This window comes from Marinomonas sp. ATLA20 (assembly GCF_057180105.1).
Window position 1 is genome coordinate 576,714 of the sequence record NZ_JBXUKU010000001.1, and the last position, 391,842, is coordinate 968,555.

Genomic DNA, 391,842 nt, shown 5'->3' on the forward strand with positions numbered 1-391,842 from the left:
TGATCGAGCAGACTTACCCAACACTGTCTCCCTCAGCGCGATCCATAGCGAACTATTTACAACAGAATCCCTTGGCGATTGTGAGTCAAACGTCGGCCGAGATTGCTGAAAACACCAACACGTCAAAAGCGACCGTGAGTCGTTTCTTTCGCCAGCTTGGTTATGATTCGCAACAAGGCGCGAAGCAAGCGCAACTAGCTCTGCGCGAAAGTGGTGTACCAATATTCACTCAAGGCTCGTCTTTGGATCAAACCGCGCAAGAGCTAAAAAACTTGTCGTTAACCTTCGAAGGTTTACGACCAGACACTCTGAACGAGATCAGCGAACGCCTAGCCAAAGCAAGTCGAGTCACCTTGATCGGTTTTCGTAATGCTTATCCGTTGGCGTTGCATTTTCGTCAGCAGTTGCAACAAGTGCGTCATTCCGTGCGCTTATTGCCACAGCCTGGACAAACTTTGGGGGAAGACCTACACGATATTCTGGATGATGAAGTTGTTGTCTTACTGGGTTTTAGACGCCGCACTCGCCAATTCAAGCAAATCGTAGAAGCCTTGAAAGGCCGAAATACCATCTTGATTACCGATCCCACAGGGCAGGTTTATAACCAACAGGTATCTCACGTGCTGGTTTGTCACCTTGGTAACGAAAGTCCATTCGACAGCTACGCAGCGCCGATGAGCCTGATTTCTATGTTGTGCAATCGCGTGTTTGGTGTTCTAGGTGATGCGGCTAGCCGCCAGACGCAGGCGATTTCGGCGTTGTATGAAGATTTGGATGAGTTAGAACCTTAACGGTTACGACTACTGTAGCTCGTGACGTCGTATGTTGTGGCGTTTGAGTTTTATTTCTAAGAGAGAATACCCCCACACTGTTTGCGATACATTTTAGGAAATAATAGATTTATTTTTCGTTTCAGTTGACAGAGTGGTGAAACGATTGTTTCATATGTTCTACACAGGCGGAGGACATATGAAACATTTCATCGTACAAAATCCCTTTCTTAACTTAAGTGAAACGACTTGGAACGATAGTTCATCAGCGGATCCTACTTTGCCATTGAGTGGTTTGCGTTTGGCGGTGAAAGACTTGTTTCATATGGCAGAACTGCCGACTTCGGCAGGCAATCCGACTTGGCTGGCGACTCATCCTATCCCGACAAAAACGTCTTCCAGTGTTGCTGATTTACTGAGTGACGGCGCTATTTTTTGTGGAAAAACCATCACGGACGAGTTGGCTTACAGCCTTAATGGCCAAAATATTCACTACGGAACACCCTCAAATCCGGTGACACCTAATCGTCTCCCAGGCGGGTCGTCATCGGGTTCGGCGGTGGCTGTGTCATCCGACTTTGCTGATATAGGTTTGGGCACAGACACTGGCGGCTCGATTCGCGTGCCAGCAAGCTATAACGGTTTGTTTGGATTACGTCCGACTCATGGGGTGATTCCATCCGATAATATGGTCGCCCTTGCACCGTCTTTCGATACGGTAGGTTGGCTTACCAGAGACTTAGATGCGTTAGCAAAAACCGCCGCTACATTGCTGAAAAGAAAACCTTCTAAAGAATTTAATAACGTCTTGATTGCTAAGAATTTAATTGATCAAGTCGCTCACGTGGAAGAGCTACATAGTCAGCTTCAAATATGGCGTGAACAAGGTCGTTTTCCAAAAGAGTCGGCTGTCGTAATCGATACCAAAGTGTGGAAAACCAGCGAGACATTTCGAACCTTACAAGGTGCAGAAATTTGGCATGAACATGGTAAGTGGATAACAGAAGTCGGTGCTTTGGAAAACGGGAAAGCGGTATTTGCGCCAGACATCCAGTCGAGATTTGACTGGAGCCAAACCATTTCGTCAGCCGATGTTGCTGCTGCGAAACAACAAAGACAGCGTTTTACGGATTGGCTAGAAAGCGAAATCGAAGGATCGGTGCTTATTATCCCGACCACACCAGGGTTAGCGCCTTTATTTGATGCGGCCGATGACGAACTCGCGGCGTATCGTAATCAGTTAATGGATATTACCGCCATTGCTGGACTGGCTGGTCTGCCGCAATTGCATTTGCCGGTTTGTACCTTGCATGGTGCGCCATGTGGCTTATCTTTAGTGAGTTCAAAAGGTACAGATTTGGCGCTGATTGAATTCGCAAAAACCTTAATGGAGTAGCGTTATGAAAAAGAACGACATAGCGTTTACGGCGCCGCACTTTAAAGCCACAGAAACAGGGAGAAAAATCCTTGAACAAGGTGGCACAGCAATAGAAGCCATGGTGGCGGCAGCCGCGACGATTGCCGTGGTGTATCCACATATGAATGGCTTAGGTGGCGATGGCTTTTGGTTGATCAGCGAGCCGGGTAAAACACCAATCGGAATTGATGCTTCAGGTAAAGCGGCGGAACTGGCGACACTGGATTTTTATAAAGGTCACGATAGCATTCCAGCACGTGGCGGCAAAGCGGCTGTGACCATGGCGGGCGCTGTTGCTGGTTGGCAAGAAGCGCTTGCTGTGAGCCAAACTTGGCAAGCCTCCTCCAACACACAAAACTTGCCGTTAACGACCTTGCTTAATGATGCGATTCAGTTAGCGAAAAACGGCAGCGCAGTGACAAAAACCTACGTCGATGCCAGTAAGAAAACCTTTGCCGACTTGGTAGACGTTCAGGGTTTTGCATCGTCGTTTTTAAAAAGTGGCAGCCTGTACGAACAGGGTGATAACTTGACCTTGCCAGTACTGGCACAAACGTTGGAACAGCTAGCTGAAAAAGGCTTAGACGATTTCTATCATGGCGACATTGCCGCGCGATTGGCGAAAGATTTAGCGAGTGCAGGTTCACCGATTCGCTTGGCGGATTTTCAGTCTTATCAAGCAAAACGCGTGACTCCTTTGCAGGTGAAAACCAGTGTGGGTTCGCTGTATAACTTGCCTGCGCCGACGCAAGGCATCGCGTCTTTATTGATTTTGGCCTTGTATGACAAGCTTTATACGCAAGGCAAAACCGCCACAGACATGGCGCATTTGTTAATCGAATGTACTAAACAGGCCTTTATCGCGCGTAATGAATTTGTTACCGACGAATCGCGTTTGGCAATGGATTTAGCGTCCTTGCTGGAAGAAAAACAGCTCGAAAAAATGTGTCACGAGATCGCTTTAGAGCGTGCGCAGCCTTGGCCTCATCAAGCCAAGCATGGCGACACTATTTGGATGGGCGCCTGTGACAGTGAAGGTCGCATGGTCAGTTATATTCAGAGCTTGTATTGGGAATTCGGTAGCGGTGTGGTGAGTCCTTCCACTGGCATTGTGTGGAACAATCGTGGTTCGTCGTTTTCGTTGGAAAAAGGTTCATTGCAAGAACTTGGACCAAATTTAAAACCTTTCCATACCTTGAATCCCGCGTTTGCTGAACTAAACGATGGCCGACGCATGAGTTACGGCACCATGGGCGGAGAAGGCCAGCCGCAGACTCAAGCTGCGTTATTTAGTCGTTATGTTTACCACAATATGCCGTTGGATAAAGCCATCAGCGAAGGTCGTTGGTTGCTCGGTCGAACATGGGGCGATGTCAGTCATAATTTGAAAATCGAGCGAGATTTTGCCGATGTCGTCGCCGAGGAATTGGTGCAACGTGGGCACGATTTAGTCATCGTTGAATCGTGCAATGAATTAATGGGTCACGCGGGTGCGGTGGTGCTTCATCAAGATGGGCACACCGACGCAGCAACAGATCCACGCAGTGATGGCTTGGCCATCGATAGCACTGATATTTAAAAGTAATGTTATTTAGAAACAGTCAGATTTAGTAACACTTTAGTTAGTAATTATCTCATTTAGGAGCGAACAGAAACATGTCATTCATAATGGAAAACTATTCCATGATTCTCGCCATGATGGCCACTGGTGTGGTTGGCGGTATTTTAGCCGGTTTGTTGGGTGTCGGCGGCGGTATCGTTATCGTGCCGGTGTTGTTTTTCTTGTATCAAGGCTTGGGTGTCAGTGCGGATACCGCCATGCTGGTGGCAACAGCGACGTCTCTAGCGACCATTATTCCGACCTCTATTAGTTCAATTCGCGCCCATAAAGCCAAAGGCAACGTGGATTTCGATCTGCTGAAGCGTTGGGGCTTTTTTATCTTTTTAGGCGTAATGATCGGTAGTTTTGTGGTGACTCGTGTTGATGGCGAATGGTTGACTCTGTTGTTCGGTATTATTGCGACTTTGTCGGCATTGAATATGTTGCTGGGCAAAAAAGACAGCATGTTCAAATCTTTACCGGGTTATGCTGGTCAAGGCGTGATGGCGACCTGTGTTGGTTTCTTCAGCTCTATGGTAGGTATTGGCGGCGGTACGTTAACGGTTCCTATGCTGACCTTCTGTAACTACCCTGCGCACCGTGCTGTCGGTACTGCGGCGGCAGTAGGCTTGATCATTTCCTTGCCAGCAGCCTTGACCATGTTGATCTTCGGACAAAGCCCAATTGACTCCCCTTACGGTACTGTCGGCTTGGTTAACTTGATTGGCGCAGCTTGTATCATTCCATTGACGGTTTTGTTTGCTCCTGTTGGCGCGGGATTAGCGCATCGCTTAGACGCAGCCAAATTGAAGAAAGTCTTCGCTGTCGTGTTGATTTTCACAGGCATCAAAATGCTTTATCAGGTTTTAGGTTAGGAGATCATTATGCAGCCGCTTTCATTACCTCCAAGATTATTAATGGGTCCAGGGCCAATTAACTGCTATCCACGCGTGTTGTCGGCGATGTCGACTCAGCTAGTGGGACAATACGATCCCACCATGACTAGTTACATGAACGAAGTCATGGAGCTATATCGTCGTGTTTTTAATACTCAGAATCAGCAAACCTTTTTAATCGATGGTACTTCTCGTGCCGGTATTGAAGCGGCTTTGGTGTCTTGCCTAGAGCCTGGCGATAAAGTGCTGATCCCTATTTTTGGTCGCTTTGGTCATTTGTTGGCTGAGATTGCCGAGCGTGCTGATGCCGAGGTTCACACTATCGAAGTGCCTTGGGGCGAAGTATTTGACCCACAGCAAATTGAAGACGCGATCAAGAAAGTACAGCCAAAATTATTGGCGATTGTACAAGGCGATACTTCGACAACCATGTTTCAGCCATTAGAAGAGCTAGGCGATATTTGTCGCGCTCACGATGTGTTGTTTTATACCGATGCTACGGCATCGATTGGTGGTAACCCGTTGGAAGTGGACGCGTGGAAAATCGACGCTGTGTCAGTGGGTTTGCAAAAATGTCTTGGCGGCCCATCAGGCAGTGCGCCAATTACATTAAGTGATCGCTTTGTGTCTTGTGTACGCAAACGCGCCCATGTGGAAGCGGGGATTCGTGATGCTCATCACCAAGGTTCGTCTGGCATGCGTATTCGTTCTAACTACTTTGATTTGCCTATGATCATGGATTATTGGGGCGATGAGCGTTTGAACCATCATACGGAAGCGGCCACCATGTTGTTTGGTTCTCGTGAATGCGCCATTCAGTTGCTTAGTGAAGGTCAGGACGCGGTGATTCAGCGTCATCAGTTGGCTAGCAACGCCATGTTGCAAGGAGTTCTTGCTATGGGATTGCAGCCATTTGGTGATTTGAAACACAAAATGAGCAACGTCGTTGGTGTATATATTCCGTCTAATGTTGATGGTGAACAAATACGTCATGATTTGCTGAACATTTTTAATATCGAAATCGGTACTAGCTTTGGTCCATTAAAAGGCAAGGTGTGGCGTATTGGCACCATGGGTTACAACGCTCGCCAAGACGCTGTTTTGCATACTTTACAGTCCCTAGAAACCGTACTTCGTCGCGCTGGCTTTGCATTACCTGCTGGCGCTGCAGTAGATGCAGCCATGTCGGTTTACGCAGGAGAAAAATAATGACAGATTACGGCAAACTCGCTCAGTTGGTCATGGACCGCTGTGACGAACTTGGCAAAATCAGTCAAAGCGACGATTGTCTAGATCGTCGTTATCTCACCAAAGAACACAAACAAGCCAATGGATTGGTGGGTGGCTGGATGCAAGAAGCAGGCATGCAAACCTGGCAAGATGAAGCCGGTAACCTTTGGGGGCGCTGGGAAGCAGCCGACCCAGAAGCGCCTCGCTTTATCATGGGCAGCCATTTGGATACGGTGCCGAATGGTGGTCAATATGACGGCATGTTAGGTGTGATTACGCCTGTTACTTTGATAGCAGCCATGAACCAAGCAGGTATTCGTCTGCCTTTTCACCTGGATGTAGTGGGATTTGGTGACGAGGAGGGCACGCGTTTCAGCTCTACCTTACTGGGGAGTCGAGCTTTAACGGGTCAATGGCCTGCAAGCTGGGCCGATGTGAAAGACAGCGATGGCATTAGTTTATCGCAAGCACTGAAAGACTTTGGCTCAGACTTTGCGAGTATTCCCAATGCGGCCATCTCAACCGATAACTTACTTGGTTACCTTGAACTGCATATTGAACAAGGACCAGTGCTGGAAGACTTGGATTTACCTGTTGGCGTGGTAAGCGCCATCGCAGGTGCGAAACGCTTTGAATTTAATGTCACTGGCATGGCCGGACACGCGGGAACTGTGCCAATGCCCCTTCGTCAAGATGCGCTTTGTGCCAGTAGTGAGATGATTCTTGCAGTGGAGCGAGTGGCGCAACATCATGGCATAGTTGCTACCGTTGGGCGTATTCAGAATCGCCCAAATGGCGTCAATGTTATCTCAGGCAACACAGGCTTTTCCCTCGATATTCGCAGCGAGTTTGATGACAAACGTGACGTCGCGCTCGATGAAATCTTGCAGGAATTAGACGCCATTGCGGCCCGTCGTAATGTAGGTATTGAGCGCAAAGCGACCCATGCTGCTGACGCGGTGCATTGCGACGCCAAGCTACAAGGCGTATTGCGCGATGCGATTGAAGTGCAAAACATCCCCGTTCACACCTTGTTCTCTGGCGCAGGACACGACGCCATGGCGATTGCGGATATTTGCCCTGTGGCTATGTTATTCATGCGTTGCGACAAAGGCATTAGTCATCACCCAGCGGAAGCGATTGATACACCAGATGTGGCGGTGACCTTGGCTGTGTTGAATCACACATTGCAGAATTTGGTGTAACGCCTCGCTCCTGTTGTACTGAACCCAGTATCACGCTTCGCTCCCCGAGCAAGCTCGAAGAATCGCTCTAGCGTGATTCTGGATGCAGTTTGTGATGGGCGGTTGAAGAATCGCTTTCACGTTATGCTGGGAAGCTAGCCTTTTTCGGTTAAAAGCTTCCATGCGTTTAATTGGCGCAGACGTGTCGAGGAACGAGACAATACGCAAGCCAATTGAATTGCATGGACGTTGGTGATGACGGAAAACGAGCAGACTAGAACTTATAAATTTTGTAAGTAGAGAGAATTTTGATGATTTTTACGCGTATTTTTAACGATGATCAGGGTAAAAGCCACTTCGGTGATTTGAATGTTGATGTTCGTGATGGTGGCCCCATCGGTTTCTTGTCGGAGCGTTTTCCAGTGGGGGAAATGATGTTTCGTGAAACCCCAAGCGACTATGATTTTAAATGGCATCCAGCGCCGCAGCGTCAGCTTTTGTTCATTATAAAAGGCCGTTGTGAGTTTAAAGTGTCGTCTGGTGAAACCCGCCAATTTGGTGCAGGTGATGTGGTTTTGTTAGAAGACACAGAAGGCGAAGGCCACTGCAGCAAAGCCTTATTCAACGAAGTCAGACACTCGATTTTCGTTACCTTGCCGGAAGATGTGGTGTTTTAGCACTATACGTTTCAAATAGAACTGAGCATAAATCTAAGAAGCTTGAATCACATGGTTCAGGCTTTTTTATTGTCTTTCATCTGGTCTTTTACACCATGTTTAATGTTTATGAGGATGATAATTGTTATTATAAGCCTTTGCTAAAAATAACAATCTAAGGAAGCTCCTCAAAATGCAGGTAAACCGAGTAAAACGTTGGGTGTTGTTGCTGGCGATGTGTGTTTTGGTTGCTGTGCCTGTGACTCCGGTCATGGCGTCAGAAACAAAGACGATCACTCATGCGATGGGGAGTTCTGAAGTTCCCAAAAAAGTCTTACGTGTGGTGACTTTGTTTCAAGGAGCAACCGATTCTGTAGTGGCGTTGGGTGTGACGCCAGTTGGTGTGGTGGATTCTTGGGCACAGCAGCCAACCTATGAATATTTGCGAGATGATTTGCAAGACGTTGCTCATGTGGGATTGGAAACTCAGCCAAATCTAGAAGCCATTGTAGCGCTGAAACCAGATTTAATAATTGGTACCAAGTCTCGTCATGAAAAGATCTATCGTCAATTGTCACAGATCGCGCCCACGGTAATGGCAGAAAATGTGTATGACTTTAAAACCACGTTGGATTTAACCGCTGAGGCGTTGAACAAACAAGAGAAAGGCAGGCAGGTTTGGGACGATTTTCAACAGCGTATTAGTGTTTTCCGTAAGGCCATCAAGCAGCGCGAGGCAAACTGGCCTTTGACCGCCGCGGTTTTAAATATTCGCGCGGATCATTTGCGCTTGTATTTGAAGCAAAGTTTTTCGGGTGTGGTGTTGAACGAGATAGGCTTTCAATTCCCTTTGCCAAATGAAAAAGGTTGGGGAGTTAAGCTGAAAACGAAGGAAGCCTTGCCAAGTGTGAACGCAGACGTGTTCTTTATTATCCTGCAGTCTAATGATGCAGCCGTTAAGCAAAATTACGATGCGTGGCGTGCCCACCCATTATGGAAGATGCTCACCGCCCCTAAAAACCAGCAAGTGTATGAAGTAGATAATGTGGCTTGGTTGTTGTCAGGCGGGATTTTAGGGGCTGAGAAAATCTTGGATCAGCTATACCAAATCTATAACTTACCTCAGGCAGGCCACTAGAGCGTTTATGGTCTTACTCAGTAGCCGCACTTTTAAATGGAGCCTCCTTGCTCTGTCTATTTTATGCCTGGTGGTCTCTTTAATGGGGAGCATAGCCTATGGCCAGTATGTTGTTTCAATGAAATCAGTTTGGACGGCGTTTTGGGCATACGATCCTCAATCTATTGATCACGTTATTATCCGCACTACGCGTTTATCGCGCGCTCTTGTTGCTTGTTTAGTTGGCTCGGCGTTGGCGGTGGCTGGCGTTTTAATGCAAGCCTTAACGCGTAACCCGTTGGCTTCGCCGTCTATTTTTGGTGTTAACGCGGGCGCCGTGTTTGCGATTGTTTTGTTTTCCACCTTCTTTTCGGTCACTTCCCTGAATACGTTTTTATGGCTGGCTTTTTTGGGCGCGAGCGTGGCTGGTGCGTTAGTTTATGGGTTGGGTAGTTTAGGAAAAGATGGATTGTCTCCGGTTCGTATTGTCTTGTCTGGGGCAGCAATTTCCGCGCTCTTCATGGCGTTCACCCAAGGCATATTGGTGATAGGTCAAGAAGGCTTAGACAGTGTGTTGTTTTGGGTGGCGGGCTCCGTATCGGGTCGTGATTTGTCTATGGTAATGCCATTAGCGCCCGCTTTTGTTGTCGGTATTGTGTTGGCAATTCTGGCTGCGCCACAGATCAATATTCTGTTGTCTGGCGATGACATTGCTAAGGGATTAGGGCAGAACACGGTGTTGATTAAGGTGGTGCTGAGTTTGCTGATTATTGGCTTGGCAGGCGGTTCTGTCGCCCTCGGTGGCAGTATTGGTTTTATCGGTTTGATGGTGCCACATATGGTGCGTTCCGTGGTGGGTTATGATCATAAATGGTTGATCCCATTAAGTGCTTTATGGGGGGCAATTTTGCTACTGTGTGCTGATGTAATTAGTCGTTTTGTGATCATGCCAGAAGAGGTGCCTATAGGTGTGACAACGGCTATTTTGGGGGCGCCCTTCTTTATTTATTTAGCGAGAAAAGGGGGCAAACGTGAGTAAGTTTTTCAGCGTTCGCCATCGATTCTTTTCTTTCTCGACCCCTGCGCGTTCCTTGTGGTCGATGTTTATTCTCTTTGTTGTTTTTTTAGCGATTATTTTGCTTTCCCTGTGTTTGGGTGAAGAGTTTGTTACTTTGCCTCAGGTATTTAAGGCGCTGCTTGAAGAGGCTAATCAAGCTGCGCAGTTTGTCGTGGAAACCTTGCGTCTACCAAGGGTGCTGATGGCGGCCATGGTGGGCGCGGCCTTGGCATCGTCTGGGTTGGTGCTGCAATCCATGATACGTAACCCGCTGGCGTCCCCTGACATCATTGGCATTACTGGCGGCGCTTCTGCGGCCGCGGTGTGTTTCCTATCGTTTTTTGCGACGGCAATTGGAATGATCTGGTTGCCTGTGTTTGCTATTGCAGGCGCTTTGTTAGCGGCTTTGTTGATCTACGCGCTTGCTTGGAACAGTGGCGTGACGCCGATGCGGTTGGTATTGGTCGGCATTGGTATTTCCTCGGCGATGGGCGCAGTGACGACCTTTGTTATTGCGGCAAGTCCACTTTCGACCAGCATTACGGCGTATATCTGGCTGACAGGCAGTGTGTATGGTGCAAGCTGGGTTGAGGTGAAGGCTTTGTTACCTTGGTTGTTGGTTTCATGGCCGTTGGCGTTTTATTTGGCGCGTCGTGTGAATACTCAAGAATTGGGCGATCAATTGGCTACGGGCTTGGGTATCTCCGTTCAGCGTTTGCGTTTGGCCTTGTTGTTTTTGAGTGTGATTATGGCGGCGCCAGCCATTGCTTATGCGGGGGCGGTGGGTTTTGTGGGTTTGATTGCGCCGCATATTGCTCGTCGTCTTGTGGCACGCAGCTTTGCGCTTTTGCTGCCAACTTCTGCATTGGTGGGCGCTTGCTTAGTGATGCTGGCAGACTTATGTGGTCGTTTATTGTTTCAGCCTTTGGATATTCCTGCTGGTGTTTTTGTGTCTGCTATTGGTGCACCATTTTTCATTTATTTACTCTATCGACAGCGGTTCTAAGTCGGTTGGTCATGTTGGGATTTTTTAACCATGAGTTTGTCTGAAAATCATGTATTAGGCGATAAGGTATTAACTCAGAGTCCATTAGAAAGTGTGACGCTTTCTTTAGGTTATGAGAAAAAAACCATTATTAAGTCTTTGGATTTAGCTATTCAGTCTAACCAAATTACAGTGCTGGTGGGCGGTAATGGCTGTGGTAAATCTACCTTGCTGAAGTCGTTTGCGCGGTTATTAAAGCCATCTTCAGGGCAGATCCTCTTGAATGGTGCAGATATTCATTCATTGTCCGGAAAAGACGTGGCTCGCAAGCTGGCTATCCTTCCACAAGGGCCTGTTGCGCCAGAAGGTTTAACGGTGGAACAGTTGGTGCGTCAAGGTCGCTATCCTCATCAAAATTGGTTGCAAAGCTGGACGGAAGAAGATGAGTGTTTAGTACGTAAAGCTTTGCAAGACACCAATATGACTGAGTTTGCTGATCGTTCCATAGATGCTTTGTCTGGTGGGCAGCGGCAGCGAGCTTGGATTGCTATGGCGCTGGCACAGAATACCGATATTTTGTTATTGGACGAGCCGACAACCTATTTGGATTTAACCCATCAGATAGAGATTCTCGATCTGCTGTTTGAGCTTAATTTGACCCAGAATACGACTATTCTAATGGTGTTACATGATTTGAATCTGGCTGCTCGTTATGCCCACAAAATGATCGCCATTAAAGATGGCTCTGTATTTTGCCAAGGCGCACCAGAGGCGATTTTAGATCATGACATGGTGAAAGCGGTATTTGATATGGAATGTCATATTAGCGCAGATCCACTGTTTGGTACGCCAATGTGTATTCCTTATGGAAAAGGTCGCAAGGTCGACGCTCAGGCCGTTAAGAATGTTTAAACAAGACAATAAGCATGTACTCCTTTCTGCTGAGTGGGAAGTATTGGCGGGATTTGGGCTTAAGGCTTATCAGCAAGATGAGCCGCTTGCGATTGATTCAAGCAAGTTATTAGATGACGACTTGTGTCTAGATACATTACGCAAAATCATGCCAGAACTCGGCGCTCCAAATCTGAAAATAACGGCGTCTTTAGTAATCAAACGAGTGGCATTTCTCACGCTTGCTCCTGTTTTATACGCCATGTCTGGGTTCGATAAAGGCCTTGATGGCTCCATAGAAAACAGCGTTTTCGAATATCCGTTAGACAATAAAATTTGGCAATCTAAAATGCCATTAAAGGATACATCGGTGTCTGTTTTCGAAAGCCCAAATAGCGAAGATCGAGACGCTTGGCGAGGTGAGATCTTGAGTAGGGTCTTTTCGGGGCATTTAACCTTGTTGGTCGAGCAATTTTACCGCTTAACCAGAGTATCGCGACGCGTTCTCTGGGAAAATATCGCAGTGCGGGTTTTTAGTATTTACGAACAACGTATTCTTACCAATATTGCTGAAGAGAAAAGGGCGATAGCGGAAGCGGATTATGCGTATTTGCTTGATGAAACTACGACGAAGCTGTTTGGCTTAAAAGAGAATCCGTTGACGGTTTTTTATCGAGATAAGCAGTTAACGGCACTATCGGAAAACCCTGTTCGAGTTCGACGGACCTGTTGTTTTTACTACCAAGCGACTGAGCCGCCAGTGTATTGCGGCTCCTGTCCTTTGCCATTGAGAAAGAAAACAACCTCGCCTTAATCCTCCCCTTGAAGGTAAGAGGAGGAGGTTGTTCTCGTCGTTTTTGGAAGGTTAAAAGTCTAAGCCATAAGCCAATGTCACAGTGCGGCCTCTTCCTTTGAAGTAGAAGCTGTCATTTGCGTAGGCGGCTTGTGAATAGTAAGTGAAATAATCTTCGTTCAAGAGGTTAGCCACTGAGACATTCATCTTGCCTACTGGCAGTTTATAACCAATAGATGCATCGACTAGAGTATATCCGTCAAAGTCTAAATTCTCATTATCAAAGCTTCGGCTGAAGGCGTGGCTTACTTGTAGTAAAGAAGACAACTTTTCATTCCAATTTGCGTTCCATGAAGTAACTAAACGATTTGGTGATATATCAGCTCCTGTTAGCTTAGTCTCTACCTTTCCATCACCATCTGTGTCTGATTTACCTTGAATGAAAGAATAGCTAGCTTGCAACTTGTGCTTTTTGTTTAGTTGGAATCCTAAAGACGCCTCTGCGCCTTGAATTTCTTTCTTTTCACGTTTGACAATATAAAGCCCATTTTCTTCAACGATACGGCTACCTAGGTCTGAGTCAGATTCGTAGTAGCTTAACTCGAAATCGTATGGATGGTGGTTTACACGAAATCCCACTTCATAGTTATCGGTCACAATTGGGGATAGATCTATCAGCGAATCAACGTCTTGACCTGTAATATCAACCCCGCGAAGTACGCGTCCAACGTCAGGCATGCCAAAGCCTTGTGAGTAGTTGGTGAAAACACTTACGGCCGGTGTTATTTTGAAAACAGCACCTGCGTTGTAGACAGTTTCGTGGAAACTTGGGCTCCCTCCATTGACTGTTACACCGTTGTTAGCGGCCACTGTCTGATAGGTGCCTACGTCTAATTTAGCGTGTTCATCACGAACACCTGCCTGCAACACCAAGCGCTCGGTTGGCTTATATTCAAACTGAATGAAAGGTGCATAGTTGGTATATTCTGTTTCTGGCACATAAGTGCGGTTGGTTAATATCAATGTCTGACTGGTTTTGTCCTGTAGTAAATCTAACCCTGTCGTGATGCTTAAAGTATTATCTAATAGGTCATTTTTGGTCAGGCTAAACTTCGCACCGATTTTTTCAGATTGGTTTTGGCTTTGGTCGTAAAGGGTGCCGCTTGGAGCAATGCTGGTGTCCTGAAAACTGTTGGAGTTTGATGCTCCGTAACGACCTTCAAAATCTTGATGAAAAGCTTGGGCTTTAAACTCCATGCCATCAAGGTCGCTGTCAGTGTAGAAAAGACTGGTTGTTTGCACGTCGTTATAAGGAGCCACGCCGTTTGGTGGTGTGCCTTTGACAGAGCTGGTGGCAACACCATTGTCTCTGTCACCATCCACTCCGGTAAAGTTCATGCGTCCTTTCATTTGGTACTTATTAACTTCTAGTTCGAGTCTCTGATCGTCGCCTAACCAGTAGCCTAATTTGACAAAAGCGTCATAGCTTTTTGAATCCATTATGTCGCCACGAACGGTTGCCGCCCCAACATAGTTACCATCGGCATCGAGGTACATGCCTTGCACTTCGTTGGTTAGACCGACAAGGTAATCGAAATCGCCTTGTGAGCCTTCTGCTTGATAGCCAATTTTATAAGATAAGGTGTCGCTGCTTATTTTTTCAGTCGGTGTGGTCATTTGTACATCGACATGTTGTTTTATCTTGTTGGAACGCGTTGATTTGGTGATGAAGTTAATGATGCCGCCAGTTGCTCCTAAGCCATGAACCGCGGTTGCGCCATGGATAACTTCGATGCGTTCCACCATAGAAAGGTCAATAGTGTGGGCAGATCGACTGCCTTCTCGAATGGGGTTGGACTGTGGCACGCCATCTATCATGTATAAAACAGAACGGCCGCGGAATGTCTGGCTGCTGTTATTCAGTTTTTGTGTATTTGGAGAATAAGCTGGTAGAAGGTTAGACAGGGCTTGAGAACTATCGGTTGAAATAGAAAGTTGCTCCTCGATTTGCTCACGATTGATAACGGTAATGACCTGAGGGCTGTCTTCTTTTTTCGTATTAGAGCGGCTGGTTTGGATAACCATAGCATTAAGATTAATTGCTTGGTTGTCTGTTGTCTGGTACTGGCCACGTTCTACCAAGCTATAGGTACCATCTTGATTAGGAACCATCTCTAAATCAGTAGTAGATAACAATTGCTCAATGAGTTCTATCGGACTGGTATTGCCAGAAATGCCTTTACTTTGAAGGTCTCGCGTTAATGTTGAGTTAAATGAGAGTGCTATATTGTGACGAGCAGCAAACGTAGTGAGGGCGTTTCCAAGATTGCCAGCTTCAATTTTTAGTGGTTGCTGAACGCTCTGGCTTGGTGCTTCTTGTGCCAAAGTAAGTGGGCTAATACCAGACGCGATTATCAAACCACTGCAGGTTAATGTTGTGCTGATTACCTTCTGAAATTGTGTTTTTAAATGTGTTTTTTTACGGGTAGACATGGCCACCTCCTTTTTCAAATTAGGATGCTTATTAGTTGTTTAACTACTAAGCCACCTGAAAAGAAAAAAAGTGTCAGCCGAAATAGGAATTATTTCGTTTTTTTTGATTAGGTGGTTTTTGACTTCCTTAAACGGCTTCTAAAGTGACCCAATAATTCCCCAGATGACTGTTTATTTGAATAGGGTAAGTGTGCGATAGCATGCTGAAAATGGTATTGATGTTTTTAAGAGGAAAAGCACCTGATATATCGATGTTTTCAATATCGGGAGAAACTCGTAGTAAGCCTCTATGATAGCGAGAGACTTCTCTGATGAACTGGTTTAACGGCATATTGTGAACAGCTAGCATGTTGTCTAGCCATGAAGTGGTTTCTGATGCGAGTGTTTTACGAGATAAAATCCCATGACTGGATAGCTCGATTTGATAACCAGTGCTAATGGTATTGTCTTGCGTGTTTTTTACCAGTCTAGGTGACGCTTCAACCTGACCCTCAATCACCCCTAACCTGGTTAGACCGCTATATTGGCGTACGGTGAAATTCGCATCCAAGGGCGATAAAATTGCATCCTGTGTCTTGATTGTAAAAGAGGGCAGCTGTTGAGAATGTGTCGATACAGTATGAACTTGGATTTCACCTTCTCGCAGTGATAATAAGCGTGCCTTGTCATTAAAAGAAATATCAAATGCCGTTGCCGTATTGAGCTTCACCATAGTACCGTCTGGTAAGGTGACTTGCTTTTGCTGTCCTTTCGCAGTGCGATAATCGGCGTTCCATTGCTGACTGTCGACTGTTTTATAGCCTCCCCAAATTAACGGTCCAGAAGCCAATAATAATGCCAGCTTGCCAATAGTTAAACGACGTGTTGCATCGTCAGGTCGATTCAATACTGCGTAAGCAATGTCTTTAGGTAAAGTGTCCACTTGATTGATAAAGTGTTGGGCTCGTTGCCATGCGAACTGATTGTCTTTGTCTGCTTCTAACCAACCTTGTAGCTGTTTTTGTTCGCTGTCAGTGAGTGGCTTTTCTTGTTGTCTGATTAGCCAATCAGCGGCTTCGTGCATGCTCTTTTTTGATATCTTATTCAAAAAAGTCGTCCCCCATCAAAACAAAGCACTTAACATAAGCTTGTTTCATATATCGCTTCACTGTGGCGAGAGAAAGCTGCATATCATCGGCTATTTGTTGATATTTTTTACCCTCTATTTGCGATAGCAAAAATACCTGTTTTACTTGGCTTGGAAGGCCATTTAGCAAAGCATCTACTTCCTCCAAGGTTTGTAAAATAATGAACTCATTTTCAGGAGAAATTACGAAAGATTCTGGCTGCTTTGCTAATAGCTCTAGGTACGCCTGTTCTAACGATTTTCGTCTGTAAAAATGACACACAAGACCTTTGGCAATCGTTGCTAAATATGCCTTGGGTTCCTTGATGGTTGCCGCATTTTGCTTCGCGTGAATACGCAAGAAAGTATCTTGAGTTAAATCAGCGGCATCGAATTGGCTGTCTAAACGTTTACGAATCCATGTGAATAGCCAGCTGTGGTGGTTGACATATAAAGAGTGCATTACGTCATGTTGCACACTGTGGTTCGCATTGTGCGGCATGAAACCAAGCCTTAAATAGTGGAATGATAATTAATATCATTAAAAGGCTTTGTGGCTACCATGTCAAGAAGCGTGTTGGCGTGGATGCTATTTTGCATCGAATAGAGAGGAAAAAGCGCCGTTGTAAAGTGAATACAGGCGCTCTCCATTTCTTTGTTGGTCATTGTATTAAAAGGTTTTTAACGCCAAATCATTCTGGAGGATGATTTTCGATCCAATGATCCGCGATGTCTCCACGGCGTGCGATCCAGACGTCGTCGTGGGATTGTACGTAGTCTAAGAATTTCTTCAGTGCCATAAAACGACTTGGTTTACCGAGTGTTCGGCAGTGCATGCCGATGGACATCATTTTGGGTGCGGTCGCGCCTTCTTCATACAAACAATCAAAGTTGTCTTTCAAGTATTGGAAAAACTCCTCCGCGTGATTAAAGCCATAAGGCGAGGAAAACTTCATGTCGTTGCAGTCTAGTGTATACGGCACGATTAGGTGCGGTTTGCTGCCACCATTTGGAGTGTCGACCTTTACCCAGTAAGGTAGGTCGTCGCCGTAGTTGTCGGAATCGTATTTGAGTTGCGCTTGCTCGGCCACTAAGGCGCGAGTATTTGGCGAGTCGCGCCCTGTGTACCAGCCAGCAGGTTTAACGCCGGTAACTTCTTCGATTAAGGCGAGGGCTTGTTGCATGTGCTCGCGTTCTTGCTCGATGGGCATGTCTTGGTAGTGAATCCATTTTAAGCCATGGCAGACGATTTCGTGTTTGCCTTCCACAAAAGCTTTTGCTACTTCCGGATTGCGCTGTAAGGCGGTGGCGATGGCAAAAACAGTGAGTGGTAATCCACGTTTTTCGAACTCGTTAAGAATACGCCAAACGCCAGTGCGTGAACCGTATTCGTAAAGGGATTCCATGCTCATGTGACGGTCTTTGAAAGGCTGTGCACCGAAAATTTCCGACAAAAAAGTCTCGGCATGTTCATCACCATGCAATACGCAGTTTTCACCGCCTTCTTCAAAGTTTAAAACAAACTGGACAGCAACTCGTGCATTGTTGGGCCATTTTACGTTTGGCAGCCCTTGGCGGCCATAACCCGCGTAATCGCGTTCTAAATAGTGTTTCATTATCTGTGTTCCATTATTTTTTTATGTCGTTTAGTAGCGGTTATAAACTCCAGTGGGCATAGCTCCCAGTAAAAGCTTTGCTAACACGCTGTCCGTATTGACCTTTTTTAGAGGTTTGTAGCCCTAACTGATGCAATGATTCTGCCAGTTTTACCGCGGCGACAACGCCATCAATGATAGGAACAGGCAATTCCGCAGACAGCTTTTCAACTAAGTTAGACATGCCAGCACAACCTAGCACAATGGCATCGGCGCCATCTTGTTCGATAGCCGCTAAACATTCCGTTTTCAGAAGTTGATAGGCTTCAGGATCGATATTTTCTAATGCCAAAACAGGGATGTCGGTGGCTCTTACTCCGCTACAATGATGCTTATGACCATACTTTTGTAGTAAATGCTCACTCGCTGGTAAAGTGCGAGATAGCGTGGTCACAACACCAAAACGATGGGCAATCAGGCTGGCCATGTGAAAGCCCGCTTCAGCAATGCCGATGACAGGTGCGTCAGCTAATTCGCGCGCTGCATCTAGAGCTGGATCGCCAAAGCAGGCGATAATATGAGCGTCGACACCTTGTTGTTTACCTTGTTCGATAAGATCGAGAAGAGCCGCGCTGGCGATGACTTCATCAAAAGCACATTCGATGCTTTTGGGACCATGTTCTGGTGTGCAGGCAATAATCTGGGTGTTATCTAGCGCAACCGTTTGTGCACTTAAGGCCATAGCGTGAGTCATGTCGGCGCTGGTGTTTGGGTTAATTAGTTGGATTCGCATGGTGCTCCTAGCGGCCAAAAAGTTGTTGGAAATCGATGCTCTCTTCAGGTTTGCTTTCGAGAATGAGTGAGGATTTGATGTGTTTTAGATGGTGGCTCATCCAGTTTTGCGCCTTGTCTGTGTTTCCTTGATCAAGAAGATCCAGTAGCTCCGAGTGTTCTCCGCAGTCGCAACCAACACTGCCGCGTGTGCCGTAAGCAGCCAGTATTAAAGAAGATCGATAACAAAGCTGTTCGATAAAGCTGGCGAGCACTTTGTTGCCTGATAATGTGGCCAATTCATAATGAAAGCGAGCGGTTAACTGAATAGAGTCAGCAAGTTGATTACTTTCTTCTGCGTGTTTTTCTTCTATCGCCATAGTGCGAAAGCGTTGAGACTGCGCCGAATTCCAGTGCGATAGTAAAGCCGGGATGAGTTGTGGCTCGATTAATATTCGACTGTCTAGTACTTCTAATGCCTCTGCTTTGCTTGGGTGATTTACTTGTGCGCCTTTGTTTTTCTCGATCAGCACAAAATGTTCTAAGGCGAGCCGCTGTAATACTTTGCGAATGCCGGTTCTGCTTACGCCAAAGGCCTCTGATAGACGGTCTTCTGGTAAGCGCGCACCTGGTGGCAGTTGGTGTTCGACAATCGCTTTTAACATTTGTCGGTAGATGTTCTCGTCATTGGACATGTTGCTCTCTATTAACTGTATACAATCTATTGGTAAATATTGTTGATGAAATAATATAGCACGACAACTCGTCAGGTACATCTCAAATAAAAGTCCAATCATGTTGCACAGAAATAGTGTGTTTATTTTGTTTTTGACTCGGATTAGTGCGTTATAAGACGTTTTTATGTCTGTAAATTGTGGTTTTTCCTAAATTCTTGGGTTTCTGTTTTTGGCACGTAAATTGTATTTGTCATTGTATACAATTAAAAAGGAACAAGGCCATGAAACAAGAATTTGAGCAAAGCCCTAGATTAGCGAATAGCGATCTACTGCCGGAGAAAGATCAAAAGTGGGGATGGTATAGCATTTTCGCTTTTTGGATGTCCGATGTGCACAGTGTGGGTGGTTATGTGTTTGCCGCCAGTTTGTTTGCGTTAGGGTTAAATGGTATTCAGGTATTTATCAGTCTGTTATTGGGGATTTCCATTGTATTGGTGTTTGCCAATCTGATGGGTAAGCCGGGACAAAAAGCAGGTGTGCCATTTCCTGTTGTTGCTCGTATGTCTTTCGGGGTGTTCGGTGCGAATATTCCGGCCATTATTCGAGGCTTGATCGCGGTTGTCTGGTACGGTATTCAAACCTTTCTGGCATCCAGTTCCTTTATTATCTTGTTGCTGTACTTCTTTCCTGAAATGGCATCGCTTGCGGACGAATCTTTCATCGGTCTGTCTTACCTAGGCTGGATTGGCTTCTCTGCTATGTGGGTCGTGCAAGGCATTGTGTTTATGTTTGGTATGGACATGATTCGTAAAGTGATCGATTGGTCTGGCCCTGCTATTTACATCGCTATGTTTGCGTTATGTATTTATATGATAAATCTAGCGGGTTGGGAAAACATCAGTTTCAATCTAAGCTCAAATAACCTGACGGGCCTAGATGTGTATGCGCAGATGTTTATTGCGATTGCCTTGGTCGCGGGTTATTTCGCAGGGCCAACACTTAACTTTAGTGACTTCTCTCGTTATTGCGGCAGTTATAAAAAATTAAAATTGGGTAACCTGTTGGGTTTACCGTTTAACTTTGTGTTGTTCTCTTTGTTCAGTGTGGTGATTGTTTCGGCTTCGATTCCTGTGTTTGGTCAGATGATCACCGATCCAGTGGAAACCGTGAAACGTCTTGATTCTGGTTTTATCACGGTACTGGGTGCATTGACGTTTATCTTTGCGACAGTGGGTATCAATATCGTGGCGAACTTTGTTGCGCCAGCGTTTGATTTTTCGAATGTTTCTCCACAGAAAATCAGCTTTAAAGCGGGTGGTTTTATTGCCGCATTTGGTTCTGTTTTGCTAACGCCTTGGAACCTGTTCAATAACCCAGAAGTGATTCATTACACAGTGGATGTATTGGGCGCGATGATTGGGCCTTTGTACGGCATTATTATTGTGGATTACTTCTTTATCAAAAAAGGCAACATCGATATAGCTGCCTTGTATACAGAGTCACCAAAAGGCGCTTATTGGTATGAAAATGGGGTGAATAAGAAGAGTGTTTATGCCTTGGTTATTGCGGGCGCGGTTTCTATCTTAGCGACCTTCGTATTTAGCGCCTTAGCAAACTACGCTATCTTTATTGGTGGTATCGTGGCGGCCTTGTCTTATCGTTACATGATGGAGCCAGAGCGTCTTGCTTTGCAAAGTATGAACCTTGCTAAATCGTAATTCGCTTTAAGTCGTAAACTAGTCCAAAACAAAGCCCCCGCATTTTTCAATGCGGGGGCTTTTTCGTGCGCATAAATAATGCGCTTAAGTTATCAGTTATGACATCTAGGAAACATTAAACCGTAGCTGCAAGGTCTGCTTCAGCAGCAGCTAGCATGTCGAATTCTTCTTCTGGTGTTTTCGCCACTAGGCGGTTTTTGCTGTACAAGAAGTAGTAAGCGGCGCCGATGGCGAACAATACCAGCGTGTAGAAAAACGCGCGTGGATCGTAAGCGTAAACACCCGTCAAAGCCAATAGAGACAACACAAAAGCGATAGATGAGGTAACGATACCGCCAGGTGTTTTATATGGGCGTTCCATGTTTGGTTGCTTGATGCGCAATAAGATATGGCTTAACGCCATCAAGGCATATGACACAGTCGCGCCAACAACGGCCATGGCTAACATCAGGTCGCCTTCGCCAGTTAAAGAAGCAAGAAAGCCCAAAATACCAGGTACGATCAAAGCGCGAGAAGGCACTTTGCGTTTATCGGTAACAGACAAGCTCTTAGGAAGGTAACCGGCGCGAGACAAAGCGAATACCAAACGGCTGTAACCGTAGATGATGGAGAAGAAAGAGGCGATCAAGCCAGCAAGCCCCAATACGTTAACCGCGGTTGCCAAGGTTCCGTGACCTGCAAAGTTCAAGGCATCCACTAAAGGCACGGCACTCTTACTCATGGCGTCTGCACCTGCTGCGCCCGCCAATAAAAACACCACTAAAAGTGCAGTGAAAAGTAAGAAAATCATCGCGCCGATAATGCCCTTAGGCACATCTTTCGCTGGGTCTTTGGCTTCTTCTGCTGCAAGAGGAACGCCTTCAACAGCCAAGAATAACCACATGCCAAATGGCAATGCAGCCCAAACGCCATACCAACCCATTGGCATAAACTCAGACGCGCCAGCGGCATCGGTTACGGCAACATCGAATAAACGGCTTGTATCAAAATCACCAATCAAGGCCACCGCCGTTGCTAAGATGGCGATAACCGCCAAGCCACTGATGACCATCATGACTTTTAGTGCTTCACCAACCCCAGCCAAGTGGATGGCAATAAAAACAAGATAAAACGCCGCATAAACCCAAGGCCCATTAAATCCTAGGAGGGCTTCCACCGCAGAGCCGATGAAAATGACAATGGCCGCAGGGGCCAAAGCGTACTCGATTAAAACCGCTAATCCTGTTAAATAGCCGCCTGTTGGTCCCATAGCTTGGCGAGCAAAGCTATAACCGCCGCCAGCCGCTGGAATCGCTGCGGACATTTCTGCTAAGGATAATACCAGCGTCAGATACATCACGGCCATTAACCCTGCTGCAATGGCAAAGCCACCCCAGCCCGCTTCGGCGATACCAAAGTTCCAGCCTGCGAAATCGCCTGAAATTACGTAAGACACCCCTAAACCCGCTAGCAAAATCCAGCCAGCGGAGCCCCTTTTTAACTGGCGTTTTGCCAGGTATTCTTTATCTAATTGATCACTCATTGTCGTTCCTTTTATGCTCTAGTTAAGTGGTATAACCGTCATTTTTGCCCGATGGGCTTATGTATTTCTTGTCCTTAAGAGATGAGGAAGTTCTTTGACTCCTTGCTGGTATCCATAATTAAATCATCGTCTGATCTGTCTTTGAGTTTGACGCCAGACAGCTTCAGGGCTCGTGCTTCGTTTAATAAATAAAAGGCTTTGCGCGCCGCTTCTTGGTAAACCAAGCCAGCAGGTCGAACATTAGATATGCAGTTACGGTAGGCGTCGGTAAAGCCGACTTTGCCACCCCAAGTTAGGTACAAACCTAAGCTATCAGGCGAGCTCAGCCCCGGGCGTTCGCCTATTAACACCAAAACGCACTTGGCGTTTAGTCTTTCGCAAATATCATCGCCAATGGCCACTCGGCCTTGTTTTACAAAACAGATAGGCGCTAGCTTCCAATCGTTTATATGGCTAGCAAGCGCTTGCAGAAAAGGCAGCGTGTTTTGCTCTATTGCCAGTGATGACAAACCATCCACCACCACAATGGCAAGGTCATAATTTTGCGTTGTGGAAGCTCGATGCTTGTCTAGTTTATTGGCAGATTCTTCGTCTAGCCTGCGGCCATAATCTGGACGCTGTAGATAGGTTGCGCGATCCGTCGCGCGACTGTGCAGCATTAGGGGGGCACAGTTTTTCGTCCAATCTTTCGCCCAGTCTTGCTCCATGAGTGCTTTTGATAAGGCCTCGCTATCAAGTTGAGTGTGAACGGCATCAATGGCCTGAGCGTGGGCAAGTTGAAACGCTAATAAATGCTTGGTTGGTACGCTGATACCGGAGCGGCCCAATCCAACCCGCGCATCGGTAAAAGCATTAAGCTTGCTCCACGCGTTTTCGGTGACAGGCTCTTCTTTTCCAGTAATAACAGAAGCATACGGATGAGGCGGAAAAGACTTATTAGATTTAGGGGTATCTTGGCTCATGAGCGACCTCCAATCATACGATTGAGTGACTTATGAAACGCATCTGGTAGTTGGTGGTTGAGGGTGAACTGTTCGTTGTTTTTAAAGATTTCCATCTTGGCTAACCAAAGATCAAATTCTGGTGAAGGCTTCAATCCTAATACCTTTCGAGCATATAGTGCATCATGGAACGAGGTGGTCTGGTAGTTCAACATGATGTCGTCGGAACCTGGGATGCCCATAACAAAAGTGCAACCAGCGACACCTAAAAGTGTCAGTAAATTATCCATGTCGTTTTGGTCGGCTTCGGCGTGGTTGGTGTAACACACGTCGCAACCCATGGGTAAGCCAAGCAACTTGCCGCAGAAATGGTCTTCCAAACCCGCACGGGTAATTTCTTTGCCATCGTACAAATATTCAGGGCCGATAAAACCGACCACGGTGTTAACCAGCAATGGGTTGAATTTACGCGCTACTGCGTATGCGCGAGCTTCGCAGGTTTGCTGATCCAAGCCGTGATTGGCGTTGGCTGATAAAGCGCTGCCTTGGCCTGTTTCAAAGTACATGACGTTATTGCCAACCGTGCCGCGATTCAGCGACAAGGCGGCATCTTGGGCCTCAGCCAGATTCGCTAAGTTAAAACCAAAACTGTCGTTGGTGGCTTGGGTTCCGCCTATCGATTGGAAAACCAAATCTACTGGCGCACCTTGCTCGATGCATTCAATGGTGTTGGTAACGTGAGTTAAAACGCAAGATTGAGTCGGGATTTCATAATGCTGGATGACTTCGTCCATCATCTTGATCAAGCGCGTGGCTTGCTGCACGTTGTCGGTAGCAGGGTTAATACCAATCACAGCGTCGCCATTGGCGTAGAGCAAACCGTCTAACATGCTGGCGGCGATGCCAGTTAAATCGTCCGTTGGATGGTTCGGTTGTAACCGCGTCGATAAATGTCCTGGTAAGCCAATAGTGTTACGAAACGCGGTTTTTACATGGCATTTTTTTGCGACCAGAATCAAATCCTGATTGCGCATAATTTTACTGACCGCCGCGGCCATTTCTGGCGTCACACCGGGGCGGATCTGAATCAGCATTTCGCTGGAGGCAAGGTCGCTTAACAACCAATCACGAAAGCCACCCACGGTCAGATGAGAAATAGCAGAAAAAGCGCTTTTGTCATGATCGTCTAATATTAGTCGGGTAATTTCATCTTCTTCATAGGGAACGAGGGCTTGTTCTAGGAAAAGGCTCAGTGGAACATCGGCAAGCGTCATTTGTGCGATGGCGCGTTCTTCGGCGCTTTCAGCTGCAACACCGGCTAAGCGATCACCTGATCGTGCCGGCGTGGCCTTCGCCATTAAGTCCGCAAGATCGACAAAGCCGAAGGTGCGTTCGCCTACTGTGTTCTTAAACTGAAAAGTCGAATTTGGCTTGCTCATAATTATCTCACGCGCTTTACTGACATGGTGTTGGTTCAAAAAAGCAAACAATAAAAGGGTGTAAATTTTGCATAGCTTGAACATATATAACGTTAGTTAACATTACGGAAATCCATAAACCGACGTTATCGAATAATGGCAAAATTATTAATGTCTATATATTTCAATGGGTTAGATTTTTATTAAATAAGCATTTAATAAAAATCGATATATAGCGGGATGAAGATATGTCGTTAAACCTCAAAAACGCACCAAAAGAGGGCTTTTCCCCTCGCATATCGAAAGTTAGATTGTCGGAAGCTCACGATGCCGATTTGCATGCGAGTAATTTGACTAACTGGCAGCAAGAGTATGATCAAACCAGCCGTGGAAGTTTTTACGGCCGTATTGTCGAGTTGCCTTTTGATGGCTTGCAGGTGTTTTGTGAGCACACCAGTCAGTCATTGCAGCAAAAATGCGTCGTTTGGCCGGACTCTGTTTGGCTGGGGATTCCTCTTGCCGATCAAGAAGAGAGTCGCATCAACGGCTTAACCATTAATCCCAATAATATTATGTGCCGTCCAGGAGATTGTGACTTTCAGCTCTCCACACCCCAAGATTACGATTTATATGGTCTAGTGGTAGATCAGTCCAAGCTAATGAAGATGGCGTTGATCCATGGTGTCGATCTAAATTGGACAGAACTCACCGAACATGGTCGCCTTGGCGTGCCAGATAAAACCTTAGAAGAAGTGCGCTTCTTACTCGCGCGATTACTCAGTGCAGAAAGCAGAACACCGCCGCGCTTGCAGCAAGACATTGTGATGATGGCGTTGCTCGAAGTGCTCAAAGTAGAAACGCCACAACCCGCTAAAACACAAAGCTATTATCACCGTAAAAAAGTCGTCGATTGCGCCCGCCAGTTTTTAGATCATCACCTTGATGAACCCGTTACCGTGACGCAATTGTGTGAAATAACCAACGTTAGCCGTCGAACCTTGCAATACAGCTTTGAAAGTATCCTCGGCGTCAGCCCGATTCAATACCTACGCATTAGCCGACTAAACGGCGTGCGCCGTTCGCTGGTTCAAGCCCAACACGGTCAAGCCGTCAGCGACATCGCCGCCCAATGGGGATTTTGGCACTTAAGCCAATTTGCCAAAGACTACAAACAACTCTTTGGGGAAACGCCTTCAAAAACACTTACGGGGTTGAGTGGTTGAGTGCAAAGTAAAAAACTAGGACTAATAAGACACCCACACAAGCTTGGTGATATCAGTGTATAAAATGCATCAGGTCATAAGGTCTGAGTGAATTGCTTGCCTCACGGGTGAAATCACGCTACAAAAGAGCAAACAAAGAACCAACATAGCGGCGATCAAAGACCATCTGAAGCGGCGTCGCCGAAATAAGCTTTGATATTTGGCGAGTTATATAACAGGGAAGTCCTACCATGAAAAAAGCAAATCAAGCTATATTTTCATCTGACCCTAATACTCTACAAGAGAAGAAATTGACCCTTCAGTAATACCAACCTTTAAAGTCGGTAACAATCTATTTAACGATGTTGAAATCATCCTAGCAATTCATGGAAAACCTCTAATATGGCTAGAACCTCCCGAAAAAGTAGATGAACCTTTTTTAGTTAGCGCTGTATTTTACGATAATGCGGGGCAATACATTGCCAGCATTAACAGAAATCAGTTCACAAGCGTTTTAGGCACACATGACGTATGGGGAGAAGGGACACGAATTGAAATTCGCCCTCAAAAAGGAATGATCGGGTTAACTCTCAACATTGAGGGAGATAAGCCAGTTCATGTTGAGCGAATTAACATGAACTATTTAGGAAACCAAGTAACAGTTAATAAAGCTGGTCAACTCACATTTGGAACGTTCCATTTAGATAACGTTCAAGTGATGGGCGCCAATACCGCTGTAAACATTGGAAGTATACCGTCAATTCCATTCAGAGATTTCAGCGGCCAATGGAAAAAAGCGACTGTTGCTCACCAAATTTCTAAGCACGAATTGCAAATAATAAATGTTAATGGCATCAAATGTGGGTGGGTTCTAGGTAACTGTCTTATAAACTCGAGTTACGAAGTGGTTGCGAGCCATCAAGATGGTACCGTAACCTCTTTGACAGGCGAATATATTGGTGTTCTTACAAGCAACCATAAGGGGCAGTGCACACTAGTTAACCCTTCTGATGAACATGACAATTATGAGCCTATTTGGGTTTCATCGCAGGAGAAAGCGACAAAGAACATAAGGGCTAACCATTGCGTGGATATGACCTATCGCCTTTTCAATATTGAGAGAACAAAGCGAAACCCGAGTATAACTAACCCTACTGCTGAAACTCCACCTCCCCAGCAGGAAGTGCAATCCCCCAAATATCTGGAAACAAATGACCTGATTTGCAATGGAGATAGAGTGAATATAGATTTCTTAGGAAAAATTAATAGTATTCCTTTTGATGGCGGTTCGGCCAAGAACCATCAACTCGTTATAGGTGAAGGAAAAATGTTGCCAGGTTTTGAAGATGGGTTAATCGGTAAAAAAGTTGGAGATGTATTTGATATCGAGGTCAGTTTCCCCGGCGACTACCCTGCTCTGAACCTACAAGGCAAAAAAGCTGTCTTTACAATCTTGATTAATCAAATAGAAAGATACGTGCAATAATCATTTTTATGGCTTCTCAACGGAACTGACGAATGATGTCATTAAATAAATACAAAAAAATGAAGTTATAGAATTATATAAAGTCGGTGTAGGAATGAGCAAACAATTACAAACAATTAGAACAATTAGAACAATTAGGGTCAGATGAAAATTAACTAGCATTCCTATAAATTACTCGCTGCGCTTCTCATTTTCCGCAGAGCGCGGCTTTATGCCCCAAACATTGGATTCACATCCATACTCTTATGTAAGATCCTGATAATTTTAATATTCTGACTACCAATTTGTTGATAAAAAATAACATGGCTTCCTTGCGGGAACTTTCGGTAGCCATCTCTGATTTCATCACACGCTTTGCCAATGTCAGGGTTTTCAGCTAATAGCCAAAATGACTCATCGAATTGTTTTAGATAAATATTTCGTTGCTCTCGCCCCCACCGACGGGAGGTAAATACGGCAATATCTTTTAAATCGGATTTTGCCTTGATGGTAAGTTGGAATGGTTTCATTTTTTCTCTTCGTTATCGAGTTCATTGATCAATGAATCGAGGTCATAATCTGCCAAACCACTTTCTTCACCTTCAACGAGCAGCTGTCGTAAGGTGTTCATTTTCGTTTCTTGTGTTTCAAGTAAACGTAAAGCGGAACGAATCACTTCACTTGCTGAACCATAGCGTCCACTTTGGACCTGACTACTGATAAAGCTATCAAAATGTTCACCAAGCGTAATGCTAGTATTTTTCGCCATTGCGATCTCCTTAATACCTAATAATACCTAATTATGGTACTTAGTTGGTTTTATCGCAAGTGTAGGGTGACAAACAACTTAAGCCGGTTCTTTATGGGTGGCCGTTTATGGCGTTTCTCTGATCACCTCCCTTCATTCCCCCTGTCTTTCCATCGCCCCGAAAATTATTTTTAAAAAATTATCATTTATCTGAAACCTTTTTTAAAAAGATGAGTATCTCTGTATGAGCCACCCAACTGGGTGACACCCAGTTTACTAATACAACTCATATAGGATGATTATGATGAAAAAGACGATTATTGCCGCTACGACTGCTTTCGCTGTTTCTGCTTGTTCAACTGGCTTTTATGGAACATCAGACCAAGATAGCCATATAGCTGGATACGCGCTTGCCAATAATGGAACGACCTTGATCACAATGGGGTCTATCGCGTCTCCTGCTAAAATGGACACTTTTAAGCTAAGTAGTAAGCTTGATGCCGTGGCTTATCGCCCAGTTACTGGCGAGTTGTTGGGCTATTCCAATGGCACTGTCTATTCTGTTGATACTAAGACAGGTAAGTTAACCGATCTTGGTGCTAGCTTTACAAAAGGTGCCATGATTTCAAAGGGTGCTTCAGCAACCGCGATGGATTTTAATAATAAAATCGATGCTGTACGTATGGTGGGGTCTGACGGTACCAACTTGGTGTATTTCCCAGTTGGTTTTGGTAAAGAAGATAAGCGTGCCAATTCAGTATTAAAATTCACCTCAACATTCTATGCAAAAGGCGACAGCAACGAAGGCATGACGCCTGAAATTTTTGCCAATGCTTACACGAACGCCATTGCCGGTGCAAAAGCGTCGAGCACTTTCCAGTTTGCGTTAGACAGTAAAACAGATTCCTTGGTCAGCCTTGCTAATAATGCTGGCGAATTAAAAACCGTCGCTAAGATCACCATCAATGGCAAGGCCGTAGACGTATCATCAATGGGTGGCTTCGATATTGTTTCTGCTAAAGAAGGTTCTGACGCCGCTTACGCTGTATTGCAGCTTGAAGGTGCATCAAAAGCCGGTCTTTACTCTATGAACCTCATGACAGGCGCGGCAACATTAATGGCTGATCTGCCAATGGGTGGCTTTAGCGGCTTTGCTGTCTCTGGCGCAAAATAATGACAAAGGGTGTTTTTACACCCGCAGTCGTTCAATAATAGCTAGGGGCTGCTGAAATATCTCCGTATTCTTCATCAGCCCCTAATTAGCTCATCATTCCCTCATTAGTCGCTGTGCCGATGCAAATTGTCTATTAGAGTAATGTGAAGCGTGGTAAAAATAGAGCATCGCTTCAGCTTTAGATAATTATCATTGGGAGATAACATGAGTGTTCAAATTCGCCCTGCCATCATTGATGATTTACCTGCACTCACAGACCTTTATAATCACTACATTGTGAATACGTCGACGACCTTTGACATAGAGCCTTACACGTTAGAAGGTCGAGCTGTTTGGTTTTCGCAGTTTGCGCCCACAGGTCGGCACCGCTTATTGGTGGCGGAACAAGACGGTGACATTCTTGGTTATGCTTGTAGCGGTCAATTCAAACCAAAACGCGCTTATGAAACGTCGGTGGAAGTCAGTATTTATCTAAAGCCAAACACCAAAGGTCGAGGTCTAGGAACCGCTCTGTATCTTGAGCTGTTTGAGCAACTGGAAACAGAAGACGTGCACCGCGCCTACGCGGGCATCACCTTACCCAACGAAGCCTCACAAATTATCCATGAAAAATTCGGCTTTGAATCTGTGGGTGTTTACCTCGAAGTAGGCCGAAAATTTGGTCAATACTGGGATGTGGAATGGTTCGAGAAAGAGATCGGTGGGCGTGATTAGAAAGCAAAGCCCAACTTGGTAGAAGCTGGGCTTTGTTTAAAGTGACTTTTCCATATCGTTTTTCTACACTGCTTTACACGATTGCCTTTCAATAAGACGACAGCCGAGTTCTACTCTTCGCGCTGGTGCATTTTTGCTGGTGCGACGAGTGAGAAGTTCGAGCTCTTCCAAGGCGCAGCGGGCAATGTGATGCAGCGGCGTATGAACGGTTGATAGAGCAGGTTTCATCATCTGGCCCGCAAATACGTCATCAAAGCCGAGAATAGACACATCCTTTGGCACTTGTATGCCTTTCTTCTGCAAGGCATTCAAGACACCGATAGCGACGTTGTCGGCAAGACAAAAGAAGGCTGTCACTTTATTTAGGTCTGGGTTCTGTTCCAACCATTTAGTCATACCTTTTTCAGCAATGTCTGGTTGGAAGCTGTCCAGTTGAATTTCAGTGGTTGCAAGGCCCAGTTCGAGGTGTTCGTTAATGGCTTCTTTAAAACCATCAAGTCGTTGTCGGATGGTATAGCGCCCAGGCCAAGAGACAATGCCTATGTCTCTGTGGCCCAGTTCAATCAGATGCTCAACACCTAGACGAGCGCCGTTTCTGTCGCCAATACCGACTGAGCCAATGTGCATGCCGGGTTCTTGCCCTGCGAGCAAAATACAGGGCAAAGCCGTATTGATGACTTCATTTAGAAGCTTTTGGTTTTCGTCGAAGTACACCAAAATGCCATCGCATTTCGTCTTTGTCAGGCGTTCCGATATTTTGCTGTAATCGTCTTTTATTTCGTCGATCAAAATGGGTTCGATTTCGATCCCTTTTTGCTCGCATTCCTTGCGTAGTGTTTCGAGTATTGTCCATGAGACGAAATTGACGTCGGTTTGCCTAAGGCGATCAGAATCTACAAACAGGGCGATTTTACGCAATGTTGGTGTCTGCGCGCGCTTAATACGAGAGTCCAAATAGCCAATGTCTTTGGCTATTTTTAACACCCGTTGGCGAACGTCATCAGATATTTTAGCGGTGCCATTCAGTACGTGACTGACCGTACTGATGGCGACACCGCTTTGTTCTGAAATTTTCTTTAAACTCATAGCTTATTTGACTCCACTGCCAGCTACGCCCTCAGTAATGTATTTTTGTAAAACGAGAAAGACGATGGTCACTGGTAATAGTGCAATAACGGTCATCGCGAGAATATAGTGCCATTCTACCGAAAATTGTCCTTGGAAAGCATTTAAACCAATTTGTAGCGTGTAATTCTCTGGACTTGATAGCACGATCAATGGCCAGAGGAAATCATTCCATCGCCATATAACAGAGAATATCGCTAATACCGCCAAAGCTGGCGCGCAAAGAGGTAATACAATGCGCCAATAAATCCGAAACTCTGACGCGGCATCAACTCGGGCGGCTTCGATCAAATCGTCTGGAATGGTCAGCATGTATTGCCTTAGCATAAAGACGCCGGTTGGTGTGGCGACCGTGGCGAAAATTACCCCCCATAAATTGTCCGCGAGATTTAAGCCGACAATGACGATAAAGGCAGGCACCATTATGACAGACAGCGGCAACATTAAGGTGGATAAAATCAACATGAAGATCGCATTTTTGCCGCGAAATTTATACTTTGACAAAGCAAACGCTGCCATAGAGTTCAGCAGTAGTGTCAATATTGTCGCCACTACAGTGACGAACACCGTATTTTTGATGTAAGTGAAAAAATCAAAACGCTCTAGAGGGTCCGTATAGTTCTGCCATTGAAAATGCACGTCTTTTAGTTGGGTGATTTCTGAAATAGGCACTTGGAAGGTTTTTTCCGGATTATCCATATCCACGACGGTGGCTTTGATGCCAATGCGGCGCACTAGGGCGACTTGTTTGGTTTCGCCATTGGGTTGAGCCCATTCCCAAACAGAAAGGTCTTTGTCGTAGCCTTCTACCTGAGTGTTCACTGTCGATTGTGGGATGAGGCTGGGTGGAAAGCTGTTTACTTCCGCCTCGGTTTTAAGTGAGGACAACATAGCCCAAGCAATTGGAATGGCGATCACCGCAGTGCCTAGTGTTAGCCAAAGCCAAGACAAAATATCGGTAATGTCCATTTTTCCGTGATGACGAGTACGGGTTAAAAATTTAAGCATAATTAGTACTCCGCTTTTTTCGCTAGCCAGACTTGTATTAACGTCAGAGCGAGCAGGGCTAAGCCCATTAATACTGATGCCGCCGATGCAAGACCATAAAGTCTAACTTCTGAGCTGAAGGCGGTTTGATAGATAAATTGCACAATAAAGGTGTTTGCGGTTCCAGGGCCACCGCCATCGGTCAGTACCCAGGCTTCATCGAAGACTTGCACTGAGCGAATCAATAAGAGTACGGCCACCACCAATAAATTCGGTGTTAGCAAGGGCAGGGTGATACGCCAGAACTGCCGCCACTCGCTGGTGCCATCGACTTTTGCGGCTTCGTAAATGTCTCTTGGAATGGCTTGCAGACCCGCCAAAATGATCAGAGTAAAGAAGCCCATGTGGAACCAGATGGATACATAAACTACCCAAAATCGTGACCACCAGACTTCCAGTAGAAAAATAGTACGTTCGCCACCAAGGTCTATTACGAAGGAGTTTAGTAAACCATCACGAGCAAGAAACCATTTCCAGATTAGACCGACCACGACAGGAGACAGCAGTACCGGATAAAAGAAAATGGAGCGAAAAAGCGCCTTGCCTTTGGTTAAGCGGTTTAAGACAACGGCGGTGATAAGCGCCATGATCAAGGTGCCTGTGGCGTTGAGTAAAGTATACCACCAGGTGTTATGAACGGCTGTCCAGAATAGATCGAACTCACAGCTAGCAGGGTCCATGTAGCTGCCGCAGTTGAGTAGGCGTGAGAAGTTTTCGAAGCCAATAAATGGACGATCCCAAATCAGCATATTGGTGCCGCCAGTAAAAGCGTAAGCAATGGCTAAGCCAACGGGTAAGAAAACGAACAAGGAAAATAGCACCATGTTTGGAGCGACAAACAGGTAGCCCATGCGTTGTACGCCAATCTTTTTCTGTAAATAGACGGTCGGCAATTCAACAAAACGCATGAATCTATCGAGAATCGAGAAAAGGAAAGCGGACAGATTTTTCATGCTTCTATCCTCTTAAATGCTTGGTCTGTTTTATCGCAGAAGACGTGCATGAATTGCGACGTGAAGCGAAGGAAAATGGTGTCGCCAATTTCAGCTTCAAAGTGATGAGGAAGGTGTGCCACTAACTCTTCACTTTCTCCCTGCATGGATCCATAAATAAAGGTTTCATGCCCCATGCACTCAAGCTGAGTGATTTCTAATGGAATACCAGATTCGGCAATTTCGATGTGCGATGGACGAACGCCAAGGGTGACACTATCGCCTACTTTTGCACTTTCTGAAATGACGGGAATACTGAAATGATCGATGGTGGCTGACGTTACTTCAATTCCGCTTTCATCAACCTTGGTGATTTTGGCCTTAAACATGTTCATTTTGGGTGAGCCAATAAACTCAGCAACGAAACGGTTAGCAGGGCGTTCGAAAAGGTCGAGAGGCTTGCCGACTTGTTCAATTCTACCGGCGTTAACCACGACGATTTTTTCAGCCATGGTCATGGCTTCCACTTGATCGTGGGTCACATAAATCATGGTGGTATTTAGCTTTTTATGGAGCTTAGTAATTTCGCCGCGGGTTTGCACTCGCAGTTTGGCGTCTAGGTTAGACAGAGGTTCGTCAAATAGAAAAACTTTTGGGTTACGTACGATGGCTCGACCAATGGCGACCCGTTGCCTTTGTCCGCCAGACAGCGCTCTGGGCTTTCTGTCCATATAAGGTAGAAGGTCGAGTAGCTTGGCCGCTTTTTGGATACGTTCTTCGATGATGGCACGATCCATATTGAGGTTTTCGAGACCAAACGACAGGTTTTTCTTCACTGTCATATGTGGGTAAAGCGCATAGGATTGGAACACCATGGCGATTTCTCGCTCGGCGGGGGAAAGTTGGTTCACAATTTTGCCGTCAAACAAAATCTCCCCTGATGTGATGTCCTCTAATCCAGAAATTAAACGTAATAAAGTAGACTTGCCGCAACCTGACGGTCCTACCAAAGCGACAAACTCTCCATCCTCGATGTCGATATTAACGTGATGCATGACATCAATGGACTCATAGCGTTTATGAAGGTTTTTGAGCTGAATGGCAGCCATTTTGGTGCTCCTGTTTTTTATATTTGTTATTAGAGTCTTTTTACGACTGCTTTACCTTGTCTTGGTTTCGCTCGCGTGTCGTGAAAAAGGCCTCTATAAGAGTATTTATTAATGCGAGTGTTAGCGTTTTTTGTTGGTTACACTCCGATATTCAGATAAAAAAAGTGACGCTAGTGCTTGGCCGTAAGGCGTTGGCGTATTGCCAATTTGCTTATAAAAATCTAATGAGTGTCCCATGGCAGTGCCATCGGATACTTCTTCCAAAATACCTTTGTCATTGATTCTAGTGACCACTGCATTCAGACATAAATTAATCATGTCTTGGTATTCTGTGATTTCTAGCAAGCCTTCGCGACAGCCAGCCAGTAAACCATAACCAATGGCAGCGGTGGCCGATGCTTCAATAGGTGAACTAGGGTCATCAAGTAAAGTATGAAACATGCCGTCTTCACGTTGGCACTCTTTTAGTGCTTTGACTTGCGTTAAATACACATTTTTTAATTGTCGAGCGGTGACGCTTTGCGGCTTAAGAATGCGAAACAGCTCCGGAATAGAAAGCGTTAACCAAGCATTGCCACGGGCCCAAAGTGCATTGGCAAAGTTATGTCGACCAAGGAATGTCCAGCCGTGATAAAACAGTCCGCTGTGCGTGTCGCCAAGAAAACGGATATGACATAAATATTGATATTGCGCTTCTTCGGACCACTCTGGTCGTTGGCAAAGTTTGCCCGCTACGCCCATAAATAAAGCGGCCATGAATAAGGTGTCATCCCAGAGTTCACCGTCGTTGTCACGTTCTTTGACGAGATGCTGATAACCTTCTTCATCGGTTTTGGGCATTTGAGTGTGAATCCAGTCGGCCCATTCTTCGACAATGTTTTTCCAGTCTTCACGTTGAAAGTGTTCGGCTAAGAGGGCCAGCGTTAGCATAGGCGCAGTTGAATTGACTTGGCGGCGAGGTAAACCGCGTTGGATCTGCCAATCGTACCAACGGCCAATGCGTTCTAATGCGGCTTGGTCGTTGCGTTCTTTGGCATCACGAAAATCACCGTATAATCCGACGCCTACTTCCCAGTCCCATTCATCGAATAGGATGTCGTCGCTGGATTTTGCTTCGACATCGCCTATGCCTTTCAGTGAACGGAAGCCTTGTGATAAAGCGTTTAATGCTTGATTTAAATTGTCTGTGTTGATGTTTGTTTGCATGTTTGTGTTCTCCAAATACTTAGCCTCTATCATTTAATAAACAGAGCCTTGATAAACTGTGGCTGGATAAATAGCCGTAATAAATTGAAAAAGGTGCTATGACGATAAATCCTGCCAAGGAATAAGCTCAGTGTCGCAAAAGGCTAAGTGTGGAATAGGTGACAAGGGAGCAAACGGGATAGGTTTACTTTGTAGGTGAATGCCTGATTGGTAATTCAAGGCCAATGTGCCATTGTCATAATTTAGGTTTATTTGATTATCTTCCTCTCGGAATTCAGGGGCGTGTGCTAAGCAATGTTCACGGAAGCTTGCCAAGTCTTGATGATCTTCTACTTCGCCACTTATCACTAGCCATGCACAATGGTCGCTGTAAGCGCGCCATTCATAACCGGCATAAAGTCCATGTTTCAATGGTTGTAAGGCTTGAGAAGAATAAATGCCGACGAACCCTGAACCAGAGCGAGCAAATAACCAATGGGATTCTTCGATAAATTCATCACAAATTGGTGCTGGCACAAAGGCATGGGTAAAGTTAATGACATCAGCGAAGGCTCTTTGGTCAAAAATCATAAAGCCAATGTTTTTGTATTGCGCGACTTTTGGATGCACGCCGTTACCGGCCCAATAAGAAGGTCGACTTCCGCCCCAGACTTTTAGGTCACCTGGGTGGTTGATCCAGAAACGAGCTAAAGGGTGAGCATTGGTTTGTACATCTAGAAAGTGTTGCTGGTGGCCTTTTTGTCCTGTTTTGTAGTCGGATACCGTGGACAGTTGAAGCGACGGAGACTTCCATAAGGTGATCTTCGCGTTGTGATCTAATCCTTGCGTGTATCTTGAGTAGATGGATTCTCCTGCTGGCACACTCAATAAGCGCTGGCAAAGCTGAGGTGGTTGGTAATCACTTACTGCTAACAACGCTGTTACTCGGTCGTAGCCTGGGTACCATTGTCCACCAAAGGCAATGGCCGCGATGGAGCCAAGCTCCGTTGCAGGTCCCGCCAATAATTCTTTTTCATAAATTCGACCTTGAGAGCCGGCGCATACGCTGCCAGTGGTATGAAGGGCAACCATGATAAAAATCTGATCGATCAGCTGTTTAGCTCGAGAAACCAATATGTCATCTTCAGCATTAGTCATTAGAGTAAATAAGCCAAGAAAATCAATCGGGTAGTAAGCCGCTGAGTTCCATTCCGCTAGTCCGTGATCATCCATTGAGTCAAACCAGCGGATTAAACGAGCATGGGCTTGAGCCTTATGTTGCTTGCCTGTTTTGCCACTATTCGGGAAGATCTCATCTTCGAATAAACTGCCGGCAAGGTATTGTGCGACGTGGAAGCATAAAACATGGTTTTCGCTCCAGAACCACATAACGTCATTGCCCGGTTCATCTAGCCAGTAGCGGAAGTTTAGTACCTCGTGTTTGACTTGATCCCAAAGCGCCGGTTTAAGTTGAGAGTAAGCATAACTTTTGTACATCCAAAGAAGTGGCAATATCCAGAAATCCGCGCAATCGTGGCGCTCTTTAATAGGCAGTAGGGCTCGTTCAATCAGGCGGCTGGCTAATTCTGGCTGCTGTTTTAAGGCCAGAGCAGCTAATGCTCTGGCGGGTTCTTCTTTTCCATGGCTGAGCATGGTTTGTAAGGCGAGTGCTTTGCGTGATGTCAAATCTGCTGCGGTGACATCGATTGCTGGTGGTAAAATGGTCGTGCCAAGGCTGCGGCTAAAAGTAAGTGGGCCTGTTTTGACCAAAAAGCGCAGCGAAATACAGCCTGCGTTTAAACCCTGAGTATTAAATAGAGTGGCAGATGAAAATGTTTGGTCAACAACGAAGCTGACTTCTTCCTGCATCTTCATACCATCAAGTAGTACATTCATGGTGACGGTTTCGCTAGGATAACTGCCAGTATCAAGCTGTACTTTGGTCGCTTTTGTTGGTTTGTAATCGGCTTCGATCAATAGGTCTTCATTGCAATAAAACACTTGATTGGTACGTAAACCGTCGAGCGTTTTTTCGATTTCTTTTACTTCGTCTTCATCAACTTCTAGTGATAGCCCCGTTTTGATTTTGTCGCCTTTTTTAAGCGTCAAGACAAAATAGCAGCTGGCATCACGTTCATGGAGCTCTTCTAAGAAAACAATCAGCTCACAGCTACCCGCTGGAAGGTTTAAAGTGAGCGATTGGTTTGTTGGGCTGTTGCGTTGATAATGGTCAAGCTGGACCACTTTTTGGCCATCTTGCCAAATGTGAACGCCGCCACAAGTTTCTAAAGCAAACTCAACTTCTTGGGCTTGTTCTGAGAATAAGGAGCAAGTCAGCCAGCGCTCTATTAATGTTGGGCGGAAGCGAAAAGTGGAGAAGTCCACACGGTTGTCCTCACCGCCAAAATAGATTTCAGGGAAAGAAAGGTCGTTAGGAAGGGATACGGTCCGCTGAGCAATATGCTCCCTCAAACTTTCTCTGCAGGGTAAATCCCCTGTCTCTACCCAGCCATTGATAAAGCGATAGTCTACGGCGTCCGGCATGATTCTGGCTTCGCCCGGAAAATAGGTTTCTTTGGCAGGTGACATAGCCCAGCGGTTAATTGCGCTGTTAGTAGCAAGGTCCCAATAGATTTTATTTTTGTTCATTTTGGGTCTCTTTATTTTTATGAAAAAATTTTCGTTGTTTATTTGTTGAAAGAGTTTTTCAAATTTTATTTGGCAATTTTTTTCAGTATATGTCTATAATCTAACCGCTATCAATAGTAAATTTCGAATTAATTTAATGAAAATATTTTCATAACCTTAACTAAATAAAAACAAAATGAGGTGAAGTAAATGGCTCGTTTGAATGTTGTTCTAAGTACTCTTGCTGCCGCATCGTTATTGGCTGGGCAGGCGCAAGCCGCCACACAAAACTTAACTTTTTGGTTTACTGATGATGATCCCAATTATGTGAAAAAAATGGGTGAGTTGGTGGATGAGTTTGAAAACACTCATCCTGATATATCAGTAGACTTTGTCACCACAAGCTATGCTCAATCCAAAGAGCAGCTGCCTTTGCAATTGTCTGTGGGTGAAGGCCCTGATCTGGCGAAAATTGCTGACAACTCTCTCATAAGATTCACTTTAGATTTACGCCCTTATATGAAAGACCCAGAGGGTTTTATTAAACTTCATGGCAATACACTAAGCTTATTGCGTGATGAAAAAAGTGCTCCAGATAAGATTGGCGGCTATGTTGCTTCACAAACTCTTAACCAGCCTTTTGTTAACGTCACTTTGTTTGAACAAGCAGACGTGCCATTACCTAAGAAAGGTGCGACGCTTGCTGACGTGGTTGCGGCTTCGGTAAAAGTTGCCGATAAAACCGGTGTCGATATTCCTTTCACAATGGACCGTTCTGGACACCGCTTTAGTGGGCCAGCGTATTCTTATGGTGCCAACTTTGTTAATAGTGATGGGACATTTAACTTTCCCGATGCGCCTACTAAAGCCTATATAAAAGACCTTTATCATTGGACACAAACAGGCGCTTTTCCTAAAGAAATGTGGGGAGCTGCAGGGGGAACTCGCTATAAAAATATGGGTGATGAGTTTATTAATGCCAACGTAGTGACTTACTTTGCGGGTAACTGGATGGTAAACCCATTTAAAGAAAAAATAGGCGATGCCTTTGAATGGACTGCTTTGGATGCGCCTTGTGGCGATGGTGGCTGTATTCCTATGCCCGGAGCAACTTATGTCGCAGCATTTCAACATACCAAACATCCTGAAGCGGTCGCTGAATTGATTGAATATTTGGGTTCCGAACCTGTTCAAAGAGAGCTTGCAGAAGAGTTCATTATTATTCCAGGTGCGAATGTTAAAAACATCAATTACCAACTTGATGATGAAAACGCTAAAGCGGCGATGACTGTGTTTGCTAATAACGCAAGTAATGTCACTGAGAGCATTCGTCGCCTCCAAAAGGCGAAAGGCGCTAATATCGTTTACGACTCCGCTGTACAGCGAATGAGTCAGTTAATCGTTGGTGAACTGACGTTAGAAGAGACTTATGAACGCATGGCATCGGATGTGGCAAGAGGTAACGCGGAGTTAAGCAAGCAATAGCTAGGATGAAGCAATTTTCTAGGGCGAAAGTTTTAGCAGCGGTAAAACGCTGCTTTTTTTTGTCTATAATCTGACTATAAAAAGGCGCCCCGCCTTAACCTATGTTAATTCCTTATCTGCTTGGCTCCTGTAATCTTGGTTGTATTCCATGTTTGTTCATTATTAAAGGGCGCAAATTATGTTGTTATCACCAAGTCTACAAAACTATGTATCCGACCTTGGGTTGGCGGTTCCGGAGCAGCTGAACATTGAATTTGTTATGGCGTTGCAAGAACGGCATGTGGCGCGTTATAGCTTTAATAGTTTGGCGGTGGTGCTAGGGGAAGATATTTCTCTGGATGTAGAGGCAATCAGCGAGAAAATCGTCACGCGTGGTATGGGTGGTTATTGCTTTGAGCATAACAAGTTGACGTATGAGTTGTTGAAAGCGTTGGGTTATGACGTGCAGCTTAAGTTGGCGCGAGTACTGAATAATAACCTTGAGCGCGAAGCAGGCAGAACCCACAGAGTAACCTTGTTAACACTAGAAGGCGTGAGTTATTTAGTGGACACAGGTTTTGGTGGCAATGGGCCAATAGCGCCATTACGACTCGATATTAATACTGATCAAGTAGCAGGTTTGGATCGTTATCGCCTGTTGGCAAAAGGTAAGGGCGAATACGATCTTCAAGTAATAAAAGACGCGGACTATTTCACCCTTTATCGCTTTGACAATGCGGCTTACAGCGATGCAGATTGTGAGTTAGGACATTTTTATTCTCATAAAAATCCACATGCGGTGTTTTTAAAGAACTTGATGGTGACACTGAAAAAGAACGATCAGACCCTTGCGTTGGTGAATTCTGAACTTATCACGCGAGACCGACTAGGCGAGTGTAAGCAGCAGATTGAAAGCCCAAAAGTGCTTGGTAATATTCTACTAACTGAGTTTGGTCTTGCTCTTGAACCCGCGGTGGTCGAGCATTTATTTATTCGTTTTTTAGAGCCCATGTTGTCGGCGAATAGCGTCGGAGCAAAACCATGACTGCGCTTTTTACTTTATTGTTGTGGGCTTGGTTGATGGCGTCTTCTTTTATCGTATCGGGTCATATGGTGGAATACGCTAGTCCTATTGCGACCTCGGCGTTTCGCTTTTTATTGGCGATGTTCATTATGTTGCCGGCCTTATTGTTCAGTTGGCATCGTGGCAAGCTGAATAAAATCGAGCAGTTTAAGGCGTTGTTTGCTGTTCGACAGCGGCTTTTTCATTATGTGGTGATCAGTGGCGCGTTAGTCGGCTTTTTTATCGGTTTGTTTGTCGCTTTGAAGTCTACAACGCCGCTTAATACTTCTGTTTTGTATACACTGGTTCCCTTAATTGGTGTGATGATTGCGAGAGTTTGGCTAAAAGAACTCGCGCCTTTGTGGCGAGTGATTGGCTTTGTGCTTGGCTCTATCGGCGCGATGATAGTGTTATTTTCTACACAAGGTTCTTCCGCGCAAGACTTTCCTATTCAAGGTAACGATGGCTTCGGGTGGCATTCAGGCGATTATATTTTTGTTGGGGCGTGTTTTTTATTGGCGCTGCATGTGGTGTCGGTACAAAAATGGGGGCGTTCGTTAGGCGCGCTGTCTGGCGCGTTTATGATTATGTTATTTGGATCGCTCTGGCTGCTGCCTATTGCGTTGATCTGGGGTGAACTGGATCAGGTGCAATGGTCGTCACAAGGTTTTTGGGTGAATGTATTGTATTTGACGGTGTTTACGACCTTATTTACCTTTATATTGCAGCAGCGTTTGGTAATGACGGTTGGAGCGAGTCGACTGCTGGCGATGTCTTATTCGATACCTGTTTGGGTTGCCTTGTTTACTGCGTTGACTCAATCACGTTTATTAAGTTTGGTAGATTGGCCTTTTGCTTCAGGCATTCTCATTTTAGGTATTGCACTGTTTCTTATTGATGGCAATTTAAGCAAGGTGAAAATAGTCCATGGATCGAATTCAACTGCAAAATAGCTTTCAAGCCTATTTTAACGAATTGGGTTATGACATTGATTGGCAAAGACTGACAGTGCCAATGGACGTTCATGTCATTCGCAAAGGCGATTATTTATTTCAGCAAGGGGATTTTGCGAATCGTCTGTTTTTTTTGCATTCTGGATTAGTGCGTTATGTGAGTGTCTCCGATGAAGGCAAAGAATTCACGCAAACCTTTGCGAAAAGCCCCAGAATCATTGGCTCAACTAAGGCGATGGTGACCGAAGCACGTGTTTTGTTCGGTATTCAGGCTTTGGAAGATAGCATGATCTCTTCCTATCCTTGGCGAGCTTTTTATGAGCAAATGCGTCAGGATGTCGGCTTTTTAGAGTGTTACGCTAAATTTCTAGAGCGTATTTTTATTACCAAAGAAGAGCGTGAAAATGCCTTTGTAAAACATTCTGCTGAGCGTCGCTATCTCGATTTTTGTGCCGACTACCCTGAACTGAAAAATGTGATTCCACAGCAACAAATTGCGTCTTATATCGGCATTACTCCTGTGGCGTTAAGCCGAATCCGGCAGACGCTTAAATGGCAGAAAGACTGATTATTGTTGCCATTTTCCCTTTCGACTATTTCTTTAAATCATCAAATTTTCTTCTTATCTGATTTTTGGGTTTTACTATTTGGTTAAATATAGGGGAAGAAACCTTCTAGGTTGTCCTGTCCTTTATTTATTCCTTGATAAGAAATCAATATGAATATCAATGCCTTAAGAAGCATAAAATAAAATTATGGTTGTTTTTTCGATTTGGGCATATTCCATGCAATTCTCCTTGTAACTGATTAGCACAGTGGCGTTTTTCTACTCTGTCGGTTTCATAACAAAAATAAGGAGAAACAATATAATGTTAACGAATAAAACGATCGTAATCACCGGTGTGTCTTCTGGTATCGGTGCTGACGTTGCAAGGCTGGCTCGTTTCCATGGTGCACGGGTTATAGGGGTTGATCGCAATGAACCTAGTATGACGTTGGATGGTTTTGTCCAAATTGATTTGGGTAATCCTACCGCGATTGATACGGCTTTGGATTTATTGCCAGAAAAAATCGATGCTCTATGTAATATTGCAGGTGTTCCTGGTACGGCTGAGGCTGATTTGGTTGGTCGAGTTAATTACTTGGGGTTACGCCATTTAAGTGAAGCTTTGATTCCTAGATTCAATCAAGGGGCCAGCATTGTGAATGTGGCTTCTGTTCTAGGTATTGAATGGCCAGAACGTCTTGAACAGCATAAAACCTTGGCTGATACCTCTTATTTTGAAGAAGGCGCTGCTTGGCTGAAAAAGAATCCAGTGCCACAAGAAACCTGCTATCAATATTTTAAAGAAGCCTTGATTGTTTGGTCTACGCAGCAAGCTTTTACTTGGTTTCGTGATCATGGCATACGTATGAACTGTGTGGCGCCTGGTCCTGTCTTTACGCCCATTTTAGGCGATTTTGTGTCTATGTTGGGTGAGGAGCGAGTCCAAAAAGACGCCGAACGCATGTTGCGTCCTGCTTACTCAGATGAAGTGGCAGAAGTGATTGCTTTTCTTTGCTCCGATGCATCCCGCTGGGTGTGTGGCGCTAATATTCCTGTCGATGGCGGGCTGGCTTCTACTTATTTGTAACGACGCGCAATACGACAGACTAAAAAAAATAGAGTAACCCCATGATCACGCTTCCTCATGGCGTTACTCTATTTTAAATGGCCATTTGTCTGCCTTACTTATTCTTTTTGAGGCGATAAGCCAGTTGTGGCCTGCTTAGGCCAACTCGTCTGGCGGCTTCAGATAAATTGCCTTGGGCATTATCGACGGCTTCTTGTAATAAATTTTGTTCAAGCTTTTCTATATCTAGATGATCTTCCCCACCAACAAATTGCGTGATCTGCTCCAAGAGCGATTCAGTGGATGTTTTTTTGCTATCAGCATGGCTTAACGTGCCTTGATGATTCACTGAGTAAATAATCTCTTCGGGAATAAATTCATTTCTAAATAAATGTGGGAGATCAATGGGCTCACCTTCTTCGGAAGCGATCACGCCGCGCTCCATCAAATTTTGTAGCTCACGAATGTTACCCGGAAAGCGATAATTTAATAGCGCCTGTCGTGCGGATTGCGCCATGCCCGAAGGGGCTTTTTGATGCAGTTGGCAAAACTGATGATAGAAGTGGTTAACGAGCAGGGGAATATCGGCTTTTCTATCTCTTAGTGGTGGTAGATGGATAGGGAATACGTTTAAACGAAAGAATAGATCTTCGCGGAATTCGCCTTTTTCAACGGCCTTACGTAGGTCGACATTGGTTGCTGCGACGACTCTAACATTGATTTTAATCGCTGAGATGCCTCCGACTCGCTCTACCTCTTTTTCTTGTAAGACGCGCAATAATTTACTTTGTCCAGCAAGGCTAAGAGTTCCAATTTCATCCAAGAATAGCGTGCCACCGTTTGCTCGCTCGAAGCGTCCAGGGCGGCTACTCGTTGCACCAGTATAGGCGCCTTTTTCGACACCAAATAGTTCTGTTTCCATTAGGCTTTCAGGAATGGCTGCGCAGTTAAATGCCACAAACGGGCCCGTTTGATGACTAAACTTATGCAGCATGCTGGCAAAAAGCTCTTTACCGACGCCTGATTCTCCAGTGAATAATACCGTTGCATTGGTTGGCGCCACTTTTTGTAACGAATGATTTGCGGCGGTAAACGCAGCGGAAACACCAATCATCTTGGGTTGGTCGTCTGATGTTTCTGGTTCCATTTTATCGAGCTGCGGGTCTGGTTTTATACGCATGTCGGCAGCGTTGGTAGTGACATTCAGGAATCGAATGTCGTCTTCGATGTCGTCCCAAAGCTCAGCGGATTTACCGACGACTCGGCAGATGGAGTGTCCCATAGACTGGCATTCTACCTCTCGGAAAATCACCAAAGAGCCGACCAAACCAGAGACATAGCCGATGGCGTAGCCTAATTCCATCCAGCAGGCGGGGTAGCTACCAATGCCATAGGCGGCAATGTGCTCTTCGTCTTCACTGCTGTGATGCCAAAAAAACTCACCATCATATACGCCTTTTTCAGTATCAAACTCAAAGAAAATGGTTTCCACTTTGACAACACCTTCTAAACCATGAAGGTGAGTGCCGGCTTCAAAAATGGAGGCAGGATCGGAATCTGGCCAGCGTTTTTGAATGAGTTCTGCGTCACGAAGACCGGACAAATAACCGGTTCGAGTGAGAATGTCGCGAGACTTGTCGAGGCCAAGAGAATCAATCATCTCACGACGTAATAGTCCAAATGAGGAGCTGTGGATTAGCAGCATGCGTTGATCATCTAACCAAATACGGCCATCACCTGGCGAGAAAAATAGGCACTCGGTCAGCTCTTCTACGGTGGGGGCATTTTGGCCATCTAGTTCACTGGAGCAGCCTTTGAGTAAGATCTTTTTGCTGTTTTTAGCCAAATCTGCCAAAGAAATACGATGCGAGTCTGTCATTATTATTTTTCCTCTCCATCTAATTGATGAAATGATCAACTGCTTTTTTCCTAGTGTTGATTGAGTTTAATGATATCGTCAAGTGCGCTGTTTAATATTTAAGCTATGCTAGATCGTACTTTCTAGTTTTATATTGATTGAAATGCATTAGTTATCAATGGTTTGACACTTCTATTGAGAGTGAAAGAAAAATAATAATATTTCGGCATAGGTATTGCTTTAGGTATAAACCAATGAATAAAAATAAATAGGAGAGCAGATATGACGGTATCCGTACTGGAATCAAAAAAATGGTCTGGGATGTTTTTTACGGGTGATTGGGTTACGGCTTCAAATAAGCAAGAGGTCATGGAGCCAGCAACAGGTAAGGTTTTAAGTGAAGTTGGTATTGCCACGGCTGACGACGTCTATGCCGCTTGCCAGAGAGCACATGAAGCGCAAAAAGAATGGGTAAAAGTCCCACCAAGAGACAAGGCTGCCTTGTTTCATAAAGCCGCGTCTTTCATTCGAGAGAATGCTGAGGAGTTTGCTTTGTATATCGCGCGTGAAACGGGCGGCATTATTCCTAAAGGTCAGCACGAAGTAAAAGAAGCCATTTTAATCCTGCAATTGGCGGCCAATATGACCTTGGAGCCCAATGGTCTGACGTTACCTTCTGTTCCGGAGCGCATGTCTTATGCAACTCGCAAGGCTATTGGTGTGGTGGGGGTTATTTCGCCGTTTAATTTTCCGATGATTCTTTCCATTCGATCGATTGCGCCAGCCTTAGCAACGGGTAATGCCGTTGTGACTAAGCCTGACCCTCAAACGCCAGTAACGGGTGGTTTTATTCTTGCTCTTGCTTTGGAAGCAGCGGGCTTACCAAAGGGAGTGTTTCAAGTATTTCCTGGTGCTGTTGACGCGGGGGAAGCACTTTGTGCCGCGCCAGAAATAGGCATGGTGGCGTTTACGGGCTCTACTGCAGCGGGTCGAAAAGTGGGTGAAGCCTGTGGCCGTAACTTGAAAAAAGTGTCTCTTGAGTTAGGTGGTAAAAGTTCGCTGATTATTTTGGAAGATGCCGACCTTGATGTGGCTGCGAGCAATATTGCTTGGGGCGCGTATTTCCACCAAGGGCAAATTTGCATGGCGTCTGGTCGTATTCTCGTACAAGAGAGTATTGCAGAAGCGTTAACTGCAAAAATCGTCGAAAAAGCACAACATTTACCGGTTGGCGATCCTGTGTCTGGGAAAGTGGCTTTGGGCCCGCTGATTAATCAGCGCCAACTTGAAAAAGTACATGCCATTGTGCAAGACACCATTGCTGCGGGCGCTAAATTAGAAGCGGGCGGAACGCATGACGGGCCTTTTTACTCGCCAACGGTGTTGAGTAATGTGAAACCGGGAATGCGCTCTTTTGAAGAGGAAATTTTTGGCCCAGTAGTCAATATCGTCACCTTTAAAGGCGATGATGAAGCGATTGCGATGGCCAATAATACTCAATATGGTTTAGCGGGCGCGGTTATTTCGAATGATCTTTCCCGTGCGCAGCGCATTGGTGCTCAGCTACATGTTGGTTTGCTGCATATCAATGATCAAACCGTTAATGATGAATGCATCAACCCATTTGGTGGTTGTGGTGCATCAGGTAATGGAAATTCGGTTTGTGGTCCTGCGGATTGGGATCTTTATACACATTGGCAATGGGTAACGGTTAAGCAATCTGCTACACCATATCCTTTCTAACCTATAAGTAGGTACTGAAAAAGCCTTATGCGGTTTATCCAGTTATTGGAAAGTAGCATGGGGCTTTTTATTATTTACGCTTTTATGGCTTGAGGTTATTGTATTTTAGCTTGTCTATAATCGTTAATTTCAACTCTTCAATAAATGTTTGAGTGATTGTGGATTGTCGCTCTCTGTGTAGAGTTATGCCAATAGTACATTCAGGGTTAGGAAGTGTGATGGGGATTTGCTTCAGGCGTGGATTGAGCTGATTGATATTCCAATCATCATAAAATAGCAGCGCGATGGCGTCGCTATGAATAACGAGTTCTTCTGACGAGGCAAAGGTCAACATTTCAAGCGCCTGAATCGGCGGCTTGTTATCGATACTATGAAACAAACTCTCGAAATAATCCCGAATAGGTGTGCCGTGGCGGGCTACTATCCAGCGTTCATTGATCAAATCGCCAAGGTTTTTAGCATAGCTGTGAACGGGATGATCAGCGCGAGCAATTAAGGCGTATTGAGCTCGTAGTAATGGCAGCTCGATGAGCTCTGGATGAATTGGCCCTTTTCTCATCAGTCCTAGAAAACAGTCTATTTCACCTTGTCGTAGAGCATTTGACAGCATGTGATATGGACCTTGCATAGCTTGCAGTCGAATGCCTGAGTGTTGTTTGAAAATAGAGGCAAACGCAATGGGAACAATATCTTGGCAGGAAAATGACAGCATGCCAACGGATAGTCTGCCCGCTAATTCATTGGGTAAAGATTGAAGTTGATGCTGAAGAGACTGAACAACAGGTGAAACTCTGAGATAGAGGGAAGCAAGCTGTTTGGCGGCAGTTTGTGGAATCAGACCTCGGCGTGCCCTTGAAAAAAGAGGCTGCTGCACCATGTTTTCGACTTCTTTTAAGGTTTTGCTGACCGCCGGCTGTGTCATCTCAAGTATTTGTGCTGCGACTGAGGCGCTGCCGACTCTCACCACGGCCTCTATGATCATCAAATGGCGCCATTCAACATAGGTTTTTAGCTTTAGTAAGGTAGTGGTGTTTTGCTGTAGTTGGCGCTCTGTATCAGCGATGGCTTGTAAAATGCTGTTGCAAGACGAGATTACTAGCTCCCCTGCTGAAGTGGGCTCCGCTCCGCTCCAACCACGCGTGAAAATACTCACCTCTAAGGCATGCTCTGCTTGTGATAATGCTCGCGAGACACTGGATTGACTCAGGCTTAATGAGGTACTGGCGTCCTTCTCGGTACCTTTTTTCATGATTTCTCTAATCACACGACATTGTTTTATGGTCAAAGGAAAGTGTGCCGTGGTGGTGTTCATCTTGTGTTTCCTGTTAGTAGATGCCTTCCATTATAGGTTTATAATCTATGATATAACCAAATTTAAATCTATGTTTTTAAATGTGCATATGGCAAAGCGGCCTTTTATGTGTACCTTTAAATGATCAAGTTTTACTTAGTGAATGTGCTCGATGAGTGCAGGCGGTATACGAATGAATAATAACAATAAGCCTTACAGCAATATTCCTGGCACGACCGTGTTTGACGGCGATATGGCCAGAATAGGTTTTCACCTCAATCAGTTTTGTATGTCTTTGATGAAAGAATCGAACCGAGTTGCGTTCAAACAAAATGAACGGGCTTATCTTGATCAATGGTCCATGACTGAGGACCAAAAAAAAGCCGTGTTGGCTCGCGACTTTCGTCAACTTATTGCCCTTGGTGGCAATATTTATTACCTCGTCAAAATCAGTTCAAATGATGGGCTTAGCGTCGCGGCAGCGGTGTCTAGCATGACTAATTTATCTCCTGAAGATTACATGGAAATGATGCGCAATGGTGGTCGATCGCCAGAGGGCAATCGATTCACGAATGAAAAAGAGTCTGACAAAAATCCGTCCAAGGAGAAGCAATAATGGCAAAGATTACGGCAGGATTGGGAACCTCTCATGTTCCATTGCTTGGACACATTATTGATAAAGGCGACAGCGGTGACGTTAAATGGGCGTCGATATTTGATGGTTTTCAGTTTACTAAAAAATGGATTCGCGAGCAGAAACCCGATGTGGTGATTTTGGTGTACAACGACCATGCGACCGCATTTGATATGAAGTTTATCCCAACCTTTGCTATTGGCTGTGGGGAAGAATATAGCCCAGCTGATGAAGGTTATGGCGCACGCCCGGTTCCTACGGTAAAAGGTGCACCTAAAATGGCGTGGCACATTGCCGAATCGCTTATAAAACAAGGCTTTGACATGACGATTGTCAATGAAATGGATGTAGATCATGGTCTCACCGTTCCTCTATCCATGGTGTTTGGTCAAGTTGATGAATGGCCGTGCCAAGTCATTCCTTTGGCAGTGAATACTGTTGTTTACCCTGCACCAACTGGAGAGCGCTGTCTTGCTTTGGGTAAAGCGATCCGAGCTGCCATTGATCAATATCCAGAGGACGTAAATGTTCAGGTTTGGGGGACAGGCGGTATGAGCCACCAATTACTGGGTGAGCGAGCCGGCTTGATCAACCAAGAATGGGATCTCGCTTTTATGGATGATTTAAAAAGCGATTACGCGAAGTTAGCTGCAATTTCCCAAGTTGAATACATTCGAGAATCCGGTACAGAAGGGGCTGAAATGGTGATGTGGTTAATCATGCGTGGGGCATTAAACCACGATGTGACAGAGATTCATCGTCATTACCATGTGCCGGTTTCTAATACGGCGCTGGGTCATCTGATATACAAAAATGTTGATGAAAAGGGAGCCTAAATCACAATGAATGTGCGCATAACTAGACCCAAATTAGTTTGTTTAGCTGGTTTGCTATGTGATCAACGAATGTGGCAAAACGTCGCAGCTCAATTAGAGAAAGATGCAGACGTTGAAATTATTAGTTTTGCTGGGTTTGATGATCTGACCGATATGGCTCGGTTTGTGTTATCCAGTGTTGAAGGCGATTTTGCTTTGGCAGGTCACTCTATGGGAGGGCGTGTCGCGCTGGAAATATATCGCCTTGCGCCACAGAGAGTAACGCGTCTCGCGCTTTTAAATACAGGTGTTCATCCCAAGTCAGAGAAAGAAATTCCGGGCCGAATGCGGTTGATCAATGCGGCAAAGCTGCATGGAATGGCCATTTTAGCGGACGAATGGCTGGTGCCCATGATGTCACCAAAAGGCTTAGAAAACAGGTCTCTAATGGCAGCGCTTGAGCAAATGGTTATGGGGTATTCGGTTGAGGATTTTGAAAAGCAGATACAGGCTTTGATCAATCGTCCTGATGCAGAAGGCCAGCTCGCCAACATATCAGTGCCGACATTATTACTATCTGGAACGCAAGACACATGGAGTCCTGTTACCCAGCATCAGGTAATCCAACAAAAAATTACGGGAAGTGAGCTGGTGGTGATCGATGATGCTGGTCATATGGCACCAGTAGAGCAGCCAGAAAACGTTGCAGCCGCACTGCACTCATGGTTACAGAAGTAGGTGAATGATGAGTACTCAAACGATAGAAAATATGTTGATAGAGTGGCAGTGTCAGTCTTTGGTAACACGCTCTATTAACTTACTTGATCAATGTCGATGGCAAGAGCTGGCGAATTGTTATGCCGAAGATGGCGTGCTTTATCGCCCTAGCGCACCAAGGGTAAAGATCGAGGGGCGAGAGGCTATTTTAGCGTCTTTTACCGCTCGTCCAGCAAAAGAAACTTGTCATGCGTTGACGAACCTGGAATCCAAGATTATCGACGATAGGCACGTTATTGTGACATCGAGAGTGATGTTGTTTGCAGCAAACAAAAAAGCAGATGGTATAGAAAATTTACTTGAGGCTAATGCTGATGTTTTTATTGGCCGTTTTGTGGATGAGCTTAGAAAAATGGGTGATGAGTGGGTGATTTCGAAAAGACAGGGCTCGATTGAACTACACTACAAGGGAGGTGATCTAGCTTAGGCTAGTCAGGATAGTTAAAACGATTTGCTAGATGAAAAAGAGGGTTAGAAGGCTAAAGTAATCGTTAAAGATTAATCAGTTAAAGTTGAGTTTCTTTTCAAGTAGGGCTCCCCGTTTACTCGGTCGGTGCCATTACAAAAATAATAAAGCCTTTAAGAAGGCACAAAGCAACATTGGGAGAATACTTATGTCATTGAATAAAATCATTCTTGCTGCGTCAGCAGCTATCGCGATATCTGGTCAAGCATTTGCACAAGAGTTGAAATTTGCCAGTTTTACGCCACCGTTCCACACTATTAATGCGTCAGTGATTGAAAAACTAAATACGGATTTATCTGCGGCTACTAATGGTTCTCTTACTGTTCGCGGTTACCACGGTGGAGAGCTAGGTGCGGGTCCTGCTGAGCAATACGTGCGTGTTTTGCAAGGCGCTGCGGACATGTCTTGGGGCTTGCCTGGTTATACATCCTCGCAGTTTGGTAAAACCATGATTGCGGAATTACCAGGCGCGATCCCTGAAGATATGCCTGGCTATGAAGCGCTTTGGCGCGCTTATGATAAACATTTAAGCCGTGAGTTTCCTGGAACTAAGCCCGTAGCATTATGGACCTCTGAACCGAATATTTTCATCATGCGCAATAAGGTGATTCGTACGCCAGCAGATCTTGCTGGCCTCAAAATTCGTGTTGCAGGTACGACTGCTGCCGAAGTGGCAAAAGCATTAGGCGCAACGCCTGTGCAAATGCCAGCAAGTCAAATTTATAACGCTATGCAAACTGGTTTGATTGATGGGGTTATAACGGGTGCGTCTACCTTGAAAGATTTCAAATTAGATGAAGTTGCTGATGCGATGACATTGGGAGCGCCATTAGGTCGATTAACTTTCTATTCTGTACTGAGTAGCCGAGTTTACGATGGATTAAGTGCAGACCAAAAAGCAGCGGTGGATGCAGCGAGTGGCCTTAGTCTATCAAAAAGTGCTGAAGACGCTTGGATGCAAACTGCCATAGCAGCACTTGAAGCCGCAAGAGCAGATAGCGCGAATACTGTGGTAGAACTGACAGATGCTGAAAAAGAAGCCTTTGCAAAGGCTGTGTCTGGCGTTATCCAGTCTTATGTTAAAAGTGTCGATGGCGCAGCGACACTGTCTGCATTGAAAGGCAAATAACATTATGTTGAACGCAATACGCACATTGGCGGATAGGCTAATTGGCTTATCCGCCGCCTTGGGGGCTTTGGGGTTGATCGTGGAAGTGGTCATTCTTTTGGCGGATGTTATTGGACGAGCCTTTGGTTCGCCAATTTATGGTTCACAAGACATGATTACAATGACGATGGTCATCGTGGTTTTCGGGGCTATGGCTCTGTGTGACCGCCAAGGAGGCCACATTGCAGTGGATCTTTTCGAACGTAGTTATCCGGCATGGATGAATCGACTGATCGATATTTTTTCCGCCTTGCTTGGTGCCGTCATCTTTGTGGGTATTGCTTATGCCGTTAACGAAAGCGCTAAAATTTCAACCATGTTGAATTTGTCGACTAATTTGTTGCGTTTGCCAAAAGACATATTCCAACACTGTCTGTCTATCTTAGCTTTAATAACCGCTGCAGGAATGTCGTTGCGTGCTGTTGAATTAATTCTATCGGGGCGTGACATTCGCAAAGGGGATGCCGCATGAGCGCTTCAATGATTGGTTTTATTGGCATTTTTGTCATGTTTGTTTTGCTGGCATTACGCGTGCCTGTGGCGTTTACCATGTTTTCGGTGGGCTTTGTTGGTATTACGGTGCTGGATAGCAGTCGATCTGCGTTTAGTTTGCTGGCTTCTGAAACCTTTACTTTGGCTTCGTCTCCTGAATTGGTGGTTATTCCGCTGTTTATATTGATGGGGAACGTGGCGTCAGTCACGGGAATGAGCCAAAAACTCTATGATGCGGCGTATGCCATTATCGGGCAGCAACGTGGCGGACTGGCTTCTGCAACAGTAATTGGTTGTGGTGGTTTTGCTGCTCTGTCTGGGTCGTCTGTAGCCTCAGCTTTGACGATGGGTAAGGTAGCTTTGGGTCAAATGGACCGTTTTAAATACAACAAAAGGCTGTCGACAGGTGTCGTTGCCGCTGGTGGTACGCTTGGTATATTAATTCCTCCTTCGACTGGCTTTGTTATCTATGCCATTTTGACTGAGCAAAGTATTGGTCGTTTGTTCTTGGCGGGGGTTTTGCCCGGCATCATGCTGTTGATGTTGTTCATTTTAGTGATCACCGTCATTTGTTGGTTCCGTCCTGAATATGGTCCAGCTGGGCCGGCAACCAGCTTGCGTAAAAAAGTGAAAGCTTTAATAGGGGCAGGCCCGATTGTCTCGGTGATATTGCTGACGATAGGCGGAATTTACGGCGGGTTGTTCTCTCCGGTTGAAGCGGCTGCCGTTGGTGCAGGTGTGGTGATTTTGGTTGGGTTTGTAACTCGTGCATTGTCACTAAAAACGCTTTGGCATGCGTCTCGGGATGCGGTTGTCACAACGGCTACTGTGATGCTTATCTTGATTGCGGCTCATTTGATTAACCCATTTATGGCGTTAAGTCATATTCCTTCAGCGGTAGGCGAATTACTGTCAGGGCTAGGCTTGGGCGTTATTGGAACGCTGATACTGATTCTTGCTGTCTATCTTGTATTGGGGTGCTTTCTTGAAGGCTTCGCCATGTTGGTTCTAACCTTACCAATATTCTTTCCGATTATTGTTTCACTAGGAATAGACCCAATCTGGTTTGGTGTACTGACTGTGCTGACTCTTGAAATGGGGTTGATTTCGCCTCCAGTGGGAATCAACGTCTTTATCGTTAAGTCTGTCGCGCCGAAAGTAGAGTTAGGTGATATTTTTCGCGGTGTCTTACCCTTCTGGCTGATGATGATCTTGGCTGTAGCCTTATTGATTATCTTCCCTCAGATTGTACTTTATCTTCCTAACACTATGTTTGGGTGACCTTAGCGCTGTAGTAAAAATACGAGATATAAAGTTAACAGCCCCATGTTATTTTCCAATTAATGGATAAATAACATGGGGCTTTTTATCAAGCGTTTGCTTGTTCTGCTTTGATTTTTTCTAGGACTTCTTCGATGGCGCTTTTAAACACTTCTGCTGGTTGCCCGCCGGAAATCGCGTAGGCGTTGTTGATGATGACCGTTGGTACAGAGGTAATGCCATTCTGTTGCCAGGTTTGCTCTTGTTCTCTGACTTCATCAGCAAAGTGGTTCTTATCCAAAATGCCTTTTGCTGTCGTTGGGTCTAGACCCACGCTAGCGGCAAGGTTGGCGAGCACTTTGTGGTCACTCACATCTTGGTTATGGGTAAAGTGTGCTTTAAACAGAGCGTTTTTAAGTTCCGCCTGTTTGCCTTCTAGGTGGGCCCAATGCAGCAAGCGGTGAGCATCAAATGAGTTACGCATGCGGCTTTCTGAATTGAAGTTGAAATCAAAATCGACCTCCTTACCTCGGGCTTGGATCATTTCTCTGTTTTGGTCTGATTGTTCTTTATTGATACCGTATTTTTCTGTGATGTGCTCGCTTAGATCTTGACCTTCTGCAGGCATGTTCGGATTCAGTTCAAATGGCTGGAAGGTCAGTGTGGTATCGATTTTGTCGCTAAGTTGATCCAGTGCTTTATTGAGATTACCAAGACCGACAACGCACCAAGGGCACATTACATCGGAAACAAATTGAATATCTAATGGCTCTTTCATAGTGGTTCCCATCGCTTGTAGATAAAAGATTAAGGTTAAAAATTGTACATAGGAAAATAAATGGGGGCGTGTGTAAGAATTAAAAGAGAGAAAGCCTTCCCGTGGTGACCATTGCAGATAATTTACACAAACCTGAATAAATTAACCTTAGGGTCGCTCTGAATCGCCTGCAAAAGTTTATTGATGATCCTATGCTTGTGTGATGTTATACATTTAATATTTTTTAACTGACTTGATGACATTCACTAGGTTAACAGGATTAAGATTAATGACTCAGAACACTTATAATAATCAGTATGTGTATGTTTCAAATGCAAAAAGCGGCACCATTACTCGATACCTATTAGACGATAAACAGGGGAAGTTGCTCCTTCTAGGCAGTACGAAAGCGGGTGATAATGTGATGCCGTTGTCTGTCAGTCCAGACAAGTCTCATTTATACGCTTCAATTCGTTCTGAGCCGTTTCGTGTTATTTCTTATCGTATTGATCCTATATCTGGTGATTTAAAACAAGTTGGTGACGCGAATTTACCAACCAGTATGGCGAACATCTCGACAGATAAGACCGGGCGTTTTCTCTTTGCCGCATCTTATGGCGGCCATGTGGTTAGTGTTAGTCCTATCGATGATTCAGGTGTGGTAGTCCGTGAAGCGCAGCAAGTGCTAGATACTGGCCGCAATGCTCACGCTATTCACGCCAGCCCAGACAATCGTTTTGTATTCTCTTCTAGCTTAGGAGATGACGAAATGATGCAGTATTTATTTGATGAGCAAAGTGGGCAATTAACACCAAACTCGCCTGCTTCCGTTAAAACTGAAAAATACGCAGGTCCAAGGCATTTTGTATTTTCTAATGATGGTCAATATGTCTATGTTCTAGGGGAGCTGTCAGGCACGGTAACGACTTATGAGTATGATTCTAATACTGGTTTGCTGACGCTAAAAGGCGTAAGTGAGGGTGTCCCTGCGAAAGAATTAGCGTTGGAAAACGGTGTGCCACCTTCCATCAAAGCCAGTAATGATCTTCCTAAAATTTGGACTGCGGATATGCATTTGTCAGCGGATGGTCGTTTTTTGTATGTGTCTGAAAGAACCAAAAGCATCATTACGACTTTGTCGATTGATCAAAATACGGGTCTGCCAAGTTACCAACACATGACTCCAGTCGAGCAACAACCGCGTGGTTTTGCGCTCAGTAAAGATGGTCACTTTATGGTGGTGTCGGGTGAAAATGACGCTAATGTCGGTTTATATCGAGTGGATGTGGAGACGGGGGAATTCACTAAAATTGATGGGGCTCCAACCGGTGATGGTGCTAATTGGGTTGAGATCGTTGAGTTTTAATACGTGTTGGATAAGTAAAAGCATCCTGCCAACTCTCTAGTTTATGCCGAGTAGAAGGATGCTTTTTTATTAGTGATGGCGGTTAAACAATTCCGGCATCTACGACAAAGTTTTGGCCTGCGCAGGCGCGGCTATCTTGGGAGGCAAGGAACAGCGCCATGGCGACAATGTCGTCTGGTTCAATGCGGAATTTAAGAGATTGCACATCAATAAATTCTTGATCCAGTTCAGGGGTTAACCAAAGGGCTTTTTGACGTTCTGTAACCACCGCTCCTGGAACAATAGAGTTAACACGAATACCGCGCGGGCCAAGCTCTCTTGCCATTGTGCGTGTCATGGTATGAATCGCCCCTTTTGATGTGGTGTAACCCACCATTCCAGCACGGCCACGCATCCAACTGATAGATCCCATGTTGATAATGCTCGCGCCTTCTTTCATCCATTTAGCGGCGGCTTGCATGCCAAAGAAATGCGGACGCATGTTGATGTTTAGGCAGTTGTCCCAATATTCTGGCGTGACGTCTTCGATTTTATGGCGGTCATCTTTGCCCGCGTTATTGATCAATACGTCTAAACGGCCAAGCTCTTGTGCTGCGTCATCAATGGCCGATTGCAAGGCAGCAATGTCACGCACGTCGACTTTTCTAAACCAAGGTTCAACGTTGAATTCGTCGCTCAATTTTTGGTTTAACGCGGTAGAGCTAGCGTCATCAATATCGATGTACGCCACACGTGCGCCTTGTTTCATAAAGTGATGAACAAGGAATTCGCCAATCCCTGAACCACCGCCAGTGATAAACACGACTTTGTCTTTTAAGGAAGGGTATTGGTTGGTTAATGTCGGCATGTATTATTCTCCGATCGACAAACAATGGGTGTGCTCATGGCGACATGAACACACCCTACAAGTTTTAATTTATCTGTTATTTATCTGCTATTTATCTAAACCGGCAACACAAACATATTTAGTGTTTATGTAGTCTTCAATGCCGTATTTAGAGCCTTCACGGCCAAGACCGGATTCTTTATAGCCACCAAATGGCGCAACTTCTGTAGCGATGACGCCAGCATTCACTCCGACTAAGCCTGTTTCTAGTGCTTCTGCTACGCGGAAAATACGACCAATATCGCGAGAGTAGAAATAAGACGCTAGGCCGTATTCGGTGTCATTTGCCATGGCGATGACATCGTCTTCTGTTTCAAACTTGAAGACGGGTGCCAAAGGACCAAAGGTTTCTTCTTTGGCAAACAGCATGTCTTGTGTTGCGTTGGCGATAACGGTTGGGTGATAGAAGTTGTCACCCAATTCATGGCGTTTACCACCAGTAACGACTGTGCCGCCTTTGCTAATGGCATCTTGTACATGTTCGTCGACTTTATCGACGGCAGCACGGTTAATCAGCGGGCCTTGTTCAACACCGCTTTCAGTACCGTGGCCGATTTTCATGGCGGCTACTTGCTTGGCAAATTTTTCAACGAAGGCGTCGTATACACCTGCTTGAACATAAATGCGGTTGGCACAAACACATGTTTGGCCCGCATTACGGTATTTGGACATCATGGCACCTGCCACCGCGTCATCGATGTTTGCATCATCAAAGACCACGAAAGGCGCATTACCACCAAGCTCAAGAGAGACTTTCTTCATGGTGTCGGCACAGTCTTTCATCAGCAATTTGCCGATTGGTGTAGAGCCTGTAAATGTTAGCTTACGCACAACAGAAGAGTCGGTTAGGGTTTTGGCAATTTGGCTCGCTTTACCCACAACGATATTAATCACGCCTGCTGGAATGCCAGCTTCAATCGCTAGCACGCCCATGGCCAATGCACTTAATGGGGTTTCGGAGGCGGGCTTGATGATCATGGTACAACCTGCCGCAAGTGCTGGACCTGCTTTACGAGTGATCATGGCGGCAGGGAAGTTCCAAGGTGTAATAGCTGCACACACGCCAACAGGTTCTTTCATTACCAAGATACGACGGTCTGGTGCGTAAGTTGGAATCATGTCGCCATAAATGCGTTTGCCTTCTTCTGCAAACCATTCAATGAAAGAGGCGGCGTAGCCAATTTCGCCACGAGATTCTGCTAAAGGCTTGCCTTGCTCTGCAGTCATCAGTTGCGCTAGGTCTTCTTGGTTTTCCATTAGTAGGTCATGCCAGCGGCGGAGTAATGCAGCACGCTCTTTGGCGGTTTTCTTTTTCCAGGTTTTTTGCGCCGCTTCGGCGGCAGCAATCGCTTGCTGTGTTTCAGCTGGACCTACGCTTGCAATGGTTGTTACTAATTCACCGGTCGCTGGGTTGAATACATCGAGCGTGTTGCCTTCTGAAGATTCGACCCACTCTCCATTGATTAAACATTTTGTTTGCAGGAGTGCTTTGTTCTTTAGTTCAAGCATTGCGGTACCTCTCTTTAATGAATGTGTCTTATTTTTAGATTGCTACGGATTGTGTCTATTTCAAGTCGCTGCTTTTCGCTGCTACTTTTGTTCACTATTTTTAATGAGTAATGGGATAGTTCTTGACTTCTCTTATGTCTTATATAAGAGTTATATCATAAGTTTGAAGAAGCCGTAAACAATCATTGTTGGTTAAGCACTCGAACGATAAAAATAAACACTGAAAGAACAGGACTACATCATGGCAAAACGTATCGAAGACCTACGCAGTCAGCGTTGGTTTGCTCCTGATAATATGCGAGCTTTTGCGCATCGACAACGAACGCAACAGACTGGATACAAGCGCAGCGATTTCATGAACCGCCCCGTTATAGGCATCATTAATACCTGGAGCGACATCAGTACTTGTCATACTCACCTTAGAGAACGTGCGCAGTTTGTGAAAGAAGGCATTATTCGTGCTGGCGGTTATCCATTAGAAATGCCTGCCATGTCACTTGGTGAAGTGATGGTAAAGCCAACCACCATGATGTACCGAAATTTCCTTGCGATGGAAACGGAAGAGCTGCTGCGTAGTCATCCGATTGATGGCGCGATTTTAATGGGCGGCTGTGACAAAACCACACCGGGCCTATTAATGGGCGCCATCAGTATGAACATTCCTGCTATTTATATTCCTGCAGGCGCGAGTTTAAACGGTAATTTCAAAGGTGAAAAAATAGGTACGGGTACTCATACCCGAAAATATTGGGATGAAAAACGTGCGGGTAATTTAAGTGATGAAGATTGGCTTGAACTAGAAGCCAAAATGACGCGTTCAGTTGGTACTTGTAACACCATGGGTACGGCTTCTTCACTGACCTCTATGGCGGAAGTGTTGGGCTTTTGTTTGCCTGGCTCGGCAACTATCCCAGCGGCCGATTCGGCTCATCAACGTCTGTGTTCTTTGGCGGGTGAGCGCATTACCAAAATGGTATTTGAAGACCTAACACCAAAATCCCTTGCCACCAAAGAAGCCTTTGAAAACGCCATTGTCACTTATGTTGCGCTGGGTGGTTCCACCAATGGCATTATCCATTTAATCGCCATGGCTGGGCGTGCTGGTATTGATTTACCCATGTCTTTGTTTGATGAATGGGCACGCAAAGTCCCTGTTATTGCCAATCTTATGCCGGCGGGCGAATACCTAATGGAAGATCTGTTTTATGCGGGTGGTTTGCCAGCGTTATTAACTCGCCTTAAAGATTTCTTGCATCTGGATCAAGGTAACGTGAATGGTCGTACCTTGGGAGAGAACTTGGATGGCGTCGAAATTTATAATGACGACGTGATTCGTTCTCTAGATAACCCAGTAAACGACCGCGGCACGATTGGTGTGATCACCGGAAACCTATGCCCTGATGGCGCGGTGTGTAAGCCCTCTGCGGCGTCCCCGCATTTGTTAAATCATCGCGGTAAAGCCTTGGTGTTTGAAAACCACGCTCAAATGACGGCGCAGATCGACGACCCTGACCTTGATGTGGATGAGAATACCGTTTTAGTGCTTAAAAATGCTGGGCCAATAGGCGGTCCGGGTATGCCTGAATGGGGCGGGTTACCGATTCCGAAAAAGCTTTTGCAAAAAGGCGTGCGTGACATGGTGCGTATTTCAGATGCACGCATGAGCGGCACCCATTACGGCACCTGTATTTTACACGTTGCGCCTGAATCTTATGTTGGCGGGCCGCTGGCCTTTGTTCAGACCGGCGACTGGGTCGCCTTGGACGTGGAAAAGCGCACGCTGAATTTAGAAATTAGTGACGAAGAAATGGCGGCGAGAAAAGCGGCTTGGGCACCACCACCACCAAAGTTTGCTCGTGGTTATGGCGCTATGTTTTCAACCCATGTCACCCAAGCAAACGAAGGGTGCGACTTTGACTTTTTACAAGGTGACGCTGTCATCGATGAACCGGAGATATTCTAAATGAGCAAGACGATTAACCCATTTAAACAGCGTTTACTGGATGGTCAAAAGTTAATTGGTGGCTGGACTTTGTCTGGTAGCCCAACGGTTGCAGAGGCTATGGCGTTTTTGAATTATGACTATTTGGTGGTGGATTTAGAGCACAGCCCTGCCAGCATTCACGACACTACGCCTATTTTACGGGCGGTTGAGCAAACGCCAACCGCAGCGGTGGTTCGTATGCCAAGCCACGATCCGATTGCGATTAAGCAAGTATTGGATCAAGGCGGTATGACCTTGTACTTCCCATTTGTTGAATCGGTCGAAGAAGCAAAAGCCATTGTTCAGGCCAGTATGTATCCGCCATTGGGTAAGCGCGGCTTTGCCAAAATGCACCGTGCTGCGCGTTATACAACCCGTGAGGATTACCCAGCAGCGGCCAATGAGCAAGTGTGTCTGATTCCTCAATTGGAAACCGTTGAAGCGTTAGAGCTTGCGGTAGAAATCGGCCAGCTTGATGGCGTAAGCGCAGTGTTTATCGGCCCTGGTGATTTGTCGATGACCATGGGCTTGCCAGGTCAGGTAAATCACCCTGATGTGCGCGCCAAAATCGTGGCTTGTGTGAATGCCTGTAATCAAGCTGGGATTCCTGTAGGAACGGTTATGCCTACGCCTGACGATGCAAAATGGGCGTTAGAAGTTGGCTTTAGTTTTGTGTCGATTGCCAATGATCTGGCCAATATGTTGGGTCAGTGTAAAGCGCATTTGGCGCAAATGAAGAACTCGTAAAGGTGTCTCTATGCTTTTATTAACAAGAATAATAACTTTGCTAGGGCAGGTAAATTCTGCCTTCGTGTTCGTTTTCAAGTATCTGGCAATCACCGCTGTGGCAGTGATGACGGCTTCGATTCTCGTTCAGGTGTTTTGTCGTTATGTGCTTAACGACTCATTACCTTGGTCTGAAGAGCTGGCGCGTTACCTGATGGTTTGGATGACGTTTTTGACACTGCCTGTGGTCTCTCGCACTAAGCAACATGCGGCGCTCGATATTATTTTAGGGTCTTTACCAAGGCGCTTGAGCTTGCTGCTGGAGTTGGTGTTGTATGTATTGGTCGGGATTGTCTTGTATTACGCGTTTAATAAAAGCCTAGATTTCGCCCTAAAAGGGACGCGCATGTTAGCCACGGCGCTGCCTATTACTAAAGCTTGGTCATACATGGCGATGCCAATTGGTTTTGGCGTCATGATGCTGGTGTATCTCGAACTTTTCTTAATTGGTATTGCGCGTCTTTTTAATGAATCTAACGACGACCATTTTGTGTTGTCAGATAGCGAGAGCGAGGGATAACCCATGGGCATTTCATTTTTCTGGATTTTGCTTTCTGTCATGTTTTTGGGGATGCCTGTTGCGTTTGCTTTGTTGTTTGCGCCAGGTCTCAGTCTATTTCTCGAAGGTAAGGAGATGTTCTATCTCTTGCTGACACAGCGTTTGTACAACGGTATTGATAGCTTTCCTTTGATGGCGATTCCGTTTTTTATGTTGGCAGGTGAAGTCATGAACCGCAGTGGCATTACCTTGTCGCTCGTACAGGTAAGCCAAGCCTTTATAGGGCATTTGCGTGGTGGTTTGGCGCAAATCAATATTTTATCTTCCATGTTGTTTGCCGGTCTTAGTGGTTCGGCTGTAGCAGATTGCTCGGCGTTGGGGAAAATGCTGATTCCTGCGATGGAAAAGAATGGCTACTCGCGTCGTTTCGCCGCCGCTGTAACAGCGGCGTCTTCTGTAATTGGACCGATTATTCCACCAAGTGGCATCATGATCTTGTATGCGTTTGTAATGAACGTGTCGGTAGGTGGATTGTTTGCAGCCGGTCTTGTTCCAGGCTTTTTGGTAGGGGTTAGCCTAATGGCAATGACGTGGTTTTTGGCACGTCGTCGAGGCTATAAAGTGGCCTCTGAAAAGGCTTCTTGGTCAGAGCGTGGTACGGCAGTTAAACAAGCTTTTTGGCCCTTGTTGACGCCAGTTATTTTGCTTGGCGGTATTTTATCTGGTGTGTTTACACCGACAGAGGCGGCGGCGGTTGCGGCGGCGTATGCTTTGGTTGTTAGTCTGTTGTCGAAAACCATGACAGTGAGTAACTTGCCAAGCTTGTTTTACGCTACGGCGAAATCGTCTGCGGTGATTTTGTTCCTTGTCGGCAGTGCGGTGGCGTTTTCTTCGGTGATCAGCCTATCTGGTGCGCCACAAAAAGTCGCTGCAATCATGGTTTCTCTTACTGAAAATCCATTGTTGCTACTGCTGATTATTAACTTGCTACTGTTGTTTGTCGGTATGTTCTTAGATGCAGGCCCTGCGATTCTTATTTTGGGTCCTATTCTTGGCCCTATTGTGACGCAGTTTGGTATTGATCCATTGCACTTTGCCATTGTGATGTGTGTCAACTTAACCATAGGTTTAACGACGCCCCCTATGGGCTTGGTGCTGTTTGTTGCGTCCAGTGTGAGTGGCGAGCGAGTTGAGACGATTAGCCGTGAAATGCTGCCTTATTTGGCGGTGCATATCATGGTTATTTTGCTCATTACCTATATTCCAGCACTAACAATGACCTTGCCTCGTTTGCTCGGTTTTGCCTCCTGATGGATGGTAAACCACGGTTTTTTGGCATAGTTAAGGACGAAACAAACGAGGGAGGCTTTTATGCTTATGGATAGTTCGAGCCTGCTTTTATTATTGTTCTTTGCGCTCGGCAGTTACATTCAGGCGACAACAGGTTTCGCTTTTGGATTGATTGTCGTGAGCAGTGTGTCTGCATTAGGTTTAGCGCCCATTGAGGTCACTGCGTTTGCGGTGAGTGTGTTAAGTCTTATCAATGCGGGGATCGGGCTTTATGGTGGGCATTGGCGAAAGATAAATCGTCGCGCTTTTTGGGGCTTTATTTTGCCTTGCCTACCAGCCATTTTCCTAGGCGTTTGGTTGCTTGGTTATCTGGGTGAAAATGCGTTAGGGTGGCTCAAATTTAGCTTAGGTTTGTGCATTGTGGTCAGTAGCTTGGTGATGATGCTACAAGCTCATAGGGTGAGAAAGGAATCCTCCGCTGGCGCTTTTGCTGTGAGCGGTGTGATAGGTGGCGTTATGGGGGGCATGTTTGCGACTTTTGGTCCGCCGATCACTTTCATGATGTATCGCCAGCCAGATGACCAAGCCAGAATACGCGCGACCTTATTAGGTATATTTTGTTGCACGGCGGCATTGCGCGTGGGATCAGTTAGCCTTTCTCAAGGTGTTGATATCGACACCTGGCTGTTATGTGCGCTTGGCTTTCCTGTGGTTGTGATCGCGACCTTAGTAGCGAGAAAGTTTCCTGTGCCTATTTCGGGGCGAGCGATGCGCTTCGTGGCGTTTAGTTTGTTGCTATTGTCGGGTGTTAGCTTGATGTGGCAGGGATTTTAGATGGGATAGTTTTTTACAAATAGACAAGAGCGCGTGACCTTGTGGTGATGCGCTCTTTTTGTTTGTTAATTTTTCGAGTCAGTTAATTGAGTTCGACCAGATAATGTAGGTCTTCGCTGTTGGCGCGGCTGATTCGGTATTCCACGGTGCGTCCGTCCAATGCGCGAGCAGTGCGGATGACTTCTAATAGAGGTTGTCCTGCAGCGATGTTTAAAACACTTTGGTCTTGTTCATCGGCTAACACGGCTTTTAGTCTGTCTGTGGCTTTGTGAACGGTAATATTAAAATGTTGTTGGTAATAGTGATACAGCGAGTGTGGCAACTTTTCTTCTTTGTGTAAATCGGCAAAGTAACGATGGGGTAGGTAAATCAATTCACGGATGGAAGCCGTATTGTTAATCGAACGCACACGATGAATTTCAATCACTTTTTCATCTGACGCGAGATCAAATATCGCGCGTAAGCTTTCATTCGGTGTGATTAATTGTGTTTCGAGTAATTGGGCGTAAGGCAGCTCGGGAATATCACCGTTATCACTTTTGAAATGAAAAAAGTGAAACATCATTTTTTGCAGTGTGTGCTCTGATACAAAAGTGCCAACACCTTGACGACGAAATAAGACATTGTCCTCGGTTAATGCGTTTAGTGCCTTTCGAACCGTTCCCTGACTGACGCCAAGCAGGTCTGCAAGTTGAAATTCACTCGGTAAAATCTCACCGGGCTTCCAGGAACCTTCGATAATTCTTTCCGTAATTAACTCTTGAACCTGTTTATACAGAGGTTTGAAGGTTGGGGATGGCTGCGGTGTACTGACTGTCATGGGTTGCCCTGCTTTGTATCGAATCAATTTAGAATACCAGACGAAATAAAAAAATCTGTTATTTTCTTGCACTTTATGTCTTATATAAGATATAAAACAAGACATGACAAGAAAATAGTGAATTTTCTATAAGTAATCTCTTTTGAGACAGTCTTATGAATGACCTATTTATTTGTTTACCACTTGCGTGATTCAGAATAAAAAAAGTGATCAAAGAATAAAAAACGGAGCCTTCGAAATGAAAAAAACCGCTTTACTAAAAAAGACCACAGCTGCTTTTGTTCCAACATTAATGGCGGCGAGTTTGTCTCTTGCTGCTATGCCTGCACTGTCGGCTGATTATGATTTCAATATTGTCCATCTTTCTAATACCAGCGATGAAGATTATGACGGCGCTGTCGTGTTGAAAGACTATGTTGAAGCGCACTCAAACGGTCGTATTCACGTTAATATTTATTCTGGCGGTCAGCTATGTGGTAACCCAACAGAATGTATTGAAGCGCTGCAAGCTAACTTGATCCAAGTGTTTAATACCACGACGGGTGGTTTGTCGAATGTTTTCCCAGAGATCCAAGCGCTGGATATTCCTTATATATTCCCAACAGATCGTGTTGCTGAATGTGCCTTGAATAATGAAATGTTGGTCGGACCAATTCGTAAAGAGTTGCTAGATCGAACAGGTACTATGCGTTTAATGACCATTGGTAATACGGGCGGCTGGCGTAACTTTGCGACAACCAATAAATTGATTAAAACACCTGCTGACGTGAAAGGTTTGAAGATCCGTACGATCAATTCGCCTATTCAAATGCAGCTTGTGAAAGCGATGGGTGGCAGCCCAACGGCTGTGCCTTGGCCAGAAGTGTATACTTCATTAGCAACTGGCTTGGTGGAAGGCACTAAAAACGGCATTACCGATATTATGGGTATGAAGTTTAATGAACATATTAAATACATGACGTTAGATGGCCATGGTTATATGGCGTCTATGTGGTGGATGAATAACGACTCACTGAAAGATATGCCAGAAGACCTTCAGCACATCATGATGGATGGCTTTGATGCGTTACGTGAAGTGACAACTGTGATGCCAAAACGTCGTCAGATAGAAGCGTATAACGAGTTTAAAGCATCTGGCGGTACAGTTTATGCCCCAACTGCAGAAGAAAAAGCGCAGTTCCAAGAAGCGGCGAAACCAGTACGTGATTGGTTCGTTAATGAATATGGCGCTAAGTGGGTTGAAACTACAGAAAGCGCGGTTAAATCCTGTGAAGCCTCTATTAATGACGCTTATATGGCGCAGAATTAATCCATGATGACCGAGTTAGTGAAATAGTAAATATTCTTCTGAACGGTATTTTCCGTTAAGCCAGTGCTTGCACTGGCTTTTTTTTGTCTGTTGCTTGGTACTGAAAAATGTTGCTCTTTATTACTTTGGCACCTGCGCTTGAAGGTGGGCGATTAATCTTTCCATTAAGGGCGTTAGGCTGTTTTTACGCCACACAAAATGGATGTCCAGTTTTGGTAGCTCGCCATCAATTGGACGATAGGTGAGTCCTTCCCGCTGATCGAATTGTGTGGATTCTGGAACAAGTGCGATACCCACGCCAGCGGCGACTAGAGTTCGAGTCGTCTGCGTCAACCGAGCAATTTGTACAATATCAGGCTCAACACCAGCAGCATGCAGGTGATGCATGATTTGGTCGTACAGAGAAGGGTGAGCTTGTTTAACAAACGAGATAAACGGCAGCTGGTGTAAGTCACTCAATGGCACACTTTCTTTTTGTGCGAGTGGGTGGTTCTCAGGCAGAGCGAGCAGGTGTTTTTGTGTTTCGTAGCCTTGGTGTTCTAGGTCGGTGATGTCCATTAGGGGATTAAGGAAGATCATCGCTAAATCGATTTTTTCTGTTCTGAGTGCATCCAAGGCATGGGTCGTGGTCATTTCTTCTAGATTGAGCGTCACGTCATGATTGTCTTGTTTGAACTGAGCGATGCCTTTGGAAAAATGTGGTGTGCCAGCGGCCCAAACAAACCCAAGTGACAGGTTGCCTGCGGTGCCGTTGGCAATGCTGCGAACTTGTTCTTGTATCTTCTCCCAGTTTTGCAAAAGAGCTCTTGCTTGAGGCAGCAGTGCTTCTCCTGCTGGGGTTAGTGAGACTTTTTGGCTGCTGCGCTCAAACAGTACAGCACCGAGTTCATCCTCAATGGCTTTGATCTGTTGTGATAGCGGCGGCTGGGCAATATGCAAGCGAGCCGCAGCGCGTCCAAAGTGCAGCTCTTCTGCTACGGTAATAAAATAATTCAGTTTTCTAAAGCGCATGATATCTTTTTCATATTAAGCATGTGATTAACATATATTAGACATAATGATGCGCTTTTCCTATCTTAGCCTGACAAAATAAATCTAAGTTAGGTGAGACACCATGAGCAGAGAAAAAATCGACGGACAACTATTTAGCTACACAGGCCCAGCCTTTCATTACATCAATGAAGAGGAGCGTCACTTCTTCGCCAAAGAGCCAGCACAGTTTCGTGTGAACCTGATTGGTTGTGGCATGATTGGTATGGAGCACATGCGCGTGGCGACTCGTGTTGGTCGTTCTGCTATTCATGGTGTGTTCGATCTAAATGAGCGCAGTGTTAAAGTGGCGAAAGAAGAATTCGCCAAAATCACCGATGAAGACTTTAAAGTTTACGATAGCTTAGAAGCGGCATGTAACGACCCAGAAGTAGACGGCATTTTAATTTGTACGCCTAACTTTACGCACCTTGACGTTCTAAAAGTGGCGATCAAATCGGGCAAGCACATCTTCATGGAAAAGCCGATGGCGACCAAATTAGAAGATGCCTATGAAATTACCAAGATGGCGAAAGAGTACGGCGCTGTTTTGCAAATTGGTTTGCAGTATCGCTATAAATCTATTTATTCCGAAGCCATTCATGAAGTACTAGAGCGCAAAGCGGTCGGTGACGTGAAGATGATCAACATCATGGAACACCGCATTCCCTTCCTTGATAAAGTAAACCAATGGAACAAGTTCTCTAAATTCTCTGGCGGAACACTGGTGGAAAAATGCTGTCATTATTTTGATTTGATGAACCTGTTCGCGCAGTCTCGTCCAGTACGTGTTTATGCCAACGGTTCCCAGTCTACCAATTTCCGTGACTTCGAGTTCAAAGGCGAAAAATCCGATATTCTGGATAGTGCTTTTGTCACTGTTGAATATGAAAATGGCGTTCGTGCAGGCTTTAACCTTTGCATGTTTGCGCCTATGTTCCATGAAGAGCTATTGGTGTGCGGCGACGAAGGTCGAGTGAAAGCGGCTGAGATTGAAGACTTCAGTGAAAATGCGCGTTTGCGTACAGAGATGGAGGTCTTTTGTGGTCAGAATCGTCCATCTAAAACCTCACAGCCGAGCTATCCTAAATTAATTGAAGCCTCTGGTCACAACGGTGCCACTTGGTTTGAGCACATCGCTTTTGCCGATCAAATGGCTGGTAAGCAAACCAACAGCGCGACAGTCGAAGAAGGTTTCTGGTCTGTTGTAGTAGGTTGTGCGGCTGAGGAATCCGTTAAGACAGGTAAGATTATAGAGGTTGCAGAACTGCTTAAATCTAAAGGTATTGATCTTTAAATTTTCTAAGAAATAAGCTACATCGTAGCCCGGCCCTTGCTTTCAAGGTCTGGGCTTTTTTTTGTTTTTAGGTGTCATTTAGACAATTTTTTTTGGGTTACTACGGAAAGGGAGTGCTATTTTTAATGTGCAATAAAATAAATAATTCCGTATTGAAATATGGGTTGTATGATGTATGATGTTATTACGTTCGATAAATGGAACTAATGACAACGTCCTACATAAAAAAACAATTATAGGAAAAGTGGTTATGAAAAAAATACTACAGAGCACAACAGTTTTGATGGCGGCAGCCTGTGCATTCGCACCTGCTGCAGCCTATGCTTCAGACAATCCAATTAGAGGAAACATCCGCGTTGTAATTGGTTCTAAATCAACGGGTGGTGATACTTATCAAGCTTCTTCCATTATCGCAGAAGCGCTTGCGAAAAAGATTGATGCGAACATTAAAGTCGATGCTGTTGGCTTTTCTGCTGCCTATCAGGCATTAGGTCGAGTGCCAACAGGCAACACTTTAATGATATTCCACGACCAAGCCTATCTTGGAAATCTATATGGCCAAAAAGGTTATGAAGACCCTTTCAAAGAATGGACGATAGGACCTTCTTTCGCCACGAATCCAGGTAATGGGTACCTTGTACCTAAAAACTCACCATACAAAAACATAGATGAAATCTTAAACGCTGCGGGCAATGGCAAAACAATACGTGTTGCTATTCAGCCAGGTGGTGTATCTGAGATTGGCTATACAGCAATGAAGAACGCGGTGCGTTTGGCGTACCCAGGTCAAGAAGACAATCTTGTTGCCTTGAATACAGGCTCTCAATCAGACAAAAACCAAGCATTATTTGATGGTCTAGCGGATGTTATCAATGGCAGTGTACAAGCCAATGAGCAATATACTCGCCTTCCTGCAGATGACCAAAAAGCCATGGATTTCGTTTGGTTGACTGCCAAAGCGTCAACAATTGCTAAAGCGAACCCTAACGGTATGGGAGAAACCTCTCGTGATCAGCTGATGCAATATGCATCCGGTCTTGGGGTGAATATTCCAATGGACGCAGAGAATAACTTTACCTTTGATAAAGAGTTCTACTTTTTATACAACAAGCGTATGTCTCCGGAAGTGATTAAGTTTTTAGACAATGCATTGGCCGAAGTCTTTGCTGATGGCAAGGTTCAAGAAACCTTTAAGAAATCCTTCTTTATCCCTAACTTCCGTACTTCTGAAGAGTCGCAAAAGCACTTTAAAGAGAAGCGTGACAGTTATGCGAAAATCATTAATAACCTACATAAATAATTGAAGTAAGCTGGCACCGTGGAACGCAGTTTGGCTGCGGTGCCGTAATCTTTCGCTAGAGAGGGTTATAATGTCTGACTGGTTTTCATCCTTAAATACCGTTGTGATCGACTTCGATACATCCCATCTGTTTTTCCCAAGGATTATTATTTCCTTGCTGCTAATTTTAGGGTTGGTGATAGTCGTCTCTTATTTTCGTCCTGTCATGCAGGCTATTCGTGCCGGTCGATATCAGTTCTTTGTTAAAAATGCAGACTTTTTTCGTCTCTTAATGACGTTCGCTTTGATCCCTGCTTATTTTTGGGGGATGGATGCGATAGGGACAATACTTCCTAATATGGGGTTAGGCTTTCTGTTGGCGTCGATTCCTTTTGTCTTCCTGATGTCGATGTTGTACTGCCACGATATGACCCGTCGTAATCTGATAATCATTGTTTCCAACGCAGTAATAACACCGACCTTTGTTTGGGGTGTGCTTTACCACCTATTCGCTGTGTCGATGCCTTAGAGGCGGAGTGACTTTATGGAATTTCTTGAATTACTTTCACCGTCCTTCTTTTTATTAGCGGCGGCTGGATCCATTATCGGCATCATTTTTGGTGCTATCCCTGGTATGACAGCGACAATGGCCGTTGCGGTGTGTCTACCATTAACTTATACCTTGGGCTTACAAGAAGGCTTAGCGCTGTTGCTAGGACTATATGTTGGCGGTATTTCGGGCGGGTTAGTGCCTGCTGTATTGCTGAATATTCCGGGTACGCCGTCGTCGATTACCACAACCTTTGATGGTTATCCTATGGCGCAACGTGGTGAGGCCGAGCGGGCCTTGAAAACCTGTATTGTTGCCTCTTTGTTTGGCGGTACGTTCAGTGCGATTGTGCTGTTCTTCTTTGCGCCTGTCTTGGCTGATTTCGCCATTAAGTTCTCTTACATTGAGAAGTTCTTAATGATTTTCTTTGCTATGTCAGTTATAGCGTCATTATCCAAAAATATTCTAATGGGTATTTTTAGTGGGCTACTTGGTGTGCTGCTTAGCTTGATAGGAACCTACGATGTATCTAACGGTGGTAATGGTGAGTATCGTCTAATGGCGCCGTTTATGGAGCCTTATTTAGCGTATGGCTTTTCGTTGTTGCCAGTGTTGATTGGTCTTTTTGGTATTTCAACCATCATTGAAGAAGCTGAAAAGGGCGCCAGAGAACCTTCTTTTGAAAATAAAGTCAGCCTAAGTAAAGGCAAACCGTTCCGTTTCAATATTTTTAAGGGCCAATTCAGTAACTTATTGCGCTCTTCTTCAATCGGTACATTCATTGGCATGTTGCCTGGTATTGGTGGAAGTGCGGCGTCGATTTTAGCGTATACACAACAAAAGAACTTTTCTAAACACCCTGAAAAATTGGGCAAAGGTGAGCCAGAAGGTTTGGTGGCATCGGAGTCGGCAAATAACGGTTTGACCGGTGGTGCTTTGATTCCTTTGTTGTCGTTAGGTATTCCTGGCGACAGTACAACGGCTGTCTTGATTGGTGCCTTCACGCTGCAAGGTTTACAAGTAGGGCCTTTGTTTATCGGCGAAAATATAGACACATGGTTCTCGATGATAACGGCGCTTATGTTTGCCAATATCGTCATGTTTATCGTGATGTTCTATGCCATTCGTCATATCGCCAAAGTGGTGCTGATTCCGAAATTCATCTTATACCCAATCATAGTGATGATGTGTGCAGTAGGCGCTTATGCGATTAACTACGGCATCATGTTTGATGTGTGGACATTGTTCTTATTCGGTGTTGCAGGTTGGGTCTTTACTAAGATTGGTATTGAGATTGCGCCTTTGGTTATCGGCTTTATCTTGGGTAGCAGTGCCGAAGTGTATTTTGTGAAGAGTTTAGAGTCTTACGGTGAGTACTCCATTTTGTTCACCAAGAGTCCGATTGCGATGGTGTTATGGGGCATGATCATTTTATCAATCGTCGTGTCTGTGATGATCCATAGAAAAAGCAAACAACACGCGAATAAAGAGGCGAAGTCATGAGCGATTCTTATGTACTGATTCAAATACATGAAAGTGACAATGTTGCCATTATCTTAAATCAAGGTGGTGCACCAAAGGGAGCTGAGCTTCCAGGTGGCGTTGTCTTGTTAGAAGACGTGCCACAGGGTCATAAGGTTGCTTTGGCTGATATTGCTAATGGCGGTGAAGTGCGTCGTTACAATGAAGTAGTGGGCTACGCAAAACACGAAATTAAACAAGGCTCTTGGGTGTCTGAGAAAGTGGTCGATATGCCGACGCCTCCTGCACTCGATGAGTTGCCACTGGCGACTCGCGAGAAGCCAGCTTTTGAGCCTTTGGAAGGTTACACCTTTGACGGTTATAAAAATCCGGACGGTTCAGCGGGCACTAAAAACCTGTTAGGCATTAGTACCAGCGTGCAGTGCGTTGCCGGTATTACTGACTATGTTGTTAAGTTGATCAAAAAAACGCTTTTACCAAAATTCCCAAATGTAGATGGCGTTGTGGCACTCAATCATAGCTATGGTTGTGGGGTGGCAATTACTGCGCCTGCGGCTATCGTGCCAATTCGAACATTGCAAAACATCGCTAAAAATCCGAACTTTGGTGGCGAAATAATGGTGGTTGGTTTGGGTTGTGAAAAGCTCTCTCCATCACGCTTGCTTGAAATAGATGATGAGCAGGCGATTAATATTTTGCCAAACTCTGAAGCGGCCAGAACCTTAGAAGATCATGTAGTGAGCCTGCAGGATGAAAATCATCACGGTTTCCAAGACATGGTCGACCATATTATGGAGATGGCCGAAGCGCACCTTGAACGTTTAAACAAGCGACGTCGAGAGCCGTGTCCAATTTCAGAGTTGGTTGTTGGCATGCAGTGTGGCGGTAGCGATGCTTTTTCTGGCATTACGGCGAACCCCGCTGTTGGTTATGCGTCAGATTTGATTGTTCGTGCAGGCGGTTCTGTCATGTTTTCTGAGGTGACCGAAGTGCGTGACGCTATCCACCTTTTAACGCCACGAGCGGACACAGTGGAAGTCGGAAAGGCCTTGCTGCGTGAAATGCAATGGTATGACGATTACCTGAATCAAGGTCAAGCCGATCGCAGCGCAAACACCACACCAGGTAACAAAAAAGGCGGTCTGAATAATATAGTGGAAAAATCCCTTGGTTCCATTACTAAGTCGGGTAATAGCCCCATTATCGATGTGCTAAGTCCAGGTGAGCGTATTCGTAAACGAGGGCTTATATTTGCGGCAACGCCTGCCAGTGATTTTATTTGTGGCACCTTGCAGTTCGCTTCTGGAATGAATATCCAAGTATTTACCACAGGACGTGGTACGCCGTATGGCTTGGAGGTCGCCCCTGTTATTAAAGTGTCGACAAACTCTACTTTGGGTAAGCGTTGGCACGACTTAATTGATATGGATGCAGGACGTATCGCGAGCAAAGAAATTACTTTAGAAGAAGCAGGCTGGGAGTTGTTCCACCTCATTCTTGATGTCGCGTCAGGGCGTAAGCAAGTGGCTGCAGATAAGCTGGGCTTACACAATGATTTGGTCTTATTTAATCCTGCACCTGTAACCTAATTATTAGGCGAAATGTCATTGCTATTTGAATGTATAGTTGTATGATGTATAACAACCTAAAAATTTCTAACAAGCCTTAAGGCAAAGTTAATAACAAGAAGTGAGGAAAACAACATGGCTTTTTCTGTTGAACAAATGCGCGGCGCTCTAAGTGATGGTCTTTTATCATTCCCGGTAACTGACTTCGATGCGAACGGTAAATTTAACGCTGAGACATATAAAGAGCGCCTAGAGTCGTTCATCAAGCACGGCGTTTCTTCAATTTTCATTGCTGGTGGCACTGGCGAGTTTTTCTCTCTTGATGAAGAAGACTTCCGCGAAATCGTTAAGGTTTCTGTTGCAACAGTAAAAGGTCGTGTACCAGTAATTGCTGCTGCAGGCCGCAGCGTAAAAGATGCGTCTAACTTTTCTAAAATTGCTGCAGATGCAGGTTGTGATGGTATCTTGTTGATGCCTCCATTCTTAACGGAATGCCCAGAAGACGGCATCATAGAATACGCATCGGCGGTTATGGCGAGCGCTGATACTCAATTTATTTACTATAACCGTGGTAATGGCATTCTAAGCGCTGAGTCTGTTAAAGAGCTGGCTGCTCGTAACCCGAACATGGTGGCGCTAAAAGATGGCGTGGGTAACATCGCAGCATTGAATGACACGATTAAAACAGTAGGTGATCGTCTAGTTTACATCGGTGGTGTTCCAACGGCTGAGATCTTTGCTGAAGCCTACCTTTCAATTGGTGTTAATACATATTCATCTGCTGCGTACAACTTCATGCCTGAAATGGCGATGGACTTTTATAAAGCATTGCGTGGTGGTGATCAGGCAACGGTAACGCGTATTATTCAAGATTTCTTCATTCCTTTCTGTCGCCTACGTGACACTAAGAAGGGTTATGCGGTAAGTCTGATTAAAGCTGGTGCGGCACTGAAAGGCATCTCAGCTGGCGATGTGCGTCCGCCTCTTACTATGCCAAACGCTGCAGATCTTGCTGCTTTAAAAGCGATTATTGAACGTAATTAAGCATTAAAGATTAAGGTGGGGGAGTTTACTCTCCCATTCGATCTAATAAATCGGGGAGAGCCCATCATATGTTTACAACAATTAAAAAAATGCAGGTAGTGCCAGTTGCTGGTTATGATAGTTTTCTGCTGAATCTTAGTGGTGGTCACGCACCATGGTTCATCCGTACTGTAGTGGTGCTGGAAGATAATGATGGCAATATTGGTCTAGGCGAAGTGCCAGCAACCGATAAAATCATTTCTACACTGGAAGAATGCCGCGCCCTAGTCGAAGGCCAGAGCGTCGGAAAGTGGAAAAGCATTATTAGCGATGTTCGTAATGCGACATCAGGTAAAGCGGATGATGTTCGTGGTAACCAAACCTTTGACCTAAGAACGGCCGTTCACGTTATTACAGCAATTGAGTCAGCATTGTTGGATTTGGCAGGTCAAAACATGGGCTTACCTGTTGTTGATTTACTTGGTCAATATGGCAAACAGCGCGACGAAGTTGAAGCGTTAGGCTATTTATTTTTCCTAGGTGACCGCACCAAAACAAACTTGCCTTACCCAACCTACGACAATCCTGTTGATGAGTGGGATCGTGTTCGTGGTCTAGAAGCCGTGACGCCAGATTCTATTGCAACACTCGCAAAAGCCGCTTACGACCGTTATGGCTTCAAAGATTTTAAACTCAAAGGTGGTGTTCTTGATGGCCATCAAGAAGCAGATTGTATTCGCGCATTATACGAAGCTTTCCCTGAAGCACGTTTGACGTTAGATCCAAATGGCGCTTGGACGCTTGATCAGGCAGTAGAATACCTAGATCCAATTAAACATATGCTGAGCTACGCAGAAGACCCTTGTGGTCAAGAAGGTGCTTGGTCTGGTCGCGAGACCATGTCTGAATTCAAACGCAGAACCGGTTTGAAAACCGCAACAAACATGATCGCAACGGACTGGAAACAGTTTAAAAATGCAGTACGTATGGATTCTGTTGATATTCCACTAGCGGATTGCCATTTTTGGACTATGCAAGGTGCCGTAGCCGTAGGTGAATTATGTAACGAGTGGGGCATGACGTGGGGATCCCACAGTAACAACCACTTCGATATTTCCTTAGCGATGATGACGCATGTTGCTGCAGCTTGTCCTGGTGAAGTGACAGCGATTGATACCCATTGGATTTGGCAAGATGGGCAGCGTGTAACCAAAGATCCATTAAAAATCCGTGGCGGTAAAATTACCGTACCAACCAAGCCGGGTTTAGGGATTGAATTGGACCGCGAAAAACTGATGGAAGCGCACGAATTATATAAAACGTTAACCTTAGGGCAGCGTGACGATAGTCAGGCAATGCAGTTCCTTATTCCGGGTTGGACATTTGATTCTAAGAAACCAGCGCTTGTTAGATAGTTAGCACTGGGGTAATGTTCTGGGTTTTAGAATATACGGCGTATTTAGAATGGATGGGGTTAAAACGGTGGCTAAATCACTACAAATAGAGCGAGTGGGTAAGGGCGATAGCTTAGCAAGCAATGTTGCAAAACAACTTGAAAAGCAAATCTCGGCTGGCCATATTTCTGTCGGAGATAAATTACCAACAGAAAATGCATTATGCGATCTATTTGGTGTGAGCCGTACCGTTATCCGAGAAGCAATTACACAACTGAAATCACTGGGTCTAGTTGAAACGAAACGTGGGGTTGGTACCAGCGTTATTCGTGCTCAGTCTAGTGAGACGTTGTTTGCTTATCAGATTGACCCCACTGCCATTGCCGATATTCTACATATCTTAGAAATGCGTTTGAGTGTTGAAACTACTGCTTGTGAGCTGGCTGCTTTGCGTCGCTCAGAAGACGATGTGGCAATACTTGAGAAGCATTTTAATGATTTTGACGAGGCACTAAGCCGAGGCGAATTGGCCAGAAAAGAAGACTATGCTTTTCATTTGGCTATTTGTACTGCCACTCGTAATCCTTTCCTTAAACAGTTCTATGAACAGTTTAATAAAAACGTTATCCCCAGAGCAAAATTGATTAATTCAAACTTGAAACAGGTGGCTACCGATGAATATTTGCATCGTATTCGCACTGAACATCTTGAAATACTGAATTGTATTAAGAATAAAGATGGAGAAGGTGCGAGACAGGCGATGCACAATCATTTATACCGTGCTTACCACCTGTACGAACGTTATCAGACGGATAACAAGTTTGATTTAGAATGAGAGCTTTGTAGCGATTTCGTTTATCGCAATATCCTGCAAAGCCCTTAGAAAAGAGACAGAAGTGAGCCTTGCTCACTTCTGTCTCTTTACAGCATTCGTTTGCTTTTCATAGCTTATATTTCATAGCTTATTTTTCATAAGTAATTAGGGGGAAACATGGATACGAAAGGGCTTCTTAAAGGCACTTCATTGGTTGCAGGTAACGATATTACTGGCACGCAAAAAGCCATTTATGCAATCAATCCTGCGACAAATGAAACACTTGAACCTGCTTATAATGGCGCAACCAAAGACGAAGTTGAGCAAGCGGTGAGTGCCGCTTGGCAAGCGTTTGATCAATACCGCGCCATTAGTATAGAAAAACGTGCCGCTTTCCTAGAATGTGTCGCTGATGAAATTCTAGCGCTAGGTGATGCCTTGGTAGAGCGTGCTATGGCGGAATCTGGTTTGCCAAAAGCGCGTATCGAAGGTGAGCGTGGCCGTACTATGGGTCAATTACGTTTGTTCGCTGGCGTTGTTCGTTTGGGTAAAGCAACGGATGCTCGCATTGATCCAGCTATGCCAGATCGTGCGCCATTACCTCGCTCTGATTTGCGTTTCCAAAAAATTGCCTTAGGCCCAGTTGCGGTCTTTGGTGCAAGTAACTTCCCATTGGCTTTCTCTGTTGCTGGTGGTGATACTGCGTCTGCATTGGCTGCAGGTTGTCCTGTTGTTGTAAAAGCGCATTCTGCTCATCCTGGAACGTCTGAACTTGTTGGCCGAGCGATTACGGCTGCGGTTAAAAAATGCGGTTTGCCTGCTGGCGTTTTCTCTCTACTTTATGGCTCTGGCCGTGAAATCGGTAGTGCTTTGGTAGCGCATCCTTCTATTAAAGCCGTTGGTTTTACTGGATCTCGTAGCGGTGGTGTTGCGCTAATGAATATTGCTGCAAATCGTCCTGAGCCAATTCCTGTTTATGCAGAAATGAGCAGCATCAACCCAGTCTTTGTCATGCCTGAAAAACTGTCTGCTGAAGCGCAAAGTGTGGCGAAAGGTTTTGTTGGCTCACTTGCCATGGGCGCAGGTCAATTCTGTACAAACCCAGGCATGGTTGTTTTGTTGAAAGGCGAAGCAGCGGATAGCTTTAAAGCGACGGTTGCCAGCGAAGTACAAGCATTGGGTACACAAACCATGCTAACGCCAGGTATTTACCAAGCGTATTGTGAAGGTGTTGAGAAGCTGGGCAACAACTCAGCAGCGGCACTGTTGGCGAAAGGTAATGATAGCGATCAACCAAACCAGTGTTGCCCACATGTATTCGCTACCAGTGCGAAAGCTTTCTTGGCTGATGCGTCAATGGAAGATGAAGTATTTGGTTCAACGTCTTTGATCATCGAATGCGATACCTTGGACGAATACAAGGTGGTGGCTGAGCACTTAGAAGGTCAACTGACCGCGACGGTTCAAATGTCAGATGCGGATGTTGAAGCCGTTCGAGCTTTGTTGCCAACGCTAGAGCGTAAAGTCGGTCGAATCCTATGTAACGGCTACCCAACAGGTGTCGAAGTGTGTCATTCCATGGTTCATGGCGGTCCTTTCCCTGCAACATCTGATAGCCGTTCTACGTCTGTTGGTAGTGCGGCGATTGATCGCTTCCTACGACCAGTGTGTTACCAAGACTTCCCAAGCTCATTGATCCCTGAGGCCATTCAAGATAAGAATCCTTTGAATGTGCCGCAATTGGTGGATGGAAAGTTTAACTAAGTCACACTTATTAAGCTCCAATACTCGCTATTTCAAGGGGCACTTCGGTGCCCCTTTTTATTTGTTGCTGTGCTATTTGGGAGAGATCGATGGAAGCGACTGCTTTTACGGCTATTTTGGATGTGTCCATCCCCGTTTTATTACTGATAGTAGTCGGGGCTTTTCTGCGTAATCGAGGCGTCATTGATGACAGCTTCATTGCTTCTGGTTCGCGCTTTGTCTTTGCTGTCGGCATGCCGACGTTACTCTTTTTTAGCATGCTGGGGGCGAGTCCGAGTAATTTGATGTCATGGCAAATGCCGCTTTTTTTTGCGGTAGGTATACTGCTTACCTTCGGTTTCGCATGGTGGTTGTCGGGTAGAGCGAAGGTGCCAGAATACGAGCGTGGCATCTTTATTCAAATTGCCTTCCGCGGTAATACAGGCGTTTTCAGTTTAGCCCTTGTGGTGAACATGTTTGGCGACGAAGGCGTCGTAATTGGCGGTGTTTTGGCCAGTATTACGTCTGTTATGTTTAATGTGTTGGCCGAAATTGCGCTGTCACGTTATCAAAAAGATCACTCCATTAGTCACAAAGCATTGTTTGGTACCATCGTGCGCAATCCGATGATCGTTGGTGTTGTGGCTGGGATTATAGTGAATCTGATTGGCTTGCCGATTCCGAGCCAAGTAGTCACCACAGGTAAGTATCTTGGCAGTGTGACTTTACCTTTAGCTTTGTTGTGTATTGGCGGCTCGTTGGCTACCAGTCGCTTTATTTTACCGCGTCGTATTTCGTTAGCGATTGCGGTTAAAGTTTTTATTAGTCCAGTTGTTTTAACCAGCTTAGCTGCATTAGTGGGGTTCTCTGAGCACGAGCAGTTGTATCTATTTTTGTTCTTTGGTGCGCCCGTCGCAGCGTCAGCCTACGTCGTTTCTGTAGCCCATGGCAGTGACGGCAAAGTGACCGCGAATGCCATTGCCACATCCACCTTAGTCGGCTCAGTGGTGATCGTATTTATCGCACCATTGCTGTTGGCGATACTTTAAACGGACATAAGGAAATCATTACATGAGTAAAATTGACGTATTGGTCGTTTGGCCAAACCGCCCAGAACAAATGCAAATGCTGGCAGACACTTATGAACTGCACCGTTACGATCTGGCCTCAGCAGAAGAAAAAGCCGCCATGATCGGTGCTGTTGGTGACAAGATACGTGCGGTGGCAACCACTCACGGGGGCGGATTTGACGAAACCTTATTAGCGCAATTGCCGAATTTGGAAATCGTCTGTTCATCCAGTGTGGGTCTGGATACCATCTGTGTGGAAGCCTGCCACAAGCGCGGCATTCCTGTTACAAACACACCGGATGTATTGACCGATGATGTGGCCGATATGGCGATGATGCTCACATTGACTACTCTGCGTCGCATGTTGCCTGCAGTAGATTGGATTCAGAGTGGTCACTGGGTCGAGAAGGGCATGATGCCATTGAATACCTCCCTGAAAGGCAAGACTCTTGGTATTGTCGGCTTAGGACGAATTGGTAAAGCCATCGCAGCCCGTGCCGAAGCATTTGGTATGAATGTTAGCTACTTCAGCCGCCAAGCTAAAACGGATGTCGATTACCGTCATTACGATGATCTGATTGCCTTGGCAAAAGATGTGGATGTTTTGGCGCCAGTTATTCCCGGTGGCCCAGCGACAGAAGGTTTAATTAGCCGTGAAGTTCTGAACGCATTAGGTGAAAACAGCTATTTTATCAACGTTTCGCGTGGCTCTGTTGTGGACGAAAAAGCGTTAGTAGACTTGCTCGAACAGCGCGCGATCAAAGGTGCGGGTTTGGACGTATTTGTGGATGAACCGAATGTTCCTAAAGCACTATTGTCTATGGATCACGTGGTCTTACAGCCACACTGTGCTAGCGGCACTTATGAAACGCGTGCTGCCATGGCGCAATTGGTAGTGGATAATCTCGCTGCGCACTTTGCAGCTAAACCACTGCTTACGCCTGTTATTCTTTGATTTCCTAAATAAAAAAAGCTCGAATTTCCGTTAGGAAATTCGAGCAAACAGGAGCACAATTTTTTGCCTGAACACCAACTTTATTTGGTAAGGCATTCAAGGATTTAACGTCTTAGAAACGCGGTACTGTCCCTTTCCAGTCTGGTTGGTACTTGCGCATTTCCGCAACGTCATTACGGGCACGAATGCCACAGTTTTCGTAGTTTTTGGCTAACACGGCCAAGGCGTCTCTATCCAATTCCACACCTAAGCCCGGCTTATCAGGGACCACGACTGCGCCATTTTTGAATGGGATCTTACCGCCGATAATGACTTCCTCTTCTTGCCAAGGATAGTGAGTGTCACAAGCGTACGTTAGATTATCAATCGCTGCGGCGGCATGAGTCATGGCCATTAAGCTGATGCCTAAGTGAGAGTTGGAGTGCATTGATAAGCCGATATCCCATGTTTTACACAACTGTGCCAGTTCTTGCGTGGCTCTTAGGCCGCCCCAGTAATGGTGATCAGACAAAATAACTTGCACTGAATCCAGCTTGATGGCCTTTGGAATGTCAAAGAACCCAATGACATACATATTGGTCGCTAATGGAATGTCGGTCATGGCGCTTACTTGTCCCATGGCTTCTTGGCCGTGGGCAGGGTCTTCTAAATATTGCAGTAGACCATTACCAAATTTGTCTAATAAACGCTTGGTGGTTTCCACCGTCCAACCACCATTGGGGTCAATACGCAGCGGCACATCAGGGAAGGCCTCACGCAGTGCTTCTAGCGCTTCAATCTCTTTTTCAGGCTCGAACACCCCTGCTTTTAGTTTGATCGATTGGAAGCCGTATTGATCAATCATCTTTTTCGCTTGCGCAACGATTTGCTCTGGCGTTACCGCTTCCCCCCACGTATCTACCCATGGATCTTCGGTAAAGCCATGACGTTCAAATTTGTAGAACAGGTAAGCGCTGTAGGCAACTTCATCGCGTACTTTACCGCCTAATAAATCACACACAGGACGGCCTGTAATCTTACCCATCAGGTCTAAGCAAGCAACTTCGAAGGCAGAGAAAATACGTGGCACCGTGGTTGCACCCAATGTACCTGGGGCGATGTCTAGTCCTGAATTTGGATCCGGTAGAGTGACAACGGATTCAATTTTGTTACGGATCGCATTGACATTGAAAACATCCATGCCCACTAGATGTGGCGCGACTTGGCGCAATTGGCTGATGGTTTGTTCGTCACCATAACTTTCACCTAAACCGTAATGGCCGTCTTCTGTCTTTATTTCAATAATGGTGCGCAAGGCCCATGCTTCATGAACACCATAAACATTGAGTAGTGGAGGATCACGGAACGCAATAGGAGTAATTTCAATTTGTTTAATACGTGACATACGGTTATCTCCTGAAAAAGGGAGTCTTATCGATGACTGTCATCATCGATAAGATGGTTAAAAAGTGTGAATGGTTAATATCCTAAAGTGCTAGGCAAAACCTGCAGCGAGAGCAAACATACAAACGATTAAAATAGTGGCAACAATGCCCCCAGCAATCCAAGGTGCAATGCCGTAGCGGTCTATTTCAGAATGATTATCGTGACCAATCATAAATATTCTCCTAGGTTAATTTCCGAGTGCTTCGGGAAGCCAAAGGGCGATTTGAGGGAAGCTCATGACGAGAATCAACCCGACAATTTGTAAGCCGATAAATGGCAACACAGAGATGAAGATTTCTTGCAGAGAAATGTCTTTTGGTGCGACTGATTTGAGCCAAAAGCAGGCTGGACCAAACGGTGGTGATAAGAAGTAAATCTGAATGTTGAGAACAAACAGAATACCAAACCAGACTTTTGCTTGATCTGGCGTCAGTCCAAGCTCGGGTGCTAGGGTCATGACGACGGGGGCAAAAACAGGAACCGTAATTAGCACGATGGCGATCCATTCCATAAATGTACCTAAGATCACCAAAATCAGCATCATTACCAAGATCACGCCAATGGCTGGAATGCCAAGGTTCATAAACAGTGAGCGCATAAAGTCCGCGCCACCGATTAAATTAAATATGCCAACAAAGGATACGGATCCTAGTACCAACCAAATGATGGTTCCCACGGTAGCCATAGAACCAACTAAAGAGGCCTTCAGCATGGACCATTTAAATTCATGGCGTACTGCAGAAACAATCATGGCACCCAAGGCACCCACTGCCGCCGCTTCGGTGACCGAAGCAATACCGCCATAGATGGATCCCATTACACAGCCGATCAGCATGATGCTCAAGAATACTGCGCTCAGACGAGCCTTAGACAGTTTACGTTCTTCACCTGTTAGCGCCGCTACTTCTTTCGCCGTTGGCGCTAATTTAGGGTTAATGTGCACACGAATCAGAACATACAGTGCATAGAAGACAGCCAGCATAAGTCCTGGTACGGCTCCAGCCATAAATAGATCACCAATGGCGACTTCTGCAGACAGACCGTAAACAATCATGATGATCGAAGGTGGAATCAAGGTAGCCAAGGCGCCCGCAGCACAAATTAGACCAATGCTCATTTTGCGGTCGTAGCCTAAGCGCAGCATTTGAGGCAAAGCCACAAGACCAAGCATCACAATTTCGCCGCCCATTACACCGGACATGGCCGCGAGAATAACCGCCACAACTACAGTTTGTACCGCCACGCCACCGCGTAGATTGCCAGCGAATATTGACATGGCATCAAATAAATCTTCTGCGATACCTGACTTTTCGAGGATGGTTGCCATTAATACGAAAAAGGGAATGGCAATCAGGGTGTAGTGATCAAGCAGTGCAGCTGTGTTGGCGGACACTAAGTACAACCCACGGGGGCCAAAGAAGGCAATTGCCATGACGACTGAGACGATCAAGGTTACGATGCCCAGTGGCATACCTGTCATCATCAAAGACACCAACATTGCGACCATGATTAAGGATATTACCCCTAAGCTATAAGAGCGCATGTCCAGTGCTGCGCTTGGGTCTAGGCTTTGGCCTACCGCTGAGAAGTAACCACTCACGCCGTCGAAAATCGATCCAGGTCCAGAAATATAGGCCAGTACCCCATTAATAAAGTACAACACCATAAATAGACCGATTAGCTTCACCGCCGCTTTGGCCCATCGGCTGTTTACGTGACGCCATAGGTTAACGGTTAGCTGAGCGAGGTACATAAACCCACCCAGCATCAGTAAGGTTTTCAACAGCATCGGCATGGGGGAGTTAAACGCACTACCGGTACGTTCAATATGATCTATCGCCATGTAGGCGCGCATGGATGCATCAGATAGCAACAGAAATAGCGCAACAATACCAATGCTGGATGCAAATAGATCAAGACGCCATTGGGCTTTAGGAGAGACAATATTGTGAATCACCGTAATACCAATATGGCGTTTCTTGAGCGTGATGTAGCCTGCCGACAGCATCCAACTTGCAGCGCACAGCACCATCACCACTTCAAATGCCCATTGTGTTGGCGAATTAAACACATAGCGGGCAACAACTTCCCATAAGGTAGCACCGGCCGCAACAAGGTAAAGTAGCGAAACCCCAATGCCAGAAAAGTGGCTAAAGTGATCTATGGGTGTGTATTCGAATTCTTCATGCGGCTGCGCATGCTCAATCGGGTTGTCGTCGGCAATTTCGACAATGTCATCAGCGTTGAGGCTCTGAGTTTTGGACATAGTGTTCACCTGATCTATCAGTCTACTGCATGGGTAGGCTTATTTTTATATGGAAAGTGCGGCGGCGGGACGATGTCCCAGCCGTCGCTAGTGGTAAATCACTCTTGGGCTAGAGTAGGCCTTTTTCGGTCATGAATTTAACGTGTGCTTTGTACACTTCTGTTGCTAGAGGTGATGCACTACCGAATGCTTCCCATGCTTGTTTCGCGATCTTACGGAAATCGTCTCGCTCGGATTGAGGCCAGTCGATGACGGTAATGTCGCCTTTGGCTTTGTCGCGTGCGACCAGCTCTTTATCTTTAGCATCTAGATAGGTGCGTAGGTCTGCGTAAGCGCTCAAGAACCATTCTGTTAGAGCAGCTTGGTCTTCTTTGTCTATCTTGTTCCAGGTTGCTTCATTGATGGTAAATTGCATAAAAGGCATTGAGTGAATGCCTGGATAAATTGGGTATTTGGCGACTTTATGCATGCCGCTGGCGTCATTGTTTGCGTACGCTGAGGAGTCAGCCGCATCAATCACGTTTTTCTCTAGGGCGGTGTACACCTCTGAACCAGGCAGCGATACAGGAGCTGCGCCGGCACGACGGAATACATCTGCAGCAAGACCTTCAGGGGAGCGAACTTTCAGCCCTTTCATATCTGCGACACCACGAACAGGTACTTTTGATACGAAGGCTTCGCGTTTTTCAGAGCTGCAGCCAATGACATGAACGCCGGGGTCGTATTTGTTGTACATCTTTTGTAGCAGCTCTTTACCGCCGCCTTGCATGCAAAACTCTTCAATTTGGGCTGGATTGTCATAGCCTGCAATTAAATCACCCATCAACGCATAAGCGGGGTCTTTGCCTGCAAAATAGCTGGTTGCGGTTAAATCGCCATCCAAGATTCCCATAGAAACCGCCACAGGCGTTTCTTTATGTGAAACGACAGAGCCAATAGGTAGCAATTCTATTTGCAGGTCGCCTCCAGTCATTTCTTTTAGTTTAGGTATCCATATTTGATTCAAGCGAGTCAAACTGATGTGTGACGCATTAAAGCTGGTTTGGACCTTGAGTGTTTCAGCGTAGGTTGGAGCAACTGAAAAAGCTAAACCGGCCGTAATTAGAGTAGCGGTGAGAGTTTTAGGTATGGATTTGAGAGGCATTGTTCTTCTCCTGATTTTTAGATTTATTGTTAGGAATTGCTCTTTATGGTTTCTTATATACTAATATATTAGTTGGTTTTGTCATTTATATACTAATATATTAATTTCGATGCGCAAGTCTTTTTTCTTTCGTGCTGCAAACGGCTCTGAGATAATGACTTAACTATTTAAGGCAAAATATGGCTTCAATCTTATGAACCAGAAGAATAATTATTTGATTAAAAATTATTTAGAGCAGAGCAACGACTTGCCTCGTACAGCGGTTGATCGTGTGTATGATGATCTATTGCGTCGCATTGTTAGTTTAGAGCTTCCACCTGGATCCCAGCTTGTTCGAGGTGAGATGTGCAGTGAATATAAAGTCAGTCAAACACCGGTCAGAGAAGCATTACTGAGACTAGAGCAGGTGGGCTTGGTGAACGTTAAGCCTCAGTCTGGTACAGAAGTTTCTTACATCGATGTAAAACAATTAGAGCAGAGTCACTTTCTTCGAGAGGCGCTGGAGTTTGAAGTAGTACGACAGTTAACGCAGATTCCAAATGAGGGAATTGTGTCTCAACTGCGAGAGATTGTTGCAATGCAGGAGCAGGTTTCTACAGCAGACAGCGAGGACATTATCATGTTTGCTAAACTGGATGAGCTGTTCCATCGTTCAATGTTTACTGCCATAGGTCATGAGTCTTTGTATAAATTGGTGCGTTCAAGGTCTGGGCATATGGATCGTGTGCGACGCTTGCATTTACCTTCTGAAGGCAAGATTCGCAGTGTTCTGGCTGGACATACGGCAATTGTTGATGCGATAGAGAGTGGTTCGCCAGACAAGGCCTTTGAGGCGATGCGTGATCATTTGGCGGGCACTATTTCAAGAGTACGTATTCTGCAGGAGGAGTTCCCAGAGTATTTCTGTTAACCAATATGCAGGTTTTGGCTCAAGATAAAAATCCCTTGAACATTCCTTAATTGATCAACGAGAAGTTAGTATAAAATAGGCTTTTTTAAGTATTGATAGAGCTCTCTATTAACCAAAGAGGTTGGTAGAGCGTTTCTTTATGGAGTCTATGTTGTTGGAAGCAAAAAGCGTTATTTTGGATGTGGCAGCCCCCGTTTTACTTATGGTAGCGATGGGTGTCTTTTTAAGGCGAATCAAGCTGATTAACGACGACTTTCTTCTTGTTAGTTCGCGGTTTGTTTTTAAAGTGTGCATGCCAACCTTGCTGTTTTTGGGATTGTACTCTAATAATCTCAGTGGTCTTATCCGCGTCAATTTTGCGTTATATTTTGTCTTTTCTATTTTCCTCACTTTTTTGCTCGCTTGGTTTCTCGCGATTCGCATTTCATTGCCTGCTGCCCAGCGTGGGGTTTTTGTACAAATAGCCTTTCGAGGAAATTGCGGGGTATTTAGTTTAGCGCTAGCCGTTAACATGTTCGGTCAAGAAGGCGTTGCTATCGGTGGGGTTATGTCAGGATTAAGTGTGCTGCTGTTTAATATCTTGGCGGAAGTAATTTTGACGCGGTACAGTGATGGCGCTCTACGCATTCGGTCTATGTTAAAAAACATGGCGCAGAATCCTCTTATTCTGGCAATTATTCTTGGTGTTCTGGCGAATGTGTGTGCTTTACAGCTACCTGTCTTTATCGTAAAAACAGGCTCCTTGATTGGTGGTGTCACATTGCCTTTGGCATTAGTTTGTATTGGTGGTGCGTTGGCGACAAGCGGTCTTAAGTTGCCTAGGTTTTTTTCTTTTGCCATTCTAGGTAAGGTGCTGATTAGCCCGTTTTTGTTTACTTTTATTGCTTTTTGGCTTGGTTTTACCCAAAAAGAATTATTATATCTCTTCCTATTCTTGAGTGCGCCAACCGCTGCATCCGCTTATGTGTCGGCAGTATCGAAAGGAGATGACGGTAGGTCGACTGCAAATGCGATAGCGAGCTCGACGTTAATCTCGTCGGTGATCATTGTAATTTGTGTGCCTATTATCGTTAGATTAACGAGCAGCTGATTAGCCCAACTTTTTGAAAACGTAGGGCTAAGATAGGAGTTTGGCCAGTCATACTATGAGTGGCCTCTATCTATTTCCCTTATCAACTCTCTATATCGTCCAAGCCCATTCGTTAAGTGGGCTCTCATCGCTTTTCTTGCGGCGTCTATGTCTTTTTCCGCATAGGCATCAATAATGGCTTTATGTTCTTCTATTAATATTTTTTCAAGACCTGGCTTCTGAATGAGGTTCGCCTCATCATGAAGGCGAGTTCGTGGAATAGAACGCTTAGCTAATATGGACAGTAAATCCACAAAATGCTGGTTGTTGCTTGCGCTAGCAATGGCATGGTGAAAATCATAGTCTTCTTTTTCTGCGTTTTGCTGGTTTTTTAGTTGGCGTTCTAGCAGGTCGAAACACCGATAAATTTCTGCTTCTTGTGCTAGTGAACTACGTGATATAGCTAATGCAATGCTTTCAATCTCAAGCGCAATGCGGATTTCGATCGTCTCTATGATCGCTGTTAAGGTCATCTCACCTTGCGCTAAGCTTGCTACAGTTTCCGTTTTAGGGCTGGATACAAAGACCCCTACACCCTGCTTTGCTTCGACTAAACCTTCTGCTTTAAGGGTAGCTATGGCTTCACGAAGGACGGTTCTGCTTACTCCCATTTCTGCTATCAAACTCGGTTCTGTTGGTAATTTATCGCCAGGAATGAGCTTTTCTTGGGCGATTTTATCTCGTAGACGTATGGCTATTAGCTGTGGAAGGCGCAATTTGGTGTTGTCTTTTTCTGGCATTTTTATAATGACCTGTTATTTCTCGATTAACATTATGTGTATAAGCGGTAGATAAGTATATCACATATGATGACTCTGGCTTTTCTTTAAATTTTGGCTGTTTTATGAGCGAATTTTAGTGTTTTTTAGATTTAGTCATATGATGTCTGTTGTAATACAACTAAATCTTATGATACAAATTAATTGTTGGTGATATGTGTTTGCTTAAACGGTCATCTCGACAACATAAACCGCCACCGATAATGGTGACGAAAAAGGAGAAATAACAATGATAAAAAAATTTTCCACTAAAAAAATCGGGTCTGCTTTGCTGGTTAGTAGTGCTTTAGCAACGGCTTGCTTTGCGCCCTTAGCACAAGCTGATTGGAAGGGGTGGAATGTCCATCCAGCTGGCTATCCTGTAACGGTTGCGATGGAGTCTTTTATAAAAGAGGCTGAGAAAGCGACCGATGGTCGTGTCAGTGGTCGAGTTTATAATGGTGCTATCCTTGGTAGCCAAGAAGACGCTATTCAAATGATGCAAGTCGGCGGTATCGATTTCGCCGAGTTTAACTTAGGCCCGATCGGTGCCTCCGTACCAGAAGTTAATGTCGTTTCTCTGCCTTTCATTTTCAAAAACGTTGAACACATGCATCGCGTTATGGATGGTCCTGTGGGCGACGAGCTAAGTAAAGCGATGGAGAAAAAAGGGATTATCTCTCTGGCTTGGTACGATTCTGGATCTCGCTCCTTTTATGATTCACGTAAGCCGATAAAAACACCTGAAGACATGAAAGGCATGAAGTTTCGTGTAATGAACAATGAACTTTATGTTGGCATGGTAGAAGCACTTGGTGGTAACGCAACACCAATGGCTTATTCTGAGGTGTACCAGTCTCTTAAAACTGGGGTAGTGGATGGGGCTGAAAATAATTGGCCATCATATGACTCTAGTAATCACTTTGAAGTGGCGAAATATTACTCTTTGACTCAGCACCTTATCTTGCCTGAAACCTTGAGTGTCAGTGCAAAAGCATGGGCTAAGTTGTCTCCAGCCGATCAAAAAGCCGTTCGTAAAGCGGCTCAAGACAGCGCAATGCTTGAGCGTAAGCTATGGGCCGAAAAAGTCACCGAGAGCCGCCAAAAGCTAATCGACGCAGGTATTGAAATTACAGAGATCAAAGATAAATCGGCCTTCCAAGATGCAATGGCGCCTGTTTATGCGAAAGCGGTTAAAGATAACCCTACGTTGGCCCCATTAATCGAAAAAATTCGCAACACGAACTAAATCGTAGAGTGAAGTAAGCGCCGTCATCTAATACTTTGGTGTTGGGTGGCGGTAATTCGATGATTTTTTATCGCGAGTAATGTGATGAATTCTTCTTCTATAAAAGAACCCGTCGTGAAGCGTTTTCTTGATCTGCTGTCAGTCATTGCAATGAGCATGTCTGGCGTTTGCATGGTCATTCTTGTTGTCTCGTTCGGTTGGTTAGTGTTTGGTCGTTATGTGTTGAATGACACCCCAACTTGGGTCGAGCAAATGGCCATGTTGTTGGTTACTACGATCACGTTTTTAGGTGCGTCAGTTGGTATTCATCAACGTACACATTTGAGCGTTGAAATGTTGTCTTTGGTGCTACCAGAGAAGAGCATGAAGTGTGTCGATATTTTTATTGATCTAACGTTATTGGTGTTTGGTATTGCCATGGCTTATTACAGTCATGAATTGGCCTCTTTTGCTTGGAGTCGCAACATTCCTTTATTGGGTATTCCCGATGGGGTTCGCTACATACCAGTGGTGACTGCGGGCATTTTAATTTCTCTTTTCTCTTCCTATCGTGTGTTCAATGGCGTAGTCGCGTTGTTTTCGCCTCTGGAAGCTGTGAATAAATCCGCTCCAAAAGGGGACCGATAACATGGGCTTAGCAATTTTATTGGGCATTTTTGCCTTGTTAACTGTGGTTGGTGTGCCAGTAGCGTTTGCATTAGGTATGGCTGCGATCAGTGCGTTTTGGTACGAAGGTTTGCCTCTAATGATTGGTTTCCAGCGCATTGTGGCTGGCATGTCTACTTTCTCTTTATTGGCTATTCCATTCTTTATTTTTGCCGGTGAGCTGATGCTGCACGGTGGTATCGCAGCACGTTTGATTCGCTTAGCGTCTGCCAGTGTTGGCTGGATGCGTGGTGGTCTTGGGCAGGTTAACGTCTTCTCTAGTATGTTGTTCGGTGGCATTTCTGGGTCAGCAGTAGCGGATGTGTCTGCGCTAGGGTCTTTGCTTATTCCTGTGATGAAGGAAAAAGGCTATGACGATGACTATGCCGTGAATGTAACAGTAAGCTCCTCTATTGCGGGGATCATGATACCACCTAGCCATAATATGATTTTATATGTGGTTGCAGCGGGTGGCGGTATCTCGGTTGCTAGCTTGTTTATTGCAGGTATTGTTCCCGGCATTTTGATGTGTTTGATGTTGGGCTTTGTGGCTCGTTGGATTGCGATCCGTAGAAACTTTCCAACGGAACAATTTGCGGGCTGGCGTTTTGTCTTTGTGGCGTTCATTGCCTCTTTCCCAGGCTTAATTACCGCGATCATTGTGGTAGGTGGCGCGTTATCTGGTGTCTTCACGGTGACTGAATCGGGGGCTATTGGTGCTTTATATGCAATACTCATTACAGCGCTTGTTTATCGTTCTTTAAGTTTAAAAGACTTCTGGGTTGCCGTTATCCGTTCCGTAAGAACAACGGGAATGGTGATGATTTTGGTGGGCTGTGCTGGCGCATTTGGTTACATGCTGGCTCTCTATGAAGTACCAAAAGTACTGGCGAGTGCGCTTACATCGGTTTCGGATAATCCGATAGTTATCTTTTTGCTAATGAACCTGATTTTGCTTTTGCTAGGCATGATTATGGACATGGCGGCACTAATTCTAATTTGTACCCCTATTTTCCTACCGGTTGCCGTTAGTTTGGGCATGGATCCGATTCAGTTTGGCGTCATGTTGATGATGAACTTAGGGTTGGGGCTTTGTACACCGCCTGTTGGTGGCTGTTTGTTTGTGGGTTGTGCCATTGGTGAAGTGCCAATACAAAGAGCAGTGAAAAGTATTTGGCCATTCTACTTGGCAATTTTGGCAGCGCTGATGCTGGTGACTTATATTCCTGCTGTGTCTATGACTTTGCCTGGATGGATTAACCCATAACGATAGGGTCATTGCTGTGGCCATAGGAGTAAAAATGAAACGTGTTTTGATCACTGGCGCTGCTGGCCATTTAGGTAATGTTATGCGTCCCCGATTAAATGATTGGGCGACAGAAATTCGCCTTTCTGACATTGCTAAAGTAGATGATTTAAAAGCGAATGAACACTTTGTGCAGTGCGATCTAGGGGATGCTGATACGGTTATCTCCCTAGTCGAAGGATGTGATGCGATTGTCCATTTTGGAGGAGTATCAACAGAGAATACGTTTGATAATATCTTAAATGGAAACATAAAAGGTGCTTACAATTTATATGAAGCCGCTAGGAAAAATGGTGTAAAGCGTATCTTTTTTGCTAGCTCCAATCATGTGGTTGGTTTTCATGATAGAGAAACACTTTTAGATGCCCACTGTGCAATGCGACCAGACAGTATGTATGGGCTATCGAAATGCTTTGGTGAGCTATTGGCACAGTATTATTACGATAAATTTGGTATTGAATCGGCAGTAGTTCGCATTGGTTCTTGTTTTCCCAAACCGAGTAACCGTCGCATGTTATCGACTTGGTTAAGTGAGGGGGATTTGTCAGACTTGATCAAAAAAGTATATGCCGCAGATCGATTGGGTTGCACGGTTATATATGGTGTATCTGATAACCCAAGCACGTGGTGGGATAACCGCTATGCCAAGTTTATAGGTTGGACACCAAAGGATTCGTCTGCGGTGTTTGAAAATGAAGCGTATTTACAAGAAGAGCAGGCCGATCCAAATGATCCAGCAGTCCGTTTTCAAGGAGGGGGATTTGCCTGCGCAGGGCATTTTGAAGATTAGCGTTACAACTTAGTTTATTTCGATTAAATCAAATCGGTTCTTAAGGTTTATTGCTCGATTTATTGGGCAGGGCTTTGTGCTGCCAAAATAAGAGCTTTTTACCCAAAAAATAACAAAAAAAGGATGATTCTATGACACTTTCTGTCGAGCGTATTCGAGCATCTCTTAGCGATGGTTTGCTTTCGTTTCCAATTACAGACTTTGATGAAAAAGGCCAATTTAACCCAGAAACCTATAAGGCGCGCATTGAGTGGTTTATTGAGCATGATGTGTCTGCTGTTTTTGTTGCGGGTGGTACAGGGGAATTTTTCTCTTTGGATTTAGCTGAATATAAACAGATTGTTAAAATTGCCGTTGAGACTGTGGCCGGGCGGGTACCTGTGATCGCCAGTGCGGGGCGGAGTGTTGCTGAAGCTAAGATGTTCGTTCTTGCCGCCGAAGAGGCTGGCTGCGATGGTATTCTCTTAATGCCTCCGTTTTTAACTGAGTGCCCAGAAGACGGTATTATTGAATATGCGTCTCAGATTATGCAAAGCAGTCCTATTCAGTTCATTTACTATAACCGTGGTAATGGTATTTTGGGTGCGGAAAATGTCAAATTATTGGCTGCGAATAACCCTAACTTAATCGCGTTAAAAGATGGTGTAGGTAATATTGCCGCCTTGAACGATACGATTAAAACAGTAGGCGATAGACTGGTTTACATCGGTGGTGTACCAACGGCGGAGATCTTTGCTGAGGCTTATCTTTCGATCGGCGTAAATACCTATTCGTCGGCGGTATTTAACTTTATGCCTGAAATGGCGAACCGTTTTTATAAGGCATTACGAGAGGGAAATAAAGCCGTCGTTACCTCTATTATTCAAGACTTCTTTATTCCATTTTGTCGTCTACGGGATGAGAAAAAAGGTTATGCAGTCAGCCTTATCAAATCAGGGGCATCAGCGATCGGTCGATCTGCAGGGGAAGTCAGAGCGCCTTTAACTATGCCGACAACAGAGCAAGAAGGTCGACTGAAAGCGTTAATCGACTCGAATAAATAGAGACCTTCAGTTGTTAGTTGATGTCTCTTAACTTTTAACAAAAAAAGCCGCTGTTCATAACAATATGAGCAGCGGCTTTTTTGCATTTTACTTTATTAGTAACTACTAGGCGGGTAAAACACCTAATTCCACTAAGCGTTCATGTAAATAGCTTTTTGCCGTATGGCGTTCGGAAAGCACGACTTCCGGCTTCGGATGTAAGAACAGAGGCAGAGAAATACGCGATTTGGTTTTGTCTGCGCCTTCTGGGTTTATTACACGGTGCGACGTTGATGGGAAATACCCACCAGAGGCTTCTTGCAGCATGTCGCCAATGTTGACGATTAATGTACCAAAGTCGCAAGGTACGTCCATCCAAGTGCCGTCTTTGGCTTTGACTTGTAACCCTGGCTCGTTGGCAGAAGGCAGTATCGTCAATAGATTAATGTCTTCATGGGCACCCGCTCGAATCGCGCCAAGTTCTTCATCACCTTTTAGTGGTGGGTAATGCAAGATACGCAGTAAGGTTTGCTGGCTATTTTCTACCATGCTGGAGAGCGGCTGCGTGTAATGCTTTGCCACGTCTACTGGAGAATGCTGTTCTACCCAAGCCAGTAGCTCTTCTGCCAAGCTGGTGGCTTCGCTATAATATTGCTCTAAAGATGGCTTCTGCTTAGCAGGGCATTGTCCCCAAGGGTAGTAGTGAAAGTATTCTTTTATATCTCGTTTGGTATGGCCTTTTGCTGTTTCAGCCGCTTTTGGCGAGAAGTAACCATCTTGTGGACCAACATTGTAGCGATAGTCGTATTTGCTATCGTCTGAGAAAAATTCTTGCCAATCTTTGTAGATAGCGCTAACGAGTTCTTTTTTGATTGGGTGGTTTTTAAGGACGCCAAAGCCTGTTTCACGAAGAGATTTTACAAAATCCTCTGCGGCGGTTGGGCTTGTGTAATCAATAGCTTGTAATTGCATGATTGTTTCCTATAGGCCAAATACTGGCTTTTTGTCTGAAATAGGTACCGTTTGATAATAGACGGATACAGTGAATTTTCGAGAACAATATAGGGAATCTAAGACGACCAACCACTGTGGAAAAAGTAGCGCAAATCGATGGTTTCGGCTTGGTAATGTTCAATCCATTGCGCCAGACTCATCCCATCTAGACGATCAAACATCTCGGCATAAGCCGATTGTGTTTGCACGTTTTTTGAAGATAGTAAGGGCATTACATGCCTCCGAAGCACGATAAATAGATACATTTAACCCTTAATTGAGGATTAAGGGTGCTAGTTTACTGCTTGAAATGTGAGTTTTGAAGGGATTCAGTAATAATTTGTAGTTTGGGGGTGGGCAAATGCTTCATTTGTCCTATACTGCAGAGGTCGGCTATTCTTATTTGCCGTCTTCTTATTGCTCTTCTCTATCTCTATATTTCGCCTCATTGGCGAGTTTTGTCTTAAGTTCAGGTACTTCTTAGGTTTTAGTAACTAGCGCGATCTTTGCGCTGTCATCAATTAAAGAGGGCTCATGACTATGAAAGCAATTTTCGATTCGTTTAAAAATCACTTTTTAATTTCTATGCCACACCTAGACGACCCACATTTTGAACATACTGTTATTTATCTTTGTGAGCACACCGAAGCGGGCGCTATGGGGATTATCATTAACCGTCCCTCAAATGTTGATTTTACCGAATTGGCAGATCACCTTGGCATTCGAATCAGCAGCCCACGCTTAACCTCTGAGCCAATTTACACCGGTGGCCCAATGGAGGCAGAGCGCGGCTTTATTCTGCACACCGCAGATAAAGTTTGGAGTAATACGTTGCGAGTGAACGATGAGGTTTCTTTATCTGCGTCGCTAGAAGCGTTGGAAGATATAGCACAAGGTACAGGACCAGAAGCGTTTCGGATTACACTAGGTTGCGCTGGCTGGGATGCGGGACAGCTTGAAACCGAGATTGCCAATAATGATTGGCTGGTATGCGAAGCGGATTTAGACGTATTATTTAACACACCAAGTGATATGCAATTTACCGCCGCAACACGCGTGTTGGGAATTGATATGACAAGACTTTCACCGGATATAGGACATGGTTAATGACAGGGTCAATCTCTACAGAAACATCGTTAGATGATAACCAGAAGCCCAATACTGTTTGCTCAGTATTGGGCTTTGATTTTGGCACGACACGCATTGGTGTTGCATTTGGTCAAAGTATTACTGGCACAGCTCAGCCGCTTGACCCGCTTAAAGCCAAAGAAGGTATTCCCAATTGGGATGAAATCACGCGTATCGTGACAGAATGGAAACCAGATGCTTTTGTGGTTGGCTTGCCACTTGACATGGATGGCTCAGAAAATGAGATGTGTCAACGGGCGCGCAAATTTGCGAAACGATTGCATGGACGTTTTAACCTTCCTTACCATATGATGGATGAACGGTTATCTTCATATGAGGCCAAGGGGCAGGTTATTGCTCGCGGAGGCAATCGTAACTTTAAAGAAAATTCGGTAGATGGTTTGGCCGCTCAAATGATTTTAGAGACTTGGTTTGCAGAGTCTTATTAAGGATTGTTTGCTTCACGGTGTTTTATTATGAAAAGGTTTGAGAAAACAATGAAGTTAGATTTAGAGCATTCCCTAGCGTCCATGAAAACGCAATTGGCAGAGTACTGTAAAAAGAACAACATCGAAGATGCCATTGTTGTTGGGATTCATACTGGTGGTGTTTGGGTGGCAGAGCGTTTGATGGAAGCCGTGCCAACAACAGAGCCTTTGGCGACCTTAGATATCACGTTTTATCGTGATGATTTTACTAAAGCGGGCTTGAACCCCAAGGTAAATCAAACCTTATTGCCAGCGATTGAAGATCGTCACGTAATCTTGGTCGACGATGTATTGATGTCTGGCCGTACGATTCGCGCGGCAATGAATGAAATATTTGATTTTGGCCGACCAGCAAGTATTACGTTAGCTATCCTTTACGATCTAGGTCAGCATGAGCTACCTATTGCTGCGGATATAGTAGGAGAGCATTTAGATCTCAATCCTGATCAAAGGGTTAAGTTGGCTGGGCCAGAAGTGCTTACCGTTTCTGTGATTGATACCCATTAATATGCAGAACAAAGCTTTATTTTTTGATGAACACGTACGACAATTAACGTATGGATAAGATTGACGACACTGTGGTTAAAAGAATGAGATCTCACCCAAAAAAATACGGTGAGACAATCGTTTAGTGTCATAAATGCCCGGCTGCAGTTACTCTGTACCGGGCATTTTCCTATCTGAGTATCCTATTTTAAATAGAGAAAGACGACACCATCGTCTTTGCAGTTTGAGGAAAGCAAACCATGATGCGATCCGAGCCTCGGGCATTACAGTTAAATGAATACGGGCAGCTTAAGCACTTTTTAACGCTGGATGGATTGGACAAAACCATTTTGACGGAGATTCTCGATCGAGCAGATTCTTTTCTCTCAATGGGAGAGCAATCGGTTAAGAAGGTACCGCTTCTACGCGGTAAAACCGTGGTGAACTTGTTTTTTGAAAACTCTACTCGTACTCGTACTACATTTGAATTGGCCGCCAAGCGGTTGTCGGCAGATGTTATTAATCTAAACATTGAAACATCAGCCACCTCGAAAGGGGAATCCTTACTGGATACTCTGAAAAACCTGGAAGCGATGCAAAGCGATATGTTTATTGTGCGTCATTCTGACAGTGGCGCCGCCCACTTTATTGCTGAACATTGCACGCCAAACGTGGCGATTATTAATGCCGGAGATGGACGTCACGCTCACCCAACACAAGCCATGTTAGACATGCTGACGATTCGTCGTCACAAAGGCAGTTTTGATGGCCTCAAGGTCGCTATTGTTGGTGATATTTTACATTCTCGTGTGGCGCGTTCACAGCTTCAAGCGCTGACTACTCTGGGTGTGAGTGACGTTCGTTTAGTCGGACCCAAAACCTTGGTGCCAAGTTTTTTTGCGGAAATGGGCGCAACCATTTGTCATGATTTAGAAGCGGGCATAAAAGATGTCGACGTTGTCGTGATGCTGCGTTTGCAGAAAGAGCGTATGAAAGGCGCTCTGTTGCCGAGTGAAAGCGAATTCTATCGTTTGTATGGTTTGACGGAAGAGACGCTTGCTTGGGCAAAACCTGATGCGATTGTTATGCACCCAGGTCCTATTAATCGTGGTGTCGAGATTTCTTCTGAAGTGGCTGATGGCGAGCATTCAGTTATCTTGGACCAAGTAACTAACGGCATCGCGGTGCGCATGGCTGTCATGTCGATGGCAATGAGTGGTCAGTTACAAAGTGATGATACGCCAGTCGCGAAGGATGAAAAATAACATGAAATTACGTATTCAAAATGGTCGTTTGATCGACCCTAGTCAAGATATTGATGCAGTAACGGATTTGTTTGTTGATAATCAAAAAATCGTTGCGATTGGTGACGCGCCAGCAGGCTTTGAAAGTGCTGAAGTGATAGATGCATCAGGCCAATGGATTTTACCCGGTTTGGTGGATCTTGCTGTGTCTCTTCGCGAGCCTGGTCAAACTCAAAAAGGCAGTATTGCTACCGAAGGTCGCGCCGCTGTATCTGGTGGTGTTACGACCTTGGTTTGTCCTCCTGATACGCGCCCAATTGTTGATACGCCAGCTGTGGCTGCGCTTATTCAAGACAAGGCTGACGATGCAGGCATGGCCAATGTGTTTCCGCTTGGCGCCCTAACACAAGGACTGGAAGGTGCGCAGCTGAGTAACATGGTTGCTTTGACCGATGCCGGTTGTATTGCTTTATCGAATCACCGTCATCCAATGGCAAGCACTAAGGTGCTGTCGCGTGCGCTTGAATATGCGGCGACACATGATTTGTTGGTGGTTTTTCATCCTGATGAATCCAGCCTTTCAGAAGGTGGTTGTGCCCATGAAGGCTTGATGTCGACCATGCATGGTTTGGCCGGGATTCCTGAAGAAGCAGAAACCATTGCTCTGATGCGTGATTTATTGCTGGTGGAAAAAACCGGTGTACGAGCACACTTTGCTCGATTGTCTTGTGCTAAGTCGGTTGAGATGATTGCCGATGCCAAAGCGTCTGGATTAGATGTCACCGCTGATGTTGCTGTGCATAACCTTTTGTTGAATGATCAAATGCTCAATCGTTTTGATGGTCATTATCATGTGCTGCCACCACTTCGTAGTGATGAAGACCGTTTGACCTTGATCGAAGGTATTAAAGCAGGAGTTATTTCTGCCATTTGTTCCGATCATCAGCCTCATGAAAAAATGGCGAAAATTGCGCCGTTTGCGGCAACAGAGCCGGGTATGGCCAACGTTGAAATATTATTGCCTTTGGCTATGTTGCTTATGGATGAAGGGGATTTAGACTTTTCGACCGTTTTGACTTGTTTAACATCTGGTCCAGCGGCTTGCTTTGGTTTAGAGGCGGGGTCTTTGTCGGTAGGGAGTTTTGCTGACTTTATTTTGTACGACAGCACCGCACGTTGGACTTGGTCTTATGAAGGTCGCAAGACAAAAGGTCATAACTCGCCTTACTTTGGTGATGAGTTCGTTGGGCGTGTGACGTCTACTTATATCTCAGGTCAACGAGTCTATCAGACTGTTTAAGCCCAATAGTAAGGCCTATTGAGAGTTTTTCTTTCACTTGGCCTTACTATTTCTTTACTTTTCATATCAGCCAGTTAATCTAGTTTGAATTACGGATTATTATGGTTTCAGTATTTTATGCCAATCGACTCTTTAAATTCATTGCTCAAGGAACAGCAGGTCTTGCAGTCTCGTGTTGCATATCTTGAAAAAGAGCGAGACTTTATAAAGAGCTTGTACAGCGACATGCCTCAAACGCTTCAGGTGATCGCCAATGGGTCTTTGTTAAGCACCTCGCTTAATCGCTTTAAAAATAAAATGCAAAGCCAACTGCCCAATGCATACTGCCTTTTTATTATTTGTGATAAAGAGTGCTTGCAGTGGCGTTTGCAATATACCGATTCTATTAATGATCAATTGCTCAATTCTAATAGTCAGTTAAGTACCATTCCTCAAGCGTTAGTTACTTTTGCAGCAAGCCCGTCTTGCCCGAAGCGTCACGACATTGATATTCAGAGTGCATCAGGCTGGAAGCATTGGTTACCTTTTTTAAAGGATCATGCGTTTTCTGATGTGTCTATGGTCAGTGTGTCGGATAGCCAAGGCTCTATTTATCTGATGTTGGCATTTCAGCGTGAAGATGCTCGTCTAGAAAGTGAGTTAATGGCGCTTGCGCTAGAGAGTTATGCCACTTGGTTAAGTGCTGTCTTTGAAAGAGAAAAAGCGGACTACTTACTATTAGAGGACAGTCATAGAGACCCAACTACGGGGTTGTTACGTCGTTACAGTTTTGATAACAGTTTTGGAATTGTATTAAAAGATTCTCGTCGCCACTTTCAGCGCGCAGCATTACTTTCTCTTCGATTGTTGTCTTCTTCAAAAGCGAGCGATGCTGACTTGAAACTATTGGCAGAAGTAATGAGCGAGACAGTTCGAGATAATGATCTTATTGCTCATTACGATGAACGTGAGTTAGTCATGGGGATTCGTATTCAGCATTTAGAAGACGCTGAAATCGTGGCTAAGAAATTATTGAAATCACTCAACTCGGCTAAGTTTTCAGGTAATCGTTTAATACGAGAAGGCTTGTCTATCGGTATTGCTTTCTATCCTGAGCACTCATCGCTGGAAGCGCTTCATCAAGCCGCTTTATTCGCTGCAAATTCTTTAAAAAATACATCAGGCTACCTCCTTGAGTTTCACGGTGAATGTTATAAATCGAGCGCGGACTTTTATTCGTTGTAAGTCTTGCTTAAAGCCTGTCTTTTAGAGTGCTCTATGTTAGCTTTTTTCTGCCTTTTAAAAAGATGCTATGATGCGTCTCCAGTGCTTTCCTGAGGTACGATTCATGGATTCACTCGTTATATCTTGATAACAGCGGAGCGTGGCGCGAAATGTCGATTGAAGTTGAAAGCAACGAAGCACAAGAGATTAAAGTCAATTTAGCGAGAGTTTCTCAGCAGGTTGAACAGCTTGAGCAGCAGTACCAGCGAAAGGCGGGTAGTGTGCGATTGTTAGCCGTCAGTAAAACAAAACCCTTGTCAGCACTTGAAGCCGCTTACGATGCCGGTCAGCGAGCCTTCGGAGAAAACTATGTGCAGGAAGCCGTGGATAAATACCACGCGCTAGCACACTTGTCGGGTGTTGAATGGCACTTTATTGGACCTATTCAGTCTAATAAATCTCGTTTGATCGCAGAAACCATGCATTGGGTTCACTCCATAGATCGTGAAAAAATTGCTCGTCGGCTTAGCGAACAGCGTCCTGACGATTTGCCAGCGTTGAATGTTTGTATTCAAGTTAATATTAGTGGTGAAGATACTAAGGCGGGAGTGACTTTATCTGAGTTAAATGACATGGTGGCGTTGGTGACAGAGCTGCCTAATTTACGTCTTCGCGGATTAATGGCAATTCCCGCACCACAGGATAATCATGATGCACAATGTGCAGTGTATGAACCTTTGGCTCAGGCTTTTGTTGAATTATCCAAATCCGATAGCATGATAGATACCTTGTCCATTGGAATGTCTGGAGATTTACCAGCGGCCATTGAATCTGGTAGTACTATGGTTCGTGTTGGAACAGCGATTTTCGGCGAGCGAGACTATTCCGCTAAAGCGTGATTCGATGAAAGCACGAATGATTTTGCATCTCAAAAAACGTTTGAATAAGTAGATGACAATTTGTCTGCTTAAATGATGAAAGAATAGGATATAAAATGACACCAAGTATCGCCTTTATCGGCGTGGGTAATATGGCAAGAGCGATTTTTAGTGGCATGTTAGCAAGCGGCTATCCTGCGGACAAAATTATCGGTACGTCTAGAACGCCAGAAAAACGTGATTATTACCATGAACAATACGGTATCACCATGCTGGCAGATAATGACTCGGCCGTGAGCCAGGCGGATGTTGTGGTGTTATGCGTTAAACCAGCTCAAATGCAGGCCGTGGTAGAAGACTTTTCAGATCAGGTACGAGAAGAACAATTGTTTATTTCTGTTGCTGCGGGTATTGATATAGATTCATTGGCTTATTGGTTAGGAAAGCCGGCCGCTGTGGTTCGTAGTATGCCAAATACGCCATCGCAAATTGGCGCGGGTATGACGGGCTTGATAGCCAATGCACACACGAGTAACGAGCAAAAGGGTTGGGTAAGTGAGTTGTTTTCTAGTATTGGCAGCTCTGTTTGGGTTGAAAATGAAGACCACATGCATACAGTAACGGCCTTGTCTGGCAGTGCACCAGCGTATTTCTTTCGCTTCATTGAAGCCATGGTTAAAAATGCTAAAGACCAAGGGCTGGATGAAGCTACAAGTCGTGAGTTGGCCAGCAATGCCATGTTTGGTGCAGCACGAATGGTAATGGAAATAGACGAGCCTATTGCTCAACTGCGTAAAAATATCACCTCGCCAAATGGAACAACCGAGCAAGCTTTGTTGTCTTTTGAAGCCGCTGATATTGATAAAATAGTCGCAGATGCAATGACGGCCTGCGTGAACCGATCTAAAGAAATGGCGGCAGACTTTTCCGCCAAGAAAGACTAATTAAGGACATAGACACTATGTATTCCGATCCATTTGTTATGCTCGTAAAGGTAATTTGTAACCTTTACTTATTTATTGTGTTGCTGCGTTTGGTGCTTCAACTAACACGCGCAGATTTTTATAACCCCATTAGCCAAGGTATTGTGAAGGCGACTAGTCCAATCATTTTACCTTTGCGAAAAGTCATTCCTGCCATTGGTCGTTTAGATACCGCTTCTCTTGTATTGGCGTTTGCAGTGCAGTTATTGACTGTTTTCTTTGTTGTGATGCTGAAAGGTGTGGCTATATCACCGACTAGCTATGCTATTTATACAGTGGCTGGCACTCTGTACCATTTGTTGGATCTGTATTTTTGGGCAATGCTAATTTCGGTTATCCTAAGTTGGGTTGCACCAGGCGCAAACCATCCAGGCGCTATGTTGGTTGGTCAGATTACCGCGCCTTTATACCGTGCTTGCCAGCGGGTGATTCCGACCTTGGGCGGATTGGATTTATCGCCAATTTTTATCTTCTTGGCGATTTCTTTTTTGAAGCAAGTATTGGCACCGTATAGTATTTAATACAATAACAAGATTGGAGCCGCGTTGAATAAACCATCATCGCGTTCCATCGAATTGAGAACAGGGGCGTATTCCTATATGATGCGACCCCTAAACGGGAATTAGCACAGACAAAAGTCGTTAGCTACCTGACTCGTTCTCCCTATTAATTTTTTGGATGAAAGCTATGAGTACGATTGCGGTTTATCCGGGGACTTTTGACCCTATTACAAACGGCCACACGGATTTGGTTGAACGCGCATCAAAGCTATTTGGTAAGGTTATCGTAGCGGTAGCTGCGAGCCCTAAAAAGCGTCCAGCGCTGTCCCATGAATTGCGTATATCATTGGCGAAAGAAGTATTGGGCCATTTGCCTAATGTGGAAGTGGTTGGTTTTGATAACTTGCTAACCGAGTTTACTCGCTCTGTCAGTGGCAAAGTAGTCATTCGTGGCTTGCGTGCTGTTTCTGACTTTGAGTACGAGTTCCAGTTAGCCAATATGAACCGTGCGATTGCGCCGGATGTAGAAAGCATCTTCTTGACGCCTTCTGAAAAGCACTCTTATATTTCATCAACATTAGTACGCGAAATTGCGTCTTTAAATGGTGATTTTGGCCAGTTCGTTAACCCAGAAGTAAAACGTGTTCTGCAAGAACATTATAAAACGATTTAGTTTCTGTTTTTTTAAGTCCCGCTGCTTAATACCTTGATAAGTAAGGCAGCGGTTTTAGGAGAGAAGAATGTCTCTTATTATTACCGATGAATGCATTAACTGTGATGTTTGTGAGCCTGAGTGCCCGAACGAAGCTATTTCTCAGGGTGACGAGATTTACGTGATTGAACCATCAAAATGTACTGAGTGCGTCGGGCATTTTGATGAGCCTCAATGTCAGCAAGTGTGTCCTGTTGATTGCATCCCTTTGGATCCTAATCGCAAAGAAACAGAAGAGCAGTTAATGGAAAAATACCTAACGCTCACAGGTCAACTTTAGTCTATAGGTCGTTGCTACCATCGAAATAAATAGCTATATCTTCCTAGCTGGAATACTGTTTTTAGTCAGTATTCTGGCCAGTTCTTTTACTGTTCGTGTCGGCTTACCTTTATTGCTTGTGTTTCTCGGGATGGGAATGTTAGCGGGCGAAGAGGGAATAGGCCGACTAGACTTCGACAACCCAAGCCTTGCCTTTTTTGTTGGTAACCTCGCTTTAGCCGTCATTCTTTTAGATGGTGGTATGCAGACCAAAACCAGCACCTTCCGCGTTGCCTTATGGCCGTCTTTATCGCTTGCTACCTTAGGCGTTGTGATCACTACAGCCTCTGTTGGGGCGTTTGCCGCTTGGCTTTTAGAGGTTAAGCTAATTTACGGTTTGTTGCTTGGTGCCATTGTTGGTTCGACAGACGCGGCAGCCGTTTTCAGCTTATTGCGTAACAGTGGTGTGAAACTGAATGAGCGTGTGGGCGGTACACTCGAAATAGAGTCCGGTGCCAATGATCCAATGGCCATCTTGCTGGTGGTGATGCTGACTGGGCTTTTGCAAAGTGCAGAGGCATTGAGTATTTGGACTTTCTTAGGCCAAATGATCCAGCAGTTTGCGATTGGTGGTGTCTTAGGTTTGATTGGTGGCAAGCTGCTGCTCATGATTCTACGTCGTGTGCCTTTAATCGAAGGTTTGTATGCGCTGCTTATTATTTCTTTTGGTTTGGCCGTATTCTCTGGCGTAAACATGATTGGCGGCAGCGGCTTTCTGGCGGTATATCTGGTTGGTTTGACGGTTGGCAACGGTCGAATTAAACAGCAAGATGCCATATCACAAGTGATGGATGGTTTGGCTTGGTTGGCGCAAGCTGGCATGTTCTTGTTGCTCGGTTTGTTGGTGACGCCATCTAGCCTTTTGACTCACGGTTGGCAAGCAGTGGCGATCGCCACCTTTTTGATTTTTATCGCTCGTCCTTTGGCGGTTATGGTGTGTTTATTGCCATTTGATTTCCGTTTGCGTGAGCGTATTTACATTAGTTGGGTTGGCTTGCGTGGTGCCGTGCCGATTGTTTTGGCGCTTTACCCTGTTATCGCGGGTCTTTCTAATTCCGAATTGTTGTTCGAAATTACCTTTACTGTAGTGCTCATTTCCTTGTTACTACAAGGATCAACGGTGCCACAAGTGGCACGATGGTTAAAAATCGTTGTTCCTCCAGCGCCTGCCCCAACGACACGTTTCTCATTGATCAATGACACTGATTCGGATCACTCTTTAGAGTTGTATGAGTTTTTGGTTCAAGCGGAAGGTGTTCGAATTCCTGCGGCGATAGTGCAGAATGTCCCTAGCGCGACGGTTTCTACGCCCCAGCTTGTTTCCCTCGTGAGAGATCAAAAGCCGATTGTCGTGAATGCGGATACGGAACTGAAATCCGGCGATAAAATTTGGATGCTGTTGCATCCCGGTGATGTAAACGACGTCGCGCAGATCTTTTCACATAAAGCGTCTTCGTCTTTCTTACTGCAGAACTTCTTTGGTGAATTTGCTATTCGTGGTGATGCATCTTTGATTGATTTAGCGAAAGTGTATGGTGTGCCGATGGATGGTATTGATGAAGCCGACACCGCCGCAGAACTGTTGCAACGTCAGCTTGGTAAGAATCTGGTCGTCGGTGACCGAGTACGCTTTGGTAATATTCGTCTAACCATTCGACAAATGAATGGCAATCAGATCGAAATGATTGGCCTTAAACTGCAAGATAAACAAGCCTGAGACTTTCGCACGACAGCTATACTGGCTATATCGTGGCAAAGTCTCAGCTAAAGTCCTTAGAGCTACACTTTTTTAATCATTAAAAAACTGACTAATTTCGGCTAACGACGGAATTTCCTGATCGTCGTTGATAAGCACAATCAGTCCTTGCGCCTCGATAACAGAATAGGTTTGCGGATGGGTGATAATGTCCCCATTTTGGTTAACATAACCAAGCGCAGTGCCGACATCTTTTTGAATTAACGTAGTGACAACTTTCGCCCAGGTCACGCCAGTTACTTCCACATCAAGACGAATCGTATGGTCGCCTTGGTGGCGAAACAAATCTTCCAACACTTGTTCAGTCCCTGGAGCTATTAGTGATCGCACTAGCATCTCAGGATAGGCTCTCACAGGCCGTATAACGGCGTTTGCGCCTGCGGCCTTGAATCGTGGTCGGTTTGAATCGTTAATCGCCTCAGCCATAACAAACGCCGATGTATTTAGCGCTTGAACTCTATGTAAGGCATCAAAAGTTAAGCTATCACAATAACTGTCCTGAGGGTCTTGGCAAAGCACAATGATGTATTTCGCCTTATGAGTCCCCGCTGATTCCAGCATGCCATCTTCGAGCGCATCGCCTGTGTGATGAACCACCCCTAGGGACCTTAAATCAAGCGGCAAGCCTTCAGGAAACGCGTGCGTTAATATTTGGATCGGAATGTCGACTAGCTCTGGTGTTTGGTTAATCTGATTGATCAGAAGGCCTAAATAGCGTTCTGCATCGTGCTTTGGTGTATTGATGATAAGTATGTGGTCTTGCATGTCGTCCCATCTCATACGGCCTTTGATACGCATTTCTTTGCGGATTAGCCTGATTTCAACATAGTCACTGGCGATCTGTGCGAGCAGGGTGATTCCCATGCCATAAATTAAGACAATGGTGGAAAATTGTCCCCAAAAAGTCGCTGCAGAAATATCACCATAACCTGTGGTACTGGCTGATGTCATGGTTAGCCAGAAAGCTTGCCACCAATTTAAATCTTCAAAGAACACCATCGCCAAACTGTGCAGCACGATCACACCGGCTAACAGTACAAGGCGTTTTTTTAAATCGCCTGTTTCGTGCAAGTGTACTTTTTTTCGAAATTGACGACGGCTGTTTTTTTTCTTCAAGAGCAGTGAAAGAGAATTCATCGTACCTCTGTTGGTTATTCGCTATCGGCTGGCATAGCATAACCTAGCTGACGCCAAGATTCGTACACCATAACAGCAACGGTATTGGATAGGTTCAAGCTACGAGAATTTGCTTGCATCGGCAAACGTAAACGCTGAGCGGGCGGCAAGGCTTCAATAAACTCCGCTGGCAATCCGCGCGTCTCAGGGCCAAAAACCAACACATCATTTTCAGCAAAGCTTGCTTCACTGTGCGTATGGCTGCCTTTTGTCGTCAATGCGTAGATAGTACCAATCTCGTTTTGATCAACAAAGGCCTGAAAATCTGGGTAGCGTTTTAGGCGCGTGAACTCATGGTAATCTAACCCAGCTCGACGTAATTTCTTATCTTCAAGCTCAAAGCCAAGCGGCTCGATAAGATGAAGGTGATAGCCCGTATTGGCACACAATCGAATAACGTTGCCCGTGTTAGGCGGAATCTCTGGTTGGTAAAGTACAATATGAAGCATTGGTTTATCTCCTTGATATAGGAAGATAATACCAGACGAGCAGAAGAAACTAAGTTTTTAATTTTTTTTCAAAAAAACTATTGACCAAAAAAAAGGTTTCTCTATAATACGCCCCACTTGCCCAGATAGCTCAGTCGGTAGAGCAGAGGATTGAAAATCCTCGTGTCGGCGGTTCGATTCCGTCTCTGGGCACCATGATTAAAAAGAAAGCCTGCTATTTTTAGCAGGCTTTTTTTTGGTCAGAAATGGCTCGCACATATTCATAGTCATTTTTCTATTTGCCCAGATAGCTCAGTCGGTAGAGCAGAGGATTGAAAATCCTCGTGTCGGCGGTTCGATTCCGTCTCTGGGCACCATTTCTAGTATTCCCAAATTTCTTCCTGTAGGTTCACACTTTTCTTAGGGCTGAAATTATCATCTTCTAGGTTTATTGGTTCTTTATGTGTAATAAAAGGGACCCAGATGAATTGAGGAATTTTTTGTTTTGGAGGTCGGTTATTCATTAATCGCTTCTTTGGCTAGTATCGTGCCGTGTCCATTTTGGAATTCGACAAAAGCGTGAATAAGTCTTTCTGTATTGGGTTCTTGAATGATGGGGGTCAGCGGGATAAGGGCGTTGGCGATTTTTCCAAATGTCTGTAGGTCAACACCAAAGCTTTCTTTAAGCGGGGTGTCGTAGTCTCCGCCGTTCTCTATTAAGTCGTCTGTTTCGCGAGTAGTGAGGCCGAGAATCTTTTCTGCGAGTCTTTGTATGTGAATTCGTTCCATATAGATATCCTTATTCTTAAGTGGCAGGTTAGGGCTAATAAAAAACCCCTCATGGAGAGGGGCTTTTAGGAGAGTTCTTGCAATGCTACAACTAGACTTTCTTGAGAATTTCCCATATTTGCAACAGCATATTTTGACGGCGAGCTATTTTTTTCGCTCGTAACAGTTACTTCTTGATCTATAATATCGGGCATCACGATTGACAGCGCTTTTAACGTTTTAATATGTGATGATATTCTAATCAATTGGCATTGAATTAAATTATGCTCGTTGCTGCTCATTGGGTTCCATCCTCTTTTAGCCTATCCTCCTATATTGAACGATTTTTGCTACTTGTCAAATTTTGTATATTATAATATACAAAAATATGTTTAGAAGTTGCTAACCACGTATTTTACACCGAAATAGTTTGCAAGCTTATTCATGTTGGTTATGCATATAGCACGCTTCTCTCTGTGGAATTGATGAATGTACGCTTGGCTAATGTCCGTATATTCCGCTAACATACGGTAGCTTCCTTTTCGTTTTCTACCGTTGATAATGTTACTGCTTGAAGTGAATTTGGTGATTTTTTCTCTGAGTTGTTCTTCAAGCTCATCTACACCGACAGCGTGGTACTCTGTGGTCGTGTTTAAATCAAATGAAACGCCTGTTTTTCCCTTTTCTTGGATTTCCATGGTGCTCTCCTATTTGCCGAATCGTAAATATGGCCACGCTTTGTTTGAGTCTTTAAATCCTAGTCCGTTAAAGCCGCTGTGGTGGAATCGTAATGTGCCAAAAATTAAATCCCAAAGGGCTAACGGGCTGTAGTTGTATTTATGTAGCCCTTTTTGGTGATGGATAATATGCTGTTCTGGAATTTGAATGATATAGCCAAGTGGGCGTATCCAGCGAGGCAGTTTAATATTGGCGTGATGGAAGGTTTCTAATATGCCTTCTATCACTAGAGCAATTGCGACGGCATTGGCACTGACATCCAAAATAATTTTACCCAATGTAAACAATATGACGGTGTTTACCACCATTTCTAATGGGTGCCTATAAAATGCCACGCGACTGTCCATGTGAGAAGTGCTGTGGTGCATTTTATGTAGATATTTCCATGCTGTTGGTATCGCGTGCTTTGCTCTGTGAGCCCAGTAGTTAACAAGTGAATAGATAAGATAGAAGATTATACCTTCTATAAGGGGATCTTCATTTATTTCTATGCCTATTCCGGCAATATTTATCCACCCAAAAAACATTATTTGGGCGAATATTGCTCCAATACTCATTAAGAAACACAGCATGGAGCTAAATCCCTTTTGTGTTTGCCACTGTTTGTTGGGGAAGATCCTTTCTAGTAGAAAGCTAATCAAGAAAAAAATTGCTTGTATTGTGATCAGGTTGGTAATGAACATTTCAAATCTCCTTTTATAATGGAGACTTGAGGCTACTACTATCGACTTTTTTTAATCATGCCTTTTGTTAATCTAATGGCATCTTTAAAAAATTAGCGCCAATTTGAGCGCTTTTTTTTGCAAATGAAATTTAGAGCATATGAAAAGGTATTATTCTCTCAAATTCTGATCTTGCTTTAGTTTGTAGCAGCTGTCTTATGGTTCGATTACAAATTTTTTCATTCAGCGAATGCGAACATACCTTATGTAATATCTCTAAAAGGTGTTGAAAGCTGGCTGTATGATCAAAAAAACTCCTTAAATGTACTCTGTTATTTTATAAATGAAGACATTATTCTGCTTGTACTCTAACAAATACAATTTCTCTGATACCCGTGATCCCTATCACTAAAAAATGTATGGTTCGCCTTGTTCAACGATGAAACCTGCATCAGATTGTCCTAAAAAAGCTCATGGCATTTTATGCTGTTTTTATGTCAGGTCTTCAATTTAGTGATCTGACCGTTCTGTCACCTTCTTTATCATCAGCAAACTTGGATTAAACTCTTACTTCAAATGCTTGTTTCATTTTTAGCACGGACCAAGCTATCCATGCTAATTTATTCGCAAGAGCCATCACAGCAATATGAAGTAGATTTTTTGCTCGCAATTCCATGACTTTTAACTTCGATACAATCGCACTAGCTTCATGAATTCAGAGTGTCGTGAAACAGGCCTGGTCAAGCAGCTAAATGTCGTCCATTTTTAGACTCGCTGATGTTTAGAATATCAGATAAACATTGCGCGGCTGTCAATGTCCTACACCTAGTATCGCTCATGATATTCTATTAACTCTTCCATAAGCATAGTGGAACGGGATGTTTTTCTCTGTCAACCATTAGAGCAGTGATTTTATTTTGCTATGGCCTCTCGATAGACTTAGTCCAAACTCTAATAAAAGAGCGCCTATCTGTAACATGCAGGCTGTTCGTTATTTGATATAACTCGAGCTTATTCTATGGGTGGTGGCGGTCATTTGAGCTTCTTCGAATTTAATACAGACGAAACACATGTTTGGACGCATTGCCGCTTCCGTAATAGCGTCCGCATCAATGTAGTCATTTTTATTGGTTTTTAAGTGAGTTTTTACGTAGTGAGGAGGAATGAGCCTGACGTCATTACCAAGTTGTTGGAATTGATGGCCCAGCGAATGGAAAAAACTACAGGATTCCATAGCACAATGGTTATTGAAGGGGTGAGGTGGTCTAGTGATTTAGCTCGTGTAAGGCGTTTTCTGTATTGCTCTTGTCCAGCATGATCATGTTAAGCATGATGGTTTACCTCTTTGTTTAGCCTACCCTAAGTATACAGGGGGGATCTAATTAAACCCTGAAGCGTGTGTGTCACTGGAAGGCCTTGTTGATCACAGCTATTTGATGTTGTCTTTCGCTGCAGGTGAATGCGTCATTCGATATTGACAGAAAAAATGAATCGAGTAGTAATCGTGCGGATTCGGCATAGGGAGGAAGCTTGCTAAGTTCGATGTTTTTGCCTATGACTTCGTTTGCAATGCTTGGAAAAAAGTACCTTAACTAAAAGGCAGTTACACAGAATTTCTTATAGTCTCCCGACTTAAAAAAACCTAAGCGGCAAAGACTACTGGTCATGTTGTTGCGACTATTACTCAGTCGAGCGGCACCTTCCCCGTGATTAATAGTAAATAGAATATCGGGGCGGTTATAAAATGTAATATATATCAATGTTTTAGAGAATAAATTCAATCTAGATTGAGCCTTAATCTCAAGCTCATACAAGGAAGTTACAAGTGTCTTCTGAATTCGTTGTTAGTAAAGAGGTTGGCGTGAACGTTTTTAAGGAAGAGGTATATCTAAACCAACTTTGACATTGGCCATCACAACATTTGAATGAAATTTAAGGATGCTTTCATCATCTAAAAACAGCTCTTGTGTGATGATGTCGTATCTATGCATGCTTTTGGCTGCAATAACTAAAATGAAATCATTCTTGCCTGCAACATAATAAGATTGCTGCACTTCTGGGTAGTTTTTTGTCTTGTTTTTGAAGTTGTTGATGGCTGAAGTCCCGCCTTGCACTAATACGACTTCAACAATTACTAATATGTGACCACTTAATTCAGAGGGATTAAGTATGGCTATTTCTTTTTCTATCACACCGGACTGTCTTAACGCTTTTAGCCTTCTTTGTACGGCCGTAGCAGAGAGTCCTATTTGTAGTCCTATGTCCTCAGTCGTTTGGCGGTTGTTATTTTGTATTATTTTCAAAATTTGATAGTCAAAAGAATCCATGCGCAGAAAATCCTCAACAAATTAAAATATATGCAGCTAATACGCTAATTTTTGTGTGTTTAGCAGCGTGTCGGTTTTAGTGTGCACTTAAAATGGAGAAAAACCAATTGAGGAGTGGTGTGATGGAAATTAAAACGAAAGATATTATTTTGGGGGTATGTATGGGGTTGGTTGCGTCATTAATTTGGGGTGGCTGGCCTGTAATATCGAAATTGGCACAAATGCAAAATGTTACTTCTATAGAGATTACCATTTTACGCTTTGGTTTTTCAGGTGTGATCTTATTGCCTGTTTTATTTTATTACTCGGTTTCATTGCGGTTGCTTTGTACTAAGGGTGTTGTTTTGGCTGTTGGAGCAGGAATGCCTTATGTTTGGTTGGCGATGGAAGGAATAACTCTTTCGTCTAGTGCGCACTTTGGGATTATTGCGCCGAGTTGTATGTTGGCTTTTTCGACATTGGGTAGCGTGTTTTTGTTGTCGGAAACCTTAACTCGTCAGCGCTTAATTGGTGTTTTGATGATTATCTTGGGGGTGTTGTTTGTAGGTTTGAGTAATTTTGGCCGAATGGACGCTCAAGTTGCTTTAGGGGACTTAATGTTTGTAGGGTGTGGTGCATTGTGGGCTAGTTTTACTTTGTTTAGTAAATATTGGGGGCTGAAGGCGTGGGTTGCAACGGCGATGGTTTCAGTGGTGTCTGGCTTGGTTTGTTTGCCTCTTTATGTTGTTAATCAGGATGCTTTATTTGCGCATTTATCTATCTCTACGCTGTTGGTACAAGGAGCTTTTCAAGGAGTATTAGTAGCGATTTTTGCTCTGTATAGTTATTCCAAAAGTGTTTCTCTTTTAGGTGCTGCGAAAGGAGCTGTGTTCGCGGCACTTGTGCCTCCTTTTGCGCTTTGCTTAGGTGTTATTATTCTGCATGAAGTGGTTACTTGGATTGAAGTGACGGGGATTATATGTGTTGTCTTAGGGATGTTATTTGCGTTGGGGTTGATGAAAGTGCAATCTTTTAGAAAAAGGTTGCCTGCAAAAGCATAGTTAAGATGGATGTAATTTTGTTGGATTGATCATTTTTTTAACAAAAGAATTGCTCAATGGGTTGGCTTATGGGAAAATGCGCGCCGCTATATCCTCGGTATGGGATTTTTTTGATTCATAAGGAATCATGCTCCGCCTGAGGAAGTGAAACACTTCCAATAATCTTTCTGGATAGCAAAAGGTATTTAATTATGTCTCGCGTATGTCAAGTTACTGGGAAACGTCCTATTACAGGTAATAACGTTTCTCACTCAAAACGCCGTACTAAGCGTCGTTTTCTTCCTAACCTTCATTGGCACCGTTTTTGGGTCGAAGGTGAAAACCGCTACATCCGTTTACGTGTATCTTCTAAAGGTATGCGTATTATCGATAAAAAAGGTATTGAATCAGTTCTTGCTGAAATTCGTGCCAACGGCGAAAAAGTATAAGGATCTGAATCATGGCTTCTAAAGGCGCTCGCGATCTAATTCGCATGGTATCTTCTGCTGGTACTGGTCACTTTTACACAACTGACAAGAACAAGCGAAATACTCCTGACAAACTTGAAATGAAAAAGTTTGATCCAGTTGTACGTAAGCACGTTATGTACAAAGAAGCGAAAATTAAATAATTTTTGTTTCTTGTCAAAAGGAACCGACTCATTGAGTCGGTTTTTTTATATCTAGTAAAAGATAGTAATAGAAATACTTTGTTCGATTGGTCAGTATGGTTTGTATCTTTACATGACACAGAACCCACATGAGATTGTGCGATGATCTTGTTTGAGGATTCTCTGGAGGGTTGCCTATGCCTGAATTGCCGGAAGTAGAAACCACGTTACGTGGTATTGAGCCCAAGTTATTAGGGCGTACTCTTGCTAGGGTGGATATTCGTCAGCCTAAATTACGTTGGATGATCACACCTGAGCTAAGTTCTGAAATGGTTGGGGAGAACATCACTCACCTTTCTCGTCGCGGAAAGTACATTGGTATTCATACTTCAAAAGGCACCTTGATTGTTCATCTTGGTATGTCTGGTAGTTTGTATTTTGTGCCTGCCGAGACGCCGCCATTGTTTCATGATCATGTGGATTTTTGCTTCGCCGATGATGATGTATGGTTGAGATATACGGATCCTCGTCGCTTTGGTGCCATTCTGTGGACAACGGAAGATTGGAACGAGCATGAGCTTATTAAGCATTTAGGCCCAGAGCCGCTATCAGAGCTTTTTAATACTGACATGCTGTACGCAAGAGCGAAGGGGCGCAAAGTGCCCATTAAGACCTTTATCATGGACAGTAAGGTGGTTGTGGGTGTTGGGAATATTTATGCCAATGAAGCGCTATTTAAAGCGGGTATTCGCCCTGATCGTTTGGCCGGTAAAATAAGCAAGGCTCGTTTAGCCCGTTTGGTCGAATGCATTAAAGTGGTGCTGGCAGCCGCCATTAAACAGGGCGGAACCACTCTAAAAGACTTTGTAGGTGGTGACGGAAAACCTGGTTATTTTAAGCAAGAGTTGGCTGTTTACGGTAGAGCAGATAAGGCTTGTATTGTGTGTAGTGCGCCACTGAAAGAAATACGTCAAGCTCAGCGTAGCACGGTTTTTTGTGTGAACTGTCAATCTTGAAAGCTTGTTCCTTGTCTATATGGAAATGGCGGCACAAGAATTGCTATTTATCAGTGTTAATTGCAGTGTTAATTAAATCGCCATAGCGGAAAAAGATTTTTTTATTAGCGATATGCGTAAAAATATCGCTTAAAATGTGCAGATTACATTGCGGTATTCTGCTAATCGGTTTATTTTTGACCAGTTAGGCAGGGTTTATAATTGTCTAGACTAAATTACATATATTAAGAGGAATTGGAATGAAAGCTGTCTTTCTTGCGTCCGTCACGGCATTAGCTATTTCATCAACTGTAGCTCATGCCGCAACAGAACCTGCGGTTGTTTATGATCAAGCGGGTAAATTCGATAAGTCTTTTAATGAAGGCGTTTACAATGGCGTTAAAGAGTACACGGCTGAGACGGGTATTCAGGTTCGAGAGTTTGAACCTAAGAACGAAGCGCAAGTAGAGCAAGGTCTACGTCGCCTTGCAAAACGTGGTTATTCTCCAATTGTTACGGTTGGTTTTAACATGACGTCTGCGGTTGAGAAAGTAGCGAAAGATTTCCCTGAAATCAACTTTACTATCATTGATGGTGTTATCGATCTTCCGAACGTTCAGTCTGTTGTTTTTAAAGAGCAAGAAGGTTCTTTCCTAGTGGGCGCTTTGGCGGCCATGGCATCTAAAACCAATACAGTCAGCTTTGTCGGTGGGATGGATATTCCTCTGATTCGTAAGTTCGCGTGTGGTTATGAGCAAGGTGTTAAATATCAGTCTTCTAGTGCCACTGTATTGCAAAATATGACGGGTTCTACAGGCGCAGCGTTTAATGATCCAACAAAAGGGTCTGAATTGGCAAAAAGTCAGTTTTCTAAAGGTTCTGATGTGGTTTTCGCAGCAGCGGGTGGTACAGGTATTGGCGTATATCAAGCGGCAAAAGATGATGGCAAATTGGCGATTGGTGTAGATTCAAACCAAAACCACATTCAGCCAGGCACAATGCTAACCTCTATGGTTAAACGTGTAGACCAAGCAGCTTACAAAACGTACAAAGATGCCGCTGCAGGAACTTGGAAGCCAGGAATGGTTGTTCTAGGTTTGGCTGAAGGTGGTGTTGATTGGGCGCTAGATGACAACAATGCGAGTTTAATTACAGCTGATATGAAAGCAAAAATGAAAGACATTCGCGCAAAAATCGTCAGCGGTGAAATCAAAGTTCACGATTACATGTCAGATAACACTTGTAACTACTAAGTTGCATCAAAAAACAGTTACTTACACAGCGTAGGTAACTGTTTTTTTTGTTCTAGTGTGTTCCATTTTAAGCAGATGAATTACTTTTAGTTATGACGAATAAAACAATGCCATACGCAATAGAATTGCGAGACATAAGTAAACGTTTTGGTGCAGTTCAGGCCAATAAAGACATTTGCTTGCAAGTTCCAGCTGGCACGATTCACGGTATTATTGGTGAAAACGGCGCGGGTAAATCCACTTTGATGAGTATCATTTATGGCTTTTATGAAGCCGATACAGGTCATATTGAAGTTGATGGTAAGCGTGTTGATATTCGTAGCTCTCAGGATGCGATCAATGCCGGCATCGGCATGGTGCATCAGCACTTCATGTTAGTGGAAAACTTTAGTGTTCTTGAGAATGTTATTCTAGGTGCAGAAGGTGGCGCGGTACTAAAGAATGGTATCGGTGCAGCGCGTGTAGAATTGCAACGCTTGGCTCATGAATACAGTTTGGATATTGATGTAGACGCAATCGTAGAGGAACTTCCGGTTGGTTTACAGCAACGAGTTGAAATATTAAAGGCGCTATATCGCGGCGCACGTATCCTTATATTGGATGAGCCCACCGGTGTATTGACACCGCAAGAAGCAGATCATTTGTTTCGTATTCTAAAAGCCCTAAAAGATCAGGGCGTTACCGTATTATTAATCACTCACAAATTACGTGAGATCATGGCTTCCACTGATAATGTGTCGGTAATGCGACAAGGTGAGATGGTTGCGCACCGAGAAACAGTCAATACGAGCAAGGAAGATCTTGCTGAGTTGATGGTGGGTAAAAAAGTCCGTCTTACTGTGGATAAAGATGAAGCTCAACCTAGTGATGTTTTGTTGTCTGCGAAAAACTTGTCTCAGTTTGATAGTCAGGGCGTGAAGCGTTTAAAAAATGTCAGTTTAGAGCTGCGTGCTGGTGAAATCTTAGGTATCGCTGGTGTGTCTGGTAACGGTCAGAGCGAACTGTTGAGCGTTCTGTCTGGTATTACGCCGATGGACGAAGGTGAGATCCACTTTGCAGGTCAAGTGATCAACGCAAAAGCGCCGAAAGATGCCGCTCAGATGCGTGATCTAAAAATGGCACATGTGCCAGAGGATCGCCATAAAATGGGCTTGGTAACGGGCTTTGAAGCCTATGAAGCGGCCGTGCTGGGCTACCATAACTCGCCTGCGTATAACGGCAAGATCCTTATGGACCGCAAGGCCATGCTGGATGAATGCAATGAGCGCATGGCTGCGTGGGATGTGCGCCCACCGAATCCTCATCTTAAGACGGCGAATTTTTCTGGTGGTAATCAGCAGAAGATCGTTATTGCCCGTGAAGTCGAGCAAAACCCTGAAGTGTTGTTGATTGGCCAGCCAACGCGTGGCGTTGATATTGGCGCCATCGAAAACATTCACGAACAAATCGTTAAACTAAGAGACTCAGGTAAAGCCATTTTACTTGTGTCCGTTGAATTGGATGAAATTATGGCACTGAGTGATCGCATTATTGTGATGTTTGATGGTGCGGTTGTTGGTGAGCTTGATGCAAAAGACGCTGATGAACGAACCCTTGGCCTAATGATGGCTAATGCTTTCAATGAAGAGCAAGAAGGGGTGTCAGCATGAGTCAGGCAAAAGTCCCTACGTGGGTAAATATTGCTCTTATCCCTGTGCTAAATATCATGCTGGCCTTTTTGGTTTCAGGTTTGGTGATTCTCGCCATTGGTGAAAACCCAATTGAAGCCGCAGGTTACCTTATTTATGGTGCTTTTGGTTACGACGAAGGCATTGGCTATACGCTGTATTATGCAACGAACCTTATTTTTACGGGCTTAGCTGTGTCTGTTGCCTTTAAAGGCGGTTTGTTCAATATCGGTGGTGAAGGGCAAGCCTATATCGGTGGTTTAGGGGTTGGTTTGATCTGTTTGTCATTGGATCACACTATGCCGCTTTATGTGATTGCGCCTCTGGCGATTATTGGTGCAGCCGTTTTTGGTGCCGCATGGGGTTATATACCTGCTTACTTACAAGCGCGTCGTGGTAGCCACATTGTAATCACTACCATCATGTTTAACTTTATTGCCTCTTCTTTGATGGTTTACTTGATCGTCAACTGGTTAAAAGAAGATGGCCGTATGGCGCCAAATAGCCGAACCTTTGAAGAAAACGCTTGGTTACCTTATTTGCATGAACTGCTTTCCCCATTGGGTATTGATATAGGTGATTCACCGTTAAACCTCGCTTTTATTTGGGCTTTGTTGTGCTGTGTGTTTGTTTGGGGATTGGTTTGGCACACTCGTTGGGGTTATCAGCTACGTACGCTCGGAACCAACCCAACCGCAGCGCGTTACGCTGGTATTGATACCGCGAAAGTGACCATTTGGGCGATGCTTATTTCAGGTGGTTTAGCAGGTTTTGTTGGCCTTAATGAAATCATGGGCGTGAACCATAACTTATTGCTTAACTTTACAGCGGGTTATGGTTTTGCAGGTATTGCGGTGGCCTTGATGGGGCGTAATCATCCGATTGGTATTATTTTGGCGGCTATTTTATTTGGTGCCTTGTATCAAGGTGGCGCTGAGTTAGCCTTTGAAATTCCAACCATTACGCCTGAAATCGTTGTGGTGATTCAAGGTTTGGTGATTCTGTTCTCTGGTGCGCTTGAGCATATGTTCAAAGATCGTATCGAAGGCTTTTTTATTCGCAGAGCGGTCGCGTAGGGGAAAACTATGTTTGAAACATTGATACTCATGTTAGACGCGACAATGCGCGTTTCTACTCCGCTGATTTTTGCGGCGTTAGCAGGCTTGTATTCTGAGCGCGCGGGCATTGTTGATATTGGTCTAGAAGGTAAAATTTTGGGCAGTGCCTTTGCAGCCGCTGCGGCCGCGTCTATTTTTGGCTCCGCGTGGATTGGCTTGTGTTTTGGTATAATGGCCTCGGTTGGCTTAGCCATGATTCACGGCTTTGCTTGTATCACACACCGAGGCGATCATATCGTTTCTGGTGTGGCGATTAATACCATTGTAGCGGGCTTGACGGTTACCTTGTCTATGCATTGGTTTGGTATGGGCGGACAAACACCGGCACTGGTTGGTGATGCGCGTTTCTTAGATATCACTTTCCCATTTGCAGATGCAATCGCAAGTGTGCCTGTGATTGGGCCGATTTATTCGAACTTGCTAAGCGGCCACAACATCTTGGTATATTTGGCGTTCGCTATGGTGCCTGTAACCTATTGGGTGATTTATAAAACTCGTTTCGGTTTGCGTCTGCGTGCGGTGGGTGAGAACCCTCATGCGGTAGATACGGCGGGTATTTCGGTATCTTTCATTCGTTATCGCGCCCTGATTATTTGTGGCATTTTATGTGGTCTTGCTGGCGCATATTTGTCTACGGCTCATAACGCTGGCTTCTTGAAAGATATGAGTGCAGGTAAAGGCTACATGGCATTGGCGGCGCTTATCTTTGGTAAATGGCGCCCAGTTCCAGTCTTGCTGGCTTGTTTATTGTTTGGTTTCTTGGACGCGTTTGCTGTTCGTATGCAAGGTGTGGTTATTCCGGGCATTGGCCAAGTTCCAGTACAAGCAATCGAAGTATTGCCTTATGTATTAACTGTGTTGTTACTCGCAGGCTTCATTGGCAAAGCTATTGGGCCAAAAGCCATTGGCCGCCCTTATGTGAAAGAGCGAGCCTAGCATGTCAGATACGAAGCAGAGCACTGATGAGCTATTTGAACTTGCTAAAGACGCGATGAATAAGGCCTATGTACCTTATTCTAAGTTTCCTGTTGGTGCGGCAATAGTAGCGGCTGCTGGTAAAATTTATTCTGGCTGTAATGTAGAGAACGCCGCTTATCCAGAAGGCACATGCGCCGAAGCGGGGGCGATTGCTTCTATGGTGCTTGGCGGCGATACGCAGATCAAAGACATCTATGTGATTGGCAAGGGCGATGAATTGGTAACGCCTTGTGGCGGTTGCCGCCAGAAAATTCGTGAGTTCTCTTCTGTCGATACCATGATTCATATTTGTGGCGCAGAAGGCGTGAGAAAATCTCTTACGATGAACGAGCTATTGCCTTTCTCGTTTGGTCCAGAAAATCTCGAACAAGCTAGCTAGTATTTATTTGTTAGCTTACAAAACCACCTTCGGGTGGTTTTTTCGTTTAGGCGTCTTGGTTTCTTGAAAGCCAACGCGCCAGCATTGGCCCAGCAATCAGCACCAGCAGAAACCTCGCCACCTGCATGGCCATGACAAAAGACACATCTGCACTGGTCGATGCGGCAATAATGGCAACAGAGTCAGCACCACCAGGACTTGTGGCGAGAAACGCTGTGAGCGGGTCGATATCAGCAAAAGTAATCAACAGCATGGCTAAGCAAGCGTTAATGGCAATAAGCGCTAGAATCGCGCCTAACACGTGTGGGAAGACATGCCAAGCATGTTGTAATACTTGCCGAGTGAAGCGAAAACCAATGCCCCAACCTAATATGGCAAAGCTGATTGCTAAGCACCAATGGGGCAGAATGATAGGTAAAACACCGGTAAACTTGATCACCAACCCTATCGCGAGAGAAAGCAGCAAAGGCCCGCTTGGTAAACGCAGTTTTATGCCAATAATGCTCACTACAATGATGACGCAAAGCGTGATAACAAAACCTGACCATGAAGGCACGCCGAGCCAGTCAATCGATTCAGCAGTAACACCATCAACATGAAATACCGCTGCAACAACGGTCGCCGCGATAGCACAACACGCCACACGCAAATATTGCATGAAGGCAACCAATCGCATATCCGCCCCATAGGATTCGGACATAATGGTCATTGCCGAGGCGGCACCAGGAGACGATCCCCAAATGGCTGTGGTGCCAGGTAGTAAACCGCTACGACTAAGTAACCAACCTAAAAAGCTAGAAGCTACAATGGTCGATACAGTACCGATTAGAAACAGCGGCCATTCCATAGAAATCTTCGTAAATACGGTGAGTGGAAGGCTGTTCGCTATCATCATGCCCAAAATGCCTTGAGCCATTAAAAACAGTGGCTTGGGCATTGTCATACCTGCTCCGCTAACCGCCAAAGTGATGGCTGTGATCATAGGGCCAAGCAAGAGTGCGGCGGGTAAGTTTGCGTATTCAAAGCACACCACCAAAACAAAAGACACGGCTAATAAGACGGATAATCGCCAAGTTGTAGGCCAACGAGAAGGGGTTTTACAAAGCAAAAAAAAACGAGAAGTCATGTCTATCTTTCGAAAAAAGCAGTGGGTTTAATGGCGCAAAGCATACCTTAAATGAGCGGGCATTATTGGCGTCTCTGGTGATGTTAAGCATGCTCGTAACTTATGTTGGTGCATTGTCATGTTGGCAATTGTCGTGAGCATTAAGGTAAAGCTTAGCAAGATACGCCAAAAAACTGACAAGACGCTGACTAATGTTTCGTTAGGCTGAGTTTGTTAGACAAGTCTATCTGTTACTATGGAGGTTAAAAGCACAGCAACTGAAAAAGCCGCTTAAAGGAAAAGAAAAAACCATGCGAACAATTAGCATCTTATGTTGGGTCATCTCTTCTCTCGTTTTAACCGCTTGCGCGAGTGGCCCAATCAGTCGTTCAGATTCAGTCGGGTTCGGAGAAAGTGGCGGAGCCAGTTATTACGCCATGAAATACCAAGGCCGGAAAACCGCCAGTGGGGAATTGTTTGATCAAAAAGCCATGACCGCAGCTCATAAACGTCTGCCTTTTGGTTCTAAAGTCAAAGTTACCAATGTCGACAATGGCAAAAGCGTCGTAGTGCGAGTCAATGACCGTGGGCCGTTTGTTAGTGGTCGGATTATTGACCTGAGTAAATCCGCCTTCCAACGAATCGGAAACACTCGCGATGGTGTAATAGAAGTTGAGATTGAAGTGCTGCGTTGAGACCTTTGCACAACTACTGTGCTTGCCAATACTATGTTAAAAATAGACTCGAATTGCTCATTTATAACCCATAAACTCCGCCTTCTCGTCTATTTTTGCCTTGTCTTGACTTCGCTCGTGACATTGTGAAAAAGGTCTCGGTTTCATTTCACAGTTAGGAAGCACCTCGACACTTTTCAAGCAAGCTCGGCGTCAGTTTAATACTCGCCTCCATTTGACCGAAATCGTCTGGGTCGCGTTGAATAGAAAAGCCTAAATGACGGCAGAATTCGATCATGCGTTTGTTTTCGGCCAAGACGATCCCTTTCATTACTCGAATTCCCTTGTCTGCGGCGACTTGCATCAGTCGGCGCATAAGGTAGGATGCCAATCCTAACCCTTGGAACTCATCCCCAAGTACCACGGCAAACTCACAACTTTGATCGTCGAAGTTGTCGATATAGCGTGCGGTACCGATGAGTAAATCTTGACCATCCCGTTGAATCACGGCAAGCAGCGCCATTTCGCGGTCATAGTCGATGTGGGAAAGACTGGCGAGCATGCGTGGTGTTAATTCTTCGATATTGGATATAAAGCGAAAGTAGCGAGTCTCGTGGGACATGCTGCGGACAAAATCCGCTAAGATGCCAGAATCTCTTGGTAAAACAGGTCGAACGGTGGCGATCTCGTCATTTTTTAGTACTCGTTCCGATACCCATTGTCTTGGGTAGGGGTGAATGGCGAGATGCTCATAGCGCCGCCAGTTTTTACAAAGGCGAAGGTTTGCAGTGACATCCGCGTAAACACTGCCACTGTCGTGAAGCCTCACATCGGCCATTTCTAGGCTTTCAATTTCAGGTAATTCACACACCATGGTGGATAAATTGCGCAGCAGACTTTCTAATTCAAAAGATTCTTCGCCGGGAAACGCTCGTTGTATTAAGTCTTTTGCCAAAATGGTATTCAGCGGCGGCAAGGCAACGGCTTCCGCTTGCTTATGTTGCTGAGCGCCTTCCAAAGATAAACCAATAGCTGGGCCAAATACGGCATCTTGAAAGACGCGTAAATGAACAGGAGCAGACAACTGATTTGACGACTGACGACGAGTAATTAAGCGAATATGAAACAGCTCAAAAATATCTCGTAACGAGTCGGCATGAGGCGCTTTATCCCCTTGTTTGTAAAGTAGGTTAAGTTTGTTAGTAGCTTCTGAGACATCGATCTTAAAGCGGAACGCATGACTGTCTGGCGACTGCTTGGCGAGTAATTGGTTGCGCTGGAATTGCACCAAGAACTGAAAGCCTTCAACGGCGGTTTCTGGGGTTCGAAAAGTTGGAATACCCGCTTCATTAATGCGTGTGCGCATGTTGGTCATATTGCCACCGCCGAGCAAACAGACCATCACGAGCTTTTTCTGAGTGCGATGTAACTTGATGATGAGATCGTACAAAGAGTCGATATCGATGAGAGCGGTTGGGCTGAGTGTTAATAATACAGCCCCACAATCTGCACTGCTTAGCGCATCGGCGGCGAGGTCGATGAATAGATCCGTTGCACAACTTGCCCAAACGGTTGTCACTGGGCCAATGCCACCTCGGCCTGCCATGGTGGATTCCAGTTTGTTGTGCAACTCGCCAGCTGGAGTAAGCAAATCAATCCCCAGCTCTGTGGCTCGTTGTGCGGCTAACTCGCCTGGTCCTGCACCGTTCCCAATAATTAACAACGAGCCATCTTTTACCCGACGGGCGTTGGTCATGACCGAAGCCGCAGCGATCAAATCATTCAAGCGTCGACCACGTACCGCACCGGTTCGGCTCAGTGCCGCGTCGAGCACACGTTCATCGGCGCCAATAGAGTGTTCTGTCACAACGGCAACCGGCTTGCTACGTCCTGTGGATCGTAGACTGCTGAGGAAGCGCGTTGGGCGACCAATTTTTTGCAGATACATTAAAATCGCCTGACTGTCGAAATCATTGGATAAGTAATCCAAGACTTGCGACGGCATTACATCAACAGGTGATCCCATGGAAACCACTTGCGAAAAGCCAATGCCTTGCCAAGTTGCCCAGTCCACAAGGGCGCTTGCGACCGTACCAGATTGTGACATTAAGGCTAAACGGCCCGTTAGCGGTTGCGTTAAGCCAAGCCAAGCAAACACGCCTTGTTTTGGGCGACAAATCCCAAAGCTGTTGGGTCCAAGTAAGCGCACATTGTGTTTGCGCAGCGCTTCAACTAGGGATTCTTGGCTGTCTCCCGTCCACGACAACATCAGCAAAGAGCCAATGCCCGCTGCGCCACAGTCAGCGATAATATCTTCCATTGATTGAGTGTTGTGGGTGCCAACTAATACGGCGATGTCTGGGCGGGTGGTTAATTCTGTTAAGTTTGCTACCAATGGAAAGGAGACTGTTATAGCGGGTTGAATCCCCGCTAAAGACACAGGACAAGATTTCTGAGCCATCGTTAACGAGCTTAATAATGCCAACATAAGCGGATCGTTCGCATCGTCTCCGGTGAGAACCACCATAGACTTAGGGGCGAGTAGAGATTGTAATGCGTGTTGGCTCACCTGATCTTCTCCATAAACTCAATGTACATCTTATGACAGTAGCACAGTCTTCGTCTGTCGCCATGATAGACCATGGTAGGATAGATTGTTTTGCTGTGTTTGTGGTTTGATACAAGGCACGGTTATAGCAGATACAGAAAAATAATAATGTAGAGATAGATACCTAATGACAACGGCTTATATCACACACACTTATTGCGACAAGCACGATATGGGAGACGATCACCCAGAGTCTCCGCTGCGCCTTGGTGCGATTCAGAATCGTTTGATCATGGGGCAGTTGATGGATTTTCTACGTCGAATGGAATCCGATCCCGCGACGCGAGAGCAGGTTCTCCTTGCCCATGATGAAGCCTACGTGGATTCTATTTTTGCGCGCGCGCCAGAAGAAGGCCATGTGGAGCTAGAGCCAGAAACCTTGATGATGCCGCATACCTTGGATGCGGCCTTGTACGCTGCAGGTTCGGTGATTAAGGCGGTGGATCTTGTCATGACTGGGGAGATGGATAATGCGTTTTGCGCCATTCGTCCGCCAGGCCATCATGCGGAAGTCGACAAAGCCATGGGGTTTTGCTTGTTCAATAATATCGCCGTTGGAACTCGTTATGCCATTGAACAATATGGTTTAGAGCGCGTGGCAATTGTGGATTTTGACGTTCATCACGGCAACGGCACAGAAGATATTTTCAAATCCGATTCCAAAGTACTTTATGCGTCCAGCTACCAACATCCATTTTACCCCTACAGCGATCCGGGTGCTTCTCACGATAATATTCTTCATATGCCGTTAGAAGCGGGTTCTGGAAGTGAAGCCTTTCAAACCATTATTTCCGAGCAGCTCTTGCCTGCACTGGAAGCCTTCAAGCCTCAGTTGATTATGATTTCAGCAGGGTTTGATGCTCACAAAGAAGACCCTATGGGACAACTTAGACTGAGCGAGTCAGACTTCACTTGGATTACCGATCTGTTGATGGACGTAGCGGATCGCCATTGTGATGGGAAAATTGTGTCTGTCTTAGAAGGCGGCTACAACATAGACGCACTAGGCCGCGCCGCGTTTTGTCATATTCGTAGTTTGATGAAAATTTGACACTAACCTAGCCCTATAATGTAGGGCTAGGTATTTAAAGTCTCATGGATCTACTTCGACAGGGCATTAGGCAGCCATAATGCAATTTCTGGGAATAGACAGAGAATAAAGGCCGCAACACACATCAAAATAAAGAAAGGGAAAGCGGATTTTGCGACTTGTCCTATCTTTTCACCGGTTAGACCTTGCAAGACAAACAGGTTAAAACCAACTGGCGGGGTAATTTGCCCAAGCTCTATCAGAATAACAAGAAAAATACCGAACCAGATTGGATCGAATCCTGCCAAAATAACAATCGGCAGAGTGATAGGTAAGCTCATCACGGTAATGGATATGCCATCTAAGAATAAACCTAATATAACGTAAAATACCGCCAACGCTAACAGCAATAAGCTAGGTGAAAGATTCAAGCTAGCGATATAGCTGGCGAGTTCGGACGGTAGATGAAGAAATCCCATTGCCGTGGACAAAAGCGCAGCAGAGACCAATATGCTGCAAACCATGGTTGAACTCAACAAGGTGGCAATCATGGCTTCTTGTATCATTTTAAAAGATAACTGGCGTTCTTTTACTAGAATAACAAGTGTCGCAAATACACCTACGGCTGCGGCTTCTGATGGTGTTGCTATACCAGAGTAAATAGCTCCCATAACAATGACAATCAGAGAAATAACGGGCAACAGGAGGAAGATGCTTTCTAATTTCCCTGCAGTGTCAGACTTTTCAGGTGGGCATAGCGAAGGGTTTAATAAGGCTCTGATCACTATGTAGCCAGAATAAAGCGTCGCAATTAAAATACCTGGTAAAACTCCCGCCATAAAAAGTTTGCTGATTGAAACTTCTGACTGGATTCCATAAACGATCATCACAAGAGACGGTGGAATTAGCAGCCCTAAACTGCCAGCACCAGCCAAAGATCCGATGGACAAACTTCTGTCATAACCACGCTTTTTCAACTCTGTCGTGGTGATTTTGCCGACGGTTGCCGTGGTGGCAGCGCTTGATCCACTTACCGCTGCAAAGAGTGCGCAGCCAAACACATTTGTGTGCAGTATGCCGCCAGGAATTTTTTTCGTCCAAGGCTCTAAACCTCGAAACAATCGATCCGAAATATTGGATCGAAAGATAAGCTCGCCCATCAGAATAAAGAGCGGGATGGCAGATAATTCCCAAGAATTGGCGGATCGAAAAAGAATGCGGCTGAGTATGGCGCCAGCGCGATCCATGCTGACATCGCCAATGACAATGAGAGACAGCAAGGCAACGATGGCTAGGCCTGAGAATACCCAAACACCAAGCCCGAGAACCATGAGAATTAGGGCGATAACGCCAACGGCTGATAATACAATTTCCATCTTATTTATTGATCTCGATGTGAGGAACGTGGCGTGTAGATATGAGGACGAGTATTCTTACAAAGAGTGTCAAACACAAAAGACCTAAGCCTACGAGCACCATGCCTTCAGGGATCCATAAAGGTGTTTCTGCTATAGACTCGCTGGTGATATTGCGCTTAAAGCTTCGGGATACATTGATGTACCAATAACATGACACCCAAAAAAACATGGCAAAAGAAACCAGAGAGATAAACGTATCTAATATCCAATGGTACTTTTCAGGGAGTCGGTCGCTTAAAATATTGACCTTAATGAGTCCGTTTCTTTCTAAGCTGTAGCCTAATCCCAGAAAAGTAATCGTTGCGATTGCGTAACCAACGAACTCATCTAGAACATACGTTGATGTACCGAAAAAGCGTAAGACAATTTCTAACAAGATGTGGCACAGAAGATACGCGATAAGCAACATTGCCAAGGCACCAGACAGCTGGTTCAGCCGTCTGGATAATATAGCTAAAGAGCGGATGATCATTTGTTTTTCTCAAAATCCGCCATGATGTCGTTACCAGATTTACCGGTGTCTTCTAACCATTCTTTCAATGATGGTTTTGCCGATTCTTGTAACCAACTAATAAAGTCTTTTGAAAGATCTTGGTGAATGGTAACGCTGTTCGCAGAAAGTTCTTTGTAGTTGTCTGCTACGCGCGTTCTTACTGTTTTCCAGTTATGTTCGTCTGTTAACGCGGCCGCTTTCAAAATGGCACTTTGCTCATCAGTGGATAAATCATCAAACGCATCTTTGTTCATATGAACCATGTTCAGAGGAATGGCGTATTGAATGGCGCTGTAGTTATCAAGATGTTCCCAAAACTTACCACTTGCACCTGCGTCAGCGGAAGTAAGAACCGCCTTTATTCCACCTGTGGACAGTTGAGGAACCACGTCACCCCAAGATAACTTAATCGGTTCCGCGCCTGCTTCGCGTAGTGTTAATGTGCCATTTTTATCATAAGTACGGATTTTTAAGTTAGCGAGCTCTGCTTTTGAAGTAACGGGTTTTTGAGACCAAATGCCGCTGGCAGGCCAAGGGGAAGCGTAAAGTAAAATTTGTCCATTTTGGGCGAAGACTTTTTGGTAATAAGGCTTGGCTATTTTATAAAGCAGTTCTGCTTGGTCTTCATTTTCAACGATGAAAGGCAAAGACGAAAGTAGGAAAATTGGGTTTATACCCGCCATGCTGCCAGCCAATGTGTCTGCAATTTGAATAGCGTTATCGGCAACAGCGTAAAAATTGTCAGCGGATTTAAAACCTAAAGATCCACCAGTGTGAAGCGTAATATCCACGTCACCTTTGCTTAGTCTAGTCACTTGATCGATAAAATATTTGTCCCCTTCAGCATGAATCGACGTCGCGTTGTACTCATTTGAGAAATCGAATTTAGCGGCGGATAATGCGAATGGAGCTTGAGATAAGGCGATGGAAGCGGCCAATAGACTAAAGTAACGCATATTACTTTTTCCTTTATAAGGTTGGTGTTCATTGACTCTAGACCGCTTGTCTCTTACTTATGTTACTTATTGCGGCGAAAGGATGACGGAAAACGACTGGAGTATTTTGGCGGGACTTTCTTTGCACTTATTCAGTCCATAGGATGAACAAACGTATCATTGCAGGGCAGAAAAAAAGAAGAACGGCACTCTGAATGCCGTTCTTAGGTTGTCTTTTATTAGGCTTGCTCAGTGACTTGTATTTTCTCCGTTTCCCAATTCAATAGCACAGGTTGTTGTGCGTCATGGGCGAAGAAGTAACCTGCTTTTGGTGTGACGTATAAGGTCTGGCCTTTTTCGAAGCAGTTTTTATCGAATGCTTTGTGAGGCAGGTCGATTTCCCAGACGTCGTTGCTTTGCCAATCTATTGGAGTCAGTTCTAGGCGAACTTCGGCCCCAATTGGGTTGATGGCAATGACGCGCAAAGGCAAGTTGGCTTGAGCTGTTGCTTCTTTTGATACAAAGAATTCATGAGAGCGAATATACAGTTGGCCGTCTTTCTGTTCTGCACCATTTGGCAGAACGATATTGGCTTGCTGATTTTGCCATTTGCCGTTGTCGACCTTGCCTTCGAAGACATTGGCGTTACCAAGGAAATCGAACACAAATCGGCTATTTGGCGACGCGTAAAGCGCACCGGGTTGGTCGATTTGTTCAATGTGTCCGTTACTCATGACGACAACGCGATCAGAGAGCTCCAAGGCCTCTTCTTGGTCATGGGTCACAAACACACTGGTGAAACCTAACTCATCGTGCAATCCGCGCAACCAGCGGCGTAGCTCTTTACGAACCTTGGCATCCAAGGCGCCAAAAGGTTCGTCTAGCAGCAAAACTTCCGGTTGTGTTGCCAAGGCACGTGCCAAGGCAATACGTTGTTTTTGACCGCCAGAAAGCTGAGACGGAAAACGATTGGCAAGATGATCAAGCTGTACCATTTCCAGTAAATGCATCACGCGGTTTTTGATTTCGGTTGGGCTTGGGCGCTCTTTACGAGGCAAGACTTCTAAGCCAAAGGCGACGTTATCCGCCACTGTCATATGACGGAACAAGGCGTAGTTTTGGAACACAAATCCCACGCGACGATCTCGCACATGTAAGTTGGTTACGTCTCTGTCACCAAACTGAATGCGGCCAGTGTCTGCGCCTTCTAATCCAGCAATAATACGCAATAAAGTGGTTTTTCCAGAACCGGATGGTCCAAGCAAGCCAATCATTTCGCCTTCGTTGATGTCCAATGACAAAGGTGACAAGGCTTGAAAATGCCCAAAGTGTTTGGAGATGTTTTCAATCAAAATGCTCATTGTGTCACCTGTCTTTCTTTTTCAGCTTCAATTTTTAAACTACGTTCCTGACGCCATTCGATGAAAGCTTTCAGCAACAAGGTAAGTAGGGCAATCATCGCCAATAGTGAGGCGCTGGCAAACGCGGCAGCGGCTTGATAATCCTCATATTGGGCTTGTACCTGTAATGGTAGAGTGTTGGTTTCACCGCGAATATTGCCAGACACCACAGAAACAGCGCCGAATTCCCCAACCGCTCGCGCGTTGGTCAAAATCACACCATAAATCAGCGCCCATTTGATATTGGGCAAGGTCACTAGACGGAACAATTGCCAGCCAGAAGCACCCAGAATCACCGCGGCTTCTTCGTCTTCTCGACCTTGTTGTTGCATCAGCGGGATCAATTCACGGGCCACAAACGGACAAGTCACAAACACGGTGACCATGACAATGCCCGGCCAAGCGAACATCAATTGGATGTCTTGATCATAAAGCCAAGAACCAATCCAACCGTTATTGCCGTACAACAATAGATAAAGTAGACCAGCTACCACAGGCGACACCGCAAAAGGGATATCCATTAAGGTCATTAGGATTTTGCGGCCAGGGAATTCAAATCGGGTTACCGCCCATGCGAGCATAACGCCGAAGACCAAGTTGATAGGCACGGTTAACGCCGCAACTACCAAAGTCAAACCAATGGCGTGCAAGGTATCAGCTTCAATCAAACTGTTGAAGTAGTGCGCTGCGCCTTCCACAAAGGCTTGTTGGAAGATGGCAATCAGCGGCACGACTAACAAAATCGCGGTCAAAAACAGCGTGAGACCAATGAGTAACCATTTCACCAATGGGCTGTCGCCGACTCTAAGTTGGTTTGATGAGTGTTTAGACGATGACATATAAGCTTCCTAACTGCGTCCGTGAAGACGACGTAAATAACGTGCCTGCCAAATGTTAATGGCGAACAAGAGGACTAGCGACGCCATCAACACAACCGAGGCAATGGCGCTGGCGGCAGGGAAATCGAACTCTTGTAAGCTAACGAAGATCATCAAAGACGTAATCTCGCTGACGTAAGGCATGTTGCCCGCGATAAAGATCACCGCGCCAAATTCGCCTAAGCTACGAGTGAAAGACAAGGCAATGCCCGTCATCAAAGCTGGCCATAAGGCGGGGAAAATAACCCGACGAAATACCGACCAATCGGAAGCACCTAAGGTCATTCCTGCTTCTTCCTCTTCTGGAGACAGTTCTTCCAATACTGGTTGAACGGTTCGAACCACGAAGGGAATACTGGTAAACGCCATAGCAAGTACAATGCCCCAAGGCGTGTAAGCCACTTTTAGCCCTAGGCTTTCAAGGATTTCACCATACCAACCGTTTTGCGCATATAAGGTCGCCAAGGTGATACCGGCAACGGCCGTTGGCAAGGCAAAAGGTAAATCCACCAAGGCGTCCAGAATACGGCGTCCGGGGAAGTCATAACGCACCAATACCCAAGCGAGTAGAAGGCCAAAAAAACCATTAAAAACAGAGGCGATTAATGCCGCCCACAGGGTTACTTTGTAACTGGCAACTACGCGTTCGTCACTGATAACTTGCCAATATCTTTCCCAGCCCATATCGACCGATTGCATAACCAGCCCGCTCATTGGAAGTAATAGAATCAAGCTGATAAACAGTAGAGACGTGCCCAAACTCAAACTGAGTCCGGGCAAGACTCGCTTGTGGCGAGGCCGTGTCTCGGTCGCGCTTAGATGTGTTGCCATGTATTTGCCTATTAGGGTCTTAATGAAAGAAGTTCAATAATAAAGACGCTAGTCGCTTTAGAGACAGAAAAGCCGGAGACGCAAGCGTATCCGGCTAGTTGTTATCTATTTAGATATTAGCGGCGCTGAAGTTTGTCTAGTTTACCACCATTTGCGAATAATTCTTTAGTCGCTTGTGGCCAGCCGCCAGCAATATTTTCGACGGTTAACAAATTCACTTCAGGAAACTTGTCAGCAAATTCTTTTTTCACTACGTCGTTGTGTACGCGGTAGTTGAAACCCGCTAATAAACGCTGAGACTCTTCGCTGTATAAGTAGCTTAGGTATTCACGAGACACTTCTTCTGTGCCGTTTTTCTTCGCATTTTTTTCCACTACAGCGACTGGGAATTCCGCCAAGATAGAGGTTTTTGGTACAACCACTTCGTACTTGTCTGCACCGTATTGGTTACGAATGTTGTTTACTTCTGATTCGAAGGTGATCAACACATCACCAATGCCACGCTCAACGAAAGTCGTTGTTGCGCCACGGCCGCCGGTATCAAACACAGACACGTTTTTCAGGAAAGTACCTAGAAAATCGTCGACCTTGGTTTCATTGTCTTTACCAAAGGTATTTTGTGCATACCCGTAAGCGGCTAGGAAAGTGTAACGACCATTGCCAGAGGTTTTTGGATTTGGAAATACCAATGCCACATTGTTACCGGCTAGATCGCCCCAGCTTTTGATATTTTTCGGATTGCCTTTACGAACTAGGAAGGCAATCGTTGAATAATAAGGCGAGCTGGCATTTGGGAATTCATTTTTCCAATCTGCTGGGATCATTTTGCCTTTGTCATGCAAAACTTGAACGTCAGTGACTTGGTTAAAAGTAACGACGTCTGCTGACAAGCCGTTCATAATCGCATTGGCTTGTTTTGAAGAACCTGCGTGAGACTGTTTGATCTCGATGGTTTTGCCCGTTTTCTCTAACCAATGTTTTTCAAACGTTGGGTTGTAAGTGGCAAACAACTCACGAGCGATATCGTAAGACGTGTTAAGAATTGTTTGATCCGCAGCCGACGCTTGAACGGCTCCGCTCAATAACAATGTACTAATAATAGATTTTAAAAAGCGTGGCTTAGATTTCATAGTGACCTCATCTGGGAAGCTTAATATTTCATTAAGTGAGAGGTTACTTAAAAGATTTGGTTATTACAATGTCTATAAATAAACTTTTTTGGAATATAGATAAGGCGTTTTTCATTACACACTGCCTTCTTTTTCAATCACCAAAATGCGCGCCTCACCAACTGGATGTGCGACATGCTCAGTACCAACTGCCGCGTAGAAAATATCGCCGACAGACATCAATTGAACAAGATCTTTTCCATCGACTCGATAGTGCATATTCACCTCGCCGTCTAACACCACAAACACTTCTTCACCATCATTGATGTGCCATTTATAAGGTTGATCCGTCCAATGTAAACGCGTCGTCACGCCGTTCATATTGGCAATGTCCAGCGCGCCCCAAGCACGGTCGGCGGTGAAGTCTTTGGCTTTGATGAATGTCATTGTTTTTATTCCTAAATGATAGAGACAACACGAAGTTAGAATGTCATTGCAGTGAAGACAAGGCAGTAGCATCGCTTAGGTCAAAATGTCAGTAATAAAAGTCAAAATACGGGCCAGATACGGCAAAGTGTTGGAATGGTTAGAGGATTGATCATAATGTTGATTGGAGATCGTTTTTAAAGCGATCTACTTGCTAGTTTGTTGAAGTGGAATATTTTTCTAAGATTTCTTCTTTCTTTGCTTTTCTTTCCGATGCGCTGAGAGAAAGTAAGGATTTGTCTACAGAATAACCTAGGCTATTACAGGCTTCTATTCCTAATCTTGGTAGAAAAGGGAGCACATTTTTGTTCAGTACAATATTCTAAACTGAGGGTAAATATAACCGAGAGGTCTTCTTAGATCTCATAATGATGCACGGCATATTGCTTGGCGTAATGCTCCATACCATCTGGAATATAGGCTTTATGCCAGTCTTCTCCTAAGAACTCGATTAGCTTGTCTTTACTCTGCCATTTGGAAATCATTGAGTACTCATTGGGATTTGATTCAACAGGAAAACCAATTCCAATAGACTCACAGCCTTCTTGAGTCTCAAGGGCCCCGACAGATAAACTGCGGAACTTAGCTTCAAACTCTTCTCGATATTTAGGGTAAATCTCAACGCGGAAAAATCTTATGATCATTTTAATGTACCGACAATTCTTTATAGAAACTTGGGTTGTCTTGAATGGTTGCTAGTACTTTAGCCGCCAAACCTGTTGGGTTACGACGTCTGCTTTCCCAGCTTTTAATCGTATCTACGCTGGTGCCTAGCGCTTTCGCAAATTCCGCCTGAGATACTTGCAGGCTATCACGAATAGACTTCACGTCAGCAATCTCAAAGCGAGTAATACGAGAAGCTTCTTTACGGCCTTGGTGGATTTCTACGGCTTCTTCTAAAGAAGATTTTAATTCATCAAAAATACTCATGTTAAACCTCGTTCTTCAATAGCTTTGTTAGCTTTTTCAATTCAGCTTTCTCTGTATTAGTTAGGCTATCTTTTGCACTTTTAGGATAAGCCATGATTAAGTAGATAATTTCTTTAGTTGCTAAGAAGTAGACAACTCTTGTGCTGCCGCTCTTGCCTTGATTTCCTATGGCCATTCTGACTTTGCGGAGACCGCCAGTGTCTTGAATCAAATCGCCTTTTTTAGGCTGCGCGATTAACTCATATTGTAGCTGTCTTAATTCATCGTCAGTGGCGATAGTCTTTATTTGTTTGGTGAATAAATGAGTTTCGATAAACTCAATCGCATGATCCATAGACAACAAATCCTTTTGTTATGGTTTGGTGTACATTGTACTCTTTTGTCTTGTCTGGACAAGTATAAAAATCGTACATGTTGCTTTTTCTCAAAAGTGGACGCTCAAGTGCGTTGCTTTATTTATGGTGGTTTTGAAAGCATAGTTGATGCCTAAAAGGCTATTTTAGGTTTGTCTTAGATTGTCTTTTTATGGTTTGATTTATCTTAAGTATTGAATAGCTGTAGTCATAGGAACTTCGTTGGAAGCATATCAGACACTTTACCAACCTTTTCAGCCGACGTTGACGCATACGGGACAAGAGCAATTAGGGTTGAGTGTAAAAATTCATAAACCTGGCTTGGCATTATCAGATGATGTTTATGCTTTTGTTGAAGTGAATACTCGCTTTTCTACTATGTACCCAATTGTGCCTGATGGCACCAACATGCTTTTTTTCTCTATCTGCTCTGAATCATTCGGAGGTACTCAATCCTCTATTTTAGATATACCTCTAAACGCTGGAGGGCCCTATTTTGGTATTTGGTTTCAACCCGGAAAGTTACGGAGTTTCTTTAATGTGGATGTTTCAGAAGCTACTAACCAATTGACAGAAATGGATTTTTTAGAAAACAACGTTTTCTCATCCTTACAAGAAAACTTGTATGAGAAAGCGTCTTTTAATGATCGAGTTAAGTATTGCGAAAAAATGCTGATAAAGCATACTCAATCGATATCTTTCCCTGATAAATTGAAACACGCTCTTAACATTCTCTATAGAGAGCATGGTGATATCAGTATGGCGCAATTATCGAGCAAAGTAGGTTGGAGTCACCGTCATTTGAATCGGCAATTTTTATTGCATACGGGCACTACTAGCAAAGCGTTTGCTCAGACTGTTCGTATCAACCATTTTCTAAAACGGTGTTATCAAGATGCTGGTTCCTATCTGAATCATGGGTTGGATCTCGGTTTTTATGATCAGTCACATATACTGAAAGCCATAGCCCTGCACGATGTAAAGTTGCTTTCTCCTATTTCCCAGCAATTCATGTCCAATTTTTACAATCCTCGCTCTTAAGCCAAGCCCATACTCACTAAAACAGATTGTGAAAAGTATGAGGTGAATATGACATTTTCTAACTCCGATATTATTGCTATGTCAAAAGGGCGTTTCTTTGGAGAGGGAAACGCGCAATTACCCAGTGATCAAATGCTGATGATAGATGAAATTTCACACATTGATGCCACTGGAGGTAAATTCAATAAGGGCCTATTAAAAGCGAGTTTGGCAATTCAGCCGGACCACTGGTTTTTTGCCTGTCATTTTAAAGGTGATCCAGTTATGCCCGGATGTTTAGGACTAGATGCACTTTGGCAATTATTAGGGGTGTTTTTGGGGTGGTCTGGCTTACCTGGAAAAGGTCGTGCTTTGGGTGTTGGGAAAGTTCGCTTTACTGGACAGATTTATCCTAATGCGAAAGGCATTGAATACCAAGTGCACATCAAGCGCATTATTAAACAGCCTCTGGGAATGGGCATTGCTGATGGCTTTGTTTTACTAAATGGTGAGGTGATCTACGAGGCAACGGGTTTGAAGGTTGGGTTAATTAAAAACTAGGTTAAGTGCGCTGGCATTTTGTAATGACGTTTCGAATCACTTTTTCTCGTGCCTCTTGGTTTGAAATGCTTTTGCCTTCAGTAAATTGTTGCTGTGCTATTTTTACTTCCTTAGCAAGTTGTTGTTCATTGTGGATGGCGACAGCTTGTTCTAGCGATTCTTTTAAGTCTTCATAGAAGTTCATTTTTAATAATGCAGGTGTGTCTTTTGTCAAATTTGATAAGTTTTTTTAAGCATCATGCGACATTTTTTGCGGCGTTAAGTTGAGCTCAAATCCACATGCATGGGCGTATTTTAATAATGTCGTCCAGCTGGGGTTGGCGTTGCCGCGTTCTAATCTGCTGATGTTGCTTTTCTGAGTATGCATACGTTTTGCGAGTTGTTCTTGGGTTAATCCCGCTTGGGCGCGCATAGAAAGCAATTGATCGATAAACGCGAACTCATTTTCAAACTGATCATATTCTGCACGAACCTCTGTATTGGCCAATGCCTGTTGTTTTAAGTGTTGTATGCTCATCAATTCCCCTCTCTTGTTATCTTAAATGATAACCTCCATTTTAATTTTTATCACTCTATGCAGTTGCTTAAAAAAACAAAACGCATTATTGTACTAGTACATGAATACAAACCTCCTTGTGAGAGTCGAATCCTATGAAGGACTTGGTCAAGTTTTTAACCGAAGCCGGTGATGACGCGGTGTTGGAGAAGCGCTTAAAAGCCTTGCTAACTCCGAATGAAATCAACGAGATGCAACATAGATTGCAAATTTTCTCTCTGTTGGAGCAAGGTGTGCCGCAGCGAGACATTGCGAAACAATTGGGTGTGGGTATTGCCACTGTGACCCGTGGTTCCCGAGCATTGAAGGAATTAAAAGAGATATGAGTTCATACAATAAAAAACCGCAGCGCATCACGCTGCCGCGTAAGCCTAAGTACGTCACTATCAGTTCTGCTTGTGATTTTTTTGACTTGTTCAAGAAGGTCGAGAAGCGTTTTGAAAACTGTTTTATGTTGGAATCCCTTGGTGAAGAGAGCTTCATTTCCCGCCATTCGATTATTGGTTTTGATCCTGAGAAATTGATCTGGGCCGAAGGCAAGCAGCTGTTTATCCAGGAACGTGACGGAAACACGGAATCTTTCGAATCCGACAATCCTTATTACTTGCTACGCGATATTGTGCCGCAGAACATTTTGTCGCGCGGTTTTGCTGGTGGTTTAACGGGTTATATCGGTTACGACAGCATGAACTATTTCGAGCCGACCTTGGATCTGCAATCGAGCGAGATGTTCGATGCCTTCCGTTTTGGTTTATACAAAGATGGTCTGATTCTAGACAAGATGACAGGCGAAGTTTTCTACTTCTACTACGACGATAACTCCACAGGAAATCGTGTGGATTTGGTGAACGCCATGATGGCGGAACCAACCCCAGAAAACGGTCCATTTGTGGTCACGCCAGCAGGCGAGTCCATGAGCAAAACCGATCACGCGGATGCGGTTGCCAAGGTGAAGCAAGACATCATCGAAGGTAAGATTTTCCAGTGCGAAGTGGGCTTCAAAAAGTGGTTCGATATGGAAGGTGACACGATTAACTTGTACGAGCAATTGCGTGAAGTGAACCCATCGCCGCAAATGTATTACATCAAGTTTGCTGAGCAAAAAGTCATTGGTGCTAGCCCAGAGTTGTTGTTCCGCGTGCGCCAAGGGGAAATGGAAACCTTCCCATTAGCAGGCACGGCGAAGCGCGGTAAAGACGCCGCTGAAGATACGGCGTTTGCTCGTGCTTTGTTGAATGATCCAAAGGAAATTGCCGAGCACAATATGATTGTCGATCTGCATCGTAACGACATTGGCCGTGTGGCGCGTTTCGGTACGGTAAAAGTGCGCAGTTTGATGGACATTAAACGTTTCAGTCACGTTCAGCACATTTCTAGCGAAATTGTCGGCATCATGGCGGAAGAGCACGATATGTTCTCTGCCTTGGCGAGCAACTTTCCTGCGGGAACTTTGACGGGCGCGCCAAAAATCGAAGCGATGAAGATCATCGATGATTTGGAAAACGATGGTCGTGGTCCTTACGGCGGCGCGGTGGGTCAGTTCTCTTTTAATGGCGATTGTATGTTTGCGATTCCAATTCGTACTGTGTTTGCCAAAGGCAATAAAGCCTATGTGCAAACCTGTGGCGGCAATGTGTATGACTCCAATGCCGAAGACGAATACGAAGAAATCCAACGTAAATTTGCTGGCACCAAACGTGTGCTAGACAGTTTCGCGCCAAAAGTGAATCAGGAGTAAGGGAAGCATGAAAGTTTATATTATCGACAACTACGATTCCTTCACTTACAACCTGTATCAGTTTATTGGTGAAGTATTAGAAACCGAAAAAAGCCGTGGTGAAATTGACGCGTTTGAGGTGATCGTTAAACGTAATGATGAAGTGACGTTGGATGACATTCGCGCCGCCGCGCCAGATCGTATTATCATTTCCCCAGGGCCAGGTTCCCCAGACGACAAGACTTATTTTGGTGTGTGTGCGGACGTGATTCTGGAATTCGGCAAAACCATTCCATTAATGGGCGTTTGCTTGGGCATGCAGGGCATTTGTCATGTGTTCGGTGGCAAGGTAGTGAAAGCGCCATTACCAATGCATGGTAAAACCAGCCCGATTACCCACAACGGCGAAGGTATTTTTCATGACATTCCAGATCAACTAGAAGTCATGCGTTATCACTCATTAATCGCCGAAGCAGAAAGTTTCCCTGACGTATTGGAAGTCACCGCCTCGGTGGGGGATTTAAAAGAAGCCGACTTCAACGATATCGCAACAATCCACAAAGGCGGCAAGTTCGAACTGATGGGCGTTCGTCATAAAAAATACCCGATTCAAGGCATTCAATTTCATCCAGAATCCTTCGCGACAGAAGGTGGAAAAGACCTGATCAAAAATTTCTTGTTTCAGGTTTGATGGGTTCGAAAAGACTCGACTCTTGAAGTAATAGAAAAGCAGTGCTCAGTGATGGGTGCTGTTTTTTTTGTTTAAATTATAGTCTTAAGGCTATAATTTATTAAAATGGCTAACTTATAAAGTCGAGGTGAGTAATGGCTAGAACGCTTGATAAGTTAATTTCAGATCAGAAGCCTGAAATAGAAAAAAATGCCCGTAAAAAGGCGGAAGATATGGTGCTTGGCATTCATCTCGCCCAGTTGCGTGAACGTATGCAAATCACTCAAGAAGATATGGCAAACACGCTAGGTGTGAAGCAGCCAACGATTGCAGGTATGGAGCGCAAAGGTCGAGATGTCAAATTATCTACTTTGAAGCGCTATGTTGAAGGCGCTGGTGGCAAATTAACCGTGGATGTTGAATTGCCAGATGGCAGCCATTATGGGTTTAATTTATAAGGCAGTGTAACTATAAGTTCTTATTCCTAGCACGAACTTTTGCCTTAAAATCTTCCATCTGAGCGTTGGCTTCTTCGTTTGACACAAATACAGCAAGGCCGTTTTCCATGCGATCGAAAGCGGCGTTTATTTGCTGTATCAACCAAGTATCGTGAGATATTAGGTCATCTCTCTTATCCGCTTCAAATGTCATTTTAGATGCCATTGCTTACTCCTTAATCCATTGCCAAGTGCGTCCGAGCCATTCGTAAAAAGCGCGTTGGCTTTTGTAGTTGGCCGTGGCGTCGATTTGCCAGTCGCTTTTTTCGGACCCTAAATACAGAGCCGGTGCGGGAATAATGTTGATGCCGGCTTTTTCGAAGAAGATAGACGCACGTTTTAGATGTGACGCTTCGGTGACTAGCGCGGCTCGTTTTCCTTCTAGGTAGGGTTTCATGCTGTTGGCTTCCTCTTCTGTGTCTTTGGCAAGAGGGAAGGCTCTAATTCTATTGGGTTGTACGCCTAGTTCTATGGCTGCTCTGCGCATGACTTTTGCGTGCGCTTCGGTCATTTCACCCGAATAACCGGAAACAAATAACTGGGCATTTGGATTGGCTTTTAGGATGCGCAAACCTTCTTCTAGGCGGAATAGGGCACTGTTGCCTAGCGCCATTACTGTCGGGGTATTACTTAAATCTTTGTGGCCACTGCCAAGCACGATAACCACATCCACGGGTTGCTCAATATCAAATACAGAATAGTCGTGTTCTACCGTTGCAATGAGTTTATTAGCAACAGGGTTCCAGCTGGTTAATCCCAACATTAAGATGCCGCATAACAAGAAAAACTTGGCGACTTTAGGCCATTTTCTCATCAGCAAGAACGCGAGGCACATAGCCAGCAAAGTGAGAGGAATTGGCATAAGCATCATGCCGATGGTTTTCTTGAGGTAAAAAAGAACAATGCCCACGGAGCTATCTCTTTAATCATGTCGTTTTAGAATGCTGAGATGATAAAGGAGTATGGTTTTGCCTTAAAGAAATCTATTAAGTTTTGTTTTCTACTGTGTTTTGTCGGTATTATTTTGCAAATCAGGTTTTTAACGTAAGGACACGGTATGTTTTCCATTCGCCCTGCCGATTTTCCACAAGACAATGATTGTGTGTTAGCTATCTTTCGTGAGTATATTTCGTCGGCACCAGTAAGCTTGGACTACCAATTGAATGAGCAAGAGTTTGTTGCTCTGGATGGTAAATACTCGCTTCCCAATGGCGTGGTGTTACTTATCTGGAAAGATAATAAAGTGGTTGGCTGTGGCGCCTTTCGTCGAGTTGATGCTGCTGTTTGTGAAATGAAGCGAGTCTATGTTCGCCCAACAGAACGCGGCCATCAATTAGGCGAGAAGCTAGTCATTGCACTAATGTCTTGTGCGAAGAAAAATGGTTATCAACGTATGTGTTTGGATGTCTTGGCGGATTTTGACACCGCAAGACGTTTGTATGTTCGTTTGGGTTTTGAGCCTTGTGATCCGGTAAGTTACAACCCCATTCCGGGGACGCACTTTTTAGGATGTGATTTGTAACTTGTGTCTTGGTCTGTTTTTTTACGAGGTTAAACATTGATCTTTGCTGTCGGCTATGGATTGATAGAGGCCTATTTAATAAGGAGAAAGCTCTATGTCGATTGAAGTTTGGCTCGCTTTTGTTGTCGCGTCTATTACCATGTTGGTCATTCCTGGCCCAACGATTTTGGCTGTGATTGCGAATTCTGTAGCCCATGGTCGACGAGCGAATATCCCTTTGGTGGTTGGTGTGGCGCTGGGGGATTCCACCGCGTTATTGGCTTCTTTAGTTGGATTAGGAGCTTTGTTTTCTGTGTCGGCTTTTTGGTTTACTGTGGTGAAGGGGATTGGTGGCTTATATCTTTTGTATTTGGGATTTAAGTTACTTAGGTCTGGCACATCACCAATGAAGATTCCTTCATCTGATAAACTTACTTCAAAATGGCGTCTCTTTTTAAATACTTATATTGTGACGACTTTGAATCCAAAGGGTATTATCTTTTTCGTGGCCTTCTTGCCACAATTTGTTTCTCACCAAGGGAATAAAACAGAACAACTTTTCATTTTAGCAGTGACTTTTGTGATGTTAGCGACCTTGTCAGCTTCTACCTATGCTTTTTTTGCTCTCAGAGCACGTACGCTGCTCTCTTCCGAAAAAGCTATGCGTGGCTTTAATCTAGCTGGTGGTTCTTTGATGTCGATAGCTGGAATTTGGGCGTTATTCGCTAAACGTACCGTGTCTTAATACAACAGAGGTGAACGATGACAAAGGAATGGCCGCTGGCCTTGCGACCCGCTCCACAAGACACGGTTTGGTGGTTGCCTCGCCATGAGGAAAAGTTGGCAGAAAAAAATGCCATGGAGAAAGTGGATTTGGTGTTTCTTGGGGATTCCATCACACAAGCTTGGGAGAAAGAAGGGGCCGATGTTTGGCAGGTATTTTACCAACCAAGATCCGCGCTGAATCTGGGTTTTAATGGCGATAAAACAGAAAACGTTTTGTGGCGACTTGCCCATGGTGAGGTAGATAATATTCAGCCTAGGTTATTGGTTTTGTTAGTTGGAACCAATAACGCAGGTCATCGGATGGACAAAGCCGAAGACACGGCGTTAGGCATTAAGCAGATTCTGTCTGTGTTGGCGGAAAAGTTACCGCAGACTAAAGTGTTGCTCTTGGCAATTTTCCCTCGTAGTGCGAAGCCAACACAAAAACTCAGAATGCTGAACAATGAAGTGAATCAAATAATTTGCAGTTATGCAGATGATGAAAGGGTGTTCTTTCGCGATATTAATCACGTTTTTCTGGATGAAGAAGGACGAATTACCAGTGATGTGATGAATGACTTTTTGCACCCGAATGCCTCGCAATATCAACTTTTTGCTGAGGCAATAGAGTTAACAATCGTTTCATTGTTGGCAGAAGGTTAGCGCTTTAATTTGGACTGCTTTTCATTTATTTCTACGTATTAATACGTAGTCGTGTGCGTAGTTTCCGGTGTTGCACTCGGTATTCGTACGAATTGTTTGCACTTTTTATACACGCCATTATTAATCCTGCTCGATCTTAAATTATAAAAAATAAGACTCACAGGATGATAAAAACAATGAAATCCTTAAAACTTACCACTCTAGTTGCTGCAACCGCAGTGGCTCTAAGCGCTTTTTCTCTACCTGCTATTGCGGCGGAAAAAGTCTATAGATTGAAGATGGCCGAAACGTGGGCATCTAACTTTCCTATCTTTGGTGATGCCCCTAGGAACATGGCGCGTATTGCTGATGAAATGTCTAACGGACGTTTAAAAATCACTATCGATTCTGCCAATAAACATAAAGCGCCTTTGGGTGTGTTTGATATGGTGCGTTCTGGTCAGTACGACATGGGACATTCTGCGTCTTACTACTGGAAAGGCAAGGTGCCGAATACGCTGTATTTTACCACTATGCCATTTGGCATGATTACGCCTGAGCAATATGGTTGGTTCTATTACGGTGGCGGCATGGAGTTGATGCAGAAAGTGTATCAACCGTTCGGCTTGTTGTCCTTCCCAGGTGGTAATACTGGCAACCAAATGGGTGGCTGGTTCCAAAAAGAAATCAATTCTCTTGACGATCTACAGGGTCTGAAAATGCGTATTCCAGGGTTTGCGGGTGAAGTCCTAGCGAAACTGGGCGCTAAGCCTACCAATATCGCTTCTGGCGAACTGTATACCGCACTAGAACGTCGTACTATCGATGCTCTTGAGTGGGTTGGGCCGTCCCTAGATTTGCGTATGGGTTTCCACAAAATTGCGCCTTACTACTACACAGGTTGGCATGAGCCAGCAACGGAACTTCAGTTCCTAGTTAACGAGCGCACGTGGAAAAAACTTCCAGATGACCTTCGTGAAATTCTTCGTACTTCTATGAAGCTAGCGTCTTACGACATGTACATTCAGTCATACCATGAGAGCGCAGAAAACTGGGCGACTATGAAGACAGAATACCCGAATGTTCAAGTTAAAACCTTCCCGAAAGAAGTTCTTGTGGCGATGAAAAAAGCTAACCAAGAACTCCTTGATGAAAAAGCAGCCGAAGATCCTTTGGCGAAAGAGATTTTGGACTCTCAAGCTAAGTACCTGAAAAAAGTACGTGTTTGGACCAATATTTCTGACCGAGCTTACTTGGACAGTGTTGATAGTCTAGCGGAATAAAACCTCTAAGCATGGCGAGTAACATTTATTCGTCATGCTTTTTCTAGGAGTTTGTCATGTTGTTAATCACCCTAGAACGAGGCATTACTCGTTTTTCTAATTTCCTTGGTGTGCTTTCGACGGTGTTGTTTATCGTCTTACTGTTCAACGTTTTCTACGATGTTTTGATGCGTTATGCCTTCAACGATGTGTCCATTGGGATGCAAGAGCTTGAGTGGCACTTATACGCTGCCATTTTTCTGTTAGGTATTCCTTACGGCATTCAGCACGGCGGTCATGTTCGTGTGGATTTGATCTATGAAAATTTGTCTATTCGAGGCAAAGCATGGGTGGATCTTTTTGGCTGTGTGTTTTTCTTAATCCCGTTTACTTTGTTAGTGGGATATTACGGCGTTGGGTTTGCTTATGAAGCCTATGCTTTGGGCGAAACCAGTGGTGACCCGGGTGGTTTGCCTTACCGTTGGATTATTAAAGCGGTTATTCCTTTTGCTTTTTTCTCTATGACGATCAGTGGGTTAGGAATGGTTATTCGCTGCATTAATGTGCTGCGTGGTGTGAGCGAAGAAGGTTTCTCGCACCCTCCTATTCAACATTAATTTTTGTCACCATTTTAAGCTTGTAGGTTATTTATGATTGGAATAATCATGTTTTTCGTTGCCCTAGTAATGCTTTTACTAGGGTTCCCTGTTGCCTTTACTTTTGGCGGCATTGCTTTGATCTTCGGTGTATTTGCCGAGGGTTTTGATATGTTTGCTTTCATGCCGTTCCGCATCCAAAGCTACATGGAAAATACCGTGATGATGGCGGTGCCATTATTTGTATTCATGGGTATTGTGTTACAAAAGACCAAGTTGGCCGAGCAATTATTAGAAGCCATGGGCAAACTGTTTGGTGGTGTTCGCGGTGGCTTGGCTATTTCGACAATATTGGTGGGTGCGCTATTAGCGGCATCGACTGGTGTGGTTGGCGCGAGTGTCGTGGCAATGGGCCTAATCTCTTTGCCAGTTATGCTGAAGTATAACTACAGCAAGTCTTTAGCATGCGGCACAATTTGTGCGTCTGGTACCTTGGGTCAAATCATTCCACCGTCGATTATTTTGATCATCTTGGGGGATGTTTTAGGCATTCCTGTCGGTGATCTTTTTCATGCGGCCCTGTTTCCTGGCATGATTCTAATCGCTTGTTATATTGTGTATATCTTGATCCTGACTTTCTTAAAGCCTGAAATGGCGCCAGCCATGCCTCAGGACTTAGATGATGAAACTCGTGCGCAGCAAATTCGCAGTGCGTTAAAAGCGATTATTCCGCCGTTAGCCTTGGTGTTGATCGTATTGGGTTCTATCTTTACCGGCATTGCGACACCGACAGAATCTTCTGCATTGGGTGGTGTAGGGGCGATTGTATTGGCTCTGTTATACCGCCAGTTTAGCTGGAAAATGCTTTATGACAGTGGCTTAGAAACGGTAAAAGTGACAGCGATGGTGTTTGCTATCCTGATGGGTGCAACGGCCTTTTCGATGGCGTTTAGTTATACCGGCGGTGATTACATTGTTGAAGAAGTGTTATTGAATCTTCCGGGTGAAAAATGGGGCTTTATTATATTAGCCATGATTGCTATTTTGATCTTGGGCTTCTTTATAGACTTCGTTGAGATTGCCTTTATTATAGTGCCGATTTTAGCGCCTGTTGCCGAAGCGTTAGGAATTAATATGGTGTGGTTCGCGATCTTGATTGCGATGAACCTGCAGACCTCTTTCTTAACCCCACCCTTTGGTTTTAGTCTATTCTATTTAAAAGGGGTGGCTCCCAGTTCGATTAGAACAACGGATATTTATAAAGGCGTCATGCCATTTATATTGATCCAGATCTTGGTTCTAGTCAGTATTATGGTTTTCCCAGAGTTATATGGCATGGACTGATTTATAACTGGGTAAAATATAAAGCAAGGAAGCGGGTCTTTACCCGCTTTTTTGTTGATAGCGTTTTCTGTCCATCACTGAATATTGAATGCCTAAAAATAATAAAAAAGGTCTTTGTCCGTGGGATTAAAAAGTAAAATTATTCTTCTTGCTGTCGCGCCGCTTATCGTCGCGACAGCCATCATTACTTATCTGGGTTTTCAATCGGCGCGTGATTTAGCCTCCCAAGAATTATCTATCTATGAATTTAATTTGGTCAATGCCAAGAAAATGGCGTTGAAAAACCACGTTAATATCGCCATGTCTGCGATTCGCCCTATATTGGAAAATGAAGAATTAGACGACGCGGAAGCACAGGATCAGGTAAAAAAAATTCTCGCGGGGTTAAGTTATGAAGATGATGGTTATTTTTTCGCTTATGAAATGTCTGGGGTCAATTTAGTCCATCCAACCCAACCGGATTTTGTCGGTAAAAACTTATGGGATTTTCAGGATCGTTCAGGGAATTTCCTGATTCAGGGGTTAATCCGAGCTGCTCAAGCAGGTGGTGGCTATCATAGATATATATGGGAGAAGCCGCCACTGATGAAGCAAGAGGATAAGTTGGGTTATGTAGTTGCTATCGATCGATGGGATTGGATGATGGGAACCGGGTTGTATCTTGATGATATCTACGCAGAATTGGCGAAAACCAAAGCGACGATGAATGACAATATTCAGCGCAGCTTTTTTACAGTCATTGAAGTGGTTGTGGTGACTGTGGTGTTGGTTATCTTGTTGGGGTTGGCGATCAATCTCCATGAGCACAAATTAGCGGACTCAAGGCTAAAGGAACTGGCCCAGCGTTTTATGCGCTTGCAAGTTAGTGAAAGGCGAGGCTTTTCGCGTGAACTTCATGATGGCATTAATCAATTATTGGTGAGTTGTAAGTTTCGAATTGAGTTAGCAGAAAACAAGTTAAATCGCGGTCATGAAAAAGAAGTGATTCATCAGGAGTTGGAAAAAGCCAGTGATTTAATAAACCAAACCATCAGTGAAGTGCGGCAGATTTCACATAACTTACGACCTACTTTATTAGATGATTTAGGCTTGGATACAGCCTTACAAGCTTTGATTGACCAGTTCATGGAGCGAACAGGAATCCAGGTGGCGTATCGTTTTGATGTGGCCGCTAAGTTGCCTGATGAAATAGAAATTACGGTGTATCGCCTTACTCAAGAGTCGCTAACGAATATTGAAAAGCATGCCGAGGCTAAGAATATTTCGCTACAGGTTTCGCAGTCACATAGGCAAGTTGTGTTTGAGTGTTTGGATGATGGTAAAGGCATCTCGAAAAAATCGGAGCTTTTTTCAGGAATTGGTTTAATCAATATGCGTGAGCGAATCGAATTGATTGGTGGTGATTTCATATTGGAATCGCAACGTGATAAAGGCACAAAAGTATGCGCGCTATTACCCCTTGAGCAACATCTTTAACCAGTAAGTATAGAGTGATAATAATGACAAAAAAAATTCGTGTTCTCTTAGTCGATGATCACATGTTGGTGCTGGATGGCCTGCAAGCTCGTTTGGAATTGGAAGGTAATATTGACATTATTGCCACCGCGTCGAATGGTTTGGAAGCGTTAGAAAAAGCCAAAGAAACCCAGCCAGATTTGATTCTTATGGATGTTTCGATGCCAGTGTTAAATGGCCTGGAAGCCACTAAGCGCTTTAAGGCGGAGCAGCCTAATATAAAAATTCTGATGCTTAGTATGCACAATGACAAAGAATATATTTTGTCTCTGATTCAGTCTGGTGCGAATGGCTATGTGTTAAAAGATGTATCGTCTGAAGAGTTGGTGCAAGCCATCAATACCGTACACCAAGGTGGTACGTATTTTAGTTCTGGCGCTTCAGACTCATTGTTTTCTCTTGCGTCTTCTGCAAAAGAAAATGAAGAGTTGACCAAGCGTGAAACTGCGGTATTAAAAGCGCTAGCGACAGGTTTATCTAATAAAGAAATTGCTCAGACTTTGGATATTAGTGTCAGAACCGTTGAAACCCATCGTCAGAATGTAAAAAACAAGTTAGATATTCATACTTCTGCAGGCTTGATAAAATACGCTTTAGCTAAGCAGTTGATTGATTAGGAGTCTTCGAAAGAATTGGTAGAGAGCGAATGATTTTTTAGATTGTAAGCTTTTGCCGTCATAACAGAGTAGAGTGATAGATTACGGCAAGACCTGTCGTGGGCTTTTTAGCCTTTTGAGCATATGGGGTCCACTATGCGCGTACTACTTTTTCCAATTCCTGTGTTGTGTCTTTTTCTGTCGACTATCTTTTCTCCTCTTTATGCGGCAGATGATTGGTATCGTCCACCGGTGTCTGCGACTTGGCATTGGCAACTGGATGGGGTTGTTAATGAAGGTTACGACGTGGATTTATACGATATTGATTTATTTGATTCGTCTGTTGAACTGATTCAACGTCTGCAAGCCTCCGATAAAAAAGTGATTTGTTATTTCTCGGCCGGTTCTTACGAAGACTGGCGTCCTGACGCTGCGGATTTTGCCATCAAAGATTTGGGCAAAACGCTGAGTGGTTGGGATAATGAGCGTTGGTTGGATATTCGTTCTAGCCAAGTGCGTGAGGTGATGATTCGCCGCCTGGATTTAGCCGTCACAAAAGGGTGTGATGGCGTTGAGCCAGATAACGTAGACAGTTATCGCACGAATACGGGTTTTTCGTTTCGAGCTAATGATCAGTTAGATTATAATCGCTTTTTAGCGGCAGAGGCTCATAGTAGAGGCTTGGCAATTGGTTTGAAAAACGATCCTGATCAGGCTCGAGCGCTGAGCAGCGATTTTGATTTTGCTGTCACAGAGCAATGCTTTGAATACTCTGAATGCCGTTCTTATTCAAACTTTATTAAAGCCGGCAAGCCTGTTTTTAATACAGAATATCGTCGCATTTATGTGGACGATGAATCAGAGCGAAATAGCGTATGCAAACAATCAGAACGCTTACAGTTCAGTACCTTGGTACTGCCTAAGGCGCTGGATAACACGTTTCGCTTCAGTTGCTTACCGTAAAAGATTTGACCTAAACGGTTTGATTGATAGGAAGATAAGATGACACCTTCTACCCATCCGATTTTTTGGCGAGATCCGGCTTTGCCTTACGTTGAACTTCGCCAAGTATTGGATGGCAGAGAGGTCAGCTATGCACCGCATTCCCATCAAGAGTGGTCGATTGGTGCCATTGTGCAAGGCCAGAGTGAATTTCTCTGTGCAGACCGCTTACACGGTGTTGAGCGCGGCGCTTTGGTAATGATGAATCCAGATGTGGTTCATGCCTGTAACCCTCGCCAAGATTCTCCTTGGGCTTATTATATGATGCATCTAGATAAAGACTGGCTTGCGTCCTTGTTGTTTGCCCGTGGCATTAGAAGAACTCAGATCTGGCAAGATACCCTAGGTGATACTTTAATGTCAGCTCAGGCGTATCAGGCATTTGTAGAAGTATGTGAATGTCTAATGGCTGCAACTTTTTCGTCTTTAGGAAAAGGCCAAAAGCTAGAAGCGGTGCTGGTGGACTTGTTCACGGAGTTGGATGCGAATAACATTGAATCTTCCACAGCTTTGCCAGTGAATAACTTATATCAAGTGGCGGACTATTTGAATCAATACTGTTTGCACGATACTTCGATTGAGCAAATTAGTGCTGAATTTGGTTTCAGTACCGGTTATTTGGTTCGTGCGTTTAAGCGTCATTTTAATATGACGCCACACGCTTATCGTTTAAATCGTCGTGTACAACTTGGTCAGCAAGCGTTGAAGCAGGGTCAAGCGATTGCGGACGTCGCTCAGACGATTGGCTTTAGCGATCAAGCACATTTTCAGCGCGTGTTTAAACAGCGAGTAGCGGCAACGCCAGATCAGTATCGGCGTTCGATTTCTGCTTTGTGAAGGTTGGTTAGACAAGGATCAACACACAACTGCCTGCCAGTAATGTCGCCAAGGTTTTGTTCATCAAGCGCATCTTGGCTGGGCTTTGAAAATATTGCCCGAGTATTTTTCCTATCCACACCCAAACGCCTAAAGATAGCCAACAGATTGGCAAATACAGGCTGGCAAAGATCATCACTTCCGTCACTTCGGCATTGGGAATATAGGCCGCAATACCTGATAGCGAAGCCAGCCAAGCTTTTGGATTGAGCCATTGCATAATGGCACCGGTCATAAAGGTTGGCGCCTTGCTGTGTTTGTCAGAATTCAGTTCGCCATTGTCAGTGAATAGCTGATAACTCAGATACAACAGAAAGGCGATACCGAACCATTGCAGCACTTGGGTTATCCAGCTTAATTGGTCGATTAAGTAATGCAGTCCAAAGCCAATCAGTAAAAACAGCACAATAAAACCAAGGGTTGCTCCCGTTACAAAAACAAGTCCTGTTTTAATGCCATAACGCGCACTGCCGCTTAGCGAGACAAGGTTCACCGGCCCAGGTGACAAAGACGCTGCCAAGGCAAAAAAAGACATAGAAGTGATTAACGAAAGAGTCATCAGGTGTTCCTAAAAAGATAATAAACAGGTGTTCACTATCGTGTTTTAGGTATCTCACGTATTGAACAAAATTGACCTTTTAAGGATTGTTTGCAGTGTGCATGTTTTTGGCGAGAAAGGCGGAGTATGATTTTGCTAAATCCCTTTATTCAAACAGGAGTTCTTATGATTCGTCATGTTTTGTTTATTCAGTATAAAGAGCAAGCCAGTGAAGCCGACATTGCGACCTCTTTGGCCAATTTCGAAGCGATCAAAAGTAAAATCGATGGTATTGAATCGGTTGAATGGGGCTTAAACAACAGTCCAGAAGGCCGCAATAAAGACTATACCCATTGTGTTTTTATGACCTTTGTGGATGAAGCTGCTCGTGATGCTTATATTCCTCACCCTGAACACGAGGTGTTAAAAGCGCAATTAGGGCCGATTTTACAAGACATTATTGTTTTCGATTACGCCATATAGTCGCTTTTTAATATCACGCAACCAGAACGAGAAAACCCGCTTCAAGTGTCCTTGAGACGGGTTTTATAGTACTTATTGTACTTGGAACTTATTTAGCTAATTGAGCCAATAGTTTTTCAGCAACCAATTCAGAACTTGCAGGGTTTTGCCCTGTGATCATCAAGCCATCTTGCACTGCGAAAGGTGTCCAGTCCGCCGTGTTTTTGTAGTCTGCACCGCGTTTCTTCATTTCATCTTCTAACAAGAAAGGCACGACTTCGGTCAATTGAACCGCAGCTTCTTCGCTGTTAGTGAAACCTGTAACGGTTTTACCTTTAATGAAGTACTCGCCGTTTGCGTCTTTGATGTTTAAGAAAGCGCTTGGTGCGTGACAAACAGAAGAGATTGGCTTGTTTGCTGCGATGAAGCTTTCGATCAAGGCAATGGATTCTTCGTTTTCAGTCAAATCCCAAAGTGGACCGTGGCCGCCAGGATAGAAGATGGCATCGAAGTCGCCTTCTTTCATATCGCTCAGTTTTACTGTGTTGGTAATCACATCTTGCGCCGCTTGATCTTTGTAGAAGCGTTCTGTTGCTTCGGTTTGCGCTGCTGGTGCCGTGCTGTTTGGGTCAATAGGTGCTTGGCCGCCTTTTGGTGTTGCGACTGTTACTTCAGCGCCTGCATCAATAAACGCGTAATAAGGAGCAGCGAATTCTTCTACCCAAAAACCTGTTTTGTGGCCTGTATCGCCCAAATCTGAATGAGATGTTAGAACGACTAGAATTTTTTTGTTGCTCATAAGACTGTTCATAAGAGAATCCTAAATGTTTGAATGAGTTGTTTAAATAACTTGTGATTAGTCTATCTAATTAATCGAATTAACGTAATGAGAAGGTTTTTGACTTCATTGGTTTAATAATTGATACAATTGACGTCATCTTCGTTATCTATAGAAAAAGAGTCGTCACGATGGAAGTCTCGTTTGAACAGTTAAAAAGTATGGTGGTGTTTGCTCAAGTGGTGGAGCAAGGCAGTTTAACGGCCGCCGCCAAATTCATGGGGATTTCCCGTGGTGTGGTGAGTTATCACCTGAAAAAGCTAGAAGAACAACTTGGTGTAAAACTGCTGAATCGTACTACTCGGTCTTTGTCATTGACTGAAACAGGCGAAGCCTATTATCAGCGTTGCCGAGCTATTGCGTTTCAGGCCCATGAAGCGAATCAGCAAATAGAAAAAGCCAAACAAGAGCCCGTTGGTAAACTGAAAATTACCTGTCCGGTGAATTTAGGCTTGCAGGTGATTGTGCCTGCTCTGAACGAATTTCGACAACTTTATCCGTTAATTGAATTGAATGTTTCCTTGAGCGATGAAGTGGTCAATATCATCAAAGATGGCGTTGATCTGGCCATTCGAGGTGCGCCATTACTGGATTCTGGATTACAAGCCAGCAAGTTGACGACATTCGAAACCTGCTTGTGTGGTTCACCAGAGTATTTTCGGCGACGCGGCAAACCCACTCAACCAGAAGAGCTGTATGACCACGACTGGGTGGTGTATACGCCAGCGGCGAATACCGTTCACCTTAGCCAAGGTTCCAAATCGTTCAGTTTGTCTGTGCGTGGTGCGGTAAGCACCAACAATGCGGCCGCCAGAACTATTTTTTTAGAAGGTGGAAATGGTATTGGCCGAATTCCAATGTACGACGCTCAGCCACGTATCGCCAATGGGCGTTTAGAGCGAATTTTGCCGGATTATAAATGCACAGGAATAGATGTTTACGCGGTCTTTCCACCAGGTACTGCAGAATCTAAAAAGTTGCGTTTGCTGCTGGATTTTCTGAAAACATCTTTTACTCGATTTTTATGAGTGAACTTTTTTCTGTAACAAATCTCAGTTAGCTTTGTTATTTACTGTGACGTTTATTATGGAATTGTGTGCTCGACAGATCTGACGGTTTTAATGCATTACTATACAGACAGATGGATTTAGTTTTAGAGACCTGTGTGATCTGTATCGTGCATAAGGGCTCTTCTTTGTAAGTTAGGGAGTGTTTTACATTGAATAATAGGAGCCTCCTGTGCTTATTAAACATAAGTTAATTTTAAATACCGTGCTGTTGGTTGTTGCCTTAGTTGCCATGTTAGGGCTTTTTTACAACACACAAGGCAATCTAGAAAAACTAAACTACGCCAAGAACCTTGTCGTACACCAACAAGTCAATATGCTTACCTTGCGTCGTAATGAGAAAGATTTTCTCGCGCGTCTCGACCTTTCCTATGAAACAAAATTCAACGAGACAATAACTTCGCTTTTCACGGATCAAACAATACTTGAAAACGTGATGAACGAATTTGACATAAATACCGATACTTTGTTGGAACTAGGCGATGATTTCAAAGAATATCAGGCTGATTTTGCTTCGGTGGTATCTGCTTCGACAGAACTAGGGCTAACGCCAGAGACTGGGTTGCAGGGCAAACTACGTGACGCTGTGCATAATATTGAGAGTGAATTGTCTGCTCTGAATCAGGATGCTTTGTTGGTGACCATGTTACAGCTTCGTCGACATGAAAAAGATTTTATGCTGCGTAATAACCCTAAATATATTGCCTCTTTTAATAAAACATTAGATCAATTAGAAAGTAATCTACGTAGCGGTTCATTACCGGCGGATAAAGTTGAATTGTTGGTGTCTCTTTCTGAACAGTACCGAACAGGTTTTAATCAATATGCAGAAGGCAAAAAAGCTTTAGGCTTGAACAGTAAAGAAGGGCAATTATTGGCGATGCGTGAATCGATCCATAAAACGGAAACCGCACTCGATTCACTAGAAGCTCAACTAACCTCAATTATTCAGGAAAAAACATCCTTTGCCATGATGCTGACAACCATTCTTTGTGGTGTCATTATTGTTGCCGGGGTGTTTGTTGGGTGGATTATTAACCGCACGATTAACTCAGCATTGAACACCATCCAATCAACAATGCGAGACATTCAAACGACTCACAATATAAGTTTGCGCGTTGATTTACCCGCGAAAGATGAGATTGGCTTTGTTGCCGCCAGTATCAACGATATGTTGGCCGATTTTAGCCGAGTGATTGCTAACGCAAACCTCACTGTACAAGAAATGAATACGACAACCGTTCAGTTGTCACAAAATGCGGCAAGAACATCAGACGATGCTCAGAAGCAGCGCTCAGAAACGGACATGGTTGCGGTATCTGTTACTGAAATGGTCGGTACCGTGGAAGATATTTCACGCAGTATGGAAATGGCCGCAGCGAAGGCACGATCTACACAAGAAAGCGCACGACAAGGTCAATCTCAAGTGAACTCGGCCATTGATCGTATTCGCCAGCTTTCAGATAGTCTTGAAGGCTCGGTCGAAACCGTCAGCGAATTAGCCAAAGAAAGCGAAAGTATTGGAACTGTGTTAAGCGTTATCCAAGGAATTGCCGAGCAGACTAACTTGCTGGCACTTAATGCTGCGATTGAAGCCGCGAGAGCCGGTGAGCAAGGACGAGGTTTCGCCGTTGTTGCCGATGAGGTTCGTGCCTTAGCAAGCCGAACTCATACAGCGACGGAAGAAATTTCAGACATTATTGTTACCTTGCAAGAACGAACCAAAGGTATCGTGACGCTGATGGAAAATTGCCGTCAGGATGGCGTGTTAAGTCGTGATGAAGCCGCGACGACAGGTGTTGTGCTCGAGCAGATTATTCTCGATGTAGAAGAGATCTCCGGTATGGCTGGATCTGTATCCACTGCCATTGAACAACAAACGATAGCGGCCAATGAGATTAGTAAAAACGTCGATACTATACGTGAAATCACGGAAGACACTTCAGAATCGGTAGCCTTGAATTCCCAAGCAAGTAAAGCCATTGCTGATCAAGCGGAATCCTTGAACCGCAGTATTTCGATTTTCAAAGTATAACTAGGCTGTCGGTATCGACTGTTTCTGTAATAGCATCATGATTCGTATTGACAGTTAGGTATTGCAGGTCTAGGGAAGGCACGAGTAAGTCCTCTTGCCTCAGCATGTGGATAAAAGCCTGTTATTCATATCTTCCCTAGCCATTAGGCCTGCGATACCGTTATTATGCAGTTATCAACTGACGCTATTTTAGGGATTAATTATGCTATATCGATTGTTATTATGTTTGATTCTGGGGAGCTTTGTATCGGTTTCTTCCATGGCAGCGACCAAGACTTCAGAAGATCAGAAGACGCTTGAGCAGACTGTTTTTGAACTTGAGCGTAGCGTGGCAATTTTACAGCTGTCCACCGCATCTTTAGGCGATTACCAATCACTTTCTACCAAAATGGCTCATGTTAAGTCGTTAGAATATCGTGTGAATTTTTTGGGTAACTTAACTTTCTTACTATGTATGGCGCTGGTGGTTTTCTTCTTTAAACTGCGCAATCAGCAAAAACGACTGTTAGCGCTCGAAAATCGAGAAAATGAAAAAGCTATCGAGCAGCAAAGTAAAGACGCCTAAACGCAGATGTTTAATGCAAAGGAAAGGTAATGTCTAAGCCGATAGTATTGATGATTATTGATATGCAGCAAGGCATGTCTTGGCCGCAAGCGGGTGAACGTAATAACCCGAATGCTGAACATGAAATTGCCGAGTTACTGGCTCATTGGCGATCGATCCACGCGCCGATAGTTCATGTGCGCCATTTGTCGAATGAGCCGGAATCTTTGTTTTGGCCTGATCAAGATGGCGCTCTCTTTCAAGACGCTTTTCAACCTTTGGCGGACGAGAAGATTATTGAAAAATCCGTTCCCGATGCCTTCACCTTTTCCGATTTAGAAAGCTGGCTACGCGACCAAGACATACAAGCGTTGGTTGTGGTTGGCGTCAGTACAAATAACTCTGTTGAATCCACCGTGAGAAGTGCCGGTAACTTAGGTTTTAATACCTACGTGGTCGGCAGTGCGTGTTTTGCGTTTGAAAAAGAAGACTTTTTTGGCCTATCACGCAGTGCGGATGATGTGCATGCAATGTCATTGTCGAATCTGCATGGTGAATATGCGACGGTTATTACCCAAGATGCAGTGTTTGCGTTATTGCCAAAAGAACACACATCACTAAGCGATTAGATTTTTCATTACTCCACCACACACATTGGCGTTTTGGCTATCGGGTCTTGATGAATCTGCGCACTCAACGAGAAGACCTCTTTCAATAACTGCTGGGTAAGCACTGAGTCTGGTGAACCTTGGGTGACAATTTTGCCTTTTTTCATCACGATCAAGTGGTCGCAATAACGTGCCGCTTGGTTGATGTCATGGAGCACCGTGATGATGGTTTTGCCTTGCAAATTCAACTTGCGCAGCAAGTGCATGAGTTCTACTTGATGGCTTAAATCCATGTAGGTGGTTGGCTCATCCAGCAACAAATACGGCGTATCTTGCGCTAACGTCATGGCGAGCCAAACACGCTGACGTTGACCGCCAGACAGCTCACTGACCAGTTGCTCAGCTAGCTCGGTAATGCCGGTTTCTTGCATGACTTGAGTAATAATGTCGTGGTCTTCTTTGCTAATCCGTCCCCAAAACCCAGTGTATGGGCTGCGTCCATAGGCGACCAAATCTTTGACTTTAATCCCTTCAGGAATCGGTTGGGTTTGTGGCAACAAGGCCAATTGTTGCGCCAGTTTTTTAGATGCGATGCCGTGAAGGTTCTGGCCTTGCCAGTGAACTTGGCCATCCATAGGAGAAAGAATGCGCGCCATGGCTTTCAATAAAGTGGATTTGCCACAACCATTTGGTCCAAGTAACGCAATGATTTTTCCTTCGGGGATGTTTAGGTCGACTTGTTTTACGATGGCTTTATCATGGTAGCCAACAGATAAGTTATGAGTGCTAAGAGACATAAATCATTTCGTCCTAAGGAGTAGCCAAAGAAAATACGGCGCGCCAATAATGGCGGTCATAATGCCGGCGGGTAATTCAATTGGTGGATCAATGGTGCGAGCTACGAGATCAGCAAGCAGCAACAAAATGGCGCCAACTAACATGGTGGCAGGCAAGAGTATTTGATGACGGCCGCCGACCAATTTTCGGGTTAAATGCGGAGCCACTAAACCGAGAAAGCCAATAGGGCCGCAAATCGCCACACAAGACGCAGTCAGCCCAACAGCAATAGTCAAGGAGGCCAAACGTAGCTTGTTCGCCTTTATACCAAGGCTAATGGCGCTGTCATCACCGAGATGAATGAGATTGAGCGGTTTCGCAAGCCAAAGGGCAAAAGGAATCAACAGCAGCCAAGGCAATAACATAGCAAGCTGATTCCAGCCGCGTCCCCATAAACTGCCTGTTAGCCACAATAGGGCGTTATTGATTTCCAGTGGTTTAACCAGCATCAGAAAGTCGATACAACTGGCGTATAAGGCCGCTAATGCCACCCCCGTAATGGCCAGTTTTATGGTGCTGCTATGTGAGCCGCACAACCACCACAACATTAACGCTGCCACTAAACTGCCGACTAGGGCGACCGCAGGTAGCCAGCTAATATCGGCATTGGGAAAAAAAGTCATATAGAACACAGCGGCCAATCCAGCACCATGGCTAACACCAAGTACATCCGGTGACGCCAGAGGGTTACGAATCACCCCTTGAACCAAGGCGCCCGCCAGCGCCATCATGGCACCAACTAACATGGCGAGAATGGTGCGCGGTAAGCGATATTCATGAACGGTGAAGTAGTGTTCGTTACCGATTTGAAGACCATCTAAAATCTGTTTGAATGGAATCGAAACCGCACCAAACATGAGATTAGCGATCAGCAGTCCTATCATGGCAAGTACTAAAAAAGGCAGCGAGCGCGTGGCCATTATAAGGTTCTCTTACGGACGAGGTAGATGAAAAACGGCGCACCGATCAAGGCCAAAATAGCGCCAGCCGGTGTTTCTGCGGGATAGATAATACCTCGGCTGACTGTATCGGATAAAACGACCAAACAAGCGCCCAGTATCATGGCGATAGGCAAAAACTTACGATGATCTTGCCCCGCGAGCATGCGTGCCATATGTGGTACCAGCAAGCCGACAAAACCAATTGCACCGACGCTGCTGATGGCGCTCCCGACCAATAATAAGACGAGAAAGCTGCCGCCTAGTTTGACCCACATCAGCGACACGCCAAGGTTTCGCGCATTGTCATCGCCAAGCTGCAATAGATTCAGTGTTGGGGCAATCAGCATGGCACCTAATAAACCAATAAGGCAGACAGGCCAAAGGGAATCGAAGGTTTGCCATCTAGCATCGGTCAAACTTCCCGCGAGCCAAGTTAGTACGCCTGCAGCTTGATCTTCAGCAATGATAATTACGGCCTTGGTTAGAGCGGCACATAAAGCGGAAATAGCGACGCCAGCCAATACTAATCTTCCGTGTTCATTGCCGCCGCGCCATGCGCTGCCAAGCAGCATAACGAAAGCCCAGGCAATGCCGCCACCGATAATGGCGGCGATTGAACTGCCGAGTAAACCAAACCAAGGGGCGATCGTGGAAACACTTGCCATTCCCAGAGCTGCGCCAGCGTTAATGCCAAGCACAGACGGAGAAGCAAGAGGGTTTTGTGTCAGGCCCTGCATGATGACACCAGCCGCTGCGAGATTAGCGCCGACCATGATGCCAACGAGTACTCTAGGCAGTCTTAAATCATGAACAATATGCTGGGCAATGCTGTCCTGATTCATATTGTATAAGGCATGCAGAGCGTCCGCTGGCGTGACGGTAATAACGGACCAGCTAAACAGGCTGATCCATGAACAGGCAAACAGAAGCAGTAGTAGCAATAGGCACTGGGCAAAAAAAGAAAAACGTAACGAGATCATTTTTTCGCGTTGAAGACCTTGATTAGATCTTGCCCCATGGTTTCGGCTGAAATAATGCCGCGGCAACGGGACCAGGTATTAGGATTAACCGCATAAATGTGGTTATTTTTAGCGGCTTTTAAGATTGACCAAAGCGGCTCACTTTTCCATTTGTCGACGATGCTGGGTGTGACGTAATTACCGACGATAAAGTAATCTGGGTTGACCGTAAGTAGTTGTTCTAAGCTGGTTTGACGGTAAGCATCATCGCTGCGGCCAGTATTGGCATTTTTTAAGCCCAATGCGCGTATCACGCCGCCAGCATAGGAATCTGCTGTGTGAAGAAATAAGGCGTCATCACGGGCAACACCAAATTGCACTTCTTTGCCCTTTGGTAATTGGGCCGCTAGTTCCGCCATCACTTCGTCATGTTTCTTCAGGCGCGCTTGCATTTCTTTGTCTTTGCCTATGGCTTTACCAATAATGGCCGTGGCTTGAAGGTTTTCTTCATAGGTGGCTCGGCGTGAAGGCAGAATCAAGGTGGGGGCTATTTTTTGTAGATCAGCATATACGCCTTCATGGCGGGAAATATCGGCAATGATGAGATCTGGTTTTAGCGAAGAAATGGTTTCAAGGCTAGGCTGAGAACGCGTACCAACCGATGTCCAATCGCCAATTTCATCACGAATTTCTTTTAGAATACGTTCAGAATCTTTGTCATCCGCGATACCGACAGGGCTGACACCAACGGCAGCTAATGCATCGACAAATGAAAACTCCAACACAACGATACGCTTTGGCGTGTAATCGATGCTAAATGATCCTTTACTGTCTTCTACTGTGACAGCTTGAGCCAGTGAGCATAGGCAGAGAGAAAGAGCGGTTAAGGCAAGATAGATCAAGCGTTTCATAAGAATATGTCTTTGTTATTGAAAAATTTCGATAATAATAACACTTCTCATTTCAGTGTTAAGTGTTTTCTTCTCAATAATCAATTTTGACGCTGTATCTTATTTTCTAATGATTAAAGACTTTCGCCGGCTTCTATTTGAAAGGGCAAATCAATAATGGTTTGAGAGACGGGATTCCCCTGCAGACGTGACAACAGATGTTCGGCAGCAAGGCGTCCCATTTCTTCACGGGGCGTAATGACGGTTGCCAGTCTAGGCACCATAGCGCGGGAAATATCATGGCCGTGGAAACCTGCAATGCTGATGTCTTGTGGAATCTTGATGCCAGCTTTTTGGCAAGCGTACAGCGCACCAATTGCTAAGTCATCGTTGGTGCAGAATATGCCGTCGGTATCGGGTTGTTGCTGCAGGGCATCGTGTAGAAAAGTGGCCCCAAGGGTGAATGAAGACGCGCTGTTGGTTTTCAGGCACAAAGGCGTTAATCCGTTGTCTTGCATGGCGGTTTCGTAGCCTTTGATTTTAAACAGAGTCCGCTGATCCATTCGCGCGGCAAAATAGACAATCTTTTGTCGGCCTCGTTTGATCATAAAATCCGTCATGGCATACGCGGCGGCTTCGTTGTCTATGCCGATAGCTTGCTCAATCGGAGGGGAAACGGAGTCCATGATTTCAATAACGGGAATGCCAGCCACGGCTAGCATTTTTCTCACGCGCTCTGTGTGATAGCTCTCGGAGATGATTAATCCATCGACACTGTAAGACAAGAGAGTCGCAATACGGGCTTCTTCCGCTTCTTTGCTGTAACCATAGTGAGCCAGCATGGTTTGATAGCCCGCGGGTTCAACGACGGATTCAATACCACGAATGACTTCAGCGAATACTTGGTTGGTTAAAGAGGGAAGTAGAACGCCAATCGCGTGGCTTTTTGATTTGGATAAAATATCAGGTGCTCGGTTGGGGATGTAACCTAGGTCTTCTAATGCATCGGCGATTTTAGTTTGTAATGGCACAGAAACTTGATCTGGATTTCTAAGAAAGCGACTCACGGTCATTTTTGTCACGCCAACTAAGTCAGCCACGTCTTGCAGTGTTGGGCGTTTGTTTTTCATGCTTGGGCTTTTCTTGTCGGAGCTTTTCATACCAGTGACGTATCCATGTTTTGTTACAGGTAACATTATCATAAGCCATTCATGGCTAGAAACAAAAAGTAGGCATTAATGGAGTCGGTGTTAATTAAAGTAGGAATTATGTTGAAAGTGAGCATTCACTTTTTTAGCAAGAGACACAACTTTTTGGTTGTGTCTCTTGCTTATATATTTATTTAATCGCTAAAAGCGTCAAGGCTTCATTTAAAACTTGGTCGGCATTTTGAGAAATATCGATCACCAGAGCTTCGTCGCTTGTTGGTTCAACTAAAGTGGCGAATTGGCTTTCTAGCATTTCTCGACCATTAAAATAATGACCGTCACGTTTTTGATGACGTTGCCAAATGGTATCGATGCTGCCTTTTAAATAGATCATGGTGACATCGTCTAAACCATTGCGCAGCATGGCGCGATATTCTGGCTTCAGTCCGGAGCAAGCAATAACGGCCGTTGGGTTATCAGTCAATATGTTGTTGAGTGTTGCCAACCAATCCTTGCGATCTTCATCTGTGAGTGGCGTACCTTGGCGCATTTTGTCTACATTGGCTTGGCAGTGAAAGTCATCGCCATCAAAAAATGGGTAACCAAGCTTATCTGCTATGCTTTTGCCTATTAAAGATTTACCTGAACCTGATACGCCTAATACTACAATTTTCTTTGTCATCTTCTTAATTCCTTATCGCCTTGCTGTTGTCCAGCAAGGCCGCAGTGTCGTTCAAAAAGCCGTGTTGAACGGCATGGTCTCAATGGGTTATTTCCACCAAAGGGCCAGCTCAGGAAAGAATATGACCAAAGCAAGAACCAAAACCTGCAAGCCAATGAAAGGCATGAGAGAGCTAAAGATCTCGCCCAGGCTAATGTCTTTTGGCGCCACAGATTTAAGATAAAACGCCGCAGGGCCAAACGGAGGTGATAAGAAAGATACCTGCATATTCAAACAGAACACCACGCCAAACCAGATAGGATCTAAGCCAAGACCTGTAATGATAGGGACGAAGATCGGCATGGTTAATAGTGCAACACCGACCCAATCTAAGAACATACCGAGTACCAGTAAGATGATCATCATGATCATGACGGTGCCCATGACGCTGCCGCCACTTAGGGCAAGAATGGTTTCTTCAACAAAGGAGATTCCGCCCATCAGGTTGTATACACCGACCAGAGCGGTTGCCCCGATACCGATCCAGATAATCATGCCACAGGTGCTCATGGTGGCTTTTGCGCTGTCTTTTAGCATGGCGAAATTCAGCTCGCCACGAATCGCCGCGCTGATAATAATGCCAACCACACCCAGTGCAGAGGCTTCAGTCACAGACGCTACACCAGTATAAATACTGCCTAATACCATCATTACAGTAAGAAGAGGGAAGAGTAGCGCTTTGAAATAATTGACGTCTTTGTCCGCTGCCAACTCTTCTTCGCTCGGCAAGGGCGCGTATTCTGGATGAAGACGACAAATGATCAGCACGTAAGCCATGTAAGCGAAGGCAAGAATAAAAGCAGGTAAGAACGCCGCTTTAAACAAATCACCGATGGAAACACTGGCTGTTAAACCATAGATAATCAATACGATACTGGGTGGTAGCATGGTGCCTAATGCGCCACCGGCACAGGTCACACCAATGGCCAGTTTGCGGTTGTACCCAAGGCGCAACATTTGCGGCAAGGCCAAGATACCAAGTAATACTGTTTCACCGCCGATCACGCCAGACATAGACGCTAGAACGATAGCAACTAAAAGAGTTTGTACTGCCACGCCGCCGCGTAGTTTGCGGCCAAAGACTTTCATGGCGTCGAACAGGTCTCGGGCGATACCAGATCGATCTAATAAGGCGGCCATCAGAACAAACATGGGCACCGCCAGAAATACATAGCTACCGACAAAACTGTACAAACGGCTGGTGATCAAAGGCAACGCGCCCACGCCAAACCAACCAATAGCAAAAACAAGCGCCACTAACGCGGTCACAAAGGCCAATTGCATGCCTGTTAAGAGCAATAAAATCATAGAGCCGAGCATTAGTAGGCTGCCGTAGCCTATGCCCATAGCGGATAAATCAAACATCTTTGCGCTTCCTTAAACCATTTAGTTCTTGTATTAGGTGCAAGAAAAACTGCACAAACATGATACAGAGCGTGGCGAAAATCATGCCTTTCACTAAGGCTGGGAAAACGGGGTTCCAAGCGGAACCAGATGTTTCTAATCGAAGATCACCAAATGGCGTAAACCATGAGTCCTGAACCATTTGATAAGCGGCCCAGCTAAGTAAACTGGTAAACAGCAGCCCCATGATGTGGTGGAAAACATTCAACCAGCGACGCGTTGTGTCTGAGACAATGTCATAGATCAGCACCACACGAACATGTTTGTTAATGGACAACGCATAAATGCCGCCATAAACGAACAAACAGCCACCTAGAAATGAGGCGGTTTCGTGAACCCAAATGGTTGGTGCGTTGAATAGGTAACGCATCACAACTTCGTAAAAAGAAATGCCAACGGTAAAGATAAACAGCAAACTGATGAGGTTGCCGAACCAATAGATCGCACGATCTAGGGCGTTTCTCGGCTGTTCAGAACTGTCTAGTGTCTGTGGATGAATTTCGTCTTTCATGATCATGATCCAATGAAAAGCAGGCGCAGATGCAATAGGTATGCAGTGCGCCTGTTTTGCAGGGTTAAAAGGCTTCTAGGCGAGCTTAAAGAAGGCCGTTTGCTTCTAGGTACGTTGTAATAGAGTCGTACACTTTCTGCGCATTGTCAGAACCTTTGGCAAACTCTTCCCACTGTGTACGAGCAATCGCACGGAATTTCTTACGCTCTTCTGCAGACCAATCGTGAATGGTAATGTTTGGATCCGCTTTCGCTGCTTTTACGGCAGCTTGGTCCGCAATACGCAGTTGTGTTGTCATGTCTTCAGCGAAGTCACGAACTGAAACCGTTAGGATAGCTTGAATGTCTGCTGGCAGTTTGTCCCATTTTTTCTTGTTCATTGAAATATCGATCAATGGCAAAGAGTGGAAGCCAGGCTGCACAGGGTGTGTCGCAATGTCGTTCATGCCGGCTTTTTGGTTAGTCGAGAAAACCGTGTAGTCAGCCGCGTCGATAACGCCTTTGCTAAGACCGGTGAATACTTCAGAACCTGGTAGGTTAACTGGTGCCGCACCTGCTGCTGCAAATACGCGTTGGACCAAGCCTTCAGGAGCACGAAGTTTCAGGCCTTTCAGATCTGCAACACTGTCTAGAGGAACACGAGAAACCAAAGATTCAACACCTGTCGTAGAACCACCAATGAATTTCACGCCGTAAGGTGCGTAAAGCTCGTTCATTAGTTCGTAACCGCCACCATAGTTAACGTATTGCAAAAGTTGCTGAGTATTAGACCAAGCGCCGACTGTGTTACCAATCAGGCCAAAAGCAGGATCTTTACCAGAGAAGAACTCGGTTGCTGTGATTTGGCCGTCCAAGATGCCCATTTTGATGCCATCTAGCGTTTCAGTGTGTTTGAAAATACTGCCAACAGGAAGCAACTCGATATGAACTCGACCACCCGTCATTGTTTCGACGCGTTTCGTCCATTCTTTTTGAACTTGGAAGTTTTTGTCGCCAGCAGGGTCAGAAGATTGGAACTTAAAGTTGTAATCCGCTGCAATTGCTGAAGTCGATAGAATACCGGCTGTAGCGGCCGTCAATAACGTGGTAGTGAACTTATTCATGGTATTGCTTCCCATTATTTTTTTTTGAAAGAACCGCTTTATCGTTCGCGATTTTTAGGAATAGTACGTTTAGTTACAATGAATGTTACCGGTAACTAAGGCGTGATGTTACCGATAACATTTCGGTTTAGTCAAGCCTTTGATAGCAAATAAACAGCCGTTAAATGATAGATGCTTGATATGCAAAGAAATCTTATTAGCGTGAATAGGGTCTATTTTGCTAGACATTGGTCTAAGAAGCGTTTTGTTGTCTAAAATAAAAGCGCACACTCATGATGGGTGCCTTCTTCTGTAAAAAGCTTCGTCTGCAAAAAAAGAGAATAATAAAATGGCCGCGATAGATATTCCTGAAGTCCATAAATTCATTGAAACGATTCCTCCTTTTTCGAGTTTAAGCTTGCCTGAGCGAAAACAACTACTCACAGGTGTATCCATGTTGTACGTGCGCCAGGGCCAGACTGTGATACTAAAAGATGAAGCGGCAACCGTGCATTTGATTCGTCGCGGCGCTTGCGAAATTCGCACGCCTAAAGGTGGGCTGGTGGATCAAATTGCCGACGGTGAATGTTTTGGTGTGTCTAGTGTGATGGCGCAAAATCCAGACGGTTTGCAAGTAGTCGCCATGGAAGACAGTTTGGTGTATCGCTTTGAAAAAACACGCTTTATGGAAACGTTGGAGCAGAGTGAAGCCTTTGGGCTTTTCTTTGAACACACCCAGCACAATCGGTTACGTAAACTTTCTCGTAGTCAGAGCAATGAATTAGCCTCTCCTGCCTTGCAGTTATCGACACCCATTTCACATATTATGACGCGACAATTGATTCTTGCGACCCCAGAAGAAAGTGTTCAAACCATCGCCATGCGTATGACCGAAGCGCGAGTCAGTTCTATCTTGGTGGTAGAAGACGACAAACTAACTGGCATAGTCACAGATCGAGATTTACGCTCGCGTATTTTGGCCCTTGGCGGCTCGGCAGATTCATTAGTAAAAGAGGTAATGACGCAAGACCCTGTTAACTTGAGACCAGACGCCTTGGTAATGCAGGCACAGACTCTGATGAGCGAAAGCAATATTCACCATTTGCCCATTGTCGATGAAGAACAAAGAGCCGTTGGCATGTTAACCGCTGCTGATTTGTTGCGACATCAAGAACTCAGCCCGTTGCTGCTTATCAATCAAATCCATCGTCAGCAGTCTATTGAAGAGTTAGCTCGTGTTTGCAAACAATGGCCGACTTTGATTATGAATCTGATTGTCACCGATATGAAACCCGCTGATGTGGGCAAAGTACTGGCGACCGTGAGTGATAACCTAACGCGCCGCGTCATTGAGCTAGCGCTGGATAAGTATGGCCCAGCGCCCATGGCGTTTCAGTTTTTGGTGTTCGGTTCGCAAGCGCGACGGGATCAATCTTTGGGCAGTGATCAAGATAACGGCCTAATGTTAGAGCGCGAACCAACGGAAAAAGAAAGCCAATATTTTGCCGATTTATCCGAGTGTATTTGCCAAGGCTTGGGGCTTTGCGGCATTCGTCTTTGCCCCGGTAACATCATGGCGAGCAATCCTGAATGGCGAAGAACAGCAGTCGGCTGGCAGCAAGCTTTTTCTACTTGGATAAAAAGCAGTGCACCGAGCGCTTTACTTCACGCGAGCATCTTTTTCGACATTCGTTGTGTGTATGATTCAGGGGATAAACAAGGTGATGCGGTGAATAATCTAATCAAAGCCATGCAGTTGGAGGTAAGCAAAAACAGTGTGTTTTTAGCGACGCTGACACGCACCGCGTTGGCAAGCAAACCGCCATTAGGCTTCTTCCGTCATTTTGTTTTGGAATCCTCTGGCGAGCATAAAAACCAGCTTGACCTGAAACACCAAGGCTTAGCCTTGATCAACGATTTAGCTCGCTTGTATGGCTTATCATGTAAGACCTATCGAGCCGGTACCTTGGATCGAATCGAGCAAGCCATTCGCGAAAAGCTCATCAGTGTCGATACTGCACGCAACCTGATGGACGCTTGGGACAAACTCAATGGCTTGCGTCTTGAAGCTCAAGGACGACACTGGCAAGCCACTGGTAAAGCCAGCGCGTATTTGGATCCGAAAGATTTGAGTTCATTAGAGCGTAAGCATCTGAAGACCACCTTTAGCATCATTAATGATGTGCAAGATGTGGCGCAACAGCGCTTCTTAAAAGGATACAGCTAGATGTCGTTTGATTTGCTGCAAAAGCTCAGCGCGTGGAATTTGTCTCGGCAATCGCTTAAACGAGCCTGGTCTGAATGGGATTACCTTGTATTGGATATCGAAACCTCGGGATTAGATCCGAAGCAAGATCACATCGTCAGCTTTGGTTGGGTATGTATTCATAAAGGTGTGATTGAATTAGATACCGCGCGACATATTGTGTTAGATAGCGCACAAATTGGCGACAACGTCGGCATTCACATGATTACTGACTCAGACGTTTTGCAGCAAGGTAAAAAACAAGAAAGCGTGCTGCGTTACCTACGACACCTTCTACGCGAACGCGTCTTGGTAATGCACCACGCACCAATGGAACTGGGTTTTTTAAAACAAGCGTGGCAAACCGAAGCCTTAGCAACATTTTCAGCTAACTGGCTAGATACACTCGCCATTGAACGCACCAAAGCCAACCGAGCGCATCAACCTATTCAGGACGGCGGCTTTCGCCTCGGCGCCTGCCGAGAACGTTACGGCTTACCGGAATACCAAGGCCATGATGCCTTAACCGACGCCTTAGCCACCGCAGAGCTACTACTCGCCCAAATTGCCTACCAAGGCAGAGACTGTCGATTACACGACCTCAACCAAATGGGAGGCGGAAGAGTGAGGTTGGCGACGCGTTAGTGGTTTTAATACGTCATTCCCACGAAGACAGTTGTCGTTAAAGGTTTTGTAGGCCTGATGAGGGAGGTACGACCGTGATCAGGCGTGTAACGTTATTTAGACTGCAATTGGTTGATTTATATATTTCTTGTATGGAACCTTAGCTAACTCCTAGCAGGCAGTGGCGATAACCCCCAATTTTCTTCTTTTGGCTCTGTCGCTAAGACTCTTGGGTTTTCTGACCAGTGCATCAGGCTCATTTCCCCTGCAGCAGATTCTGTTAATGCTGTGCAATGTTCTACCCAATCGCCATCGTTGCAATAGAGAACATCGTCTTTGAGCTGAAAGGAGGCAAAGTGAATATGGCCGCAGATGTAGCCGTCGACTTTTTGGTTTTTGGCGGATTTTAGGGCGGCGGTTTCAAAGCGTTCGATAAATTCTTTTGCTTTGCTGATGTGGCTTTTTAAATAGCCTGCCAGTGACCAATAAGGTAAGCCTATCAAGCGTCTCACGCCGTTGATCCATTGATTCAGCGATAACATGAGACCATGGGCTTTATCGCCTATGGCGAGCATGAGTGGGCTGATTTTTACCATTTGATCGAATTCATCGCCATGGCTGACATGGAAAGTACGACCGTTGGCGGTTTTATGACGCGCGTTGAGTTTTATCTCAATCCCAGAAAGGGTTTGTCCTACAAATTGACGAAAGAAGGCGTCATGATTTCCCGGAATATAAATAACTTTTGTTCCAGACTTTGCCATCTCTAGTATTTGCTCTACGACGCGGTGATGAGCATCGACAAAGTAGGCTTTATGACGCATTTCTTGCAGGTCGATAATGTCACCGACTAGATACAAGGTATCGGTTTTAATCGACTGTAAAAAATCCAATAGGTGTATGTCTTGGCAAGATTTTGTGCCGAGGTGTACATCAGAAATAAATACCGAACGAAATGTCGTCTGCATAAGCGCCTCCTCTAAGGTCTTTCTTAAAGGTAAAGCGCGTATATGACAAACTTATGAGGGCTTTGTGACAGTTCAATAAACCTTAATGTGCTGTATCAAGTACATGGGTATTTAGATACGGCTGTAGGTAGATATGATTGCCACCTTGCTGCTTGGCGGATTTTTTCGCTTGAGCTGCGAGCTCTGCTACTTGGTGATGATTGGTGCATTGCTTCGGGTTGGGGTGAACCACACCAATAGCGAGGCTTAAAATGGGATGGAAGAGTGTGTCGCCTTGGCGGTTTTTAGTCCAAACACCGCCGTCTTGTAAGGTGTCTTCGGTATAAAATCCGCGTACTTTTTGCCCAAAGATGTTTAATATGTTGTCACATTGATGACGCCAATCCTGATCGCCAAAAATTACCACAAAGTCGTCGCCGCCAATATGACCAATGAAATTATTCTCAGGGTTTACCTGATTTTTTATTAAAGAGCCAACCAACTGAATCACTTCGTCACCAATGGAATAGCCGAAGAAGTCATTAAAAGGTTTAAAGTCATTTAAGTCGAAATAGGCTACATAAAAGTCTTCATTGGCTAGTAAACGACGACTGACTTCTCGATGAATTGGAACGTTGCCAGGTAATAGCGTAAGAGGATTCGAATAAGTAGCATTTTGAATTTTTAGTTCGGTAATGCGCTTTAAGAGATCTCGAAGGTGACCTGTGCCGATGAACTTACCCTCTCGGACCACAATGATTTCATTGTTCAGAGTGTCGGCTTCTTGGTTGGTCATCAAGGTGGAAACACTGGATAAGCTGACATTGCTTTCAACAATCAATACATCATCGCTGAGTAAGTTTGTGACGGGTTTGTGTTCGTACAAGGCACGTCCATAAGGCGTAGAGAAAAGCTCATGTAGCTGGTGACGGCGGACTACACCGATTGGTTTGTTGTCGCTATTTACTACGGGGATCGCCACTAGATCTGGCTGTTTTTTAAAATACTGAGACGCATCTTCTAATAAACTGATTTCTTGCAAGCTCGGTGTAGGCCGACACAGTGTTTGTACCGTCTCTGAGTGGTCAACTTGAAATTGGGAGCGTCGTTGGGCCTGTTTTACCAAATACGGATGAGTCGAAAAAGCCGGATGTTCTACTGGGCGACCAAGAAAATAACCTTGTCCTAATGTGACACCTATTTCTATCAATTGATCGAGTTCTTGCTGTGTTTCTATGCCTTCAGCAATGAGGATGCAGTTGAGACGCTGGGCAATAGTCAGAATAGAGCGAACAAACTCACGTTTGATTTCGTCTTTATCGATTCCTTGAATGAAATGCTTGTCGACTTTGACGATGTCTGGTTGTAGTTCAGACCAAAGCTGTAAGCCCGAATAGCCCACTCCAAGGTCATCAATGGCGACTTGGAATCCCATTTCACGATAGTGATCAACACTGCTGCGCGGCAAGCCATTGTGGTCGTATGGGTGTTGTTCAGAAAGTTCGATGACGATGTCTTTTTGATCCAATCCCAATTCGTTCAAAATCGCTAATGTCATGCCGGATTGATGGTCGGGTGATCCTAATAACGATGCGCTGACATTGAGAAATAAACGGCCTTTTAGCTCTAGCTTGGCGAATTTCGATAAGGCTTTTTCTCGACAAAGCAATTCTAATTTATGCAGCTTTCCTTCCTGTTGAGCGAGCGTAAATAATGGGTCGGGAGAGAAAAGCGTCGAGTTCATTGGGCCACGGGAAAGTGCTTCATGGCCATATATTTCACCATTACTTAAATCATAGATAGGCTGAAAGTATGGTGTGATTAATCCATTCGAAAGAATTTTCTCTAGTAGAGCAATATTGTCCATTTGACTCATGATGTCTCAAATACGTCTAGATGAATGAAGTGGCTAGAGCGATATTTTATGTCATATTTATGACACTTTGATGACTGGGCTGAGGTAGAAATGTTCTGCTAAGAGTGGGGATCTATTAGGAAAGTTGGGGTTTTCTAGGTGTTTTTGGGAAGAGAAACCCGTTACCGGATCGATTTCTTATTCTTGCCTTTCGATCATCGGGAACATTGGGTTCTTTAATCGTCATGCCTTATTTGCTTTTATAACGGCTGTTGTTTTTTGTTCACAACAACGGAGATAAACCAGTCAAATACAGTTGACGTAAAGGTGTTGTACTGAAATTTTAGTGCTGAGGTTGAGCTGATTTCATTGAACGATTAGCAGTCAATTTTGCATAGAATGTTTTAACACCAGCAACCGCTTTTTTAGTCAATTGAGCGTAGTATTGACGACGTAGCTCATACGCTTTTTCCACATAGTAATCCGCATCAAGGTTACCGAAAGCATCATATTTAAGATCGTTATTCATAGTGATTCTCCTAAAAAGTTAAGTCATTTTTGACACTTGTTATTTTAGGTTTTGACCAATTATTCAGCAAACGATCAATTTTCAGCTAATAGATTAGATAAATTCATCTAATGACTTTTAGGTGGTTTCAAACACACCGTTATTGTTCAAAGGCTTCATATTGAGGGCTGATTGCTGAGGACTCTATACTTTCCTGGCGGAATACCTGTGGAGCGTTTGAAAAAGCGTGAAAAATACCCTGGATCTTTAAAGCCCAAATCGTAGCTAATTTCTTCCACCGAGCGTGCGGTATAAATCAGGCTACGCTTTGCTTCTAACAAAACTCGATCATGAATTAAGTCCAATACGCTTTGGTTAAAGGTGGTTTTGCTGAGCCTATTCAAGCGGCTGATGGAAGTGCCAAGCGCATCGGCATATTGATGATTGCTCCAGTGCTCGCGATAGTGCCTCTCAATGAGCTCTTTGAGTTGGTGTGCATCACTGGCTTCGGTTTTGTTGGCGACGTTGCTCTCGCCATTGCTATGTTGGCGGTGGAGCAGCAGTAAAATGGCTTTAATAAGATATTCACTCATTAATGCGCGACCTTCACGAATAAGGGTAGATTCGCTTTCCAGCTGCTGAATTAACGGCCAAAGCTCGGAAAACATATTTCTATGGCCGTTAAAATCAATGTAACAGGCCCGACTAAGTAGCGGCTGAATAAACTTGGCGGCTTTTTCTTCGTACGTATCTTCAAGCAAAGGTTCGGCAATGGTGATGACTCGGCCATCGGTATCTGGTGCGAAGCGAAAACCATGGACAACACCAGCAGGCACAATAATCGCCCACGCACCTTGTAGTTTTTGTTGCTGCTCGTCGAGTTGAACTTTGGCTTCGCCTGATTTTAAAATCAGAATCTGGAAAAGCTGGGCGTGACGATGTGGACTGATCTTCCAGCCTAAGCCACCGCTGCGAGATTCTATGTCTTCAATATGGAAAAATTCAGAGTCATTAATCCAGCTGGATTCACCATAAAGCCCAAAGTGTGGGATGTCATTTTTTTGTTTTTGCATTTTGTTCTTCTTATTTAAAAGTGACATAAATGTACTTTCAGAGAGTATTTTTACTTTTCGTTAAAAAGTACAAATAAACAGGTATTTATCGATATTTATAGGGTAAAAGGCTGAAAATGTCACTTTTATTTGTGTAAGTGATGATTTTCTATAAAATTGATTTTAATCAAAAAGTACAATTTTTTGAGTAAATATCACCTAACGCCTGATGTCTTTATCTTCCATTATGGTTGTTATAAAGAAGTTGATCACTGAATCGACATCGAAAATAACAATAATTGGAGAGAAACATGAAAACGCAAGTTGCCATTATTGGTGCAGGTCCATCAGGTTTATTACTGGGCCAACTTTTAGCAAAGCAGGGCATTGATAATGTCATTATCGAACGAGTCTCTGGTGAATATATTCTAGGTCGAATTCGTGCAGGCGTACTTGAACAAGGTATGACGGATTTGTTGCGTGAAGCAGGCGTTGGTGAACGTATGGATCGTGAAGGCCAAGTGCATCATGGTGTGGAACTGGCGTTTAACAACAAACGCGTGCAGATTGAGTTGGAAAAACTCACTGGTGGCAGCACTGTGATGGTTTATGGGCAAACCGAAGTGACCCGAGACTTGATGGACGCTCGTGAGAAAGCGGGTTTAACCACTTATTACGAATCCAGCAATGTGGCGCTGCATGATGTGAAAAGCGACGTGCCTTATGTGACCTTTGAGCAGAACGGTGAGCTACACAGATTGGATTGTGATTACATTGCTGGCTGTGATGGTTTCCACGGCGTGTCTCGTCAAACCATTCCAGAGTCTTCCCGCAAAGAGTTTGAGCGTGTTTATCCGTTCGGTTGGCTGGGTGTGTTGTCTGATACGCCGCCAGTAAACGACGAATTGATCTACTGTAAAACGGATCGTGGTTTTGCCATGACCAGCATGCGCTCCGCTACACGCTCTCGTTATTATCTTCAGGTTCCTTTGACCGACAAAGTAGAAAACTGGAGCGATGAAGATTTCTGGACGGAGTTAAAGCGCCGTCTGCCTGACGACGTGGCCGCTAAGTTAGTGACTGGACCAAGTATTGAGAAAAGCATTGCGCCGTTGCGCTCTTTTGTGTGTGAGCCAATGCAATACGGCAATTTGTTTCTAGTTGGTGATGCGGCCCATATTGTTCCTCCAACTGGCGCTAAAGGTTTGAATTTAGCAGCTTCTGACGTGGCGACTTTGTATAAAGTGATGACGCGTGTTTATAAAGAAGGCGACAAAGAATGCATTTCTCAATATTCCGATATTTGTTTGCGTCGTGTTTGGCACGGAGAACGTTTTTCATGGTGGATGACCAGCATGCTGCATGATTTTGGTCAGGGTGATGTGCATGACACTGATGCGGCGACCCATGAAAAATTCATGAGTTCTGAACTGAGTTTTTATACGGACAATGAAGAAGGTCGTCGTATTATTGCTATGCAGTATGTGGGTTTACCTTATGAGGATTTGGCTTAACCTGTAGGGATGGATCTATCGCAAAAAAATAGCGGCCATGTCATTTCTATCATGGTCGCTATTTTTTGTTTTGTAGCGGCTTATTTACTAGCCGCAGCACTTTTTGTATTTCTTGGTGCTTCCACATGGGCAAGGGTCATTGCGTTGTGGTGCTTTTTCGACGATTTGTGGCGCAGGTTTGTTAAGTACCATATCCAAAGATGTAATATCCTCGGCCACTTCGCTGTTAATCGTAATTTCAGCGATCAAGTCATTCGCCATCAAGATGGCGTTTATTTCTCTCTCACGCTCAGGCGTTTGTACTTGTAAAATGAGCGGGTTCTCTTCGCTACCAGGTTTTACTTTAGGCTTAGGCTGATAATTGCCCAAATTATGCTTACCCATGATATCGGGTCTACCACGATAAAAGAATTTTGACACTGGTGTTCCTAATGGTATGTAAAACCACTCACGGCGAGTGGTTTAATGCAACGCAGTCTAACAGAATTTAGAGAGCATAGCGTACATCTTTCATGACGGTGGAAGGCGTTAATCCAAGCGAGTTAGCCAAGTAAACATGGCTTCTATGGCTTGTTTTGACCAGCTGTTAGACGCTTGCTCTTTGGCTTTGCCGAGGCTTTTTGCAATGCCTCTGGAGCTGACAGTCCAAGACGCCAAGCGAGAACCCGATGGGCCGATAAGTTCTAATGTGCCGTCTTCAAAAGCATAAAAACGTCCATCTTGTTCTTCTGTATGTTGCACGGTTTTGCTATTTAGTTTGAAAAGCGAGCCGCTTTTGGGCGTTAGGCCAAAATGCGAGAGCGCACTGGCTAATTGGTCGGCATGCCTTGTCGACGAAACATCAAATCCATAATGGCTTAGAGCGAGATTAAGCCGCTTTTCTATTGCATTGATATCAGCGTCTGCTTTACCTGCGTTGGTGCGTTCGGTCGAATATAGGCTGAGTTCATCCTCATAGGATTTGCGTTGGGCAAAATACGGAATAAGCTGCATGTATGTTTGCCAATCCTGAGGGGCAGGATATTGGTCGTCGGCCTTGCTTAGCAAAGCGGCTTCTTCACGAATTGTCGCGTCTGTGTCGTTTATCGCAACTTTGAGCTTGGCAACAATGCGGCTACGGTCAATGGATTGCATGGCGTAAACGTAGTTTTCCCCAGCAAAGCGTTTTTCGTTCTTAGTTTGTTCTAACTCAATAGGGGATGTAGTGACTTGAGTATAGGCCGTTTGTGTTTTTGAAACCTGTTCTTCGCCTTGTTCAGATCGAACTTGCGTATCTTGAGTATTAATCTGACTGACTTGTGTTCGCAGCTGTTGGGCGATCTGAGCATTACCGTTTTGCTCGGCCTGATTAAAGGCGAGCGCAATGTTTTCAATGCGCGGCGCACTGCCAACACCGTATAAATAGGTATTATCCCGAGGCGGTGACAATACCCAGTTTGGTATTGTCTCTGGTGCTTGCTCGGACTTTGTCATTAAACCTGTACAGCCGGTTAGACTGAATAATAGACCCGTTACCATTATCCAGTTATACGATGTTGGTAGAGCGGTAAGTTTCATAATTAGAAAAAGCCTTTGTCTGCCAGTTTTTTGATTTTCTTCTGACCATTCCACACTTCACGGTTTGTCGTCATATCAATCAATTTAAGGTCAACTTGGTAGAAGCTAACACGTTGGTCGCCATTGGAATCAACGATCGAGTTGATAGAGCCAGATAGGGCGAAACCTGCGCCTTGTTCTAGACCAAACTTAGCGACAGTGTCTGGTGCTGCGTTTAATTCTTGCTCTTCACGCTCACTACGAACTTCGTCGCGTTCTGCGCCAGAGACGACAAAATCGACTTTACCAGAACGTAATAGGCTGCGTTTGATGTCATTGATAAAGGTATCTACCGGAATATGTTCAGACGTTTTGTTACGGATGGTTTGGACAATAACTGTTGGGTTGCCTTTATTGCCGAAGTTGTAATCACGGAACCAAGGGAAGGTCAGCATGTCACTCATCATTTCTTCTGCTACTAGACGAGAATCTGTGTCATTCCAACGGTCAGACAACATGACGTCTTCATTCGTATCTAGGCGTTTTACACTACCGGAACACGCGGTTAATAGCAGGGTCATAGATAGGGCGATGAACCCCTTCCAAGATAGAGAGATCAAGTTAGACTGTTTGAGTGTGCCGATGCGCATAATATTTTCCTTACGTCCGTTTTAGCCTGATGCCAAGCCGTTAGTGTAATCAATTTAATAGGGGTTGCGTAGATTCCAAAGTTTAATTTTATTGGCTTCTAAGTTGACCTTGCCTAGGGAAAACGCTTTTTTATTCACTGTATAGTCTGGATTGTATTCGCCCGGTGGTAATGGCTCACGAGTGAGCCTTACTTGTGCCGGTAGGGTCAGCCAGTTTCGGGTATCTGACGCGGATGAAGCAAATACCGCGACTTGCCCAATTAGGTTCAAAATTAGCGCTGCATTTTGATCTTTCACATTGGACGACACTTGATACGCTAACCAGCTGCGCAATAGCTCTCTGACCAAGCCTTCATAGATGTCACGTTGGGCCTGTGCCAGTTGTTCCTGAAAAGCGATGTCGGCAAGAGAGGTCATTCGTAAGCTATTATTAAAAGGCGCGATAGTGGGTGTATTTACCTGCAATGTTGGCTGATGTTGATCCAAAGTGAAGCGACGATAATAAGGGACCGTCACGCGTATGGTTTGCTCTGTTAGTAACTTGTCGACTTTAATGTCATTAAGTTGCTGCCAAACAGGACGTCCGAGAATTACGCGTTTGGTGAAGATGCCTGAAAAGGTTCCCCATGCGCCGCCAGCTTTATAGTTGGCAATTAGGTTGAGCGGATTAATGTCGGCATAAACCATAGTAAACCAGCGGAAGGCATCGTTTACTTCAACGTTTCCACCGCCGTGCAATGGCTCTAATACCAATGAATAAGCTCGTGGATCGGCATACAGCAACAAGGTCATTTCGCTTTTATCAGGGATAAAACCTTGGTGTTCTAGTACCACCAGTTCAGCATCACCTTGATGGTATTGTTTAAGGGTTGCTTGCATGTCAGCAGACAGTTTAGTGTCTATTTTTTGTTGAATTTCACTCTGGCTAAAGCCGCCTTTTTGCATCATGCGAATCGCATCTAACCAAGCTCGTTCTGCTGTCGTGCTTGGCAAAGCGTATTGTTTTGCATAGCCGTCTTCATACAAGTTAGCCGCTTTTTCATAACTGATGCGCGCATCATCGAATTCGCCATCGATTTCGTATTGCAGCCCAGCTAAGTAACGAGCCCAAGCATCATCACGATAGAGGAATTTATCGGTGTCACGTCCGCCAGTGTAAAAGTCACCTAACCAGTTTAATGCCTTCATGTAAAAGGCTTGGTTTTCTTTGGCATTAAGGTCTTGATAACTTGGGGTTTGGGCGCGGATTTCATTAAGTTTGATGTCAATGCGTCGTACTTCTACTAAGGCGGCATCATTGAGTTGGCGCTTTTTAGAACTATTTTTTTCTTGCTCAGCCAGAGCGAGGTAGTTCAAAGATTTGAGATAGCTGATGTAAACGCGTTCTAGACCGCTGCCGCGATAGTCGCCTTGTCTTGGGTTGCTGAGCAGTGCCCAGGAACGATTCGAAAAATTATCAGGAAAAAAGGTATCGCTTAATCGCTCTGCTTTTTCTAGTAATGTATTGCTGCGTTCAAAATCTCCTTGGTTTTGGGCGAGGGCGCCGATTTCCATATAGTAGAGTAGCTGGTCTTGTGAGTTGTCTAATACCCCTTCCAGTTTGTCTTCAGCGCTTTTCCATTGGCCTTCTTTTGCTAGGTTTAAACCTTCTTCAATATCTTGTTGGTAGGTTGCACAGCCAGCCAGTAAGCAAATAGTTACCCAAATAAATACCCACTTCACTTTACATTCCTTTATCTAAAAACTGATTAGCGAACAGAAGGGCAAATAATGCAAAACAAGCGAGATAAAGGACTAGCCAGCGCGCTCTGAGACAATTTGGACAAGGTTTCTTTTTCTTTTTCATCACAGCTTCCATATATTCTTACGATACTAAAAGTACTGGCGACACTAAAAGGCGAACGATTTCTATTATGCAATAAAAAAGGAAGCGCGTGGCCTCCTTTTTCGTAACTCTAATGGTTTTATTACTCAATGTTTTATTGAGTTGTTTCAGCCTGCTGCTTTTGTAGGCTTTCGACATAAAGCGCATCAAAGTTGATTGGTGCAAGCATGATCGCTGGGAAGCTGCCTTTTACTACAATCGCATCGATGTTTTCACGAGCGTATGGGAATAGAGTAGCAGGACAGAAAGCACCCAAAGCGTGATGTAATTGCTGGTCATCAAGACCAGAAATAACGAATAAACCACCTTGTTGTACTTGAACCAAATAGCCGGTTTCTGTGCCATTTTTTACAGTGACAGTGATTTCTAATACAACTTCATAAACACTTTCACCAACTTGGCGACTTTTAGTATTTAATTCTAAGCCCACTTCTGGTTTCCATTCTTCTTGGAAAATCATAGGTGAACGAGGAGATTCAAAAGAAATATCTTTCAAAAACACGCGTTGCATAGAAAGTTGTGGTGCTTGCGCTTCTTGTGTTTGTGCTTCTGGTGTTTCAGCTGTATCGGACATCGTAGTTCCTTTTTTTAATAATTTATTAAAGTGATGAGGGCGCAGCTCATTTATACCCTGTGATAACTTATCTGCTTACTATTGTGTAAGTAAGGTATCTAGTTTTTGTTCACGTTCAAGGGCAAAAAGATCGTCGCATCCACCAACATGTTTTTCACCGATCCAAATTTGCGGAACGGTGTGTCGGCCACTTTTTTCCATCATTTCTTGTCGTAGTTCACGTTCTCCGTCCACGCGGATTTCGTTAAAGGCAACATTTTTTGCCGTTAACAGTTGCTTTGCTCTAACGCAAAATGGACAGTAATCGCTCGAGTAGATAGTGACAGTAGCCATAATTTTTTCTCTTATCCTTTAACCAGTGGCAGATTGGATGATTGCCATTCTGCAATGCCACCTTGTAGTTTGTAAACTTTACCAAAACCAGCTTTTTTAAGGTCTTTCGCGCTCGCGCCAGACGTTACACCAGATTTGCAAACTATAATAATAGGGGCGTCTTTGTGTTTCTCAAGGCGGTTCATGTTGTCTTTCATCTTAGTCGCAGGAATATTTAGCGCGCCTGTGATGTGGCCAGTGCTGAATTCTTTCTCTGGACGGATGTCGACAACAACAGCATCGTCGCTGTTCATTAGGTTCGTCGCAGCAGAAGGTGTAAGCCCTTGCGCGCCGCCTTTGCTTTCAACAAAAAGTAGTGTAGCAAGAATCGCTAAAAAGACAGCGACCATTTCCCAGTGGTTGATAGAAAATTCAATAAGTTGGTTCATCATAATCGTAAGGCCCATATTTAAACTGCCAGCATTATACACGGACAGCCGAATCGGTACATACTACAAGCACTAGGTGACAAATATATGATGCTCTGAAGGTCAGATTAGTTCGAAAAAAACGAGCCAAGTGGGCTCGTTCTATTATTTCGAGTTATTTATTCATCATTTAGTGCTGGTGGAATCAAAAATCTTGTCGGCATTGCCTTCAATGAAGCTGTCAAACAGTTCACCGTTTGGCATTGTGTGACGGCGAGCAAATTCATAAAAGCAGCTTGGGATGGTTTTTTGTTTGCCATCGGCAAAGGTGTAATCGACTTTGTCTGCCATTGTAGAAGATTGCTCTAAGAAAGAGTCTGGTGAGCCTTTGACCAAACCGCCGACTTGGTTTAACGCATACCCTTCGTTTTGCAGCAATGTGTTCACTTCTTCAATCGTCGGGAATTTGCTCAAGTGGTTGATGCTGACAGTAAAGTGGTTAGCCTGTAATCCCATAGTCGATAACCAAGCGGCATATTCACTGTGTTCAGCAAGGGTAAGGTATTCCGCTTCTGTTGGCGTTTCCCATAATTTACCGGCCCAAAAAATAGCGGGTGTTTGTACCGCATCCGTTGGGATTTGTGCGATGAACTTAGTAATGATGTCTTGGCAGTTTGCTGGCAGTTCTTCTACTAATAGTTCAGATAGGAAAATTTTTGGTGAATCGACATCCGTTTGATGTTTGTAACAACGGGCTTTTAGGTGTTTGCTCTCGAATAAAAATGCGCCGTAGGCTTTGTAACCAATGGCTTCTAATTGTGGTTCAAGCTTTTCTAATGAGATGGGTGAGTTGTTAAAAGTACGAAAAGCCACGTGATCATTCAGAACGTTTTCGCCATGGCTTTTAAATAATTGCTGGATACGCTGAGCCTGTGGCGTGATGTTTGTGTAGTGATCCCACAAGGATGCGAAAAAATCGGCGGGCTTCATGGAGCGCTCCTGAGTTAGTCAATTTGGAAAGAGGTCATCTCTATCGAATAGGACTTACTCTAATCCACCGCTTACAAGAAATGCAAAAGGTAAAAACGCACCTTGTTATGCATAAAAGTTATGCGAGCCGTATTTCTGTTGGGTTCTTGTTGATTAATAACTGTTGCTTAGCGGTCAGGATAGTATTGATAAGATGAGCCGGAAAACTGCGTTCTTTTTTATGCGCCAAGCCTACCACACGTTTTAACTTCACATCGTTAAGTGGCCGTAAACATAGGTCATTTCGTCCCCGTGACGAGTGTTCAGGGATCAGAGAAATCCCCAAGCCTGCAGCGACTAAATCCAACGCGTACTCTTCTGTTTTTACTTGCGCACGAACATCGGTGGTGAGTTCCTGTTTTTGCATCAAGTAGTTCCAAGATTCCAAAATGTCGCATGGAGTGCGAGAAATAAAGGGTTGCTTGTCTATTTGTTTGATAGACAAAGAAGAAAAGTCCGCCAACCAATGATCCAACGGCATAGCGATCACATAGTCATCTTCCCAAAGAGGATAAAACACATCTTCATCGTTGGTGTAACGCTGACAGGTAAAGCGTAGGTCGGCGCTTTCAGATTCATCAACAAGTTTTAACGTTAGTCCATGAACTTCATCAAGCATGGTTTTGATGACTTGGCTGATTAAAGCGCCAGATAAAAAGGGCGTGAGTGAAATAGACAAAGCCAGCGGTGTGGGCGTTTCGGTAAATAAACTGCGCATGGCGCTGAGGTCGCTGACCATTTTACAGGCGTGTGGATAGAGCTGGGAGCCGCTATCGGTAGGCGATACTCCTTTGGAATGACGTACAAAAAGCTTGGTGCCCAAATCCTCTTCTAATTGCGATACCGTGGTTGATATGGACGGTTGTGCCACAAAGCAACGCTTAGCAGCGGCGCTGAGGCTGCGTTCTTCGTAAACAGCAATAAAATAACGTAATGATCGAATGTCCATCGGCTTGCTCTTTTAAAAGATGACTTGGCTGATTAAAGATATTTAGTTCACCTTTCTAATATACCTATAGACATAATATCTAGCCATAGGAAAAAACTAGACCACTGGCAGGAAAACGGTATTTCTCATTCTGGCTTAGGCTGGTTAAGGTGAATGCATTCACGTATCAATTATTACATACAATTTAGAGGTTCCTATGTCACTTACTTGCTTAGAAACATTGGGCGTAAATAGCCTGAAACAAGGCGATACTTTTTACAGTGTATTAACGGGCAATACGCTTGCTTTGGGTGACGGCACGAGTTTTTCTGCATGTAGCCCAATTGATGGTGCGACATTGTCTACTTTTAACAATGCAACGCCAGCACAGCTAAACAAGGTAAATGCTGAACTTAAAGACGCCTTTAAAGTATTGCGTACCATTCCTGCGCCACGTCGTGGTGAATTGGTTCGTCGTATTGGCGAAGAAGCCCGTAAGTACAAAAACGAATTGGCAGAAGTGATCTCTTTGGAAGCGGGTAAAATTACCCCAGAAGCTTTGGGTGAAGTGCAAGAGTGGATTGACGTGTGTGATTTCGCGGTCGGTCAATCGCGTATGTTACATGGCTTGTCTATCGTGTCTGAACGTCCTGGTCACCGTATGATGGAGCAATGGCAGCCACTAGGACCTGTTGCCGTTATTACTGCATTTAACTTCCCTATGGCCGTTTGGGCGTGGAATACCATGTTGGGTCTGGTTTGTGGCGATCCTGTGCTATTAAAACCTTCTGAAAAAGCGCCCTTGTGTGCCTTAGCCATGTATCAAATAGCACAAAACGTCATTGCAGGTATGCCGGATATTCCGAAAGCGTCTGTGTCTGTGATGATAGGTGATCGTGATCTTGGTGAAGCGATTGCCGCAAGCGAGACCTTCCCGCTGGTGTCTGCAACGGGTTCAACAGTGATGGGGCGTGCGGTGGCGAAAACTGTCGCGGGTCGGTTAGGTCGCTCTTTGTTAGAGCTGGGCGGTAATAACGCCATGATAGTGTCTGATACCGCGGATTTGGATCTTGCTCTGCGTGCGATTGTTTTCTCAGCAGCGGGCACAGCAGGTCAGCGTTGTACAACATTACGTCGTTTGATTACCCATGAATCTATCGTTGATGGCTTGGTTGAGCGTTTGGCGAAATCGTACGGTTCGCTTCGCGTCGGTAGCCCAATCGTTGAAGGCAACTTGGTTGGACCACTAATCGATGAAGGCAGCTTTAACCGTATGCAAGCGGCTCTAGAAACAGCCAAGAAACAAGGCGGTGAAGTTGTCTGCGGTGGTGAACGTGTCACTGAAGGTGTTCCTGCTGGTGGTTTCTATGTGCGTCCAGCGATTGTTCGTATTGCTCACGATGCGCCAATCGTTCATGAAGAAACCTTCGCGCCTATCATGTATGTTTTGACTTACAAGACGTTTGACGAAGCGATTGAAATCCAAAATGAAGTGCCACAAGGCCTATCTTCCGCAGTGTTTACAGAAAGTATGCGTGAAGCAGAAATGTTTATGTCTCCAGCGGGGTCTGACTGTGGTATCGCCAACGTTAATATCGGTACGTCTGGTGCTGAAATTGGTGGTGCGTTTGGTGGTGAGAAGGAAACGGGCGGCGGTCGTGAATCTGGTTCTGATGCATGGAGAAACTACATGCGTCGCACCACAAACACAGTGAACTACGGTGGTGATTTGCCGTTGGCTCAAGGGATCGTCTTTGAGTAAGGATGTTCTTTTGCGGAGTGTTCTTTAGGCAAGCGCTTTTTTAGGTCAGTTACAGGCGAGGCGTTCTCGCCTGTTTAGGTTTTGGCTAACAGTTTGGCCAATGTCTTTAATGGGGTCGTCTTATGTCAGAAAAAGTCTGCAATTCGTTATGGCGAGCAAGCTCTCCAGATGCGCCAGTATTAACGCCTCTTGAAGGGCGCGTGGATGTCGAAGTAGTGATCGTCGGTGCAGGTTTTACCGGTCTTTCTGCCGCGTTGCATCTGGCTAAATTTGGTGTTTCCGTTGCTGTGGTTGAAGCGCAAGAGGTTGGCTTTGGCGGCTCGGGTCGAAATGTTGGCTTGGCGAACGCCGGTGTTTGGCTAGAACCTGATCAGCTGGATCAGGTCATTGGCGCAGTAGCGGGCAATGTTATGTACGAGGCATTGGCAGCGGCACCTGATTTTGTGTATAGCCTAATTAAAGAATACGACATTCAATGCGAACCTGTGCGAAACGGAACCTTGCACGCAGGCGTGGGGAAAAACGGTTTGGCGCAATTACAACGTCGTTATGAACAAATGAAAAAACGCGGAGCGCCCGTTCAGTTGTTGGATGCCGCAGAAGCCCAAGCTCGCATTGGTTCTGGTAAATTCAATTCTGCCTTGTTTGACCCAAGAGCTGGAACGATTCAGCCATTAGCTTACGCTCGTGGTCTTGCCCATGCGGCGTTAAAAGAAGGCGCTAAGCTTTTTGATCAGTCGCCCGTTAGCAAAATTGAACCTGCTGAAAATGGCTGGGTTTTGCACACGGAAAAAGGTCAGGTAAATGCTGAAAAAGTGATTCTCGCGACGAATGCGTACAGCGAATTCGGAGTGAAAGAACAAGCACGTAAATTTGTGCCTATATTTTATTCCCAGTTGGCGACTAAGCCTTTAAGCGACGTGCAATTGGCCAGTGTGTTACCAAATAAAGAAGGCGTTTGGGATACCTGTACGGTAATGAGCTCTTTCCGCTTAGATCAGCAAGGCCGTTTAGTGTTTGGTGGCATGGGTGGCGAAGGCGGAGTTCATGCTAACTGGGCGACCCAGCGGATATCAGAATTGTTCCCTATTTTAACTAAAGTGGAATGGGATTATTGTTGGACAGGTAAAATCGCCTACAGCGAAGACCATTTGCCCCATTGTCAGCAGCTACAAAAAGGCTTGTTTAGTGTGGCAGGCTACAGTGGTCGAGGTATTGGTCCAGGTACTGTGGTGGGGGCGGAATTGGCTGAGTGGCTTTCTGGCCGAAGAGAGAGTTTATCCATTCCAACTACGGTGTTGAGAGATATTTCATTTCGAGAATTGAAGCGTTTATTTTATGAAGTGGGGGCGCATACGTATCATCTAGGTCAGCAGTCGCATGCTTTAGATTAGAATGATTACTACGCTCGCCAATACTTTGTAAAAACAGGCTCGTCTTTGCTTCGTTCGCTACATGGTAAATGTTTCGGTTAGTTCGGCGGTTAAGTAAGTTTACTGCGATTAATCGCTCTTTCAAAACGCATCTTTATGGTGCGTTTTTTATTTTACTGGTTGGGAATAAGAGTGATATAGGATACAGTTATTGCTTTATTGTTTTTACTTTCTTTTTTGCCTTTATATTTATTTCTTTTAATTTATGTGAATGAGTAACGCCTACATGCGTCGTTATATCCCATCGTCAACTGCATTAAAATGTTTTGAAGCGTCCGTTCGACATTTAAGTTTCACCAAAGCCGCTGAAGAGTTGCACCTTACTCAGAGTGCGGTCAGTCGACAGATTCGCAACCTTGAAGAGTTTTTGTCACGAGATTTATTTATTCGTCTTAATAAGCGCTTGGTATTAACTGGAACGGGGGCGGCTTACTATAAAGAAGTGGTGCCACTACTGGATGGTATGGAAAACGCCTGTTTGCGCATGTTGCATCGAGAAGATGAAAAAACCACGTTAACAATTTCGGCCTTGCCTACCTTGGCTTCTTATTGGCTGATGCCTTTACTGGCTGAATTTCAAACCGCTCACCCACAATTTCAAATTAAAGTTCGTTCTTTAGACGACGCCGCTAAAATAGACCCTGAAAGCATCGATATTATCTTGCATTACGGTGGTGACCATTGGCCTCGCGCTGTTTCTTATCAGTTGATGAAAGAAAGCGTCGTGGCTGTTTGCTCTCCTGAGTTATTGGCGCGTATTGATGACAAGCCACTGGAAGCATGGAAAGTTGAAGATGTTACGTCCTTCCCTTTCTTGCACTTGTCCTCTCGCATTAATGCTTGGCCAGATTGGATGGTTTCCCAAGGCTTGGAAAGTGGCTCTTTTGCTGGTGCTTCTTTTGCGCATTTTCATATGTTGCTTGAAGCGGCTAAGAGCAGCATGGGGATTGCTATTATGCCAACCATACTTGCCGAACGTAGTCTTCAAAATGGCGAGCTGGTGGCTCCTTTTGGTAAAGCGGTTTCCACTCCCCACGAATATCTTCTGTCTTACCCGATCGACAAGGCCGATCTTGAACAAGTGGTGATTTTTCGGGACTGGCTAATGGCGAAGCGAAATCAGTCTTAGGTACTCTATTAATTAAATTAATAGTCTGAATAGCTGTGCTGCTCTGTAACTAAATTACAAGCCTGTGATAGTATCGAGGCATAATCATGATCAATTTACGGGATAGATTAACATGAACAAAAAAACCACCGCTCTCTTTATTCTTGATGGATGGGGATACAGCGAAACCTCCAAATCCAACGCCATTGCTGCTGCGAACACGCCTAACTGGGATGCACTTTGGAATAATCAGCCACATACACTTATAAAAACGTCTGGTCTTGCGGTGGGTTTGCCCGAAGGTCAAATGGGTAATTCCGAAGTGGGTCACATGAATTTAGGTGCTGGCCGTGTGGTTTACCAAAACTTTACTCGTATCGGTAAAGCCATTGAAGATGGTTCATTTTTTGAAAATGATGCTCTTGTTAATGCGGTTGATAAAGCGGTAAGTGCAGGTAAAGCGGTACATATTTTAGGCTTGCTTTCTAATGGTGGTGTTCACAGTCACCATGAGCAAATCATGGCAATGTGTGAGCTCGCTGCCAAACGCGGTGCAAAAGCAATTTATGTTCATGGTTTCACTGATGGCCGTGATACGCCACCTCGTTCTGCTAAAACCCCAGCGGCTGAACTAGACGCTAAACTGGTAGAACTAGGCGTTGGCAAAATTGCTACCTTGACTGGTCGTTACTATGCCATGGACCGTGATAATCGATGGGATCGCGTGCAAACGGCTTACGATGCAATTGTCCTAGGTAAAGGTGAGTTCCAAGCTGATACGGCGGAAGCGGCTATTCAAGCTGCTTATGATCGTGACGAAAATGACGAATTTGTAAAAGCCACAATTGTTGGTGAGTCTGCGCCCGTTCAAGATGGCGATGCGATTATCTTCGCTAACTTCCGTCCAGATCGCGCTCGTCAGTTAACTCGTGCTTTTACCGAAGCTGACTTTGATGGTTTCACTCGCGCTGTTTATCCGAAACTGGCGTCTTTTGTTACTTTTACTGAGTTTGCTTCTACTATCAAAGCCGATGTGGCGTTTCCTCCTGTTGCATTGACAAATACCTTGGGCGAGGTGTTGGCGAAGCAGGGTAAGAAACAACTACGTATCGCGGAAACCGAAAAATACGCCCACGTCACCTTTTTCTTTAATGGTGGCGAAGAAGCCTTGTTTGATGGTGAAGAGCGCGAATTGATTCCATCGCCGAATGTGGCTACTTACGATTTGAAACCAGAAATGAGTGCGCCAGAAGTTACCGATAAGCTGGTGGAAGTGATCGAAGCGGGTAAATACGACACCATTATTTGTAACTTTGCCAACGGTGACATGGTTGGACACAGTGGTATTTTTGAAGCAGCAGTGAAAGCGGTAGAAGCCGTTGATGCTTGTTTAGGTCGTATTATTGAAGCCTTAAAAGTGAATGGCGGCCAATGTTTGATCACTGCGGATCATGGCAACGTTGAACAAATGTTAAGTGATGATGGGGCTCAGCCTTTAACGTCGCACACAATTGGTCCTGTGCCTTTGGTGCTGTTTTCTCCAACTCCAGGAGTAGGCATTAAAGAAGGGGCATTGTGTGATCTTGCGCCTACTTTGCTCGATATGATGGGAATGGAAAAACCTGCTGAGATGACGGGTGTCAGCTTGCTGACACGAGATTGAGGCAAGAATGACCGTATTATTCCGCCATCTTTTTTTGAGTTTATTCCTGTTGTCCAGCGTTGGCTGGGCGGCAGGTGAACCTCAAACGCCAGAAGAAGCGAAACAACAGATTCAGGCATTACAGAAAGACCTGAAAAAGCTTAATAGCTGGTTGAAAGAGGTGAAATCTGAGCGATCTGACGTGGAAAAGCAGCTTGAAACTAAAGAGAAAGACATTCAAGAGCTGCTTAAAAAGATCCAGAATATTCAAGATAGCTTAAAAAAAGGAGAAAAGCAGCTGGGGGAGTTAAGAGTACAGCAGCGGTCTCTCCAATTAAGTATTCAACAACAAAATGAACAAATAGCCGCCCAATTAAGGGCGGTTTATCGTTCCGGCAATGAAGAAAGTATCAAGCTGTTATTGAATGGCGATAACTCTGAAGAAGCTCAGCGTTTGGTGCAATACAATCGCTACTTTTCTAATGCTAGACAGTCCCTTATCAATGGCTTTGTGACCGAAGTGAGCGATTTGAACTTGGTTGAAAAGAGCATTCGTAGTCACCGAGCACAGCAAGCCAAAGAAGAAATTGAATTAAAAGCAGAGCGTAGTCGTCTGACTAGCCAGCAAGCGGATCGACGTAATTTATTGGCCAAATTGGACAAAGATTTAGCGAAGGGCGATAAGCGCTCTAAGCAATTAGTTCAAGATCAGAAAAACCTACAGGATATGTTGCAACGCTTGGAAGAAGCCTTGGCAGATATTCAGATTCCAGACCAAGATGTGCCTTTCTCATCGCAACGTGGCAAATTGGTTCGTCCTTTAAAAACACTCTCAGCTTTGTCATCCAACGGCAGTATTAACCTAGGTGGTGTTACTTTACGTGCGAAAGAAGGCGAACCTGTTCATGCTATTTTTTCGGGTAGAGTGGTTTTTTCTGACTGGATGCGTGGTTTTGGATTTTTACTTATTTTAGACCATGGTGATGGTTACATGTCATTATATGGCTACAACCAAAGCTTACTGAAAGAAGTGGGCGAATGGGTTGGAGCAAACGATACGATAGCCATGGTTGGTAGTACGGGTGGCCGTCCTGATCCTGCATTATTTTTTGCAATTCGACATAATGGTACGCCATTAAAACCACTTTCTTGGGTGAACGCAGGGTAATGACAGTACACACTAAAACTTGCGGTCAGCGCATAACGTTATAGGAAGAAAAATGATCAACACTTTGCGTCAACGCATCTCTTTTTTATTTATGGTGTTATTGGTTCAACCTGCCTTTTCAGCGCAGCTTACTGCCGATACTAAAGAGCAGTCTAAGTTGCCTACCGCTGAGATTCAGTCTTTTGTGGAAACCTTTGAGACGATCCGTGAGGGCTACGTTGAGGTGATGTCTGATCAAGATATTCTTCATAAGGCATTAAAGGGAATGGTATCAGGTCTTGATCCGCATTCTGAGTATTTCACCAAAGAAGAATTAGTCGACTTTAATGAACTAACCTCCGGAAACTACGCAGGCATTGGCGTTGAAGTTGAGATGAAAGATAAGCGCCTGACGATCGTAACGCCTGTTGATGGTTCGGCGGCGGCTGAAGCTGGGATCTTGCCAGGTGATGTCATTATAAAAATTGATAATACCTTGATCACAGATTTGGGAATGAAAGACATTGTAACGCTAATGCGTGGTGAAATTGGCTCTACTGTGACGCTGGATATTGAACGTGATGGTGAGCTGAAACACTATGAATTAACGCGCGGCTTAATAGAAGATGCAAGTGTCACTGATAAATGGTTAGGTGATGGTATTGCGTACTTTCGAATTAGTCAGTTCCAAGGTGACAGCGCCTCAGAATTTCACCAAGCCATTGATAAGCTTAGTAAAGAAAGTAAAATTCAAGGTGTTGTTTTAGATCTTCGTAATAATCCTGGCGGTGTATTACAAAGCGCGGTTGGTGTGGTGGATGCTTTTATCGATAAAGGCATGATTGTGTATACCAATGGCCGTCATGAATTGTCTAAAAGTCAGTATATGGCGACAGAGAAAAACACCAAATTCGATAGAGTGCCAGTCGTTGTGCTGATTAATGAAGGTTCTGCATCCGCTTCAGAAATTGTTGCTGGCGCCCTGCAAGATCATCAACGTGCCGTGATTTTAGGAACAGAGTCTTTTGGTAAAGGCTCTGTTCAAACAGTAGTGCCCTTGTCTAATGGTGATGCGGTGAAATTAACCACCGCCTTGTATTACACACCAAATGGCCGCTCTATCCAAGCGCAAGGTATTACGCCTGATTTGGTGGTTCCACAGGCTACTTTAACTTTTGATAAAGGGCAGTTTTTTGTCAAAGAAGCCGAGCTAAAAGGGCACTTAGGTAATGGAACAGGCGGAGAAGAGCGCACCAGTGCCGATGTAAAGTCGGATATTGGTGAGCTAGCAAAAACAGATTTTCAGCTATTCCAAGCAGTGACTATTTTGAAGACGCTACCTAAGCTAGCTCAGAAGTAGTAATGTCATTTTTCATATATATTTTTGGTAAAAACGCGCTTGTTTGATTTTAATAAATTTGTAGTGGTTATATTTAGTTTGCTTGTTCTTTCAGGTGGAGCAAACGCGTCAGAGACAGAGTTAGATCGTGTCGAATATGTTTCAGTGAGTGCTGCCAATGACATGGCTGGTCAAGGTGAGCCGACAGAAAATGAAACCTTTTTTGAGGTGCCAGAGGTTCTTCCTCAGCACCTTGGTCCAGTTTTGCCCACTTTAAAAAATGAACCGGAGAAGCCGTCAGAACATCCTGTAGTTACTGACTCGCCAAAATCGATCAGCCAGCCTATGTTTGAGGCTGTTAAGCCTTGGGTACCAGCGATTGTGCCTTTTTTAGATGCGCCCGCTCAATCAGATACGAAAGTGGTTTCACCCTCTATAAAGCCCAACACAAAAGAGAATAAGTCTAAGCAAGAAGTGGCTCCGGCCAAAAAATTAGCGGTTGATACCCATCCAAAAATGCCAAGAATTGCGATTTTGATTGATGACCTAGGTTACAACCGCCATGGTATGGAATCATCCTTGTCATTGCCGACAGAGGTCGCGTTGGCTATTTTGCCCAGTACGCCATTTGCGACTCAAACAGCATTAACGGCACAGAAGCAAAAGCGAATCACTTTGCTGCATGCTCCAATGGAGAATCAGCGCGAATTAAAGCTTGGCCCAGGTGGGCTATACGCCAAGATGACCGAACACGAACTAAAAGAGACGCTGATCAAAGACCTGGACGGTTTGCCAGGCATACAAGGTGTAAACAATCACATGGGGAGCCTGCTAACGACGAAAGCGGAGCCCATGAAATGGGTAATGGAAACCCTTAAAGGCCGTTCACTATTTTTTATCGACAGCCTTACCAGCCCAAAAAGTGTGGCTGAAAAGACAGCACAGGAGCATGGGTTGGAAACCGTTAGTCGAGATGTCTTCTTGGATAACATTCGTACTGAACAAGCAATCGATAAACAGTTTTCTCGATTATTGAAGCTCGCTAGATTACATGGAAGTGCTTTGGCAATTGGGCATCCCTATCCGGAGACCATGGCTTATCTTAAAAAGCGTCTCAATCATTTAGATAAGGACGGTGTTCGTCTAGTGCACTTGTCTGACTTACTTACTTCTTCGCCGGTGTTGATACCTCCTTCTATTTCGTCTGAGAAATAAATAGATATTCAGATTTTTGATAAAACCAGAGGTTTTTGATAAAAAATCCGACCTTTTTAAAATACCTTTGCTGGTTTTTTGTACTAAATTATAAGACAACGATTATATTTGTAATGGATTCATCGAAGTCATTACACCCACCGATACAATATCTCCAATATTTGCTCTCGCTTAGTGCAGGGCTTTTCCTGTTTCAGAATAAAACACCACAAAACTTATAATACGCAGTGATTAATTTTTCTTATTTATGGAAAATTAGGTTTTTATCTAAGCTATTTTCAATATTTGCATGCACTACTATTGACCAAAGTTTAGTCTGATATTAATGTGTAGCATCATAAAGATGCACATTTTTTGAATAGTTGCTGTGAAAGTTCCATTATTTATGCCTTTTCTTTAGGGTTTAATTATTGGAACGCTTCTTGCTTTTGAATAATAACGATAAAACACAAAACGAGTAGAGGCTTTTCTTATGTCAAATGCGGTTGTTAGAAAAACATTAATTTCTCTTGCTGTTGCGGGGGCTGCGACATTGGCTCAAGCAGATGTTGTCATTGGTGTTGCGGGTCCTCATACGGGAGCTTATGCAGCTTTCGGTGAGCAATTATGGAAAGGGGCCGAAAAAGCAGCGATGGATATTAATGCTGCGGGTGGTGTTAACGGCGAAATGATCAAGCTTGTAAAAGCGGATGATGCTTGTGAACCTAAACAAGCCGTATCGGTTGCTAACCGTTTGGTAGACTCTGATGGCGCGCTTGCTGTTGTTGGTCACTTCTGTTCATCTTCTTCTATCCCAGCTTCCAAAATCTACGAAGAAGCGGGTGTAATCATGGTAACACCGGCATCGACTAACCCAACGCTTACTGACCAAGGTTTGCCAAACGTTTTCCGCGTATGTGGTCGTGATGATCAGCAAGGCGATGTGGCAGCAAGCTATATTGTGGATAAATTAAACGCAAAGCGCGTAGCCGTTATTCATGATAAAGACACCTACGGTAAAGGTCTTGCTGATGCTATGAAGTCAACGCTTAACGCTTATGGCGTAAAAGAAGTCATGTATGAAGGTTTGACTCGTGGCGAGAAAGATTTCAACGCCTTGATTACAAAAATCCGCTCTGTAGACGCTGATGTTGTGTATTTCGGTGGTCTTCATTCTGAGGCTGGTCCATTAGTTCGCCAGTTGCGTGAGCAAGGTTCTAAAGCAATCTTCATTTCTGGAGACGGTATCGTATCCGATGAGTTTGTTTCTGTTGCCGGTTCTCCTAAATACGTAGACGGTGTACTGATGACATTTGGTGCGCCACCAACCTCTTACCCATCAGGTAAAAAAGTTATCAAAGAATTCCGTGACGGCGGTTATGAGCCAGAAGGTTACACTCTGTACTCTTATACAGCGATGCAAGTTGCTGTCGCAGCTCTATCTAACAACAACTTAGACCCAATCAAAGGGGCTGAGTGGTTGAAATCTCATTCTATAGATACCGTAATGGGTAAGAAAAACTTTGATGATAAAGGTGATTTGACTGTTTCTGATTACGTTATGTATGAGTGGGACGGTCAAGGCAAATATCACGTAGTAGATTAATTTCTATTTAGTTTTTACATTTCAGTAATAACCTACACATGTTTACCAGCCAGGGATTGCGCTGGTAAACATGCTCTCTATATTAAAAAAATTCCCACGAGGTCTTACGATGGATATCGTTCTCCAGCAGCTGGTAAACGGTCTTACCCTTGGTTCTGTATACGGACTCATTGCGATCGGTTACACCATGGTATATGGCATCATAGGCATGATTAACTTCGCCCACGGCGATGTGTACATGGTGTCAGCTTATATCACCGCAATTGCTCTTGCGATTTTAACTTTTTTCGGTATCGAATCTTTTCCTATTATTCTTGTCGGCACATTGTTTCTTACCGTTGCTGTAACAGGGGCTTATGGGTGGGTAATTGAACGTATCGCATACCGCCCATTACGTAGCTCTAGTCGTTTAGCCGTATTGATTTCCGCAATCGGTATGTCTTTGATTTTGCAAAACTATGTACAACTTAGTCAGGGTGCTAATCAGCAAGGTGTACCGACTCTTTTAACGGGTGCATTGCGTTTTAATGTGGGTGATGGCTTTGTACAGATCACCTATATGAAGCTATTGATTCTGTTTATTTCTATCTTAGGCATGGGTGTACTTACCTATGTTATCCAAAAAACCAAATTGGGCCGTATGTGTCGTGCTACTCAGCAAGACCGAAAAATGGCGTCTATTTTGGGCATAGATACAGACAAAGTTATCTCAACTGTTTTTGTTATTGGTGCTGTTATGGCGGCATTGGCGGGTGTTCTGGTTACCCTAGATTACGGTGCTTTTGATTTTTATGTTGGTTTTATCATTGGTATTAAAGCCTTTACTGCAGCTGTGTTGGGCGGTATTGGGTCTTTACCTGGAGCCATGTTAGGTGGGCTGATTCTTGGCTTGTCCGAGGCTTTGTTCGCTGGGTTGATTAGTTCTGATTATAAAGATGTATTTTCATTCTCTTTGTTAGTTCTCATTTTGATTGTTCGCCCAAGTGGCCTTCTCGGCAAACCTGAAGTGGAGAAAGTATAAATGAGCCAAACTGTAGGAATAAATTTTAAGAAAAGTAGTATTGATGCTCTGATTGCTGGCTTTATGGCGTTGATCTTGTTTGGTCCAATCGTTGGTGTTGTGCTGGATGGTTACGGTTTTAATACTGAGTTTGGAAAAGTGGCTTGGATGGTCGCAGCGGTTGCCATTGGACGTTTTGTTATGTCCAGTTTTTTGCAGACAGAAAGAGGCATCGCAATGGCCTTTCGTTATGCTAATAACGATGAAGGTGTAGAGGTTCTTCCGCCAGGGCATAAATCTAAAATGGTATGGATTATTCCATTAGTGATAGCGATTGGTCTTTTGGTGCCATTTATTGCATCAAAATATGTCCTAACCGTTATTATTCTTGGTTTGATATACGTATTGTTGGGGCTTGGCCTTAATATCGTTGTTGGATTAGCTGGCTTACTAGATTTAGGTTTTGTTGGTTTTTATGCCATCGGTGCTTACGGTCTCGCATTGGGTTACGAAAATTTAGGACTGGGTTTCTGGTCGATGTTGCCAATTGCCGCAATAATGGCAGCGATCGCTGGTGCAATACTGGGCTTTCCTGTGTTGCGAATGCATGGTGACTATCTGGCGATCGTGACGCTAGGTTTTGGTGAAATAATACGTCTTATTTTGACGAACTGGGCATCCTTCACTCATGGTCCTAATGGTGTATCTGCGCCTCTGCCAACATTCTTTGGCCTAGAGTTTAAACGTAGGTCGAGAGACGGTGAAACCTTCCACGAGTTCTTTAATATCCCTTATGATTCTGCCTATAAATACATGTTCATTTATATCGTATTGTTCGCAGTGGTATGGGCCGTGCTTTTTATTAAGCATCGTTTGGTGAAAATGCCAATTGGCCGTGCATGGGAAGCGCTTCGTGAAGATGAAATTGCCTGCCGTTCATTAGGTTTAAACCATGTATTAGTAAAACTTTCGGCATTTATGTTGGGCGCATCAACTGGTGGTTTAGCTGGTGTGTTTTTTGCGACATACCAAGGCTTCGTTAACCCATCGTCGTTTACCTTCTTCGAGTCCGCTTTGATACTGGCTATCGTAGTACTTGGCGGTATGGGATCGACACTAGGTGTTGTTATTGCTGCCTTCTGTTTGACTGTGTTACCTGAAATGTTAAGGGAGTTCGCAGAATACCGTGTGTTGATGTTTGGTATTCTGATGGTAGTAATGATGATTTGGAAACCTCGAGGTATTGTTCGTGTTACTCGAACAGGTTTTGCTGCGAAAAAAGGGGTAGTTAAATGAGCCAAGAAAATATTTTAGCAGTTGAAAACTTGGTGATGCACTTTGGTGGTATTAAAGCACTAAATGATGTGACTTTTGATATTAAGCGCGGTTCTGTATCCGCTCTGATTGGACCGAATGGCGCTGGTAAAACGACTGTATTTAACTGTTTAACAGGGTTTTATAAGGCGACAGGCGGAAAAATTATTTTGTCGGCTGGCGGCAAAGAAACCAGCATCATTAAAGTGCTTGGCGAACCATTTAAGGTGACTGACTTTTTCTCACCTGTCGCATTTTTTGCTCGTCTTAAGTACAAAATGTTTGGTGGTTCTCACCTTGTAAACCGCGCAGGTTTGTCTCGAACCTTTCAGAATATTCGTTTGTTTAAAGAAATGTCGGTGGTTGAGAACTTGCTGGTTGCTCAGCATATGCGAGTCAATCGCAGCTTAATCTCCGGTATCTTGAATACGAAAGCGTATAGAAAAGCGGAAGAAGAAGCCTTAGAACGTGTTTTTTATTGGCTGGGTGTTGTTGATCTGGTCGAGTCTGCTAACCGTTTAGCTGGTGAACTTTCTTATGGTCAACAGCGTCGCTTAGAAATTGCGCGTGCCATGTGTACTAATCCTGAAATTGTTTGTCTGGATGAGCCTGCAGCCGGTCTGAACCCTTCTGAAACAGAAGCACTTACTAAAATGATTCGTGTGTTGCGTGATGAACATAACACGACGGTGTTGTTGATCGAGCATGACATGGGCATGGTTATGGACATCTCCGATTACATCGTTGTGTTGGATCATGGGGTGGTTATTGCCAAAGGTGGTCCAGATGATATTAAGAGTAATCCAAAGGTTGTTGCTGCTTACCTTGGTGCAGAAGAAGGTGAAGAGGTAACCCTATGACTACATTAATGGAATTTAAAAACGTTGACGTTCATTACGGCCCCATTCAAGCCTTGAAAAAAGTCTCTTTGACGGTCGAGGAAGGTGAAATTGTTACCTTGATTGGTGCGAATGGAGCGGGCAAGTCTACCTTGTTAATGTCTATTTTTGGGCAGCCGCGTATTTCGTCAGGTGAGATTATTTACCGTGGTGAAGATATTTCACAAAAATCGGCTCACTATGTCGCGTCCCATGGTTTGGCTCAATCGCCTGAAGGTCGCCGAATTTTTCCAGGCATGTCAGTAGAAGAGAATTTGCTGATGGGGACAATCCCAATCGGCATGGATCATGCGGAAGAAGACATGCAGCACATGTTTGATTTATTCCCTAGGCTGAAAGAGCGTCGCAATCAGCGCGCCTCAACGATGTCTGGTGGTGAACAACAAATGTTGGCCATTGCTCGTGCCTTGATGAGTCGTCCAAAATTGTTGTTATTAGATGAGCCTAGTTTAGGTCTGGCGCCCATTATCGTTAAGCAAATTTTTCAGATTCTGAAGGATGTTGCTAGCACAGGGATGACAATCTTCCTAGTTGAGCAGAATGCCAACCACGCCCTAAAACTGGCTAATCGAGGCTATGTGATGGTGAATGGTGAAATACGTATGACGGGAACTGGTCAAGAGTTATTGGTGAACCCTGAAGTGCGTGAAGCATACTTAGGCGGTCATTAACATCTAGTTTCAGCATATAAAAGTAAAAACGGCGCTTCATTTGTACAAAAAATGAAGGGCCGTTTTTTTATTTATGTGGATAAAAATAACGCTTTTGCACAGGATGTTCGCGCAATATCGCCTTTTAAGCTGTTTTTGATCCGCTTATTGAATTAAAAGGTTGATTCAATAGAAAGGGTTTAAGCTCGAAATAGCGTATCCGTCAAAATATCTCGAACCTGTGAGGGTTGCGTGGCCTTACCCAATGGTGCATTAAAAATAGCGTCCACCTTGTCACCAAAATACGCATGTACTTCTTCTGCGCTCATCGCTGGATCTAGCCCTGCAGGGTTGGCAGATGTCGACACTATCGCGCCTTGATAAGCGGCGCACAAAGATTGTACTGGCTGATGCTGTGATAGGCGTATAGCGACGCTTTGATGCTCACCCCTGACCCAGCTTGGGGTGATTGTGGTATCTGGTACAACCCAAGAAGTGGGAGTGTCATTTTGGCTGATTAAGCGCTGTGATGCTTTTGCATCTAACGTCTCTAGCCATGGCGTTAGTTGATCTTTTGCGCCTGCAATTAAAATCAGACCTTTGTATTCTGGACGATCTTTTAGCGCCAGAATTCGTCTCACAGCAGATTCATTATAAGGATCACAGCCTAAGCCCCAAACTGCTTCGGTTGGATAAGCTATGACGCCACCTTGTCGGATGATATCGGCAAGTTCTTCGACGGATGTTACAAGATGCATATAAATAAGCTTATAAAAGTATATGGGAAAACGGATAACGTTGGATTGTAGCGGGATTTTTGAAAGGGAGCCAGCAGGTATGCCTTTCGATTAATGACCTAAACATGGTGTCTTGATCGATGGAAAGGCGTTCCTGCTAGATAGAATTCTATTATTGCATAGATTCGATTTTTTCTTTGATTTCACTGATCTTACTATTCATTACTTTTTCTAAGTGTTCTAGCTCTTTGATCAGGTCATCTTTTGATGCTTTTGTTTCGTGTTGTCGACCAACAATTTGCTCTAGCTCTTCCATTGCGCGTAAAACGATTAGAGAGGGCTCTTGAACTTGACGGTAAGTTTGTTGACCACCATCCGCTAACACGGTTTTGGTTGAGCGACCAAACTTGAATTTCTTGCTTTTCGGAAGTAACGAGCCTTTTTCACGGCGGTAATAGATTTTTAAAACGTCGTGTCCGCCTTCGTAACGCAAAGTGAATTTTTCAATGTCCTGTATGCTGGTGATACCCATGGACTGAAGTGTTGGATACATAGCTAGCTTCCCGTTGATTAATAAACAAATTGTTGTTCTTAATTAGTAGGGGATTGTGTCCGTAAAAGCAAGTCCAAAACAGTAGAAAACTGAGATAATGCAGGCAAATTGCATATAGTTTTGCCTGCATTACATTTTCTTGATTAGCGTTATTTTAATCGCTGAAAATTAGTCTTCATCTTGCTCGGCGTGATCGATATTTAACTCTTTAATTTTGCGAGTTAACGTATTTCGTCCCCAGCCTAGAAGTAACGATGCATCGCGTCGGCGTCCGCCAGTATGTGCTAGCGCTGTTTCTATCATGATGCGCTCAAACTTTGGCACGGCTTGATCGAGAATGCCTTTTTGGCCTGTTGCCAATGTGCTGTCCACCCAATTTTTAAGCGCTTCTTCCCATGATGCAAAGGGTTGTTCGTGAGGAACGGCCGCCAGTAATTCAGGTGGCAAATCCTCCACTAAAACTTCACGTCCAGAAGCCATAACAATCAACCAACGACAAGTGTTTTCTAATTGTCGAACGTTACCAGGCCACTCTAACTGTGTTAGATAGTTTTCGGTTTCTTTGCTGAGTTGTTTCGGTTCCACCGCTAGCTCTTCCGCTGCACGGCTTAGAAAGTGACGGGCAAGCTTTGGAATATCTTCACGACGCTCTGCAAGCTTAGGCAAATGGATGCGAATAACGTTGAGACGGTGAAACAAATCTTCTCGGAATGAACCTTGTTGTACTAAGTTCTCTAAGTTTTGATGCGTGGCTGCAATAATACGAACGTCAACTTTAACAGGTGTGTGACCACCAACACGATAAAACTCACCGTCTGCCAAAACACGTAATAAGCGAGTTTGTGTTTCGGCTGGCATATCACCGATTTCGTCTAAGAAAAGTGTACCGCCATTGGCTTGTTCGAAGCGGCCGCGACGTTGAGTGTTGGCACCCGTGAACGCGCCTTTTTCATGACCGAATAATTCGGACTCGATTAAGTCGTGTGGGATAGCGGCCATGTTTAAAGCGATAAAAGGGTTTGCTGCTCTTGGGCTATGAGTATGCAGTGCTTGTGCTACCAGCTCTTTACCGGTACCAGATTCACCGTTGATTAAAACCGTAATATTTGAGTTAGCAAGTCGACCAATGGCGCGGAAAACCTCCTGCATAGCAGGAGCTTCGCCGATGATTTCTTTATCGACTTCTGGCTCTTCTGCAATATCCATGTTGTCAGTACTGGGTCTTGCATTGCGGTGGTGGAGCATGGCTCGTTTCACCAGACTAACCGCTTCTTCTACATCGAAAGGTTTTGGCAAATATTCAAAGGCACCGCCTTGATAAGAGGCAACAGCACTTTCAAGATCAGAGTGCGCCGTCATAATAATAACGGGTAAATAAGGATGATCTTTTTGCAGTTTTTCGAGTAGCTTTAAGCCGTCCATACCAGGCATACGGATATCACTGATAATGGCGCTTGGTTGCTCTTTATCAATCATGTTGACTAGGTTTTCGGCGGAATCAAATAAACGACATTGGATTCCTTCTTGTTCTAATGTTTTTTCTAGTACCCAGCGAATAGAACGATCGTCATCAACAATCCATACTGTTTCTTCTGCTGTCATGAGTGTTTCTCCTGGTCTTGGACTGTCGTCTCAATGGGAATTAATATATTAAATTCGGTTTTTTTCGGGTAACTGTTACATTCAATAATGCCATGGTGCTGATGAATCACGGATTGCGCGATGGATAGCCCTAAGCCTGTTCCATCGGCTCGTCCACTGACCATGGGATAAAATAGTGTTTTAAGAATGGCTTCTGGTATGCCTGGTCCATTGTCTATAATGCTGATTTTGCATACTAGGCGATGGCGCTTAGAGCCAATGGTGAATTGGCGTAATGCTCGAGTCACCATATGAATGGTTTTATGGCGATTGTCTTCATCATCCAACAGCGCTTGCATGGCGTTTCTAGTGATATTGAGTAAGGCTTGAATCAACTGAGATTCGTCACCGATCAAGTCTGGAATACTTGGATCGTAATCTCGAATCAGTTCAATTTGGTTGTCTGTTTCGACTGAAATAAGCTGTCTAACACGCTCAATAACCTTGTGAATATTGAGAGGCTTGTTTTTAGGTAATTGTCTAGGACCTAATAAGCGGTCAACAAGGTCGCGTAACCGATCTGACTCTTCAATGATGACTTGTGTGTAATCGTTTAGCGCTTCGTCTGTGAAAGCGCGACTAATTAATTGTGCCGCGCCACGAATACCACCTAATGGGTTTTTAATTTCATGTGCCAAGCCTCGCACCAGCTCTTTGCTGCTTTCATGGTTCGCTATAATCTCGTCTTCTTGAGAGATGCGCTTCATTCTATCGCGGGGGTACAGCTCTATAATGAGGCTTTCAGTTTCATTCGATGTGCCCATAACAGGCGTGACGGTATAGTCACAAAAAAGCTTTCTGTTATTGCTGCTCTCTATTTCTGCCTCTCGCTTAGTGAAAGGGTGGCCAGATTTTATTGCGGCATAAAGGGCCTGAATGCTTTCTTCGTTTTCACGAAAAGCGGCGCCAATGTCATTGCCATAAATTCGGCGTCGGCTGACCGCCAATAGCATTTCAGCTGCAGGATTTAGATACTCGATCTCAAGTTTGTCGTTCAATTGAACAACTGCAGTGGATAAATGGTCGATTAATAAACTATACACAGACAGTGCCTCTCTATTGACTACTGCTTTTTATGATTTCCTTTAATAACAGTTGCAAAAAGCGAACCAACATTGGGCAGTCCGAGATAGCGTATTTATTAAGGTCTTTGTATTCACTAAAAAAAGTTCTATGCACAATTATAGTGCATGTCGGTAATGGTGTTTCTTTTCGTGCAAAAAAAGTTGTGCATTAAAAAGCTGTGCAAAAAAGTTGTGCATTAAAAGCCATACAAAAAAATCTACAAATGCGAGCAACAAAACAGGGCTAAAATGTTAGAGAAAAAAAAGCCTCGAACAAGGTCGAGGCTTTCGTATTTACTTAGCGATTAAGTATTAAGCGCTGTAGTAAAGTTCAAACTCAAGTGGGTGAGTCGTCATAGAAACGCGACGAGCTTCGCCAGTTTTAAGTTCGATGTAAGCATCGATCATGTCGTCAGAGAATACGCCGCCTTGAGTCAAGAACGTGCGATCTTCGTCTAGGCACTTAAGTGCTTCTTCTAGGCTGCTAGCAACCTGTGGAATCGCATGAGCTTCTTCAGCTGGAAGGTCGTACAAATCTTTGTCTGCAGCATCGCCAGGGTGAATCTTGTTTTTGATACCATCGATACCAGCCATCAACATAGCTGCAAATGCTAGGTATGGGTTAGCGGTTGGATCAGGGAAACGAGCTTCAATACGTTTGCCTTTAGGGCTTGCAACGTATGGGATACGAATAGAAGCAGAACGGTTACGTGCAGAGTATGCAAGCATTACAGGAGCTTCGAAGTGAGGAACAAGACGCTTATAAGAGTTCGTTGAAGCATTAGTGAACGCGTTCAATGCTTTAGCGTGCTTGATGATACCACCGATGTAGTAAAGCGCCATTTCAGATAGACCAGCGTATTGATCACCAGCGAATTGGTTTTCACCGTTTTTCCAGAAAGACTGGTGAACGTGCATACCAGAACCGTTGTCACCAACGATTGGTTTAGGCATGAAAGTCGCAGTTTTGCCGTAAGCGTGAGCAACGTTGTGTACACAGTACTTAAGAATTTGAACTTCATCCGCTTTCTTAACTAGAGTGTTGAATTTAACACCGATTTCGTTTTGACCAGCGGTTGCTACTTCGTGGTGATGAACTTCAATAACCAAGCCCATTGTTTCCATAGCGCCACACATAGCGCCACGTAAATCGTGGTGAGAATCAACTGGTGGTACAGGGAAGTAGCCGCCTTTTACGAAAGGACGGTGACCCATGTTGCCGCCTTCAAATTTCTTATTTGAAGACCAAGCTGCTTCTTCAGAGTTGATCTCTACAGAACAACCTGACATGTCTGTTTTCCATTTAACATCATCAAAGATGAAAAATTCAGGCTCTGGACCAAAGAAAGCTGTGTCGCCAAGACCAGTCGACTTAAGGAACTCTTCTGCACGAAGGGCAACAGAGCGTGGGTCACGGTCATAGCCTTGCATAGTAGAAGGTTCGATGATGTTACAACGAACAATAACAGTTGATTCTTCAGTGAAAGGATCGATGATAGCTGTATCGTCCTGAGGCATCATGATCATGTCTGATTCGTTAATGCCTTTCCAACCAGCGATGGATGAACCATCAAACATTTGGCCGTTTTCGAAAAACTCTTCGTCTACCGTAATAGCTGGAATCGTTACGTGTTGTTCTTTACCTTTAAAATCGGTAAAGCGAAGGTCAACCCACTTCGCATCATGCTCAGCAATCAAGGCAAGGGTCTTGTTTGACATAGTTGTTCTCCAGTCGTAGTTAAAGCGAAATTATTTTTCGTTGTAAAAGGGGCTTTAATATTTAATACAAAGCGCCATTTGTCGAGTTATTTATCAAGCAGATAGTAAGCATAACTTGTGCCAGAAATCTGTGCGAGGTAATAAATGCTTATATTACAATGAGATAGAGTTTTTAAGATTAATATCGAGCTTAATGGTGGCCAAAAAGAAGCGTGCAAAAAGTCAGATTGCACCATAACGGTGCCTAAATTCGATATTTTGTTCATTGTTGGTGCGAATTTAGCGTTTTCGTATCGACTGTCTTTTCTTTATACTATGCGCCTTCCCAATATCCGGTATAAATCACAACCCCTATGAAATTTATTGTTAAGTTTTTTGCAGAAATCACCATTAAAAGTCGTCCAGTTAGAAAGGCGTTTATTAAACAGCTTCGACACAATGTTAAGTTGGTTCTTAAAAAGTACGATGCCGATGTCGTTGTTTCTGGCAACTGGGATTTTATTGAAGTGTTTTCTGATAGGGATGAATTACGAGAAGACTTTATACAGGCACTTTCTAATATCTCCGGTATTGCTCATTTTCAGTATGTTCGTGAATTCCCATTAGTTGATTTGGATGACATTGTTGAACAGGCCATCGTTTCGTATGGTGATGTCATTAAAGATGCTGTGTTTGCTGTCCGTGTTAAACGTGTTGGTCATCACGACTTTACGTCGGTGGATGCTGAGCGACATATCGGCGGCTGTTTAAAAGCTCGTTGTGGCGCGTTGGCTGTTCGTTTGAAAAATCCTGAAGTATTGGTGCCTATCGATATTCGTGATAATCGAGTATGGATGATTGAACAACGTGTAGAGGGGCTAGGTGGTTATCCTCTAGGGTCGCAAGATTCTGTGTTGTCCCTGATGTCTGGCGGATACGATTCTACAGTGAGCTCCTTTTTGACCATGAGTCGAGGATTGAAAACGCACTTTTGCTTTTTTAACCTTGGTGGTGACGCCCATGAAATTGGCGTGAAGCAAGTATCCAACTTCCTGTGGGAAAAATACGGCTCGGCGCTCAATGTGAAATTCATTACCGTGCCTTTCGAAGCGGTTGTCGGCGAGATACTAACAAAAGTCGATAACGCAGAAATGGGCGTGATTCTGAAACGTATGATGTTGCGAGCAGCGTCTCAGGTAATGTCTGAAGTTGGAGCGAAAGCCCTAGTGACTGGCGAAAGTGTTGCTCAGGTATCCAGCCAAACCCTGATGAACTTGAAAGTCATTGATCAGGTGACCGAAGAGTTAGTGCTTCGTCCTTTAATTACTACCAATAAACAGGTCATCATTGATAAAGCCATCGAAATTGGTACCGCGCCTTTTGCAGCCAGTATGCCTGAGTTCTGTGGTGTGATCTCGGTTAAGCCAACGACGCGAGCTAAAATGCACCGAGTAGAGAAGCAAGAATCTAATTTTGATTTTGCGGTATTAGAAGCCGCAATTGAAAATGCCCAAGTTATGTCTATTCAGAATGTGATGGACGATGTAGCGAAGCAATATCAGGGCGAAGTGCCGATTGTGCGTATGCCTGTAGGTGATGAAGTCATTATCGACATCCGTCACCCAGATGAAGCAAGCAATCGACCATTAAGAGTAAGTGGTCGTCCTGTCAAAGTGATTCCATTTTTTGCCTTGGAATCTAATTGGTCGGAATTAGAAAAAGATGTGCCTCATTTGCTGTATTGCGGCAAAGGGGTCATGAGCCGAATGCATGCTTCTTACCTATTGGGTAAAGGGCATGAAAATGTAGGTGTTTACCTACCGTAATAAGTACTAAAAAACGGTAGCATTTTTGTAGTATATGAGTGTTATCGTTTTTATTCGAATGCGCTTTTTACCCTGTTGAAGTATTCTTTGTGGACTTTTTTTGTCACTTTAATGGGATATTGATCAATATAAGGGTACAATTGCGCGAATTTTACCCCGCACCAAGATCCGAGACGCTTGAAGAGCATACCTGCCCGTATCAAGCGGCGGTATATCTTTTTGCTCACGCTAAATGCAGAGAACTATAAATGTCTAATGATATCAATAAGTTACGTAACGTAGCTATTATTGCCCACGTTGACCATGGTAAAACTACCTTGGTTGATCAGCTACTAAGCCAATCTGGTACACTAGATCGTAAGGACCTAGGTTCTGAACGAATCATGGATTCGAACGATCAAGAGAAAGAACGCGGCATCACTATTTTGGCGAAAAACACGTCAATCATGTGGCACGATTACCGTATTAATATCGTTGATACACCTGGACACGCCGATTTCGGTGGTGAGGTTGAGCGTGTATTGTCTATGGTTGACTCTGTACTTTTGTTGGTTGACGCTGTTGATGGCCCAATGCCACAAACTCGCTTCGTAACATCAAAAGCATTTGAGCGTGGTCTTCGTCCTATCGTTGTTATCAACAAAATTGACCGCCCAGGTGCTCGTCCTGATTGGGTTATGGATCAGGTTTTTGATTTGTTCGACAGCCTTGGTGCAACAGAAGAGCAATTAGATTTCCCTGTTATCTATGCGTCTGCAATCAATGGTATTTCTGGTGATGATCCAGAAAATATGGCGGAAGACATGACGCCTCTTTACCAAATGATCGTCGACAGCGTGCCTGTTCCTGATGTAGATCCAGAAGGTATGTTCCAAATGCAGGTTTCTGCATTGGATTACGATGCATACGTTGGTGTTATTGGTATCGGCCGTATTACTCGTGGTCTGTTATCTCCAAACCAGCAAGTTATCGTTAAATCTGCGGATGGCAAAGAGCGTAAAGGTAAAGTCCTAAACGTGAAGGGCTACCACGGTCTAGCGCGTGTTGATACTGATCAAGCGTCTGCAGGTGATATCGTATGTATCACTGGTATTGATGGTTTGAGTATTTCTGACACTCTATGTAACCCTGAGTGTGTTGAAGCGCTTCCTGCATTGACGGTTGATGAGCCAACAGTAAGTATGACTTTCATGGTGAACGATTCTCCGTTTGCTGGTAAAGAAGGTAAATACATTACGACTCGTAATATCTCAGATCGTCTTGAGCGCGAGCTTATCCATAACGTAGCTCTACGTGTTCGCCAAGGCGAAACGCCTGACAAATTCATCGTATCTGGACGTGGTGAGCTTCATCTGTCTGTATTGATTGAAAATATGCGTCGTGAAGGCTTTGAGATGGGTGTATCTCGTCCTGAAGTAGTTCAAAAGATTGTTGATGGAAAAGTTCAAGAACCATATGAGTTAGTGGTTATTGACGTTGAAGAGCAGCATCAAGGTTCTATCATGGAAGAGCTTGGCTTGCGTAAAGCTGAGTTGACTAACATGGAACCAGATGGCAAGGGTCGTGTTCGTCTTGAATTCATGACGCCTTCTCGTGGTTTGATTGGCTTCCGTGGTTTGTTCCTAACGTTGACGTCTGGTTCAGGTATCATGACGAGCGTATTTGACCATTACGGACCAGTAAAAGAAGGTGATGTTGGTAGTCGCCAGAATGGTGTATTGATCAGTATGGTGACAGGTAAAACAGCAGCGTTTGCTTTGTTTAACCTACAAAGCCGTGGTCGCTTGTTCTTGGGTCACGCTGTTGAAGTTTACGAAGGTCAAGTAATCGGTATTCACTCACGTGATAACGACTTGTCTGTTAACCCAGTTAAAGGTAAGGCGTTAACTAACATGCGCGCCTCTGGTACAGATGAAGCCTTGACGTTGACACCACCGATTCGTCATACACTTGAGCAAGCGCTTGAGTTTATCGAAGACGATGAATTGGTTGAAGTAACACCAGAAAGTATTCGTGTTCGTAAGAAACTATTGACTGAAAACGAGCGTAAACGCGCTGGTCGTAAGTAATAGTCGCTATTCTATAAAGAGCAGCAGCAAATGAATTCATGCAAATGAATTTGTGAGCGACAGAAGCGCCTTCGGGCGCTTTTGTTTTTTCTGGGCTTTGGTAAAGTTGGTAGCCTTATTAATCTAGTCGAATAGGAGTGAAAGGGAATGAAGGTCTTAGTGCAGAGAGCCATAAACGCCAGCGTCGTCGTTGATGGTGACACCATAGGAGCGATTGATCACGGACAACTCGTGTTGGTCGGTATAGAAAAAGGTGACACGGAAGCCGATACCCAGCGACTCGCTGACAAGCTTTTGAAATACCGTATGTTTGGCGATGAGGATGGCAAAATGAACTTAAATGTTCAGCAAGTGGCTGGCGGTATTTTGCTGGTGTCGCAATTTACTTTGGCGGCAGAAACTAAGAAAGGCCTTCGACCTGGATTTTCTACTGCAGCGGTTCCAGCAGAGGGCGAGAGGTTGTTTAACGACTTTGTTAATAAAGTGCGTGCTCAGTACGATAACGTTGAAACAGGGCGCTTTGGGGCTGATATGAAGGTCTCATTTACTAACGATGGCCCTGTCACCTTTATGTTGGATTAAGTGGGCCGCTGACTCAGCATTTCGCAATAATGATGAGTCGCCTAGCTCGCTCTATTTGTTACCTCTTCTTCTTTTTCTTCACTGCCATCAACCACAACTTTCACTGTGCGGCCAGCAATAAGTCCAAGCTCAAAGAGCATCCACATTGGGATTGCTAGTAGGGTCTGAGAAAAAATATCCGGTGGTGTGATCAGCATACCGACCACAAAACAGCCTAGAAAAATGTAAGGGCGTTTCTTTGATAGTGTTGCAACGGTGGTAACGCCGGCTTTAATCAGTAAGTAGGTAGCAACTGGGATTTCAAAGGTGACACCAAAGGCAAAGAATAACTTTAAAACAAAGTTTAGGTAGTTATTAATGTCTGTCATGACGGTGACTTCGCCAGGGCCTACGGTTGTGAAAAAACCAAAAATCAGCGGCAATACAACAAAGTAAGCAAACAAAACCCCCGCATAAAACAGGAAGATACTAGAAATGAGCAAGGGAATAGCAATTTGTTTTTCGTTCTTGTAAAGCGCAGGGGCGATAAACGACCACGCTTGAAAAAGTGTATAGGGAACCGATATCAGTACTGCGACGGCAAAGGTTAGCTTAAGTGGTGCGAGAAAAGGAGAAGCCACTTCTGTTGCTATCAAAGAGCTACCAGCAGGCAGTAACAGTCGTAATGGTTCAGAGACAATAAGATATAAATCGTTGGCGAAAGAGTACAGGCCAAGAAAGAGAATCAGTATAGCCAGAACACATTTTAATAGACGATTTCTCAGCTCGATAAGATGAGCGACAAGTGGTGCTTGATTGGAAGAATCTGTACTCATAATGCGTCACATGTCCGCGTGTAGTTTAATAATTAGGTTCGAGAAGCCGCTGTTTCGGACGTTTCTTTAATCTTATCTACGGCTTGTGGCTCAGCAGAGTCGATTGTATCTGTTGATGCTGACTCATTGTTTATTGATGGCTGGGCTTCTTGTTTAATGGTATCAACGTCTTCTGCTTTTGACGGCTCAGCAATGACGGGCTCAAGCTCGTCTGCTTTGGCTTCATAACCTTCAGGGTAAGGCGTAATGGTATTTTGAATCGCTTGACCTTCTTTCAGCAGGCGCTGATTGGTCTCGTTAATCTTCTGCTGCAGCTCTTCGTGATCTAGTTGTGCATTAATTTCTCTTTGCACAGAGCTGATACTGCGGCGAATTTTACGAACCCATAGCCCCGCCGTTTTGGCGGCATGGGGCAGACGTTCTGGCCCAAGAATTAAAAGGCCAACCACGAAAACAACAAGTAGTTCAGAAAAGCCAATGTCGAACACAGATTAGGCGCTCTTATCGTCTTTTTTGGCATCAGCATCAATGACTTTATGCTGGGCTGTTTTTTCGTCTTCGGTATCTCCGTCTTTATCGACGGCCTCTTTAAAACCTTTGACTGCACCACCTAGATCAGAGCCAAGGTTTTTAAGTTTCTTGGTGCCAAAAATAAGTACTAAAATGGCTAAAACGATTAACAATTGCCAAATGCTGATTCCGCCTAACATAAATTACTCCTACTGCTTATTTGGTGCGACTGGCCTTTTCTTCTAAGCCAGACAAATTAAATCTGCGTGCTAGTTCATCCAGTATAGCATCTGGGCCAATATCTAAATGAGATAACATGACAAGGGTATGAAACCATAGATCCGCTGTTTCATAAATTAAATCGGATTTATCGCCTGAGACGACAGCGTCTTTCGCGGCAATAATAGTCTCGATGCTTTCCTCGCCAACTTTTTCTAGGATCTTATTTAACCCTTTTGCGTGAAGACTAGCAACATATGAAGAATCAGCTGCTGCGGCTTTGCGTTGTTCTAGAGTGGCTGCTAATTCAGCCAGTACATCGGATTTCATTATAGTCTCTCAAAGGTTACGGTTTTAAGACAAGCAGGTAAATCCCTACTAAAAGCAGCCCTAAGCTGGTTAAGTCTGCGTCTTTGATATGGGTTAAAGAAACAGGGTCAGTAATAACCCAAGCCGCCCCTAAGCTTAATATGCCAAGCAATCTAAAAGGGGTATTTTTTCGACCTTTTTTCAATTCTTTGCTTAACTGCTCAATGGCCTCGGTTTGCGCTTGCATGCGTTCTTCTTGATGCGACATTTGCGATAATGCAGTAAACACTAAATTCGGGATTTGTGGTAGTTGGCCTGCCCACTGTGGCGCTTGCTTGCGGACTTCTTCTATCACGCGTTTTGGTCCCATCTGTTCACGCATCCAGCGTTCTAGGAAGGGTTTTGCTGTTACCCATAGGTCCAAGTCGGGATAAAGTTGGCGACCTAAACCTTCAATATTGAGTAGAGTTTTTTCCAATAAAACCAGCTGAGGCTGAACTTCCATATTAAAGCGTCGTGCGGTTTGGAATAAACCAATCAGTACCTGACCAAAAGAAATGTCTTTCAGTGGTTTGGCAAACATAGGTTCACAAACACTGCGAATAGCAGATTCAAACGCATGAACAGGGGTGCCTTTAGGCACCCAGCCACTTTCAACGTGAAGTTCTGCCACTAAGCGGTAATCTCGTTGGAAAAAAGCCAACAGATTGCGCGCTAAGTAGCTTTTATCTGCGTCATCTAGGCTGCCCATGATGGCGCAGTCGATGGCAATATATTTAGGTTTTAGTGGATTTGAGACGTCCACAAAAATATTACCCGGATGCATATCGGCATGGAAAAAACTGTGTGAGAAAACTTGGGTGAAAAAGATTTCCACACCGCGTTCTGCTAAGCATTTCATGTCTACATTGGCTTTGTTTAGCGCAGCAATATCGGCTACTGGAATCCCAGATATGCGCTCCATTACCATGACATTGCGGTGGCTATAGTCCCAATGAACCTGTGGCACATACAGCAGGTCGGAATTGGTAAAGTTACGCTGTAATAAGCCTGTGTTGCCTGCTTCTTTGGCAAGATCTAATTCATCTAGAATGGTGTATTCGTAATCGGTGACGACTTCAACAGGTCTTAATCGGCGGCCATCGGCACTTAAATTAGCAACAAGGTGCGCCAAAGTGTAAAGCAGGCTAATGTCTTTGCTGATGGTTTTTTCTATGTTTGGTCGAATAACTTTAACAACCACCTCTTCACCAGAGTGCAGCTTGGCAGTATGCACTTGTGCAATGGACGCAGAGGCAAGAGGCGTTGCTGAAAACTCAGCAAACAGTTCAGATACTGGTGCTTTTAAATCTCTTTCGACAATAGCTTGAGCGATATGGCCGGGAAAGGCGGGGACTTTGTCTTGCAGTTTTGCTAATTCATCGGCGATATCGTCGTCTAACAAATCTCGTCGAGTCGACAATATCTGTCCGAACTTAACAAAGATAGGGCCAAGGCTTTCTAAAGCCAGCCGAAGGCGCTCACCTTTATTTTTGCTAGCGCGCTTACGGCCAATCGAGCAAACAAGGCCAAGCGTGCAACGGATATACCAAGGCAAAAGCGCGAAAGGAATAAACACATCAAGACGAAAGCGCATGACCGTATACAGTATGCGCAGTAAACGAAAAGTACTGATTAACATGACTAGAATTTAAATCCTTTATGAAGCGCAACGATGCCGCCTGTTAAGTTTTGGTAGCTGGTGCGTTCAAATCCGACTTCATCCATCATGCTTTTTAGTGTTTCTTGATCTGGATGCATACGAATGGATTCAGCAAGATAGCGATAGCTGTCGGCATCATTGGCGATCAGTTTGCCCATGGTTGGCAATAGACGGAAAGAGTATTGGTCATAGACTTGCGATAAAAGCTCAGATTCTGGTTTGGAAAACTCTAACACCAATAAACGACCACCAGGCTTTAATACGCGATACATGGAGGCAAGCGCCTTGGATTTATCGGTAACATTGCGAAGACCAAAGGCGATGGTAATACAGTCAAAAGTATCATCTGGGAAAGGCAGAGCTTCAGCGTTGGCTTGAACGAATTTAACGTTACCAACAATGCCTTGATTGGCGAGCTTGTCACGGCCTACTTTCAGCATGGAATCGTTAATGTCTGCAAGGACCACTTGGCCTTCACTGCCAACAAGACGAGAGAATTTAACGGTCAAATCTCCTGTGCCACCAGCGATATCTAATACACAGTTGCCAGCGCGAACACCGGATTGGCTAATAGTGTGTCGTTTCCAGAGACGGTGAATACCACCAGACATCAAATCATTCATGATGTCGTATTTGGCGGCTACGGAATGGAAAACTTGCGCGACGGCCTTTACTTTTTCATCAGTTGGAATTTCTTTGAAGCCAAAATCGGTGGTTTTTTTCTGATCGTCTTGCATAAACTACTTCATCCTAATGGTGTAATTGCGCGCCATTCTCTTTAATTGGAAAATTTTATTGGATAGCCTTATTGAAAAGCTTTTAACCCTTGTATTTGGCAGCGCTGCATTCAATATAAGCCGTTATTGTAACCGCGACGGCAAGGCTCTGGTACTGCTTTACCAAAACTATTTATTTGCCATTACTCGATTGCGGCCAGCTTCTTTGGCTAAATAGAGTTGTTTGTCTGCTCTGGCAAACAGAGATTCTGGGTTTTCTTGTTCTTGTAGCTCTGCGATACCGACTGAAATTGAAATCGATACAGGCTCGCCTTGCATGTTAAATGGCGTTTTGGCGACCGCTAAACGAATGGCCTCAGCGCGTTCAATGGCTTGTGTTAAATTTGTGTTTGGAAACGCGATAACAAACTCTTCCCCACCGTAGCGGAAAATGAGGTCTTCTTTTGCTAGAGCACCACGAATTTGCTTGGGTACTAGACGTAATACTTTGTCGCCAGCTAGATGTCCCCACGTATCGTTTACTTTCTTAAAGTGGTCTATATCGCAGACGGCAAGACAAATAGGTTTTTGTGTTTTCTGCATGATTTTACAAAGCGGCAAAATAGCGTCTTGATAGGCCGTGCGATTTGGTAAATCGGTTAATGAATCTGTCATCGCTTGAGCGAGCTTTTCTTGTAATAAAGAGCGCAAGGACACAGTGTCTTTTTCCATCCGCGTTACTTTATTTTTTAGTAGCGTGATGGATTGAGTGGCGTGTTTTTCTTGCTCAACCATTTGTGTTTTGTATTCACTCATGGTGCTAGATATTGTGGATAATCTATCGCTAATCAGCGTTTTTAAGCTCTCTAAATCGTCTGCGCTCTGAACGGCTTGAGACGTATCTGTGACTTGTTTTTGTAATTGGCTATTAAAGCCTTCACGGCTATCAGACAGTTTTTTCTGCGAGTGGTAGCTGCTAGAGATAGACTCATTGATACTAGCAAGTTGTTTGTTCAGCTGATTAAGATAGTTGGTCAAACTTTCTTGAGTTTTACCAATAGCGATCATGACCAAGTTGATTACTTCATCGAGCAATCCTGGCAGTTGCTGAATATTATCATTGCCTAGCAGGGCTTTTTTCAGATCCAGAATGTCCTCATCGTAATGGCTTGGCAAAGATAGGTTGTTCGTGAGCGCAGCAAGCGTATGGCTTATTTGCATCATGATTTCTTGATCGTTTTTCTGGGGCTTTGTCGTTAGATCACGATTAAATAAACGACTGAACAGGGAGCTTTTCGGTTGGCTGGACTCTGTTGGGGATAGTGTCTTTTCTGCAAGTGCCAAAAAGCTTTTTAGAAGGTTTGGCCATTGAGAAGGTACTTGCCAGTGTAAGCGTATCTGCGCTTCAAGCTGCTTTTTTTCTTGATGAGGGACGTTTTTACTGTCTTGTTTTTCAAGGAGATTAATAAGTTCTTGTAAGGTGCTTCTGACCTGTTTGGCGCGACTTATTTGGGCTTCGTCACTTTTTATGAGAAGTGGCTCCGCGTCATTCAGAGCATCTTGTATTTCTTGAGCATTCGCCCCTTTGGTTATGACTTGGCGAATCTGGCGAACAACGGAATCAAGTTCAGGGCCGTTTCCTTCAGCAAGCATGCTGGTTCTAGAAACAGCTTTACGTAACGCTTCTATTAATTTGTCACTCGATGATTCCGTCATATCGCCTCATTCTTATTTTTTCTGACGTTCTTTTTCAATTAAAAAATCAACAACTTTATAGATGTTTTCATTGCCATTAGCAGTTTCAGCACTGACCAAATATTTGCCGTTTACAACCAATCCAGGTACACCACGAGCACCGTAAGCGCGTATTTTAGCATCAGCTTGGCTTAGACGGCTGTTCACCGCAAAAGAATTGTACTGCTTACGGAATTCATCTTCGCTGACACCATAATTTACGAAGAAAGCGGCCAGCGCATCTTCAGAGTTTAGGTTACGACGCTCAACATGGATAGCATTAAAAAGGTCTGCGCGGATTTTGTCTTCTATGCCAAGTAGGTCAGCAACATAGAAGGCTTTAGCGTGCGCTAACCAGCCACGGCCAAACACGGCCGGTAAGAATTTAAAATCCACATCGCTTGGTAAGTCTTTTTTCCAAGCTTGAGTAATAGGCTCAAGTTTGTAGCAGTGTGGGCAGCCGTACCAGAAAATCTCAGTCACTTCGATCTTGCTAGGGTCACTGGTGCGAACGGGTGTTTTGATAGTTGTGTAGCCGTTACCGTCACTGTATTCAGCCGCCGCTGCCGTCAGTGGGATGAGAAGAGAAAGTACGAGTGCTGAAAACAGCTTTATCATGGATGGCTCCTAGTCGAATTAATGTTTGTTAACTTACTAAAGGTATTCTTACATCATGCACAGATTTACAACAGAATACGATTCCATCAAAGACTTAAGGTTCTAATTTTCCAGTAAGTTTACACAAAACTTACAAAGATAAAGCCTATCTCTTGGCCATTATTTGTCTTGTTTTGTAAATCTCTGTCTTGATTGTGTTCATTTGCCCAGATTTGGGCTGGCAGTCGAGTTTAACATGGCATATTTTCGTGTTTGCTGGCATTATATACAGCAATTGAAATAAACCTGAATGCAAATCCGAATCTATTGACGAATATCAACTTATGACACCTTTTGACTCCACATTCCAATCCGCGCATTTTATTAAGAGTGCAGAGAAGCTTTCCCAATGTCCTTTAGACCAAGGTGTCGAAGTCGCATTTGCAGGTCGATCAAACGCAGGTAAATCCACTGCACTTAATACCCTCACGAATCAAAGAAAATTAGCTCGGACATCAAAAACACCGGGCCGAACTCAGTTGATTAACTGTTTTGGTTTGAATGTTGACGACCGTCGTCTAATTGACCTTCCAGGTTACGGCTTCGCTAAAGTGCCTATTGCCATGAAAAAAGTTTGGCAAGCACACATGCAAGATTACCTGATGAATCGTCGTTCTTTGGCTGGTGTTGTCTTAGTAATGGACGTTCGCCACCCTTTGAAAGAATTCGATGAAATGATGTTGGATTGGGCAAAATCAAATGGTATGAAAGTTCATGTGTTGTTGACCAAGTCTGACAAGCTAAAACGTGGTCCCGCAAAATCCACCATGTTGGCTGTACAGAAAGTTCTGAAAACACTGGGTGTTGATGGCTCAGTACAAACTTTCTCTTCTTTAAATGGTGACGGTGTTGATGACTTACGCATTAAATTGGCGGAATGGTTAGTGCTTGAAAACCTTGAAGGTATTCCGGTTTCACCAAACGCATAATAGAAGCCTTTTTACGACGGCTGCGTGCTAATATATTGTTATCTATAATATTTTAATAATAAAAAAGCCTCAGATGAGGCTTTTTTTGTGTTTACCAGTTTTAAAGCTTTTGATTTATTGCGGTGTTAAATACGCCGTGAGGAAGGTGTCAAAGTCCACTTCGTCTGCCGCTTCAATGGCTTCTTGATCACGCAAAGAGCGCTCAGCTTTTTCCATAAACTCACGAGTAAGTTCATCAGACAGAGGACGAGACATCCATTCTGTTTGTTGTTCTTTTGACAGTGCCAACATAGCATTCTGATAACCTTGTTGGATCTTGCTGCGCTCTAATAGCTGAGCAGAAGGAAGCAAGGCTTCATTGCTTAATTTTTCTCGTTGGACTTCTACAGCTTGCTGGTAAGCCGGGTTACCCGTTTTAGCGGATAAAAATTCTGCTACTTCAGCCAGTGAATTTAACATGTCTTCTGCTTTCGTACGCAGCTTGGTTGGGCCTTGGCCAAAATCAAAGCTCATGTCTAAATCACGGCCATGAGAAGCAATTTCTTGCTGCATCTGACGGAGTTGGTTGCATTCCGCGCTGCCTAGTCGTTCATCGCCACGTAGCATGCAGTAAAGTAAAAATACATCGATAAAATATAGCGTTGACGATTGCATGCCGATAGAAGAGCTTGGATCGAGATCCATGATGCGAACTTCGATGTATTCAACACCTCTAGCATGCAAGGCGGCACTTGGGTGCTCGCCTGGTTGTGTTACACGTTTTGGGCGAATATCGCTGTAATACTCATTTTCGATCTGCAATAAATTGCTGTTAAGCTGACGATATTGACCATCGACTTTTACACCAATGTCTTGATAGCGCTGGTAAGGCGTCTGCAGGGCTTTTCTGACCGTGCTGATGTAGGTTTCAACTTCGTTGTAACAAACATATAAATCGGCTTGAGCTTTGTTTTGGTAACCAAGGTCGCTCATACGCAGTGAAGTGGCTTTTGGGCCAAACCAGGTATTTTTTTCAAGTGTACTCAGGCTATCTGGCTTTTTTGGTAAAAAGCTTTCATCGATGGCTGGAGATGCGCCAAATAATAAAGACAACATCCAAGAGCTACGACGGAAATTTCGGATCAGAGCAAAATAGCTGTCTGATTGAAACGCTTGTTTATCAGCGCCTGAAAGGTTGGTTTTGCCTTTGTAGCTTTCCAAGAAAGACCAGAAGTCTTTATCGAAAGAGAAGTTATAATGCATGCCAGCGATGCACTGCATGATACGTCCATAACGATTAGACAAGCCTTCGCGGTAAACGCGTTTTAGTTTGCCAGTGTTGGATTCGCCATAATACGCGATAGGAACGTCTTCATTACCCGCTAAATAACAAGGCATACTGGCCGGCCACAAACATTCATCTTGCTTGTAGAGTTCGTGGTTAACCAAGTTATGAATGTCTTCCAGCTCTTTAATAACGCCTTCAACGCTTGGATGAACGCCAGTAATAAACTCCATCAAAGATTCGGAATAATCCGTTGTGATAGAACTGTGTGTCATGGCCGAACCCAATGTTTTTGGATGAGGCTTATGTGAAATATGACCTTCAGTACGATCAACTCGGAGTGCTTCTCGTTCCACACCACGATGAAATGTTAAAGCAGAAGTCGTCGCGGCTTGTTGGCAATGAGTTGCCAACGCTTGCAAGGCATCGGTTAAGGTGGTCAAGAAGTCTTCCTTCTATTAAATAAGGCAAAATTAAATTTTAAGGATTGTACTCGGCAGAGCTTATTCGCAGCAAGCAACAGATGCCTTGTGCACAAAAAATGCTGACTTCCCAAATATAATAGATAAAAGCAATTTGCCATGCCAAAGACCGACCTACATTTAACTTATTTAGCTGTAGGGCGGCCTTTAGGTCGACAATTATCGCTATAGGGGTGGGTTACAGACGCATTTCGATGCCAGCATCGATCATACGTTGTTTGGCTTCGTGAATGCTGTATTCAGCAAAATGGAAAATACTGGCGGCCAATACCGCATCCGCTTTGCCTTCAATCACGCCATCGACCAAATGATCCAAATTACCCACACCGCCAGAGGCGATAACGGGAACATGAACAGCTTCACTGATAGCGCGAGTGACACCTAGGTCGAAACCATTTTTCGTGCCGTCTCGGTCCATACTGGTTAGCAGAATTTCCCCCGCGCCGTATTCGACCATTTTCTTTGCCCACTCAACCGCATCCAAACCTGTCGGTTTGCGGCCACCATGGGTGAAAATTTCCCATTTGTCTGTTTCACCTTCAGCGCTGACTTTTTTGGCATCGATAGCAACAACAATGCATTGGGAGCCGAAGCGCTGTGCTGCTTCACGGACAAATTCTGGGTTGAATACCGCAGCGGTATTAATGCCGACTTTATCAGCGCCAGCGTTTAGCATGCGACGAATGTCTTCACAGGTACGAATACCGCCACCAACAGTCAAAGGAATGAATACTTGGCTGGCAATGGCTTCGACCATATGAACGGTTGTCTCACGATCGTCTGAGCTGGCGGTGATATCTAGAAAAGTAATCTCATCCGCGCCTTGCTCGTTGTAGCGCTTTGCTACTTCAACAGGATCGCCTGCGTCACGAATATCAACAAACTGGACGCCTTTTACAACGCGGCCATTGTCCACATCAAGGCAAGGAATAATACGTTTTGCTAAGCCCATAAATGGCGCTCCTAGAATCTAATATGCTTCTATCTAAACAAACTTATAAGGCATGCGTTTATGGCTTGCCATCCCAATGAAGGAAGTTCTTATAAAGCTGAAGGCCGTCTTTGTGGCTTTTTTCTGGGTGAAACTGCACTGCAAAAACATTGTCGCGAGCGAGCGCCACACAGAATTCCAAACCATAGTCACAGGTACCCGCGACTTCGCTTTTGTTTTCTGGCACCACATAGAAGCTGTGTACAAAGTAAAAGCGAGCGTTGTCTGCAATATCCGCCCAAAGAGGGTGGTTGATAGTGTGCTTCACCTGATTCCAGCCCATGTGCGGTACTTTAAGTTTGCTGCCGTCATGGTCTGTGTGTTTTTCACCAAAGAACAGAGCGTTGCCCTGAAAGTGATTTAAACAATCAACACCGCCGTTTTCTTCACTGTGAGACATTAACGACTGAATACCGACACAAATGGCAAGAAAAGGTTTTTCTGCCATGGCTTTACGTATGCTAGGAACCAGTCCAGCATTGTGCATTTCACCAATACAATCGCGAATCGCGCCAACACCAGGTAGCAACACGCGATCTGCGGCATCAATCACCGCAGGGTCACTGGTGACAATCACAGAAGTGTTTTCATCCGCCACGTGTTCAAGGGCTTTGGCAACCGAGTGAAGGTTACCCATGCCATAGTCTATTACTGCGACGGTAGATTTTTTCATCTCACTCATACTCTTACTACTCATTTCAAGAGAACTTTACAAAGAACCTTTAGTGGAAGGCATTTGCCCTGCCATGCGTTCGTCCGCTTCTAATGCCATGCGTAATGCGCGGCCAAATGCTTTAAAAATAGTTTCCGCTTGGTGGTGAGTGTTCTTACCGCGCAGATTGTCTAGGTGTAGTGTTACTTTGGCGTGGTTGATAAAACCGTGGAAAAATTCTGAGAATAAATCTACGTCAAAACCACCGACAGAGCCACGAGTAAAAGGCACGTGCATTTCTAACCCTGGACGGCCAGAGAAATCAATCACTACGCGAGACAAGGCTTCATCTAGAGGAACGTAGGCGTGACCATAACGTTTGATGCCTTTTTTATCGCCAACGGCAATTTCAAACGCTTGTCCTAGCGTAATACCCAAATCTTCAACGGTGTGGTGAGCATCAATGTGAAGATCGCCAACCGCATGGATGTCTAGGTCAATTAGGCCGTGGCGTGCTACTTGTTCAAGCATATGGTCAAGAAAAGGAACACCTGTGATGCAGTTGAATTTACCGGTACCGTCTAAGTTAATCGATACCTTGATCTGAGTTTCAAGCGTATTACGCTCGACACTGGCAATGCGATCGGACATTGATTGAGTTCTCCACAGTGATGGTGACGAATGGTCGTCACGTGTTTGTATAATAAGAGCATGACATAATTTCCCCATTATAGAACGTGCACTCTTTGGCTTCTATGGTTTGTCTGGGTGTTTTTTGATGAGTTGTCGCTATTGCGTCGATAAAGGCTTACTTCGAGTGCTATGATATGGCGATATTTTATTCCTTCCCTTGAAGATGAGGAGAAGGAACAAAAAAACGAACTTAACTCCTCCCCCTGCTAAGAGGGAGGCTGGTAAGAGTAATTTATTAAGGAGTTTGTCATGGTTTGGATAAAGCGACTTTCACTGTTAGTGGCTGGTTTATTAGCCGTTGTTGCTCTTTTGTTGGCGTACGTCATGTTGTTTGTGAATCCAAATGATTTTAAAGACGAACTAAAAAGCGTTGCGCTAGAAAAAGCCAATGTTAATTTACGTTTGGACGGTGACATCAGTTGGTCGTTTTTCCCTTGGTTGGGTCTTGGTTTAGAAGATATAGGTGTTTCTATTGGCTCAGATCCCGAAATTTTACAATTCGATCGCGCCGAGTTTGGTTTGGCTATTTTGCCTTTGCTTGAGCAAAAAATTCAGGTGGATAAAGTAAACTTGGTGAACCTAAAAGCCAGTTTAAATAAAAACGCTCAAGGCCAAGGTAATTGGCAGCTAGATTTACCGGACAACTCTTCAGCGGCAAGCCCTGCGTCACCATCAAAAAATGCTAGTACCGATTCCAATAACGCGAATGACAGTGCTGAAAAAATCAAATTGCCTGATATTCAGCTCGATGAATTACGAATTGAAAACGCGCAAGTACAATACCGTGATGAGCAAACGAAGCAGCTGATAAATGCGACCTTAAACGTCAAGCTAAATGATGTTCAGTGGGATAAAGCGTGGCCAATGGCGATGGATATCGCCGTGACGCAGAGTGATTTGCAGGGACAATCACCTGTAAAGGCGAAAGCCACTCTAAATGCGAATCTTGCGGTTTTCCCAGAACGTGAATCTTTGTCATTAGATTCTTTGGTATTGTCTGCTGATATTGAAAGTGATTTATTACCAGCCAGCCCAATTAGCGCAAAACTCAGTGCGGCCAATGTGGATGTTGATTTACCGCAAGAGAACGTCTTGGCAGAAGGATTGGCATTAAGTGTTTTGGGTGTCAACGTCGATGCCAAAGTTCAAGCTTACCAAGTGCTGAGCGATCCTCAGTTCTCTGCAGTGTTAACCGTCGGAGAGTTTAATCCACGCTACCTGATGACACGTTTAAAACTTCCACTCCCAGATATGTCGGATGAAACTGCACTGACCAAAGCGCGTGCCAATATCACATTAGAAGGCAGCTTAGATTCCATTACCGCTCAGCCGATTTCAATCGTAATGGACGATACCAGTATCGAAGCCAATGCAGTGGTGGATTTATCGCCCTTGCGCTGGGATGTGAGTGTGGCAGGTAAAAACTTAGATTTAGACCGCTATTTACCCACGCCTGTTGAAAAAAGCGAAGCAGCAATAACCGATGTGAAGGTGGCTGCTAAAACAGAGTCCAATAATTTGATTCCGATAGACACAATTCGTACTTTGAATGGTCATGTCGGTCTGGTGTTTGAAAACCTCACTGCCAAAAAATTAAAAGTGGATAAAATCGAGTTGGATTCCACTCAATCTAATGGATTAATCAAAGTCTCGCCACTGCGGGCATCTTTGTATAAAGGAACTGTGTCATCAAAAGCGAGCTTGGATGTGCGAGGCATCACACCAGTGTTCAATATTTCCCCTGTTATTGATGGCGTGCAGATTCAGCCTTTGCTAGAGGATTTTATGGAACTCGACAAAATAGCAGGCGCAACGTATCTAAATGGAGAGCTTAAAGCCAAGGGCAACAGCGTCGATGATCTTATGTCTTCACTGCAGGGTGACTTATTAATCGATATTAAAAAGGGCGCCTTGGTTGGAACGAATCTAACGAAAACAGTATGTGAAGGGATTGCTGCAACCCGTAAGGAAAAAATTGACGATCAACAGTTTGGCCCAGATACACCCTTTGAAACCATGCGTTTTCCCGCCCATATCGTTAATGGCAGAGTCTCAACGCCAGGCTTAAAAATCAGTTCTGCGGGCATTCAAGTAACGGGAGATGGTGTGGTGTCGCTACCGGATTCTTCCTTAGACTATCAAGCCAATGTTGGGATTGCTGGTAGCTCGTTAGATAAAGCCTGTCGCGTCAATGAAAAAGTCACTCAGCTGGCGTTTCCTATTGTGTGTAAGGGCAAGTTTAGTGACGACCCTGCTGGCTTATGTCGCCCAGATATAAAAGGCTTCGGAAAATTATTTGCTGACTTGGCGAAAGATGAGCTGAATCTCAAATTGGATGCAGAAAAAGCTCGTTTAAAAGAAAAAGAAACAGAAGCAAAAGCCAAAATTGATGCAGAAAAAGCTCGTTTGAAAGCCGAGCTTGAAGAAAAGCGCAAGGCGGAAGAAGAAAGAGCAAAAGAGAAGCTAAAAGAAAAACTAAAGAACTTGTTTTAATTATTGCCTAATTGAAAAGTAGATAGATTAAAACGCCGTAAACGTGAGAGATAAATGCAACCAGTTGAAAATTTTGCGCCCCGCGTTTTAGCGTGGTTTGATGAGCACGGGCGTAAAAGTTTGCCTTGGCAAGAGAATAAAACACCGTATCGAGTATGGATTTCTGAAATCATGTTGCAGCAAACGCAAGTGACCACAGTTATCCCTTTTTACCATAAATTTATGGCGTCTTTCCCAACGGTTGAGGCTTTGGCTGATGCTGAACAAGATGAAGTGCTCGCTCACTGGAGTGGCTTAGGCTACTACGCTCGGGCGCGTAACATGCATAAAGCGGCCAAAATGCTGGTGGATGAATTTGACAGTGAATTCCCGCAAACGGTTGAAGGTGTGTGTGAGTTGCCAGGAATCGGCCGTTCAACGGCCGCTGCCATTTTGTCTATTGCACGTGGTGTACAAGCAGCGATTTTAGATGGCAATGTAAAGCGTGTTTTGGCGCGCTTTCATGCTGTGCCCACTTGGCCGGGTGAGAAGAAAACAGAAAATGCCATGTGGGAGTTAGCAGAGCATTATATGCCGAGTGAGCGATGTGGTGATTACACGCAAGCCATGATGGATCTAGGAGCGACGCTTTGTACTCGTTCTAAACCACAATGCTTGATTTGTCCGCTGCAAAGCGATTGCCAAGCGCGCCTTACTCAAGATCCAACACAATTTCCTATCCGCAAACCGAAAAAAGCCGCTAAGCCAGAAAAGAGCATTCAGTTACTGGTGTTAACCAATCAGCAAGGGCAGTGGTTATTAGAAAAACGTCCTTCTACAGGGATTTGGGGCGGATTGTGGAGTTTACCTGAACTCGCGCCAGATGAATCGGTAGTGCTTCATATTGAACAACGATTTGCGACACAAGTTGCTGCTGTCACACCCTTGTCATCTTTTAGACATACTTTTAGTCATTATCATCTGGATATTTCACCTAGCCAAATTCAAATAGCCGATACAAAATTGGTAATGGATGGCGATAAATATCAATGGTTCAGCCAACAGGATGCCATGACCCAAGGGTTGCCTGCACCTGTCAGAAGTATCTTGGAACAAATTGACTAACTAATTCGGAATCTTCGTACTATGACAGACAAAAACTTCTCATACTTTAAACGCGTAGCAGAGGTTTTTGTCTCTTTCCTCTTGTTAGGCTTTACCAGCTTTGGTGGGCCTGCCGCTCATCTCGGTTATTTTAATCAGACCTTTGTTCAGCGAAAAAAATGGGCGAGTGAGGCGCAATACACTCAATGGGTGGCGCTGAGTCAAATCGTACCTGGGCCAGGTTCAAGTCAGGTTGGCTTTGCCTTGGGCTATCATCGCGCTGGTTTACTTGGTGCGATAGCGGCCTTTGTGGCTTTTACCTTGCCGTCTTTTGTGATCATGGTGTTGTTGGCGCAATTTGGCAATCACTGGCAGGGGAATGTGTTTTTTGATGGCGTCGTTCATGCTTTAAAGCTTTTGGCGGTAGTCGTAGTGGCTGATGCTTGTGTCAGTATGTGGCGATCTTTTTGTCAGAGCAAGACAATGGCTTGTCTGGCAGTATTCAGCGCGGCATTTATTGTGTTGTCTCCTTCCGGTTTTGCTAATTTGATGGTGTTGTTTGTTGCCATCTGTTTTGGTTTTCTAGCAAGACCGCCTCTGGTTCCTACTGCTTCAGAAGCTTTGCCTAAGGTGCGTTTTGCTTGGTGTTTCTTTTTGATTGCCATGGCAATTTTCTTTGCTAGCTTTCTGGTAAGTGGCGGATTGAGTGGTTTGTTTGCCGATTTTTACCGCGCGGGCGCTTTAGTCTTCGGTGGTGGGCATGTGGTGCTGCCGATGTTGTCGACTTTCGCATTGACGCCTGATTCTTTTGTAGAGCCTGCATCAGCGGTTATTGATGAATCTAATTTACTGTTAGGTTATGCCGCGGCTCAAGCGGTCCCCGGGCCCATGTTTACCATGGCCAGCTTTTTAGGCGCAGCAGTCACTCCCGACGGCGGCAATGTTTTGTTGTGGGCAGGCGTGGCTACCTTAGCGGTGTTTTTGTCAGGGCTATTGTTGATGCTAAGTGCACAAGCTGTGTGGCAGCGCTTGTCTTATTATGATCGCTTTCGCTCAGCGGTCGCGAGTCTAAATGCGGCCGTGGTCGGAATATTGCTGGCGGCGTTATATTATCCTATCGGAATATCGAGCTTGCTTGATTGGATGGACATCGCCATTGCAGTGTTAGGTTTTGCCTGGTTAACCTATAAACGCCCATCGATTTTTGTCTTGATTTTGGTGTTTGTTGTTATTGGATTGGCTAGAAGCTTTTAAAGAATGACCCTCCCAGCCTCCCCCTTAGCAGGGGGAGGAGTAGAGTTCATTTATTCCCCTTCATTATCTTCAAGGGGAGATTACCCTCCCAGACTCCCTTTAGCAGGGTGTATTTGTCCCCTCCCCTTAGCAGGAGGGAGAAGCCTATGACGATTGCGTTTCTGATCTTATTTATAGAATGCCTTGAATTCTGTTGTGTTAACGCCATTATTCACTCTATACATTGATGATGGCGAGAGGCCCTTATGTCGAATACTGTTTTTTGTAAAAAATTCCAGAAAGAAATGGAAGCCTTAGATCGTGCGCCATTGCCCGGGGCAAAAGGCCAAGAGATTCTACAGAATGTGTCTAAGCAAGCTTGGCAAGAATGGCAGCAACTTCAGACCATGATGATTAATGAAAAACAACTGAACTTGATGCAACCAGAATCTCGCAAGTATGTAATGGAGCAGATGGATAAGTTTTTCAATAATGAAGCAACCGATAAGCTGGCGGGATATGTTGATCCTGATGAGATTAAAGAACTCTAGGTTATTAAATAATAGCGGATTGTAAAAAAAAATGCCCCTTGCTAACGATTTAGCAAGGGGCATTTTTATTGGTCGGCTGTATTTTTTAGTACGAGCGCAATGTCATTTACTGGGTGACAAAGCTGGCAAATAAGATGTCTTTAACTGGCGATAGGTTGGTTTCTTTTTGCAGGGCGTCGTTTACTGCAATTGCCGCTTCTTCACGAGTTTTTTCGCGGGCAATCGCGCCAGTAACTTGTTCTGTGGTACGAGAGCTAAGGAACATTACGATAGCGTCTCTGACCAACGGCATATTGGCTTCGATTAAGTCTTTAGAATTGGTGTCGGTGCGAATACTGATACTGGTTTTAATGTATTTAAGTTGTCCGTCGCTCCCAAGGTGATTCACGACAAAATTAGGCTTTAATTCAACATAAGCTGCTGTTGTGGCGGCTTCGTCTTCAGCATGGCCTGTTATACTCGTCAGCGCACAGAGTAATACTAAGGTAAATAAGCGTGATTTGTTGCGCAGGGATATCATCAATGACATGTTAGGTTCTCGTTTTCATTCCAATAGTCAGTATACTAACTGGCATTAAAGCTATCTGTCAGCAGTAATTTAGCACTTTACTGTTTCTCTGTTGTCGTAATAATAGTATTCGATTAAAAATGTCCCATTAGCAAGTTTAGGAATCTTTTTATATGTTCGCGTTTTTATCTGCTCGTCGTTTTCATGGTTTGGTTGCGTTTGCGGCTTTTGCTCTTTTGGCAGTGGCATTTTATATGGAATATAAGATGGGCTTAGAGCCTTGTCCGTTATGTATGTTGCAACGCATCGTGTTTTTCTGTGTTGGTGTGGTGTCGTTGGTTTCTGCTTTAACGGGGAGTGAAAAAGCTCGAAAAGTGTTTGCTTGGATCGTGGTTGTTTTGTCTTTCGCTGGTGCCGCGTTAGCAATTCGTCATTTGTATTTACAAAGCTTGCCAATGGACGAGCTTCCTGCGTGCTTACCAGGATTAAGTTACATGTTTGAGGTTTTTCCATGGCAAGAAATTATGCAAGCTATGGTGATGGGCACCGGCGAGTGTGGCGATGTGGTTTGGACATTCTTGGGCCTTAGTATTCCTGGTTGGACTCTGGTTGCGTTTGTTGGTATGGCCATCATTAATATTGTGATTGCATTACGAGCAAACAAAAAAGCTTCTTTTTAAATAGGGGCTTTGCAAGTGTTTTGGCAAAGGATTATCGAATAGGGTTGTTCAATAAAACACTCTAAAAAGGTTACAAATCCCTCTGGCTATTACCTTGCAGGGGGTAACGTATCGGAATATGCTTGAGACAAAGTTTATTAATAATTAACGCCTGATGGAGTCTTTATATGTTAGAAGGTTGTAAAACAGCCCAAGAACGATGGGGCGGAGTGCACATTATTATTGACCGTTGGTTAGAACAGCGTCGACAGCTATTGGAAACAGGAATCTATTTGCGCGAGCGTGGGGATTTAACGCCGACGGATACTCCTAAAATCCAAACCTTTTGTGAGCTGCTGGTCGACTATGTTTCTGCTGGACACTTTACTGTCTATGAACAATTGGCGTTAGAAGCAAAAGAGTTTCATGACGACAGTGCTGCGAATCTTTTGCGTGTGTTGTTGCCTCTAATTGATAGCACTACCGAGGTCGCTATTGAGTTTAACGACAAATACGACACCAAAGAGCATTGTAATGCCCAGCTTGAGGCGTTGCCTTTTTCTCTGCAGGCTTTGGCCGTTGTGATGGCTGAGCGCTTTCAGTACGAAGACCAGCTGATTAAGGAATTACATGAAGCGCACAGTGAAAAAAGCGCTTGAGCTTAGTTTAATCGCTTTCAGCTCGGTCGCTTTACTGTCTTGCTCGGGAGAGGCGCCGGTTCGAACGGCTCAATACGCTACGCAGGGTTTTTATTCTGCTGTGCTAAGTGATGACGGCACCACGTCATTGGTTGGTTCCATCCAACATGGCGGCAGCTTCTGGGTTAACGCCGTCAATGAGCGTCGTTTTAGCTGGAATCATGCCCAAGGCGATTACACTTCCCTGTATGGCGTTGATATTGATCCAAGTGGCCAATTTGCGGCCACGGGTGGTGCTCGAACGCTCGTCTTATGGAATACATCAACAGGAAAGTCAGATGGTTTCTGGACAACCCCTGGTGACATCCAATCTCTAAAACTCACCCAAAATGGCGATTATGCTCTGGTTGGTTTGAATGACCAGACAGCTCGTTTCTTCGATATAAAACGAGGCGGTATTAAGCAAACGCTCAGAACTGGCGCGACCGTCCGTGCAGTCGACGTGACACCAGATGGAATGCTGGGCATTACCGGAGACGATTTTTCCAATGTCATCCTCTGGGATATGCAGACCGGCGAAAAGAGATACCAGTGGCCACTAAGTAATATCATTGGCAGTGTGGCGTTATCTGCTGACGGTAAATATGCGTTTGGTGCCGCCCAATTAGGAAACGCAAAAATCTGGTCAACGGCAACGGGTAAAGAGCTAACTAAAATAGACACTGGCGCATTGCAGTATCGTAACGCCAGCATCAGCCAAGCGGTCTTTTCTAAAGATGACCGATCTATTTTGCTTGGTGAAGTTAATAGCCGAGTCACCTTGGTGCAAGTCAGTACAGGCGCTGTTCAAAAAGAGTGGGAGATTTTTACGCCAAAGAGTCGACCTAGTGGTGCTAGTGTTTTAGCGTTGGCTTTTGGCACAGGTAATCGTTATTACGCCATTGGTAGTAATGGTTATTTAAACGTATTGGAATAATTCATGTCTTATCACGACGATGAGTCTGCTTTACTTCTTGCTAAGCAAAACGAAACTAAGCAAGAGCAGGCCAAACAAGTTCAAACAAACAAAGCATCCGTTCATCTTCCATTAAAGTGGGGGGCTTTTTTTGCTGCTCAAGCTTTTATATCGGTTGCTGCAGGGGCATTTGGTGCCCACGCATTAACTGATATGTTAGACCCGAAAGCGTTAGGCTGGTGGCATACGGCAAGCCAATACCTTATGTATCACGCTTTAGCCGGATTGGCGGTGGTTGCGTTGTCTGCATATATACCTTCGACGAAAGTCATATTGTGGCTGCTTTTTATTGGCAATGTTTTGTTTGCTGGTAGTTTGTATGTCATGGCTTTAACGGGGTACACCATATTAGGTGCGGTGACGCCATTAGGTGGGTTGTGCTACCTCATTGCTTGGGGGCTTTTGATACTGCATTTATGGCGTTCAAGTCGTTAAAAGCCATAGGCAATATATAGTCTAGGCTTTAATAAACGAACCGAAAAAAGCAGGACATTAAATGCTTTTTTCGGTAGGATAGCGCCCCGCTAGTCTTACCCAAAAGACACGATTGGCCAATGATTGATCTAAAACGAACGTATTAGATCTGTGTAAGCTCATCAAAATAGAACACACTGAAGCGATATTAATCATGCAAGAGCAAGAAAACGATACTCAAGAACCTATCAAGAAACGCACCATTCGCAGCTTTGTTGTACGTGGTGGTCGCATGACGGAAGGCCAACAAAAGAATTACGATGCGAACTGGGCCGTATACGGTTTAGATCTTGCTGATGGTCGAATTGACTACGCAACAGTATTTGGTCGCGAATCAGATGTGGTGCTTGAAGTTGGCTTTGGCATGGGGGCTTCGCTTGTTGAAATGGCGAAAAACGCGCCAGAGAAAGATTTTATCGGTATCGAAGTGCACCCACCAGGTGTTGCTAAGCTGATGATGTTGGCAAAAGAAGAAGGCGTCACTAATTTACGTGTGTACTGTGACGATGCTATTGAAGTGATGGCAAACTGTTTGCCGCAGCATACCGCCAGTACCTTTCAGTTGTTTTTCCCAGATCCTTGGCACAAGAAAAAGCACAATAAACGTCGTATTGTTCAGCCGTTGTTTGCTCAGCAGGTAGCGAATGTATTAAAAGACGGTGGACACTTTCATATGGCCACAGATTGGCAGCCTTATGCCGAGCATATGATGGAAGTAATGGAAGTCCAAGAAGGCTATGAAAACGCAGCAGGTAAAGGTGAGTACCACCCTCGTCCTGAATCGCGTCCATTGACCAAATTTGAGCAACGTGGTGAACGTTTAGGTCATGGTGTTTGGGATTTGATTTATACTAAGAAAAGCCGTTAAACGATACAGTGCGTTTAGCCAATAAAAAAAGCGACTTAATGAGTCGCTTTTTTACTATTTAAATAAGGATATTTAAATAAAGGTAGAAACAAATAATTATTTGATTTCTACACTTTCACGGCTGTTGCCAGCATCAAAGTATTCTTGGAATACTTTTGGAGTGCGGCCACGGCCAGTCCATTCGTGAGTTTCGCCAGCTACTGTTAGGCGGTATTTAGGTTCAACCGTTTTGCCTTTGGTTGCGCCTGCTTTTGGAGTCGTTAGCAATGCTACTTCTTCCATTGTTAAGCCGCTTTTCGCGATTAGGTTTGCGATTTCTTCAGCGCGAGCAGACTTTTGAGCCTGTTCAGCTTCACGAACGGCTTCTTCTTCTTTCGCTTTTTCAAGCGCGTTGTTGAAGCCTGCAATTAGGTTTTCAAGTTGCGCAACGTTTAGCTCTTTTGCTGCTGCACGTGCTTTGGCTTTGTTGCCTGCTAATTCTAGTAATAAACTCATTGGTGTCCCCTAATTATCTGTTAAGAACTGGTTGTCTGTTAAGAACTGGTTGGTCCTGCACTGAAAAAGAGATCCATCTTTTATGGCCAGCGGTATGTGTTAAAATTCATAAATTCGAAACTTCCATAAGATCGGAAAAGATAAAGTGTTTTTAAATCTGATAGTAAATCTTAATCAGACGAAAAACGTGTTTTATCTCATGTTGCAAATTGAATATTAATTCGTACCGTAAAAAAAACATTGAATTGATATCAGTACATTGTGATGTAATTTTATACTATTTCAAGTTTGTGTGTGGATTTTAATAAAAAACAACCTAACATGCTAATAAAATAATGTGTTTAATCCGTTAGAAAAGTGTAAACAATAGGGTAATAAATGAATTCTATATCAGATAACTTAAGCATAGAGTTTTCTATATTAAAAAAATACAGCAACAATATTATTCAATTATTCGAAGAAGGCGCAACCGTTCCATTCATTGCGCGGTATAGAAAAGAAAATACAGGCGGCATGAGCGATATGGATTTGCGGTCTTTTTACGATAGATGGCAATACTTAGTCGAATTAAAAAAACGTAAAGAAAGCATCCTTACGTTATTAGCAGACGATACAAATGTCTCAGACACCATAAGAAAAAAAATACAAAGCGCTGTCTCTAAAAATGAATTGGAGGATTTATACTCGCCCTTTAAGAAAACCCGTAAGACAAAAGCGGATGAGGCTAGAGAGCAGGGGCTTCAGCCTCTGGCTGCGTTAATATGGTCCGGCCAGCGCTCTGATACCTTGTCCGCAATCGACGCTTGGTGTAAACAGCATAATATTGTCCTGTCGGCAGAGTCTGCCTTAGAAGGGGCAACCGAAATATTGAATGAAGCAATTGCTAATGACAGCGAGGTTCTAAAAAAGGGTCGTGCAATATTGCTCAAAGACGGTCTTTTAACCAGCAGGGTGCTGCGAGGTAAAAAGGAGCAAGGTGAAAAATTTAGAGATTATTTTGATTATCAAGAAGCGATAATTAAAGTGCCTTCCCATCGTTTGCTTGCGCTCTTCAGAGGAAAAAAAGAGTCGATATTAAAATTAAGTGTTTCCTTAAAAAATGAGCAAAATTATCCAGATACATTAATTCTTCCCCACCTTAATTCATTGCTTGATGCAAGCTTGCCAGAATCCCATCGAGTAACGCCTTTGCAGCGTAAGTATTTAAATCATGCCTGGGAAAATAAACTTCTACCTAAACTAGAAACAGATGTTCTTTCTCAATTGAAAGAGCGGGCAGAAGAAGGCGCTATTCAGGTTTTTGCTGATAATTTGCAAGACTTATTAATGGCTGCACCGGCTGGCGCTTATAGAGTATTGGGCGTTGATCCAGGCTTTCGTAACGGCGTTAAGTTGGCCGTTATTGACGAACAGGGCTCTTTACTGGAACACGGTGTTATTTATCCTCATGGCCCTCAAAATCGCACACAAGAAGCCAGTGCAGTACTTTCTAAGTTAATACACAAGCACAGCATTGGTTGGGTGGCGATTGGTAATGGAACGGCATCACGAGAAACAGAAGCGCTAGTCAGGGCGCTTATTAGCGAATCGAACTTAGAGTGCCGAGCCGTGGTGGTCAGCGAAGCGGGGGCGTCTGTCTATTCGGCGTCACCCATCGCAATACAAGAATTTCCAGATTTAGATGTCACTATTCGAGGCGCTGTGTCTATTGCTCGTCGCTTTCAAGATCCCCTTGCTGAATTAGTGAAAATTGACCCTCAAGCGATTGGCGTTGGTCAGTACCAGCATGACGTTAAAGCAACCTTATTGTCTAAGTCACTGGCAAACGTGGTGGAAGATTGCGTAAACCGCGTTGGGGTGGATATTAATCTCGCCTCGGTATCCTTACTGTCTTATGTTTCTGGGCTAACCAATCGATTAGCGCAAAATATCGTGGATTATCGTCAGCAAAAAGGGCGAATCGAATCCAGAAGTGAGCTATTAAAGATAAAAGGCATCGGCGATAAATGCTTCGAGCAGTGCGCTGGCTTTTTAAGAATACTCAATGGCAAAGAAGCCTTAGACCAGTCTGGCGTGCACCCTGAATCCTATCCATTGGTTCAGAAAATGGCCGCACAACTAAAGCTAAAAGCCCATGAATTGCTTAATAACAGCGGCGCTTTGCAGCAGTTAAAGTTGTCGGCACCAAGCTTTGCTCAGGCTGGCGATTTTACTTATACAGACATACTTAATGAACTTGCTAAGCCAGGCCGAGACCCAAGACCCGAGTTTCGTTATGCGTCTTTTGATCACAGCGTGCAAAAGCTGGAAGACGTACACGAAGGCATGGAGTTAGAAGGCGTTGTGACCAACGTGGCAGCATTTGGCGCCTTTGTAGACTTAGGAGTGCATCAAGACGGATTGATTCATATCTCGCAATTGGCCGACCGATTTGTCAAAGACCCAAGAGATCTAGTGCGAGTAGGACAAGTAGTCAAGGTCACCGTGTTGGAAGTGGACGTACAACGTAAGCGCATTGCCCTGAAAGTGAATGGGCTTTGAAAGAAAGTAGAGACACTTTTGCTTGTTCTTCACCTTATAAGACCTACGGGGTGTCGAATTTATGATGTTTTTGTAGGTTGGATGAGGGAGGTACGACTGTGATCCAACACCGTCAGATCACGCCTCGTGCCTCGTCTTATCTGACCAACGGGGTGTCGAATTTATGATGTTTTTGTAGGTTGGATGAGGAAGGTACGACTGTGATCCAACACCGTCAGATCACGCCTCGTGCCTCGTTTTATCTGACCTATGGGGTGTCGAATTTATGATGTTTTCGTAGATTGGATGAGGAAGGTACGACCGTGATCCAACACCGTCAGATCACGACTCGTGCCTCGTCTTATCTGACCTATGGGGTGTCGGATTTATGATGTTTTTGTAGGTTGGATGAGGGAGGTACGACCGTGATCCAACACCGTCAGCCTCGTCTTATCTGACCAACGGGGTGTCGGATTTATGATGTTTTTGTAGGTTGGATGAGGGAGGTACGACCGTGATCCAACACCGTCAGATCACGCCTCGTGCCTCGTCTTATCTGACCTATGGGGTGTCGAATTTATGATGTTTTTGTAGGTTGGATGAGGGAGGTACGACCGTGATCCAATACCGTCAGATCATGCCTCGTGCCTCGTCTCATAAGACCTACGGGGTGTCAAATTTATGATGTTTTTGTAGGTTGGATGAGGGAGGTACGACCGTGATCCAACAAGGGCTTATAAGTATCTTTGGCGTCATGATGTAAATCTAGGCAAAAAAAACCGATTAGAAAACTCTAATCGGTTTTTAGGCATAACCAATAACAATAACTTAAAGGGGATAAAAGTTAGTATTAAACAGCTACGGCGATTTGTGATTTTGCTGTGTTGAACGCTTCTTCACCTGGCTCGCCCATTGCTTGACCACCAGCAATGAAAGTCTCTTTCACATTTAGACCAATGAAGCCTAGGAATGTTTGAATGTGTGGTACTTGGTGATCAACTGGCGCGCCCGCTAAGAAGCTACCGCTCGCAGCAAAGATGTAAGCATCTTTGTTTACAAGACCAACAGGGCCAGTTTCAGTGTATTTAAATGTACGGCCAGCACGAGCAACATAGTCAAAGTAAGACTTCAATGTAGAAGGGATGCCGAAGTTGTACATAGGTGCAGAAACAATTACTAGGTCAGCCGCTTCCAATTCAGCAATTAGCTCATCGCCAATCGCAGCAATAGCTTGTTGCTCAGCAGAACGATCTTCTTCTGGAGTGAACAAAGCACCCAATGTTTCGCCAGTAAAGTGAGGTAGTGGGTTCGCTGTTACATCACGAGCAACCACTTGGCCTTCAGGATTTTTTGCCAACCATTTTTCAACAAACTCGTTTGCTAGTTGACGTGATTTAGAGTTTTCGCCAGAAGCGCTAGAGTCAATACGTAATAAAGTAGCCATTTTAATAATTTCTCCTCGGTAATCTTAAGTGAGCCAAGACGGCTCGTCACTTGATAATGAAGCTATCTTATAACCAAATTATTCGATTAAAAAGCGACATTTTTTGGAGATATTGATCGAAAAATACGATACATTAATCTTTCATATACGAAATACAAGAGAGCGACTGTGAAAGCCCCAAGAGTAACCCTAGAACAATGGCGAGTGCTGCAATCTGTTGTCGATAAAGGCGGTTTTGCGCAAGCGGCAGAAGCGCTGCATAAAAGCCAATCTTCTGTCAGCTATACAGTCGCAAAGCTTCAAGAGCAGCTAGGTTATCCGCTATTAATTATAGAGGGGCGAAAAGCCAAGCTAACAGAGCGTGGTGAAGTCTTGCTGCGTCGTTCACGGCATTTATTAAAAGAAGCGGTAGACCTAGAAGAACTGGCTCACACACTTGGGCAAGGTTGGGAGCCTGAATTAGAGCTAGTCGTCGATCAAGCCTTTCCAACGCCCGCTTTGCTACGCGCCTTGCAAGCTTTCGAGCCACAGAGTCAAGGCACACAAGTCCAGCTAAAAGAAGCCGTATTAAGCGGAGGCGAAGAAGCGCTGCGAAAAGGCAGCCCAGACCTAGTGCTTAGCTCTATTGTTCCAAAAGGTTATTTGGCCGATCCCATTGTAGAAGTGGAAATGATCGCCGTCGCCGCGACGAGCCATCCCTTGCACCAAGAAGCAGACCCAATTAATAACGAACGCCTGAGCCGCGAGTTGCAGATTGTCATCCGAGACTCCGCATCGGAAACCTCTGTCGATGCGGGTTGGCTGGGTACAGATCGACGCTGGACGGTATCAAGCGTGCAATCCGCACTGGAAATCGTGACAAGCGGCATTGGTTTCGCGTGGTTGCCCAAGGCCGATTTAGAATACGCTTTACAAAGTAGTAAGCTCAAAAGACTAAAACTGGTTTCTGGAAGCGAACGCAACTTTCACATGTATGCCATCTTTGGCAAAGGTGAGCGAACCGGCCCAGCGACGCGTCTATTAGTAGAACTCCTTCAGGCTGAATGCAATGCGTGTCCAAGACGTTCTGCCATTTCGCCAGCGCCTTAATCAAGCCCAGCTTTATTCCTGAACCTGATCTTGAATAATACTCAGCAGGGAAGGTAAGAAAGAACGCTCTACTTTATTTTCTTCGCTCCAAAGCTTTGCAATGGCAATGGCTTTGGGGCAATGAAACAGCAGTTTATGTACGCTTATTTTGACCACAAGTTTTGGCAGTTTAGTATTTTCGGAAAATAACGCCAGCGTCTCGTTATCGGTATGTAAGCTGGCGTGACCTTTTAGGCGGACAACTTCGCCGATCCCCGGAATCATGAAAAGCAGGCCAACTTCTGGCCTTTCTACAATATTTCTCAAACTGTCTAAGCGATTATTACCCGCCGTGTCGGCAAAGGCGATGGTATTTGAATCCAGTACTTTAACAAACCCTGCATCGCCGCCACGAGGCGACACATCTGCAAAGCCATTCTCATCCGTTGTCGACATGATAATAAAAGGACAGTGTTCTATGAAGGTGATGGAATGCTGTTCTAATCCATCAATCTCTTTTTTCAAGGCTAAAGGATGCGCCTCATTATAAAGCTCATCAAGTTGTGTTGGTTCGCTGATTTGGCTCATGCTAATCCTTTACTATAGTGGTGTGTAATTCATTCGATAATGGTTTTCATTAATTTTTGCGGCTATTTTATACTGCTGATGCTGTAATGTAACGCATCAGCATCAGAGTAATTACTTTCTGACAATCTTTGAGCTAAGTTTTTCGAGATGCTTTGAAAATCATTGGTTTATGATTTTTTATAAAAATTGTCATTTTTTTTGTGACAATTTGGGTTGTGACGGTTTGGGCAAAAAGGTCTAATAGCTCGAATAAGTAATATTCATTATTAAAAGACACCAATTCAAGGATGCTCATGACTCAGGATATCGTAATTCTTGCTGCCGGAAAGGGCAGTCGAATGAAATCAGCCTTTTCCAAGGTATTGCACAAAGTTGGCGGCATCGCCATGGTAAAACGAGTACTCACAACAGCAAGTACACTACCTGAATCAAAACTACATTTAATTGTTGGCCACCAAGGCGAACAAGTCGAGGCAAATTGTCAGGATTTTTCGGCCAATATTGTTTGGCAAAATGATCCGCAAGGCACTGGCGATGCACTACGTCGCGTTGCGCCTTTTCTCCAAGCAGATGGTGCGACATTAACCCTTTACGGCGATGTTCCGCTAATCCGTGCCAGTACATTGCAAAAAATGACGACGCTGTCTGATTCTAATACTTTGGTTTTGTTAACAATCTCTCTTGATAATCCAACAGGATACGGACGTATTGTACGCAATGATCAAGGCAAAGTGACGGCGATTGTGGAGCAAAAAGACGCCACAGACAGCCAACTTGCTATTAAGGAAGTGAACACTGGCATTCTTCTCGCGCCAAATAATCATCTCCAAGGTTGGCTTGCATCGCTAACGAACAACAACGCTCAAGGTGAATATTACCTGACCGATGTGATTGCTATGGCGGCACGTGATGGTGTGGATATCGTTACGGTGAATCCTGAAAATGAAGCCGAAGTGGCTGGCGTTAATGATCGAATTCAACTTGCTGCATTGGAGCGTGAGCTGCAAAACCAGCAAGCCATTAGCCTTATGCAAAATGGCGCTACGTTGCTAGATCCATCCCGCATTGATGTGCGCGGAGAATTGACAACCAGCAACGACGTCGTGATCGATGTGAACTGTATCTTTGAAGGCAAAGTGATACTGGGTGCTGGCGTGGAAGTCGGGCCAAATTGCCATCTTAAAAACTGCACCATTGGCGATAACACTATCATTAAAAGCAATACCCTCATTGAAGACAGCAAGGTTGGCGAACATTGCGACATCGGTCCCTTTGCTCGATTACGTCCAGGTACTCAGCTTGCTAATAAAGCCAAGATCGGCAACTTTGTTGAAACCAAAAAAGCCATCATTGGTGAAGGCAGCAAGGTCAACCATTTAAGCTACATTGGCGATACAGAAATGGGTGCCAACGTGAACGTTGGTGCAGGCACCATTACTTGTAATTACGATGGTGTGAATAAACATCAGACGCAAGTAGCGGATAACGTCTTTATCGGTTCAAACACCTCATTAGTTGCGCCAGTGCAAGTAGCGGAAGGTGCGACCATTGCAGCGGGTTCGACCATCACTAAGCAAGTGGGCGAGAAGCAATTGGCTTTCGCCAGAGCGCGACAAACCAACAAAGACAATTGGCCTAGGCCCGTTAAAAAATAAAGCCAGAAATAGAAAAGGGGTCAGATCCCTTAAAAAGAATATTCGTAGTAACATTTTTTATCATAGAATTTTAAGGGATCTGACCCCTTTTTAAGACCCAAAAAAAGGACTCTCTCATGTGCGGAATAGTTGGCGCCATTGCACGCCGTAACGTATCAAAAATTTTAATTGAAGGACTAAGCCGCCTTGAATACCGTGGTTATGATTCTTCCGGTATTGCGATTAACAACCAAGAAGGCGTATTTTCACACCGCGCTGTAGGCAAAGTTCAAGCACTGAAAGACAAATTTGAAGCAGAACCGCTAGATGGAAAAATGGGGATTGCTCATACTCGTTGGGCGACTCATGGTAAGCCTACAGAAGCCAATGCTCACCCGCATTTTTCTGGTGATGATTTAGCGTTAGTTCATAACGGCATTATTGAAAACCACGGGCCATTACGTAGCGAATTAAAAGCCAAAGGGTATGAGTTCAAATCTGAAACAGACACCGAAGTTATTGTTCACCTTATTCATGATGCGTTGAAAACACAGCCAGATTTACTGAAAGCAGTGCAAGCGACGTTAAGCAAACTCCATGGTGCGTTTGCCATTGGTGTTGTGCAAAAAGACGACAACGAGCGTTTTATTGCCGCTCGTAAAGGTAGCCCACTGGTAATTGGTGTTGGCATCGAAGAAAACTTTATTGCCTCCGACCAGCTTGCACTATTGCATGTAACTGACCAATTTATCTTTTTAGAAGAAGGCGATATAGCAGAAGTTAGCCGCGACCAAGTGTCTATCTATGATGCAAAAGGTGAGCTGCAAGATCGTCCTATTAGCGTGTTTAACCACAATATTGATGCAACAGATAAAGGCGAATTTCGTCATTACATGATGAAAGAAATCTACGAGCAGCCTAAAGTGATCAGTGCTTGCCTAGAAGGTCGTATCAGTGAAAGCAAGGTACTGACTAGCTGCTTTGGTGCGGATTCTGCTTTCTTAAAAGAAATCGAAAACGTACACATCGTTGCGTGTGGTACCAGCTATCATGCTGGCATGGTAGCAAAATACTGGATCGAAGATTTAGCTGGCTTACCATGTACTGTTGAAGTAGCCAGCGAATATCGCTATCGCAAAGTAGCAGTACCAAAGAAAACCTTGTTTTTGACCCTGTCACAATCGGGTGAAACGGCTGACACATTAGCTGCGCTACGTATGGCAAAAGAACTGGGCTATTTAACGACTCTTGCTATTTGTAATGTGCCATCTAGTACCTTGGTGCGTGAGTCGGCGCTTACTTTGTTAACCAATGCTGGCCCAGAAATTGGCGTGGCATCCACCAAAGCCTTTACTACTCAGTTGACTGCACTATTGATTACCAGTGTGGCCATCGCTGTCGAAAACGGCTTGTCAGCAGAAAAAGAAAAAGAATTGGTTCAAGCCATGCGTTCTTTGCCTGCCTACGTAAATGATGCCTTATTGGCAGATGCGCACATTAAGAAAGTAGCGGATCGATTTGCTAATAAAACCAATGCGCTATTTTTGGGGCGTGGCACCATGTTCCCAATTGCTCTAGAAGGCTCGTTGAAGCTGAAAGAGATTTCTTATATTCATGCGGAAGCGTACCCAGCAGGCGAGTTGAAACACGGCCCATTAGCATTGGTTGATGAAGATATGCCGATTATAGCCTTGGTTCCACATAACGACATGTTGGACAAACTTAAGTCAAACCTACAAGAAGTCGCCGCCCGCGGTGGCGAACTGTATGTCTTTGCTGACAAAGACACAGACCTGCACAACGAAGAGAATATCACCTTCACCGAAGTGCCAAAAGTAGACGGCATCCTAGAGCCAATTGTGCATACCATTCCGCTGCAGTTATTGTCTTACCATGTTGCTGTTGTGAAAGGCACCGATGTGGATCAACCGAGAAACCTAGCTAAATCCGTTACGGTAGAATAGTTGCATAAAATATTTTAGAATTTTTCGGTTCTAACTGTCTTAACGTACTTAACTTAGTAGCCTAATAAAAAAGCCTTAGATGAAATATCTAAGGCTTTTTTATGTGATTAATTTTGGTTGGGTCGTTGATACCAAGGCGACACCATATCGGTAATACCAAATAAGCTGTTACGCTTCCCTAGCATTTGACCGCCATCACGGGTAATGGGTTGCCATGCAAAATTGCCACGGCTGTTGGTAGGTTTTAAAGAAATCGTGTCAAATGGTATTGATAAATAGAAGCCTTTGGTGAAGCTACCTTCCCCAAAGTCCTCTGTTGACATATTAGTTTTACTAGCATAGGCACCAACAATGACGCCGCTTTTATACTGTTTAGAAAAATCAAATCTAACGCCCACATCGGTTGCTAGGAACTTACCAATATCTAGCTGAAATTGGGTGCTTTCTAGGAAAGACCATTCTGGCTGGTAATAAAGCGATAAATGCCCTGTCGTGCCTCTTGCTAATACTTTAGCGTCACTCCCAAACCGAGTGCTTGAGCTTTTCTCGTAGTCATTGTCGTCGGCAAAGATACCGAATAAGGAGTTCGGGTCACGTTGTGCAATAGCATTGATATCGGCCCCAATCGCCCAGTTTGAATTTGGGCGACGATACAAAACCTCTGTTCCAAAACCAGCAAACATGGTTTCTAGATAACCACCATAAATTTGCTGATACCAGTTCTGACCATATTGTTGGAACCAAGTGAGCTGTAGGTTATTAACATTAGCGTCGTTATCGCGAATATAGGCGCGGATGAGTGTGCGTACCCGATAATTTGATGTGCCATCTGGAGTAACCGTGAATTTCATTTTATCGTAGTTATCGACTAAATTTAGGGAGACTGAACTGGATAATTGTAAATGCTTAGTCAGCCAGTAAGAGGCGCCGCCATCCATACTTAAACTGAATAAATAAAAGGCTTCGGGGCTGCCAATGGATTGAGTTAAGTGTGGCGTAAATCCATAGTTTAGTGGCTCAAAATTGTCATATAGAGGATCTGCGTCTGCCTCTTCTTCTGCCGCAGGTAGATTGATAATAGCGTCTTTAATTGAGGGGTTAAAATACTCGACATTAGCGATATCTTTGTATTTTTGGGCAGATATTTTTGTCGTTTTAACTGGAATGCTTTGTGACACTTCAGTGATTTTATAAGATGGTATGTTATTAGGTAGTCGGTTTGCTAAAACGGCGGCGGCTCGCTCAGTGGCGATATCACGATCACGGTACTTGCTGTTAAGTTTGGAGCGAATAGTAATAGTGTCACCTTCCTGATAGATTTTTTCAGTTTGGTAGCCCGCTATTCTATTTAATTCGCTGTCTAATTTTTTCCAATTCACCCCATCTAAAGTGGTTGGTTGATTCATTCCTTGTTCAGGGATTGGATCGTCTACCCAAGGGGATTTGATGGTGCCGAAATTGGTTGAAAGGGTAAAGCCAAGTGTCATGGTTGTGCCACGTTCATAACTTAAGCGCACATCGAAACCGTCGCTTACACCGTAAACAGCACCAAAGTTCCAGGGTGTTTTTGGGGTCATGTCGACACCGCCTTTAATAACTGGGTAGTCGTTGCTGTAGTTGTTGCCATCGTATTCAAGTTTTAAGCGCAGAGGCTTAAAGGGTGTTTGGTATTCTATGCCGCCAAATAATGAGGCTGGGCCAGTAAACCAGCGGTCATAATCTACAGAACCGCCATTACCTGAATAGCCATTTATTCGGTTGCAGAAGCGGTCTGACGCCGAACAGAGAGGATTGCTAATATTACCGCGCTCACCAAAATACCCCCAACCCAATCCGAGGGTGACATCAAACTGGCCGTAGTGGTCGGTTGAGAAGCGCTTAGTTGCTGCGATAAATTCGCCATCGAATAAGCCTGTACCGCCAATGTCGCTTAACCCCGCCGAAACTTCCGGTAGCCAATGGCTTTCCTGCCATAAGCGTAGTTTTGTGTCGATGCCTTTGTCGGCTAATTTTGTCTTGCCACTAAAGCTTTCATAGTTGCTGTATAGCACATCATCCACTTGGGTATAACGAATGGTGGTTTCTAGCCAGGGCATTAATTGTAGTGACAAAGTATAAAATTTATATTCATTACTATCGTTATAGCCGAAACTAAAAGCGCCTTCTTCGCCCATTCTGCCAGAAGGGTTTTGCATTAAACCGGTGCCGCCGCGATTACTCAGAGAGGGTTTAAGTTGTGGTCCTTGAAATGGTGCAGCAAAGTAACTTACGTCTTCAGCAGACGCATAGCTGATTAGAAAAAGCTGAGAGCAAATAAGTAGGTAGGCGTTAGAAAAATACTTAAATGACATTATAGGTCCACATGAAAAGCAAGAAATTGAGCAATATTGGCATTTAAATCTCGGTATCTATCAGGAAGGTTGGTCAAGCCAGTGAAAACGATAGCGCCAGGGCTTAGGAAGTAAGGTTTGTCTTTCCATTGGATATCAGTAGCTTGGTAAACATCTTGGTTGGCTTGAATGATCCATACTGCATCGATGTTGTGTTCATTGGGTAAATTTGCAAGGTAACTATTTAAGTCGCTGTTTTCCTTTAACTTAGCCTTAACGGTCTCCTCCATGAAAGGTGAAATAATCATAATATGATCTGGGCGTTTAGGAAGGGACAGTAAATAGTTTCTTTTTATCATCGGATCTAGGCTTTGGTTCACTTTCACTTTACTTGGGTCTGCTTCAACAGTCTCCCTGAAGGCAAACTTCATCGCATTTAGCTGTACTGCTATTCGTTTTGATGAAGGTGTATTTATATCGCTGAGCGCGTTAAGTATGTTCTGTTTTTTGGCATCAATAGTGGATTGTTTGCTTAAATCGATGAGAGCCGTGCCTAATATATAGGGTGAGTAATTGAGTTGCTCGTAGGCGTTTTTGAGTACTTGAGAATAGCGTATGGGCTGTTCATACAATAGAGTGCTTGTGTTTTGTTTAAGCTCGATTGCGATTTGCGCATAGGCATTTATAGAGATCAAACAAGCTAGCAGGCAGTAGCAACATACACTGCAAAGTGATTTTATTGTCCGTGATAAAGTCATAACCCCGTATCCTTGGTGTTAACATTGTCTGTATTATCTGGCTGCTGCTCAATAAATGGTTTAATCATAAGCATTTCAACCCTATCCATTTTTGGTCCTAAATATTGAATGCTTTTTACGACAAAGGCTTTGGTAGCTTTCGTTTCAGGAGCAATCCAAAAATGATTTGTGAAAGCACTATCTAAATCAGTAAATATTACATTTTCTTTAATATGTTTAGTAGATTGTGTCCATAAGTCAGTTGTTAGTGTTTCCATACCGATATATTTGCTATTGACCTGTGCTGAGAAATTATATCGATAGCCTGGTGACCAATCGTAAATAGCTTGCCAGGAACTTGATGTATTAGGTAATGCTAATGAATTTGCCTTAGCGAATAATGTTTCTAAGTTATTAGTGATAAATCCTGTTGTATGGGTAATGCGACCATTTTCAGTAATGATGGTGCCTTTGTCAGCTGATAGCCAAGTCAGCTGCTTGTCTCCAGATAAAGGGTTTTCATTTACAAAAGATAATATTAGAAGAATGGGGGGGGAGTCATTTATACGAACTAGAGTGCTAGCATAAGGTAAAGAGGTTATGTATTCGCTAGTAATATTGGGGCCCTTACTAATATCTCTAGCCACTTGGACTGAGTCCATCGCGCTCTGAAAATTCTTAGTGCAACCTGATAAAGCAAAAACAAAAAATACGAAAAGACATGAATGAATTATTTTTCTGAGTTGAAGCATTGGCCAACCAATATTGAGTTGAAATAAAAAAAAACCTGATGGACATCCAAGTTCATCAGGTTTTTATTATCTTAGTTTGTACCAGTTGTACCAGTTGTACCAGTTGTACCAGTTGTACCACTGTTGCTGTTGCCACTATTAGATGTAGATGCAACCGCAGCGGCGGCAGCAGCGGCGGCAGCAGCGGCAGCGGCAGTTGACACTGTTATCGTACCAGCAGCAGCAGCGGCAGCAGCGCCAGTAGTAGCGGCAGCAGCGCCAGTAGCAGCAGCAGCGCCAGTGGTGGCAGCAGCACCAGTAGTGGCAGCAGCACCAGTAGTGGCGGCACCAGTAGTGGCGGCACCAGTAGTGGCGGCACCAGTAGTTGCAGCGCCAGTCGTACCTGTTGCAGCACCAGTCGTACCTGTTGCAGCACTAGTTGTACCTGTTGCAGTACCAGTCGTACCTGTCGCAGTGCCTGTTGTGGTACCAGTAGTCGTACCTGTTGTGGTACCAGTCGTTCCTGAACCACCAGCCCCCGCGTCTTCACCATATGCTTGGCTAGCTAGGCCAAGTGCTACAACTGTAGCCAAAGTTACAAGTTTCATAGTATTTCCTTATCATTAAACATCGATGTTTGAAGATAAACTTCAGTCCTGATGTTAGAGTAACAGAGAGAAAAATGTAAGGGGGGGATAAGTGAATTCGGCTTTAAAAAGAGTTTTTTTGTCATTTTTTGTTTTGTTTAGTGTGGCATGGATTTAAGAATGTCAGTTTATCGTAAGGCTTTCTTTAATATCCGTTTTTTCTCTTCAGATACAAGTCGTGCATACACTTGGATTGTTTTTTGTTTTTTTGTGTAAGGTTTTTTTTAATATTATGTTTTTTTGTGTAATCGGGTATAGAATCATGCAAAAATATCATACACTTCTAGATACAGTTCAATTTTTGATGAGTTTAAAAAAGCCTAATGAGAGTTAAAAGAAACCTTCTAGTTATTATCTTCCCCTCACTATTTATGGTTGGTTGTGCATTACCCGGATCGCACTTAAATGTAAATGATAAGCAACTGGTCGAAGAAACTGAGCAGACTAAGTTGTCCAATCTGGTTAGGGTGCATCCGTTGACCCCACAAATAGTTGCAAATTTACGTTCTCTAGAACCTGTTCCTCTTTCTAATATAGGTCTGGATACAGAGGTGTCTAAATACGAATACCGTGTGGGTGTTGGCGACATCTTGAATGTGACTGTTTGGGATCACCCAGAATTGACCATACCTGCGGGGGCGTATCGTAGTTCTACTGATGCAGGTAATTGGGTGCATGCTGATGGCTCAATATTTTACCCTTATATAGGTCGAGTGAATGTTGAGAATAAAACCGTTGGCGAAATTCGAGTAGATATAGCACAGCGTCTGGCTAAATACATTGAAAGCCCACAGGTGGATGTTAATGTGGCTGCTTTCCGTTCAAAGCGTACTTATGTAACGGGGGAGGTGGGTGCTCCTGGGCAGCAGGCGATATCGAATATACCAATGACAGTGTTAGATGCCATTAATAACGCTGGCGGGCTAGGTCAGAATGCAGATTGGCGAAATGTAACATTGACTCGTAACGGTACCGAAGAAACCTTGTCTTTATTTGCCTTGATGCAGCGTGGAGACCTAACTCAGAACAGGTTGCTGCAGCCTGGTGATATTATACATGTGCCTCGTAATGATGCTCAGAAAGTCTTTGTGATGGGGGAGGTTAAGAGTCCAGCGCTGCTTAAAATAGACAGGGCAGGTATGAGCCTAACAGAAGCTCTGAGTAGTGTTGGTGGTATTAATGAGCTATCGGCCGACGCAACGGGTGTATTTGTAATACGCGGGGTGGATGCCAAAGAAAAAGAAGATCGTTTAGCTGATATTTATCAATTAAATATCAAAGATGCATCCGCTTTGGTGATTGGGACAGAGTTTGAGTTAAATGCCTATGATATCGTCTATGTAACGGCAGCGCCTCTTTCTCGTTGGAATCGTGTTATTAATTTACTGATCCCGACAATATCTGGTTTTAACAATTTAACTGAAGGTGTGTTACGAGTACGTAACTGGCCTTAATGTTATCACTTATCACTTATCACTTATCACTTATCACTTATCACATATCACTTATCGCTTATTGAGTGCACGTGCTGAGTGTGTTGGCTTAAAGGGTGTGGTGGTTTTTTGTTGGTAAAAAGTTGTGATTTTTGTAGATAAGATACTGAAAAGGGTTTTGGTATGTTTGACAAAATATTGGTTATTTGCGTTGGGAATATTTGTCGCTCCCCAACAGGTGAGGGTGTGCTTAAGTCGTTACTGCCGAATAAGCAAATTGCTTCAGCAGGTGTTGCGGTAGAAAAAAGCCACTTATCTGGTGAATCGGCAGATAAAATGGCGCTGGAGGTGGCTCTGCAGCACGATATAGATATAAGTAGTCATTGCTCCCGGCAGCTTACTGCGCAAATGTGTCAAGAATACGATCTATTGCTAGTCATGGAGCGGGGGCATATAGACGCAGTAGCGCGAATTGCGCCGCAAGTCAGGGGTAAGGTAATGTTGTTTGGTGAGTGGGTTGGGAAAAAAGACATTCCTGACCCCTACAGGCAGAGTCGAGAAGCTTTTGATTACGCTTTCGAGTTGATACATTCGGCAGCGATAGAATGGTCAAAAAAGTTGTGAGTTTTTCAATTGTGCTAATGGTCAATAGTTGGTTGTTTTGAATGGCTTATTTATGGCTGACTCTAATTGGTTGCTGTTAAAATTATACAGTACAAGGATGTGGGATGGAGCATTTAAGGTATTTAATTTAAAGAGGGGGTTGTAAGTAGTCTCTACTAATTAGCCTTCTATATTTTATGTAAGTATTATTTTAATGGGTATCGATGTCTGCCCATATAGATTTAGGATTTTGTTTTTTATGACAGTTAAGCAAATTGGATCGCCTTCAGACGCGGCGAATGAAGAAATAGACCTAGGTAAGTTGCTCGGTATTCTGTTAGATGCACGTTGGCTTATTGTTGTTGTTACATTTGTGTTTGCTGTGTTGGGTGTGGCATACGCGTTACTGGCAACGCCTATTTATAAGGCGGATGCTCTATTGCAGGTGGAGCAGAAAAGCTCAGGAGTATCTTCATTAGTGGGGGATATGGGGGATATATTTGCTAGTGAGTCTTCTGCAACGACAGAAATAGAGATCCTTAAATCTCGAATGATCTTGGGTAAAACCGTTGATAAGCTAAATTTAACCACACACATTACCCCTGTCTATTTTCCGGTTGTTGGGAAAGGCTTTGCTCGTTTAACAGGGAGTCGGCATTCTGCGAAAGTGGAAAGGTTTGAATTGCCAGAATCTATTGAGGATCGAGTCTTTACCTTAGTTGTAACGGACGAAGTGACGGGCGCTTATCAAGTTCTGGATGGCGATGGTAATCAAGTATTGACTGGTGTGGTTGGCCAATTGTCAAAAAATAACGGATATGAGTTGTTTTTGAGTGATCTTCAGGCCAAAACTACAGACGAATTTGTCTTGTCTAAAAGTACAAGATTGAGTCAAGTGGGGCGGTTGCAACGCGATTTAAGTGTTACTGAGCGTGGTAAGCAAACAGGTATTTTAGCTGTGTCTTTTCTAGGTGATCACCCGGAAGAGATAGAGGCTATAGTAAATGATGTCAGTCAAAACTATTTTTTGCAAAATGTTGAAAGAAACTCAGCAGAAGCTGAAAAAAGTTTGTCTTTTTTAAAACAGAACCTACCTAGTATCAAAAATCAATTAAATGATTCAGAAGATGTACTGAATCAATACCGGCAAAAAAATGAGTCGATTGACCTTGGCTTGGAAGCGCAAGGCACGTTGAAAGCTATGGTGGAGGTGGAAAGTAAGCTACAGGACTTGACTATAAAAGAGAGTGAAATTAGTCAGCGCTTTACTAAAGATCACCCTTCTTATAAAGCTCTGCTGGATAATAGGGCTACCTTGTTGAAAGAGAAAGAGCGCATAGACAAACAGGTTCAGAAAATGCCTAAGACGCAGCGCGAAGTATTGCGTATGCAGCGAGATGTGCAAGTGAATCAGCAGATTTATATCCAGTTGCTCAATAAAGTGCAAGAATTGAGCATAATAAGAGCGGGAACGGTTGGTAACGTGCGTATTCTTGATGTTGCGCAAGTTAATCCGACTCCTGTTAAACCCAAAAAAACTCTTATCGTCTTGATTGCTATTTTGTTGGGAGGGGTGTTCTCGGTTACAGTGGTTCTAATAAGGTCTTTCTTCAATCGTGGCGTGCAATCGTCAGAGCAAATAGAAAGTATTGGCTTAGCTGTTTATGCCACTGTGCCTAAATCTGACCTGCAGCCGCAGTTGGATCTTAATGCGAGGCCAGAATCGAAATCCTTGCGGCGCAAGCGTAAGTCACGGATGTTGAAAAGCGCAACCTCCCAGCAGACAAGAAAGCTATCTGAACTTTTGTTGGCGGAGGCAAATCCCGCGGATCTTTCTATTGAGGCTTTGCGTGGGCTTCGTACAAGCTTGCATTTTGCTATGATGGAAGCGAAAAATAACATCGTCATGATCTCTGGTCCTGCGCCGGGTATTGGTAAATCTTTTGTATCGGCAAACTTTGCAGCCGTAGCGGCAAAAACAGGGCAAAAAGTCTTATTGGTCGATGCGGATATGCGTAAAGGGTATTTGCAAAGTCATTTTGGTTTGCAATACGATAATGGGCTATCGGATATTTTGAGTGGGCGAGCATTATTTGAGGATGCTTTAAAAGCGACAGGGGTTGAAAACTTAGACCTTGTTTCTAGAGGGGGGGTACCGCCTAACCCTTCCGAGTTGCTTATGCACCCCAGATTTAAGGAGTTCATGGAATGGGCTGCAGAGAAGTATGATCTTGTGATTATTGATACGCCGCCTATTCTTGCAGTGACAGATGCGGGTATTGTTGGGGCCCTTGCTGGTACCAGTTTAATGGTGGGGCGTTTTGAGCAAAATACGCTTAAAGAGATAGAGGTGTCTTACAACCGCTTTGATCAGGTCGGTGTTGAAATAAAAGGCTTTATTTTAAATGCCGTAGAGAAAAAAGCCAGTAGTTATTATGGTGGTTATGGTTACTATAATTACAGCTACAAAAGCGACGCAAAATAATCTAACCTGATGGCTGTCATATAGAATTTGACAGCGTCTATCTTCTTAATAGCGCATTAGTTATTTACATTGCAACTAATGCGCTTTTCTATTTTTCTGTAGTTAGTTTTGTGTATGTGGTTTTTTATCGTGTGGGCTTAGTCTCTATCGGGTGGGTATGGTCACTTCGCAGTCAGGATGATTTAGCTCAATTAACTGTTTTAATCTTTGCTTGGCGTTATCATCTCCATGTACTAAATGTACTTTTCTAGGTTTCACTCTCATACGCTTAATAAAGTTTAATAAATCCTGTTGCCCAGCATGGGCGGAATATCCGCTAATCTGCTGTACTTTGGCGTTAATGGTGTAGCGCTCCCCATCGAACACCACGAACCCATTGTGCTTATCGTGATATTTCAAAATATCACGCCCTGGCGTGCCGATGGCTTGATATCCAACAAACAGTATATCATTGCGTTTATCGCTCAATAATGCTTTTAAATAATTAACAATCCGTCCGCCAGTACACATACCAGAAGCAGCAATCACAATAGCAGGGCGGGTTTGACGTTGTAGGTAAGAAACAGTCTGTAGGTGAGTGTTGTGATCATCAATCGTGGTGACTTGATCAAAGCTTAATGGATGGCGGCCTGCATTTACTCGACGTTTTGCTTCATCATCCCAGTAAGCTGCCAGAGATTGATAAACTTCAGTGAATCGGCTAGCCAATGGTGAATCGATAATGATATCAATATTTTCCCAATTTAACGAAACACCAGAGCGGGTCTTGCTGACGGCTTTCTGTTTATTCTGATGAATAATATGTTCTAACTCATATAGAAGTTCTTGAGTGCGACCAATACTAAACGCTGGAATTAATACAGTGCCTGAATTACTCAAGGCGTGTTCTAAACTTTGTTGTAAATGTTTGCGCCTTGAAACTCGGTTTTCATGATTTCTATCACCATAAGTGCTTTCTAAGACCAATTGATCAGCCCGATAAGGCGACTGTGGAGCGCATAGTAGAGGCGAGTAGGGCGCGCCCAAGTCTCCTGAAAACACCGCATCGTGATAGCGTTTTCCCTGAGAAGTAAGTTCCGCATTGGAAACCCGAAAAACCACATACGCCGATCCCAAAATATGTCCAGCACGACATAATCGCACTTGTACATTGGTGTCATTTGAAGTTAAAGGGATAGTGGTCCATTCTTTATAACCTAGCGGCACTAACTGAGATGCTAGGCGATCCAAGCAGGCTTTTATGATGCTGGCATTACGCGTTACGCCTACCTTAAGTGCGTCCTCAATGACTAAGGGTAATAGCGCCGCACTAGGTTTAGAGCAATAAATGGGTCCGGTAAATCCAGCTGCTAACAGATAGGGCAAGCGACCCACATGGTCAATGTGAACATGGGTAATCACCAGGGCTTGAATGGCTGAAAGATCAAAGTCTATTTCCAAGTTGTTAGGGTCCGCGCCGGCAGTAGATGTTTCAGCCCCCTGAAATAAACCACAATCGATCAAGATGGATTGGTAGGGGTTTACGAATAGTTCATGGCAAGAGCCGGTGACACCCTGTACAGCGCCATGGTGCTTAATAGATAACATACAAATCCTTATGTATTCGTTTTAAAGAAGGATTAAGATTAAACCACAACCCCAGCCAGCATCAACCCAACCCGCTATTACCTCCAAACCAAAATATCCTTATGCCCCAAAATGCTTAAAAAACGTCCATTTTACAAACTCTTTTCAAACACATTCTTTGCATAATTTAATAGTCTGTATTATCATTGTTCACCAAATGAACACAGCCTTGACCAGTTCCTTTCCCTTTCTTCAAGGGGAAGGCTGAGGTTGTTAATAGTTCTTTTGTAAAAAAAACGGATAACATCAAACGAGGTAATGCATGGAAAGCGTAGGCTCAACACCACACATCACACTTTCCCACAACTATATTTTCTCGTTGCCATGCACCACGCTTAGTCTTATCTCTAAGGTGCTTAAATGTTAACCGACGAATACCGCTACAAAATATTAAAAGAGCTACAGCAAGACCCAGATATCAGCCAGCGTGAGCTAGCAAAACGTCTAGAGATTAGCCTAGGAAAAGCCAATTTTTGCTTAAAAGCACTAATAGAAAAAGGCTTGGTAAAAGCGGAAAACTTTAAAAATAGCACTAACAAAACGGGCTATTTATACCTACTAACCCCAAAAGGGATAGAAGAAAAAGTAACACTGACACAGCGTTTTCTTCAAAGAAAACTAAAAGAACACCAAGAACTAGAAAAAGAAATAGAGCAACTACGTCAAGAAGTGAAAATATAAGGTGTCACTTGTAGGTCGCGTCTTTAGGCCGATGATATGGTTTGTAGATCAGATGAGAGGAGGAACGAAGTCGTGATCTGACGATTCGTTTCTGATCAGGCCGAAGTGCAGTCCGTAGATCAGATTATACGAGGCACTAGGTGCTTTACTTGAAAATAAAAGTAACGACAAAAGATGAACTGACAATAAATAACAAGATTTCAAAAATTATGGATACGATAAAATGAAGTTTTTAGTCACCGGAGCCGCAGGCTTCATTGGTATGAGCGTCTGTAAACGTTTGCTAGAGGCGGGTCATGACGTGGTCGGCCTAGACAGTTTAAACGCTTACTACATTCCTGCGCTGAAACAGCACCGTTTAGAGCAGCTTTTACCTTACGCGCACTTTCGTTTTGTAAAGCAGGACCTCGCAGACCGTGAAGCCATGGCTCAGCTTTTTGTAGAGGAGCAGTTTCAGCGCGTGATTCATTTAGCTGCCCAAGCAGGTGTTCGTTATTCTATCGAAGCGCCTTTTGATTACGTGGACAGCAACCTGGTTGGCATGATGACCATTTTAGAAGGTTGCCGCCAAAATAAAGTAGAGCATCTAGTCTACGCCTCTTCCAGCTCCGTTTATGGTATGAACTCCAAAACTCCATTTAGTGAATCCGATACGGTTGATCACCCGGTTTCACTGTATGCAGCGACTAAGAAATCTAATGAACTGATGGCCCATTCCTATTCTCACTTGTACGGTATTCCGACGACAGGATTGCGTTTCTTCACCGTATATGGTCCAGGTGGTCGGCCCGATATGGCTCCTTGGTTATTCACAGAGGCCATATTGAACGATAAACCGATTAAAGTGTTCAACCACGGCAAAATGATGCGCGACTTTACTTACATAGACGACATTGTTGAAGGGGTTATTCGTATTCAAGAGCTGCTGCCACAAACGCAACAGAGCCAAGGCACGACAGCGCCATATGCGATTTACAATATTGGTAATAACCAGCCGATCCAGCTGTCTGAATTTATCGAAGCGATTGAAACTGCCTGTGGCAAACCCGCCAAGAAAATCTACATGGACATGCAACCGGGTGATGTACCAAAAACCTACGCAGACACGGCACAACTTGAAGCCGCCGTTGGCTACAAGCCCGCCACCACGATACAAGAAGGCATGGTCAAATTTGTCGAATGGTACAAAGACTTTCAAATAGAATTGAAAACTAATAAACCAAATACCCCGTAGGTCAGATTAGCTGAGGCACGAGGCGTGATCTGACGGTTGAATATGAACTTGCAATGAACGATATAATTGTGTCGTTCGGCAAAATACATTTGATATTAATGGTAAACACGATGAAAAAATACAAAATCGCCATTGCCGGAACCGGCTACGTTGGCTTATCCAATGCCATGTTACTGGCACAGCACAACGACGTCATTGCGGTGGATATCGTTCCTGAAAAAGTGACCATGCTAAACAATAAGCAGTCACCCATTGAAGACGTGGAAATCGAAGATTTCTTACAAAACAAAGCCCTCAGCTTCACTGCGACATTAGATAAGCAAGCCGCTTATAAAGACGCTCACTTTGTGATTATTGCAACGCCAACCGACTATGACCCAACGACCAACTACTTCAACACCAAGTCCGTCGAAAGTGTGATTCAAGACGTACTGACGATAAACCCACAAGCCGTCATGGTGATCAAATCCACTGTTCCAGTGGGTTACACGAAAAGCGTGAATGAAAAATTCAACACCACGAACATCTTTTTCTCGCCTGAATTTTTACGCGAAGGCAAAGCCCTGCATGACAACTTATACCCATCACGCATCATAGTCGGTGAACGCAGTGAGCGTGCCGAGGTTTTTGCTAGCTTGCTGAAACAGGGTGCTCTAAAAGACGAGATTGATATCCTCTTTACCGACAGCACAGAAGCCGAAGCCGTTAAGCTATTTTCTAATACCTACTTAGCCCTTCGTGTTGCTTATTTTAATGAGCTAGACACTTACTGCGAATCTCATGGTTTAGACACCAAACAAATCATCGATGGTGTGTCGTTAGACCCTCGCATTGGCAACCATTATAACAACCCAAGCTTTGGTTACGGTGGTTACTGTTTGCCAAAAGACACCAAGCAGTTATTAGCGAATTACCAAGATGTGCCAAACAACCTGATTCGAGCGATTGTGGATTCCAACTCGACCCGCAAAGACTTTATTGCAGATTCTGTCCTTAAGCGTAACCCAAAAGTAGTGGGGATTTACCGACTCGTAATGAAAACAGGCAGTGACAACTTCCGAGCTTCAGCGATTCAAGGCATTATGAAACGCATCAAGGCCAAAGGCATTGAAGTGGTAATCTACGAGCCTGTATTAGAGGAAGAGGAATTCTTCCATTCGAAAGTCATAAAAGACCTAGAAGAATTTAAAAATGCAGCGGATGTGATCATTGCCAATAGACAAGACAAGATGCTGAGTGATATGGCGGATAAAGTATACACCCGAGACCTATTTGGCAGCGACTAGCCCCAAAAAAAACAATGTGCCAAAACGTAGATCTGATTAGCCGAGGAGCGAGGCGTGATCTGACGGTAAAAGACGAACAAGCAATAAACAAGATTTAAAAATTATGGAAACAGCTAAATGAAAATTCTAGTAACTGGCGGTGCGGGTTTTATTGGTTCTGCAGTGATCCGCCATATTATCCAAAACACCCAAGACAGTGTGGTGAATGTCGATAAGCTGACTTACGCGGGGAATCTTGAAAGTCTTGCGGATGTTGATCAGTCAAATCGTTACGCTTTTGAGCAGGTTGATATTTGCGATAGGGCAATGCTTGATCGTGTTTTTCAAATACACCATCCAGACGCTGTGATGCATTTAGCCGCAGAAAGCCATGTTGATCGTTCAATAGACGGCCCAGTGGCCTTTATTGAAACCAATATTATTGGTACTTACACTCTGTTAGAAGCCAGCCGTCAGTTTTGGTTAGGCCTAAAGTCGGATCGTAAAAGCGTTTTCCGCTTTCATCATATTTCAACCGATGAAGTGTATGGCGATTTAGAGGGGCCAGAAGACTTATTTACCGAAGATACTGCCTATGCACCAAGTTCTCCATATTCAGCCAGTAAGGCAAGTTCTGATCATTTGGTAAGGGCATGGAGAAGAACTTATGGTTTTCCTACCTTGGTCACCAATTGCTCTAACAACTACGGGCCATATCACTTTCCAGAAAAATTGATTCCTTTAGTGATTTTAAATGCCTTAAAAGGTAAGCTTCTGCCCGTTTATGGCAATGGCTTGCAGATACGGGATTGGTTGTATGTAGAAGATCACGCTCGTGCCTTATATAAAGTTGTCACAGAAGGTGAACTAGGAGAGACCTACAACATCGGCGGCCACAATGAAAAAGCTAACATAGACGTAGTGAAGACGATTTGCGGTTTGTTAGAAGAGCTAGTGCCGAATAAACCGGACGGGGTAGCACATTATCAAGATTTGATTACTTACGTGACAGACCGCCCAGGTCATGATGTTCGCTACGCTATTGATGCCAGTAAGATTGCAAAAACATTAGGCTGGACACCAGAAGAAACTTTTGAAACTGGGCTTCGTAAAACTGTGCAGTGGTATCTCGCTAATGAAAACTGGTGGAGCCGTGTGTTAGACGGTTCTTACTCGATGGAACGCTTAGGAGTAAACAACCAATGAAAGGCATAGTGTTAGCGGGTGGCTCAGGTACTCGGCTTTATCCTATTACCATAGGTGTGTCTAAGCAGCTGTTACCTGTTTACGATAAGCCAATGGTGTATTATCCCATCTCGGTTTTAATGCTGGCGGGTATTCGAGAAATACTTATTATTACTACGCCTGAGGATCAAAGTAGTTTTCAGCGCCTTCTAGGTGATGGGTCGAAGTTTGGCATTGCGCTAAGCTACGCAATACAGCCAAGCCCTGATGGATTAGCCCAAGCCTTTATTTTAGGTGAAGACTTTATTGGCAACGACGATGTGTGTTTGGTTTTAGGAGATAATATTTTCTACGGTCAAGGGTTTACGCCCAAGTTAAAGCACGCTGTTGAAAACGCAAAAAATGGTCAAGGTGCGACAGTGTTTGGGTATCAAGTAAAAGACCCAGAGCGTTTTGGTGTTGTGGAATTTGATGAAAATAGAAAAGCTATTTCGATTGAAGAGAAACCCGTCAAACCGAAATCCCATTTTGCTGTGACGGGATTATATTTTTACGATAACTCGGTCATACAATTAGCTAAACAGGTGTTGCCATCAGAGCGAGGTGAGCTTGAAATTACCTGTCTTAATGAAATGTATTTAAAACAAAATAAGTTGAATGTAGAAATGCTTGGGCGTGGTTTTGCATGGTTAGATACAGGTACCCACGAAAGCTTATTGGAAGCCGCACAATTTGTCGAAACCATAGAAAAACGGCAAGGCTATAAAATAGCTTGTTTGGAAGAGATTGCTCATGGCCAGCAGTGGTTATCCACAGAGCAGGTTGCAACAAGTGCCGAGTTAATGTCCAAGAATAGTTATGGGCAATATCTGTCATCACTTTTAGAGGGCTAGGTATCAGGGAAAAACCATTAATATACCCATATTTGAAGGGTTCATAGATTTCAGAGAGAAATTGTAAGCGAGAAACTTTTTAGCTTGATTGTTTTTAATAGAAGTGAATTCCATAGCATATTATTACTATGTTACGGTTTTTTTATGTGTATCCAGTAGGCAGAGGTGAAGTTTGTAATCAGCTTTGAGTCTTTGCATAGCAAAAATACTCATATTTTTTTGTACGGCGTGCTCAGTAGTTTAAGCTTTCATTGCTAGTCTTTTAAATATTTAAGAAATGTAAGGGGTTTTAAATGAAAAAAATTCTAATTATGGGTGCGGGGGTTTATCAAGTTCCTTTGATAAAAAAAGCTAAAGAGATGGGACATAAGGCAATTGTAGTAAGTCCACCGGGAAACTATCCTGGTTTGGCACTAGCTGATGAAGTAATAAACCTTGATACTCGTGACCATATCGGTGTGTTAGCACAAGCAAAACTAATTGGCATTGATGCTGTACTTACAACGGGTACAGATGTTGCGGTGCCGACAATTGGTTATTTAGTTGACGAATTAGGTTTGGCGGGTACGAGTTACGCCGCTGCACAGCGGAGCATGGATAAAGCGCTGATGAAACAGTGTTTTGCTGAACACGGTATTCAAACTGCTAAATTTTTCGTGGTAGAAACTCTAATTGAATTAAAGCGGTGTGCGGATGAAATGGGCTTTCCCGTTATGGTTAAAGCCGTCGATTCTTCTGGTAGTCGGGGAATTACACAAGTTCTTACTTCTGATGGTTTAGAGGCGGCATTTCATGCTGCAAAAGCTGTCTCTAAATCCCAAAAAGTAGTTATTGAGGAATACTTAAAGGGGGACGAAATTGGTGCACAGGCAATTGTTGTTGGTGATGAGGTAGTAGAAGTTTTTTTACATAGTGATGAAGTTACACCACCACCCATAAGCGTTCCAATTGGTCATGCTATGCCTTTAGATTTAGACAACGAGCTTGATAGGGAAATAAAGATTCTAGTGGCAAATGCAGTACGATCATTAGGAATAAGAGATACTATTTCAAACGTAGATTTAATGATAGTTGATCGTCAGCCATATGTTCTTGAAATCGGGGCTAGAATGGGGGCTACGTGTCTTTCCGAAAATATTTCAATATATGGTGGATTTGATGCTTATGAATTTATATTAAAGCTTGCCCTTTCTCAAAAGCCAAAATTACCAAATGAGTATGAAAAACAAGCTAATGCTGCACTTCTTTTGCGTGTCAACAACACGGGTAATATAAAAAGTATCTTTGTGCCCGAATCTACTAAAAACCATCCTGGTTTGGTTGAGTTAGCGATTGATTATAATGTTGGAGATACTGTGCGTGCATTCCAAGTTGGTCCAGATCGTGTTGGGCATATTATTGTAAAAGACAACTCTTATGAAGAATCCAATGCGCTCGTAAATGAATTAGCTTCATCTGTGGTGTTTGATATAGAGGTAGCTGGCGTTGATCAATAAAATCGATCCAAGCGTTAAGGTTTACAAGGACGCTACAATTGTCGATTCTATACTTGAGAAAAGTGTCACTATAGGGGACTTTTCAAAAGTTACAGTCTCTGCTTTGAGTAATAATGTGCGTATAGATAGAAATAACCATTTAGATAATGCGAAACTAGGAAAGTATAGCTATACAGGAAAAAATACTATTATATTGTACGCTGAAATAGGCGCTTTTTGCTGTATCTCTTGGAATGTATCTATTGGTGGCGCGAATCACGATTATACGAGAATGACTCAGCATTCGTTTTTATACAACAAGAGCTGTTTAATACCATCGGACCAATCACCTGCTTATGATAGATTTACGCAAAAAATAAATATTGGTAACGATGTTTGGATTGCTGCGGGTGTTGTAATTACTCGCGGTGTCACGATTGGCGATGGTGCTGTGATTGGTGCAAATGCTGTTGTTACAAAGGATGTACCACCCTATGCAATTGTAGCCGGTGTGCCAGCCAAAATCATTAAGTACCGATTTTCAAATGAAGTCATTCAGAGATTGCTCAACATAAAGTGGTGGGAATGGTCAGAAGAAAAAATTGAAGCGAATTTCACTCTGCTTGCCGAGCAACCTACAATAGACAATTTAAAAGAGTTTGAATAAATGATTCCATTTAATAAACCATACCTGCATGGTAAAGAGTTAGTTAATATTGCACAATCTATTGCTACAGGGAAAATATCTGGTGATGGTGTGTTTACAAAAAAATGTCATGAGTTTTTTGAACGGCGCTATAGTTTCAAAAAAGTGTTAATGACAACATCGTGTACTGATGCTTTAGAAATGACAGCAATTCTACTTGATATTCAGCCTGGCGATGAAGTTATTGCACCATCTTACACTTTTGTTTCAACTGTAAATGCTTTTGTTATGCGTGGTGCAAAAATAGTTTTTGGTGATAGTTATGCTGATCATCCTAACATTGATCCTCAGCATATCGAGAAGCTGATTACGCCAAAAACAAAAGCGATTGTTGTTGTTCATTACGCTGGTGTTGCTTGTGATATGGACGCCATTATGGCACTAGCTACACAATATAATATTCCAGTAGTGGAGGATGCTGCGCAAGCGATAGACGGATATTATAAAGGTATGCCTTTAGGTAGTATTGGTGCTTTTGGCACCTTTTCATTTCATGAAACTAAAAATATTATTGCTGGTGAAGGTGGCTTACTAGCGATTAATGATGAAAAATACATTCAACGAGCTGAAATTATTCGTGAAAAAGGCACTAACAGATCATCATTCTTCCGTGGTGAAGTCGCTAAATATGGTTGGGTAGATATCGGTTCATCATTTTTACCATCCGATATTATAGCAGCTTATTTATATGCTCAGCTTGAGAATATTGATGATATACAAGTAAAACGTAAAGCGATTTGGCAACGGTATTATGATAATTTAAGCCAAGCATTAATTAACTCTCAAATAGAATTACCAAAAACTACAGACTATTCAACGAATAACGCACATATGTTTTATCTGGTTTGTGAAAGTATTGAGCAGCGTAGTAATTTAATTGAATTTTTGAATGAAAATGGTGTCCATGCTGTTTTTCACTATTTGTCTTTACATCAAAGTGAATATTATCAATCTAAATATAGCGGAAGTAGCTTGCCAAACTCAGATCGATTCACAGATACATTGGTTAGGTTACCCTTGTTTTATGAGCTAGCTAATGATCAGGTTGATTACGTTTGTGATATTATTTCAAAATTTGTTGAAAAACTCTAAATATGGGTGATTTTGTTAATCAAGTTTACATGAAGAGTTTGATGATTTGAAACTTAAAAAAGTTATACAGTTCTCAATAGGTCCCATCGGAGCAGCTGCATTAAGCTTGATCACGTTACCTTTTGTAGCATGGTTTTTTAGTGTTGAAGATGTAGGTCGTTTAACTATGTTGCAAGTGGTTCTTGGCTTATCTGTCTCACTATTTAGTTTGGCAATGCATCAAGCTTATGTACGCGAGTACCATGAAGAATCAGACAAAGAGGCTTTATTTAAAATAAGTATTATACCTGGATTAACTGTTTTAACTTTAATTAGTTTTATTGTTTTTGCATTACCTTTCTCAGTTTCTATTTTGTTATTTGAAATTGACTCTACCTTAGTTACATTATTATTAATGATGGGTATATTTTCTAGTTTTTTAATTAACTTCTTAGCACATGTAGTAAGAATGCAGGAGCGTGGTTTGGCTTTTTCGGCTACCCAAATCATCCCAAAGTTGCTTTTACTGATTTTTATTAGCTTAATAATGTTATTAAATTTAACTGCGGAATTTAAAACGCTAATGCTAATGAATACATTGGCAGTATTCTCATCATCACTTGTTTTTTTGTGGTTAACAAGTGATACATGGGTGCCAGCACTAACCAAAAATATAGATACAGTTTTATTAAAAAAAATGCTGCTATTCAGTCTCCCATTAGTCGCGGGTGGCATAGCGTACTGGGGCTTAACAACCATGGATCGTTTTTTCTTACGCAGTTTAGCGGGTTTTGATGAACTAGGCGTGTATGCTTTAGCCGCAGGGTTAGCCGGAGCAGTATCCGTTGTCTCTACAATTTTTTCTAACCTTTGGCATCCCATTTTATATAAATGGGTAAAAGAGGGTGTAGATCCAAACAAAGTACAGCGTGTAATTGATAATATGATGATTGTTGTTGCATTTGTCTGGAGTATTGCAGGTGTTTTTTCTTTTATTGTACCTTGGTTTTTACCAAAGGAATACCAAGCTGTAGAGTATTTAATTGTAGCATGTATAGCCATGCCGCTGTTTTATATGCTAAGCCAAACAACAGGAGTTGGGATTGGTATAACTCGTAGTTCTAAGTATTCAATGTTTGCTTCTATTTTAGCATTTTTGATTAATGCACTACTAAATTATCTATTAATACCGGAATACGGCGCGTCTGGTGCTGCAATAGCAACAGTATTAGCATTTTTTGTTTTTTTTATTGTCAAAACCGAGTCAAGCGTAAAGTTATGGCACAAAGTACCGCGTTTTAGAATGTATATGCTTATTGTGTTATATATTGTTGCTACATGTGTCATGATACTGAGCAAAGCGAATTTGGAATATTTTTATCTGATCTGGGTTGCCTTGCTTATTGTTACATTTATATTTTATGTAAATAGAGTTTTTGAAAATATAAATGTATTAAAAAAATTAATAGGAAAAGGTAGTTAATGTTATTTATTTATGGTGCTTTATCAGTTGGTGGTATAGAAACGTTTTTTGTGAGAATGGCAAAAGAGAGGTTTAATAAAAACTTACCAACCTCTATTTTATTGATTTCTAATCCCAACCAAAGTGATCAGGAATTACTTTCAGAGATGGAGAAATATGCTAATGTGATTTTTCCTAAGGATATTTTTTATGGTCCTTCATATTTGACCCGAAAATGTCCACTTCTTTTTCCTATCAAACAAAAAATAACCTTAGATAAATTAAAGTACATTGACCAGATCCATGTTTTTGATGGTATGCACGCAATGCTTGGTTATCGGTTATCTCAAAAGTTAAATAGAAAACTTCCTGTTACAATTGGTTTTTATCATTACATAAAATATCTATGGGGTGGTGATAAGGTTGCTTGCCATGAGAAGTTAAATAGAGAGTTTATCTTTAACTATCTTCCAGAGCAGTCATTACTTTTTTTTTCAGAGGGTAGTCGTGATTTATACAGAAAGCATAAAAACAAAGAATTTAGAAATTCTAAAACGTTTAGCCTTGGTGTTGTCGAAAAAAAGCATATTGAGTTAATGCCCTCGTTAAATTTGCCTTTAAGAATAGTAGCTGTTGGGCGGTTAGTTGAATTTAAAACCTATAATTTTTTTATGGTAGAAGTAATAGGAGCGTTGCTTGATAAAGGAATTGATGTAAGGTTTGACATATATGGCGATGGCCCGTTAAAGCAGGATGTGCAAGATAGAATTAATCAAGCAAGTTTGCAGGATAAAATAGTCCTAAAGGGCACTTTAGAATACTCAAAGTTTGATGAAACCATAAAGAACTATGACTTGTTTATTGGTAGTGGTACGGCAATTATTCAAGCTGCAGCGCTGGGTTTGCCTTGTATAGTTGGTATAGAGAATATGATAAAACAAAAAACATATGGGTATTTTAGTGATGTTTGTCATTTGCAATATAATCGGAAAGGTTTAGATATACCATTGTTTGAAATTAGTGAAATGATAAGTGATTATGTAGATATGACGGATAATGAACGCCTAGCCATCAAACAAAACCATATTAAATGTATTGATGCTTTTACCAACGAAAGCTGCCAAAATTCAATGGATGCATTAAAAAATATCCAAATGCCTAAAGCTTCCTTTAAATTCAACCGCTGGATTTATGAATTATCTCGTGTCGTTGATAGAATAAATATGAGATTTAATAGTAGGCACCCAAGAAGAACGCAGTTTGAAGATTTTAGAAATATTAATGAAAGCTAATCCTTCTAAAGTAAAAATAAGTTTCGTTCTTTTTTATATAATGTTTTTATAGTTAACGAATGTATTTTTTTATGGGCGATTTTGGTCGATAAAATGTGTATCGTTTATAGAGCTAAAATTAAGTTGAGAGAAAATGATCAATCAATATAATCCTAATCAGCCAGCATTGACACTCAAATCTGATTTGGCTGGTCAATGCCCTTTATATCTATATTGGTCTTCTGATCAAAAGATTTTACTTTATTCTGATTCTATTACAGAGTTGTTTAATGATTCTCGTGTACCAAAGCCCTTAAAAGTATGTGATGAAGGTTTGTCATTCTTATTACAAAGTGGTGTTGTGCCTCCACCTAAAACAGCTTACGAGAATGTTTTTATTATAAGTATTGGTGACGAAGCTAAAGTCTCAATGGTTAATAATAAGATTGATATTCAATTCAGTCATCAATTTCCATTTATGAATGCTAATCGACTCAAAGCTCATGAGATGGTACCAGATGAAAATTTAATTTTACAAATGCTAGCCGAAGCAACTATTTCCCGTATTGATGAAGCTAAACCGAGTTTTCTATTCCATAGTGCTGGAAAAGATAGCAATAGTGTTGCATTAGCTTTAGCCGAGGCTGGTTGGCAAGATAGGGTGACATTAATCACTCAACAATCGAAAGGTAAGGCTGATGAGAGTTATATAAGCCAAAAAATTGCACAAAAATTAGGTTTTAAACATCAAATCATCAATGAAATTGATTTATTAGAAAATGAACATAAAAATTTCATTGATGATTACTTTATTAATGCTCCTTTTCCATGTACAGATACTGTTACATTAGCTTATCCGCTATATACTTATCAAGTTCCATCGTTAAAATGTGCTAATATTATTTTTGGTGATGGGAATGATAGCCATATGATATCTCCACCTGATAAAATGCAGCAATCTGTCTTGCCTTTTTCTAAATGGACTTCAAAAGCTCATTTTATGAGGTCAATAATTAATTCTGAAAATGTCTTGAATGCAGTTATTCGCACACCATCAGAATGGTTTGGTATGTCAGGTTTCTCGTTTAAAGATAGTAGGAAAATATTTAACCCATCGATATCAGTTTATTCGTACTGGTCTCAAGAATCCGAATTGAGAACCGGTTGGGACGTTTTTGATTATAAGTCAGATATTTATTCGACTAGAGCTATCACTGAAAGAATGATTAGAAAGCTACATAATTTTGTTGATGTAAACCATTCAACTTTAATATTGCCCTTCGCACATGAAGAAGTAGCAAGTTATTTTTCTAGTATGCCAGAGCAATATTTATTTGATCGATATAGCTTAAAGAATAAACTAATTTTAAGGAAAGTACTTAAAGAGCGATTAGATTTAGACTCAGATAAGGTTGGAAAAATGGGTTGGACTTATGATTCATCAAGTGTGGTCCTGAATAATTGGGATTGGATGATGAGAGAAATACGTTCATGTAAATTGTGGGATGATAAGAATATATTTTTTGTTTGTGATCGTTTGAAAAATAAAATGCAAAGTAACCATAAATACGCAAGTTTATCAGGTAAGCTTATATATAGAATTTATCTTATATCTGCTTGGCATAACAAGAATAGGTATATAAATGCCTGACTTTAAAAAAATAACCTTACTTATCAGTTCTCTCGCCGGCGGTGGTGCAGAGGGGGTCTGTGTTAACGTTGCTAACGGCTTGGCTGATAGTGGCTGGCAGGTTGATTTGGTGGTATTACACACCAGTAATGCGGCTTACCTAGAGCGTGTTAGCCAAAAAGTGAATTTAGTGGTGCTCGGTGTTAACCATGCCCGTAACGCACCTTTTCCTTTACTTCGATATATCCGTAAGCACAAACCCGCAATACTGTTGGTGTTTAATTACGAGCTAGCGGTAATTGCGGTCATGTTACGTAGTGCATTTCGTTTTAAAACCAAAATTATAGCCCGAAACATTAATACTATATCGCAAAAGCGTCAACAACATACTGGTATCTGGCGTAAGCTAGTAGTTAAACCTTTGATTGATCATTTTTATGGTAGATGTGATCATATAATCAACCAATGTCAAGCCATGCGTGACGATTTAGTTTCGGTATATCCATATTTGGCAGATAAAAGCAGCGTGATTTACAACCCAGTCGCAAAACATGTTGAAGACTACGCAAAAACGCACGATTTAACACAAATAGAAAAACAAGATTATTTGCTTTGTGTCGGAAGACTAGAAAAGCAAAAAGCCTTCCACTATGCCATTGAAAGTTTTGCCGATGTTGCCAAAGATTTTCCAAACCTACGGCTGAAAATTGTTGGCCAAGGTAGTTTAGAGCAATCGCTAAAGCAATGCGCACATGATTTTGGAGTTACTGATAGGGTTGACTTTGAAGGTTTTCAAGCTGATATGATCCCTTATTATCTTCATGCTAAAGCCACATTACTTACCTCTCTTTATGAGGGATTTCCTAATGTATTAGTTGAGTCTATCACCTTAGGTACACCAGTAGTGTCGTTTGATTGTCCAAGTGGCCCTAGAGAAATTATTCAAGAGAGAGTTAACGGGTACTTGGTTAAGTACCAGTGTAAAGATAGCCTTGTTGCGGCGCTTAATAAAATGCAACTCAATAACTTTGACACGAAATCGATATTAGAGACATCTCAAGCTAACAGTACTAAAAATATTATTTTTAATTATGCCAATACTGTTAGTAATAAAGTTTTTCTTAAATAGTATATTCTTGGGGTACTGTTTTTTTTGAATCACCAGGATTTTTAATTTTAGTTTTCCATAGTAGAGTTTTATATAATGCATTTAGCTGAAAACAAATACAATTCTGAAAAAGCAGGCTTGAAGTATAAATTTACTGCTTTAGTATTGTCATTTTTATATGCTTTTTTACTTTTTTATTTCTTGCCAATGGATGATAGTATTAAGGATCGTGCTAATTATTTAGTTTATGCTGGCGGATCAGATATAATTATATTAAGATATTTTTCTGCTGGCGTTTTAAGTTTTATTTTTAACGAACCTATATGGCTTAGCATAAATATATTTTTAAGTTTTTTTTTAACACCAGAGCAAACTGTATCATCTATTGTTTTCTTTTCAGCTTTTGTATCAGCGTTTTTAATATTAAAGAATAACCCTAAGTACTTTTTGTTCTTGTTTTTTATTCTTGTGTTTCCGCAAGTTATTAGTAAGTATGTAGTTCATATAAGGCAGGGTTTAGCTATAAGTTTTTTCCTGTTAGGTTGGTTCTGCTTATCTAAGAGATGGCGATGGTTTCTTTTTATTTCTGCTTCACTAGTGCATGCTAGTTTCTTTTTTGTTATTGCTCTATATATTATGAGTATAGTCATGCAACGTTTGAATTTTGCTGTTGATTTAAAAACGATTGTTACAGTGATTTTTGGTTTGATTGTAAGTTTTAGTCTTGGTATAGCTGCTTCGTTTATAGGTGCAAGGCAGTCTGAACAGTACGACTTTAGTGCTGCAGAGATAAGTGGTTTAGGTTTTATTTTTTGGCTTGGAGTCTCAGTTTTATATTGGCTACAAGGACGCGTATTTACTAGAAATCATGCATTCTCTATAACAGTTATTGTTTTTTATTTAACTACTTATTTTTTTATTGAAGTAACGGGCCGGATTTTTGAAAGTGCGGTGATCATAGTATTATTATCTAGCTTAGAGCTAACATTCTGGCGCAAGAAATTGTTTTTTTTAGCTTGTGTTTGTTTTGTTTTTTTGTCTTGGCTACTTAGAATAAATCAACCTTGGCTGGGTTGGGGGACAGGTCTTTAAATGAAAATAATACATATAATAACCGGTTTAAATAACGGTGGTGCTGAAGGGGTTTTGTACCGTTTATGTAAGTTTGATACTACTCATCACCATATTGTTATTTCTATGATGGGGGAAGGAAAATATGGCTCTTTACTTAAGGAGGCAGGTATTGAGGTGCACTGTTTAAATATGCCACAGGGGCGTGTTTCACTATCTGGTTTGTGGCAGTTGTTTAGGTTGTTACGTGCGTATAAACCTGAAATAGTTCAAACTTGGATGTATCACGCTGATTTAATCGGTGGGGTTATTGCTAAATCCGCGTGTATAAAATCTATTTTTTGGAACGTACGCCATACGACCTTAGAGCCTGGCAAATCTAAACGCACTACCATATGGATAGCAAAGGTTTGCGCTTATGTTTCTGGCTGGATTCCAAAAAAAATTATTTATTGTGCACATGAAGCAAAAATAGTACATGAAAAACTAGGGTATAAAAATGGTAAGGCTGAAGTTGTGGGTAACGGCTATGACCTAACACAATTTTCATTAGATGATATGAAACGTTCAGCTTTTCGGACAGAGTTTAACATGACCGAAGAGGATACAGTCATTGGTATGGTGGGACGATTTGACCCACAAAAAGATCACTTCAATCTAATTAATGCACTTAGTCTGGTTAAAAAATCACGCGGCGCATTCAAGTTAGTTTTAATAGGCCGTGATTTAGACTCTCAAAACAAGGTTATAAATGCGCATCTTGCAGAAAGTGATTTAACTGAAAGAGTCATTCTTTTAGGGCAAAGGACTGACATTCCAGGGGTTATGAACGGATTGGATATAAATGTGTTATCTAGTTCATTTGGTGAGGGTTTTCCAAATGTCTTAGCAGAGGCCATGGCCTGTGGTACCCCTTGTGTTACTACTGATGTTGGTGATGCAGCTGTGATTGTTGGTAATACAGGATGGGTGGTGCCGCCTAAAGATCCGAAAGCATTAGCGAACGCGATGTTAGAAGCAAAGGATGAAAAACAAAATAACCCTCAAGCGTGGCAAGCTCGAAAACAGGCCTGCCGTAAACGTGTTGTTGACAACTTTAGTATTGAAAAGATGGTAAAGAGCTATCATAAAGTATGGCATGTTTAGTAATGTTTGTAATATGTCAATATGATTATCTTTTTTATACAATATTAATTTAATGACTAATATGGTGAAATTATTAAAATGAGAATTATTATTGTTGGCACGGTAGCTTCTTCTGTTTTTGGTTTTAGAATGCCTTTGATTAATAAATTAATAGAAGGTGGCCATGAGGTTTTTGTATTTGCAATTGATTTTACGATCGAGCAAAAAGATAGTCTATTTAAAATTGGTGTGGTTCCTGTTGATTATTATTTGTCTAGATCAGGTTTAAATCCTATTTCTGATATCAAAATGATGTTTAGTTTAAGGTCAAAATTCAAAAAGTTAAAACCTGACATCGTACTAAGTTATTTTGTTAAACCTGTTGTCTATGGGACGATTGCTTCTTACTTGGCTAAAGTACCTAAACGCGTTGCTATGCTTGAAGGTTTGGGGTTTGCCTTTACGAATCAGCCCAGTGGTATTTCAATTAAAGCGAAGGTTGTTAAAAAAATACAAGTTTATTTGTATCGGTTTGCTTTTCCCTTGTCTACAGACCTTATCTTCCTTAATGAAGATGATAGAAGCGAAATTTTGGTTGAAAATAAATTGAAATGTAAGAAATCATATGTTCTAGGTGGGATCGGTTTGGATTTTGATGAATATAATTATTCTAAACCAAAAATTAATAAAATAAAGTTTTTGTTTATAGGTCGACTTTTGAAAGAAAAAGGTGTTTTTGAGTTTTTGAGTGCTGCAAAAAAAATTAAAGAACAATATCAAAGTAGTGAATTTACTATTTTGGGCAGCACTGATATCACAAGTCCTAATGCATTGTCTGACAATACTTTGCAATATTACATAGATGAAGGGATTGTTAATTATCCTGGGCAGGTCAATAATGTAGCTGAGTGGATAAATGAAACATCGGTATTTGTCTTGCCTTCTTACCGCGAAGGTGTGCCACGATCTTCTCAAGAAGCCATGGCTGTTGGGCGGCCTATTCTTACTACTGATGTACCGGGTTGCCGGGAAACAGTAGTTGAAGGTGTAAATGGCTTCTTAGTTCCTGCTTTCGATGTTGAAAAATTAGCTGAAAAGATGATTTGGTTTATAGAGCACCCTGATCAGATTGAGTCCATGGGATTAGCTAGTAGAAAAATGGCTGAAGATAAATTTGATGTACATAAAGTCAATGCACGTATGTTGGAGATAATGGGGTTGTCATGAAACGCCTGTTCGATTTTATATCTGCTTTTTTGGGGCTATTAATATTATCTCCAGTGATCATTGTTGTTGCTTTGCTTATTAGATTTAAACTTGGCTCGCCCATTTTATTTACCCAAGACCGCCCTGGCCTAACCGGCCATGTCTTTAAAATGATGAAGTTCCGCTCTATGTTGGATGCGAAAGATAAGCAAGGCAACTTGCTTCCTGATGATCAGCGGATGACTAAATTTGGTGCCTTTTTACGTTCTACAAGTCTAGACGAATTGCCTGGCTTATTTAACGTGTTGAAAGGTGATATGAGTTTGGTAGGGCCACGTCCATTACTAGTTCAGTATTTGCCGCTTTACAGTGCCAAGCAAGCCCGACGCCACAATGTTCGCCCAGGCATCACGGGCTGGGCACAAGTCAATGGCCGTAATGCGATCAGTTGGGAAGATAAGTTCAATTTAGACGTTTGGTACGTTGATAACCAGAGTTTTTGGTTGGATATAAAAATATTGTTGCTGACCGTTAAAAAAGTGTTTTTTCGAGAAGGGATTAGCGCTGACGGGCATGTCACTATCGAGCCTTTTAAAGGTTCAAAACATGACTGACTGTTGTGATCAACAATTGGTGATTTTGGGGGCCAGTGGTCACGGTAAAGTGGTGGCGGATTTAGCTGAGCAACTGGGCTATGTCGTACATTTTTATGATGATGCTTTCCCAGAAAGAACGCACATTGAACATTGGCCTATTCTTGGCACCTTTAATGATTTACTTAAACTAAATGCTCATAACGTTAAGGCCGTGGTCGCTATTGGTAATAATGCTATTCGTGAACTTAAAACCAACCAATTACAAGAACACGGCTTTACGCTGCCCACTTTGGTTCATCCTAGTGCAGTGGTGAGTACTTATGCTGAATTATCTAATGGTACTGTGGTATTAGCGAATGCGGTGATTAACGCATTTGCTCTTATTGGCCAGGGTTGTATTATTAACACTTCTTCTGTTGTTGAGCATGACTGTCTGATTGGTAACTTTGTTCATATATGCCCAACATCTGGCTTGGCTGGCGGTGTGAAGATAGGTAATCGTTGTTGGCTAGGTATTGGTAGTCAGGTTAGGCAGTTGATTAGTATTGGCAACGATACCTTGATTGGAGCAGGCAGCACGGTGGTAAAAAGTCTACCTTCCAATGTTGTGGCTTATGGTTCACCAGCGGCTGTTGTTCGTGAACAAAATTAGTTTTTTCGCATTATTTAATTGATAGGAATGTCATGTTAAACACCCCTTTTTCTCCTTGGCCTTCTTTTACACAGGAAGAAGCTGATGCTGTCAGTCGTGTTATTTTATCTAACAAGGTCAATTATTGGACTGGCAATGAGTGTCGTGAATTTGAAAAAGAATTTGCTGCGTGGGCTGACAGTGAGTACGCCATTGCACTTGGTAATGGTACTTTAGCGCTTGATATTGCGCTTAAAGCATTAAATGTCGGTGCTGGAGACGAAGTTATCACTACACCACGTACTTTTTTAGCGTCGGCTTCTAGCATTGTTACCTCTGGTGCAGCCCCAGTATTTGCTGATGTTGATTTGAATAGTCAAGCCATTACGGCGGCCAGTATAAAAGCAGTGCTTACAGCAAAAACAAAAGCGGTTATTGTTGTGCATTTAGCGGGTATGCCTGCTGAAATGGACGATATAATGGCACTCAGTAAAGAGCATGGCTTTTATGTTATTGAAGACTGTGCACAGGCTCATGGTGCTAAATATAAAGGTCGCTCTGTAGGGAGTATTGGTCATATTGGCGCATGGAGCTTTTGCCAAGATAAAATTATGACCACGGGTGGCGAAGGCGGCATGGTGACCACTAATTCAAAAGAGCTATGGTCAACAATGTGGAGCTATAAAGACCATGGTAAAAGCTTTGATGCTATTTACAATCGTGAGCATCCACCTGGGTTTAGATGGTTACACGAAAGTTTTGGTACTAACTGGCGTATGACAGAAATGCAAGCTGTACTTGGCCGCATTCAACTAACTCGTATGGCCGAATGGACTGCAAAACGCCAAGCATATGCCGCTCAACTTGATCAAGCTGCAAGTAGCTTTGGTTGTGTTCGTCTAGTTAACGTTCCAGAATACAGTGAACATGCTGAATATAAACATTATATGTTTGTAAAACCAGAGTGCTTAGCTGATGGCTGGGACCGCGACCGTATTGTAAATGAAATTGTTGGACAAGGTGTCCCTTGTTTTCAAGGCAGCTGTTCAGAAGTGTATTTAGAAAAAGCGTTTGATAATACCCCATGGCGCCCAGAGAAACGTTTGCCTAATGCTGTACTGTTAGGTGAAACAAGTATTATGTTTTTAGTACATCCTACCTTAACAGACGCAGAAGTAACGAAGACTGTACAGGTCATGTGCTTAGTTTTTGAAATGGCTTCTTGTTAAATTTTATATGCTTTCAACTCATTGTTTTATCAAAGAGTTATGCTACTTATTCAAACAGAAAATTTGTGAAACGAATACTTGTGTGCTTTTTGTATAGGTTTTGTTACAAAATTAGCATAAAATGTTTTTAGTTGTAGTTTTTTAGGTGTGGTTGTTGTGTAACCCCATCCTAATTTTTAAAGGTAAGTGCCCCCTGTGTTTCACTGATTAGGCTTGTCCTTTGGTGAAAAAAGTGTGGGGATGGTGGCAATACATAGATGTTTTTGCTTTTAGTACATGTAGGTTTTACTGATGATAGATAAATTTGATTTCCTTTGGTCTCTTCCACGCTTTTATAAACGTCTTATCAGTCTAGCTGTTGATTCTGCTTTTGTATATCTTGCATTTATTTTATCCTACTGGTCGCGTTTGGGGGAGTTCACTGAGCTTTCAAGTGTTTCTATTTGGTATGTTCTAGCTGGTACCCTTGTTGTTACTTTAATAGTAAATACTAAACTTGGTTTATATCGTGCCGTTTTACGTTACTTAACCTTTCATGCTTTTACTGCGATCCTTTTGGGCTCTGCGGTCTCTGCTTTAAGTATTTCTTCTTTTGCGTATTTTTTTGAAGTCAATATTCCTCGTACCATACCTATTATTTATTTCCCTTTCTTGGTTATGTTATCTGGCGGTGCTCGAGTATTAATCCGTGGTTTATTGGCACAATCTCCGCGTAAAGGTTCTGAAAATGTGCTTGTGTATGGTGCTGGATCTACGGGTAGGCAACTTACTTTGGCATTGCGTCAGGCTTCGAACTACCGAGTGAAGGGTTTTGTAGACAATGACACGTCTCTAGCTAACACCATTATTCAGGGGGTCCCTGTTTATGATGTTGAGAGCGTTGAGGAACTAATTAAAAAATACGACATTGAGAAAGTTTTATTGGCTATTCCTCGTGTGAGTCGTTCTGAACGTAGAAAGGTAATTGAGCAGCTAATGCCCTTTCCTGTTGAGGTTCTCACCGTGCCAGATTTTAACGACATAGTGACAGGTAAGGCCAAAGTAAGTGAGTTGCAAGATGTTGCTGTTGATGACTTACTCGGTCGAGACGTGGTTGAGCCGGTGGCGTCTTTAATGCAAGCGAATATTTCTGGCAAAGTGGTTATGGTAACAGGTGCTGGCGGGTCTATTGGTTCTGAACTATGCCGTCAGATTTTGACCCAACAACCCAAGATTTTAATTGTTTTTGATGTGTCGGAATACGCAGTATATCAGATAGATAAGGAGTTAAATGAAATCCTTGAGCAAGAAGCATTTAATGTAAAAATCGTTCCTTTAATTGGTTCTGTGCAACGTATTAATCGCTTAGCATCGACGATGAAAGCATTTGGTGTGAATACCGTTTACCATGCTGCCGCTTACAAGCATGTTCCTCTGGTGGAATACAATGTGGTTGAAGGTGTTCGAAATAATGCTTTCGGAACATATTACTCAGCAAAAGCTGCCATTGAAAGTGGCGTAGAGTCTTTCGTGCTTATATCTACCGATAAGGCAGTTCGTCCAACTAACGTTATGGGCGCTACAAAACGTATGGCTGAATTAGGGTTGCAAGCTTTGGCTGATGCTGAAGCGAGAAAAGCAGCTAACAACGAAAGTTACACGCGTTTTTGTATGGTGCGTTTTGGGAATGTTCTTGGTTCATCAGGGTCTGTTATTCCTGTTTTCAAAAAGCAAATTCTTGAAGGTCTGCCTATTACTGTCACTCATCCTGATATTATTCGTTACTTTATGACGATTCCTGAGGCGGCTCAATTGGTTATACAGGCTGGCGCTATGGGTAAAGGCGGGGATGTATTTGTATTGGATATGGGGGAGCCTGTTAAAATTGTCGATCTTGCGAAAAACCTGGTTCGATTGACTGGTTTGGAAGTGAAGTCTGAAGATAATCCAAATGGCGATATCGAAATTCAGTTTACCGGGTTACGTCCTGGCGAGAAGCTTTTTGAAGAGCTGCTGATTGGCGAAAATGTGCAAGAAACCCAGCATAAACGCATAATGACAGCCAATGAGCGTTTTTTATCTTTGTCTGATTTTGATAGTACCATGGTTAAATTGGATAAAGCTTGTCACGATTTCGATCACGAAAAAGTCCGTGATATATTGATATCTGCCCCAACTGATTTTCATCCGACCGATGGTATTGGTGATTTAGTGTGGAACGCAAAAAAAGCATTAGACCAGAAAGTGAATGACGCTAAGGTCGTCAACTTACATGGACGTGTTGCTGAATAGTGAATAACTTAAACTTATTGCTGCTTCGTTATTTTTATCTAGATTTCTATATTTATCAACCTTGTTTAATGCAGAAGCAGATTGCTTAGCAAATCTGTTTCTGTAGGTTATGGCAATAAATTCGCAATATTTTTAGTCTATCTTGACTCTAATAATTAAAGAACGTTTCACCTTTTCTTGTAATCTCCTCGCAATATTATGGTTTTCTGTTTTATTTCTGAAAAAATACTTCACTTTGTTATTTCACAAAGGTAAAAATATATGTTGCTACAGGGTCGACTTGGCTATCTTGTTTGGTTTTTTTTGTTTTTAACATTGGCTATTTCGATCGGGGTATATAGTGGCTACTGGGTCGGGGCTACTGGGTCGGGGCTACTGGTGTGGTTGTTTCATCATTGCTTGGGCTTTATTTCTTGGATCCTAAACGGGAAAGATTAGATCATGAAGACTGTTTATTGTTTTTTACGTTTTTATTTTTTGCTTTAAGTTTGTTTTTTGCATTAGGTTTAGATGGTTTTCATATAAAAAAACTTGATCGTGCCGCAATGATCATCTTTGCTCTTCCTTTTCTATTGGTTTTTCGCACTATTTCTAATCATAAAGAATGGCTTTGGTATGGCGTCATTACTGGCGCTTTTTTGGCCTTTACAATGGCATTGTATGAACGGTTGGTTTTAGGTGTTTATCGTGTTCATGGCGCTGAAAATGCTATTCTATTTGGCAATATAGGACTTATGTTGGGCTTTTTGAGTTTAGCGGGTGCGACGTATTTCTATGCACAAAAACGTTATATCGAGCTTATGTTCTCTCTTATGGGAGGCTTATTAGGAATTGCTGTCTCTATTTTATCTGGTACCCGTGGCGGTTGGATTTGTCTTCCATTAATTGGTTTATTCTTTTTCTGGCAGTGCTGTGATCTGTTGGGACGAAAAAGGCGTTTTATTGTTTTTTCGTCTGTTTTTTTATGTATTGGTTTGGCTGTCTCTCTACCTGAAACAGGTATCCAGAAACGAATTTATGAGGCTATCAGTAATATTGACTCTTATGTTAGTGATACTAATAGGGATACTTCCGTTGGGTTGCGCTTTGAGATGTGGAGAAGTGCTATTTACATGTTTGAGCAGTCACCTATTTTGGGAGTGGGTAAGAGCCAAGTTATGCCGATTAAGAGTGAACTTGCCTCTGCAGGTATGATTAGTCGCCATGCTGTTCCTTTTGATCATGTTCATAATGAGTACTTAGAAGCTTTATCGGTTAGAGGTGTTGTTGGGTTGTTATTTTTGTTGAGCATTTACTTGATTCCTTTGAGCTTGTTCTTGAAAAAAATAAAACAACATCGTGATAATTGGAGTGTTAGGTCGTATGCGATTGCTGGTAGTTTGATTCCAATGTGCTATATGGATTTTGGGCTTACTCAAACTATGTTCTCCTTTAATGTTGGAGTGATTATGTATGCTTTCCCTGTGGTCTATTTTTGGGGGGCTGTGCGTCTTGCGGAGAAGAAGCCAGCTTATGTTCCTACACTGGATTGTGTTGGAAAAACTGTTTTCTTCTAGCTAAAAATAAACAGAACAAAGTAACATCTCATATTTAAGCGGAATACCAAGTTTAAAGTGTAAACTATGTCCTGTTTTTTTATCAAAAAGACTTTTCACGCTTTCCTGCAGGGGCAGGGAAGCTAAAGGTATGCAGTTATGGTTTATGATGCCAAAGTGTGGCGGGAGTTGGGCAGTGTGCTATGGGGAAGTAGCCAATGCTGCAGTGTACGCGTTTGGTAACGCTTTGGTGCCACTTAGGAGATAGTAGGCGATTGGGCTGGTCGTATTCTAAGACGCAACAGTGTCTTGGTGCGAGTGTTAGGTTACGCCAAGTTTCCAAGCGGCGACGTTGGTAATGTATTTTGCCTAGGTAGTTAGGCTCGATGGTTAGCAGTGGCTGCCAATGTGAGGGTTGAGTTTGTACGAGGCGCGTTGTTTGATAACAATGTTGTTTGGTTTGTTGTTCTATCCAGTCTATCAAAAGTCGTAATGCAATGTCTCCGATCCCATCTCTGCGGTATCCACCGCCAATATCCGAATGTACACCTGGAAGCCATATTTCGAGTGCTCGACCATCATGATTTATCAATGTGGGGCGAAAGGCGAGGCGTTGTTCATCTAATGAGACTAAATGTAAAGCCCGATGAACCGTTTTTGGTAATGTGTTTCCGTATTCAAATACTACCTCTGTGCTCGGGCGTTGCGCACTATCCAGGTTCGGCAAGCCAATGGAGGCGACGGTATCTATGACGGCTTCGATTATAATGGGGCGATCAATATGTGGGGTGATGAGTGCTGCAAAACGTCTTGCTAATGCAGCTCCTCGACTAAAACCAATTAAGACGATTTGTTTGATGGATTGGTTATAATAGTGCTTAAAGTCATTTAAGGCGCGATTTAGAATGTTGGCCACGTGGCCTGATTCGATGGCGAAGGCGGCGTTGACTTTTTGCTCTAGCCAGCTGCCATAGGTGCCGATGCCAGCATAATAAAAACTGCGATTGGGTAAATGTGTGGGAGTGGTGTTTGTGTGGTTTTTAACGTGCCCACCTAGTAGTAAGTGGGACTTTAGTACGTTGGTGATGCTGCTAATACTATGCTCTGGTGCGTAGGCATCATTTGGGCTATTGTCTGTCCCATCGAAATGAAAAAATAACATCGACATACGTGTCTCCTTGTTGTGTTGAAATCCCTCTTCCTGAGGTTGAGGAAAGCTTAACATGATTTTTTGTTTTGTATAGGTCGTGCTCGAGCGCGATGAGAGTTTTGGTTTGGTGTCATTAGTTTTTTGACGGCTTGAAGGTCGATCTACTGGGTGTTGGGTGCTATTTGTTTTTTGTCGGCCTAAAGACACGACCTACAAGTGATTCGGTTTAATGGATTTTTAATTTTTTTGGTTTATAGGGGGGAGGATGTTTGTTTTGGTGACGGGTGGTGCGGGTTATATTGGTTCGCATACATGTATTGAGTTGATTAAGGCGGGTTTTGAGCCAGTTATTATTGATAATTTATCGAATAGTAAGTTGGTGGTGTTGGATCGTATTGAGACGATTACCGGTAAGCGTCCTGCGTTTATGGAAGGCGATATTTTAGATTCGGCTTTTTTGGATCGTGTGTTTGCGCAGTATTCTTTTGCGGCGGTGATGCATTTTGCCGGGCTAAAGGCTGTTGGGGAGTCGGTGCTAAAACCGCTTTGGTATTATGAGAATAATGTTTCAGGTACGCTGAATTTGATTAAGGCGATGGAACGGGCGGGATTGCGGAATCTGATTTTTAGTTCTTCTGCGACAGTGTATGGTTTGCCTGAATCTGTGCCGATACGTGAAGATTTTGCGACTTCTACGTCGAACCCTTATGGGGCTAGTAAGTTAATGGTAGAAGGTGTTTTAACGGATGTAGCGAAAGCGAATGCCGCATGGAATATTGCGACCTTGCGTTATTTTAATCCGATTGGTGCTCATGAGTCGGGGTTGATTGGCGAAGACCCAAAGGGTATTCCGAATAATTTAATGCCCTTTGTGAGTCAGGTGGCGGTGGGTAAGTTGCCGTGTTTGAGTGTGTTTGGTGATGATTATGATACGCCAGACGGAACGGGTGTTCGTGATTATATTCATGTGGTGGATTTAGCCCGCGGTCATGTGTGCGCATTAGAGAAAGTCTTGGCGAAGGCTGGTCATTTTGTGGTGAATCTAGGTACTGGTAACGGTTATTCTGTACTGGAAATGGTTAACGCTTTTGAGGCTGTGTCTCATAAAAACGTTGCTTATAAGGTGGTCGAACGTCGTCCTGGTGATATTGCGGAATGTTACGCAGACCCGAGTTTGGCGAAGTCGTTTCTGGGGTGGCAGGCGGAGTTTGATTTAGCACGTATGTGTGAAGACACGTGGCGTTGGCAGTCGAACAATCCAAATGGGTTTGATCTGTAATAGATGATAAGCGACACGGCGTTTGCGATAGTCATGCGCCGTTGTTTCTTTGTATATTATGCCTTGTCTCATCTGAGCTTGCCGGTAGGGTTCTATCCTTTATTTGTCCTTCTTTAATCCATTCTTATATTTCTTATCTCTTAGTTTTGCTAGACTAGATGCATTATTTTGTCACACGCGAAGGATCTGTTTTGAAAATTATTCCGGTTATTTTATCCGGTGGTATAGGAAGCCGTTTGTGGCCGTTATCCCGCGAGTATTTTGCTAAGCAGTGTTTGCCACTGACAGATAAAGAGTACAGTCTTCTCCAGCAAACTATGCTTCGCACTTTGTCTTTGGAAGTGGCAGATCCCATTGTGGTATGTAATGAGGATCATCGTTTTTTGATTGCGCAGCAGTTGCAATCTATAGGCGTTAAACAATCCCGTATCGTTCTAGAGCCTAAGGGCCGCAATACGGCTCCAGCGATTGCTTTGGCTGCCTTGGAAGCATTACGAAGCCAATCTGATGATGCGCTTATGTTGGTCTTGCCTGCGGATCATGTTATCCGTGATTTGGTGGCATTTGAAGCAACGATTAAGCAAGCGGTTGAATTGGCTACACAAGATGCTTTAGTGACTTTCGGAGTACAACCGACGCGCCCTGAAACGGGTTATGGCTACATCCGTTCAGGCGAGAATTTCGCAGTCGCTGAGTTTGTTGAAAAGCCTAATCTGGAAAAAGCCCAAGCCTATTTGGACTCTGGTGATTATTTATGGAACAGCGGTATGTTTTTGTTCCGTGCAAAAGCCTTTTTAGGTGAGTTGGCTATTCACCGTGATGATATTTATCAAGCGGTGAATAAGGCCTTTGAGCAGCGTAGCGAAGACTTAGATTTTGTGCGCATTGATGCGGATTTGTTTGCTCAATGCCCTGAAGAGTCCATCGATTTTGCAGTGATGGAGCCAACAAAAAAAGCCAAGGTTGTGCCTTATGCGGGAGATTGGAGTGATATCGGTGCTTGGGATGCGTTATATGACTATGCCGATAAAGATGCTGACAGCAACGTGCTATTGGGCGATGTGATGGCAGAAGGCTCTACTGATTGCTTTATCCGATCTGAATCTCGTTTGATTGCCGCGGTTGGTGTGCAGGGTTTGGTGATTGTCGAAACCGCCGATGCGGTTTTGGTGATGGATAAAAACAATGCCCAAGATGTTAAGAAGATAGTTCAGCGTATTCAAGCCGAAGGCCGTGAAGAGCATATGTATCACACCACAGTGCATCGTCCTTGGGGGACCTACCAAACCGTAGACCTTGGTGGCCGCCATCAAGTTAAACGTATCATGGTCAAACCCGGTGAGAAATTAAGCATGCAAATGCATCATCATCGTGCCGAGCATTGGGTGGTTGTGTCTGGTACGGCTAAAGTGCAAAACGGCGACCGTGAAATCTTGCTGACTGAAAACGAGTCTACTTACATTCCTGTTGGTGTGGTCCATGCGTTAGAAAATCCAGGGAAGATTCCTTTAGAGCTGGTAGAAGTTCAATCGGGTAGCTATCTAGGTGAAGACGATATTGTACGCTTTAGTGATCGCTATGGTCGTTAAGAACATGGTCGTTAAGTTGGGATGGGTAAAATGACTACTAGTTTTACACTAGTAAAACAACTGAGCGAAGAGTTGGGCGTTGCCTTTGGTACCAGTGGTGTGCGTGGTTTGGTTAAGGATTTAACACCAGCGTTGTGCTTTGCTTTTGTTCGTTCTTTTCTGCAAACGGTTTGCCCCTTTTCTGAACGTGTTGCGATTGGTATGGATTTACGACCTAGTAGTTCTGATATTGCTAAGGCTTGTGTGCTTGCTGCTGAATCATTTGGTGCCAAAGTGGCGTTTTGTGGTGCTTTGCCCACACCTGCTTTGGCGTTTTATGCCATGCAAAATAACATGCCAGCCGTGATGATTACGGGAAGTCATATTCCTTTTGATCGTAATGGTATTAAGTTTTACCGTCCGGACGGTGAGATTAGCAAAGCTGACGAAGCCTCTATTATGGATGGCTTGGTTGATTTGCCGGAGTTTGTTTCTGATCAAGCTGCTCTGTTCGCTTTGCCTGTCGCTGACCGCTCTGCTATTGAACTTTTTAAACAGCGGTATACCTCGCTTTTTCCATCTAATATGCTGCAAGGTAAACGTGTTGGTGTTTATGAACACTCCAGTGTGGCACGTGATGTGATTAAAGAACTATTGGCTCATTTCGGTGCTGAGGTGATTTCGTTAGAACGCACAGAGACTTTTGTGCCGATCGATACGGAAGCGGTATCGGTCGAAGATGTGTTGAAAGGACTAAATTGGTCTAAAGAATATAAGCTGGATGCCATTATATCCACAGATGGTGATGGAGATCGTCCACTTATTGCCAATGAGAAAGGCGAGTGGCTACGGGGTGATATTCTGGGTGTGTTGTGTGCCGATTATTTAGAAGCAACCCATGTGGCCGCGCCGGTGAATGTGAATACCGTTCTTGAGTTGAGAGGTGCATTGCAAAAAACTGAACGAGTGGCACTGAGAACTAGAATCGGCTCTCCTTATGTTATTGCAGGTATGGAAGAGCTATTGCAACAATCACCCGACGCCAGAATAGTTGGTTATGAAGCCAATGGCGGTTTTTTGGTAGGGGCGGACTTTGTTGTGAATGGCGAAACACTGCATGCTTTACCAACGCGCGACTCTGTCTTGCCTGCTTTAATTGTATTGGCTATGTCGTTTGAACAAGCTAGACCAATCAGCCAGTTAACCAATGACTATCCACAGCGCTATACCGCCAGTGATCGAATCAAAAATATTCCAACGGATGTTAGTAAACAGCTGATAGTGGATATTAAAACCAGCAAGGCTAAGCAAACTGAACTTTTATCAGCAATAATGCAAGAAGGTAAATTCTTAGAAGTCGTTTACATTGATGAAACGGATGGTCTTCGTATGGCGTTAAACAATGGCGATATTGTTCATCTAAGACCGTCTGGTAATGCGCCTGAGTTGAGGTGTTATGTGGAAGCTTCTAGCCCAAAAATTGCTGGGTTATTAGTTGCAAACTTTTTTAAATATGTAGTGGAAATTTAAGATTTCTATTTTTTATCTAGTGATGGTTGTAATAAATGATAGGTGAAGAAAAAAAACACATAATAACTTTGCTACCTTCTGGTGTTGTTTTTGAAAGTCTGCCTGAAAAAACAATTCTAGATTCGGCTCTAGATGCAGGTATTGTACTTGAACACAGCTGTAAAACAGGGAGCTGTGGCGCTTGTGAGGCAAAAATCGTTACATCAGAAAACCATCAGGCTGACAACAGTGACTTGTTAACTTGCCAAGTGAAAGCATCTTGTAATATGACATTAGAAGCTGACTATTTTCCAGAGTTAGCAGATATTAAATGTCTTACTGTTCCTGCCAAAGTAAATAGGATTTTGCATCATAGTTCGGACATTATGGTTTTGGAGTTAAGGCTACCTCCGAAGAATATTTTCAATTTTCTTCCTGGACAGTATATTGATTTAAAATACAACGGCGTAGTGAGAAGCTATTCTATAGCCTCAATTCCTAATGCAAAAAATACGCTTGAGTTACATTTCAAAAAAGTCTCAGATGGTGCAATGAGTAGCAAAATTTTTTCGCCTGTACCGGAGGGGCAATTATTACAAATTGAGGGGCCAAAAGGTTCTTTCTTTTTTCGTGATACTAAAACTGGCCCTATTATATTTCTTGCAACTGGAACTGGGTTTGCACCAGTAAAAGCAATAGTGTCTAAACTTATTTATGATGAGAAGCTGAACCGCCCTATTTATATTTATTGGGGTAATCGACATTCTGAATTATTTTATGATGACAGTCCGTTAGATTTGGCTAAGAAATTCGAAAATGTTCATGTTTCTTTATGCTTATCGAGAGAAGAAAGCGGTTGGGGTGGTCGAAGTGGATATGTACAAGACTGCTTGCTATCAGATGGCATTAGCTTAATTGATGCTGAAGTGTACGCTTGTGGTTCAATGGATATGATTAACAAGAGTAGAGAAGCTCTAATTGAATCTGGTCTTGATAAAAGCAGTTTTTATTCAGATGCATTCGTAGCATCATAAAAGATAATAGGAGTGTATATGAAAGCGGTTATTTTGGCTGGTGGACTTGGAACTAGGCTAAGTGAAGAGACGAGCATTCGACCAAAACCTATGGTTGAAATTGGTGGTAAGCCTATACTTTGGCATATCATGAAAATGTACTCATATCATGGAATTACTGATTTTGTCGTATGTTGTGGCTACAAGGGATATGTTATTAAAGAGTATTTTGCAAACTACTTTTTACATATGTCTGATGTCACTTTTAATATGCAAGATAATAAAATGACAGTGCATCAAATGCGTGCCGAACCTTGGATGGTGACATTAGTCGATACTGGAGATAATTCAATGACAGGTGGGCGTCTGCGTCGAGTCGCTGATCATATAAAAGATGAGGACGCGTTTTGTTTTACATATGGCGATGGTGTTTCTGATTTAGATATTGCGGAAACAATTAAATTTCATCGTTCACATGGAAAGCTAGCTACTCTCACTGCAACTTATCCTCCTGGTCGGTTTGGTGCTTTGGATATGAAGAATGGATTAGTTCGAAGCTTTAAAGAAAAACCAAAAGGCGATGGTGCCATGATTAATGGCGGTTTTTTTGTTTTATCCCCAAAAGTACTGGATTTGTTGGATAGTGATGAATGTATTTGGGAGCAGGCTCCCCTCATGACATTGGCTGAAAATGAAGAGTTAATGGCTTACGAGCATAAAGATTTTTGGCAGCCTATGGATACGTTAAGAGATAAACACTATTTGGAAGAGCTATGGGATTCAGGAAAAGCACCGTGGAAAAAATGGGACTAAAATCATTATGAAAACCATCGTAGACTCAAAGTTTTGGTCTGGAAAGCGTGTTTTCTTGACTGGACACACAGGCTTTAAAGGGAGCTGGTTAAGTCTATGGTTGCAAACTATGGGTGCGCAGGTTAAAGGCTTCTCTCTTGCTCCCCCAACTACGCCTGCTCTTTTTGATATCGCTAATGTTGCTGAGGGTATGCAGAGTGATATCGGTGATATTCGTGATCGCGAGAGCATTCTGAATAGCATGCGAGACTTTGATCCTGAAATTTTGATTCATATGGCCGCTCAGCCATTAGTTAGACTTTCTTATGTAGAGCCGGTTGAGACTTACATGACGAACGTTATGGGGACTGTGCATGTACTCGAGGCGGCTCGTCAATGTCCAAACTTAAAAGCAATAGTGAATGTGACAACTGATAAGTGTTATGAAAATAAAGAGTGGGAATGGGGTTATAGGGAAAATGAACCTATGGGCGGGTATGATCCATATAGCAACAGTAAAGGTTGTGTAGAATTAGTGACTAGCGCCTACCGCCGGTCTTTTTTTTCTGGCCCGAATAGTGCCGAGCTTGCCTCTGCTCGAGCAGGTAATGTTATCGGTGGCGGAGATTGGGCTGCCGATCGTTTAATCCCTGACATATTAAATGCATTTCAAGATAAACGTGCTGTTGTTGTGCGTAACCCATTGGCGACTCGTCCTTGGCAGCATGTTTTAGAACCTCTTAGTGGTTACTTAGTTTTAGCTCAATCTTTATATCTCTCTCATGATGGCGATAAAGATTTAGATGTTGCGGAAGGTTGGAATTTTGGTCCAAAAGATGACGATGCAAAATCTGTTGAGTGGATATTAGACTCGATGGTCGCACAATGGGGACAGGATGCAAGTTGGGAATTAGATTCTAACCCTCAGCCTCATGAAGCAAATTTTTTAAAGTTAGATATATCAAAGGCAAAATCAAGGCTGCATTGGGAACCAACATGGCGCTTAGGCGAAACGTTAGAGCGTATCGTGTTTTGGCACAAACGTTGGTTGAACAATGATGATATGTACCCCGTTTGTATTGAAGAAATAGAAGCTTACATGAGAGATATGAGCAGCGCTCAATGAACTCTGGTATGTTTTTAAAAACTAAATTTATAAGACTTATAGAGCAGGAATAACAATGTCGATAAAAGCAAATGAGCTTCGAGCACAAATTAATAACTTAGTAAAAGAGTACGCGGCCGAGGTTTATGCACCTAAAAATTTTGTTGCAGGTGAGAGTGTTATTCCTCCATCAGGTAAAGTTATTGGCTCTGCAGAACTAGAGAACATGGTGGATGCATCACTTGATGGTTGGTTAACAACTGGTCGTTTTAATACGCTGTTTGAAGCCAAATTAGCAGAATTTATCGGTGTTAAATTCGCCTTATCTGTTAACTCTGGTTCATCTGCTAACCTCGTTGCTTTTAGTGCTTTGACTTCTCCTAAATTAGGTCACCGCGCTATTAAAAAAGGTGATGAAGTTATTGGTGTTGCTGCTGGTTTTCCTACGACTGTAAATCCTATTATTCAGTTTGGTGCTATCCCTGTGTTTGTTGATGTGGATATGGCAACACATAATATTGATGTTAACCTTATTGAAGCGGCAATCACACCAAAGACAAAAGCCATTATGCTGGCCCATACGTTAGGAAATCCTTTTAACGTTGGAAAGGTAAAAGAGATCTGTGAAAAATATAATCTTTGGTTAGTTGAGGATTGCTGTGATGCATTAGGTGCTAAATACGATGGCAAGATGGTTGGTACATTTGGCGATATTGGTACACTTAGTTTTTACCCTGCTCACCATATAACTATGGGGGAAGGTGGCGCGGTTTTTACTAATAATCCTCAGCTTAAGATGATTGCTGAATCGTTCCGAGATTGGGGGCGTGATTGTTACTGTGCACCTGGTTGCGATGACACTTGTGGTAACCGTTTTGGTCAGCAGTTTGGTTCACTTCCCCAAGGTTATGATCATAAATATGTCTATGCTCATCTTGGATATAATTTAAAAATTACTGATATGCAGGCTGCATGTGGCTTGGCTCAGTTAGAGAGTGCACAAGAATTTATCGACAAACGAAATAGCAATTATGAATATTTAAGAACTCGTTTGTTATCCACATTAAGTGATTTTATTGAAATTGCCGAGCCGACAGAAAATAGTACTCCTTCATGGTTCGGGTTCCCCGTTACAGTCAAAGAAGAGTCAGGTATTTCTCGCTTAGATTTATTGAAATTTTTAGATCAAAATAAAATTGGTAGCCGTTTGCTGTTTGCTGGGAACTTGACACGTCAACCATATTTCACTGGTGTCGAACACCGTGTAGTCGGTGAGCTAACGAATACAGATAGAACTATGAACCAAACCTTCTGGATTGGTATCTTCCCTGCGCTGAATGAAGAGCACTTTGAGTTTGTAGCAGAGCAAATGGAAGAGTTCTGTGGTGTGAATTTTTAAGAAACAAAATTCTTTGAGGGATTAAGTATGAAGAATCTTTCTGAAATCGCTTATCAAGTTGAAGGTCAGCCTATGTTTGCGACTCTTGATAAGGCACAAAGGTTGGAACGTGAAGGTAGATCGATATTGCACTTTGAGCTTGGTGAGCCTGATTTCGATACTCCAAAAAATATTATAGAAGCTGCCTGTGAGGCTATTAAAACAGGGGAGACTCATTATACAAGCTCTATGGGGTTGTATGATTTTAGATTAGCTGTTCAAGAAACAACAACTTTATCAAGAGGTTTTACTCCTACTCTTGATCAAATTTTGGTTACACCTGGAGCGAATTCAATCATTTATTTAGCTATTAAATGCGTTGTAAATCCTGGGGAAGAAGTCATTGTGCCTGACCCTGGGTTTCCGACATATTTTTCTGCTATTAAAGCTTGTGGAGCAGTGCCAGTAACCGTTCCTTTAAGAGAAGAGAACGACTTTCGTTTAAATCCAGAAGATTTAAGGGCAAAAATTACTGATAAGACCAAGATGATCATTATCAACTCTCCTAGCAATCCTACAGGAGCAGTAATGAGTGAATCAGATATAAAAGCAGTATCTGAAATAGCTCAAGAATATGGAATATATTTATTAAGTGATGAAATATATGGAAGACTAATTTTTAATGAAAGTTCAAAGTTTTTAAGTCCTTCTTATTTAGATAAATGCAAAGAGAGAACGATTATTATTAATGGTTTTAGCAAGGCTTTTGCAATGACTGGATGGCGATTAGGAGTTGCTATTGGACCAAAACTATTAATAGAAAAAATGGGGTTACTAGTATCAACCATAGTGTCATGTGTTCCTCCATTTATTCAAAGAGCTGGTATTGAAGCTATTAAGGGCGATCAAACTCAAGTTAAGATGATGAAAATTGAGTACGATAAACGTCGCAAAGTATTGGTTGACGGGCTTAATTCCTTGCCTGGCGTTAGTTGTGTGATGCCAACCGGTGCAATATACGCTTTCCCAAATATCCAGGATACTGGAATGACAAGTGATGAATTTGCAGATTTTTCTCTTGAGAAAGCAGGCGTTGCTTTGTTACCTGGTAATAACTTCGGTCAGTGTGGCGAGGGATATGTTCGAATATGTTATGTTAATAGCTTAGACAATATTAAAAAAGCAATAGGCGCGTTAGATTCAGCGCTGAGGAATAAATGATGAATAAGATTCGAGTTGCTGATTATGTTGCTGATTTTGTAGCTGATGTACTCGGTGTATCTACGATTTTTACCGTAACTGGTGGCGGTGCTATGTTCCTGAATGATGCATTTGGCAATCATTCGAAATTAAATTGTATTTATAATCATCATGAGCAAGCTTCCGCTATGAGTGCTGTTGGCTATGCTAAGCATTCTGTTGGATATGGAGTGGCTTGTTTTACTACAGGTTGTGGAAGCACAAACTCTATTACTGGTGTATTGGATGCTTGGCAAGACAGTACTCCTCTCTTATGTATTTCAGGCCAAGTGAAAAGAAAAGAGACTACATATAATACTGATGTGCGTTTAAGACAGTTTGGTGTGCAGGAAGCGAACATAGTTGAAATTGTAAAATCTATTACAAAATACGCAGTTATGATTAATGATCCAGAAGATATCGCTTATGAACTTGAAAAAGCTGTTTACTTAGGCGCTAACGGTCGCCCAGGTCCTGTTTGGATTGATATTCCATTGGACGTCCAAGGAGCATGGATTGATCCTGCCCAATTGAGACATTTTAAAGCAGAGAATGAATCAATAATATTTCCATCTATTCCTGAAGCAAAAGATATATCAGCACTAGAAAGTTTATTATCATCGTCTAAAAGACCTATTATTATTGCTGGTAATGGTATTCGTTTAAGTAATACTGAAAAAAAGTTTGTGAATTATGTTGAGAGATATCAAATACCTGTAGTTTTCTCCTATCTGAGTATAGATCTTATTCCAAGTTCACACTCACTTGCTATTGGTCGTTTAGGCGCGAAAGGTGACAGAGCTGGTAACTTTTCAGTACAAAATGCGGACCTTGTTCTTGTTCTTGGGTCTCGACTTAGTGTTGCATTAACTGGCTTTGAATACGATCTTTTTGCACGAGAAGCTAAAGTTGTTGTTGTAGATATAGACAGTGAAGAGCATAGAAAAAATACTGTAAATATAGACTTAATGATCGAAGCTGACTTAAGAGATTTTTTTGAAAGTCGTACTTTTGATTATAGTGCTCCATCAGACTGGGTGGATCAATGTATAAAATGGAAGAATAAATGGCCCGTATACCAAGGCCCTTATATTAATGAAAAAAACATTAATATGTATGAATGTATACATCAGTTAGGAAAAACTATGGGAGACAATAGCGTTATTGTTTCTGATGCTGGTTCTGCATATTATGTTACCTCACAAGCTTTGAATATTTCTGGGGCACAAAGGTATATCACATCTGGCGCTCAGGCTGATATGGGGTACTCTCTACCGGCTGCAATAGGGGCTTGTATTTCAGCAAATAGACAAGATACTTATGCAATCACTGGAGACGGATCATTCCAGATGAATATTCAAGAGTTACAAACTATTGTTCATAATCAATTACCTATCAAAATCTTAGTTTGGAATAATAGCGGTTACTTATCTATAAAAACCACTCAAACGAAATTTTTTGAAGGTCGTTTAGCTGGTACTAATTCGGACTCAGGTTTAAGCTGTCCTGATTTTCAAAGGATATCAGATGCTTATGGAATTCCATATCTGAAAGCTGATTCTATAGAAAACCTTGAAAATATTTTGTTAACACTTAAAAAAATACAAGGGCCTGTTATTTGTGAGGTTATTTGTCCAGAATTTCAAGAAGTAATTCCTGCTGTGTCATCGATGAAAAGAGACGATGGGGTTATGGTATCTAAACCTATCGAGGATATGTATCCATTCTTAGATAGAGAAGAATTTAATCGAGAGATGATTATTTCACCATTAGATAATGATTGATAAATGAAAGCTGAAATATACTTCTCTATTGCATTTTTAAAAAATAGTGATGTAGATAGCCTTAGAGGGTGATAGATATGTCGGAATGTAATATTGCTATTACTGGCTCGACTGGCTGGTTTGGTAAAAGCTTTATAAAAAAATATGTTGAAAAAAAAGGTTTGGAATCAGCAATAAAACACCTTTTTCTATTTAGTAGTGATGGGCGTAAGTTAAAAATCCCTAGTATTGATCATGATTTTGATACGTTTCCATTAAGTAATTTGAATCAACAGAAAAATATTGATGCTTTTATTCATTCTGCTTTTTTGACTAAAGATAAAATATCTATATTTGGTGAGAAAGAGTTTGTAAGAATCAATACAGAGATTAGTGATAGTGCGTGCTCATTCATTGAGAATAGAGCGCCAGAAAAAGTATACTTAATTTCAAGTGGAGCCGCGACAGACTCAAATTGTGATAAAGATTTATATGGAAGATTGAAAAGAAGAGAGGAGAGTTTATTTTGGAATGTTGGGTGCAAAAGTTTAAAGGTTTTTAGAGTTTTTGGCGCCTCAGGTTGCTTAACTCCCAATGTTGAATGGTCTGCTCTATCTTCTTTTATAAACTCTGCTAAACATCAAAGAAATATCGACATCATGGCGAGAGGGGTGGTGAAGAGAAGTTATGTTAGTTTTGATGCTCTTAGTGAATTGATTTTGTCTCTGATATCTTCTTCTTTAATTCCTTCATCTGAAATAATAGATGCTTGCTCAATTGAAACTGATATATATACTTTGGCTAAAATTGTATCTAATAACTCTAATTCCGAAGTAAATTTTAATGAGAATTACGATCCTCAAGTTATACAAAATCAATATGTCGGAAGTAATGAAAGGTTTATAGCGTTATGTAAGGCCCATAGTGTACATATTGCAACATTGGAGGAGAAAGTTGCTGAGTCCTTTAGCTCTCCATATTTTTAAGTGTAGGATATTTTAAATATTGTTTTATACTAGTTCTTACATAAGGTTTTTATGAGTATCTCGATAAATAAAAATAATAGGGTTTTAACTTTAGCTGTTCCGACTTATAACAGGAAAAATGCAATAGTTTCAAATGCGAGTAAAGTTATAGGTCAGCTAGATAAATATGATGTCAATTATTTAGTGATTGATAATGCATCTACAGATGGTACATATGATGAATTGAAAAAGATTTTTTCGGTTTCTGATATCGATAATATAAAAATCAAAAAGAATCCAAGCAACTTGGGATATCTAGGTAATATTATTGAAATTTTGAGGAACTGTGAAACGGAATATGTTTTGTTTTCTTCGGATGAGGATGCTTTTAATTTAGAGGAAATTCCTGGCTTATTGGTTTTTTTAAAGTCTAAAAAGCCTATGTTTGTTTCTTGTGCTGTTGGTCGTAATGGTCGATTACGTAGAGGAAGCCGTACAATAAAAAAAGTTGGTGCGCACAATGTCTTTAAATGCACACCTTATGTTTCTGGCTTAGTTTTTAGATGTGATGAATTAACTGAAATTATTGAATATATTTTAAGTAAATCAAGTAATAAAATGGTTCACTTTTACCCTCATGTTTTATTAGCAGTAATTTCTCTAATGCGAGGTGATTGCTATCTTTATAATAAAAAGCTAGTGGATATGGTTTTTGAACTAGAGACTATGGCTGATAATTATACGTCAATAGGTTCTAGGTTTGAACAAATGCTTGGATTTAATGACTTTATTGATGGGTTGAAAGTTTTTGATTTTTTTAATAAAAATCTTTCAACGAAAATTAAGAATTATAATGTTAAAAGATTTTTTTACTTTATTAGAGGGGCGGTTAAGGACCATGATGACGGGTATTTAAGGGCGGCTTTTGATGATAGACTTTGTATCTATTATTTTAAATATCTTATCAAACGCCCTTTTTTATTTTTAAAACGTTTCTTTTAATAGTGATTTAAGGTTCTGAAAAAATGTATAAGATTTTGTCTTTGATTGGTAGGGAAGTGGAGCTTTTCAATAATGATTTGGAAAATAATTGCGAAGAGCTTTTAAGAATAGTCTCTTGTTCTCGTTTTCTTGTTTTAGGAGGGGCTGGTTCAATAGGGCAAGCAGTAACTAAGGAAATCTTTAAGCGTAACCCGAAAAAGCTTCATGTTGTCGATATTAGCGAAAATAACATGGTTGAATTAGTTAGAGATATCCGGAGTTCTTTTGGTTATATCAATGGCGATTTTCAAACATTTGCCCTGGACATTGGCTCAGTTGAATACGATGCTTTTATTAAAGCAGATGGACAGTACGATTATGTATTAAACCTATCCGCATTAAAACATGTTCGCAGTGAGAAGGATCCTTTTACGCTCATGCGTATGATCGATGTAAATGTATTTAATACTGATAAGACAATTCAACAGTCGATTGAAAAAGGATCTAAAAAATATTTCTGTGTATCGACTGATAAAGCTGCTAACCCTGTAAATATGATGGGTGCCTCTAAACGAATAATGGAAATGTTTTTAATGCGACGTAGCGAAGAGATTTCTATCTCTACAGCTCGATTTGCTAACGTAGCATTTTCTGATGGTTCTTTGCTGCATGGTTTTAATCAGCGTATTCAAAAGCAGCAACCTATCGTGGCACCAAATGATATCAAACGCTATTTTGTGACGCCGCAAGAGTCTGGTGAACTTTGTTTGATGTCTTGTATCTTTGGTGAAAACCGAGACATATTTTTCCCCAAGCTCAGTGAAGCGCTGCATTTGATTACATTTGCTGATATAGCGGTGAAATACCTAGAGCAGCGAGGTTATGAGCCATATCTGTGTGATAACGAGGATGAGGCTCGAGAGCTTGCAAAAACGTTACCTGCACAAGGTAAGTGGCCTTGTTTATTTACATCAAGTGATACAACGGGCGAAAAAGATTTTGAAGAGTTTTTTACCGACAAAGAAACCCTCGATATGGCACGCTTTGAAAATCTAGGTGTGATAAAAAATGAGCCCATATATCAGCAAGAACTCTTAGCGCTATTCGAACAGCAAGTATCGACTTACAAAAAAGAAAAAGCTTGGACGAAAGAGCAAATAGTTGAGCTTTTTCACAAAATGATTCCTGACTTTGGTCACAAAGAGACAGGCAAATATCTAGATAGCAAAATGTAAGGTGCCGAATGAGTGCTGCAATAGTTAGTTTTATCCGTGAGCTTTATCGTACTAATGAGTTTATCCCATTACACGCACCTACTTTTCATGGTAATGAGCTAAAGTATGTTACAGAGACTATAGAAAGCACCTTTGTATCTAGTGTGGGCAAATATGTAGATGATTTTGAGCGGAAAATCGAAGGTTTTACATCGACTACAAAGGCTATAGCAACCGTAAATGGTACGGCTGCGTTGCATGCTGCGTTATATATGGCAGGTGTGAAATCTGGTGATTATGTTATTACACAGGCGTTAACGTTTGTGGCAACCTGTAATGCATTGCATCATATGGGCGCAGAGCCGATATTTGTTGATGTGGCGAAAGTCAGTTTGTCTTTATGTCCTGTAGCATTAGATAACTATCTGACGGATAACGCATTTAGCAATGAGTTGGGGTGTTTTCATAAGAAAAACCAACGACGTATAAGCGCCGTTGTGCCCATGCACACGTTTGGCCATCCTGCTGAACTAGATGAGTTGGTTGCCGTGTGTGCAAAATGGAATGTTTCTCTGGTGGAAGATGCCGCTGAAAGCTTAGGTTCTTTTTATAAAGGCAAGCACACCGGAACAATAGGTGAACTTGGTGCATTAAGTTTTAATGGCAATAAAATCATTACGACAGGTGGTGGTGGTATGGTGCTATGTAAAGATGCTGAGCTAGGGCAGCACACTAAACATGTGACTACAACTGCCAAGGTGCCTCATCCTTATGAGTTCTTCCATGATGAGCCAGGGTTTAATTATAGGCTGCCAAATTTAAATGCAGCATTGGGCTGTGCTCAGATGGAGTCATTGCCAGCATTTCTTCAACAAAAACGCAAAATAGCCCAACAATACCAAGATTTTTTTTCAGACACTGAATTTAATTTTGTCGTCGAGCCTGATTATGCTCAGTCAAACTATTGGCTCAATGCGGTTATTTGCTCTGATGAAAAAGCCAGAGACCATTTGTTGAAAATAACCAATGACTCAGGTGTGATGACTCGACCCATTTGGAAGTTAATGCATCGGCTGCCATTTCTTTCTGGGTCACCTAGAGGGGACTTAACGAACTCAGAGTTTATAGAGGCACATCTAATAAATTTACCAAGTTCTCCCATTCAACTAGGGACAAATAAGGTATGACAAAAAAGGTCGCAGTGTTTACCGGTACTCGTGCTGAATATGGGCTTTTGTATTGGTTGCTGAAAGATATCCAATCGGATTCTGATTTATGTTTGCAGCTGCTTGTTTCTGGTATGCATTTATCGCCAGAGTTTGGTGAAACATACCGTCAAATAGAAAAAGATGGCTTTAAAATCGATGAAAAAATAGAAATTCTTTTATCATCAGATTCGGCTGTGGGTACCGCCAAAAGCATGGGGCTAGGGGTTTTAGGGTTTGCTGATGCTCTTTCTCGACTAGCACCTGATACTTTAGTTATTTTAGGTGATAGGTTTGAGGCACTAGCTGCAGCTCAAACTGCAATGATTCTAAGAATACCTGTCGTGCATTTACATGGCGGTGAAATTACAGAAGGTGCCTACGATGACGCAATTCGTCACGCTATCACTAAATTAAGCTACTTACATGCCACCTCGACAGAAGAATACCGTCAACGCGTTATTCAGCTAGGTGAGACGCCAGAAAGAGTTTTTAATGTTGGCGCAATTGGTTTAGATCATTTGAATCGTGGTTGCTTTATGAGTCTGGAGGACTTAGCAACATCTCTTAGTTTTCCGCTAAATCAGCCTTATTTAGTTGTTACTTATCATCCTGTAACCTTAGCTGATGAGGATCCAGTCGTATCATTTAATGCATTACTTGAGGCTCTAGATAAATATCCAGAAGTGCAGGTTATTTTAACCTACCCAAATGCCGATGATGGCGGAAGACGAATTATACCTTTGCTGGAAGCTTATGCAGCGAAGCAGCCTCTACGTGTATTAGCAATACCTTCTCTGGGGCAGGCACGTTACTTAAGTGCTATAAAATATGCTTCTGTTGTAGTAGGTAATTCTTCTAGTGGAATTATTGAAGTGCCATCGCTAGATGTTCCCACGGTAAATATAGGTATGCGTCAAAAAGGACGGCTTGCAGCAAAAAGCGTGCTGGACTGTCAGGCTAATGCCACAGAAATTTGCAATGCATTAAATACTGCCTTGAACCGATCCTATAAAAAGGATGATGAGATAGTTGATAATCCTTATGGTCGGGGGGATGCAAGTAGACAAGTTCTTTCTATTATCAAAAACCTAAATTTCACTTCAGTGAAATCTTTTTATGACATGAAGGCGAGTAAATAGTATGACTCTTATTATTGCAGAGGCAGGTGTAAATCATAATGGTGATGAAAAACTTGCTTTTCAGTTGGTCGATAAGGCATATGAAGCGGGCGTTGATATTGTAAAATTTCAGACCTTTAAAGCTAAAAACCTAGTTACAGAAAATGCTCTTCAAGCCGATTACCAAGTTACTAATACTGGTAAGCAAGAGTCTCAGTTAGCAATGTTGAGTCGCTTGGAATTGAGTTATGACACTCATCATCAGTTAGTGTCTTATTGTAATAAACTGGGGATTGAGTTTTTATCAACTGCTTTTGATAGTGAAAGTCTGGATTTTTTAGTCAATGATTTAAAACTTACGCGATTAAAAATCCCTTCTGGTGAGATTACCAATGCGCCTTTGGTGTTACAACATGCTCGTACTGGGTGTGATCTTATTGTTTCAACAGGCATGGCTACTTTGGCAGAGGTTGAGGCTGTATTAGGTGTTATTGCTTTTGGTTATACGGCTCCTCGTAATGCGAAGCCTTCTATTGATGCATTTCAGGTCGCCTACTTTTCGGATGAAGGAAAAAAGGCATTGAAAGATAAAGTGACAGTGCTGCATTGTACTACTGAGTATCCAGCACCACTTGCCGATATTAATCTCAGAGCTATGGATACATTAGCTTCTGCTTTCGGTTTGGCTGTTGGGTATTCGGATCATAGTGAAGGTATTGTCGTTCCTATAGCTGCTGTTGCGCGTGGTGCAACAATAATAGAAAAACACTTCACTCTTGATAAAAGTATGGAGGGACCAGATCACAAGGCTTCATTAGATCCTATAGAGCTTAAAGCCATGGTTGAAGCAATTCGTTCTGTAGAGGAAACATTAGGTGATGCAATCAAAGGGCCCCGTCCATCCGAGATCAAAAACAAAGTAGCAGCAAGGAAAAGTATCGTTGCTGCAAGGCCTATAGAAGAAGGTCAAATTATCACATCCGATGATCTAGCGATAAAAAGACCAGGTAATGGCGATACTCCATATAGATTCTGGGAAATTCAAAGTAAGATTGCATCCAGAAGTTATAAAGTAGGAGATTTGGTTCTTGAATAGACCAGTTCTAGTCTTAGGTGCCGGTGGTCATGCTGCTGTTATTGTAGATATTTTGCGGAAACTTAATGTCAATATCTTGGGTTTGGTTGCTAAAGAGCTACCTCAATCTAATGGTGTATTTGACGGGTTACATTGCTACTCATCTGATGACGATGTACTAGAATTTCACTGCGGCGATATTTTTTTAGTCAATGCAATCGGCTCATTACCTGGGCAGGATTTGCGCTTTAAAATACACGATAAATTCAAAAAATTGGGATATCATTTTGCTTCGTTAGTATCTCCGAATGCTATAGTTTCAGATTATGCGACATTATCTGAAGGTGTTCAGGTAATGCCAGGTGCAATTATTAACGCTAATAGTCATATTGGTGAAGGCAGTATTATTAACTCTGGTGCGATTGTTGAGCATGATTGTATGATTGGTTATCAGAATCATATAGCTCCTGGGGCTGTATTAAGTGGTGCTGTAGTAACAGAGGATTTTGTGCATATTGGTACTGGCGCGAGAGTTATTCAAGGTATTCATATTGGTAAGCATGCTGTTGTCGGTGCTGGATCTACAGTAACTAAAGATTTAGAAAGCAACAGAGTACTTTATGTTGCCAAACCATTTTTGCGATAAAGGATATATAAATGAGCTATGGTTGGAAAGACATATTGGTTAATAATTGCACTCTTATTAAAGATGCATTGTTACTACTAGATCGAACTGCTCTTCAGATATTGTTGGTTGTTGATTCGGATAATAAGCTAATAGGAACAATCACTGATGGTGATATTCGTCGAGGTTTACTACATGGATTAGGTTTAAGCGATATTGTTGAATCAATTGTCTTTAAAGCGCCAACAGTCGGTTATAGTACTGAATCTAATAAAAACATTATAAAGAAAGCACTTTCAAAAAAATTATATCAAATCCCGATTGTAGATGATGAAAATCATGTTATAGGCCTTAAGAAAATTGATGAATTATTAAAGCCTGAAAAAAAGAATAATAAAGTCATTTTGATGGTTGGAGGTTTGGGGACACGTTTATATCCCTTAACGCAAGATACACCGAAGCCAATGCTTAAGGTCGGTGATAGGCCAATATTACAAACTATAGTAGAGCAATTTGCTAGTTATGGTTTCGTTGATATTATAATGTGCGTAAATTATAAAGCTGATACGATTAAAGATTTTTTTGGAAATGGAGAAAATTTTGGTGTCAGTATTGAATACATATATGAAGAAATGCGTATGGGAACTGCTGGGGCTTTGAGTCTTTTAGGTTCTGCTCCTGATGCACCATTTTTTGTAATGAATGGTGACTTACTAACAAATGTTAATTTCGAGAGCTTACTAAATTACCACCAATCACATAGTGCCGTTGCTACTATGTGCGTAAGAGAATATGATTTTCAAGTTCCTTACGGTGTAGTTAATCTTGATGGTAATATGATTACATCTATTATAGAGAAGCCTATTCATAAGTTTTTTGTTAGTGCTGGTATTTATATGCTTAGCCAAGATTCTTTAAATCTAATACCAAATGATCAGTATTATGATATGCCGAGTTTATTTGAAAAACTTATTGAAAAAAACATGCTGACTATTTCTTTCCCTATACATGAATACTGGTTAGATATTGGTCGTATGAATGAGTATGATCAAGCGAATAGAGAGTATAGCGAGGTCTTTGGTGTTTAACGGAAAAACTTTTCTAGCTGTCATTCCCGCTCGTGGAGGTAGTAAGCGCTTACCGAGGAAAAATATATTAGATCTTGCTGGAAAGCCGCTTATTAGTTGGTCAATTGATGCAGCCCAAAGATCTCTATATTTAGATAAAATAATAGTCAGTACTGATGATCAGGAAATATTAGAAATATCTGAAAAGTTTGGTGCTGAAGTTATAATAAGACCTGATGAAATTTCTTCTGATACTGCGAGTTCTATAGATGTCGTGATTCATGCTGTTAATATTATAGATACTCCTTTTGACTATATTGTCTTACTTCAGCCAACTAGCCCACTTAGAACCTCAAAAAATATTGATGAAGCAATTGAGCTATTGTTTGAAAAGAGTGCTAATTCTATTATTTCTGTCTGTAAGGTTGACCACTCTCCATTGTGGAGCAATACTTTACCTAAGTCTGGTTGTATGGATGATTTCATTCGAGACGAAGTTAAAGGGAAAAGAAGTCAAGATCTACCTACGTATTATCGACTGAATGGTGCGATATATATTATAGACTCAAAAATTTTAGTGAGAGAAAAAAGTTTCTTTACATCTCGAGGTACTTTTTCTTATGAAATGAGCGCTGATAGGTCTGTCGATATAGATGAGGCTTCCGATTTTATATATGCATCTGTATTTATTCAGAATGAAAATAATAAAAACTGATTTTTTGAGATTTTATGTACAATTTATACCATATAGAGTCACCCTTTCAGTTACTTTCTGCTATGTCTGCTTTAAAGGTGTTTAATCAAAACAAATCTATATTGATTATAGATTTAAGTAGTGGTAAACGTTCAGGGAATGATGAGCAGATATTGATTTTGTTGGATGATCGATGGGATCACGTAATAGTTAACAGAAAAAAGAAAGGCTTGCTTAAGATATTTTCTTTGATTCGTGATGTTATTAAATATAAGTCTATTTATGGTGGGAGAATAGATAAATATTTTATAGGTGAATACAGAAACTTTAATATGGCTTTGCTTCGTAGTGCTATAAATCCAAAAGAAGAAATTTTGCTTGATGATGGTGCGTACACTATAATTGCTCAGAGTCGCTATATTAGAAACAATATTTTTCCATATTCCCATGCTTTAAAATATAAGCTTTTTAAGTCTTTTTTGAAAAATTTAAAAACACCAAATTTGTATTCTTCTTTTGATTTGACCCTCGGGCTGATTGATGGTCAGATAAATTATTTTCAATTCCCAAAGAAGAAAGATATAAAAATTGAAGTAGGCAATGTTTTTTTCTTTGGTTCTAAATTGTCTGAAACTAAAAACATCCTTCTTTCTGATGAGTTAGCCATTCTAGAGGATGTGAAAAGTCATTTCGAAGGGTACAATATATTCTACATACCGCATAGAGATGAAAGTCCAGATAAATTAGATAAAATCTCTCATTTGGGTTATACAATAAAAAAACTCGGTAAGCCAGCTGAAGTTTTTTTTGATGAGACAGAGGTTATGCCCGAACTTGTTTTATCGTATTATTCAACCGTGATTTATACTTGCTATATAAGATTTAACAATGTCAATTTAAAATCTATTAATATTGAAAAAAAAATATTGAGGAAAAAAACAAGAGATGGCGCAAAAGAAGTTTATAAATATTATGAAGAATTAGGTATTGGAATATTAGATATTTAATTTAATCTTTATATTGTGCTAATGTTTTACTTTAAATATTAAAAAGCCGTCACTCAGTGACGGCTTTTTAAGTCGCAGAAATTAGCGATTATTTAGTTGCTTCTGGCTTCTCAATATCATGTAATTCCACAACAAACTTAAGTGCAGCATTTGGTGGAATAGGGCCTGTGCCACCAGGGCCATAAGCAAGGTCAGCAGGGATATACAATTCGTATTTAGACCCTACAGGCATAAGTTGTAGACCTTCAGTCCAGCCTGGAATTACGCCATTTAGTGGGAAAGTAATTGCCTCACCACGCTTGTACGAGCTATCGAATACCGTGCCATCGATTAGGCTGCCTTCGTAGTCAACTTTTACTGTATCAGTGGCGCTTGGTTTATCGCCTTCGCCTGCTGTGATGACTTTATAAAGCAAACCTGAGTCGGTTTTCTTCACACCATCTTCGGCCTCTTTTTCTTTCAGCCAAGCTGCAGAAGCGGCTTTTGCTTCTTCAGCGGCTTTTTCTTCTTCAAGCTGCGTTTTTTTCATTTGTTCTTGCTGGTAATCTTGGATGGTTTTAGTCACTTCATCCATGCTCATTTGGCCTTCTTTACCAGCAAATGAATCTTGAAAACCAGCCATAAATGTTTTCATGTCCAGTTCTGAGAAATCCTGAGACATGCGTGAACCAAACATGGTGCCAATGCTGTAACCAAGGCGTTGTTCTTTAGTGTCCAATTTAATCGCGCTGTCGTCTGCGTACGCAAAAGAAACGGATGACATGACCAGCGCCGCGATAAGAGTTTTTTTCATAGCTATTTTTTTCATAAGGAAAGGTGTTCCATTATTTGTGGATTTATCACTTTGTGATGTAAAGCATTAACATTTAAGACGGAGTCCGATTCGCATTTTTTGGACCAGTATGTCATGGGGCGAAAACAAAGCAGGAACAATGAAATACGCCTTGTGCTTTGCAAAATCAGATCCGTCGTTTCTATGTAACATAAGAGTTCTAACATAAGGTAGGCTGTTTATGCCAGTTTATATGCTTTAACGTTACCAAAGCGACCCCTTCACCTGCACACTTTGTTTGATTTCCAAAAGATCTTTCTTGAATACTCAAGAGTGGTTCTACAAAGCACAAGACGTGTATTGAGATTAATCCTCGGCTCTTTACCGAGACAATCGCTTTTACAAAAGCATGACAGAGTTTGCGAAAGCAGGTTTGTTTTTTAGAGTGAGCTTACACTTTACTGACATTTCTTGTAGGGCAGATGAACGAGGCACGAGTGTGATCTGCCGTTGGAGCATGTGTCGGATCACGCCTCGTTCCTCGTCTCATCCGGCCTACGGGGGGTTGTTAAGGTTTTATTTCATGCCTAAAAATAAGGGAATAAGAATCGGCACTAGGATGCTCATAATAAAGCCGCTGGCGATGCACACTGGGATGATTTGCGCGCCATGAAATTTACCAAGCATAGGTAAGGTAAAATCCATGGCGGTGGCGCCAGAATAACCAACCGACATGTGGCTGTTTAGTCTAGCTAAGAATGGAATTAGCATCAGTGCTAAAATTTCACGCCCAAGGTCTAGCAAGAAAGCCGTGGTGCCAAGCACTGGATCGCCTAAGCCAGTAATAAGAATGCCAGACAAACTGTACCAGCCGAAGCCTGAGACGACCGCTAGCCCTTGGTTCCAGCTTAGTCCTAATACAAAGCTGCCAATCCAGCCTGCAAGTAGCGTGGTGAAGATAGTGACAAGCGCTATGATGACGCCTTGAGAGTTCAAGAAAAGCTTACGTAGACGGTGATTACCTTGGCGGAGCTGACAGCCAATTAGAAACAGCAAAACATACAGCAAGCTAGTTACTAGCTCGTCTACGCCTGTCAGCCAGTCCTTGGCAAATATGCCAGCGATGACGCCACCTATTACCCAGGCGAGGGTTTTTGCTGCATCCATCAATGCATGGCTTTTGCTGTCTGACGGGCCTTGGGCAAGACTGTCTGCATGCGTCCCACCAAAACGTAGGCCACTAAGATATAAACCACCTAGGCTTAATACGCTGATCAGGACAAAGAAAATAATCGCTTGGTAACCAGCAATAAAAAGCTTCTCGGCCAAATTATCTAACGCCCCAAGGCTAAAGCCGATTAAGCCTAAAATGAGGTACACAAGCTGTTCTAAGCCTTTTGCCACACGAGTTGGTGTGAATACCTTAATATTGACCCAGTAACCAAAAAGTAGGGCGATTAATAATGGGCCAAGTGTGCTGAGAATGGTCATGTAAGAATTTTCTTCCCTGTTTAGTCGAATAAATAATGAAGCGGCATTTTCTCGGTATTGAGTTGTAAATACAAGTTGTGTGTTGTATTTCGGGTAAATGTCGGATCACGCCTCGTTCCTCGTCTCATCCGACCTACGGTTTGGTGGGTGTTGGGGGATGTGGTTGGTGGTTTCGTGGACTTGGTTGGGGATGTCGGATCACGCCTCTTGCCTCGTCTCATCCGACTTACGAATTTGTTTTGTAGGGCAGATGAACGAGGCACGAGTGTGATCTGCCGTTGGGTTTGGTTGAAATGTCGGATCACGCCTCGTTCCTCGTCTCATCCGACCTACGGGTTGGGTTGGTGGTGGATAATGTGGTGGGAGATTTCATGACCTTGGTTGGGAATCTCGGATCATGATCGTGTCTTCCTTATGCTGGCCTATGGTCTTGTAGGGCAGATGAACGAGGTACGAGTGTGATCTGCCGTTGGGTTTGGTTGAAATGTCGGATCACGCCTCGCTCCTCGCTCCTCGTCTCATCCGAACTACGGGTTGGGTTGGTGGTGGATAATGTGGTGGGAGATTTCATGACCTTGGTTGGGAATCTCGGATCATGATCGTGTCTTCATTATGCCGGCCTATTGTCTTGTAGGGCAGATGAACGAGGTACGAGTGTGATCTGCCGTTGGGTTTGGTTGAAATGTCGGATCACGCCTCGTTCCTCGTCTCATCCGACCTACGGGTTGGTGGGGGAAGCAAAATAAACCTGACCAACGGTGCAATATTTGGTGATCAGTGGTAAATTGCTCGGCTGTTTTCTATGGATAGTCGGCGGTGATGTGTGGTTAAGCGTTTTCCAGTGTTAAAAGAAGTTCTGCATTTGTTGTTTCCGATGATTTTAACGATGACATTGGAGCTGTCGATTAGTGTGGTCGATACTATTATGTTAGGTCATTACAGTGCGCTGCATTTGGCGGCAGTTGGTTTAGCATCGAGCTTATGGCTACCTGTTGGTTGTTTCTTGATTGGCGTGACCTTTGGTCTAACACCTTTGGTAACACGTCATTTGCATGGCAGACAGCCGAAACTGGTTAACTTGTATATGTCGCAAGCGGTTGGTTTATCCGTTGGGCTTGGTCTGTTGGCAAGCTTGTTGGCTATTTTCTTATTACCTTATTTTGCAGGGTTGATGGCGACGGAAGAAGAAACAAGAGAAGTTTCGGTTTCTTATTTGTATATTTTTGCTCCTGCACTTCCTATGTTGGCACTCATGACAGCTTACAAAAATTTATTTGAAGCCGCAGGTCGTCCTGGCTTTCCATTGTTCGTGGCGAGCTTTGGTTTAGTGTTAAATATCTTGTTCAATTATGTGCTGATTTTCGGCAAGTTCGGCCTGCCTGAAATGGGCGCAAAAGGTGCGGCATTGGCGTCTGCTTTGTCTCTGTATTTAGCTGTATCTATGTTTTTTGTTTATGACCGCTTTATCAATAAAACGCCTTTGTTTACCCGCTTGGTGTGGCGCTACACACGTAAATTTGGAATTCTCTTGAATGTTGGCGCGCCAGCGGGCTTTGCCTTTGCTTTTGAGGTGGGCTTGTTTTCTTCGATGACGTGGTTGATTTCGTCCTTTGGTGATTTAGCATTGGGCGGTGGCCAGATAGTCATGTCTTATACGTCTTTCTTGTTTACTCCAATGATGGCCATGAGCGCGGTAACGGCGATTGTTGTTGCGAAAGCCATGTCAAAAGAGGGCGTTGATGGGGTAAGAAAACGTATTCGTGTCATTGTCTGGCTAGGGCTTTCTTACGTAAGTACCTGTTTTGTTATTACTCAGGTCTTTCATGAGCAGATTCCGTATATTTACAGCAACAATGCGGAAGTGGTGGCCTTGGCAGCGAGCATCTTACTGATTTCTTCCTGTTATCAATTTCCTGATATGCTGCAAACTGTGTTCACTGGTGCCTTGCGAGGCTTCCGTGATACTCGCTCCACCATGATCGCTTTTGCCGTGTCCTTATTCGGCTTGAGTATCCCGTTTGGCTATTGGTTGTCTCACTACAGTCCTTGGGCCGAGACTTTGTCATTGCGAGGCTTTTACATTGGCCTAGGCGCGGGTTTAACTTTGCTCGCGGCGATTCTTATCGTACGTTTCCAAATCGTGCTACGTCGCTATGAAGGCAAACGCATTGCCTCGCCTAGGGAAGTGGCGTAGCTAGGCATTTTTGTTCCTATTCGTTTCGTAGGGCAGATGAACGAGGTACGAGTGTGATCTGCCGTTGGGGGGGATTGGAATGTCGGATCACGGTCGTTCCTCCCTCATACCGACCTACGATTTTGTGGGTGGGATGTCGGTGTTTAAATGTCGGATCACGGTCGTTCCTCCCTCATGCCGACCTACGATTTTGTGGGTGCGATGTCTTTGTTAAAATGTCGGATCACGGTCGTTCCTCCCTCATGCCGACCTACGTTTGGCTATTGCCTAAACTGCCACTGGGGGAGTTGATTGTCTGGGTGAGTGAGACGAATCAAGTCTGCTTGATAAGCGGTTTCTATGGTGTTGTCTTGGGCGAGTCTTTGAGGTTTGTTATTGAAGGTTATTTGGCCTTTTTCCAGTAGAACCAGTTTGTCTCCATAGAGTGCGGCGAGATTGATGTCGTGGAGGATACAGAAAATGCCTAGCCCTTTCTGGGTGAGATTTTTAAGTAGCCTTAAGACGCGTTGTTGCTGGTGTAAATCCAGTGCGGAAATGGGTTCGTCTAGCAGTAAGTATTTACCCTCATATGGTCGCTGTTCCGTTTCTGGGTGTTTTTCATTTTCTGAGTGTTTGTCGGCGAATAGCTGCACCAATACTCGTGCGAGTTGGATGCGTTGCTGTTCTCCTCCGGATAAGCTGGCGTATTGACGTGTTTCAGTTTTTGTCATGCCGACTTCTATTAGAGTGTCATGAATTAACCTTGAGGCGTCATTATCAGACAATGTCCACGGGGCAAGTCCAAGGGAAACCACTTCTTTAACGGTTAAGGCGAAAGGCAGGTGTATTTGCTGAGTCAATACTGCGCGTTTCTTGGCGAGTTCGGCCAACGACCAATTCGATAGTGACTGTTGGTCTAATGTTATGTGTCCTGCATCGGCTTGCATCGCACCCGAACAACACTTCAATAATGTTGATTTCCCCGCTCCGTTTGGCCCAAGGACAATGATCAGTTGTCCTGGTTCGATGCTCATAGAGACCTTATCTAGTAAGCTCTTTCCAGAACGAATAAGGGATAGTTCGCTGATGTTTAGCATTAACTTGTTTCTCGAATATTTTTTAATAGCAGCCATAAGAAAAACGGCCCACCTAGTAAGCTGGTTACTAAGCCAACTGGGAGTTCCGCTGGAATAACTAGAAGCCGAGATAAGGTATCGGCGCCTGTTAATAAGCTGGCACCCAATAAAGCAGAGCAAGGAACGACGATGCGATTGTCGGCACCAAAAAGCATGCGGATAAGATGAGGAACCATCAGCCCAATAAAACCAATAAGTCCGGTAAAGGCGACGGTGACACCAACACATAAGGCGACAACGGCGATGAGTTTGATTTTGAAACGTTCAACATCTAGCCCTAGGTAACGGGCTTCGTCTTCACCTAGCAGCAATAAGTTTAAGTTTTTGGATTGCCGCCATACATAGCAAAGTAGCGGCAATAAAATAGTCGCAATAACGATAACTTGTTCCCATCTCGCTCCGCCCAAGTTTCCCATCGCCCAAAAGGTTAAAGCTCTTAGTTGTTCATCATTACTTGTATAAGTTAGTAACCCCGTTGCTGAGCCTGATAATGCATTGATGGCGATGCCAGCAAGAAGTAAATGCAGCACGGACACCTGGCCTTTGTGTTTGGATAATTGGAATATTAGCCAGCAGGTTAGTACCGCGCCTAAGAACGCCGCGATGCTTTGCATATAAGACTGTGCCCAAAGGGGTAAATCACCAGCGAAAGGGTTGAGAACAATCAGAACGCCGACAAAAACAGACGCGCCAGATGAAACACCTAATAAGCCAGGGTCTGCTAATGGATTGCGAAACAGGGCTTGCATCAATGCGCCTGACACCGCCAATGCAGCGCCAACCAACGCGGCCATGAGTAACCTTGGTAATCGGACTGTCATCAGTATTTGTCGATCTATGTCATTGATAGGCGACCATAAAAGATCTTGCCATGAGATCGAATAGGCACCTTGAGTCAATGCCAATACGGCCACAATAAGCAATGTTAGGATGAGGACAGGATAAGGGATTTGTGAGTTAAGGACGCGTTTCATGGCGCCCAGTCTTCAAGTTGTTGATGTATAAGCTCAACGGCGTGAGGCGTTCTTGGACCGAGACCTAAAGCCAATAAGGCATCTAGGGTGACTAAACGCTGGGCTTTTGCGGCAGGCGTTGATGCCATTCCGGGTAAAGACCAGATGGCTTCTTCGCTTGCTCTTGTTCGTCCTTGTTGAGTCACTACAATGGCATCAGGCTGAGCGAGTAGTATCGCTTCAGGAGTGAGAGGTTTGTAACCTTTTATACTGCTTACCGCATTGCTTGCCCCAGCGAGATGGAATAGGGCATCGGGTGCGGTCCCTTGTCCTGCCACCATAGGTGCGCCGCCCATTTGCAAGACAAAGAGTAGACGAGGAGGGCGTTTTGACCAAGCTTCAGGTGTCGTCAATTTATCAAAGGCTTGCTGAATCTCATCAACCGCTTGCTTGCCAGCGTCTTCTTGATTCAAGGCAAGAGCAACTTGTGAGACTTTATCCAAAATACCTTGTTTGGTATCTGGTGCATCGACAGAGACGATTTCGATATTGGTGTCTTTTAGCTGTTGTAATACTTTAGCTGGCCCAGCGGCTGGAGTGATGAGTAAGAGTTCGGGATGAACGCTCAATACACCTTCTGCTGATAGCGTGCGTTGATAGCCAACTTTAGGCATTTTATTGGCGGCATCAGGGTAAATGCTGCTGGTATCGCTGGCAACGAGTTGGTTCTGTGCGTCTAGTAAGTAGACGATTTCTGTCACAGTACCGCCGACACTGACAACTCTTTGAGCAAAACTGGCGGTGCTGCTCAGTGATGCTAGCGCTAACAAGGCAACAAAAATCAGCGTTTTTTTGCTTATGATGTTTCGTTTCATGGGGTTATCTCCTGTTTCACGCTGAGGCTAGTCGTCTTTTCGACAATGTCTTGCCACAGAGGTAATTCAGGATTGCCCGGTTTGCGTTTACCAAATAGCGTTAAGATGGATTCGCCCTTGGCGTTGAATGCTTCAATAGAGGTAATAATGCCATCGCTGCTTGGTCGTTTGATGACCCAAGTTTCTGCAATTAAGTCTTCTCTTAGATGCAGGTTAAAGCCAGGGTCTAAAACATTGAACCAAGGCCCTTGCTGCATCAGGCGATGTACTTCGCCACTGAAAATTTGGATGCAGCCTTTATTGCCCACAAACACCATGATGTTGCAGTTTTCTTCTGCGGCAAGAGTAATTGCACTTTTTACGCTCTCTTGATCTAGCTTGGTAGCCCATTGCTCGCCAATTTGAGATAGAGCTTGAGTTCTAGAAAGGCCATGTCGTTTGAGCATGCCATGGTATTCATGGACATCTTTTAGTTCAGACCATTCTTGAGCAAAATGAGCTCGGTCAAAGTTGGCAGGTAGCTCGCTAGCTTGCTCTTCTTCTGGCGATAAATAAGTCGGAGTAACGGGGGAAGGGTCGCGAAACTCAGTAGTAAGCGCGTCCCATTTTTCATCGAGTGTATTGTCTGTTCGATATACTTTATGAACTGCTACACCATTCGCATTGAAAAATTGGATGCTATGGCGATTATTTTCGACCACATGGAAGGCGCTGTGCCATTGACCGATGAAAAGTCGCAAGTCGATGTCATCTGATAGAACTAGGCCCATGTTGCTCTTTTCCATAAAGCTAAATTTATCATAGGTTCCTGTGGTTTCGTGAACGGCTTCATCGTTGCGGGTGATGGTCATCACTTCACCAACGCCTTCCAGTTTTGCCAATAGCTCTTGGAATGGAGGCTTCATAGCCCATGTTTCTGTACCTTGTCGACAAGCGACTAACTCGCCTTCGCTAATGTTGAGCTGTTTGGCAAGTTCCCTAGCGCGAGGCGCTTTGCCTGATGAAACCGCTTCAAGATATCGCGAATAAGTAGGGCCAGCGGTTATATTTGTCGTTTCAATTTTTGCTGCTTTGTTCGAGGCTGACATAGGAATTCTCCGCAAATAAACAAGGGGAGTGCTCCCTTGTTTATTATTTCGTTAATTAAGATTTTATGTGTTTTTTAGAATGACAATGTCGCGTCTATACCAAAGTTACGACCAGCGCGGGTATAGCGATTCAGATTGGTACTGGTATTGGTTAGGTTACGAATGTCGTTCCAGTTCATGTATTTTTCATCCGTTAGGTTGAAAAGACCTGCGTTAAAGGTGAGGTTTTGCGTCGGCTTGTAGTAAGCTGTTAGGTCAACAAGCTGGTAATCTGATGTGGCGAGCCATTGTTTGCTGGTGCTTATATCTTCTTTTTTCTTACCAGATGCCCAGGTTAGGTTAAGTTTTCCACCCCATTGCTCTGATGGTGCATCATAGCCAAGACCAACGACGGCGCTAAGCGGTGAAATACTGTCTAGTGGTTCACTGTCTTCTAGATTATCGCCTTCTGCATATGCGATTGCGCCATTCAGCGTCCAGCCATTACCAAGAGCGTCAATGCTTTTCGATAGATCTAAATTGCCTTTAATTTCTACACCTTTTATCACCACATGAGTAAGGTTTTTATTAGTGTATTCACCTAGGCTGAATTGGGCTGATGTACCTAAAGACACTTGCTCAATGAAGTTTTTATAGTCGTTGTAAAAAGCGGTCAATTCAGCGGTGCCATAGGCGTTTTGGGCACGAATACCTGTTTCAATAAAACGACTTTCTTCTGGTTCTAAATTGGGGTTTGGTGTTATTTGGTAGGAACCATATGGCGCTGAGTTTCCGAAATAATAGTAGAGCTCGTCTAGGTTAGGCGCTCTAAAGCCTGAACCCGCTTTACCAAAAACAGTGTAGTTTTCTGTTATTGCAAACTCGGCGGCTAACTGTGCCGTTAGCGCGTCATTTTTATTGTCTCCCCACGAGTCTATGTATTCGTCACCTGTTGTTGTGTATTTGTAGTTGTCGTAACGGATGGCAGGGACAAGAGTCAGTCTGTCGGTGGCGGCCCAGCTGTCTTCAATATACAAGCCAAAAATGTCAGCGTCGGCCATAGGTGAAAAGCGAGATATTGTGGTTGTGCCAGACACCGTGTTTTGGTTTAAATTTTCTAATGACTTTTGATCGTAATTTAAGCCATAGCGAATTTGATGTGTATTGATTTGCTTTACTAAATCGGCTTTTAGGCCTGTACTTTCTTCATCATAGAATCGGTTTACAAGACGATTATTATTGCTTCGGTGCGTTTTGTTGGTGGTTTTTGTGTCCTGGTAATCTACTTGCCATTTTAAGCGATCATATAGAGTATTGCTCTGCGAATTTTCGTGGAAAAAACCAATACGACGGCGGACAATTTTGTCGTCTGAGCGTTGTTGATCCGTTGCTGAACTTTCTGAAAATAAGTCGGATTCCGATGTGCTGTGAAAGTATTCACCGACTACGCCAATACGGTTAGTGTCGTTTACCTGAACCTGTACTTTAGCCAGTGTGTTGTTTGATCCTGTGTCGGCTGGGTCTACGGAAGCACGCGTCACCCCGACGCTTTGGTCTGATCCTGCGTCACCTTGATGGTTCTTATTTTCGTGACCATCTCGGTTTGTGTATACAAGTAAGGATTCCACCTTGCCAGTGCGATTTGCGACAGTCAGTGTCTGGTTTAATTCATCAGATGCACTTTTATAGCCAGCTTTTAACGAACCTGATGTGTTATTACCTTGTGGAGGTAAAAAGCTACTTGGTTCTTTTGTTCTGTATTTCACTACGCCACCAAGGGCGCCACTGCCAGAGACTACATCACCGCCTTTAATAATTGCCACAGACTCTAGGGAGTCCATATCGACAGTATTTCGCCCTGTGCGTAAATAAGTAGTGGTCGGTCCATATGCATCGGCTTGGTCCACACCATCAACACTGATTTTTACACGATCTCCATCCAGCCCACGGATATTAACGCTGCTGATGCCGAAACGAGAGTCTTGGCTTGCCTCAATGCCGGGCTCATAGCGGACTAGATCATCGAGATTGCGCACCAGTGTCTTTTCAATATCGTTACTATCAATGCTCGAAACAGAGTTGCCAAGTTTTGTTTCGTTTTCAGATAGAGTATCTGCTTCAATTGCTAATACTTCTAATTGGTTTTCAGCTTCATCAGCAGAAAAGGCGGGTGATGCTGTCATTATAGACGCAGCGAGGATGGTTAAAGGGAAAACCGTTTTTTTCATGTTTGCTCTCATCAATAAGTGAAGTCTATCCTAAGTGTTTGTAAGTCCTTTATGAGAACGATTATCACAAATAAAAAGGAATTAATGAAAATGATTTTCATTAAGATTTATTAATGGAACGAATGAGTGTGGTTAACCTATTAGTTTTGTAGTGCAGATGAACGAGGTACGAGCGTGATTTGCCGTTGGGGTTTGTTGAAATGTCGGATCACGGTCGTGCCTCCCTCATGCCGACCTACGGTATGAGGTGTCTTTTACTGAAATGCTTTGCATGTTTTGATTAATGCTTCGATGTCCATGTGTTGTTCTGTGCTGTCGGCGAGTCGGTTGATTTCGCTGTTTCGGTATTGGTCGTAGTCGAAGGTGGCGGCTTGGTCGACGCCGGCCCAGTTGAGTAAAGTTTGTAGAGCTTCCGGGTGGTCGAATACGCCATGAAGGTAAGTACCGATGATGTTGCCATCGTCTGAGATGTAGCCTTCTTTCTCGCCATTCTCTAACTCGGCAAAGTATTTATGGGCGATTTCACTGGAAAACTGAGAAATCCCACAATGAATTTCATAGCCTGTGACGTTAGACTCTGCTGCTAACGTGAGTTGTCCGTGTCTTTGTCTTAATTGCTTTTCTTCTTTCAATTCCGTTTGCATAGGAATGAAGCCAAAGCCAGCAGATTGGGTGTTGGCGTGTTGGTTTTCCAGTCCTAGCGGATCAAGCAGTTGTTCACCGAGCATTTGATAGCCACCGCAAATCCCCATGACTTTTCCGCCGTATCTAAGGTGTTTATTCAGGTAGTCTTCCCAACCTTCTTGGCGTAAAAAGGCGAGGTCGCTTTGCACGCTTTTGCTGCCTGGTAATATGACGAGATCCGCTGGTGGAATGTTTTCATTGGCACCAACAAGGGTGACTTGCACATCTGGATGAAGGCGTAATGCGTCCCAGTCTGTGTGGTTGCTGGTGCGTGGCATAATGGGAATGACGATGTTTAACTTGGCGTTGGTATCGGTTTTTATTGGGCTTTTGGCGACGGCGTCTTCGGATTCTAGATGAAACCCTTTTAAGAAAGGCAGTACGCCTAAAACGGGTTTGCCGGTGCGTTCTTCTAGCCAATCTAAACCAGATTGCAGCAAGCTGATGTCGCCACGAAAACGGTTAATCACAAAGCCAATTACTCGGTCTTGCTCGCTTTGACTGAGTAAATCCAAAGTACCAATGAGGTGAGCAAATACGCCACCTTTGTCGATATCCGCGATGATGATAACAGGGCAATCGATACTTTCGGCAAAGCCCATGTTGGCGATGTCGCGGGCGCGTAAATTGATTTCCGCTGGGCTGCCTGCGCCTTCAATTAATACCGCTTGGTATTGTTCAGCTAGACGATGATAAGAATCCAGCGCGGCGACTTTGGCAATGCTTTTGTATTCGTGATAACCCACGGCGTTCATATTGCCTATGGCTTTGCCTTGAATAATAACTTGCGCGCCTGTGTCTGTGTTGGGTTTGAGCAGAATCGGGTTCATGTCCACATGGGGCTCAAGTCCGGCGGCGTATGCTTGTACGGCTTGGGCTCGGCCTATTTCGTTACCGTCTTGGGTGACGGCGCTGTTTAATGCCATGTTTTGTGGTTTAAATGGCGCGACTGCAATGCCTCGGCGAACCAATAAACGGCACAATGCCGTGACCAATGTGCTTTTTCCGGCGTCCGAGGTGGTTCCTTGGATCATTAAACTAAAGGCTGGCATTCAGTATCATCACGCTTCAAATCAATAAGGTGGTAGAATTCTACCTTACCTATGCACCTTGTTAAGTGAAAAAACGACCTATATTTATGATCCTTTCTAATTTAGACAGTGTTATCGATACTTTTTTTGATGGCTTCTTAGCCTTTTCTTCTGGCACCAGTTTGATTTTGGTCGCCGCGCTGATATTGGATCGTTTCTTAGGCGAGCCGAAAACGTGGCATCCTCTTATTTGGTTTGGTCGCTGGGTCGATCTTTGTCGTAAGCATATTCAGTTGCCTTTAGAGGCTTCTCAATCTCGTCAACGCCTGGTTGGTTTGCTGGCATGGCTGGTGGCTGTTATGCCTTGGTTGCTGATTTTATTGGGTTTGTTTTGGTTGTTGCCGAGTTGGCTAGATACTGTGTTGTCAGTACTGGTACTGTATTTTGCGATTGGTTGGCAGAGTTTACGCGAGCATGCGCTGGCGATTTATCAACCATTGTCGGTCACTCCACTGACGCATGAAAAGCTGGATGAAGCGCGTCTTGCTGTGAGTTATATCGTCAGCCGTGATACACAGAATTTAGATGAATCTGCGGTGGCAAAAGCTGGTATTGAGTCGGTTTTAGAAAACGGCAGTGATGCGATATTTGCGCCGATCTTTTGGTTTATTCTTTTCGGTGCGCCGGGTGTGCTTTTGTATCGTCTTGCGAATACGTTGGATGCCATGTGGGGCTATAAAACAGAGTCATTGCTGCATTTTGGTTGGTTCGCCGCGCGTTTTGATGATTTATTGAATTATGTTCCCGCTCGTCTTGTGGTTTATACCTATGGGGCTTGTGGTAAGTGGTATGCGGCTATTCGCAGTGCGCGACGGCCTTCTGCCCGTTGGAAAAGCCCTAATGCTGGTCCAGTGATGGCCGCGGGTGCGGGGGCTTTAGGAATTCAGTTAGGCGGCGATGCGCCGTATTTTGGCAGAGTCGAAACGCGACCAATTTTGGGCGAGGGTGATTTACCTATGCCTCAACATTTAAAAGAAGCCATTTGGCTGGTGGATAAAAGCGTATATTTATGGGGATTGGTGATATGTCTGTTGGTCTAAAATCTTCTAAGTTAGACAGCACTTCTAGTTTAGGAAGTGTTCCAAAACTAGAAAGCGCTCCGCCGAAACATGGCGGTGATTTGGCTTATTGGCAGAGTAAGGTTGGCTGCAAGGCGTTAAATTGGTTGGATTTATCTTCAGCCTGTAATCGTGAACCTTGGCCGATCCCTGAAATTGCGCCTACGTTATGGATGGATTTGCCTGATCAAGCCGATTTATTAGACGAAGCCGAGCGCTATTTCGGTCGTCGACCTAATGCGATTGGCGCAGGGTCTCAGCATATTATTGAGTCTTTGCCGCCCATGTTGCTGGCGAGCCAGTCTTCTGCTTTGCTTACTACTCCAAAAACGGTTTTTGTGCCTCGCATTGGTTATCAGGAACATGCCTTTGCTTGGAAAAAATGGGGTTTTGATATTGCCTACTACGATGCTTTGGATGAGTTATTAGAGCAAAAATGGGCGGTTGCCGTAGTCATCCAGCCGAATAACCCAACGGGCGAAATTGCTTCGTCGAAGCTTCTGTCTCAGTTAATTGCCCATGCTGAGCAGCAAGGGGCGAATATCGTTGTGGACGAGGCTTTTGTTGATGCTTGCCCAGAGTTGAGTCTGTTGAATAGCAAACAAGGTGAAGCGCTGAGTGACTCGCTTTTTATTTTACGCTCCGTTGGTAAGTTTTTTGGTTTGGCTGGCGCGCGCGTGGGGTTTGTTTTCTGTGCGATAAAATGGCAAGCCGCGATAAAAAACTTATTGGGGCCTTGGCCTGTGGCGACGCCGAGTCTGCATTTGGTGCGATTGGCTTTTGCTGATAAAGCTTGGCAGTCTCAAGCTATAAAAGCTTTAAGTGTACGACAAGCGGCCTTTGTTGAACGTGTCATCCCCAAATTCAATACCATATTTGATTCCCAAGATTATGTGTTGAGTCCACTGTTTGTGACTTGGTTTCTTGAAAGTGAAGAATACGCCAAGCAAGTATTCGATATGTTGCACCAAGTTGGCGTGCACACTCGTTTAGGCGAAGGCTGGATTCGTGTGGCATTGCCAGCGCTTAATGAAATGGATGCTTTAAACAGTGCCTTGATTCGTTTATTAAAAACCGCGGGGGGCAGAGAATTAGCATGAAGCATCTTGTATTAGGTGGTGTGCGCAGTGGTAAAAGTGCCTTTGCTCAAGAGCAAATAGCAGCGTGCGGGAAACCAGTCTGTTATGTGGCGACATCTCAAGTCTGGGATGACGACATGGCAGATCGTGTGCGCCAGCACAAAGATAACCGGCCAAGCGAATGGCAGTTAATAGAAGAGCCCTTAGCGTTAGCAAGTGTCTTACATTCTCTTAATTCACCGGAGCAAGCGGTGATTGTTGAATGTTTTACCTTATGGATGACGAACTTGTTGTGCCTAGAAGACGAAGGGCGTTTGGAAGAAGAAAAGCAGGCGTTATTAAACGCGGTTGATGTGTTCGAAGGGGATTTGGTACTGGTGTCTAGCGAAGTGGGTTTAGGCATTATGCCTATGAATGCCTTGGCGAGACGTTTTGGTGATGAAGCTGGTGAAATGAATCAGGCTCTAGCTAAATTGACCAATCGGGTAACTTTTGTTGCGGCGGGACTACCATTGCCGCTAAAATCCTAACCTTCCATCCATATTCTGTGCTTTCTTGAACTATTATTGTTCTTGTCGGCATTTTATTATTAAACATTGTAATTGATAGCGAAAAGCGTAGGAGCTTTGATGACCCCGTATTCAAAAGATTTTCCAGTATCTTGGGAAGAGTTACACAGAAATGCTCGTGCTCTGTCTTGGCGTTTGCTGGAGCAAGGCCCATGGAAAGGGATTATTGCAATTACTCGTGGTGGCTTAGTGCCTGCAGCTATTTTATGTCGTGAAATGGATATCCGCTTGATCGATACCATTTGTATTGTCAGTTACGGTGAAGATGAAAAAGGCAACGGCGCTATGAAGCAAGGCGAGCTTAACGTTTTAAAAGGCGTAGAAGGCGATGGCGAAGGCTTTATCCTGATCGATGATCTTGTGGACACTGGGCGTACCGCCGCAAAAGTTCGCGAAATGTTACCCAAAGCGCATTTTGCAACCATTTATGCCAAACCTGCTGGTAAGCCATTGGTTGATACTTTTATCACCGAAGTCAGCCAAGACACTTGGATACGCTTCCCTTGGGATATGGAATATACCTTTTCAACCCCTCTGGCTAATCGCCAAGCAAAGTAAGCATTCACTTCAGCTACATATATTATCCTGATAATAAAGTTAATTATCAATTGACACAAAAGAAACGAGCAGGCTTGCAAAATTACACAAAACTCTCGTTTCTTTTACATTTTTTTGAGCTAACTTTATAGTTATATTCATTTCAAAATTAGAGTCATAGAGCGGCGTAATAAATAGCTGTTCCGCTCACTTTTAATACAAACATTTTATATGATTACAATAGGGATTTACTATGTTGCAAATGTTAACTAAAGTTGCTTTGGCTGGTATTTTATCGTTTACGATGATATTTCCTGCTTGGGCTGAAGGTTCCGTAGCTCGCGCTCAATTTTCAACCGATGTTGTTGATCGTGAGCCTGTTGATAATATTGGCCCAACAGTAAAAGTAGAATACGGTGAAATACAGCGTGTGTATTTCTTTACTGATTTACGAGATATGTCGGGCAGCCAAGTGATTCATCGTTGGCAGCTAGATGGTGAAGAGCAAGCAGACGTAGAGTTTGATATTGGTGGCGATCGCTGGCGCGTATGGTCAAGTAAGCGACTCATGCCAGGCTTCGACGGAAAATGGAGTGTCGATGTTGTACAGGATGGGCAAGTGATTGAAACTCGTACATTTGATTATGTGGATGAAGGCTAGTAAATAAGGCATTATTTACGGCTAGCTTTTTAATATCGACTAAGGATTAATATGCCTCATGTACGTGTTCGTGGACTGGCTTTTGACGAATTGGAATCTATTGCTGATATTTTGATAGAGAATCTAGCTGAGATTACTGATACGCCTAACTCGCACTTTACTCTTGAATATCAAGCAACAACCTACCTGGCCGTCGGTGGCGCTTCTCCTGCGTATCCCTTCTTTGATGTTTTGTGGTTTGACCGAGGCGAAGACGTGAAACGTAAAGTGGCGTTAATCATCGAAGAGTTAGTTAGACCTTTGGTAGATAGTGGACAAGACATCACAGTGTTGTTCCATGATCTGCAGGAGAAGGATTACTATGAGAATGGTGAGCATTTTTGATCGATCTTTTCTCGATTACTGCACTTGCTAACACTTTGTTAAAAATAGACTCGTTTTAGCTTCGCTCGTCACATCGAGTAAAGATCTATCTCATGCCATAAAAATAGTTTTGTAGGCCTGATGAGGGAGGTACGACCGTGATCAGGCGTGTGACCCTCAATTAATTTGCCTTCAATTGGTTGATTTATATGATTTTTGGTATGAAATCACTAGCTAATCGGCTCTTTTCAAAAGTAATGCCGATAGGGTGTTTTTTAACCGTTATGTATACCGTTAACAGTCAGATCACACCTTCGTTCCTCGGTTCATCTGACCTACAAAATCGACAAAATCGTGTATTTACATAACTTAGTGTTAATCCAATGAAATACTGATACCTCGCCCCTTGGGTCGGTTCATTCCTACCTCTGAAATTCGTAGACGCTTCCCAGTTTCATGATCTGAGTTAATTCATCTAATGCGCTGCGGCTTTCGATTAATAGCTGCGGATCAGCAAGGTCTTTCTCATGCAGTTCATCTCGGTAATACTTATCTACCCAAGTATTTAAAAGCTCAAACAAGGTATTATTCATTAGAGTAGATGGATTAATCGCCGCTTGCTCAGCTTGCGTTAAAGCAACGCGAAGTCTTAGGCAAGCTGGGCCGCCGCCGTTGCTCATGCTTTGCTTGAGGTCGAAGACTTTAATCTCGTTGATTGGCGATTGGTCAGTCACTAGGCTGCTCAAATAGGCCCATACTGCGGGGTTATTTTCGCATTCACCAGGTACAACCAACACCATGTCATCGTCGCCACGGCTTAGTAGCTGGCTGTTAAACAGGTAGGACTGGATGCAGTCTTGTACGGATACGGCGCTGCTTGGTACTTCTATTAGGTGGAATTTAGACGCTCTGTCTCCCCAAGCGGTGAGTAGGTCTTGCTTCATTTTAGCTGTGTCTAAGAAGGCTTCTTGGTGATAAAAGTGCGCGTTGCGATTACCTACGGCGATGACATCGTTGTGGAAAACGCCTGCGTCTATCACGTCGGGATTTTGCTGTGCGTAAACCACTTGTTCTGTTGATAATCCATGACGACGAGCCACGGCTTGAGAGGCTTCTAAGGTGTGACGCGCTGGAAATTTAGCGGGTTTCGGTGCGCTGTTGTTGAATGCTTCCATTCCGTAGACAAAGAATTCGATGCCTTGTTCGCCATAATCATGACAAAAGCGCGTATGGTTCGCTGCACCTTCATCACCGAAGTGATCGACACTTGGCAAAGCTGGATGATGAGCGAAGTGCTTATCGTCTTTGAAGGTCGCTTGTAAAATCGCGCCTGTGGTTTCATGTTCGATGGAGCGATGGAATTTGTTGACCAAGTTTGCAGGCGTGAAGTGCACGCGATTGTCGCTGGTGTCGCCACTTGGGGAGACGGTCGCTGCATTGGCTGTCCACATGCAAGACGCAGAGCTAACCGCCGCTAGAAGTTTAGGGGCTTGCTTGGCAGCTTGCTCTAGTATGTTGGCATCGCTACCAGAAAAGCCTAAACGACGTAGTGTAGGTATGTGTGGGCGTTCGTGTGGCGCGAGTACGCCTTGTACGAATCCTAGATCCGCCAAGGCTTTCATTTTGACCAAGCCTTGCTTTGCTGCGGCTTTCGGATTAGACGGGCGTGCTGAGTTATTCAATGAAGCGACGTTACCAAAAGATAGGCCGCTGTAGTTGTGGGTTGGGCCCACTAAGCCGTCAAAATTGGCTTCTGTCGCTGTGTTCATAATTGCCTCTTGTCGTATCTGAATCTAAGTTTTCTTTGTCGTTCTCTATGGAGCACTAAAGCGTTATGCCATGGCCGAGTTTTTCGGGCATGGTTAAGCTGTCAGCTTCAATACTGGCAACTGGGTACGCGCAATAATCGGCGGCATAGTAGGCGCTGGCTCTGTGGTTGCCGCTGGCGCCTGTGCCACCGAAGGGTGCGTTACTGGATGCGCCAGTGGTTTGACGGTTCCAGTTGATGATGCCAGCACGGCTGTGTTGTAGGAACCATTCGTACTCGGCTGCATCGTCAGACAAAATGCCTGCCGATAAGCCAAATTTAGTGTTGTTCGCAATGTTCATGGCTTGATCTAGCGAGTCGTAACGAATCACGGTCAGCAGTGGGCCGAAGTATTCTTGGTCTGGTAGTTCGTCTAACATGTCGGTGGCATCGATAATACCCGGTGTCACAAAGCCAGTTTGGCTGTCGCCGCGGGTCATTTCTAAGATAGGAGAGGCTCCTAGCTTAATGAGTTTTTGGTAGGCTTGCAGCAAACCGTCGGCCGCTTGTGCAGACACCACTGGCCCCATGAATGGTTGTTCGACCGCATCGAAACGGTCGATTTTTAATGCTTTGGTGGCCGTTACTAGAGATTGCAAAATCGCATCGCCTAGTTCGCCTTTAGGTAGCAATAAACGACGGGCGCAAGTGCAGCGCTGTCCTGCTGAAATAAATGCCGATTGGATGATTTCATGTATTGCTGCGCGTTGGTCTGCGACTTTTTCAGAGACCAACAATGGATTATTGCCGCCCATTTCTAGGGCTAAGATTTTACCTGGATGCCCCGCAAAGTCGTTATGTAAAATATGACCGACCTGTGGGCTACCGGTGAAGAATAATCCGTCGATGCCTTGATGATTTGCTAAAGCAACGCCTGTTTCACGCTCACCTTGAATTAGGTTGAGTACACCAGCTGGCAAGCCCGCTTTTTCCCATAATTGAATGATTAGGTCAGACGTCGCTGGCGCTTGTTCGCTTGGCTTGAAAACGACGGTGTTGCCAGCAATCAGCGCAGGAACAATATGGCCGTTAGGTAAATGCCCAGGGAAGTTATAAGGACCAAATACAGCAACGACACCATGTGGACGATGACGTAGTCGAGCTGTTGCGCCCGGCATAGGCGTGGTTTTTTCGCCGGTTCTTTCATGGTAAGCCTGCTGTGAAATGGCGACTTTGCCCACCATGGCAGCGGCTTCGGTACGGGTTTCCCAAATAGGTTTGCCTGTTTCGCGGCTGATAACGGTCGCTATGTCTTCGCTGTGTTCTTTAACCAAGGCTGCGAAGGCTTCAATGATATTTAGGCGCTCTTCTAATGGGCGGTTCGCCCAAGTCGGGAAGGCTGCGCGAGCGGCATTGATGGCTAAATCGACTTGACCGGATGTGGCCGTGTTGGCTTGCCATACTAAACTGGCGTCTGCTGGATCGATAGAGCGGAGTAATTGGCCTTCGCCTGCTGTCCATTGACCATTAATATACTGTGCTTGTTTCATGGTGACTCCTGTTAGTTCGTGCGCATTTATCTTGAATAAGGGGATAATTCGACGATTCGAACGGGTTCTTTATTTGTGATGCAAAGTGCGTCAGCTTCTTCTTGCGTTAGGGTCATGGCGCTACCTGGTGGAATAGTGCGCTGGATTAAGATACAGCGAAAATCGGCGACCTTGGCGTTGGAAACTAGGTAGTAATTGCCCTCACTTTTGTTTTCAGTAACGCCTTCGCCCTTGCTTTCAGAGATGCCTTTTGGCTGGCCTATGTTAGCAAGGCAAAGACGGCTGTCGCGTACGGCGCGAATGTCTTGAACTCGTGCTTCTAGGCTTGGGCCGCCATCAAAAATATCGACGTAGTTTTCGTAGCGGAAACCTTCTTGCTCTAATAGGCGACGAGCAGGAATGGTATTTTGATGGACTTGTCCTAGGACCTCGCGGGCTTCAGGAGGAAGCAAGTTCACGTAGACTGGGTTGTTTGGCATCAACTCCGCAATAAACTGTTTATTACCTTGCGCGGTCAGTTCATCGGCTTCTTTGAAGTCTATGGAGAAGAAGTGGCGACCAAGACTTTCCCACAAAGGAGAAACCCCATTTTCATCACTGATGCCGCGCATTTCCGCAAATACTTTCTCGGTAAAGCGTTCTGGGAATTGTGCCATAAACATAAAGCGTGCTTTAGAAAGCAGTTGGCCGTTTTTAGAGTGACGGTAATCTTCCTCTAAAAACAGTGTGCAGATCTCACTAAAACCAGTGAAGTCGTTATTGAGGATCAGAGTCGGGATGGCATTGTGTACGCCTAATTCACGAGAGGCATGCGTAATGGTTCCTAGGTGATAGCTGTAGAATGGCTCATCTAATCCCACGGTTGCCAATATTCCACAAGTACCCACGATGTCGCCTGTTGTCGTGTCTTCAAGCACCATTAAGTAATCTTCATTGTGGGGCTTGGTAACGTTTTCTTTGTTGAAAGAACGTACAGCACCGTCGATTTTCTTTTGGAGAATGGCTTCGTCAGATACCAGAGAAGTAAAACCAATGCCGGTTTTTTCTGCTAGTCGGTAAAGTGACTTTAGGTCATTTTGACAAATAGGGCGTATGACCATCATGATGGTTTTCCTCGTGTGTAATTTAGCTGCTTTTGACGGTTATTAATGTCATGCAGATGATTTTTATTGTTTATAGTGCAATCCACTGGATGCGTTTTCCTGTCGAAATACCCAGTCGCTCTTGAGTCGTTTTTTCTAAGGCTAATCCTGCGACTTGTGGTTCAGCAGGCGCAGCGGTTACTTTGAAGTTTTCTAAATGTCCTGCTGAAATCAGGTGTATAGCGCCTTTTGATGTTTCTGTTAGCGACAGTGCTTTGTCTGTTTTTTGGTTGACGATGGTGTGTAGACTTTCTGTTCTCGCTTCAATGCTTGGGCCGGCATCAAAAATGTCCACATAACCACGGAATTCAAACCCTTCATCCAATAAAATGTCGGCACTTTGTCCTGAGTTTTCATGCACTACGCCAATAGCTTCTTGAGCGGCCTCTGGTAAGGTCGGAACATAAATCGGATAGCGCGGCATTAATTCCGCGATAAAGTTTTTGTTGCTGACACCTGAAAGATAGTCGGCTTTCTTGAAGTCCATGGTAAAAAAATGTTTCCCTAAGGCATCCCAAAAAGCGGAGTAGCCCTGTTTGTCGCTTTCTCCACGTAACTCTGCAAATATGCGCTTAGTGAAACGTTCTGGATAACGGGCAATAAAAAGCAGACGAGCTCTGGATAACAAAGACATGGCAACGGGGTTCTGGTGCGCTTTGTCGACCACCAAGGCGATGAGTCGGCTGGTTCCGCTGTAGTCATGACATAAGAAAAGGGCAGGGATGCGGTTGTGAATCTGTAGCTGTGGCGACGCGTGAACAACTTCATCAATTCGATAGCTATAAAAGGGCGTATCCACTCCGACCATGGCATCGATTCCGCAACATCCAACAATTTGTTCATTGCTGGTATCCACTAAGACAAACAAGTAGGATTCGTCGCCTGGCTGTACCACATCCGTTTGAAATGAACGACGTGACGTCGCAATTTTGTCGTTAAGGCGTTCCCTGTTTGCAGGGAAGTTTGTAATGCCTATACCTGCTTGTTGGGCAAGGCGCTCCAGTGCGGGAAGATCTGCAAAATCGACTGGTCGTACTAGATACATAGAAAATTCCTAGAAATGGGTTAGGGCCATAATATGTGAGTATTATTGCTGAGTTGTGTAGGTCGTGTAAGAGAGTAACTTTCGCATTAGCGACAAGTTCTTCTAGATATTGGATAATTATGGTCGATTTTTAAAAAGTATGAAGGGGGTTTAGTATGAAAGAGGGCGTGTATCAGCATTATAAAGGATCGCTTTATTGGGTTGAGCGAGTGGCTAAACACAGCGAAACAGAAGAAGAGTTAGTGATTTATCAGGCTTTATATGGCGACTTTGGCTGGTGGGCAAGACCGCTGAGTATGTTTCAAGAAACGGTTGAAATAAACGGTGAAAACATCCCGCGCTTTGATTGGTTGAGAGCCGAGCGCAACGCGGGAGAATGAGGTGCATCAGATCGGAGGATGCATCCAAGGTGATTCACGCATAAAGTAGATGATCTGTTCTCTTAGCCAGCGATGGGCAAGATCATTGTTAAAGCGTTCATGCCAAAAAATGTGGATAGGGTGGCGACCATTGTATTCGTCGAGTTCCAGCACTTCCGCTGGAATAGGCAATAATTTGACGGGATAAAAATGGGCTTTTTCACACATTACATTCAAGAACAAATCACCAATGGAGCGAGAGGTAACTAATGCCATGCCTCGTTTTACCGCTTGCATGGCGACCATTAAGCTGTCTGTTTCTAGATTCGGTTGTATTATGTGGCCTCTTTGTTTGAGCTTTTGTTCTGTTTTCGTAAATGAGTTGTGGTGATTACTGCGTAAATGGTGTGTGACAACCTTATGCGATAGCAAGTCTTTTACAGTGACCTCATCTTGGTGAAATAGTGGATGGGCTTCACTCAGGATGATACAGGCTTCCATGTAACCTATTAGTTTACTGCGAACATTACCAGGCGTGTCACTAATGCGCATAATGCCAAGATCCACATTGCCAGAAACCAGTTCATCCAGTTGTGTGTCTCCCCATGAGCTTATCGCCAATCGCATGCCTGGCGCCTGATATTGCAATGATGCCAAGAGTGGTTCGATAAAGTTTTCTAAGTCACCTTCATCTACACGTAGCTTAATACGGCGATCTAGATTTTTTAGATCCAGCGAGTTTGGGCTCATTAATTCAGTAAGAGAGTTTAAAATAGGCTGAATTTGGTCGTGTAATTCAGAGGCTCGTGCAGTAGGGCTGAGACCATAAGCCTGACGAGTGAATAGAGAGTCTTTAAATAACTCCCTAAGACGCTGTAAGCTTTTGCTCAGTGCTGGCTGTGTCACTCCCAGTCTTTCTGCAGCACGAGAAACGCTGCCTTCTTCCATGATAGTAACGAAAGCGACGAGTAGCTTAATATCCAGTTTTAAGATGTCGTCTAGATGCATGGTTTTCTCAGTATTGTTTAGATTTAATAACAGGAGCCTTATCAAATTAAATTGATAAGGCTCCTTACTCTAAATACAAGGTTAGCTTAGTATTCAGTCGTATTATTCAAAGTCTGCGTGATGACGATATTTGACTCGGAATAACATGGCGTAAAAGACAGGTACTGCGACCAGTGTTAGCAAGGTCGCAAAGCCTAGACCGAAAGAAATTACTACGGCCATGCCTTCAAAGAAAGCATCATACAGCAAAGGCACCATGCCAAGAATAGTCGTGATTGCTGCCATACAAACAGGGCGAACACGGCTTACAGCGGAGTTGAAAATAGCTTCATACTTCTCTGTACCTTGTTCGAGTTCGTAGTTGATTTGATCCGCCAATACGATACCGTTTTTCACTGTCATACCAGACAAACTCAAGAAGCCAAGCAACGCCATAAAGCTGAATGCCGAGTTCATCACCAGTAATCCTGTTGACACCCCAATTAACGCGAGAGGCACACAGAACCAAATGGTCAGTGGCACACGAATTGAGTTAAACAGTAATATCGTGATGATAAACATAAACAAGTAGCCCATCGGCAACGCCTTGAATATGTTTGCCTGAGCATCGGTGCTGCTTTCGTATTCGCCACCCCAATCCAATACGTAACCTGGTGGCAAGTGAATCGCTTCGATTGCACCGCGAGTACGACCAAAGATTGCCATGGCCGTTTCATCGCCCAAAATCTTAGGGTCAGCCATCACAGTGATAGTACGTTTACGGTCACGACGCTCAATGATCGGATCTTCCCATACGGTTTCAAAACCAGAGACCAATGTAGAAAGGGTCACGTAAGATCCTGACGCCGGGCTGTAAATCTGCAAATCACGAATTTGATCGATAGAAACGCGCTCGTTTTCTGGTGCTGTGCGTACGATTGGTAGTAAATCGGTGCCTTCACGGTACAAGCCAATTTGCGACCCAGTAAAGTTGGTTAACAATACATCGTCCAATTCTTTCTTGCTGATGCCTAAACGTCGAGCTTGAGCATCATTAAATATTGGGCGAAGCACCTTAACAGGCTGACGCCAGTTATCTTTAATGTTTTCAAGGCCGCCATCAGCACGGTAAATATCTTGGATTTGCGCGCTTATCTGACGTAAATGTTTAGGATCTGGACCACTTACACGCGCTTCAAGTTTCGCGCCACTGGCTGGCCCTAACTGTAGACGTTGTAGTTTTACTTCCAGCTCTGGATACTCTTCCTGCATTTTGTAATACAAGTCTTTGAGTAACCCCGGAATGACTTCTGTGCTTTCTGTACGAATGATGAACTGAGCGTAACTAGAGTTAGCCTGTTCTGCATTGTAAGTCAGCATGAATCGTAACGCGCCTTGACCCGTTGTTGATGTTACATAGTTAATACGATCATCTTTTAAAAGATCTGTCTCAATCTGTTGTACCGTATCGTAAGTGCTGTCTATGTGAGTTCCTTCCGGCATTTGAATGTCCATATAGAACATTGGGGTTGTGGAAGGTGGGAAGAAAGACTGCTTCACAAATTGGAATGCCCAACCTGCAGTGAATAAGCTTCCTACTAACAGAATGACAGTAACCCAACGGTAATGCATGGCTTTATCTAACAGCCATTTATAGCCAGTAAAGATGAAGCCTCTGTATGGATCAGCTAATTCTTCTACAGAGCCATCTTTGCTGTTGGCTTTTGTAATGGTTTCTTTGAAAAATAAATCACAAAAGAAAGGCGTTAGGGTAATGGCTGTTATCCAGCTCAGTAGCAAAGAAATCAGCAAGACATAGAACAGCGAACCAACGAATTCACCCACTGAGTCTGGGGACAAACCAATTGGAGCAAACGCTGTCACCGCAATAACAGTTGCACCTAAAAGCGGCCATTTGGTTTGTTTTACAACCGCACTGGCGGCTTGTATTTTGGTCATGCCTCTTTGCATACCGATGAGCACGCCTTCGGTTACCACGATGGCGTTATCCACCAGCATCCCGAGGGCGATGATTAAGCCACCAAGAGAAATCCGCTGTAGATTGATATGGAAGTAATCCATAACAATGAAGGTACCAAGAATGGTAAGCAGTAGGATGATACCAATCAAAATGCCAGAACGAATGCCCATGAAGACCAATAGCACTAGAATTACGATAGCAACGGCGGCAACAAGGTTAAGCAAGAAATCGGATACAGAACGTTCTACTTCTTTTGACTGGAAGTAAATTGGTTCCATGTTTAGACCAACAGGTTGTTGGTACTGTAGCTCTTCGATACGGTTTTCTAATGCTTCGCCGATTTTCACCACGTTGACACCTGATGAAAATGAGATACCAAGCAATAGTGATTTAGCGCCATTAAAATCAACAATGTGAGTTTGTGGCTCAACGTATTCACGTTTTACCGTGGCGATGTCACGTAGACGAATTAAATTGCCATCAGAAGGTGTACCAACAATTAGGTTTTCAAGTTCAGAGATGTCTTTGAATTCCCCCGTCGGACTAATGCGAATGTACTCACTGCCAACTTTGACGCGGCCAGCATTCGATACACTGTTTTGATTCGATAGCAGGGTTTCTAATTGGCTTGGTGCAATTCCCATATTGGCCATTTTAGAACGAGAAATCTCAATGGTGACTTGCTCGTCTTGCTCAGCCGCAACGGTCACTTTAGCCACACCATCGACCAGCACTAATTCACGCTTGATGTAATCAACGTAATTTTTAAGGTCTTTGTATGGATAGCCTTCGCCATTGATAGCCAACATCACGCCATACACATCGCCAAAGTCATCTAACACCATAGGGTTAGCGACACCGCTTGGAAATTGACCTTGAATATCACGGATCTTCTTACGTACTTCGTCCCAAATTTGCTTAAGCTCTTTGGCACGATAGGTGTCTTTGATCGTTAATTGAACCTTGGAATAGCCTGCTTTTGAGGTTGATGTGATTTTATCAACGTAAGGTAGGTTCTGTAGTTCCGTTTCAATCGGATAGGTCACTTCCTCTTCTACCTGTTCTGGTGATGCACCAGGGTATTGAGTGATGATTAACGCATCCTTGATGGTAAATTCAGGGTCTTCTAATTGCCCCAGATTAGTAAACGCAATGGCACCACCGACCAATAAGATCAGTGTCACCATCCAGCTTGTTACTTTACGTTGAATGAAATAAGCAGCAATATCCATTATAGACCTCGCTCACGTGTCCAAGGGCGAACGTGCATAGAATCAGTAAGACTACTTACTCCAGCGGCAACTACTTGATCACCTGCTTCAAGACCAGACGTGATTTCAATCTGATTGCCTTGTAATGATCCAAGAGTCACGACACGCGCATTCACTTTACCTGTGTCTTTGTTGAAAACCCAAACGGTGCTGTTGGATTTACCTGTGTCTATATCTTCATGGCGCATTACGGCTTCAACAGGAATAACAACATGTTTTGTCACGCCTAAAAGACGGCTTAAATCAATGTCTACGTTCGCTGTCATCCCAGGTAATAGAGTGTGTTTTGATGCGCTATTACGAGTTAGGCGAAGTGATACATCATAAGCCATGGTTGTTTGATCAGGGGTTGTATTATGTTCTTTATAGGTTCCTGACAGTTTTTCGTCTGGCGCCACATCAACAACGACATTTGGTTGGTAATCTGATTGTGTTGATTTAATGCTAACCACTAAGCTTTCTGGAACCTGAAACTCAACGTCCAAGTCCTCAATGTTTTGGATATGCATAATAGGTGCTGCAGCACTAATGTACTGGAAGTTTTCTGTTGCTACAGAGGCGATAACCCCTTGAAACGGAGCGTAAACTTTCGTGTATTGCAGTTTGTTTTTTGCCGTTTGTAATGCGTTATTGGCTTGATCTAAGGTCGCTTTGGTCGAGTCGTATTGAGACTGAGTCGTTGCGCCTTGGCGTAGTAGGTTTTGAATACGTTTAAATTGCGCTTCAGCCAGGCTTTGATTTGCTTGCGCAAGTTCGACTTCCAATTTGAAATCTTTTGGGTCAAGTACGGCGAGAAGCTCGCCTTTTTTAACGCGTTGGCCTGCGACAACATTCACTTCCATTAACTGACCACCGACACGAAAAGCGATGTCGGCTTCTTCACTGGCTTTTAATTCGGCAGGAAAGCGACGAATATTGATGGCGTCTGTTGGCTCAATCGTAATGAGTTTGACAGGTCGTACAATTTCTTTTTCCACCACAGTTTCATCTTCGTTGGATGAGCAGCCCGTTAGTAGCAGTGATGCGGCTAACGTTAGACCAATAATCGTTTTAAAACGTTTTTGGGGATTCATTCATTGCTCCGTAAAAATATAGGAAATATTTAGATGAAACTATTTTATATCTCTGAGGCTGGGATATAAACTTTTAAATATATATGAAAGATATTACCTAATTTGAATATCTAACGCAGAGCGTTATGTTTTCTTCATTATGTTTTTTCTAATTCGGCTAAAAATGTTTCCAAAATCAAATTGGCACGAGCCCCCTTGCGGGTAATGGCGGAAAACTGAGTAATGTAGTGGCATTCATTTGGTAAAATGGCGCGCATGCGACCGTCTCGGATCCATCTTTCTGCTACATGGTCTGGCAAGAAGCCGATATAACGCCCTGTTAAAATAAGGAAAGCTATTCCTTCTCGGTCAGTGGCTGTGGCGCTGGTGGTAAGGGGTTGATGTTGGGCTTTGATTTCAGGCGTCTGAGCATAAGCAGGAAGCACTGCGTCGTAGTCTTTGAGTTTGTTTTTAGTTATTTTGTCATCGGTGACGGAAAACAAAGGATGCGTGTCACTGCAATAGAGCTTGGACTCTTCTTCATAAAGGTGGTGATAATCCAAACCGCTGAGTATTTTCAAATCTGGCACGATACCCACATGCAAACGTCCATCTAAAACGCCTCGCTCTACATCCGTTGGTGGAATCATTCGAATATTGATAGCGACTTGCGGCCCTTTGTCTTTTAGGCCGGCCAAGGCTCGTGTTATTCTGGTATATGGCAGGGTAACTAGGTTGTCAGTAATACCAATATTTAACTCTCCTTTTAAGTGCTGGTGGAGGGCATTGATATTGGTTCTGAAGTCTTCGATAGAAGACAGTAATTGCAAAGTGAAATCATAGACTTGACTGCCTTCGTTTGTTAGCGAAAAACCAGAACGCCCCCTTTGACATAAACGAAAGCCTAAGCGTGTCTCTAAATCGGATATGGCAATACTGATAGCAGCGCGACTGATATTTAGCTCAACTTCGGCAGCCGAAAACCCGCCGCATTCCACCACTGTCCTATAGATCCGTAAAATACGCAGGTCTGCATCACTTACCTGACTTTGAAATTGATTCATTGTTGATCCCACCCAAGATAATTTAGTTAAGTAAATGATTAACTAAGCGTTAATAGATTCGACTTTTTATAATCTATGCCTCTTGGCATAGTAGAGTCAATATTTGTTACAAGTGTGATTTTTTACTATGTCGTTATGATGCGGCTAACCCTTTTAGAATGACTTTATGGAGTACTCATGGAAATCATCGGGCATTTGATCGACGGTCAATATTCAGAGCAAGCTGAACGTACTCAAGATGTGTTTAATCCGGCGACAGGCAAGGTCGCGAAAAAAGTCGCTATTGCTTCTCGAGAAACGGTTGAAGAAGCCATTACCGCAGCGCAAGCCGCTTACCCTGAATGGCGTAATACTCCTCCGTTAAAACGTGCTCGTGTCATGTTTAATTACAAGGCCTTATTGGAAAAGCATTCCGATAAAATTTGCGAATTAATTGGCGCTGAGCACGGCAAGATTTGTCACGATGCAGCGGGTGAATTGCAGCGAGGTATTGAGAACGTCGAATACGCTTGTGGTGCCCCTGAATTATTAAAAGGTGAGTACAGTAAAAACGTCGGCCCAAATATCGATTCTTGGAGTGAGTTTCAACCATTAGGTGTGGTTGCAGGTATTACACCGTTTAACTTCCCTGCCATGGTGCCATTATGGATGTTTCCGATGGCGATTGTATGCGGCAATACCTTTGTCTTGAAGCCGTCTGAACGAGACCCAAGTACGGCATTGTTTATCGCAGAATTATTGCATGAAGCAGGTTTACCTGCCGGTGTGTTTAACGTGGTAAATGGCGATAAAGTTGCAGTGGATACTTTGTTAGAAGACAAACGAGTTAAAGCCGTGAGCTTTGTTGGCTCTACACCGATCGCAGAATACATTTACAGTAAAGCCAGCGCCAACGGCAAACGTTGCCAAGCTCTAGGTGGCGCGAAAAACCACGCGATTGTGATGCCAGATGCCGATATGGATAACGTCGTCAGTCAGTTACTTGGCGCGGCCTTTGGTTCCTCTGGTGAGCGTTGCATGGCATTGTCTGTCGCGGTTGCGGTTGGTAAAGCAGCGGGTGATGCCTTGGTTAGTAAAATGGCGGATGCTATGAAACCACTTAAGGTGGGTGAGTGTTCAGACAAAACCAATGACTTTGGCCCAGTTATTACTCAAGAACATAAAGACAAAGTAGTTGGCTTTATTGATAGCGCAGAATCGCAAGGTGCGACTGTTGTTGTTGATGGTCGTCACCCTAATGTTTCAGGTTATGAAAATGGTTTCTTTGTTGGCGCGACACTTATCGATGGTGTGACCAAAGACATGGACAGCTATCAACAAGAGATCTTCGGGCCGGTTTTACAGGTTGTTCGCGTGGACACTATGGAAGAGGCTATGACGCTGATTAACGACCATGAATATGGCAATGGTACTTGTATCTTCACCCGTGACGGTGAAGCGGCGCGTTACTTTTCTGATCATATTGAGGTGGGGATGGTTGGCATTAATGTGCCTTTGCCAGTGCCTGTGGCGTATCACAGTTTTGGTGGTTGGAAACGTTCTTTGTTCGGTGATTTGCACGCTTATGGTCCAGATGCCGTGCGTTTTTACACTAAGCGCAAAACCATTACTCAGCGCTGGCCTTCTGCCGGTGTCCGTGAAGGGAAAAGTTTTTCTTTTCCCTCGTAGGTATTAAAACGGTAAAAAACTTTGTTTATGATAAATGGCCGCTTACTACTTGGTAACGGCCATTTTCTTTGGCTTGATAAAGAGTGTCGTCGACACGTTTCAATGCGTCTTCAGCAGTCTCATTGACCTCTACTTGGATCAGACCAAAGCTACAGCTAATAGCTTTATCCCAGCCATCTACTAAAACATGGTTGGGCATTTCTTTACAGATTGTCTCTATGCGTTGTTGGATTTGAGCGAGTTCGACATTTGGAAAGATGAAAAGAAACTCTTCGCCACCCCAGCGACTTGAAATATCGGTTTCACGCATGGATTTCGACAGATAGTTTGAGATTTTGACAAGTATTTCATCGCCTTTACTATGGCCCATTTGATCGTTTACTCTTTTGAAGTGGTCAACATCCACTAAGCTGATGCAAAAAGGGACTTTATTTTCATCCTTTTGCTTAATATAAAAGCTTAATGCTTCAAGACCAAAGCGGCGGTTAAATAATTTGGTCAGTTCATCTTTTTCAGCCAGCTCAGCCATTAAAAAATATTGATTCGCATAGGCTGAGCGTGAAATAGCAGCCGTAGCAATAAATGGAATGCTCGCGCCTGCTATATTTAGTATAAAAAGTAGAGGGTAGTACAACGCTAAACTCTCTACCTTAGTCTGGCAAAACATAGTTAACAGTGTGAAGGTTGTAATATGGAAGAAAGCGATAATGGTAGACCAAGTAATACTTAGAGAAGGCATAACCATTAAGAGCAGGGCGATGGGCCACAGGTAATACTGAAAGCCTGCATCCACTCCTAATAAGCTAGTCGCTAAGATAGCGTGGCAAAATATTTCGACACTCATAATCAAAATAGAAATGTCATGGCGTCTAATGCGATTAAACCAAAATGTTACGAGCCACGCCGAGACACTTAGAATATTAATCCAAGCAAGTATTGGTTGATCAAGATAGGTGAATAAAATGATGAAAACAAAATGAACAATGGACCCTGTTGCTGACGCTATGCTCAAAACCCTAGACGTTTGCTGAAGACTATTAAAAACATTGTCTGAAGTAAAAGAATGTGGGTGCTGTAGTTGGCTAGTATTTACCACGAGAGTTGTTGTCCTTTACTTGTTTGGTTAGGCACAGAAAACCCTTTTATCGTCAATCAATTGCACTTTTATAATTACGTAATAGAATTTACTCTAGTTCACTTGTGCTAAAAATTCTTCTTAAACTACCGGACATCATATGAAGAAAAATTGTAGTGTTAGCCTATTATCAAGATTCTCATGCTTAATCATAGCGTTATTTTTAACCGCTTGTTCAGGAGTGGAGGCGAATAAAAAAGCAGATGTCGACGTATCTGACAGTTTAGTAATTGATATAGAAGGAAATTCGGCTTATTTGTCCGGTGTCTTAGGTAATGATCTAGTTAAACAGCTCAGTGATATGGTGCGTAAAAATCCCAATGTAACGGATTTAGTCTTAGTTGACGTGCCTGGTTCTGTTGATCAAGAAGCGACAATGGATGGTGCGCGTTTGATTCGTCGTCTTGGTTTGAATACGCGCATAGCACCGACGGGGTACGTGCTTTCTGGTGGCGTTGATCTATTCTTAGGTGGTGTAACGCGCAGTATTGGTGCTGGTGCCGGTGTGGGCGTTCATTCTTGGTCTGATGGTACCAAAGTCAGCGCGACAAGCCTAAATGTTGCGGATCCTGTGCATGCGACATACGTTAATTTTTATTTAGAGATGGGGGTGCCAGAGCGTTTTTACTGGTTTTCACTGGATGCTGCACCAGCAGACCGAGTGTATTTTTTATCACCTGAAGAAGTATACGATTTTGAGCTGGCGACAGAATAGTGTCGCCTCATCATTAACGTCTTAGGGGGCATTATGGAGCAAATAGAACTGTTCGTCATAGAAAGCCCTTGTCGAGGCGTGTGTGAAAACAGCAAAAAAGGCTTCTGCAAAGGTTGCTTGCGCAGTCGAGAAGAGCGCTTTCATTGGTTTTCTCTGTCTAATGAAGATCGTCACCAAGTATTGGATTTGTGCAAACAGCGCCGAGCGCGTTTATTAAAAGCTCGCCAAGAGCGCTTAGAGGCTGATTCTGCTAAGGCGCTTCCATACGGTATGGAAGACGAGCCCATAGCAGATCTGTTCGAATTAACGAATGACTAACTCGTAACGTCTTACAGCAAGTGTAAGCTAGTTTTCAAATATCGCGTCTAGCGCTTCTGATAAACGATCCACCCCAATTACTTTCATGCCTTCAATCGGTTTTTTTGGGCAATTGGCTTTTGGCACCACTGCTCTGGTAAAACCATGTTTGGCGGCTTCACTAATGCGTTCTTGTCCAGATGGCACAGGGCGAATCTCACCAGACAAGCCTACTTCACCAAGCACTACTAAATCATGGGGCAAGATTTTATCGCGGAAGCTGGAAACAACCGCTGCGATAGCTGCCAGATCGGCACTGGTTTCCAATACTTTCACACCGCCAACGACGTTTAAGTAGACGTCTTGGTCTGATGTGAGTAAGCCGCCGTGTTTGTGGAGTACCGCTAATAACATTGCTAGGCGATTATGGTCAAAGCCAACGGTGACGCGTCTTGGGTTGCCTAATGCTGAATCATCGACCAAAGCTTGAAGCTCAACCAATAGAGGACGCGTTCCTTCCCAAACCACCATGACAAGGCTGCCAGCCGCAGGATGATTGCTGCGATTCAAGAATATAGAGCTAGGATTTTTGACTTCTTTTAAGCCATTTTCGAGCATGGCGAAAACGCCCAATTCATTGATTGCACCAAAGCGGTTTTTCATGCCACGAAGCGTTCGAAAACGCGAGTCTTCTGAGCCTTCCAGCAAAACAGAGCAATCCACCATGTGTTCAAGTACTTTTGGTCCGGCCAAAGAACCGTCTTTGGTCACGTGACCGACAAGCAAAACTGCTGTTTGGGTTTGCTTAGCGAAGCGCGTTAGTACCGCGGCGCTTTCTCGTACTTGTGACACGCTGCCGGGAGCCGATTCTACGCCATCCAAGTGCATAACTTGGATCGAATCAATAACCATGACTTTAGGTTTAACTTGTTGGGCGATGGTTAAAATCGCTTCCACATTGGTTTCTGACAACATTTTTAGGTTTTGCGTTGGCAGGCCAAGGCGCTGTGCTCGCATGGCAACTTGTTGAAGGGATTCCTCTCCGGTCACGTACAAAGCACTTTGTTGCTGCGCGAGCCAACACATGGTTTGCAACAGTAAAGTACTTTTACCTGCACCAGGGTGCCCGCCAATCAGCACCACACCACCAGGGACTAAACCACCGCCTAATACTCGGTCGAATTCGTTTGCACCGGAGCTAAAGCGAGGTACATCGCCCAAATCCACGTCGGATAAATTCTGGATGCCAGTTACTGCCCCAGCGTAACCTTGATAACGAGGGTCTTGACTAGCGGAAACCCGAGCTGAGGTTTTACCAGAGGTAAGGCGAATTTCGGATAGGGAATTCCACGCGCTGCAGGCTTGGCATTGCCCTTGCCACTTTGCGTAGTCGGCTCCGCATTCATTGCATACAAAGGCGGTTTTTGCTTTGGCCATGAGAGTCTCTTTTTGTCATAAAAAGGGCGCTATTAGCGCCTTTGAACAGTCTTACGAAATGCAATTAAGCGGCTGTGATAACGTCCATGTTATCACAGGAAAAAGCCGCTTGGCTTATTTCGATTTTTTCCAATTGACTGAGTAAAGGTCGGTACGACGATCTTTTAGGTTGTTTACCGAGCCTTCGCTACGAGTCAATTTTAGCTTGTCTAAATCCAAATCAGAGAACATGATCATTTCTGTGTTTGGTGTGGTTTCTGCCATCACAGCATCGTGCGGATAAGAGAAGTCAGAAGGCGAAAATACAGAACTTTGCGCATACTGAATGTCTAGGTTTTCCACTTGTGGAAGGTTGCCACAGCTACCGCAAATAACCACATAACATTCGTTTTCAATGGCGCGTGCTTGAGCACAACGACGTACGCGCAAGTAACCGTTTTTCGTGTCTGTCCAGAATGGTACAAATAAAATATCCATGTCTTGTTCAGCCAATAGACGGCCCAATTCAGGGAATTCCACATCGTAACAAATCAAGATGCCTACACGGCCTGCATCGGTATTGAAAACGCGCAATTCGTTACCACCTTCAATCACCCAGTCACGGCGTTCATGAGGGGTAATGTGAATTTTCTTTTGCTCTTCCACAGTTCCGTCACGGCGACATAAGTAGCTGACGTTATACACAGTCTCGTCTTCGATTACAGGCATGGAGCCGGTGATGACGTTGATATTATAGCTGACAGCGAACTGAGACATTTCATTGATAAAGCGTTCAGTGAAGCTCGCTAAAAAGCGGATGGCCTCGGTTTGGTTGCTTTGATCAGGGCTTAGTCCAATCAGTGGTGCATTGAAGAATTCAGGGAATAAAACAAAGTCACTTTTATAATCGGATACCGCGTCGATAAAGTATTCGACTTGCTTCAATAACTCGTCAACGCTTTCGACTTCACGCATTTGCCACTGAATGGCTCCGATACGCACTTGCGTTTTACGTGAGCGAATCACGTTGGTATCAGGTTCAAAGAAGATATTTTTCCATTCCAGTAAAGTTGCGTAGCCTTGGGACTTTTCATCTTCCGGCATGTAACGTTTTAGCAAGCGAGTGACTTGGAAATCGTTTGATAGTTGGAAGGTCAGAATCGGATCGTAAATTTTACGTTCGCGCACCGCTTCTAAATATTCCGCAGCGCTCATTTCATGGGCGTGCTCGTGATAATTTGGAATACGGCCGCCGGCCAAAATGGCGCGTAAATTATGTTGGCGACAAAGGTCTTTTCTGGCTTCGTATAATCGGCGACCAAGGCGATAACCTCGATATTCAGGGGCAATCAACGCGTCCAAGCCATACATGGCATCACCACGAGCATCGTTTAGAACATTCTCTTTTTGGTCGATAAGATCGTCATACGTATGCGGGTTACTGAAGCGCTGATAGCTGACTTGTACTGATAACGCTAAGCCGACAATTTTACCGTGATCTTCTAGACAAATTTGTCCTTCAGGAAAATCTTTGATCAATTTATGAATCGTGTGTTCAGGCCATGAGCCACCAATATCATGATAAACCTTATCCATTAGTACTTTTACTTCTTCGTAATCGCTATTGGTCAGGTTGCGTATCGTTAAATGTAGATCGTCGTGCTGCATGTTGGCCTCTGTAAATCGGTCTTATGTATTAGCCATGATACCGTTTATCTGTGTCAGTAAGTAGGAGATTGTGAGTCAGTATCATGTCGATTGAATAGTGATGAGGGCGTAAAGCATTAACTCAATAGTGTTAGCAAAAGAAAACCCCCGCCAAGGCGAGGGTTTGTATTTTAAAACGCTAAGCTTTTAAGAAAAGCGATTAGCTCTTTTTAAACTCTGGGTACGCTTCCATACCACATTCAGAGAAATCTACACCTTCGTATTCTTCTTCTTCGCTTACACGAACACCCATGATGGCTTTGATGATTAACCAAACCACTAGGCTAGAAACGAATACCCAAACGAAGATAGTAAGCGCGCCGGCAATTTGTCCGCCGAACGTTGTGCCATCGTTCGTTAGTGGCACAGCTAGCAAGCCCCAAAGACCAACCACACCGTGAACAGAGATTGCGCCCACTGGATCATCGATTTTAAGCTTGTCTAGAGTCAAGATAGACACAACAACAATCAAACCACCAACCAGACCGATTAGAGTAGCACCTAGAGCTGACGGTGTATCAGGACCTGCCGTGATTGCTACCAAGCCAGCAAGTACGCCGTTTAGAAGCATGGTTAGATCGGCTTTACCGAATAAGATGCGAGCAAGGATAAGTGCACCGATAGCGCCACCCGCTGCTGCAGCGTTAGTGTTCAAGAACACCATGGCAACAGAGTTAGCACTAGCGATATCGCCAAGTTTTAGTACAGAACCGCCGTTGAATCCAAACCAACCCAACCAAAGGATCAAAGTACCTAATGTCGCAAGTGGAAGGTTAGCACCAGGAATAGCGCGAACTTCACCGTTTGGACCGTACTTGCCTTTACGAGCGCCAAGTACCAATACACCAGCTAGTGCAGCAGAAGCACCGGCCATGTGAACGATACCAGAACCTGCAAAGTCAGTGAAACCAAGGTCACCAAGGCTAAACATACCGAATACAGAACCGCCACCCCAAGTCCAGTTACCTTCCATTGGGTAGATGAAACCTGTCATAACAACAGCAAATACTAGGAAAGCCCAAAGTTTCATACGTTCAGCAACCGCACCAGATACGATAGACATTGCTGTTGCAACGAACACAACTTGGAAGAAGAAATCAGAAGCGCCAGAGTAGATTGCGCCGCCTTCGAATCCGCCTTCACGACCAGCGAAGTCAGTTAAAGTAGAAGCCACATCGACGTCTTGAATACCAGTAAGGAACCAGTCACCGCCGTACATGATGGCGTAACCACAAACTAGGTACATAACACAAGAAATGGCAAACAAAGCCACGTTTTTAGTAAGAATTTCAGTGGTGTTTTTAGCACGTACTAGACCCGCTTCTAACATGGCAAATCCTGCTGCCATCCACATAACCAGCGCGCCACACACCAAGAAGTAAAAGGTGTCCATCGCATATTGTAAGTGAAAAATTTGATCTTGCATGTTTCGCCCCCCTAAAGGCTTGTATAAATCGAGCAGTGATTAAACTGCTTCTACACCAGTCTCACCGGTACGAATACGAACCGCTTGTTCAAGGTTAACGATAAAGATCTTACCGTCGCCGATTTTGCCAGTGTTTGCTGCGCCAGTGATGGCTTCAACTACTTGGTCGGTCATATCGTCCGCAATGGCAAGTTCGATTTTTACCTTAGGTAAAAAATCCACTACATATTCAGCGCCGCGGTATAGTTCTGTGTGGCCTTTTTGACGTCCGAAACCTTTTACTTCTGTTACGGTGATACCTTGAACGCCGATTTCAGAAAGTGCTTCTCGAACATCATCGAGTTTAAATGGCTTGATGATGGCAGTTATAAGCTTCATACCCACTGTCTCCTTAAAAAGTCAGTTTTATTGTCGTATCGCAGGTACTTAGCTCTATTCAATATGCGTGCCACATATGGGGATGCCCTTATAACAATGGCTTTGTAAGGATTTTGTCGACTTTACGAAATTAAAAAGAGCCGTGTATCGCTTTAATTAGTGCGGCATATTGGGTTGTTGCTATAAGTTGCTGCATTAAGTTGGTGCGAATATAGCGTTTTTACGAGAAAGAAAATGAGCGATTGCGGTTATCTTGTTGGTTTTAATTGAAAAATAGACTCGCAACATGAGAATAGGATGTGCGCTTTAGTGAGAGGGGGGCTTTAATAGAAACGACAATGTTTGAGTTTACGCACACAAAAGAGGCAATAAAATCGACTTGAGTGTTAATAAAAAGGGCAGTGTTACACAAGATGTTCACCAAGATCCCTTGTTAGCGCCTTAGTTAGGCTTTTATACTAATGTATTGTAAACGCAGAAAAAGAGACTCGTATGATTGATCAATTTATAAAGCAGCTTGGAACCGGTCTAGGTCAAGCCGCAGAAACATTAGGTAAACTACCAAAAGAAGAAATTCAGGCTCAGCTTCATCAGGTCGCACAGAATACCTTAACGAAAATGGATTTGGTGACCCGCGAAGAGTTTGAAGTGCAAGCATCGATGTTAGCCAAATACCGTGAAAAGCTGGCTGTGCTAGAAGCGCGTTTAAACGAGCTAGAGAAAAACGACTGATCTGATCACCGTGTAGTCGAGATTTGGAAAGCTCGCTTATTTGAGCTATTTCCAACCTTGAAGCCAATCGTCTGGCGACGCTAGCGTTTGCCAAGGCAAGTAATACTGATTTTTGTTGATGACGGCTTCAAGCACACATTCTACGACGATGTCGTCTTCATCACGAATCAGTTTAGTGACAATGAAATGCTTCTCTTTTTGTTGTGGCGATGTGGACGTCCACTTCGATAGCAGAAGCTTATTGGGGTTGAGTTTTTTCACCTATAGATTCCTCGTGTGTATTTTGTATTGTATACGTGCATTATGGATAATTGGATTGTTTGGCGATCCTAAGGAGGAATACAAAAAGCTTAATTTCAAGTTAAATTTTACAAGTATTACAGGAAAAAATACGTAACTTTGCCACTTTTTGGCATAATAACAGTGACTATAAAATCATATGGAATATGTAAGGAAAAATTATGCCAAATGGATATTGGGCAGTGATTGGAGCTACAGTACTTCTTTCTGCGTGTACGAACACTTCTAATGATACACCTCCCTTCGAGCGTTATACCTTAGCTAATGGCATGGAAGTGCTAATTTGGCCCAATAGTAACTCTCAGTCTAATAACGAGGTTGATATGAATCTTGTTATTAAAGTAGGTAGTGAAGACGAGCGGCCTGAACAAGCAGGGCTAGCGCATTTTGTTGAGCATATGGCCTTTGAACAAATAGATGCATCAGACCATAATCCAATTGAAACTTGGCTAGATGATTTAAGTCTTGAAAACAGATCACATGCTAATGCTTACACGACATTCGACAGGACGCATTATTATTTACATTTTAGCGATACCTCTGCATCCAGAATGCAACAAGGTGTTGATCTACTAGCGCATATAGCTAGCCAGACTGGTTTTGATAAACAAGAAACTGAACAAGAAAAAGCTATTATCCAAGCAGAGTGGCGTTATCGCGAAAATAAAGAAACGGCTCGTGATATGTGGACTAAATTCGCTTTGGAAGAACATCCTTGGCGGAATCATTTACCAATTGGAAATATGGACGTGGTCTCTAATGTGACAGTACACCAATTGGCTGAGTTTTATAAAACGCACTATCGGCCTGATAATGCGTTTTTAGTGGTAACTGGGGACTTTGATTCATCAGATTTAAAGCGGCAGATTAGTGACACTTTTTCTGGCTGGCAAAAGCCTGACGAACCATATCTAGTGGGTACATCTGTTCTAAAAATACCTTCCGCTAAGATCCATACTTTACGAGCGCCAGATATATTAGGATCTAATCTTCAACTTGAAGGTTTCAGTGATAACTGGTCGGTTCGATCTGAAGAGGATTTATACCGAGCTGAAATGATAAGTGCTATTTTCAGTGTCTTACAACAACGCTTAACCCGTGTGGTGAATCGTGAACAGTTGAACATGAATTTGCATGCTTATTTTGGTCATCACCTAAGTGATCGACATCTAGGGCATTTCGTATTTGAAGCTAATGGCGATACTAAGGACTTACAGAAAGCGACTTCTTTACTATCTCGAGAGTGGGCCAGAATGGCGCAATATGGCCTTACTCAAGATGAGTTAAATAGTTGGCGCGAGACAGTGCTTAAGAAAGAAAAAAATAACCTCGATAGTGCCGAGCATCTAGCTAGAAAGTCTGTTGATAGCCTGATGAGTGGTGACCTACTTCAAGGGCAAGGCCAGTATTATCGTTTTTTAGAACAAAGCTTGCCTAAGTTTACACCTAAGCAAAGCCAAATCATTGCAGAGGATGTGTTGACTTTTTCTCCCCGAATTACGCTCACTCAAAATCCTACTGAGACAACACCAACTAATACCCAACTTCAAGAATGGAGTCGTTGGCCAAGCCAAGTAGCTGCACCTCTTGGAGGGCAAAAGCTACACGAAGCTTGGGCGGTTATAAAGCAGCCGGGCGCAATAAGCGCACATGAAATACTGCCAAATGATATCGAAATATTCACATTATCAAATGGCATCAAGGTTTTTTACTCGCGTTTAAAGAACAACTCAGATCGTATTGATATTCAGCTTGTTGGACAAGGCGGTTTAAACGTATTGAGTGATGAGGCAGCATTACAAGCTCGCTTAGCGCTGGGGGTGATGGCTGCAAGTGGTTTACGAAGCTTTGATGGCCCAGCACTAAATAGATGGATAAATGAGAGAGATATAGTGCTGACCCCATATTTCACTTATTACACTCGTGAATTACAGCTTGAAGGGGCTACAACGGATGCAGAAACTCTGTTTCGCCTTGCTCATATTACGCTAACTGAGGCTAAGGTTGATGAGCAAGTCTTGAACCATCAAAAGCAAAGCTTAGTCTCATTAATACGAAAACAGGCTTCTGGAAATCGTGATGAGTTTGATCATCTGATAGAGAAAGTGCTGTATCAAAGTGATACTCGTCTACGTCGCATGACTGAACAGGAAGTGATTGATATAAGCAAAAGCGATATCGAAAAAATATATGGACGTTATTATTCAGGGTCTCAAAATTACCAAGTTTTTATAACCGGTGACATTGAGCCATCGGAGCTGCGTGATCAGTTGACTCACTATGTTGCTAATATTCCAGTGAATAATCCAAGTCATGAAATTCTTAAATATTTTCCTAAGCTGCAAAAATCAGAACGCGTAACAGGCCAGGGTATCGGAGGGGAAGCTAGCTTTATAACAATAATGTATGAGGTAGATAAAGAAGACTATAAATGGGTCAATAATTCGTTACTTCAAGCTGAAGCCATACAGTTTTCTGAGCAACTCACATCAACAATCCGTGAGGAATTGGGGCTGACTTATGCTGTTTCTGCAAATTTTAGCGGTGGCACTACACTCAATAATACTATTCGAATGCAAATAGATCTAAGTGTTGCACCTGATCAAGTGGATAAAGTTATAGAAGTCATTAATCAACAAATTTCGATACGTGCTAATCAAGTCATTGATGCATCAAAAATAGATTTAATGCAGCTTAAACAGCGTAAGCAATTTAACAAGGCCGTTAACTCTAATAATCGTATGATATTGATGGCGACAGCGGATCTTCTTGATCGGCCAAAGGCAACACTGTTTGATGCGAATATTAGCGTCAAACATTATGACGCTACTCAAGTTAATCAGTTATACCGAGGTTTGATGAGCGAACAGGCTAGGCATGTTGAGTTTGTCCTAAACCCATAAATAACCTAGTGATAATGTTGTCTGTGCAAAGGTCAAACAAAAGGAGTTAGGCCTCTGTCACAGATCGAAAGTAAGGAAGAATTCAGCATCAAGGAGTGATCATGAGTTTAGCCACTATTTATAGTCGTGCCCGCGTGGGCGTGTCTTCCCCGTTAGTTACCGTTGAAACCCATATTTCAAACGGGCTTCCTTCTCTAAACATAGTAGGCTTGCCTGAAGCTGCTGTACGAGAAGCAAAAGATCGTGTGCGTAGCGCGATTATTAACAGTCATTTTGAATTTCCTACTCGGCGGGTCACTATTAATCTAGCGCCAGCAGATTTGCCCAAAGAGGGCGGTCGTTATGATTTGGCGATTGCTATCAGTGTCTTGGTCGCCTCAGGGCAGCTTGGTGAGTTGAATCTACGAGATACCGAATTTATTGGAGAACTGGCGTTGTCAGGTGATATTCGTGGCGTCCCCGGATTATTGCCGTCTGCTATTGCTTGTCATCAAGCGAATCGTCAATTGATTCTTCCTGAGGACAATCAACAAGAAGCCGCTCTTGTGGAAGGCAATGCCGTATTTGCCAAACATTTAACCCAAGTGACAGCGCATTTATTGAAACAAACAGCGCTGCCTGTTTGTGTGTCAAAAACGGCTGAGCCACTGCCGTTAGATCATAAAGACATGCGCGATGTAAAAGGCCAATATCAAGCGCGTCGAGCCTTAGAAGTCGCGGCCGCGGGTGGACATAATCTCTTATTTATTGGGCCTGCAGGAACCGGCAAAACCATGTTGGCGTCTCGATTGCCCAGCATTATGCCCGCCATGACAGAAGCGGAAGCATTAGCGGTGGCGTCAGTTCAATCGGTAGCAGGGCGAAAAATGGGGCTGGATTGGCATTGGTCCGAGAGGCCCTTTCGATCTCCTCATCACTCTTGCTCAGCGGCAGCGCTAGTAGGAGGTGGCTCCATTCCCCAACCGGGGGAAGCATCTTTAGCGCATTGTGGCGTTTTATTCCTCGATGAATTACCTGAATTCGACCGTAAAGTGTTGGAGGTACTTCGAGAGCCATTGGAAAATGGCGAGGTACATATTTCACGAGCACGTGGCCAAGTGACCTTTCCGGCTCGGTTTCAGCTGGTTGCCGCCATGAACGCCAGTAATGAAGCTTACAGCGGAGGCCAAGATTATTATCAATCGAGTGCCAGCCAGAAATATCTTAAGAAACTCTCTGCGCCATTTTTAGATCGTATTGATTTACACGTCGAAGTGCCGCCTTTGCCTTCGAATGTGCTGGTCAATGCCCAAGAAGAAGGCGAGAGCAGCGTCAGTGTACGTGAACGCGTAGAGCGTGCCGTCGCAAGGCAAAGGTCACGCCAAGGTGTGCAAAATGCACTGCTAAGTGGTCGTCAGTTAGAAGCGATTTGTGCCTTAAGTGATGACGATAAGCAATTTATGCAACAGGCGTTGGAAAAGTTGAAACTCTCAGCTCGTGCGTATCATAGAGTATTAAAAGTTGCGCTTACCTTGGCTGATTTAAACGATTCTCCAGTCACTAGGGCGCATTTAATGGAATCTTTAAGTTACAGGAAAATTGAGAAGACTTTATCCATGGCGGTGTCGTCATGAAGTGGCCATTTTGATTGGGTCTTTAATAAAGTGAAATTGAAGTTTGTGTCTCTTCTAAATACAAGATAAAAACTGTTTTAACATATTTCATTTCGATACAATTATCCCCCCGTTTCTGGGGTTAATAATAATTAAATAGTCGTTGCGTACTCGCTCTTGTCAATTTATTGGTGGCAATGGCGAGTAGCCTATGTGGAGTTTTGTCTTATGGTTATCCAGCTGTTTCCTGTTTGGGCTCTATTGCTTTCTGCAATTGCCTTCTTTCAACCTGATTTATTCGTTGGTTTGAAAACTCAAATCGTTCCATTATTGACCATCATTATGCTGGCAATGGGATTGACTTTAAGTCCTACGGACTTCAAGCAAGTGTTGAAGAACGGCAAAGCCGTCGGTGTTGGCGTGTTGTTGCAATTTTTGGTCATGCCGATTGCTGCCTTTGGTGTAGCCTTTGCGTTTGGTTTTGATACAGAATTAACCGTTGGCATGTTGCTTGTGGGCAGTGTAGCTGGTGGTACCTCATCGAATGTTATGTGTTACTTAGCGAAAGGCGACACAGCGCTGTCTATTTCCATGACGGCTATTTCGACCTTGCTTGGCGTAATATTGACACCATTTTTAGTGTCGTTAATGATTGGCCAAAGTGTCGATGTGCCTGTCGCTGGCATGTTAATGAGCTTGTTTAAAATTGTGCTTCTTCCTGTAGCGGCTGGTGTATTGATTAACACGTTTTTCTCTAAGTTTGTCCGCAAGGCTGAACCGATTTTTCCTTACATTTCGATGTTTGCCATCGTGTTGATCATAGCCATTGTCGTGGCATTGAGTGCTTCTAAAATTGTACAAGTTGGCTTGGTCGTTGCGGCTGCGGTTATTCTTCACAATGCGATAGGTTTAACTTTGGGCTACTGGGTGACTTACCTACTTGGTTTTGATCAGCGTGTTTGTCGCACCGTTGCGTTTGAGGTCGGCTTGCAAAACTCTGGTTTGGCAGCAGCGCTTGCGGTGAAATTTTTCACACCTATGGCGGCTTTACCTGGAACGATTTTCAGTGTGTGGCACAATATCTCAGGATCTTTGTTGGCGAGCTACTGGAGCCGTCGACCCGTTGCTGAAAGCAACGCTCAAGAAACAGATAAATAATTTATTTGCTTAGTGTCAAAAAAGGGATGCCATTTGTGCATCCCTTTTTTATGTCGGTTGCGTGGTTATCACAGTGCGAGATTCTTTATTGTCGGGTACACTTACGGCTGATTTTTAATAGCCATACGAGCCAGAGTTTTTCCATGAGTGAGTCAATGCCATCCATATCCCATCGTCTTCGTAATTTGAATGAGCGTCAGCTAGACGCCGTCAAACAGATCGATGGTCCTTTGCTAGTATTGGCGGGTGCTGGATCGGGAAAAACCAGCGTTATCACCACAAAGATTGTCTATCTGATTCAAACATGTGGCTTCAAAGCTAACAGTATTATCGCGGTGACTTTTACCAATAAAGCTGCGCGAGAAATGAAAGAGCGTGTGGTGGGCATGTTGTCTAAACAAGAAAGCCGCGGCTTGAGTATCTCGACTTTCCACAATTTAGGCTTACGGATTCTTCGTAAAGAATATCGCCGTGCGGGTTTAAAAGAAGGCTTCACCCTATTTGATTCCCAAGACTCTCTTAGTCTGATCAAAGAAATCCTCGATAAAGAGTTTAACGGTCAAACTGACTCTGCCGCTTACTGTCAAAATACGGTTTCCAACTGGAAAAATGACTTAACCACACCGCAAGAAGCCATGACCAATGCAGATACCGAAGAGTTTCTGCTAGCGGCGCAAGTGTATGTGCAATATCAGCGTTATTTGCGCGCTTACAACGCAGTAGATTTCGACGATTTGATCTTATTGCCGGTTAGTTTGTTAATGGCCGATGCTGAGTTGCGTGATCGTTGGCAAAACAAAGTCCGCTACTTGCTGGTGGATGAGTGCCAAGACACCAACGCCAGCCAGTATGAATTGATTCGTTTATTAGCTGGATTTCGTCGTTGTTTTACTCTGGTGGGCGATGATGACCAATCTATTTATGCGTGGCGTGGCGCACGTCCTGAAAACCTTGAGCGCTTGTCTGTTGATTACCCGAGTTTAAAACTGGTTAAGTTGGAGCAAAATTATCGCTCGACTAAAACCATATTGAAAGCGGCCAACACCTTGATCGCCAACAATCCGCATATTTACGATAAAGCCTTGTGGAGTGATCACGAAGAGGGCGACCCGATTCGTGTTATGGTGACCCGTAACGAAGACGCCGAATCAGAACGTGTAGCGGCGGAAATTCAATCACGCCATTTACGCCATGAAATTCCTTACCGAGATTTTGCCATCTTATATCGTGGTAATCACCAAGCGCGTCTGTTGGAAATCAAGCTGCAAGCCTACCGTATTCCTTACAAAATGAACGGCGGTACGTCGTTTTTCTCGCGTGCGGAAATCAAAGACTTAATGAGTTATTTACGTCTCTTGGTGAACCCATCGGACGACAATGCCTTTTTGCGTATCGTGAACTTACCACGCCGAGAAATTGGACCTGCAACGCTGGAAAAGGTCGGTAACTTGGCCACCGAGCGCGGCGTAAGTTTGTTTGAAGCATCGGGTTACAGAGAACTGGAAGACATAGTGACAGGGCGTTCATTAAAAAGCTTGCAGGAGTTCGAACGTTGGATGTCCAATCTACGCCAACGCCTGGAAGGCGCTTCACCTGTTCCAGTGATTGAGCAAATGATTCACGACATGGATTATTACGGCTGGATTCAAGAGCAAACCTCTTCCAATAAAGCAGGCGATCGACGCATCGAAAACGTGCGCTTCTTGCTGGATTCCATTCAGCGCATGATGGAGTCTGCATGGGAAGAAGATGAAACAGCTGGCTTGGATCAAGCGATTAGTAAGCTGTTATTGATCGACATGCTCGAACGCCAAGAAGAAGAGGAAGACGAAGACAAGGTGCAATTACTGACGCTTCATGCCTCCAAGGGCTTGGAGTATCCCCATGTGTTTTTGATTGGTTGTGAAGAGGAACTGTTACCTCATAGAAACAGCATAGAGAACGACGACATCGAAGAAGAGCGTCGATTGGCTTATGTGGGGATTACTCGAGCGAAAAAGACCTTGTGTATTACCTTGGCCGCGAAACGTCGCCAATATGGCGAAGAAATCGACTGTTTACCGAGTCGATTCTTGGATGAATTACCAGAAGAAGATCTTGTTTGGGAAGGGCGCAGTGACGAAGGTGAAAGCAGTAAAAAAGAGCGAGGCCAAGCTTCGTTATCGGCACTAAAAGCCATGTTGAACGGCTAAATCATAATCGATTAAGAGTCTGAACTCTTGTCGATCATATATTGAATTGCATCACGGAGTTCGTTTTCACTGCAATCAAAGCACAAGCCTTTTGGTGGCATGGCTTTATAGCCACTTGTCGCATCTTTTAATAAGGTATCAATGCCTTTTTCAATGCGTGGTTGCCAATCAGCCTTATTACCAAATTTCGGCGCGCCTGCAACGCCATTCATGTGGCAGGCAATGCAAAAACTGTTGTAAAGTGCCTCGCCTGAACGTGCGGCATGCGCCGAATTGCTCAGCAGCAAGCTCATAGCGAAACCACTAAATAAAAGGGCTGTAAAACTGAGCGGGAAACGCTTGCATTGCATCGGTAGAGACGCTCCTGATAACATGAATAAGTGAACAGTGAGAGAATTATCCTCGACTTCAACCACTAGGTAAATGAGAGAAAAGCAGATAAAAACATGAATCTGCGGCTTTCCGTCATTAAGCACTGGAAACCTGAAGAATTTCCTTTAGAATACGCACTCCAATTTGTTCTGGCCGCTTTGTTTCATACAAAGCTATTTAGCGCCACGTAACAAGTCATGCGCCCGTAGCTCAGCTGGATAGAGCGTCGCCCTCCGGAGGCGAAGGTCGGAGGTTCAAATCCTCTCGGGCGTACCATTTTTGATTCCCCCACATGTAAAAAAGTAATCAATTCTGATGATTTCAGCGCTTTATTATTCTTGAATTTATTGTTCTTGAAAAAGTCGTGGCCAAAAAAAGCCAGTATGAATATCCATACTGGCTCAAAAAAGGGATGGTTTTCGATTTATTGCATCAGTGCTGTTTACCAGCTGTGGTTTAAAGTAAGAGTGATATCTCGGCCAGGGTTATAGAAATCTGCTGAACCAGAACCTGCAACGTATTCTTTACCAAGCAAGTTGCTGATATTCATAGAAAGTTGGGTATCTTGTGTAACCTCATAGCCAAAAGAAGCATCGACTATGACAGCCGATTCACTTTTTGAATCGTTGGTATTAGTGAAGTAGTAGGAGCCGATGTAACGAGCCCCTAGACCGATAGACATGTCTTGGCGTGGAAGTGTGTAATGTCCCCATACAGAAGCGGAATGCTTGGGTGTATATGAGATCGTTTTACCTTCGTAGGTATCATCTTTGGTAATTTTTGGTTCCATGTATGAGTAACCACCTGAGATGCTTAAATTATCGGTTAACTCCGCTCGAGCTTCTAGATCCACACCTTTCACTTGGTTTTTACCAATGGTTTCACGAACGATGCCGCTACTTTGGAAAGATGAAGTTTCTACATTGCTTTTTTCAAGATCGTAAACAGCAATAGAGAACAGGGCATTCATATTACTGGGTGAGTATTTAACACCGACCTCAGTCTGGTCGCCGCGGACAATTTTGGTACTTGTCGCTGATGGTGGTGCTACTGACTCTACTTGGCTTATGTAGGCAGACACCTCATCGTTAAATTTATATGTAAATGCAGAGCGGAAGGTGTCTTCTGAAAAGTCATTTGATGACTTGGTGCTGGTTAAATAGTTCATTTGACGAACATCAATGTCGTCGTGACGCGCGCCAAGAGTCAGGATGTATTTATCGTCTAAAGCAAAATTTTGTTGAATCAACACAGCTTTTGTTTGGTAATCAGTTTTTGTGTTTCCGTAGACAGGCGTATTTGCAGGAGCGCCAGAATAAACTGGATTATTAATATCAATACTTGAAGCGCTTCCATAGTAGGTAGTGGAATCGGTTGTTGCATCCTGATACTCAACACCAAATACAGTACTGCTGTCTAGTCGGTCAAAACTGATGTCATACTGACCTAGCAGATTACCATTCAACTGCTCTAGCTTGGAAGCTTGGGCATAATAGTCACGCCCCATAGTAGTGCCTGATGTGTCGCTAGAATATTTGCTTAGATACAAGTAACCAAAGCTGTCTTCGGCATCACTGTATCGTACGTTGGAAATAATTTTGAAGCCGTTATCAAGCTTGTGGGTAACATTGGCGCTGATGTTGGTTCGCTCTACATCGTGGGAATTATAATCAGGTTCACCGTAAAATAAGCTGCTGTCGTAGTCTTTACCAGCAGGATAGCCACCACTGTTTGGTGAAGAGTCGGTTTTTAAGTAGTCAACAATTAGGTTGGCTCTGGTGTTGTCATTAGGCTCCCAAGAAAGGCCGCCCATGATGAATTGCGAATCGTCTTTTGAGTAATCGTATTCTCGGTCACTGTCTTTTATTTTACCGGTTAGTCGGTAAGCCAACGTTTTGTCTTCATCCAGTGTGTCGCCAACATCTATCCCTACTTCTTTATGGTCATTAGAGCCATAGGTGACGAAGGCATTATTAAAGCTATAGAATTTTGGTTGTTTACTCACAAAGTTAATGGATCCACCTGGGTCTGCTGGGCCGAATAAGGTGGAGTTCGCACCACGGATCACTTCAACGCGTTCGAAGGCATAAGCGTCTTCTCTAATACCTCTCATGGAACCAAGAGTGAGCCCATCGCGGTAGGTTGTGGCGCTAAAGCCACGAATCTGAAAGTAGTCATTACGATCATCAGCAGCATAGTAGCCTGTGACCATTCCTGGAGAATATTCTAAGATTTCTTCTGTGGTGCTGGCGTCACGTTGCTTGATTTCTTTTTCAGTGATGACAGAGACAGACGCCGGTGTGTCTTGAATGCTGGTGGCGACTTTACCACCGACCCATAACTCTTTTGCTACAACAGACTCAGAGTCATCATCGGCTATGGCTTGATCATTGACGATGATAGGGGAAAGTCGAAAGGTGCCTGCTTCACTTTCTGTTTCTGCATAACCAGCTATTGGTGTTAGTACGGAGTAGCAGAAAAGTGTCGCGGCAGCACAGTGGCTTTGCTTTAACTTCAAGGGAAGAGTGCTTTTCTTGTTCATTTCAGGTTCCTCTATAATTTTATGTTATGAAAACAGTATTGCTAATGATTATTGATTAAAATTTGTAATAATTAACGGTTTCAATTTGCTTTGTTTAAGTGTGTTTTATTCTCTTGTGTCGCCCAATTGGCAAAACCATTGGGCTGCCGGAAATAGGATCTGTGATGACTTGGCTCTGTAGGCCAAAAACAGCGTGAATCATGTCTTCTGTTACCACCTCGTTTGGCGTTCCATTGGCACATACTTGACCTTGTCGTATGGCGATAAGCTGGTCTGAATAACGCGCTGCCAGATTAAGGTCGTGCAATACCAATACGATGGTGGTGCCACGGGTTTGGTTTAGGTCGACCAGCAGGTCAAGTACTTCAATTTGATGAGCGACGTCCAAGAAGGTGGTTGGCTCGTCTAACAGCAATATGTCGGTTTCTTGTGCTAATGCCATGGCGATCCAGACTCGCTGGCGTTGACCACCCGATAGTTCGTCTATTTCTCTGTCCAAAAGCTCTGTGGTTTTGGTGGTTTCTAGTGCTTTGGCAATGGCTTCATCGTCTTCTTTGCGCCACCTTGATAGGAATCCATGATGTGGGTGCCTGCCACGGCTGACTAGATCGCTGACCGTAATGCCTTCCGGTGCAATGGGGGATTGAGGTAATAAGCCAAGCGTTTGCGCTAGTTGTCGTGTTGGCGTGTTGTGTATCGATCTGCCATCCAGTAAGACATGACCATTAGACGGCGATAATAAGCGTGACATAGTGCGCAATAAGGTAGATTTTCCGCAGGCATTGGCGCCAATGATAGATGTAATTTGACCGGGTTTAATGTCTATATTGATGTCGTTAAGGATGGTTTTTTCACCATAACCAGCGGCAAGATGGTCGACAACGAGTTGGTGTTTTAGTGTCATAGTGAGCCACCTTTACGGTTAACACGTATAATAAGATAAATAAGGTAGGGCGCGCCTAGAGCGCCAGTAATCACGCCAACAGGATAGCGACTTGACAGCAAGAATTGTCCGATATAATCACCGCACATCACCAAGCATGCGCCCACTAAACCAGAAGGAATCAGCAGCGAGCCATTGTTCTTCACAAGGCGAACCGCAATGGGGCCTGATAAGAAAGCCACAAACGCAATAGGCCCTGTTATCGCGACTCCCACCGCAATCAGTCCAACAGCCGAAACAATAACGCTAAGGCGAGTCATGCCGACACGAACACCCAATGCGTGAGCGGTATCGTCACCCATTCTTAATGCTTCTAAATCTCTGCTTCGACTTAGTAAAAATCCACCAAATATCAATAAAGAAATGATTAGCGGCAAGGCTTGATGGATTTGTGCGGAGTTGACACTTCCGCTTAGCCAACGCATGGCTTCTTGACGGTCCCATGCTTGAGCTTGTGATAGTAAATACACAATAAAGCTTTCGATCATCGCAGAGACGCCAATACCAACCAGAATCAGTCGAGCACCTGATGCTCCATTTCGATAGGACAAACCGTAGACCGCTAAGGCAACCAACAAGCCTACGGCGATTGAGAAGAAGGCCACACTGGCACCATCCATGTGCAGCACAATAATGGCAAACACTGCGGCAGCAGTTGCACCTGAACTTACTCCGATAATATCGGGGCTAGCCAATGGGTTTCTCAGCATGACTTGGAATGCCACGCCAGCCATACCAAAGCTCATGCCGACAAGAAGAGAAATAATGGCTCTGGGGATGCGCAACTGACCCACCACAAAAGACGCACCAGGGACGTTTTCACCAAGCAAAACCTTTATAACGTCTTGTGGTGGAGTGAAGGATTGCCCCAAGGTTAAGGTGATTGAAAGCGCAGCCACAGCCAATAAGCAAAGTAAGCTAGCCACGCATTTCCAGCGCTTGGATCGGTTTTTTCGTCCATTGGTAACGCGTGCGAGCGTTGAGTTTGTGTTAATCATAACTCTTTCACTCGTTGTCGACGGACAATCCAGATGAAGAAAGGTGCGCCAACGAAGGCGGTCACAACGCCAACCGAGAGTTCGCTTGGTCTTGCTATAATGCGTCCTAACACATCCGCACTTAATAATAAGCATGCGCCGACAAGCGCTGAAAAAATGAGCAACCAGCGGTTGTCCACTCCGACAAGTAGTCGACATAAATGCGGAACCACGAGACCAACAAAGCCGATAGGGCCACAAATGGCGGTTGTGGCCCCACAGAGTAAAACTGCAGACAGCCAAGCGATGGCACGAATCCAAGCGACATTTTCACCTAGTCCAGCGGCGATATCGTCCCCAAGCGCCAGCGTATTGAGCTTTCTAGCCACAAAAACACTGAGTAAAAAACCAACGATTAAGAAGGGCAGTACGAGCTGTATGCTATCAAAGGTGGCGCCACCGACGCCGCCTATTTGCCAAGAGTTGGCACTGCCGGCAATGTCATTTCTTGGCAAGACGACAGCCACAATAAAAGAAGACAGTGCCGCAGACGTGGCGGCACCCGCTAAAGCGAATTTGAGCGGAGTGGATTTGCCGTAACCTAACGAACTAATGAAATAGACAAAGATGGCCGTTATGCCAGCCCCCAATATGGCGAGCCACACATAGGTTTGCAGTTGGTTAATACCAAACCACGCTAGCCCAATAACTACAAAGAAAGCGGCACCGACATTAACGCCAAGGATCCCTGGATCCGCTAATGGGTTGCGGGTCACACTTTGCATAATGGCACCCGATAATCCCAAGGCGCAGCCAGCAATGATGGCAAGCACTGTGCGTGGTAGGCGCATGGTGACAGAGGCTTCCCCCATGGTGTTCATCTGTCCTTGTAAGGCGCCTATTATTTCCTGCCAAGTAACCTCCCTCGTGCCAATGGCAATAGAGGAAAAGCACAACAGCAGTAAAGCGACTAGGACGACGAATAAGGCAATGGGCTTCTGTTGTAAAAGACCTTTATGTTTGGCGTTGCTTTGGCTCATTTGGCTTTACGTGCCGCTTCTGCAAGAGCTTGAAGGTAATCATCTAACACCCAAGTAATAGACAGTGGCGTCGGATTAGCTGCAGTCGCCATTTTGCTATTGCCCAGCATGACAATAGAGCCATTTTTAACCGCACGCATTTTTGACATAAGTGGGTTTGATTCTAAAGGCGCCAGCAACTCTTCATTGCCATAGGTAACGAAAATGTCTACGTCGTTAAACATGTCTATTTGCTCAATGCTGCTTTCGCCAGAGAAGAGCCCATCTTTACTGATGTCTTTGATGCTTTGCGGAGAGTGCATGCCGAGGTCATCAAAAAACTTCACACGGGTATCATTGGCGCTGTAAAAGCGAATAACACTTAAATCGGTTGGATCCAGATGGGTGATAAACATGGCGGATTTGCCTTTTAACTCTGGGTATTGATCAACACGCTTGGCGATATCTTTTTCAATGCTGTTAATGAGGTCTTCGCCTTCTTCCGCCATTCCCAGCCCAGTACTATTGATGCGAATCATGCTGCGCCAGTTGGTAGACCAAGGTTTGTCTGGGAAAGCGACGACAGGCGCTATCATGCTTAGTGTGTCGTAATCGGATTGGCTTAAGCCGGAGTAAGCCGCCAGAATAACATCGGGTTGTGTGGCGGCGACCGCTTCGAAATCGATTCCATCGCCTTCATCGAATAACACTGGCGTCTTGGCATTAAGTTTTTTGAGCCGTGCAGCCACCCAAGGCAACAAACCGTCGTTATCGTCGTCTCCAAAGGTTGCAGCAGCAAAACCAACGGGAACGATTCCTAGGGCGAGCGGCACTTCATGGTTTGCCCAAGCCACCGTCGCCACGCGTTTTGGTTTATGAGTAATCGTTGTCGAGCCAAAAGCGTGTTGAATCGTAATAGGGAAGCGTGAGTTGTCTGTAGCCCATGCATTGCTCAAAAATGCAGAAACAATGGTAATAACGATAATCATCTTCATATTATATTTGTGCCATGCCAATCAAATAGAGTGCGAAATAAAGGAGCGAGGTCGTTAGGAATTACAAAGCAATGAGTGGGTTTTTATGGGAATGAATCTCATAATCAATTGTAAAACGAGTCGGATGATAGAGTTAATCTTCAGAATATAATTGTATAAATCGGTCGTTTTCGTCTTGAGCCAGTTGCTTAGGTGTCAGGCTAGAGTATTTTTTGATCAATTTGATATAGTGAGATTGGTCGTTAAAACCTTCTTTGGGAAAGAGTTCGCCCACCTTGAGTGAGTCGAAGCTGTGGCGAAACCGCAAAATGTCACAGTAGCTTTTTAGCGGTAAGCCAAGCCACTTATTAAAATAGCGATTGATTTGGCGACTGCTCCAATTTGCTGCTTGAGATATTTCAGTCACTGTTATTGAACCGTGGGTCTTATAAATCAGTTCTGACATGACTTTTTTTCGAGAGTCTATTGGCGCTGTCAGCTGTGAAGCAAAATATAAACTGAGCTTATTAGCAAAAGTATCCAGGCTTTTTAGGTCGTTTAGTTCTATGCCCGCGAAGCCAATGTCGAGTGTAATGCGATCATTCAGAATGTCGGCGACAGACGTGCTTAATAAATACTCTGCGGCCAGTATTTTTAAGCGAACACCCAGTAATACAGAGTGTTTGGGCATGGCGCCTACTTTGGCGTCTGTTTCTAGTCCAACCAAGGAAATATGCAGCGGATATTCGGCATTGTGGAAAAAATACAAATCAATGCCGCCATCAGGGAAGGTGGAAAGTTCTTCATCTTCATCGCTTGGATTTTCGATCATCCAAAAGCTTTCAACGAATGGGGATAATTCGTCACTTGGGTCTAATGACGTTAGTTGAATGGTCTCTTTCATTACCTAATCGCAAAAGTGGGAGGTGAGTGTTGCGCGTTCGTTCCTTCGATGGCTACTTCAAATGTAAGTAGATAGTATAACGATTAAAAAGCGATGTTCTAGTTTCAATTGAGAAAGATTCGTATTCACCCTTGGTTGCTACCAATGGGAGCTGCGATAAAGAGGTGATACATGATCAAGCAACAAAGCAAACTAAACGCTTATTATCTTGCTATTGCCGTGGCAATTGTTTTTTCTTGGTGGGGCTTTCTAGATGATAAGGCGTCCGATTATGTTTCTTCTTCTTTGGTGCAGGCGTTAAGTGCCTTTGGCTTAGCCAAATTATTTAATGCCACTGTGTCTGTGCTGCAAAGTATTCAAATCAGTGTGTTTGTCAGCTCCGTCACTATTGGCGAGTTATTAGATCCATTCAACGACATGGTCGAAGATTTTTCTGGTGTAATGAAAGTGGCAATCTCGTCGCTTATTTTCCAAAGCATTCTGTTAAAAATTATTGCTACTGTGTATTTCAAAGCCTTTGTTACTTTGTCGGGTTTGCTGTTTGGTTATTTGTATTGGACAAAAAGCCGTTTTACCGAAGTGGCTTATAAAGTCTTTGTGACAGCCGTTGGTGCGAAGTTCTTATTGGTGCTGGTGGTATTGTTATCTGCTTTGGTCGATGCGTCTTTTTTGAATGAAGAAAAGACGCAAACCATGGATAAAATCCAAATACATTCTGACGAGATGAACGAGGTTACGACAGGGCTAGGTGTCGCAGCGGATCTTAAACAGTCCCTTGATAAAGACAAACAAATATTACAAATTAAGCTGGATGAAGAGCAGCAAACCCTATCGAAACGGGATGAGCGTTTGGTGGATTTGACCGCTCAAAATGAATCTCTCAATCGTCAAATAGCCGCGCGTAAAGAAACCTTGTCTACTTTAGATATTCTGTTTAATAACGATAACGTGCTAGCTGGGCTGCGAACGCAACAGAGCCTTTTAATGGGCGAACGTCAACGTACAGAGCAAGACATCAAAATGTCGAAAAGTAAGATTGAGGCTTTGCAGCAATCCATAGACGACCTTGGCAATCTTACTTTAGAAGACCAAGGTTTTTTCGCCTCTATTAAACAAAGTACGTTCGGGCTGAGTCATTTTAAAGACAAGATCAGTGAGTATGTGGAAACCCTCAATGGTTTGGTAAACGACTTCCTTACTTTATTGGCGTTGTTTGCCTTCAATACTGTATTGATCCCAGTGTTGTTTCTCTATTTAGGCGCTAAAGGCTTCAAATTAGTCTGGCAAATCAAACCGTCTGATCTGATGGCGCGAGCTAAAAAAGGCGTGAAAGAGAGTCTTTAAGTACTGCTACTTTTATTTACTATTGATGCTTTAGCCAGCCTTTTGCAGCATCGGTAATGGCAACTATAGCGGGGTTGGATAGGCGTTGCTCGGTAGCAATGGCGAAGAACTGCTCGCGTATTTCTTCTGTGCTGCCGATGATCTCGACTTTAAACTGCTTCGCCACTTCGTTGGCAATGGCGGAAGGGACAATGAACACGCCCGCGCCTGCTTGACCGAAGGTTTTCATTAAGGCTCGGTCGTCAAATTCACCCATGATTTTTGGATGAAGATGGTGCTTTTCAAGCCATTGTAAAAGTTGGATTTGTATTAAGGATTGGTCGCTGGGAATTAAAAATGGCGCGCTCCTCAAGCATGCTGGGAAGTCTCCTTCAACCTGCTCTATTAAATTGGGGGCAGCCATAAACGATGTGCCACATTCCCCCAAAAAATGATTGAAGCCGCGTACCGCCAGGTGAGGTGGGATTGGGCCATCAGCAATGATCATGTCTAATTTATGTAGGGCTAACTCGCCCAGCAAATCTTCTAAACTGTTTTCTTTGCAGACAAGTCTTACCGGATCTTCTAACGACATGGCGGGAGCCAGCAAACGATACGCAATAGATTTTGGAATCGAATCCGCAATGCCAATACGTAGTAATTGTGTTCGATCACCTGACGCGATGCGTACCGATTGTTCCAGCTCGCTACCCAAGGAAAAAATTTCATCGGCGTAGCTCAATACCATGTGGCCGGTATTCGTTAATTCTAGGTTGCGTCCGACTTTGCTAAATAGATCTTTACCCAGTTGCTCTTCTAGCAAACTAATCTGCCCGCTGATGGTTTGCGGTGTTATGTGCAAATGTTCGCTGGCTTTTGTAATGCTGCCTTGCTTTGCCACCATCCAAAAATAATGCAAATGTTTGAAATTGATCATATTTCACCAATACTTCGAGAAAAACTGATTATTTACATAAATAATTCGATTATATCTTAAGAGTATTTGTTAGTAACTTGAAGTTTCCAACATAACTTACTCATTCATGAGTGAAGGAGAACAAGATGAGAATCAAAGTACAAGCGCGTCGTCTAGCTCTTACCAAAAGCCTAAAAGCGTATGTGAAACGTCGTCTTAATTTTGCCTTGAATTCCCGTTATGACAATATTCAACGAGTGACCGTCACGCTTACCGACGTGAATGGTCCAAAAGGCGGTGAAGACAAACACTGCCAAGTTTTGGTCAAACTCAATGGCCAAAAAGAAGTGGTGATTAGTGAACAGCAAGCCGATCTTTATTCGGCAATAGACAGCGCCGCTGGCCGAACAAGCCGAACTGTGACACGACGTATTGAGCGACTACAGCACAAAGCCACGCGCCTCAAAGCCGCTTTTCATAAGATGAGACCGCAGAAGAAAATGCCACGCGACATCTATGAAGAATACGAAAACGAATACGGTTATTACCAACATGCTTGAGTAGTTACCTCGATTCCCTGAACCGATAATGTAACAACCGCTTTAGGCGAACCAATTAACCGGTTCGCCTTTTTTTGGTTATTTATGTGGTGTCGAGACATGAACGGCAGCGGCTTTGTTTGCCTTGCCAATAGCGTCCTTAAGTGCCGTATTACCCGCCAAGGAAGCACATAGAACCCCCATAAAACAATCGCCAGCACCATGAGTGCTGATGAGCTGTATTTTTTCTGCGGCTAACTCACCATGTGTGCCAGACTGTTCTGAATAAGCTACGCCATATTCACCCGCCGTAACTATGACAGTAGGGTAGATTTTATTGAGAAGCACAGCTGCTTTGGCTGCCGATGTTAGATTGTTGACGGTTACGCCAGACATATCTCGAGCCTCAATAGCGTTGACCACAAGTACATCTATGTGTTTTTTAAAGCTCTCTGAGAGCATTTTAGCTGGGGCTGCATTGAGGCAAACTTTGATGTCTCTTTTTTTAGCTTCTTGTGCTGCTATAAGGTTTATGTGCTCTGGAAGCTCATTTTGCAGCACTAATAGACAAATATTTTCCCAAATTTCTGCCTTATAGAACATTTCTATATTAATCTGAGTGTTTGCGTTCGGAATAACCACAGCGGAATAATCGTTATCTGCATCAGTAATAGCAACGCTCATGCCAGAAGGTGTACTAGGAATGACATCAATAAACTGAGTGTCTACTGAATGTTGTTTTAGTTCAGATAGTAAAAATTGACCGTTTGTATCGTCGCCGATAGCGCCAGCAAAGCGTGTATGTACGTTAGACTTTGCTGCGGAGACAGCTTGATTACCGCCTTTACCGCCAAACTTATAAGCACAGTTTGTACCAATAACCGTTTCTCCGGTTTCTGGTTGGTGTGGAGCGTTTATCATAATATCGTAGTGTAAGCTGCCAACGACTAATATTGTATTCATGTTAATACTCTCTTAAATTTTGCACGGCTTGTTGAGTTTTATTTAAGTTCTGCTCGGCTTTTTTAAGATCTTTTTGGGCAATGGCGACAAATAATGCGTCTAGAATGTTTAATTGGGCAATTCTTGACGCAGCATTTTCTCCGAGTAAATGTGACCCTTGGGAGGTTGAGTTCAAAACAATGTCGGCACATTGCGCTAATGGTGATTCATCATAGTTGGTGATTGCTATCACCTTTGCACCATTTTGAGAGGCTAGTTTTATCGGCTCAATCACGCTTTTTGTCATGCCTGAGTGGCTAATTGCAATAACCACATCATCATCGGTTAGAATCGCAGAAGACATCATCATGATATGAACATCATCATGAACCATGGCTTTTATTCCGATTTTTAATAACTTATGAGATAAATCACGAGCGACGGAAGAAGACCCTCCGACGCCATAAAGATCAATGTGCTTCGCTTTGAATATAATATCTGCGGCTCGGTTAAATTGATAAATATCGAGAACAGATAAAGTTTCTTCAATCGCCTGAATCGAAGTTTTAAATACTTTTTCAAGCAAGGCTTCTGAAGAGTCATTTGGCTCAATCTCAGCGTGTAAGTTCGCGACATCTGAGTTTTTGTAGTAAATAAGGCCGGTCCTAAATGCTCGAAATCCTGAGAAATTTAGTTTTTTAGCTACTTTTACTACCATCGCTTCAGACACGTTATTCTCAAGGGCAATGGCTTTGAGCGACGTTTTTTCTGAGATGTCGCTCTTAGACATGACCGACTCAACTACTCGTTTTTCCAGTTGTGTGAGTTGAGGCAGTCTCATGCGGATTTGTGCGCCAATTGCTCTAGGATCTTGTGTCATTATTTACCTCTGGTTGCTCGGTCAATTAACATGGCAACGATAATTATGAGGCCAGTTGCAAGTAATTGATAGAAGGCTTGTATGTTCAAAAGGGTTAAACCGTTACTCAAAGTGCCTAAAATCACAGCGCCAATTAGAGTACCAACCACACTGCCTTTTCCGCCCATTAATGACGCGCCACCAATAGCAGCTGCAGCGATGGCATTTAGTTCCCATAAATTTCCCATTGTTGGGTCTGCAGCACCTAGGCGTCCGACTAAGACTAGTGCAGCAAAGGAAGCCAGAATTCCTGAAATAACATAAACGGTAATCTTGGTTCTTTTTACCGGTACACCCGCTATTCGAGCGGCCTCTTCATTACCACCAATGGACAAAATATATTCGCCAAGAGGAGTTTTGTTCATGATAACCCAAAGTAGTAGAGTAATAAGCAAGACTAAAACAACAGGTAGTGGAATGCTAAAAATTTGACCGTTCATGAAGTCTCGAAACTCAACAGGAATACCAAAAATAGGGTTGCCGTCTGAATAGATTAACGAGGCTGCACGAAATAATGAAAGGCCACCTAATGTAACAATAAAAGGCTGTAGTCCAGCGTAGGCAATTAATGCTCCGCTAAATACACCACTTAAAGCACCTACCATTAAGGCACCAGCTACTGCAAACGGAACAGGCACGCCAGCCGTCATGAGCGTAGCGCCAATAACGGCTGAAATAGCAGCAACAGAACCTACTGAAAGATCTATGCCGCCAGAGATGATGACCAATGTCATACCGAGGGCAATCGCCGCATTAATGGATGACTGTTGCAAGATAATCAAAATATTTGGAATGGTTAAAAAGTTTGGCGTTAAAAATGAAAAAGTTGCAGCAATGATTAATAAACCGATTAATGTTCCGGCATTACGGAGATTAAATTTAAAAATCATCGAAGACTGTAGTTTAGGCAAGGCATTTTCTGTTGTTTTCATTATATTGTCCTATTATTCTTTTAATGGTAGTGAGTCGTGTTGTTAATAGCGCAGTGGGCGATCATTTCTTCGTTAATCTCTTCTCCACTTAATTCCGCGGTGACTTCGCCTTCCTTCATGACGAGAACCCGATCACAGATACGAATAATTTCTGTCATTTCAGAAGAGACGACTATAATCGCTTTGCCTGCCTGAGCGAGTTGTTCAATCAAGTTATAAATTTCAGATTTAGCCCCAATGTCTATACCGCGTGTGGGTTCATCGAATAAGAAGACTTTAGCGTCTGCAGCAATCCAGCGGCCAATGATAACCTTTTGCTGATTGCCGCCACTTAGTGTGCCAATTGGCCTTTCTACATCCAGAGGTCGTAGGTTTAGATCTGACATAATTTTGAACGCTTTTTTGTTTAGCGCCGCTTTCTGTAATACGCCTGAAGATGTGAAAGTTTTAAGTGAAGGTAGCGCCATATTAATAGTGACAGAACGGTCTTTGATGATGCCTTCTTTTTTTCGCTCTTCCGGAACAAGTCCAATACCAGCTTTGATGGCGGAATCTACATTTAGTTTTTCAATCTTTTTCCCATCAATAAATACGGCTCCATCTGATAATGGGTCGACGCCAGAGATGAGTTTTAGCAGTTCAGTTCTGCCTGCACCGACGAGACCTGCCACCCCTAGAACCTCGCCTGCATGCACACAAAAACTTGTGGGGTGGACAGCTTTTTCACGGGACAAGTTGACCACTTTTAGAATTTCTTTGTCGGTAACAAAGGATTGATGAGCTACTTTTTCAACTTTTCTGCCCACCATTTTTGTCACTATGCTTTCTTCTGTTTCGTCTTTTATATGCACGGTGTCTATATAACGACCGTCTCGGAGAATGGTTGCTCGATCGCAGACCTTGAATACCTCATCCATTTTGTGAGAAACATAAATGAAAGATACTCCGGTGTCTTTTAGAGACAAAATAAGACTCGCAAGTCGTTCAAACTCTGTCGGCGTAAGGCTGGATGTAGGCTCATCCATGGCAATAAGTCTAGCGTTATCTAACAGGGCGCGAGCAATTTCAACAATTTGTTGTTGAGCTACTTTTAGATTTTTGACAGGCTCATTTGGATCAATACTTGGATCTAAACGCTCAAGGATCTGCTTGGCTTTAGCGCATTGAGCCTTTTTATTAACAAAAAGCCCTCCTGAGCGGGTCAAGGGTTTGCCCAAAAACATGTTCTGGGTGACTGATAGTTCTGGAATAAGTTGTAGTTCTTGATGGATCATCGCTATACCAGCAGATCGAGCGGATAGAGGTGACTTCATTTCTATCGTGTTGCCATCAACTTCAATCGTGCCGGAGTTCGCTTCGCGAACTCCAGATAAGATGTTTAGAAGGGTGGACTTCCCTGCACCATTTTCTCCAACTAACGCGTGTATTTCTCCTTTTTTTATATCTAGGGTTATATTTTCAATGGCCATGAAATTGCCATAGGATTTCGTAATTTCATGCATGATTAAGCGAGAACAGTCCATAGCCCCTCCAAGTTTAGTTATTTAGTTAGAAGGTTGAGTAATTGCTGATTGTCTTTAGACTTTTTAGCGGCTAAAAATGCATCAACATTGTCTTTGGTGATTAAGGCCTGTGGAGTAGAAACCACTCGTGAAATTGCTTGTCCATCCAGAATGCGCAATAACACATTCATTGCGACTTCTCCTGTCAATACAGGAAAGCTATCCACGGTACCTGTTAATTCACCACGCTTTATAGAATTGTAAGCATCAGCAATGCCATCAGTACCAAACACAGCAACTTGCTTAGATTTCTTAGTAGCTCTAACCGCCTCAACAACCCCTAAAGCCATGCCATCGTTGTTAGCATAAATACCCACTAAATCAGGGTGTTGCTGAAGAATAGTTGAAGTTGCATTATAGGCTTTTTCTCGGCTCCAATTAGCCGGAATGGATGCTACAATTTGGAATTTTCCATTTGCTTTGATGGTTTCTTCAAAACCTTCAGTACGTTGGCGAGCGGCAAAAACACCAGCCTGTCCTTGGATGATAGCTAACTTGCCACCTTCAGGATGGTGTTCGATAAACCATTTAGCAACGCGTACACCATTATCCTTTTGAACATTACCAACATAGTATTGGGCGTTCGGCATGACTGCATCATTCACGTTTACAACTGGTATTCCTTTTCGTTTTGCTGACTCATAAGCGGGTTGTAAATTTGAATCTGTTTGTGGCGATACCAGTAGGCCATCAAATCCTTGAGTTATTAACGTCTCAGCAATGGATAGTTGACCTAGTTGGTCACCTTCGTTTGCTGCGGCTTGATAAACGGTCATAAAGCCATCCCTTTCGGCGATATTTTTATAACCATCTCCCAAGGAGCGCCAATAAGCATTGGTCAAAGTTTTGGAGATGCCAGCAATTTTCAGTTTGCTATTTGCTTTTGGGGCTGGGCCATACTTTTCTGTCAGCTCAGTCCAGTCAGTACGATCCTTTTCTGTATCAGGGTTGAGCTTTGGGAGGTCAGCCGCCCAAAGATTAGCGGTTAATGTGCTGCAAGCAAGCAATGTGATAATGGACTTTTTCATAATTCACCTTTTGTTTTTATTGTGTTTTTTTAACTATGTTCAGCGAATTTTCGCTATTTCATAAACAAAATGTCGTTAACAATTTGCTGTGATGCAACGGCATCTTGTTTTTCTATGGCGGCAGCTAATTCTGAGTTGTTATCTAATTTGTCACATAAACCTAATAAGCGCTTGACGGTGGCAATATTGGTTTCTGCTTCGCGAACTGGATCAAGCCCACTAGCATCTGGAAAAGTGTCAAAATAATACGCGCCGTCATAACCGTCTTTTCTCATTTGCCATAAAAATTCTAATGTGGCTCTAGGGTTAACTGAAGCGACCATAAGGCCATCATCTCGTTTGCCCCAACCATCATTGCAATCTAGCCCCATTAATTTGGATCGGCGAGCCACCATTGCAGCGGCATAAGCAGGGATTTCGTTTGCATATAAAACGTGGGCAAAATCGAGAGTTACACCTAAGTTGTCGCAGCCAGCTTCTTCAATCGCAAGTAGGCACGTTGTGACATTAGGGAAAATGCAGTAAGCACGAGGCTCATTCGGTTTGTATTCAATGCTGATGTCAAAGTCTGGTGCATATTCTGCGATTTCACGTAGTGCGCTGACAGCGTCTTCCCAGATTTTTTTATAATCTGCTTGGAAGCAATAGTCGAAGCCATCCTGCCCCATCCAGAGTGTCATTAGGTTAGAGCCAAACTCTCGGCCTGCATCAATGCCTCGTTTAGTCAGTTCGATGGCTTGTCTGCGGACTTCTGGATCAGGGTTAGTAAAGGCGCCGATTTTAAACTCAGGGGCATCCCAACGCATCTGCATACCATTGACCGCTAACCCTAGCTCTTCCAGCTTATTACGTATAGTGCTGATGTCTGTTGTGATGTGTTGAGGGTAGTTTAAGTCGACATGTGTTAAGCCATCAGCGGTCGCTGCGCGCTCAATCATTTGTAAAACGCTAGGCTTACCTTTCAGTCCTGGCCAGTATTTATGCGCACCAGAGGCGAAGGAATTTAATCGTGTAGCAAACCTTAATTCAGTCATGTTAGCTCCTTTGTTTTGCTTGTGAAGTACTTTACAGGTATATCTATATTTGTGATGTTGTGTATTTTTAGCATTGGAGATTCAAAAAATCAACCATTGTTATCAATTTTGTGTGTTGCTATTCGAAATAGGAGAAGTGTGGGGAATTACTCGAGAGTAGGTGTCAAATAAATTAATAAAAATTATTTTTTGAGTGATAAGCTGTGGAGCTCTTATCTGGGTGTGGCAAAATAGTCGGCAAATTATGATAGAGCGCCTTTCTATCCACCATTTATATATCAAACGTGACACCATTCAGGAATGAAAATGAGCAATATCAATCAAAACGAAGTCAACAGCGCCGTTTGGGCTGCGTGTGACACTTTCCGTGGCACTATTGATTCCTCCATCTACAAAGACTTTGTGCTGACCATGTTGTTCTTGAAATACATTTCCGATGTACGCCAAGACAAACTCGACGACCTTACCAAGCAATTCGCCGATGCACCCGAGATGGTGCAAGCCATGATGACCAGCCAATCGTTTCTGATTCCAGACGGCGCGACCTTTTGGGATCTGTACGAGCAGCGCCATCAAGCGGGCAATGGCACACGCATCGACAAAGCACTTCACGCCATCGAAGAAGCCAACGGCGCAAAGCTGAAAAACGTCTTCCAAGACATCAGCTTTAATACCGACAAACTCGGTGAAGAAAAGCAAAAGAACGAGCTGCTACGTCATTTATTAGAAGACTTCGGCAAAGAAACGCTTAACCTGCGCCCCAGCCGAGTTGGTTCTTTGGATGTGATCGGCAACGCCTACGAATATATGATCAAGCATTTTGCCGCTAGCAGTGGTAAATCCGCAGGGGAATTCTACACGCCGCCGGAAGTTTCGGATTTATTGTCCATCCTGTTAGAACCCCAAGAAGGCGACAACATTTGCGATCCAGCCTGTGGCTCGGCCTCCTTGTTGATGAAGTGTGGTAAGCAAGTCCAAAAGAACTTCAATGGCTCTAAGAATTACGCCTTGTTCGGTCAAGAATCCATCGGCTCTACCTGGTCGTTGGCGAAAATGAACATGTTCCTCCATGGGGAAGACAACCACCGCATCGAGTGGGGCGACACCATACGAACCCCACGTTTGATCGACATTCTGGACGAGAGCAATCGCACCTTAATGCGCTTCAATGTGGTAACCGCCAATCCGCCATTCAGTCTGGAAAAATGGGGCCATGACAACGCCGAGCACGACGTATTCAACCGCTTTCATCGCGGTGTGCCGCCGAAAACCAAAGGTGATTACGCCTTTATTTCCCACATGATCGAAACCCTAAACGAAGAAAACGGCCGCATGGGCGTGGTGGTGCCTCATGGCGTGTTATTTCGTGCGTCCAGTGAAGGCAAAATTCGTCAGAAATTGATCGAAGAAAACCTGCTTGATACCGTGATCGGCTTGCCTGAAAAACTCTTCTTTGGTACCGGCATTCCGGCGGCCATCTTGATTTTTAAGAAGCACAAAACCGACAATAAAGTGCTGTTTATCGATGGCTCCCGAGCGTTCAAACAAGGCAAGAATCAAAACTTTCTCACGGACGACAACATCCAGAAAATCGTCCAAGTCTACAAAGACCGTGAAACCACCGACAAATATTCCTATCTTGCGACGTTAGAAGAGATTGCCGAGAACGACTACAACCTTAACATCCCGCGTTATGTAGACACCTTCGTTGAAGAAGACGAAATCGACCTGATGGCCGTGCGCCAAGAACGACTCGCGCTGCAAACGGAACTGAGCGACCTAGAAGCACAAATGGCCGGATACCTAGAGGAGTTGGGTTTCACCGAAAAAGGGGCTGTGAACAATGCTTCCTAAAAAATGGAATATTGGAACGATTGAAACAATTGCTAAGGTGACTTCTGGCGGTACGCCAAGCCGTGAAAATGAATTGTATTGGAATGGTGATATTCCTTGGGTTACAACAGCGGAAGTTAAATTTGGTTTAATTTTAGACACCCAGCAAAAAATCACAAAAAGTGGATTAGATAATTCTTCTGCAAAACTTTTTCCAGCCAATACTATTTTAATGGCAATGTATGGACAGGGTAAAACACGTGGCCAGGTAGCGATATTGGGTATTGAAGCTTCTACCAATCAGGCTTGTGCAGCTTTGCTTCTAAAGGAAGGTTATGACATCGATTTTTATTACCAATATTTAGTTAGTCAATATGAAAGCATTCGAGAATTGGCAAATAGTGGCGGTCAACAAAATCTAAGTGCTGGTATCATTAAAGAAATCGTTGTTCCTATTCCACCTCTCCCAGAACAACGCAAGATCGCGGAAATTCTTTCAACGTGGGACAAGGCGATTGCCACCACGGAAAAACTCATCGCCGCCAGTCAGCAGCAGAAAAAAGCCTTGATGCAACAATTGCTTACAGGCAAAAAGCGCTTTGCTGGGTTTAGTGAAAAGTGGGAGGAGGTTAAGTTGATTGATACTGTAAAACCAGAGAAATATAGCTTTACTGGTGGGCCTTTTGGTTCTGATTTGAAATCCTCTGATTATGTTGATTTCGGTGTAAGAATTATTCAGTTACAAAATATAGGTGATGGTTGTTTTAATGATGGTTATAAAATATACACATCTGAAGAAAAAGCAGACTCTCTAAGAAGCTGTAATATTTATCCAAACGATATAATAATTTCTAAAATGGGAGATCCTGTTGCCCGTGCAACAATTATCCCAAATTTTCATGAAAGATATCTTATGGCATCTGATGGAATTCGGTTGTCAGTCGATGAGAATAAATTCGATAACCGATTTGTCTTAGAAATAATTAACTACAAAGAATTTCGAAACAAAGCTCTTGCAAAGAGCACGGGTTCAACTCGTCGAAGGATTGGTTTAACAGACCTAAAATCTATAATATTTTTTGCTCCTTCACTCCCAGAACAACAAAAAATCGCGGCGGTTCTCACGGCAGCCGATCAAGAAATCGACGCCTTACAATCTAAACTGGCGCATTTGCAGCAAGAGAAAAAAGCCTTGATGCAGCAGTTACTCACAGGCAAACGTCGGGTTGTATTGGAAGCCGAAACGTCCCATTAATATCATCATCGGAGGTCGCCCATGTGGGTGTTTAACTGTACCAAAGCCGCGGTGGAACTGTTCACCACCACGGTGAAAGGCGAAAAACGCACCTGTGTGGAAACGCCGCCACACAAAACCATTACCGACGCCATCGAGCAGGCAAAAGACGGCGTGGTGTTTCCTAACCGTGTAGAGCTCACCGACGCATACGACACGGAGTGGCACTGGTTGGTGCATTGTGTCTCGGTGAAGCGTCAAAAATATTTAATCGTGATGGACTACAATACCCGTTATAGCATGGTTGTGTTGGCACCGCGTAAAGGCGATGTTGCCAGCTTTATCAATGATTTCGAAGGGCACTTGTATCTGAATATTATGGGCATCACAGCGCCGCATAATATGGATGTAAAAGACGTCGCCGAATCGTTAGAAGCTTGCCATGAGCTAGGCAACGGCGCGGTGTTTTACCAACGCAACGACCGCAGCGCGCAAGCGCATATCAATGATGTGTCTTGGCATTTGCAACGTCATTGTTATGAAGACTTCATGCTCGAAGAGGAAGAAGACTTACTCGACTTCAACCTGTTTACGGGTGAAATACCCCGTAAAGTGAAAGGCCAAAAAGATTACTTTTATCCCGTTCAGGCCTTTTTACTGCAATGGCTCAACGCCTTTGCCTGTGATCCAGAAAAAACCATCACACCGAATTTACTGGAAACGAAAAACTACTTTCAAGCCTTCTCACTAGATAATCTGTTAGAAGATGACATGGATAACAACGCGGACAATAACGCTGCCGACGCAGCGCTCGCCGAATTGCTCAAATCTTTGCCCGCTGGTGTGGCTCATCTGGGGGAAGGTGAACGAATTCAGAAAAATACCAAGCCAAAAAATGCCAACCCCAGCGCAGATAAGGGCAAAGACGTGAAGCAAAAAGCGGTGAAACATAAGGACAATGTCATCGACTTCTCTGCGTATCAGAAGAAGCACTAAAGTTCTTGTTTTGTTTGCTATATAGTAAACTTTTCGTGCTGGCGTTGTATTGTTCGCTATATAGCAAACTTTTAGCGCCTTAGCCTGAAAGACTGCCTAAAGAACGACACTCTATAATGGGTGACATAAAAGCCGCTCTTTGCGGAGGAAGGATAATGAAATTAAAGACGCTAACGCTTTCGAACTTTCGTGGTTTTACCTCGTTTGAATGTCATTTTAATGAAGGTCTGAACGTTATTGTCGGGCAAAACGGCTTTGGTAAAACCTCTGTATTAGATGCGATTTCTGTGGCTTACGGACAATACCTTAGTGCCTTTGGAACAGGCGTGGATCGTGGTGTTCATAAAGATGAGATTCACCTTGCTGTTACTCAATCAGCGCATGGGGAAACGATTCAAATGGAATACCAGTTTCCTGTTACTGTGACTTGTGAGGCTTACGAAGCATCGTCTATTCCGGACTTTCCTCTCTCTTGGACTCGCAGCCTTAATTCCGAAAAAAGTCGCACTACTCAGGTGGCTCCTCTAAAAAATTCTGCTAAGCGCTTAGAAAAAGCGGTGCAAAATGGCGAGGCTATCACCTTACCTATTTTGGCTTACTATGGAACGGGACGTCTTTGGAAGCAGAAATCACTTTCCTCTATGAAAGAAGAATCGCTCAGCAAGGCAAGCCGTTTAGAAGGTTACCGCGATTGCATGGACCCAGAGTCCAGCTACAACGCTTTTGCTCGCTGGCTTCGTAATGAAAGCATTGCGGATTACGAGCGTCGTATGGAGATACTTGAGCAATCAGGTCTTGAAGAAGCGCTTAGCAAGGGGAAAACAGTTCGTGGTCGTTTATTGAGTGCCATTGGTAATGCGATTAATACCGTGCTTGCGCCTTCTGGATGGAAAAATGTGCGTTATGGGGCAAGTTCAAAGCAAATTATAGCCACACATCCTAAGCAGGGTGATATACCTATTTCTTTGTTGAGTGACGGTGTTCGGAATATGGTTGGCTTGGTGGCTGATATTGCCTACCGCTGTGTGCGTTTGAATCCACATTTAGAAGGAGAGGCAGTAACTGGTACATTTGGCACTGTGTTAATCGATGAAATAGACATGCATTTGCACCCTGAATGGCAACAATTAGTGCTACAGAATTTGGAAGAAGCCTTTCCGAATATACAATTTATTGTCACGACCCACAGCCCTCAAGTGCTCTCAACCGTTAAAAAAGAATCCATCATAGTGTTAGGTAAAACAGGCGCCGTTCAGCCTATCTTTGGTGAAACTTATGGCGAAGCCAGTCATGATATTTTAACGGAAGTGATGCATGTTAATCCTAAACCTCGTATCGAGCAGGTGGTAGAAGTAGAGCGCTATTTAAACATGATTGATTTAGGGCAACATGAATCTAGCGACGGTAAAGCGCAGCGAGCTAAACTAGAGAAAATGCTTGGTGCAGAGCATCATGAGTTACAAAAAGCAGATCGTAAAATTCGACGTAAGGGATTGCTGGCACAATGAGAGTGATTGCTAAAACGGAGTTAGGCAGTAATGTATTAGATAGACAAAACACGAGAGGTCGACCAAGCACTTCAGAAGAAGCTGCAGTACGCTGGGATGAGTTTGGCGGAAAGAAAACCGTACGTAACAAACTGAAATTAGAGCAAAAAGGGCTTTGTGCTTACACTGAGTTTAATATTAGCGCGTTTGTTTCTTTGGCGTCTTCAACACAATATGGCTGTCATATTGAACACATCAAACCTAAAAGCCGCTTTCCAAATGAAACCTTTGATTATGAGAATCTTGTCGTCTCTGTTCTAGATGCTCATGATTTGTATTCGATCAAACAGGGGGAATTGTCTGTTATCACTCAAGACCCAGATGATAAAAGCCATTTCAATTATTTTGGCGGTCATGCCAAGTTTTACTTTTACGATGCTAATTTTTTTATTTCTCCTACTGACCCAGATTGTGAGCGTTTCTTTGCGTTTCTAGAAGCAAGCGGTGAAATTGTTCCATCACCACATCTCGATGATGCAGAGCAAGAGAAAGCAAAGTATACGATTAATCTGCTGAATCTAAACCATCCTTATCTTAAAAATCAGCGTCGCCAGCGTATAGAAGAAGTGGTGAATGTTCTTGATAGTTTAGACAGCGCTGAAGCTATGGCTGCTGTGATTGAGCTAGAAACCACAGAATACGAAGCAGGGCAGATTGCGTCTTTTCCTTCTGCGATTAAATCTTTAATACAAGGCGCCTAAATGAACGCACCATTGGCTAACTTCAATGAAGAGCACAGCTCGAAGATCCCCGCACTGACGCTGTTAAGTAATTTGGGCTACGAGTTTGTTTCGCCTCGTGCTTGTTTGGCGCAGCGGGAGAAATCGTCTGTGGTGATTTTGCCGCAGGTGCTGCGTGCTGTGTTGGCCAAGCAGCGTTTTTCCTATTTGGGTAAGCTGAGAGCCTTGTCAGAGGAATCGATTGATAAGATCGTCCATCAGCTTGGCCATCCTGCCATGAATGAAGGTTTAAACGCCGCCAATGAAAAACTCTACGATGCGTTAACCTATGGCATCACGGTGACGGAGTTTATTGATGGCAAAAAACACAGCCCGACCATTCAAATAATCGATTGGCGAACTCCCGCTAATAACGAATACCACTTTACCGAAGAGCTGACAGTGGACAACACCCACGGCACGGGCAAATGTATTCCCGATATTGTGTGTTTTGTAAATGGTTTGCCTTGGGTGGTGATCGAGGCAAAACGCCCAGCTTCCAGCAAAAAAGGCACGGCGGGGAAATCCTCGGTAATGGAAGGTGTTTCGCAAAGCATTCGTAACCAAGCTCAAGATCAAATCCCCCATTTGTTTGCCTACAGCCAGTTGTTGTTAGCGATTAATGGCGATGACGGTTTGTACGGCACTTGTGGCACGAAAGACAAATTCTGGGCGAAGTGGAAAGAAGAAGAGATCACCGAGGTGACGTTTTCTCGTCTGAAGAACATGCCGCTTTCGCCAGCCAAGCTAGACGCCTTGTTCGATCATCGACCGAGCAAAACGCGGGAAACTTATCTTGCTTTGATCGCTGGTGGCGATTTATTGGTGACGGATCAGGATCGTCTATTGGTGTCTTTGTTACGCCATGACAGATTGCTGGAAATGACGCGTTTGTTTAGCTTGTTCGACAAAAAGAACGGGCGCATTGTGGCGCGTTATCAGCAAGTGTTTGGCATCAAAGCCTTGGTTGAACGCATCACCACTTTTGATGATGGCGTGGAAGAAAGCGGTGTTGTTAATGCGAAGCGTCAAGGCGCACGTAACGGCGGCGTGATCTGGCATACCACAGGATCGGGCAAATCTTTCACCATGGTATTTCTCTCCAAGGCGTTGATCTGGCTGCCTGAGCTGGCGACGTGTCGGGTGATTGTGGTGACTGACCGAGTGGATTTGGAAAATCAGTTGTCACAAACCTTTATGTCGGGCGGGGCTTTGTCGGAGAAAGACAAAGCCAAGGCCATGGCGACCAATGGGGCGCGCCTCGCTAAGCAAATTGGCAGAGGTAACGAGCGGATTATTTTCTCGATTATTAATAAATTTGGCACTGCGGTGGCGCTGCCAGAATGCTTTAACGACAGCCCCAATATCATTGTGTTGGTGGATGAAGGACACCGCAGCCAGAATGGCGAAAACAATATTCGGATGCGCCAAACCTTGCCTAAAGCGGCGTTTGTGGCCTTTACTGGCACGCCGTTATTGCAAGATGATAAAACCGAAAACAAGTTCGGTAAGATCATTCATTCCTACACCATGCAGCAAGCGGTGGAAGACAAAACCGTGACGCCGCTGTTATACGAAGAACGCAAAGCAGAACTCAGCCCAAATGATAAAGCCATCGACGCTTGGTTTGATCGCATTACCGATAAGCTCACCGATAAACAGCGCTCGGACTTAAAACGTAAGTTCGCTCAGCAAGGGCAGATTTATCAAACTCACGGTCGCTTAGAATTGATCGCCCATGATATTTCGGACCATTTTCAAAACTTCAAACATCGTGGTCTAAAAGGCCAACTGGCGTGCGATTCCAAAGCGTCGGCGATTCGCTATAAAGTCTTGTTGGATGAGATTGGCAAAGTCACTTCTGTGGTGGCCATGTCGGCACCCGACACGCGAGAAGGCCATTCCGAAGTTGATAAAGACAGCACCGACATCGTACAAAATTGGTGGAAAAAGAACGTCGCCAATCAGGACGAGAAAACCTACACCAAGCAGATTATTAAAGCGTTTTCTGAGGACGACGGCCCAGACATCATGATTGTGGTAGATAAGCTGCTGACGGGCTTTGATGAACCGAAAAATACCGTGTTGTACATTGATAAGCCGTTGAAACAACACAGCTTGATTCAAGCGATTGCGCGGGTAAACCGCTTATACAAAGAAAAGGATTTTGGCTATTTGATCGATTATCGCGGTGTCCTAACAGAATTAGATACCACAATTGAGAAGTATCAGGATCTTGCTAAGCGCACGCAAGCGGGCTTTGATATTGACGATCTCAAAGGCTTGTACAGCGCTATGGAAACCGAGTACAAAAAACTGCCGAGTTTGTACGCGACCTTGTGGTCGTTTTTTGATTCGGTTCAGAATAAGAGTGATCGTACTGCGTTGGAGCTGGCGTTGGCGGTTAAAATCGAAAACATTGATGGTCAGCTAACCGATGTGAACTTGAAAAAGCGTGACGATTTTTATGCGTCCTTGTCGGCGTTTGCTCGTTGCATGAAGGTGGCGCTGCAATCGGCAGGTTATTTTGACGATGAACGCTTTGACGACAAACGCGCCTTGTATAAGCAAACCCTGAAAAACATGACGGACTTACGTCAGAAAGTGCGCGCGGCGGCAGAAGAAACCATCGATTACGATCAATACGAAGAAGACATTCGCGCCTTGTTGGATAAGCATATTGGCGGGGTGGAAATTCGTGAATCGAAAGGCGCTTATTGGGTCGGGGATTTGGGTGACAATAGCCAACCTGTAAAGATGACAGACGCCGAAGCGCGTAATAAAAAAGACGCCATCACAGGGCGAATGACAAGACAAATCGAGCAAGAGCTAGCGGACGATCCTTACGCGCAGGAATATTTCTCCAAGATGCTAAAAGAGGCCATCGAAAAAGCCAGTGCTATGTTTGATGCGCCGATTAAACAATACATGCTGTTTGCGGATTTGGAAGAGCAGTTAAAAGAACGCAAGGTGGCAGGGATTCCGCAGGAAAAAATCCGTCAGCTAGATGCTTCTGTGCGTGGTAATGTACAAATTTATTATGGTCTGATATTGCAGCAGCTTGGCAATGGTCTTTCTAAGGACATTTTGTCCAAAGAGGGCAAACCGATCAGCGACGATAAAGGGATTGAGTTTGCGCTACACATTGATCAAGTGGTGCGTAAAGCGGTGGCCGAATATTCGATCAATCCGCAGGAGATTGATAAGCAAATTCGAGTTGGCTTGTTACCGATTCTTTTTAATCAATTTGATTTAGCAAAAGCCGATGCCTTGATTACCGCAGTAACGCAAAATGTTCGCCTTCAAAGCACTCGCTTTCAGCATTCGTCTCGATAACCTTGATTATTTTATGAAAGCCTTCTTATGACAGCCATTCATTCTAGTGAACGTAATAGCGAAGAATACAGCTTTGTTTATGGCGACGAAGCCATCGCTTACGACGTGATTCGTAAAAAGCGGCCTTTAGTTGAAAAACAAGAAAATGCGGCGGCCACAAAGCGCAAAATTACCATTCGCGTTCCTCCTAGTGGTGAGGTGCAAGTGATCGCGCCGGACGATGCCAGCAACGAGGCGATTCATGGCGCCGTGATTAAGCGTGCAAAGTGGATTTGGGATGCCTTGGTGGCGTGTCGCAGTCAGCAGGAATTTGTTCAGTCCAAAGACTATGTCAGCGGCGAGATGCAGTTTTATCTTGGTAAACGCTATGTATTGAAAGTCGAGGAAGACTTTGCAGCGGGGCCAAAGATCAAGATGACGCGAGGCAAGCTGTTAGTCACCTTAAGCCAGTTTGATGAACACAAAGCCGCTCGTGTAAAAACACTGGTGACGCATTGGTATCAAGCCAATGCAGAGCGAGTGTTTCACGAACGTTTGATGCAATTACTGCCGGAAACACAATGGGTCAAAGGCGTGCCGTATTTTCGTGTTTTGCCGATGCAAAAACAGTGGGGAAGTTGCTCGGCGCGTGGCTCGCTCTTGCTGAATCCTCACCTTATTAAAGCGCCAAAAGACTGTATCGACTACGTGATTTTGCATGAGCTTTGTCATATTGCTGAACATAACCACAGTGATCGGTTCTGGCGCTTGCTAACGCAAGTTATGCCGAATTGGAAAGCAGTGAAACAACGATTGGATAGTATGGCTGAGCTATATTTGAACGAGTGAGAATTTGATTTTGTCTGTTTTTACGCTTCAGTCATCTTTTTTTTGTTTCATTGCGTATAGTCTGTATTGTAAGAATTAGCGATATTCATTCCCGATAAGACAATAAGGAAATTATATGATTACGGTTCATCATTTAGAAAATTCTCGCTCTCAGCGTATTTTGTGGTTGTTGGAGGAGCTTGGTCTTGAGTACGAGATTGTGGAATACAAGCGTGATCCTGAAACCGCTTCTGGCCCCGAATCTTTGAAAAAAGTACATCCACTGGGTAAGTCGCCAGTTATCACAGATGGCGAGTTAACCGTGGCTGAGTCTGGGGCGATTATTGAATATTTGTTGGATCAGTATGATACGGAAAAGCGTTTGAGACCGACGGATGGCAAGGCATTGCTGGATTATCGCTATTGGCTGCATTTTGCTGAAGGCTCTTTAATGCCTTTGTTGGTGATGAAATTGGTGATGATGAAGATTCCTGAAAGTCCCATGCCTTTTTTTGTGAAGCCGATTGCCAAGGCGATCTCGGGTAAAGTTCAAGAGAAATTCATCACGCCACGAATAACGCCTCAGATGCAATTTATTGAACAAACACTGGGGGAGAACACATGGTTTGTTGGCGAAGAGCTAACGGCCGCGGATATACAAATGAGCTTTCCATTACAAGCGTCTAGCACAAGAATGAATTTGTCTGAATTTCCGAATATCGCGCGTTTTATCAAACAAGTCGAAGCTGTGCCAGCGTACCAACAAGCCTTAGCGAAAGGCGGAGCATTTACTACGTTATAACTTCTTTCGAAAGTAGTTTTTACATCAAGCTAAAGCGTATTTATTCGTATGGATAATCTTTAGTTTGGTGTTTAAATATCTTTGAATTGTTGATATCCATTCTCATTTATTGTACTTTTCTGCTTCTAAAAAAATATTATGAGTAACTATGAGGTCGAACGGTTCGATGAATCCTGAGCATCAAACAACTCAACAAGTTGGTGAGCTTTATGCTGAGCATAATTCATGGCTAACGGGATGGATTCGTGGGCGCCTCGGTTGTCATGAATTGGCAGCAGATATTGCTCAAGACACTTTTGTACGATTACTCAAAAAACCGAAATACTTTTCTAATATGGGTGAAGCCCGTGCTTTTTTAAGTACGATAGCGAAAGGCTTGTATATTGATCATTGGCGTCGTAAGCAAGTCGAACAGGCTTGGTTAGAGTCGTTGGCCAATTGTGAAGAAGAATTTGTGCCTTCTGCTGAGCATTCTGCGTCTATGATTGAGTTGCTTTGTGAATTAGACGCAATGATCGCTAAGTTACCCAAAAAGGTGGCTAATACGCTTATCTTGTCTCAACTTCATGGTTTAACTTACCGAGAAATTGCCGAACGTTTGTCTGTTTCGGAGCGGATGATAAAGCGCTACATGGCTCAGGCTATGTTACAGTGTCTTTTATTTAAATCTGATCAGTCACTATAATCTTATGTCCTCCTCTCGACCTTCAAATCATGCCCATTTAGAAGCTGCTTCTGAATGGTTTTCTGTATTATCTGATAAACCTGTTTCAGAATCGGATAGACGCGCTTGGCAGCAGTGGTTGGAGGATGACATCGCTCACCGTCAAGCATGGCAGCAGGTTGAATCCGTTGGCGCAATGTTTTCTGCTTTTAAAGATGACACAGAAAAACATTCAGCGGGCTATGTTTTGAATAATGGTGGCTCTGTGAATCGTCGCCAATTCATGAAAGGGGTGTTGGGTGTGACCGGTGTTGCGGCATTAGGCTGGATTGGTTGGAATGAAACGCCATTGCCAACTATAGCGTCATCATGGATGGCCGATTTTCATACGCAAGTTGGGCAAGTCGCTACTTATGATTTAGAGGATGGCTCACAAGTTTGGTTGAATACCAATAGTGCGATAAATCGTTTCCCTCGTCGTGAAAATCGAGGTGTGTCTCTGGTGATGGGGGAGGTCTTGGTGCAAACACAAACCTCTCTCGACAGCCGAGCCTTTTCTGTTTCATGCGCACATGGGCTTGTTAGATCAAGCGAAGAAACTGTACGTTTTTGTGTGAGACAGTTGTCAACAGAGCAAAGTGTATTAGCTGTTTATGAGGGTGCTGTATCACTGGCACCTTTTGATTCAAGCGCTTCTAGAACACTTTATGGCGGGGAAGAGGTGACTTTTAGCTCTCACTCTATGGCTGATACTCAGCCAGCTTCTCTTCTATATGAATCTTGGCGTGATGGGTTGTTAATTGTTGAAGATATGTCCCTTAAAGATTTTATGGCAGAAATAGGGCGTTACAACCATGGTTATATCAACCTAGATCCTAGCGTGGCGGATTTACGTGTGGTGGGGACGTTTCCGAATCACGATATGAATCTCGTTCTGTCTATGTTGTCTAAATCGTTTCCAATTCGAGTGCATCATCCGCTGCCTTGGTGGGTGAGTGTTTCTGCGGCTTAGCGTTCACTAAACATTTTTTCGAACTATTTTAAGAAAAACGTTTTTTTTCATGTCCCTTTTTTTATTTACGTTCGGTAATAGTAATAAGAAACATTATTATTACGGAGTTCGTATGGCTTTTTTCCAATTACCAAGACAGAGATTCAAGCAGCGCACAACCGCTTCTCTGCTTGCTATGAATACGCTTCTCGCCAGTGGCGTAGCGTTGACGATGACATCCCCAGCTTATGCCGAATCAGCTGCTGTTGAAAAGCGTTACTACAACATTCCTGCAGGACCTTTATCACAAGCCGTTAATACTTTCGCCGCTGTATCGGGTATGTACTTAGGTGGTAATGGGGCGCTTCTTAAAAATAAGAAAACACTCGGTTTTGTAGGTGAGTACTCTACAGGACAAGCGCTGGATTTATTGTTAATAGGTACAGGTCTTTCTTATGATATTGGTGACGATAAAAGCATTGTTTTAGTGGATTCTAGTTCTATCTCCAAAAGTGCCGACGGCATAACCATGGCGCCATTGTTGGTGCAAGGTCAGCAGAACAGAGCAGAAGTGGGCAAACAGGTTATTGGTCAAAACGAAATTGAATCCATGGCAGGTGCGAATGAAAACTTAACGGATTTGTTAAAAGGCAATGGTAGTGTCCGTTTTAGCCGTTCATCAAGCTCTTCTGCTAATAGTGCGACTATGCGTCCCGACGAAGTGTCTATTAATGGACAATCTCATTATCAAAATTTATTCGTCATCGATGGAATGAGTGCAAATAATGACTTAAACCCTGGAAACTCAGAAGACTCTTATACCAATCCGATCAGTCCTACTAGCTTAAGTATGCTATCTGGGAGTTCTTCTCAAAGCTTTTATATCGATCCTAGTGCTCTTGAGTCTGTTGAGGTATATGACTCAAATGTTCCTGTCGAGTTTGGTGGTTTTATGGGTGGGGTTGTGTCATCAAAGTTAAAACGCTACGACAGTGACAACTACACATCCATTAAATACGCAGTTTCAAAAGATGATTGGGACGAAATGCATGTTGATGAAGACTTTGAAGAGGACTATGAAGAAGGGGAATCATATTCAGGTGAATATACACCAGAGTATCTTAAGCAGCGATATACAATAACTGGTGCGCAAGGATTAAGTGAAAAATTAGGCTTGACGTATACTGCTTCTAGAGCCACCTCTAATTTCGCTCAAGTGTATGATAAACGAGTGAAAACAAAGTATTCCGACGTCAATTATGGGCATCAAGGAATAGAGTATGATGATACAGTCGATAATATTATGCTGCGCTTTGATTATAGAGTGAACAATAACTTGAACATCGGCTCATCTATAATGTATGCGAATCGTCATCATGATGGGTTAACAAGTGCAACATTTGATTCTGCATTTATAAAATCCCATAAAGCGGTAGGAATCAATACTGATATTGAGTACGAAGCCACGAATGGACGTTTACTGACGACGTTGTCTTATAATGAGGCCAGTGACTCAATCCAGTCAGATGATTCTACTTATTCTTACCACCCTGTAGATAGGGAAAGTGGTCGTTGGCCATATTCTGGTGGTTATGGCAATGTCAATCAGCAGCAAAATACCACTAACTTAAAGTTTGATTGGCTGCAAAATGCTTTTCAAGTTGGGCGTTTCGAGCACTCTCTTCGAACTGGGCTTGAGTTGGGTTTTATTAAGCAATTTTATCAAGTAGACGGGGATATCATTAATGAAATTTTTGCCTGCCGTGATGCGAATAATGGCTTGTGCTTGGATGCTGATAATGATGGCTCTTTAGATCGTGATGATGAATATCTAAGAAGTCGTAATATCATTTCAGATAATAAATTTCAAAAAACTTATCATTCAATCGGTATTTATTTTTCCGATACGGTGAAATATGGTGATTGGTCTTATTATGCAGGAATCCGTGCTGATTATGATTCAACCTTAGAAAACCTAAATTTCTCACCAAGATTGACTGCTGAATGGGATGTCTTTAGTGATCAAAAAACTCGTATTAAGGCTGGTGCAAATCGGTATTATGGACGTAGCTTTTTTCAATATGAAGTTAATAATACACTTCGCTCTTGGCGGACAGCGACGACTTTTAATGAGGATGGAAGCGTAAAAACTGTCAAACAGCGAGAAGATACCTCATTTTCAGACTATGATCTGAAAACACCTTATTCCGACGAAATCTCTATTGGCGTTGTTCAGCAAATTGGCTTTTTGGATGCCAGCTTGCAGTTTGTTAATCGTGAGAGCCGAGATATCGTAACTCGCGCCGAAACAGAAGACGGGTTGGATTATTACTCTAACGAGGGGCGTAGCTCTACGGACACAGTTTCTCTGACATTATCTGCACGTAATCCTTTGGAGCTGGGTAGTACAAAAACCTACGGTAGTTTCTCTATTAGTTATCAAGAAAGTGAAACCAACACGCTTAAATCCGCTTCGTATGAAGATCCTATATCATCTAAAGAAATTTATTATAAGGGTAGTGTTATCTATGAATCTCAACTGCCTAAATCCGACTTTAATATTCCTTATAATGTGAACTTTGCAACTCGAACAGAGTTTCTAAATTGGCATGTTATTTGGGCGAATACCATTAACGTGAAATCCGGCGGTACCATTGCTCAAGACACAAAAGAGAATTATGCTGGTTCAACTCGAGACTATGACATCTATGATGATCTAAAGTTTGATAAGCTGATTACCTTGGATACCTCTATTGAATGGAAACCTGAATTGTTCGAATCAGTCGAGGGGTATCTAAAAGTGTCGATCGATAATGTGTTTGATGATTACATCGATGTATCGACAAATTCAAACAATTATTCTTACACTTTAGGCCGATCGACCAGTATAGAAGTTGGCATGCGTTTTTAAGCCGATGATCTTCCTATTTCCTTTCTTTCTTATAAACAAATGCTCTGTCGAGCATTTGTTTATGGCTGTTTTTAAATAACTTCTTTGTGAGCTGTTTTATGCTTTTTTTACAGAAATTTCTGAGTATTGCTGGGGTGATTTGTTTGTTTGCTCTGACGGCCCAAGTGCATGCTGATGACAAAGCTTTACCTTGGGATAATCGAGTTGTACAAGGTACCTTGGATAATGGTTTTCGCTATTATTTATTCGATTCAAGACAAGAAAAAGATGCGCCAAAAGGGCTGACGTTAGCGAATTTGGTCGTGCTTTCTGGTGCTATTGATGAGAAAGACAATCAGTTAGGTGTGGCGCACATGGTTGAACACATGGTGTTCCATGAAAGTAAGACGTTTCCAAACGGTGTGCGTAAAGCCTTGACTGATATGGGATTCAAGCAAGGCCGTGACTTTAATGCCATGACCAACAGCGAAAATACCCGCTATATGGTGAACTTGAAAAACACCACGCCTGAGCGATTGACTAAGGTGTTGGATATTTATCAACAAATGGCATTTCATGCTGAAATCAAAGCTTCGTCGTTGGACAAAGAACGTTTAATTATTCAAGAGGAATGGCGTGGTAAGTTAAGCCACCGCTCCCGAGTGAATAATGAGAAAAAAGCCTTATTACGGGTTGGATCCTTGTATCCAGAACGCCCAGTAATAGGCACACAAGCGACGATTAAAAACACGCCCGCGGAACAACTTCAGACGTTTTACCAAGATTGGTATGCGCCGAATAATATGGCATTGGTTATTTATGCACCAGTCGATACCGCGGAATTGGAAGATCAAGTTAAGCGAATGTTTAGCGCTGAACCTAGGCGAGAGCTGCCAAAACGCCATCCCAAAGATCCTGTTTTAGATGAAAAGCTTAAAATTGGTCAGCTTCAAGATCCAGGTAATAAATGGAATCAAGTGGCATTTTTATATCGCTTTGAAAGTAAGACTGACGATACGGACGAAGGAATACGTAATGGCGTGATTAACTATATGACACGTAACCTATTGACCCAGCAGGTTCGTCGGCAAAAAGAAGTGTTACCAGAGCATGTTCGTGCCTTATCTACTACCAAAGGTAACGTGTCACCTAATGTGGCAATCTTAGGTTTTTCTGTGAATGTCGATGATGGTTACCATGTTTTAGGATTAGATACATTAATTCAAGAATTAGAACGAATTGAAAAACATGGTTTTATGCAAGAAGATTTTGATCAGGTTTATCAAAAAGTCATTGATACAGCAGAGCGTAATAAAAACGCAGCGAAGAGTCGAGGTACTATTTGGGTAGTTAAAATGATGGATGCTGTCACTTCTGATAAAGTTCTGCAAGATCCTCAGCTGAGTAATGATCGAATTCTGAGTCTTGTGAAAACGATATCTTTGGAAGACGTAAATGCTCGTCTGACGCAGTGGTTGTCTTCGCCAGATCGTATTCTTTATACGCAAGCTGTGGGTGGGAAAAGTGTCGATATCGGTACAGCGGAATCCGTTGAAGCTATTTTTAAAGAAATGAAGTCTCGACAGCTTGGAGCCTTAGAAATAGAAAAAGTAGTAGCGGTAAAAATATTACCTGCGGTTACTAAAAGCGGTTCAATGACGCTTTCCTCGAGAAACCCAGAATTAGGTATATCGTATTGGTCTTTATCAAACGGCGATAAACTCACACTGCTCGATCCCAGTGTGTTGGCCGAGCATTATCAAATAGATAAGTCCGAGGAAGATAATAAAACTTATTTTACGGCCCTCTCTGCTGCGGGTTATAACGTAAAAAAAGGCTCTGTTTGGGCAGAACAAATCGCTGCGCAAATGTCTGATGCGACTGGGATATATGGTTGGAGTGATGAAGAGTTCCAGCAATGGCGAAAAGAGAATAGTGTGTTTTTGTCATCTAAGCAAAAGGAACAAAGTCTTGCGTATCGCGGAGCGATTGATGATGAAAAGTTAGATAAGCTATTGGGGCTTTATCATATTAATCAAGTTAACCCCCAAATTGATGCTGATGTTTACGACAGCATAATAAGAAATTTGAAAAGAAGTGCCAGCATTAAAGTAGAGCGTCCTATCGAGGTGTTTTCCCGTCGTCTAGCGCAGGCACGCTTCGGTAAAAGAGAGTTAACGGTTAGCTTATCTAATTTAGCGCCTTTGTCGTTAGAAGTAATACAGCAAACGCGTTACAAGCAAGCGGTGTTGCCTGTTCATTATTTTATGGTGTCTCGTTTGCCTGAAGAGGATATTAAAGACTTAGTTACTTTGTACCTAGCTAATATTCCACGTGACTTGAATGCGCAAATGGATAATACCACTGCAGTTGTACAACAAGCAGGTCAAGTGATTGTTGATGTTTCATTAAATACAGAGCCGAAAGCTGAATATAGGATGTATGCGTATCAATCTATTCCTTGGTCACCTATTGCTGCGCTTCAGTTGACTTATTTAGGTGAGCGTTTAGAGGCGCAGTTAAAACAGCGTCTACGTAGTGAAGTTCAAGGTGTTTACAGCGTTAGAGTCGGTCTGGATCTAAACAAAGATACCAATCGTGCTGAACTTAAAATTCAATATTCGAGCTCTCCAGAACGGTTAGACGATTTGGCCGACATGACCAAAAAAACGCTTACGGAATTACCAAAGATGATAACCGAAGAGTGGGTGGATGAAATTCATAAGGCGTTCGTCGATGTGGAGCAAAATCGCTTAGAAAAAGATTTTGATGGCACGTTAGTGCACCGACTTGAATTGAGTGAAACTCTTTATGGCGATGCCCGTTATCTTGATGAAATGGACAAGCTGACGTCTGGCTTAACGTTGAAAAAGTTAAAAGCTTTCGCTGATACTCTTAACTTTAACGATAGAGTAATCGGTTTGTATCGTCCTTTGGAATAAGGGTTTAGATAGCAAACCTAATAAAAAATTCAAATGCCCAACAATGATATTGTTGGGCATTTTTATTAGCAGCTCTTTTCTTATTATATATTGCTGGAACTAAGTTTGTTACTCGACTTATTAGAGCGTCATGAATACTATGAAAGTCGTTATTCTGTGATTTGTTTTAGTAAGGAAAGCATGCATGTCGCGCCCTGTGAAGTTACTCAGTGTTTCTATTGGTCTTATCTGCCTCTTGTTGGCGTTGAACTTTGGTTTGCGCTCATCAATGGGCTTTTTTATGGCGCCCATTTCCCAAGAATTTGGCTACGGACGAGAAGTGTTTGCCTTTGCTCTGGCGCTACAAAACTTATGTTGGGGGTTATTTCAGCCTATTGCTGGTGCCTTTGCTGATCGTTACGGTACCTTGAAAACCTTGTTTATTGGGGCGGCGTTATATGCATTGGGTTTGTATGTAACCGCGGGTGCTGATGGTGTGCTAGGACTCAATATGGGCGCTGGCGTACTTATGGGGATGGGCATCGCAGCGACGGGATTTGGTGTGGTATTGCCAGCGATGGCGCGTATGGTTTCGCCTGAAAAACGCTCCTTTGCTTTGGGTTTGGGCAGTGCGGCGGGTTCTGCTGGGCAGTTATTGGTTGTACCTATCGCGCAAGATTTTATTGCTTCCTATGGCTGGAGTAATGCTTTGATGTTGATGGCCGTGTGTGCCCTGATGATGGTGTTATTGTCTAGTCCATTTCGCCAAGTAAAAGAGAGCGAGGCCACAAGCTCTGCGACTAAAGAAGTGACACAAACCATGAAAGAAGCATTGCGCGAAGCCAGTGCTTATTCGCATTACTGGTTGTTGGTGGTTGGCTTTTTTGTGTGTGGTTTTCAATTAGCCTTTATCACGGTTCACATGCCTGCGTTTTTGTCTGACCAAGGTTTTTCCCCAGATATTGCTGTAGCAAGTTTGGCTCTGATTGGGCTGTTTAATATTTTTGGCTGTTTATTGTCTGGCAGTTGGGCAGGAAAGTACTCGAAGAAAAAATTACTCACCATCATTTATGCGCTAAGAGCCTTGGCGATTGCCTTGTTTATGACATTACCGATGACCGATATGTCGGTCTATGTGTTTTCTATAGCCACTGGTTTGCTTTGGCTGGCGACGGTGCCACCGACATCGGGATTAGTCGCGCAAATGTTTGGTCTACGTTACATGGGCTTGCTTTACGGCATCGTCTTTTTAGGCCATCAACTTGGCTCGTTCAGCGGTGTGTGGTTGGGCGGTTATCTATACGACAAAACGGGGTCTTATGATGTTGTTTGGTGGGCGGCCTGTATTATTGCTTTGATCACAGCATTAATTCATATCTTGATTGATGAGCGCCCAGTGGCACGCTTGCGTGCCGCTGGGGCTTGAGGTCTCTTATCCTTGTGCTTGCCATTGTTGTTGGTAAAAGCGTTGGATTTTGTCACCTTCCCATTGAAACAAATACAGCCAGCCGTTATCGATCAATTGCCTGACAATGTCATGCTTTGCAGCGATTTTCTCGATCTCGGCTTTTGGGGCGGCAATGTAGACCGCAAGTCGGACCGGCGTGTGCATCCATTTCTCACCATTGCTTAGTGATTGCATAGACAAGCCTATGCGCAAGTCCCCACCGTTACCTTCAAATACACCAATGTTGCCACCCACGGCATTGTGCAGCACTTTATTACCACAGCCGAATTTGAAGTTATCCGTCACCGATAGGTTGTACTGCATGTTGATCCAGTGAGTCACCAGCATGGGCGCCGTTAAAATGCGTTCTAAGATGCTGAAATCGGGGTCATTTTGTTGATCATAATCGTGTAGGAAGCTTCGACCTTGTAAGTCAAGGTGCCGAGTTTGCTGGCGTGGTGCGATGATAAAGGAGTGGTTGTTGGCGAGCCCCCATTCTGGATTAACTTGAGACCAATCGTTTGCGCGTCTGGTAAAAGCCTTAGAGCGTTGTTTATCAGGCACTTCCAGCAGGGAAGTGTCTAACTTTGTCGCACGTTCTTGCTGTGCCAAGTATTGAGCTTTTTCAAACCAGTCTGTTTCTTTAAGCCAGTTTGTTATCTTGTTGTCGATGTCTTTCGAGTCTTCTAGTTGGTCAAAGCAGGTTAATTGATCTGTGGTGGTATTGTGCAGCGCGGCAACAAACTGGGTGTCACTAGGAATCTTCATCCCCATGTCGTTTAGTAAGGCGCGTACCTTGTCATCATTTAATAGTGAAGCCAACACTCTCACGTTCACTTCGCCACTTTGGCCGCCGCAAGCGCCACATTCTAGCCCTGCTGCATGAAGGTTGTTGCTAGTATGGCTACCGTGACCAACGAGCATGACGATAGGCGCGTAAGTTGTTAGCTTGATGGTGTCTAAAATCCCCTTTGCCAAATTGGCTTTATCTTGGTCGGTTAAAGCCACGCCTTGTTGGGTCAATTGCCAGCTTGTGTTTGGCGCTAGGCGGTTGGCTGGGTGTTCCTGTCTCTTGGAGAAGAGTGTTTGCTTGAACATTTTAAAGGCGTACCACCAACCCATGGATTCCACCATGGAAAACGACGCAGGTGCTGCGTGCCCCCAACGGTGCCAACGAGCTTCTTTTTGCTGGTGTTGTACGTGATTCTTACTGCTCGTGCATTCGGTAACGGTTATGGCTGCTTGTAAGAGGCCTGGCAGTTGTGGGCGAGCGTATTGGCTGCCTTTCGCTTTGTATTCGATAGGTAAACCAAAAAAACCGGCAAAGCCAAGTGTTTGAATCGTATCAGATTGTTTTTCTAGTGCGCGGCGAAAGACTTCTGAACGAACGTCGATACAGAAAATGGCTTGTAGCTCAGGTCTGGTCGAAAGTGTTGGAGCTGGTTGTTTGGCTACTAGTGTTTTATGTAGATTTTTTTGTTCACTGTATTCCAGTGCTAATGCCCAGACTTTAGGTGCTAATAGAGCGTCTTGATGAGCTTCAATCAATTGTGGAATGGCATTTTTTTGTGCTGACCATTTTGTTTCTATTGTGGCGTGCAATGCTATCGATGTGTGTTTTAGGTAACGCCACACCACCAATTCCCAGGCCATTTTGATGGCGAGTAAAGACACCACATGGTTTTCTTGCGCAAGACCTTCATTGCTATCGCCTTTTGACCAATTCAAGTAAGCCAGATAACTGCTCCAGCCATTGATATCCAGCAATAATGCCTGAGCATAGAAAAGCAGCGCTTTATCATCCAAGGCCAATTCGTCGATAACGAGAGCAAATAAAGCGTCTTTATCATTGGGTAAGTGATGGAAGAAGTCGGTTAACTTGGACTCGGCCATGATAATGCTTAGCCCTTTGTCTTCATTGGTGACTTCTAACCAATGGCTGTAAAGGTCAAGTTCGCTGTCAATATTGTGTTGTCTTAGGGTTGGACTTTGCTGCTGATAGTGCGCCGCGCAAAACTGGCTCACTTGATGAGTTATCTCATCGTGCCAAGACATTTTATGGGCGGAGCGTTGTTGGTCTGCAAGATCGGCAATGTTGCGCCATGGGGTTTGGGCGGCGCTAGCTTGAGATAGGTGTTCAAGTAAGGATTCTGGCGCCACCTTGAGATCATAATGATGAGCCGCTTTGACAAGGCAATCTTGCGAAATCCGTCCTTCGTCATACCAGGCGCGGTAAGACTTAATAGGTAAATGAGTTTTGATACCAGCCGAGGCAGATAGCTCATCAGATATGTCGTCAAAGGGTTTGTGTACCAATGACCAAAGTGGGTTCACTGCGATCAGTTTATCCAGAGGCCAGTGGGGCGCAATCGTGTTGGTCGCATCAAGTAATAGGTCTTTTTGCTGCATGCTTAAAGTATTTGGCGCTTTGCTAGTCATGCGATTCTCCTAAGGTTTTAGCGACGGTTGATTTTTGGTTGTGGTGTGATCTTGTTTGGTTCTAGCTGGCAAGGTGACTGGCCAGAATTTCAGCACCAGACGCGTAAGCCATTCATCCAAATAAAGCCCCGCAAACAATGCAATTGATAAGCGACGAACTGCACGCCAGCGCACCTGATAATGCAAAAGTGCGCTTAAGACGAAGAGTAAGCTAAATAAAACCATGGCCCAGATGTCCGCGAGGGAAAAAGCCTGAACCGTGTGAACAGAATAGGTCGGCAGTGCATAATGCATGGCATGTTTCAATGTGGTGTAAATCACACACAAAAATAAGCCCATAGCGAAGGTGTACATCACAGAAGGTGAATGCTCGCTGGTACGCCATTGCACGATAAGCAAGGTCAGCGCGAGAGCGAATAACCACCAAGCACTAAATGCACCCTCGAAGCCAAGCAGCGTTCTGACAATGACCACACAGGCGGTACTTAACCCAAGCGCGATGATCCAAGTTTGCGCATTAGGTACGATTGCTTTGTTTGTTTGAAGTTGTTGAGTATTAGGTTTAACCGCACTGGAAAGACGCAATCTAATGGCGTCATTGACCGCGTTGCCGGAGTTGAGGAATGAGTAAGCTTTGTAAAACGAATGGGCGAGCAAATGCAGCAAGACTAATTCGTACAAACCTAAAGCGAATTCCAACAGCATCAGACCCATCTGCGCACACGTCGACCAAGCAAGGCGTACTTTTACGCTGATTCGAGTGGTCATAATTAAGGCGCTGGCGAGGGTCGATAAGCCCGCGACAATTAACAATAGCCAGATTGCCACAGAACTTTGTGCCACCAAAGGTGTGAACAAAAGCAGTAGATAACCACCTAAGTTGATCACGCCAGCATGCAACAAGGCGCTAACGGTTGTTGGCGATTCGACCACTTGTATTAACCAACCATGGAAGGGTAACTGAGCGCATTTGATTAATGCCGCCAATGCGATCAAACAGGCAGCTACTTGTTCTTGCCAGTGTAGGGCTAATCCTGCATTAGATTGGGCCACCGCGGTGTTGATAATGGTATTGATGTATAAACTATCGTATTGCTGATAAAGCAAGGCAAAGGCGGAAAATAAAGACAGCTCAGCGACTCGCGCCAGCATGAACTTTTTGTGAGCCGCTAGAATGGCGCGTGGGCGATCCGCATAGAAGGTTAATAAGTTGTTGAGTGACAAACTAATGCCTAACCAACCGAGCCAAAAAATCACCAAATGGTTGGTGGTGACTGTGATAGCAACGGACGCCAAGGTAAACATCAACCAACGATAGTAACGATTTAGGTTAGCCTGCCCCGCCATGTAGTTACGGGAAAAACTGATCAATACCCAACCCATCACCGTCACCAGTCCAAGCATGATTTGATTGAGTGTCGTGTGCCGAATCAAATTAGAAGACTGCCACGCATCGGTAAAAAAATAGCTAACTGGAAAAGTGGTCAGAAAAATAATCAGCAAGATAAAGCTTAATCGAGACGCTTTTTGTGCCACGTATTTGGTTTTCTCACGGCCGAGATACCAGCCGCCAAAAAACAGCGTAAAGGGAATGAAAATCGGTAGAAAGCTTAACGCGAGAAGCGACATAAATACCTACATCTTTTAGGTTGAACGAGTGGCGGCGATTATGAAGGCTTTATTTTGTTAATAAAAATACATATATTGATATAAAGCGTTCACTTTATATTATGTATCTGCAGGTACTTTTCATGGCTCGACTGAATTATCACCATCTGTATTATTTTTGGCGAGTGGCTAGGAGTCCTAGCCTGACGGAAGCAGCAGAAACCTTGCATATATCTCAATCGGCGTTGTCAGCGCAGATAAAACAGCTAGAGCAAAGCTTGGATGTGGCGTTATTTGTTCGCCAAGGACGTAAGTTGGTGCTGACCGATGTTGGTCGTCGTGTGTTGGCTTACGCTCAAGATATTTTTAATACCGGTGAAGAGTTAGAGAAGTTCATCCAGAAAGACAGCGCCACGCAGGTTCAGCACATCACCATTGGCGTGCAGAGCAATTTGTCGAGGAATTTTATTGAGAGTTTTATTGCTCCCTTGTTAAAAAGCGAGCATGTGGATTTTTCACTTGCTTCCAGAGGCATGACAGACTTGCTCAGTGGTCTTGTTAATCACGAGTTGGATTTGGCGCTAACCAATCGAGCCATTTTAAGCGAAGGTCATGACACCACATGGCAAAATCAGTTGGTTGCAAGACAAGCCGTGGCGATCGTTGGCCCTTATGGTGAAAAGCCAGATGCGCCTTTTCCCCAAGGCTATGAAGGTAAAAAATGGGTGGTACCAGGGCGCAATACCGATATTCGTTCATCCTTTGAATCTTTTTGCGCTACTCATCAATATCAGCCGGATATTAAAGCAGAAGTTGACGATATGGCGATGCTGCGATTGTTAGCAAGGGACAGTGGTTATTTGTCTGTATTGCCGCCTGTGGTGGTAAAAGATGAGATTCAATCGAACATGCTGGAGGATTATGAAAGTATTCCCCAAGCGTTCGAAAATTTTTACGCCATTACTATGCCTCGTAAGTTCACTTCGCAACCCGTACTGGATTTGATCAAGATGGCGATTCATCAGTATGCTGTCGACCATTCAATGTAAGTATTCAGATGAGCCAGTTTTAAAGCTCATATATTTTAAAAGGTAATAGTGCATGACACCTTTGCAAACCTATCAAACTCGCCTAGAGCAAAACGAAGTGAGTTTTGATGAGCGCCAACAGTCCGCGTTACAGGAGTTGGAGCGTGTTTATCAAGCGTTACTTTCGAATTCATCAGACAACGACAAGGCGGCGCCAATTAAAGGCGTTTATCTTTGGGGGGATGTGGGGCGTGGCAAGACGTTCCTAATGGATCTGTTCTATCACTGCTTGCCAGATGGCATGGCGTTAAGGTTGCATTTTCATCATTTTATGGCGCGCTTGCACCGAGAGTTGAACCTTGCCTTCGGTCAGAAAAATCCTTTAAAAGGCATAGCGAAACGTTTGGCTTCAGAATGTCGAGTACTGTGTTTTGATGAGTTTTTTGTTTCGGATATCGGCGATGCTATGTTGCTGCGCGGTTTGGTTGAAGCCTTATTTGAAGAAGGTGTGGTGCTGGTGGCTACGTCGAATATCGCGGTGGAAAACCTGTTCCAAAACCAATTGCAAAAAGAGCGTTTTGCCCCCGCCATTGCCTTGTTACAAGACCATTTAAAAAGCATCCACCTTAGTGGCGAAGAAGACCATAGATTGCGTCATACTGGCTTTACGCCGATTTATTTTGTCAAACATGAGCAAGATATGTCGGCTTTGTTTCAGCAGCTTGCAGAAGGCGATAGGAAACAGCAGCCGCTGCAAGTTTGTCGTCGTGCGATTACGGTCATTGAGTCAGCAGATAATATTGTTTGGTTTGATTTTTATGCCTTGTGTGATGGCCCTAGGTCGTCGTTGGATTACATTGAGTTGGCGCAAACGTATCCCATGATAATGCTCACCGGCATTCCAGAATTGAGTAGCGAACCTTACGAGCATATCAAGGCGCGAGGCACAGAAGATGGCGCAGTTGGTTCCGGTCAAACGGGTGAACGTGCCGTTTCATTGGGTGTGAATGACGATGCCGTGCGTCGCTTTATAAGCTTGGTAGACGAGTGTTATGACCATCAGGTGGTTTTATTATTAAACGCTGACGTGCCTTTGGAAAGCTTATATTTAAACGGTACTCTGCTATTTGAATTTCGTCGTACTTACAGTCGATTAATTGAAATGAAGTCCCATTATTATCAAGCGTTGCGAACCAGTATAGAAGATAAACTTTATTGATCAAATGGACGGGCTAAATAATTGATTTTATTCTGACTATTTTTACTTAGTTTTTCGTAAAAGCTTGATAAAACAAGAATGCGCTACCAATATATTTAAAAGCAATGAATTGAAAAGACATTAATATAATGACAATTAAGGAGGGCGATCATGCAGTACGAAGATCGCGTTGATGCGTTAGTCGCACCGAAAGGTTCGTTAGAAATGTTATCCCAAGACGAGATTTCTCGTCTGTCAGAAGAGTCTGGTCCGCTTCACGATCTATTTCACCGTTGTGCCTTGGCTATTTTGAACTGTGGTAGTGATTCTGATGATCCTCAAGCTGCCACGGAAGAATTTAAAGATTTTGAAATTCGTATTGTGCAACAAGAACGAGGCGTGAAACTGCAACTGAAAAATGCACCGGGCAGTGCCTTTGTTGACGGCAAGATGATTAGCAGTGTGCGTGAGATGCTATTCAGCGTATTGCGCGACATTATTTTTACCCAGCATGAAATTCTTGCTCGTGGTCTTGAAGATGCTAGCTCAGATAAGCTAACCAATGTGGTGTTTGAATTATTGCGTAATGCCAATGTGTTCCGCCGTATTCAAAACCCTGACATGGTGGTGTGTTGGGGTGGCCATTCTATTGCTCGTCACGAGTACGATTATACTAAGCGTGTAGGTCATGAGTTGGGCTTGCGTGAACTGAATATTTGTACTGGTTGTGGACCGGGTGCGATGAAAGGGCCGATGAAAGGTGCCGCTATTGCCCATGCCAAACAACGTATCAAAAACGGTGTTTACTTAGGTTTAACTGAGCCAGGTATCATTGCCGCTGAATCACCGAACCCAATTGTGAATCAGTTGGTCATCATGCCGGATATAGAGAAGCGTCTAGAAGCCTTTGTCCGTGTTGGTCATGGCATTGTCGTTTTCCCTGGTGGAGCCGGAACCGCAGAAGAAATTCTGTATATTTTGGGTATCTTATTACACCCGAAAAATGCTGGCGTGCCTTTTCCATTGGTGTTTACAGGGCCAAAAGAGAGTGCGGAGTATTTCGAGCAAATTCACGCGTTCATTGGTGAGGTATTAGGTTCGGAAGCGCAGAATAAATACCGCATTATCATTGAAGACGAAGTGGAAGTTGCCCGTGCCATGAAGCAAGGCATGGAAGAAGTTCGTCAGTATCGTAAAGCCCATCAAGATGCGTTTTACTACAACTGGAAACTGCATATTCCAGAAGAGTTCCAATATCCATTTGAGCCGACACATGAAAAAGTGCGAGAGCTAAACCTACACTTCAATCAAGAGACGCATTTGCTTGCCGCGGATTTACGTCGTGCCTTTTCGTCTATCGTTGCCGGCAACGTAAAAGCGCAAGGCGTGGCTTACATCAAAGAGTTTGGGCCGTTCGAGATTCATGGCGACAAAGCGTTATTGGCGAAACTGGATGCCTTGTTGCAAGCGTTTGTTCGTCAGCAACGGATGAAGTTGCCGGGCAGTGCGTATGTGCCGTGTTACAAAGTCATCACAGACTAACTGTATGACGTTATGAGCTCTTTGTTAAAAAAAGACTCGTCTTGGCTTCGCTCGTGACGCCATCTCTAACTAGGTGGCTACTGCGCTCGCCAATATGTTGTTAAAAACTGTGATACTAAAAAAGGGCTTCTCGTGAAGCCCTTTTCTGTTTTTGGTCGTTGTATTTTTGCTTCTGGTTTAAGAAGAGCCTAGCCAAATACTGACCAGCCGATACTTTCGGATAGGGCTTCAAGGGCTGCCATGCCCGCTAGTGAATTGCCCGATTTATTGAGCTCTGGAGACCATACGCAAACGGAAAAGCGATTAGGGACGATGGCTAAAATACCGCCACCAACGCCACTTTTTCCTGGTAGTCCAACGCGATAAGCAAAGTTACCTGCTTCGTCGTAGAGTCCGCTGGTGGCGAGTAGGCCGTTAACTTGGGTTGTTTCTCTTGCGCTAAGAACTTGCTCGCCGCTGAGCTGTGAGTAGCCCTTATTAGCAAGGAAACTAAAGGCTTTCGCTAAGTCCACACAATTCATGCGCATCGCACAGTTGTCGAAGTAGCTATGCAAGACATCTTCTACATCATTTTCGAAATTACCAAAGGCTTTCATTAAGTACGCCATGGAAGCATTTCGAGCACGAAACTCATATTCAGAGCTGGCAACGATATGGTCAGAATTCAAATGGGGATTGTCAGCTAAGCGACGAATAAACTCTCGCATGGCGTAATGTGGTGAGGCGAAACGCGATTGATTCATATCACTGATCACTAAGGCACCAGCATTGATGAAGGGATTGCGCGGTACGCCCGCTTCGTATTCTAACTGTACGAGGGAGTTAAACGGATTGCCAGAAGGCTCACGTCCAACGCGTTTCCACATGTCTTCGCCATAATGTTTGATGGCAAGGGTCAAGCTAAAGACTTTAGAAATACTCTGGATAGAGAAGTCTGTATGGGATTGGCCGGCATGATACAGCTCACCATCGTTGCTATAGATGGCGATACCAAACTGATTAGGATCGACATTCGCCAATGCGGGTATGTAGTCTGCAACTTTGCCTAAACCGATTAATGGTTTTACTTTTTGTTCTATTGAATGCAGTAAATCTTCCACATCACTCTCATTAAACAGCGTTAAAGGGGGCGGCTAGTATAGAGAAACTGATAAGGAAACCCCAGTGGAATTTTTTAATGAAGTGCATAAAAAAGCCCCCAAAAGAGGGGGCTAAAGTTATTGATTATGGATCATTATTTGACTGGTGAAATGCCGTAAACCGATGTGGTTCCACTGACTTCATTGCCGACAATCAATAGGGCTTGACCTGTTGGACTGTCTTGTTTTGAAACAAAACTCATACCTTCTGGGCCAAGATCGCCTGCTGCCGAGGTGTCAACTTTAGCATCGAAGTTGCGGCTGGTTAAGTATTGCACAAACTGGCTTTTTGCCGGTGTTGTGATGTCGTATACCATGATGCCGCCAACACGCTCTAAACCAATAAAGGCATAAGTACGACCATCGATTTGGCCTAGGGTTAAAGCTTCAGGTTCTGGGCCTTTGTCATCGCTACGGCCATCGGTTTTGTTCGAGTCGTTCGACGCGTTAAAGCCATTTTCGCCTAATTGATTAGCCGTAATACGTTCGAAATCGCTACCGCTATCAAAGACTTGCTCGCCAGTGTCACCGCTCCATATAGAAAATGAGCGTGCGCCGTAACCATACAACTCAGTAAAGGTACAATTGCTTGGTGCGCCTTTTACGAGCTCACAATCTTTTGCGCCCAAAGTGCTGGTGATTTTCATGCGCCCCAGGTTTTTGTCATCTTCTAGCTGACCTTCAATGCTATGCTTAAGCGGGCTAGTTAGTGCAAGACGGCTGTTGAGTTCGGCAAGGTCTTTGACACGATATTCTTCGCTGAAGCCTTTGTAATCTCTAGAGTCACCTTCATTGGCTGTGACGATGTAGGTTTTTCCAGAAATCATATAAGAAGCAATGCTGTCTGGCATATACATGCCTAGAACAGGCCAGTTTTGTAGCTGAATGGTTTTGTCCTTATCGCTAATATCAAGCTCGTTACCCGTTTTGTTGTAATCTTTGACACCTAAAGCCCAAATAGCATCGACTGACTTGTTAGATAGATCGATTTTTGCGATACCGTTATTTTCTTGTAATGACACAAACGCATAACGATTGTCTTTGGATACTGTAATGTATTCTGGCTCTAAGTCTTGAGCGACACTGGCGTTAGGACCAAAAATGCGTAATCCAGCAGGACGCTCAGCCGCTCGTGATCCGCCGTTATTGAAGTCACGAAATGATACCTCGGTGACGTCTTTTTGGCTTAATGTCGTGATGTCATTTGGAATGGCAATGATGCTGATACTGCCTTCTGGATCAATGGTGTATTCATCGTTTGGCTCACCTTCGTTTGCCACAACAACTTGTTTACCATCGTGGGTAAAGGTCACCATATCAGGAAGCGCACCGACTTTTACAGCGGTGATAAAGGCATGGCCATCAATTTTGTAGAAAGCGATGTAACCCATGTTTTGTTTTGGTTTAGCTTCAATGGCAACGGCCATAATACCCTTGTGTACGCTGACACTGTTTGCTGCGCCAAGGGCTACTCCCATCAAGTTTGCGACGTCTTTGCTGACATCCAGTGTTTTGATTTTGTTGGGCGCTGTTGGTTCTTTCATAGATAGAACATCTATTTTTCCAGAGTTCGCATTGACCACAAATGTTTCATGGGTTTTTGCATCATAAGCCACTATCTCGGCAGCACTGCCGTCAAATACGCCCGATTCATAACGTCCTAAAAAGCTTAGTTCGATGGAAGACGTTGCAGAGTGTGTGTCGGTGTTCGTTGTTGTGCAGCCGCCAAGTAAGGCAACAGTGGCACATAAAGGTAATGCAATAGGCAAACGCATGAAGGTGTCTCCAGAGGGGAAAGTTTGTGCATTTACTCTAGCGACTGAATATGACAAGAAAGTTGCAAATGGCAGTTGTTTTTCACTTACTACCATTTGCGATAACAAGTTAAGGTAATGAGTTTTTGATGTGTTCTACATGTAGATTAATCAGTTGTCCTGAAATCGTCGCGTTGTTGGGGATATTTGGTAAGTCATCAATTGAGTACCAGTTGGCTTCTTCTATTTCACCTGGTGCAGGTGTGATGTCACCACTTTCATAATCCGCAAAAAAACCGGCCATTAGCTGATGTGGGAAAGACCAAGGCTGGCTGCTTACATAGCGAATGTTGGTGACTTCCAGACCGACTTCTTCTCTAATTTCTCTTGCTACGGCCTGTTCTAATGTTTCCCCCGCTTCGACAAACCCCGCGATGTTACTGAACCTGTCTTTAGGTGCTTGTGGGCCACGAGCAAGTAGAATTTGATCGTCTTTGCGGATCGATATAATGACGCAAGGGGAAATACGAGGATAGTGACGCAGGTGACAAGACGGGCAGATCTTGGTGTGTTCGGCCACGTGCTTTTCATTCATTGGCGAGCCACATCGACCACAAAATTGGTGATCACGATCCCAGGTAGATAACTGATGAGCACGACTTAATAAAATGTAATGGTGCTGGTCTTGTAAGAAGAGCAACTCTCTTAGACCAATTTCGGAAAAGCCTTTGGGAATGGATTCAAAGCGACACACGAAGATGTCTTGTCCATGCCATTTTCCACAGTAGATAGCGCTCATTTTCGAATTAGGTTGGAAGTGTGTAAAAGGCGTAAGAAATTGATTTTCTGACTCTACTAATACTTGATTTCGATGTAGCAGAATATAGAGCGCATCTTGATGGGGAAGAGGGTGTGTTTGAGTGCCTATTTCTAACATGTGATTGCTCGGTTTGCGTCTAAAAGAATTACGCTAACGCGATCATCTTCTAGACGCAATAACCTTGGTGGATTTAATTCCAGTCCAGAATGACTTTTCCTGATTTGCCAGACCCCATGGTGTCGAAGCCTTGCTGAAAGTCATCAACATGAAAGCGATGGGTGATTATTGGGGAAATATCTAAGCCAGATTGCAGCATGGCAACCATTTTGTACCAAGTTTCGTACATTTCTCGTCCATATATGCCCTTGATTATAAGGCCTTTAAAGATGACTTGGTTCCAGTCTATCAGTGTGTCTTTTCCTGGGATGCCTAACATGGCAATTTTCCCGCCGTGATTCATGCATTCCAGCATGGAGCGGAATGCAGTGTCATTGCCTGACATTTCCAAGCCCACGTCAAAGCCTTCGTGCATGTCTATCTCGTTCATCACATCTTTTAATGATTCACGGCTGACGTTGACGGTGCGGGTCGCGCCCATTTTTTTTGCCAGATCTAAGCGGAAGTCGTTTACATCGGTAATCACCACATTGCGCGCACCTACATGCTTAGCAATGGCTGCTGCCATGGCGCCAATTGGACCTGCGCCTGTGATTAAAACGTCTTCACCGATTAGGTCAAAAGACAGGGCAGTGTGAGTGGCATTTCCAAAAGGGTCGAATATCGCCGCCATTTCGTCGCTGATGTTATTGGGGATCTTGAATGCGTTGCTGGCTGGAATGACCAAATATTCCGCGAAAGCGCCGGTGCGATTGACGCCAACCCCAAGCGTTGTTCGACACAGATGGCGACGGCCGGCACGACAGTTTCGGCAATGGCCACAAGTAATATGACCTTCCCCAGAAACACGGTCACCTACACTGAATCCAGACACTTCTGGGCCAATCTCTGTGATCACACCAACAAACTCATGACCCACTGTCATAGGCACAGGAATGGTGCTCTGCGCCCAATCGTCCCATTGATAGATATGCATGTCTGTTCCACAGATGGCGGTTTTGCTTATTTTGATCACGACATCGTTATGTCCACATTCTGGATGCGGGACGTCTGTCATCCAAATGCCTTTTTCCGCATGAAGTTTCGCAAGCGTTTTCATTATTTATTTCCTTCCCTTTTTCCTTCAATGACACCCATCTCGCGGCCTACCTTGGCAAAGGCGGCTATGGCAAGATCGAGCTGTTCCCTTGTTAGTGACGCTGACATTTGTGTGCGAATTCTGGCTTTGCCCATTGGGACAACTGGGTAGGCGAATCCGGTTACAAAGATCCCTTCTTTATATAGCGCATTTGCCATCTCTTGTGCGAGTTTTGCGTCTCCTAAAATAACAGGAATAATAGGGTGATCGCCAGGTATCAGGTTGAAGCCTAAAGCGTTCATTTGGCTGCGGAAGTATTGGCTGTTTGCTTTTAATTGCTTGCGAGCCGAATCGCCTTGTTTGAGAGTCTCGATAATTTGTAAGCTGGTGGCGGTAATGACGGGCGCCAGTGAGTTTGAAAACAAGTAAGGGCGAGAGCGCTGGCGTAACCAGTCGACAATGCTTTTAGAGGCGCTGGTGTAGCCACCTGAAGCGCCACCAAGGGCTTTACCTAATGTGCCAGTGATGATGTCGATACGACCGAGTACATCGCAGTATTCATGGCTGCCTCGGCCATTTTCGCCCAAAAAACCTACCGCATGAGAATCGTCTACCATTACTAACGCATCGTATTTGTCGGCAAGGTCGCAAACCGATTTAAGGTCGGCGATGATACCGTCCATGGAAAACACACCGTCGGTTACAATCAGCTTAGTTTTCGTACCGTCTTTATCGGCTTGTTGGAGCTTGGCTTCCAGTTCATTCATGTCGTTGTTGGCGTAACGGTAGCGCTTTGCTTTGCATAGGCGAATACCGTCAATAATGCTGGCGTGGTTGAGCACATCACTGATGACTGCGTCTTCATCATTAAGCAGTGTTTCAAATAAGCCGCCGTTGGCATCAAAGCAAGAAGAATACAAAATGGTGTCTTCCATTTGTAAAAAGTCGCTTAAGCTTTTTTCCAGTTGAGTATGTATGTCTTGTGTTCCGCAAATAAAACGCACGGAAGCCATGCCGTAGCCGTAATCATTTAGTGCCTGATGAGCGGTTTTTGTGACTTGGCTATCATTTGCCAGTCCAAGGTAGTTGTTTGCGCACAGGTTGATTAAAGGTGTTTTGTCAGCTGTAGTGATTTGGCTCGCTTGTGGTGTGATTAGTGGGCGCTCTATTTTATAGAGGCCTTCTTCTCTAAGACCTTGGAGTTGGTTATCTAAATTCTTGTAAAAAGTAGATCTGCTCATTTTCTTTCCTCTTGTGGAGATAGTGATTCCTTGTCTTATTCACTCCTTATGTCTATTGAGTGTAGGAGGCCTGTATCAATATGAGTAGATGCAGTGACATGGCAAAACAGGCATAACAGTTTTGTTGTTTTGAACAGACTGGTCACGCTGCCAGTTCGTCCGTAGAATGTGGGCAAACATTAATCAAAGAGGAAATGACATGTTGTCAAAGGTTCATTACAGCATCTTATTAGGAGCGTTGAGTGCCAGTATGGCGGTTCAAGCTCAGGATTATTTACCGGTTCTGCAATACCACCATGTAAGTGCGAGTTCACCGAAATCGACTTCAGTGACACCTGAACAATTTACCGAGCAAATGGATTATTTAAAGAGCGCGGGCTTTCAGGTAGTGGATCTGCGTTCTGCGTTGGATGACTTAAAGGCAAATAAGCCGTTGCCGGAAAAAGCCGTTGCTATTTCGTTTGATGACGCTTATCGCAGCATTTACCAAGCAGGCTTTCCTATTCTTAAAGAAAGAAACTTTCCTTTTACGGTGTTTATTAATACTGAACCCGTTGAGCGTAAGAGTCGCAGTTTCTTAACTTGGGATCAGATGAAAGAGATGGAGCAATCTGGTGGCGTGTTTGCTAACCATACTATCAGTCATCCTTATATGTTGCGTAAAGAGAAGGGCGAGTCTGATGAGGCTTGGTTGTCTCGTATGACAAAAGAAGTGGATACCGTTGAAGAGCTGCTTGAAAAAAACCTAGGTCATTCACCAAAGATGTTGGCTTATCCTTATGGCGAATCGAATAGCCAGATACGAGATATGATGAAAGATCGAGGCATAATGGCATTTGGTCAGCAGTCTGGTGTGGTGAGTGCGGATTCCGATTTTGAGAACTTACCGCGTTTTCCTGCTTCAGGTACTTATGCCAATATGTCTACATTAAAGACGAAGCTAAATGCCAAGCCTATGCCTTTATTGTCTGAAAAGACTGGCGGAGATTATGCAACGGATCAGCCTGTGTCGATCAGTTTAACCTTTAAAGAAGGTAAGTATCGTTTTAAAGACTTGGCTTGTTATGTATCTGGTCAAGGTAAAGCTATGCTGGACTGGGTTTCTGATACTGAAGTTACGGCGACGGCTCCTAAACCATTTGGCGTTGGTCGAGGCCGTATTAACTGCACTATGCCAGACAATTCAGGCAAGCATTATTACTGGTATTCTAACGTTTGGATCCGTTCTTCGGCTGATCAGGGCTATGTGAGTGAAAAAAGTTAAACTTTTTTCAAAAAGAGGTTGCACTGAAATCTCAAATCAGTATTATACACCTCGCTCGCAACGGAGGGGTGGCAGAGCGGTTTAATGCACCAGTCTTGAAAACTGGCGTAGGTTAATAGCCTACCGAGAGTTCGAATCTCTCCTCCTCCGCCATCTTCTAAAGATGGTTGTTGTAAGCAAGATAAAATATTAGTTCCTCGATAGCTCAGTTGGTAGAGCAAATGACTGTTAATCATTGGGTCACTGGTTCGAGTCCAGTTCGAGGAGCCATTCGGAGTATAGCGCAGTCTGGTAGCGCGCCTGCTTTGGGAGCAGGATGTCGGGGGTTCGAATCCCTCTACTCCGACCATTTATTTTATCATCACCATTAGTAATGGTGGGCGTAGCTCAGTTGGTAGAGCTCCGGATTGTGATTCCGGCGGTCGTGGGTTCAAGCCCCATCGTCCACCCCATTACTTGATAGTTGGGTCGTTAGCTCAGTTGGTAGAGCAGTTGACTTTTAATCAATTGGTCACTGGTTCGAATCCAGTACGACCCACCAGCTATCCCTATACAGAATTCAAATCTGATTAATTCCTCGATAGCTCAGTTGGTAGAGCAAATGACTGTTAATCATTGGGTCACTGGTTCGAGTCCAGTTCGAGGAGCCATCGGAGTATAGCGCAGTCTGGTAGCGCGCCTGCTTTGGGAGCAGGATGTCGGGAGTTCGAATCTCTCTACTCCGACCATTAATAAATCAGTATAAAATTATGAGCGGGTCGTTAGCTCAGTTGGTAGAGCAGTTGACTTTTAATCAATTGGTCACTGGTTCGAATCCAGTACGACCCACCATTCTCATAATCCCATCATATTTAATATTTATTCCTTGACCTTTCCCTAGATAGTTTCAAAATCGTCTATCGTCTATCGTCTATCGTCTATCGTCTATCGTCTATCGTCTATCGTCTATCGTCTATCGTCTATCGTCTATCGTCTATCGTCTATCGTCT

At 43.8% G+C, this 391,842-nt stretch carries 357 protein-coding genes, 11 tRNA genes and 1 pseudogene (1 of these 369 cut by a window edge); 219 read left to right on the forward strand and 150 right to left on the reverse strand.

The features are described from left to right. From AC2A4J_RS02570 to AC2A4J_RS02625, 12 genes are all read left to right on the forward strand, one after another. A protein-coding gene (locus AC2A4J_RS02570) for a MurR/RpiR family transcriptional regulator (RefSeq protein WP_484174793.1) crosses the window boundary here: on the forward strand, positions 1-791 show its 3' portion. The gene continues 28 nt to the left of window position 1, outside the view; the window shows 791 of its 819 coding nt (coding positions 29-819); its start codon lies beyond the left edge, outside the window; its stop codon occupies positions 789-791. Positions 792-969: 178 nt separating this feature from the next. Beyond that, the gene (locus tag AC2A4J_RS02575) at positions 970-2,166 is read left to right on the forward strand and encodes an amidase (RefSeq protein WP_484174794.1); all 1,197 of its coding nucleotides are present in this window, start codon (positions 970-972) and stop codon (positions 2,164-2,166) included. A gap of 4 nt (positions 2,167-2,170) precedes the next feature. Beyond that, complete coding sequence (locus tag AC2A4J_RS02580; protein WP_484174795.1) at positions 2,171-3,766, forward strand: gamma-glutamyltransferase family protein; 1,596 nt, start codon at positions 2,171-2,173, stop codon at positions 3,764-3,766. 77 nt (positions 3,767-3,843) lie between these two features. Then, a complete protein-coding gene (locus tag AC2A4J_RS02585; RefSeq protein WP_484174796.1) occupies positions 3,844-4,662 on the forward strand; it encodes a sulfite exporter TauE/SafE family protein in 819 nt (272 codons plus the stop codon). A gap of 9 nt (positions 4,663-4,671) precedes the next feature. Then, positions 4,672-5,892 carry a pyridoxal-phosphate-dependent aminotransferase family protein gene (locus tag AC2A4J_RS02590; RefSeq protein ID WP_484174797.1) on the forward strand — a complete coding sequence of 407 codons (1,221 nt, stop codon included), beginning with the start codon at positions 4,672-4,674 and terminating at the stop codon, positions 5,890-5,892. After that, positions 5,892-7,118: an allantoate amidohydrolase gene (locus AC2A4J_RS02595; protein ID WP_484174798.1), complete on the forward strand. Its 1,227-nt coding sequence runs from the start codon at positions 5,892-5,894 to the stop codon at positions 7,116-7,118. Before AC2A4J_RS02590 ends, AC2A4J_RS02595 begins: the two co-directional genes overlap by 1 nt. A gap of 290 nt (positions 7,119-7,408) precedes the next feature. After that, positions 7,409-7,774 carry a cupin domain-containing protein gene (locus AC2A4J_RS02600; RefSeq protein ID WP_484175086.1) on the forward strand — a complete coding sequence of 122 codons (366 nt, stop codon included), beginning with the start codon at positions 7,409-7,411 and terminating at the stop codon, positions 7,772-7,774. 172 nt (positions 7,775-7,946) lie between these two features. Continuing rightward, positions 7,947-8,891: an ABC transporter substrate-binding protein gene (locus AC2A4J_RS02605; RefSeq protein ID WP_484174799.1), complete on the forward strand. Its 945-nt coding sequence runs from the start codon at positions 7,947-7,949 to the stop codon at positions 8,889-8,891. Positions 8,892-8,898: 7 nt separating this feature from the next. Further along, entirely contained in the window at positions 8,899-9,909 is a 1,011-nt protein-coding gene (locus AC2A4J_RS02610; protein WP_484174800.1) for a FecCD family ABC transporter permease, read from the forward strand. Further along, complete coding sequence (locus tag AC2A4J_RS02615) at positions 9,902-10,933, forward strand: FecCD family ABC transporter permease (RefSeq protein WP_484174801.1); 1,032 nt, start codon at positions 9,902-9,904, stop codon at positions 10,931-10,933. The genes AC2A4J_RS02610 and AC2A4J_RS02615 overlap by 8 nt, the downstream gene beginning before the upstream one ends. 30 nt (positions 10,934-10,963) lie before the next feature. Beyond that, complete coding sequence (locus AC2A4J_RS02620) at positions 10,964-11,824, forward strand: ABC transporter ATP-binding protein (protein ID WP_484174802.1); 861 nt, start codon at positions 10,964-10,966, stop codon at positions 11,822-11,824. Continuing rightward, positions 11,817-12,617 carry an IucA/IucC family C-terminal-domain containing protein gene (locus AC2A4J_RS02625; protein WP_484174803.1) on the forward strand — a complete coding sequence of 267 codons (801 nt, stop codon included), beginning with the start codon at positions 11,817-11,819 and terminating at the stop codon, positions 12,615-12,617. Before AC2A4J_RS02620 ends, AC2A4J_RS02625 begins: the two co-directional genes overlap by 8 nt. Positions 12,618-12,668: 51 nt before the next feature. On the opposite strand, the gene AC2A4J_RS02630 is transcribed toward AC2A4J_RS02625, so the two are convergent. The 6 genes from AC2A4J_RS02630 to AC2A4J_RS02655 all read right to left on the reverse strand — a co-directional run bounded on the left by AC2A4J_RS02630 (position 12,669) and on the right by AC2A4J_RS02655 (position 19,255). Further along, complete coding sequence (locus AC2A4J_RS02630; RefSeq protein ID WP_484174804.1) at positions 12,669-15,089, reverse strand: TonB-dependent receptor; 2,421 nt, start codon at positions 15,087-15,089, stop codon at positions 12,669-12,671. Between the two features lie 127 nt (positions 15,090-15,216). Next, entirely contained in the window at positions 15,217-16,176 is a 960-nt protein-coding gene (locus AC2A4J_RS02635) for a FecR domain-containing protein (protein WP_484174805.1), read from the reverse strand. Continuing rightward, positions 16,169-16,696, reverse strand: coding sequence for a sigma-70 family RNA polymerase sigma factor (locus tag AC2A4J_RS02640; RefSeq protein WP_484174806.1), 528 nt, complete (start codon positions 16,694-16,696; stop codon positions 16,169-16,171). Before AC2A4J_RS02640 ends, AC2A4J_RS02635 begins: the two co-directional genes overlap by 8 nt. 190 nt (positions 16,697-16,886) lie before the next feature. Beyond that, positions 16,887-17,810, reverse strand: coding sequence for an allantoinase PuuE (gene puuE, locus AC2A4J_RS02645; RefSeq protein WP_484174807.1), 924 nt, complete (start codon positions 17,808-17,810; stop codon positions 16,887-16,889). A gap of 40 nt (positions 17,811-17,850) precedes the next feature. Further along, positions 17,851-18,582, reverse strand: a complete 732-nt coding sequence (locus tag AC2A4J_RS02650; RefSeq protein ID WP_484174808.1) for an aspartate/glutamate racemase family protein — start codon at positions 18,580-18,582, stop codon at positions 17,851-17,853. Between the two features lie 7 nt (positions 18,583-18,589). Beyond that, positions 18,590-19,255, reverse strand: coding sequence for a GntR family transcriptional regulator (locus AC2A4J_RS02655; RefSeq protein ID WP_484174809.1), 666 nt, complete (start codon positions 19,253-19,255; stop codon positions 18,590-18,592). 263 nt (positions 19,256-19,518) lie between these two features. Between AC2A4J_RS02655 and AC2A4J_RS02660 the strand changes: the two genes are divergently transcribed. Continuing rightward, the gene (locus AC2A4J_RS02660) at positions 19,519-20,955 is read left to right on the forward strand and encodes an NCS1 family nucleobase:cation symporter-1 (protein ID WP_255827707.1); all 1,437 of its coding nucleotides are present in this window, start codon (positions 19,519-19,521) and stop codon (positions 20,953-20,955) included. A 115-nt stretch (positions 20,956-21,070) separates the two neighbouring features. On the opposite strand, the gene eat is transcribed toward AC2A4J_RS02660, so the two are convergent. From eat to AC2A4J_RS02675, 3 genes are all read right to left on the reverse strand, one after another. Further along, on the reverse strand, positions 21,071-22,477 hold the full coding sequence (gene eat, locus AC2A4J_RS02665) for an ethanolamine permease (RefSeq protein WP_484174810.1): 1,407 nt from the start codon (positions 22,475-22,477) through the stop codon (positions 21,071-21,073). 74 nt (positions 22,478-22,551) lie between these two features. Beyond that, positions 22,552-23,439, reverse strand: a complete 888-nt coding sequence (gene eutC, locus AC2A4J_RS02670) for an ethanolamine ammonia-lyase subunit EutC (RefSeq protein ID WP_484174811.1) — start codon at positions 23,437-23,439, stop codon at positions 22,552-22,554. Further along, positions 23,436-24,857 (reverse strand): ethanolamine ammonia-lyase subunit EutB, encoded by a 1,422-nt coding sequence (locus AC2A4J_RS02675; protein ID WP_484174812.1) that lies wholly within the window; start codon positions 24,855-24,857, stop codon positions 23,436-23,438. The genes eutC and AC2A4J_RS02675 overlap by 4 nt, the downstream gene beginning before the upstream one ends. Positions 24,858-25,084: 227 nt before the next feature. Between AC2A4J_RS02675 and AC2A4J_RS02680 the strand changes: the two genes are divergently transcribed. After that, positions 25,085-26,059: a helix-turn-helix domain-containing protein gene (locus AC2A4J_RS02680; RefSeq protein WP_484174813.1), complete on the forward strand. Its 975-nt coding sequence runs from the start codon at positions 25,085-25,087 to the stop codon at positions 26,057-26,059. Between the two features lie 613 nt (positions 26,060-26,672). Then, complete coding sequence (locus AC2A4J_RS02685) at positions 26,673-27,524, forward strand: FKBP-type peptidyl-prolyl cis-trans isomerase (RefSeq protein WP_484174814.1); 852 nt, start codon at positions 26,673-26,675, stop codon at positions 27,522-27,524. A 209-nt stretch (positions 27,525-27,733) separates the two neighbouring features. Here AC2A4J_RS02685 and AC2A4J_RS02690 read toward each other — a convergent pair whose 3' ends face one another. Together AC2A4J_RS02690 and AC2A4J_RS02695 are read right to left on the reverse strand one after the other, a co-directional pair. Then, on the reverse strand, positions 27,734-28,033 hold the full coding sequence (locus tag AC2A4J_RS02690; protein WP_484174815.1) for a type II toxin-antitoxin system RelE/ParE family toxin: 300 nt from the start codon (positions 28,031-28,033) through the stop codon (positions 27,734-27,736). Further along, on the reverse strand, positions 28,030-28,272 hold the full coding sequence (locus AC2A4J_RS02695; protein WP_484174816.1) for a type II toxin-antitoxin system ParD family antitoxin: 243 nt from the start codon (positions 28,270-28,272) through the stop codon (positions 28,030-28,032). Before AC2A4J_RS02695 ends, AC2A4J_RS02690 begins: the two co-directional genes overlap by 4 nt. A 283-nt stretch (positions 28,273-28,555) precedes the next feature. Between AC2A4J_RS02695 and AC2A4J_RS02700 the strand changes: the two genes are divergently transcribed. Both AC2A4J_RS02700 and AC2A4J_RS02705 read left to right on the forward strand, forming a co-directional pair. Further along, entirely contained in the window at positions 28,556-29,425 is an 870-nt protein-coding gene (locus AC2A4J_RS02700; RefSeq protein ID WP_484174817.1) for a DUF4394 domain-containing protein, read from the forward strand. Positions 29,426-29,629: 204 nt separating this feature from the next. Further along, positions 29,630-30,139: an N-acetyltransferase family protein gene (locus tag AC2A4J_RS02705; RefSeq protein WP_484174818.1), complete on the forward strand. Its 510-nt coding sequence runs from the start codon at positions 29,630-29,632 to the stop codon at positions 30,137-30,139. Between the two features lie 63 nt (positions 30,140-30,202). Here AC2A4J_RS02705 and AC2A4J_RS02710 read toward each other — a convergent pair whose 3' ends face one another. The 6 genes from AC2A4J_RS02710 to AC2A4J_RS02735 all read right to left on the reverse strand — a co-directional run bounded on the left by AC2A4J_RS02710 (position 30,203) and on the right by AC2A4J_RS02735 (position 38,186). Continuing rightward, entirely contained in the window at positions 30,203-31,225 is a 1,023-nt protein-coding gene (locus AC2A4J_RS02710; protein WP_484174819.1) for a LacI family DNA-binding transcriptional regulator, read from the reverse strand. Positions 31,226-31,228: 3 nt separating this feature from the next. Continuing rightward, the gene (locus AC2A4J_RS02715) at positions 31,229-32,272 is read right to left on the reverse strand and encodes a carbohydrate ABC transporter permease (protein ID WP_484174820.1); all 1,044 of its coding nucleotides are present in this window, start codon (positions 32,270-32,272) and stop codon (positions 31,229-31,231) included. A 2-nt stretch (positions 32,273-32,274) separates the two neighbouring features. Then, the gene (locus AC2A4J_RS02720; RefSeq protein WP_484174821.1) at positions 32,275-33,264 is read right to left on the reverse strand and encodes a carbohydrate ABC transporter permease; all 990 of its coding nucleotides are present in this window, start codon (positions 33,262-33,264) and stop codon (positions 32,275-32,277) included. Next, positions 33,261-34,352: an ABC transporter ATP-binding protein gene (locus AC2A4J_RS02725; RefSeq protein ID WP_484174822.1), complete on the reverse strand. Its 1,092-nt coding sequence runs from the start codon at positions 34,350-34,352 to the stop codon at positions 33,261-33,263. The genes AC2A4J_RS02720 and AC2A4J_RS02725 overlap by 4 nt, the downstream gene beginning before the upstream one ends. Before the next feature lie 120 nt (positions 34,353-34,472). Beyond that, complete coding sequence (bglB, locus tag AC2A4J_RS02730; protein ID WP_484174823.1) at positions 34,473-35,558, reverse strand: beta-galactosidase BglB; 1,086 nt, start codon at positions 35,556-35,558, stop codon at positions 34,473-34,475. Positions 35,559-35,654: 96 nt separating this feature from the next. After that, positions 35,655-38,186: a hypothetical protein gene (locus tag AC2A4J_RS02735; protein WP_484174824.1), complete on the reverse strand. Its 2,532-nt coding sequence runs from the start codon at positions 38,184-38,186 to the stop codon at positions 35,655-35,657. Between the two features lie 189 nt (positions 38,187-38,375). Between AC2A4J_RS02735 and AC2A4J_RS02740 the strand changes: the two genes are divergently transcribed. From AC2A4J_RS02740 to AC2A4J_RS02760, 5 genes are all read left to right on the forward strand, one after another. Beyond that, on the forward strand, positions 38,376-39,650 hold the full coding sequence (locus AC2A4J_RS02740) for an ABC transporter substrate-binding protein (RefSeq protein ID WP_484174825.1): 1,275 nt from the start codon (positions 38,376-38,378) through the stop codon (positions 39,648-39,650). Positions 39,651-39,828: 178 nt separating this feature from the next. Then, positions 39,829-40,674, forward strand: a complete 846-nt coding sequence (locus AC2A4J_RS02745) for an arylamine N-acetyltransferase family protein (RefSeq protein ID WP_484174826.1) — start codon at positions 39,829-39,831, stop codon at positions 40,672-40,674. Then, positions 40,671-41,645, forward strand: coding sequence for a DMT family transporter (locus tag AC2A4J_RS02750; protein ID WP_484174827.1), 975 nt, complete (start codon positions 40,671-40,673; stop codon positions 41,643-41,645). Before AC2A4J_RS02745 ends, AC2A4J_RS02750 begins: the two co-directional genes overlap by 4 nt. Continuing rightward, positions 41,620-42,213, forward strand: a complete 594-nt coding sequence (locus AC2A4J_RS02755) for a Crp/Fnr family transcriptional regulator (RefSeq protein ID WP_484174828.1) — start codon at positions 41,620-41,622, stop codon at positions 42,211-42,213. The genes AC2A4J_RS02750 and AC2A4J_RS02755 overlap by 26 nt, the downstream gene beginning before the upstream one ends. A 301-nt stretch (positions 42,214-42,514) precedes the next feature. Continuing rightward, a complete protein-coding gene (locus AC2A4J_RS02760; RefSeq protein ID WP_484174829.1) occupies positions 42,515-43,279 on the forward strand; it encodes a coniferyl-alcohol dehydrogenase in 765 nt (254 codons plus the stop codon). 94 nt (positions 43,280-43,373) lie between these two features. Here AC2A4J_RS02760 and AC2A4J_RS02765 read toward each other — a convergent pair whose 3' ends face one another. Beyond that, positions 43,374-45,137, reverse strand: a complete 1,764-nt coding sequence (locus AC2A4J_RS02765; protein ID WP_484174830.1) for a sigma 54-interacting transcriptional regulator — start codon at positions 45,135-45,137, stop codon at positions 43,374-43,376. Between the two features lie 261 nt (positions 45,138-45,398). On the opposite strand from AC2A4J_RS02765, the gene AC2A4J_RS02770 reads away from it, so the two are divergent. Continuing rightward, on the forward strand, positions 45,399-46,859 hold the full coding sequence (locus tag AC2A4J_RS02770) for a benzaldehyde dehydrogenase (RefSeq protein ID WP_484174831.1): 1,461 nt from the start codon (positions 45,399-45,401) through the stop codon (positions 46,857-46,859). Between the two features lie 82 nt (positions 46,860-46,941). On the opposite strand, the gene AC2A4J_RS02775 is transcribed toward AC2A4J_RS02770, so the two are convergent. After that, entirely contained in the window at positions 46,942-48,171 is a 1,230-nt protein-coding gene (locus AC2A4J_RS02775; protein ID WP_484174832.1) for a LysR family transcriptional regulator, read from the reverse strand. 172 nt (positions 48,172-48,343) lie between these two features. Here AC2A4J_RS02775 and ligA point away from each other — a divergent pair, with 172 nt between their 5' ends. The 7 genes from ligA to AC2A4J_RS02810 all read left to right on the forward strand — a co-directional run bounded on the left by ligA (position 48,344) and on the right by AC2A4J_RS02810 (position 53,783). After that, positions 48,344-48,766 (forward strand): protocatechuate 4,5-dioxygenase subunit alpha, encoded by a 423-nt coding sequence (ligA, locus tag AC2A4J_RS02780; RefSeq protein ID WP_484174833.1) that lies wholly within the window; start codon positions 48,344-48,346, stop codon positions 48,764-48,766. Beyond that, entirely contained in the window at positions 48,766-49,620 is an 855-nt protein-coding gene (locus tag AC2A4J_RS02785; protein ID WP_484174834.1) for a class III extradiol dioxygenase subunit beta, read from the forward strand. Before ligA ends, AC2A4J_RS02785 begins: the two co-directional genes overlap by 1 nt. 6 nt (positions 49,621-49,626) lie before the next feature. Further along, positions 49,627-50,337 carry an alpha/beta fold hydrolase gene (locus AC2A4J_RS02790; RefSeq protein WP_484174835.1) on the forward strand — a complete coding sequence of 237 codons (711 nt, stop codon included), beginning with the start codon at positions 49,627-49,629 and terminating at the stop codon, positions 50,335-50,337. Positions 50,338-50,344: 7 nt separating this feature from the next. Further along, positions 50,345-50,803 (forward strand): nuclear transport factor 2 family protein, encoded by a 459-nt coding sequence (locus AC2A4J_RS02795; protein WP_484174836.1) that lies wholly within the window; start codon positions 50,345-50,347, stop codon positions 50,801-50,803. Positions 50,804-50,990: 187 nt separating this feature from the next. Then, positions 50,991-51,971 (forward strand): TRAP transporter substrate-binding protein, encoded by a 981-nt coding sequence (locus tag AC2A4J_RS02800; RefSeq protein WP_484174837.1) that lies wholly within the window; start codon positions 50,991-50,993, stop codon positions 51,969-51,971. Between the two features lie 4 nt (positions 51,972-51,975). Then, entirely contained in the window at positions 51,976-52,482 is a 507-nt protein-coding gene (locus tag AC2A4J_RS02805) for a TRAP transporter small permease (protein ID WP_484174838.1), read from the forward strand. After that, positions 52,479-53,783 carry a TRAP transporter large permease gene (locus AC2A4J_RS02810; RefSeq protein WP_484174839.1) on the forward strand — a complete coding sequence of 435 codons (1,305 nt, stop codon included), beginning with the start codon at positions 52,479-52,481 and terminating at the stop codon, positions 53,781-53,783. The genes AC2A4J_RS02805 and AC2A4J_RS02810 overlap by 4 nt, the downstream gene beginning before the upstream one ends. A gap of 88 nt (positions 53,784-53,871) precedes the next feature. On the opposite strand, the gene AC2A4J_RS02815 is transcribed toward AC2A4J_RS02810, so the two are convergent. Beyond that, entirely contained in the window at positions 53,872-54,540 is a 669-nt protein-coding gene (locus AC2A4J_RS02815; protein ID WP_484174840.1) for a DsbA family oxidoreductase, read from the reverse strand. A 268-nt stretch (positions 54,541-54,808) separates the two neighbouring features. Here AC2A4J_RS02815 and AC2A4J_RS02820 point away from each other — a divergent pair, with 268 nt between their 5' ends. Then, positions 54,809-55,885 (forward strand): lactonase family protein, encoded by a 1,077-nt coding sequence (locus tag AC2A4J_RS02820; protein WP_484174841.1) that lies wholly within the window; start codon positions 54,809-54,811, stop codon positions 55,883-55,885. 82 nt (positions 55,886-55,967) lie between these two features. Here the strand turns inward: AC2A4J_RS02820 and AC2A4J_RS02825 are convergent, their stop codons facing one another. Together AC2A4J_RS02825 and AC2A4J_RS02830 are read right to left on the reverse strand one after the other, a co-directional pair. Then, positions 55,968-56,732, reverse strand: coding sequence for an SDR family NAD(P)-dependent oxidoreductase (locus tag AC2A4J_RS02825; RefSeq protein WP_484174842.1), 765 nt, complete (start codon positions 56,730-56,732; stop codon positions 55,968-55,970). An 87-nt stretch (positions 56,733-56,819) separates the two neighbouring features. Continuing rightward, positions 56,820-58,280, reverse strand: a complete 1,461-nt coding sequence (locus tag AC2A4J_RS02830; RefSeq protein WP_484174843.1) for an NAD-dependent succinate-semialdehyde dehydrogenase — start codon at positions 58,278-58,280, stop codon at positions 56,820-56,822. Positions 58,281-58,521: 241 nt separating this feature from the next. Here AC2A4J_RS02830 and araD point away from each other — a divergent pair, with 241 nt between their 5' ends. From araD to AC2A4J_RS02855, 5 genes are all read left to right on the forward strand, one after another. Beyond that, positions 58,522-60,243 (forward strand): L-arabinonate dehydratase, encoded by a 1,722-nt coding sequence (gene araD / locus AC2A4J_RS02835; protein ID WP_484174844.1) that lies wholly within the window; start codon positions 58,522-58,524, stop codon positions 60,241-60,243. After that, positions 60,244-61,011, forward strand: a complete 768-nt coding sequence (locus tag AC2A4J_RS02840) for an HpcH/HpaI aldolase family protein (RefSeq protein WP_484174845.1) — start codon at positions 60,244-60,246, stop codon at positions 61,009-61,011. It abuts the gene before it with no gap. 10 nt (positions 61,012-61,021) lie between these two features. After that, positions 61,022-61,570, forward strand: coding sequence for a TRAP transporter small permease (locus AC2A4J_RS02845; protein WP_441805201.1), 549 nt, complete (start codon positions 61,022-61,024; stop codon positions 61,568-61,570). Between the two features lie 3 nt (positions 61,571-61,573). Beyond that, positions 61,574-62,860, forward strand: a complete 1,287-nt coding sequence (locus AC2A4J_RS02850; protein ID WP_113917501.1) for a TRAP transporter large permease — start codon at positions 61,574-61,576, stop codon at positions 62,858-62,860. 66 nt (positions 62,861-62,926) lie between these two features. Continuing rightward, complete coding sequence (locus AC2A4J_RS02855) at positions 62,927-63,673, forward strand: TSUP family transporter (RefSeq protein ID WP_484174846.1); 747 nt, start codon at positions 62,927-62,929, stop codon at positions 63,671-63,673. Positions 63,674-63,755: 82 nt separating this feature from the next. Here AC2A4J_RS02855 and AC2A4J_RS02860 read toward each other — a convergent pair whose 3' ends face one another. Continuing rightward, the gene (locus AC2A4J_RS02860; protein ID WP_484174847.1) at positions 63,756-64,493 is read right to left on the reverse strand and encodes a GntR family transcriptional regulator; all 738 of its coding nucleotides are present in this window, start codon (positions 64,491-64,493) and stop codon (positions 63,756-63,758) included. A 238-nt stretch (positions 64,494-64,731) separates the two neighbouring features. Between AC2A4J_RS02860 and AC2A4J_RS02865 the strand changes: the two genes are divergently transcribed. After that, a complete protein-coding gene (locus tag AC2A4J_RS02865; RefSeq protein WP_484174848.1) occupies positions 64,732-65,802 on the forward strand; it encodes a TRAP transporter substrate-binding protein in 1,071 nt (356 codons plus the stop codon). A 120-nt stretch (positions 65,803-65,922) separates the two neighbouring features. On the opposite strand, the gene AC2A4J_RS02870 is transcribed toward AC2A4J_RS02865, so the two are convergent. Beyond that, the gene (locus AC2A4J_RS02870; protein ID WP_484174849.1) at positions 65,923-66,813 is read right to left on the reverse strand and encodes a LysR substrate-binding domain-containing protein; all 891 of its coding nucleotides are present in this window, start codon (positions 66,811-66,813) and stop codon (positions 65,923-65,925) included. A 103-nt stretch (positions 66,814-66,916) separates the two neighbouring features. On the opposite strand from AC2A4J_RS02870, the gene AC2A4J_RS02875 reads away from it, so the two are divergent. The 11 genes from AC2A4J_RS02875 to AC2A4J_RS02925 all read left to right on the forward strand — a co-directional run bounded on the left by AC2A4J_RS02875 (position 66,917) and on the right by AC2A4J_RS02925 (position 80,006). After that, entirely contained in the window at positions 66,917-68,128 is a 1,212-nt protein-coding gene (locus AC2A4J_RS02875) for a Gfo/Idh/MocA family protein (RefSeq protein ID WP_484174850.1), read from the forward strand. Positions 68,129-68,378: 250 nt separating this feature from the next. Continuing rightward, positions 68,379-69,428, forward strand: a complete 1,050-nt coding sequence (locus tag AC2A4J_RS02880; RefSeq protein WP_484174851.1) for a type 2 periplasmic-binding domain-containing protein — start codon at positions 68,379-68,381, stop codon at positions 69,426-69,428. A 70-nt stretch (positions 69,429-69,498) separates the two neighbouring features. Continuing rightward, complete coding sequence (locus AC2A4J_RS02885) at positions 69,499-69,936, forward strand: tripartite tricarboxylate transporter TctB family protein (protein WP_484174852.1); 438 nt, start codon at positions 69,499-69,501, stop codon at positions 69,934-69,936. Between the two features lie 15 nt (positions 69,937-69,951). Beyond that, positions 69,952-71,460 (forward strand): tripartite tricarboxylate transporter permease, encoded by a 1,509-nt coding sequence (locus tag AC2A4J_RS02890; RefSeq protein ID WP_484174853.1) that lies wholly within the window; start codon positions 69,952-69,954, stop codon positions 71,458-71,460. Further along, positions 71,457-73,028, forward strand: coding sequence for a galactarate dehydratase (gene garD / locus AC2A4J_RS02895; protein ID WP_484174854.1), 1,572 nt, complete (start codon positions 71,457-71,459; stop codon positions 73,026-73,028). The genes AC2A4J_RS02890 and garD overlap by 4 nt, the downstream gene beginning before the upstream one ends. A 114-nt stretch (positions 73,029-73,142) precedes the next feature. Then, on the forward strand, positions 73,143-74,051 hold the full coding sequence (locus AC2A4J_RS02900; protein WP_205113294.1) for a 5-dehydro-4-deoxyglucarate dehydratase: 909 nt from the start codon (positions 73,143-73,145) through the stop codon (positions 74,049-74,051). Between the two features lie 68 nt (positions 74,052-74,119). Further along, entirely contained in the window at positions 74,120-75,445 is a 1,326-nt protein-coding gene (locus AC2A4J_RS02905; protein WP_255827747.1) for an enolase C-terminal domain-like protein, read from the forward strand. 67 nt (positions 75,446-75,512) lie between these two features. Further along, on the forward strand, positions 75,513-76,259 hold the full coding sequence (locus tag AC2A4J_RS02910; protein ID WP_258861178.1) for a FadR/GntR family transcriptional regulator: 747 nt from the start codon (positions 75,513-75,515) through the stop codon (positions 76,257-76,259). Positions 76,260-76,415: 156 nt separating this feature from the next. Beyond that, positions 76,416-78,002 (forward strand): aldehyde dehydrogenase (NADP(+)), encoded by a 1,587-nt coding sequence (locus AC2A4J_RS02915; protein ID WP_484174855.1) that lies wholly within the window; start codon positions 76,416-76,418, stop codon positions 78,000-78,002. 89 nt (positions 78,003-78,091) lie between these two features. Continuing rightward, the gene (locus tag AC2A4J_RS02920; protein WP_484174856.1) at positions 78,092-79,030 is read left to right on the forward strand and encodes an AEC family transporter; all 939 of its coding nucleotides are present in this window, start codon (positions 78,092-78,094) and stop codon (positions 79,028-79,030) included. 22 nt (positions 79,031-79,052) lie between these two features. Next, positions 79,053-80,006, forward strand: coding sequence for a 2-hydroxyacid dehydrogenase (locus tag AC2A4J_RS02925; protein WP_484174857.1), 954 nt, complete (start codon positions 79,053-79,055; stop codon positions 80,004-80,006). Between the two features lie 112 nt (positions 80,007-80,118). Here AC2A4J_RS02925 and AC2A4J_RS02930 read toward each other — a convergent pair whose 3' ends face one another. From AC2A4J_RS02930 to AC2A4J_RS02945, 4 genes are all read right to left on the reverse strand, one after another. Beyond that, positions 80,119-81,390 (reverse strand): glucarate dehydratase family protein, encoded by a 1,272-nt coding sequence (locus AC2A4J_RS02930; protein WP_484174858.1) that lies wholly within the window; start codon positions 81,388-81,390, stop codon positions 80,119-80,121. Positions 81,391-81,480: 90 nt separating this feature from the next. Beyond that, a complete protein-coding gene (locus tag AC2A4J_RS02935) occupies positions 81,481-81,603 on the reverse strand; it encodes a dihydroxy-acid dehydratase (RefSeq protein ID WP_484174859.1) in 123 nt (40 codons plus the stop codon). A gap of 15 nt (positions 81,604-81,618) precedes the next feature. Then, positions 81,619-83,697 carry a TRAP transporter large permease subunit gene (locus tag AC2A4J_RS02940; protein ID WP_484174860.1) on the reverse strand — a complete coding sequence of 693 codons (2,079 nt, stop codon included), beginning with the start codon at positions 83,695-83,697 and terminating at the stop codon, positions 81,619-81,621. Between the two features lie 109 nt (positions 83,698-83,806). Next, the gene (locus tag AC2A4J_RS02945; RefSeq protein WP_484174861.1) at positions 83,807-84,841 is read right to left on the reverse strand and encodes a TRAP transporter substrate-binding protein; all 1,035 of its coding nucleotides are present in this window, start codon (positions 84,839-84,841) and stop codon (positions 83,807-83,809) included. A gap of 193 nt (positions 84,842-85,034) precedes the next feature. Between AC2A4J_RS02945 and AC2A4J_RS02950 the strand changes: the two genes are divergently transcribed. Together AC2A4J_RS02950 and AC2A4J_RS02955 are read left to right on the forward strand one after the other, a co-directional pair. Then, entirely contained in the window at positions 85,035-85,751 is a 717-nt protein-coding gene (locus AC2A4J_RS02950; protein ID WP_484174862.1) for a GntR family transcriptional regulator, read from the forward strand. Positions 85,752-85,890: 139 nt separating this feature from the next. Then, the gene (locus AC2A4J_RS02955; protein WP_484174863.1) at positions 85,891-86,841 is read left to right on the forward strand and encodes an AEC family transporter; all 951 of its coding nucleotides are present in this window, start codon (positions 85,891-85,893) and stop codon (positions 86,839-86,841) included. A gap of 53 nt (positions 86,842-86,894) precedes the next feature. Here AC2A4J_RS02955 and AC2A4J_RS02960 read toward each other — a convergent pair whose 3' ends face one another. Beyond that, on the reverse strand, positions 86,895-87,620 hold the full coding sequence (locus AC2A4J_RS02960) for a FadR/GntR family transcriptional regulator (RefSeq protein ID WP_255827758.1): 726 nt from the start codon (positions 87,618-87,620) through the stop codon (positions 86,895-86,897). 268 nt (positions 87,621-87,888) lie between these two features. On the opposite strand from AC2A4J_RS02960, the gene AC2A4J_RS02965 reads away from it, so the two are divergent. The 5 genes from AC2A4J_RS02965 to AC2A4J_RS02985 all read left to right on the forward strand — a co-directional run bounded on the left by AC2A4J_RS02965 (position 87,889) and on the right by AC2A4J_RS02985 (position 92,671). Beyond that, complete coding sequence (locus AC2A4J_RS02965) at positions 87,889-88,887, forward strand: TRAP transporter substrate-binding protein (RefSeq protein WP_255827759.1); 999 nt, start codon at positions 87,889-87,891, stop codon at positions 88,885-88,887. An 84-nt stretch (positions 88,888-88,971) separates the two neighbouring features. Further along, complete coding sequence (locus AC2A4J_RS02970; RefSeq protein ID WP_484174864.1) at positions 88,972-89,514, forward strand: TRAP transporter small permease; 543 nt, start codon at positions 88,972-88,974, stop codon at positions 89,512-89,514. Position 89,515: 1 nt separating this feature from the next. Beyond that, the gene (locus AC2A4J_RS02975) at positions 89,516-90,799 is read left to right on the forward strand and encodes a TRAP transporter large permease (protein WP_484174865.1); all 1,284 of its coding nucleotides are present in this window, start codon (positions 89,516-89,518) and stop codon (positions 90,797-90,799) included. Between the two features lie 34 nt (positions 90,800-90,833). After that, the gene (locus AC2A4J_RS02980) at positions 90,834-91,628 is read left to right on the forward strand and encodes an NAD-dependent epimerase/dehydratase family protein (protein ID WP_441805175.1); all 795 of its coding nucleotides are present in this window, start codon (positions 90,834-90,836) and stop codon (positions 91,626-91,628) included. A 131-nt stretch (positions 91,629-91,759) separates the two neighbouring features. Continuing rightward, positions 91,760-92,671: a 5-dehydro-4-deoxyglucarate dehydratase gene (locus AC2A4J_RS02985; RefSeq protein WP_255827763.1), complete on the forward strand. Its 912-nt coding sequence runs from the start codon at positions 91,760-91,762 to the stop codon at positions 92,669-92,671. A 105-nt stretch (positions 92,672-92,776) separates the two neighbouring features. On the opposite strand, the gene AC2A4J_RS02990 is transcribed toward AC2A4J_RS02985, so the two are convergent. Continuing rightward, positions 92,777-93,622, reverse strand: a complete 846-nt coding sequence (locus AC2A4J_RS02990) for an isopenicillin N synthase family dioxygenase (RefSeq protein WP_484174866.1) — start codon at positions 93,620-93,622, stop codon at positions 92,777-92,779. Between the two features lie 98 nt (positions 93,623-93,720). Beyond that, positions 93,721-93,876 (reverse strand): hypothetical protein, encoded by a 156-nt coding sequence (locus AC2A4J_RS02995; protein ID WP_484174867.1) that lies wholly within the window; start codon positions 93,874-93,876, stop codon positions 93,721-93,723. Between the two features lie 301 nt (positions 93,877-94,177). On the opposite strand from AC2A4J_RS02995, the gene AC2A4J_RS03000 reads away from it, so the two are divergent. The 12 genes from AC2A4J_RS03000 (at position 94,178) to AC2A4J_RS03055 (ending at position 104,601) form a co-directional block, all read left to right on the forward strand. Beyond that, a complete protein-coding gene (locus AC2A4J_RS03000; RefSeq protein ID WP_255827766.1) occupies positions 94,178-94,750 on the forward strand; it encodes a YqgE/AlgH family protein in 573 nt (190 codons plus the stop codon). Further along, on the forward strand, positions 94,750-95,220 hold the full coding sequence (ruvX, locus tag AC2A4J_RS03005; RefSeq protein ID WP_255827767.1) for a Holliday junction resolvase RuvX: 471 nt from the start codon (positions 94,750-94,752) through the stop codon (positions 95,218-95,220). The genes AC2A4J_RS03000 and ruvX overlap by 1 nt, the downstream gene beginning before the upstream one ends. Positions 95,221-95,268: 48 nt before the next feature. Beyond that, complete coding sequence (gene pyrR, locus AC2A4J_RS03010) at positions 95,269-95,766, forward strand: bifunctional pyr operon transcriptional regulator/uracil phosphoribosyltransferase PyrR (protein WP_484174868.1); 498 nt, start codon at positions 95,269-95,271, stop codon at positions 95,764-95,766. Between the two features lie 239 nt (positions 95,767-96,005). Continuing rightward, positions 96,006-97,010: an aspartate carbamoyltransferase catalytic subunit gene (locus AC2A4J_RS03015; protein ID WP_255827769.1), complete on the forward strand. Its 1,005-nt coding sequence runs from the start codon at positions 96,006-96,008 to the stop codon at positions 97,008-97,010. A 1-nt stretch (position 97,011) separates the two neighbouring features. Next, positions 97,012-98,289 carry a dihydroorotase gene (locus tag AC2A4J_RS03020; RefSeq protein WP_484174869.1) on the forward strand — a complete coding sequence of 426 codons (1,278 nt, stop codon included), beginning with the start codon at positions 97,012-97,014 and terminating at the stop codon, positions 98,287-98,289. Between the two features lie 117 nt (positions 98,290-98,406). Beyond that, a complete protein-coding gene (locus AC2A4J_RS03025) occupies positions 98,407-99,513 on the forward strand; it encodes a diguanylate cyclase domain-containing protein (protein WP_484174870.1) in 1,107 nt (368 codons plus the stop codon). A gap of 149 nt (positions 99,514-99,662) precedes the next feature. Then, positions 99,663-100,391 (forward strand): YggS family pyridoxal phosphate-dependent enzyme, encoded by a 729-nt coding sequence (locus tag AC2A4J_RS03030; protein WP_484174871.1) that lies wholly within the window; start codon positions 99,663-99,665, stop codon positions 100,389-100,391. 95 nt (positions 100,392-100,486) lie between these two features. Then, complete coding sequence (gene proC, locus AC2A4J_RS03035; RefSeq protein WP_484174872.1) at positions 100,487-101,314, forward strand: pyrroline-5-carboxylate reductase; 828 nt, start codon at positions 100,487-100,489, stop codon at positions 101,312-101,314. Positions 101,315-101,331: 17 nt separating this feature from the next. After that, positions 101,332-101,874, forward strand: a complete 543-nt coding sequence (locus AC2A4J_RS03040) for a YggT family protein (RefSeq protein ID WP_484174873.1) — start codon at positions 101,332-101,334, stop codon at positions 101,872-101,874. A 166-nt stretch (positions 101,875-102,040) separates the two neighbouring features. Next, a complete protein-coding gene (gene coaD / locus AC2A4J_RS03045; RefSeq protein WP_113917486.1) occupies positions 102,041-102,526 on the forward strand; it encodes a pantetheine-phosphate adenylyltransferase in 486 nt (161 codons plus the stop codon). A gap of 67 nt (positions 102,527-102,593) precedes the next feature. Next, positions 102,594-102,845 (forward strand): YfhL family 4Fe-4S dicluster ferredoxin, encoded by a 252-nt coding sequence (locus AC2A4J_RS03050; RefSeq protein WP_148834327.1) that lies wholly within the window; start codon positions 102,594-102,596, stop codon positions 102,843-102,845. 25 nt (positions 102,846-102,870) lie between these two features. Next, positions 102,871-104,601 carry a potassium/proton antiporter gene (locus AC2A4J_RS03055; protein ID WP_484175087.1) on the forward strand — a complete coding sequence of 577 codons (1,731 nt, stop codon included), beginning with the start codon at positions 102,871-102,873 and terminating at the stop codon, positions 104,599-104,601. Between the two features lie 72 nt (positions 104,602-104,673). On the opposite strand, the gene AC2A4J_RS03060 is transcribed toward AC2A4J_RS03055, so the two are convergent. Beyond that, entirely contained in the window at positions 104,674-105,777 is a 1,104-nt protein-coding gene (locus AC2A4J_RS03060; protein ID WP_484174874.1) for a potassium channel family protein, read from the reverse strand. A gap of 14 nt (positions 105,778-105,791) precedes the next feature. Further along, a complete protein-coding gene (trmL, locus tag AC2A4J_RS03065; protein WP_072838830.1) occupies positions 105,792-106,265 on the reverse strand; it encodes a tRNA (uridine(34)/cytosine(34)/5-carboxymethylaminomethyluridine(34)-2'-O)-methyltransferase TrmL in 474 nt (157 codons plus the stop codon). Positions 106,266-106,384: 119 nt separating this feature from the next. Here trmL and AC2A4J_RS03070 point away from each other — a divergent pair. Together AC2A4J_RS03070 and AC2A4J_RS03075 are read left to right on the forward strand one after the other, a co-directional pair. Next, positions 106,385-106,460: transfer RNA gene (locus tag AC2A4J_RS03070), tRNA-Phe, on the forward strand. Positions 106,461-106,545: 85 nt separating this feature from the next. Further along, positions 106,546-106,621: transfer RNA gene (locus AC2A4J_RS03075), tRNA-Phe, on the forward strand. Positions 106,622-106,760: 139 nt separating this feature from the next. Here the strand turns inward: AC2A4J_RS03075 and AC2A4J_RS03080 are convergent. The 6 genes and pseudogenes from AC2A4J_RS03080 to AC2A4J_RS03105 all read right to left on the reverse strand — a co-directional run bounded on the left by AC2A4J_RS03080 (position 106,761) and on the right by AC2A4J_RS03105 (position 110,739). Continuing rightward, positions 106,761-107,033 carry a hypothetical protein gene (locus AC2A4J_RS03080; RefSeq protein WP_484174875.1) on the reverse strand — a complete coding sequence of 91 codons (273 nt, stop codon included), beginning with the start codon at positions 107,031-107,033 and terminating at the stop codon, positions 106,761-106,763. Positions 107,034-107,098: 65 nt separating this feature from the next. Beyond that, entirely contained in the window at positions 107,099-107,314 is a 216-nt protein-coding gene (locus tag AC2A4J_RS03085) for a hypothetical protein (RefSeq protein ID WP_484174876.1), read from the reverse strand. A gap of 90 nt (positions 107,315-107,404) precedes the next feature. Further along, entirely contained in the window at positions 107,405-107,710 is a 306-nt protein-coding gene (locus AC2A4J_RS03090; RefSeq protein WP_484174877.1) for a helix-turn-helix domain-containing protein, read from the reverse strand. Between the two features lie 9 nt (positions 107,711-107,719). Then, positions 107,720-108,433, reverse strand: a complete 714-nt coding sequence (locus AC2A4J_RS03095; RefSeq protein ID WP_484174878.1) for a sterol desaturase family protein — start codon at positions 108,431-108,433, stop codon at positions 107,720-107,722. Positions 108,434-108,971: 538 nt separating this feature from the next. Then, a pseudogene (locus tag AC2A4J_RS03100) lies at positions 108,972-109,735 on the reverse strand (transposase); the annotation flags it as partial. 548 nt (positions 109,736-110,283) lie between these two features. Next, positions 110,284-110,739, reverse strand: coding sequence for an Lrp/AsnC family transcriptional regulator (locus tag AC2A4J_RS03105; RefSeq protein ID WP_484174879.1), 456 nt, complete (start codon positions 110,737-110,739; stop codon positions 110,284-110,286). 122 nt (positions 110,740-110,861) lie between these two features. Here AC2A4J_RS03105 and AC2A4J_RS03110 point away from each other — a divergent pair, with 122 nt between their 5' ends. From AC2A4J_RS03110 to AC2A4J_RS03150, 9 genes are all read left to right on the forward strand, one after another. Then, positions 110,862-111,779, forward strand: coding sequence for a DMT family transporter (locus AC2A4J_RS03110; RefSeq protein WP_484174880.1), 918 nt, complete (start codon positions 110,862-110,864; stop codon positions 111,777-111,779). Between the two features lie 191 nt (positions 111,780-111,970). Beyond that, positions 111,971-112,207, forward strand: a complete 237-nt coding sequence (gene rpmB / locus AC2A4J_RS03115) for a 50S ribosomal protein L28 (RefSeq protein WP_011978458.1) — start codon at positions 111,971-111,973, stop codon at positions 112,205-112,207. Between the two features lie 11 nt (positions 112,208-112,218). Next, positions 112,219-112,389 (forward strand): 50S ribosomal protein L33, encoded by a 171-nt coding sequence (gene rpmG / locus AC2A4J_RS03120; protein ID WP_011978459.1) that lies wholly within the window; start codon positions 112,219-112,221, stop codon positions 112,387-112,389. 176 nt (positions 112,390-112,565) lie between these two features. After that, positions 112,566-113,384, forward strand: a complete 819-nt coding sequence (gene mutM, locus AC2A4J_RS03125; protein ID WP_484174881.1) for a bifunctional DNA-formamidopyrimidine glycosylase/DNA-(apurinic or apyrimidinic site) lyase — start codon at positions 112,566-112,568, stop codon at positions 113,382-113,384. Positions 113,385-113,623: 239 nt separating this feature from the next. Continuing rightward, a complete protein-coding gene (locus AC2A4J_RS03130; protein ID WP_484174882.1) occupies positions 113,624-114,616 on the forward strand; it encodes a BMP family lipoprotein in 993 nt (330 codons plus the stop codon). Between the two features lie 92 nt (positions 114,617-114,708). Next, complete coding sequence (locus AC2A4J_RS03135; RefSeq protein WP_255827799.1) at positions 114,709-116,265, forward strand: ABC transporter ATP-binding protein; 1,557 nt, start codon at positions 114,709-114,711, stop codon at positions 116,263-116,265. Beyond that, positions 116,262-117,359 carry an ABC transporter permease gene (locus AC2A4J_RS03140; protein WP_484174883.1) on the forward strand — a complete coding sequence of 366 codons (1,098 nt, stop codon included), beginning with the start codon at positions 116,262-116,264 and terminating at the stop codon, positions 117,357-117,359. The genes AC2A4J_RS03135 and AC2A4J_RS03140 overlap by 4 nt, the downstream gene beginning before the upstream one ends. Positions 117,360-117,368: 9 nt before the next feature. After that, a complete protein-coding gene (locus tag AC2A4J_RS03145; RefSeq protein WP_484174884.1) occupies positions 117,369-118,337 on the forward strand; it encodes an ABC transporter permease in 969 nt (322 codons plus the stop codon). Between the two features lies 1 nt (position 118,338). Beyond that, the gene (locus AC2A4J_RS03150) at positions 118,339-118,758 is read left to right on the forward strand and encodes a cytidine deaminase (RefSeq protein ID WP_484174885.1); all 420 of its coding nucleotides are present in this window, start codon (positions 118,339-118,341) and stop codon (positions 118,756-118,758) included. A 46-nt stretch (positions 118,759-118,804) separates the two neighbouring features. Here AC2A4J_RS03150 and AC2A4J_RS03155 read toward each other — a convergent pair whose 3' ends face one another. After that, on the reverse strand, positions 118,805-119,884 hold the full coding sequence (locus tag AC2A4J_RS03155) for an AbrB family transcriptional regulator (RefSeq protein WP_484174886.1): 1,080 nt from the start codon (positions 119,882-119,884) through the stop codon (positions 118,805-118,807). Positions 119,885-120,174: 290 nt separating this feature from the next. On the opposite strand from AC2A4J_RS03155, the gene AC2A4J_RS03160 reads away from it, so the two are divergent. Further along, a complete protein-coding gene (locus AC2A4J_RS03160; protein ID WP_484174887.1) occupies positions 120,175-120,558 on the forward strand; it encodes a septal ring lytic transglycosylase RlpA family protein in 384 nt (127 codons plus the stop codon). Positions 120,559-120,712: 154 nt separating this feature from the next. Here the strand turns inward: AC2A4J_RS03160 and AC2A4J_RS03165 are convergent, their stop codons facing one another. Continuing rightward, positions 120,713-123,106 carry a bifunctional acetate--CoA ligase family protein/GNAT family N-acetyltransferase gene (locus AC2A4J_RS03165; protein ID WP_484174888.1) on the reverse strand — a complete coding sequence of 798 codons (2,394 nt, stop codon included), beginning with the start codon at positions 123,104-123,106 and terminating at the stop codon, positions 120,713-120,715. Between the two features lie 166 nt (positions 123,107-123,272). Here AC2A4J_RS03165 and AC2A4J_RS03170 point away from each other — a divergent pair, with 166 nt between their 5' ends. Then, a complete protein-coding gene (locus AC2A4J_RS03170; RefSeq protein WP_484174889.1) occupies positions 123,273-124,196 on the forward strand; it encodes a histone deacetylase family protein in 924 nt (307 codons plus the stop codon). A 50-nt stretch (positions 124,197-124,246) separates the two neighbouring features. On the opposite strand, the gene AC2A4J_RS03175 is transcribed toward AC2A4J_RS03170, so the two are convergent. The 11 genes from AC2A4J_RS03175 to AC2A4J_RS03225 form a co-directional block, all read right to left on the reverse strand. After that, complete coding sequence (locus AC2A4J_RS03175; protein ID WP_484174890.1) at positions 124,247-125,551, reverse strand: TRAP transporter large permease; 1,305 nt, start codon at positions 125,549-125,551, stop codon at positions 124,247-124,249. A gap of 1 nt (position 125,552) precedes the next feature. Then, on the reverse strand, positions 125,553-126,065 hold the full coding sequence (locus tag AC2A4J_RS03180) for a TRAP transporter small permease (protein WP_484174891.1): 513 nt from the start codon (positions 126,063-126,065) through the stop codon (positions 125,553-125,555). Beyond that, positions 126,062-127,042 (reverse strand): TRAP transporter substrate-binding protein, encoded by a 981-nt coding sequence (locus tag AC2A4J_RS03185; RefSeq protein ID WP_484174892.1) that lies wholly within the window; start codon positions 127,040-127,042, stop codon positions 126,062-126,064. Before AC2A4J_RS03185 ends, AC2A4J_RS03180 begins: the two co-directional genes overlap by 4 nt. A 218-nt stretch (positions 127,043-127,260) precedes the next feature. Beyond that, positions 127,261-128,382 carry a sulfate/molybdate ABC transporter ATP-binding protein gene (locus tag AC2A4J_RS03190; RefSeq protein ID WP_484174893.1) on the reverse strand — a complete coding sequence of 374 codons (1,122 nt, stop codon included), beginning with the start codon at positions 128,380-128,382 and terminating at the stop codon, positions 127,261-127,263. Next, entirely contained in the window at positions 128,379-129,260 is an 882-nt protein-coding gene (gene cysW, locus AC2A4J_RS03195; RefSeq protein WP_484174894.1) for a sulfate ABC transporter permease subunit CysW, read from the reverse strand. The genes AC2A4J_RS03190 and cysW overlap by 4 nt, the downstream gene beginning before the upstream one ends. Before the next feature lie 9 nt (positions 129,261-129,269). Continuing rightward, the gene (cysT, locus tag AC2A4J_RS03200; protein WP_255827812.1) at positions 129,270-130,130 is read right to left on the reverse strand and encodes a sulfate/thiosulfate ABC transporter permease CysT; all 861 of its coding nucleotides are present in this window, start codon (positions 130,128-130,130) and stop codon (positions 129,270-129,272) included. A 116-nt stretch (positions 130,131-130,246) separates the two neighbouring features. Further along, positions 130,247-131,260 carry a thiosulfate ABC transporter substrate-binding protein CysP gene (gene cysP / locus AC2A4J_RS03205; RefSeq protein WP_484174895.1) on the reverse strand — a complete coding sequence of 338 codons (1,014 nt, stop codon included), beginning with the start codon at positions 131,258-131,260 and terminating at the stop codon, positions 130,247-130,249. Positions 131,261-131,374: 114 nt separating this feature from the next. Then, positions 131,375-131,686 (reverse strand): cupin domain-containing protein, encoded by a 312-nt coding sequence (locus AC2A4J_RS03210; RefSeq protein ID WP_484174896.1) that lies wholly within the window; start codon positions 131,684-131,686, stop codon positions 131,375-131,377. 395 nt (positions 131,687-132,081) lie between these two features. Then, complete coding sequence (locus tag AC2A4J_RS03215) at positions 132,082-132,369, reverse strand: antibiotic biosynthesis monooxygenase family protein (protein ID WP_484174897.1); 288 nt, start codon at positions 132,367-132,369, stop codon at positions 132,082-132,084. 1 nt (position 132,370) lies between these two features. After that, entirely contained in the window at positions 132,371-132,655 is a 285-nt protein-coding gene (gene nadS, locus AC2A4J_RS03220) for a NadS family protein (protein WP_484174898.1), read from the reverse strand. Position 132,656: 1 nt separating this feature from the next. Further along, positions 132,657-132,989, reverse strand: a complete 333-nt coding sequence (locus tag AC2A4J_RS03225; protein ID WP_484174899.1) for a type II toxin-antitoxin system RelE/ParE family toxin — start codon at positions 132,987-132,989, stop codon at positions 132,657-132,659. A 241-nt stretch (positions 132,990-133,230) separates the two neighbouring features. Here AC2A4J_RS03225 and AC2A4J_RS03230 point away from each other — a divergent pair, with 241 nt between their 5' ends. Both AC2A4J_RS03230 and fabA read left to right on the forward strand, forming a co-directional pair. Further along, entirely contained in the window at positions 133,231-134,049 is an 819-nt protein-coding gene (locus AC2A4J_RS03230) for an AraC family transcriptional regulator (protein ID WP_484174900.1), read from the forward strand. A 48-nt stretch (positions 134,050-134,097) separates the two neighbouring features. Next, the gene (fabA, locus tag AC2A4J_RS03235; protein WP_484174901.1) at positions 134,098-134,589 is read left to right on the forward strand and encodes a bifunctional 3-hydroxydecanoyl-ACP dehydratase/trans-2-decenoyl-ACP isomerase; all 492 of its coding nucleotides are present in this window, start codon (positions 134,098-134,100) and stop codon (positions 134,587-134,589) included. Between the two features lies 1 nt (position 134,590). Here fabA and AC2A4J_RS03240 read toward each other — a convergent pair whose 3' ends face one another. Together AC2A4J_RS03240 and AC2A4J_RS03245 are read right to left on the reverse strand one after the other, a co-directional pair. After that, a complete protein-coding gene (locus AC2A4J_RS03240) occupies positions 134,591-134,803 on the reverse strand; it encodes a hypothetical protein (RefSeq protein WP_484174902.1) in 213 nt (70 codons plus the stop codon). Positions 134,804-134,818: 15 nt separating this feature from the next. Then, complete coding sequence (locus AC2A4J_RS03245) at positions 134,819-135,106, reverse strand: helix-turn-helix domain-containing protein (protein WP_484174903.1); 288 nt, start codon at positions 135,104-135,106, stop codon at positions 134,819-134,821. Between the two features lie 134 nt (positions 135,107-135,240). On the opposite strand from AC2A4J_RS03245, the gene AC2A4J_RS03250 reads away from it, so the two are divergent. The 4 genes from AC2A4J_RS03250 to AC2A4J_RS03265 all read left to right on the forward strand — a co-directional run bounded on the left by AC2A4J_RS03250 (position 135,241) and on the right by AC2A4J_RS03265 (position 137,990). Continuing rightward, complete coding sequence (locus AC2A4J_RS03250) at positions 135,241-135,471, forward strand: Trp family transcriptional regulator (RefSeq protein ID WP_484174904.1); 231 nt, start codon at positions 135,241-135,243, stop codon at positions 135,469-135,471. Then, positions 135,468-136,883 carry an anthranilate synthase component I family protein gene (locus tag AC2A4J_RS03255; protein ID WP_484174905.1) on the forward strand — a complete coding sequence of 472 codons (1,416 nt, stop codon included), beginning with the start codon at positions 135,468-135,470 and terminating at the stop codon, positions 136,881-136,883. Before AC2A4J_RS03250 ends, AC2A4J_RS03255 begins: the two co-directional genes overlap by 4 nt. Before the next feature lie 7 nt (positions 136,884-136,890). Then, complete coding sequence (locus AC2A4J_RS03260) at positions 136,891-137,553, forward strand: anthranilate synthase component II (RefSeq protein WP_484174906.1); 663 nt, start codon at positions 136,891-136,893, stop codon at positions 137,551-137,553. Between the two features lie 134 nt (positions 137,554-137,687). After that, positions 137,688-137,990, forward strand: coding sequence for a helix-turn-helix domain-containing protein (locus tag AC2A4J_RS03265; protein WP_255827821.1), 303 nt, complete (start codon positions 137,688-137,690; stop codon positions 137,988-137,990). Positions 137,991-138,000: 10 nt separating this feature from the next. Here AC2A4J_RS03265 and AC2A4J_RS03270 read toward each other — a convergent pair whose 3' ends face one another. Both AC2A4J_RS03270 and AC2A4J_RS03275 read right to left on the reverse strand, forming a co-directional pair. Next, complete coding sequence (locus AC2A4J_RS03270) at positions 138,001-138,195, reverse strand: hypothetical protein (RefSeq protein WP_255827822.1); 195 nt, start codon at positions 138,193-138,195, stop codon at positions 138,001-138,003. 3 nt (positions 138,196-138,198) lie between these two features. After that, positions 138,199-138,939, reverse strand: coding sequence for an ElyC/SanA/YdcF family protein (locus AC2A4J_RS03275; RefSeq protein ID WP_484174907.1), 741 nt, complete (start codon positions 138,937-138,939; stop codon positions 138,199-138,201). A 147-nt stretch (positions 138,940-139,086) separates the two neighbouring features. Here AC2A4J_RS03275 and AC2A4J_RS03280 point away from each other — a divergent pair, with 147 nt between their 5' ends. The 10 genes from AC2A4J_RS03280 (at position 139,087) to AC2A4J_RS03325 (ending at position 148,089) form a co-directional block, all read left to right on the forward strand. Continuing rightward, entirely contained in the window at positions 139,087-139,551 is a 465-nt protein-coding gene (locus tag AC2A4J_RS03280; protein ID WP_255827824.1) for a GNAT family N-acetyltransferase, read from the forward strand. Positions 139,552-139,645: 94 nt separating this feature from the next. Beyond that, the gene (locus tag AC2A4J_RS03285) at positions 139,646-140,275 is read left to right on the forward strand and encodes a LysE family translocator (RefSeq protein ID WP_484174908.1); all 630 of its coding nucleotides are present in this window, start codon (positions 139,646-139,648) and stop codon (positions 140,273-140,275) included. 17 nt (positions 140,276-140,292) lie between these two features. Beyond that, positions 140,293-140,958 (forward strand): GDSL-type esterase/lipase family protein, encoded by a 666-nt coding sequence (locus AC2A4J_RS03290; protein ID WP_484174909.1) that lies wholly within the window; start codon positions 140,293-140,295, stop codon positions 140,956-140,958. 176 nt (positions 140,959-141,134) lie between these two features. Then, positions 141,135-142,220 (forward strand): TRAP transporter substrate-binding protein, encoded by a 1,086-nt coding sequence (locus AC2A4J_RS03295; protein ID WP_484174910.1) that lies wholly within the window; start codon positions 141,135-141,137, stop codon positions 142,218-142,220. A gap of 56 nt (positions 142,221-142,276) precedes the next feature. Then, positions 142,277-142,816, forward strand: a complete 540-nt coding sequence (locus AC2A4J_RS03300; RefSeq protein ID WP_484174911.1) for a TRAP transporter small permease subunit — start codon at positions 142,277-142,279, stop codon at positions 142,814-142,816. A gap of 33 nt (positions 142,817-142,849) precedes the next feature. Then, on the forward strand, positions 142,850-144,139 hold the full coding sequence (locus AC2A4J_RS03305) for a TRAP transporter large permease (RefSeq protein ID WP_255827829.1): 1,290 nt from the start codon (positions 142,850-142,852) through the stop codon (positions 144,137-144,139). Between the two features lie 120 nt (positions 144,140-144,259). Next, positions 144,260-145,615: a cache domain-containing protein gene (locus tag AC2A4J_RS03310; RefSeq protein WP_484174912.1), complete on the forward strand. Its 1,356-nt coding sequence runs from the start codon at positions 144,260-144,262 to the stop codon at positions 145,613-145,615. A 23-nt stretch (positions 145,616-145,638) separates the two neighbouring features. Beyond that, on the forward strand, positions 145,639-146,271 hold the full coding sequence (locus tag AC2A4J_RS03315; RefSeq protein WP_484174913.1) for a response regulator: 633 nt from the start codon (positions 145,639-145,641) through the stop codon (positions 146,269-146,271). 135 nt (positions 146,272-146,406) lie between these two features. After that, a complete protein-coding gene (locus AC2A4J_RS03320; protein WP_484174914.1) occupies positions 146,407-147,213 on the forward strand; it encodes an endo alpha-1,4 polygalactosaminidase in 807 nt (268 codons plus the stop codon). Between the two features lie 39 nt (positions 147,214-147,252). Next, entirely contained in the window at positions 147,253-148,089 is an 837-nt protein-coding gene (locus AC2A4J_RS03325) for an AraC family transcriptional regulator (RefSeq protein ID WP_484174915.1), read from the forward strand. A 7-nt stretch (positions 148,090-148,096) separates the two neighbouring features. On the opposite strand, the gene AC2A4J_RS03330 is transcribed toward AC2A4J_RS03325, so the two are convergent. Then, the gene (locus AC2A4J_RS03330) at positions 148,097-148,687 is read right to left on the reverse strand and encodes a LysE family translocator (protein WP_484174916.1); all 591 of its coding nucleotides are present in this window, start codon (positions 148,685-148,687) and stop codon (positions 148,097-148,099) included. 165 nt (positions 148,688-148,852) lie between these two features. On the opposite strand from AC2A4J_RS03330, the gene AC2A4J_RS03335 reads away from it, so the two are divergent. Continuing rightward, positions 148,853-149,149: a Dabb family protein gene (locus tag AC2A4J_RS03335; RefSeq protein WP_484174917.1), complete on the forward strand. Its 297-nt coding sequence runs from the start codon at positions 148,853-148,855 to the stop codon at positions 149,147-149,149. Between the two features lie 88 nt (positions 149,150-149,237). Here AC2A4J_RS03335 and AC2A4J_RS03340 read toward each other — a convergent pair whose 3' ends face one another. Further along, positions 149,238-149,939, reverse strand: coding sequence for a type 1 glutamine amidotransferase domain-containing protein (locus tag AC2A4J_RS03340; RefSeq protein WP_484174918.1), 702 nt, complete (start codon positions 149,937-149,939; stop codon positions 149,238-149,240). Positions 149,940-150,097: 158 nt separating this feature from the next. Here AC2A4J_RS03340 and AC2A4J_RS03345 point away from each other — a divergent pair, with 158 nt between their 5' ends. From AC2A4J_RS03345 to AC2A4J_RS03360, 4 genes are all read left to right on the forward strand, one after another. Further along, positions 150,098-150,994 carry a LysR family transcriptional regulator gene (locus tag AC2A4J_RS03345; protein WP_255827837.1) on the forward strand — a complete coding sequence of 299 codons (897 nt, stop codon included), beginning with the start codon at positions 150,098-150,100 and terminating at the stop codon, positions 150,992-150,994. Between the two features lie 211 nt (positions 150,995-151,205). Then, complete coding sequence (locus AC2A4J_RS03350; protein ID WP_484174919.1) at positions 151,206-153,068, forward strand: methyl-accepting chemotaxis protein; 1,863 nt, start codon at positions 151,206-151,208, stop codon at positions 153,066-153,068. A gap of 202 nt (positions 153,069-153,270) precedes the next feature. Next, on the forward strand, positions 153,271-153,633 hold the full coding sequence (locus AC2A4J_RS03355; protein ID WP_255827839.1) for a hypothetical protein: 363 nt from the start codon (positions 153,271-153,273) through the stop codon (positions 153,631-153,633). A 29-nt stretch (positions 153,634-153,662) separates the two neighbouring features. After that, the gene (locus tag AC2A4J_RS03360; RefSeq protein ID WP_484174920.1) at positions 153,663-154,241 is read left to right on the forward strand and encodes a cysteine hydrolase family protein; all 579 of its coding nucleotides are present in this window, start codon (positions 153,663-153,665) and stop codon (positions 154,239-154,241) included. An 8-nt stretch (positions 154,242-154,249) separates the two neighbouring features. Here AC2A4J_RS03360 and fecE read toward each other — a convergent pair whose 3' ends face one another. The 9 genes from fecE to AC2A4J_RS03405 form a co-directional block, all read right to left on the reverse strand. Next, positions 154,250-155,017, reverse strand: coding sequence for a Fe(3+) dicitrate ABC transporter ATP-binding protein FecE (fecE, locus tag AC2A4J_RS03365; protein WP_484174921.1), 768 nt, complete (start codon positions 155,015-155,017; stop codon positions 154,250-154,252). A 3-nt stretch (positions 155,018-155,020) separates the two neighbouring features. Beyond that, a complete protein-coding gene (fecD, locus tag AC2A4J_RS03370) occupies positions 155,021-155,977 on the reverse strand; it encodes a Fe(3+) dicitrate ABC transporter permease subunit FecD (protein ID WP_484174922.1) in 957 nt (318 codons plus the stop codon). Next, entirely contained in the window at positions 155,977-156,978 is a 1,002-nt protein-coding gene (locus AC2A4J_RS03375; protein WP_114411759.1) for an iron chelate uptake ABC transporter family permease subunit, read from the reverse strand. Before AC2A4J_RS03375 ends, fecD begins: the two co-directional genes overlap by 1 nt. Then, positions 156,975-157,868, reverse strand: coding sequence for a Fe(3+) dicitrate ABC transporter substrate-binding protein (locus AC2A4J_RS03380; protein WP_484174923.1), 894 nt, complete (start codon positions 157,866-157,868; stop codon positions 156,975-156,977). Before AC2A4J_RS03380 ends, AC2A4J_RS03375 begins: the two co-directional genes overlap by 4 nt. Positions 157,869-157,981: 113 nt before the next feature. Continuing rightward, complete coding sequence (gntR, locus tag AC2A4J_RS03385) at positions 157,982-159,007, reverse strand: gluconate operon transcriptional repressor GntR (protein ID WP_484174924.1); 1,026 nt, start codon at positions 159,005-159,007, stop codon at positions 157,982-157,984. A 178-nt stretch (positions 159,008-159,185) separates the two neighbouring features. Further along, positions 159,186-159,677 (reverse strand): gluconokinase, encoded by a 492-nt coding sequence (locus AC2A4J_RS03390; RefSeq protein ID WP_255827844.1) that lies wholly within the window; start codon positions 159,675-159,677, stop codon positions 159,186-159,188. An 87-nt stretch (positions 159,678-159,764) separates the two neighbouring features. Continuing rightward, on the reverse strand, positions 159,765-161,081 hold the full coding sequence (locus AC2A4J_RS03395; protein ID WP_255827845.1) for a TRAP transporter large permease: 1,317 nt from the start codon (positions 161,079-161,081) through the stop codon (positions 159,765-159,767). Next, the gene (locus AC2A4J_RS03400; RefSeq protein ID WP_255827846.1) at positions 161,074-161,631 is read right to left on the reverse strand and encodes a TRAP transporter small permease subunit; all 558 of its coding nucleotides are present in this window, start codon (positions 161,629-161,631) and stop codon (positions 161,074-161,076) included. The genes AC2A4J_RS03395 and AC2A4J_RS03400 overlap by 8 nt, the downstream gene beginning before the upstream one ends. Before the next feature lie 85 nt (positions 161,632-161,716). After that, positions 161,717-162,733, reverse strand: a complete 1,017-nt coding sequence (locus AC2A4J_RS03405; protein WP_255827847.1) for a TRAP transporter substrate-binding protein — start codon at positions 162,731-162,733, stop codon at positions 161,717-161,719. A gap of 328 nt (positions 162,734-163,061) precedes the next feature. Here AC2A4J_RS03405 and AC2A4J_RS03410 point away from each other — a divergent pair, with 328 nt between their 5' ends. Both AC2A4J_RS03410 and AC2A4J_RS03415 read left to right on the forward strand, forming a co-directional pair. Next, the gene (locus tag AC2A4J_RS03410; RefSeq protein ID WP_484174925.1) at positions 163,062-164,939 is read left to right on the forward strand and encodes a DUF294 nucleotidyltransferase-like domain-containing protein; all 1,878 of its coding nucleotides are present in this window, start codon (positions 163,062-163,064) and stop codon (positions 164,937-164,939) included. Continuing rightward, positions 164,940-165,602: a 3'-5' exonuclease gene (locus AC2A4J_RS03415; protein WP_484174926.1), complete on the forward strand. Its 663-nt coding sequence runs from the start codon at positions 164,940-164,942 to the stop codon at positions 165,600-165,602. A gap of 143 nt (positions 165,603-165,745) precedes the next feature. Here AC2A4J_RS03415 and AC2A4J_RS03420 read toward each other — a convergent pair whose 3' ends face one another. The 4 genes from AC2A4J_RS03420 to AC2A4J_RS03435 all read right to left on the reverse strand — a co-directional run bounded on the left by AC2A4J_RS03420 (position 165,746) and on the right by AC2A4J_RS03435 (position 169,964). Continuing rightward, a complete protein-coding gene (locus AC2A4J_RS03420) occupies positions 165,746-166,549 on the reverse strand; it encodes a UDP-2,3-diacylglucosamine diphosphatase (RefSeq protein WP_484174927.1) in 804 nt (267 codons plus the stop codon). A gap of 82 nt (positions 166,550-166,631) precedes the next feature. After that, positions 166,632-168,404, reverse strand: coding sequence for an EAL domain-containing protein (locus AC2A4J_RS03425; protein ID WP_484174928.1), 1,773 nt, complete (start codon positions 168,402-168,404; stop codon positions 166,632-166,634). Between the two features lie 322 nt (positions 168,405-168,726). Beyond that, positions 168,727-168,912, reverse strand: coding sequence for an RSP_7527 family protein (locus tag AC2A4J_RS03430; RefSeq protein WP_484174929.1), 186 nt, complete (start codon positions 168,910-168,912; stop codon positions 168,727-168,729). 155 nt (positions 168,913-169,067) lie between these two features. Next, positions 169,068-169,964 (reverse strand): helix-turn-helix domain-containing protein, encoded by an 897-nt coding sequence (locus AC2A4J_RS03435; RefSeq protein ID WP_484174930.1) that lies wholly within the window; start codon positions 169,962-169,964, stop codon positions 169,068-169,070. A 290-nt stretch (positions 169,965-170,254) separates the two neighbouring features. On the opposite strand from AC2A4J_RS03435, the gene pobA reads away from it, so the two are divergent. Then, a complete protein-coding gene (gene pobA, locus AC2A4J_RS03440; RefSeq protein WP_484174931.1) occupies positions 170,255-171,457 on the forward strand; it encodes a 4-hydroxybenzoate 3-monooxygenase in 1,203 nt (400 codons plus the stop codon). A gap of 87 nt (positions 171,458-171,544) precedes the next feature. On the opposite strand, the gene AC2A4J_RS03445 is transcribed toward pobA, so the two are convergent. The 9 genes from AC2A4J_RS03445 to AC2A4J_RS03485 all read right to left on the reverse strand — a co-directional run bounded on the left by AC2A4J_RS03445 (position 171,545) and on the right by AC2A4J_RS03485 (position 178,820). Beyond that, a complete protein-coding gene (locus AC2A4J_RS03445; RefSeq protein WP_484174932.1) occupies positions 171,545-171,877 on the reverse strand; it encodes a PBPRA1643 family SWIM/SEC-C metal-binding motif protein in 333 nt (110 codons plus the stop codon). A gap of 108 nt (positions 171,878-171,985) precedes the next feature. Then, positions 171,986-173,014: an LPP20 family lipoprotein gene (locus AC2A4J_RS03450; RefSeq protein ID WP_484174933.1), complete on the reverse strand. Its 1,029-nt coding sequence runs from the start codon at positions 173,012-173,014 to the stop codon at positions 171,986-171,988. Between the two features lie 2 nt (positions 173,015-173,016). Next, positions 173,017-173,643 carry a penicillin-binding protein activator LpoB gene (locus AC2A4J_RS03455; RefSeq protein WP_484174934.1) on the reverse strand — a complete coding sequence of 209 codons (627 nt, stop codon included), beginning with the start codon at positions 173,641-173,643 and terminating at the stop codon, positions 173,017-173,019. A 54-nt stretch (positions 173,644-173,697) separates the two neighbouring features. Next, positions 173,698-175,365, reverse strand: a complete 1,668-nt coding sequence (locus AC2A4J_RS03460; protein WP_484174935.1) for a COG3014 family protein — start codon at positions 175,363-175,365, stop codon at positions 173,698-173,700. A 257-nt stretch (positions 175,366-175,622) separates the two neighbouring features. Further along, positions 175,623-176,102 carry a protein-export chaperone SecB gene (secB, locus tag AC2A4J_RS03465; RefSeq protein ID WP_255826561.1) on the reverse strand — a complete coding sequence of 160 codons (480 nt, stop codon included), beginning with the start codon at positions 176,100-176,102 and terminating at the stop codon, positions 175,623-175,625. A gap of 78 nt (positions 176,103-176,180) precedes the next feature. Further along, positions 176,181-176,435: a glutaredoxin 3 gene (grxC, locus tag AC2A4J_RS03470; RefSeq protein WP_255826560.1), complete on the reverse strand. Its 255-nt coding sequence runs from the start codon at positions 176,433-176,435 to the stop codon at positions 176,181-176,183. Between the two features lie 11 nt (positions 176,436-176,446). Continuing rightward, positions 176,447-176,881: a rhodanese-like domain-containing protein gene (locus AC2A4J_RS03475; RefSeq protein ID WP_484174936.1), complete on the reverse strand. Its 435-nt coding sequence runs from the start codon at positions 176,879-176,881 to the stop codon at positions 176,447-176,449. Between the two features lie 147 nt (positions 176,882-177,028). Next, positions 177,029-177,832 (reverse strand): 2-oxoadipate dioxygenase/decarboxylase family protein, encoded by an 804-nt coding sequence (locus AC2A4J_RS03480; RefSeq protein WP_484174937.1) that lies wholly within the window; start codon positions 177,830-177,832, stop codon positions 177,029-177,031. Between the two features lie 118 nt (positions 177,833-177,950). Beyond that, positions 177,951-178,820 (reverse strand): LysR family transcriptional regulator, encoded by an 870-nt coding sequence (locus AC2A4J_RS03485; protein ID WP_484174938.1) that lies wholly within the window; start codon positions 178,818-178,820, stop codon positions 177,951-177,953. Positions 178,821-179,016: 196 nt separating this feature from the next. On the opposite strand from AC2A4J_RS03485, the gene amaB reads away from it, so the two are divergent. The 12 genes from amaB (at position 179,017) to AC2A4J_RS03545 (ending at position 193,914) form a co-directional block, all read left to right on the forward strand. Further along, positions 179,017-180,561, forward strand: a complete 1,545-nt coding sequence (amaB, locus tag AC2A4J_RS03490) for an L-piperidine-6-carboxylate dehydrogenase (RefSeq protein ID WP_484174939.1) — start codon at positions 179,017-179,019, stop codon at positions 180,559-180,561. Between the two features lie 122 nt (positions 180,562-180,683). Beyond that, a complete protein-coding gene (locus AC2A4J_RS03495) occupies positions 180,684-181,955 on the forward strand; it encodes an NAD(P)/FAD-dependent oxidoreductase (protein WP_484174940.1) in 1,272 nt (423 codons plus the stop codon). A gap of 265 nt (positions 181,956-182,220) precedes the next feature. After that, positions 182,221-183,123 (forward strand): LysR substrate-binding domain-containing protein, encoded by a 903-nt coding sequence (locus AC2A4J_RS03500; RefSeq protein WP_255826554.1) that lies wholly within the window; start codon positions 182,221-182,223, stop codon positions 183,121-183,123. Between the two features lie 112 nt (positions 183,124-183,235). Then, positions 183,236-184,765, forward strand: a complete 1,530-nt coding sequence (gene gpmI, locus AC2A4J_RS03505; protein ID WP_255826553.1) for a 2,3-bisphosphoglycerate-independent phosphoglycerate mutase — start codon at positions 183,236-183,238, stop codon at positions 184,763-184,765. A 7-nt stretch (positions 184,766-184,772) separates the two neighbouring features. Next, positions 184,773-185,912, forward strand: a complete 1,140-nt coding sequence (locus AC2A4J_RS03510; protein ID WP_255826552.1) for a murein hydrolase activator EnvC family protein — start codon at positions 184,773-184,775, stop codon at positions 185,910-185,912. 52 nt (positions 185,913-185,964) lie between these two features. Further along, positions 185,965-187,251, forward strand: a complete 1,287-nt coding sequence (locus tag AC2A4J_RS03515; RefSeq protein ID WP_484174941.1) for a S41 family peptidase — start codon at positions 185,965-185,967, stop codon at positions 187,249-187,251. 39 nt (positions 187,252-187,290) lie between these two features. Then, the gene (locus AC2A4J_RS03520; RefSeq protein ID WP_484174942.1) at positions 187,291-188,445 is read left to right on the forward strand and encodes a divergent polysaccharide deacetylase family protein; all 1,155 of its coding nucleotides are present in this window, start codon (positions 187,291-187,293) and stop codon (positions 188,443-188,445) included. Positions 188,446-188,917: 472 nt separating this feature from the next. After that, positions 188,918-190,030, forward strand: a complete 1,113-nt coding sequence (locus tag AC2A4J_RS03525; protein ID WP_255826548.1) for a branched-chain amino acid ABC transporter substrate-binding protein — start codon at positions 188,918-188,920, stop codon at positions 190,028-190,030. Positions 190,031-190,139: 109 nt separating this feature from the next. Further along, positions 190,140-191,051 carry an ABC transporter permease subunit gene (locus AC2A4J_RS03530; protein WP_255826547.1) on the forward strand — a complete coding sequence of 304 codons (912 nt, stop codon included), beginning with the start codon at positions 190,140-190,142 and terminating at the stop codon, positions 191,049-191,051. Then, positions 191,052-192,326: a high-affinity branched-chain amino acid ABC transporter permease LivM gene (gene livM / locus AC2A4J_RS03535; RefSeq protein ID WP_255826545.1), complete on the forward strand. Its 1,275-nt coding sequence runs from the start codon at positions 191,052-191,054 to the stop codon at positions 192,324-192,326. Further along, positions 192,323-193,204 carry an ABC transporter ATP-binding protein gene (locus AC2A4J_RS03540; RefSeq protein WP_255826543.1) on the forward strand — a complete coding sequence of 294 codons (882 nt, stop codon included), beginning with the start codon at positions 192,323-192,325 and terminating at the stop codon, positions 193,202-193,204. The genes livM and AC2A4J_RS03540 overlap by 4 nt, the downstream gene beginning before the upstream one ends. After that, positions 193,201-193,914 (forward strand): ABC transporter ATP-binding protein, encoded by a 714-nt coding sequence (locus AC2A4J_RS03545; RefSeq protein ID WP_255826541.1) that lies wholly within the window; start codon positions 193,201-193,203, stop codon positions 193,912-193,914. Before AC2A4J_RS03540 ends, AC2A4J_RS03545 begins: the two co-directional genes overlap by 4 nt. Before the next feature lie 179 nt (positions 193,915-194,093). Here the strand turns inward: AC2A4J_RS03545 and tsaC are convergent, their stop codons facing one another. The 5 genes from tsaC to glnA form a co-directional block, all read right to left on the reverse strand. Then, a complete protein-coding gene (gene tsaC / locus AC2A4J_RS03550; protein ID WP_484174943.1) occupies positions 194,094-194,651 on the reverse strand; it encodes an L-threonylcarbamoyladenylate synthase type 1 TsaC in 558 nt (185 codons plus the stop codon). A 151-nt stretch (positions 194,652-194,802) separates the two neighbouring features. After that, positions 194,803-195,183: a DUF3461 family protein gene (locus AC2A4J_RS03555; protein WP_255826537.1), complete on the reverse strand. Its 381-nt coding sequence runs from the start codon at positions 195,181-195,183 to the stop codon at positions 194,803-194,805. 168 nt (positions 195,184-195,351) lie between these two features. Next, complete coding sequence (gene ntrC / locus AC2A4J_RS03560; RefSeq protein WP_484174944.1) at positions 195,352-196,785, reverse strand: nitrogen regulation protein NR(I); 1,434 nt, start codon at positions 196,783-196,785, stop codon at positions 195,352-195,354. Continuing rightward, complete coding sequence (glnL, locus tag AC2A4J_RS03565; RefSeq protein ID WP_255826533.1) at positions 196,782-197,867, reverse strand: nitrogen regulation protein NR(II); 1,086 nt, start codon at positions 197,865-197,867, stop codon at positions 196,782-196,784. Before glnL ends, ntrC begins: the two co-directional genes overlap by 4 nt. A 333-nt stretch (positions 197,868-198,200) precedes the next feature. Beyond that, a complete protein-coding gene (gene glnA / locus AC2A4J_RS03570) occupies positions 198,201-199,607 on the reverse strand; it encodes a glutamate--ammonia ligase (RefSeq protein WP_255826531.1) in 1,407 nt (468 codons plus the stop codon). A 353-nt stretch (positions 199,608-199,960) separates the two neighbouring features. Here glnA and thiI point away from each other — a divergent pair, with 353 nt between their 5' ends. The 3 genes from thiI (at position 199,961) to dtd (ending at position 204,063) form a co-directional block, all read left to right on the forward strand. Next, positions 199,961-201,412, forward strand: a complete 1,452-nt coding sequence (gene thiI, locus AC2A4J_RS03575) for a tRNA uracil 4-sulfurtransferase ThiI (RefSeq protein ID WP_255826529.1) — start codon at positions 199,961-199,963, stop codon at positions 201,410-201,412. Between the two features lie 248 nt (positions 201,413-201,660). Then, complete coding sequence (gene typA, locus AC2A4J_RS03580; RefSeq protein WP_255826527.1) at positions 201,661-203,481, forward strand: translational GTPase TypA; 1,821 nt, start codon at positions 201,661-201,663, stop codon at positions 203,479-203,481. A gap of 147 nt (positions 203,482-203,628) precedes the next feature. Continuing rightward, entirely contained in the window at positions 203,629-204,063 is a 435-nt protein-coding gene (gene dtd / locus AC2A4J_RS03585; protein WP_484174945.1) for a D-aminoacyl-tRNA deacylase, read from the forward strand. 41 nt (positions 204,064-204,104) lie between these two features. On the opposite strand, the gene tatC is transcribed toward dtd, so the two are convergent. From tatC to AC2A4J_RS03625, 8 genes are all read right to left on the reverse strand, one after another. Continuing rightward, positions 204,105-204,878, reverse strand: a complete 774-nt coding sequence (gene tatC / locus AC2A4J_RS03590; RefSeq protein ID WP_255826523.1) for a twin-arginine translocase subunit TatC — start codon at positions 204,876-204,878, stop codon at positions 204,105-204,107. A 32-nt stretch (positions 204,879-204,910) separates the two neighbouring features. Further along, positions 204,911-205,366, reverse strand: a complete 456-nt coding sequence (gene tatB / locus AC2A4J_RS03595) for a Sec-independent protein translocase protein TatB (RefSeq protein WP_255826522.1) — start codon at positions 205,364-205,366, stop codon at positions 204,911-204,913. A 3-nt stretch (positions 205,367-205,369) separates the two neighbouring features. Then, the gene (gene tatA / locus AC2A4J_RS03600; RefSeq protein WP_255826521.1) at positions 205,370-205,588 is read right to left on the reverse strand and encodes a Sec-independent protein translocase subunit TatA; all 219 of its coding nucleotides are present in this window, start codon (positions 205,586-205,588) and stop codon (positions 205,370-205,372) included. A 16-nt stretch (positions 205,589-205,604) separates the two neighbouring features. Next, on the reverse strand, positions 205,605-205,937 hold the full coding sequence (locus tag AC2A4J_RS03605; protein ID WP_255826520.1) for a phosphoribosyl-ATP diphosphatase: 333 nt from the start codon (positions 205,935-205,937) through the stop codon (positions 205,605-205,607). 16 nt (positions 205,938-205,953) lie between these two features. Next, positions 205,954-207,597, reverse strand: a complete 1,644-nt coding sequence (gene ubiB, locus AC2A4J_RS03610) for a ubiquinone biosynthesis regulatory protein kinase UbiB (protein ID WP_484174946.1) — start codon at positions 207,595-207,597, stop codon at positions 205,954-205,956. A gap of 2 nt (positions 207,598-207,599) precedes the next feature. Beyond that, a complete protein-coding gene (gene ubiE, locus AC2A4J_RS03615; protein ID WP_255826518.1) occupies positions 207,600-208,355 on the reverse strand; it encodes a bifunctional demethylmenaquinone methyltransferase/2-methoxy-6-polyprenyl-1,4-benzoquinol methylase UbiE in 756 nt (251 codons plus the stop codon). Between the two features lie 168 nt (positions 208,356-208,523). Then, entirely contained in the window at positions 208,524-210,050 is a 1,527-nt protein-coding gene (locus AC2A4J_RS03620) for a GGDEF domain-containing protein (protein WP_484174947.1), read from the reverse strand. Positions 210,051-210,062: 12 nt separating this feature from the next. Then, positions 210,063-210,686, reverse strand: a complete 624-nt coding sequence (locus AC2A4J_RS03625) for a thiol:disulfide interchange protein DsbA/DsbL (RefSeq protein WP_484174948.1) — start codon at positions 210,684-210,686, stop codon at positions 210,063-210,065. 323 nt (positions 210,687-211,009) lie between these two features. Here AC2A4J_RS03625 and yihA point away from each other — a divergent pair, with 323 nt between their 5' ends. After that, on the forward strand, positions 211,010-211,654 hold the full coding sequence (gene yihA, locus AC2A4J_RS03630; RefSeq protein WP_255826515.1) for a ribosome biogenesis GTP-binding protein YihA/YsxC: 645 nt from the start codon (positions 211,010-211,012) through the stop codon (positions 211,652-211,654). A 114-nt stretch (positions 211,655-211,768) separates the two neighbouring features. Here yihA and gshA read toward each other — a convergent pair whose 3' ends face one another. The 4 genes from gshA to hisB all read right to left on the reverse strand — a co-directional run bounded on the left by gshA (position 211,769) and on the right by hisB (position 215,694). Further along, on the reverse strand, positions 211,769-213,361 hold the full coding sequence (gene gshA / locus AC2A4J_RS03635) for a glutamate--cysteine ligase (RefSeq protein WP_484174949.1): 1,593 nt from the start codon (positions 213,359-213,361) through the stop codon (positions 211,769-211,771). A gap of 217 nt (positions 213,362-213,578) precedes the next feature. Continuing rightward, positions 213,579-214,352, reverse strand: a complete 774-nt coding sequence (hisF, locus tag AC2A4J_RS03640; protein ID WP_255827859.1) for an imidazole glycerol phosphate synthase subunit HisF — start codon at positions 214,350-214,352, stop codon at positions 213,579-213,581. A gap of 58 nt (positions 214,353-214,410) precedes the next feature. Next, entirely contained in the window at positions 214,411-215,073 is a 663-nt protein-coding gene (gene hisH / locus AC2A4J_RS03645; RefSeq protein WP_484174950.1) for an imidazole glycerol phosphate synthase subunit HisH, read from the reverse strand. Between the two features lie 27 nt (positions 215,074-215,100). Beyond that, on the reverse strand, positions 215,101-215,694 hold the full coding sequence (gene hisB / locus AC2A4J_RS03650) for an imidazoleglycerol-phosphate dehydratase HisB (protein ID WP_113917351.1): 594 nt from the start codon (positions 215,692-215,694) through the stop codon (positions 215,101-215,103). A 291-nt stretch (positions 215,695-215,985) separates the two neighbouring features. Here hisB and AC2A4J_RS03655 point away from each other — a divergent pair, with 291 nt between their 5' ends. The 4 genes from AC2A4J_RS03655 (at position 215,986) to AC2A4J_RS03670 (ending at position 221,096) form a co-directional block, all read left to right on the forward strand. Then, on the forward strand, positions 215,986-218,229 hold the full coding sequence (locus AC2A4J_RS03655) for an AsmA family protein (RefSeq protein WP_484174951.1): 2,244 nt from the start codon (positions 215,986-215,988) through the stop codon (positions 218,227-218,229). 54 nt (positions 218,230-218,283) lie between these two features. Further along, positions 218,284-219,333: an A/G-specific adenine glycosylase gene (gene mutY / locus AC2A4J_RS03660; protein ID WP_484174952.1), complete on the forward strand. Its 1,050-nt coding sequence runs from the start codon at positions 218,284-218,286 to the stop codon at positions 219,331-219,333. A gap of 21 nt (positions 219,334-219,354) precedes the next feature. Continuing rightward, complete coding sequence (gene chrA / locus AC2A4J_RS03665) at positions 219,355-220,566, forward strand: chromate efflux transporter (protein WP_484174953.1); 1,212 nt, start codon at positions 219,355-219,357, stop codon at positions 220,564-220,566. Positions 220,567-220,811: 245 nt separating this feature from the next. Beyond that, entirely contained in the window at positions 220,812-221,096 is a 285-nt protein-coding gene (locus AC2A4J_RS03670) for an oxidative damage protection protein (protein ID WP_113916856.1), read from the forward strand. Positions 221,097-221,202: 106 nt separating this feature from the next. Here AC2A4J_RS03670 and AC2A4J_RS03675 read toward each other — a convergent pair whose 3' ends face one another. Further along, positions 221,203-221,625: a flagellar basal body-associated FliL family protein gene (locus AC2A4J_RS03675; RefSeq protein ID WP_484174954.1), complete on the reverse strand. Its 423-nt coding sequence runs from the start codon at positions 221,623-221,625 to the stop codon at positions 221,203-221,205. A gap of 152 nt (positions 221,626-221,777) precedes the next feature. On the opposite strand from AC2A4J_RS03675, the gene AC2A4J_RS03680 reads away from it, so the two are divergent. The 5 genes from AC2A4J_RS03680 to trmB all read left to right on the forward strand — a co-directional run bounded on the left by AC2A4J_RS03680 (position 221,778) and on the right by trmB (position 225,258). Beyond that, positions 221,778-222,284 (forward strand): disulfide bond formation protein B, encoded by a 507-nt coding sequence (locus AC2A4J_RS03680; protein ID WP_484174955.1) that lies wholly within the window; start codon positions 221,778-221,780, stop codon positions 222,282-222,284. 167 nt (positions 222,285-222,451) lie between these two features. Continuing rightward, the gene (gene rsd, locus AC2A4J_RS03685; protein WP_484174956.1) at positions 222,452-222,922 is read left to right on the forward strand and encodes a sigma D regulator; all 471 of its coding nucleotides are present in this window, start codon (positions 222,452-222,454) and stop codon (positions 222,920-222,922) included. Then, complete coding sequence (locus AC2A4J_RS03690; protein WP_484174957.1) at positions 222,894-223,877, forward strand: WD40 repeat domain-containing protein; 984 nt, start codon at positions 222,894-222,896, stop codon at positions 223,875-223,877. The genes rsd and AC2A4J_RS03690 overlap by 29 nt, the downstream gene beginning before the upstream one ends. A gap of 3 nt (positions 223,878-223,880) precedes the next feature. Next, complete coding sequence (locus AC2A4J_RS03695; RefSeq protein ID WP_484174958.1) at positions 223,881-224,351, forward strand: DUF423 domain-containing protein; 471 nt, start codon at positions 223,881-223,883, stop codon at positions 224,349-224,351. 193 nt (positions 224,352-224,544) lie between these two features. After that, complete coding sequence (trmB, locus tag AC2A4J_RS03700) at positions 224,545-225,258, forward strand: tRNA (guanosine(46)-N7)-methyltransferase TrmB (protein WP_484174959.1); 714 nt, start codon at positions 224,545-224,547, stop codon at positions 225,256-225,258. Positions 225,259-225,354: 96 nt separating this feature from the next. On the opposite strand, the gene AC2A4J_RS03705 is transcribed toward trmB, so the two are convergent. Further along, on the reverse strand, positions 225,355-225,753 hold the full coding sequence (locus AC2A4J_RS03705; RefSeq protein ID WP_484174960.1) for an H-NS histone family protein: 399 nt from the start codon (positions 225,751-225,753) through the stop codon (positions 225,355-225,357). Between the two features lie 378 nt (positions 225,754-226,131). On the opposite strand from AC2A4J_RS03705, the gene AC2A4J_RS03710 reads away from it, so the two are divergent. Then, a complete protein-coding gene (locus AC2A4J_RS03710; protein WP_484174961.1) occupies positions 226,132-228,294 on the forward strand; it encodes a Tex family protein in 2,163 nt (720 codons plus the stop codon). An 829-nt stretch (positions 228,295-229,123) separates the two neighbouring features. Here AC2A4J_RS03710 and AC2A4J_RS03715 read toward each other — a convergent pair. Further along, positions 229,124-229,717, reverse strand: a complete 594-nt coding sequence (locus AC2A4J_RS03715) for an FMN-dependent NADH-azoreductase (protein ID WP_255827874.1) — start codon at positions 229,715-229,717, stop codon at positions 229,124-229,126. 168 nt (positions 229,718-229,885) lie between these two features. Here AC2A4J_RS03715 and AC2A4J_RS03720 point away from each other — a divergent pair, with 168 nt between their 5' ends. Continuing rightward, positions 229,886-230,806, forward strand: a complete 921-nt coding sequence (locus AC2A4J_RS03720; protein WP_484174962.1) for a LysR family transcriptional regulator — start codon at positions 229,886-229,888, stop codon at positions 230,804-230,806. A 12-nt stretch (positions 230,807-230,818) separates the two neighbouring features. Here AC2A4J_RS03720 and AC2A4J_RS03725 read toward each other — a convergent pair whose 3' ends face one another. Next, entirely contained in the window at positions 230,819-231,373 is a 555-nt protein-coding gene (locus AC2A4J_RS03725; RefSeq protein ID WP_484174963.1) for an MSMEG_1061 family FMN-dependent PPOX-type flavoprotein, read from the reverse strand. Positions 231,374-231,666: 293 nt separating this feature from the next. On the opposite strand from AC2A4J_RS03725, the gene glmU reads away from it, so the two are divergent. After that, positions 231,667-233,028, forward strand: a complete 1,362-nt coding sequence (gene glmU, locus AC2A4J_RS03730; protein ID WP_484174964.1) for a bifunctional UDP-N-acetylglucosamine diphosphorylase/glucosamine-1-phosphate N-acetyltransferase GlmU — start codon at positions 231,667-231,669, stop codon at positions 233,026-233,028. A gap of 116 nt (positions 233,029-233,144) precedes the next feature. Then, entirely contained in the window at positions 233,145-234,971 is a 1,827-nt protein-coding gene (glmS, locus tag AC2A4J_RS03735; RefSeq protein ID WP_484174965.1) for a glutamine--fructose-6-phosphate transaminase (isomerizing), read from the forward strand. 107 nt (positions 234,972-235,078) lie between these two features. On the opposite strand, the gene AC2A4J_RS03740 is transcribed toward glmS, so the two are convergent. The 4 genes from AC2A4J_RS03740 to AC2A4J_RS03755 all read right to left on the reverse strand — a co-directional run bounded on the left by AC2A4J_RS03740 (position 235,079) and on the right by AC2A4J_RS03755 (position 239,377). Further along, positions 235,079-237,322: a YjbH domain-containing protein gene (locus AC2A4J_RS03740; protein ID WP_484174966.1), complete on the reverse strand. Its 2,244-nt coding sequence runs from the start codon at positions 237,320-237,322 to the stop codon at positions 235,079-235,081. After that, on the reverse strand, positions 237,322-238,059 hold the full coding sequence (locus AC2A4J_RS03745; RefSeq protein WP_484174967.1) for a capsule biosynthesis GfcC D2 domain-containing protein: 738 nt from the start codon (positions 238,057-238,059) through the stop codon (positions 237,322-237,324). Before AC2A4J_RS03745 ends, AC2A4J_RS03740 begins: the two co-directional genes overlap by 1 nt. Next, positions 238,056-238,685, reverse strand: coding sequence for a YjbF family lipoprotein (locus tag AC2A4J_RS03750; protein ID WP_484174968.1), 630 nt, complete (start codon positions 238,683-238,685; stop codon positions 238,056-238,058). The genes AC2A4J_RS03745 and AC2A4J_RS03750 overlap by 4 nt, the downstream gene beginning before the upstream one ends. 176 nt (positions 238,686-238,861) lie before the next feature. Continuing rightward, the gene (locus AC2A4J_RS03755) at positions 238,862-239,377 is read right to left on the reverse strand and encodes a hypothetical protein (RefSeq protein WP_484174969.1); all 516 of its coding nucleotides are present in this window, start codon (positions 239,375-239,377) and stop codon (positions 238,862-238,864) included. 362 nt (positions 239,378-239,739) lie between these two features. Here AC2A4J_RS03755 and AC2A4J_RS03760 point away from each other — a divergent pair, with 362 nt between their 5' ends. The 3 genes from AC2A4J_RS03760 to AC2A4J_RS03770 all read left to right on the forward strand — a co-directional run bounded on the left by AC2A4J_RS03760 (position 239,740) and on the right by AC2A4J_RS03770 (position 243,937). Next, positions 239,740-240,870, forward strand: coding sequence for a polysaccharide export protein (locus tag AC2A4J_RS03760; protein WP_484174970.1), 1,131 nt, complete (start codon positions 239,740-239,742; stop codon positions 240,868-240,870). Positions 240,871-241,032: 162 nt separating this feature from the next. Next, on the forward strand, positions 241,033-241,473 hold the full coding sequence (locus tag AC2A4J_RS03765; RefSeq protein ID WP_484174971.1) for a low molecular weight protein-tyrosine-phosphatase: 441 nt from the start codon (positions 241,033-241,035) through the stop codon (positions 241,471-241,473). A 238-nt stretch (positions 241,474-241,711) separates the two neighbouring features. Then, the gene (locus tag AC2A4J_RS03770; RefSeq protein ID WP_484174972.1) at positions 241,712-243,937 is read left to right on the forward strand and encodes a polysaccharide biosynthesis tyrosine autokinase; all 2,226 of its coding nucleotides are present in this window, start codon (positions 241,712-241,714) and stop codon (positions 243,935-243,937) included. Positions 243,938-244,081: 144 nt separating this feature from the next. On the opposite strand, the gene AC2A4J_RS03775 is transcribed toward AC2A4J_RS03770, so the two are convergent. After that, the gene (locus tag AC2A4J_RS03775) at positions 244,082-245,524 is read right to left on the reverse strand and encodes an MBL fold metallo-hydrolase RNA specificity domain-containing protein (protein WP_484174973.1); all 1,443 of its coding nucleotides are present in this window, start codon (positions 245,522-245,524) and stop codon (positions 244,082-244,084) included. A gap of 399 nt (positions 245,525-245,923) precedes the next feature. Between AC2A4J_RS03775 and AC2A4J_RS03780 the strand changes: the two genes are divergently transcribed. From AC2A4J_RS03780 to AC2A4J_RS03875, 20 genes are all read left to right on the forward strand, one after another. Further along, positions 245,924-246,244: a MarR family EPS-associated transcriptional regulator gene (locus AC2A4J_RS03780; RefSeq protein ID WP_484174974.1), complete on the forward strand. Its 321-nt coding sequence runs from the start codon at positions 245,924-245,926 to the stop codon at positions 246,242-246,244. Between the two features lie 223 nt (positions 246,245-246,467). Beyond that, the gene (locus tag AC2A4J_RS03785; RefSeq protein ID WP_484174975.1) at positions 246,468-247,478 is read left to right on the forward strand and encodes an NAD-dependent epimerase; all 1,011 of its coding nucleotides are present in this window, start codon (positions 246,468-246,470) and stop codon (positions 247,476-247,478) included. Positions 247,479-247,588: 110 nt separating this feature from the next. After that, entirely contained in the window at positions 247,589-248,764 is a 1,176-nt protein-coding gene (locus tag AC2A4J_RS03790) for a nucleotide sugar dehydrogenase (protein WP_484174976.1), read from the forward strand. A 117-nt stretch (positions 248,765-248,881) separates the two neighbouring features. After that, the gene (gene rfbB / locus AC2A4J_RS03795; RefSeq protein ID WP_484174977.1) at positions 248,882-249,949 is read left to right on the forward strand and encodes a dTDP-glucose 4,6-dehydratase; all 1,068 of its coding nucleotides are present in this window, start codon (positions 248,882-248,884) and stop codon (positions 249,947-249,949) included. After that, positions 249,946-250,821, forward strand: coding sequence for a glucose-1-phosphate thymidylyltransferase RfbA (rfbA, locus tag AC2A4J_RS03800; RefSeq protein ID WP_484174978.1), 876 nt, complete (start codon positions 249,946-249,948; stop codon positions 250,819-250,821). The genes rfbB and rfbA overlap by 4 nt, the downstream gene beginning before the upstream one ends. A 293-nt stretch (positions 250,822-251,114) precedes the next feature. After that, positions 251,115-252,317 carry an ATP-grasp domain-containing protein gene (locus AC2A4J_RS03805; RefSeq protein ID WP_484174979.1) on the forward strand — a complete coding sequence of 401 codons (1,203 nt, stop codon included), beginning with the start codon at positions 251,115-251,117 and terminating at the stop codon, positions 252,315-252,317. Further along, positions 252,307-252,963 carry a xenobiotic acyltransferase family protein gene (locus AC2A4J_RS03810; protein WP_484174980.1) on the forward strand — a complete coding sequence of 219 codons (657 nt, stop codon included), beginning with the start codon at positions 252,307-252,309 and terminating at the stop codon, positions 252,961-252,963. Before AC2A4J_RS03805 ends, AC2A4J_RS03810 begins: the two co-directional genes overlap by 11 nt. Next, a complete protein-coding gene (gene rffA / locus AC2A4J_RS03815) occupies positions 252,964-254,094 on the forward strand; it encodes a dTDP-4-amino-4,6-dideoxygalactose transaminase (protein ID WP_484174981.1) in 1,131 nt (376 codons plus the stop codon). 46 nt (positions 254,095-254,140) lie between these two features. Beyond that, positions 254,141-255,556, forward strand: coding sequence for a lipopolysaccharide biosynthesis protein (locus tag AC2A4J_RS03820; protein ID WP_484174982.1), 1,416 nt, complete (start codon positions 254,141-254,143; stop codon positions 255,554-255,556). Then, a complete protein-coding gene (locus AC2A4J_RS03825) occupies positions 255,556-256,827 on the forward strand; it encodes a glycosyltransferase family 4 protein (protein WP_484174983.1) in 1,272 nt (423 codons plus the stop codon). Before AC2A4J_RS03820 ends, AC2A4J_RS03825 begins: the two co-directional genes overlap by 1 nt. 133 nt (positions 256,828-256,960) lie before the next feature. Beyond that, positions 256,961-258,457: a hypothetical protein gene (locus AC2A4J_RS03830; RefSeq protein WP_484174984.1), complete on the forward strand. Its 1,497-nt coding sequence runs from the start codon at positions 256,961-256,963 to the stop codon at positions 258,455-258,457. Beyond that, positions 258,450-259,565: a glycosyltransferase gene (locus AC2A4J_RS03835; protein ID WP_484174985.1), complete on the forward strand. Its 1,116-nt coding sequence runs from the start codon at positions 258,450-258,452 to the stop codon at positions 259,563-259,565. Before AC2A4J_RS03830 ends, AC2A4J_RS03835 begins: the two co-directional genes overlap by 8 nt. Before the next feature lie 75 nt (positions 259,566-259,640). Continuing rightward, a complete protein-coding gene (locus tag AC2A4J_RS03840) occupies positions 259,641-260,636 on the forward strand; it encodes a hypothetical protein (RefSeq protein ID WP_484174986.1) in 996 nt (331 codons plus the stop codon). Beyond that, a complete protein-coding gene (locus AC2A4J_RS03845; protein ID WP_484174987.1) occupies positions 260,637-261,761 on the forward strand; it encodes a glycosyltransferase family 4 protein in 1,125 nt (374 codons plus the stop codon). Between the two features lie 78 nt (positions 261,762-261,839). Further along, on the forward strand, positions 261,840-262,967 hold the full coding sequence (locus AC2A4J_RS03850) for a glycosyltransferase family 4 protein (protein WP_484174988.1): 1,128 nt from the start codon (positions 261,840-261,842) through the stop codon (positions 262,965-262,967). After that, positions 262,964-263,560 (forward strand): sugar transferase, encoded by a 597-nt coding sequence (locus AC2A4J_RS03855; RefSeq protein ID WP_484174989.1) that lies wholly within the window; start codon positions 262,964-262,966, stop codon positions 263,558-263,560. Before AC2A4J_RS03850 ends, AC2A4J_RS03855 begins: the two co-directional genes overlap by 4 nt. Beyond that, positions 263,553-264,194: an acetyltransferase gene (locus AC2A4J_RS03860; protein WP_484174990.1), complete on the forward strand. Its 642-nt coding sequence runs from the start codon at positions 263,553-263,555 to the stop codon at positions 264,192-264,194. The genes AC2A4J_RS03855 and AC2A4J_RS03860 overlap by 8 nt, the downstream gene beginning before the upstream one ends. A gap of 32 nt (positions 264,195-264,226) precedes the next feature. After that, positions 264,227-265,402 (forward strand): DegT/DnrJ/EryC1/StrS family aminotransferase, encoded by a 1,176-nt coding sequence (locus tag AC2A4J_RS03865; RefSeq protein WP_484174991.1) that lies wholly within the window; start codon positions 264,227-264,229, stop codon positions 265,400-265,402. Between the two features lie 291 nt (positions 265,403-265,693). After that, a complete protein-coding gene (locus tag AC2A4J_RS03870; protein ID WP_484174992.1) occupies positions 265,694-267,673 on the forward strand; it encodes a polysaccharide biosynthesis protein in 1,980 nt (659 codons plus the stop codon). A 380-nt stretch (positions 267,674-268,053) separates the two neighbouring features. Further along, positions 268,054-269,229 carry an O-antigen ligase family protein gene (locus tag AC2A4J_RS03875; RefSeq protein WP_484174993.1) on the forward strand — a complete coding sequence of 392 codons (1,176 nt, stop codon included), beginning with the start codon at positions 268,054-268,056 and terminating at the stop codon, positions 269,227-269,229. A 136-nt stretch (positions 269,230-269,365) separates the two neighbouring features. Here AC2A4J_RS03875 and AC2A4J_RS03880 read toward each other — a convergent pair whose 3' ends face one another. After that, entirely contained in the window at positions 269,366-270,376 is a 1,011-nt protein-coding gene (locus tag AC2A4J_RS03880; RefSeq protein ID WP_484174994.1) for a T6SS phospholipase effector Tle1-like catalytic domain-containing protein, read from the reverse strand. Positions 270,377-270,623: 247 nt separating this feature from the next. Here AC2A4J_RS03880 and galE point away from each other — a divergent pair, with 247 nt between their 5' ends. The 19 genes from galE (at position 270,624) to AC2A4J_RS03975 (ending at position 291,958) form a co-directional block, all read left to right on the forward strand. Next, positions 270,624-271,637, forward strand: coding sequence for a UDP-glucose 4-epimerase GalE (galE, locus tag AC2A4J_RS03885; RefSeq protein WP_484174995.1), 1,014 nt, complete (start codon positions 270,624-270,626; stop codon positions 271,635-271,637). Between the two features lie 191 nt (positions 271,638-271,828). Beyond that, a complete protein-coding gene (locus tag AC2A4J_RS03890) occupies positions 271,829-273,226 on the forward strand; it encodes a mannose-1-phosphate guanylyltransferase/mannose-6-phosphate isomerase (RefSeq protein WP_484174996.1) in 1,398 nt (465 codons plus the stop codon). A 30-nt stretch (positions 273,227-273,256) separates the two neighbouring features. Beyond that, a complete protein-coding gene (locus AC2A4J_RS03895) occupies positions 273,257-274,735 on the forward strand; it encodes a phosphomannomutase (protein ID WP_484174997.1) in 1,479 nt (492 codons plus the stop codon). A 35-nt stretch (positions 274,736-274,770) separates the two neighbouring features. Then, the gene (locus AC2A4J_RS03900) at positions 274,771-275,748 is read left to right on the forward strand and encodes an FAD-binding oxidoreductase (protein ID WP_484174998.1); all 978 of its coding nucleotides are present in this window, start codon (positions 274,771-274,773) and stop codon (positions 275,746-275,748) included. Between the two features lie 18 nt (positions 275,749-275,766). After that, on the forward strand, positions 275,767-276,540 hold the full coding sequence (rfbF, locus tag AC2A4J_RS03905) for a glucose-1-phosphate cytidylyltransferase (RefSeq protein WP_484174999.1): 774 nt from the start codon (positions 275,767-275,769) through the stop codon (positions 276,538-276,540). Between the two features lie 7 nt (positions 276,541-276,547). Beyond that, a complete protein-coding gene (rfbG, locus tag AC2A4J_RS03910) occupies positions 276,548-277,645 on the forward strand; it encodes a CDP-glucose 4,6-dehydratase (protein ID WP_484175000.1) in 1,098 nt (365 codons plus the stop codon). 55 nt (positions 277,646-277,700) lie between these two features. After that, the gene (gene rfbH, locus AC2A4J_RS03915; RefSeq protein ID WP_484175001.1) at positions 277,701-279,023 is read left to right on the forward strand and encodes a lipopolysaccharide biosynthesis protein RfbH; all 1,323 of its coding nucleotides are present in this window, start codon (positions 277,701-277,703) and stop codon (positions 279,021-279,023) included. A gap of 27 nt (positions 279,024-279,050) precedes the next feature. Further along, positions 279,051-280,223 (forward strand): pyridoxal phosphate-dependent aminotransferase, encoded by a 1,173-nt coding sequence (locus AC2A4J_RS03920; protein WP_484175002.1) that lies wholly within the window; start codon positions 279,051-279,053, stop codon positions 280,221-280,223. After that, positions 280,223-282,025 (forward strand): thiamine pyrophosphate-binding protein, encoded by a 1,803-nt coding sequence (locus tag AC2A4J_RS03925; protein ID WP_484175003.1) that lies wholly within the window; start codon positions 280,223-280,225, stop codon positions 282,023-282,025. The genes AC2A4J_RS03920 and AC2A4J_RS03925 overlap by 1 nt, the downstream gene beginning before the upstream one ends. Before the next feature lie 77 nt (positions 282,026-282,102). Continuing rightward, positions 282,103-282,990 (forward strand): NAD-dependent epimerase/dehydratase family protein, encoded by an 888-nt coding sequence (locus tag AC2A4J_RS03930; protein WP_484175004.1) that lies wholly within the window; start codon positions 282,103-282,105, stop codon positions 282,988-282,990. A gap of 51 nt (positions 282,991-283,041) precedes the next feature. Continuing rightward, positions 283,042-283,971, forward strand: a complete 930-nt coding sequence (locus AC2A4J_RS03935) for a glycosyltransferase (protein ID WP_484175005.1) — start codon at positions 283,042-283,044, stop codon at positions 283,969-283,971. A gap of 23 nt (positions 283,972-283,994) precedes the next feature. Beyond that, positions 283,995-285,185, forward strand: a complete 1,191-nt coding sequence (locus tag AC2A4J_RS03940) for a UDP-N-acetylglucosamine 4,6-dehydratase (RefSeq protein ID WP_484175006.1) — start codon at positions 283,995-283,997, stop codon at positions 285,183-285,185. A gap of 8 nt (positions 285,186-285,193) precedes the next feature. Beyond that, positions 285,194-286,351 carry a LegC family aminotransferase gene (locus AC2A4J_RS03945; protein ID WP_484175007.1) on the forward strand — a complete coding sequence of 386 codons (1,158 nt, stop codon included), beginning with the start codon at positions 285,194-285,196 and terminating at the stop codon, positions 286,349-286,351. Further along, complete coding sequence (neuC, locus tag AC2A4J_RS03950) at positions 286,348-287,511, forward strand: UDP-N-acetylglucosamine 2-epimerase (protein WP_484175008.1); 1,164 nt, start codon at positions 286,348-286,350, stop codon at positions 287,509-287,511. The genes AC2A4J_RS03945 and neuC overlap by 4 nt, the downstream gene beginning before the upstream one ends. Position 287,512: 1 nt before the next feature. Further along, entirely contained in the window at positions 287,513-288,586 is a 1,074-nt protein-coding gene (gene neuB / locus AC2A4J_RS03955; protein ID WP_484175009.1) for an N-acetylneuraminate synthase, read from the forward strand. Then, positions 288,579-289,211, forward strand: a complete 633-nt coding sequence (locus tag AC2A4J_RS03960) for an acetyltransferase (RefSeq protein ID WP_484175010.1) — start codon at positions 288,579-288,581, stop codon at positions 289,209-289,211. The genes neuB and AC2A4J_RS03960 overlap by 8 nt, the downstream gene beginning before the upstream one ends. Before the next feature lie 11 nt (positions 289,212-289,222). Beyond that, positions 289,223-290,278 (forward strand): nucleotidyltransferase family protein, encoded by a 1,056-nt coding sequence (locus AC2A4J_RS03965; protein ID WP_484175011.1) that lies wholly within the window; start codon positions 289,223-289,225, stop codon positions 290,276-290,278. After that, the gene (locus AC2A4J_RS03970; RefSeq protein WP_484175012.1) at positions 290,271-290,972 is read left to right on the forward strand and encodes an acylneuraminate cytidylyltransferase family protein; all 702 of its coding nucleotides are present in this window, start codon (positions 290,271-290,273) and stop codon (positions 290,970-290,972) included. Before AC2A4J_RS03965 ends, AC2A4J_RS03970 begins: the two co-directional genes overlap by 8 nt. A 14-nt stretch (positions 290,973-290,986) precedes the next feature. Next, positions 290,987-291,958, forward strand: coding sequence for a hypothetical protein (locus tag AC2A4J_RS03975; protein WP_484175013.1), 972 nt, complete (start codon positions 290,987-290,989; stop codon positions 291,956-291,958). Positions 291,959-292,046: 88 nt separating this feature from the next. Here the strand turns inward: AC2A4J_RS03975 and bamJ are convergent, their stop codons facing one another. Further along, entirely contained in the window at positions 292,047-292,751 is a 705-nt protein-coding gene (gene bamJ / locus AC2A4J_RS03980) for a BamJ family beta-barrel-assembly machinery protein (protein ID WP_484175014.1), read from the reverse strand. Between the two features lie 555 nt (positions 292,752-293,306). Beyond that, on the reverse strand, positions 293,307-294,221 hold the full coding sequence (locus AC2A4J_RS03985; protein WP_484175015.1) for a LysO family transporter: 915 nt from the start codon (positions 294,219-294,221) through the stop codon (positions 293,307-293,309). Positions 294,222-295,062: 841 nt separating this feature from the next. Here AC2A4J_RS03985 and AC2A4J_RS03990 point away from each other — a divergent pair. Then, positions 295,063-296,415 (forward strand): MATE family efflux transporter, encoded by a 1,353-nt coding sequence (locus AC2A4J_RS03990; RefSeq protein ID WP_484175016.1) that lies wholly within the window; start codon positions 295,063-295,065, stop codon positions 296,413-296,415. 260 nt (positions 296,416-296,675) lie between these two features. Here AC2A4J_RS03990 and AC2A4J_RS03995 read toward each other — a convergent pair whose 3' ends face one another. From AC2A4J_RS03995 to AC2A4J_RS04020, 6 genes are all read right to left on the reverse strand, one after another. Continuing rightward, complete coding sequence (locus AC2A4J_RS03995; protein WP_484175017.1) at positions 296,676-297,491, reverse strand: heme ABC transporter ATP-binding protein; 816 nt, start codon at positions 297,489-297,491, stop codon at positions 296,676-296,678. Then, positions 297,491-298,504: a FecCD family ABC transporter permease gene (locus AC2A4J_RS04000; RefSeq protein ID WP_484175018.1), complete on the reverse strand. Its 1,014-nt coding sequence runs from the start codon at positions 298,502-298,504 to the stop codon at positions 297,491-297,493. Before AC2A4J_RS04000 ends, AC2A4J_RS03995 begins: the two co-directional genes overlap by 1 nt. After that, a complete protein-coding gene (locus AC2A4J_RS04005; protein WP_484175019.1) occupies positions 298,501-299,358 on the reverse strand; it encodes a heme/hemin ABC transporter substrate-binding protein in 858 nt (285 codons plus the stop codon). Before AC2A4J_RS04005 ends, AC2A4J_RS04000 begins: the two co-directional genes overlap by 4 nt. Continuing rightward, positions 299,355-300,446: a hemin-degrading factor gene (locus tag AC2A4J_RS04010; protein ID WP_484175020.1), complete on the reverse strand. Its 1,092-nt coding sequence runs from the start codon at positions 300,444-300,446 to the stop codon at positions 299,355-299,357. The genes AC2A4J_RS04005 and AC2A4J_RS04010 overlap by 4 nt, the downstream gene beginning before the upstream one ends. A 74-nt stretch (positions 300,447-300,520) precedes the next feature. Further along, complete coding sequence (locus tag AC2A4J_RS04015) at positions 300,521-302,653, reverse strand: TonB-dependent hemoglobin/transferrin/lactoferrin family receptor (protein WP_484175021.1); 2,133 nt, start codon at positions 302,651-302,653, stop codon at positions 300,521-300,523. A gap of 254 nt (positions 302,654-302,907) precedes the next feature. Further along, a complete protein-coding gene (locus AC2A4J_RS04020; RefSeq protein WP_484175022.1) occupies positions 302,908-304,389 on the reverse strand; it encodes a cobyric acid synthase in 1,482 nt (493 codons plus the stop codon). An 86-nt stretch (positions 304,390-304,475) separates the two neighbouring features. On the opposite strand from AC2A4J_RS04020, the gene cbiB reads away from it, so the two are divergent. The 6 genes from cbiB to AC2A4J_RS04050 all read left to right on the forward strand — a co-directional run bounded on the left by cbiB (position 304,476) and on the right by AC2A4J_RS04050 (position 308,716). Beyond that, a complete protein-coding gene (gene cbiB / locus AC2A4J_RS04025) occupies positions 304,476-305,468 on the forward strand; it encodes an adenosylcobinamide-phosphate synthase CbiB (RefSeq protein WP_484175023.1) in 993 nt (330 codons plus the stop codon). Continuing rightward, a complete protein-coding gene (locus AC2A4J_RS04030; protein ID WP_484175024.1) occupies positions 305,453-306,586 on the forward strand; it encodes an aminotransferase class I/II-fold pyridoxal phosphate-dependent enzyme in 1,134 nt (377 codons plus the stop codon). Before cbiB ends, AC2A4J_RS04030 begins: the two co-directional genes overlap by 16 nt. Continuing rightward, positions 306,583-307,095, forward strand: a complete 513-nt coding sequence (gene cobU / locus AC2A4J_RS04035) for a bifunctional adenosylcobinamide kinase/adenosylcobinamide-phosphate guanylyltransferase (protein ID WP_484175025.1) — start codon at positions 306,583-306,585, stop codon at positions 307,093-307,095. The genes AC2A4J_RS04030 and cobU overlap by 4 nt, the downstream gene beginning before the upstream one ends. Positions 307,096-307,194: 99 nt before the next feature. Next, positions 307,195-307,692, forward strand: a complete 498-nt coding sequence (gene gpt, locus AC2A4J_RS04040) for a xanthine phosphoribosyltransferase (RefSeq protein WP_255827925.1) — start codon at positions 307,195-307,197, stop codon at positions 307,690-307,692. A gap of 232 nt (positions 307,693-307,924) precedes the next feature. Further along, a complete protein-coding gene (locus AC2A4J_RS04045; RefSeq protein ID WP_484175026.1) occupies positions 307,925-308,332 on the forward strand; it encodes a DUF2914 domain-containing protein in 408 nt (135 codons plus the stop codon). A 51-nt stretch (positions 308,333-308,383) separates the two neighbouring features. After that, complete coding sequence (locus AC2A4J_RS04050; protein ID WP_484175027.1) at positions 308,384-308,716, forward strand: DUF1904 family protein; 333 nt, start codon at positions 308,384-308,386, stop codon at positions 308,714-308,716. A 401-nt stretch (positions 308,717-309,117) separates the two neighbouring features. Here the strand turns inward: AC2A4J_RS04050 and astB are convergent, their stop codons facing one another. From astB to AC2A4J_RS04070, 4 genes are all read right to left on the reverse strand, one after another. After that, on the reverse strand, positions 309,118-310,464 hold the full coding sequence (gene astB, locus AC2A4J_RS04055) for an N-succinylarginine dihydrolase (RefSeq protein WP_484175028.1): 1,347 nt from the start codon (positions 310,462-310,464) through the stop codon (positions 309,118-309,120). A 55-nt stretch (positions 310,465-310,519) separates the two neighbouring features. Next, a complete protein-coding gene (gene astD, locus AC2A4J_RS04060) occupies positions 310,520-311,992 on the reverse strand; it encodes a succinylglutamate-semialdehyde dehydrogenase (RefSeq protein WP_484175029.1) in 1,473 nt (490 codons plus the stop codon). A 26-nt stretch (positions 311,993-312,018) separates the two neighbouring features. After that, positions 312,019-313,095 carry an arginine N-succinyltransferase gene (gene astA, locus AC2A4J_RS04065; protein WP_484175030.1) on the reverse strand — a complete coding sequence of 359 codons (1,077 nt, stop codon included), beginning with the start codon at positions 313,093-313,095 and terminating at the stop codon, positions 312,019-312,021. Positions 313,096-313,165: 70 nt separating this feature from the next. Continuing rightward, positions 313,166-314,179: an arginine N-succinyltransferase gene (locus AC2A4J_RS04070; protein ID WP_484175031.1), complete on the reverse strand. Its 1,014-nt coding sequence runs from the start codon at positions 314,177-314,179 to the stop codon at positions 313,166-313,168. 155 nt (positions 314,180-314,334) lie between these two features. On the opposite strand from AC2A4J_RS04070, the gene AC2A4J_RS04075 reads away from it, so the two are divergent. Continuing rightward, positions 314,335-314,559, forward strand: a complete 225-nt coding sequence (locus tag AC2A4J_RS04075; protein WP_255827932.1) for a DUF1653 domain-containing protein — start codon at positions 314,335-314,337, stop codon at positions 314,557-314,559. A 6-nt stretch (positions 314,560-314,565) separates the two neighbouring features. Here the strand turns inward: AC2A4J_RS04075 and AC2A4J_RS04080 are convergent, their stop codons facing one another. The 4 genes from AC2A4J_RS04080 to AC2A4J_RS04095 form a co-directional block, all read right to left on the reverse strand. After that, positions 314,566-315,546, reverse strand: coding sequence for a LysR family transcriptional regulator (locus AC2A4J_RS04080; RefSeq protein ID WP_484175032.1), 981 nt, complete (start codon positions 315,544-315,546; stop codon positions 314,566-314,568). Between the two features lie 102 nt (positions 315,547-315,648). Then, the gene (locus tag AC2A4J_RS04085; RefSeq protein WP_484175033.1) at positions 315,649-318,738 is read right to left on the reverse strand and encodes an efflux RND transporter permease subunit; all 3,090 of its coding nucleotides are present in this window, start codon (positions 318,736-318,738) and stop codon (positions 315,649-315,651) included. Then, positions 318,738-319,850 (reverse strand): efflux RND transporter periplasmic adaptor subunit, encoded by a 1,113-nt coding sequence (locus AC2A4J_RS04090; protein WP_484175034.1) that lies wholly within the window; start codon positions 319,848-319,850, stop codon positions 318,738-318,740. Before AC2A4J_RS04090 ends, AC2A4J_RS04085 begins: the two co-directional genes overlap by 1 nt. A gap of 137 nt (positions 319,851-319,987) precedes the next feature. After that, entirely contained in the window at positions 319,988-320,893 is a 906-nt protein-coding gene (locus AC2A4J_RS04095; protein WP_255827936.1) for a LysR family transcriptional regulator, read from the reverse strand. Between the two features lie 177 nt (positions 320,894-321,070). On the opposite strand from AC2A4J_RS04095, the gene AC2A4J_RS04100 reads away from it, so the two are divergent. Next, entirely contained in the window at positions 321,071-322,561 is a 1,491-nt protein-coding gene (locus AC2A4J_RS04100) for a CoA-acylating methylmalonate-semialdehyde dehydrogenase (RefSeq protein ID WP_484175035.1), read from the forward strand. Positions 322,562-322,586: 25 nt separating this feature from the next. Here AC2A4J_RS04100 and AC2A4J_RS04105 read toward each other — a convergent pair whose 3' ends face one another. Further along, positions 322,587-323,657, reverse strand: a complete 1,071-nt coding sequence (locus tag AC2A4J_RS04105; protein WP_484175036.1) for a GGDEF domain-containing protein — start codon at positions 323,655-323,657, stop codon at positions 322,587-322,589. A gap of 139 nt (positions 323,658-323,796) precedes the next feature. Here AC2A4J_RS04105 and AC2A4J_RS04110 point away from each other — a divergent pair, with 139 nt between their 5' ends. Next, a complete protein-coding gene (locus AC2A4J_RS04110; protein WP_484175037.1) occupies positions 323,797-324,411 on the forward strand; it encodes a COG3904 family protein in 615 nt (204 codons plus the stop codon). Between the two features lie 33 nt (positions 324,412-324,444). Further along, positions 324,445-324,729, forward strand: a complete 285-nt coding sequence (locus AC2A4J_RS04115; protein ID WP_114412599.1) for a DUF1289 domain-containing protein — start codon at positions 324,445-324,447, stop codon at positions 324,727-324,729. Positions 324,730-324,756: 27 nt separating this feature from the next. Here AC2A4J_RS04115 and radA read toward each other — a convergent pair whose 3' ends face one another. The 4 genes from radA to glnK form a co-directional block, all read right to left on the reverse strand. After that, positions 324,757-326,145, reverse strand: coding sequence for a DNA repair protein RadA (radA, locus tag AC2A4J_RS04120; protein ID WP_114412600.1), 1,389 nt, complete (start codon positions 326,143-326,145; stop codon positions 324,757-324,759). A gap of 114 nt (positions 326,146-326,259) precedes the next feature. Continuing rightward, a complete protein-coding gene (locus tag AC2A4J_RS04125; RefSeq protein WP_255827941.1) occupies positions 326,260-327,792 on the reverse strand; it encodes a carbon-nitrogen hydrolase family protein in 1,533 nt (510 codons plus the stop codon). Positions 327,793-327,991: 199 nt separating this feature from the next. Next, positions 327,992-329,257 (reverse strand): ammonium transporter, encoded by a 1,266-nt coding sequence (locus AC2A4J_RS04130; RefSeq protein ID WP_255827942.1) that lies wholly within the window; start codon positions 329,255-329,257, stop codon positions 327,992-327,994. Positions 329,258-329,296: 39 nt separating this feature from the next. Beyond that, positions 329,297-329,635, reverse strand: a complete 339-nt coding sequence (glnK, locus tag AC2A4J_RS04135; RefSeq protein WP_024023270.1) for a P-II family nitrogen regulator — start codon at positions 329,633-329,635, stop codon at positions 329,297-329,299. 492 nt (positions 329,636-330,127) lie between these two features. On the opposite strand from glnK, the gene AC2A4J_RS04140 reads away from it, so the two are divergent. Then, complete coding sequence (locus AC2A4J_RS04140) at positions 330,128-330,367, forward strand: accessory factor UbiK family protein (RefSeq protein ID WP_255827943.1); 240 nt, start codon at positions 330,128-330,130, stop codon at positions 330,365-330,367. A gap of 45 nt (positions 330,368-330,412) precedes the next feature. Here the strand turns inward: AC2A4J_RS04140 and AC2A4J_RS04145 are convergent, their stop codons facing one another. Next, positions 330,413-330,628 carry a TIGR02450 family Trp-rich protein gene (locus AC2A4J_RS04145; protein ID WP_484175038.1) on the reverse strand — a complete coding sequence of 72 codons (216 nt, stop codon included), beginning with the start codon at positions 330,626-330,628 and terminating at the stop codon, positions 330,413-330,415. Between the two features lie 200 nt (positions 330,629-330,828). Between AC2A4J_RS04145 and AC2A4J_RS04150 the strand changes: the two genes are divergently transcribed. From AC2A4J_RS04150 to rep, 4 genes are all read left to right on the forward strand, one after another. Beyond that, positions 330,829-333,570: a M16 family metallopeptidase gene (locus AC2A4J_RS04150; protein WP_484175039.1), complete on the forward strand. Its 2,742-nt coding sequence runs from the start codon at positions 330,829-330,831 to the stop codon at positions 333,568-333,570. A gap of 101 nt (positions 333,571-333,671) precedes the next feature. Then, positions 333,672-335,183 carry a YifB family Mg chelatase-like AAA ATPase gene (locus AC2A4J_RS04155; RefSeq protein ID WP_484175040.1) on the forward strand — a complete coding sequence of 504 codons (1,512 nt, stop codon included), beginning with the start codon at positions 333,672-333,674 and terminating at the stop codon, positions 335,181-335,183. A gap of 207 nt (positions 335,184-335,390) precedes the next feature. Further along, the gene (locus AC2A4J_RS04160; protein WP_484175041.1) at positions 335,391-336,320 is read left to right on the forward strand and encodes a bile acid:sodium symporter family protein; all 930 of its coding nucleotides are present in this window, start codon (positions 335,391-335,393) and stop codon (positions 336,318-336,320) included. Between the two features lie 143 nt (positions 336,321-336,463). Continuing rightward, positions 336,464-338,512 carry a DNA helicase Rep gene (gene rep, locus AC2A4J_RS04165; RefSeq protein ID WP_484175042.1) on the forward strand — a complete coding sequence of 683 codons (2,049 nt, stop codon included), beginning with the start codon at positions 336,464-336,466 and terminating at the stop codon, positions 338,510-338,512. Positions 338,513-338,523: 11 nt separating this feature from the next. Here the strand turns inward: rep and AC2A4J_RS04170 are convergent, their stop codons facing one another. After that, positions 338,524-338,862, reverse strand: coding sequence for a c-type cytochrome (locus AC2A4J_RS04170; RefSeq protein WP_484175043.1), 339 nt, complete (start codon positions 338,860-338,862; stop codon positions 338,524-338,526). A 221-nt stretch (positions 338,863-339,083) separates the two neighbouring features. Between AC2A4J_RS04170 and AC2A4J_RS04175 the strand changes: the two genes are divergently transcribed. Further along, positions 339,084-339,160: transfer RNA gene (locus AC2A4J_RS04175), tRNA-Arg, on the forward strand. Positions 339,161-339,326: 166 nt separating this feature from the next. On the opposite strand, the gene AC2A4J_RS04180 is transcribed toward AC2A4J_RS04175, so the two are convergent. The 6 genes from AC2A4J_RS04180 to AC2A4J_RS04205 form a co-directional block, all read right to left on the reverse strand. Next, entirely contained in the window at positions 339,327-341,426 is a 2,100-nt protein-coding gene (locus AC2A4J_RS04180; RefSeq protein WP_484175044.1) for a TonB-dependent siderophore receptor, read from the reverse strand. A 94-nt stretch (positions 341,427-341,520) separates the two neighbouring features. After that, the gene (locus AC2A4J_RS04185; RefSeq protein WP_484175045.1) at positions 341,521-342,330 is read right to left on the reverse strand and encodes an ABC transporter ATP-binding protein; all 810 of its coding nucleotides are present in this window, start codon (positions 342,328-342,330) and stop codon (positions 341,521-341,523) included. Beyond that, positions 342,327-343,367 (reverse strand): FecCD family ABC transporter permease, encoded by a 1,041-nt coding sequence (locus AC2A4J_RS04190; RefSeq protein ID WP_484175046.1) that lies wholly within the window; start codon positions 343,365-343,367, stop codon positions 342,327-342,329. Before AC2A4J_RS04190 ends, AC2A4J_RS04185 begins: the two co-directional genes overlap by 4 nt. Next, positions 343,364-344,386 carry a FecCD family ABC transporter permease gene (locus tag AC2A4J_RS04195; protein WP_484175047.1) on the reverse strand — a complete coding sequence of 341 codons (1,023 nt, stop codon included), beginning with the start codon at positions 344,384-344,386 and terminating at the stop codon, positions 343,364-343,366. The genes AC2A4J_RS04190 and AC2A4J_RS04195 overlap by 4 nt, the downstream gene beginning before the upstream one ends. Beyond that, the gene (locus tag AC2A4J_RS04200; RefSeq protein ID WP_484175048.1) at positions 344,383-345,360 is read right to left on the reverse strand and encodes an iron-siderophore ABC transporter substrate-binding protein; all 978 of its coding nucleotides are present in this window, start codon (positions 345,358-345,360) and stop codon (positions 344,383-344,385) included. The genes AC2A4J_RS04195 and AC2A4J_RS04200 overlap by 4 nt, the downstream gene beginning before the upstream one ends. A 133-nt stretch (positions 345,361-345,493) precedes the next feature. Continuing rightward, positions 345,494-346,243: a DUF6597 domain-containing transcriptional factor gene (locus AC2A4J_RS04205; protein WP_484175049.1), complete on the reverse strand. Its 750-nt coding sequence runs from the start codon at positions 346,241-346,243 to the stop codon at positions 345,494-345,496. Positions 346,244-346,414: 171 nt separating this feature from the next. Here AC2A4J_RS04205 and AC2A4J_RS04210 point away from each other — a divergent pair, with 171 nt between their 5' ends. Then, positions 346,415-347,587, forward strand: coding sequence for a hypothetical protein (locus AC2A4J_RS04210; protein WP_484175050.1), 1,173 nt, complete (start codon positions 346,415-346,417; stop codon positions 347,585-347,587). Positions 347,588-347,606: 19 nt separating this feature from the next. Here AC2A4J_RS04210 and nhaR read toward each other — a convergent pair whose 3' ends face one another. Continuing rightward, positions 347,607-348,503, reverse strand: coding sequence for a transcriptional activator NhaR (nhaR, locus tag AC2A4J_RS04215; protein ID WP_484175051.1), 897 nt, complete (start codon positions 348,501-348,503; stop codon positions 347,607-347,609). 125 nt (positions 348,504-348,628) lie between these two features. On the opposite strand from nhaR, the gene AC2A4J_RS04220 reads away from it, so the two are divergent. Next, positions 348,629-349,042 (forward strand): HPF/RaiA family ribosome-associated protein, encoded by a 414-nt coding sequence (locus AC2A4J_RS04220; protein ID WP_255827957.1) that lies wholly within the window; start codon positions 348,629-348,631, stop codon positions 349,040-349,042. 78 nt (positions 349,043-349,120) lie between these two features. Here the strand turns inward: AC2A4J_RS04220 and AC2A4J_RS04225 are convergent, their stop codons facing one another. Genes AC2A4J_RS04225 through AC2A4J_RS04250 form a run of 6 tightly spaced genes read right to left on the reverse strand, consistent with a single transcriptional unit; the run spans position 349,121 to position 355,438 of the window. Next, entirely contained in the window at positions 349,121-349,984 is an 864-nt protein-coding gene (locus AC2A4J_RS04225) for a ribokinase (protein WP_484175052.1), read from the reverse strand. 1 nt (position 349,985) lies between these two features. After that, complete coding sequence (locus AC2A4J_RS04230; RefSeq protein ID WP_484175053.1) at positions 349,986-350,843, reverse strand: MurR/RpiR family transcriptional regulator; 858 nt, start codon at positions 350,841-350,843, stop codon at positions 349,986-349,988. Beyond that, a complete protein-coding gene (locus AC2A4J_RS04235) occupies positions 350,843-351,814 on the reverse strand; it encodes an ABC transporter permease (RefSeq protein ID WP_484175054.1) in 972 nt (323 codons plus the stop codon). Before AC2A4J_RS04235 ends, AC2A4J_RS04230 begins: the two co-directional genes overlap by 1 nt. A 20-nt stretch (positions 351,815-351,834) precedes the next feature. Further along, the gene (locus tag AC2A4J_RS04240) at positions 351,835-353,337 is read right to left on the reverse strand and encodes a sugar ABC transporter ATP-binding protein (RefSeq protein ID WP_484175055.1); all 1,503 of its coding nucleotides are present in this window, start codon (positions 353,335-353,337) and stop codon (positions 351,835-351,837) included. Between the two features lie 17 nt (positions 353,338-353,354). Then, complete coding sequence (locus AC2A4J_RS04245) at positions 353,355-354,404, reverse strand: sugar ABC transporter substrate-binding protein (protein ID WP_484175056.1); 1,050 nt, start codon at positions 354,402-354,404, stop codon at positions 353,355-353,357. A 53-nt stretch (positions 354,405-354,457) separates the two neighbouring features. Continuing rightward, positions 354,458-355,438, reverse strand: a complete 981-nt coding sequence (locus AC2A4J_RS04250; protein WP_484175057.1) for a sugar phosphate isomerase/epimerase family protein — start codon at positions 355,436-355,438, stop codon at positions 354,458-354,460. A 306-nt stretch (positions 355,439-355,744) separates the two neighbouring features. Between AC2A4J_RS04250 and AC2A4J_RS04255 the strand changes: the two genes are divergently transcribed. From AC2A4J_RS04255 to AC2A4J_RS04315, 13 genes are all read left to right on the forward strand, one after another. Beyond that, positions 355,745-357,292, forward strand: coding sequence for a type I restriction-modification system subunit M (locus AC2A4J_RS04255; protein WP_484175058.1), 1,548 nt, complete (start codon positions 355,745-355,747; stop codon positions 357,290-357,292). After that, positions 357,282-358,526, forward strand: coding sequence for a restriction endonuclease subunit S (locus AC2A4J_RS04260; RefSeq protein ID WP_484175059.1), 1,245 nt, complete (start codon positions 357,282-357,284; stop codon positions 358,524-358,526). Before AC2A4J_RS04255 ends, AC2A4J_RS04260 begins: the two co-directional genes overlap by 11 nt. Before the next feature lie 21 nt (positions 358,527-358,547). Beyond that, a complete protein-coding gene (locus AC2A4J_RS04265; RefSeq protein WP_484175060.1) occupies positions 358,548-359,501 on the forward strand; it encodes a DUF6933 domain-containing protein in 954 nt (317 codons plus the stop codon). A gap of 155 nt (positions 359,502-359,656) precedes the next feature. Then, complete coding sequence (locus AC2A4J_RS04270) at positions 359,657-361,009, forward strand: AAA family ATPase (protein ID WP_484175061.1); 1,353 nt, start codon at positions 359,657-359,659, stop codon at positions 361,007-361,009. Further along, a complete protein-coding gene (locus AC2A4J_RS04275) occupies positions 361,006-361,749 on the forward strand; it encodes a retron system putative HNH endonuclease (RefSeq protein WP_484175062.1) in 744 nt (247 codons plus the stop codon). The genes AC2A4J_RS04270 and AC2A4J_RS04275 overlap by 4 nt, the downstream gene beginning before the upstream one ends. Further along, a complete protein-coding gene (locus tag AC2A4J_RS04280) occupies positions 361,750-365,103 on the forward strand; it encodes a type I restriction endonuclease subunit R (RefSeq protein WP_484175063.1) in 3,354 nt (1,117 codons plus the stop codon). Between the two features lie 27 nt (positions 365,104-365,130). Further along, positions 365,131-365,931 carry a M48 family metallopeptidase gene (locus AC2A4J_RS04285; RefSeq protein ID WP_484175064.1) on the forward strand — a complete coding sequence of 267 codons (801 nt, stop codon included), beginning with the start codon at positions 365,131-365,133 and terminating at the stop codon, positions 365,929-365,931. A gap of 115 nt (positions 365,932-366,046) precedes the next feature. Continuing rightward, positions 366,047-366,712 carry a glutathione S-transferase gene (locus AC2A4J_RS04290; RefSeq protein ID WP_484175065.1) on the forward strand — a complete coding sequence of 222 codons (666 nt, stop codon included), beginning with the start codon at positions 366,047-366,049 and terminating at the stop codon, positions 366,710-366,712. Between the two features lie 148 nt (positions 366,713-366,860). Continuing rightward, entirely contained in the window at positions 366,861-367,397 is a 537-nt protein-coding gene (locus tag AC2A4J_RS04295; protein ID WP_484175066.1) for a sigma-70 family RNA polymerase sigma factor, read from the forward strand. A gap of 4 nt (positions 367,398-367,401) precedes the next feature. Next, complete coding sequence (locus AC2A4J_RS04300; RefSeq protein WP_484175067.1) at positions 367,402-368,388, forward strand: DUF4880 domain-containing protein; 987 nt, start codon at positions 367,402-367,404, stop codon at positions 368,386-368,388. Positions 368,389-368,500: 112 nt separating this feature from the next. Next, positions 368,501-371,278, forward strand: a complete 2,778-nt coding sequence (locus AC2A4J_RS04305; protein ID WP_484175068.1) for a TonB-dependent receptor plug domain-containing protein — start codon at positions 368,501-368,503, stop codon at positions 371,276-371,278. Between the two features lie 98 nt (positions 371,279-371,376). Next, positions 371,377-374,199, forward strand: coding sequence for a M16 family metallopeptidase (locus tag AC2A4J_RS04310; protein WP_484175069.1), 2,823 nt, complete (start codon positions 371,377-371,379; stop codon positions 374,197-374,199). A gap of 184 nt (positions 374,200-374,383) precedes the next feature. Then, the gene (locus AC2A4J_RS04315; RefSeq protein WP_484175070.1) at positions 374,384-375,604 is read left to right on the forward strand and encodes an MFS transporter; all 1,221 of its coding nucleotides are present in this window, start codon (positions 374,384-374,386) and stop codon (positions 375,602-375,604) included. 6 nt (positions 375,605-375,610) lie between these two features. On the opposite strand, the gene AC2A4J_RS04320 is transcribed toward AC2A4J_RS04315, so the two are convergent. Next, positions 375,611-378,064 carry a YbcC family protein gene (locus AC2A4J_RS04320; protein WP_484175071.1) on the reverse strand — a complete coding sequence of 818 codons (2,454 nt, stop codon included), beginning with the start codon at positions 378,062-378,064 and terminating at the stop codon, positions 375,611-375,613. Positions 378,065-378,073: 9 nt separating this feature from the next. After that, entirely contained in the window at positions 378,074-379,693 is a 1,620-nt protein-coding gene (locus AC2A4J_RS04325; protein ID WP_484175072.1) for an NADH-quinone oxidoreductase subunit L, read from the reverse strand. A gap of 122 nt (positions 379,694-379,815) precedes the next feature. Between AC2A4J_RS04325 and AC2A4J_RS04330 the strand changes: the two genes are divergently transcribed. The 3 genes from AC2A4J_RS04330 to ppnN all read left to right on the forward strand — a co-directional run bounded on the left by AC2A4J_RS04330 (position 379,816) and on the right by ppnN (position 383,440). Continuing rightward, positions 379,816-380,721, forward strand: a complete 906-nt coding sequence (locus tag AC2A4J_RS04330; protein ID WP_484175073.1) for a LysR family transcriptional regulator — start codon at positions 379,816-379,818, stop codon at positions 380,719-380,721. 52 nt (positions 380,722-380,773) lie between these two features. Further along, positions 380,774-381,919, forward strand: a complete 1,146-nt coding sequence (zapE, locus tag AC2A4J_RS04335) for a cell division protein ZapE (protein ID WP_484175074.1) — start codon at positions 380,774-380,776, stop codon at positions 381,917-381,919. A 150-nt stretch (positions 381,920-382,069) separates the two neighbouring features. Next, complete coding sequence (gene ppnN, locus AC2A4J_RS04340; protein WP_255827968.1) at positions 382,070-383,440, forward strand: nucleotide 5'-monophosphate nucleosidase PpnN; 1,371 nt, start codon at positions 382,070-382,072, stop codon at positions 383,438-383,440. 188 nt (positions 383,441-383,628) lie between these two features. On the opposite strand, the gene glsB is transcribed toward ppnN, so the two are convergent. The 5 genes from glsB to AC2A4J_RS04365 all read right to left on the reverse strand — a co-directional run bounded on the left by glsB (position 383,629) and on the right by AC2A4J_RS04365 (position 389,589). Continuing rightward, positions 383,629-384,540 carry a glutaminase B gene (gene glsB / locus AC2A4J_RS04345; RefSeq protein WP_484175075.1) on the reverse strand — a complete coding sequence of 304 codons (912 nt, stop codon included), beginning with the start codon at positions 384,538-384,540 and terminating at the stop codon, positions 383,629-383,631. Positions 384,541-384,674: 134 nt separating this feature from the next. Further along, positions 384,675-386,354 carry a choice-of-anchor I family protein gene (locus tag AC2A4J_RS04350; protein WP_484175076.1) on the reverse strand — a complete coding sequence of 560 codons (1,680 nt, stop codon included), beginning with the start codon at positions 386,352-386,354 and terminating at the stop codon, positions 384,675-384,677. Positions 386,355-386,463: 109 nt separating this feature from the next. Further along, complete coding sequence (nudC, locus tag AC2A4J_RS04355; protein ID WP_484175077.1) at positions 386,464-387,270, reverse strand: NAD(+) diphosphatase; 807 nt, start codon at positions 387,268-387,270, stop codon at positions 386,464-386,466. A gap of 73 nt (positions 387,271-387,343) precedes the next feature. Then, positions 387,344-388,369: an L-threonine 3-dehydrogenase gene (gene tdh / locus AC2A4J_RS04360; protein WP_484175078.1), complete on the reverse strand. Its 1,026-nt coding sequence runs from the start codon at positions 388,367-388,369 to the stop codon at positions 387,344-387,346. After that, positions 388,369-389,589, reverse strand: coding sequence for a glycine C-acetyltransferase (locus AC2A4J_RS04365; RefSeq protein WP_484175079.1), 1,221 nt, complete (start codon positions 389,587-389,589; stop codon positions 388,369-388,371). Before AC2A4J_RS04365 ends, tdh begins: the two co-directional genes overlap by 1 nt. A gap of 199 nt (positions 389,590-389,788) precedes the next feature. On the opposite strand from AC2A4J_RS04365, the gene AC2A4J_RS04370 reads away from it, so the two are divergent. The 9 genes from AC2A4J_RS04370 (at position 389,789) to AC2A4J_RS04410 (ending at position 391,684) form a co-directional block, all read left to right on the forward strand. Continuing rightward, complete coding sequence (locus AC2A4J_RS04370) at positions 389,789-390,853, forward strand: polysaccharide deacetylase family protein (protein ID WP_484175080.1); 1,065 nt, start codon at positions 389,789-389,791, stop codon at positions 390,851-390,853. 62 nt (positions 390,854-390,915) lie between these two features. After that, positions 390,916-391,006: transfer RNA gene (locus AC2A4J_RS04375), tRNA-Ser, on the forward strand. Positions 391,007-391,047: 41 nt separating this feature from the next. After that, a tRNA-Asn gene (locus AC2A4J_RS04380) sits at positions 391,048-391,123 on the forward strand. Positions 391,124-391,125: 2 nt separating this feature from the next. Next, positions 391,126-391,202: transfer RNA gene (locus AC2A4J_RS04385), tRNA-Pro, on the forward strand. Positions 391,203-391,229: 27 nt separating this feature from the next. Continuing rightward, positions 391,230-391,305, forward strand: a tRNA-His gene (locus tag AC2A4J_RS04390). 13 nt (positions 391,306-391,318) lie between these two features. After that, positions 391,319-391,394 (forward strand) — tRNA-Lys (locus tag AC2A4J_RS04395). 33 nt (positions 391,395-391,427) lie between these two features. Continuing rightward, positions 391,428-391,503, forward strand: a tRNA-Asn gene (locus AC2A4J_RS04400). Between the two features lies 1 nt (position 391,504). Further along, positions 391,505-391,581 (forward strand) — tRNA-Pro (locus tag AC2A4J_RS04405). A 27-nt stretch (positions 391,582-391,608) separates the two neighbouring features. Then, positions 391,609-391,684 (forward strand) — tRNA-Lys (locus AC2A4J_RS04410). Positions 391,685-391,842 lie beyond the last annotated feature (158 nt).

Coding starts and splice junctions, on each gene's coding strand:
- AC2A4J_RS02575 (WP_484174794.1), top strand. CDS start 970: ATGAAACATTTCATCGTACAAAATCCCTTTCTTAACTTAAGTGAAACG.
- AC2A4J_RS02580 (WP_484174795.1), top strand. CDS start 2,171: ATGAAAAAGAACGACATAGCGTTTACGGCGCCGCACTTTAAAGCCACA.
- AC2A4J_RS02585 (WP_484174796.1), top strand. CDS start 3,844: ATGTCATTCATAATGGAAAACTATTCCATGATTCTCGCCATGATGGCC.
- AC2A4J_RS02590 (WP_484174797.1), top strand. CDS start 4,672: ATGCAGCCGCTTTCATTACCTCCAAGATTATTAATGGGTCCAGGGCCA.
- AC2A4J_RS02595 (WP_484174798.1), top strand. CDS start 5,892: ATGACAGATTACGGCAAACTCGCTCAGTTGGTCATGGACCGCTGTGAC.
- AC2A4J_RS02600 (WP_484175086.1), top strand. CDS start 7,409: ATGATTTTTACGCGTATTTTTAACGATGATCAGGGTAAAAGCCACTTC.
- AC2A4J_RS02605 (WP_484174799.1), top strand. CDS start 7,947: ATGCAGGTAAACCGAGTAAAACGTTGGGTGTTGTTGCTGGCGATGTGT.
- AC2A4J_RS02610 (WP_484174800.1), top strand. CDS start 8,899: ATGGTCTTACTCAGTAGCCGCACTTTTAAATGGAGCCTCCTTGCTCTG.
- AC2A4J_RS02620 (WP_484174802.1), top strand. CDS start 10,964: ATGAGTTTGTCTGAAAATCATGTATTAGGCGATAAGGTATTAACTCAG.
- AC2A4J_RS02625 (WP_484174803.1), top strand. CDS start 11,817: ATGTTTAAACAAGACAATAAGCATGTACTCCTTTCTGCTGAGTGGGAA.
- AC2A4J_RS02630 (WP_484174804.1), bottom strand. CDS start 15,089: ATGTCTACCCGTAAAAAAACACATTTAAAAACACAATTTCAGAAGGTA.
- AC2A4J_RS02640 (WP_484174806.1), bottom strand. CDS start 16,696: ATGCCGCACAATGCGAACCACAGTGTGCAACATGACGTAATGCACTCT.
- puuE (WP_484174807.1), bottom strand. CDS start 17,810: ATGAAACACTATTTAGAACGCGATTACGCGGGTTATGGCCGCCAAGGG.
- AC2A4J_RS02650 (WP_484174808.1), bottom strand. CDS start 18,582: ATGCGAATCCAACTAATTAACCCAAACACCAGCGCCGACATGACTCAC.
- AC2A4J_RS02655 (WP_484174809.1), bottom strand. CDS start 19,255: ATGTCCAATGACGAGAACATCTACCGACAAATGTTAAAAGCGATTGTC.
- AC2A4J_RS02660 (WP_255827707.1), top strand. CDS start 19,519: ATGAAACAAGAATTTGAGCAAAGCCCTAGATTAGCGAATAGCGATCTA.
- eat (WP_484174810.1), bottom strand. CDS start 22,477: ATGAGTGATCAATTAGATAAAGAATACCTGGCAAAACGCCAGTTAAAA.
- eutC (WP_484174811.1), bottom strand. CDS start 23,439: ATGAGCCAAGATACCCCTAAATCTAATAAGTCTTTTCCGCCTCATCCG.
- AC2A4J_RS02675 (WP_484174812.1), bottom strand. CDS start 24,857: ATGAGCAAGCCAAATTCGACTTTTCAGTTTAAGAACACAGTAGGCGAA.
- AC2A4J_RS02680 (WP_484174813.1), top strand. CDS start 25,085: ATGTCGTTAAACCTCAAAAACGCACCAAAAGAGGGCTTTTCCCCTCGC.
- AC2A4J_RS02685 (WP_484174814.1), top strand. CDS start 26,673: ATGAACTATTTAGGAAACCAAGTAACAGTTAATAAAGCTGGTCAACTC.
- AC2A4J_RS02690 (WP_484174815.1), bottom strand. CDS start 28,033: ATGAAACCATTCCAACTTACCATCAAGGCAAAATCCGATTTAAAAGAT.
- AC2A4J_RS02695 (WP_484174816.1), bottom strand. CDS start 28,272: ATGGCGAAAAATACTAGCATTACGCTTGGTGAACATTTTGATAGCTTT.
- AC2A4J_RS02700 (WP_484174817.1), top strand. CDS start 28,556: ATGAAAAAGACGATTATTGCCGCTACGACTGCTTTCGCTGTTTCTGCT.
- AC2A4J_RS02705 (WP_484174818.1), top strand. CDS start 29,630: ATGAGTGTTCAAATTCGCCCTGCCATCATTGATGATTTACCTGCACTC.
- AC2A4J_RS02710 (WP_484174819.1), bottom strand. CDS start 31,225: ATGAGTTTAAAGAAAATTTCAGAACAAAGCGGTGTCGCCATCAGTACG.
- AC2A4J_RS02715 (WP_484174820.1), bottom strand. CDS start 32,272: ATGCTTAAATTTTTAACCCGTACTCGTCATCACGGAAAAATGGACATT.
- AC2A4J_RS02720 (WP_484174821.1), bottom strand. CDS start 33,264: ATGAAAAATCTGTCCGCTTTCCTTTTCTCGATTCTCGATAGATTCATG.
- AC2A4J_RS02725 (WP_484174822.1), bottom strand. CDS start 34,352: ATGGCTGCCATTCAGCTCAAAAACCTTCATAAACGCTATGAGTCCATT.
- bglB (WP_484174823.1), bottom strand. CDS start 35,558: ATGCAAACAAACATCAACACAGACAATTTAAATCAAGCATTAAACGCT.
- AC2A4J_RS02735 (WP_484174824.1), bottom strand. CDS start 38,186: ATGAACAAAAATAAAATCTATTGGGACCTTGCTACTAACAGCGCAATT.
- AC2A4J_RS02740 (WP_484174825.1), top strand. CDS start 38,376: ATGGCTCGTTTGAATGTTGTTCTAAGTACTCTTGCTGCCGCATCGTTA.
- AC2A4J_RS02745 (WP_484174826.1), top strand. CDS start 39,829: ATGTTGTTATCACCAAGTCTACAAAACTATGTATCCGACCTTGGGTTG.
- AC2A4J_RS02750 (WP_484174827.1), top strand. CDS start 40,671: ATGACTGCGCTTTTTACTTTATTGTTGTGGGCTTGGTTGATGGCGTCT.
- AC2A4J_RS02755 (WP_484174828.1), top strand. CDS start 41,620: ATGGATCGAATTCAACTGCAAAATAGCTTTCAAGCCTATTTTAACGAA.
- AC2A4J_RS02760 (WP_484174829.1), top strand. CDS start 42,515: ATGTTAACGAATAAAACGATCGTAATCACCGGTGTGTCTTCTGGTATC.
- AC2A4J_RS02765 (WP_484174830.1), bottom strand. CDS start 45,137: ATGACAGACTCGCATCGTATTTCTTTGGCAGATTTGGCTAAAAACAGC.
- AC2A4J_RS02770 (WP_484174831.1), top strand. CDS start 45,399: ATGACGGTATCCGTACTGGAATCAAAAAAATGGTCTGGGATGTTTTTT.
- AC2A4J_RS02775 (WP_484174832.1), bottom strand. CDS start 48,171: ATGAACACCACCACGGCACACTTTCCTTTGACCATAAAACAATGTCGT.
- ligA (WP_484174833.1), top strand. CDS start 48,344: ATGAATAATAACAATAAGCCTTACAGCAATATTCCTGGCACGACCGTG.
- AC2A4J_RS02785 (WP_484174834.1), top strand. CDS start 48,766: ATGGCAAAGATTACGGCAGGATTGGGAACCTCTCATGTTCCATTGCTT.
- AC2A4J_RS02790 (WP_484174835.1), top strand. CDS start 49,627: ATGAATGTGCGCATAACTAGACCCAAATTAGTTTGTTTAGCTGGTTTG.
- AC2A4J_RS02795 (WP_484174836.1), top strand. CDS start 50,345: ATGAGTACTCAAACGATAGAAAATATGTTGATAGAGTGGCAGTGTCAG.
- AC2A4J_RS02800 (WP_484174837.1), top strand. CDS start 50,991: ATGTCATTGAATAAAATCATTCTTGCTGCGTCAGCAGCTATCGCGATA.
- AC2A4J_RS02805 (WP_484174838.1), top strand. CDS start 51,976: ATGTTGAACGCAATACGCACATTGGCGGATAGGCTAATTGGCTTATCC.
- AC2A4J_RS02810 (WP_484174839.1), top strand. CDS start 52,479: ATGAGCGCTTCAATGATTGGTTTTATTGGCATTTTTGTCATGTTTGTT.
- AC2A4J_RS02815 (WP_484174840.1), bottom strand. CDS start 54,540: ATGAAAGAGCCATTAGATATTCAATTTGTTTCCGATGTAATGTGCCCT.
- AC2A4J_RS02820 (WP_484174841.1), top strand. CDS start 54,809: ATGACTCAGAACACTTATAATAATCAGTATGTGTATGTTTCAAATGCA.
- AC2A4J_RS02825 (WP_484174842.1), bottom strand. CDS start 56,732: ATGCCGACATTAACCAACCAATACCCTTCCTTAAAAGACAAAGTCGTG.
- AC2A4J_RS02830 (WP_484174843.1), bottom strand. CDS start 58,280: ATGCTTGAACTAAAGAACAAAGCACTCCTGCAAACAAAATGTTTAATC.
- araD (WP_484174844.1), top strand. CDS start 58,522: ATGGCAAAACGTATCGAAGACCTACGCAGTCAGCGTTGGTTTGCTCCT.
- AC2A4J_RS02840 (WP_484174845.1), top strand. CDS start 60,244: ATGAGCAAGACGATTAACCCATTTAAACAGCGTTTACTGGATGGTCAA.
- AC2A4J_RS02845 (WP_441805201.1), top strand. CDS start 61,022: ATGCTTTTATTAACAAGAATAATAACTTTGCTAGGGCAGGTAAATTCT.
- AC2A4J_RS02850 (WP_113917501.1), top strand. CDS start 61,574: ATGGGCATTTCATTTTTCTGGATTTTGCTTTCTGTCATGTTTTTGGGG.
- AC2A4J_RS02855 (WP_484174846.1), top strand. CDS start 62,927: ATGGATAGTTCGAGCCTGCTTTTATTATTGTTCTTTGCGCTCGGCAGT.
- AC2A4J_RS02860 (WP_484174847.1), bottom strand. CDS start 64,493: ATGACAGTCAGTACACCGCAGCCATCCCCAACCTTCAAACCTCTGTAT.
- AC2A4J_RS02865 (WP_484174848.1), top strand. CDS start 64,732: ATGAAAAAAACCGCTTTACTAAAAAAGACCACAGCTGCTTTTGTTCCA.
- AC2A4J_RS02870 (WP_484174849.1), bottom strand. CDS start 66,813: ATGCGCTTTAGAAAACTGAATTATTTTATTACCGTAGCAGAAGAGCTG.
- AC2A4J_RS02875 (WP_484174850.1), top strand. CDS start 66,917: ATGAGCAGAGAAAAAATCGACGGACAACTATTTAGCTACACAGGCCCA.
- AC2A4J_RS02880 (WP_484174851.1), top strand. CDS start 68,379: ATGAAAAAAATACTACAGAGCACAACAGTTTTGATGGCGGCAGCCTGT.
- AC2A4J_RS02885 (WP_484174852.1), top strand. CDS start 69,499: ATGTCTGACTGGTTTTCATCCTTAAATACCGTTGTGATCGACTTCGAT.
- AC2A4J_RS02890 (WP_484174853.1), top strand. CDS start 69,952: ATGGAATTTCTTGAATTACTTTCACCGTCCTTCTTTTTATTAGCGGCG.
- garD (WP_484174854.1), top strand. CDS start 71,457: ATGAGCGATTCTTATGTACTGATTCAAATACATGAAAGTGACAATGTT.
- AC2A4J_RS02900 (WP_205113294.1), top strand. CDS start 73,143: ATGGCTTTTTCTGTTGAACAAATGCGCGGCGCTCTAAGTGATGGTCTT.
- AC2A4J_RS02905 (WP_255827747.1), top strand. CDS start 74,120: ATGTTTACAACAATTAAAAAAATGCAGGTAGTGCCAGTTGCTGGTTAT.
- AC2A4J_RS02915 (WP_484174855.1), top strand. CDS start 76,416: ATGGATACGAAAGGGCTTCTTAAAGGCACTTCATTGGTTGCAGGTAAC.
- AC2A4J_RS02920 (WP_484174856.1), top strand. CDS start 78,092: ATGGAAGCGACTGCTTTTACGGCTATTTTGGATGTGTCCATCCCCGTT.
- AC2A4J_RS02925 (WP_484174857.1), top strand. CDS start 79,053: ATGAGTAAAATTGACGTATTGGTCGTTTGGCCAAACCGCCCAGAACAA.
- AC2A4J_RS02930 (WP_484174858.1), bottom strand. CDS start 81,390: ATGTCACGTATTAAACAAATTGAAATTACTCCTATTGCGTTCCGTGAT.
- AC2A4J_RS02935 (WP_484174859.1), bottom strand. CDS start 81,603: ATGATTGGTCACGATAATCATTCTGAAATAGACCGCTACGGCATTGCA.
- AC2A4J_RS02940 (WP_484174860.1), bottom strand. CDS start 83,697: ATGTCCAAAACTCAGAGCCTCAACGCTGATGACATTGTCGAAATTGCC.
- AC2A4J_RS02945 (WP_484174861.1), bottom strand. CDS start 84,841: ATGCCTCTCAAATCCATACCTAAAACTCTCACCGCTACTCTAATTACG.
- AC2A4J_RS02950 (WP_484174862.1), top strand. CDS start 85,035: ATGAACCAGAAGAATAATTATTTGATTAAAAATTATTTAGAGCAGAGC.
- AC2A4J_RS02955 (WP_484174863.1), top strand. CDS start 85,891: ATGGAGTCTATGTTGTTGGAAGCAAAAAGCGTTATTTTGGATGTGGCA.
- AC2A4J_RS02960 (WP_255827758.1), bottom strand. CDS start 87,620: ATGCCAGAAAAAGACAACACCAAATTGCGCCTTCCACAGCTAATAGCC.
- AC2A4J_RS02965 (WP_255827759.1), top strand. CDS start 87,889: ATGATAAAAAAATTTTCCACTAAAAAAATCGGGTCTGCTTTGCTGGTT.
- AC2A4J_RS02970 (WP_484174864.1), top strand. CDS start 88,972: ATGAATTCTTCTTCTATAAAAGAACCCGTCGTGAAGCGTTTTCTTGAT.
- AC2A4J_RS02975 (WP_484174865.1), top strand. CDS start 89,516: ATGGGCTTAGCAATTTTATTGGGCATTTTTGCCTTGTTAACTGTGGTT.
- AC2A4J_RS02980 (WP_441805175.1), top strand. CDS start 90,834: ATGAAACGTGTTTTGATCACTGGCGCTGCTGGCCATTTAGGTAATGTT.
- AC2A4J_RS02985 (WP_255827763.1), top strand. CDS start 91,760: ATGACACTTTCTGTCGAGCGTATTCGAGCATCTCTTAGCGATGGTTTG.
- AC2A4J_RS02990 (WP_484174866.1), bottom strand. CDS start 93,622: ATGCAATTACAAGCTATTGATTACACAAGCCCAACCGCCGCAGAGGAT.
- AC2A4J_RS02995 (WP_484174867.1), bottom strand. CDS start 93,876: ATGCCCTTACTATCTTCAAAAAACGTGCAAACACAATCGGCTTATGCC.
- AC2A4J_RS03000 (WP_255827766.1), top strand. CDS start 94,178: ATGACTATGAAAGCAATTTTCGATTCGTTTAAAAATCACTTTTTAATT.
- ruvX (WP_255827767.1), top strand. CDS start 94,750: ATGACAGGGTCAATCTCTACAGAAACATCGTTAGATGATAACCAGAAG.
- pyrR (WP_484174868.1), top strand. CDS start 95,269: ATGAAGTTAGATTTAGAGCATTCCCTAGCGTCCATGAAAACGCAATTG.
- AC2A4J_RS03015 (WP_255827769.1), top strand. CDS start 96,006: ATGATGCGATCCGAGCCTCGGGCATTACAGTTAAATGAATACGGGCAG.
- AC2A4J_RS03020 (WP_484174869.1), top strand. CDS start 97,012: ATGAAATTACGTATTCAAAATGGTCGTTTGATCGACCCTAGTCAAGAT.
- AC2A4J_RS03025 (WP_484174870.1), top strand. CDS start 98,407: ATGCCAATCGACTCTTTAAATTCATTGCTCAAGGAACAGCAGGTCTTG.
- AC2A4J_RS03030 (WP_484174871.1), top strand. CDS start 99,663: ATGTCGATTGAAGTTGAAAGCAACGAAGCACAAGAGATTAAAGTCAAT.
- proC (WP_484174872.1), top strand. CDS start 100,487: ATGACACCAAGTATCGCCTTTATCGGCGTGGGTAATATGGCAAGAGCG.
- AC2A4J_RS03040 (WP_484174873.1), top strand. CDS start 101,332: ATGTATTCCGATCCATTTGTTATGCTCGTAAAGGTAATTTGTAACCTT.
- coaD (WP_113917486.1), top strand. CDS start 102,041: ATGAGTACGATTGCGGTTTATCCGGGGACTTTTGACCCTATTACAAAC.
- AC2A4J_RS03050 (WP_148834327.1), top strand. CDS start 102,594: ATGTCTCTTATTATTACCGATGAATGCATTAACTGTGATGTTTGTGAG.
- AC2A4J_RS03060 (WP_484174874.1), bottom strand. CDS start 105,777: ATGAATTCTCTTTCACTGCTCTTGAAGAAAAAAAACAGCCGTCGTCAA.
- trmL (WP_072838830.1), bottom strand. CDS start 106,265: ATGCTTCATATTGTACTTTACCAACCAGAGATTCCGCCTAACACGGGC.
- AC2A4J_RS03080 (WP_484174875.1), bottom strand. CDS start 107,033: ATGGAACGAATTCACATACAAAGACTCGCAGAAAAGATTCTCGGCCTC.
- AC2A4J_RS03085 (WP_484174876.1), bottom strand. CDS start 107,314: ATGAGCAGCAACGAGCATAATTTAATTCAATGCCAATTGATTAGAATA.
- AC2A4J_RS03090 (WP_484174877.1), bottom strand. CDS start 107,710: ATGGAAATCCAAGAAAAGGGAAAAACAGGCGTTTCATTTGATTTAAAC.
- AC2A4J_RS03095 (WP_484174878.1), bottom strand. CDS start 108,433: ATGTTCATTACCAACCTGATCACAATACAAGCAATTTTTTTCTTGATT.
- AC2A4J_RS03105 (WP_484174879.1), bottom strand. CDS start 110,739: ATGGATTCTTTTGACTATCAAATTTTGAAAATAATACAAAATAACAAC.
- AC2A4J_RS03110 (WP_484174880.1), top strand. CDS start 110,862: ATGGAAATTAAAACGAAAGATATTATTTTGGGGGTATGTATGGGGTTG.
- rpmB (WP_011978458.1), top strand. CDS start 111,971: ATGTCTCGCGTATGTCAAGTTACTGGGAAACGTCCTATTACAGGTAAT.
- rpmG (WP_011978459.1), top strand. CDS start 112,219: ATGGCTTCTAAAGGCGCTCGCGATCTAATTCGCATGGTATCTTCTGCT.
- mutM (WP_484174881.1), top strand. CDS start 112,566: ATGCCTGAATTGCCGGAAGTAGAAACCACGTTACGTGGTATTGAGCCC.
- AC2A4J_RS03130 (WP_484174882.1), top strand. CDS start 113,624: ATGAAAGCTGTCTTTCTTGCGTCCGTCACGGCATTAGCTATTTCATCA.
- AC2A4J_RS03135 (WP_255827799.1), top strand. CDS start 114,709: ATGACGAATAAAACAATGCCATACGCAATAGAATTGCGAGACATAAGT.
- AC2A4J_RS03140 (WP_484174883.1), top strand. CDS start 116,262: ATGAGTCAGGCAAAAGTCCCTACGTGGGTAAATATTGCTCTTATCCCT.
- AC2A4J_RS03145 (WP_484174884.1), top strand. CDS start 117,369: ATGTTTGAAACATTGATACTCATGTTAGACGCGACAATGCGCGTTTCT.
- AC2A4J_RS03150 (WP_484174885.1), top strand. CDS start 118,339: ATGTCAGATACGAAGCAGAGCACTGATGAGCTATTTGAACTTGCTAAA.
- AC2A4J_RS03155 (WP_484174886.1), bottom strand. CDS start 119,884: ATGACTTCTCGTTTTTTTTTGCTTTGTAAAACCCCTTCTCGTTGGCCT.
- AC2A4J_RS03160 (WP_484174887.1), top strand. CDS start 120,175: ATGCGAACAATTAGCATCTTATGTTGGGTCATCTCTTCTCTCGTTTTA.
- AC2A4J_RS03170 (WP_484174889.1), top strand. CDS start 123,273: ATGACAACGGCTTATATCACACACACTTATTGCGACAAGCACGATATG.
- AC2A4J_RS03175 (WP_484174890.1), bottom strand. CDS start 125,551: ATGGAAATTGTATTATCAGCCGTTGGCGTTATCGCCCTAATTCTCATG.
- AC2A4J_RS03180 (WP_484174891.1), bottom strand. CDS start 126,065: ATGATCATCCGCTCTTTAGCTATATTATCCAGACGGCTGAACCAGCTG.
- AC2A4J_RS03185 (WP_484174892.1), bottom strand. CDS start 127,042: ATGCGTTACTTTAGTCTATTGGCCGCTTCCATCGCCTTATCTCAAGCT.
- AC2A4J_RS03190 (WP_484174893.1), bottom strand. CDS start 128,382: ATGAGCATTTTGATTGAAAACATCTCCAAACACTTTGGGCATTTTCAA.
- cysW (WP_484174894.1), bottom strand. CDS start 129,260: ATGTCATCGTCTAAACACTCATCAAACCAACTTAGAGTCGGCGACAGC.
- cysT (WP_255827812.1), bottom strand. CDS start 130,130: ATGGCAACACATCTAAGCGCGACCGAGACACGGCCTCGCCACAAGCGA.
- cysP (WP_484174895.1), bottom strand. CDS start 131,260: ATGAAATCTAAGCCACGCTTTTTAAAATCTATTATTAGTACATTGTTA.
- AC2A4J_RS03210 (WP_484174896.1), bottom strand. CDS start 131,686: ATGACATTCATCAAAGCCAAAGACTTCACCGCCGACCGTGCTTGGGGC.
- AC2A4J_RS03215 (WP_484174897.1), bottom strand. CDS start 132,369: ATGATCATAAGATTTTTCCGCGTTGAGATTTACCCTAAATATCGAGAA.
- nadS (WP_484174898.1), bottom strand. CDS start 132,655: ATGAGTATTTTTGATGAATTAAAATCTTCTTTAGAAGAAGCCGTAGAA.
- AC2A4J_RS03225 (WP_484174899.1), bottom strand. CDS start 132,989: ATGGATCATGCGATTGAGTTTATCGAAACTCATTTATTCACCAAACAA.
- fabA (WP_484174901.1), top strand. CDS start 134,098: ATGACATTTTCTAACTCCGATATTATTGCTATGTCAAAAGGGCGTTTC.
- AC2A4J_RS03245 (WP_484174903.1), bottom strand. CDS start 135,106: ATGAGCATACAACACTTAAAACAACAGGCATTGGCCAATACAGAGGTT.
- AC2A4J_RS03250 (WP_484174904.1), top strand. CDS start 135,241: ATGAAGGACTTGGTCAAGTTTTTAACCGAAGCCGGTGATGACGCGGTG.
- AC2A4J_RS03255 (WP_484174905.1), top strand. CDS start 135,468: ATGAGTTCATACAATAAAAAACCGCAGCGCATCACGCTGCCGCGTAAG.
- AC2A4J_RS03260 (WP_484174906.1), top strand. CDS start 136,891: ATGAAAGTTTATATTATCGACAACTACGATTCCTTCACTTACAACCTG.
- AC2A4J_RS03265 (WP_255827821.1), top strand. CDS start 137,688: ATGGCTAGAACGCTTGATAAGTTAATTTCAGATCAGAAGCCTGAAATA.
- AC2A4J_RS03270 (WP_255827822.1), bottom strand. CDS start 138,195: ATGGCATCTAAAATGACATTTGAAGCGGATAAGAGAGATGACCTAATA.
- AC2A4J_RS03280 (WP_255827824.1), top strand. CDS start 139,087: ATGTTTTCCATTCGCCCTGCCGATTTTCCACAAGACAATGATTGTGTG.
- AC2A4J_RS03285 (WP_484174908.1), top strand. CDS start 139,646: ATGTCGATTGAAGTTTGGCTCGCTTTTGTTGTCGCGTCTATTACCATG.
- AC2A4J_RS03290 (WP_484174909.1), top strand. CDS start 140,293: ATGACAAAGGAATGGCCGCTGGCCTTGCGACCCGCTCCACAAGACACG.
- AC2A4J_RS03295 (WP_484174910.1), top strand. CDS start 141,135: ATGAAATCCTTAAAACTTACCACTCTAGTTGCTGCAACCGCAGTGGCT.
- AC2A4J_RS03300 (WP_484174911.1), top strand. CDS start 142,277: ATGTTGTTAATCACCCTAGAACGAGGCATTACTCGTTTTTCTAATTTC.
- AC2A4J_RS03305 (WP_255827829.1), top strand. CDS start 142,850: ATGATTGGAATAATCATGTTTTTCGTTGCCCTAGTAATGCTTTTACTA.
- AC2A4J_RS03315 (WP_484174913.1), top strand. CDS start 145,639: ATGACAAAAAAAATTCGTGTTCTCTTAGTCGATGATCACATGTTGGTG.
- AC2A4J_RS03320 (WP_484174914.1), top strand. CDS start 146,407: ATGCGCGTACTACTTTTTCCAATTCCTGTGTTGTGTCTTTTTCTGTCG.
- AC2A4J_RS03325 (WP_484174915.1), top strand. CDS start 147,253: ATGACACCTTCTACCCATCCGATTTTTTGGCGAGATCCGGCTTTGCCT.
- AC2A4J_RS03330 (WP_484174916.1), bottom strand. CDS start 148,687: ATGACTCTTTCGTTAATCACTTCTATGTCTTTTTTTGCCTTGGCAGCG.
- AC2A4J_RS03335 (WP_484174917.1), top strand. CDS start 148,853: ATGATTCGTCATGTTTTGTTTATTCAGTATAAAGAGCAAGCCAGTGAA.
- AC2A4J_RS03340 (WP_484174918.1), bottom strand. CDS start 149,939: ATGAACAGTCTTATGAGCAACAAAAAAATTCTAGTCGTTCTAACATCT.
- AC2A4J_RS03345 (WP_255827837.1), top strand. CDS start 150,098: ATGGAAGTCTCGTTTGAACAGTTAAAAAGTATGGTGGTGTTTGCTCAA.
- AC2A4J_RS03355 (WP_255827839.1), top strand. CDS start 153,271: ATGCTATATCGATTGTTATTATGTTTGATTCTGGGGAGCTTTGTATCG.
- AC2A4J_RS03360 (WP_484174920.1), top strand. CDS start 153,663: ATGTCTAAGCCGATAGTATTGATGATTATTGATATGCAGCAAGGCATG.
- fecE (WP_484174921.1), bottom strand. CDS start 155,017: ATGTCTCTTAGCACTCATAACTTATCTGTTGGCTACCATGATAAAGCC.
- fecD (WP_484174922.1), bottom strand. CDS start 155,977: ATGGCCACGCGCTCGCTGCCTTTTTTAGTACTTGCCATGATAGGACTG.
- AC2A4J_RS03375 (WP_114411759.1), bottom strand. CDS start 156,978: ATGATCTCGTTACGTTTTTCTTTTTTTGCCCAGTGCCTATTGCTACTA.
- AC2A4J_RS03380 (WP_484174923.1), bottom strand. CDS start 157,868: ATGAAACGCTTGATCTATCTTGCCTTAACCGCTCTTTCTCTCTGCCTA.
- gntR (WP_484174924.1), bottom strand. CDS start 159,007: ATGAAAAGCTCCGACAAGAAAAGCCCAAGCATGAAAAACAAACGCCCA.
- AC2A4J_RS03390 (WP_255827844.1), bottom strand. CDS start 159,677: ATGACAAAGAAAATTGTAGTATTAGGCGTATCAGGTTCAGGTAAATCT.
- AC2A4J_RS03395 (WP_255827845.1), bottom strand. CDS start 161,081: ATGTTTGATTTATCCGCTATGGGCATAGGCTACGGCAGCCTACTAATG.
- AC2A4J_RS03400 (WP_255827846.1), bottom strand. CDS start 161,631: ATGAAAGACGAAATTCATCCACAGACACTAGACAGTTCTGAACAGCCG.
- AC2A4J_RS03405 (WP_255827847.1), bottom strand. CDS start 162,733: ATGAATAAGTTCACTACCACGTTATTGACGGCCGCTACAGCCGGTATT.
- AC2A4J_RS03410 (WP_484174925.1), top strand. CDS start 163,062: ATGGCCGCGATAGATATTCCTGAAGTCCATAAATTCATTGAAACGATT.
- AC2A4J_RS03415 (WP_484174926.1), top strand. CDS start 164,940: ATGTCGTTTGATTTGCTGCAAAAGCTCAGCGCGTGGAATTTGTCTCGG.
- AC2A4J_RS03420 (WP_484174927.1), bottom strand. CDS start 166,549: ATGCAGACGACATTTCGTTCGGTATTTATTTCTGATGTACACCTCGGC.
- AC2A4J_RS03425 (WP_484174928.1), bottom strand. CDS start 168,404: ATGAGTCAAATGGACAATATTGCTCTACTAGAGAAAATTCTTTCGAAT.
- AC2A4J_RS03430 (WP_484174929.1), bottom strand. CDS start 168,912: ATGAATAACGATCTTAAATATGATGCTTTCGGTAACCTTGATGCGGAT.
- AC2A4J_RS03435 (WP_484174930.1), bottom strand. CDS start 169,964: ATGCAAAAACAAAAAAATGACATCCCACACTTTGGGCTTTATGGTGAA.
- pobA (WP_484174931.1), top strand. CDS start 170,255: ATGAAAACGCAAGTTGCCATTATTGGTGCAGGTCCATCAGGTTTATTA.
- AC2A4J_RS03450 (WP_484174933.1), bottom strand. CDS start 173,014: ATGAAACTTACCGCTCTACCAACATCGTATAACTGGATAATGGTAACG.
- AC2A4J_RS03455 (WP_484174934.1), bottom strand. CDS start 173,643: ATGCGCATCGGCACACTCAAACAGTCTAACTTGATCTCTCTATCTTGG.
- secB (WP_255826561.1), bottom strand. CDS start 176,102: ATGTCCGATACAGCTGAAACACCAGAAGCACAAACACAAGAAGCGCAA.
- grxC (WP_255826560.1), bottom strand. CDS start 176,435: ATGGCTACTGTCACTATCTACTCGAGCGATTACTGTCCATTTTGCGTT.
- AC2A4J_RS03475 (WP_484174936.1), bottom strand. CDS start 176,881: ATGGGCCTTACGATTATGATGAACCAACTTATTGAATTTTCTATCAAC.
- AC2A4J_RS03480 (WP_484174937.1), bottom strand. CDS start 177,832: ATGAAGCCCGCCGATTTTTTCGCATCCTTGTGGGATCACTACACAAAC.
- AC2A4J_RS03485 (WP_484174938.1), bottom strand. CDS start 178,820: ATGGACATTCGATCATTACGTTATTTTATTGCTGTTTACGAAGAACGC.
- amaB (WP_484174939.1), top strand. CDS start 179,017: ATGTCACTTACTTGCTTAGAAACATTGGGCGTAAATAGCCTGAAACAA.
- AC2A4J_RS03495 (WP_484174940.1), top strand. CDS start 180,684: ATGTCAGAAAAAGTCTGCAATTCGTTATGGCGAGCAAGCTCTCCAGAT.
- AC2A4J_RS03500 (WP_255826554.1), top strand. CDS start 182,221: ATGCGTCGTTATATCCCATCGTCAACTGCATTAAAATGTTTTGAAGCG.
- gpmI (WP_255826553.1), top strand. CDS start 183,236: ATGAACAAAAAAACCACCGCTCTCTTTATTCTTGATGGATGGGGATAC.
- AC2A4J_RS03510 (WP_255826552.1), top strand. CDS start 184,773: ATGACCGTATTATTCCGCCATCTTTTTTTGAGTTTATTCCTGTTGTCC.
- AC2A4J_RS03515 (WP_484174941.1), top strand. CDS start 185,965: ATGATCAACACTTTGCGTCAACGCATCTCTTTTTTATTTATGGTGTTA.
- AC2A4J_RS03525 (WP_255826548.1), top strand. CDS start 188,918: ATGTCAAATGCGGTTGTTAGAAAAACATTAATTTCTCTTGCTGTTGCG.
- AC2A4J_RS03530 (WP_255826547.1), top strand. CDS start 190,140: ATGGATATCGTTCTCCAGCAGCTGGTAAACGGTCTTACCCTTGGTTCT.
- livM (WP_255826545.1), top strand. CDS start 191,052: ATGAGCCAAACTGTAGGAATAAATTTTAAGAAAAGTAGTATTGATGCT.
- AC2A4J_RS03540 (WP_255826543.1), top strand. CDS start 192,323: ATGAGCCAAGAAAATATTTTAGCAGTTGAAAACTTGGTGATGCACTTT.
- AC2A4J_RS03545 (WP_255826541.1), top strand. CDS start 193,201: ATGACTACATTAATGGAATTTAAAAACGTTGACGTTCATTACGGCCCC.
- tsaC (WP_484174943.1), bottom strand. CDS start 194,651: ATGCATCTTGTAACATCCGTCGAAGAACTTGCCGATATCATCCGACAA.
- AC2A4J_RS03555 (WP_255826537.1), bottom strand. CDS start 195,183: ATGTATCCAACACTTCAGTCCATGGGTATCACCAGCATACAGGACATT.
- ntrC (WP_484174944.1), bottom strand. CDS start 196,785: ATGACAGCAGAAGAAACAGTATGGATTGTTGATGACGATCGTTCTATT.
- glnA (WP_255826531.1), bottom strand. CDS start 199,607: ATGTCAAACAAGACCCTTGCCTTGATTGCTGAGCATGATGCGAAGTGG.
- thiI (WP_255826529.1), top strand. CDS start 199,961: ATGAAATTTATTGTTAAGTTTTTTGCAGAAATCACCATTAAAAGTCGT.
- typA (WP_255826527.1), top strand. CDS start 201,661: ATGTCTAATGATATCAATAAGTTACGTAACGTAGCTATTATTGCCCAC.
- dtd (WP_484174945.1), top strand. CDS start 203,629: ATGAAGGTCTTAGTGCAGAGAGCCATAAACGCCAGCGTCGTCGTTGAT.
- tatC (WP_255826523.1), bottom strand. CDS start 204,878: ATGAGTACAGATTCTTCCAATCAAGCACCACTTGTCGCTCATCTTATC.
- tatA (WP_255826521.1), bottom strand. CDS start 205,588: ATGTTAGGCGGAATCAGCATTTGGCAATTGTTAATCGTTTTAGCCATT.
- AC2A4J_RS03605 (WP_255826520.1), bottom strand. CDS start 205,937: ATGAAATCCGATGTACTGGCTGAATTAGCAGCCACTCTAGAACAACGC.
- ubiB (WP_484174946.1), bottom strand. CDS start 207,597: ATGTTAATCAGTACTTTTCGTTTACTGCGCATACTGTATACGGTCATG.
- ubiE (WP_255826518.1), bottom strand. CDS start 208,355: ATGCAAGACGATCAGAAAAAAACCACCGATTTTGGCTTCAAAGAAATT.
- AC2A4J_RS03620 (WP_484174947.1), bottom strand. CDS start 210,050: ATGACGGAATCATCGAGTGACAAATTAATAGAAGCGTTACGTAAAGCT.
- AC2A4J_RS03625 (WP_484174948.1), bottom strand. CDS start 210,686: ATGATAAAGCTGTTTTCAGCACTCGTACTTTCTCTTCTCATCCCACTG.
- yihA (WP_255826515.1), top strand. CDS start 211,010: ATGACACCTTTTGACTCCACATTCCAATCCGCGCATTTTATTAAGAGT.
- hisF (WP_255827859.1), bottom strand. CDS start 214,352: ATGGGCTTAGCAAAACGTATTATTCCTTGCCTTGATGTGGACAATGGC.
- hisH (WP_484174950.1), bottom strand. CDS start 215,073: ATGAGTGAGATGAAAAAATCTACCGTCGCAGTAATAGACTATGGCATG.
- hisB (WP_113917351.1), bottom strand. CDS start 215,694: ATGTCCGATCGCATTGCCAGTGTCGAGCGTAATACGCTTGAAACTCAG.
- AC2A4J_RS03655 (WP_484174951.1), top strand. CDS start 215,986: ATGGTTTGGATAAAGCGACTTTCACTGTTAGTGGCTGGTTTATTAGCC.
- mutY (WP_484174952.1), top strand. CDS start 218,284: ATGCAACCAGTTGAAAATTTTGCGCCCCGCGTTTTAGCGTGGTTTGAT.
- chrA (WP_484174953.1), top strand. CDS start 219,355: ATGACAGACAAAAACTTCTCATACTTTAAACGCGTAGCAGAGGTTTTT.
- AC2A4J_RS03670 (WP_113916856.1), top strand. CDS start 220,812: ATGTCGAATACTGTTTTTTGTAAAAAATTCCAGAAAGAAATGGAAGCC.
- AC2A4J_RS03675 (WP_484174954.1), bottom strand. CDS start 221,625: ATGTCATTGATGATATCCCTGCGCAACAAATCACGCTTATTTACCTTA.
- AC2A4J_RS03680 (WP_484174955.1), top strand. CDS start 221,778: ATGTTCGCGTTTTTATCTGCTCGTCGTTTTCATGGTTTGGTTGCGTTT.
- rsd (WP_484174956.1), top strand. CDS start 222,452: ATGTTAGAAGGTTGTAAAACAGCCCAAGAACGATGGGGCGGAGTGCAC.
- AC2A4J_RS03690 (WP_484174957.1), top strand. CDS start 222,894: ATGAAGCGCACAGTGAAAAAAGCGCTTGAGCTTAGTTTAATCGCTTTC.
- AC2A4J_RS03695 (WP_484174958.1), top strand. CDS start 223,881: ATGTCTTATCACGACGATGAGTCTGCTTTACTTCTTGCTAAGCAAAAC.
- trmB (WP_484174959.1), top strand. CDS start 224,545: ATGCAAGAGCAAGAAAACGATACTCAAGAACCTATCAAGAAACGCACC.
- AC2A4J_RS03705 (WP_484174960.1), bottom strand. CDS start 225,753: ATGAGTTTATTACTAGAATTAGCAGGCAACAAAGCCAAAGCACGTGCA.
- AC2A4J_RS03710 (WP_484174961.1), top strand. CDS start 226,132: ATGAATTCTATATCAGATAACTTAAGCATAGAGTTTTCTATATTAAAA.
- AC2A4J_RS03715 (WP_255827874.1), bottom strand. CDS start 229,717: ATGGCTACTTTATTACGTATTGACTCTAGCGCTTCTGGCGAAAACTCT.
- AC2A4J_RS03725 (WP_484174963.1), bottom strand. CDS start 231,373: ATGAGCCAAATCAGCGAACCAACACAACTTGATGAGCTTTATAATGAG.
- glmU (WP_484174964.1), top strand. CDS start 231,667: ATGACTCAGGATATCGTAATTCTTGCTGCCGGAAAGGGCAGTCGAATG.
- glmS (WP_484174965.1), top strand. CDS start 233,145: ATGTGCGGAATAGTTGGCGCCATTGCACGCCGTAACGTATCAAAAATT.
- AC2A4J_RS03740 (WP_484174966.1), bottom strand. CDS start 237,322: ATGTCATTTAAGTATTTTTCTAACGCCTACCTACTTATTTGCTCTCAG.
- AC2A4J_RS03745 (WP_484174967.1), bottom strand. CDS start 238,059: ATGACTTTATCACGGACAATAAAATCACTTTGCAGTGTATGTTGCTAC.
- AC2A4J_RS03755 (WP_484174969.1), bottom strand. CDS start 239,377: ATGAAACTTGTAACTTTGGCTACAGTTGTAGCACTTGGCCTAGCTAGC.
- AC2A4J_RS03760 (WP_484174970.1), top strand. CDS start 239,740: ATGAGAGTTAAAAGAAACCTTCTAGTTATTATCTTCCCCTCACTATTT.
- AC2A4J_RS03765 (WP_484174971.1), top strand. CDS start 241,033: ATGTTTGACAAAATATTGGTTATTTGCGTTGGGAATATTTGTCGCTCC.
- AC2A4J_RS03770 (WP_484174972.1), top strand. CDS start 241,712: ATGACAGTTAAGCAAATTGGATCGCCTTCAGACGCGGCGAATGAAGAA.
- AC2A4J_RS03775 (WP_484174973.1), bottom strand. CDS start 245,524: ATGTTATCTATTAAGCACCATGGCGCTGTACAGGGTGTCACCGGCTCT.
- AC2A4J_RS03780 (WP_484174974.1), top strand. CDS start 245,924: ATGTTAACCGACGAATACCGCTACAAAATATTAAAAGAGCTACAGCAA.
- AC2A4J_RS03785 (WP_484174975.1), top strand. CDS start 246,468: ATGAAGTTTTTAGTCACCGGAGCCGCAGGCTTCATTGGTATGAGCGTC.
- AC2A4J_RS03790 (WP_484174976.1), top strand. CDS start 247,589: ATGAAAAAATACAAAATCGCCATTGCCGGAACCGGCTACGTTGGCTTA.
- rfbB (WP_484174977.1), top strand. CDS start 248,882: ATGAAAATTCTAGTAACTGGCGGTGCGGGTTTTATTGGTTCTGCAGTG.
- rfbA (WP_484174978.1), top strand. CDS start 249,946: ATGAAAGGCATAGTGTTAGCGGGTGGCTCAGGTACTCGGCTTTATCCT.
- AC2A4J_RS03805 (WP_484174979.1), top strand. CDS start 251,115: ATGAAAAAAATTCTAATTATGGGTGCGGGGGTTTATCAAGTTCCTTTG.
- rffA (WP_484174981.1), top strand. CDS start 252,964: ATGATTCCATTTAATAAACCATACCTGCATGGTAAAGAGTTAGTTAAT.
- AC2A4J_RS03825 (WP_484174983.1), top strand. CDS start 255,556: ATGTTATTTATTTATGGTGCTTTATCAGTTGGTGGTATAGAAACGTTT.
- AC2A4J_RS03830 (WP_484174984.1), top strand. CDS start 256,961: ATGATCAATCAATATAATCCTAATCAGCCAGCATTGACACTCAAATCT.
- AC2A4J_RS03835 (WP_484174985.1), top strand. CDS start 258,450: ATGCCTGACTTTAAAAAAATAACCTTACTTATCAGTTCTCTCGCCGGC.
- AC2A4J_RS03840 (WP_484174986.1), top strand. CDS start 259,641: ATGCATTTAGCTGAAAACAAATACAATTCTGAAAAAGCAGGCTTGAAG.
- AC2A4J_RS03845 (WP_484174987.1), top strand. CDS start 260,637: ATGAAAATAATACATATAATAACCGGTTTAAATAACGGTGGTGCTGAA.
- AC2A4J_RS03850 (WP_484174988.1), top strand. CDS start 261,840: ATGAGAATTATTATTGTTGGCACGGTAGCTTCTTCTGTTTTTGGTTTT.
- AC2A4J_RS03855 (WP_484174989.1), top strand. CDS start 262,964: ATGAAACGCCTGTTCGATTTTATATCTGCTTTTTTGGGGCTATTAATA.
- AC2A4J_RS03860 (WP_484174990.1), top strand. CDS start 263,553: ATGACTGACTGTTGTGATCAACAATTGGTGATTTTGGGGGCCAGTGGT.
- AC2A4J_RS03865 (WP_484174991.1), top strand. CDS start 264,227: ATGTTAAACACCCCTTTTTCTCCTTGGCCTTCTTTTACACAGGAAGAA.
- AC2A4J_RS03870 (WP_484174992.1), top strand. CDS start 265,694: ATGATAGATAAATTTGATTTCCTTTGGTCTCTTCCACGCTTTTATAAA.
- AC2A4J_RS03880 (WP_484174994.1), bottom strand. CDS start 270,376: ATGTCGATGTTATTTTTTCATTTCGATGGGACAGACAATAGCCCAAAT.
- galE (WP_484174995.1), top strand. CDS start 270,624: ATGTTTGTTTTGGTGACGGGTGGTGCGGGTTATATTGGTTCGCATACA.
- AC2A4J_RS03895 (WP_484174997.1), top strand. CDS start 273,257: ATGACTACTAGTTTTACACTAGTAAAACAACTGAGCGAAGAGTTGGGC.
- AC2A4J_RS03900 (WP_484174998.1), top strand. CDS start 274,771: ATGATAGGTGAAGAAAAAAAACACATAATAACTTTGCTACCTTCTGGT.
- rfbF (WP_484174999.1), top strand. CDS start 275,767: ATGAAAGCGGTTATTTTGGCTGGTGGACTTGGAACTAGGCTAAGTGAA.
- rfbG (WP_484175000.1), top strand. CDS start 276,548: ATGAAAACCATCGTAGACTCAAAGTTTTGGTCTGGAAAGCGTGTTTTC.
- rfbH (WP_484175001.1), top strand. CDS start 277,701: ATGTCGATAAAAGCAAATGAGCTTCGAGCACAAATTAATAACTTAGTA.
- AC2A4J_RS03920 (WP_484175002.1), top strand. CDS start 279,051: ATGAAGAATCTTTCTGAAATCGCTTATCAAGTTGAAGGTCAGCCTATG.
- AC2A4J_RS03925 (WP_484175003.1), top strand. CDS start 280,223: ATGAATAAGATTCGAGTTGCTGATTATGTTGCTGATTTTGTAGCTGAT.
- AC2A4J_RS03930 (WP_484175004.1), top strand. CDS start 282,103: ATGTCGGAATGTAATATTGCTATTACTGGCTCGACTGGCTGGTTTGGT.
- AC2A4J_RS03935 (WP_484175005.1), top strand. CDS start 283,042: ATGAGTATCTCGATAAATAAAAATAATAGGGTTTTAACTTTAGCTGTT.
- AC2A4J_RS03940 (WP_484175006.1), top strand. CDS start 283,995: ATGTATAAGATTTTGTCTTTGATTGGTAGGGAAGTGGAGCTTTTCAAT.
- AC2A4J_RS03945 (WP_484175007.1), top strand. CDS start 285,194: ATGAGTGCTGCAATAGTTAGTTTTATCCGTGAGCTTTATCGTACTAAT.
- neuC (WP_484175008.1), top strand. CDS start 286,348: ATGACAAAAAAGGTCGCAGTGTTTACCGGTACTCGTGCTGAATATGGG.
- neuB (WP_484175009.1), top strand. CDS start 287,513: ATGACTCTTATTATTGCAGAGGCAGGTGTAAATCATAATGGTGATGAA.
- AC2A4J_RS03965 (WP_484175011.1), top strand. CDS start 289,223: ATGAGCTATGGTTGGAAAGACATATTGGTTAATAATTGCACTCTTATT.
- AC2A4J_RS03975 (WP_484175013.1), top strand. CDS start 290,987: ATGTACAATTTATACCATATAGAGTCACCCTTTCAGTTACTTTCTGCT.
- bamJ (WP_484175014.1), bottom strand. CDS start 292,751: ATGAAAAAAACTCTTATCGCGGCGCTGGTCATGTCATCCGTTTCTTTT.
- AC2A4J_RS03985 (WP_484175015.1), bottom strand. CDS start 294,221: ATGACCATTCTCAGCACACTTGGCCCATTATTAATCGCCCTACTTTTT.
- AC2A4J_RS03995 (WP_484175017.1), bottom strand. CDS start 297,491: ATGCTAAACATCAGCGAACTATCCCTTATTCGTTCTGGAAAGAGCTTA.
- AC2A4J_RS04000 (WP_484175018.1), bottom strand. CDS start 298,504: ATGAAACGCGTCCTTAACTCACAAATCCCTTATCCTGTCCTCATCCTA.
- AC2A4J_RS04005 (WP_484175019.1), bottom strand. CDS start 299,358: ATGAAACGAAACATCATAAGCAAAAAAACGCTGATTTTTGTTGCCTTG.
- AC2A4J_RS04010 (WP_484175020.1), bottom strand. CDS start 300,446: ATGTCAGCCTCGAACAAAGCAGCAAAAATTGAAACGACAAATATAACC.
- AC2A4J_RS04015 (WP_484175021.1), bottom strand. CDS start 302,653: ATGAAAAAAACGGTTTTCCCTTTAACCATCCTCGCTGCGTCTATAATG.
- AC2A4J_RS04020 (WP_484175022.1), bottom strand. CDS start 304,389: ATGCCAGCCTTTAGTTTAATGATCCAAGGAACCACCTCGGACGCCGGA.
- cbiB (WP_484175023.1), top strand. CDS start 304,476: ATGATCCTTTCTAATTTAGACAGTGTTATCGATACTTTTTTTGATGGC.
- AC2A4J_RS04030 (WP_484175024.1), top strand. CDS start 305,453: ATGTCTGTTGGTCTAAAATCTTCTAAGTTAGACAGCACTTCTAGTTTA.
- cobU (WP_484175025.1), top strand. CDS start 306,583: ATGAAGCATCTTGTATTAGGTGGTGTGCGCAGTGGTAAAAGTGCCTTT.
- gpt (WP_255827925.1), top strand. CDS start 307,195: ATGACCCCGTATTCAAAAGATTTTCCAGTATCTTGGGAAGAGTTACAC.
- AC2A4J_RS04045 (WP_484175026.1), top strand. CDS start 307,925: ATGTTGCAAATGTTAACTAAAGTTGCTTTGGCTGGTATTTTATCGTTT.
- AC2A4J_RS04050 (WP_484175027.1), top strand. CDS start 308,384: ATGCCTCATGTACGTGTTCGTGGACTGGCTTTTGACGAATTGGAATCT.
- astB (WP_484175028.1), bottom strand. CDS start 310,464: ATGAACACAGCGACAGAAGCCAATTTTGACGGCTTAGTGGGCCCAACC.
- astD (WP_484175029.1), bottom strand. CDS start 311,992: ATGAAACAAGCACAGTATATTAATGGTCAATGGACAGCAGGCGAAGGC.
- astA (WP_484175030.1), bottom strand. CDS start 313,095: ATGATGGTCATACGCCCTATTTGTCAAAATGACCTAAAGTCACTTTAC.
- AC2A4J_RS04070 (WP_484175031.1), bottom strand. CDS start 314,179: ATGTATCTAGTACGACCAGTCGATTTTGCAGATCTTCCCGCACTGGAG.
- AC2A4J_RS04075 (WP_255827932.1), top strand. CDS start 314,335: ATGAAAGAGGGCGTGTATCAGCATTATAAAGGATCGCTTTATTGGGTT.
- AC2A4J_RS04080 (WP_484175032.1), bottom strand. CDS start 315,546: ATGCATCTAGACGACATCTTAAAACTGGATATTAAGCTACTCGTCGCT.
- AC2A4J_RS04085 (WP_484175033.1), bottom strand. CDS start 318,738: ATGGATATTGCTGCTTATTTCATTCAACGTAAAGTAACAAGCTGGATG.
- AC2A4J_RS04090 (WP_484175034.1), bottom strand. CDS start 319,850: ATGAATCCCCAAAAACGTTTTAAAACGATTATTGGTCTAACGTTAGCC.
- AC2A4J_RS04095 (WP_255827936.1), bottom strand. CDS start 320,893: ATGAATCAATTTCAAAGTCAGGTAAGTGATGCAGACCTGCGTATTTTA.
- AC2A4J_RS04100 (WP_484175035.1), top strand. CDS start 321,071: ATGGAAATCATCGGGCATTTGATCGACGGTCAATATTCAGAGCAAGCT.
- AC2A4J_RS04110 (WP_484175037.1), top strand. CDS start 323,797: ATGAAGAAAAATTGTAGTGTTAGCCTATTATCAAGATTCTCATGCTTA.
- AC2A4J_RS04115 (WP_114412599.1), top strand. CDS start 324,445: ATGGAGCAAATAGAACTGTTCGTCATAGAAAGCCCTTGTCGAGGCGTG.
- radA (WP_114412600.1), bottom strand. CDS start 326,145: ATGGCCAAAGCAAAAACCGCCTTTGTATGCAATGAATGCGGAGCCGAC.
- AC2A4J_RS04125 (WP_255827941.1), bottom strand. CDS start 327,792: ATGCAGCACGACGATCTACATTTAACGATACGCAACCTGACCAATAGC.
- AC2A4J_RS04130 (WP_255827942.1), bottom strand. CDS start 329,257: ATGCAAGATCAAATTTTTCACTTACAATATGCGATGGACACCTTTTAC.
- glnK (WP_024023270.1), bottom strand. CDS start 329,635: ATGAAGCTTATAACTGCCATCATCAAGCCATTTAAACTCGATGATGTT.
- AC2A4J_RS04140 (WP_255827943.1), top strand. CDS start 330,128: ATGATTGATCAATTTATAAAGCAGCTTGGAACCGGTCTAGGTCAAGCC.
- AC2A4J_RS04150 (WP_484175039.1), top strand. CDS start 330,829: ATGCCAAATGGATATTGGGCAGTGATTGGAGCTACAGTACTTCTTTCT.
- AC2A4J_RS04155 (WP_484175040.1), top strand. CDS start 333,672: ATGAGTTTAGCCACTATTTATAGTCGTGCCCGCGTGGGCGTGTCTTCC.
- AC2A4J_RS04160 (WP_484175041.1), top strand. CDS start 335,391: ATGGTTATCCAGCTGTTTCCTGTTTGGGCTCTATTGCTTTCTGCAATT.
- rep (WP_484175042.1), top strand. CDS start 336,464: ATGAGTGAGTCAATGCCATCCATATCCCATCGTCTTCGTAATTTGAAT.
- AC2A4J_RS04170 (WP_484175043.1), bottom strand. CDS start 338,862: ATGCAATGCAAGCGTTTCCCGCTCAGTTTTACAGCCCTTTTATTTAGT.
- AC2A4J_RS04180 (WP_484175044.1), bottom strand. CDS start 341,426: ATGAACAAGAAAAGCACTCTTCCCTTGAAGTTAAAGCAAAGCCACTGT.
- AC2A4J_RS04185 (WP_484175045.1), bottom strand. CDS start 342,330: ATGACACTAAAACACCAACTCGTTGTCGACCATCTTGCCGCTGGTTAT.
- AC2A4J_RS04190 (WP_484175046.1), bottom strand. CDS start 343,367: ATGATTAACACAAACTCAACGCTCGCACGCGTTACCAATGGACGAAAA.
- AC2A4J_RS04195 (WP_484175047.1), bottom strand. CDS start 344,386: ATGAGCCAAAGCAACGCCAAACATAAAGGTCTTTTACAACAGAAGCCC.
- AC2A4J_RS04200 (WP_484175048.1), bottom strand. CDS start 345,360: ATGAAGATGATTATCGTTATTACCATTGTTTCTGCATTTTTGAGCAAT.
- AC2A4J_RS04205 (WP_484175049.1), bottom strand. CDS start 346,243: ATGAAAGAGACCATTCAACTAACGTCATTAGACCCAAGTGACGAATTA.
- AC2A4J_RS04210 (WP_484175050.1), top strand. CDS start 346,415: ATGATCAAGCAACAAAGCAAACTAAACGCTTATTATCTTGCTATTGCC.
- nhaR (WP_484175051.1), bottom strand. CDS start 348,503: ATGATCAATTTCAAACATTTGCATTATTTTTGGATGGTGGCAAAGCAA.
- AC2A4J_RS04220 (WP_255827957.1), top strand. CDS start 348,629: ATGAGAATCAAAGTACAAGCGCGTCGTCTAGCTCTTACCAAAAGCCTA.
- AC2A4J_RS04225 (WP_484175052.1), bottom strand. CDS start 349,984: ATGAATACAATATTAGTCGTTGGCAGCTTACACTACGATATTATGATA.
- AC2A4J_RS04230 (WP_484175053.1), bottom strand. CDS start 350,843: ATGACACAAGATCCTAGAGCAATTGGCGCACAAATCCGCATGAGACTG.
- AC2A4J_RS04235 (WP_484175054.1), bottom strand. CDS start 351,814: ATGAAAACAACAGAAAATGCCTTGCCTAAACTACAGTCTTCGATGATT.
- AC2A4J_RS04240 (WP_484175055.1), bottom strand. CDS start 353,337: ATGGACTGTTCTCGCTTAATCATGCATGAAATTACGAAATCCTATGGC.
- AC2A4J_RS04245 (WP_484175056.1), bottom strand. CDS start 354,404: ATGAAAAAGTCCATTATCACATTGCTTGCTTGCAGCACATTAACCGCT.
- AC2A4J_RS04250 (WP_484175057.1), bottom strand. CDS start 355,438: ATGACTGAATTAAGGTTTGCTACACGATTAAATTCCTTCGCCTCTGGT.
- AC2A4J_RS04255 (WP_484175058.1), top strand. CDS start 355,745: ATGAGCAATATCAATCAAAACGAAGTCAACAGCGCCGTTTGGGCTGCG.
- AC2A4J_RS04260 (WP_484175059.1), top strand. CDS start 357,282: ATGCTTCCTAAAAAATGGAATATTGGAACGATTGAAACAATTGCTAAG.
- AC2A4J_RS04265 (WP_484175060.1), top strand. CDS start 358,548: ATGTGGGTGTTTAACTGTACCAAAGCCGCGGTGGAACTGTTCACCACC.
- AC2A4J_RS04270 (WP_484175061.1), top strand. CDS start 359,657: ATGAAATTAAAGACGCTAACGCTTTCGAACTTTCGTGGTTTTACCTCG.
- AC2A4J_RS04275 (WP_484175062.1), top strand. CDS start 361,006: ATGAGAGTGATTGCTAAAACGGAGTTAGGCAGTAATGTATTAGATAGA.
- AC2A4J_RS04280 (WP_484175063.1), top strand. CDS start 361,750: ATGAACGCACCATTGGCTAACTTCAATGAAGAGCACAGCTCGAAGATC.
- AC2A4J_RS04285 (WP_484175064.1), top strand. CDS start 365,131: ATGACAGCCATTCATTCTAGTGAACGTAATAGCGAAGAATACAGCTTT.
- AC2A4J_RS04290 (WP_484175065.1), top strand. CDS start 366,047: ATGATTACGGTTCATCATTTAGAAAATTCTCGCTCTCAGCGTATTTTG.
- AC2A4J_RS04295 (WP_484175066.1), top strand. CDS start 366,861: ATGAGGTCGAACGGTTCGATGAATCCTGAGCATCAAACAACTCAACAA.
- AC2A4J_RS04300 (WP_484175067.1), top strand. CDS start 367,402: ATGTCCTCCTCTCGACCTTCAAATCATGCCCATTTAGAAGCTGCTTCT.
- AC2A4J_RS04305 (WP_484175068.1), top strand. CDS start 368,501: ATGGCTTTTTTCCAATTACCAAGACAGAGATTCAAGCAGCGCACAACC.
- AC2A4J_RS04310 (WP_484175069.1), top strand. CDS start 371,377: ATGCTTTTTTTACAGAAATTTCTGAGTATTGCTGGGGTGATTTGTTTG.
- AC2A4J_RS04315 (WP_484175070.1), top strand. CDS start 374,384: ATGTCGCGCCCTGTGAAGTTACTCAGTGTTTCTATTGGTCTTATCTGC.
- AC2A4J_RS04320 (WP_484175071.1), bottom strand. CDS start 378,064: ATGACTAGCAAAGCGCCAAATACTTTAAGCATGCAGCAAAAAGACCTA.
- AC2A4J_RS04325 (WP_484175072.1), bottom strand. CDS start 379,693: ATGTCGCTTCTCGCGTTAAGCTTTCTACCGATTTTCATTCCCTTTACG.
- AC2A4J_RS04330 (WP_484175073.1), top strand. CDS start 379,816: ATGGCTCGACTGAATTATCACCATCTGTATTATTTTTGGCGAGTGGCT.
- zapE (WP_484175074.1), top strand. CDS start 380,774: ATGACACCTTTGCAAACCTATCAAACTCGCCTAGAGCAAAACGAAGTG.
- ppnN (WP_255827968.1), top strand. CDS start 382,070: ATGCAGTACGAAGATCGCGTTGATGCGTTAGTCGCACCGAAAGGTTCG.
- AC2A4J_RS04350 (WP_484175076.1), bottom strand. CDS start 386,354: ATGCGTTTGCCTATTGCATTACCTTTATGTGCCACTGTTGCCTTACTT.
- nudC (WP_484175077.1), bottom strand. CDS start 387,270: ATGTTAGAAATAGGCACTCAAACACACCCTCTTCCCCATCAAGATGCG.
- tdh (WP_484175078.1), bottom strand. CDS start 388,369: ATGAAAACGCTTGCGAAACTTCATGCGGAAAAAGGCATTTGGATGACA.
- AC2A4J_RS04365 (WP_484175079.1), bottom strand. CDS start 389,589: ATGAGCAGATCTACTTTTTACAAGAATTTAGATAACCAACTCCAAGGT.
- AC2A4J_RS04370 (WP_484175080.1), top strand. CDS start 389,789: ATGTTGTCAAAGGTTCATTACAGCATCTTATTAGGAGCGTTGAGTGCC.